Annotated in this window: 315 protein-coding genes, 6 pseudogenes and 3 riboswitches; of the genes and pseudogenes, 173 read left to right on the top strand and 148 right to left on the bottom strand. The window is 64.5% G+C overall.

Annotation, left to right across the window (positions count from 1 at the left end; all coding sequences use genetic code 11):
• Nucleotides 1-309 precede the first annotated feature (309 nt).
• Nucleotides 310-2,049 (bottom strand): HAMP domain-containing methyl-accepting chemotaxis protein, encoded by a 1,740-nt coding sequence (locus IVA87_RS09365; protein WP_247301335.1) that lies wholly within the window; start codon nt 2,047-2,049, stop codon nt 310-312.
• A 318-nt stretch (nt 2,050-2,367) separates the two neighbouring features.
• Between IVA87_RS09365 and IVA87_RS09370 the strand changes: the two genes are divergently transcribed.
• From IVA87_RS09370 to IVA87_RS09385, 4 genes are all read left to right on the top strand, one after another.
• Entirely contained in the window at nt 2,368-3,750 is a 1,383-nt protein-coding gene (locus IVA87_RS09370) for an ethanolamine ammonia-lyase subunit EutB (protein ID WP_247301334.1), read from the top strand.
• A gap of 155 nt (nt 3,751-3,905) precedes the next feature.
• On the top strand, nt 3,906-5,492 hold the full coding sequence (locus tag IVA87_RS09375; RefSeq protein ID WP_247301333.1) for a B12-binding domain-containing radical SAM protein: 1,587 nt from the start codon (nt 3,906-3,908) through the stop codon (nt 5,490-5,492).
• A 6-nt stretch (nt 5,493-5,498) separates the two neighbouring features.
• The gene (gene eutC, locus IVA87_RS09380) at nt 5,499-6,284 is read left to right on the top strand and encodes an ethanolamine ammonia-lyase subunit EutC (RefSeq protein WP_247301332.1); all 786 of its coding nucleotides are present in this window, start codon (nt 5,499-5,501) and stop codon (nt 6,282-6,284) included.
• Nucleotides 6,285-6,490: 206 nt separating this feature from the next.
• On the top strand, nt 6,491-8,854 hold the full coding sequence (locus IVA87_RS09385; RefSeq protein WP_247301331.1) for an MMPL family transporter: 2,364 nt from the start codon (nt 6,491-6,493) through the stop codon (nt 8,852-8,854).
• 119 nt (nt 8,855-8,973) lie between these two features.
• Here IVA87_RS09385 and IVA87_RS09390 read toward each other — a convergent pair whose 3' ends face one another.
• Nucleotides 8,974-9,471 carry a hypothetical protein gene (locus IVA87_RS09390; RefSeq protein ID WP_247333438.1) on the bottom strand — a complete coding sequence of 166 codons (498 nt, stop codon included), beginning with the start codon at nt 9,469-9,471 and terminating at the stop codon, nt 8,974-8,976.
• 448 nt (nt 9,472-9,919) lie between these two features.
• On the opposite strand from IVA87_RS09390, the gene IVA87_RS09395 reads away from it, so the two are divergent.
• The 6 genes from IVA87_RS09395 (at nt 9,920) to IVA87_RS09420 (ending at nt 16,067) form a co-directional block, all read left to right on the top strand.
• Nucleotides 9,920-10,153, top strand: a complete 234-nt coding sequence (locus IVA87_RS09395) for a hypothetical protein (RefSeq protein ID WP_166817451.1) — start codon at nt 9,920-9,922, stop codon at nt 10,151-10,153.
• Between the two features lie 179 nt (nt 10,154-10,332).
• Nucleotides 10,333-11,217 (top strand): squalene synthase HpnC, encoded by an 885-nt coding sequence (gene hpnC, locus IVA87_RS09400; RefSeq protein ID WP_247301329.1) that lies wholly within the window; start codon nt 10,333-10,335, stop codon nt 11,215-11,217.
• Entirely contained in the window at nt 11,207-12,046 is an 840-nt protein-coding gene (hpnD, locus tag IVA87_RS09405) for a presqualene diphosphate synthase HpnD (RefSeq protein ID WP_247301328.1), read from the top strand. The genes hpnC and hpnD overlap by 11 nt, the downstream gene beginning before the upstream one ends.
• The gene (hpnE, locus tag IVA87_RS09410) at nt 12,046-13,302 is read left to right on the top strand and encodes a hydroxysqualene dehydroxylase HpnE (protein WP_247301327.1); all 1,257 of its coding nucleotides are present in this window, start codon (nt 12,046-12,048) and stop codon (nt 13,300-13,302) included. Before hpnD ends, hpnE begins: the two co-directional genes overlap by 1 nt.
• Nucleotides 13,303-13,353: 51 nt before the next feature.
• The gene (gene shc / locus IVA87_RS09415; RefSeq protein WP_247301326.1) at nt 13,354-15,321 is read left to right on the top strand and encodes a squalene--hopene cyclase; all 1,968 of its coding nucleotides are present in this window, start codon (nt 13,354-13,356) and stop codon (nt 15,319-15,321) included.
• A complete protein-coding gene (locus IVA87_RS09420; protein ID WP_247301325.1) occupies nt 15,318-16,067 on the top strand; it encodes a phosphorylase in 750 nt (249 codons plus the stop codon). Before shc ends, IVA87_RS09420 begins: the two co-directional genes overlap by 4 nt.
• 84 nt (nt 16,068-16,151) lie before the next feature.
• Here IVA87_RS09420 and hpnH read toward each other — a convergent pair whose 3' ends face one another.
• Both hpnH and ispH read right to left on the bottom strand, forming a co-directional pair.
• Nucleotides 16,152-17,309: an adenosyl-hopene transferase HpnH gene (hpnH, locus tag IVA87_RS09425; RefSeq protein WP_247301324.1), complete on the bottom strand. Its 1,158-nt coding sequence runs from the start codon at nt 17,307-17,309 to the stop codon at nt 16,152-16,154.
• A gap of 35 nt (nt 17,310-17,344) precedes the next feature.
• Nucleotides 17,345-18,271, bottom strand: coding sequence for a 4-hydroxy-3-methylbut-2-enyl diphosphate reductase (gene ispH / locus IVA87_RS09430; protein WP_247301416.1), 927 nt, complete (start codon nt 18,269-18,271; stop codon nt 17,345-17,347).
• A gap of 465 nt (nt 18,272-18,736) precedes the next feature.
• Here ispH and IVA87_RS09435 point away from each other — a divergent pair, with 465 nt between their 5' ends.
• Nucleotides 18,737-21,325 carry an MMPL family transporter gene (locus tag IVA87_RS09435; protein WP_247301323.1) on the top strand — a complete coding sequence of 863 codons (2,589 nt, stop codon included), beginning with the start codon at nt 18,737-18,739 and terminating at the stop codon, nt 21,323-21,325.
• On the opposite strand, the gene IVA87_RS09440 is transcribed toward IVA87_RS09435, so the two are convergent.
• Nucleotides 21,293-21,919, bottom strand: coding sequence for a DUF2147 domain-containing protein (locus tag IVA87_RS09440; protein WP_247301322.1), 627 nt, complete (start codon nt 21,917-21,919; stop codon nt 21,293-21,295). The genes IVA87_RS09435 and IVA87_RS09440 overlap by 33 nt on opposite strands.
• A 141-nt stretch (nt 21,920-22,060) precedes the next feature.
• On the opposite strand from IVA87_RS09440, the gene hpnO reads away from it, so the two are divergent.
• Nucleotides 22,061-23,452 (top strand): aminobacteriohopanetriol synthase HpnO, encoded by a 1,392-nt coding sequence (hpnO, locus tag IVA87_RS09445; protein ID WP_247333440.1) that lies wholly within the window; start codon nt 22,061-22,063, stop codon nt 23,450-23,452.
• Between the two features lie 33 nt (nt 23,453-23,485).
• Here hpnO and IVA87_RS09450 read toward each other — a convergent pair whose 3' ends face one another.
• The 6 genes from IVA87_RS09450 to IVA87_RS09475 all read right to left on the bottom strand — a co-directional run bounded on the left by IVA87_RS09450 (nt 23,486) and on the right by IVA87_RS09475 (nt 28,951).
• Complete coding sequence (locus tag IVA87_RS09450) at nt 23,486-24,253, bottom strand: anti-sigma factor (protein ID WP_247301320.1); 768 nt, start codon at nt 24,251-24,253, stop codon at nt 23,486-23,488.
• A complete protein-coding gene (locus IVA87_RS09455) occupies nt 24,250-24,798 on the bottom strand; it encodes a sigma-70 family RNA polymerase sigma factor (RefSeq protein ID WP_247301319.1) in 549 nt (182 codons plus the stop codon). Before IVA87_RS09455 ends, IVA87_RS09450 begins: the two co-directional genes overlap by 4 nt.
• 115 nt (nt 24,799-24,913) lie before the next feature.
• Nucleotides 24,914-25,249, bottom strand: coding sequence for a cupredoxin family copper-binding protein (locus tag IVA87_RS09460; RefSeq protein ID WP_247333442.1), 336 nt, complete (start codon nt 25,247-25,249; stop codon nt 24,914-24,916).
• 14 nt (nt 25,250-25,263) lie between these two features.
• A complete protein-coding gene (locus tag IVA87_RS09465; protein WP_247301317.1) occupies nt 25,264-26,208 on the bottom strand; it encodes a metallophosphoesterase in 945 nt (314 codons plus the stop codon).
• A 229-nt stretch (nt 26,209-26,437) separates the two neighbouring features.
• Complete coding sequence (locus tag IVA87_RS09470; protein ID WP_247301316.1) at nt 26,438-27,319, bottom strand: alpha/beta hydrolase; 882 nt, start codon at nt 27,317-27,319, stop codon at nt 26,438-26,440.
• 12 nt (nt 27,320-27,331) lie between these two features.
• A complete protein-coding gene (locus IVA87_RS09475; protein WP_247301315.1) occupies nt 27,332-28,951 on the bottom strand; it encodes a GMC family oxidoreductase N-terminal domain-containing protein in 1,620 nt (539 codons plus the stop codon).
• Nucleotides 28,952-29,163: 212 nt separating this feature from the next.
• Between IVA87_RS09475 and IVA87_RS09480 the strand changes: the two genes are divergently transcribed.
• On the top strand, nt 29,164-30,336 hold the full coding sequence (locus IVA87_RS09480) for a M20 aminoacylase family protein (RefSeq protein ID WP_247301314.1): 1,173 nt from the start codon (nt 29,164-29,166) through the stop codon (nt 30,334-30,336).
• A 154-nt stretch (nt 30,337-30,490) separates the two neighbouring features.
• On the opposite strand, the gene IVA87_RS09485 is transcribed toward IVA87_RS09480, so the two are convergent.
• The 3 genes from IVA87_RS09485 to IVA87_RS09495 form a co-directional block, all read right to left on the bottom strand.
• The gene (locus IVA87_RS09485; RefSeq protein WP_247301313.1) at nt 30,491-32,119 is read right to left on the bottom strand and encodes an inorganic phosphate transporter; all 1,629 of its coding nucleotides are present in this window, start codon (nt 32,117-32,119) and stop codon (nt 30,491-30,493) included.
• Nucleotides 32,120-32,217: 98 nt separating this feature from the next.
• Nucleotides 32,218-33,660 carry a UdgX family uracil-DNA binding protein gene (locus IVA87_RS09490; protein ID WP_247301312.1) on the bottom strand — a complete coding sequence of 481 codons (1,443 nt, stop codon included), beginning with the start codon at nt 33,658-33,660 and terminating at the stop codon, nt 32,218-32,220.
• Nucleotides 33,660-34,895, bottom strand: coding sequence for a putative DNA modification/repair radical SAM protein (locus IVA87_RS09495; RefSeq protein ID WP_247301311.1), 1,236 nt, complete (start codon nt 34,893-34,895; stop codon nt 33,660-33,662). The genes IVA87_RS09490 and IVA87_RS09495 overlap by 1 nt, the downstream gene beginning before the upstream one ends.
• Before the next feature lie 163 nt (nt 34,896-35,058).
• Between IVA87_RS09495 and IVA87_RS09500 the strand changes: the two genes are divergently transcribed.
• Genes IVA87_RS09500 through IVA87_RS09510 form a run of 3 tightly spaced genes read left to right on the top strand, consistent with a single transcriptional unit; the run spans nt 35,059 to nt 40,815 of the window.
• Nucleotides 35,059-35,847 (top strand): DNA repair protein, encoded by a 789-nt coding sequence (locus tag IVA87_RS09500; protein WP_247333444.1) that lies wholly within the window; start codon nt 35,059-35,061, stop codon nt 35,845-35,847.
• The gene (locus tag IVA87_RS09505) at nt 35,744-37,336 is read left to right on the top strand and encodes a DNA polymerase Y family protein (protein WP_247301309.1); all 1,593 of its coding nucleotides are present in this window, start codon (nt 35,744-35,746) and stop codon (nt 37,334-37,336) included. The genes IVA87_RS09500 and IVA87_RS09505 overlap by 104 nt, the downstream gene beginning before the upstream one ends.
• Nucleotides 37,333-40,815, top strand: coding sequence for an error-prone DNA polymerase (locus tag IVA87_RS09510; protein ID WP_247333445.1), 3,483 nt, complete (start codon nt 37,333-37,335; stop codon nt 40,813-40,815). The genes IVA87_RS09505 and IVA87_RS09510 overlap by 4 nt, the downstream gene beginning before the upstream one ends.
• Nucleotides 40,816-40,895: 80 nt before the next feature.
• On the opposite strand, the gene IVA87_RS09515 is transcribed toward IVA87_RS09510, so the two are convergent.
• On the bottom strand, nt 40,896-41,666 hold the full coding sequence (locus IVA87_RS09515) for an SDR family oxidoreductase (RefSeq protein WP_247301307.1): 771 nt from the start codon (nt 41,664-41,666) through the stop codon (nt 40,896-40,898).
• Nucleotides 41,667-41,755: 89 nt separating this feature from the next.
• Nucleotides 41,756-42,043, bottom strand: coding sequence for a hypothetical protein (locus tag IVA87_RS09520; RefSeq protein ID WP_247301415.1), 288 nt, complete (start codon nt 42,041-42,043; stop codon nt 41,756-41,758).
• Between the two features lie 139 nt (nt 42,044-42,182).
• On the opposite strand from IVA87_RS09520, the gene IVA87_RS09525 reads away from it, so the two are divergent.
• The 3 genes from IVA87_RS09525 (at nt 42,183) to IVA87_RS09535 (ending at nt 48,130) form a co-directional block, all read left to right on the top strand.
• Nucleotides 42,183-43,595 carry a CoA transferase gene (locus IVA87_RS09525; protein ID WP_247301306.1) on the top strand — a complete coding sequence of 471 codons (1,413 nt, stop codon included), beginning with the start codon at nt 42,183-42,185 and terminating at the stop codon, nt 43,593-43,595.
• 145 nt (nt 43,596-43,740) lie between these two features.
• Entirely contained in the window at nt 43,741-44,985 is a 1,245-nt protein-coding gene (locus tag IVA87_RS09530) for an efflux RND transporter periplasmic adaptor subunit (RefSeq protein WP_247301305.1), read from the top strand.
• Between the two features lie 28 nt (nt 44,986-45,013).
• Nucleotides 45,014-48,130 carry a CusA/CzcA family heavy metal efflux RND transporter gene (locus tag IVA87_RS09535; protein WP_247333446.1) on the top strand — a complete coding sequence of 1,039 codons (3,117 nt, stop codon included), beginning with the start codon at nt 45,014-45,016 and terminating at the stop codon, nt 48,128-48,130.
• A 3-nt stretch (nt 48,131-48,133) separates the two neighbouring features.
• On the opposite strand, the gene IVA87_RS09540 is transcribed toward IVA87_RS09535, so the two are convergent.
• The 4 genes from IVA87_RS09540 to IVA87_RS09555 form a co-directional block, all read right to left on the bottom strand.
• Nucleotides 48,134-49,096, bottom strand: a complete 963-nt coding sequence (locus IVA87_RS09540; RefSeq protein WP_247301303.1) for an amidohydrolase family protein — start codon at nt 49,094-49,096, stop codon at nt 48,134-48,136.
• A 192-nt stretch (nt 49,097-49,288) separates the two neighbouring features.
• A complete protein-coding gene (locus tag IVA87_RS09545) occupies nt 49,289-50,719 on the bottom strand; it encodes a TolC family outer membrane protein (protein WP_247301302.1) in 1,431 nt (476 codons plus the stop codon).
• A 187-nt stretch (nt 50,720-50,906) separates the two neighbouring features.
• Nucleotides 50,907-51,686 carry an enoyl-CoA hydratase gene (locus tag IVA87_RS09550; protein WP_247301301.1) on the bottom strand — a complete coding sequence of 260 codons (780 nt, stop codon included), beginning with the start codon at nt 51,684-51,686 and terminating at the stop codon, nt 50,907-50,909.
• Between the two features lie 108 nt (nt 51,687-51,794).
• The gene (locus IVA87_RS09555; RefSeq protein ID WP_247301300.1) at nt 51,795-52,463 is read right to left on the bottom strand and encodes a hypothetical protein; all 669 of its coding nucleotides are present in this window, start codon (nt 52,461-52,463) and stop codon (nt 51,795-51,797) included.
• Between the two features lie 290 nt (nt 52,464-52,753).
• Between IVA87_RS09555 and IVA87_RS09560 the strand changes: the two genes are divergently transcribed.
• Nucleotides 52,754-53,299, top strand: coding sequence for a sigma-70 family RNA polymerase sigma factor (locus tag IVA87_RS09560; RefSeq protein ID WP_247301299.1), 546 nt, complete (start codon nt 52,754-52,756; stop codon nt 53,297-53,299).
• Between the two features lie 2 nt (nt 53,300-53,301).
• The gene (locus tag IVA87_RS09565) at nt 53,302-53,940 is read left to right on the top strand and encodes a DUF1109 domain-containing protein (protein WP_247301298.1); all 639 of its coding nucleotides are present in this window, start codon (nt 53,302-53,304) and stop codon (nt 53,938-53,940) included.
• Between the two features lie 11 nt (nt 53,941-53,951).
• Here IVA87_RS09565 and IVA87_RS09570 read toward each other — a convergent pair whose 3' ends face one another.
• Complete coding sequence (locus tag IVA87_RS09570) at nt 53,952-55,055, bottom strand: DUF2336 domain-containing protein (protein ID WP_247333447.1); 1,104 nt, start codon at nt 55,053-55,055, stop codon at nt 53,952-53,954.
• Between the two features lie 62 nt (nt 55,056-55,117).
• Nucleotides 55,118-56,275 carry a GGDEF domain-containing protein gene (locus IVA87_RS09575; RefSeq protein ID WP_247333448.1) on the bottom strand — a complete coding sequence of 386 codons (1,158 nt, stop codon included), beginning with the start codon at nt 56,273-56,275 and terminating at the stop codon, nt 55,118-55,120.
• A gap of 432 nt (nt 56,276-56,707) precedes the next feature.
• On the opposite strand from IVA87_RS09575, the gene IVA87_RS09580 reads away from it, so the two are divergent.
• The 4 genes from IVA87_RS09580 to IVA87_RS09595 all read left to right on the top strand — a co-directional run bounded on the left by IVA87_RS09580 (nt 56,708) and on the right by IVA87_RS09595 (nt 60,787).
• Nucleotides 56,708-57,277, top strand: a complete 570-nt coding sequence (locus IVA87_RS09580; RefSeq protein WP_247301295.1) for a sigma-70 family RNA polymerase sigma factor — start codon at nt 56,708-56,710, stop codon at nt 57,275-57,277.
• Nucleotides 57,274-57,969 carry a hypothetical protein gene (locus tag IVA87_RS09585; RefSeq protein ID WP_247333449.1) on the top strand — a complete coding sequence of 232 codons (696 nt, stop codon included), beginning with the start codon at nt 57,274-57,276 and terminating at the stop codon, nt 57,967-57,969. Before IVA87_RS09580 ends, IVA87_RS09585 begins: the two co-directional genes overlap by 4 nt.
• A gap of 16 nt (nt 57,970-57,985) precedes the next feature.
• Nucleotides 57,986-59,701, top strand: a complete 1,716-nt coding sequence (locus IVA87_RS09590) for a S8 family serine peptidase (protein ID WP_247301293.1) — start codon at nt 57,986-57,988, stop codon at nt 59,699-59,701.
• 510 nt (nt 59,702-60,211) lie between these two features.
• A complete protein-coding gene (locus IVA87_RS09595) occupies nt 60,212-60,787 on the top strand; it encodes a TIGR03809 family protein (protein ID WP_247333528.1) in 576 nt (191 codons plus the stop codon).
• Here IVA87_RS09595 and IVA87_RS09600 read toward each other — a convergent pair.
• The 6 genes from IVA87_RS09600 to IVA87_RS09625 all read right to left on the bottom strand — a co-directional run bounded on the left by IVA87_RS09600 (nt 60,784) and on the right by IVA87_RS09625 (nt 67,225).
• A complete protein-coding gene (locus IVA87_RS09600) occupies nt 60,784-62,154 on the bottom strand; it encodes a TIGR03808 family TAT-translocated repetitive protein (protein WP_247301292.1) in 1,371 nt (456 codons plus the stop codon). The genes IVA87_RS09595 and IVA87_RS09600 overlap by 4 nt on opposite strands.
• Before the next feature lie 121 nt (nt 62,155-62,275).
• Nucleotides 62,276-62,932 carry a pyroglutamyl-peptidase I gene (locus tag IVA87_RS09605; RefSeq protein ID WP_247333450.1) on the bottom strand — a complete coding sequence of 219 codons (657 nt, stop codon included), beginning with the start codon at nt 62,930-62,932 and terminating at the stop codon, nt 62,276-62,278.
• The gene (gene meaB / locus IVA87_RS09610; RefSeq protein ID WP_247301290.1) at nt 62,929-63,918 is read right to left on the bottom strand and encodes a methylmalonyl Co-A mutase-associated GTPase MeaB; all 990 of its coding nucleotides are present in this window, start codon (nt 63,916-63,918) and stop codon (nt 62,929-62,931) included. Before meaB ends, IVA87_RS09605 begins: the two co-directional genes overlap by 4 nt.
• A gap of 47 nt (nt 63,919-63,965) precedes the next feature.
• The gene (locus IVA87_RS09615) at nt 63,966-65,477 is read right to left on the bottom strand and encodes a tripartite tricarboxylate transporter permease (protein ID WP_247301289.1); all 1,512 of its coding nucleotides are present in this window, start codon (nt 65,475-65,477) and stop codon (nt 63,966-63,968) included.
• A gap of 4 nt (nt 65,478-65,481) precedes the next feature.
• The gene (locus IVA87_RS09620) at nt 65,482-65,973 is read right to left on the bottom strand and encodes a tripartite tricarboxylate transporter TctB family protein (protein WP_247301288.1); all 492 of its coding nucleotides are present in this window, start codon (nt 65,971-65,973) and stop codon (nt 65,482-65,484) included.
• A 259-nt stretch (nt 65,974-66,232) separates the two neighbouring features.
• On the bottom strand, nt 66,233-67,225 hold the full coding sequence (locus IVA87_RS09625; RefSeq protein ID WP_247301287.1) for a tripartite tricarboxylate transporter substrate binding protein: 993 nt from the start codon (nt 67,223-67,225) through the stop codon (nt 66,233-66,235).
• Here IVA87_RS09625 and IVA87_RS09630 point away from each other — a divergent pair.
• Complete coding sequence (locus IVA87_RS09630; RefSeq protein ID WP_247333451.1) at nt 67,218-67,583, top strand: hypothetical protein; 366 nt, start codon at nt 67,218-67,220, stop codon at nt 67,581-67,583. The genes IVA87_RS09625 and IVA87_RS09630 overlap by 8 nt on opposite strands.
• 83 nt (nt 67,584-67,666) lie before the next feature.
• Here IVA87_RS09630 and scpA read toward each other — a convergent pair whose 3' ends face one another.
• The 8 genes from scpA to IVA87_RS09670 form a co-directional block, all read right to left on the bottom strand.
• Nucleotides 67,667-69,823: a methylmalonyl-CoA mutase gene (scpA, locus tag IVA87_RS09635; protein WP_247333530.1), complete on the bottom strand. Its 2,157-nt coding sequence runs from the start codon at nt 69,821-69,823 to the stop codon at nt 67,667-67,669.
• 23 nt (nt 69,824-69,846) lie between these two features.
• Complete coding sequence (locus tag IVA87_RS09640) at nt 69,847-70,311, bottom strand: GFA family protein (RefSeq protein ID WP_247301285.1); 465 nt, start codon at nt 70,309-70,311, stop codon at nt 69,847-69,849.
• Entirely contained in the window at nt 70,308-72,179 is a 1,872-nt protein-coding gene (locus IVA87_RS09645; protein WP_247333453.1) for a methylmalonyl-CoA mutase family protein, read from the bottom strand. The genes IVA87_RS09640 and IVA87_RS09645 overlap by 4 nt, the downstream gene beginning before the upstream one ends.
• 80 nt (nt 72,180-72,259) lie before the next feature.
• Nucleotides 72,260-72,751, bottom strand: a complete 492-nt coding sequence (gene folK / locus IVA87_RS09650; protein ID WP_247301283.1) for a 2-amino-4-hydroxy-6-hydroxymethyldihydropteridine diphosphokinase — start codon at nt 72,749-72,751, stop codon at nt 72,260-72,262.
• 1 nt (nt 72,752) lies between these two features.
• Nucleotides 72,753-73,121: a dihydroneopterin aldolase gene (gene folB / locus IVA87_RS09655; protein WP_008553485.1), complete on the bottom strand. Its 369-nt coding sequence runs from the start codon at nt 73,119-73,121 to the stop codon at nt 72,753-72,755.
• Nucleotides 73,118-73,978, bottom strand: a complete 861-nt coding sequence (gene folP / locus IVA87_RS09660) for a dihydropteroate synthase (protein ID WP_247333533.1) — start codon at nt 73,976-73,978, stop codon at nt 73,118-73,120. The genes folB and folP overlap by 4 nt, the downstream gene beginning before the upstream one ends.
• Nucleotides 73,979-74,133: 155 nt before the next feature.
• Nucleotides 74,134-74,541 carry a DUF4332 domain-containing protein gene (locus IVA87_RS09665; RefSeq protein ID WP_247276652.1) on the bottom strand — a complete coding sequence of 136 codons (408 nt, stop codon included), beginning with the start codon at nt 74,539-74,541 and terminating at the stop codon, nt 74,134-74,136.
• A gap of 26 nt (nt 74,542-74,567) precedes the next feature.
• Nucleotides 74,568-74,933 carry a DUF2267 domain-containing protein gene (locus IVA87_RS09670; RefSeq protein WP_247301282.1) on the bottom strand — a complete coding sequence of 122 codons (366 nt, stop codon included), beginning with the start codon at nt 74,931-74,933 and terminating at the stop codon, nt 74,568-74,570.
• A 323-nt stretch (nt 74,934-75,256) separates the two neighbouring features.
• On the opposite strand from IVA87_RS09670, the gene IVA87_RS09675 reads away from it, so the two are divergent.
• The 3 genes and pseudogenes from IVA87_RS09675 (at nt 75,257) to IVA87_RS09685 (ending at nt 78,710) form a co-directional block, all read left to right on the top strand.
• Nucleotides 75,257-76,879 (top strand): helicase HerA-like domain-containing protein, encoded by a 1,623-nt coding sequence (locus tag IVA87_RS09675; RefSeq protein ID WP_247301281.1) that lies wholly within the window; start codon nt 75,257-75,259, stop codon nt 76,877-76,879.
• A gap of 212 nt (nt 76,880-77,091) precedes the next feature.
• Nucleotides 77,092-77,292, top strand: a pseudogene (locus IVA87_RS09680) (hypothetical protein); the annotation flags it as partial.
• A 23-nt stretch (nt 77,293-77,315) separates the two neighbouring features.
• Nucleotides 77,316-78,710, top strand: coding sequence for a M20/M25/M40 family metallo-hydrolase (locus IVA87_RS09685; protein ID WP_247301280.1), 1,395 nt, complete (start codon nt 77,316-77,318; stop codon nt 78,708-78,710).
• A gap of 234 nt (nt 78,711-78,944) precedes the next feature.
• Here IVA87_RS09685 and IVA87_RS09690 read toward each other — a convergent pair whose 3' ends face one another.
• Both IVA87_RS09690 and IVA87_RS09695 read right to left on the bottom strand, forming a co-directional pair.
• Nucleotides 78,945-79,724 (bottom strand): class II aldolase/adducin family protein, encoded by a 780-nt coding sequence (locus IVA87_RS09690; RefSeq protein ID WP_247333454.1) that lies wholly within the window; start codon nt 79,722-79,724, stop codon nt 78,945-78,947.
• 184 nt (nt 79,725-79,908) lie between these two features.
• A complete protein-coding gene (locus IVA87_RS09695) occupies nt 79,909-81,558 on the bottom strand; it encodes a glycosyltransferase family 39 protein (RefSeq protein WP_247301278.1) in 1,650 nt (549 codons plus the stop codon).
• A 312-nt stretch (nt 81,559-81,870) separates the two neighbouring features.
• Here IVA87_RS09695 and IVA87_RS09700 point away from each other — a divergent pair, with 312 nt between their 5' ends.
• Nucleotides 81,871-82,740 (top strand): DUF308 domain-containing protein, encoded by an 870-nt coding sequence (locus tag IVA87_RS09700; RefSeq protein WP_247333455.1) that lies wholly within the window; start codon nt 81,871-81,873, stop codon nt 82,738-82,740.
• A 147-nt stretch (nt 82,741-82,887) separates the two neighbouring features.
• Complete coding sequence (locus tag IVA87_RS09705; protein WP_247301276.1) at nt 82,888-83,304, top strand: MucR family transcriptional regulator; 417 nt, start codon at nt 82,888-82,890, stop codon at nt 83,302-83,304.
• Between the two features lie 5 nt (nt 83,305-83,309).
• Here IVA87_RS09705 and IVA87_RS09710 read toward each other — a convergent pair whose 3' ends face one another.
• Both IVA87_RS09710 and IVA87_RS09715 read right to left on the bottom strand, forming a co-directional pair.
• A complete protein-coding gene (locus IVA87_RS09710) occupies nt 83,310-83,738 on the bottom strand; it encodes a SufE family protein (RefSeq protein WP_247301275.1) in 429 nt (142 codons plus the stop codon).
• 86 nt (nt 83,739-83,824) lie between these two features.
• Entirely contained in the window at nt 83,825-84,259 is a 435-nt protein-coding gene (locus IVA87_RS09715) for a DUF5330 domain-containing protein (RefSeq protein ID WP_247301274.1), read from the bottom strand.
• Between the two features lie 409 nt (nt 84,260-84,668).
• Between IVA87_RS09715 and IVA87_RS09720 the strand changes: the two genes are divergently transcribed.
• The 3 genes from IVA87_RS09720 to IVA87_RS09730 are packed head-to-tail and all read left to right on the top strand — an operon-like array spanning nt 84,669 to nt 87,618.
• A complete protein-coding gene (locus IVA87_RS09720; protein WP_247301273.1) occupies nt 84,669-86,522 on the top strand; it encodes a PAS domain-containing sensor histidine kinase in 1,854 nt (617 codons plus the stop codon).
• Nucleotides 86,515-87,216, top strand: a complete 702-nt coding sequence (locus IVA87_RS09725; RefSeq protein ID WP_247301272.1) for a peptidoglycan-binding domain-containing protein — start codon at nt 86,515-86,517, stop codon at nt 87,214-87,216. Before IVA87_RS09720 ends, IVA87_RS09725 begins: the two co-directional genes overlap by 8 nt.
• Nucleotides 87,217-87,273: 57 nt before the next feature.
• Nucleotides 87,274-87,618: a DUF1491 family protein gene (locus IVA87_RS09730; RefSeq protein WP_247301408.1), complete on the top strand. Its 345-nt coding sequence runs from the start codon at nt 87,274-87,276 to the stop codon at nt 87,616-87,618.
• Here IVA87_RS09730 and IVA87_RS09735 read toward each other — a convergent pair whose 3' ends face one another.
• Nucleotides 87,619-88,596 carry a DUF2336 domain-containing protein gene (locus IVA87_RS09735; RefSeq protein WP_247301271.1) on the bottom strand — a complete coding sequence of 326 codons (978 nt, stop codon included), beginning with the start codon at nt 88,594-88,596 and terminating at the stop codon, nt 87,619-87,621.
• Nucleotides 88,597-88,845: 249 nt separating this feature from the next.
• Between IVA87_RS09735 and IVA87_RS09740 the strand changes: the two genes are divergently transcribed.
• The 6 genes from IVA87_RS09740 (at nt 88,846) to IVA87_RS09765 (ending at nt 94,891) form a co-directional block, all read left to right on the top strand.
• Entirely contained in the window at nt 88,846-89,034 is a 189-nt protein-coding gene (locus tag IVA87_RS09740; protein WP_247301270.1) for a hypothetical protein, read from the top strand.
• A gap of 14 nt (nt 89,035-89,048) precedes the next feature.
• On the top strand, nt 89,049-89,810 hold the full coding sequence (locus tag IVA87_RS09745) for a hypothetical protein (RefSeq protein WP_247301269.1): 762 nt from the start codon (nt 89,049-89,051) through the stop codon (nt 89,808-89,810).
• A 236-nt stretch (nt 89,811-90,046) separates the two neighbouring features.
• The gene (locus tag IVA87_RS09750) at nt 90,047-93,460 is read left to right on the top strand and encodes a CHAT domain-containing protein (RefSeq protein ID WP_247333456.1); all 3,414 of its coding nucleotides are present in this window, start codon (nt 90,047-90,049) and stop codon (nt 93,458-93,460) included.
• A 41-nt stretch (nt 93,461-93,501) separates the two neighbouring features.
• Complete coding sequence (locus tag IVA87_RS09755; protein ID WP_247301267.1) at nt 93,502-93,930, top strand: hypothetical protein; 429 nt, start codon at nt 93,502-93,504, stop codon at nt 93,928-93,930.
• The gene (locus IVA87_RS09760; RefSeq protein ID WP_247301266.1) at nt 93,927-94,124 is read left to right on the top strand and encodes a hypothetical protein; all 198 of its coding nucleotides are present in this window, start codon (nt 93,927-93,929) and stop codon (nt 94,122-94,124) included. The genes IVA87_RS09755 and IVA87_RS09760 overlap by 4 nt, the downstream gene beginning before the upstream one ends.
• Before the next feature lie 2 nt (nt 94,125-94,126).
• Nucleotides 94,127-94,891: a hypothetical protein gene (locus IVA87_RS09765; RefSeq protein WP_247301265.1), complete on the top strand. Its 765-nt coding sequence runs from the start codon at nt 94,127-94,129 to the stop codon at nt 94,889-94,891.
• A 36-nt stretch (nt 94,892-94,927) separates the two neighbouring features.
• Here IVA87_RS09765 and arsC read toward each other — a convergent pair whose 3' ends face one another.
• On the bottom strand, nt 94,928-95,329 hold the full coding sequence (gene arsC, locus IVA87_RS09770; RefSeq protein WP_247301264.1) for an arsenate reductase (glutaredoxin): 402 nt from the start codon (nt 95,327-95,329) through the stop codon (nt 94,928-94,930).
• Nucleotides 95,330-95,547: 218 nt separating this feature from the next.
• Nucleotides 95,548-96,624 carry a Cj0069 family protein gene (locus IVA87_RS09775; RefSeq protein ID WP_247301263.1) on the bottom strand — a complete coding sequence of 359 codons (1,077 nt, stop codon included), beginning with the start codon at nt 96,622-96,624 and terminating at the stop codon, nt 95,548-95,550.
• A 441-nt stretch (nt 96,625-97,065) separates the two neighbouring features.
• Between IVA87_RS09775 and IVA87_RS09780 the strand changes: the two genes are divergently transcribed.
• The 7 genes and pseudogenes from IVA87_RS09780 (at nt 97,066) to IVA87_RS09810 (ending at nt 101,511) form a co-directional block, all read left to right on the top strand.
• A complete protein-coding gene (locus tag IVA87_RS09780) occupies nt 97,066-97,296 on the top strand; it encodes a hypothetical protein (RefSeq protein ID WP_247275878.1) in 231 nt (76 codons plus the stop codon).
• Nucleotides 97,297-97,336: 40 nt separating this feature from the next.
• Complete coding sequence (locus tag IVA87_RS09785; protein WP_247301262.1) at nt 97,337-98,224, top strand: DUF1259 domain-containing protein; 888 nt, start codon at nt 97,337-97,339, stop codon at nt 98,222-98,224.
• Between the two features lie 208 nt (nt 98,225-98,432).
• Nucleotides 98,433-98,750: a hypothetical protein gene (locus IVA87_RS09790; RefSeq protein WP_247301261.1), complete on the top strand. Its 318-nt coding sequence runs from the start codon at nt 98,433-98,435 to the stop codon at nt 98,748-98,750.
• A gap of 555 nt (nt 98,751-99,305) precedes the next feature.
• Nucleotides 99,306-100,052, top strand: a complete 747-nt coding sequence (locus IVA87_RS09795) for a sulfite exporter TauE/SafE family protein (RefSeq protein WP_247301260.1) — start codon at nt 99,306-99,308, stop codon at nt 100,050-100,052.
• Between the two features lie 13 nt (nt 100,053-100,065).
• Nucleotides 100,066-100,236 carry a hypothetical protein gene (locus tag IVA87_RS09800; protein WP_247333457.1) on the top strand — a complete coding sequence of 57 codons (171 nt, stop codon included), beginning with the start codon at nt 100,066-100,068 and terminating at the stop codon, nt 100,234-100,236.
• Nucleotides 100,237-100,389: 153 nt separating this feature from the next.
• Nucleotides 100,390-100,983: a hypothetical protein gene (locus tag IVA87_RS09805; RefSeq protein WP_247275874.1), complete on the top strand. Its 594-nt coding sequence runs from the start codon at nt 100,390-100,392 to the stop codon at nt 100,981-100,983.
• A gap of 28 nt (nt 100,984-101,011) precedes the next feature.
• A pseudogene (locus IVA87_RS09810) lies at nt 101,012-101,511 on the top strand (heme-binding protein).
• A gap of 66 nt (nt 101,512-101,577) precedes the next feature.
• On the opposite strand, the gene IVA87_RS09815 reads toward IVA87_RS09810, so the two are convergent.
• From IVA87_RS09815 to IVA87_RS09830, 4 genes are all read right to left on the bottom strand, one after another.
• Nucleotides 101,578-101,982 carry a GFA family protein gene (locus IVA87_RS09815; RefSeq protein ID WP_247301258.1) on the bottom strand — a complete coding sequence of 135 codons (405 nt, stop codon included), beginning with the start codon at nt 101,980-101,982 and terminating at the stop codon, nt 101,578-101,580.
• Nucleotides 101,983-102,350: 368 nt separating this feature from the next.
• On the bottom strand, nt 102,351-102,935 hold the full coding sequence (locus IVA87_RS09820) for a DUF1254 domain-containing protein (RefSeq protein ID WP_247301257.1): 585 nt from the start codon (nt 102,933-102,935) through the stop codon (nt 102,351-102,353).
• A complete protein-coding gene (locus IVA87_RS09825) occupies nt 102,932-103,510 on the bottom strand; it encodes a DUF1214 domain-containing protein (RefSeq protein WP_247301256.1) in 579 nt (192 codons plus the stop codon). The genes IVA87_RS09820 and IVA87_RS09825 overlap by 4 nt, the downstream gene beginning before the upstream one ends.
• A gap of 9 nt (nt 103,511-103,519) precedes the next feature.
• A complete protein-coding gene (locus IVA87_RS09830; protein WP_247301255.1) occupies nt 103,520-105,796 on the bottom strand; it encodes a PBP1A family penicillin-binding protein in 2,277 nt (758 codons plus the stop codon).
• 294 nt (nt 105,797-106,090) lie between these two features.
• On the opposite strand from IVA87_RS09830, the gene IVA87_RS09835 reads away from it, so the two are divergent.
• A complete protein-coding gene (locus tag IVA87_RS09835) occupies nt 106,091-106,606 on the top strand; it encodes a YcgN family cysteine cluster protein (RefSeq protein WP_247301254.1) in 516 nt (171 codons plus the stop codon).
• 156 nt (nt 106,607-106,762) lie between these two features.
• Nucleotides 106,763-108,346, top strand: coding sequence for an MDR family MFS transporter (locus IVA87_RS09840; protein WP_247333458.1), 1,584 nt, complete (start codon nt 106,763-106,765; stop codon nt 108,344-108,346).
• Nucleotides 108,347-108,352: 6 nt separating this feature from the next.
• Here IVA87_RS09840 and IVA87_RS09845 read toward each other — a convergent pair whose 3' ends face one another.
• From IVA87_RS09845 to IVA87_RS09875, 6 genes and pseudogenes are all read right to left on the bottom strand, one after another.
• Nucleotides 108,353-110,056, bottom strand: a complete 1,704-nt coding sequence (locus IVA87_RS09845; protein WP_247301252.1) for an alpha/beta-hydrolase family protein — start codon at nt 110,054-110,056, stop codon at nt 108,353-108,355.
• A 19-nt stretch (nt 110,057-110,075) separates the two neighbouring features.
• Nucleotides 110,076-112,572: pseudogene (locus tag IVA87_RS09850) on the bottom strand (GAF domain-containing protein).
• Between the two features lie 104 nt (nt 112,573-112,676).
• Nucleotides 112,677-114,310, bottom strand: a pseudogene (locus IVA87_RS09855) (thiamine pyrophosphate-requiring protein).
• A gap of 634 nt (nt 114,311-114,944) precedes the next feature.
• Entirely contained in the window at nt 114,945-115,109 is a 165-nt protein-coding gene (locus IVA87_RS09865) for a Flp family type IVb pilin (RefSeq protein WP_247275863.1), read from the bottom strand.
• Nucleotides 115,110-115,567: 458 nt separating this feature from the next.
• A complete protein-coding gene (locus IVA87_RS09870) occupies nt 115,568-115,804 on the bottom strand; it encodes a hypothetical protein (RefSeq protein WP_247275862.1) in 237 nt (78 codons plus the stop codon).
• A gap of 57 nt (nt 115,805-115,861) precedes the next feature.
• On the bottom strand, nt 115,862-116,845 hold the full coding sequence (locus tag IVA87_RS09875; RefSeq protein WP_247301248.1) for a Ku protein: 984 nt from the start codon (nt 116,843-116,845) through the stop codon (nt 115,862-115,864).
• Nucleotides 116,846-117,076: 231 nt separating this feature from the next.
• Here IVA87_RS09875 and IVA87_RS09880 point away from each other — a divergent pair, with 231 nt between their 5' ends.
• The 13 genes from IVA87_RS09880 to IVA87_RS09940 all read left to right on the top strand — a co-directional run bounded on the left by IVA87_RS09880 (nt 117,077) and on the right by IVA87_RS09940 (nt 133,063).
• Complete coding sequence (locus tag IVA87_RS09880; RefSeq protein ID WP_247275860.1) at nt 117,077-117,232, top strand: hypothetical protein; 156 nt, start codon at nt 117,077-117,079, stop codon at nt 117,230-117,232.
• A gap of 243 nt (nt 117,233-117,475) precedes the next feature.
• Nucleotides 117,476-118,147, top strand: a complete 672-nt coding sequence (locus IVA87_RS09885; RefSeq protein ID WP_128934932.1) for a response regulator transcription factor — start codon at nt 117,476-117,478, stop codon at nt 118,145-118,147.
• Nucleotides 118,148-118,231: 84 nt separating this feature from the next.
• Complete coding sequence (locus tag IVA87_RS09890) at nt 118,232-119,608, top strand: sensor histidine kinase (RefSeq protein ID WP_247301247.1); 1,377 nt, start codon at nt 118,232-118,234, stop codon at nt 119,606-119,608.
• 159 nt (nt 119,609-119,767) lie between these two features.
• A complete protein-coding gene (locus IVA87_RS09895; RefSeq protein ID WP_247301246.1) occupies nt 119,768-121,168 on the top strand; it encodes a hypothetical protein in 1,401 nt (466 codons plus the stop codon).
• Nucleotides 121,169-121,267: 99 nt separating this feature from the next.
• The gene (locus IVA87_RS09900) at nt 121,268-121,537 is read left to right on the top strand and encodes a hypothetical protein (RefSeq protein ID WP_247275889.1); all 270 of its coding nucleotides are present in this window, start codon (nt 121,268-121,270) and stop codon (nt 121,535-121,537) included.
• Nucleotides 121,538-121,668: 131 nt separating this feature from the next.
• On the top strand, nt 121,669-122,775 hold the full coding sequence (gene ccmI, locus IVA87_RS09905) for a c-type cytochrome biogenesis protein CcmI (protein ID WP_247333459.1): 1,107 nt from the start codon (nt 121,669-121,671) through the stop codon (nt 122,773-122,775).
• A gap of 37 nt (nt 122,776-122,812) precedes the next feature.
• On the top strand, nt 122,813-123,352 hold the full coding sequence (gene ccmE, locus IVA87_RS09910; RefSeq protein ID WP_247301244.1) for a cytochrome c maturation protein CcmE: 540 nt from the start codon (nt 122,813-122,815) through the stop codon (nt 123,350-123,352).
• Complete coding sequence (locus IVA87_RS09915; protein ID WP_247333460.1) at nt 123,349-125,331, top strand: heme lyase CcmF/NrfE family subunit; 1,983 nt, start codon at nt 123,349-123,351, stop codon at nt 125,329-125,331. Before ccmE ends, IVA87_RS09915 begins: the two co-directional genes overlap by 4 nt.
• 4 nt (nt 125,332-125,335) lie before the next feature.
• Nucleotides 125,336-125,818 (top strand): cytochrome c-type biogenesis protein, encoded by a 483-nt coding sequence (locus tag IVA87_RS09920; protein ID WP_247301242.1) that lies wholly within the window; start codon nt 125,336-125,338, stop codon nt 125,816-125,818.
• A gap of 284 nt (nt 125,819-126,102) precedes the next feature.
• Nucleotides 126,103-127,680, top strand: a complete 1,578-nt coding sequence (locus IVA87_RS09925; protein WP_247301241.1) for a Do family serine endopeptidase — start codon at nt 126,103-126,105, stop codon at nt 127,678-127,680.
• Nucleotides 127,681-127,954: 274 nt separating this feature from the next.
• The gene (locus tag IVA87_RS09930) at nt 127,955-128,635 is read left to right on the top strand and encodes a response regulator transcription factor (RefSeq protein WP_247275851.1); all 681 of its coding nucleotides are present in this window, start codon (nt 127,955-127,957) and stop codon (nt 128,633-128,635) included.
• Nucleotides 128,619-130,079, top strand: a complete 1,461-nt coding sequence (locus IVA87_RS09935; protein ID WP_247333461.1) for an ATP-binding protein — start codon at nt 128,619-128,621, stop codon at nt 130,077-130,079. Before IVA87_RS09930 ends, IVA87_RS09935 begins: the two co-directional genes overlap by 17 nt.
• Complete coding sequence (locus IVA87_RS09940) at nt 130,076-133,063, top strand: bifunctional [glutamine synthetase] adenylyltransferase/[glutamine synthetase]-adenylyl-L-tyrosine phosphorylase (protein WP_247301239.1); 2,988 nt, start codon at nt 130,076-130,078, stop codon at nt 133,061-133,063. Before IVA87_RS09935 ends, IVA87_RS09940 begins: the two co-directional genes overlap by 4 nt.
• On the opposite strand, the gene IVA87_RS09945 is transcribed toward IVA87_RS09940, so the two are convergent.
• The 5 genes from IVA87_RS09945 to IVA87_RS09965 are packed head-to-tail and all read right to left on the bottom strand — an operon-like array spanning nt 133,020 to nt 139,012.
• Nucleotides 133,020-133,253, bottom strand: a complete 234-nt coding sequence (locus IVA87_RS09945) for a formate dehydrogenase subunit delta (protein WP_247301238.1) — start codon at nt 133,251-133,253, stop codon at nt 133,020-133,022. The two genes, IVA87_RS09940 and IVA87_RS09945, sit on opposite strands and share 44 nt — an antisense overlap.
• Complete coding sequence (gene fdhD / locus IVA87_RS09950; RefSeq protein WP_247301237.1) at nt 133,243-134,070, bottom strand: formate dehydrogenase accessory sulfurtransferase FdhD; 828 nt, start codon at nt 134,068-134,070, stop codon at nt 133,243-133,245. The genes IVA87_RS09945 and fdhD overlap by 11 nt, the downstream gene beginning before the upstream one ends.
• Nucleotides 134,071-134,074: 4 nt before the next feature.
• Nucleotides 134,075-136,948: a formate dehydrogenase subunit alpha gene (gene fdhF / locus IVA87_RS09955; RefSeq protein ID WP_247333462.1), complete on the bottom strand. Its 2,874-nt coding sequence runs from the start codon at nt 136,946-136,948 to the stop codon at nt 134,075-134,077.
• Between the two features lie 10 nt (nt 136,949-136,958).
• A complete protein-coding gene (locus tag IVA87_RS09960) occupies nt 136,959-138,515 on the bottom strand; it encodes an NADH-quinone oxidoreductase subunit NuoF (protein ID WP_247333463.1) in 1,557 nt (518 codons plus the stop codon).
• Complete coding sequence (locus IVA87_RS09965; protein ID WP_247301234.1) at nt 138,512-139,012, bottom strand: formate dehydrogenase subunit gamma; 501 nt, start codon at nt 139,010-139,012, stop codon at nt 138,512-138,514. Before IVA87_RS09965 ends, IVA87_RS09960 begins: the two co-directional genes overlap by 4 nt.
• A 223-nt stretch (nt 139,013-139,235) precedes the next feature.
• On the opposite strand from IVA87_RS09965, the gene IVA87_RS09970 reads away from it, so the two are divergent.
• Nucleotides 139,236-140,129, top strand: coding sequence for a LysR family transcriptional regulator (locus tag IVA87_RS09970; protein WP_247301233.1), 894 nt, complete (start codon nt 139,236-139,238; stop codon nt 140,127-140,129).
• A gap of 247 nt (nt 140,130-140,376) precedes the next feature.
• Here the strand turns inward: IVA87_RS09970 and IVA87_RS09975 are convergent, their stop codons facing one another.
• From IVA87_RS09975 to IVA87_RS10045, 15 genes are all read right to left on the bottom strand, one after another.
• On the bottom strand, nt 140,377-142,707 hold the full coding sequence (locus tag IVA87_RS09975) for a PAS domain-containing sensor histidine kinase (RefSeq protein ID WP_247301232.1): 2,331 nt from the start codon (nt 142,705-142,707) through the stop codon (nt 140,377-140,379).
• 221 nt (nt 142,708-142,928) lie between these two features.
• Nucleotides 142,929-144,302, bottom strand: coding sequence for a cation-efflux pump (locus IVA87_RS09980; RefSeq protein WP_247301231.1), 1,374 nt, complete (start codon nt 144,300-144,302; stop codon nt 142,929-142,931).
• A 159-nt stretch (nt 144,303-144,461) separates the two neighbouring features.
• On the bottom strand, nt 144,462-145,433 hold the full coding sequence (locus IVA87_RS09985; RefSeq protein WP_247301230.1) for a zinc-binding dehydrogenase: 972 nt from the start codon (nt 145,431-145,433) through the stop codon (nt 144,462-144,464).
• A 25-nt stretch (nt 145,434-145,458) separates the two neighbouring features.
• Entirely contained in the window at nt 145,459-146,454 is a 996-nt protein-coding gene (locus tag IVA87_RS09990) for a nitronate monooxygenase family protein (RefSeq protein WP_247301229.1), read from the bottom strand.
• 171 nt (nt 146,455-146,625) lie between these two features.
• On the bottom strand, nt 146,626-147,276 hold the full coding sequence (locus IVA87_RS09995; RefSeq protein WP_247301228.1) for a hypothetical protein: 651 nt from the start codon (nt 147,274-147,276) through the stop codon (nt 146,626-146,628).
• 47 nt (nt 147,277-147,323) lie between these two features.
• Nucleotides 147,324-147,527 carry a hypothetical protein gene (locus tag IVA87_RS10000; RefSeq protein WP_104463929.1) on the bottom strand — a complete coding sequence of 68 codons (204 nt, stop codon included), beginning with the start codon at nt 147,525-147,527 and terminating at the stop codon, nt 147,324-147,326.
• 217 nt (nt 147,528-147,744) lie between these two features.
• Nucleotides 147,745-148,518 carry a fumarylacetoacetate hydrolase family protein gene (locus IVA87_RS10005; RefSeq protein WP_247301227.1) on the bottom strand — a complete coding sequence of 258 codons (774 nt, stop codon included), beginning with the start codon at nt 148,516-148,518 and terminating at the stop codon, nt 147,745-147,747.
• Between the two features lie 11 nt (nt 148,519-148,529).
• Nucleotides 148,530-149,549 (bottom strand): 2-dehydropantoate 2-reductase, encoded by a 1,020-nt coding sequence (locus IVA87_RS10010; RefSeq protein WP_247301226.1) that lies wholly within the window; start codon nt 149,547-149,549, stop codon nt 148,530-148,532.
• A 107-nt stretch (nt 149,550-149,656) separates the two neighbouring features.
• Complete coding sequence (locus IVA87_RS10015; protein ID WP_247301225.1) at nt 149,657-150,082, bottom strand: CBS domain-containing protein; 426 nt, start codon at nt 150,080-150,082, stop codon at nt 149,657-149,659.
• A 176-nt stretch (nt 150,083-150,258) separates the two neighbouring features.
• On the bottom strand, nt 150,259-151,581 hold the full coding sequence (oxlT, locus tag IVA87_RS10020) for an oxalate/formate MFS antiporter (protein ID WP_247333464.1): 1,323 nt from the start codon (nt 151,579-151,581) through the stop codon (nt 150,259-150,261).
• Nucleotides 151,582-151,845: 264 nt separating this feature from the next.
• Nucleotides 151,846-153,135 (bottom strand): oxalate/formate MFS antiporter, encoded by a 1,290-nt coding sequence (gene oxlT, locus IVA87_RS10025; RefSeq protein ID WP_247301223.1) that lies wholly within the window; start codon nt 153,133-153,135, stop codon nt 151,846-151,848.
• 406 nt (nt 153,136-153,541) lie between these two features.
• The gene (locus IVA87_RS10030; protein WP_247301222.1) at nt 153,542-155,041 is read right to left on the bottom strand and encodes a tripartite tricarboxylate transporter permease; all 1,500 of its coding nucleotides are present in this window, start codon (nt 155,039-155,041) and stop codon (nt 153,542-153,544) included.
• A 42-nt stretch (nt 155,042-155,083) separates the two neighbouring features.
• Nucleotides 155,084-155,581, bottom strand: coding sequence for a tripartite tricarboxylate transporter TctB family protein (locus IVA87_RS10035; protein WP_247301221.1), 498 nt, complete (start codon nt 155,579-155,581; stop codon nt 155,084-155,086).
• An 82-nt stretch (nt 155,582-155,663) separates the two neighbouring features.
• The gene (locus IVA87_RS10040) at nt 155,664-156,629 is read right to left on the bottom strand and encodes a tripartite tricarboxylate transporter substrate-binding protein (protein ID WP_247301406.1); all 966 of its coding nucleotides are present in this window, start codon (nt 156,627-156,629) and stop codon (nt 155,664-155,666) included.
• A 498-nt stretch (nt 156,630-157,127) separates the two neighbouring features.
• Nucleotides 157,128-157,265, bottom strand: a complete 138-nt coding sequence (locus IVA87_RS10045) for a hypothetical protein (protein ID WP_247301220.1) — start codon at nt 157,263-157,265, stop codon at nt 157,128-157,130.
• A gap of 353 nt (nt 157,266-157,618) precedes the next feature.
• On the opposite strand from IVA87_RS10045, the gene IVA87_RS10050 reads away from it, so the two are divergent.
• Entirely contained in the window at nt 157,619-158,950 is a 1,332-nt protein-coding gene (locus IVA87_RS10050) for an Hsp70 family protein (protein ID WP_247301219.1), read from the top strand.
• A 172-nt stretch (nt 158,951-159,122) separates the two neighbouring features.
• On the opposite strand, the gene IVA87_RS10055 is transcribed toward IVA87_RS10050, so the two are convergent.
• Entirely contained in the window at nt 159,123-159,566 is a 444-nt protein-coding gene (locus IVA87_RS10055) for an SRPBCC family protein (protein ID WP_247301218.1), read from the bottom strand.
• A gap of 152 nt (nt 159,567-159,718) precedes the next feature.
• Entirely contained in the window at nt 159,719-160,132 is a 414-nt protein-coding gene (locus tag IVA87_RS10060; RefSeq protein WP_247301217.1) for a hypothetical protein, read from the bottom strand.
• A 257-nt stretch (nt 160,133-160,389) separates the two neighbouring features.
• On the opposite strand from IVA87_RS10060, the gene IVA87_RS10065 reads away from it, so the two are divergent.
• Complete coding sequence (locus IVA87_RS10065) at nt 160,390-160,632, top strand: hypothetical protein (RefSeq protein WP_247301216.1); 243 nt, start codon at nt 160,390-160,392, stop codon at nt 160,630-160,632.
• Between the two features lie 175 nt (nt 160,633-160,807).
• Here IVA87_RS10065 and IVA87_RS10070 read toward each other — a convergent pair whose 3' ends face one another.
• Nucleotides 160,808-161,092 (bottom strand): hypothetical protein, encoded by a 285-nt coding sequence (locus IVA87_RS10070; RefSeq protein ID WP_247301215.1) that lies wholly within the window; start codon nt 161,090-161,092, stop codon nt 160,808-160,810.
• Complete coding sequence (locus IVA87_RS10075) at nt 161,092-161,763, bottom strand: PspA/IM30 family protein (protein ID WP_256466465.1); 672 nt, start codon at nt 161,761-161,763, stop codon at nt 161,092-161,094. Before IVA87_RS10075 ends, IVA87_RS10070 begins: the two co-directional genes overlap by 1 nt.
• A 150-nt stretch (nt 161,764-161,913) precedes the next feature.
• On the opposite strand from IVA87_RS10075, the gene IVA87_RS10080 reads away from it, so the two are divergent.
• Nucleotides 161,914-162,492, top strand: coding sequence for a LemA family protein (locus tag IVA87_RS10080; protein ID WP_247301213.1), 579 nt, complete (start codon nt 161,914-161,916; stop codon nt 162,490-162,492).
• A 16-nt stretch (nt 162,493-162,508) separates the two neighbouring features.
• Entirely contained in the window at nt 162,509-164,419 is a 1,911-nt protein-coding gene (locus IVA87_RS10085) for a M48 family metalloprotease (protein WP_247301212.1), read from the top strand.
• Between the two features lie 177 nt (nt 164,420-164,596).
• Here IVA87_RS10085 and IVA87_RS10090 read toward each other — a convergent pair.
• From IVA87_RS10090 to IVA87_RS10100, 3 genes and pseudogenes are all read right to left on the bottom strand, one after another.
• A pseudogene (locus tag IVA87_RS10090) lies at nt 164,597-165,360 on the bottom strand (IS5 family transposase).
• Nucleotides 165,361-165,911: 551 nt separating this feature from the next.
• A complete protein-coding gene (locus IVA87_RS10095) occupies nt 165,912-166,229 on the bottom strand; it encodes a DUF1648 domain-containing protein (RefSeq protein ID WP_247333466.1) in 318 nt (105 codons plus the stop codon).
• 475 nt (nt 166,230-166,704) lie between these two features.
• Nucleotides 166,705-166,926, bottom strand: coding sequence for a hypothetical protein (locus IVA87_RS10100; protein ID WP_247306270.1), 222 nt, complete (start codon nt 166,924-166,926; stop codon nt 166,705-166,707).
• On the opposite strand from IVA87_RS10100, the gene IVA87_RS10105 reads away from it, so the two are divergent.
• The 3 genes from IVA87_RS10105 (at nt 166,925) to IVA87_RS10115 (ending at nt 167,748) form a co-directional block, all read left to right on the top strand.
• A complete protein-coding gene (locus IVA87_RS10105) occupies nt 166,925-167,134 on the top strand; it encodes a cold-shock protein (RefSeq protein WP_007593324.1) in 210 nt (69 codons plus the stop codon). The two genes, IVA87_RS10100 and IVA87_RS10105, sit on opposite strands and share 2 nt — an antisense overlap.
• Before the next feature lie 97 nt (nt 167,135-167,231).
• Nucleotides 167,232-167,474, top strand: a complete 243-nt coding sequence (locus tag IVA87_RS10110) for a transcriptional regulator (RefSeq protein ID WP_247278262.1) — start codon at nt 167,232-167,234, stop codon at nt 167,472-167,474.
• Between the two features lie 49 nt (nt 167,475-167,523).
• The gene (locus tag IVA87_RS10115; RefSeq protein ID WP_247278277.1) at nt 167,524-167,748 is read left to right on the top strand and encodes a hypothetical protein; all 225 of its coding nucleotides are present in this window, start codon (nt 167,524-167,526) and stop codon (nt 167,746-167,748) included.
• Nucleotides 167,749-167,934: 186 nt separating this feature from the next.
• On the opposite strand, the gene IVA87_RS10120 is transcribed toward IVA87_RS10115, so the two are convergent.
• The 4 genes from IVA87_RS10120 to IVA87_RS10135 form a co-directional block, all read right to left on the bottom strand.
• Nucleotides 167,935-168,117 carry a hypothetical protein gene (locus tag IVA87_RS10120; RefSeq protein ID WP_247306267.1) on the bottom strand — a complete coding sequence of 61 codons (183 nt, stop codon included), beginning with the start codon at nt 168,115-168,117 and terminating at the stop codon, nt 167,935-167,937.
• A gap of 602 nt (nt 168,118-168,719) precedes the next feature.
• A complete protein-coding gene (gene frc, locus IVA87_RS10125) occupies nt 168,720-169,997 on the bottom strand; it encodes a formyl-CoA transferase (RefSeq protein WP_247306264.1) in 1,278 nt (425 codons plus the stop codon).
• Nucleotides 169,998-170,146: 149 nt separating this feature from the next.
• Complete coding sequence (gene oxc / locus IVA87_RS10130) at nt 170,147-171,880, bottom strand: oxalyl-CoA decarboxylase (protein ID WP_247278260.1); 1,734 nt, start codon at nt 171,878-171,880, stop codon at nt 170,147-170,149.
• A 74-nt stretch (nt 171,881-171,954) separates the two neighbouring features.
• Nucleotides 171,955-172,650, bottom strand: a complete 696-nt coding sequence (locus IVA87_RS10135; RefSeq protein ID WP_247278275.1) for a GntR family transcriptional regulator — start codon at nt 172,648-172,650, stop codon at nt 171,955-171,957.
• Between the two features lie 348 nt (nt 172,651-172,998).
• Here IVA87_RS10135 and IVA87_RS10140 point away from each other — a divergent pair, with 348 nt between their 5' ends.
• The 10 genes from IVA87_RS10140 (at nt 172,999) to IVA87_RS10185 (ending at nt 185,469) form a co-directional block, all read left to right on the top strand.
• On the top strand, nt 172,999-175,128 hold the full coding sequence (locus IVA87_RS10140; protein ID WP_247306262.1) for an acetate--CoA ligase family protein: 2,130 nt from the start codon (nt 172,999-173,001) through the stop codon (nt 175,126-175,128).
• A 159-nt stretch (nt 175,129-175,287) separates the two neighbouring features.
• Nucleotides 175,288-176,130 carry an IclR family transcriptional regulator gene (locus IVA87_RS10145; RefSeq protein ID WP_247333467.1) on the top strand — a complete coding sequence of 281 codons (843 nt, stop codon included), beginning with the start codon at nt 175,288-175,290 and terminating at the stop codon, nt 176,128-176,130.
• Between the two features lie 106 nt (nt 176,131-176,236).
• Entirely contained in the window at nt 176,237-177,205 is a 969-nt protein-coding gene (locus IVA87_RS10150; protein WP_247333469.1) for a tripartite tricarboxylate transporter substrate binding protein, read from the top strand.
• Nucleotides 177,202-177,687: a tripartite tricarboxylate transporter TctB family protein gene (locus tag IVA87_RS10155; RefSeq protein ID WP_247306256.1), complete on the top strand. Its 486-nt coding sequence runs from the start codon at nt 177,202-177,204 to the stop codon at nt 177,685-177,687. Before IVA87_RS10150 ends, IVA87_RS10155 begins: the two co-directional genes overlap by 4 nt.
• Before the next feature lie 29 nt (nt 177,688-177,716).
• Nucleotides 177,717-179,186: a tripartite tricarboxylate transporter permease gene (locus tag IVA87_RS10160; RefSeq protein ID WP_247333534.1), complete on the top strand. Its 1,470-nt coding sequence runs from the start codon at nt 177,717-177,719 to the stop codon at nt 179,184-179,186.
• A 124-nt stretch (nt 179,187-179,310) separates the two neighbouring features.
• On the top strand, nt 179,311-181,113 hold the full coding sequence (locus IVA87_RS10165) for an adenine deaminase C-terminal domain-containing protein (protein WP_247306254.1): 1,803 nt from the start codon (nt 179,311-179,313) through the stop codon (nt 181,111-181,113).
• A 151-nt stretch (nt 181,114-181,264) separates the two neighbouring features.
• Entirely contained in the window at nt 181,265-183,055 is a 1,791-nt protein-coding gene (gene gcl, locus IVA87_RS10170; protein WP_247333470.1) for a glyoxylate carboligase, read from the top strand.
• 13 nt (nt 183,056-183,068) lie between these two features.
• Entirely contained in the window at nt 183,069-183,854 is a 786-nt protein-coding gene (gene hyi, locus IVA87_RS10175; protein WP_247306250.1) for a hydroxypyruvate isomerase, read from the top strand.
• Between the two features lie 230 nt (nt 183,855-184,084).
• A complete protein-coding gene (locus IVA87_RS10180) occupies nt 184,085-184,972 on the top strand; it encodes a 2-hydroxy-3-oxopropionate reductase (protein ID WP_247306248.1) in 888 nt (295 codons plus the stop codon).
• Nucleotides 184,973-185,085: 113 nt separating this feature from the next.
• A complete protein-coding gene (locus IVA87_RS10185) occupies nt 185,086-185,469 on the top strand; it encodes a DUF1236 domain-containing protein (RefSeq protein WP_247306245.1) in 384 nt (127 codons plus the stop codon).
• Nucleotides 185,470-185,511: 42 nt separating this feature from the next.
• Here the strand turns inward: IVA87_RS10185 and IVA87_RS10190 are convergent, their stop codons facing one another.
• The 3 genes from IVA87_RS10190 to IVA87_RS10200 all read right to left on the bottom strand — a co-directional run bounded on the left by IVA87_RS10190 (nt 185,512) and on the right by IVA87_RS10200 (nt 187,151).
• Nucleotides 185,512-185,889, bottom strand: a complete 378-nt coding sequence (locus tag IVA87_RS10190) for a VanZ family protein (protein ID WP_247306243.1) — start codon at nt 185,887-185,889, stop codon at nt 185,512-185,514.
• Between the two features lie 76 nt (nt 185,890-185,965).
• Nucleotides 185,966-186,574: a thiamine pyrophosphate-dependent enzyme gene (locus tag IVA87_RS10195; protein WP_247306240.1), complete on the bottom strand. Its 609-nt coding sequence runs from the start codon at nt 186,572-186,574 to the stop codon at nt 185,966-185,968.
• Nucleotides 186,575-186,584: 10 nt separating this feature from the next.
• Entirely contained in the window at nt 186,585-187,151 is a 567-nt protein-coding gene (locus IVA87_RS10200; protein ID WP_247306237.1) for a thiamine pyrophosphate-binding protein, read from the bottom strand.
• 240 nt (nt 187,152-187,391) lie between these two features.
• On the opposite strand from IVA87_RS10200, the gene IVA87_RS10205 reads away from it, so the two are divergent.
• Nucleotides 187,392-188,441: a hydroxyacid dehydrogenase gene (locus IVA87_RS10205; protein ID WP_247306236.1), complete on the top strand. Its 1,050-nt coding sequence runs from the start codon at nt 187,392-187,394 to the stop codon at nt 188,439-188,441.
• Nucleotides 188,442-188,604: 163 nt separating this feature from the next.
• The gene (locus IVA87_RS10210; RefSeq protein ID WP_247306233.1) at nt 188,605-188,817 is read left to right on the top strand and encodes a hypothetical protein; all 213 of its coding nucleotides are present in this window, start codon (nt 188,605-188,607) and stop codon (nt 188,815-188,817) included.
• 109 nt (nt 188,818-188,926) lie between these two features.
• On the opposite strand, the gene IVA87_RS10215 is transcribed toward IVA87_RS10210, so the two are convergent.
• From IVA87_RS10215 to IVA87_RS10230, 4 genes are all read right to left on the bottom strand, one after another.
• Complete coding sequence (locus tag IVA87_RS10215; RefSeq protein ID WP_247333471.1) at nt 188,927-191,131, bottom strand: xanthine dehydrogenase family protein molybdopterin-binding subunit; 2,205 nt, start codon at nt 191,129-191,131, stop codon at nt 188,927-188,929.
• A 7-nt stretch (nt 191,132-191,138) separates the two neighbouring features.
• Nucleotides 191,139-192,155, bottom strand: a complete 1,017-nt coding sequence (locus IVA87_RS10220; RefSeq protein ID WP_247306228.1) for a xanthine dehydrogenase family protein subunit M — start codon at nt 192,153-192,155, stop codon at nt 191,139-191,141.
• Nucleotides 192,152-192,643, bottom strand: a complete 492-nt coding sequence (locus tag IVA87_RS10225; RefSeq protein ID WP_247306226.1) for a (2Fe-2S)-binding protein — start codon at nt 192,641-192,643, stop codon at nt 192,152-192,154. The genes IVA87_RS10220 and IVA87_RS10225 overlap by 4 nt, the downstream gene beginning before the upstream one ends.
• Before the next feature lie 138 nt (nt 192,644-192,781).
• Nucleotides 192,782-193,261 carry an Lrp/AsnC family transcriptional regulator gene (locus IVA87_RS10230; protein ID WP_201759988.1) on the bottom strand — a complete coding sequence of 160 codons (480 nt, stop codon included), beginning with the start codon at nt 193,259-193,261 and terminating at the stop codon, nt 192,782-192,784.
• A 143-nt stretch (nt 193,262-193,404) separates the two neighbouring features.
• On the opposite strand from IVA87_RS10230, the gene ald reads away from it, so the two are divergent.
• On the top strand, nt 193,405-194,520 hold the full coding sequence (gene ald, locus IVA87_RS10235) for an alanine dehydrogenase (protein WP_247333473.1): 1,116 nt from the start codon (nt 193,405-193,407) through the stop codon (nt 194,518-194,520).
• Nucleotides 194,521-194,655: 135 nt separating this feature from the next.
• Here the strand turns inward: ald and IVA87_RS10240 are convergent, their stop codons facing one another.
• From IVA87_RS10240 to IVA87_RS10250, 3 genes are read right to left on the bottom strand one after another with little or no spacing between them, the layout of a single operon-like run.
• Complete coding sequence (locus IVA87_RS10240) at nt 194,656-196,566, bottom strand: NAD(P)/FAD-dependent oxidoreductase (protein WP_247306224.1); 1,911 nt, start codon at nt 196,564-196,566, stop codon at nt 194,656-194,658.
• The gene (locus IVA87_RS10245; protein ID WP_247306221.1) at nt 196,563-197,204 is read right to left on the bottom strand and encodes a TetR/AcrR family transcriptional regulator; all 642 of its coding nucleotides are present in this window, start codon (nt 197,202-197,204) and stop codon (nt 196,563-196,565) included. The genes IVA87_RS10240 and IVA87_RS10245 overlap by 4 nt, the downstream gene beginning before the upstream one ends.
• Nucleotides 197,201-198,694 (bottom strand): AMP-binding protein, encoded by a 1,494-nt coding sequence (locus tag IVA87_RS10250; protein ID WP_247333475.1) that lies wholly within the window; start codon nt 198,692-198,694, stop codon nt 197,201-197,203. Before IVA87_RS10250 ends, IVA87_RS10245 begins: the two co-directional genes overlap by 4 nt.
• 170 nt (nt 198,695-198,864) lie before the next feature.
• On the opposite strand from IVA87_RS10250, the gene IVA87_RS10255 reads away from it, so the two are divergent.
• From IVA87_RS10255 to mmsB, 19 genes are all read left to right on the top strand, one after another.
• Nucleotides 198,865-200,124 carry an ABC transporter substrate-binding protein gene (locus tag IVA87_RS10255; RefSeq protein WP_247306215.1) on the top strand — a complete coding sequence of 420 codons (1,260 nt, stop codon included), beginning with the start codon at nt 198,865-198,867 and terminating at the stop codon, nt 200,122-200,124.
• Between the two features lie 81 nt (nt 200,125-200,205).
• A complete protein-coding gene (locus tag IVA87_RS10260; protein WP_247306212.1) occupies nt 200,206-201,108 on the top strand; it encodes a branched-chain amino acid ABC transporter permease in 903 nt (300 codons plus the stop codon).
• Nucleotides 201,105-202,124, top strand: a complete 1,020-nt coding sequence (locus tag IVA87_RS10265) for a branched-chain amino acid ABC transporter permease (protein WP_247306209.1) — start codon at nt 201,105-201,107, stop codon at nt 202,122-202,124. The genes IVA87_RS10260 and IVA87_RS10265 overlap by 4 nt, the downstream gene beginning before the upstream one ends.
• A gap of 2 nt (nt 202,125-202,126) precedes the next feature.
• Nucleotides 202,127-202,882 carry an ABC transporter ATP-binding protein gene (locus IVA87_RS10270; protein ID WP_247306206.1) on the top strand — a complete coding sequence of 252 codons (756 nt, stop codon included), beginning with the start codon at nt 202,127-202,129 and terminating at the stop codon, nt 202,880-202,882.
• On the top strand, nt 202,879-203,592 hold the full coding sequence (locus tag IVA87_RS10275; protein ID WP_247306203.1) for an ABC transporter ATP-binding protein: 714 nt from the start codon (nt 202,879-202,881) through the stop codon (nt 203,590-203,592). Before IVA87_RS10270 ends, IVA87_RS10275 begins: the two co-directional genes overlap by 4 nt.
• 161 nt (nt 203,593-203,753) lie before the next feature.
• Nucleotides 203,754-203,972 (top strand): hypothetical protein, encoded by a 219-nt coding sequence (locus IVA87_RS10280; protein WP_247306200.1) that lies wholly within the window; start codon nt 203,754-203,756, stop codon nt 203,970-203,972.
• 110 nt (nt 203,973-204,082) lie between these two features.
• Nucleotides 204,083-205,141, top strand: coding sequence for a putative sulfate exporter family transporter (locus IVA87_RS10285; RefSeq protein ID WP_247306198.1), 1,059 nt, complete (start codon nt 204,083-204,085; stop codon nt 205,139-205,141).
• A 109-nt stretch (nt 205,142-205,250) separates the two neighbouring features.
• Entirely contained in the window at nt 205,251-206,423 is a 1,173-nt protein-coding gene (locus IVA87_RS10290; protein WP_247306196.1) for a fumarylacetoacetate hydrolase family protein, read from the top strand.
• A gap of 363 nt (nt 206,424-206,786) precedes the next feature.
• Nucleotides 206,787-207,752, top strand: a complete 966-nt coding sequence (gene ytfQ / locus IVA87_RS10295; protein WP_247278231.1) for a galactofuranose ABC transporter, galactofuranose-binding protein YtfQ — start codon at nt 206,787-206,789, stop codon at nt 207,750-207,752.
• Nucleotides 207,753-207,867: 115 nt separating this feature from the next.
• Nucleotides 207,868-209,412, top strand: coding sequence for a sugar ABC transporter ATP-binding protein (locus IVA87_RS10300; RefSeq protein ID WP_247306194.1), 1,545 nt, complete (start codon nt 207,868-207,870; stop codon nt 209,410-209,412).
• Nucleotides 209,409-210,401, top strand: coding sequence for an ABC transporter permease (locus IVA87_RS10305; protein WP_247333478.1), 993 nt, complete (start codon nt 209,409-209,411; stop codon nt 210,399-210,401). The genes IVA87_RS10300 and IVA87_RS10305 overlap by 4 nt, the downstream gene beginning before the upstream one ends.
• A complete protein-coding gene (yjfF, locus tag IVA87_RS10310) occupies nt 210,398-211,378 on the top strand; it encodes a galactofuranose ABC transporter, permease protein YjfF (protein ID WP_247306192.1) in 981 nt (326 codons plus the stop codon). The genes IVA87_RS10305 and yjfF overlap by 4 nt, the downstream gene beginning before the upstream one ends.
• Nucleotides 211,375-212,151, top strand: coding sequence for a FadR/GntR family transcriptional regulator (locus tag IVA87_RS10315; RefSeq protein ID WP_247306190.1), 777 nt, complete (start codon nt 211,375-211,377; stop codon nt 212,149-212,151). Before yjfF ends, IVA87_RS10315 begins: the two co-directional genes overlap by 4 nt.
• Nucleotides 212,148-213,074, top strand: coding sequence for a Gfo/Idh/MocA family oxidoreductase (locus IVA87_RS10320; protein WP_247306188.1), 927 nt, complete (start codon nt 212,148-212,150; stop codon nt 213,072-213,074). Before IVA87_RS10315 ends, IVA87_RS10320 begins: the two co-directional genes overlap by 4 nt.
• A 2-nt stretch (nt 213,075-213,076) precedes the next feature.
• Nucleotides 213,077-214,153: an aldose epimerase family protein gene (locus IVA87_RS10325; protein WP_247333481.1), complete on the top strand. Its 1,077-nt coding sequence runs from the start codon at nt 213,077-213,079 to the stop codon at nt 214,151-214,153.
• The gene (locus tag IVA87_RS10330; protein WP_247306283.1) at nt 214,153-215,031 is read left to right on the top strand and encodes an SMP-30/gluconolactonase/LRE family protein; all 879 of its coding nucleotides are present in this window, start codon (nt 214,153-214,155) and stop codon (nt 215,029-215,031) included. The genes IVA87_RS10325 and IVA87_RS10330 overlap by 1 nt, the downstream gene beginning before the upstream one ends.
• A 68-nt stretch (nt 215,032-215,099) precedes the next feature.
• On the top strand, nt 215,100-216,170 hold the full coding sequence (gene chvE / locus IVA87_RS10335; protein ID WP_247306183.1) for a multiple monosaccharide ABC transporter substrate-binding protein: 1,071 nt from the start codon (nt 215,100-215,102) through the stop codon (nt 216,168-216,170).
• Nucleotides 216,171-216,290: 120 nt separating this feature from the next.
• Nucleotides 216,291-217,868, top strand: a complete 1,578-nt coding sequence (mmsA, locus tag IVA87_RS10340; RefSeq protein ID WP_247306180.1) for a multiple monosaccharide ABC transporter ATP-binding protein — start codon at nt 216,291-216,293, stop codon at nt 217,866-217,868.
• Nucleotides 217,865-219,055 (top strand): multiple monosaccharide ABC transporter permease, encoded by a 1,191-nt coding sequence (gene mmsB, locus IVA87_RS10345; protein WP_247278222.1) that lies wholly within the window; start codon nt 217,865-217,867, stop codon nt 219,053-219,055. The genes mmsA and mmsB overlap by 4 nt, the downstream gene beginning before the upstream one ends.
• A 67-nt stretch (nt 219,056-219,122) precedes the next feature.
• Here mmsB and IVA87_RS10350 read toward each other — a convergent pair whose 3' ends face one another.
• Both IVA87_RS10350 and IVA87_RS10355 read right to left on the bottom strand, forming a co-directional pair.
• Complete coding sequence (locus tag IVA87_RS10350) at nt 219,123-219,398, bottom strand: cupin domain-containing protein (RefSeq protein ID WP_346657720.1); 276 nt, start codon at nt 219,396-219,398, stop codon at nt 219,123-219,125.
• A 3-nt stretch (nt 219,399-219,401) separates the two neighbouring features.
• Nucleotides 219,402-219,548: a hypothetical protein gene (locus tag IVA87_RS10355; protein ID WP_247306175.1), complete on the bottom strand. Its 147-nt coding sequence runs from the start codon at nt 219,546-219,548 to the stop codon at nt 219,402-219,404.
• Between the two features lie 280 nt (nt 219,549-219,828).
• On the opposite strand from IVA87_RS10355, the gene IVA87_RS10360 reads away from it, so the two are divergent.
• From IVA87_RS10360 to IVA87_RS10435, 16 genes are all read left to right on the top strand, one after another.
• Nucleotides 219,829-220,494 (top strand): HAD family hydrolase, encoded by a 666-nt coding sequence (locus tag IVA87_RS10360; RefSeq protein ID WP_247333484.1) that lies wholly within the window; start codon nt 219,829-219,831, stop codon nt 220,492-220,494.
• Nucleotides 220,495-220,502: 8 nt separating this feature from the next.
• On the top strand, nt 220,503-221,453 hold the full coding sequence (locus tag IVA87_RS10365) for a sugar-binding transcriptional regulator (protein ID WP_247306169.1): 951 nt from the start codon (nt 220,503-220,505) through the stop codon (nt 221,451-221,453).
• 295 nt (nt 221,454-221,748) lie between these two features.
• Complete coding sequence (locus IVA87_RS10370) at nt 221,749-223,062, top strand: sugar ABC transporter substrate-binding protein (protein WP_247333487.1); 1,314 nt, start codon at nt 221,749-221,751, stop codon at nt 223,060-223,062.
• 91 nt (nt 223,063-223,153) lie between these two features.
• Nucleotides 223,154-224,026 carry a sugar ABC transporter permease gene (locus tag IVA87_RS10375; RefSeq protein ID WP_247333489.1) on the top strand — a complete coding sequence of 291 codons (873 nt, stop codon included), beginning with the start codon at nt 223,154-223,156 and terminating at the stop codon, nt 224,024-224,026.
• A gap of 1 nt (nt 224,027) precedes the next feature.
• A complete protein-coding gene (locus IVA87_RS10380; RefSeq protein WP_247333490.1) occupies nt 224,028-224,858 on the top strand; it encodes a carbohydrate ABC transporter permease in 831 nt (276 codons plus the stop codon).
• Nucleotides 224,859-224,873: 15 nt separating this feature from the next.
• Nucleotides 224,874-225,881, top strand: a complete 1,008-nt coding sequence (locus IVA87_RS10385) for an ABC transporter ATP-binding protein (protein WP_247306162.1) — start codon at nt 224,874-224,876, stop codon at nt 225,879-225,881.
• Between the two features lie 31 nt (nt 225,882-225,912).
• Nucleotides 225,913-226,686, top strand: a complete 774-nt coding sequence (locus IVA87_RS10390) for an SDR family oxidoreductase (RefSeq protein WP_247278215.1) — start codon at nt 225,913-225,915, stop codon at nt 226,684-226,686.
• A gap of 36 nt (nt 226,687-226,722) precedes the next feature.
• Entirely contained in the window at nt 226,723-228,366 is a 1,644-nt protein-coding gene (locus IVA87_RS10395; RefSeq protein ID WP_247333491.1) for an FGGY-family carbohydrate kinase, read from the top strand.
• A gap of 5 nt (nt 228,367-228,371) precedes the next feature.
• Complete coding sequence (locus tag IVA87_RS10400) at nt 228,372-229,307, top strand: carbohydrate kinase (RefSeq protein WP_247306155.1); 936 nt, start codon at nt 228,372-228,374, stop codon at nt 229,305-229,307.
• 116 nt (nt 229,308-229,423) lie between these two features.
• Nucleotides 229,424-230,845: an amidase gene (locus tag IVA87_RS10405; RefSeq protein ID WP_247306279.1), complete on the top strand. Its 1,422-nt coding sequence runs from the start codon at nt 229,424-229,426 to the stop codon at nt 230,843-230,845.
• 81 nt (nt 230,846-230,926) lie between these two features.
• Nucleotides 230,927-231,877, top strand: a complete 951-nt coding sequence (locus IVA87_RS10410) for an ABC transporter permease (protein ID WP_247333492.1) — start codon at nt 230,927-230,929, stop codon at nt 231,875-231,877.
• Nucleotides 231,874-232,761 (top strand): ABC transporter permease, encoded by an 888-nt coding sequence (locus tag IVA87_RS10415; protein ID WP_247306151.1) that lies wholly within the window; start codon nt 231,874-231,876, stop codon nt 232,759-232,761. Before IVA87_RS10410 ends, IVA87_RS10415 begins: the two co-directional genes overlap by 4 nt.
• A gap of 2 nt (nt 232,762-232,763) precedes the next feature.
• A complete protein-coding gene (locus IVA87_RS10420) occupies nt 232,764-233,777 on the top strand; it encodes an ABC transporter ATP-binding protein (RefSeq protein ID WP_247306148.1) in 1,014 nt (337 codons plus the stop codon).
• Entirely contained in the window at nt 233,774-234,781 is a 1,008-nt protein-coding gene (locus tag IVA87_RS10425) for an oligopeptide/dipeptide ABC transporter ATP-binding protein (RefSeq protein WP_247306144.1), read from the top strand. The genes IVA87_RS10420 and IVA87_RS10425 overlap by 4 nt, the downstream gene beginning before the upstream one ends.
• A 56-nt stretch (nt 234,782-234,837) precedes the next feature.
• A complete protein-coding gene (locus tag IVA87_RS10430; RefSeq protein ID WP_247306141.1) occupies nt 234,838-236,334 on the top strand; it encodes an ABC transporter substrate-binding protein in 1,497 nt (498 codons plus the stop codon).
• 293 nt (nt 236,335-236,627) lie between these two features.
• A complete protein-coding gene (locus IVA87_RS10435) occupies nt 236,628-238,277 on the top strand; it encodes an amidase family protein (RefSeq protein WP_249817570.1) in 1,650 nt (549 codons plus the stop codon).
• Between the two features lie 268 nt (nt 238,278-238,545).
• On the opposite strand, the gene IVA87_RS10440 is transcribed toward IVA87_RS10435, so the two are convergent.
• On the bottom strand, nt 238,546-240,318 hold the full coding sequence (locus tag IVA87_RS10440) for an adenylate/guanylate cyclase domain-containing protein (protein WP_247333495.1): 1,773 nt from the start codon (nt 240,316-240,318) through the stop codon (nt 238,546-238,548).
• A 634-nt stretch (nt 240,319-240,952) separates the two neighbouring features.
• Between IVA87_RS10440 and IVA87_RS10445 the strand changes: the two genes are divergently transcribed.
• Entirely contained in the window at nt 240,953-241,927 is a 975-nt protein-coding gene (locus tag IVA87_RS10445; RefSeq protein WP_247306136.1) for a magnesium transporter CorA family protein, read from the top strand.
• Between the two features lie 42 nt (nt 241,928-241,969).
• Here the strand turns inward: IVA87_RS10445 and IVA87_RS10450 are convergent, their stop codons facing one another.
• Together IVA87_RS10450 and IVA87_RS10455 are read right to left on the bottom strand one after the other, a co-directional pair.
• Entirely contained in the window at nt 241,970-242,596 is a 627-nt protein-coding gene (locus IVA87_RS10450) for an alpha/beta hydrolase (RefSeq protein WP_247306134.1), read from the bottom strand.
• The gene (locus tag IVA87_RS10455) at nt 242,593-243,531 is read right to left on the bottom strand and encodes a ring-cleaving dioxygenase (protein WP_247333496.1); all 939 of its coding nucleotides are present in this window, start codon (nt 243,529-243,531) and stop codon (nt 242,593-242,595) included. Before IVA87_RS10455 ends, IVA87_RS10450 begins: the two co-directional genes overlap by 4 nt.
• A 124-nt stretch (nt 243,532-243,655) precedes the next feature.
• On the opposite strand from IVA87_RS10455, the gene IVA87_RS10460 reads away from it, so the two are divergent.
• Nucleotides 243,656-244,597, top strand: coding sequence for a LysR family transcriptional regulator (locus IVA87_RS10460; protein WP_247306130.1), 942 nt, complete (start codon nt 243,656-243,658; stop codon nt 244,595-244,597).
• A gap of 192 nt (nt 244,598-244,789) precedes the next feature.
• Nucleotides 244,790-245,266 (top strand): hypothetical protein, encoded by a 477-nt coding sequence (locus IVA87_RS10465; protein ID WP_247278202.1) that lies wholly within the window; start codon nt 244,790-244,792, stop codon nt 245,264-245,266.
• Nucleotides 245,267-245,277: 11 nt separating this feature from the next.
• Here the strand turns inward: IVA87_RS10465 and IVA87_RS10470 are convergent, their stop codons facing one another.
• The 4 genes from IVA87_RS10470 to cobU all read right to left on the bottom strand — a co-directional run bounded on the left by IVA87_RS10470 (nt 245,278) and on the right by cobU (nt 247,801).
• Entirely contained in the window at nt 245,278-245,535 is a 258-nt protein-coding gene (locus tag IVA87_RS10470) for a hypothetical protein (protein ID WP_247306127.1), read from the bottom strand.
• A gap of 347 nt (nt 245,536-245,882) precedes the next feature.
• Nucleotides 245,883-246,515, bottom strand: a complete 633-nt coding sequence (bluB, locus tag IVA87_RS10475; RefSeq protein ID WP_247306125.1) for a 5,6-dimethylbenzimidazole synthase — start codon at nt 246,513-246,515, stop codon at nt 245,883-245,885.
• A 3-nt stretch (nt 246,516-246,518) separates the two neighbouring features.
• Nucleotides 246,519-247,301 carry an adenosylcobinamide-GDP ribazoletransferase gene (cobS, locus tag IVA87_RS10480; protein WP_247306122.1) on the bottom strand — a complete coding sequence of 261 codons (783 nt, stop codon included), beginning with the start codon at nt 247,299-247,301 and terminating at the stop codon, nt 246,519-246,521.
• Nucleotides 247,298-247,801 carry a bifunctional adenosylcobinamide kinase/adenosylcobinamide-phosphate guanylyltransferase gene (cobU, locus tag IVA87_RS10485; RefSeq protein WP_247306119.1) on the bottom strand — a complete coding sequence of 168 codons (504 nt, stop codon included), beginning with the start codon at nt 247,799-247,801 and terminating at the stop codon, nt 247,298-247,300. The genes cobS and cobU overlap by 4 nt, the downstream gene beginning before the upstream one ends.
• Before the next feature lie 122 nt (nt 247,802-247,923).
• Here cobU and cbiB point away from each other — a divergent pair, with 122 nt between their 5' ends.
• Together cbiB and cobD are read left to right on the top strand one after the other, a co-directional pair.
• On the top strand, nt 247,924-248,865 hold the full coding sequence (gene cbiB / locus IVA87_RS10490) for an adenosylcobinamide-phosphate synthase CbiB (RefSeq protein ID WP_247306116.1): 942 nt from the start codon (nt 247,924-247,926) through the stop codon (nt 248,863-248,865).
• Between the two features lie 11 nt (nt 248,866-248,876).
• On the top strand, nt 248,877-249,842 hold the full coding sequence (cobD, locus tag IVA87_RS10495) for a threonine-phosphate decarboxylase CobD (protein WP_247306113.1): 966 nt from the start codon (nt 248,877-248,879) through the stop codon (nt 249,840-249,842).
• Here the strand turns inward: cobD and IVA87_RS10500 are convergent.
• Together IVA87_RS10500 and cobO are read right to left on the bottom strand one after the other, a co-directional pair.
• Nucleotides 249,831-251,279 carry a cobyric acid synthase gene (locus IVA87_RS10500; RefSeq protein ID WP_247333497.1) on the bottom strand — a complete coding sequence of 483 codons (1,449 nt, stop codon included), beginning with the start codon at nt 251,277-251,279 and terminating at the stop codon, nt 249,831-249,833. The genes cobD and IVA87_RS10500 overlap by 12 nt on opposite strands.
• Nucleotides 251,280-251,291: 12 nt before the next feature.
• Nucleotides 251,292-251,927: a cob(I)yrinic acid a,c-diamide adenosyltransferase gene (gene cobO, locus IVA87_RS10505; protein WP_247306109.1), complete on the bottom strand. Its 636-nt coding sequence runs from the start codon at nt 251,925-251,927 to the stop codon at nt 251,292-251,294.
• A gap of 40 nt (nt 251,928-251,967) precedes the next feature.
• A riboswitch (cobalamin riboswitch) is annotated at nt 251,968-252,189 on the top strand.
• Nucleotides 252,190-252,280: 91 nt separating this feature from the next.
• On the opposite strand from cobO, the gene IVA87_RS10510 reads away from it, so the two are divergent.
• The 7 genes from IVA87_RS10510 to cobJ are packed head-to-tail and all read left to right on the top strand — an operon-like array spanning nt 252,281 to nt 260,188.
• A complete protein-coding gene (locus tag IVA87_RS10510) occupies nt 252,281-252,655 on the top strand; it encodes a DUF1636 domain-containing protein (protein ID WP_247306107.1) in 375 nt (124 codons plus the stop codon).
• Nucleotides 252,652-253,686, top strand: coding sequence for a cobalamin biosynthesis protein CobW (cobW, locus tag IVA87_RS10515; protein WP_247306105.1), 1,035 nt, complete (start codon nt 252,652-252,654; stop codon nt 253,684-253,686). The genes IVA87_RS10510 and cobW overlap by 4 nt, the downstream gene beginning before the upstream one ends.
• Nucleotides 253,686-256,934, top strand: coding sequence for a cobaltochelatase subunit CobN (gene cobN / locus IVA87_RS10520; protein ID WP_247333499.1), 3,249 nt, complete (start codon nt 253,686-253,688; stop codon nt 256,932-256,934). The genes cobW and cobN overlap by 1 nt, the downstream gene beginning before the upstream one ends.
• A complete protein-coding gene (cobG, locus tag IVA87_RS10525) occupies nt 256,931-258,094 on the top strand; it encodes a precorrin-3B synthase (protein ID WP_247306099.1) in 1,164 nt (387 codons plus the stop codon). The genes cobN and cobG overlap by 4 nt, the downstream gene beginning before the upstream one ends.
• Entirely contained in the window at nt 258,094-258,723 is a 630-nt protein-coding gene (locus IVA87_RS10530; protein WP_247333500.1) for a precorrin-8X methylmutase, read from the top strand. The genes cobG and IVA87_RS10530 overlap by 1 nt, the downstream gene beginning before the upstream one ends.
• A 2-nt stretch (nt 258,724-258,725) precedes the next feature.
• Nucleotides 258,726-259,457: a precorrin-2 C(20)-methyltransferase gene (locus IVA87_RS10535; RefSeq protein ID WP_247306095.1), complete on the top strand. Its 732-nt coding sequence runs from the start codon at nt 258,726-258,728 to the stop codon at nt 259,455-259,457.
• A complete protein-coding gene (gene cobJ, locus IVA87_RS10540) occupies nt 259,454-260,188 on the top strand; it encodes a precorrin-3B C(17)-methyltransferase (protein ID WP_247306093.1) in 735 nt (244 codons plus the stop codon). Before IVA87_RS10535 ends, cobJ begins: the two co-directional genes overlap by 4 nt.
• On the opposite strand, the gene IVA87_RS10545 is transcribed toward cobJ, so the two are convergent.
• Nucleotides 260,164-260,910, bottom strand: a complete 747-nt coding sequence (locus IVA87_RS10545; protein WP_247306090.1) for a cobalt-precorrin-6A reductase — start codon at nt 260,908-260,910, stop codon at nt 260,164-260,166. The genes cobJ and IVA87_RS10545 overlap by 25 nt on opposite strands.
• Here IVA87_RS10545 and cbiT point away from each other — a divergent pair.
• The 8 genes from cbiT (at nt 260,909) to cobT (ending at nt 268,108) form a co-directional block, all read left to right on the top strand.
• Nucleotides 260,909-262,090: a precorrin-6Y C5,15-methyltransferase (decarboxylating) subunit CbiT gene (gene cbiT, locus IVA87_RS10550; RefSeq protein ID WP_247333501.1), complete on the top strand. Its 1,182-nt coding sequence runs from the start codon at nt 260,909-260,911 to the stop codon at nt 262,088-262,090. The two genes, IVA87_RS10545 and cbiT, sit on opposite strands and share 2 nt — an antisense overlap.
• Nucleotides 262,087-262,455, top strand: coding sequence for a cobalamin biosynthesis protein (locus IVA87_RS10555; RefSeq protein WP_247306085.1), 369 nt, complete (start codon nt 262,087-262,089; stop codon nt 262,453-262,455). Before cbiT ends, IVA87_RS10555 begins: the two co-directional genes overlap by 4 nt.
• A complete protein-coding gene (gene cobM / locus IVA87_RS10560; RefSeq protein ID WP_247333503.1) occupies nt 262,452-263,234 on the top strand; it encodes a precorrin-4 C(11)-methyltransferase in 783 nt (260 codons plus the stop codon). Before IVA87_RS10555 ends, cobM begins: the two co-directional genes overlap by 4 nt.
• Nucleotides 263,234-264,541: a cobyrinate a,c-diamide synthase gene (locus IVA87_RS10565; protein WP_247333504.1), complete on the top strand. Its 1,308-nt coding sequence runs from the start codon at nt 263,234-263,236 to the stop codon at nt 264,539-264,541. Before cobM ends, IVA87_RS10565 begins: the two co-directional genes overlap by 1 nt.
• Nucleotides 264,538-265,269: a uroporphyrinogen-III C-methyltransferase gene (gene cobA, locus IVA87_RS10570; RefSeq protein ID WP_247306079.1), complete on the top strand. Its 732-nt coding sequence runs from the start codon at nt 264,538-264,540 to the stop codon at nt 265,267-265,269. Before IVA87_RS10565 ends, cobA begins: the two co-directional genes overlap by 4 nt.
• Nucleotides 265,270-265,314: 45 nt before the next feature.
• A riboswitch (cobalamin riboswitch) is annotated at nt 265,315-265,536 on the top strand.
• A gap of 36 nt (nt 265,537-265,572) precedes the next feature.
• Nucleotides 265,573-266,250 (top strand): energy-coupling factor ABC transporter permease, encoded by a 678-nt coding sequence (locus IVA87_RS10575; RefSeq protein ID WP_247306076.1) that lies wholly within the window; start codon nt 265,573-265,575, stop codon nt 266,248-266,250.
• 45 nt (nt 266,251-266,295) lie between these two features.
• A complete protein-coding gene (gene cobF / locus IVA87_RS10580; RefSeq protein WP_247333505.1) occupies nt 266,296-267,045 on the top strand; it encodes a precorrin-6A synthase (deacetylating) in 750 nt (249 codons plus the stop codon).
• A gap of 10 nt (nt 267,046-267,055) precedes the next feature.
• Nucleotides 267,056-268,108, top strand: a complete 1,053-nt coding sequence (cobT, locus tag IVA87_RS10585; protein WP_247306072.1) for a nicotinate-nucleotide--dimethylbenzimidazole phosphoribosyltransferase — start codon at nt 267,056-267,058, stop codon at nt 268,106-268,108.
• A 6-nt stretch (nt 268,109-268,114) separates the two neighbouring features.
• Here the strand turns inward: cobT and IVA87_RS10590 are convergent, their stop codons facing one another.
• Entirely contained in the window at nt 268,115-268,687 is a 573-nt protein-coding gene (locus IVA87_RS10590; protein WP_247306069.1) for a histidine phosphatase family protein, read from the bottom strand.
• 72 nt (nt 268,688-268,759) lie between these two features.
• A riboswitch (cobalamin riboswitch) is annotated at nt 268,760-268,962 on the top strand.
• A gap of 115 nt (nt 268,963-269,077) precedes the next feature.
• Between IVA87_RS10590 and IVA87_RS10595 the strand changes: the two genes are divergently transcribed.
• The 7 genes from IVA87_RS10595 (at nt 269,078) to IVA87_RS10625 (ending at nt 278,574) form a co-directional block, all read left to right on the top strand.
• Nucleotides 269,078-271,435: a TonB-dependent receptor gene (locus IVA87_RS10595; RefSeq protein ID WP_247333506.1), complete on the top strand. Its 2,358-nt coding sequence runs from the start codon at nt 269,078-269,080 to the stop codon at nt 271,433-271,435.
• A 12-nt stretch (nt 271,436-271,447) separates the two neighbouring features.
• Nucleotides 271,448-272,881: a PepSY domain-containing protein gene (locus IVA87_RS10600; RefSeq protein ID WP_247333507.1), complete on the top strand. Its 1,434-nt coding sequence runs from the start codon at nt 271,448-271,450 to the stop codon at nt 272,879-272,881.
• A gap of 229 nt (nt 272,882-273,110) precedes the next feature.
• Nucleotides 273,111-274,715, top strand: a complete 1,605-nt coding sequence (locus tag IVA87_RS10605) for an ABC transporter substrate-binding protein (protein ID WP_247306061.1) — start codon at nt 273,111-273,113, stop codon at nt 274,713-274,715.
• Between the two features lie 17 nt (nt 274,716-274,732).
• Complete coding sequence (locus IVA87_RS10610) at nt 274,733-275,674, top strand: ABC transporter permease (RefSeq protein ID WP_247306058.1); 942 nt, start codon at nt 274,733-274,735, stop codon at nt 275,672-275,674.
• Nucleotides 275,671-276,594, top strand: a complete 924-nt coding sequence (locus tag IVA87_RS10615) for an ABC transporter permease (protein ID WP_247306056.1) — start codon at nt 275,671-275,673, stop codon at nt 276,592-276,594. Before IVA87_RS10610 ends, IVA87_RS10615 begins: the two co-directional genes overlap by 4 nt.
• Nucleotides 276,595-276,610: 16 nt before the next feature.
• Nucleotides 276,611-277,600: an ABC transporter ATP-binding protein gene (locus tag IVA87_RS10620; RefSeq protein WP_247306053.1), complete on the top strand. Its 990-nt coding sequence runs from the start codon at nt 276,611-276,613 to the stop codon at nt 277,598-277,600.
• Entirely contained in the window at nt 277,597-278,574 is a 978-nt protein-coding gene (locus IVA87_RS10625; protein ID WP_247306050.1) for an oligopeptide/dipeptide ABC transporter ATP-binding protein, read from the top strand. Before IVA87_RS10620 ends, IVA87_RS10625 begins: the two co-directional genes overlap by 4 nt.
• A 4-nt stretch (nt 278,575-278,578) precedes the next feature.
• On the opposite strand, the gene IVA87_RS10630 is transcribed toward IVA87_RS10625, so the two are convergent.
• The 11 genes from IVA87_RS10630 to IVA87_RS10680 all read right to left on the bottom strand — a co-directional run bounded on the left by IVA87_RS10630 (nt 278,579) and on the right by IVA87_RS10680 (nt 289,436).
• A complete protein-coding gene (locus tag IVA87_RS10630; protein ID WP_247306045.1) occupies nt 278,579-278,866 on the bottom strand; it encodes a YciI family protein in 288 nt (95 codons plus the stop codon).
• A gap of 66 nt (nt 278,867-278,932) precedes the next feature.
• Nucleotides 278,933-279,907 (bottom strand): sugar ABC transporter substrate-binding protein, encoded by a 975-nt coding sequence (locus IVA87_RS10635; protein ID WP_247306043.1) that lies wholly within the window; start codon nt 279,905-279,907, stop codon nt 278,933-278,935.
• A 42-nt stretch (nt 279,908-279,949) separates the two neighbouring features.
• Complete coding sequence (locus tag IVA87_RS10640; protein ID WP_247333509.1) at nt 279,950-280,927, bottom strand: ABC transporter permease; 978 nt, start codon at nt 280,925-280,927, stop codon at nt 279,950-279,952.
• Nucleotides 280,924-281,874: an ABC transporter permease gene (locus IVA87_RS10645; protein WP_247306039.1), complete on the bottom strand. Its 951-nt coding sequence runs from the start codon at nt 281,872-281,874 to the stop codon at nt 280,924-280,926. Before IVA87_RS10645 ends, IVA87_RS10640 begins: the two co-directional genes overlap by 4 nt.
• Nucleotides 281,867-283,390, bottom strand: coding sequence for a sugar ABC transporter ATP-binding protein (locus IVA87_RS10650; RefSeq protein WP_247306037.1), 1,524 nt, complete (start codon nt 283,388-283,390; stop codon nt 281,867-281,869). Before IVA87_RS10650 ends, IVA87_RS10645 begins: the two co-directional genes overlap by 8 nt.
• Nucleotides 283,387-284,781 (bottom strand): FAD-linked oxidase C-terminal domain-containing protein, encoded by a 1,395-nt coding sequence (locus tag IVA87_RS10655; RefSeq protein WP_247306035.1) that lies wholly within the window; start codon nt 284,779-284,781, stop codon nt 283,387-283,389. The genes IVA87_RS10650 and IVA87_RS10655 overlap by 4 nt, the downstream gene beginning before the upstream one ends.
• Nucleotides 284,782-284,840: 59 nt before the next feature.
• A complete protein-coding gene (locus IVA87_RS10660) occupies nt 284,841-285,725 on the bottom strand; it encodes an intradiol ring-cleavage dioxygenase (RefSeq protein WP_247333510.1) in 885 nt (294 codons plus the stop codon).
• 15 nt (nt 285,726-285,740) lie between these two features.
• Nucleotides 285,741-286,643, bottom strand: coding sequence for an NAD(P)-dependent oxidoreductase (locus IVA87_RS10665; protein WP_247306031.1), 903 nt, complete (start codon nt 286,641-286,643; stop codon nt 285,741-285,743).
• A gap of 21 nt (nt 286,644-286,664) precedes the next feature.
• On the bottom strand, nt 286,665-288,032 hold the full coding sequence (locus IVA87_RS10670; RefSeq protein WP_247333511.1) for an amidohydrolase family protein: 1,368 nt from the start codon (nt 288,030-288,032) through the stop codon (nt 286,665-286,667).
• 4 nt (nt 288,033-288,036) lie between these two features.
• Nucleotides 288,037-289,116 carry a maleylacetate reductase gene (locus IVA87_RS10675; protein ID WP_247306027.1) on the bottom strand — a complete coding sequence of 360 codons (1,080 nt, stop codon included), beginning with the start codon at nt 289,114-289,116 and terminating at the stop codon, nt 288,037-288,039.
• Nucleotides 289,113-289,436: a Dabb family protein gene (locus IVA87_RS10680; RefSeq protein ID WP_247278159.1), complete on the bottom strand. Its 324-nt coding sequence runs from the start codon at nt 289,434-289,436 to the stop codon at nt 289,113-289,115. Before IVA87_RS10680 ends, IVA87_RS10675 begins: the two co-directional genes overlap by 4 nt.
• Before the next feature lie 107 nt (nt 289,437-289,543).
• On the opposite strand from IVA87_RS10680, the gene IVA87_RS10685 reads away from it, so the two are divergent.
• The 5 genes from IVA87_RS10685 to IVA87_RS10705 all read left to right on the top strand — a co-directional run bounded on the left by IVA87_RS10685 (nt 289,544) and on the right by IVA87_RS10705 (nt 295,681).
• Nucleotides 289,544-290,467 (top strand): LysR family transcriptional regulator, encoded by a 924-nt coding sequence (locus IVA87_RS10685; RefSeq protein WP_247306024.1) that lies wholly within the window; start codon nt 289,544-289,546, stop codon nt 290,465-290,467.
• Nucleotides 290,468-290,480: 13 nt separating this feature from the next.
• Complete coding sequence (gene xylB / locus IVA87_RS10690; RefSeq protein ID WP_247306022.1) at nt 290,481-291,926, top strand: xylulokinase; 1,446 nt, start codon at nt 290,481-290,483, stop codon at nt 291,924-291,926.
• Nucleotides 291,927-292,057: 131 nt separating this feature from the next.
• Complete coding sequence (locus tag IVA87_RS10695) at nt 292,058-293,581, top strand: sugar ABC transporter ATP-binding protein (RefSeq protein ID WP_247333512.1); 1,524 nt, start codon at nt 292,058-292,060, stop codon at nt 293,579-293,581.
• A complete protein-coding gene (locus IVA87_RS10700; RefSeq protein WP_247333513.1) occupies nt 293,574-294,611 on the top strand; it encodes a ribose ABC transporter permease in 1,038 nt (345 codons plus the stop codon). The genes IVA87_RS10695 and IVA87_RS10700 overlap by 8 nt, the downstream gene beginning before the upstream one ends.
• A 122-nt stretch (nt 294,612-294,733) precedes the next feature.
• Nucleotides 294,734-295,681 (top strand): ABC transporter substrate-binding protein, encoded by a 948-nt coding sequence (locus IVA87_RS10705; protein ID WP_247306013.1) that lies wholly within the window; start codon nt 294,734-294,736, stop codon nt 295,679-295,681.
• Nucleotides 295,682-295,757: 76 nt separating this feature from the next.
• On the opposite strand, the gene IVA87_RS10710 is transcribed toward IVA87_RS10705, so the two are convergent.
• Both IVA87_RS10710 and IVA87_RS10715 read right to left on the bottom strand, forming a co-directional pair.
• On the bottom strand, nt 295,758-297,293 hold the full coding sequence (locus IVA87_RS10710) for a hypothetical protein (RefSeq protein WP_247333515.1): 1,536 nt from the start codon (nt 297,291-297,293) through the stop codon (nt 295,758-295,760).
• 30 nt (nt 297,294-297,323) lie between these two features.
• A complete protein-coding gene (locus IVA87_RS10715) occupies nt 297,324-298,499 on the bottom strand; it encodes a glycosyltransferase family 4 protein (protein ID WP_247306007.1) in 1,176 nt (391 codons plus the stop codon).
• A gap of 284 nt (nt 298,500-298,783) precedes the next feature.
• Between IVA87_RS10715 and IVA87_RS10720 the strand changes: the two genes are divergently transcribed.
• The gene (locus tag IVA87_RS10720; protein ID WP_247306003.1) at nt 298,784-300,880 is read left to right on the top strand and encodes a GumC family protein; all 2,097 of its coding nucleotides are present in this window, start codon (nt 298,784-298,786) and stop codon (nt 300,878-300,880) included.
• Between the two features lie 44 nt (nt 300,881-300,924).
• On the opposite strand, the gene IVA87_RS10725 is transcribed toward IVA87_RS10720, so the two are convergent.
• On the bottom strand, nt 300,925-302,271 hold the full coding sequence (locus IVA87_RS10725) for a polysaccharide biosynthesis C-terminal domain-containing protein (protein ID WP_247306000.1): 1,347 nt from the start codon (nt 302,269-302,271) through the stop codon (nt 300,925-300,927).
• A gap of 461 nt (nt 302,272-302,732) precedes the next feature.
• On the opposite strand from IVA87_RS10725, the gene IVA87_RS10730 reads away from it, so the two are divergent.
• A complete protein-coding gene (locus IVA87_RS10730) occupies nt 302,733-303,956 on the top strand; it encodes an NAD(P)/FAD-dependent oxidoreductase (RefSeq protein ID WP_247305998.1) in 1,224 nt (407 codons plus the stop codon).
• 29 nt (nt 303,957-303,985) lie between these two features.
• Here the strand turns inward: IVA87_RS10730 and IVA87_RS10735 are convergent, their stop codons facing one another.
• Nucleotides 303,986-305,122: a GNAT family N-acetyltransferase gene (locus tag IVA87_RS10735; RefSeq protein ID WP_247305995.1), complete on the bottom strand. Its 1,137-nt coding sequence runs from the start codon at nt 305,120-305,122 to the stop codon at nt 303,986-303,988.
• Nucleotides 305,123-305,350: 228 nt separating this feature from the next.
• Between IVA87_RS10735 and IVA87_RS10740 the strand changes: the two genes are divergently transcribed.
• Together IVA87_RS10740 and IVA87_RS10745 are read left to right on the top strand one after the other, a co-directional pair.
• Complete coding sequence (locus IVA87_RS10740; RefSeq protein WP_247306276.1) at nt 305,351-306,631, top strand: O-antigen ligase family protein; 1,281 nt, start codon at nt 305,351-305,353, stop codon at nt 306,629-306,631.
• Nucleotides 306,628-307,653: a cellulase family glycosylhydrolase gene (locus IVA87_RS10745; protein ID WP_247305992.1), complete on the top strand. Its 1,026-nt coding sequence runs from the start codon at nt 306,628-306,630 to the stop codon at nt 307,651-307,653. Before IVA87_RS10740 ends, IVA87_RS10745 begins: the two co-directional genes overlap by 4 nt.
• Before the next feature lie 24 nt (nt 307,654-307,677).
• Here IVA87_RS10745 and IVA87_RS10750 read toward each other — a convergent pair whose 3' ends face one another.
• The 20 genes from IVA87_RS10750 to IVA87_RS10845 form a co-directional block, all read right to left on the bottom strand.
• A complete protein-coding gene (locus tag IVA87_RS10750) occupies nt 307,678-308,304 on the bottom strand; it encodes an NAD(P)H-dependent oxidoreductase (protein ID WP_247305990.1) in 627 nt (208 codons plus the stop codon).
• Between the two features lie 6 nt (nt 308,305-308,310).
• Nucleotides 308,311-309,885, bottom strand: a complete 1,575-nt coding sequence (locus IVA87_RS10755; protein ID WP_247305987.1) for an isochorismatase family protein — start codon at nt 309,883-309,885, stop codon at nt 308,311-308,313.
• Nucleotides 309,886-309,956: 71 nt separating this feature from the next.
• Nucleotides 309,957-310,805: an MBL fold metallo-hydrolase gene (locus IVA87_RS10760; RefSeq protein WP_247278144.1), complete on the bottom strand. Its 849-nt coding sequence runs from the start codon at nt 310,803-310,805 to the stop codon at nt 309,957-309,959.
• Between the two features lie 31 nt (nt 310,806-310,836).
• On the bottom strand, nt 310,837-311,721 hold the full coding sequence (locus IVA87_RS10765) for an amidohydrolase family protein (protein ID WP_247333516.1): 885 nt from the start codon (nt 311,719-311,721) through the stop codon (nt 310,837-310,839).
• A complete protein-coding gene (locus tag IVA87_RS10770) occupies nt 311,718-312,839 on the bottom strand; it encodes a VWA domain-containing protein (RefSeq protein ID WP_247305981.1) in 1,122 nt (373 codons plus the stop codon). The genes IVA87_RS10765 and IVA87_RS10770 overlap by 4 nt, the downstream gene beginning before the upstream one ends.
• The gene (locus IVA87_RS10775; protein ID WP_247305978.1) at nt 312,836-313,717 is read right to left on the bottom strand and encodes a MoxR family ATPase; all 882 of its coding nucleotides are present in this window, start codon (nt 313,715-313,717) and stop codon (nt 312,836-312,838) included. Before IVA87_RS10775 ends, IVA87_RS10770 begins: the two co-directional genes overlap by 4 nt.
• A gap of 10 nt (nt 313,718-313,727) precedes the next feature.
• Nucleotides 313,728-314,750, bottom strand: coding sequence for a molybdopterin cofactor-binding domain-containing protein (locus tag IVA87_RS10780; RefSeq protein WP_247305975.1), 1,023 nt, complete (start codon nt 314,748-314,750; stop codon nt 313,728-313,730).
• A complete protein-coding gene (locus IVA87_RS10785) occupies nt 314,751-316,343 on the bottom strand; it encodes a molybdopterin cofactor-binding domain-containing protein (RefSeq protein ID WP_247333517.1) in 1,593 nt (530 codons plus the stop codon). It lies immediately after the preceding gene.
• Nucleotides 316,344-316,352: 9 nt separating this feature from the next.
• On the bottom strand, nt 316,353-316,829 hold the full coding sequence (locus IVA87_RS10790; protein WP_157331004.1) for a (2Fe-2S)-binding protein: 477 nt from the start codon (nt 316,827-316,829) through the stop codon (nt 316,353-316,355).
• 12 nt (nt 316,830-316,841) lie between these two features.
• Complete coding sequence (locus IVA87_RS10795; RefSeq protein ID WP_247305968.1) at nt 316,842-317,660, bottom strand: FAD binding domain-containing protein; 819 nt, start codon at nt 317,658-317,660, stop codon at nt 316,842-316,844.
• Nucleotides 317,661-317,662: 2 nt separating this feature from the next.
• Entirely contained in the window at nt 317,663-318,106 is a 444-nt protein-coding gene (locus tag IVA87_RS10800) for an SRPBCC family protein (RefSeq protein WP_247305965.1), read from the bottom strand.
• Between the two features lie 2 nt (nt 318,107-318,108).
• The gene (locus IVA87_RS10805; protein WP_247305963.1) at nt 318,109-318,546 is read right to left on the bottom strand and encodes an SRPBCC family protein; all 438 of its coding nucleotides are present in this window, start codon (nt 318,544-318,546) and stop codon (nt 318,109-318,111) included.
• A 10-nt stretch (nt 318,547-318,556) separates the two neighbouring features.
• Complete coding sequence (locus tag IVA87_RS10810; protein WP_247305961.1) at nt 318,557-321,460, bottom strand: flotillin family protein; 2,904 nt, start codon at nt 321,458-321,460, stop codon at nt 318,557-318,559.
• Between the two features lie 25 nt (nt 321,461-321,485).
• Nucleotides 321,486-322,319 (bottom strand): phosphoenolpyruvate hydrolase family protein, encoded by an 834-nt coding sequence (locus tag IVA87_RS10815; RefSeq protein WP_247333519.1) that lies wholly within the window; start codon nt 322,317-322,319, stop codon nt 321,486-321,488.
• Nucleotides 322,320-322,322: 3 nt separating this feature from the next.
• A complete protein-coding gene (locus tag IVA87_RS10820; RefSeq protein ID WP_247305959.1) occupies nt 322,323-324,533 on the bottom strand; it encodes an ABC transporter permease in 2,211 nt (736 codons plus the stop codon).
• Nucleotides 324,526-325,308, bottom strand: a complete 783-nt coding sequence (locus tag IVA87_RS10825) for an ABC transporter ATP-binding protein (RefSeq protein WP_247305957.1) — start codon at nt 325,306-325,308, stop codon at nt 324,526-324,528. The genes IVA87_RS10820 and IVA87_RS10825 overlap by 8 nt, the downstream gene beginning before the upstream one ends.
• Nucleotides 325,301-326,383 carry a branched-chain amino acid ABC transporter permease gene (locus IVA87_RS10830; protein WP_247305953.1) on the bottom strand — a complete coding sequence of 361 codons (1,083 nt, stop codon included), beginning with the start codon at nt 326,381-326,383 and terminating at the stop codon, nt 325,301-325,303. The genes IVA87_RS10825 and IVA87_RS10830 overlap by 8 nt, the downstream gene beginning before the upstream one ends.
• Before the next feature lies 1 nt (nt 326,384).
• Entirely contained in the window at nt 326,385-327,395 is a 1,011-nt protein-coding gene (locus IVA87_RS10835) for a branched-chain amino acid ABC transporter permease (protein ID WP_247305950.1), read from the bottom strand.
• Nucleotides 327,396-327,878: 483 nt separating this feature from the next.
• On the bottom strand, nt 327,879-328,706 hold the full coding sequence (locus IVA87_RS10840; RefSeq protein WP_247305948.1) for an AraC family transcriptional regulator: 828 nt from the start codon (nt 328,704-328,706) through the stop codon (nt 327,879-327,881).
• 123 nt (nt 328,707-328,829) lie between these two features.
• Entirely contained in the window at nt 328,830-330,080 is a 1,251-nt protein-coding gene (locus tag IVA87_RS10845; RefSeq protein WP_247278130.1) for an ABC transporter substrate-binding protein, read from the bottom strand.
• Between the two features lie 266 nt (nt 330,081-330,346).
• Between IVA87_RS10845 and IVA87_RS10850 the strand changes: the two genes are divergently transcribed.
• The 5 genes from IVA87_RS10850 (at nt 330,347) to IVA87_RS10870 (ending at nt 335,581) form a co-directional block, all read left to right on the top strand.
• Nucleotides 330,347-331,474: a mandelate racemase/muconate lactonizing enzyme family protein gene (locus IVA87_RS10850; protein ID WP_247305943.1), complete on the top strand. Its 1,128-nt coding sequence runs from the start codon at nt 330,347-330,349 to the stop codon at nt 331,472-331,474.
• A gap of 223 nt (nt 331,475-331,697) precedes the next feature.
• A complete protein-coding gene (locus tag IVA87_RS10855) occupies nt 331,698-331,904 on the top strand; it encodes a hypothetical protein (protein WP_247305941.1) in 207 nt (68 codons plus the stop codon).
• Between the two features lie 538 nt (nt 331,905-332,442).
• A complete protein-coding gene (locus IVA87_RS10860) occupies nt 332,443-332,661 on the top strand; it encodes a hypothetical protein (RefSeq protein WP_247305939.1) in 219 nt (72 codons plus the stop codon).
• 783 nt (nt 332,662-333,444) lie between these two features.
• The gene (locus IVA87_RS10865; RefSeq protein ID WP_247305936.1) at nt 333,445-333,837 is read left to right on the top strand and encodes a hypothetical protein; all 393 of its coding nucleotides are present in this window, start codon (nt 333,445-333,447) and stop codon (nt 333,835-333,837) included.
• Between the two features lie 448 nt (nt 333,838-334,285).
• Nucleotides 334,286-335,581 carry a c-type cytochrome gene (locus tag IVA87_RS10870; protein ID WP_247333520.1) on the top strand — a complete coding sequence of 432 codons (1,296 nt, stop codon included), beginning with the start codon at nt 334,286-334,288 and terminating at the stop codon, nt 335,579-335,581.
• Between the two features lie 36 nt (nt 335,582-335,617).
• On the opposite strand, the gene IVA87_RS10875 is transcribed toward IVA87_RS10870, so the two are convergent.
• Nucleotides 335,618-337,588: a 4Fe-4S binding protein gene (locus tag IVA87_RS10875; protein ID WP_247305931.1), complete on the bottom strand. Its 1,971-nt coding sequence runs from the start codon at nt 337,586-337,588 to the stop codon at nt 335,618-335,620.
• Nucleotides 337,589-337,806: 218 nt separating this feature from the next.
• Here IVA87_RS10875 and IVA87_RS10880 point away from each other — a divergent pair, with 218 nt between their 5' ends.
• The 10 genes from IVA87_RS10880 (at nt 337,807) to IVA87_RS10925 (ending at nt 346,910) form a co-directional block, all read left to right on the top strand.
• Nucleotides 337,807-338,493, top strand: a complete 687-nt coding sequence (locus IVA87_RS10880) for a biotin/lipoate--protein ligase family protein (protein WP_247306274.1) — start codon at nt 337,807-337,809, stop codon at nt 338,491-338,493.
• Nucleotides 338,490-339,029 (top strand): DUF6505 family protein, encoded by a 540-nt coding sequence (locus IVA87_RS10885; RefSeq protein ID WP_247305929.1) that lies wholly within the window; start codon nt 338,490-338,492, stop codon nt 339,027-339,029. Before IVA87_RS10880 ends, IVA87_RS10885 begins: the two co-directional genes overlap by 4 nt.
• The gene (locus IVA87_RS10890; RefSeq protein ID WP_247305926.1) at nt 339,026-340,033 is read left to right on the top strand and encodes a DUF6352 family protein; all 1,008 of its coding nucleotides are present in this window, start codon (nt 339,026-339,028) and stop codon (nt 340,031-340,033) included. Before IVA87_RS10885 ends, IVA87_RS10890 begins: the two co-directional genes overlap by 4 nt.
• On the top strand, nt 340,030-340,545 hold the full coding sequence (locus tag IVA87_RS10895; RefSeq protein WP_247305923.1) for a DUF3305 domain-containing protein: 516 nt from the start codon (nt 340,030-340,032) through the stop codon (nt 340,543-340,545). Before IVA87_RS10890 ends, IVA87_RS10895 begins: the two co-directional genes overlap by 4 nt.
• The gene (locus IVA87_RS10900; RefSeq protein WP_247333521.1) at nt 340,542-341,168 is read left to right on the top strand and encodes a DUF3306 domain-containing protein; all 627 of its coding nucleotides are present in this window, start codon (nt 340,542-340,544) and stop codon (nt 341,166-341,168) included. The genes IVA87_RS10895 and IVA87_RS10900 overlap by 4 nt, the downstream gene beginning before the upstream one ends.
• A 121-nt stretch (nt 341,169-341,289) precedes the next feature.
• Entirely contained in the window at nt 341,290-342,069 is a 780-nt protein-coding gene (locus IVA87_RS10905; protein ID WP_247305917.1) for a molecular chaperone TorD family protein, read from the top strand.
• Between the two features lie 29 nt (nt 342,070-342,098).
• A complete protein-coding gene (locus tag IVA87_RS10910; protein WP_247278119.1) occupies nt 342,099-342,317 on the top strand; it encodes a twin-arginine translocation signal domain-containing protein in 219 nt (72 codons plus the stop codon).
• Between the two features lie 2 nt (nt 342,318-342,319).
• Complete coding sequence (locus IVA87_RS10915) at nt 342,320-345,262, top strand: formate dehydrogenase subunit alpha (protein WP_247305914.1); 2,943 nt, start codon at nt 342,320-342,322, stop codon at nt 345,260-345,262.
• Between the two features lie 12 nt (nt 345,263-345,274).
• A complete protein-coding gene (fdh3B, locus tag IVA87_RS10920) occupies nt 345,275-345,871 on the top strand; it encodes a formate dehydrogenase FDH3 subunit beta (protein WP_027571966.1) in 597 nt (198 codons plus the stop codon).
• A 31-nt stretch (nt 345,872-345,902) separates the two neighbouring features.
• Complete coding sequence (locus IVA87_RS10925; RefSeq protein ID WP_247333523.1) at nt 345,903-346,910, top strand: formate dehydrogenase subunit gamma; 1,008 nt, start codon at nt 345,903-345,905, stop codon at nt 346,908-346,910.
• A gap of 29 nt (nt 346,911-346,939) precedes the next feature.
• Here the strand turns inward: IVA87_RS10925 and IVA87_RS10930 are convergent, their stop codons facing one another.
• From IVA87_RS10930 to IVA87_RS10950, 5 genes are all read right to left on the bottom strand, one after another.
• Entirely contained in the window at nt 346,940-347,143 is a 204-nt protein-coding gene (locus IVA87_RS10930; RefSeq protein WP_247305909.1) for a hypothetical protein, read from the bottom strand.
• A gap of 275 nt (nt 347,144-347,418) precedes the next feature.
• Complete coding sequence (locus IVA87_RS10935; protein WP_247305907.1) at nt 347,419-348,747, bottom strand: SCP2 sterol-binding domain-containing protein; 1,329 nt, start codon at nt 348,745-348,747, stop codon at nt 347,419-347,421.
• A 55-nt stretch (nt 348,748-348,802) separates the two neighbouring features.
• Nucleotides 348,803-349,963 (bottom strand): iron-containing alcohol dehydrogenase, encoded by a 1,161-nt coding sequence (locus IVA87_RS10940; protein WP_247305905.1) that lies wholly within the window; start codon nt 349,961-349,963, stop codon nt 348,803-348,805.
• 74 nt (nt 349,964-350,037) lie between these two features.
• Nucleotides 350,038-350,886 (bottom strand): alpha/beta hydrolase, encoded by an 849-nt coding sequence (locus IVA87_RS10945; protein WP_247305903.1) that lies wholly within the window; start codon nt 350,884-350,886, stop codon nt 350,038-350,040.
• Nucleotides 350,879-351,496: a TetR/AcrR family transcriptional regulator gene (locus IVA87_RS10950; RefSeq protein ID WP_247305901.1), complete on the bottom strand. Its 618-nt coding sequence runs from the start codon at nt 351,494-351,496 to the stop codon at nt 350,879-350,881. Before IVA87_RS10950 ends, IVA87_RS10945 begins: the two co-directional genes overlap by 8 nt.
• Nucleotides 351,497-351,713: 217 nt before the next feature.
• On the opposite strand from IVA87_RS10950, the gene IVA87_RS10955 reads away from it, so the two are divergent.
• The 4 genes and pseudogenes from IVA87_RS10955 to IVA87_RS10970 all read left to right on the top strand — a co-directional run.
• Nucleotides 351,714-352,823: an efflux RND transporter periplasmic adaptor subunit gene (locus IVA87_RS10955; RefSeq protein WP_247305899.1), complete on the top strand. Its 1,110-nt coding sequence runs from the start codon at nt 351,714-351,716 to the stop codon at nt 352,821-352,823.
• Entirely contained in the window at nt 352,823-355,933 is a 3,111-nt protein-coding gene (locus IVA87_RS10960; protein WP_247305897.1) for an efflux RND transporter permease subunit, read from the top strand. Before IVA87_RS10955 ends, IVA87_RS10960 begins: the two co-directional genes overlap by 1 nt.
• 15 nt (nt 355,934-355,948) lie before the next feature.
• A complete protein-coding gene (locus tag IVA87_RS10965; RefSeq protein ID WP_247333526.1) occupies nt 355,949-356,587 on the top strand; it encodes a TetR/AcrR family transcriptional regulator in 639 nt (212 codons plus the stop codon).
• A gap of 92 nt (nt 356,588-356,679) precedes the next feature.
• Nucleotides 356,680-356,913: pseudogene (locus tag IVA87_RS10970) on the top strand (hypothetical protein); the annotation flags it as partial.

A 356,913-nucleotide genomic window follows, 5' to 3' on the forward strand; every position in this document is an offset into this window, starting at 1 on the left:
TCGAGGACACGAACGAAGCTCTCGATCGCCCGGACTGCGTTATCCGGACCGACATAGTCCTCAATCCGAGCAGGAAGCAGGCTGGCCTGGTCGCGGCTCTCGCCGGTCTTGAATGTGCGATTCGTCATGAACAAAGCGTACACCGACCAACGAAAATGCCCGAGTTCTTGCCCAGCCTCGACGTGTCAAACGGCTTCGTGAAATCCGCAGTCGTTGGCGCCGACCGTCAAGTCATTGATATAGCTGCCCCCGCCTACTGTGCATGGGGTTGTTTTTCGACTTTTTTCGAGGATGGGCCTTGCCGTTCGCTCACCCCGCCCTGGCGGTGCGGCCGTCCGCCGCGCCCGAACGCAGGTTCTGGAAGAATTTCTCCACCTCGCGCGACAGCGTGTCCGCCGTCTCCGTCAGGCTGCTCGCCGCCGTCAGCACGGAGGCTGCCGCCGTGTCGGTCTCGCCGATCGCGTCGCGCAGCGAGGTGATGTTGGCGACCAGGGTCTCGTTGCCCTGCGCGGCCGATTGCGCGTTGGAGGAAATCTCGCGCGTGGCGGCGTCCTGCTGGCCGATGGCGCCGGCGATCGCCGAGGTGACCTCGTTGATCTCGCGCACCGCGCCGCCGATCTCGCGGACGGCCTCGACCGCATTGCGCGTGGAGGCCTGGATCATCGAGACGTTCTCGCCGATCTCGGCGGTGGCCTTGGCGGTCTGGCCCGCGAGCGCCTTCACCTCATGGGCGACGACGGCAAAGCCGCGGCCGGCATCGCCGGCGCGCGCCGCCTCGATGGTGGCGTTGAGCGCGAGCAGGTTGGTCTGCTCGGCGATCGCCTGGATCAGGTTGAGAACGCCGTCGATACGTTGGGTGGCCGCGGCAAGGCTCTCGATCTCGGAGATCGACTTCTCGGTGCGCTGGCCGGTCTGCTCGACCGCGCCGGCGGATTGCCGCACCTGGCGGCCGATCTCTTCCACCGAGGCCGACAGTTCCTCGGCGGCGCTCGCCACCGCCGTGACGTTCTGCGAGGCCTGCTCGGTGGCGTTCGCCGCCGTGCCGGCGCGACTATTCGCATCCGCAGTAACGCGCGTGATGGTCTGCGCCGTCTCGCGCATGGTGGAGGCGTTGTCGCTGAGGCCGCGCATGATGGCGCCAATCGCCTCGCGAAACGCCTCGGCGGATTTTTCGATATGGCGGGCGCGCTCCTCGCGCGCGGCGGAGTCGTGCGAGACCTGCGAGGCGAGATTGCGGTTGCGGTCCATTGCCTCCTGGAAGACCTCGATCGCGCGTGCCAGCGCGCCGATCTCGTCGGCTCGGTTGCTATAGGGCACCACGACGTTCTCGGTCCCGTCGGCGACCTGCTTGATGGTCGCCGTGATGGCCGAGAGAGGCCGTGCGATCGAGCGGGCGATGATGACGATGCCGATCACGACCAGGGCCAGCGCCACGCCGCCGAGGCAGGTCAGGACGAAAGACAGCGTGCGATTGGTCTCGGTCTGCTGGGCGATTTGCCTGCCGCGTTCGGCATACACCTTGGAGAGCGCTTCGAGGTCCTTGTTCAGCGCCGAGCGCACGCTGCGATTGGCGTCGTTGTCGCCCCATTCGCGGCCCGCGGCCGCATTGATCTCAATGCCGCGGCGCACCAGCTCCTTGCGGAACTCGACGAACTGTTCGATGCGCTTCTTGAAGGTGGAAAACTGCTCGGCATCGTCGGCCTTGACGATGGTCTCCCAGCGCTTCACGACATCGAGGATCTGCGCGTTGAACTTGAGCAGGCCCTCGCCGTATTTCCTCACCACGGCGGGCTCGGTCGACATGTAGACGCCGCGCGATTCCATCACGACCGCATAGACCAGCGAGTTGACCCGCTCGACGTTCAGCGCGGCCGCGTTCGCCGTCTCGATCGCGCTGGTCAGGTCGGCGCTGCGGCGGCTGTTGTAGTCGGACAGCAACGCGATCGCTGCCGTGAGCAGCGCAAACAGCGCGAAGATCGCGTAGAGCTTGGTGGCAAGCGTGAAACGGCCGGCGAGGCCAGCGGCATTCCCAGATCGGTCTGATGGCATGGTGTTCAAGAGGCCCGTGATGGCCTGGAGCGGCCGGTGGCGCGGTCGTTTGAATTTGATGCAAAACTATGCAGAACGAAGATGGATGCGGCGTTAACGCCGCAGGCCCGGAAGAGCGCGCCGCCCGGGCGGAAATACGAAATGTTTCAGCCGGTTGGGAAAACTCGATCGATCTCCGGCAGGTCGCCCCCGGGAATCCGGCCGGACGCTCCAAACATCGGCGTGCACGCCGGCCGTCAAAAGCGTATTCCTGCCGTCGGGATCGCCTTCGAGATTAATTTGCACTCGGCCACTGGCCGACGACCCCTGGAGAGGGCCTTGGTCTACCGCCACACCATCGACGCGACGACCTACACGTTCCCGGACTTGCGCGACCTTCTCGCCAAGGCGACGCCGCCGCGCTCCGGCGACCGGCTGGCCGGGATCGCCGCCGCCAGCGCCGAGCAGATGATCGCGGCACGGATGGCGCTCGCCGATGTCCCCCTCGGACAGTTCCTCCAGGAAGCGGTCATCCCCTATGAGGCTGACGAGGTCACCCGTCTCGTCGTCGACAGCCACGACGCAAAGGCCTTTGCGCCGGTGGCCTCGCTGACGGTCGGCGCTTTCCGCGACTGGCTGCTATCGGACGCCGCCACGCCCGAGGCATTGAAAATGCTCGCGCCCGGCCTCACGCCGGAAATGGCGGCCGCCGTCTCGAAACTGATGCGCAACCAGGATCTGATCCTGGCGGCGCGGAAGTGCGAGGTCACCACCGCCTTCCGCAACACCATCGGCCTGAAGGGGCGGATGAGCACGCGGCTGCAGCCCAACCATCCGTTCGACGATGCCAGGGGCATCACCGCCTCGATTCTCGACGGCATCCTGCTCGGGGCCGGCGATGCCTGCATCGGCATCAACCCGGCGAGCGACGATCCGGCCGTCGTCGCCCAATTGCTGCGGCTGCTGGACGAGATCATCGCGCGGCTCAAGATCCCAACCCAGGGCTGCGTGCTCACCCATGTCACGACGACGCTGTCGCTGATCGGGCAGGGCGTGCCGGTCGATCTCGTCTTCCAGTCGGTCGCCGGCACCGAAGCCGCCAACCGCAGCTTTGGCGTCGACCTCGCGCTTCTGAGGGAGGCCCAGGAGGCCGGGTTGTCGCAGCGGCGCGGCACCGTCGGGCAGAACGTGATGTATTTCGAGACCGGGCAGGGCTCGGCGTTGTCGGCGGGCGCCCATCACGGCGTCGACCAGCAGACCTGCGAGGCGCGCGCCTATGCGGTCGCCCGCGCCTTTGCGCCGCTTCTGGTCAACAGCGTGGTCGGCTTCATCGGACCGGAATATCTCTATGACGGCAAGGAAATCATCCGGGCCGGGCTAGAGGATCATTTCTGCGGCAAGCTGCTCGGCCTGCCGCTTGGGGTCGACATCTGCTACACCAACCACGCCGAGGCGGACCAGGACGACATGGACAATCTGCTGACGCTGCTCGCCGCCGCCGGCGTCACCTTCATCATGGGCGTGCCCGGTGCCGACGACGTCATGCTGAACTACCAGTCGACCTCTTTTCACGACGCGCTCTATGTCCGTGACGTCTTCTCCCTGCGCCGCGCGCCGGAATTCGACGACTGGCTGGTGTTATCAGGCATTGCCGGCGCCGACTTTCGCCTTGCCGGAGATGCAGGCCTGCTGCCCGATTTTGCCTCGCGGCTGATTGCGTAACGCCACGGAAAACGCCAGCTCCCCCCGGAAACTATTGGCGCCTCTCGCGAATTGAATGCCGGCCACAATATTGAGAAATTCCGGCGACAGCATTACGCTAGGTGACTGGCTGGCAATTTCCGCACCATTCGGTCGAGCGTGGCGGGGGAGCTTTGATGCGAGCTGAAAGTAACGGAACGTCCCGGCGGATTCTCTGTGTGTTTCCGCGCTACACCTCGTCGTTCGGCACGTTCGAGTATTCCTATCCCCTGACCGACGGCGTTCGCGCCTTCATGCCGCCGCAGGGCCTGCTGCTGATTTCCGCCTATCTTCCGAAAGAGTGGCAGGTCAAATTCGTCGACGAGAACCTTCGCCGCACGTCGAAGGAGGAGTTCGAATGGGCGGAGGCGGTCTTCGTCAGCGGCATGCACATCCAGCGCCAGCAGATGAACGACATCTGCCGCCGCGCCCATGAATTCGATCTGCCGGTCGCGCTCGGCGGTCCCTCGGTCAGCGCCTGCCCGGACTATTATCCGTCGTTCGACTATCTCCACGTCGGCGAGCTCGGCGATGCCACCAACCAATTGATCGAGATCCTGTCGCGTGACACCTCGCGTCCCGAGCAGCAGGTCGTGCTCACGACCAAGGACCGCGTGCCGATGACGGAGTTTCCGATCCCGGCCTACGAGCTGGCCGACGTCAAGAAATACTTCCTCGGCAGCATTCAGTATTCCAGCGGCTGCCCCTATCAGTGCGAGTTCTGCGACATCCCCGGCCTCTACGGGCGCAATCCCCGGATCAAGACGCCGGAGCAGATCATCGCCGAGCTCGACCGTCTTCGCGAATGCGGCATGACCGACACCGTCTATTTCGTCGACGACAATTTCATCGGCAACCGCAAGGCGGCGATGGACCTGCTGCCGCATCTGATCGAATGGCAGAAGCGGACCGGCTACGTGGTGCGGCTCGCCTGCGAGGCGACGCTCAACATCGCCAAGCGGCCCGAGATCCTCGAGAAGATGCGCGAGGCCTATTTCATCACCATCTTCTGCGGCATCGAGACGCCGGATCCGGATGCATTGCATGCGATGCACAAGGACCACAACATGATGGTCCCGATCCTGGAGGGCGTGCGCACCATCAACTCCTACGGCATGGAGGTCGTGTCCGGCATCATCATGGGGCTCGACACCGACAAGCCGAACACGTCTGAGGCGCTGCTCGCTTTCGTCGACGAGTCCCGGATTCCGCTGCTCACCATCAATTTGCTCCAGGCGCTGCCGAAGACGCCGCTGTGGGACCGGCTGGAGCGTGAGGGACGCCTGGTCCACGATGAGGGCCGCGATTCCAACGTCGACTTCCTGCTGCCCTACGACGAGGTTGTCGCGTCCTGGAAACATTGCATGGAGGTCGCTTACGCGCCCGAGAAGGTCTATGCGCGCTATCAGCATCAGTGCGATTACACCTATGCCAACCGCCTCAAAGTGCCGGTGGCACCGGAGATGAAGACCTGGCCCAACATCAAGCGCGGCCTGATCATGCTACGCAACATCTTCTGGCAGATCGGGGTGCTCGGCGACTACAGGCGCGTGTTCTGGAAGTTCGCCTTGGGGCGAATCCGGCGCGGCGATCTCGAAGGCCTGATCGGCTCCGCCACGATTGCGCATCATCTCATCACCTTCGCGCGCGCGGCCTCCAGCGGCAAGCAGAACGCCTCGAACTACTCGATCCGGCTGCGCGAGGCCGCCGTTCCCGCCGAATGATGCGACATGTCTGATCCGGCTCCGCCGCTCCGTCCGACGCTCGATCTGCGGACGTTCACGCCCGCACGCGTTGCGCTGGGCCGCAGCGGCGCAAGCCTGCCGACGCGCGCCCTGCTCGATTTCACGCTGGACCATGCCCGCGCCCGCGATGCCGTGCATGCCGTTTTCGAGGTGCCGCGTCTGGTCACCGATCTCCGCGCGCTAGGCCTGGTCGTGACCGAGGTGAGGAGCCGGGCGATCGACCGCAGGGACTATCTGCGGCGGCCGGACCTTGGACGGCAGCTTGATGCCGGCTCAGCCGAGCTTCTGGTGCCAAGGGCCTCGGCGCCGTACCAACTCGCGCTCGTGATCGGCGAGGGCCTGTCGGCGGCAGCGGTCCACGGCCATGCGGTGGCGCTGCTGCGGCGCCTGCTGCCGCTGCTCGCGGCCGACGATGGTGTCGCGATCGGCCATGTCGTTGTCGCCTCAGGCGCGCGCGTCGCGCTCGGCGACGAGATCGGCGCGATTCTCGGCGCGCACATGGTCGCAATGCTGATCGGCGAGCGGCCGGGCCTGTCGGCGCCCGACAGCCTCGGCGCCTATCTGACCTTCGCGCCCAAACCCGGCCGTACCGACGCTGAGCGCAATTGCGTGTCGAGCATCCACCGCGCTGGGTTGAGCTATGAAGACGCTGCTTTCAAGATCGCCTGGCTGGTCCGTGAGGGGCTCGCCCGGAAGACCACCGGCGTGGCGCTGAAGGACGAGAGCGCGGACCGCGGGCCGCGTCGAATTGGCACGGCTTTGCTGGAATGAGTAGCATTCCGGCAAAATCGCCGCATCTTGATCGATTCGGCCACATTTCGCCGGCTTGCGAGAAGGGTGATTGACCTGCTAAACCCCTCGCGGCGATTTTCCGCGCATTTTCAAAGGGCAAGCCTCCCATTGGTATGGCGTTTTCAAGCCGTTCGCGGGGCGTAATAAGCTCTCAAGACCGAACCGATTTAGGAACTGGATAAGGCATGCTCGAAAAGCACAGCGAGAATGAGGTTCATGTCGACAAGGTCGAGCAGGGACCTACGTCCTCGATCGCCTTCGGGCTGGAACGGCTCGGGCTGATCGCCGTCCGGACCCCGATCGTGTCGTGTATCGTCCTGCTCGCGCTGATCGTCGGCGCCGTGTTCGGCATTCACCGGATCAAGATCGACGATTCGCTGTCGCAGCTCTTCCGCTCCGACACCCGCGAATTCCACCAATACGAAGAGGTGACCAAGAAGTTCCCGGCTGAGGAGTTCGACGTTCTCGTCGTGGTTGAGGGCAAGAATCTGCTGGCGAGGAACAACCTGGAGAAGCTGCGGGACTTCATCACGGACCTGCAGTTGGTCGAAGGCACTCGCGGGCTGGTCTCGCTGTTCTCTGCGCGCCAGGCACCGGCGCCGGGCAAGCTGCCGGCGGCGCTGTTCCCGCCCGAGCTGCCCGAGGGCGCGGCCTATGACAAGTTCATCGAGACCGTCAAGAACAACGAGATCATCCGCGGCAAGCTGTTGTCGGAGGACGGCACGCTGGCCCTAATCGTGCTGTCGCTCGATCCGGAGGTGGTCGGCTCCAACAAGCTGACCAAGACCGTCGGCGACATCCGCACGCTGATGAAGGAGGACCTTAGCGACACCGGGCTCAACGTGCAGCTCTCCGGCGTGCCGGTGATGCAGCTCGAGATCCGTAACGCGGTCGAGCGCGACGGCCTCACCTACAACATCCTCGGCATCCTCGCCGGCTGTATCATCGCCATCATCTTCTTCCGCAAGATCTCGTTCATGGTCGCGGCGGCATTCCCGCCCATGATCGCGATCCTGCTGGCGCTCGGTGCGCTCGGCTGGGCCAATTTCAACCTCAACATGTTCCTGAACGTGATGACGCCGCTCATCATGGTCATCAGCTTCTCGGATTCGATGCAGCTCACCTTCGCCGCACGCGACCGGCTGATCGCGGGCCAGGACAAGTTCACGGCATTCAAGAACGCCGTGCTGGTGGTGGGGCCGGCATGCGTGCTGACGCACGGCACCGCCGGGATTTCCTTCATCGCGCTCCAATTCTCCGACTCCGACCTGATCCGCAAGTTTGGCGAAGCGGGCCTTGCTGCCACCATCATCGCGCTGGTGGCGGTGCTGTCGCTGGTGCCGGTGTTCGGCGTGCTGTTCGTGCGCAACGAGAAGGTTTTTGCGGTCAAGTTCCAGGGTGCCGATGCCGGCGTCCAGGCGCTGCGCAATTTCTGCTATTGGATCGCGGTGCGCATGGTCGGCCGTCCCGGCCTGTTCAGCCTGATCGCGGTGCTGTTCGTCGGCGGTCTCGGCGTCATCTACGCCAATCTGGAGCCGCGCTATCGGCTCGCCGATCAGGTGCCGGACAAGCGCCAGGCGGTCGCCGCCAGCGACCGGCTCGACGCCAAGCTGACCGGCGCCAATCCGGTCAACGTTCTGATCGCGTTTCCCAAGGGCGAATCGCTCTATTCGCCCGAGACGCTCCAGACCATCGGCGACGTGCATGCGATCGTGGAGAAGGCGGCCGGTGTCGGCAACGTCTGGTCGCTCGAGACCCTGCGCCGCTGGCTGGCGGAAAAGGCCGGCAGCGCCGACGTCGCGACGCTGCAGGAATATGTCAACGTCATCCCCGAGCACCTGGTGCGGCGCTTCATCGACGCCGAGCAGGACGCGGTCGTGGTCGCCGGCCGTGTGCCGGACAAGGATTCCAGCCAGCTGCTGCCGATCGTCGACAAGCTCGATTCCGAGCTCGACGCCGTCCGCAAGAAGCATCCCGGCTACGAGATTGCAGTGACGGGCCTCGCTGCGATTGCGGCGCGCAACTCAGCCAGCATGATCGAGAAGCTGAACCGCGGCCTCACCATCGAATTCGCGCTGGTCGCGATCTTCATCGGCCTCGCCTTCCGCTCCTGGGTCGTGATGTTGGCCTGCATCCTGCCGGGCATCTTCCCGGTGGTGATGTCGGGCACGGTGCTGTGGGCGATGGGCGAGGGCCTGCAATTCGCCAGCGTGGTCGCGCTCACCGTCTCGTTCGGCCTCGGCCTCAGCGCCACCATCCACTTCCTCAACCGCCTGAGGCTCGAGAGCAAGCCGGGCGTCGGCTCGGCGCTCGCGGTGGAGCGCGCCACCGTCTTGGTCGGACCGGCGCTGATCCTGACCACGGTGGTGCTGGCCTGCGGCCTCGTCGTCACCGTGTTCTCCGACCTGCCGTCGCTGCGGCTGTTCGGCTGGCTCAGCGCCTTCTCGATGGTGATGGCGCTCGTCGCCGACCTCTTCATCCTGCGGCCGACGGCGATGTGGCTGATCAACCTGCACGCGAAGCTGCAGGGCGATAAGCCGGCGATTTGAGCGGGACGGGCCGGGCCGTCTCGGATTCGATGTCACGCAGCCATATGCATGTCCATGTCAACAAAAAGCCCCCGGCTCGCGAGAGCCGGGGGCTTTGTTGCTCGTGAGCCGAAAGGACGTCAGCCCTTCGTCATCGTGATATTGACGCCGCGGATCTCGCCCTTGGAAGAGATCTGCACCGTCTGTTTGGTGCCGTTGGTGCGCAGCGACAGATTGGCGGCAAAACCGTTGGCCTCGACGAACACGTCGATCTGACCGCCGCCGGCGGTGCCCTGGAGGTTGCCGAAGATGTTGCGGCTGGCTTCGCTCCAATTGCCGGAGATGCGGTCGCCCTGGCTCGTCACGTCGCTCGTGAGGTCGAACTTGTAGCTGTCGGACGCGCAGTGCAGCGCCTGCTTGAGGTTGAGGCCGCTGCCGGCGACCTTGTAATCGGCCTTGCAGCGGATGCGTTCGGTGGAGCCGTCGGACAGCGACACCGTGCCGGTGCCGGTCCACGCGCCGTCGAAACCGGCAAATGGGCCGGACGATTGAGCATGGCTTGCCGACACCGAGAAGAGCAGCGCAGCCCCGACGCCGACCGCCTTGATTGCCTGTCCAGATCGCCCAAAGAATGTCATCTCAAATATCCCGTTTTGGAACGACGTCCATTCAAGACAAGGACGTCTCGCCACATCGAAAGTTTAGTGTTCCGAGCCTGTGCCAGGTTCAACGCGTGACCACCGAAGATGGTGCTTCGTGCCACGCGCAACAACGCGATTCCCCGTGTTTCGGTGTGTTTCCGACCGAAACAGCAAGGGAGAGAGATGCAGCTCTGCAACAGATCCCAGCCAAAACGCGATGTTCCAGAATTATCTCGTAGTATCAGCCTCTTACATCTGCCAATGAAGGCGCAGGGAAGACCTGATTTGGTGGGAGTGGCGCCAATTTGGCCGCATTTGCCAGTGCTTGTGCCTTCTCTGAGGCCGCTACTCCCGCGGCAACTTGCCATCAGAACAATCCGCTCCGGACATCCGCCCCGTGCAGCCCGTGATCGGTGCGATTCTGCCGTCAGAATGAAGGAATACAATGCGTAAGCTTCTCGTCGCTCTCACCCTGCTGTCGGCCTCTCTTTCGACGGCGGCGTTCGCCCAGCAAGGGCGTGGCACGGACGCTGAGCAGAAGGCCTGCACACGCGACGTGCAGAAGTTCTGCCGTCCGGTCATCGACCAGGGCGATTTCACCGTCCTGGCCTGCCTCAAGGAGAACCGGGCCAAGATCTCGCAGGCCTGCGACCAGGTCCTGAAGAACCACAACCAGTAAGTTCGGCCGCTGGCCGACAAGGGCGGCCCGGGCCGCCTTTTTCGGCGCGATCCGCACGGGGCAGCCATCGAGAGACAGGATTGGTTTTGCGGCCATATTCCCCTATATGGGGGCCGCCGGCATGAGCCCGCGCGAGCGAAAAAGCCCTTCCTGTCCAACCGATTGTAAACCAGCCCTCGATGACCTCTGCGAGCGAATTGCGATCCGGCAAGGGTGACCGCGACGAGAATTTTCCCGTCGCGTCCTGGATCATTCATCCGCGTCATCGCGCGCTGATTCTGGCGTATTACAATTTCGTCCGCACCGCCGACGACATCGCCGACCATTCGACGCTGCCGCCCGACGAAAAGCTCGCTTATCTCGACCTGCTCGAGGCGGAACTGCTCGGCGAGGGCGACACCCAGGCCGAAGCGGTCACCCTGCGCCGTGCACTGGCCGAGCGCGGCATGGCGCCGCGCCATGCGCTCGACGTGCTCATCGCCTTCCGCATGGACGTCACCAAGCTGCGCTACGAGAATTGGGACGAGGTCATCCAGTATTGCCGCTATTCGGCGATGCCGGTCGGCCGCTTCATGCTCGACGTTCATGGCGAGAGCACCTCGACCTGGGCTGCCTCGGATGCGCTCTGCGCGGCGCTCCAGATCAACAACCACCTCCAGGATTGCGGCAAGGATTTTCGCGAGCTCAACCGCGTCTATCTGCCGCGCGATGCGCTGGCTGCGAGCGGCGCCTCGGTCGAGCAGCTCGGGCTGACGCAGTCGCCGCCGGCGATGCTGGCCTGCCTTCAGGCGCTCGCCGTGCGAAACGAAGCGCTGCTGAACGAGAGCAAGTCGCTCAGCGCGCAGGTGAGGGACTTCCGCCTCGGCGTCGACATTGCGGTGATCCAGGCCTATGCCGACCGCATCGTGCGCCTGCTCAAGGTGCGCGATCCGCTGCGCCAGCGCGTGCATCTGAACAAGCTCGAGCTGCTCGCCTTCAGCCTCGCCGGGATGATCGGCGAAGTCGGCCGTCGCGCAATCGGACGCAGGGCCATTTCCAGACCGGGGACTGCACATGACGCTTGAGGCGACCTCGCCCGGCGCCAATTATGGCTCGACCGCATCCGGCAGCTCGTTCTACGCCGCGATGCGCATCCTGCCGCATGATCAGCGCGAAGCGATGTTCCAGATCTACAGCTTCTGCCGCCAGGTCGACGACATCGCCGATTCCGACGGCCCGCGCGCGGAGCGGCTTGCCGCGCTTCAGCAGTGGCGCAACGACATCGATGCGCTCTATCAGGGCAATCCGCCGCCGCGCCTGAAGGACTACGTCGCCTCGGTGAAGACCTTCGGGCTGAAACGCGAGGACTTCCTTGCCATTGTCGACGGCATGGAGATGGACGTGCCGCAGGACATCCGCGCGCCCGATATGGCGACCCTCGATCTCTACTGCGATCGTGTCGCCAGCGCCGTGGGGCGCCTGTCGGTGCGGGTGTTCGGCCTGCCGGAAGAAGACGGCATCCTGCTTGCCCATCATCTCGGCCGCGCGCTTCAGCTCACCAACATCCTGCGCGACATCGATGAGGACGCCGGCCTCGGCCGGCTCTATCTGCCGCGCGAGGCGCTTCTGCATGCCGGCATCACCTCCATCGATCCCAACCGCGTCATCGCCGAGCGCGCGCTGCCGAAAGTCTGTCTGCCGCTGGCGCAGCGCGCGAAATCGCATTTCGAGAAGTCGGACGAGATCATGAACCGCAACAAGCGCCGCGCGGTGCGCGCGCCGCGGATCATGTCGAAATACTATCATTCCATTCTGGACCTCCTGATGGCGCGCGGCTTCGACGCGCCGCGCGCGCCGGTGCGTGTGTCGAAGATCACACGCATCCTGATCCTGCTCCGTTACGCTTTCATCTGATGCAAAAGACAGCTCATATCATCGGCGCCGGGATTTCCGGCCTCTCCGCCGCCGTGCGGCTCGCCAATGCCGGCTTCAAGGTCGCCGTGCACGAGGCAACGCACCAGGCCGGCGGCCGCTGCCGATCCTATTTCGACGGCGCCACCAATCTCACCATCGATAATGGCAATCATCTGCTGCTGTCGGGCAACAGCCATGCGCGTGCCTATGCGCGCGCGATTGGCACCGAGGCCGGCCTTGTCGGCCCCGAGCGCGCGCAGTTTCCCTTTGTCGACATCAAGACCGGGCAACGCTGGCAGATCGATCTCGGCGATGGCCGGCTGCCGACCTGGGTTCTCGACGAGAGCCGCCGGGTGCCCGATACCGGGCTGAGCGATTATCTCAAGCTGGCGCCGCTGGTCTGGGCGTCGGAGGAGACACTGGTCGGCAAGTCCATTCCTTGCGAGGGCATCCTCTATCAGCGTCTGGTGCAGCCGTTGCTGCTGGCGGCGCTCAATGTCGATCCGCCCGAGGGCTCGGCCGGGCTCGCCGGCGCGATCGTGCGCGAGACGCTGCTCGCGGGTGGGCAGGCCTGCCGTCCCCTGATCGCGCGCGACGGCCTCAGCGCCGTCCTGATCGAGCCTGCTGTGAAATTCCTGGCTGAGCGCGGCCACACGGTTCAGCTCGGCCATGAGCTGCGTTCGTTTGACACCAATGACGGCAAGGTCGGCGCGCTGAATTTCGGCGGCGAGGACGTGATCGAGCTCAATGAGGGGGACGCCATCGTGATGGCGGTGCCGCCCCGCGCCGCCGCCAGCCTGCTGCCCGGCCTGAAGACGCCGACCGAATTCCGCGCCATCGTGAACGCGCATTTCCGCTTCGAGCCGCCGCCGGGCTCTGCACCGATCCTCGGCGTGATCGGCGGCGTTGTGGAGTGGCTGTTCGCGTTCCCGAACCGACTGTCCGTCACCATCAGCAATGGCGACCGCCTGGTCGACATGCCGCGCGAGGAACTCGCGCAGGCGATCTGGAACGACGTCCGCAAGGCCGGCGGCGTGTCCGGTGAGTTGCCTCCGTGGCAGATCGTGCGTGAGCGCCGCGCCACGTTTGCCGCGACGCCAGCGCAGAATGCCCTGCGTCCGGCGCCGATCACTGCGCTGAAAAACCTGTTCCTTGCCGGGGATTGGACTGCTACGGGATTGCCTGCAACCATCGAGGGATCGGTCCGGTCGGGCGATCGCGCCGCCGATCTGATTCTCGCCGCACAGCGGCCCTGACGGGCAAATGTCCCGGTCAATTTCAATCGACAATCGGAGCAATCGAGCGACATGGATTCCGTGAACGCGACCAGCCGCGAAGCCTTGGATCCAAGCATCTTGGAATCGAGCATTGCATCGGCGACGCAAGGCGTCCTCGGCTTCCAGCAATCGGACGGCCATTGGGTGTTCGAGCTCGAGGCCGACTGCACGATTCCGGCCGAGTATATCTTGCTGCGCCATTATCTCGCCGAGCCCGTTGACACGGTGCTCGAGGCCAAGATCGGCAACTATCTGCGTCGCGTCCAGGGTGCCCATGGCGGCTGGCCGCTGGTGCATGACGGTGAGTTCGACATGAGCGCCAGCGTGAAGGCGTATTTCGCACTGAAGATGATCGGCGATTCCATCGATGCCCCGCACATGGTGCGTGCGCGCGAGGCCATCCATGCGCGCGGCGGTGCGATTCACAGCAACGTCTTCACGCGCTTCCTGCTCGCGACATTCGGCGTCGTGACCTGGCGCGCGGTGCCGGTGCTGCCGATCGAGATCGTGCTGCTGCCGTTCTGGTCGCCGTTCCACCTCAACAAGATCTCCTATTGGGCGCGCACAACGATGGTGCCGCTGATGGTGATCGCCGCGCTGAAGCCGCGTGCGAAGAATCCGAAGGGCGTCGGCATCGACGAGCTGTTCCTGCAGGATCCGCGTTCGATCGGCATGACCGCGAAGGCGCCGCACCAGAGCATGGCCTGGTTCCTGCTCTTCCGCTCGCTCGACGCGATTCTGCGCCTGATCGAGCCGATGTTTCCCAAGAGCCTGCGCAAGCGCGCGATTGATGCGGCGCTCGCCTTCATCGAGGAGCGGCTCAACGGCGAGGATGGCATGGGCGCGATCTATCCGCCCATGGCTAATATCGTGATGATGTATGACGCGCTCGGCAAGGACGAGAATTATCCGCCACGCGCGACGACGCGGCGGGGCATCGACAAGCTGCTCGTTATCAAAGACGACGAAGCCTATTGCCAGCCCTGCGTCTCGCCGGTGTGGGACACGACGTTGACGGCCCATGCGCTGCTGGAAGCTGGCAACGCGCAAGCCGTGCCGGCCGCCAAGCGTGGCCTCGATTGGTTGATCCCGAAGCAGGAGCTCGAAGTGAAGGGCGATTGGGCGGTGAAGCGGCCCGACGTGCGTCCGGGCGGCTGGGCCTTCCAGTACAACAATGCCCATTATCCCGATCTCGACGACACCGCCGTCGTGGTGATGTCGATGGACCGGATGCGCCGGGAGCACGGCGCGACCGGCTATGACGCCGCGATCGCCCGCGGCCGGGAGTGGATCGAGGGCATGCAAAGCGACGACGGCGGCTGGGCTGCCTTCGACGTCAACAATCTCGAATATTACCTGAACAATATCCCGTTCTCCGACCACGGCGCGCTGCTCGACCCGCCAACCGAGGACGTCACCGCGCGCTGCATCTCGATGCTGGCCCAGCTCGGCGAGACCGCGAAGACCAGCAAGCAAGTGGCCGACGGGGTCGCGTACTTGCGGAAGACCCAGCATCCGGAAGGCTCCTGGTACGGCCGCTGGGGCATGAACTTCATCTACGGAACCTGGTCCGTGCTCTGTGCCCTCAATATGGCCGGCGTCGACCACAAGGACCCCATGATTCGCAAAGCCGTGGCCTGGCTGGCCTCGATCCAGAACGAGGACGGCGGCTGGGGCGAGGATGCCGTCAGCTATCGCCTGGACTACAAGGGCTGGGAGGCTGCGCCCTCGACCGCCTCGCAGACGGCATGGGCCTTGCTTGCCCTCATGGCGGCAGGCGAGGTTGATCACCCGGCCGTCGCCCGCGGGGTGGAGTACCTGATTGCAACACAAAACAAAAAAGGACTGTGGGACGAGCAGCGGTACACCGCCACAGGCTTCCCCCGCGTGTTCTATCTACGATATCATGGTTACCCAAAGTTCTTCCCGCTGTGGGCACTGGCGCGGTACCGGAACTTGCGGAACACCAACAGCAGGGTGGTAGGGGTCGGAATGTGACTTTGGGGACGGGGGACTATTTTACCGCGGGTAATACGATCGACCCGCGGCCGATACTGATCGTGACCGGTTTGGTTCAGGAGGCCCGCATTGCAGCCGGGCCCGGAATGGCGGTCATCTGTTCATCCAGCAGCCCGACCCAGTTGCGGGCCCTGCTGACGGTGGTGGATCCCGAAACGATTCGCGGTGTGATCTCGTTTGGTGTGGCTGGCGGGCTCGACCCGACACTGCGCTCCGGTGACGTCGTGCTGGCCACCGAAGTGCTGTCCGGCGACACCCGTTGGGCCGCCGGGCTGTCGCTCGGCGACGACCTCATCGATCGCCTGACCTCGGGACGCCGCCGTGTCGTGCGCGGTAGCCTCGCCGGTGCCGAGGAAGTGGTCACCGGGCGGTCCTGCAAGGCGGCGCTGCATTCGGAGACGGGAGCAGCGGCCGTCGACATGGAGAGCCACATCGCGGCCGCCTACGCCGCCGAGGCCGGGCTGCCCTTTGCCGCGGTCCGCGTCATCAGCGACCCCGCCCATCGCGCGCTGCCGGCGCTCGCCCGCGCCGCCATCAAGCCGAACGGCCAGATCGACCTTCCGGCCGTGCTGCGCGGCATCGTGCGCAATCCGGCGACGCTGCATGCGCTGGTCTCGACCGGCCTCGACTTCAACCGCGCGCTGCGATCTTTGCGCGGCTGCCGCGACTTTCTGATCGGCACCGAGGTTGCCGGCAGCGAGACCCTGGTCTCAGAGGCGGCCTGAGCGGCTTCTTCGAGCTGACGAAAGAAAGGCCCGGTCGCATCGGCGACCGGGCCTTTCTCTTAATCTTACCTGCTTGGGCCTGCCTCAAGCCGCCGTCGAAGCCTTCGTCGCCTTCTCCTGCGCTGCGAGAGCTTCGTCGCGGCGGATCTCCGAGAGCTTCTTCTGGACCTGCTCGGAGAAGATGTACTGAGCCGGGCGCTGCTTGGACATGTCGATCTCCGGCGCCATCGGGCCAGTGGTCTTGATGCCGCGCAGCGACACCCACATCGCCTTCAGCGGGTTGTTGAGGGCTGCGGTTGCGGCGGTCGGCTCGTAGCCGCAATGGGCCATACAGTCGGCGCACTTCTCGTATTTGCCGGTGCCGTAGCTATCCCAGTCGGTGGTCTCCATCAGCTCCTTGAAGGTCTTCGCATAGCCTTCGCCGAGCAGGTAGCAGGGCTTCTGCCAGCCGAAGATGTTGCGCGCGGGCATGCCCCACGGCGTGCACTCGTATTCCTGGTTGCCGGCGAGGAAGTCCAGGAACAGGCCGGAATGCATGAAATTCCACTTCTTGCCCTTGCCCATGGCGAAGACGTCGCGGAACAGCTTCTTGGTCTTGGTGCGGTTGAGGAAGTGCTCCTGGTCCGGCGCGCGCTCATAGGCGTAGCCCGGGGACATCGAGACGCCGACGCCGAGCTCGACGGTGAAGTCGAGGAATTTCGCGATCTCCTCGGCCGGGTGGCCGTCGAAGATGGTGGCGTTGACGTTGACGGTGAAGCCGCGCGCCTTGGCCGCCTTGATCGCGGAGACGGCGCGGTCGAACACGCCCTTCTGCGACACCGCCTTGTCGTGGTGATCGCGCAGGCCGTCGAGATGCACGGAGAAGAACAAATACGGAGAGGGCTCGAACAGATCGAGCTTCTTCTCAAGCAGCAGTGCGTTGGTGCAGAGCGAGACGAACTTCTTGCGCGCGACGAGGCCGCGCACGATCTCGCCGATCTCCTTGTGGATCAGCGGCTCGCCGCCGGGAATCGCGACCATTGGCGCGCCGCATTCGTCGGCGGCATCCCAGCACTCCTGGGCCGTCATGCGGCGATTGAGGATCGCATCGGGATAATCGATCTTGCCGCAGCCGACGCAGGCGAGGTTGCAGCGAAATAGCGGCTCCAGCATGAGCACGAGCGGATAGCGTTTGCGGCCAAGCAGTTTCTGCTTGAGCAAATAGCCGCCGATACGCATTTCCTTGAAGAACGGGATGGCCATTACAAGTTTCTTTCTGGGCTTTGAATTCGGGTGGGTCAGCTCGCAGCCAGTTGGGCCGGAAGCCTGAATTCGATGTTTTCCTCGCGGCCCGGCAACACCGACACCTTCACGGGTCCGATCCGCCGCATCGCTTCGATCACGTCATCCACGAGTACCTCGGGCGCCGATGCGCCGGCCGTGACGCCAACCGTCCTGGCATTCTTCAACCATTCCGGATTGAGCTCGCTGCCGTCGGCAATCAGATAACTCGCGACGCCGGCTTCGGTGCCGATTTCGCGGAGCCGGTTCGAGTTCGAGCTGTTGGCAGCGCCCACCACCAAGATCACGTCGACCAGCTTGCTCAAATCCCTTACCGCAGATTGGCGATTCTGTGTCGCATAGCAGATATCCCGGATATCCGGACCTTGAATATCTGTAAAGCGGGCCTGAAGGGCCGCGATGATGTCCTTGGTGTCGTCGACCGACAGGGTGGTCTGGGTGATGTAGGCCACTGGCGTATCCGCCGGCAGCGCCAGCGCCTTAACCTCTTCAACGCTTTGAACCAGCAGCACGGGAGCGGGAACCTGGCCCATCGTGCCCTCGACCTCGGGGTGGCCGGCATGGCCGATCAGGATCAGCGTGCGTCCTTTGCTGATGTAGCGCTTCCCCTGATTGTGAACTTTCGTGACCAGGGGGCAGGTGGCGTTCAGCACCGGAAGGTCGCGCGCCGCGGCCTCTTCCTCGACGCTGCGGGCGACGCCATGGGCGCTGAAAACGGTCACCGCTTTCGGCGGCACCTCGGACAATTCCTCGACGAAGATCGCGCCCTTGTTCTTCAGGCTCTCGACCACGTATTTGTTGTGCACGATCTCATGGCGCACGTAGACGGGCGGGCCGTACTTTTCCAGGGCCCGCTCCACGATCTCGATCGCACGCACCACGCCCGCGCAGAAGCCGCGCGGCTGCGCCAGATAAACTTCCATTGGACGTCCATCACGCAAGTTGCACCAATCCACTTCAAAGTTCCCGACAGCACCCGATACTGACCAACGAGCTGCAATATCCGCACCATCGGTCTTGCGCACGCGGTAGCCGCCCACTCCCCGTTTGGGGCTCCGGCGCATGGAGGCGCAATACTTTGTGTCAAAAAATCGGCAGCAAGGGAAGGCTGAATGAACGTTGGGTTCCCGACAAAATGCATTATGTGGTATTATGGTAGGGTAATCCATTGTGAGCGATATGGCGGCGTGGTGCTCACTCTTTCGTCACTTTCCCGCCTCAACTCCCCGGTTATACCGACCGCCCCACATGATTTTTGCCACGCTCCTCCGCCGTTTACCTCGAACCTTCGCGCGGCGAGAGCCACTCAAACAGCAATAGGTTTCGCCCGGGAACTCCGATAAACAGCGGGCGTTTCCGGCAAGCTGTTAACCGCAGAAAGAAAAGAAGTGCTGCAAAGCGTCGTCGTTGCCATTGTCAGGGCCTGCACCCGGTTTGCCTCCCTCGTCGTCGTTCTCGGGCTCCTGCTGTCGGTGGGAGCGGGCTATTACGCTGCGCGCCACTTCGCCATCAACACCGACATCAATTCGCTGATTGCCCAGAATCTCGACTGGCGCCAGCGCGACCAGCAGTTCGACCGCGCCTTCGACCGCGACGCGACTATCACGGCGGTCGTCGAGGCCAAGACGCCCGAAATGGCGAGCGCGGCGGCGGACGCGCTCTTTGCCAAGCTGAAAGACGACAAGACCAACTTCCAGTCGATGCAGCAGCTCGGCAGCGGCGAGTTCTTCGAGAAGAACGGCCTGTTGTTCCTGCCGACCGAGGAGGTCGGCAAGATTACCGGTCAGTTCGAATCCGCAGCGCCCCTGATCGAGATCATGGCGGGCGATCCCTCGATCCGCGGCCTGACCGGTGCGCTCGAGACCGGACTTGCCGGGGTCAAGCGCGGCCAGGTCAAGCTCGACAGCACGGAACGGCCCTTCAACCTGATCGCGCAGACGGTCGAGACGGTGCTCAACAAGGGCAATGCCAGCTTCTCCTGGCGCGAGCTCGTCAGCGACGAGCCACTGAAGGATTCGGACAAGCGCGCCTTCATCGAGTTCAAGCCGATCCTCGACTACAACGCGCTGGAGCCGGGCAAGGGCGCCACCGATGCAATCCGCAAGGCCGCAGCGGATCTGGATTTCCCCACCAAATACCAGGCGCGGGTGCGGCTGACCGGCCCGGTCCCGATCGCCAACGAGGAATACGCGACCGTCCAGGAAGGCGCCGTCGTCAACGGCATCGGCACCGTCCTCGTCGTGCTGCTCATTCTGTGGCTGGCGCTGCATTCGGCGAAGATCATCTTCGCGGTGTTCGTCAACCTCTTCGTGGGCCTCGCAATCACGACCGCGGCCGGCCTGATGATGGTCGGCTCCCTCAATCTGCTGTCGATCGCGTTTGCGGTGCTGTTCGTCGGTCTCGGCGTCGATTTCGGCATCCAGTACAGCGTCCGTTATCGATCCGAGCGCTACAAGCACGACAATCTCTCGGGCGCGCTGGTGCTGGCGGCCAAGCGCTCGGCGGTGCCGCTGTCGCTCGCGGCGATGGCAACGGCCGCGGGCTTCCTCTGCTTCATGCCGACCGATTACAAGGGCATCTCCGAGCTCGGCCAGATCGCCGGCGTCGGCATGCTGGTGGCGTTCATCTCTTCGATCACCGTGCTGCCGGCGCTGTTGAAGCTGTTGAACCCGCCTGGCGAGCCGGAGCCCGTCGGTTACGCCTTCCTGGCCCCGCTCGATCGCTTCCTCGAAAAGCACCGCGTCCTGATCGTCGGCGGCACGCTGCTGCTGGCGCTCGGCGGCCTGCCGCTGCTCTACTTCATGAAGTTCGACTTCAATCCGATGAATCTGCGCAACCCGCACGCCGAATCCATCGCGACCTTCCTCGACTTGCGCAAGGATCCCAACACCGGCGCCAATGCCATCAACGTGATGACGACGTCGGAGGAGCAGGCAAAGCAGGTCGAAGCCAAGCTGGAGAAGGTGCCCGAGGTGCTGCGGGTGATGTCACTCGACAGCTTCGTGCCGCAGGATCAGCCGCCGAAGCTGAAGCTGCTCGCGCAGGGCGCCAAAGTGCTGAATCCCGCGCTCAATCCCGACCAGATCGATGCGGCGCCCTCCGATCAGGAGAACGTCGAATCCCTGAAATCCTCGGTCGACAATCTGCGCCGGACCGCGGGGGATGCGAAGGGCCCGGGTGCGGTGGCCTCGCGCCGGCTGGCCGACGCGCTCGAGAAGCTCGCCAATTCCGATGAGGCCACGCGCAACAAGGCGCAGGACGTGTTCGTCACGCCGATGAAGATCGTGTTCGACCAGCTCAGGAACGCGATGCAGGCCGAGCCGGTCACCCTGAAATCCCTGCCGCCGGATCTCGTCAGCGCCTGGAAGAGCAAGGACGGCATCATCCGCGTCGAGGCATTGCCCAAGGGCGATCCCAATGACAACGACACCCTGCGCAGATTTGCCGCCGCAGTGCTCGCGGCCGAGCCGACCGCGATCGGCGGGCCGGTCTCGATCCTGAAATCCGGCGACACCGTGGTGAAGGCGTTCATCCATGCCGGCATCTATGCGCTGCTGGTGATCGGCTTGCTCTTGTGGGTCACGTTACGCCGGTTCGTCGACGTGCTGATGACGCTGGTGCCGCTCCTGGTTGCCGGGGCGGTGACGCTCGAGATCTGCGTGCTGATCGGCCTGCCACTCAACTTCGCCAACATCGTCGCATTCCCGCTGCTGCTCGGCGTCGGCGTCGCCTTCAAGATCTATTACGTCGTAGCGTGGCGCTCGGGCAGGACGAACCTTCTCCAGACCAGCCTGACACGCGCGATCTTCTTCAGCGCGCTGACGACGGCGACCGCGTTCGGCAGCCTGTGGCTGTCGAGCCATCCCGGCACATCCAGCATGGGCAAGCTGCTCGCACTCTCCCTGGTGACGACGCTTGCCGCCGTGCTGCTGTTCCAGCCGGCCCTAATGGGCAAACCCCGCAATCTCAGGGAGTAGGCAGATGTCGCCGATCGGGTCGGCGGCGCCCTTCTGACCGGCCTTGGCTGCGCCGGCGGCTTTCGGAGCAGCGGGGGCAGGTGCTGTGGCGCCCGTCGTTCCCTGGGCCTTCGGTGCCGCGCCACCGGACTTCGGCGCGCCCCTGGCCATGGCGTTGGCGGGGCTCAAGGGGATCGGCGGACCAACCCGGGTCCAGGTCTCGCCCCCGCAGAGGAAGCCCATCACGCAGCCCTTGATTTCGAGCTGGTCGGTACCGGCCGGCGTGATGGTTGCGCTGTAGAGCTGGCCGTCCTTCGCGTTGTAGACCTGTCCCTCCCACTGATCGACGCCGGGCTTCTTCTTCATGTCGATCAGGGTCGCCATGCCCAGCGTCGGCCTGTTCTTTTTTGATACATCCGGGTTGTTCTCGTCGCGGCCGCCAGGCTGCTTTTCCCAGGACACGGCACCCCACATGCTGCCGTTGCATTGGGCGACACGAATGTTGGCGACGCCGTCGGCGACCCGCCAGTCGCCGGTCGGGTCTGCGGCCAGCGCGGGGGTCGGACAGGTGTAACCGGCAGCCAGTATTATTCCGGTGTAAAGGGCTAAACGCATGATAGTTCCTTGGCAGTGCAACATCGCTTAAAGCTGTGCTTGCGAAGATGGTCCGAAAAAGGGCAAAAGGCCGCACAGAGCGTTTTCGATAGCGGTCCGTTTTCAGTTGACGAGACGGCCCTCAACCGAAGTATGTAGCGGATGCACAGTCCAAATCCAGACATGTCTGAGCTCTTCGCGGACCGTCAGGCCCAGCGCAGCGCCCTGCATAATCGGTATCTGAACGAGCAGTTCGTTCGGGTTCTGAAGACCATCGGATACGATGTCGGGTTCCAGAAAGGGCAGGGGCAGTACCTCTATGATCGCGACGGCGCGCGCTATCTCGACCTCTTGTCCGGGTTCGGCGTGTTTGCGATCGGGCGCAATCATCCCGTGATGCGTGAGGCGCTCAAGAGCGTGCTCGATGCGGACCTGCCCAATCTCGTCCAGTTCGATGTCTCGGTGCTCGCCGGCGTGCTTGCCGAGCGGCTTTTGAAGTACGTCCCTTATCTCGACAAGGCGTTCTTCGCCAATTCCGGCGCAGAATGCGTCGAAGCAGCGATCAAGTTCGCGCGCGGCGCGACCGGCCGCCCCGGCATCGTCTATTGCGCCCACGGCTATCACGGCCTGACCTATGGCGCGCTGTCGCTCACGGGCGATTCGAACTTCCGCACCGGATTCGAGCCGCTGCTGCCGGGCTGCACCCCGATCCCGTTCAACGATCTGGCCGCGCTCGAAAAGGCGCTGGCCTCGCGCGAGGTCGCAGCCTTCGTCGTCGAGCCGATCCAGGGCAAGGGCGTCAACATGCCCACCGATGAGTTCCTGCCCGGCGCGGCCGCGCTCTGCAAGAAATACGGCACGTTGTTCGTCGCCGACGAGATCCAGACCGGCATGGGCCGCACCGGCCGCTTCCTTGCGGTCGAGCACTGGAACGTCGAGCCCGACATGGTGCTACTGTCGAAATCGCTGTCGGGCGGCCACGTCCCAGTCGGCGCGGTGCTGACGCGCAAGAGCATCTTCGACAAGATCTTCAACCAGATGGATCGTGCGGTGGTGCACGGCTCCACCTTCTCCAAGAACGACCTCGCCATGGCTGCGGGCATCGCCACGCTTGACGTCATGGAGTCCGACAAGCTGATCGAGTCCGCCGCCAAGCGCGGCGCCGAGCTGCGCCTCGCGCTGACGCGCATGGTGCCCGGCTACGAGCTGATGAAGGAAGTCCGCGGCAAGGGGCTGATGATCGGCGTCGAGTTCGGCCCGCCGAAGTCGCTGCGCCTTCGCGCTTCCTGGAACGTACTGGAGACCGCCAACAAGGGCCTGTTCTGCCAGCTCATCACGGTGCCGCTGTTCAAGGATCACAAGATTCTGACCCAGGTCGCCGGCCACGGCAGCCACACCATCAAGCTGCTGCCGCCGCTCACCATCACCGAGGAAGACTGCACCTGGATCGAGCGCGCCTTCGACGACGTCATCGCCGGCAGCCACAAGGTCCCCGGCGCGATCTGGTCGCTCGGCAAGACCTTGGTCGACAATGCGGTGCGACGGTCGGCGTAGTTTCGCCGATCCGTCTCAACGTGGCGAGACCCTCTATCCCTCGACATTCGCCTTCATCGCCGCCTCGAACCTGTCGACGAACTCGGCGAGCTCGTCGGCGCCGAGATCGCTGACGGCCCAGAAGTTCAGGCCGCGATTGCCCCAACGGCGGCAGTTGAAGCCCTGCATGGTTTCGGTCTTTGGCGCGCGATATTCCGCGTTCGATGTCTGCGACACGAACAGGTTGATGACGTGCTGCCGGCGCCGGTAGACCACGGCACCGATGGCGCGCGCATCGATATAGTCGAGGCGGCCGCCGACGAGCGTGAAACCCTGCGCGGTGAGGTCGATCACGGGCGGGGCGACGTCGAGCTTGCCGTTGAACCATGGCTTGACGGTGTGCTGGTCGGTGGAAATCACGTCGGTAAGGTGACCGGCTTGGAGCGAGCGCAGATGCGCGGAGACGACCTCCGACAGGATGCGCTGCTGGTCGTCCTGGCGCAGCACCACCGCGACGACGCCCGAAGCAGCAAGCGCGGAGACGGCTGAGCCCATTGCAAAGCCGCGCAGCACGGAGCGGCGGCTTGGTTGTTGGCGCTGCGGCTCGGGCAACGAGGCCTCGATCCGGCTGCGCAGGCTTGCGGGCGCGGTGTAGCGCAAATTGGCGTCGGCGAGCGCGCGCTGCATGTCGCGCTGCGCGGCGAACTCCGCAGCGCAACCCGGGCAGCTTGCGATGTGGGCTTCGACCTCGCGCGCATGGCCCGCGTCGAGCTCATTGTCGAGCAGCGCGTGAAGCAGGTTCCTTGCTTCGTCGCAAGTCATCTTGAGTGCTCCTCTTCCACATTCCAGGCCGCGCGCAGCATGGCGCGGGCGCGGGCGAGGCGGGACATCACGGTACCGATGGGCGCGCCGACGACCTCGGCGATTTCACGGTAGGAAAGATTGTTGATCTCCCGCAGCACGAAGGTTTCCTTGAACGGTTCGGCGAGCGCGTCGATCAGCTTGCGGATCGCGCCGGCATCGCGGCTGCGCAGCACTTCGGTTTCCGGGCTTGCCTCGCTCTCCTGCCAGATCGGTGTCTGCTCGGCGGCGCCGGGCGTCTCCTCGATCGCGCTGTGCGAATGCGCGCGCCGCGTATATTCTGCGTTGCAGACGTTGCGCAGGATCGCGAACAGCCACGGCTTCATCGCCGGTCCATGATAGCTGTCAAAGTGCTTCAGCGCGCGCAGATAGCACTCCTGCACCGCGTCCTCGGCGTCGGCGACATCGCGCAAGAGATAGCGCGCGAGCGTGTAGACGTCGTCGAGATAGGGCAGCGCCGCTTCGCGGAAGCGCTGCGCCTTCTGCAAATCGTCGCTGCCGGGCATCGCGCCTCGCTTTGCCTTTTGCTTTGCTACTTCTTTTGCCGTGATCGAATAGGTCTGAGCCCGGCCGGCGTGGGACAACCGGCCGGGCAAGACGTGGGTGCCTCGGTTGGAGATGTTACTCAACCTTGATCATCCCCGTCATGTGCGGATGCAACGAGCAAAAATATTTGTAGTCGCCCGCATTGGTGAAGGTGAACGAGAACTTGTCCTCGGTGTCCAGGGTCTTGGATCTGAACTTGCCGGCCGACACCACGGTGTGCGGGATGTCGTCCCTGTTGGTCCAGGTCACGGTGGTGCCGACCTTGATCGTGAGCTCGGCCGGCTGGAAAACGAAATTGTCGATATGCACCTCCCTCTCGTCGGCGCGGGCAGCTGTTGTGGGCAACAGGATGGCCGCGGCCAAAGCGAGACCGAAGTCGACACCGAAGTCGCGCCGATTGAGTGTCTTCATGATCAGCTTTTCTCTCAGCCCTGGAGCGGCGTGTCGATGATGGCGAGGCGCTGCTCGTTCTGCTTGAAGTTGATGCTGGCAACGCCAAGCATGGAGCGGAGCCTGGCGTTATCGACCTTCATCGGTCCTGGTGAGGGAGCGGCCCCCGGCGCAGGCTGCGGGAAGGCGGTCGAGCGCGCAGTGTGGAAAGTGACGTTGCCCTCGACCTTCTGCATCACCTGATGGATGTGGCCGTTGAGCACCGTGACCGAGCCGAAGCCCTTGACGTATTCCAGCGCTCGGCCGCCGTCTTCGGTGCCCCAGCCCCATTCGGGATAGACGGTCCAGAGCGGGATGTGCGCGAACAGCACGACCGGAGTCGATTTTGACTTGCCGCGCAGATCGTCCTCGAGCCAGGCGAGCTGCTCGGCGCCGAGATTGCCGAGGCCGCCGGCCTTGAGGTCGACGACGTTGACGAGGCCGATGAAGTGCACGCCGCCGGCGTCGAACGAGTACCAGCCGTGCCCCTTGGTGCCATGGCCGTAGCGCTCGCGATAGAGTTTCACCTCCTCGTCGATGAAGTCGTGCTCGCCCGGCACGTAATGCACGTCGAGCTTGGTTTGCGAGATGATGCGCTCGGCATTGTCGAATTCGGCGGCCTTCGACAGATGCGTGATGTCGCCGGTGTGGATCATGAAGGACGGCTTGACCGGCATCGCGTTGATCTTGCTCACGGCTTCCTCCAGCGTGCCGAGCGCGTTGGGATTGGCCGGCTTGTCGAATCCGACATGGCTGTCGCTGATCTGGAGGAAGGTCATGCCGGGCGCGGCCGCGGTAGCAGCTTGCGCAGTATCGATGATGCCGAGCGAGCGCGGCACGCCGCCGGTGATGGTCCAGAGCACCCCGGTGCCGGCCCAGGTCATGCATTCCAGCACCCTGCGGCGGCTGACGCCGTCGTCCCCGTGATCGTGTCCGCTCATCGCGCATCTCCTCTCGCCCGGAATTGGGCTTCGGGAAGGTGATCGGGGGAGGCAGGGTCTTATTCCCGAATGCGATGACGATTTCGTGAGGGGGAGATTCTCGTGTCCCGGACGCAATGCAGCACCTTTTGGTGATGCGTTGCAGAGCCGGGACCCTGAAAGCCGCGCGGTACGCTGTGAGATGGGCCCCGGCTCGGCGGCGCATCTGCGCCGCGTCCGGGCACGAGACTTACTTTGAAAAATCTCTCACGGCTTGCACCACGGCCGCCGGCACTTCCTGCGCCACGCAATGCCCGGCATCATCGAAGACCAACGTGCTGACGCGCGGAAGCAGCGATACGGCGCGCGCCGCCATTTCCTTATAGATGAGCCCCGACTTCGCGGCCGTCGTGACGCGCACCGGGCAGTCGATCTCGGTGAGCGAGGTAAACGGATTGCCGCGGGCATCGCCAAGATAAACCTGCTCCATCGCTTCGTAGATCGGACGCAGGATTGCCGACTCGATCTCCGGCGTGCAGCAGAGCTTTACCCGGCCGTCGTCGAGCGGCACGAAGCCGTGGCGCACGTAAGCCCAAAGCGACGTCTCGGTCCAATCCGCAAATGCCGGCGCCGCGCGGTAGCGCGCGAAGACGGCCTCAGCGTTCTCGAATTCGGCCCGTCGCCGCAGCGTGCCGTGCACGCGGGAAAGGGATTCGTCGCTCAATGCGCCGGAGCGCGCCGCGCGCGGGTCCATCACGGTCGGCTCCATCACGAACAGGCGCGTGAAGCATCCGGGATGAAGTTTTGCCGCGAGCAGTAGGTCGGTCGCACCAGCACTGTGGCCGATGCCATAGACGTCGCGCAGCTCGAGTGTCTCGATCACCCGGCACACGTCATCGGCGTAATCCAGGAAGTGATAGGCGCCGGGCTTGTGGCTGGCGCCGTGGCCGCGCCGGTCGAGCGCATAGACGGTGTAGGTCGATGCAAGCTCGCGCGCGACCTCGTCCCAGACGTCAGCGACGAAGCCAGTGCCATGCAGGAGCAGGGCAGGTGGTTTCCCGCTCTCGCCCCATTGCAACATGGCGATCTGCGCGTCGGCTGGGCCGATTGAAAAGCGGTACGGATTGATCATGGTGGCCGGATGCTACTTCGCATCCTCCAAAATCATCGCCGCACCTTTCTCCGCGATCATCGCGGTCGGCGTGTTGGTGTTGCCCGAGGTGATGGTCGGCATGATCGAGGCATCGACGATGCGGAGACCGCCGAGGCCGTAGAAGCGCAGGCGTTCGTCGACCACCGCCATCGGATCGTTCGCCGCGCCCATCTTCGCGGTGCCGACGGGATGGAAGATGGTGGTGCCGATGTCGCCGGCAGCCTTCGCAAGCGAGGCATCGTCGTCGCCGACGGAGGGGCCGGGCAGATATTCGATCGGGCGGTATTTTGCCAGCGCCTTCTGCTGCATCAGGCGTCGCGTGGTGCGGATGGCGTCGGCGCCGACCTGGCGATCGTCGTCGGTCGACAGGTAGTTCGGCGCAATGATCGGCTTCTCGTCAGGCGTTGCCGAGCGCACCCGCACGGTGCCGCGAGAGGTCGGTTGGAGATTGCACGCGCTCACCGTGATCGCGGGGAAGCGGTGCAGGGGATCGCCGAACTTGTCGAGCGACAGCGGCTGCACGTGAAACTGGATGTTGGCGCGTGCGCGCGTCGCATCGGAGCGCGTGAAGATGCCGAGCTGCGATGGCGCCATGGTCAGCGGCCCGCGGCGGCGGAACGCGTAGTCGAGCCCCATCAGGCCGCGGCGAAACAGGTTGTAATAGGTCTCGTTCAGCGTGCGCACCCCTTCGACCTTGTAGATCGCGCGCTGCTGGAGGTGATCCTGCAAGTTGCGCCCGACGCCGGGCCGGTCCACGACGATGTCGATGCCGAGCGGCGAAAGCCAGTCGGCGGGGCCGATGCCGGAGCGATGCAGCACCTGCACCGAGCCGATCGAGCCGGCCGAGAGGATCACCTCGCGCTTGGCGCGCGCCTCGATGATCTCGCCGTTCTGGATGAAGCGCACGCCGACGGCGCGACCCTGCTCGATGATCAGGCGGTCGACCAGCACATGCTTTTCCAGCCGCAGATTGGGACGGTTCAGCGCGGGCTTGAGGAAGCCGCGCGCCGACGACCAGCGCCGGCCGCGCTTCTGGTTGACGTGGAAATAGCTGGTGCCTTCGTTGTCCCCGGTGTTGAAGTCCGGGATGCGCTTGATGCCCATCTCCTCGGCGGCGTCCCCAACGGCGTCGAGAATGTCCCACGACAGCCGCGGCGCCTCGATGCGCCAGCCGCCTCCTGTGCCATGATGCTCGCTCGGCCCAAGGAAATGATCCTCCAGCCGTTTGAACAGCGGCAGCACGTCGTCATAGCCCCAGCCGGTCAGCCCGAGCTGGCGCCAATGGTCGTAGTCGGCAGCCTGCCCGCGCATGGAGATCATGGCGTTTATCGCCGAGCAGCCGCCGATCACCTTGCCGCGGGGATAGGCGAGCGCGCGGCCGTTCAAGCCCGGCTCGGCTTCCGTCTTGAACATCCAGTCCGAGCGCGGATTGCCGATCGCGAAGAGATAGCCGACCGGGATGTGGAACCAGATCCAGTTGTCGTCGCCGCCGGCTTCGAGGATGAGGACGCGGTTGTTGCGATCGGCCGACAGCCGGTTCGCGACAATACATCCCGCCGTGCCGGCTCCGACGATAATGTAGTCAAACTCACCTTCGAGCCGTCTTGGCATTCTGCGTCCATCCCAACAGGCGTCATGCCAGGGCTTGTCCCGGCCATCCACGCGCTTTCTGTCGTAATAGTCGGACGTAGATGGCCAAGACAAGCTGGCTAAAAGCCCGGCCATGACGAAAGGACAGGTTACCTTCGATCCACGGGAGTTAGGTGGACCGGCGCTTGCATGGTAGGACAATCCTGTGTTCCCAAAAAAGCTTGAGATGCTCCATGCCTATCGTGAACCGCGTCGCCGACCTCCAACCCGATATTCAGGCCTGGCGCCGGGACATCCATCAGCATCCGGAGCTGCTGTACGAGGTTCACCGCACCGCAGCATTCATCGCTGACCGCCTGCGCGAGTTCGGCTGCGATGAGGTCGTGACTGGCCTCGGCCAGACCGGCGTGGTCGGCGTCATCAAAGGCAGCAAGCCGGCCGGCGACGGGCTCAAGGTGATCGGCCTGCGCGCCGACATGGATGCGCTCCCGGTCGAGGAGCAGACCAACCTGCCTTACGCCTCGAAGAACCCGGGCAAGATGCACGCCTGCGGCCATGACGGCCACACCGCGATGCTGCTGGGCGCGGCGCGCTACCTGGCCGAGACCCGCAACTTCGCCGGCGATGCCGTGGTGATCTTCCAGCCGGCCGAGGAGGGCGGCGCCGGCGGCGAGGCCATGGTCAAGGATGGCCTAATGGAGCGTTTCGGCATCGAGCAGGTCTATGGCATGCACAACGGCCCGGGCATCCCGATCGGCTCGTTTGCGATCCGGCCGGGACCGATCATGGCGGCGACCGACGAGGTCGACATCCTGATCGAGGGCGTCGGCGGCCATGCCGCGCGTCCGCACAAATGCGTGGACTCCGTGCTGGTCGGTGCACAGGTGATCACTGCCCTGCAATCGATCGTCGCGCGCAGCGTCGATCCCTTGGAATCGGCCGTGATCTCGATCTGCGAGTTCCACGCCGGCAATGCCCGCAACGTCATTCCGCAAACGGCGACGCTGAGGGGCACTATCCGCACGCTGTCGCCGGAGGTGCGCCAGCTGGTCGAGAAGCGCGTCCGCGAAGTTGTGGCCGGCGTGGCGCAGATCACCGGCGCCAAGATCGATCTGCGCTACAAACGCAATTATCCGGTGGTGAACAACCACGCCGCGGAGACCGAGGTGGCAACGCGCATCGCCAAGCAGGTCGCAGGCGATGCCAACGTGCACGAGATGCCGCCGCTGATGGGCGGCGAGGATTTTGCCTATATGCTGGAAGCGCGGCCTGGAGCGTTCATCTTCTGCGGCAACGGCGACAGCGCCGGCCTGCATCACCCCGCCTACAATTTCGACGACGAGGCGATCGTCTTCGGTACGTCCTACTGGGTGAAGCTGGTGGAGGAGCAGCTGGCGGCGTCTTAAGGCTTCTGAGTCGTCATTCCGGGATGGTCCGCAGGACCAGACCCGGAATCTCGAGATTCCGGGTTCGGCTCTTCGAGCCGTCCCGGAATGACAATCTTGAATGCAAATGGCCGGGCTAAGCCCGGCCATCCGCATTTATGGAGTGTCGTTCTTCTCAGAAGATCCGCGAGAAGATCACGTAGAGCGTGGCCGACAACATGATCGCGCAGGGCAGCGTCAGCACCCAGGCCATCAACAGGTTGCGGATGGTCGACCATTGCAGGCCCGAGCCGTTGGCCGCCATGGTGCCGGCGACGCCGGACGACAGCACGTGAGTGGTCGAGACGGGCAGGCCGAACACGTCGGCGGCGCCGATCGTGGCGGCGGCCACGAGCTCGGCCGAGGCTCCCTGCGCATAGGTGAGATGGCTTTTGCCGATCTTCTCGCCGACGGTGATGACGATGCGCTTCCAGCCGATCATGGTGCCGAGGCCGAGCGCGATGGCGACGGCGATCTTCACCCAGGTCGGGATGAACTTCGTCGCAGCGTCGAGCGAGCCCTTGTAGGTGTTGAGCACCGCGATCTCGTCCTTGTTGAGATCGTTCGCCTTGTCCTTCATCAGGAAGCGGATCGCTTCGGAGGTCAGGTACATGTCGTTGCGGGTGTTGCCGACGGCTTCGGCGGGTACCTTGCTCAGCGTGCCGTATCGAGCGACCTGATCGCCGACGTCCTTCACCAGCACGGCGAGCGAGGGATAGGTACCATCGTTGAGCTCGTGCAGGGCGATGTATTGCGTCACCGCCGGGCGGGGATCGCCGATGATGCTGTGGCCGGCGCCTTTCGCCGAGATCACCTTGGAGGCAGCTTCGGAGGCCTTCTGGAACTGGGCGACCTGAGATTCCGGCAGCGCCCGGTTGAGGGCGTAAGCCGTCGGCACGGTGCCGATCAGGATCAGCATGATCAGGCCCATGCCCTTCTGGCCGTCATTGGAGCCGTGGGCGAAGCTGACGCCGGTACAGGTCAGGATCAGTAGGCCCCGGATCCAGAGTGGCGGCGCCTTGTTGCCCTCAGGTGCCGCGTACAGAGACGGATTGCGCACGATGAACTTGAGCAGCAGCAGCAGCACGGCGGCGCAAATGAAGCCGAACAGCGGCGAGAGCAGCAGCGCGTAACCGATCTCGGTCGCCTTGCTCCAGTCCACGCCCGAGGTGCCGTCGCGGCCGCGCATGACGGCGTTGGCGACGCCGACGCCGATGATCGAGCCGATCAGCGTGTGCGAGGACGAGGCGGGCAGTCCGAAGAACCAGGTGCCGAGATTCCACAGGATCGCGGCGATCAGAAGCGCGAACACCATGGCGAAACCGGCGCTGGAGCCGACCTGGAGGATCAGCTCGACCGGCAGCAGCGAGACGATGCCGAATGCGACCGCGCCGGAGGACAAGAGCACGCCGAGGAAGTTGAAGAAGCCCGACCACATCACCGCGACTTCGGCCGGCAGCGAATGGGTGTAGATCACGGTGGCCACCGCATTGGCGGTGTCGTGGAAGCCGTTGACGAACTCGAAGCCGAGCGCGATGAGGAGCGCGACGAATAGGAGGATGTAGGGCAGGTAGGTCGTCACCCGCGTGCCAGTCGCGTTGATGTCGACATAGATGCTGTAGGCGACGAACAGCGCGCCCGCGGCGAGGATGCCGAAGAACAGGATCAGCGTCAGCGGATTGAAGCCCTTGTCGAGATTTGGCCGCGACGCCGGCTGGACGGGCGCGCGATCTGTTACCGCGCGGTCGAATGCTACATCGGTCATCTCTGGACGCCCCTTAACCTTCAGGTAAGGGTATTGTCCGCGATGGATTTGAAGGCTGAATGACAACCAAGGCGTGAAAGCCGCCTTCCTGCCAGTATTTAAGCAGCCCGTGCAGCCTTCTTCTGCAAGCCGGCCGCGATCTTCAAATCTTCGACAAAGCGCTGATATTCCAGCACCTTGGCCTCGGGATCGGGCAGCCGCAGCAGATAAGACGGGTGCACCGTCACCAAAGCCTTGCGCCCGTCGGGAAGGTCGATCAACCGGCCTCGGTTTTTGCCGATGGGCGTGATCTTGCCGAACACGCTTTGCGCGGCGGTGGCGCCCATCGCGACGACGAGATCGGGCTGAACGGCCGCCAGCTCCCGCTCATACCATTGCCGGCACGCCCGGATCTCCGGCGTATTCGGCTTCTGGTGCAGGCGGATCTTGCCGCGCGGCACGAATTTGAAGTGCTTGACGGCATTGGTGACATAGACCTTCTTGCGATCGACGCCGGCTTCCTCCAGCGCGCGATCGAGCATCTGGCCGGCCGGGCCGACAAAGGGATGGCCGGCGAGGTCTTCCTTGTCGCCGGGCTGCTCGCCGACCAGCATGATGTTGGCGGACTTCGGGCCTTCGCCGAACACGGTTTGGGTCGCGTCCTTGTAGAGATGGCAGGCGCGGCAATGCGCGGCCTCCTCGCGAAGCGCGTCGAGATCGTCGGTTGTGGTCTTGCGTTTCATCGGAGCCTCCGGCCGCTTCTGAGGCTTGTGCGGATCGGTTGCGGCATTGGCGATCATGGCGCCGGTCATGCGCTCGGCATCCTCGATCAAGGGCTTAATGATCGAAGCCTCGGGCAGGTTCCTCCAGTATTTCTTCGGCATCTCGGCCTGCATCGCCTTCACCTTGAGGCGGGCCGGATTGAAGATGCTGGCATAGTAGCGCCGCCAGGTTTCCTCCAGCCGGTCTTCGCCGGGCGCCTCGCTCTTGCTGACGCCCGGCGTGAACGAGAGTGCGTGGCCATCCCAATGCGCGCAGAGGTCGGGCGTCAGGATCGACCAGGGCATGTCGGCAAAGCGCTTGGCGAAAAATGGCGCGGCGAGCTCGACGATGTGATGTTCCGGCTCGAACCAGGCGACGTAATGAGCCTGGCGTTCCCTGCCGATTTCGCGGAAGCGCACGAAGGCATGCATCTTGTGCTCGTCGCGGTAGACTGCCTTCGCCATGGCCGTGACTTGCGCGACATCGGGATCGGTTGCGACCTCGATGAGATCGTGATTGTCCTTCAGCCGAAACAGCAGGCGATAGAGGATCGCAAAGCGTTCGCGGTCGCGGTGCAGGATTGCTGCTTTGGCCAGTTCGACGAATTTGCCTGATACGTTGAAGGTGCCGTCGTTCACTTCGAGGATCGGAGATGGCGAAGACGGGGCGAACAGCTCGGCTTCGCCGCCTTGCACAGTCCAGGTGACATCGCTGGGCGGCACGTGGTGAAGCACGAGACTCCGCGCGGCTTTGCGCCAGCCGTCGAAATCGGTTTCGTTGTCGAGGATGATGAACTGCATCAGAAGCCAAACCCCAGTTGCGTTGCCTTTGGTTTGAACCGTTCGATCAGCCGCGCCTCATCGAGGCGGTGTGGCGGCGGCCGGTGATCGCTGAGGACGATGAACGGCAGCGCCTTGTGCCGGGGCACATGCAGCCGCGCGAGATCGGCGAGGCGGATCGTTGTCGTGCGCCGTGTCGCGATGATGCGTTCGACTGCTTTGGTGCCGAAGCCCGGCACGCGCAGCAATTCCTCGCGGCTGGCGCGGTTGACGTCGAGCGGAAAGCGGTCGCGGTGGCGCAGCGCCCAGGCGAGCTTTGGATCGATCTCGAGCGGCAGCATCGCGCTGTCGTCGACGATCTCGCCGACGTCGAAGCCGTAGAACCGCATCAGCCAGTCGGCCTGGTAGAGCCGGTGCTCGCGCAGCAGCGGCGGCTGCACCAGCGGCAAAGCGCGGCTGGCGTCGGGGATCGGGCTGAACGCGGAATAATAGACGCGTCGCAGGCGGTAGGCGCCGTAGAGATTGGCGCTGCTGTGGAGAATGGTGTGATCGGAGGCCGTGTCGGCGCCGACGATCATCTGCGTGCTTTGCCCAGCCGGCGCAAAGCGCTGCGGCTTGGCCTTCGTTTTCGCGCTGCGGCCTTCCTCGGCTTCGTCGAGCTTGAGCCGCAGCCGGCCCATGGTGCGACGGATTGCGCGCACGTCCTTCTCCGGCGCGAATTGCTTAAGGCTCGTCTCTTGCGGCATCTCGATGTTGATGGAGAGACGGTCGGCATATTGGCCGGCTGCTGCGATCAGCGCATCGTCGGCTTCGGGAATGGTCTTGAGGTGGATGTAGCCGCGGAAGTGATGCTCCTCGCGCAGTTTTCGCGCGACGCTGACCACTTGCTCCATTGTGTAATCGGGGCTGCGGATGATGCCGGAGGAGAGAAACAGGCCCTCGATGTAATTGCGCCGGTAGAAGTCGAGCGTCAGCTTGACGACCTCGTCGATGGTGAAGCGGGCGCGTGCTACGTTCGAGGAGGCGCGGTTGACGCAATAGAGGCAATCGTAATTGCAGGCATTGGTCAGCAGCACCTTGAGCAGGGAGATGCAGCGTCCATCCGGCGCGTAAGAATGGCAGATGCCCATGCCCGGCGCGGTCGAGCCCATGCCCTTGCCGTCGCTGGAATCCCGCTTCTCGGTGCCGCTGGAGGCGCAGGATGCGTCGTACTTGGCAGCATCCGCCAGGATTTCCAGCTTGCGTTGTACGTCCATGTTTGAATCCCTTTGATTCCACTCATGAATCCCAAAGCGCGCCAATTCGATTGACTCCCAGGGCGGCGTTAGCTTTATATTAGAACATATCATGAACAAATGAGCCAGCCGCTGGTTCTCTTTTTGAGAGCCACCGGCAATCACCCCTGAAGGAGCGGCGAGCATGAGCGGCGCACGCAGAAGCGCGCTTGCGACCTTGCGCAGCCAGATCGAGCGCATCGAGACGGCGGAGGTCGTGCATCAGCGCGATCGCATCACGCTCGGCCACAGCGAGGCGGACAGCGCGCTGAAGGGCGGGCTCGCACGTGCGGCGATCCATGAGGTGTTTTGTGAGGGCCGGCAGGGGACGTCCGCAACGGGCTTTGTCATGGGGCTTGCGGGCCGCGTCTCGGCGCACCGGCCGTTGCTATGGGTGCGGCAGGATTTTTCGGAAATCGAAACCGGCGCGCTGTCGATGAGCGGGCTCGCCGAGTTCGGTCTCGATCCGCGCCGCGTGGTGATGGTGCGCGGCGCTGATGTCGAGAGCGCACTGCGCACCTCAGCCGACGCGCTCGCCTGCGATGCGCTGGGGGCTGTGGTGCTCGAGCTCTGGGGCGAGACCAGGCAGTTCGATCTCGTGGCGAGCCGCAAGCTGACGCTGGCCGCGCAAGCTTCCGGCGTCACCGGGCTCTTGCTGCGCATGGCGGCGCAGCCGCTGCCCTCGACCGCGGAAACACGATGGATGCTGCGCGCAGCGCATTCACCGCCGGGCCCGGTGTCGAGTGCCTGGGGCGCGCCGCGCTTCGATGCCGAGCTCTTGCGCAATCGTCATGGCCCATGTGGCCGGTGGATCATGGAATGGAAATGTGATGAGTGCCAGTTCAGTGAGCCGTCGACGTATTCTCAGCCTGTGGCTGCCGCGCCTGCCCATCGACCGGATTCAGCGGTTCTTTGGGAACGTCGGACTGCATAAGAGCAATGATCCAAGCATCGTCGTCATCAAGGACAACAATGCGCTGGTGATCCATGCGCTCGACGAGGCCGCCGAGCGCCTCGGCCTGTATATCGGCCAGCCCTTGGCCAATGCGCGGGCGATGTGTCCGGACCTGAAAGTGTTCGACGCCGATATCGTCGCCGATGCGAAGACGCTCAGCGATGTCGCGGACTGGTGCGACCGCTTCACACCGCTGGTGGCGCTCGATCCGCCGCACGGCCTGTTCCTGGACATCACCGGCTGCGCGCATCTGTTCGGTGGTGAGGCCGCGTTGTTGCGGACGTTGGTTCGCGCATTGGCCCGGCAGGGGTTTGCCATCAGCGCGGCGATCGCCGGCACCTCGATCTGCGCACGCACGCTGACGCGGCAGGCCACGGGCACCATCGTGGCCGATGGCGAGGAGGCGGCGGCGATCAGCCGATTTCCGATTTCCGCGCTCGGTGCAGGTGAAGTCATCACCACAGGCTTGCGTCGCGCCGGTTTGAAGACTATCGGCGACGTCGCCTCGCGCTCGCCGAGCGAGATCACGGCGCGGTTCGGCGCCCGGTTCTCCACGCTGCTGGCGCATGCGCTGGGGCAGGGCGATGCGCCGATCAACCCGCGAAAACCGCTGCCCGACTACATCGTGGAAAAACGTTTCGCCGAGCCGATCGCGACCGACACCATGATCGCGATGACGCTGTCGCGGCTTGCCGACACGTTGATCGCATCCATGGAGAAGCAGGGCAAGGGCGCGCGACGCCTGGAAGCCGCGTTCTTCCGCACCGATGGCGTGGTGCGCGCAATCACGGTCGAGACCGGGCGTCCGGTGACGCGCAGCGCGGTGATCGACCGGTTGTTTCGCGAGCGTCTCGATGCGCTCGCCGACCCGCTCGATCCCGGCTTCGGCTTTGACATGGTGCGGCTGTCGGCGAGCCGTACAGAAATCGTGGTGCAGGAGCAGCGCGATCTCGATGCCCATGTCCACGACAATGACGAGCTTGCTGCACTGATCGACCGCATTGCCGCGCGTATCGGCGGCAAGCGCGTCGTCGTGCACCTGCCGCAGGACACCCATATCCCTGAATGCGCGGTTGTCGCCGCGCCGGCGCAGCATCATCTCGCCGCCGCCATGCAGGCGGAATGGCCTGCGCGGGCCGAGAACGAGCCGCCGCTGCGTCCCTTGCGGCTGTTCGACAAGCCGGAGCCGATCAAGGTGCCGTTCGCGACCGTGCCGGACGGCCCGCCGCATCAATTCACCTGGCGCCGCGCGCTGCATGCGGTGGTGCGGGTGGAAGGGCCCGAGCGCATCGCGATGGAATGGTGGCGGCAGGACGGCAAGCAGCTCACGCGGGATTATTTCCGCATCGAGGATGCCGAAGGCCTGCGCTTCTGGATCTTTCGCGACGGTCTTTATGAGGGGGAGGTGTTCGACGACGACGGCAAACCCGCTTCTCCCGGCTGGTATGTGCACGGTCTCTTCGCATGAATACGCCTGCCTATGCCGAGATCGGCATCACCACCAATTTTTCCTTCCTGGGCGGCGGCTCGGATCCGCGCGCCTATGTGCATCAGGCCAGCATCCTCGGCATTCCCGCGATCGGCATTGCCGATCACAACACGCTGGCCGGCGTGGTGCGCGCCTACAAGGAGCTCGACAATGCCGAGGTGCTGCACAAGCCGAAACTCCTGATCGGCGCGCGCATCGTCTTCATCGACGGCACGCCGGACATTCTGGTCTATCCGCGTGACCGCGCGGCCTATGGTCGGCTGTGCCAGCTTCTCACAAAGGGCAAGCGCGGCGACGACATCACGCGGATCGAGAAGGGCGAGTGTCGTCTTACCTTCGCCGACCTCCTCGAGTTTTCGGAAGGCCAGCTCCTGGTCCTGACGCTGCCGCATCGTTTCGAACCCGCGCAGGCGCTGGATGTTCTTGCAAAACTCAAGGACAGCCGGGCCGAGGGCGTGTGGCTGGCGGCGAGCCTGATCTATCGCGGCGACGACCGGCGCCGGCTGACGCGGCTCGATGATCTCGCGGCAAAAGCAAGAGTGCCGTTGCTCGCGACCAACGAGGTGCTCTATCATCATCCCGCGCGCCGTCCTCTCCAGGACGTGCTGACCTGCATCCGGGAAAAGACCACGATCGAGGCGGTCGGACGGAAGCTGGAAGCCAACGCCGAGCGGTTCTTGAAGGCGCCGCAGGAGATGTCGCGGCTGTTCCGCGATTTCCCCGAGGCGATCGCGGAGACCATGCGCTTTGCCGACGCAATCGACTTCTCGCTCGATCAGCTCAAATACCAATATCCGGACGAGCCGGTGCCGCCGGGCAAGACCGCGCAAGGTCATCTTGAGGATCTGACCTGGGCCGGTGTCGACAAATATTTCGGCGGCGTCACCAAAATCGACGAGAAACTGTACGCTACGCTGAAGAAAGAGCTCGCGCTGATTGCCGAGCTGAAATACGCGCATTACTTCCTCACCGTGCACGACATCGTGCGCTACGCGCGCAGCCAGAATATCCTGTGCCAGGGGCGGGGATCGGCGGCGAACTCGGCCGTGTGCTACGTGCTCGGCATCACCTCGGTCGATCCAACCAAGGTCGATCTGTTGTTCGAGCGCTTCATCTCCAAGGAGCGGCTGGAGCCCCCCGATATCGATGTCGATTTCGAGCATTCGCGGCGCGAGGAGGTGATGCAATATGTCTATCGTCGCTACGGCCGCCACCGCGCCGCGATCATCGCCACCGTCATCCATTATCGCCCGCGCAGCGCCATCCGCGACGTCGGCAAGGCGCTGGGCCTGACCGAGGATGTCACGGCCGCGCTCGCCGACACCGTCTGGGGAAGCTGGGGCAAGGGCCTTAACGACATGCAGGTCAGGCAGGCCGGACTCGATCCCAACAATCCCATGATCAACCTCGCGGTCGAGCTCGCAACCGAACTGATCGAATTCCCGCGCCATCTCTCCCAGCATGTCGGCGGTTATGTGCTGACGCAGGACCGGCTCGACACCTATGTGCCGATCGGCAATGCCGCGATGGACGACCGCACGTTCATCGAATGGGATAAGGACGACGTCGACGCGCTCAGCATGATGAAGGTCGACGTGCTGGCGCTGGGCATGCTGACCTGCATCCGCAAGTGTTTTGATTTGATCGCGGAGCACAAGGGCGAGCGCTGGGTGCTGGCGAGCGTTCCGCAGGACGACCCCAAAGTCTATGACATGCTTTGCGACGGGGAATCGCTCGGCGTGTTCCAGGTCGAAAGCCGCGCACAGATGAACATGCTGCCGCGGTTGAAGCCGCGGACGTTCTATGATCTCGTCATCGAAGTCGCGATCGTACGTCCGGGGCCGATCCAGGGCGATATGGTGCATCCGTACTTACGGCGGCGGAACGGTCAGGAGAAAGTGAGCTATCCCTCGCCATCGCCCGAGCATGGTCCCGCGGACGAGCTCTACAAGGTTCTGCACAAGACCAAGGGCGTCCCGCTGTTCCAGGAACAGGCGATGCGCATCGCGATCGAGGCGGCAAAATTCACCTCCGAGGAGGCCAATGGCCTGCGCCGCTCGATGGCGACCTTCCGCAATGTCGGTACCATCGGCAAATACGAGGACAAGCTGATCGGCAATATGGTCGCGCGCGGCTACGATCCCGACTTTGCCCGAAGCTGCTTCGACCAGATCAAGGGTTTTGGCTCTTACGGCTTTCCGGAGAGCCATGCCGCGAGCTTCGCACAGCTCGTCTATATCTCTTCATGGCTGAAGCATTACCACCCCGACGCCTTCTGCTGCGGCCTCTTGAACTCGCAGCCGATGGGCTTTTATGCTCCGGCGCAGATCGTCGGGGATGCCCGCAAGAACGGCGTCGAGGTGCGCGACATCGACGTGTCCTACAGTTTTGCGCAGAACACGCTGGAGCAGGGGAGAGGCAAATACTGCGCCGTTCGCCTCGGCTTCCGCCAGATCGACGGCTTTCACTGGTTGGACGAAGATGAGGAGAGGCTAAAGCGCTCTCAGTCGTCATTCCCCATTGCGCAATTACGCAATGGGCGCGCGCCACTTGGCACGAGCCCGGAAGCCGTCGGGCCGCATACGCCTGACGGAATGGATACTGGGCTCGACGCTGCCGCATCGCGCCGGAATGACAGGAGAGAGGACTGGGCCGACCGCATCGTCGCCGCCCGCAACCGACGTCCCTTCACCTCGCTCGAGGATTTCGCGCGCGACACCGGCCTGCCCAAGCGCGCGCTGATCCTGCTGGCGGATGCCGATGCGTTCCGCTCGCTCGGGCTCGACCGCCGCGAGGCGCTATGGCAGGTGCGGCGGCTGCCGGACGACGTGCCGCTGCCGCTGTTCGAGGCGGCCACCGCGCGCGAGCAGCCGGACGAGCACGCAAGGCCGCTGCCAGTGATGCCGCGCGCCGAGCAAGTGGTCGCCGACTATCAGACCATTCGCCTGTCGCTGAAGGGCCACCCGATGGAATTCCTCCGCGAGATGTTCTCGCGCGAGCGCGTCATCGCCTGCAAGGATGTCAACCATGAGAACGAGCGGCGCCGCGTCCGCTGCGCCGGCGTGGTCTTGGTGCGGCAGCGGCCGGGCAGCGCCAGCGGCGTCGTGTTCATGACGCTGGAGGACGAAACCGGCATCGCCAATGTCGTGGTGTGGCCCAAGATCATGGAGCAATACCGCAAGGAGGTGATGTGCGCGCGCCTCATCCTGGTCGAAGGCTACATCCAGAGCAGCCCCGAAAAGGTGACGCATCTCATCGCTCAGCGCATGATCGATCGCTCGCACGACCTGATCGGCCTCGCCAACGACGCCTTAAGCCGCAAGCATCCGGTGCCGGCAGGCACCGCCCTGATCGAGCCGCTCAACGACGATCCCCGTGCTCACGCGGATAGCCCGGCGCAGAAAATCCGCCACCCCCGCAACGTCCGCATCCTGCCGCCATCGCGGGATTTTCATTGAGTATTTCGGCTCTCTCCCCGATGTCGTCCTGGCGAAGCCAGGACGACATCGAATGCGTGGTGAGCGCTCGTAACCAGCGTTCAAAAATTCACTCGGTTCGAGATTGCGCCGTCCACGACGAGATTGGACCCGGTCGTGAACGACGACACCGGGCTCGCCAAGAACACTGCCGCGCTCGCGATCTCCTGCGGCGTCGCCATGCGGCCGGTCGGATTGCGGCTCATCGCATCCTTGTAGCGCTCGGGCATGTTCTGCTCGATCATGCTCCAGACGCCGCCCTTGAAATAGACGGTGCCGGGCGACACCACGTTGACCCGGATCTTCTTCTTCGCATATTGCCGCGCCAGTCCCTTGGCCATGTGAATCAGCGCCGCCTTGATCGGGCCGTAAGAGCTGGCGAGGTCAGCCTGTGCGGCCGAGATCGAGGAGATGATGACGAAGACCGCATCGCCGCTTCTCTCGCCGCTGGCTTCGAGGAACGGCCGGGCGGCATCGAACGCATGCACGGCGCCGAGCACGTCGAGCCGAAAATTCTGTTCCCAGGACGCGGCATCCTGGCCCTGCGCCATTGCGCCGGCATTGGAGAACAGCATGTCGATGCCACCGAGCTCCTTTGCGGCATTCTCGATCCAGGCTTTCAGCGCCGCGCCGTCGGTGGCATCGACTGGACTGCCGGTCGCACGGATTCCGCTCGCCTTCAATTCAGTGACGGTGGCCGCAACCTGATCGGCGTTGCGCGCGCATACCGCGACATTGGCGCCTTCACCGGCGAGTGTCGCCGCGATCGCCCGTCCGATGCCGCGCGTGCCGCCGAGCACGATGGCGTTCTTTCCTTTGAGACCGAGATCCATTGTCTGGTTTTCCTTGTTGTCTTGCCGGGAGTGTAGCTCTTTTGGGAGATATGCTGAATTCTCCAACGATATGGAGAGAGGCGCCGCCCTCACTCCGGCGCCGCTCCCACCGGCGGGCCGCCGGGCGGGCGGTGCAGGAAGGTCAGCGAGACGTAGGCGCCGACCCAGGAACCTGTCGCGGCGAAGGCGACATAGAAGGCGTTTTCGGTGTAGCTGATCACCGCGTAGGAGGAGAGCATATACCAGATTGCGCTCCAAGTCGCGGCCGGCACGCGCTTTCGCGCAACCACGGCCGAGGTGAACATCACATAGACCGCGTCGGTGGCCGCCGTTGCGACGAACACGGCACCCGCGGTGAGGGGATCGATGGCGGCCATTGCAATCCTTTCTGCGATCATGAGATGGTCGTGAAAATTAGCGCATGATCCGGCAAAGCGTGTAACGGTTTTCCCTCGCGACAAACGACGAATGCGTTTGCGCGAAGACCATGCTCAAACAAACGGGAGAAAAGCGGCCATGCAAAGTGCCGCCGGCATTCTCAGGGATATCTGGACCTCCGTCGGCGGCGATCCGGCTGCGCTCGACCGCGTGCAGCTGACCGGTGAGGAGCCGCAGATCCCATCCTCGTTTCGCGTCGCTGTCGCCGGGCAGACGACGATCGCCGCCGCCGGCCTCGCCGCCGCGGAGATCTGGCGACTGCGCAGCGGCGAGGCGCAGGACGTCTCCGTCGACATGCGTCATGCGGTCGTCGAATGCCGATCCGAGCGCTATTTGCGCGTCGACGACAAGCCGCCGCCCCCGGCGTGGGACGCCATCGCCGGCGTCTACAGGACCGGCGATGGCCGCTTCGTCCGCTGCCACACCAATTTCCCGCATCACCGCGAGGCCGTCTGCAAGGTGCTCCGCTGCGTGCCCGAGCGCGAGAAGGTGCAGGCGGCGCTCATGCAATGGAACGGCGAGGATTTCGAGGCTGCGGCTTACGCCGCAGGCGGCGTCGTTGCCCTGATGCGCAGCTACGACGAATGGTCGGCGCTGCCGCAGGCGCGTGCGCTCGCCGAACTGCCGCTGGTCTCGATCGAGAAGATCGGCGAGGCCCCGGCGAAACCGTGGCCGCTGGGATTGTCGAACAGCGATCGTCCGCTCGCGGGCCTGCGCGTGCTCGATCTCTCCCGCGTCATCGCGGGCCCTGTCGCAGGCCGCACGCTCGCTGCGCACGGCGCGGACGTGCTGCTCGTCTCAGGGCCCGAACTACCCGCCATTCCCTGGCTCACCATCGACACCGGCCGCGGCAAGCTCACCACCTTCATCGACCTGAAGAGCGCGGCGGGCAGGGCGCAATTGCGCGCCCTGTTGAAAGACGCCGACGTCTTTTCGCAAGGCTACCGCCCGCGCGCGCTTGCCGCCCTCGGCTTCGCGCCGGAGGACGCAGCGCAAATCAATCCCGGCATCGTCTATGTCACGCTGTCGGCCTATGGTCATGCCGGCCCGTGGGCGGAGCGGCGCGGCTTCGATTCACTGGTGCAGACCGCGACCGGCTTTAACCAGGCGGAGGGACAGGCCGCCGGCATCGACGGTCCCAAGGAATTGCCGGCGCAGATGCTCGACCACGCCACCGGCTATCTGATGGCGTTCGGCGCCATGATGGCCAAAGTGCGCCAAGCCCGCGAAGGTGGCAGCTGGCACGTCCGCGTGTCGCTGGCGCAGACCGGACGCTGGCTTTGGAATCTCGGCCGGCTTGACGGCGGACTGGACACCCCGGATCTTACGGGGGAGGCCATACATGCTGCGTTCATCGAGAGCATGCCATCTGGCTTCGGCATGTTGAAGGCGGTGCGCCATTCGGCGGTGCTATCGACGACGCCGGCACAATGGAGACGTCCGGCGATGCCGCTCGGCACTCATCCGGCACAGTGGCCGGCGCGAAGCTGACATGAAGCTGACACATCGCGAAATTTTAACGTCGACCAAGAGGCGCCTAGCGTTTTTTAGGTTGTTTGAAATCGGAATTCGGCACTATTAGCGCGACCGATACGGCAGTCATTTGCCGAGATCGTCGCAAACACGACCGGGCTCAATGGTGGTTGAAAATACCAAGCGATTGCAGGTGCTTACAAAACAACGGGTGATCACCTCCGTAGTTTTACTAGCGCTCGCCGGTGCCGGGGCCTACGGCTTCCTGTATTCGGGATCTAAGGAAAAGAAACACTCCGAAATCTCGAGCCAATCGCGCAGGAATGCGCAGACCTTCACACCGACGGCGTCCGAATGGGCGACGCTGACGATCGAGCCGGTCAAGGCCAAGAGCTTCCGGGCCGAGTATGTCACCGAGGGCAAAGTCGCGGTCGACGAGGACCGTTCGACGCCGGTGTTCTCGCCCTATGCGGGCCGCGTCACCAAGCTGCTCGCCAAGCCGGGTGAGATGCTGAAGCAAGGCCAACCGCTGTTCACGATCGAGGCCGCCGACACGGTGCAGGCTCAGAACGATTTCGTCGCGGCCATGACGTCGCAGAACAAGGCGAGGTCGGCGCTTGAGCTCTCCGACATCCAGTTCAAGCGCGCTAAGGACCTCTATGAGGGCCATGCCATTCCGCTGAAGGACTATCAGCAGGCGGAGGCGACCCAGGTTCAGGCGCAGAACGACATGCGCTCCTCGGTGACGGCGCTGGAAGCGGCGCGCAACAAGCTGCGCATCCTCGGCTTCACGGACGAGACCATCAAGGCGTTCCAGGAAAAGGGTGTCATTAATCCGGAAATCACGATCTATTCGCCGATCGCGGGCACAGTCGTGCAGCGCAAGATCGGCCCTGGCCAGTACGTCAGTTCCGGTGCCAGCGATCCGGTCTTCGTGATCGGCGACCTCTCCACGGTGTGGCTCACCGCCTTCGTGCGCGAGAGTGATGCGGCCGCGGTGTGCATCGGTCAGGATATCAGCGTCAACGTGATGGCGCTGCCCGGCCGGCCGCTGACCGCCAGGATCAACTACGTCGCCGCCGCGATCGATCCCAACACCCGCCGTCTCCTGGTCCGAGCCACCATCGACAACAAGGACGGCCTGCTCAAGCCGGAGATGTTCGCCAACGTCACGATCTACTCGGCCGGCGACCGTGCCGCGCCGGCGGTGCCGAAACAGGCTTTGATCTATGAAGCCGACAAGGTCCGCATCTGGGTCGCGCGCGAGGACAAATCGGTCGAGCTGCGCCAGATCAAGATCGGCCTCATCAACGGCAACCTCGTCGAGGTCACCAGCAATCTGAAACCTGGCGAGCAGATCGTCACCAAGGGCAGCCTGTTCATCGACCGCGCGGCGTCCGGCAGCTGATCGACGACCCAAGAAAACTGAAGAGCTGATGGATCGTCTCGTTGCCCTTGCCGTAAACCGGCGCTTTCTGATGGTCGGCATGTTCGTCGCCGTCCTGATCGGCGGCCTGATCGCGTTCAACCAGCTCAACATCGAAGCCTATCCCGATCCGACCCCCCCGATGGTCGACATCGTGACGCAGAGTCCGGGCCTGTCGGCAGAGGAGATCGAGCGCTACATCACGATCCCGATCGAGACCCAGGTCGCTGGCCTGAAAAATCTGACGACCATTCGCACCATCTCGCTCTACGGTCTCTCCGACATCAAACTCCAATTCTCCTTCGCCTACACTTATGACGAGGCGTTGCAGCAGGTGTTGAACCGCCTGGCGCAGCTCGCTCCGCTACCGGGCAACGTGCAGCCGCAGATCTCGCCGCTCAGCCCGATCGGCGAGATCTTCCGCTACCGTCTCGTAGGTCCGCCGAACTACAGCGTGCTGGATCTCAAGACCATTCAGGACTGGATCCTGCAGCGGCGGTTTCGCGCCGTCCCCGGCGTCATCGACGTCACCGGCTGGGGCGGCAGGAGCAAGACCTACGAGCTCCAGGTCGACTTCAACAAGCTGGTCGCCAACGGTCTGACGCTGCCGCAATTGCTCCAGGCGGTCGGCAATTCCAACGTCAATGTTGGTGGCAACACCGTCAATATCGGCCAGCAATCGGCCGTCGTGCGCGGCGTCGGCCTGATCCGCTCGATCGACGACCTCGCCAACACGATGGTCTCGCAAACCAACGGCAATCCGGTGCTGGTCAAGGACGTCGCCACCGTTACCGTCGGCCAGAAGCCACGTCTGGGCATTGCCGGCATCGACGATTCCGACGACATCGTGCAGGGCATCGTCCTGATGCGCCGCGGCGAGCAGAGCTCGCCGACCATCAAGCGCGTCCACCAACTCGTTCAAACCATCAACAATTCCAGCATCCTGCCGCCCGGCGTGCGCATCGAGCGGATCTACGACCGCGGGGACCTGATTGAGCTCACCACCCACACCGTGCTGCACAACATGGTGGTCGGCATTCTCTTGATCGTGCTGCTGCAGTGGATCTTCCTCGGCGATCTGCGCAGCGCGCTGATCGTCGGCGCCACCATTCCGTTCGCGCTGTTCTTCGCCGTGATCATCCTGGTGCTCCGCGGAGAATCGGCGAACCTGCTGTCGGTCGGCGCCATCGATTTTGGCTTGATTGTCGATGCCACCGTCATCATGGTGGAGGCGATCTTTCGACGTCTGACCCAGACCACGCCGATGTCGGAAGCCGAGCAGATGTCGCATGAGACGCTGTTCGGCATGAAGAGCCATGCCATCCTCAGCGCCGCGGCCGACGTTTCGCGCTCGATCTTCTTTGCAGCGGCCATCATCATCGCGGCCTTCCTGCCGCTGTTCACGCTGTCAGGCGTCGAGGGCAATATCTTCGGACCGATGGCGCGCACCTATGCATATGCGCTTGCGGGAGGGCTGCTTGCGACGTTCACTGTCACCCCGGCGCTGTCGGCGATCATCCTGCCCGCCCATGTCGAGGAAACCGAGACCAGGATCATGCAGATCCTGCACAGGCTTTACTCGCCGCTGCTGCATTGGGCGGTCGTCAATCGAAACATCGTGCTCGGCGGCGCCGTCGGCCTCGTGCTGATGACGGTTGCGTTCGGCCGGCTGCTGGGTCTCGAATTTTTGCCCAAGCTGGAAGAGGGCAATCTCTGGATCCGCGCCACGCTGCCGCCGACCATCTCGCTCCAGGAAGGCAATTCTTACGTCAACGAGATGCGCAAGGTGATCCGCGCCCGGCCCGAGGTCGAGTCCGTCGTGTCGCAGCACGGCCGTCCCGACGACGGCACCGACGCGGCCGGCTTCTTCAACGCCGAGTTCTTCGCGCCGCTCAAGCCCGCGAGCCAGTGGCCCGGCACGCGCGACAAAGAAGAGCTGACCGCGCAACTGCTCAAGCAGCTCGACGACCGCTTCCCTGGCGTCGAGTTCAACTTCTCGCAATATCTCCAGGACAACGTCTCCGAAGCCGTTTCCGGCGTGAAGGGCGAGAACTCGATCAAGCTGTTCGGCAGCGATCTCCAGGCGCTGACCGACACCGCCAACAAGATCAAGTCGGTGCTGGCCACCGTGCAGGGGGTCACCGATCTTGCGGTGTTCACCTCGCTGGGGCAGCCGACTATCCAGATCGACATCGATCGCGCCAAGGCCGCGCGCTATGGTCTCGCCCCCGGCGACATCAACGCCACGATCAAGGTGGCGATCGGCGGCGACACTGCGGGCGATCTCTATGAGCCTGGCAGCGACCGCCACTTCCCGATCATCGTGCGCCTCGCGCCGGAATATCGCAGAAGCGCGGAGGCGATCCAGAATTTGCGGATCGGAGCGCCGGGGCCGAACGGCACCGTCACGCAGATCCCCCTGAGCGAGGTCGCCAACATCAGCCTCGTCTCCGGCGCCGCCTACATCTATCGCGAGCAGCAGGAGCGCTATCTGCCGATCAAGTTCTCGGTACGCGAACGCGACCTCGGCAGCGCGATCCGCGAGGCGCAGCAGAAGATCGCCGAGCAGGTGCAGCTACCCCCCGGCTCGCGCATGGAGTGGGTCGGCGAGTTCGGCAACCTCCAGGATGCGATCCGGCGGCTGTCGATCGTGGTGCCGATCTCGCTGGCGCTGATCGGCGTCCTGCTCTGGTTCAATTTCGGCTCGGTGACCGACACGCTGCTCGCGATGAGCGTGATCCCGATGGCGATCTTCGGCGGCGTGCTGGGCCTGTTGATATCAGGCACGGCATTCAGCGTCTCCGCGGCAATCGGCTTCATCGCGCTGTTCGGCATCGCCGTCATGGACGGCATCATCATCCTGTCGCAGTTCAACCAGCTCATCGAGGAAGGCATGGACCGCATGAGCGCGGTGGTGCGCACCGGCGAATTGCAGCTTCGGCCGGTGCTGATGACCTGCGTCGTCGCCGGCGTCGGCCTGTTGCCGGCGGCGCTGTCGGACGGCATCGGCTCGCAGGTGCAGAAGCCGCTCGCGGTCGTGGTCGTCACCGGCATGATGCTGGCGCCGGTCGTGATCCTCGTGACCTTGCCGGTTCTGATCTCCTTTTTCTCCCGCTCCGCGCGCTGATCGTCAGAACCCGTAGAGCCGCGCCGGATTGTCGACCAGGATCTTCTTGCGCACGTCCGCATCTGGCGCCCATACTGGCAACTGGTTGAGCAGACGTCCGTCGTCGATCTGATAGAGCGGCGCGATGTCGGTGGGCTTGCGTCCCTCGACGCGGCTGGAATCCGGATGCGGCCAGTCGGTGCCCCAGACGATGCGGTCCGCGTTCGCCGCGATCAGCGCCTTCGCGAAGGGCACCATATCCTGATAGTCGGGAGCGAGCTTTGATGAACGGTAGGCGGCCGAAATCTTGACATAGGCCTTGCCGGATTTCACCAGCGCCACGAGATCGGAAAAGCCCGGCTGCTCCAGGCCCCGCGAGGCTTCGAGGCCGCCAAAATGGTCGAACACGACGGGCACCGGCGCAGTCTCGACGAGGTCCTTGATCGCCGAGATCATGGCGAGCGTGGTGTAGAGTTGCACGTGCCAGCCGCGCGCCTTCATCCGTTCAACGGCGGCAGTGAAGCGCGGTCTGCCGACATTGGGGTCATTGACGCCGCCGGTCGCAAGATTGAGGCGGATGCCGCGGAATCCGTCCTGATGCATCGTGTCGAGTTGGGCCTCGGTGGTTTTGTCGTCGATCACGGCCACTCCGCGCGCGGTCGCGCCGCGTGCTTTCATGCCGAACAAGGTCGATGAATTATCGGTGCCGTAGACGCTTGGTGTCACGATCACCACCCGCTCGATATGCAGCGCCTTGTGCAGCGCGGCCATCTCTTCGGGGCTCGCCGGCTCCGGCGTGTAGACGCGCCCTGCGAAGAACGGAAACTTTTCGACATCGCCATGGATGTGGGTGTGGCAGTCGCAGGCATGCACCGGGACATCGAAATTGATCGGCGTCTCAGGCTGCGCCGCACGGGCGTTGGCTCTGTTGGTCATGGCTACTCCGGCGCCAAGGGAGGCGAAGAGGACGCCGCGTCGGCTGAGCATGGTTTCTCTCCCTGTAATACTATCTTTGGTAATAGGGCTGGGACAGTATCACATCGGCCCGGCAGCCGCTCCACTCCGCTGCATAGCTGCTCAACTAGGTCTGCAAGCGGGCGTGAGCCGTCAACACGCACGATCGGGTACGTCAAGACGGGCGAGCAGGGCGGAGCGCTGGAGATACTGCGCCGCCGGCTGCTACTGCCCCGACGGCGTGCGCAAGCCGTGCCAGGCGTCGCGGACCTGGTGGTAATGCACCTCGGGCAGGTAATCCGGCGTGTTCAGGTTCAACGTTTTGACATCGAGATGGCCGACCGCGCTGAGTAGCGTGTAGGAGGCGATGACGCGGTCGCGGTTGGCGCTGATGAGGCGCGCCTTGGCCTGGATCAAGTCGGCTTGCGAGTTCAGCACGTCGACCGTCGTACGTTGTCCGCCGGCGGCCTCGCGCTGCACGCCCTGGAGCGCGACGGTGGCCGCCTTCACTTCGGACTCCGAGGCTGAGACCGTGATCTTGGCGCCTTCATTGGCAACCCAGGCGCTGATTGCGGCCGTGCGCGCCTGATTGCGCACCTGGTCGAGCACGAGCCGGCTCTGCGCCGTGATCTCCTTGGCCTGCCGGGTCTGCGCCGCGGCCTGGCCGCCGTCGTAGATCGGGGCGGTGACGTTGGCGACAATCGAGGCCTGATCCTCGGCGAAGGTGCCGAGCGTCGGGTCGTTGTTGCGGCTCTTGCTGGCGCTGCCCTGGATGCTGGCGCTCGGCAGCAGCGTGCCTTCGGCGATGCGGATGTTGGTGGAGGCGACGTCGACGTCGAAGCTTGCGGCCATCACCGCCGGATGCTGGCGGATCGCCATCGTCATGGCGTCCTCGCGGCTCTTCGGCAGATAGCGGTCGACGGCTTCGGCCGGCCGAAGCTGCGACGGCGCGTTGCCGATGACCTGCGTATAGGTTGCCTGGCTGACGGCGAGCGCGACTTCCGCCGCGTTGAGATCGGCAAGGCCGCGGTTGAGGCGCGCCTCGGCCTGGGCGGTATCGGTCGGTGTGACATCACCGGCGTTGAGGCGGCGCTGGGTGACGGCGAGTGTTTCGCGCAGGAAGGCGACGTTCGAGCGCTGAGCTTCGACCAGCGACTGGTTGGCGAGCACGTTGGTGTAGGCGGTGACCGCGTCGAGCAGCACGCCCTGGCCGACATTGCGCAGCGCCTCGCGGCCCGACTGCACCTGGAGTTCGGCAGCGCGCACGCTGTTGGCGGTGCGGAAGCCGTTGAACAGGGTCTGCGTCACGGTGACGCCGATGATCCAGGGTTTCAGATTGGCGGTCTGGATGGTGTTGTCGGGCAGCAGATTGCGCACCGATTGCAGGCCCGCGCTGAGGCTCGCCACGATCTGCGGCCGGTAGCCGGCCAGCGCCTGCGGCACGTTCTCGTCGGTGGCGCGCTGGCGCGCACGCTCGGCATTGAGCTGCGGATTGGTCTGATAGGCTTTTGCCAATGCCTCCGGCAGGGCTTCGGCCCATGCCGCGGAGGGAAGGGCGCACGCGAGCGCCAGCGTGGTCCATGTCGCAAGCACATGACCCGCGCCCGATCGACGTCGCGTCAAACCGCGACTAGCTCTGGCGGTACGCCCAATCATGTAATCCCGCTTAACCCCGGCTGTCCGCCCCCGCCGACGATGGCCTCTTAGCTGTTTAGCCAGCCGAGGTCCCGCAGGCAAACTGCCGCGGGCAAAACCTCCATGTATTCCGTGCTTGTTGCAGGCACGTCACAGGATGTGCGCAGGAGAGCGCCAGAGCCTTACACCAGCCTGACCGGTATGTGCGCTACCGGTTCTTGTTCACCGGCTTGCGCTTCTCGATGAACGCCGCCATGCCCTCGGAGCGGTCTTCCAGCGCGAAAGTCGCGTGGAACAGGTTGCGTTCGACGCTCATACCCTCGGCGAGCGTGGTCTCGAAGGCGCGGTTCACCGCTTCCTTGGCCATCGCGGCGGCAGGGCGCGACATCGCCGCGATCTTCTCGGCTGCCGCCATCACCTCGTCCATCAGCTTGTCGGCCGGCACGATGCGGCTGACGAGGCCACTGCGCTCAGCCTCCGCCGCATCCATCATGCGGCCGGTGAGGCAGAGGTCCATCGCCTTCGATTTGCCGATTGCGCGCGTCAGGCGCTGGGTGCCGCCGATGCCTGGAATGGTGCCGAGCGTGATCTCGGGCTGGCCGAACTTGGCGGTATCGGCGGCGATGATGAAGTCGCACATCATGGCGAGCTCGCAGCCGCCGCCGAGCGCATAACCCGCGACTGCCGCAATGGTCGGCTTGCGGCAGCGCGCGACGCGGTCGCCGCCGATCGCGGCAAAATCCTCGGAGAACATGTCGATGAAGCCTTTCGGCTGCATCTCCTTGATGTCCGCGCCGGCGGCAAAGGCCTTCTCGCTGCCGGTCACGACAATGCAGCCGATGGCCTCATCGGCCTCGAGATCGTCGACGGCGGCCGCAATCTCGCGGAAGACGCCGAAAGAGAGCGCGTTGAGCATCTTCGGCCGATTCAGCTTGATGATGCCGACCGCGCCTTTGCTTTCGACGATGATGTGTTCGAACGTACTCATGTTCCACCCACGTTTCTGATTGGGTGGGCAATGTGCCCGCTGGCGCGGTGGGCTTCAAGGGGCAGGACGCAGGACGCGCGGGGCGGTGCGTCCTGGCGGAACTGACGGTCAGGCCATGAACATGCGCGCGGCCGAGGCCAGCGTCAGAAACGTGCCGACACCGATGAAGATCTTGCCGATCAGGGAGCTCTGGTCCCAGGCCGAGCTCTGCTGGCTGCTTGCGATCACCGGCGTGGGGCGCGGCTGCGCTTCGGTTGCAGCGACCACGGCCTTCTGCGCCGGCGGGTTGTCCTGTTGCACGGCGCGGTCGATGTCGTTGAGCTGATCGGGGGCCACCACCTGGGTCTCGGCCTTGGGTGCGGTGTTATTGGGGGTGTCATCGGCCGCCGCCTGGACGTTGTCGTTGGCACGGCCCGTCATCGCAGAGGCCGCGGCAGCGGTCGGCATATCGGTGGCGGTGAGCTGCGCATGGGCGTTGGCGACTTCCGGCGGCATCTGGGTTGAGGCGGTCCCGTCTGTGCCGGCCTTGGGCTCGGAGGTATTTGCCGCAGTGTCCTTCTTGTCGGCCTTGTCGTCGGACTTTTGCGCCGTCTTGCTGCTGGCGCGGCGCGACTCATGGTGCCGCTGCTTGCTCGGCTTGGCCGTGTCGGCCTGATTGCCTGCGCTGTCGGATTTGCTGCTTTCGGCTGAGTTCGGCGCCGCCTGTGCAACGCCGCCAAACAGCAAGAAAAGCCCGGCCACAAGGATCAGGGCCGCGCGCCCGCTGGCTTTGATCATGTTGACGATCTCCCCAATTCCGCCCGTCCCAAGAACGAACAGAGACCCTGGGGCGTGACGACAGCGGGGCAGAAAATGGGAATCTTCGGGCTCCACAGGGCGAAAACGGGGCAATCGCCCCTCGCGGCCGGCCGCCGGATGCGGGCCGGGTTGATAGGTGTTATGAGGCGTCGCGGGCTCTTACGGCCGCACCGGAGACGGAGGCTTGGCGTCGATCACGAATCCGTGATCGCGCGGGCGCTGGGGTAACAAATTGAAAGAGCGGCCGAATTGCATGGTGAGGGGCGCGCGTGCGCGGACGTGAGGATGAATGGACCGGCCTGATGCGGTCGGCCATGGCTGGCGATAATGCGGCGTATCATCGCCTGTTGAAGGCGGTTACGCCGGTGCTGCGCGCTGCTGCGAGACGTGGGCTGGCGCGGGCAGGCCAGTCTCCCGACCAGGCCGAGGATATCGTGCAGGAGATTTTGTTGGCGGTTCATCTGAAGCGGCACACCTGGGACAGCGAAGCCCCCTTCGCGCCTTGGCTGTTCGCGATCGCCCGCAACAAGCTGATCGATACGCTGCGGCGGCGCGGCAGGCGCGTCTTCGTCAACATCGACGATTTCGCCGAGACGCTGCCGGGCGAGGCGCCGCAGGAGACGGCTTCGGCGGGCGAGGTCGCCGCCCAGCTGAGCACCCTGCCGGAGCGCCAGCGCGAGGTTTTGCAGTCGATCGCGGTCGAGGCCGCCTCGATCAAGGATACGGCGGCAAAGTTTGCGATGAGCGAAGGTGCGGTGCGGGTCGCGCTGCATCGTGGACTTGCTGCACTGACTGCCAAACTGCGGGACCACTAGACATGGATACCGATCAACTCATTCGCTCGCTCGCGGCCGACAACGTCCATCGCGCGCCGCGCGTCGGCACCGTCCTGACCATGGCACTGCTGGTGGCCGCGCCGCTGTCGATCCTGATCTTCGCGACGTTCCTCGGTGTGCGTCCGGACATGATGAGTGCGATGCGCAACCCGTTCTTCGACATGAAGTTCGCGGTGACGCTGTCGCTCGCGATTCCCGCCATCATCGTCAGCCTGCATCTGTCGCGTCCCGAAGCCCTGCTGCGCGGCTGGGGCTGGCTCTTGCTGCTTCCCGTCGGACTGCTTGCTGTGGCGATCGGCAGTGAGGCGATGATGGCGCCAGCCATGCCGATGACGATGCGCTTGATGGGCAAGAACTCCAGGGTATGCCTGTTTGCGATCCCCGCGATGGCACTGCCGCTGCTTGCGGGAGCGCTGTTCGGCCTGCGCCACGGTGCGCCGTCGCGCCCGGCGCTCGCCGGCGCGCTCGCCGGGCTGTTGTCTGCCGGGCTGGCCGCGACGCTCTACGCTTCGCACTGCACCGACGATTCGCCGCTGTTCGTCGCGACCTGGTACACGATCGCGACCGCGGTGGTGACCGCGATCGGCGCGGCAGTGGGCTCGAAAGTCCTGCGGTACTAGCGCGCCGGGCTTCACGTCGCCGGCGTCGTGCTCTGCTGCATGCGGTAAAAGCGCAGTACCTGCTGCGCGGTCGATGAGCGCAGGGCCTCGTAGGTGTCGCGCAGCGTCAGCATGTCAGTCTGCGAGCCGCCGGAGAGCTTCTCGCGCATGGCGATGATGGCGCGCATGCTCGACCATGACATGCCGGCGACCTTGGCGAGGATCATCACGCCCTCGGTCCGGCTGTCGATCATTATGGTCTCGGCGGTCTCGATCGCGACGCCCGCGAGAGCTGCGAGTCCCGCATTGGTCTCGTCGAACTTGCCCTGCTCGGCGAAAGTGCTGACCTGAAATTCGTTGAGGCGACCGTCCTCGTGCAGCGACTTCACCAGCGCGCGCGCCATCTCGGTCTGCCTGGTCGTGGCGGCGGCGCGGACCCGCTGGGCGGCTTCCTGGACAACGCTCGACACCTCCTCCGCGAGCCCGGGGTGTGCGGCCTCTAACTTCTTGCGCACGCTCAAGGAAGCCTTTGCGATCAGCTTCAAATAGTGATGACGCGGCAGGTCGGGTCGCAGACCGATGCAGGTGGCGAGGTCATCGTCGCGTTCGGCGCGGTTAACGAGGTCGGTGAGACTTCCCTCCGACAGGCGCGCGCCCGGATTGCTGACGGTCGACTGCACCACGTCCTCGTTGCCGCGCGTCACCAACACGTCGGTCAACGCCTCCGATAGCACCCGCCGCAGCGAGATCGCCTTGAGATGCGCCTGGCCTCTGCTGCGCGCGATCTCGATCAGTGTCGCTTCGTCCAGCCGTTCCGATTTCGACAGCACGGGGCCGGAGACTTCGATGACCTCGTCGAGCGCGAGCGTACGGATGATCTTGGGCGGCGCGGACGCGATCGGTGCGAGGCGGTCGGCGAGCAGCGCTCTGGCCGAAACCTCGATCTGCTCGATCAGGCACTGGAACACGTCGTCGAACACGCGGACGTGGTCGTCGGAATAATCCACCGCGTTGCCCACGAAGAGATCGGTGACGCGGCGCAGCGTCTCGACCCGGCGCGCAACGGTGCCGTGGGAGAGCGCCGCCTGCAATTCCTCGAGCAGGTTCTCGGATGACGTTGCGGATTTCGATCTCATGGCCCTGTCCTGGAGCGTTCGGTCCGGCGCCGTCTTCTCACGCGTCGGAAAAAATGAATTGGTCAGTCCGTTATAACGCGGTTGCGCCCTTGCGCCTTGGCGGAATAGAGCGCGCGGTCGGCACGCACGAGAAACGTGTCGGCAGTATCGTTGTCGCGCAGCGTCACGACGCCAGCGGAAATGGTCACGCGCATGCCCGGGGAAAATGCATTCCAGTCGAGATCGGCGACGATTTGGCGCAAGCGGTCGAGCATGCGCGATGCCGCCGCGCCATCCGTTCCGGGCAGCAGCAGCAGAAATTCCTCGCCGCCGTAGCGGCCGAAGCAGTCGGCCGGGCGGATGTTGGCAAAAATGGTGATCGCGAAGGTGCGCAGCACCTCGTCGCCGATGGGATGGCCGTGGGCATCGTTGATGCGCTTGAACCAGTCGAGATCGATCAGCGCGATCGCGCAAGGCGTTGATGCCTGCCGTGACTCTTCGATCGCGGTGTCGAGAAGCCGCATGATGCAGCGGCGATTGTAGGAGCCGGTGAGTTCGTCGAGCTCGGCCAGCTCCTCGATGCGCTGATAGGCGGCCTTGAGCTCGATGCTGCGCCGGTACAGGATCTTGCGCAGCGTTGCGCCAAAGAGGCCGAGGGTGGCGCACTGGCCGATCACCAGCACGAAGCACAGCATCGAGGCGGTCCGCTGCAACCGAGTCGTAACGGGCAGGCCGATCGGCAGATCCGAGCCCAGAAAGACTACGACGAGCCCGCAGGTGGTAAGGCCCCAGGTGACCATCGCCTGGCTCGACGTCATCCGCAGCGTACCAAACGCGAAGATCAGAAACAGCACGGCGAGGAAGGCGACCCCGACCGTCGGTACCGCGAGCAGGAACACCAGTTGCAGCGTCGTATGCGCAGATATCTGGAAAACGGTGAGGTAATGATCTTCGAACCGATCACCGAAGCCGGCTTCCGACAGCACAGTGAACGTACCGATGATCAGGAGGCCGCCGAGCCAGAACAGCGACGGCACGCCCATGGAGATCGCGCCGTCATAGGCGTACAGCAGCAGGACCGAGGCCCCGAGCGAGTAGCTCGCGACCTGGCCGACATACATCTGGCGGCGCTGCCGGGCCCGCCGGGCCACGACTTCCGGAGCCGCCGCCTCGCGCGCGAGGACGAGATCCGCGACTTCAGCGGCATTCCTCTCCGGAAAGGACGTCGCGGCCGTGTTCATTATCCTGCCGATGGTGGATGTCAGCCCACAAATCTACGTGGCAAGCCTTTAGGTTTGGTATCCTTCGGAACCGAATCCGTACGGTGCGTTCCAGCCATGGAACATTTGCGGGTAAGGACATCTGCCGGCCATGAGGCATCGAGTACCGGTCGAGCTAAAACGGGGGTCGCGCGACACACGTCGTGCAGGGCTGCTATGGAGCGAGACTTGGCCACGCTGGCTGTGCCAGACCCGCTTTCTGCTAGGGAAAAATTTCAGTATTATGCTACCGATATGGACTGAGATGGCAGACCGCAACGGGCGGAATACGAACAATGCATGTATGTGGGGTAGATCACATCGGCTCGCGTATGACTGCGGTAAGTTGAAGAATTTCGCCCTTTCGGTCGAACCGTCCGCCGCATCGACCCGACCAATCTTGCGAGACGGCCTTTGAGCGTGACACAGGCGGCTTCGGACGAGGTCCTCATCGCCAGGATCGCTCAAGGCGACCGGCTCGCCATGCAGGTGCTGTACGGGCGGCACCATGTCAGGGTTTACAGGTTCGGGCTCAGGCTCGTGCGGAATGAGCAGGCGGCGGAAGACCTCATCAGCGAGGTATTTCTCGACGTCTGGCGTCAAGCCGGCAAGTTCGAGGGTCGATCCGCTGTTTCCACCTGGCTGCTGGCAATCACCCGATTCAAGGCCCTGTCTGCGCTTCGGCGCAGGAAGGATTTTGAGTTGGATGAAGAGGCCGCCAACGCGATCGAGGATACGTCCGACGATCCAGAAACGCTGGTGCAGAAGAAGGATACCAGTGAGGCGTTGCGGGAGTGTCTGACGGGTCTCTCGCCGGAACACCGGGAAATCGTCGATCTCGTCTACTACCACGAGAAGTCCGTGGAAGAAGTGGCCGAGATCGTCGGGATACCGGAGAACACTGTGAAGACGCGCTTGTTCTATGCGCGCAAGAAATTGGCCGAACTGCTGACGGCAGCCGGCGTTGAGCGAGGCTGGCCATGATGGCGTTGAGCAAGAAGATGCTGGAGCATGAGCCCAGTGAAATTGAACTGCTGCTGCCCTGGCACGCCGCCGGCACGCTGAACGCGCGCGATGCCCGCCGCGTCGAGGAAGCGCTGGCGCGCGATCCGGAGCTCGCGAAGCAATATGCCGCGATCCGCGGCGAGTACGAAGAGACCATTCATCTAAACGAGAGCCTGGGGGCTCCGTCCGCGCGCGCGCTGCAGAAGCTGTTCGCCGCGATCGATGCCGAGCCGGCGCGGGCGATCGGTTCGCTGCCGCTGTCCGCGCGCATTTCGACCTTCTTCGCGAGCCTGTCGCCGCGGACGCTGGCATGGTCGGCGAGCCTCGGCGCCGTCGCGCTCGTGCTGCAAGCCGGAATCATCGGCGCCGTGCTGATGAAGAACCAGCCGGCGACCTTCCAGACGGCTTCGCTCTCGACCAGCGCGCCGATCACACGCGAGCTTGGAAGCACGGCCGCGCCGGCGCGTGCGCTGGTGCGCTTCACTCCCGAGGCGCGCATCGCCGACATCACCGCGCTGCTCGACAGCTATCAGGCGTCGATCATCGACGGAGCCAAGGGCGGCATGTTCCGCCTCCAATTCAACAAGGCGATGAGCCAGGACGAGCTCGCCTCGCTGCTCGGCAAGATGCAGCGCGAGAAGTTCGTCAATCTGGCCGTCGCGACGCCCTGACCGCGCCGCTGAACCGATGACGCGCCAGTCGGAGAGCAGGGTACGCGCCGGGGCCTACGCGACTTCGATCGGAGCCGCGCTGCTGCTCACAGCCTGTCTCGGCGTCGAGCTTGCGCGGGCGCAGGCGACCATGCGTACGCCCACGATCAGCGTTCCCTCGCGCACGCCGACCATCTCTCCGAGCATTGCCCCGCGTGTGAGCCCCGGTGTCGCGGCGGCGCGCGCGGTCGGCGTCGGCCGCGGTCCGCGGACGATCCCGGCCATTCCCCACACCACGTCGTCGCGCATACGGCCGACGCCGGTAATGCCCTATGCGCGCTATTCGCCGAACCTCTATCCGGCCTGCACCGCACCCTACCGCGATGCCGGCGGCGAATGCCTGGCGCAGCCGAACGCGGGCGGCGAGGGCGGTGGAAAATCAGTCAAGAAGAGCGCCGGCAAGGGACGCGGCAACAGCACGCCGGCCGCGGTCACCTCGCGCAGCTTCGCCAAGGAGTTCGTCGCCGAGATCCACGGTGCGCTGTCGCCGGCCGAGGCCGACGAGCTCGCCCGTCGCCACGGCTTGACGCGCGTCGCCTCGGAGAATTTCCCGCTGATCGGCGCCACTTTGGGCCTGTTCCGCCTCACCGATGTCCGGCCATACGAGACGGTGCGGCGCGAATTCGCGGCCGACGGCAGTGTGCGCTCGCTTCAGCCCAACTTCCGTTATGTGCTCCAGGACCAGAAATCGTCGGGGCCGACCGAAGGCGATCCTGCGCAATATGCACTGACAAAGCTTCGCCTGCCGCAGGCGCATACGCTGGCGCACGGCGCCAACGTCACGGTTGCCGTGATCGATTCCGGGATCGACGCCAGCCATCCCGAACTCGCCAATTCCATCGCCGACAATTTCGATGCGCTCGGCACCACCGAGGGACCGCATGTTCACGGCACCGGCATCGCGGGTGCCATCGTCGCGCATGGCCGGCTGATGGGTAGCGCGCCCGAGGCGCGCATCATCGCGATCCGCGCCTTCGGCGGCCCTGCGGGCGGGGCCGAGAGCTCGTCCTACATCATCCTGCGCTCGCTGAACTATGCTGCCGAGCACGGCGCGCAGATCGTCAATATGAGCTTTGCGGGCCCCAAGGACGCCGTGATCGAGCGGGCCATCGCGGCGAGCGCCGCGCGCGGCCTCGTGCTGATCGCGGCCGCCGGCAATGCCGGGGCAAAATCGCCGCCGCTCTATCCCGCCGCCAATCCCAACGTGATCGCGGTGAGTGCGACCGACCAGCAGGACCGGCTGTTCACCGCCTCCAATCGCGGCAACTACATCGCGGTCGCAGCTCCCGGCGTCGACATCTTCCTGCCGGCGCCTGATGGCAAATACCAGATGACGTCCGGAACCTCGTTCTCCGCCGCCTGTGTCTCCGGCGTCGCGGCGCTGCTGCTCGAGCGCAACCATGCCTTGAAGCCGGAAGCGCTGCGCACGACGCTGGCGAAGACCGCGCGCGATCTCGGTCCACCCGGCCGTGATGATCTGTTCGGCCACGGCGAGGCCGATGCGTTTGCCGCGGTCATGGCCGTTCCGGCCGACAGTGCGGCGCCGGTTGCGGCGGCATCCGGTACAACAAAACGTGAAGATGCCGGGAAGCGTCCCGACGAGTCCGGCATCCGCGCCATCGAGCGACCCTCGTTGTCGAGCGCAGACGAAAAATCCGCGATTTCTCAGGCGGATAGGCCGGGGACGCGGTAGCGGCTGCGACAAGACGCGCGCGCCCGCCGAAGGTCAAAAAAGCGAACGCCGCGTTGAACGTTCAGCCAGCTGCCACGACCAAATTATGTGGGAGCGGTCATCCCTCCCCATCGGTCATATCAGGCGCGAGCGCCCATCCACCCCAAGCGCCCATATGGCTCGACCCGTCCGGTTGTCCCCCCGGACGGGTCTTTTCTTTGTGGGCATCCAATTTAAAGCGTCGCGATCGTTCAGCTTCCGGTTGAAGGATCGCATCCGCGTCCGTCGCGTCGCTCGCGCGGCATGCGGCAAGCCGGTCATGCTTGTGCGAAGCTTGACTCGAAAACACAGCAAATCTCCGCACGATTACGGTGCTCGACGGCGGACGCGGTGTCGTTGCTGGACAAGTCAAAACTTTTCCACAAAATAATCATGTCGCGTCTAAATTGATTCGTGTGCGTTGCGTCCCCGCGTCCGTGTTTTCTCCTGACGGGCTGGTTCATGACACATCGCCAAGAAGTCGTTCGCGACGTGGCCGTTAGCCGCGACATTGCGGCACGCTGGTGCGCTCTCGCGGAGCAGCGGCTGCAACATCTCTCCGAAATGTTCGAAACCGGACGCTGGCGCCGCTACCACTCCGAGATCGCATTTCTCGAAAATATCCAGGAGGCCAAGCGTGCGGTCCAGACCTGGCGCGCCCTTGCAACGGGTGCGGACGTCGCTGCGGCAGCCGCCAGCGTGACGCCCGCCTTCGGGTGGTCGCCGGCGACGATGCCGCGCGTGTTTCCGCGCGAACAACAGGCGCAGACCGTGCAGCCGAAGGCCGTCCACATCGCGCCCGAGACCGCGGTGCCGGTCAGGCTCGATCCCACGCCGGACGTTCTCGCCGACATTACCGAAACCCCGATCGCACCGCTGTCCGCGCCGCCCGCGATGGCACCGCGCGCGGCACCTGCCATTATGCCGCCGCCAACGGCGGCAACGCTACTGCCGCAGTTCTCCCCACCCGCCGCCGAAATCGTCGCCGGCCCCGAGCGCGTCGTCGAATTCACCTTCAGCCTCGATGGCCTGGAGGCCAAATACCCGCTGCTGCGCAACGCGTTCTAACGCCGCACCGCATTCCCGCCGACCACCACCTGCGCGAATCGCTGCGCGCCGTCGGCCGACAGGTCGGACGTGACCGCGCGCGCGTGGTCCAGCCCGACCACGGCGCCGCGCGGGGTCTCCGAGATCATGTTGTTGTTGACGAGCGCGGTGCCGGCGCCGGGCATCACGGAGACGCCGACGCCGGCCAGCGCCTTGCGGATCACGTTGCCGGTGATGGCGACGTCGCGCAGATACTTGCCCCAGCCGGCGACGATGCCGTAGGACGGCGCGTTCTCGATCACATTGCCGGTCACCGAGGAATCCGCCTCGATATAAATGCCGACGCCGGCATCGTCGTCCGGCGCGGTGCCGATCGGCCGTTTCGGTATCAGGTTGCGGATGATGTTGCCCTGGACCACGGCGATGCGGCCACCCTCGTTGAAATTGCAGACGGAGACGCCGACGGCGGCGCCGTCGACAATGTTGTTGGCAATCACCGCGGCCTCGAACGCGAACTCCGAATAGAGCGCGACTTCACGCACGTCGCTGACGCTGTTGCCGGTGATATGGATGTTCGAGGCGGAGTTGCCGCGCACGGCGGAGTAATCGCAGTTCCTGATGCGGTTGCCGCGCACGATCACGTTGCCGGCGCGAAAGGCATTGATGGCGTTGCCGTACTGGCCGGAGCCGCCGGGGCCGGCCTTGATGTCCTCGATGCGGTTGTCGGCGACCAGCGTGCCGTCGTCGCCGATCGCGGTGCGCAGAATCTCGATGCCGTTATCGTTGGTGCCGGTGATGGTGTTGCGGGAGACGCTGAGGCCATGGGCATCGAACGAGACGACCGCCGTCATTGCGATATTGGAGAAGATGTTGCCGGAGATGTCGCCCGAGACCTGCTCGAGCCAAATGCCGCTGCCGCCGGAGCCGATCATCACGCAATCGGTGATGCGGACGTCGCGGCCGCCGAGGACGTGGATCAGGCCGCGCCGCGTCGGCAGCGGAATGTTACCACCATCGAACGTGATGCCGGTGAGACCGATCGAGTCAGCGCCGTCGCTCTGGATCGCCGACGCGCCCCCAGTGAAGACGAATTTCGTCGCACCGCGCACGCCGATCAGCTGCCCGCCGCTCGGTACTCGTAATAGTCCAGTGCGGTAGATGCCGGGCGGCAAGGCGAGCGGCATCTGCGCCCGCGCGCTCTCATCGATCGCACGTTGGAGCGCGCGGGTCTGGTCCTCGCTGGCGCCGGGCCGCACACCGTATTGCGTGGCGTCGCGGCCGAGCAGGGAGGTCAGCGGCGCCGCGCGCGCAGCATCGGCCGGCACGGCGAGCGCGCCGGCGATGCCAGCGGTCGAGGCTCCGATGAGATGACGGCGATTGAGGTCCATGACGCGTCCTCCGGCGGACGCGGGAGGTGTCCGCGGGGGACTAGGTAGCTCAGGACCGCCGGTGGCGTGAGGATTGTTCGCGGTAGGGTTAAATGTTTACGCAAGCAGGGTGCGGTAGGGGTTACGGCCCCAACGTGTTCCGTTCCTTCCGCGCCAATCGCACCATCTCCATCAGCATCGCTTCGCCCGCATCCACCAGTTCCTCCAGCGTGATCCGGGCTGCGCTCTTGCGGCGCACTGCGCCGCTGCGCGCGAGCAGCGGGATGTGGATGAACGCCGCAAGCCTGGGCCCGCCTGCTCTCACGTTCTCGATCGCGCGCCAGCTCAGATAATTGCAGAGATAGGCGCCGGCATCGCGCGAGGCGCGCGCATCGATGCCGGTGAGGCGTGCGGCGCGCAGCAGCCTTGCGGTGTGCGGACCGAACGTCATCGCGTCCGCATCGCCGGCGATGCCGCGCTTGCTCGATCGGGTGTTGGCGGCATCCGGCCAGAGCATGGTGACCGCATTGCGGGCGCGGGTCTCGATGCGCAAGTAAGGCGTGCGCGCGGCGAGGCCGAACATCAGAAGCGCATCCGGCTTCACCTTCGCGAGCACGTCAGGCAATTGCCGGTCGACCGCAGCATAGGTGACCGGGAAGATGTGGCTTGCGATCGCGACATTATCGAGCGCCGGGCGGCGCAGCTGCGCCAGCCGCGCTACCAGCGGCTGGGTCGGGTTAAAGGGCGCGCCGGGAAACGGCCCGAAGCCGGTGAGGAGAATGCGGAGCTTTTCGCTCATTGCAGCAGCTCCAGAATCTGCTCCGCGGCGAGGGCCGGCGTGAGGTGGCCGTCGGCCACCTCGGCCTCGATCTTCCGGACCTTGGTGCGCACCGACACCTCGCTGCGCAGCCGCGCCAGCATGCGCTGCTCCAGCATCGACCACATCCATTTCACCTGCTGATCGCGCCGCCGCGCGGCAAACTCGCCGGATGCGCTCATCGCCTTGCGGTGATCAAGGATCCTCTGCCAAATTCTCGCGATTCCGTCGCCGGTCAGCGCCGAATAGGTCTCGACCGGTGGGTGCCAATGCTCGGACCGCGGCGCCAGAATGTGCAGCGCGCCGCGGTAGTCAGCGGCGGTGATCTTGGCGCGCTTGAGGTTGTCGCCGTCGGCCTTGTTGATGGCGATCATGTCGGCGAGCTCGACCAGGCCCTTCTTGATGCCTTGCAGCTCGTCGCCGCCGCCCGGCAGCATAAGTGCGAGGAAGAAATCGGTCATGTCGCAGACCGCCGTCTCGGATTGGCCGATGCCGACGGTCTCGACCAGCACGACGCCGAAGCCTGCGGCTTCGCAAATCAGCATTGCCTCGCGTGTCTTGGCCGTGACGCCCCCGAGCGTGCCCGAAGACGGCGAGGGGCGGATGAAAGCATCGGTGGAAACCGACAGCCGCGCCATCCGGGTCTTGTCGCCGAGGATCGAGCCGCCGCTGCGCGCCGAGGACGGATCGACCGCGAGCACTGCGACCTTGTGGCCCTGTTCGATCAGATACGTGCCGAGCGCGTCGATCGTGGTGGACTTGCCGACGCCCGGAGAGCCGGTGATGCCGACGCGCACCGCCTTGCCGGAGTCAGGCAGCAGCATCTGCACCAGTTCGCGCGCCAGCGCCTGATGGTCGGCGCGCCGGCTCTCCACCAGCGTGATGGCCCGCGCCAGCGCCGCGCGGCTGCCGGCGCGCACGTCACGGGCGAGGGACTTGGTGTCCGGCGAGGCCTTCTTCTCGGTCATGCCTTGCTTTACAACGGCCCGGCTGGGCAGGCGAGGGCGCTCGCAAATCACCGGGATGTTGCCGTCGCCGTCTGGGGCGGTTTCATCTTGCGCCACGCCCACACCATTACCGGCCACAGCAGCGCGCCGATCGCCATCGCGGCGAGGATCGCCGCGACCGGGCGCTCGAAGAACGGCAGGATGCTTCCGTCCGATTTGATCAACGACGTGACGAAAGCCTGCTCGACCATGGTGCCCATGACGATGCCGAGCACCATGGCTGCCACGGGATAGCCGTTCGCTTCCATGACATAGCCGATCACGCCGAAGGCGGCGACGGTGACGACGCCGAACATGTTGTTGCCGATCGCGAACGAGCCGACCGCGCAGCACAGCATGATGATCGGCATCACGGTGGAGCGTGGCGCCAGCAGGATGTAGGCCGCGACCCGGATCATGGCGATGCCGAGCGGGATCATCATGATGTTCGCGATGATGAACATCAGATAGATCGCGTACATGCTCGACGCCTTCTCGGTGAACAGCGTCGGGCCGGGATTGAGTCCCTTCATGTAGAGCACACCGATCGCGATCGCGGCGATGGTGTCGCCGGGGATGCCGAACAGCAGCGATGGCACCCAGCCGGAGGCGATGCTGGCGTTGTTGCTGGCTCCGGCCTCGACCAGGCCTTCGACGTGACCGGTGCCGAACTTTTCAGGCTCCTTCGAGAAGCGCTTCGACATCGCGTAGGAGACCCAGGCGGCCATGTCGGCGCCGGCGCCGGGCAGCACGCCGATGATGATGCCGACGATATTCCCGCGCGTCATCTGCCAATGATACTTCTTGGTCAGCTTCCACTGGCCGGCCATGATGCTTCCGAATTTTCGTCGCGGCAGCGGTGGCGGCTCGGGCGTTAGCATCGCGCGCATCACCTGCGCCACCGCGAACACGCCGACCAGCGCCGGGATCGGTTCGATGCCGCCGAACAGATCGGTGAGGCCGAAGGTGAAGCGCGGGACGCCGCCGGGATTCTCGATGCCAATGCAGGAGACCAGCAGGCCGATGAACATGCCGGCGATCGCTTTCACGGGCGAGGAGCGCGCGACCAAAGTGGCGCACATCAGGCCGAGCAGCGCCAGCCAGAAATATTCGAACGTCGAGAACGACAGCGCGATCTCGGCCAGCGGCGGCGCCAGGATCATCAGCGACAGCACGCCGGCGATGCCGCCGACCGCGGAGAACCAGACGCCGGCCCCAAGCGCGAGCTCGGCCTGGCCCTTGCGGGTCATGGCATAGGCTTCGTCGGCATAGGCGGCGGAGGCCGGCGTGCCGGGAATGCGCAGCAGCGCGCCGGGAATGTCGCCGGAGAAGATCGCCATCGAGGAGGCCGCGACGATGGTCGCAATCGCCGCGATCGGCGACAGGTAAAAGGTGACGGGGACGAGCAGGGCGGTCGCCATCGTCGCCGACAGGCCCGGCAGCGAGCCGATCACGAGCCCGTACACGGACGCCGCGAACATCGCGATGATGACCTCCCAGGTGGAGATCAGTGCGAACGCATCAATCAGGGTTTTCAGCATGGGATTACCAGGGCGTCGGCAGCAGGCCGGCCGGTAGCGGCACGCGCAACAGCTTGCCGAAGATGAGGTGGATGGCGAACGGCGAGAGCGCCGCGAGCGGCAGCGCCAGCTTCCACTTCGCCCCCAACGCGGTCGAGGTCACGTAGACCATGATCGCGGCAGTGAGGATGAAGCCGAGCCGGTCGGCGGCAAAGACGTAGAACAGCAGCAGCGCCGGCGGCAGCAAGGCGCGAAAGCCGTAGAGCTTGCCCTGCGGCGGCGGGCTGGCGGCCTGGCCGTTCTCGAGCGGGACCAGCTCTTCCTCCTCCTCGAAGGAATGGCCAATGCCGAACACGATGGCGAGCCCGCACAGGGCGAGCCCGGTGCCGATCACCAGCGGAAACACGTTGGGGCCGACCGGCTGCCCCGGCACCGGCGGCAAGATCCAACCGCCATAGGCGGCGGCCGCGCCGAGTGCGACGAGAAACGATCCCGTGACGGAGTCGGGAAGACGCATGGGAGAATCCTATGAGAAGTGCACTTCCTCTCCCCGCGTGGGTTGGGCTAGCGCATATGACGAAGCTGCTCGGCCTGCATGGTTCGAGACGCCCGCTTTCGCGGCCTCCTCACCATGAGGGTCTGATATCTCGCCGCAAAACGCGACCTCATCCTGAGGGCCCGCCGTAGACGGGCGTCTCGAAGGATGGGCTGCAAGCGAGCTACTCGCCACGCTCTTCATATGCGACAGCCCTGCCGCCCGCGCGGAGAGGTGAAAATCACGCCTTGCTCAGGCCCGCCGCCTTCATCGCCTCGCCCATCTGGGCGTCGCCCTTGTCCATGAAGGCGGCGAAATGGGCGGCATCGCCCCACACGGTGCCGAAGCCGCGATTGCTCATGAAGTCCTTGAACTCGGCGGAGTCGTAGACCTTCTTCAGCGCTGCGGTCAGCTTCGTTGCGATCTCCGGCGGCAGGTTCTTCGGGGCGCCGATGCCGCGCCAGGCACCAGTCGCGTAGTCGATGCCCATCGCCTCCTTCAGCGTCGGCACATCTTTGAAGATCGGGTTGCGCGCCGGCGCCATGATGGCAAGGCTCCTGGCCTTGCCGGCCTCGATGATGGCCCGCGCCTCCGGCACCGAGCAGGTGGTCAGGTCGAGGCCACCGGCGGCGAGATCCTGCATCGCGGGCGCTGCGCCATTCGACGGCACCCAGGCGACCTGGTTGGCAGGCAGGCCCATCGCCTGCATCCAGCCGACCAGCGCCAGATGCCAGATGCCGCCCTGGCCGGTGCCCGAAGCCTTGAACTTGCCCGGAGGCGCCGCCTTGATCGCGTCGGCGAGTTCCTTGACCGTCTTGTAGGGCGAGGAGGAGGAGACCTGGATGCCGGGCGGATCCTCGTTCATCAGCGCCAGCGGCGTGTAGCTCTTCGGCGTCAGGTCGGTGAGGCCTTGCCAGTGCATCATCGAGATTTCGACCGTGAGCATGCCGATGGTGTAGCCGTCGGGCTGCGCGCTCGCGATCGCGCTATGGCCGACGACGCCGGAGCCGCCGGTGCGGTTGACCACGTTGAAGGGCTGGCCGAGATCCTTCTCCAGCAGCGCCGCGACGATGCGCGCGGTGGCATCGGTGCCGCCGCCCGCGCCCCAAGGCACGATGACGGTGACCGGACGCGCCGGATAGGCTTGTGCGCGTGCCGGCTTGAACCCGAAAGCGGCGGATGCCGCGACCGCGGCAGACGAGGCCGCAAAGGCGCGGCGGGTGATCTTGGACATTGAATGCCTCCCAGCGGCGCCCGTGACGTCGAGCGCTCTTGTCAACGGCGGCATTCTAGTCGGCTTTGCGGCGGCGCCGCAAGGTAGCGCTACCAGCGAGATCGCCGTTTGTGTGAAACCCATCGGACGGCAGTCGGAGATCGGGTGGGTTTTGCCCGCGCAAGTCGCCAACCTCAGCGCGCAACAAGAGCCAAGGCAAGCCATGACCCAAGCCTATTACAGCACCGTGCTGGACCAGCCACTGGACGAAGTCTGGTCGCTAATTCGCGACTTCAACAACTATCCCGCTTATATCGACGATAATCGTCGCGGACGCGCGAGCCGAAGATGGCGAGCTTCGATACGCCCTTGCCTTTGATGGCATCCGCGTTCTTGTATTGCAGCAATGATTTCGTCAGGTGTCATGGACACAACCTGGCCGGGCGCACGACCAGTCCATCACTACTCCGCCGCCTCGCTATGCCCAAGCCGGACGTTCAGCTTGCGGATCAGTTCCTCCGCCGCATCGGCGATCACGGTGCCCGGCGGGAAGATGGCTTCGGCGCCGGCCGCGTACAGCGCGTCGTAATCCTGCGGCGGCACTACGCCGCCGACGATGATCATGATGTCGTCGCGGCCCTGCTTCTTCAGCGCGGTCTTCAGTTCCGGCACGGCGGTGAGGTGGGCGGCGGCGAGCGAGGAGACGCCGAGGATGTGCACGTCGTTCTCGACCGCCTGCCGCGCAGCTTCGTCGGCAGTCGCGAACAGCGGCCCAATGTCGACGTCGAAGCCGATGTCGGCGAAGGCTGACGCAATCACCTTCTGGCCGCGATCGTGGCCGTCCTGGCCGATCTTGGCCACCAGGATGCGCGGGCGGCGGCCTTCCGCCTCCTCGAAGGCGTCGATCAGCGCCTGAACCTTCTCGACCTGGTTACCCATGCTGGACGCCTCCCGCTTGTAGACGCCGGTAATGGACTTGATCTCGGCGCGATGCCGGCCGAACACCTTCTCCATCGCCTCCGAAATCTCGCCGACGGTCGCCTTGGCGCGCGCCGCGTCGATGGCGAGCGCGAGCAGATTGCCGTTGCCTTCTCTGGCCGAGCGCGTCAGTGCGGCGAGGGCGGCATCGACGTCCTTCTGGTTGCGCTCGGATTTCAGCCGCGTCAGCTTGTCGATCTGCAAGCGGCGGACATTGCTGTTGTCGACTTTGAGGATCTCGATCGGCGCCTCGTCGGTCGGCTTGTACTTGTTGACTCCGATCACGGCCTGCTTGCCGGCATCGATCCGCGCCTGCGTCTTGGCCGAGGCCTCCTCGATGCGCAGCTTCGGCACGCCCGCCTCGATCGCCTTGGCCATGCCGCCGAGCTCCTCGACCTCCTGGATGTGGCTCCAGGCCTTGGCCGCGAGGTCGCGCGTGAGCCGCTCGACATAATACGAGCCGCCCCAGGGATCGATGATGCGCGTGGTGCCGCTCTCCTGCTGGAGGAAGAGCTGGGTGTTGCGGGCGATGCGCGCCGAGAAATCGGTCGGCAGCGCCAGCGCTTCGTCGAGCGCGTTGGTGTGCAGCGACTGGGTATGGCCCTGGGTGGCCGCCATCGCCTCCACCGTGGTACGCATCACGTTGTTGAAGACGTCCTGAGCGGTCAGCGACCAGCCTGAGGTCTGGCTATGCGTGCGCAGCGACAGCGAGCGCGGGTCTTTCGGATTGAATGGCTTCAGCAGCTTCGCCCAGAGCAGGCGCGCGGCGCGCAGCTTGGCGACCTCCATGAAGAAGTTCATGCCGATCGCCCAGAAGAACGACAGGCGCGGCGCGAAGCGGTCGACGTCGAGGCCTGCAGCGAGGCCGGCACGCAGATATTCGACGCCATCGGCCAGCGTGTAGGCGAGCTCGAGGTCCTGCGTCGCACCGGCCTCCTGCATGTGATAGCCGGAGATCGAGATCGAGTTGTATTTCGGCATCTTCTGCGAGGTGTAGGCGAAGATGTCCGAAATGATCCGCATCGATGGCGCGGGCGGATAGATATAGGTGTTACGCACCATGAATTCTTTCAGGATGTCGTTCTGAATGGTGCCTGAGAGTTTTTCCGGCGGCACGCCCTGTTCCTCGGCGGCCGCGACATAGAGCGCGAGGATCGGCAGTACCGCGCCGTTCATGGTCATGGACACGCTCATCTGGTCGAGCGGAATCCCTGCGAACAGCGTACGCATGTCGTAGATGGAATCGATCGCCACGCCGGCCATGCCGACGTCGCCGCCGACGCGCGGATGATCGCTGTCATAGCCGCGATGCGTGGCGAGATCGAAGGCGACCGAGAGGCCCTTCTGTCCGGCCGCGAGATTACGGCGATAGAACGCGTTGGAATCCTCTGCCGTGGAGAAGCCGGCATATTGCCTGATGGTCCAGGGCTGGTTGACATACATGGTTGGGTAGGGGCCGCGCAGAAAGGGCGCGATGCCAGGATAGGTCTCGAGGAAATCGAGGCCGGCAAGATCGGCCTCGCCATAGGCCGGTTTCACGAGGATGCCCTCGGGCGTCAGCCACGGCTCGGCGCTGCCGGCCGGCGCGGCGGTGGCTGTCCGCGCGAAGGCGACGTCGGCGAAATTGGGAATGCGGCTCATGGTCTCAACCATATCATAGGCGCTCAATCATGATCCGGATGCTGATGGCTGACGATGGTCGCCATCTTCTCCGGTCCGTAATTCTGCTGCGTGGTCTGGCTTGGCAAATTGGAGATGCCGACTACCCAGCCGAGGCGAGATTCGGTGCCGAACTGCCGCGTTGGGACAACGTGGTCGGGGCGGTCGAACGTGCCTGTCATGATCTCGATCCGGTCGCCGTCGATGCGGCCAAAGCTCAGCGGCGTGCCGCAGGCGGCGCAAAAGCCGCGCTCGGCGATCGAGGAGGAGCGGAAGAACGACGGCCGTCCCTTGGTCCAGGCAAAGTCCGTCTTGTTGATGTCGGCGAAGGAGGCGAACGGGGCGCCAGCCGCCTTCTGGCACATCCGGCAGTGGCAGATCGAGACCTTGGTCGGTGCCGTCGTGACTCGAAAGCGCACGGCCCCGCATTGGCAGCCGCCGGTGAGAACGGTTTTGCCGGTTTCGATCATGATTGCTCCATCCGTCGATAGGCGTCTTGCAGCGTCGCAAGCGCATCGCCGCCGGCGAAGACGAAACCGGTGACGCCGGCCGCGCGCAGCGCAGCCTCGGCATCCGTCGGGCGGCCTGCCAGGTAGATATGGCGCGCGCCGGCCGTTTGCAGGGCTCTTGCCGCGGCTTCCGCTTGTTCCGCATAGACCTTGTCGCTGGAACAGAGACAGGCGAGGGCGGCGCCGGAGGCCTCGAAGGCGGTAACAAGCTTGGCCGGATCGGCAAAACCCTCGCTGTCGAGGGCCTGGATGCCGCCAGCCTCGAAGTAGCTCTTGGCAAACGTCGCCCGCGCGGTGAAATCGGCGGGCGTGCCGAGATTGGCCAAGAACACCTTTGGGCGGGCGCCACGTGCTTTCAGCGCTGCATCCGACTTGTCACGCAAGGCCTCGAACGGTTGCGCCAGCCGGATCGGCGGCAGTGCATCGAATTTGTATTTTTGCTCACCATAAGGCGGAAGCGCGATTGGCGTCACCTTCAGGACGGCCGTCTCGCTCTCGTGCAGGTTCGGAAACTCACTGGCGCCCGTCAGCACGTCCCGGCGTTTTGCGATGTTGGCCTCGCGCGCCTTTCGCGTAGCCGCTACTTTGCTCTGAAAAACACCCTGCTGAAGCGCGGCAAAGGCGCCGCCGGCTCTCTCGCTCTCCTGGAACAGCGCCCAGGCGGCCTCGCAGAGCTGCGCCGTCAGCGCCTCGATCCCGCCGGCGCCCGCTGCGGGATCGCTGACCTTGGCGAGGTTGCTTTCTTCCAGCAGCAGGGCTTGCGTGTTGCGCGCCACGCGCCGTGCGAACGGATCGGGCAGTCCGAGCGCCAGCGTATGCGGCAACACGGTGATCGCGTTGGCGCCGGCAAGCCCGGCCGCAAAGGTCGCGATGGTCGCGCGCAGCATGTTCACGTAAGGGTCGCGCTGCGTCAGCATGCGCCAGGCCGTGTCGGCAGCGATGAACAGCGGTTTCGGCGTCAGGCCACAGGCCTGCTCGATGCGCGCCCACAGCAGCCGCAGCGCGCGGAATTTGGCCATAGTCAGGAACTGGTCGGCATCGGCGGAAAGCCGCGCATAGACCATGCCCTGCGCCTGCTGCAGCGCAATGCCGGCATTTTCGATCGCGCGCAGATAGGCAACGCCGCAGGCGAGCACGAAGGCAAGCTCCTGCACTTCCGAACCGCCGGCATCGTGGATCACGCGTCCGTCGGCGGACGCGAACGGCCCCTTGAAGCCGAGCCCAGCGAGACCCTTGATGGCGCCGGTGATGGCTGGAACGATCTCCTCCCACGTATAGGGGCTGTGGCCCCACACCGCGCCGGCCGCGAGCGGATCAAGCCCGAAGCGGATGTCGCAGGCGGCGGGATCGAGGCCTGCGCGCTTCACATATTCCGCGACATGGATCGCGGCCATCCGTGATTGCGGACCGATCTGGAGTTCGAGGCCGATGCCGGCATCGAGATGGATGTCCTTCAGGACTCTTGCGACCGCATCGGCTGACGGTTCCAGGCCGAAGCCGTGGGCGCCGCTGCCGCCGGCGAACACCAGCGCGAGCCCCGTCGCGCCGTTCTCGAGATCGGTCAGCGCCTGCGCGTTCGCGGCAGCCGCATCGGGATGGTCGATCCGCTGCATGATCTGCCAGGGCGCAGCTGGCGGCCGGCCCACCACGGGCGCAAGGTCCTTGGCGCGTGGGTAGAGCGGTTCGATCTTCAGGCCATCATAGGTCTTGCCGACCAGCTTCTCGAACGGCGCGCCCTTCAGCACGTCGTCAACCAGCTTGCGCCAGTCTTCGATCGTCGCCTTGGGAAAATCCGCCGCCAGCGGCAGGTCGTCAGTCACGGAGGTCATGCGGCGAGGGGCTCCCGAAATCTTGTTATTCGCAGGCGAAATTGCCACGGCGGACCGCCCCTGCAAACGGTTGTTTTTGGTTAGCCGGTATCCGGAAGCCGCTCAATGCCTTGCGTCGAGACGCTGGCGAGCCCGTCACGCACACGAACGCCTGATATGAGGCGGTCGGGCGCGATCTCGGCCAGCGGCACCAGCACGAAGGCGCGCTCGAACAAGCGCGGATGCGGCAGGGTCAGATCGGGCTTCTGCAAGCTGACATTGTCATAGGCAATCATATCGAGATCGAGCGTGCGCGGGCCCCAGCGCCGCTCCTTGTCCCGCGTGCGGCCGAATTTCTGCTCGATCTTCTGGAGCACGAACAGCAGTGCATGCGGATCAAGGCTGGTCTCGATCTCGATGCACGCGTTGATGAAGGGCTCCTGGTCCTCATCGCCCCAGGGCGGCGTTGCATAGTCGGACGAGCGCGCGATCAGCGCGGCTTGCGCCATGCCGCAGATATGCGCGATCGCCTTGCGGAAGGTCGCGCGGACATCGCCGACATTGCCGCCGAGTGCGATCAAGACGCTCGCCATCTTATGGATGCCGCGAGCGCGTCAGCATGATGCCGACGTCGTCGAAGATCGCGGCGATCGGCGCATGCGGCTTGTGCACGGTGATCTTCACGGCGCGGATGCGTGGGAAATGCGACAGGATGGCATCGGCCACCGCGCCGGCCGCGCGCTCCAAAAGCTTGTAGTTGGTGTTCTTGAACGCCGCCGTGGTGGTCGCCACCACTTCGGCGTAGGACACGGTATCGGCGAGCCGGTCGCTGCGCGAAGGCTCCGACAGGTCGGTATAGAGTTCGAGATCGATGACGAAGCGCTGGCCGACTTCGGTTTCGTGATCCATGACGCCGTGGCGGGCGTGGATCGACAGGCCGGTGACGAAGATCGTATCGGTCATGGCTTGCTCTCGATTGCTGCTGCTACACGCAGGGCCTGCAAGGTTTCGGCGACGTCATGGGTCCGAATGATTTTTGCGCCGCGCTGCGCGGCGATGACGTGCGCGGCGATCGAGCCGGCGAGCCGCTCTTTCGGCTCCGACGGCGACACTGCGGCGATGAAGCGCTTGCGCGAGGCGCCGACCAGGATCGGCAGGCCGAACATGTCGAGTTCGCGCAGCCGCGCCAGCGCGATCATGCTCTGCTCGGCCGTCTTGCCGAAGCCGATGCCGGGATCGAGTACGATTTTGTCCCGCGCGATCCCAGCCTTGGCCGCGATATCCAGCGAGCGCAGGAAGAAGGTCTTCATGTCCGTGACGATGTCGATGGTGGGGTCGGCATTGTCGCGGTTGTGCATGATGATGACCGGAACGCCTTTAGCCGCGACCAGCGGTGCCATGGCGGCGTCGCGTTGCAGGCCCCAGACGTCGTTGACGATCGCCGCGCCCTGGTCGAGCGCGAATGCCACCACCTCCGCCTTCATGCTGTCGATCGAGACGGGCGCGCCAAGCGCCACGACGCCAGCCAGCACCGGCTTCAACCGGGCGAGCTCGCGTTCCGCTGTGACCGGCTGGGCCCCCTTGTAGGGCCGCGTGGACTCTGCGCCGATATCGATGATGTCGACGCCATCAGCGATCATCGCCCGGGCACGCACCAAAGCCTGCTCGGGCGCGATGAACGCACCTCCGTCGGAGAAGGAATCCGGGGTGACGTTGAGCACCCCCATCACCGCCGGAAGCGACCGTTCCAACAGCGTCCGCAGCACGTCGGCCCCGGCCGAGCCGGCCGGCGGGACGGATGGGGAGGGCGAGGCATTCATGCGGGTGGCTTTAGCGGTCGGGGAGGGGGAGTTCAAGACCAACCCCTCGTGTCATTGCCCGCGAAAGCGGGCAATCCGAGGCATTGCGACAATACGGAGGAGGCGCGGCGTACGGGATACACGCCTTCGCGGGGTATGACGGAGAGAGGGTGCGGCTAATACGTAATCTTCGGCGGCAGCTTCTTCGCCTTGGCGATGATCTCGCCGACCGACTTCTCGGAAGGCAGGATGCGGAGGAGCTTCTTCTTCTCGTTCGCGTCCCGCATGCTCTGCGCGAGCCTTGCCGGATTCCGATAAGCGAGCTCGCGCACCGTGGTGACGCCGGCAGCGCGGACCAGGCCGACCTTGGCCCGGCCCATGCCGGGGATGCGCATGTAGTCCGAGACGTTGGCCCATTCCAGCAGCAGCTGCTCGCTGATGCCGGTCTTGGCGGACAGCGCCTTGCGGCCTTTCACGGTGCCGGCAGCCTCGAGCAGCGCGTCGGTGGTGCGGATTCCCTGTGCCTTCAACTTGTTGGCGGCAAAGGCCGACAGGCCCTCAATCTCGGAGATGGGATATGTCATGATACTCGATGTGAAATGCGAAAGCTTCAGGCGAATTGGCTGAGGCCCGGCGTCCCCGCGATGATCTTGCCCATCTGATCGGCTCCGATTTTGTCTCGGCCGAAGCGAAAAAGTTCACGGGCGATGTTTTGAATCTCCGACATGCCGAGTCCGAGGCCCATCAGGCGTGAGCCGACGGCCATCAGGCCGCCGCCCATCAGCCGCGACAGTCCGCCGCCGCTCCTGGACGTCTCGATCGCGGCTTCCGCACCGGGAATCTGGTCGATCAGGGCCTGCACGCTGTCGGAAGGACCCTCGCTGCGGAGGAAACCCAGGATAATGCCGACAGTCTTTTCAGCGACAGCACTATCTATGCTGGCGTTTGTTGCCAGCCGCCCGATCAGCTCGTCCATATGGCCTGCCCCTCAGCCGGTTCACATGCCGGAGTATTGCTTTCGAAAATGATCTTGAGCCGGTGCGATGTGAAATACAAGCGATGAACGCGACCAACGTTTCGAACGCGCGAAAAGTGTTGCAGCGATGCAAGAGCGGAGATGGCATCAGCAAGAAAATACCGCGGTGCGAATGCACTTTTCCGACTTTCGGCTGATGTTTCCGACGATGTCGCGTGTCCGGACCACGTTGAATGGTTTCAATCGGCTTGCGACATGCGGTAAACTCCGGAACTGGTGTATTCGAGTTTCGATACGCGAAACTGCAGAGATCAGAGACCATAATGACCGCACAGGACAACAAGCTCGGCGACACCGGCGACAAGATCTTCGTCGGCAAGGGAAACGAGCAGGCATGGCTGACGCTGGCGCTCGCCAATCGCCACGGCCTCGTCACCGGTGCAACCGGAACCGGCAAGACGGTGTCGCTGCAAGTGATGGCGGAAGGATTTGCGCGCGCCGGCGTTCCGGTCTTCGCAGCCGACATCAAGGGCGACCTCTCCGGCATCTCCGAGGTCGGCGAACCAAAGGATTTCATCGTCAAGCGCGCCACCGAGATGGGGCTGACGTTCCAGCCCGACCAGTTCTCGACGGTGTTCTGGGACGTATTCGGTGAGCAGGGCCACCCCGTGCGGGCGACCGTCACCGAGATGGGACCGCTGCTGCTCGCGCGGATGCTCGACCTCAACGACGTGCAGGAAGGCGTGCTCAACGTCGCCTTCCGCGTCGCCGACGACAACGGTCTCGTCCTGATCGACATGAAGGACCTTCGCGCGCTGCTCGACGCCATCGTGCCGGATAGCGGGAAGAAGGGGGCGGACGCGGCGGCGGATCCGCTCGCCGCCATCCGCAAGGCCGCGCAGGGCTTCGGCAACGTCACCAAGGCGACCGTCGGCACCATCCAGCGCCAGCTCCTGGTGCTGGAGAACCAGGGCGGCTCCAAATTCTTCGGCGAACCGGCGCTGACGCTGAAGGACTTCATGAAGACCGACCGCGACGGGCGCGGCATGGTCAACATCCTCGTCGCCGACAAGCTGCTCCAGAGCCCGCGGCTTTATGCGACATTCCTGTTGTGGATGCTGTCGGAGCTGTTCGAGGAGCTGCCCGAGGTCGGCGACCTGCCCAAGCCGAAGCTCGTGTTCTTCTTCGACGAAGCGCATCTGTTGTTCAACGACGCGCCCAAAACGCTGATGGACAAGATCGAGCAGGTGGTGCGTCTGATCCGCTCCAAGGGCGTTGGCGTTTACTTCGTGACGCAGAACCCGGTCGACGTGCCCGATCGCGTGCTCGGGCAGTTGGGTAACCGGGTGCAGCACGCGCTGCGCGCTTTCACCCCGCGCGACCAGAAGGCGGTCGCCGCCGCAGCCCAGACCTTCCGGCCCAACCCGAAGCTCGACACCGCCAAGGTGATCATGGAGCTCGGCAAGGGCGAGGCGCTGGTGTCCTTCCTCGAGGGCAACGGCACGCCTTCGATGGTCGAGCGGGTGATGATCCGGCCGCCGTCGGCCCGGATCGGACCGATCACGTCGGAGGAGCGCAAGGCGATCATGGCTGTAAGCCCGGTCAAGGGCAAATACGACACCGCTGTCGATTCCGAGTCTGCCTACGAGATTCTTCAGAAGCGCATCGCCGGCACGGCGGCAACGGCAGATGGTTCGGCAGGTGGAAGCGGTGGCGGCATCCTCGGCCAGATCGGCTCGATCGTCGGCTCTATCTTCGGCACCAACGTCAAGCGCGGCCGTCTGTCGACCGGCCAGGTCATCGCGCGCGACGTGACGCGATCGGTGACCAACCAGGTGATCGGGGGGATGGCCGCCAATATCGGCAAGTCGGTCGGCGGCCAGCTCGGCGGCTCGATCGGCCGCACCCTGGTTCGCGGCGCGCTCGGCGGATTGTTGCGGCGCTAGAGCGTGATCCGGAAAAGTGTGAAGCGGTTTTCCGAAAAGATCATGCTCGAACAATAACCTGAAGCGCGATGACGATTCATCCCGATCTCGTCGCGCCTTAGGCAGCACGCCCGGCCATGACGCTGCAGGAGGTTTAGCGGCCATCGGGAGGCCATCACAGCGCACAAATTCCGGTGAGGGGCTCTCCAAGCATCCGCCCGTCTGCTACGTGGCTGGGAACCTCGCTCGCTTTGGGCGCGGCCGGCATCCTCATGCTGCTATCGCTGCCGTGGTTTCCCAATGTCATCCAGACCTGGGGCAATAATCTCGTTGCGACCGCCATCCTTGCCGGCAGCCTCGCATGGCACATCTGGCATCCGCCGGTTGCGGCTGGTCCCGAGGCCGCGCCAGCGCTAAAAGCGCAGACACCTTGAGACCAACAATCGGGAATACGACCATGGCCAATGCGCAGCTTCAATCCGTGCTCGACCACATCGACAAGGATTTCGATAACAGCCTGGAGCGTCTGTTCTCGTTGTTGCGGATCAAGTCGATCTCCGCGGATCCGGCCTTCGCCGCCGATTGCAAGGCCGCGGCCGAGCATCTCGCCAAGGACATCGCAAGCCTCGGTGTTGCCACTGAAGTGAGGCCGACCGCCGGACATCCCGCCATCGTCGGCAAGGCCAGGGCGGGCGGACGGCCGCACGTGCTGTTCTACGGCCATTACGATGTGCAGCCGGTCGACCCGCTCGATCTCTGGAACCGTCCGCCGTTCGAGCCCGTCGTCACCGACCATGCCGATGGTCGCAAGATCATCGTCGCGCGCGGCGCCGAGGACGACAAGGGCCAGGTCATGACCTTCGTCGAGGCCTGCCGCGCCTGGATGAAGGTGACGGGCTCGCTGCCGGTCGACATCACCTTCCTGATCGAAGGCGAGGAGGAGGTCGGCTCGAAGAATTTCGTGCCCTTCATCGAGGCCAACAAGGACGAGTTCAAAGCCGACTACGTGCTGGTCTGCGACACCGGCATGTGGGATCACAACACGCCGGCGATCACCACATCGCTGCGCGGCCTGCTCTATGAGGAGCTGAAGATCACTGCCGCCAATCGCGATCTGCATTCCGGCGTCTTCGGCGGCAGCGCGATGAACCCGATCCGGGTGCTGACGAAAATTCTGGGCAGTCTGTTCGACGACGACAACCGCATCACCATTCCCGGCTTCTATGACGGCATCAAGGACACGCCCCCTGACATCTTGGCGCAGTGGAAGAAGCTAGAATTCACACCGGACACGTTCCTCAAGCCGGTGGGCTTGTCGATCCCCGCCGGCGAGAAGGGGCGGCTGCTGATCGAGCAGGCCTCCTCGCGTCCGACCTGCGACGTCAATGGCATTTGGGGCGGCTATATCGGCGAGGGCTCCAAGACGGTGATCCCGTCGCACGCGTCGGCCAAGGTTTCGTTCCGTCTGGTCGAGGGGCAGGACCCCCAAAAGATCCGCAAGGCGTTCCGCGACTACGTGACCGCGCGCATTCCGGGCGACTGCAAGGTCGAGTTCGGCGACCATTCCGCCGCGCCCGCGGTCGCGCTCGATTGGAATATGAAACCGCTCGCCGCCGCCAAGAAAGCGCTGACCGAGGAATGGGGCAAGGAGACCGTGCTGATGGGATCGGGTGCCTCGATCCCGATCGTCGCCGATTTCAAGCGCACGCTCGGCCTCGATTCGCTGCTGGTCGGCTTCGGCCTCGACGACGACAACATCCATTCGCCGAACGAGAAGTACGATCTGCGCAGCTTCCAGAAGGGTATCCGTTCCTGGGCGAGGATCCTCGCCGCGCTGGCGGAGGTGAAGTGACCGCGTAGCGGTCATTCCGGGGCGCCTCGAAGAGGCGAACCCGGAATCTGGAGGTTGTTGCGCGAGATTCCCAGGTGCGCAATTGCGCACCTTAGTTCGCGCTTTTCGCGCGCCCCGGAATGACGGGCGTGACGAGTTACCCCAAATAAAAACGCCGCCCGGAATTGGGCGGCGTTTCATTCCAAAAGGCGTAGAGGTTCGTTGAACGCCACCCTACACCAAATCCCGAAAATCTCAAGTCCGATAGCCCGGATTGACGCGGTCGAGCTTGCGTAGCAGCGGCGGCCACACGAGGTTGGTGGCGCGCAGCTCGGCGCGGTCGCGGTTCGACAGCAGCTCGGTGTTCTTCTCGATCGCGACGTCGTCGACCGGATAGATCGGCGTACCCAGCGCGCGCGTGCGCACCTGCATCGAGCAGGCGCGCTCGAGGTGGTACATGCGCTCGAAGGCGGAAGCGACGGAGCGGCCGACCGTCAGCGTGCCGTGGTTGCGCAGGAGCATGTGGTTGTGGTCGCCGAGGTCCTTCTGCAGCCGCGGCCGCTCGTCATGGTCGAGCGCGATGCCTTCATAGTCGTGATAGGCGAGGTCGTGGGTAACGAGCTGGGCGGTCTGGTTCAGCGGCAACAGGCCTTCGGCGCTGCTCGACACCGCGGTGCCGTCGAGCGTGTGGAGATGCAGCACGCAGATCGCGTCCTCGCGCACCTCGTGGATCGCCGAATGGATGGTGAAGCCGGCGGGGTTGATGCTGTATTCGCTCTCGGAGAGCTGATTGCCATGCAGATCGACTTTGACGAGGCTCGACGCCGTGATCTCGTCGAACATCAGCCCGTAGGGATTGATGAGGAAGTGATGATCGGGGCCGGGCACGCGCGCGGAGATGTGCGTGTCGACCAGATCGTCCCAGCCGTACAACGCGACGAGGCGATAGCAGGCGGCGAGATTGACCCGTTGCTGCCACTCGGCCTCCGTCATGTTCGACGGCACTTCCTTCAGGCGCGCTTCCGCTGGCGACATGGCTGATCTCTCCGAACATCGTTGTTGCGGGGAAGGAGCCTAGTCTTGGGTGAGGCGGGCAGCAAGGCGCGGCCAGCGCGCGGCAGTTCAGCGTTGCCCGCATGAGCGAAGCGATATGCGGGCAGCTCCAAAGTGGCCCCGGATGTCGCTTCGCTCATCCAGGCTTCGCGTTGGGAGAAGATTATTATGGAGCCGGGATCGACAGCAGGCTGGAAATGCTGCGGCCGCGGATATCGTAGACGCGGGCGAACACCACGTCGTCGCGCTTGATCTCGACCATGACGGGTGCGGTGAGGCCCTTGCAGTAGAATTCGCCCAGCGTCATCGCGAAATCGGCCGCGTTGGAATCCCAGCCGATTGTGAAGTCGGGGCCGAGCGCGACCTGGGCCGGTCGCTGCGGCCCGCACACCGCGACCTTCCATTTGCGATTGCTGGGCGGCACTTCCTGGCGCTCGATCAGCTGCTCGCGCAGCTCGTCCGAGGCCTGCTTCAGCGCCAGGCCCCAATAATCGAGCATAAAGCGGTCGTCGGCGCCGCGCACGGTGCCGGCGATGTGGTTGAAGTGCGTGTATTGATAGGGATGCAGCCGGATCATCTCGGCCAGCGACAACGCAAGACCGAAGCAGAAGGTGGCGAGCACGACCGGCTGCCAGGTGCGGTGATTGGCGCGCAGGCGTTCCATAGTCCAGCCGAAGGCGACGCCGCCGAGCACCGCCATCGGCGGGATCACGAAGACGAAATGGCGGATGCCGTTGTACAGCGCGGGACGCTTCACCATCGCGATCGCGAGCGGCAGGGTCGCGGCCAGCGTCAGCATCAAGAGGATGGTCTTGCGGCGCGCGGGAACCTCGCGGCGCGGCAGCATGGCGAAGGTGCTGACGACGGCGCCGCCCATCAGCACCAGCATCACCTCGGGCAGCTGCAGCGCGAACAGCGTCGGCAGATAGGACCAGGGCATGTCGGGCACGGATACGATCGCGCCGTCGAACATCTCCTTCCACGGCTTCTCGAAGAAATGCGAGAAGTAGGTCAGCGCCTCGAAAGGATTGCCCGGCTCCATGATCGACCACGGCCAGATCAGGCCCATCACGAGATAGCCGAACGCAAGGCCAGGCAGCAGCACATAGACGACGTGGGCGAAGCGGCGGACCGCCTCGCGCAAGCCCTCGCTGCGCAATTCCTCCAGGAACAGCGGGACGAAGCCAAGCATGGCGTAGACCAGCGCGAGACCGCCGAGAACGCGGCAGCCCAACGAAAGGCCGGCACCTAGGCCGACGATCAAGACCGTGCGCGGCGAAGGCTGCGGATATTCCTCCGCGAGGCGGACGAGGCCCAGCATCAGGATGATCATGGCCACCGCGAAGGGCGCATCCTTCGGGTTCATGAACATGTGGCCGTAGAAGATCGGGCAGAGCGCGAGGAGCAAAAGTGAGGCAAGACCGGCGAGGGGCCCGCCGATGCGGCGCCCGAGCCGCCACGTCACCGCAAGCCCGATCACGCCGACGATGGCACCGACCAGACGTCGTGTCTCGAACAGTTCGAGCGGAATGATCTTGTGCAGGAGAGCGGCGATCATATCGAAGCCGCCGCCATACATGTATAGATTCGCGAACGACAGCGCTGCGGTATCCCTGAAACCGGAACCGAACATGCGCAGCAACAGATCGGCATATTCAGCGTGGGTGTAATCGTCCCAGCCGAGCCCGTAGTCGCGGAAGGTCAAGCCTGCAATGACGGCGACCGCAGCCAGCACCAGCATGGCGAGATCGTCGCAAGTCCGTTCGACCGAGCGCCGCAGAGGCGTGTCGATCGCCGAAGTCGTGATGGATGTCATGGCTATTGGTGACCCGGAATCCCCTCTGGACCCTGCTGGCGCGCGCGGGCCTGCTCCCCGGGATCCCTATAGCGCAGTTCCATTACCAAGTAATTGGGCATTATGGCTAAATTCCTGATGCGGCGCAGCAAATGCGGAAACTTGGAGTGCCGGTAGCAGTAGTGAGCCGCAGCTGAAGGGAATGTGAATAAGTCTCTGATTTCCTTCCCTTTGGGAACACCGCCCACAATTGGCCGTTGGCGTGGAACACCGGATGACGGTATCGTGGCGTGACGAGCGTCGCGCGTGGATGCGCGGTCGGGGGTGAGTTCGATGATCTTGGCATTGCTGATCGTGGGGATATTCGCCGTTCTGGCGGGCCTCCTTGCGATCCTGTTCGGCTACTCCGTCAGGGAATTCAGCGTCGGCAGCACTCTCATAATCTCCGGAACCATCGGCGTCTGCACCGGAATGTTACTGGTCGGCCTGCATCTTCTGCTCCTTGAGCTGAGGCGCATCGCCCGCCGGTTGGCCGCCGGATCAGCCGCATCGTCCGAGGTTCGGGTCAGGCCCGTGCTGCCGGGTCTCGCAATGCCGGGTGCGCCTGCGCCCGAGCCGGCGCTTGCCTCGCCTGCGAAGACCGAGCCGGAGCCACCACCAGCCGCAGGCCCTCCGCCGTGGCAGAGCGAAGCCGCCCTGCGCGAGCGTCCAGGCGCCGAGGCGCCCGAGCCACCAACGCCTCCTGCGGCTCCGGAAGCGCCGCGCCGCCGCAACCTGTTGTTCGCCTCGACCTCGCGCAAGGAGCGTGAGCGCGCGGAGGCAAAGCCCACGGAGGGCCGGCAACCGTCTCATGAAGAGCCCGCAGCCCCGGACGGTCCGCCTGCCAGTTTCGAGGATGCCTGGCCGAAGCCGGAACGCATGCGCCCGCCGGAGCCGCCGGTCACCGCGCGCCGCCCGCCGCCGCGCTCGCCCTCGATCTTTGCGGAAGCCGCTCCCCCGCCCCCTGCACCTGAGCCGGCGCCTTCACCTGAGCCGGCGGCTGCGGCCGAGCAGACGCCCGTGACCGTGCTCAAATCCGGCGTCGTCGATGGCATGTCCTATTCGCTCTATTCCGACGGTTCGATCGAAGCGCAGATGCCGGAGGGCATGATGCGCTTTGCCTCCATCGACGAGCTCCGCGCGCATCTCGACCAGCGGGGCTGAGGCCGCTGTTTGAAAGTAAAGCGCCGCCGTTCACCAGTAATCAGCCCGTCGTCGTCAGTCGTTGTGGTTCAGCCGAACGTATTGTTGACACGGAATACTCTGACGTCGTCAATCCCGTGAGACGCAAGGTGGAGAAGGGGTGGGCGTATGTCGGATGCTGGGAATAAGAATTTCATCGAGCTGACCGCGAGCATCGTGTCGGCCTATCTCAGCAACAATCCGACGGCGGCGGCCGAGATCCCGAACCTGATCAGCCAGGTGCATGGCGCCTTGGTGCGGGTCTCGTCAGGCCGCACCGAGACCGCGCCGCTCGAGCCGGCCAAGCCGGCGGTGTCGCTGAAGAAGTCGATCGCGCCGGATTATCTGGTGTGCCTGGAAGATGGCAAGCGCTTCAAGTCGCTGAAGCGCCATCTGCGAACCCAGTACAACATGACTCCGGAACAATATCGCGAGAAATGGGGCCTGCCGGCCGACTATCCCATGGTCGCGCCGAACTATGCGGTGGCCCGCTCGCAGCTGGCGAAACAGATGGGGCTGGGACAGCAGCAGCGGAAACGGAAGTAAAATTCTTACGAAGCTTCCGCGAGCGCCTCTTTGGCGTCGGTCTTGATGCGCTCGACCATCGAGCGCAGTCCGTTGGACCGCTGCGGCGTCAGATGATCGCGAAAGCCGAACTCGTTGAACACCGCAATCGCATCGGTATCCAGGATCTCCTGCGGTGTCCGGCCTGAATAGAGCGCGAGCACGATCGCGACCAGACCACGCACGATATGCGCGTCACTGTCGCCGCGATATTTCAGGACCGGCGCGCCATTGCTGCGCTCTACCAGCTTCTGGAGCCAGACCTGGCTGACGCAGCCTTGCACCTTGTTCTCGGCAGAGTGCTCCGCCTCCGGCATCGGTTCCAGGGTGCGGCCGAGCTCGATGACGTACCGGTAGCGGTCGTCCCACTCGTCGAGAAGCTCGAAATTGTCCCTGATTTCGTCGATCGTCGTCATGCTGGCCCATGGTTCCCGTTCAGGCCAATATAGGGACGCGAAGCCCTGAAATCGATAGGGTTTGGGCGCTAATTGACGGTGCAGGCCTAATTCGCCGTGGCAGGTCCGCGCCATTCCAGCGCGAGGTCGTCCTGGGTCAGGGTGTCGTGCGGCGCCTCGCTCGCAGCAATGTCGCCTTCGCCGGCCAGCGCGATCGAGCCGGTGTGGTCGGGCGTCTTCTTGTCGGTCTTGTCGTTCTTCTCGTTGGTGTTCTGCTCTTTCTTGTCGTTGATGATCTGGTAGATCTTGCGCGCGCCGTCCTGGGCGCGCTGGCCGATGATGGTTGCGGCCTGTCCGCCGACCTCGCAGGCCGCCGGCTGACGCTTGCAGAACTGGGTCACGTCGGAGACCGCCGCGGTCGCAGCCTGCACGGCGTCGGCGGCGCCGATCTGCGGCAGCTTCTCCGATTCGGGCGTCTTGTCCCGCGGCAGGAGCACCAGCACCAGCCCGAGCCAGAATGTGATGCGGAGCAGAAAGCGCATCTTGCGACCTGTACGTTCGATCCTGCCGCGGCGATTTCCGCGGATATCGGACCTAGCAACGCTCGATAAATCGCAAGTGATTGCCTTGAGCTTAATTCGCGAAAAAATTGCGCAAAAATCTTCGCGGGATCGACCATCTCGTAAATTTTCAATTGACGCCCGCGCCCATGGTTCTGCTGGCCCCCCGCATCCACCAATTCGAAACCATGCCGAGGGATGTGAAACCCCGTGTTCACCATCCGCAGCGAAGACGCCGCCAAATCATCTAAAAAGCCGCGCGATGACGCGGTGTCCGGCCGCATGCCACGCCGCCTTAGCACTCGTTTAAGGTCGCTCTGACACGGTGGCTCAACGACAAGGAGGCGTTCCGGCACGTCTTCTCAGACGATTGAGCCGAAGCGCGAGACCCGTGACAGTTTTGAGTACCATCCGCGATTGTCTCGATGCACTGCTGCATCCCTCCGCGCGTTACGATGCGCTGACGCGAGCGCGCCATCGTGCCTTCATGGCGCCGCGGCTGCTCGGCAGCCTGGCCGCCTTCGCCGCATTCCCGATCTATCTCTTTCTGCGCGGCGCGCCGAGCGCGATCGAGGTCACCGCCTTTGCCTGGCTGATCGCGCCGATCCTGTTGTCCTGGTTCCTGTCGCGCACCGGCCGCTATGAGGGCGCACACGTGCTCTCGTCGCTGGCGCTTGCCAGCCTGATCATGGCGGTGGCGGCCACCACCGGCGGCATCGAATCTTTCGCCGCGATCTGGCTGGTCGTGATTCCGCTCGAAGCCGCGCTGTCGGCCTCGCGCCGCGTTGTGGCCTTCGCATCGCTGCTCGCGCTGTCCTGTGCCGGGATCCTGATCCTCGTCAGCCAGTTCGGCTGGCTGCCGGTCGAGGAGCCGGGCGCTGCGGCGCGCGGCGTGCTAATGGCGCTCGGCGTCGCCTCGGCGACACTCTATGCCGCCGGCCTCGCCTTCGGCGCGGAATCGCTCGCGCGCACCAGCGTTGCGCTGCTATCGCGCGAGGAAGAGCGCTATCGTCTGCTCGCGCGCAACATGAGCGACGTCATCTCGCGGCACCAGCGCAACGGCGCGGTCGAGTTCATCTCGCCGGCGGTGGAGGCCATGCTCGGCATGCCCGTCACGCAACTGCTCGGCCACGGCCTGTTCGACCGCGTACACGTCGCCGACCGTCCGGCCTATCTCACTGCGTTATCGGATGCGGCGCGCGGTGACGTGTGCAGCGTCGAGTTCCGGTTGCGGCGGGAGCCTGCTGGCTCCGAGCGCGGCCAGACCGACTTCATTTGGGTCGAGATGCGCTGCCGCCCGCTCGAACAGGACAGGGCTCATGACGTCACGGGCAAGGCCGAAGTCGTTACCGTGATGCGCGACGTCACCGATCGCAAGCTTTCCCAGCAGGCGCTAGATCAGGCCCGCAGCGCCGCCGAGGCGGCCGATGCTGCCAAGACGCGCTTTCTCGCCACCATGAGCCACGAATTACGCACGCCGCTCAACGCCATCATCGGCTTCTCCGAGATGATCGCGCAGGAGCAGACCTTGATGCTGGGTGCGGCCCAGCGCAAGGAATACGCCCAGCTCATCAACGATTCCGGCCAGCATCTGCTGTCGCTCGTCAATGGCATCCTGGACATGTCCAAGATGGAATCGGGCAATTTCGAGATTGCGTCGGAGCCGTTCGCGCCGCGCGCAGCGCTGCTGCATTGCTGCAATTTGCTGGCGCTGAAGGCGCGGGAGAACGGCATCGACCTCATCACCGATGCGCCGCAGGATCTGCCCGTCATGACCGGTGATCCCAGGGCCTTCAAGCAGATCGTGCTCAACCTCGTCGCCAATGCCATCAAGTTCACCGAGCGCGGCGGTCAGGTCACCGTGACGGCGGAAGTGTCGGGCGCGCAGCTTGCGCTGCGCATCAGTGACACCGGCGTCGGCATTGCGCCCGACGATCTCAAGCGCATCGGCGCACCGTTCTTCCAGGCCGGCAAGACCTATCAGCGCCGCCACGAAGGCACTGGCCTCGGACTTTCGATCGTGAAGAGCCTCATAGCGTTGCATCTCGGTGAATTGACGGTACAAAGCAGGTTAGGCGAGGGCACCACCGTCACCGTCAAGCTGCCGCTCGTCTACACGCCGCCGCAGGTCAAGCCGGCGGAGAGCAAGATCGCGACGCTGACGCCGGTGTTGCGCCAGGAACCCCACGACCAACTTCACGAAGAATCTCACGACCAACCTGCGCTGGTGAAGAAAAGTGCCTAAGAAGTCTGCAAAGGACGAAGCTGCTCCGCGCCGTCGTGGTGCCAAGGCCGCGGTCATCGATGTCGAGACCGAGCGCAACCTCGTCATGCGCGTGCTGCTGCACAGCCCCAAGGATACGCTGGCCGGCCTCGTCGCCGCCGCCGCGATCGGTGCGATCGTCGCCAATGCGCTGTTCCTCCAGACCGGCCGGCACCCCGCGCCGATGTTCGGCACGGTGATCAATCTTCCCGCGCCGTCGTCCGTGTCACTGTCGAACCCCTTGCCGCGTCCGCGCCCCGTTGGCGCCGACACTTCGCCGCTCGAGCCGCGCGCGACGGAGTTTCGCACCGAGCCCAAACCTGTCGAGCGCGTCGCCGAGAAGGCTCCCGAAAAGCCCGTCGAGGCGACCGCCTCGACGCGCTCGAACGATCCGATGACCAATCTGGTCAAGGCCACGACTTCGACGTCGCCCTCGGTCGTGCGCCCGCCGGCGCCGATCCCGGTGCAGAGCCCGGCCGCGCGACGTATCGCCGGCGTGCAGCGCGCGCTGTCCGAATATGGCTACGGCAATCTGAAGATCACGGGCACGATGAGCGGCGAGACCCAGTCCGCGATCCAGAAATTCGAGCGCGAGCACAAGATGCAGGTCACCGGTCAGGTGTCGGACCGGCTGCTGCGTGAGCTCGCGGCCGCGATCGGCCATCCCGTCGAATAGTCTTGGCGCCTGCACGGAGGCTGGTGCTGCTTGCAGCGCTGGCTTATCGTTCGACTCATGCGTTTGAAATCCAACATATGGGTGGCCGCCTATTTGCGTCGCTGCCAAACCGAGGGCGTATTCGGCGCGGTGCGTCGCCGCGGCGCCGAGGAGGCGGGCGCGGTGTTCGTGAAAGTATCGCTGCTCGACGGCCATGCGATGCTGTACGCCCCGGCGCCGCAGACCGTCTATGACGACGGCCGCCCCGTCGACCGCTTCTTCGTGCCGGTCGCGCCGCAGCCTTTGCCGGAACACACCATCGAGGAACGGCTGACCAAGGAAATTCGCTTCGATCCGGACGCCTGGATCGTCGAGACCGAGGACCGCGCGGGCCGGCATTTTCTGGAGCTGGCGCGGACCTGATCAGCGATCGGACGATCCGCCGGTGCGGGTGCGCACCGTCGGGCTCGTGCCCGGCTGCACGCCGGGCCGCGTCTGGCTTGCGCCTGTACGTGCGCGCTGGCGCTCGCCGTCATGCAGCGAGGACTGGTACTTTGCGCGGGTGACGGCGAGCGTCGAGCCGCGCCAGGCCGCCAGCATCACCAGCGCCGAGCGTTCGCCGAGCCGGTCATAGAGCCGCGACAGCCGGTACACGTCGTTCACGGAGGTCCCGATCTCCGGCTTGAAGAACAAGAGGATGCGCTGGAAGACCGGGCTCGGCATGTCGAGTGCGCGCGCGGCGACCGCGAGCGCTTCGCCGCCGGCATCATCGACGATCTGGGCCGCGACGCGCGAGGGCAGGATCAGGCTGTCGCCGAGCTCGAGGGTGAAGTTCTCGATGTCACCCGCGATCGCCGCCATCTCCAGGATCTGGATCGCGCGCTTGGCGCGCACGGTCGGAATCCGCGGCGCCGCCTTGAGCGGGGTCTGCGCCAGATTGTGCAGGATCAGCGCGCGCTCGGAGGCGCCGGCGCCGAAGAACATGTCGTGGATCTCGGCGGCATCCTTCGGCTGCATCGCCATGTTCGAGGCCAAGCGCTGCTCGGCCTCGGTGGGCGTGCGGACCGGGGCGGGTGCCGGCGGCGGCGTCGCAATCTCTCGCGCCAGCGGAACCCTGCGGCCTTCCTGGGCGGCGACCAGTCCGAGCTTCTGGAGGATCGGGACCGGCGTCGATGGATAGACCGCGAGCCGCGCCTTGACGGCGGCGCGCGTCGCCTCGTCGACCTGGTCGATCAAACGTGTGGCGAGCTCGACGAATTGCCGCTGTTCGTCATCGCTGTGGACGCGTGTCTGGACATAGAGGTCGGTCAGCACGCGCAGCAGCGTCGGACGGATGTCGACGCCTTCGCGACGGGAGAGGGTCATCAGCCCGTCGAATCCGGGAAACAGCGACTTGGTCATTGAGGCGTACGCAACTCGGGAGAGACACTTGTCACGAGCCTATCGCAGGTCTTTTAAAACCTCGTTAAGGAAAATGAGGCGTGAAGCCGGCCCGGCAATTTAAGGCATTGTCGTGCCGCAACGGGACGCCAGGGCCCGTGCGGTTACGGTCCGGAAAGCGCGTTTACATCCCGTTAACCATGAACTGATCTTAATGAATGCATGTTGCATGAGCGGTTTGGTCGCACGGCAATTGATAGAGAGCTGGATATGGGGACGATCATCGAATTTCCGGCCGGTCGCCGGGCAGGCTCGTCGGGGGATGCCACACCGCACACGGAAACGGGAACGGTTCTGATTCTCCCGGTGGTCCGTATCGAGCGCGTTGCGGACGAAACCAGCGGCGATCGCGGGCCAGAGCAGGGCACAGCGCCGGGGCGCCGTCGTCGCCGCCGCTGACGTCCGGCTTTGCAATGCCGGACACCATCCGCCAGATCCGGCCTTTCGTATCGGCCCTCCTGCTCGCGCTGCTCGGCGCGACGCTCGGCGCCTGTAGCGGCGGCGATTTCGGCCGCACCCGCGCCGACATGCGCAGCGACGACATGCATCGCTGGTTAGGTGCGGAGGTCACCTCCAGCGTCGGCCTGAAGCCCTCGCAATTCCAGCTCACCGACGAAGAACGCCAGCTTCGCGACCTCGCCTATCCCATGATCGAGCCGCCGTTGTCGCGCCCCGCCTGGAAGAGCGTGTTCGGCGACTACAAGCCGCTGCCATCGCCCTGGCGGCAGAAGATCGTGTTCGACCGCACCATGTACGGGCGCACGCTGATCGACGAGCCGCACCGCTCGCATTCCTCGCGCTATGCGCAGCTGATCGAGGACGTGCGCAACGACATCACGCGCTTCGAGCCGTTCTTCGCCAGCGCGATCCGCGTCATCGATCTCGACAGGAAGCGCGATGCCAGCATGGCACGCGTCTCCGCGCTCTCGCCGAGGGAGAAGGACGACGCGGTCGCGCGCATGCAGGAGAACTCGCTGATCGTGCAGTGGGTGCAGCAATGTCTTGAGCAGCGGGTTTCATCCTACCGCTGGGCGCTGGAGCGACTGGTGATCCAGGCCCCCGACGGCATGGCCGCCGACGCCGACCGCCTGATCGGCGAACTCGCCGCCCAGACCGCCAACCCGCCGGTCGCAGCGCAGCCGCCCTACGGCCGCGCGCTCGTCTCGAAGGGCTGACGTACAAGCTCGCCGCGTAAGCTCGCTGCCTGTCGAGAGCGGCCATCTTACCTCGCGGCCAATCGGCGCGACGAGGTGGAGCCGCCTGTCGTGCGCGATCTTTGGGACCTCACGCCGGCGGTAGCCCGCTAACGCTCTTGGGCATCGGGAACCGCATTGATTGTGCTTGTCCTTCCGAGCCGTCTGGATAGGATTATCTCGTTTCTTCAAGTCATTTTACCCAAAGGTCCTTCAAGATGAGCTTAGACGCCACGCGTCCGTTTAAGAGCCGTCTGGACATTTCACCACACCACCTGCTGGCACTTGCCATTCTGCTTGGATCGACAGGCTCCGCAGCCGCGCTGACCAAGGAGGCGGCGATCGAGAATTGCCGGATGACCGTCGGCCGACCGATCGTACAGGGGTGCATGCGCGCAGGAGGAGGCCCCGCCGGGGGCGCCAATCTGGAAGCTTGCCGCGCCAAGGCCACGCCTCAGGTCCGGGCCTGTGTGCAAGCGGCGCTGAATGCCGCCAATGGCCGCGCCAATGTTGCAGTCGAGATTCCGAAGGAAGCGGCGCCCAAGCTCGAGCAAGGCGCCGCGCTTCCGAAGGACTTCGTTGCGCCGCCGCGCAGCATCGCCGACATCACGGCGATCCTCGACGGCGACAAGCCCGACGAGAAGATGATCGCCGAACTGAAGTCGGATGCCGATGCCGCACCGAGCGGGAAGGAATCCCGTCAGGATCTGGCGCAGTTCTATTTCGATCGCGCCAACGCGCGCGCGCAGCTCGGCCGCCTCGGCGAAGCCATCACCGACGCCGACAAGGCCGTGGAGGTTGAGCGCGGCGCCGTCAGTCCTCATTTGCTGGGGCGGATGATGCAGCTCCAGTCCCTGCAGCACGCTCTCGCAGGCGATCCGAAACGCTCGCTCGAGATCATGCAAAGGCTTCTGCGCGAATCGGCCAGCATGCCGGGCGCTAAGGGAATGCAGTTCAATACGAACCGCGCGATCGCATCCGTTCTCATTCAGATGGGAGACGTCGCGCAAGCGGAGGCCTATCTTCGCCGCACCCAGACCGCGATACAGGAGGCCCGCACCAGCGGTCATCCCAATTGGCGATCCGCCTATGCTCGATTTGGCCAGAGCTGGGAAGGCGAGCTGGAGCTCGCTCGCGCCTTGATCTTCGAGGCACGCGGACAGTTTGCCGAAGCCGAGGCTGCCTATCGCACGGCAGAGCTTCGCAAGCGCGCAAGCACGAAGGCCATCATGGAATCGGACAATCCACCGGCCGAGACCCTTCTGCTGCAGGCGATCGACGGCACCGTGTTGAACCAGGCGCGCATGAAGGCGAAGCAGGGCAGGCTCGCCGAGGCCGAGGTGGACGCGCGCCGCGCGCTGCTCTCGCGCCTGAAGGATACCGGCAAGTACAATCCCGTGACGCCGCGTTTCGTGATGGCGCTGGCGGGCATTCTGGTCGATCAGGGCCGTTACGAGGAGGCGGAGAAGCTCGGCCGTGTTGCCCTCGACATCAACAAGACCGTGGGTGTGCCGGAGGATTCGCACGCGACGGTGCAGCTGCTGTCACAGCTCGCCGGCATATTGACGCTTCGGCGCAACAACGCCGAAGCAAGCGCGATGTTTGCTCGGATCGACAAGGCTGTGGCCGGCTGGGAGCCGCAGCGCCGCCAGGTGTTCGAGCTCAATCCGGCCCGGATCCTGTCGCTCTATGGTTCCGGGCAGCTCGACGCAGGCATTGCCGCCGCCGAGCAGCTCGTGAAGAAGCAGATCGCCCGGGTCGGGGAAAATCATTTCGACGCGGCTTCGGCGCGTGGCACGCTGGCGGTCGGATTGATGCGCGCTCGGCGCGATGCCGATGCCATCAGGGAGTTCAAGGCTGCCATTCCGGTCATGATGGCAAGCGCCAACGAAAATGCCGATGACGAGAACACGACCGTGGTGGCTGCGCGGAGTCAGCGGCTGCAGACCATCGTCGAGAGCTATATGCTGCTGCTCGGCAGGGCGGAAGGAGCCGGCAAGGACGTCGGCGAAGAGACGTTCAGCCTCGCCGACGCCGTCCGTGGTCGCTCGGTGCAGCAGGCGCTGGCGGCATCGAGCGCGCGCGCGGCGGCAAAGGATCCCGCGCTCGCCGAGCTCGTGCGCAAGGAGCAGGACCTGACCAAGCAGGTCAATGCCCAGCTCGGCACGCTCAACAACGTGCTCGCGCTCCCCGCGGCGGAGCGCGACGAGAAGGGCGTTGCGCAAATCCAGGCCGCGATCGCCGCCTTGCGCGGCCAGCGCGACAAGGCGCGCCAGGAGATCAAGCAGAAGTTTCCGACTTACGCCGATCTCGTCTCGCCCAAGCCGCCGAGCGTTGCCGAAATCCGTGCGACGCTGGCCGACGACGAGGCCATGCTGTCGTTCTATTTCGGCCAGAACGGCAGCTTCGTCTGGGCCGTGCCGAAGTCGGGGCCGGTCGCGTTCGCGGCCGTCCAGGCCAGGATCGGCGACATCGAAACGAAGATCCGCAAGCTGCGCGAAGCGCTCGAGCCGCAGGCCGCGATGATCTCGGACATTCCGCCCTTCGATCTCAAGCTCGGCCATGAACTGTACGAGCTGCTGCTCAAGCCGGTCGAGAGCGGCTGGAAGCCGGCCAGGAACCTGATCGTCGTGACCAATGGCGCGCTGGGACTGTTGCCGCTGGCGTTGTTGCCGACGGCACCGGCAGAGGTGGCTGCGGATGAGGACCCGCTCTTCATCGGTTATCGCAACGTGCCTTGGCTGGCGCGAACCCATGCCGTGTCGACGGTGCCGTCGGCGGCGGCGTTGCGCACACTGCGGCAGCTGCCGCCGGGCAAGCCCGGCCGCGGCGACCTCGTGGCCTTCGGGGATCCCTATTTCAACAGCGATCAGCAGGCCGAAGCGGAAGGCGGGCATAAGATTCAGGTCGCCGACGCCAGCGGCAACATCACGCGCGGCGGGCCGCTGAAGCGACGCAACAGTCCCAAGCTCGAGGGCGTCGACAGCGCCGAGCTCGGTCTGTTGCCTCGTCTGCCCGATACCGCGGACGAGCTGAAATCGATCGCGCTGGCGCTGCAGGCGGACCCCTCGAAGGTGCTGTTCCTTGGCAAGAGCGCGACCGAGAGCGCCGTGAAGACGATGAATCTGTCCGGCTTCAGAATCCTGGCCTTTGCCACCCACGGTCTGGTCCCGGGCGAGCTGAACGGATTGACGCAACCGGCGCTCGCGTTGTCGTCACCGGCGGTGACGGGCGAGGGCGGCGACGGGCTCTTGACCATGGAGGAGATCCTCGGTCTCAAGCTGGACGCGGACTGGGTCGTCCTGTCAGCCTGTAACACCGGCGCCGGCGCTGGCGCAGGGGCCGAGGCGGCATCCGGGCTCGGGCGCGCGTTCTTCTACGCCGGAACGCGGGCGCTGCTGGTGACGAACTGGTCGGTGCATTCGCAGTCGGCACGGCAATTGGTGACAGACTTGTTCAAGCGGCAGGCCGATGATCCCAAGCTGTCGCGCAGCGAGGCGCTGCGCCAGGCGACGATGGCTCTCATCGATGGTCCCGGCTATCTCAACAACGAGGGCAAGACCGAGTTCACCTATGCGCATCCGCTGTTCTGGGCGCCGTACACCATCATCGGCGATGGCGGCTTGCGTTGACCAACCGGGGAAGGGGTGCACGGACAATGGAGCGGAATGTCTTGCTGGGCCTCATGGCCGCAGGTTTGCTGTTCTCCGGACCAACGCGCGCCACGCCATTGATCACGGAAGAGGAAGCGAAGCTGCCGCCGCCGAAGGGCGCGGTTGCCGTCGATCAGCGCGGCATCATGCGCGGCCCCAAAGTCGAGTTCGTCTCGCCGGGCGACTCGGCGAGTTCACCTCTGCGACTGGTATTGAAGTTTCAGTCCTATGGCGGGGCAAAGATTGATCCGGAATCGGTCAGGGTGATCTTCCTCCGGACGCCGAATGTCGACTTGACCCCGCGGGTCAAGCCCTTCGTCCAGCCCGACGGCATCAACATGCAGGATGCGGAACTGCCGCCGGGCGAATACACGGTGCGCGTCGATATCAAGGACAGTGATGGTCGGCCGGGCACGACCATCTTTACGCTGAAGGTCGCACCCAAATGATGTGCCCCTACTGCCGGTCCGGGACTGCAGAGGGTGCGCTGGTTTGTGCGTCCTGTGGGCGCGACATCGCCGTTCCCGCCACGCTGATCGCCGAGCGCGACGATCTCCTGCGCAAGCGCGAGGAGCTGCGCGATGAACTGCGGCAGGCCAGAGACGAGGTCGAGGCCATCATGAGGCGAAGGAAGTCGCGCTAGCGATGGAATGTCCGTTTTGCGCCGAGACGATCAAGGACGAAGCCATCGCGTGCAAGCATTGCTCGCGGGACTTGCGCGTCGTGCGGCCGACGCTTGTCGAGATTGACGAAATTGTTGCCGATCTGGACAAGATCAGGCGCGATCTCGATCGTGTCAATGTCCGCCTCGAGCGCTATAACAATCCGCTGCGCTATTACGGAACGCATGCGGTGCTCTATGTCGCCATTCCGTCCCTGCTGCTGGTGATCGCGCATGTGCTCGTGACCATCACCTTCAACGTGTCCCCGATCCCGCTTCGGATCGCATCGATCGCCATACCGCTGCTGTTCGGATTCGTGGCCTATCCACTGCATCGGGTTTTCGCCCTGACGGCGTTTGTGCTGGGGTTCCTGACGGCTTGCGTCAGCATCTTCGCGATGCTGACGGTGACCGGGATCCACGATCACGTCCCGATCCTGCCGACGATCTGGATCGAGTGGCGGGAAGTGTTCGAATATGGCGCGAGCATCCTGCTGGCCTTCGTCTCCGGCAATATCTTGAGCGTCGTGATCTTCCAGGTCTTGCCGCGTGTGCTGTCGCACGGGGGCAAACCGAACGCGTTCGCCTTCCGCGTGGCGCGCCTGCTGGGGCAACATGTCGGCGAGGAACAACTGCGCCGCCGCGCCCGCTTGATCCAGGACCTCATGCAGACCGCCGGACCGCTGGCCGGTGTCGCTGCAACCGCGGTCGGCTCGATCTACGCCGGCTTGAAGGGGCTGCTTGGATAGCCTTGCGGACGGGCGGCCGGCGAGAGCAGCACCTGCCTATCGCGATTCCACCACCTTGCCGTCCTCCTTCACGAACCGGCCGACGGGATTCTCCAGGAGATCGATCACGGCTTCCGAGGGACGGCACAGTCGTGTGCCCTTTGGCGTCACCACGATCGGACGGTTGATCAGGATGGGATGCGCGAGCATCTGGTCGATCAGCTCGTCATCGGACCATTTTGGGTCATCGAGGCCGAGGTCGTGAAAGGGCGTGCCTTTCTCCCGCAGCAGTGCGCGAGCGGAGATCCCCAAGCCTTTGATGAGCTCGACCAGCGTTTCGCGGGATGGCGGCGTCTTCAGATATTCGATGACGACAGGTTCGACGCCACTCTGCCGGATCATCGCAAGCGTATTGCGCGAGGTACCGCAAGCCGGGTTATGATAGATCGTGACGGTCATCGGGTTGCCTCCGCAACAGGGATTGGACTGGCCGAGCGAGTGTCCGAGCAGCTAAGTCATCAGCAGCATATCTGCAAACGCGCCACAAGGCTCCCCAAGGATGAAGCGGGGCGGGTCAGCGGGGCGGAGGCCCGAAAGGTGTTTTCCAGGGTCGCGCGACCGCCACGGCCGGATGGCGGACGAGGCCGGCGCACTCCTATTGGTCCCGAGAGTTTCTGTCAGCCGCAGCGCACCTCCTGAGTCCGCAGCAAGCGGTGCCTGACTGTTCGCGCGATCGCTGCCGGCGCCTCGTCGGGGATGGCAAAGCAGGAACTCGCGTTGATCTCGCACAGAACGTATGTGTCGGCCCCCGACGCATCGCGGGGCCCGTACAGGAAGTCCGCATCCCAGATCACCGGTAGCGAAGATTCATCGATGCCGAGCGTCTCCATCATCTGCGGGGTCCATTCGTGCTCCATCGATCTTCGCAACGACTGGAACGGCGGCGCATCAGGCCCGTGCATGATTCGCGGTCCCGGTTGCGCCTCAGCAGCATCCGGGCTTCGCTGCGGCGGCGGGATCAAGGCCTTGATCAATTGATGCCCAAAGCCTGCGACCCTGGCGCCGCTCATATAGCAGCGGATCATCCCCTCGGGCAGACGAGGTTGGAATGCCTGGTCAATGATGCAGCCACCCCAGCCGAAATATTGCTCGCAGCGCGCGATGAGGGCATCGAGCTGGGTGTCCTCGGGCAAGCTGCCACGTTGGGCATGGAGCACCCGGACCATGGCGTCCGTGTCCGGAAGTGCTTCGACCTTCCAAACGCCTTGGCCGCCATTGCCGCGATTTTGCTTCAGCACGCGCGGGCCGCTTGCCCGCAGGCGCGATGGAAATTCGGCGCGGAAGGCCGCGGCGGTATCATAGCGGTGCGTGTCGGTGCCCCAGCCCAGGTGACGCGTCCGGTAGAGCACCTCTTTGACGCCCATCTTCAGGATCACGTCGGGATGTGCGCTCACCCATGTACCTTGCGCTGCAACGTCGCGGAGCAGGTCGTCGAGCTCGGCGCGGGTTTTGCCTTGATGGATCGGATCGATCCAGACGAGCACGCCGTCGGCAGCGAGCAACTGGTCGCGCACCGCATCGGCGAAGCTTTCGTCGTAGATCACCGGTTGGGCTTCGATGCCGAGAGCGGCGAGTGCTTCGAAGACGCGGACGAAGCGGCTGTTTTGCGCCGTCGCCTCCCGGCGCGCGGCAGCATCGCCGCGCGAGAGGATGGCTACGGTGTTGCGGGAAGTGGGGTGTTCCTCGGTGTCCATGCGCAAGCTCCACGAATTGCGTGCTGCGCAGAGCTTGGACCGGAGTCTCACGGGGAGTCTGCTTCATCCCCACGCAGGTAATCTACGTGAGATGGTTCTCATGTTTCAAGACCCCGGTTCGCTCGGTTCCGTCGGAACGTTGAACATTTCTTGACCGGCCGCGGGCATGCGCGCGTTGACAGCTCGTCCGTCGAGGCTTTTACTCGCTGCAACGGGGACATGCGATCTCCCCGTGAGGCGACATGCCCAAGCATCGCGTCCTGATCACCAAGGGCGCCGCATGTCATGATTACCCGATCTCATCCGAACAATTCTTGGTTCATCGTGCGCACGCCGAAGCGCATCGATGGCCGCATCGTGTTGCGTCTCCCGGGATCATCCGGGCGCCACGTCGCAAGCCGATCTAACCTGGGGCAGGGAGTTCACCAGGAGAGAAAGACCATGTGTACACGCATCCTTCATGCCGCCCTGTTTCTCGCGTTCGCGTCAGGGCTGTCGAGCGCACACGCTCTAACACAGGAGGAATTCATCGCCAAAATCCAGGCTGCCGGCTATTCGCAGGTCAGCGACGTCAAGTCGACCGCCGAGGGCACGACCGCAAAGGCCGTCAAGAACGGCAAGCAAGTGCGGCTCGTGGTCGATAGTGGCGGCCAGATCAAGGAGCAGAAGTGAGGCACTGGCGGACGAAATCCAAGCTTGAGGGAGCAGTTCAATGAGAAAGACAATCCCGGTTCTGATGCTCATCGGCACCTGCTTCATGGTGGCGGCTCACGCCCAGAATGTCGACTGGCAGAAGGTTGATGAGACGCTGGGCCGCAAGCCCACTGTTACGGACGATGTCCATCGCTACGGCTTTCCTCGCACCGATCTCACGGTGACGCTCGACGGCGTAACCATCAAGCCGGCGCTGGCGCTTGGCGGCTGGGTCGCGTTCAAGCCGGCGCATGGCGGCGCCATGGTCATGGGCGACCTCGTGCTGCTCGAGACCGAGGTCAATCCCGTCATGGCGAAGATGATTGCGAGCGGTCTCGAGATCACCGCCGTACACAATCATCTGCTTCGCGCGAGCCCGGCCACATTCTACATGCACATCGCCGGACACGGAGATCCAGTCAAACTGGCCTCGGCCATCCATGATGGGCTTGCCGAAAGCAAGACGCCGCTGACGGTGGCGGCGCCGGGAAACGCGCCGCCTGCCATCGAGCTCGACACGGCGAAGCTCGACCAGATCATCGGCGTCAAGGGGCAGGGCAATGGCGGCGTCTACCAGTTCAACGTGAAGCGGCGCGACCCGATCACGGAGGACGGCATGCCGCTGACTCCGGTCGGCGCGATGGGCGTTGCGATAGCCATTAACTTTCAGCCGACCGGCGGCGGCAAGGCGGCCATCACAGGCGATTTCGTCCTGACCGGCGACGAGGTGAACCCGGTCCTCGCGGCGCTGCGGACGCATGGCATCGAGGTGACGGCGCTGCACAGCCACATGCTGGACGAGCAGCCGAGGCTCTTCTTCATGCATTTCTGGGCCAACGACGATGCCGTCAAACTTGCAGAGGGCTTGCGCGCGGCGCTCGACAAGACCGCCAGCACGAAGAGCTGACGCCAGGGAGGGGGCTGCGCACGGTGGTCTTCGTCGAGCCAGTCGCGTGCTGACCGAGTCCAAGTCATCCAAAGCGCTGGTCCAATGCATGGGCGTGGAGCAAGGCACTTGTCGTGCCTTGCCCCGCCGTGCAGCGCCAAGCGCTGCGATCCTTTCTGAACTCATGTGCGGACCGGTTGTTACCGTTCATCGAACAGAGGAGGAAACCATGCGTGTTCTTGCGATGATCACGGCAGTTCTGCTGTCCTGCGCTGTCGGCCCCTCACTTGCCGCCGAAGTGGAGAAGGCCCCGACGCAGTCGGGTCCGGCCGCCGTTCCAGTGCAACCGGATCAAACGCCCGGGCAGGCCGAGCAGGCCCGCGAGCAGGACAGAAAGGATGCTGAAGACGTTCAGATTGGCCGTGATTGGAAAGCGCAAGGCGGCAGCGAAGGCGAACGCGCGGGTCGAGCTGAGTCATCCGGGCAGGAGCATCAAACCGTGGGTCGAGATTGGCGAGCTCATCCTGACGATCCTGAACGGCGGTGAATCGACAGCCAACCTCCGGACGCTCGCAAGCGCTGGTTGTCTACGAGTCAGTTGAAATATCCATCCGCTGGTCAGAGCGGAGTGCGGAGGGCATTTGACAAATCCGCCCGCTGCGCAATAGTTGCGGGTACGGGGAAGCGATCTCCCCGTGAGGCGACATGCCCAAGAATCGCGTCCCTTTTTCGAAGGACGCTGCATGTCTGCCGTTTGCCTATCCATCTCCAAGCCCTTCTATTCCTCTCGCGCGTCAGGACCTCGCGGTCGGCCGGTCGCCGCGCGATCGCAGGCTCGTCAATCAGTGGGCGTCGGGTCCCTGACAGCCTCGCCGGCGGAACGCCGATTCTGGCGCTCAACATGTACGAGCACCTGTCACGTCGATTATGGCGCCAAGGCCAGCAGCTATGTGCTCGCCGGCATCTTGCAGCATATCGCGAGGACGGGAGGTAAGCGGGAGAAGCGTCTGACATAACACCTTATGATTTCGGGGGTACCGCGAGCTCCCCGTGAGATGGATTCCCATCCAAGCGCTCGCCACCTCGTTCCGGGGACGGTCATATGGATGTTCTTGTCTTCACTGTCTTTGCTCTTGCCGCCCTCGTCGGCGGTTTCGTCAGCGGCTTCTCGGGCTTTGCGATGGGTCTGGTGGTTTCCGGCGTCTGGCTGCACATCATCACGCCGATACAGACCGCCACTCTGATCGCTGGATACGGTCTGCTCACCCAGGGCTACGGCATGTACAAGCTGCGACATGTGCTGGATCTGCGCAAAGCATGGCCGCTCGCGCTAGGAACCGTCATCGGCATTCCGATGGGCGTTGGAATTCTCGCCTATCTCGATCCCGTCTATCTGAGGTTCGGCGTCGGATTATTGTTGCTGGTCTACTCGATATATGGCCTCACACGGCCGGTGTTCGCGCCGATGAAGATCGGGACCGGCGCCGATATCGCGATCGGCATCTCAAACGGGATGCTTGGCGGGCTGACAGGACTCGGCGGCGTCATCTCCACGATATCCTGCCAGTGGCGAGGTTGGCCGAAGGATGTGCAGCGGGCCGTCTTTCAGCCGGTGCTGTTCGTCGCCTTCGTGGTCATCTCTCTGTCCCAGGCGGCGGCCGGCACGATCACCAAGGAAACACTGATGATGTACGCACTCGGCGTTCCCTTCATGGTCGCCGGCCTTTGGTCCGGATTCAAGCTGTTCGGAACGATCGATGACGAGACCTTTCGCAAGGCTGTGCTGGCATTGCTGCTGATCGCCGGGCTCTCGCTGATCGCGTCGACACTGCCGTTTTCCTCCCGCTGACCATGAGGGCTTCATGCCACTGAAGAGCTTGGGCTTCATCCCGGTCCCGAATGGCCTGAACAGCGATTTCGATCACGCCGCCGTCGATCCGAAGACGCGCGGCGTCTTCATTGCGCACACGGCGCCCGACTGCCTGGAGGTGATCGCCTTCTGGTATTCTCCGGCGAACGATGACTGCAGATGAGCCGAGGCAAGCCGCACGCCGATCCCATGGCCCGAAAAGTTGATGATAGGACAATTGATGATAGGCACCGCCACAAACTTTCCGTCGCGACCTTCCGCATGGGCGTGGCTTGCTCTTGCATCCATGCTGATTTGGTTATTGGGAGGGAACGCCATGGCCGAGACCCTGAATTTTGACAACGTTCCGGCCGGAATGCCGCCGGAAGGATGGACTTTAACGAAGACCGGTCAGGGAGAATCGAAATGGACTGTCGAGGCCGAGCCCACGGCGCCAAGCAAGCCGAACGTCCTCAAGCAATCCGGACGGGCGACTTTTCCGGTGGCCATCAAGAGTGGTACCACCATCCGCGACGGTTTTGTTGAAGTGAAGTTCAAGGCGGTTACCGGGTCCGAGGATCGCGCCGCGGGAATCATCTGGCGCGCCAAGGATGCCGACAATTACTACGTCGTGCGGGCCAACGCACTGGAGGACAATGTCGTGCTTTACAAGACAATCAATGGCATTCGAACGTCGCTGGAGATTGTCGGTCGCAAGGGCGGATATGGCGTTCGCACGCCGGTGGCGTCCGGGCAATGGCACGCGTTGCGTTGCGACTTCGCGGGACATCGATTCAAGGTGACCTTTGATGGAAAGCCGTTATTCGAGGTGGAGGACGCCACGATTACGAACGCCGGCATGATCGGCCTGTGGACCAAGGCGGATAGCGTGACCCTGTTCGATGATCTGGCATATGGTGAGGTCAAATAGCATCTGCCCAACCTCGCCGGAGTTAGCCATGAACGCTCGATGTCTGTCGGTCGCGACCGCCCTGCTGATCGCGTGCATCAGTCCAATGCAGGCGCAAGAAGCCCTGGTTGCCTACAAATCGCTCAGTCCGGAGCTGGCGCTCGATCTCGCGCGTGCCGCGTTGGACAGCTGCCGCACCCGTGGCTACCAGGTTGCCGTCGCTGTCGTCGATCGCTCCGGTCTGACGCAAGTGATGCTGCGCGACCGCTTTGCAGGTCCCCACACGCCAATAACGGCATCGGCAAAGCGTGGACAGCTGCGTCGTTCAAGACCAGTACGACCGATCTGAATGCGATCAGCCAACCCGGCATGATGCAGGCGGGCATTCGAAATCTGCCCGGAACAGTCATCATCGGAGGCGGGCTGATCGTCGAAGCAGGCGGCTCTCTGGTCGGAGCGGTCGGCGTGTCCGGCGCTCCGGGCGGCGACGCGGACGAAGCGTGCGCGAAAGCCGGAATCGAAGCCATCCGTGACAAGCTGGAGTTTTGAGGCGCGGATTAAGCTCGCGGCTGGAATGCCCTTAAACGTTGGCGCGAAGCCGGACCGGGGTTGTCGCTACGGCTGCGGAGGAAACCGATCGAACGTCGGCAGCTCGTGTGCACGCTCCATCCAGCGCAGACGCTCGGCGACCTGGATGTGGATCGTGGCCGGCACGGCATCGGGATTATCGTAGGTCGCACTCTGGACGTCGATGATCCCAGGCATGTTGGCGTTGACGTAGAACAGGCCAGTTCCGCAGTCACCGCAGAAGCGCCGCCGAGCATGTTCCGAAGACCGGTACACCTTGGGCTCGCCCTTGGTCACCTTGACCGCATCCTCCGCATACATCGTCCAGCCGACGAGCGGAGCGCCGGCGTGAAGCCGGCAATCGCGGCAGTGGCACAGCGCGTGCACGATTGCTTCGCCCTCGATCTGATAACGGATTGCGCCGCAGTGACAGCCGCCGGTGATGGTGCTCATGCGTTCCTCCCGCTTGACGCAGTTTTGCAGATCGATAGCGCTGGAAACGTGCTGCTTCAACGGGCGCAATCGATTTTCGCTTGCGTCCTACTGTCGCCTGACATCTCCCGCCATCGCAGCTGCGGTCAGATGACTGGGGAGCAGGTGTCGGCCGCGCGGTTCCGCACGCGCAACGGCCGATCCCTCGATGATGGCATCGTGCCGGTGTTTTGCCCGACGTGTCAAAAGGACGTTTGGCCAGCCCGGTGCCCTCGCGGCCGCTGTGGAGGAAATGCCGACATGAAAGCGGTATGGACTTCAGTAACTTGGCTACTGTGCATGGGGTTGTTTTCGCAGTTTTTGTTGCTGCGCTGCCAAAGCAGCGCGGTTCAACGCCGGCTGCGCGGCGCTTCGGCCTTGGCCGGCGGCTCGGTCTGGGGGGCGCAGGTCGCGGCCGCGAGCGAGCCTTGCGCCTGCTGCATCAGGCCGGGCTCGGGGGCGAGCGCCTTCATCACGATCAGCCCGGTGGTAGCAGGGGAATCGATGATCAGGCGGTCGGCCGCGGTGACCTCCTCGTCCTCGGGCAGCTCGTTGTGCTGCGCCTCCGTCATCAGGTCGAGCTCGATCACCTTGCGGCCCGCGGAGCGGTCGTTGATGGCGTAATAGGCGATCTCGTTGCGGGTGTAGAACGACACCGAGGTGTAGGCCGGGCTCACCGGCACGGTCAGCTTGATCGGTCCGCCCGACAGATCGTAGCGGCAGATCGCGAGCGCAAAGGCCGGATCCATGAACGGCATCGGTGAGGTCTGCGGATCGGCGAGGGGAAGCTGGGTGACGGCGTTCACCTTGGTCATCGGCGTCAGCCGCGAATAGGCGTCCTGCGTCGCGATCCGCGGCAGCGCCAGCACGCTGACGAGATGGACGACGAGACCCAGAATGATGCCGGCAACGATGGTGAACAACAGGCGGATCATGAGCAGCCCACCGTCGTGATCTGCGGCATCGGCGCATCGCGCTGGGTGCGGGTGGCAACGCCGACCGGGGTATCGTAGAGGCGCAGCATCAAGGCGTAGCGCTCGATGCCGCCGGTCGGCAACCAGTTGCCGGCGCGCGAGCGCGAGGCGATGCGGATCTCGAACGAGCCGTCGGACTGGCGCACGATCTCCTGGCTGGTGAAGCCGTAGCGCTGCAGCGAATTGGCGACGAGGTGGCCCTTGCGGTCGTACAGCGTCAGGGTCCAGAACCGCGCCGGCGGCGTCACGCCGGAGACGATCACGTCGCAGCGGCCGTCGAGCGCCTTCTTCTTGTCGTCGGTGGTCGCGGTGAAGGCGACGCCGTCGCCGGTGCCGATCGGCAATTCGCCGTTGCGCACAATAGTGGCGCGTGAATAGGGATCGACGTCGGCGGTGCCGGTGCGCGGGCGCGCGGTCCAGGCGCCGATGGTCAGCGCGCCGATCTCGGTGCCGCGCGTCGTCGTCATCCAGGTCGCGCCGACGCCGACTACCGTCGCAAGCAGAAGGGCCGTCAATGTGATCAGGATCAGCCGCACGGGTTTCGATCAGTTCTTGCGCGGGGCGGAGGCGTTGGCGTTCTCTTCCGCATAATTCTGCGGGAAGGCGAGCGCATTCGTCGACGAGGCCGGCTTGGTGTCGGCGGCCGATTTGTTCGCCGTCTTGGCCGCATCATCCAGCAGCTTCTCGACGCGCACCAGAACGTCGGCGCCGCGCTTGGTCAGCACGGGCGGCGGACCGGGCTTGGTCTCCAGCACCTTCGGCGCCGCATTGGCCTGCGCATTGCTGACATGCTGCGGCGGCAGCTTCTGACCCATGCCGATGCCGGCGATCTCCCGCACCTCGACGCCCTGATGCGCCGCGACCATGATGTCGTGCCAGGTCTGCGCCGGCAGCGAGCCGCCGGTCATTCGGTTGGTCGGCGAATAGTCGTCGTTGCCGTACCACACCGCGCAGGTGAAATTGCCGGTGTAGCCGACAAACCAGGCGTCGCGATACGCGTTGGTGGTGCCGGTCTTGCCCGCGGTCGGAATGCCGTCCAGCGCAGCGCGGCGCGCGGTGCCTTCGCTGACGACGTGGCTCATCATGCCCGCCATGTCGGCGGCAACGGAGGCGGGGATCGCCTGGCGCGGCTTCGGACCGTCGCGGTCCCAGCGCCAGACGAGGTCGCCGGCGCCGGTGCGCACCTCCAGCACCGAATGCGGCGTCACCGCCTTGCCCCGGTTCGGGAACGTCGCATAGGCGACGGCATGCTCGAGCACGGTGACTTCGTCCGAGCCGATCGGCAGCGACGGCGTATCGGGCAGCGGGGCCTTGATGCCGAAACGGCGGGCGACCTCGACGATCTTGGCGCGGCCGACCTTGGCCGGGTTCGGCGCCTTCGGCTGATCCCGCCGGCCGATCTCGATCGACAGCTTCACCGGCACGACGTTGATCGAACGCGTGATCGCCTGGGTCAGCGTCACCGAGCCGGAATAGGAATGGCCATAATTCTGCGGGCACCAGTTGCCGATGCAGACGGGGCCGTCGACCACGACCGAGTTCGGCGTGTAGCCATTCAGCAGGGCGGTGGTGTAGACGTAGGGCTTGAACGAGGAGCCGGGCTGGCGATAGGCGTCGGTGGCGCGGTTGAACTGGCTGGCGCCGTAGTCGCGGCCGCCGACCATGGCGCGGATGCCGCCATCGAGATCGGCGACGACGGTTGCCGCTTGTGTCGCGTGATAATCGCGACCGAACTGGCGCAGCTGGTTCTCGATCGCGTCTTCGGCGGCCTTCTGCACATTGGTGTCGATCGCAAGCCGTACCACGAAGACGCGCTCGGTGTAGGACTTCGGGAAGGTGTCGACCAGCTTGCGCATCTCGTCGAAGGCGTAGTCGAGATAATAGTTCGGCGACGCCTCGTCGCGGCGGTCGACCGCGAAGGCCGGGTTGCGGCGGGCGCCGAACACCTGGCCCTCGGTCATGAAACCGGCATCGACGAGGTTGTCGAGCACGACGTTGGCGCGGGCGCGGGCGGCGGGCAGGTTGATGTGCGGGGCGTATTTGGTCGGCGCCTTGAACAGGCCGGCGAGCATCGCCGCTTCCGCCAGCGTCACGTCGCGCGCCGACTTGTTGAAGTAGAAATGCGCGGCGCCATCGACGCCGAAGGTGCCGCCGCCCATATAGGCGCGGTCGAGATAAAGCTTGAGGATCTCGTTCTTGGTCAGGCGCCATTCCAGCCAGATGGCGAGGAAAGCCTCGTTGACCTTGCGCTCGATGGTGCGCTCGTTGCTCAGGAACAGGTTCTTGGCGAGCTGCTGGGTGATCGAGGAACCGCCCTGGCGAACGCCGCCGGCCTGGGCGTTGGTGACGAGAGCGCGCGCGGTGCCGGCGACGTCGATGCCGAAATGGTCGTAGAAGCGGCGGTCCTCGGTCGCCAGCGTCGCCTTGATCAGCACGTCCGGAAAGTCTTCCAGCGGGATCGAGTCGTTGTGCTTGATGCCGCGGCTGCCGATCGGGTTGCCGTAGCGGTCGAGGAAGCTCACCGCGAGGTCGGACTTCTTCAGCCAGTCCTCGTCCGCGGTCTCGCGGAAGGCAGGGATGGCGAGCGTGAGCATCACGACCAGGCCGCCGAGGCCGAGGGTCGCGGCTTCCGACAGCGGCTCGATGAAGACCCAGCGCTTCCAGCGCCCGACATAGAACCGGTCCATGAAGGTCGAGTAGCGCTCGTAGAGTTCGCGGATGCCCTTGGCCGAGGAGAACAGCGAAGAGTCGATGCGCGCATCGAGATCCAGGAGGAAATTCCGGATCTTCTGCTTCCAATGCGGTGGTATGATCTGGCGCACCTAGAACCCTTGCGGCTTGCTTCGAAAGCGTTCAAGCACCCGGCCGGGGCGGCATCGAGACGTCCTGCGGGAATGTTGCGGCAAACCCAAGGCGCCCGGTTCGCGTCCTTTGGGGACTTGCTGTTCGTTCTAGCCGAGCAGGGCCCATAAACCAATGGCCACGCTCGCGATTTTGAACAACAGGCCTAATTGACCCCGGGTCATTACGGGCCTCAAAGGGCGTCTGCTTGCACCTGCACAGCCGCACGCCGTAGATGACATCGCCGTAGCTCTTTCGAACTCTTGTTGAGGCGCATGACCGCAGCTCCCAAACGACCTTCCGGCCAGGAAGGATTCTTCTGGAAAACCAAGACGTTGGAAGAGATGTCTGGGGACGAATGGGAAAGCCTGTGCGACGGCTGCGGGCGCTGCTGCCTGAACAAGCTCGAGGACGAGGACACCGGCGAGATCTATTTTACCCACATCGGCTGCAAGCTGCTCGATGGGGCGAGCTGCGCCTGCAAGGACTACCCGAATCGCTCCGACAAGGTTCCGGACTGCGTTCGCCTCACCCCGGCCAATGTCCGCACCCTGAACTGGCTGCCGCCGAGTTGCGGCTACAAGCTGGTTGCCGAGGGGCGCGACCTCTATTGGTGGCATCCGCTGGTGTCAGGCGATCCCAATACCGTGCATGAGGCCGGCGTCTCCGTGCGTGGGCGGGTCGAGGGCAGCGAGGAGGAGATCCCGGACGAGGATCTCGAGGACCACATCGTGCGATGGCCGGCCGTGCTGCCGAAACGAGCCCGCCTGAAGCGACGGCCGAAGAGCTGACCCGCCGCAGGCTCCGCATCACGTGTTCGGGATGACCCGGCGGCGGGATGCACCCATGCGCCGCGGTGCCTGCCCGGGAAGGATTTTGCTGTCTACATTGGGCTGCATAGAACGAATCCTTCGCGGCGTTGCGCCGCCACACGACGTCCGAGCGAGATGAACAAGTTCGACCGGCAGAGCAGTTCTGCCGACATCCAGGCGTTGCCTGACGACATTGCCGAAGAGCTGTCCCGCCTTCCGAGCGAAGTCATCAGCGTCGATGACGCGCCGTCCATCGCCCCGCCGGTGCCGCTGTCACAGGACGAGGTCCGCACCATCGTCATCAGCCTAATGGTGACGATGTTCCTGGCCGCGCTCGACCAGACCATCGTGGCGACCGCGCTGCCGACCATCGGACGCCAGTTCCAGGACGTCTCCAGCCTGTCCTGGGTGATCACGGCCTATCTGCTCGCCTCGACCGCGGTCGCGCCGGTGTTCGGCACGCTCAGCGACATCTACGGTCGCAAGGCCATGATCATCACTTCGCTCAGCCTGTTCGTCGCGGGCTCGGTGCTGTGCGCGATCGCGCCGAACATGCCGATGCTGATTCTGGCGCGCGGTCTTCAGGGCCTCGGCGGCGGCGGCATCATGCCGGTGGTGCAGACGGTGATCTCTGACGTCGTCTCACCGCGCGAGCGCGGGCAATATCAAGCCTATTTCTCCAGCGTCTGGATGGTCGGCGGCATCCTCGGCCCGGTCATCGGCGGCGTGTTCGCCGAGCATCTGCACTGGTCAATGATCTTCTGGATAAACCTGCCGCTGGCAGCCGCCGCGATCGCGCTGCTGCTGCCGAGGATGAAAAAGATCCCGGTGTTCCACCGCAAGCGCAAGGTCGACTGGCTCGGCGGCGTGTTGCTGATGGCGTCCGCCGTTGTGTTCATGCTGGTGCTGACCTGGGGCGGCACGCGCTATGCCTGGCTATCGCCGGCCGTGCTTGCGATGCTGGGTGGCGCCGTCGCGCTCGCCGTGACCTTTGTCTGGCACGCGCGGCGTGCGGACGAGCCGTTCCTGCCGCTGCCGCTGCTCGGTGGGACTGTTGCGCCGTTCGCCCTGACGGCTGGCGGTTGCGGTCTCGGCGCGATCACAGGCCTCACCGTGCAACTGCCGCTTTATTACGAGCAGGTCTATCATCTCACCGCCAGCGAGGCGGGGCTTGCTCTGATTCCGCTCGCGGCGGTTTCGACCTGCGGCGCGGCGATTGCCGGCCGCACCATGGCGCGCGCCAAGCACTACAAGCGCGTCGCCATCATCGGGACGTCCTGGGCTGCGCTGTGCGGCCTTGGCCTCACACTCACGACCTTGCCGCTATGGGGCCTCCTCACGCTGATGGCCGCGTTCGCGCTTGGGCTCGGCACGACCTTCCCGGTGTGCGTGGTTTCGCTGCAGAACTCGGTTGCGCGTCCGCAAGTCGGCACCATCACCGGCGCAATGAATTTCTTCCGCTCGCTGATGTCCTCGTTCACGGTCGCGGCGTTCGCGGCGATCCTGCTGATCGCCCTCGGCACCGACGTTCCGCTCGCGGGCGAGCATCACGCCGCAGGCAGCATCGCAATCCCCGCCGACGAGATGCGGCACGCCTTCCGTTACGTGTTCGGTGCCGCCACCGCGCTGATGACCACCGCCGCGCTCTGCCTGATTGCGATGGAGGAGCGGCCGCTCGCCGGGCCCGCCACCGCGCAGCCGGTCGAGATGGCGGAGTAGGGCGCTTCACCCGCCGCGATCGGCGTAGGGATCGTCCCCGGCGCTGCCTTGGCTCGCCTTCCGCGCCTTCGCTGCAAGCTGCTCTTTGAGCTGCGCCAGTGCTTCGGCGGACCAGTCATGGACATCGGTGACCGCGACCCAGGCATCGACGTAATGCTCGGGCGCGTAGACATGGCCAAAGCCCATCGGCGCCCCGTTCGCGGCCGCCATGTCGAGGGCGAGCTGCAGCATAGTCACGACGGGATACCATCGCAGCTCTGGTGACACGTCCGGCCCGCGCGGCGTCAACCAGGCGGGGGCCTGATAGGCGTCGCGGTACGCGAAGAAGGTGATCGCGTCGCTGGCATATTGCAGGTAGACGATGCGCATCGGCCCCCAGGGCGCATCCGGCGGCACCGTCGGTCCGTTCTGGTTCATGAAGCGCACGACGCGACTGTCACGGAATTCCGGCAGCCACGCCGGCGAGCCCGGATTGCGGTTCGCGGTGACCGCGCGCCAGATGCGGCTCTCGAAGGGCGCCCCGCTCCACAGCGCACCGGCAATCGGATCGCCGATTGTCTCGAACAGCTCCGCGGATTTTTCCGAGTTCATGGCGCCGAGGCTGAGCCCGTGCAGATACAGCTTCGGCCGGCGGTCCTTCGGCAGCGTCGTCCAATAGCCGTAGATCTCCGCGAACAGGATGCGCGCAGCTTCCGCGCCGTACTCGGGCTGAAACAGCAGCGACAGCGGGCTGTTAAGATAGGAATACTGCATCGCGACGCTCGCGACGTCGCCGTGATGGAGATATTCGACCGTATCCATGGCGGACGGATCGATCCAGCCGGTGCCCGTCGGCGTAATGATGATCAGGACGCTGCGCTCGAATCCGTGCTGCCGCTTGAGCTCCTCGAGCGCAAGCTGCGCGCGCGCCTTCACATCGCCGCTACCGAGGCCCACATAGACGCGCACCGGGTCCTGCGCGGACCTTGCGGTGATGGCGCTGATCTCGGTTGCTGTTGGACCCGAGGTGATGAACCGGCGCCCCGTACGCCCGAGGTCCTGCCATGTCACCAGGGACGCAGGACTTCCCGTTCGCCCGGGAGCGGTCGGCTGCGGCCGCTCGGGCTCATGCAAGGCGTCGAGTTCGCGGAAGGAGGAATCCAGTGCGCGAAACGCCGTGTCGATCAGGAGATTGCTGGCGATCGACCAGAACAACAGGCCTGCGAGGACAATGCCGACGACGTTCGCGATCTTCCGCGGAATGATGCGCCTGGTGCGCGCAGCAAGGAAGCGCGCGACAAGCGCGAACACCCGCCCCAGCACCAGCAGCACCACGAATGCAATCAGGGCGACGGCGCAGACCTTGAGCGGATGCGCGGTCTCGACGGGCGCCATCTTCATCACAGCGCGGATCGAATTCTGCCATTCGGCGCTGCGCCGCAGAAAGACGACGACGACAAGCAGGCAGCCGGCTGCGACAAGCGCATTCGCTATCGATCTCGCGTGCGCCGAAGGTTCGGGCAATTCGAGATGGCGCCAAAGCCAGCGCCACAGGACGCCGGCGCAATAACCGATCGCAAAGCAGCCGCCGGCGAGGGCGCCCTGGGTGAGGTAGCTCCGTGGGATCAGCGTCGGCGTCAGCGCGGCCGCAAAGAACAGCGCGCCCAGCGCCAGGCCGACACCGGACAGCGAGAGCAGGTGCCGTCGAATGAACCACGCGAGACTGTTCAAAACACCCCCCTGGTTGGCGCTATCCCTTGTCGTTCTCCGCGAAACTGCTCTTCCGCGGCAGCAGGATCGTGAACTCGGTGAACGCGCCGGGCTCCGTCGTGACGTCGATGGTGCCGCCGTGCTGCTTCACCACGATGTCGTGGCTCATCGACAGCCCGAGGCCGGTGCCTTCGCCGGCTGGCTTGGTGGTGAAGAACGGATTGAACATCTTCTCCCTGACCTCGTCCGCAATGCCGGTGCCATTGTCGCGGATGCGGATCTCGATGCTGTCGCCGCGGTCGCGCGTGGCAGCGATCACCACCGGCTCGTAATCGGCAGCGCCCTCGGCCTTGCGCTTGGTGACCGCATGGAAGCCGTTCGAGATCAGGTTCAGCAGCACCCGGGTGATCTCCTGCGGAAACACTTCGGCTTGCCCGGCCGCAGGATCCAGCTCGCGCTTCAGCGTCACGTCGAATCCCGGCTTCTCGGCGCGTGCGCCGTGATAGGCGAGGTTGAGGCTCTCCTCGACCAGCGCGTTGATGTCGCTCAGCCCATGGTCGCCGCCGCCTTCTCGCGAATGCAGCAGCATGTTCTTGACGATGGAATCGGCACGTCGTCCGTGCTGCACAACCTTTTGCAGATTGCCTTTCAGAAGCCCCGTCAGCTCGTCGACCTCCGCCCGAATGTCGTCTGCGAGCATGACAGGCGCAAGCACCTCGTTCAGCTCGTCCGTCAGCTCGGCGGAGATAGAAGCAAAATTGTTGACGAAGTTGAGCGGGTTCTTGATCTCATGGGCGATGCCGGCGGTGAGCTGGCCCAGCGATGCAAGCTTCTCGGTCTGAACCAGCCGGTCTTGCGCGGCGCGTAAGTCGTCGAGCGATTTGGCGAGCTCGCGGGTACGGTCCTGCACCTCGTTGAACAGGCGCGTGTTCTCGACCGCGATGACGGCTTGATCGGCAAAGGTCTTGAGCAGATTGATCGCCTTCTCCGGAAAATGACCGGGCTCCCGCCGCGTCACCGCGATGGTGCCGATCGCGATGCCGTCGCGCAGCATCGGCACCACGAGGATGCTGCGATAGCCCCGCGTCCGCGCCAACTCCTTCATGGCCTCGGTGAGATCGGGTTCGCTCTGCATGTCGCTGCGGAAGGCATATTGTCCGCTTCTTGCCACCCGGCTGTGAATGCCTGACGCCGACAGCGGCGTCGGGAAGGAGCTGAGCAGGTCTGCGTTGCCGGCCTCAACGTCGGTGGTGAAGGCTGCCAGATGCAGCATGCCGTCGACGACCCGTGTGACGGTGGAGGAGTGCCCGCCGATCAGCGCCTTGGCGCTGTCGGATATGGCCTGAAACACCGGGGTGACGTCGGCAGGCGAGGCCGCGATCACCTTGAGGATGTCGGCAGTCGCGGTCTGACGTTCCAGCGCTTCCCTGGTGGCGTTGAACAGGCTCACATTCTTGATCGCGATCACCGCCTGGTCGGCGAAGGTCTGTAGCAGCCGCACGTGATGCTCGGCGAAGCGGCCGGTCGCCCGGCGCGTGGCGATGATGATGCCGATGGCTTCGCCCTCGCTCATCAACGGCGTGAACAGCATGCTGCGATAGCCGCGGGCGCGCGCGATGTCGCGCGCGGCCGGCTCGAGGTCGGTGTCGGGCAATTGCGCCGCGGCGCCGTTGGCCACGAGCGAGTATGGCGGGAACTGCGCAAAGGGCACCGGAAAGGAATTCTGGAGCACGCGATCCCCGGCCGGATCGGTCGGGGTGAATGCCGCAAGGTGTGCGGCGCCGTCGATGTAGCGCAGCACCGCCGTGGAGAAGCCGCCGATCAGGCGATTGGCGTTGGCGGCGATGGCCTCGAACACCGGCTGCACGTCGGATGGCGAGGCGGCCATCACCTTGAGGATGTCGGCGGTTGCGGTCTGGCGCTCCAGCGCCTCGCGCGTCTCGTTGAACAGCCGTGCATTCTCGATCGCGATCACGGCCTGGTCGGCAAAGGTCTGGAGCAGCTGCACGAGATCGGGCGCGAACGCGCCAGGCTCGGCGCGCGTGACGCTGATCATGCCGACCGGGGCGCCCCGGTTCATCAGCGGCATGAACAGCACGCTGCGGAAGCCGCGCAGCCGCGCCAGCCTTCGGTTCAGCTCCGGGACGTCGGCGGCCTCGCTGTCAGGGAACTGGATCGTCTCGCCATCGCGCCAGGGCAAAGGTCGGGAAGTCCGCGATCTTGCGCGGGAACGATGCCTTGAGCCCTTCGTCAGCCTCCGGACTGGTCGGCGTGAACGCCACGAGGTGCAACTCGTCGCCGATGAACTGAAGTACGGTGGCGGAGAAGCCGTCGAGCAGGCGCTTCGAACTGGACGCGATCGCCGCGAAGACCGGCCGGGCGTCGGAGGGCGAGGCTGCGATGGTACGCAAGATCTCGGCGCTGGCGTTCTGGCGATCCCGCGCGACCGCAAGCTCGCCGCGCAGCCGTGCATTCTCGGTTGCGGCCGACTGCAATCGCTGTTCGAGTTCTTCGATTTCGTTGGAAGGGGCAGTCATTCCTAATCCGGCTTGATGCCGCGACAAGCGCGGCACCGGGCCGGATTATCACATCTTCTGCTGCCTGAGCCAACGCCCCGCCATGCCACTGAAGCCCGGCCGGCTCACGTGCCCGGCCGCGACACCTCGGTTTCCTTGCTGGTGATGAACTCCAGCAGCACCGGTACGCCTTCCCGCGTTTTCTGGATGCCGCGCTTGATCGCGGGCACGATGTCCTCCGGCCTCAACACACGCTCGCCATAGCCGCCGAAGGCGCGCGCCATCGCGGCGTAGTCCCCGGAAATGTCGGTCGAGCGATATTTCTCGGTCGAGACCGGCATCACCTTCAATTCGATCGCCATAGAGAAATTGTTGAGCAAGATCGACATGATCGGGATGCGCTCGCGCACCGCGGTCTCGAAATCCATGCCCGTAAAGCCAATGGCAGCATCGCCCCAGACATTGATACAGAGCTTGTTCGGCTTTGCCAGCTTGGCGCCCATCGCGAGCCCAAGCCCATAGCCGAGCTGCGTCGTCTTACCCCAGCCGAGATAGCTGAGAGGCTCGACCGATTTCCAGAATGGCGAGAGCTGGTCGCGCGGGCTGCCGGCATCATGCGTGATGATGGTGTTGTGGATGTCGACGGTGTGCTGCAGGTCCCAGAGTACCCGATACGGGCTGAGCGGCGCATCGTTGCTGGTGAGTTTCGGCATCCATTTCGCCAGCCACTGCTCGTGCGAGGCCGCAATCTCCGCCGCGACCACAGAGGCATCACGATCGGATGTAACCGACTTGCCGATCTCCTCCAGCAGTGCATCGAACACGAGGCCGGCGTCGCCGACGAGGCCGATCCTGGCTTCCACATCCTTGTTGAGATGGTTCGGGTCGAGTGTGGAGTGGATGATGGTCTTGCCCTTCGGCATCGCGATGCCGAAATTGGTCTCGGTGAAGGAGCAGCCGACGCCGAAGATGACGTCGGCTTCAGCCAGAAACTTCGGGACCGCGCGCGGCACCGCGAGCCCGCCCGAACCGAGCGAGAGCGGATGTGTTTCCGGAAAGGACGACTTGCCGCCAAGACTGGTGGTGACGGGGATAGCCAGCCGTTCGGCCAGCCGTTTCAGTTGCGGCCACGCCTGCGCGTAATGCACGCCCTGGCCGGCATAGATCACCGGCCGTTTTGCATTCACGAGCAGGCTGGCTGCTTCCTTCACGTGAACAGGATCGGCGCCGTAGCGCGTGCGCAGCACCGGCGTGTAGTCGAGCGGCTCCGGCACCTCCTCGTTCCACATGTCGGCCGGTATCTCGACGATCACAGGCCCGCCGCGGCCGTTCTTCAGCTTGGTGAAGGCGCGGCGGAAGATGTTGGCGACCTCGGCCGCGAGGTGATCGGCTCGGAGGATTTCGCAAATGGCTTCATCGCCTCGCTGGAATTGAAGTTCGGCTCGATATGCGCAAGCCTGCGCGGATAGCCCATCGGCAACACCAGCACGGGAACGGATTCGCCGAAACACTGCGCAACCCCGCCCATCGCGTTCTCCGCGCCCGGCCCATGCTGCATGCAGAACGCGCCGATGCTGCGCCCCGATGACACCCGCGAGATCGCATCCGCCATGTGGATGCCGACGCGCTCCTGCCTCACCATCACGGGCCGGATCTCGGCTTTCGCCGCATGCTCGATCAGATGGTTGACCGGGTAGCCGCAGAGGATCTCGATCCCCTCACGCCGCATGATTTCCGCGATTGCGGTGCCGAGTTTCATGGCGTCTCTCTCCTGAGGCTTGGCCGGTTGGCCCGGCTGATTGGAGGAGAGAGGATCAGGAAATTGGGTGAGGGTAAAGCGCGAGCAGACGGTAGTCGCGGTAGGTCAGCCATGCGGTGTGCTGCGGTAGCCCGGCTGGAGTGCAATCCGGAAAACTGCATCCGCGGAGCCACTCCCGGTGTTCGCTCCGTCTCCAAGCGGGCTACAATCTTGCCAGCCACTCAGCCGCTTTTGCCAACGGCCGAGAAACTTCCCTATTTGCAATTCTTGCAAATCGTCAGCTTTCGCTTCAACGCCTCATCGTCCTGATCAATCGATGATTGCCCCGCGAGGCCATTTGTCTCCAGATTGGAACTGGAGCCCTTTGCTGCGCGTGACCTCACGGGCGGCGTCACCTGACTTGGGGTGTCATGGTCGTCGGCGGTGCCTATGCTGAAGCCATCGTAGGCATGGCTCGTCGAGCCATGTCGTGCCGAAGGATATCAGGACTTACATGGCCGTCAAAGCGCGGCGCTGCGAAGCTTCGCTGCGCTCGGAATGACGAGATGGGGAAGGCGGCATGCTCCGGCAAGGCGCTGCGAGCCATGCTGAAGTCAGTGCGCGGGAAGTCCGCCGCCTCAGGCGAGGGCGGCCGTTACTTCATCGACGAACTGATCGAGTTGAACTTGTTGTTGAGGAGCTGGCTGCCCGTGTTGTTCACGACGGTGACGATGGCCAATGCAATGCCGGCGGCGATCAGGCCGTATTCGATGGCGGTGGCGCCAGTCTCATCGGCAAGGAAAGACCTAAGCAAACTCATTGCCAACTCCTCTTCATCCGATCCAATGTATGGCCGCGTTGTTTTCGAACTCGTCAATCGATCGAATAGATTTTCTTCGCGCCAAAACAATTAAACCCAGGCGAGCGCGCCACTGCTTCATACGTTGCCATTCATTAAGTTAAAGTTCCCTCATCCCATCCAAATGCGCGCAATTCGGTGCACTCTCTGTGGCAGCCGCAGCGTGCGCTAGGACGGCATCATTGTGCCAGCAGGCGGCGTTTCAGCACGGCGGCGAGGCGGCCGACGAAGGCCCATCTTGCCGGGCTGCGACTGCGCCGTGTGCGCGGCCCAGTGCTCAACTTCGTCTCGCGCAGGAATACCCTGGTTCACGCGCAGAGCGCCGCATATTGGAAAACGAGGGTCTCGCTTAACGGATTATTGAGCCTGTTCGTCAAGGGGTCGGCAAGCATGCCAACCGAAGGTCGCGGCCATCGCTCTCATGCGCGCCGGCCGTCCGCATTCAGCGCCCGCAACATGGCGATGCGGGCAAACATCACCCAGCCGCCGCCGGTCTCGGCCGCATTGATCAAGGTTTCGATGGCAGTCTGCCAGTGCGCCTCGTGCTGCGCATCGTCCGGGAGCTGCATGATGTAGTCCGCCGCTTCCTGAAGCGTGAGCAAGTTGCGCTTGTTGCTCACACGAACCGGATCGTCGAACGCCGTCGACCAGGGCATGTCAGTCCGGCCGACCGGCGAGGGGGGACATCACGCGAGATCGTAAGTGTGAGGTCGCTAACCGGCCTTCTTCGTTCGCGCTGGCGCACGTACTGGCTTGTCGGCCCTTTTCGAAGCCTCTTTGGGCGCGGTTTTCGCCGCGGCGTCCTTGCCGCTCTTGCCGGCGATTGGCAGCAGCATCTCGCGCTGGCCCTCGACGCGCTTCTTCGGCTTCTTGCCCTTGACGGTCTCCTTGGCGACCCCCGCCGCGGGAGCCGTCTCCCGCTCGCTCGCGAGACTCTTCTTCAGCGCGTCCATCAGATTGATGACGTTGCCGCCGGTCTTCGGTGCCGCCTTGGCGGTGATCGGCATGCCGCTGCGTTTCTTGTTGATGAGATCGATCAGCGCGGTCTCGTAGTGATCTTCGAACAGCTCGGGCTCGAAAGCGCCGGACTTCTTCTCGACGATGTGCTTGGCAAGGTCGAGCATGTCCTTGGTCAGCTTCACGTCCTGGATGTCGTCGAAATATTCCTTTTCACTACGCACTTCGTAGGGATAGCGCAGCAGCGTGCCCATCAGCCCGCTCTCGAGCGGCTCCAGCGCGATAATGTGCTCGCGGTTGGTCAGCACCACGCGGCCGATCGCGACCTTATCCATGCTGCGGATCGTTTCGCGGATCACCGCATAGGCGTCGTGGCCCACCTTGCCATCGGGCACGAGGTAATAGGGACGGATCAGGTAGCGGCTGTCGATGTCCGCCTTCGGCACGAACTCGTCGATCTCGATCGTGTGCGTGGAGTCCAGCGCGATCTCGTCGAGCTCGTCTTTGGTGACCTCGATATAAGTGTCGGTATCGACCTTGTAGCCCTTGACGATGTCCTCCGACGTCACCTCGTCACCGGTCTCGGCATCGACCTTGAGGTACTTGATCCGGTGGCCGGTCTTGCGGTTGATCTGGTTGAAGGAGACCTTCTCGGTATCCGAAGTGGCCGGATAGAGCGCGACCGGACAGGTCACGAGCGATAGACGCAGAAAACCCTTCCAATTGGCGCGGGGGGCCATGGGCTACTCCAAACGCAACGGGGACAGACGACTAGGATACCATCAGGGCACAACGAATCATAGCAAGGCGGGTTGCTGAATCTTGCAACTGCGTTAACCGGCCGCTGGGCCTGCTCTCCTGCGGATCGAAGCGTAAAGGCCGGAACATCATATTCAATCAGGCGTTGGCTCGGGACATCGGCTGCGAGGAGGTCGCGGCTATCGAAGCGACGTCCAGAGATTGAGGGCATTATGGCAACCACGCGAGAGCGGCATCAGATCGTGGAAACTCCGACCGAGGCGCGCCAGGGCGAGCCCGGGCCTTCGGTGGCGGCGCTGCTTGCCATCTCGACGGGCCTTGCCGTCCTGATCCTCGCCGTCGTCTGGTTCGTGTTCTTCCGGACCTGACCCGGCTGGATCCGAACGCCACGGATCTTCATATTCGCCGCGTGACGCAACACTTTGCGCCCGCCATGCTGCCGGCTCGCCCGGTTGCCTGGCGGGCGCAGTCGCGTCGGCGCGTCAGAGGTCGTATATGACCAAAAAGTAACCTGGCCGGTTCCCCGCGTTCATATTGGGTTCACGCCGGAATTGCTCATCTCTGGCCGTGGTCATGCAGCCTGTTCTTGCAGCTAATCTTTGGAGAGAAGCGTGCGCCTGCTCGTTGTTGAGGACGACCCCGATCTCAATCGCCAGCTTACCAAGGCGCTGACCGACGCCGGTTACGTCGTCGACCGCGCTTTCGACGGGGAGGAGGGGCATTATCTCGGCGACAACGAGCCTTATGACGCCGTGGTGCTCGACATCGGCCTGCCGAAGAAGGACGGCATCTCGGTGCTGGAGGCCTGGCGCCGCAACGGCCGCACCATGCCGGTCCTGATCCTCACTGCGCGCGACCGCTGGAGCGATAAGGTGCAGGGGTTCGACGCCGGCGCCGACGACTATGTCGCAAAGCCGTTCCATTTGGAGGAGGTGCTGGCACGCATCCGCGCGCTGCTGCGCCGCTCGACCGGCCACGCCCAGAGCGAGCTCAGCTGCGGTCCCGTTACGCTCGACACCAGGACAGGCCGGGTCAGCGTGTCAGGCAATCCCGTGAAGATGACCTCGCACGAATATCGGCTTCTGGCCTATCTGATGCACCATTCCGGGCGTGTCGTCTCCCGCACCGAGCTGGTCGAGCATCTCTACGACCAGGATTTTGACCGCGACTCCAACACAATCGAGGTCTTCGTCGGCCGCATCCGCAAGAAGCTCGACGTCGACATCATCCAGACCGTTCGCGGGCTCGGCTATCTCCTGACCCCGCCCAGTCCCGGCGCTTGAAGCGGCTTGACGGGCGGCCCGCCAGGGGCCTTGGTCCGGTCATGACCGACGCTTTGCCATCCTGCGCCTCCCGGGATCGTTCCGATGCCCGCTAGCTCACTTGCGAACCGCCTGTTCCTCTCGGCGACCGCGTGGCTCGTGGTGATCCTGGCCATTACCGGCGTCGTGCTGTCCTCGGTCTACAAGAACGCCACCGAGCGCTCCTTCGACCGCCGTCTCAATCTCTATCTCCGCACGCTGATCGCCGAGGTCGCCACCCCCGACGAGCCGCCCGACCGCCAGTTCCAGTCGCTGGGCGAGCCCTTGTTCGACCTGCCGCTGTCCGGCTGGTACTGGCAGATCACGCGGACCGACACCGAGAAGCCGGAAGTGCGCTCCTCGCGCTCGCTCTGGGACAAGAAACTGCCGAAATTGGAAGAGCAGGGGGCCGAGCTCACCGCCGCCGGCATCCGGCTCGCCTATGTCGACGGGCCGGAAGGGCAGAACCTGCGTATGGTGGAGCGGCCGGTCGATCTGGGCGCCGACGGCAAATTTCTCGTCAGCGTGGCCGGCGACGCCACCGAGATTTTCGACGAGACGCGGAGCTTCGACTATTACCTCGGCGGCACGTTTACGGCGCTCGGCATCGTGCTGCTGCTGACGACCGTGTTCCAGGTCCGCTTCGGTCTGGCGCCGCTCAAGCGCATCTCGGAATCCATCGCCGACATCCGCTCGGGTCGGGCGGAGCGACTCGAGGGTGAATTTCCCGTCGAGATCGCGCCTCTGGCGCGCGAGACCAATGGGCTAATCGATGCCAATCGCGAAATCGTCGAACGGGCGCGCACCCATGTCGGCAATCTCGCCCATGCGATCAAGACGCCGCTCTCCGTCATTCTCAACGAGGCCGGCGCCCACGCGGCCGATCCGTTCGCGGCCAAGGTGATGGAGCAGGCCGACGTGATGCGCGACCAGGTTGCCCATCATCTGGAGCGCGCGCGCATTGCGGCACGGGTCTCGGTGGTCGCGACGGTGACGGAGGTGGCGCCCGCGATCGAGGCGCTGCGGCGGACGATGGAGAAGATCCATCGCGACCGCGGCATCGTGGTCGAGGCCAAGGCCGATCCGTCTGCGAGGTTCCGGGGCGAGCGCCAGGATCTGGATGAGATGGTCGGCAATCTGGTCGACAATGCCTGCAAATGGGCAGCCTCACGCGTCTTCATCGAGGTTGCGGTCGAGACGCCGCAACTGGCCGGCTCCGGCCCACGTCTGCGGATCATCGTCGACGATGACGGCCGCGGCCTGTCGGAGGCCGAGCGCACCCAGGTCTCCCGGCGTGGCCAGCGGCTCGACGAGTCCAAGCCGGGCTCGGGGCTGGGACTGTCGATCGTGACCGACCTCGCCGCGCTCTATGGCGGCAGCCTCTCCCTCGGCGGCGCGCCGATCGGGGGGTTGCGAGCCGAGCTGGTCCTCCCGGGATTGTAATCTCTTGTTCTCACTTGATTTTTCGCCGTGGCCGATGCTTCTCGGCAAAAGCCGGTGGCATTCGAGGCGACTTCCTAAACGGCTTCTTAAGTGGGGAGCTCCTAAGATCGCGCCCGGACGCATCCCATGTCCGCCATTTACCGTGCATGACCCGGGCGCATGAGCCAGACATCGATCGAGCGGCTGAGGGAATATCTCGCGCAGCTCCCGCCGCAGTCGCAGGCACTGCTGATGCGAGAGTTCGAGCGCGCGCTGGAGCGCGGCCAGGACACGGCTGTCGCGACCCTCGTGCTCGAGCAGTTGCGCAAGATCGTCCGCAAGACCGAAGCCGACGAAGCCCCGCCGCCGCGCACGGACGATCTGTCGCGGCTTCTCTTCCAAGTGCTGGAACCGTTCCTGGTCGAGGCGGGCGCCCCGGTCCGGGTCGGACAAATCCGCCGCTCCTCGCTGCATCCAATCTGGCAATGGCTCGGCCGTGACGGCGCCCCGGACAAAGTCAAGGAATTCGAGGCGGCGCTGGCACGCATACCGCTAGACAGTGCAGGCCAGGTCGAGGCGCTGGCCTCGAGGCTCCAGGCGGTGGCGGCGAACGCCATCCTCGAGCTGACGGGGCCAGGCGGCGGCGACAAGTCGCGCGCGCTGGCCCGTGTCGGCCCGCCCAACGTGATCGAGGACCTCTATTCAATCGGTGCGGTGCTCCAGGTTCGCGAAGCCATCGCCGCCCTGAACGAGAAGTTGCCGCGCTTCTTGCGCGTCTTCGGTGATTCCCAGATCGCCTCGGTGACGTCGGCGCTCAACATTCCAGTCCTCCAGACCCCGCAGATGCTGCCCTTCGCGCTGTCCATGGTGGTGCAGCGGATGACCGCGCCGTGGCAGATCATCCGCCTCGCCATCAAGATTGCCGCCTCGGACGACGAGATCCGCGTCGCGGCAACGCCCTATGGTGTCGCCGTCACGATCGCCCTGCACGATCTGTCCTGTGTGGCCGCGGTCCTGCGCATGGACATCAAGCGCGGCCATTTCGACAATGTCGCCGACAATCTCAAGGCGCTGCATGACGGCGTGCGCGGCCTGCGCACCGAGCTCGATCTGCGGAACGATTCCGCCTGGGGCAAGCAGTTGGTCTCGATCCGGGCCGACATCTCCAATGCGCTGCAATCCGAGATCGACAGCGTTCCCGGCCGCGTTCGTCGCATCCTGCGCCAACGCGCCGAGAAGGACATTCCGCCAGGGGCGCGAATCGACAGCACCGAGGTCGAGGAAACCGTGGCGCTGATCGATTTCGTCGCGACCTGCCGCAACTATGCGAGTGAGCTTGCGATCAACGAGGTGACGCTGCGCACCTATTCCGACCTCCAGCAATATGTCGAACGCTCGACCGAGCAACTGGTGCAGTCGCTGCGCGCCGCCGATCACAAGGTCCGCACCTATCGGCAGCAGCAGGTGCAGGCCGCGATCCGCTTCTGTCAGGTGCTGTTCGGCGACGACTACGCCTCGCTGATGAGTCGCGCGGCCGAGAATGCGGCGACGGGCGAGCGCAAATCGTCGCGCGCAAGCTGATCCGAGCGCATATTTTCGTTGTCACAATTTCTGGTTGACGGTACCGATATCGCGCCCTACGGTCGCCAGCAAGTCTGGGGAATTTCTATTTGTGGGCGCATGAAACCGGTTATCAGCTCCATCGAAATCGAGAACCGCGTCGTTGTTGCCAAATATCAGAGACTGATGGTCGGCGCGAAGGTGGTGCTGGTCGAGAAGGCAAGCGGCCGGCAATTGTCTGAAACGCTCACCAGGGTCGCGTCTCCGGTTCCAGTCGGGGCGCTGCGCATCCGATTGCCGGATGCTGTCAGGCCGGGAACATATTTCCTGAAGGCCTTCAACGGGCACGGCGAGGATGCCGCGCAGAGTGCGGACTTCGACATCGGCTAAGCTGTTGGAGTTTCTCCGTTTCGGGACCAGGCGCGGTCGCGCCGAATTGACAATTGTCAATTGCCGCCTCCTCCGGCCGTGGTGTAAAGCCACCTATGGGCGCGGATCGCGCGCCGCCGGAAGCCTGCCAGATGACGCTATGGTTCGTGTTCGCGCTGATGACAGTCGCGGCGATTTTCGCCGTGCTTCTGCCGCTCGGCCGCAGCGGAGCCGCGCAAAATCAAGGCAGCGAGATTGCCGTCTACAAGGACCAACTGGCCGAAATCGAGCGTGATCTCGGCACCGGACTGATCGCCGCTCCTGAAGCCGAGGCGGCCCGCGTCGAGATCAGCCGCAGGCTGCTCGCCGCTGCCAGCGAACCTGCCATGGCGCCGAAATCGAGCCTCAAATGGCGCCGCGCGGCCGCGGTGCTGGCGTTGGCCGGCCTGCCGCTGGTTGCGGTCGGCGTCTATATGCCGCTGGGCTCGCCCAGGCTTCAGGACTTTCCCTTGGCGCAGCGCGAGCGTGGATCCGGATCCGGGATGGCGCAATCGGTCGAGAATCTCGTCGTGCAGGTCGAGCAACATCTGGAAAAAAATCCGACTGACGGTCGCGGCTGGAACGTGCTCGCGCCGGTGCTGGAGCGGCTCGGCCGCTTCGATGATGCCGTGCGCGCCTATCGCAACTCGCTCACCTACAATGGCGAGAGCGCCGAGCGCCGGTCCGATCTCGGCGAGGCGCTCTCGGCGGCCGCCGGCGGGGTCGTGACCGCCGAGGCCAAAGCGGAATTCGAGCGTGCGCACGCGCTCGATGCCGATGATGCCAAGGCGAACTACTTCCTGGGGCTCGCCGCCGAGCAGGACGGCCGCAAGGATGATGCGGCCAATATCTGGCGCGCGCTGCTGGCGAAGGCGCCGGCGGATGCGCCGTGGCGATCTCTGGTGCAGTCCTCGCTGGCGCGGGTCGGCGGCGGCACGATGCCAGCGCTGTCGGACGAGACGATCGCAGCCTCCAAGGATATGGCCGAGGACGATCGCAACGCGATGGTGCGCGGCATGGTCGAACGCCTCGCCACCCGCCTCAAGCAGAACGGCGGCGACGTCGAGGGGTGGCTGCGCCTGGTGCGCGCCTATCTCGTGATGGGCGACCGCGGCAAGGCGGTGGGGGCATCGGCCGATGCCCGCCAGGCGGTTGCCGGCGATGCCGAGCGGCTGCGCCAGCTCAACGAAGGGCTCAGGACTCTCGGGCTCGACGGATGACGATTTCGGGACCAGACGAGCGGAGAACGGATACGCCATGACGCGCAAGCAGCGACGTATGACCATCATCGGCGGCTCGCTCGCCGTGCTTGCGCTCGCCGCCGCGCTGGTGCTCAACGCATTGCGCGACTCCATCGTGTTCTTCTCGACTCCGACCATGGTGGCCGAGAAGCACGTCGAACCCGGCAAGCGGTTTCGTCTCGGCGGGCTGGTGCAGCCCGGCTCGCTCCAGCGCGGCGACAATCTCGCGGTGACCTTCGAGGTCGCCGACGGCAACGCCAAGCTGCCGGTCGCCTACAAGGGCATCCTGCCGGACCTGTTCCGTGAAGGGCAGGGCGTCGTTGCCGAAGGCGCACTCGACGGCAACGGCGTGTTCAAGGCCGACACCGTGCTCGCCAAGCACGACGAAACCTACATGCCCAAGGACGTTGCCGATGCCCTGAAGAAGCAGGGCCACTGGAAGGACGATTACGACGCAAAGGCTTCTGAAGCCAAGGCTTCTGATGGCAAGGCTTCGGGCGGCAGCAAGCCTGCGGCCACGACGGCGCAGGGTAACCCGCAGGGAGCCATGCGGTGATCGCAGAATCCGGACATTACGCGCTGGTGCTGGCGCTCGGGCTTGCACTGATCCAGTCCGTCGTGCCGTTGATCGGTGCACGCCTGCACGACACCGCGCTGATGAACGTGGCGCGGTCCACCGCGCTGGCGCAACTGCTGTTCGTCGGGGCATCGTTCATGGCGCTCGTGATGCTGCACGTGAACTCGGATTTCTCCGTCGCCAATGTCTACGAGAATTCCCACTCGATGAAGCCGCTGCTCTACAAGATCACCGGCGTGTGGGGAAATCATGAAGGCTCGATGCTGCTATGGGTGTCGATCCTCGCTTTGTTCGGCGGGCTGGTTGCGGCTTTCGGCAACAATCTGCCGCTGTCGCTGCGCGCGCACGTGCTGAGCGTCCAGGCCTGGATCGCCAGCGCCTTCTATCTCTTCATCCTGATGACATCGAACCCCTTCCTGCGCATCACGAGCCCGCCGCTCGAGGGACGCGATCTCAATCCGGTGCTCCAGGACATCGGTCTCGCCGTGCATCCGCCGATGCTCTATCTCGGCTATGTCGGCTTCTCGATCTCGTTCTCCTTCGCCATCGCGGCGCTGATGGAGGGGCGGATCGACGCGGCTTGGGCGCGCTGGGTGCGGCCGTGGACGCTGGTGGCCTGGATCTTCCTCACGCTCGGCATCGCCATGGGCTCGTACTGGGCCTATTACGAGCTCGGCTGGGGCGGCTGGTGGTTCTGGGATCCGGTCGAGAACGCCTCGCTGATGCCGTGGCTCGCCGGCACCGCGCTGCTGCATTCGGCGCTGGTCATGGAGAAGCGCAACGCGCTGAAGGTCTGGACCATCCTGTTGTCGATCCTGACCTTCTCGCTGTCGCTGCTCGGCACCTTCCTGGTCCGCTCCGGCGTCATCACCTCGGTGCATGCTTTCGCGACCGACCCGACCCGCGGCGTGTTCATCCTGCTGATCCTCTGCCTGTTCATCGGCGGCAGCCTGGCGCTGTTCGCGGGCCGTGCCACCTCGTTCAAGCAGGGCGGCCTGTTCGCGCCGATCTCGCGCGAGGGCGCGCTGGTGCTGAACAACCTGCTGCTTACCGTCGCCTGTGCGGTCGTGCTGTTCGGCACGCTCTATCCGTTGGCGATGGAGATGCTGGCCGACTTCAAGATGTCGGTCGGCGCGCCCTTCTACAACCTCACTTTCGCGCCGCTGTTTGCCCTGTTGCTGTTCGCCGTGCCGTTCGGGCCGATGCTTGCGTGGAAGCGCGGCGATCTGCTCGGCGTGACGCAGCGCCTGCTCGCGGCGGGCGTTGCCAGCCTTGTCGCCATCGCCGTCGCCTGGGCCTGGGCGCGCGGCGGCAGCGCGCTGGCGCCGCTGGCGATCGGGCTTGGTGTTTTCGTCATCGCCGGCGCTGTCACCGACATCGTCGAGCGGACGGGCCTGGTTCGCCTGCCGTTCGCCACAGTGCTGAACCGGGCGCGTGGCCTGCCGCGCTCGGCCTGGGGAACCACGCTGGCGCATGCCGGCCTCGGCGTCGCGCTGATCGGGATCGTCTGCGAGACCACCTGGAACAGCGAATATATCGCGACGATGAAGCAGAGCGACGTCGCCCATGTCGCCGGCTACGACGTGAAGCTCGAGGGGTTGTTTCAGCGTCAGGGCCCGAACTACCGGGAGATGATCGCCGAGTTCAATGTCAGCCGCGACGGCGAGACGCTGAGCATGATGACGCCGTCCAAGCGCAGCTTCACCACGCGCGGCTCGTCCACCACCGAAGCGGCCCTGCTGACGCGCGGCGCGAGCCAGCTCTACGTCTCGCTCGGCGATGCCACCGCCGAGGGTGCCATTGCCGTGCGCATCTATTACAAGCCGATGGTGCTGCTGATCTGGTGGGGACCGGTGCTGATGGCGTTTGGCGGCGTGCTGTCGCTGTCCGATCGCCGCTTGCGGGTCGGCGCGCCCAAGCCGGCGCGGGCCAAGCAGCGGCTCCAGCCCGCGGAGTAATCCGATGCGCCGGATAAGGTTCGTGATCGTCGCGCTGATGCTGCTGGCCTCGCCTGCGGCACACGCCGTGCAGCCCGACGAGATCATGTCGGATCCCGTCAAGGAGGCGCGTGCGCGCGAACTGTCGCGCGAGCTGCGCTGCATGGTCTGCCAGAACCAGTCGATCGACGATTCCGACGCGCCGCTGGCGCGCGATTTGCGGCTGCTGGTGCGCGAGCGGATTGCCGCCGGCGACAGCAATTCGCAGGTGCTCGACTTCTTGGTCGCGCGCTATGGCGAGTTCGTGCTGCTGAAGCCGCGCTTCGAACGCCAGACCCTGCTGCTATGGCTGCTCGCGCCGCTTCTGTTGGTTGGCGGCGGCCTGGCGCTATGGCTGCAAATCCGGCGCCGCGCGCGGAGCGGTGCAGATCTGCCAGCACCGCCGCTCACGCCCGAGGAAGAGGCGCGGCTCGCCGGCTTGATGTCGGACGATGCGAAGTCGCAGTAGCTGAAAACGGGGCGCGGCCCAGAAAGCCCAACGGCCTCGAGTGGTGCCGCTGCGGAGCAATCCAGGTCACCAAAAGCTGTTCCGATACGTTTCACCGGAACTCGACTAAGTTCCTGTAGGACCAGAACTTTTAGCCTGCGTTAAACTGCCGCATCGCCGCTGCCCTTCATTACGAAAGTTTAACCCCGCCGCCAGCGCGCGGTAAGGCGGGAGCCCCCATCTTCAGGTCCGCAAGGTGCTGGCATCCGGCACCTAAAAGAATTCAAGGCCCTGGAGATTTCTGCATGACCGACCGTTCCGACCTCTCCCACCTCCCGTCCTACCGGCAGCCGCGCCGGTCGGTATTCTCCGCGCGCAAGATCGCGCTGATGGCCTCGGTCGTCGCCGGCCTCGGCGCATCCGTCTATGGCTTCAGCCCGTCGACCTCGCCGGGCGACCTGTTCTCCAGCCCGGCGCATGCGCAGGTCAACCAAGAGGTTCGGAAGGTCGAGCGTCCGATCGGCTTTGCCGACATCGTCGAGCGCGTGAAGCCGTCGGTGATCTCGGTGAAAGTGAACATGAAGGAGAAGACCGCGAGCAACGATGACGGCGATGATTCCTCCTCGCCGTTCCAGCCGGGCTCGCCCATGGAGCGCTTCTTCCGCCGCTTCGGTGGTCCGGATGGTTTCCCGGGCCTGAAGGGCGGTCGTGGCCGCGTCGTTCAGGGCCAGGGCTCCGGCTTCTTCATCTCGCCCGATGGCTATGCCGTGACCAACAATCACGTGGTCGACGGCGCCGACAAGGTCGAGGTCACCACCGACGACGGCAAGACCTATACCGCCAAGGTCATCGGCACCGACCAGCGCACCGACCTCGCCTTGATCAAGGTCGAGGGCAGCTCGAATTTCCCGTTCGCCAAGCTCGCCGACGGCAAGCCGCGGATCGGCGACTGGGTGCTCGCGGTCGGCAATCCCTTCGGCCTCGGCGGCACCGTGACCGCCGGCATCGTCTCGGCCAGCGGCCGCGACATCGGCAACGGTCCCTATGATGATTTCATCCAGATCGACGCGCCCGTGAACAAGGGCAATTCCGGCGGTCCGGCCTTCAACACCGAGGGGGAGGTGATGGGCGTCAACACCGCGATCTACTCGCCCTCCGGCGGTAGCGTCGGCATCGCGTTCTCGATACCCGCCAACACCGTGAAGAGCGTGGTGGCCCAGCTCAAGGACAAGGGCTCGGTCAGCCGCGGCTGGATCGGCGTACAGATCCAGCCGGTGACGTCTGACATCGCCGACAGCCTCGGCATGAAGAAGGCCGAAGGCGCGCTGGTCGCGGAGCCGCAGGCGAACGGTCCGGCGGCGAAGGCCGGCATCGAGTCCGGCGACGTGATCACCGCGGTCAACGGCGAGCCCGTCAAGGACGCTCGTGAGCTTGCCCGCACCATCGGCGGTATGGCGCCCGGCGCCTCGGTGAAGCTCAACGTGCTGCACAAGGGCCAGGATAAGGTCGTCAACCTCACCCTCGGCCAGCTGCCGAACACGGTCGAGGCCAAGGCCGACACCGACAATGACAGTGGCAAGGGTGCGAGCCGCGGCACCGACGTGCCCAAGCTCGGCATGACCGTTGCGCCCGCCAATTCCGTGGCCGGCGCCGGCAAGGAAGGCGTCGTGGTCACCGAAGTCGATCCGAAGAGCGCCGCGGCCGAACGCGGCTTTAAGGAAGGCGACGTGATTCTCGAAGTCGGCGGCAAGAGCGTCAGCACCGCCGCCGAAGTCCGCGATGCCATCAACACGGCGCGGACCGACAACAAGAACAGCGTCCTGATGCGCGTGAAGAGCGGCGGCCAGTCGCGCTTCGTCGCCGTGCCCATCGCCAAGGGCTGAGGCCTCAGGAGGCTTACGAGATGAAGGGTGTCGCCGGCATCAGTCGCCCCCGCCGACGGCGCCCTTCGGGGGAGCAGCGCAACGTTTGCTTCCCCTGTCTACCTTCCGGTGGAATTACGCCCCCCTCCGTCGGAAGGCCTAGGGCGGTGAAGTCCCCCCAGCTTCACCGCCCGCCTTTTCCCCGATCCGAGATCGTTCCGCTCGGCTTGCATGCGATTGCCGCTCGCGCCATGTTTAGAGAAGGTTCACTCCCTTGACTGCCGCCGAACGCACGATGCGCCTCCTCATCATCGAAGACGACCGCGAATCCGCCGACTATCTCGTGAAGGCGTTTCGGGAAGTCGGACACATTGCCGATCATGCCGCCGACGGCGAGGAAGGCCTTGCCATGGCCGAGAACGGCGATTACGACGTGCTGGTGGTCGACCGCATGCTGCCCAAGCGCGACGGCCTGTCGCTGATCGGCGCGCTGCGCGACAAGGGCAACACCACGCCGGTGCTGATTCTCTCCGCGCTCGGACAGGTCGACGACCGCATCAAGGGGCTGCGCGCCGGCGGCGACGATTATCTGCCAAAGCCTTATTCGTTCGCCGAACTGCTCGCCCGCGTTGAGGTGCTTTCGCGCCGCCGCGGCGGGCCCGCCGAGGACACGCTCTACCGCGTCGGCGATCTCGAGCTCGACCGGCTGTCCCACCGCGTCGCCCGCGGCAAGGACGAGCTGACGCTCCAGCCGCGCGAATTCCGCCTGCTCGAATACCTCATGAAGCACGCCGGCCAGGTGGTGACGCGCACCATGCTGCTCGAGAACGTCTGGGATTATCATTTCGATCCGCAGACCAACGTGATCGACGTGCACATTTCGCGGCTGCGCTCCAAGATCGACAAGGGCTTCGAGCGCCCGCTACTGCATACGATCCGCGGCGCCGGATACATGATCCGTGACGGCATTCGGTAAACTCGTCCGCACCACGGCATTCCGGCTGACGCTGGTCTATCTGCTGCTGTTCGCGATGTTCGCGGCTTCGCTGCTCGCCTATTTCGCCTGGAATACGCGGCGGCTGATCACCGAGGAGATCACGCAGACGGTGAATTCCGAGACCTCGGAGATCAACGAGATCTACGGCCGCCGCGGCCTGCGGGGCCTCGTGCTCGCGATCGAGTACCGGGCGCTGCGGCCGGGCGCCAACCTCTATCTGGTGACTACGCCGACTGGGCAGGCGATCGCCGGCAACGTCGGCTCGCTCGCGCCCGGCGTGATGGCGACGCGCGGCTGGTCCGAGACAGCCTATCGGCGGATCGAGGATGCTGACGAACGCGATCATCGCGCGCTGGTGCGCGTCACCGAGCTGGAGAACGGCTTCCGGCTTCTGATCGGCCGCGATCTCGACGAGCGGCGGCGGCTGTTCGGCATCGTCGCGAAGGCGGCGCAATGGTCGATCCTGATCGTCGTGGTGCTCGGCCTCGGCGGCGGCGTCTTCGTCGCGCGCCGCGTGCTGAGGCGCATCGATGCCATGACCGGCACCGCGCAGCGGATCATGACCGGTGATCTCAGCGAGCGCCTGCCCGTGGGGCGCAGCGGCGACGAGCTCGACCGTCTCGCCGAAAACCTCAACGCCATGCTGGAGCGGATCGAGGCGCTGATGGCGGGGCTGAAGGAAGTCTCCGACAACATCGCCCACGATCTCAAGACGCCGCTGACGCGCTTGCGCAACCGCGCCGAAGAGGCGCTGGCGAAATCGGGCTGCGAGGCGGACTACCGTGCAGCGCTGGAGCGCACCATCGAGGAATCCGACGGGCTGATCCGCACCTTCAACGCGCTTCTGATGATCGCGCGTGCCGAATCCGGGCAGGCGCGCGGCAACATGGACGATTTCGACGCTGCCGAGGTCGCGAATGGCATGCACGAACTCTACGAGCCGCTGGCCGAGGATGACGGCATGACCCTGAAGGTCAAATGCGAGCCGGCGCCGGTTCACGCCAATCGCGAACTGATCAGCCAGGCGCTCGCCAATCTCGTCGAGAACGCAATCAAATACGGCAAGCCGGCGGCGCAGACCGCGGGAACCGTGGTCAGCATGGACGTGAGGCAAATCACGATCGAGGCGAGGCGCGATGGCGACCAGGTGCTGCTCAGCGTCACCGACCGTGGTCCGGGGATCCCCGAAGCGGATCGCAAGCACGTCGTCGAGCGATTTGTGCGGCTGGAGGCCAGCCGCACGCTGCCGGGCTCCGGCCTCGGCCTCAGCCTCGCCTCGGCCGTTGCGACATTGCATGGCGGTGAGTTGCGCCTAGGCGATGCCCATCCCGGTCTCGTCGCCACGCTGGTGCTGCCGGCGCGCGCGGGCGCCGGCGACAGGGTTGCTCCGCCAATGCCGGATGTGCCACAGAAGGTGGCATGAACCACTCCGCGCCGGGAAACGCGGACAAACATGGTGAGAGCCTCGCGGCACGCTTCGCGGAGGCTCCCTATGTTGCCGCTTCCACAACCGACCAAAGACGCTTCGAAAATTGGCTGGCCGAGCTCGAGCCGGTGCAATCGACTCGTCTCCAATCCCTGCTGGTTCGTCCCTTCGCGCGGGATATTCTGACCGGCATCGCGGAATTCTCGTCCTATCTGTTCGATCTGATGCGCGCCGATCCCTTGCGCCTGATGCGGTTGCTCGAATGCGATCCGGAGGTGCATCTGGGGGCGCTGATGGCGGAGGCGAGGGCCGCCGTACTCGCGGCGCCGGATGAAGCCGAGGTGATGCGCCTGCTTCGCCGGATGAAGGCGGAGGCGGCGCTGCTGATCGCGCTGTGCGATATCGGCGGCGTCTGGCCGGTGATGCGGGTGACGGCGGCGCTGACAGATATCGCGGTGTTCTCGGTGCAGGCGGCGCTGCAGTACTTGCTGCGGCAGGAAGCTGCACGCGGCAAGCTCTCACCGCCCGATCCCGAGGCGCCCGAAGAAGGCTGCGGGCTGATCGTGCTCGCGATGGGCAAGATGGGCGCGGGGGAGCTGAACTATTCCAGCGACATCGATCTCATCGTGTTCTTCGATCCCGATGCCACCACGCTCGCGCCCGATATCGAACCGCAGCCGTTCTTCGTGCGCGTGACGCAAGGCATGGCGCGCATCCTCCAGCAGCGCACCTATGACGGCTATGTCTTCCGCGTCGATCTGCGGCTGCGGCCCGATCCGTCCTCGACCCAGGTGGCGATCTCCCGCGATGCCGCGCTGAACTATTACGAGCGGGAAGGGCGCACCTGGGAGCGCGCCGCGATGATCAAGGCGCGCGCCTGCGCCGGCGATCCCCGCGCGGGTGAAGCGCTTTTGGCAGAGATCGCGCCCTTCGTCTGGCGCAAGCATCTCGACTTCGCCGCGCTTGCCGACGTGCACGATATGAAGCGACAGATGCAGACCTATCGCGGCCAGAGCGAGGTCGCGGTCGAGGGCCATAACGTCAAGGTCGGGCGCGGCGGCATCCGCGAGATCGAGTTCTTCGCGCAGACGCAGCAGTTGATTGCGGGTGGCCGCCATCCGGAATTGCGGGTCCGGCCGACGCTCAAAGCGCTCGACGTGCTCGCCTCCAGCAACTGGATCACGTTCACGGCGCGCGACGAACTGACCACGGCCTACGAATTCCTGCGCCGGGTCGAGCATCGCCTCCAGATGATCGCCGACGAGCAGACCCATACACTGCCCGAGGACAAGGAGGCGGTCGAGCGCTTCGCCTGGTTCTTCGGCTACCCGGACCGGGAGGCCTTTGCGCGCGACCTGTTGCACCAGCTCCAGATCGTCCAGGGGCACTACGAAAAACTGTTCGAGGGCGATGATCCGACCGGGACGGCCAAACTGCCGGCGCTCGACTACAGTGCCGGTCCCGACGATCCGCGCCTGCTCCAGCACATTGCGGCGCTCGGCTTCAAGAAGCCGGCCGCCGTCGCGCAGACCGTGCGCGACTGGATCACCGGCGACTATCGCGTGTTCCGCAATGAGGCGACGCGCAACGCGTTCGTCGAATTCGTGCCGGCCTTGATCGATGGTCTCGCCCATGCCGAGGAGCCGAACCGTGCGGTCGTGGCGTTCGATCATTTCCTCGGCGCGCTTCAGCGCGGCGGCCGGCTGATCACGCTGCTCGGTCAGAACCGCGATCTGGTCGCACTGGTGGCGCTGGTGCTAGGCGCGGCGCCCCGGCTCGGCGAGATGCTGGCGCGCCAGCCGCAGCTCATGGACGGCCTGATCGATCCGCGCTTCTTCGGCGCCATGCCGGACAGGCAGGAATTGTCGGGACGGTTAGCTGCGACCGTGCAGGACGCGGGCTCCTACGAAGAGTTCCTCGATCGCCTGCGCCTGTTCGGACAGGAGAGCCTGTTCCTGATCGGTACGCGTATCCTGTCCGGCACGGTGTCGGCGCAGCAGGCGAGTACCGCTTTTGCGGACGTCGCCGAGGGCATCGTCCACACCGTGCATGGCCTCGTTGCCGAGCGCTTTGCCGCCCAGCATGGCCGCATTAGGGATCAGCAGACCGCGATCATCGCGATGGGCCGGCTCGGCAGCCGCGAGATGACGGCGTCGTCCGATCTCGACCTGATCCTGCTCTACGATTTCGACAGCGACAATCCGGACTCCGATGGTGCGAAATCGCTGCAAGGTGCCCACTACTTCGCCCGCTTCACCCAGCGTCTGATCAGCGCCTTCACGACGCGCACCAATTACGGCGTGCTCTATGAGATCGACATGCGGCTGCGTCCGTCGGGACGCGCCGGTCCCGTGGCCTCGAGCCTGGTTTCGTTCGCGGACTACCAGGCGAACGAGGCCTGGACCTGGGAGCACATGGCGCTGACGCGCGCGCGCGTGGTGTCGGCCTCGCCCGAATTCCGGGAACGAATCGAGCGCGTCATCCGCGACGTCCTGACCCGCCGCCGCGATCCCGCCATCACCGCCAACGACGTTGCCGACATGCGGCGCGCCATCGCCCAGGAGAAGGGCGAGGCCGATTGCTGGGATCTCAAACATGCCGCCGGCGGCATGGTCGACATCGACTTCATCGCGCAATATCTTCAGCTCGTGCACGCCCACGACAAGCCGGAGATCCTCGACGTCAGCACCATGCAGGTGCTGGAGAACGCATGTAGGCTCGGCGTGCTCGCGCAATCTGAAACCGAGATATTGCGCGCCGCGGCCCGGCTCTATCACGACCTGACGCAGATCTTGCGGCTCTGCGTCAGCGACCGCTTCAAGCCGGAGACCGCCGGGACCGACCTCCTGCGTGTGATGGCGCGCGCCGGCGACGCGCCGGATTTCTCGTCGCTGCAGGCGCGTGTAAAGGAGACGCAGAGCGAGGTGCGGCGCGTGTTCAGGGTGCTGCTGGAAGGGTCGTCGTCTGCTTCAGCGAGGTGAGGGCCTCGCGGACATCAGGCGCAAGGCCCGCGCCCCCCGCATCGAGATGGGCGAAGATCGCGCGTTTCATCCGGGGATCCCAGAACTTCTTGATGTGCTCGGCGATGCCCGGCACGGCCCTGTCGTGGCCCTGACTCTGGAAGAATGTGCCGATCTGGTTGGCCATGTAGATCAGACGGTCAGGCGACATCAGCAACCTCCCTGGCATGGCGGGCGACGACCCGGTCACCATGCGAGAACACTTCGAAGCCGTCCTGGCGGGCAATGGCAATCAGCGTGATGCCGGCGGCTTCCGCCGTGCGCACCGCGAGCGCGGTCGGCGCCGACACGGCAACCATCACGGGGGCGCCGATCGCGGCTGTCTTCTGCACCATCTCCACCGAGACGCGGCTCGTGAGCAGCACCATGCCGCCGCGCGCATTGGTGCGGCTGCGTGCCAGGGCGCCGGCGAGCTTGTCGAGCGCATTGTGGCGGCCGACGTCCTCGCGCAGCGCGACGATGTTGCCGGCAGGGGACCAGAACGCGGCAGCGTGAACGGCGCGGGTTTGCAGGTTGATCGATTGCAGGGGCGCGATGGCCTGCATCGCCATCATGATTTCTTCCGGCGTGAAGCTCTGCCCCTGCGGCACCACGGCCGCCGGGCGCACCGCCTCGGCAATGGACTCGATGCCGCAGATGCCGCAGCCGGTCGGACCTGCGATGTGGCGACGACGCTCGTTGATGCGCGCGGCAAGCTTCGGCGCCAGCCACATGCGCAGCTCGATGCCGTCGTCGAGGCGGACGATTTCGAGCGATCGGATCTCGTCGGCCGATCCGACGATGCCTTCGCTCACGCTGAAGCCGACGGCGAAGTCCTCGAGGTTCTGCGGCGTCCCCATCATCACGGCGTAGGTGCCGCCATTATAGGTCAGCGCCAGCGCCGTCTCCTCCGGGATCAGCCGCGCGCCCTCAGAGGCCGTCCCGTTGCGCCAGATTTCACGATCGATAGCCTGGACCGCTACGTGCATGCCATTACTCCGCGGCTTCGGCGGGCACGATGCGGCGGGACTGCCGTGCCTGCGCGTCATAGGCCTTCTGCCAGTCGGATGGTCCGTTCGACGGCGAGACCTGCACCGCCGTGACCTTGTATTCGGGACAGTTGGTAGCCCAATCCGAATAGTCGGTCGTGATCACGTTGGCCTGCGTGTCCGGATGATGGAAGGTGGTGTAGACGACGCCGGGCGCGACGCGATCGGTGATCTCGGCGCGCAGAGTGGTCTCGCCGGCGCGGCTTTTCAGCCGCACCCAATCGCCGTCACGAACGCCGCGCTGCTCGGCATCGTGCGGATGAATCTCGAGCCGATCCTCGGCGTGCCAGATCACGTTGTCGGTGCGCCTGGTCTGAGCGCCGACATTATACTGGCTGAGGATGCGCCCTGTCGTGAGCAGCAGGGGATAGCGCGGGCCGGTGCGCTCGTCGGTCGCGACATACTCGGTGACGACGAATTTGCCCTTGCCGCGGACGAAGCCGTCGATATGCATCACCGGCGTGCCCTCCGGCGCCTTCTCGTTGCAGGGCCACTGCACCGAGCCGAGCTCATCTAACTTGGCGTAGGAGACGCCGGCAAAGGTCGGCGTCAACGCCGCGATCTCGTCCATGATCTCGGAGGGATGGCTGTAGTTCATCTCGAAGCCCATGGCCTTGGCGAGGCCGATAGTGACCTCCCAGTCGGCAAGACCGTTCTTCGGCGTCATCACCTTGCGCACGCGCTGGATGCGGCGCTCGGCATTGGTGAAGGTGCCGTCCTTCTCGAGGAAGCTCGATCCGGGCAGGAAGACGTGGGCGTAGTTTGCAGTCTCGTTGAGGAAGAGATCGTGGACGATGACGCATTCCATCGCCGACAGCGCCGCCACCACGTGCGAGGTATTGGGATCGGACTGGAGGATGTCCTCGCCCTGCACGTAAATGCCCATGAAGGTGCCTTCGACCGCGGCATCGAACATGTTGGGAATGCGCAGGCCTGGCTCCGGGTTGAGCTTGACATTCCACAGCGCCTCGAACTGGTCGCGCACGGCATCGCCCGAGATATGGCGGTAGCCGGGCAGCTCGTGCGGGAACGAGCCCATGTCGCAGGAGCCTTGTACGTTGTTCTGGCCGCGCAGCGGGTTCACGCCGACGCCGGGACGGCCGATATTGCCGGTCGCCATCGCGAGGTTGGCGATCGCGATCACGGTGGTCGAGCCCTGGCTGTGCTCGGTGACGCCGAGGCCGTAATAGATCGCGCCGTTGCCGCCGGTCGCGTAGATGCGGGCCGCTTCCCGCAGCGCCTTGGGGTCGACACCGGTGAGCATGGCGGTGGCTTCCGGGCTGTTCTTGGGCTGGGCGACGAAGGCGGCCCATTCCTCGAACTCGCTCCAGTCGCGGCGCTCGCGCACGAAAGCTTCGTTGACGAGCCCTTCGGTGACGATGACATGCGCCAGCGCCGTCATCACAGCGACGTTGGTGCCGGGCATCAGGGGCAGGTGGAGCGCCTTCACATGCGGCGATTCCACCATCTCGGTGCGGCGCGGATCGATCACGATCAGCTTTGCACCCTGGCGCAGCCGCCTTTTCAGTCGCGAGGCGAATACCGGGTGCGCCGAGGCAGGATTGGCGCCGATGATGAGCACGACATCGGTGTCCTCCACCGAGTCGAAATCCTGCGTGCCGGCGGAGGTGCCGAAGGTGGTGGCGAGGCCGTAGCCGGTCGGGGAGTGGCAGACGCGGGCGCAGGTGTCGACATTGTTGTTGCCGAAGCCGGCGCGGATCAGCTTCTGCACCAGATAGGTTTCTTCATTGGTGCAGCGGGACGAGGTGATGCCGCCGATGGCGTCGCGGCCATATTTCTTCTGAATGCCCCGCATCCTGGCGGCGGCAAACGAGAACGCCTCGTTCCACGACACCTCGCGCCAGGGATCCTCGATCCGTTCGCGGATCATCGGCTTGAGGATGCGCTCCTTGTGGTTGGTGTAGCCCCAGGCGAAGCGGCCTTTGACACAGGAATGGCCGCGATTGGCCTTGCCGTTCTTGTACGGCACCATGCGCACGACTTCCTCGCCGCGCATCTCGGCCTTGAAGGCGCAGCCGACGCCGCAATAGGCGCAGGTGGTGACGACGGAGTGCTCGGGCTGACCGATCTCGATCACGGATTTTTCCGTCAGCGTCGCGGTCGGGCAGGCCTGCACGCAGGCGCCGCAGGAGACGCATTCGGAGCCGAGGAAGCTCTCGTTCATCCCGGGGGAGACACGGCTGTCGAAGCCGCGGCCCGAGATGGTCAGCGCGAAGGTTCCTTGCACCTCCTCGCAGGCGCGGACGCAGCGCGAGCAGACGATGCACTTGGAAGGATCGTAGGTGAAGTACGGGTTGGACTCGTCCTTCGGCATCCATTTGTCGTTGCTGCAGCCATCCGTCTTCGCGAAGACATGGTTCTCGCCCTCATAGCCGTAGCGCACGTCGCGCAAGCCCACGGCGCCGGCCATGTCCTGCAATTCGCAATCGCCGTTGGCGCCGCAGGTGAGGCAATCGAGCGGATGGTCGGAGATGTAGAGCTCCATCACGCCCTTGCGAAGCTGCTTCAGCCGCTCGGTCTGGGTGCGCACGACGAGGCCGTTCGTCGCGGGCGTGGTGCAGGAGGCCGGCGTGCCGGCGCGGCCCTCGATCTCGACCAGGCAGAGCCGGCAGGAGCCGAACGCGTCGACCATGTCGGTGGCGCAGAGCTTTGGAATCTGATGGCCGGCCTCCATCGCCGCGCGCATGATCGAGGTGCCCTCGGGCACCGAAATCTGCTTGCCGTCGATGGTCAGCGTCACCACCGTTTCCGATTTCGAGGGCGGCGTGCCGAAGTCGATTTCTTCGATCAGAGACATGGTCGTTCTCCTATTCCGCGGCCTGAAGCGTGGTCGGCGCCGGAAGGAAATCCTCCCGGAAGTGCTTCAATGCGCTGAGCACGGGATAGGGCGTGAAGCCGCCGAGCGCGCAGAGCGAGCCGAATTTCATGGTGTTGCAGAGGTCTTCGACGAGCATGATGTTCTCGCTGACGCGCTCGCCCCGCATGATCTTCTCGATGGTCTCGACGCCCCGGGTCGAGCCGATCCGGCACGGCGTGCACTTGCCGCAGGATTCGACCGCGCAGAACTCCATGGCGAAGCGCGCCTGCCTGCGCATGTCGACGCTGTCATCGAACACGACGATGCCGCCATGGCCGATCAGGCCGTCGCGCGCGGCGAAGGCCTCATAGTCGAACGGCGTGTCGAACAGGGCGCGGGGGAAATAGGCGCCGAGTGGGCCGCCGACCTGGACCGCGCGAACGGGCCGGCCGGTGAACGTGCCGCCGCCGACGTCGTCGACGAGCTCGCCGAGCGTCACGCCGAACGCGGTCTCGAACAGCCCGCCATGGCGGATGTTGCCGGCGAGCTGGATCGGCATCGTGCCGCGCGAACGACCCATGCCGAAATCCGCATAGGCCTTGGCACCCTCAGCGAGGATGAAGGGGATCGCCGCGAACGACAGCACGTTGTTGATGACGGTCGGCTTGCCGAACAGGCCGTGATGCGCCGGCAGGGGCGGCTTGGCGCGCACGAGGCCGCGGCGGCCTTCGAGGCTCTCCAGCAGTGAGGTCTCCTCGCCGCAGACATAGGCGCCGGCGCCGACGCGCACCTCGAGATCGAAGGCTTGTTTCGAGCCGCCGATGTTGCTGCCGAGATAGCCGCTGCGCTTCGCCGCCGTAATGGCAGCGTTCATCGCCTCGACCGCGTGCGGATATTCGCTGCGGATGTAGATGTAACCTTTGGCCGCGCCGACGGTGAGGCCAGCAATCGTCATGCCTTCGATCACCAGGAAGGGATCACCTTCCATGATCATGCGGTCGGCGAAGGTGCCGCTGTCGCCCTCGTCGGCGTTGCAGACGATGAATTTGCGGTCGGCCTTGGCCTGCGCGACCGTCTTCCATTTGATGCCGGTCGGAAAGCCCGCGCCGCCACGGCCGCGCAGGCCGGACGCGGGGACCTCGCTCAGGATCGCATCCGTGCCGAGCGAGAGCGCGCGCTCCAGGCCCCTGTAGCCGCCATGGGCGCGGTAGTCGTCGAGCGAGCGCGGATCGATCACGCCGCAGCGGGCGAAGGTGAGGCGGGTCTGGCGCTTCAGCCAGGGGATCTCGTCGACCGCCCCCAGCCGCAGTAGATGCGGCGTGTTGCTGGCGAGCGCATCGAGCAGGGAGGGCACGTCGGTTTCGGCGACGGGGCCGAACGCGATGCGGCCCTGCGGTGTCGCCACCTCGACCAGCGGCTCCAGCCAGTATAGGCCGCGCGAGCCGGTCCTGACGATGTCGATTGCAACGCCCCGCCTGGCGGCGGCTTGCTCAAGCGCCAGCGCGACCTCGTCGGCGCCGACGGCCACCGCGCCGGCATCGCGCGAGACGTATAGACGCATGCTCATCGCTGCGCCTCCGCAACCAGCGCATCGAGGCGCTTCTGATCGAGCCGTCCGATCAGGCGGCCGTCGAGCATCGCGGACGGCGCAGTCGCGCACAGGCCGAGGCAGTAGATCGGCTCCAGCGTGACACGATTGTCGGCGGTGGTGCTGCCGAGCGGCACGCCGAGCTTCGCCTCGGCGCGTGCAGCGAGCGCATCGCCGCCCGCAGCCTGGCAGGCCTCGGCGCGGCAGAGCTTCAGCACATGGCGGCCGGCCGGCCTGTGCCGGAAATCATGATAGAACGTGAATACGCCGTGCACTTCGGCGCGCGACAGATCCAGCGCCTGAGCCACGATCGGAATGGCGGCCTCCGGCACGTAACCGAACGCCTCTTGAAGAGCATGCAGGATGACGAGCGTCGCGCCTTCCTGCCGAGCGTGTTCGGCGATGATCTCGGCGCCGCGCGTTTCGCCCCAAGGCTCATAGCAAGGCTCGTAGCAAGGCTCGTAAACCGCTGTCATTCTTCGTTCTCAACTTAAGCGTTTCTGATCGCAAACTATTTGGAGTCACTCGAAGATCAATAAAGCTGTCCCGTGCTGCGATTGCGAATTCGGATCGATTGGCATGGGCGATCGGTCGATCCGAAAATGCAATTATGGGCGTTCCGCTCGGCGGTTTTTGCGTGTTGCAAGGGGGCGAGCGTGCTAGCTTGCATGCCACGACAGAATTCGAGGGGACGACCGGTTGATCGACAAGCTTGAACTATTGCTGGCGCTGGCGAAGGAGCGGCATTTCGGACGCGCGGCGGAGGTCTGCGGCGTGACGCAGCCGACGATGTCGACCGGGCTCAAGCAGCTCGAGGAGATCCTCGGCGTGATGCTGGTCCAGCGCGGGTCGCGCTTCCAGGGCTTTACGCCGGAAGGCGAGCGGGCGCTGGATTGGGCGCGGCGGATCGTGGGCGATGCCCGCGCCATGCGCGACGAGATCAACGGACTGAAGCATCAGCTCTCCGGCGAGATCCGCATCGCGGCGATCCCGACCGTGCTCGGCATGGTCGCCGCGCTGACGACGCCGTTCCGCGCCAGGCATCCCGAGGTGCGCTTCCGCATCCAGTCCACCACCTCGTCCGAGGTGCTGGGGCTGCTGGAAAATCTCGAGGTGGATGCGGGGCTGACCTATATCGAGAACGAGCCGATCGGCAAGGTGCGAACCATTCCGCTCTACAACGAGAGCTACCGGCTCCTGACGGCCCCCGATGCGATGTTCGGTGACCGCGAGACGGTGACCTGGACCGAGGTCGGGCAGGTGCCGCTGTGCCTGCTCACGCCCGACATGCAGAACCGCCGCATCATCGATCGCGCGCTGCGCTCGGTCGGTGCCGAGGCAACACCGACGCTGACCTCGAACTCGCTGCTGGTGCTGTTCACGCACGTCAAGACTGGGCGCTGGGCGAGCGTGATGCCGGCCAAGCTCGCCGAGACGCTCGGCCTGTCCGACACGGTGCGTTCGATCCCGATCGCCGACCCCGAAGTCAATTACAGCATTGGCCTCGTGATCCCGCAGCGCGATCCGATGACGCCGCTGATCGCGGCGCTGGTCAATGTCGCGCGCGAGGTCGCGCCCTCGCTACAATCATAGCGCATTACGAGATCAGGTGTGCCGGCAGCCTAGGTGCCACCTCTCCCCAGCGGGGAGAGGTCGGATTGCGCTGGGCGATGCGTCGCATCGTCCAGCGCAATCCGGGTGAGGGGCCGCCGCGATTGGTGGGAGTGTAACCCCTCACCCGGATCGCATCTTTGCGATGCGATCCGACCTCTCCCTACGGGAGAGGTGAACAAGCTCTGGGGCCGACAGCGGTTCAATTCATTGTGGCCTGTTGATCGCCTCAAGCCGCTGCCGATATCGCCGCCGCCGCCTTGATCGCATCGCGCGGCAGCGTCACGCGCACCACCGTGCCGACATCGATTTTGGAACGCAGCCGCATCGAACCGCCGTGGAGCTGCGCCAGCGAGCGGGCGATCGCCAGGCCCAGTCCGGAGCCGTGATAGGTCTTGGTGAGCTGGCTCTCGACCTGCTCGAACGGGCGGCCGAGCCGCGCCAGCGAATGCGGCGCGATCCCGATGCCGGTGTCGGCGATCATCAGCACGATCCGGTCGTCGAGCTGCCGGCTGCGCACCACGACGCGTCCGCCGTCGGGCGTGAACTTCACCGCGTTGGACAGCAGGTTGACGATGATCTGCTTGGTGGCGCGGCGGTCGGCGACGACGGAGATGGATTTGGCGATGTCAGCATCGAGCGTCAGGTGCTTGTCCTGCGCCCGGCCGGTGACGACGCGCAGGGATTCCGCCAGCGTCCGCGACAGGTCCAGCTCTTGCATGTCGAGCTTCATGCGGCCGGCCTCGATCTTTGACATGTCGAGGATGTCGTTGATGACCTCGAGCAGATAGTGGCCGCTGGTCAGGATGTCCTGGCAGTATTCCTGGTACTTCTCCGAACCGAGCTCGCCGAACATGCCCGAGCCCATGATCTCGGAGAAGCCGATGATCGCATTGAGCGGCGTGCGCAGCTCGTGGCTCATATTGGCGAGGAATTTCGACTTGGTCTGGTTGGCTTCCTCGGCGCGAGTCTTCTCGCGCTGGTACTTTTCGGCCAGGTCGGCGAGCTCGACCGCCTGGCGTTCGAGCGCGGCCTGCGAGCGCTTGAGGTCGATGACGGTGGCGCGCAGGCGCAAATCGTTGTCGACCAGCTTCTGCTCGTGCTCCTTGATGCGGGTGATGTCGGTGCCGACCGAGACGTAGCCGCCGTCTTTGGTGCGCCGCTCGCTGATGTGCAGCCAGCTGCCGTCGTCGAGTTGTGCCTCGAAGGTGCGTGCGCCCGGGCCCTGGCTCGCGGTCTCGTTATGGCGGGTGCGCACCTCCGGCATGCGGCCGACTTCGAGCACGGTCTCGTAGGAGGTGCCGGGGATCACGGCGGTGTCGGGCAGCTTGTGCAGCCGCTGGAAGTGCGAGTTGCAGAGCACGAGGCGGTCGCTCGCGTCCCACAGCACGAAGGCTTCCGGAATGGTCTCGATCGCGTCGCGCAGGCGAAGGTCGGCTTCCACCGTTCTCTCGGCGAGGCTCTTCTGCTCGGTGATGTCGACCGCGATCCCGATCAAGTGCACGCTGGAATCGGTCGCCCCGCGCGTCTTCTCGCAGCGGACGCGGAGCCAGATCCAGTGGCCGTCGACATGCTGCATGCGGAAGGTCTGGTCGATGTGGTCGATCTTCTCGGAGATGAGCTGATCGGCGATCTCGAACAGATCGATATCGTCGGACTTCACCAGCGCGTTGACCTCGCCGAAGGTGAGGAGCTCGTTGCGGCCGTCGAGGCCGAGCATCGAGAACATTGACTGCGACCAGAAGATCCGGCCGCGCGACAGATCCCAGTCCCACAGTCCGCAGCGGCCGCGATTGAGCGCGGTGTCGATGCGGCCGCGCACGGCGTCGTTGATGAGGTCGCCTTCGCGGGCGCGGGTCGACTGCCAGTGGAAGGCAAAGCCCAGGATCAGGACGACGAAGCCGGTGGTCGCCGACAGCGTCACCGAGAGCGCGGCATCCGAGCCCCAGATCGGCTCGTTGCGCTCCTGGATCACCGTGACGAAGCCGGGCAGCGACTTGATCTGGCGCGAGGTCGCCATCGCGGCGTTGCCGTTCGGCAGCGTCATGTCGGCGACGTTGCCGTCGCGCGGGGGCGCCGCGAGCAGTTGCGCCGTCGTGATCGCGTCGAGCAGGCGGTCGTTGCCGGAAGGGTCGCTATCGACCGGGACGCGGGCGAGGATGCGGCGGTCGACGTCAGCCGAGGCGACAATGATGTGGCGGCCCAAGGCCGTGCCCCATGACGGAATGAGATCGGGCAGCAGCTTCGGCAGGCTCTCGATGTTCTTGAGCCGCTCCTGTCGCACGGAGGTGAGGCGGTCGATGCGTTCGGCGAGCAAATCGGCGAGCGCCGAGATGTCGTGCCGGATCACCAGCCGCTTCTGGCGCGTCTGGTCGACGACCTGCACGAACGCGCCGAGGCAGATCGTGATCAGGAAGGCGATGATGAGCGTTGGCACGGCGCGGCGCAGCGCCGGCTCCGCGATCAGCAGCCGGTGATAGGCAGGTTTCGCGATCGATTGCGCCAATCCCTTGATCGAATCGGATTGAACGCATGCGTTCGCGGCGTCTGCACGCGCCATGCCTTCGGCCCCCTGAAAACCTGCTTACGACGAGTGTCGAAAGCGGCCCCACGTCGCTTTCGAATCACACCGATTTGAATCCAGTTTTCGCGGGCTGTCGAGAGTCAACGAATCCTTAACGCGAAATTATTCTTATCCAACGCGCAGTTTGCGCATCGCTTGTCCGTAAAGTGACGTGCGCGACAGGTCCGAAACGAGAACGTGTGACTCTTCGCGCGCTGTCATGCACGCGGGGGCTCGGCGTGGCTGATCACGCGCTTCACGCTCGGGAACGCGCGCCGCAATGCACGCTCGATTGCATCGACATGCTCGTGCACCTTGATCACGCTCATCGATGGCGTGGCGCGGCAGTGAAAGTTGACGATCTCGCCGGCCTCGGTGTTGCGGACGCGCACATTATGGATGTCGTGGATCTCGCCCTCGCCGGCAAATTCGGTCAACGCGGCGGCAATGGCCTGCACGCGCTCCGCGGGGGCGTCGACACCGAACGGCAGTTCCGGTTCCAGCGGCTCGATATGGACGTCGACTTCGACGTCCTCGCCGAATTCCTCCTGGATGCTGCGCTCCAGCGTGTTGGCGACATCGTGGGCGGCCTCGAGCTGCATTTCGCCATCGACCTCGAGGTCGATGCCGACGATCAGCTTGGCGCCGAGGTCGTGCACCGTGACATGGTGGATGGCGAGGCCGGAATTGCGCGCGATCACCATGATGCGGTCGCGCACGGTCTCGTTGTTGCGCGCGACGGGGACGGCCGTGAAGGTGAGGTCGGCGTCGCCGAACGCTCTGCTGACGGCGGCTTGCGCATTGCGCTTGATGTCCTCGACGCGGTCGATCGGATAGGTCCGCGGCACTTTTGCGATGGTATCGATGAAATAGGTTGCACCGACCATGCGCACGCGCAGCCGCTCGACGTCGATCACCCCGGGCACGCTGCGGATCGCGGCCGTGGCCTGCTCATGGGCGCCCTCCGGCGCGCGGTCGACCAGCGTCTGCACGGTCGAGCCCGCCATGCGCAGGCCGAGAGCCGCGATCATCACGGCGACGGCGGCGGCCGCGGCGGCGTCACCCCACCAGAACCCGAGTCCGGCGAGGATCAGGCCCACGATCACCGCAGATGAGCCCATCACGTCGGAGGCGAAATGCAGTGCGTCCGCGGCGAGCGCCTGGCTCCTGGTCTCCCGCGCAGCGCGGTGCAGCGCGCGGGCGCGCCAAAGATTGACGGCGATGTCGATCACCAGCACGACAAAGGGCACGGCCGAAATGGTCGGCGGCGCGGTTCCCTCCCGCAGCCGGCTATAGGCCTCGACCAGGATGCCGCCGGCGAGCACGTAGAGCAGGGCGGTGACGCCCAGCGCCGAGACGCTCTCCAGCTTGCCATGGCCATAATGGTGCTCCTCGTCGGCCGGCTTGTCGGACACCCGCACCACCGCCCAGGTGATGATGGTCGCGACCAGGTCGATCGAGGAATGCAGGGCCTCGGAGATCAGCGCCAGCGAGCCGATCGCAATTCCGACCACGAATTTGGCCGCCGCCATGCCGCCGCTGGCGAAGATCGAGATCGCGGCGACCGAGGTCTTGTTGTGCTGGGAGATCATGGCGGGGATTTAGCAGGACGTAGGTGAACATCAAGCGACGATCCACAGCCGTAGTCGCAAGTGACTTGCAGGAGCGACGGCGATGTCATTCCTGGGATGGCGACCAGACCCGACTCTCGAGATTTCAGGTTCGGCTCTTCAAGCGCTCCGGAATGGCGCTTAAGGCACCGTCACGACAATCTTCCCGAGATGCTTGTTCGCCTCCATGTGCGCGAACGCCTGATCGATGTCATCGAATGTGAACACCTTGTCGATCGGCAGTTGCAGCTTTCGCGACTCGACGGCGCCCCAGATGTCCTTGCGCACCTGCTCGAAGATCTCGCGGACCTCCTCGATGGTGCGGGTGCGGAAGGTGACGCCGACATAGTCGATGCGGCGTGCGGCGTGCAGGTCGAAGTTGAAGTCGGCATGGGTGCCGCCGAGCCGGCCGACATTGACGATGCGGCCCTTCACCTTCGTCGCGGCAAGGTTATGGTTCGCGACCTTGCCCGAGACCTGGTCGACGATGAGATCGACGCCTTCGCCGCCGGTCGCTTTCAGGACCTCGTCGACCCATTTCGGATCGGAGCTATCGACGGCCAGATCGGCGCCGTATTCCTTCAGCCGGCCGCGGCGAGTGGCGTCGGTCGACGAGCCGATTACGAGCTTGGCGCCCTTGAGCCTGGCGATCTGCATCGCCATCAGCCCGACGCCGGAGCTCGCGCCCTGAATCAGCACGCTCTGGCCCGCTTGCACGCCGCCGACGGTGACGACGGCATTGTGCATGGTCGCGAGCGCCACGGGAAGGGTGGCCGCCTCCTCGAAATTCATGTTCGAGGGCGCGTGGAACAGCCGGCCGTGATCGGCCAGCGTATATTCGGCAAATGCGGCACTGCCCGACCCCATGATGCGGTCGCCGATCTTGACGCCCTTCGCGTCCGGCCCGAGCTCGGCGACTTCGCCAGCCCATTCCATGCCGAGCACGGTGCCGACGCCGCCGGCTGCGCCGTGGGCATGACCCTTGCGCATGCCGGTATCGGCGCGGTTCAGGGCACAGGCGCGGACGCGGACCAGCACCTGCGTGCCCTTAGGCTTCGGTTGAGCGACATCGGAAATCGTAGCGCCGTCAGGACCGTAGACATAAGCCTTCATGTCTTACACTCGCTTCTTACAGTGATTATTCCGCCGCTTCGTGTTGCGGCTGAACGATCATGCCCCCCAGCCGGCTGCGGATGATGGCTTCCGCCTCCCGCACGATGCGGGAGACCAGCTCGGCGCAGCTCGGGATGTCATGGATCAGGCCCTGCACCTGGCCGGCCGACCAGATGCCCTCGTCGGAGTTACCCGTCGCGTAGACCATCTTGCCGCGGGCACCGGCGACGAGTTCGCGGATGTCCTCAAACTTGGCACCTTCCTTTTCCATGGCGACGACCTTGGTCGAGATCGCGTTCTTGGCCACGCGCGAGGTGTTGCGCATGGTGCGGAAGATCAGCTCGGTCTCGCGCTCGTCATTGGCGACGATCTTCTCCTTGATGAGCTGGTGGATCGGGCTCTCCTTGGTGGCCATGAAGCGGGTGCCCATGTTGATGCCGTCGGCGCCTAGCGCCAGCGCGGCAACGAGGCCGCGCGCATCGGCAAAGCCGCCGGAGGCGATCATCGGAATCTTGATCTTGTTCGCGGCGGCCGGGATCAGGATCAGGCCGGGGGTGTCGTCCTCGCCCGGGTGGCCGGCGCATTCGAAGCCGTCGATCGAGAGGGCATCGACGCCCATGCGTTCGGCCGAGAGCGCGTGACGGACGCTGGTGCATTTGTGCACGACCTTGATGCCGTGCTTCTTGAATTCGTCGACATGCTCCTGCGGCTTGTTGCCGGCGGTCTCGACCACCTTGATGCCGCTGTCGATGATGGCGGCGCGGTATTCGGCATAAGGCGGCGGCTTGATCGCGGGCAGGATGGTGAGGTTGACGCCAAAGGGCTTGTCGGTGAGGTCGCGGCAGCGCGCGATCTCCTTGGTCAAGTCTTCCGGCGTTGGTTGGGTCAGCGCCGTGATGAAGCCGAGTGCGCCGGCGTTGGCGACCGCGGCAACGAGCTCGGCGCGCCCGACCCATTGCATGCCGCCCTGGACGATCGGGTGCTCGACGCCGACGAGCTTAGTGAACCGTGTCTGCAGCATAATGTTTCCCCCGCCGGTGTGGCGCTCTGGTCTCGGTTGATGCAGGGGAGGATGCCGCCCGGACCGGGAAATGTCTATTCGTCGCGCCGTGCGGTGCAGGCGGGGCCATCATGCGGGACGCGAAGGGATTCCGTGGGGCGGATAATTGCCGCTGCCGGACGGAGCGAAGAGCTACTCCGCCGACAGCCGCACCATCTGGCGGCCGCCGTTCATTTCTTTGAGGCGGTTGACGAAGTTCTCCGGGCGCTGCCAGCGGTTGGGGACTTGCAATCCCATGAACTCGGCGATGTCGCCGATGAAGCCGGTGCAGTTAGTGGTCTCCGCGTTCCACACCGGCGAGTTCGCCTGCAATTTCTTGATGTAGGCGAACACGCGCTTGGCGTCAGCCTCGTTCAGGTACACGCGATAGCTCGCGGTCAGATATTCCGGATCGAGATCGCCGTAGCTGGCGCCGGTCTCGGAGGGCACAAAGGTGATGTGGCCAAGCACGTAAGCAAGCGTGTCGCCGGCGGGTGTGAGGCCCGCGACCTCGACCGCGCGTTCGCTGGTCTTGCCGTACCAGACGAAGGCGTGGCCCCAGCTCGCGGCGGTTCTCGCCCGGAAGTCGACGTAGTACGGACCTTTCTCCGCACGCGCGACGGGACGCCGCGTCGCTTGCGGCGCCGGTCGCGATGTGGTGTCGGTCGTCGCAAGCGCGTTCGCATCGGCAACGCGCTTGTTCGCTTCATGGGCCGAGGCCGAGGGCATCGTGCATGCGATCATGGCCGCGAGCGCGAAGCCCGCGAGGATGCAGGATCCCGATCGACCAGATTTGTAGGTCACGCTGTGCCCCTCGACTCTCGCCCGCTTACGCAGATTCGTGTTGCGTGTCAGTACCGCGCTGCGACCGGGCCGGGCGCCTTGCCGATCGGGGCCTTTCCAACCGGGCTCTTGCCGATCGGCATCTTGCCGATCGGAGCCTGCTCAGCCGGATAGGCCGGCACGGGCTGGCGGCGCGGCAGATCCGCAGCGTTCGCAACCGTGACCAGAGCAAGCGTGGCACCGAGAGCAAATACAATCTTCTTCACAGTCATACCCCTAGAAGTTTGGTCCAAACACGGCGGCGCCGTGCCCCCAGACACGCATCACAGAAGGGCGGCCGAATGCGTCCAAGTTGCGGCACGCGCGGGACATGTTGACGGCATATGTCGGGCGTACGCAGATGTGATGTTTAGGGATACTTCGGAGTGTGTGACGGCCGGGGATTGGGCTGTCGCTGCGCGCATTCGGGCTGCGGCGGCGCGCTGGCGGCTACAGCCGAAACTCATTCGTTAGCTCGCCGATGCCGTCGATCGCGACGGTCACAGTGTTCAGCGGCTCCTTCATCACGCCGACACCGACCGAAGTGCCGACGGCAATGAGGTCGCCGGGGAGCAGGGTCATGTCGTGGGAGATCCTGCTCACCAGCTGCTGCGCGCTGAAGATCATGTCCGAGATCGGATAGTTCTGCCGCTCCGCGCCGTTGAGGATAGTGCGGACCGTGAGCTTGGCCGGATCGAGGCCGGTGGCGATGACGGGCCCGAACGGGCCGTAATCGTCGATGCCCTTGGCGCGAGCCCATTGCGGGAAAGTGGGGTCGCTGGTCAGGATGTCGTTGGCGGTGATGTCGTTGACGCAGGTGTAGCCGAAGATAAAGCTGTCCGCTTCGCCAGGGGAGACGCGTGCGCAGGTCCTGCCGATCACGATGCCGAGCTCGCCCTCATAGGTGGTCTTGCCGTCGTAGTAAGACGGGCGGCGGATCACGGCGCCAGGCGTCGTGATGCTGGTGGTGGCTTTCAGGAGATACAGCGGCTCCGGCGGCTCGGGCTGGTTAAGCTTGGCCGCGAGCGCATGGAAATTATTCCAGAGCGCGACGATCTTGCTGGGCGCGCAGGGCGCGAGCAGCTCCACATCCGACAGCGCCAGCATCTTGCCGCTGCTGGCATTGCGGCCGAACATGTCGCCCTCATGCACGCTGATGCCTGATGGCGTCAGCGTGCCGAAGCCGGTCGTGCCGCCATGGCGGAAGCGCAGCCAGCGTTTCATCTCGCCCGCCATCACGCCACCGCCAGTGCGCGCGGATCTGATGGTGCCGAAACGCCGTCATAGAGGCCGGCGATGCGTGCGCGCTGCGTCACCATCGCCAGCACCGAATCGAGCACGGGCGTGGCAATGCCGGTGAGGCGGCCCATCTCCTGCACCACGGTGACGAGCGGATCGATCTCCATCGGGCGGCCGCGCTCCAGATCCTGGAGCATCGAGGTCTTGTGCGCGCCGACCTTGCGGGCGCCCTCGATGCGGCGCTCGACGTCGACGCGGAACGTGACGCCGAACGTCTCGGCGATGGCTTGCGTCTCGACCATGATCGCGCGCGACAATGCACGCGTCGCCGGATCGGTGCAGATCACGTCGAGCGTTGCATGGGTCAGGGCGCTGATCGGATTGAAGCAGACATTGCCCCACAGTTTGAGCCAGATCTCGTCGCGGATGCGGTCGAGCACCGGCGCCTTCAGCCCGGCCGCGACAAAGAGATCGGAGAGGCGCTGCACGTCCGGCGTGATCTCGCCGGAGGGCTCGCCGAGCGGGAAATTGTTGCCGTAGATGTGGCGGATCACGCCGGGCGCCTCGATCTCGGTGGCGGGATAGACGATGCAGCCGATGGCGCGCTCGGCGCCGATCTCGCGCCACTGCCGGCCGCCGGGGTCGATGCTCTCCAGCGTCGAGTTCTCGTATGGGCCGCCGTGCTTGTAGAAATACCAGTAGGGAATGCCGTTGACGGCGGTGACGATGCGGGTGTGAGGCCCGAGCAGCGGCTGCATCTTCTCGATCACACCGGTGATCGAATGCGCCTTCAGCGTGATGATGATGTAGTCCTGCACGCCGAGCTCGGCGGGATCGTCGGTGCAGCGCGGATGCACGGTGTGCTGCTCCTCGCCCGCGAGCAGCGTCAGGCCGCGCTCGCGCATCGCGGCAAGGTGCGCGCCGCGTGCGACCAGGCTGACGTCGGCGCCCGCGCGCGCGAGCTGAACCCCGAGATAACCGCCGATCGCGCCGGCGCCGTAGATGCAGATTTTCATGAAGTCCTCGCGAAGGAGCTGAAAGCCGGAATTTGGCACGAAAGATCCGGTCCGGCTCGGAAGGGTCCGAGCCGGGGCCGGCAGTCGCAGGGGGAGTGTGGAGGGCTCTAGGCTGCTTGCGGCGTAGAGTTGGTGGCCTCGTCCACGGCAGCGGCGATGTCGCGCCTGCTGATGACCGAGACGAGGCTGTAGTCGTCGATGACGGGCAGATGGCGGATGTGATTCCGGTTCATCAAGTGGCGGACGTGCTCGATCGTGTCCGAGGAGGTGCAGGACACGAGCTGCTGCACCGAGACCAGCTGCGAGACCTTGACGTTGATGGCATTGGCGCCGTGATCGGCGACGGCGCGCACCACATCGCGCTCAGTGAACATGCCGACCGCAGTGTTGCCTTCGGAGCGGACCACGTCCTTCACAACCAGCGCGCTGATGTTGTTGGCGCGCATCAGCTTGGCGGCGATACCCACGGTTTCGTTCATTCGCACCGTGACAACGCGCGGCGTCTTCTTGCGCAGAATGTCTCCGACCAGCATTGCAACCTCCCTGGGTGAATGACAGGGAGAAGTGTGGTATACATAATGCCAATCGTCAAGCGCTGGATTTGGCTGATCCGAAAAATCTTGCGGCAGCATTGCTGACGTTTGTGGGCGCCAAAAAGAAAGAGGCGCATCGCTGCGCCCCTGTTCAATCCTCTAAGCCGTGTGGTGGCTTATGCCGTCTCGGTCTTGGCATTGCCGGTCGCGGCCTCAATGGTCTCGGCTTCCTTGCCGAGGATAAAGGAGCGGCGCAGCGGCTTGATCACGAACAGCGCCATCAGCGCTGCCGTCGCATTCAGCGCCACTGCCACCACGAACACGGCCTTCCAGCCATAAGCAGTCGAGATCACGCTCGCCAGCGGGACGAGCAGGGATGCCGTGCCCTTCGCGGTGTAGACCATGCCGTTGTTGGTGGTCGCGAATTTCGCGCCGAAGGTGTCGCCGCAGGTCGCGGGGAATAGCGAGTAGATCTCGCCGAACACGCCGAAATAGACCGCGGTGGCGAGCACGAAGACGACGGGCACATGGCCATAGGCCGACAGCGCCAGAAGCATCAAAGCAGCGGTGCCGAAGGCGATGAACATGGTGGGCTCGCGGCCAATCGTATCGGAGACCCAGCCGAAGAAGGGACGTCCGAAACCGTCGAAGATGCGGTCGAGCGAAATCGCGAAGGTCAAGGCCGCCATCTGGAAGCCGGCGAGCGTGACCGGCGTGTCGGCGATCTTGAAGTCGTGCGCGATCGGAGCGATCTGCGCCGCGGTCATCAGGCCGCCGGAGGCGACCATCACGAAGACGAGATACATCACCCAGAAAACAGGGGTCCGCAGCACCTGCGGCGGGGTGAAGTCGATCTTGGTCTGCGGCAAATTGAGCTGCTTCTTCTTCGGCGGGATCGAGATCCGCGGCGGCTGGATGAAGAAGGCGAGCACGAACACGATCAGGCCCTGGCCGATGCCGAAGGTGAGGAAGGCGTGCTGATAACCGCTGGAGACGATCATGCTCGCGATCGGCACGACGGTAAGCGCGGCGCCGGCGCCGAAGCCGGCGGCGGTCGCGCCCGCTGCGAGCCCGCGGCGGTCGGGAAACCATTTCAGTGCGTTGCCGACACAGGTGCCGTACACCGCGCCCGCGCCCATGCCGCCGATGATCGCGGCGGCATAGAGCAGGGTAAGGCTATCGGCGTAAGAGTTGAGGATCCACGAGAGCGCGATCATCGCGCCGCCGAACATGACGACGATCCGTGGACCGTATTTGTCGACGAACCAGGCTTCGACTGGCACCAGCCAGGTCTCGGTGACGACGAAGATGGTGAAAGCGAGCTGGATCGCGGCGCGCCCCCAATGGTGGGCCGCATCGATCGGATCGACGAACAACGTCCAGCCGTATTGCAGATTGGCGATCATCGCCATGCAGACGATGCCCATCACGAGCTGGAGCCAGCGGAAACCGGTGCGAAGTGGCGCGGCCGTGACGGCGCCATCCGGGCTGGAAATCATCAAGAACCTCCCAAGGCGCCTGATTAGCTGCGACGCAGGATCGCAAGATGACCTGATGTCGCAAATATTGTGGCTTATCGTCGCAGGCGCGGGCCGAACATTGGTATACGATATTCCAGATTGCAAGCCCTAACTTGGCGCCACATTGAAGAATGCGCGAAGTTCCATCGTGATTTCGGGGGGCATCGCGGGGGCCTTCGCACCAAACGAAAACGCCCGACCGTGAGGCCGGGCGTCCCGCTGAGTGAATTGTAGCGGAGCGGGTCAGACGGTCGATTTCGCGACCACGACCTTGCGCCAGGGTTTCAGCACCGCGATTGCGAGCAATGAAGCCAGAATGTTGGCGCCGGCCGCAATGATGAACACGCTGTCCCAGGTGCCCGACGATTGCTGCATGTAGTTGGCGATCGGCACCAGCAGCGCGGCGGTGCCCTTCGCGGTGTAGAGCAGGCCGGCATTGGTGGTCGCGAACTTGGCGCCGAACGTATCGGTGCAGGTCGAGGGGAATAGCGAGTAGATCTCACCCCAGGCGAAGAACACGAAGCCCGAGAGCAGCACGAACCAGATCGGATCATGGCCCCAGAGGTAGAGCATCCAGATGCCGAACCCTTCCATGCCGAAGGCGATGAACATCGTGTTCTCGCGGCCAATCATGTCGGAGATCCAGCCGAAGAACGGACGCGTCAGGCCGTTGAGCACGCGGTCGATCGTCGCCGCGAACGTCACCGCCGTCATCGTCACCGCCATCAGCGTGACCGGCACGTTGTCGACCTTCCAGTCGGCTGCGATCGGCTTCAGGTTCGCCGTCACCATCAACCCGCCAGCGCCGACGATCACGAACATGAAGTACATCAGCCAGAACAGCGGCTGACGCAGCACCTCGGTCGGTTGATAGTTGCGGCGGGTCTGGAGCAGATTGGCGTTCGCCACCACACTCGGCACCTGGCCCGCTTTCGGCGCCAGCAGGAAGAAGGCGAGGATGCAGATGATGATGCCTTGCCCGAGGCCGAAATAGAGGAAGGTGGTCTGAAATCCGCTGTCCTTGATCATGGCCTGGATCGGCGCGACGGTCAGCGCAGAGCCTGCACCGAAGCCTGCGGCCGTGATACCCGCAGCAAGACCACGCTTGTCCGGAAACCACTTCAGCGCGTTGCCGACGCAGGTGCCGTAAACGCCGCCGGCGCCGATGCCCGCGATGATCATGCCGAGATAGTAGCCGTTCAGCGTGGTGGCCTGCGCGTTGATCGCCCAGCCGATGGCACAGAGCACGCCGCCGACCAGCACGACGATGCGCGGGCCGTATTTGTCGACGAACCATCCCTCGACTGGCACGAGCCAGGTCTCGAACAAAACGAAGAGGGTGAACGCCCATTGAATCGAGGCGCGATCCCAGCCGAACGTCTTCTGGATGTCGGGGACGAAGAACGTCCAGCCGTATTGATAGTTGGCGATCATCACCATCGCGCCTACGCCGATGGCCAATTGCGCCCAGCGAAAAGCATCGCTTACACGTGTGACACTAGGGGCCGCTGCTGACTGCACCATGTCCGTCATTAAAACCCTCCCGAACGCGCCGATCATTTTTTATGCATGCGCTGGCTCGCATCCTGGTATTCATTATGCCAAGATTCAAGCGAGGGACTGAGGGTGCGGCGAAATATCGCGGGCTTGTTCACATGCGCCTTGGCTGCGGGATTGTAAAGCCTGAATTGCTGCCGGAGTGCCGGCGGCCATAGCGACTGTGCCACTTCAAGCGATTGATCCAACAAGAGATTTCTGTAACGCGGCGCAGCCGCAAGCACGCTGTGAAAAGCCCGTGCCCTCGGCACACGACCACTTGCGCGCTGTTCGCACACAGCGCCGTCCGGTGGGTCGGCGACTGCAAATCGTGGAATTCCTTATCCCAGAAGTCTTGGGGAGCTTCGCACGGCCGGCGCGCGGCGACGCCGGGTCGCGCGCGTCACACCATCGACGTCCGCAGCCGGCTGTAGCCTTCCTGGATCGCGGACCAGAACAGGGCGACCAGGCCGAGCGCCATGATGGTGCTGACGAGGCCATTGGAGAAGAACACGCCGAGCGATCCTTGCGATCCCAACAGCGATTGGCGGAAGGCTTCCTCCGCCTTGTCGCCGAGCACGATGGCGAGCACCAGCGGTGCCAGCGGGTAGTTGCACTTCTTCAGGAGGTAGCCCAGCACGCCGAACACAAGCATCAGCATCACGTCGAAGGTGCTGTTGTGCACCGAATAGGCGCCGATCGCGCAGAGCACCAGGATGAGCGGCGCGATGATGCCGAAGGGCACGCGGAGGATCGCGGCGAAGATCGGCACGCAGGTGAGCACGACGATGAGGCCGGCGAGATTGCCGAGATACATCGAGGCGATCAGGCCCCAGACGAATTCCTTCTGCTCGACGAACAGCATGGGGCCGGGCTGCAGGCCCCAGATCAACAATCCGCCGAGCAGGACGGCGGCGGTCGGGGAGCCCGGCACGCCGAGCGAGAGCATCGGCAGCAGCGCCGAGGTGCCCGCGGCATGGGCGGCCGTCTCGGGCGCGATCACGCCCTCGATCTCGCCCTTGCCGAAATTGTTGCCGCGTCGCGCCAGGCGCTTGGCGATGCCGTAGCTCATGAAGGAGGCCGGCGTTGCGCCGGCGGGCGTGACGCCCATCCAGCACCCGATCAGGCAGGAGCGCAGCGAGGTCAGCCAGTACGCGGGTAATTCCCGCCAGGTCTGAAGCACGACCCGAAGATTGATGGTGGCGTTGCCGCCTCGGAAAGCCAGTCCTTCCTCCATGGTCAGCAGGATCTCGCCGATACCGAACAGGCCGATCACGGCGATCAGGAAGTCGAATCCGTTGAGCAGTTCAGTGACGCCGAAGGTCAGCCGCAACTGGCCGGTGATCGAATCGAGGCCGACCGCCGCGAGCGCAAAGCCCATCATCATCGCCGCGATGGTCTTGAACGGCGGCTCCTTGCTGAGGCCAACGAAGCTGCAGAAGGCGAGGAAGTACACCGCGAACTTCTCCGCCGGACCGAATCGCAGCGCGAAACCCGCGACGAGGGGCGCGACCAGCGTGATCATGATGACGGCAAACAGCGCGCCCACGAAGGAGGAGGTGAAGGCGGCCGTGAGCGCCTCACCGGGTTTGCCCTGTTGCGCCATCGGATAACCGTCGAAGGTGGTCGCCACCGACCAGGGCTCGCCGGGTATGTTGAACAGGATCGAGGTGATGGCGCCGCCGAACAATGCGCCCCAATAGATACAGGACAGCATGATGATCGCCGACGTCGGCGGCATGCTGAAGGTCAGGGGAAGGAGGATCGCAACGCCATTGGCGCCGCCGAGCCCCGGCAGCACGCCGATGATGACTCCGAGCGTGATGCCGATGATCATCAGCATCATATTGTAGGGCTGCAGGGCGACCGCGAAGCCGTGAAACAGGTTGGCCAACTCTTCCATATCGATACGTCCTGCAGCAATAACGGGATGGCGGCGCAGCTCTTACAAACCAAGCCATTCCTCGAACGGGCCCTTGGGAAGCGGAACCAAGAACCAGCGCTCGAAAACGAGATAGGTCACGACCGGCATGCCGATCGCCACCGCGATGGTCGTCAGCCAGCGATAACCGCCGAGCCAGCGCATGAACCAGGCGATAAAGATCATCGAGGCGACGTAGAGGCCGATGAACGGCATCGAGCCGACATAGATCGCGGTGGGCACGACGACGCTCATGACCTGGCGAAGCTGTCCCCATTCTGCGAACAGCCGGCCGTCGTCGTGGCGCTGCGCGCTCCAGAGGTTGATGGCGCTTGCGCCGACGATGGCGGCGCCGACATAGAAGGGGAAGAAGCCGGCACGCGGGCCCTCCGCGCCCCAATTGATGCCGGCCTTCAGGCTGCCGAAGATCACGACCAGGCCGAAGACGCCGATCAACAGCGCCATGCCGATTTCCAGCGTCTTGTGTGCGGGGCCGGATTCGGATCCGGATCGTTCAGTCATGGGACCTCCACGCGGACGCAATCTTGCGCGGTCGCGGCAGATGGGAGGACGATCCAGCGTCCTCAGCCGTCGATGTCGCGGGTCAGTTCCCCGATGCGAGGAAGCCGGCTTCCTTCATCAAGCCTTCGTGGCGCTTCTCCTCGGCCTCGACCCACTTCGCGTATTCGGCTCCGGTCAGGAATGTCGTGTTGAAGGCGCCGCTCTTCATGAAATCCTGCCATTCCGGCGTGGCGCGGACCTTCTTGAACAGCTCGACGTAGTATTCGATCTGATCCTTCGTGGCCTTGGGCGACATGAAGATGCCGCGCAGCATGAGATATTCCATCGCCAGGCCCTGCGACTTGCAGGTCGGAATATCCTTCCAGGCCTTGCCGTCGGCGATCGGCTCGTCATAGGCCATCGGCTGAGCGTCGAAGACGCAGAGCGGACGGAGCTTGCCGCCGCGCCATTGCGCGACCGCCTCGATCGGATTGTTGACCGTCGAATCGACGTGATTGCCGACGAGCTGAACGGCGACTTCGCCGCCGCCCTTGTAGGGGATGTAGGTGAATTTTGCGTCGATTGCCTTCTCGATGCCGACGGTGATGATCTGGTCTTCCTGCTTGGAGCCGGTGCCGCCCATCTTGAATGAGCCGCTCGGGGCTTTCTTCACGGCGTCGAGGTAGTCCTTGACGGTGTTGTACGGTTTCTCGGCATTCACCCAGAGCACGAATTCGTCGAGCGCCAACATCGCCACCGGGGTCAAATCCTTCCAGTTGAACGGAATCCCCGTTGCCAGCGGCGTCGTGAACAGGTTCGACAGCGTGATGATGATCTTGTGCGGATTGCCCGACGACGTCTTCACATCGAGGAAGCCCTCGCCACCCGCGCCGCCGGCCTTGTTGATGACGACGAGCGGCTGCTTCATCAGATTGTGCTTGGTGACGATGCCCTGGATGGTGCGTGCCATCTGATCGGCGCCGCCGCCGGTGCCCGCCGGCACGATGAACTCGACCGGACGGACGGGCTCCCAGGCAGCACGGCTTGCGGTGCTGTTGGCGCACGACATCGCGATTGCCGCCAAAGCGACATTCAGAACGAATGGCCTCATCTTGTTTCTCTCCCTGTCGAATCCTCAACGCAGCCGATCTTTGTCGGCTTGCGTCAGCCCATCTCGATTCGGATGCCTGGGGTCACTCTTGCGGTCGATTTCCCATGGCAGTCCGGCAGAAACTCTATGAGTAGGGACAATGCGCGGCATCCGCTCCTTTCGGCTAAGGCTCCGCCAACGCTCGCGGCAGGTGTGCCCCTCGGCCGCCCCGCCCTGCGTTGCTGTTTCCCCTCTCAGGCCTTTGATCGCGCAATCGTTCGGGCGAATGGTATGCGAGATGCCAGCCGTCAAACAATCTGATCGGCGGGCCCCACCAGCGGACCAATCGTCGCAGTTGTGGTCGCGGGCCAGGGCAAGCCGCAAAACGAAAATGGCCCCGACATGCGAGGCCATTTGATCGAACGTAGGGTCTGCTAGGTCTGCCATCTCGCCGTTGGGCGGGCGGGCAAGGTCTTCTTACAGGCCGAAACGGGGCAGGTCGCCGTTGTGATTCGAGATCCTGGCGCTCGCCATCAGGAGGCTGTCGATCGCGGCCATCAGGCGGGCGAACAGCGAGGAGGAGGGGGCCAGGGCAACGGAAGCGGTCTTGGACATCGGAAATCCCTTTCTTGAGAACAGTCAGCCTTGCTGTCTCATTTCGAGGCAATCTATGTATACCAGATACCAGTGTCTATGCTCTTGTTTGCATAGCAGTACGCAAGCTTTCGCATTGCAGCATAATGCTGGATTAACGAAGCCGTTTCGGAAATAAAATTGCTTATGCCCGGGCGGGGATGTCGTTCCAGTGGGCGAAGGTGCGAAAAGCTGGCTAAATCATCCCGGATCGCGCGGGATCTTGCAGCGATGGGACGCCAAGTTCCGGCCGCACTGCAACGGTGGGTCTTGGCACGGTCGTGCAAAGCCGTTAGTGGTCCGCCCCCTTATCCAATCATCCGTCAGAGTGGTTCATGTCGAGCGCCTCGCCCGCCGTCTCGATCGGCATCGATTTTGGAACCAGCAATACGGTCGTCGCGCTCGCGGCGGACGACCGCCGGGTCGAGGCCATCCGCTTCGACCATGGCGGACAGCGCCACAGCGTCTACGTGTCGGCGCTGTGCTTCTGGGAGGAAAGGCCGGGAGCCGGCGCCCAGGCCGAGGGCGGTCCATGGGCGATCGAGCAGTTTCTCGAAGGGCGCCACGTCTACCGCTTCCTCCAGTCGTTCAAGACGTTTGCGGCGAGCTCCAGCTTCAACACCACCCAGGTGTTCCGCCAGCGTTACAAGTTCGAGGATATTTTGGCGGCGTTCCTGCGGACGCTGGCGCGCCACGGCGGCGACCGGTTCGGCTTCGAGGCCGCAAACATCACGGTCGGCCGCCCCGTCCGCTTTGCCGGCGGCAATCCCGACGAGGCGCTGGCGATGCAGCGCTATCGCGCCGCGTTCGAGCGCTTAGGTGCCGGCCACGCCCGCTACGTCTATGAGCCCGTGGGCGCGGCGTTTTCCTTCGCCCGCCGGCTGGAGCGGGATGCCACCGTGCTGGTTGCGGATTTTGGCGGCGGCACCAGCGACTTTTCCGTGATGCGTTTCTCGCGCAAAGGCGGCAGCCTTCGCGCCGAACCGCTGGGACACGCCGGCATCGGCATTGCCGGCGACACGCTCGACTATCGGATTGTCGACCACGTGGTCTCGCCGCGGCTCGGCAAAGGCTCCAGCTTCCGCTCGTTCGACAAGGTGCTGCCGGTCCCGAGCGGCCACTACACCAACCTCGCCCGCTGGCATCAGCTCGCGATGATGAAGAGCAACGGCGATTTGCGCGAGCTGCGCGAGCTTGCGCGCACCGCGCTGAAGCCGGCTCTGCTCGAGGATTTCATTACCATCGTCGATCTCGACCTCGGCTTTTCGCTGTACCGCGCGGTGTCCGACGCCAAGGTGGCGCTGTCGGCGCAGGACGAGGTGGACTTCCGCTTTGGAGGTGGCGGGGTCGACATCGGCGCGGCCATCACACGGAAAAATTTCGAATCTTGGATTGCCGACGATATCGCCCGGTTAGGGGCCACCGTCGACAAGGTGCTGGGCGAGGCGGGCATCACCGGGCGCGAGGTGGAGAAGGTGTTTTTGACCGGCGGCACGTCCTTCGTGCCGGCCGTCCGAAAGCTGTTCGCCGACCGTTTCGGTAACGAACGGCTGATGTCGGGCGACCAGTTCGAGTCGATCGCGTATGGTCTCGCGCTGATCGGACACAGCCCCGACCCGGACAGATGGACCGCCGGCGGCGGGCTTGAATCGAGGGCGGGCGCGTAACGATCGTTCGCAATGGATCGGATCTGCCTCGCACGCAGCCGCAGCTCAATTGGGCTCCGTAGATATCTGCAGACTCGATGTGAGTTGTTCTCTCGGAGAGTTCATTCGACGAGGCGGGGAAATCTGCGAATTTGGTCGAACAGATCACCCCGCTGCGTCAAACGCGGACCGGCTATTGGTTGATCTCCGGCTCGACGAGCCGTGCCAGGTTGCGCAGCGATTCCTGCCAGCCGAGATAACAGGCCTCCGGCGGGATGACGTCGGGGATGCCGGCCTGCGTGATGTCGACTTCGGTGCCGACCGAGACCTTCTTCAGGATCACGGTGACCTGGATCTCACCCGGCAGGTTAGGATCGTCGAACCTGTCGGTGTAGCGGAGGCGTTCGCCCGGGACGAGCTCGACATATTCGCCGCCAAACGAATGGCTGTTGCCCGTCGTGAAATTCCGGAACGACATCTTGAACGTGCCCCCGACCTTGGGCTCGAAATGATGCACGGTACAGGTGAAGCCGTTCGGTGGAAGCCATTTCGCCATCGCGTCGGCCTCCAGGAAGGCGCGATAGACTTTCTCCGGGCTGGTGGCCAAGACGCGGTGCAGACGGACAGTGCTGGGCATGATTGTTATCCTCAGTGAATTGATGGGCCGAGTTTGGCGTCTATGGCCCATTCATGTCACGAGGACGACGGGGAGGCTGCCGATCCGACACGGCTTTGCAGATTTTTGTTGGGCGTCGGTGCCTGCGATGGTTCGCGCGCCGGCCCGGCCAATCAGGCTTGGCGTGTCTTGTCCGCTTTGGTCTTCGATGCCAGAACCGGAAGGACGTCCCCCATGCGCAAAGGCTGACCGTTGGGGAAGCCGGACATCCTCAGGCTCGAAAAATGCGTGGTCCCGTCGACCGGAGACACATAGGCGAACTTGACCTCGATCTTGTGCTTGATTTCGTAGCCCTGCCATTTCGGGTGTTCGCGCGTCAGGATTTCGGCCTGGTCACAGCGAAGCAGATCAGAGGTCGACGTCGTCTTGGAGAAAATGCCGCGCTCGACCTTCTCCAGGTAGCACTGATCGGTCACAGCGCTGACGCGCGCATCGACGCGTTGAAAATTCGCCTTCTTGTCGTACTGGTCGTAGGCAGCAAAACCGGCGATGCCAACGGCGATCAAACCGAATACCAACAGACGCATGCTCGTGCTCCCGTTTGTGGCAGGTTGAAGCGCCAGACATTAAGGGCAGTTGAATCCGGTCAAGACGGTCTTCAGGAACAGAGAACGCTTCTTTGCGACCAACGCAGCCAGTTGAATCAAATTGATGCGATGCGAGTTAGATGAACTCTCAAATGGCCCCATCCGCGATGAGGTTCGGTTCGGGCCTAGAACCGCCGCGCCGGAGGAACGCGGAGCGCGCCGGCCTGTTGTTCGCGATCAGGACGGGAGATAGATCAATGATAACGAAGCTCTTAGTGAGTACGATGATCGCCTCGATGATGGGAACCGCGGCACTGGCGCAACCGAGTCAGAGCCAGCAGGGCGCGCAGGCCGGAGTGGCCGGAACAAGCGATACCACCAAGAGCACCGCTAAATCGAAGGGTGGGATGACGACGGGCACGTCTTCCAGCACGACCGACAGCTCAGGCACCAGCACTCCAGGTGGCCAGTCCACAAAGAAGAGCGGCGCACGGAAGTGATTGAGTTGAAAGCCCTCGAAACCAGCGAGGGCTTCTTGGTTTCAGCGGTCTTCCTATAGTCTACGAGGGAGCGCGAACCGCAATTCGAAGGACTCGTTGGGGGAGTCCGATGGGCTGCGTGCGGCGTCCACGAGGCCAACGGGCCGACCGCCACTCACTTCGCGTGGCGTAGAAATCAAGCTGCGCGTGCCGCTGCAAAGGACCGGCGGCCCGCCCAAAACATGAATGCAGCCATCGCGCCGATGCCGACTAGGCTTGGAAGGCTGCCGGCAAGGCCCGAAGCAAGCGCGGCAAAGCCCCAGATCGCCGCGAAGAAGTAGCAGATCAGTCCGACAACGGCCTTGCCGGCGCGTCGTGCCCCGCTGTAGCTGGTCTTCGCGAGCGCAGAGGCCGTGCGGATGGTTCGGACGGCTCCGTCTTCGTGCCGCTGAGTCCATGCCGCGGCGGGTTTTCGGATCATCAGGCGGCCTGTTCGGCTTTCAGTGCCGCCAGCCGTTCGGCGACGGTTGCGCTCTTCCGCATGCCGTCGATTTCGGCCACGCGATTTATCGTGCTCGCATCAGTGCGCGTGAATTCAACACCGCCCGCTCCGGCCATGGCGCGATCGAAGGCCTTTTCGGCCGCGTCGACTTTCTTCTCCGCAGCACGGTTCGGCCGAGCCGGGCCATCGCCGCCGAGCGCGGCCTCCTGCCGTGACATCAGGAAGGCCTGAAGCGTATCCTCCATCTGACGCTTGCGCGCCTGAAGCGCGGTGAGGCTGTCTTCAAGTCGCTGCTCCAGCTCGCGGGCCTGTTGCTGCACGGCATCGAGTTGCTTGGCTTGTGCTTCGAAGTCGATCTGGCGGGACAACGCAGCTTCGGCGAGATCATCCCGTTGCTGGTTCAAGGCGAACTTGGCCTTGGCGGTCAGCTCGTCGGCCCGCTCGGCGAGCATCTTCTGCTGACGTGCCGCTTGCAACCGACGCGCCATCGCAGCTTCAAGCTCTGCTTTCACCTGATCGATTGCGCGATCGGCCTCGCGGATGGCCTCGCGCATGACGGCATCGCTGCCGGCCTGCTCCATACGGTCAACGGTGTCCTCGACAGTTGCCGAGAGCAGACGGGACACGCGCGCGAAAATCGATTCAGCCATGACGAACCCCTTTTATGAAATTGGCGCCGAGTAGGCACAGGATTGTTTTAAGGCACTGTTACGCCATTCGACAACTTTAGCTATTGTTTGCAACGAATCCGCAACCGCATTGCGGTACCGTTCCGGAAGGTACCCAAGGGAGAGCGGGTCATGCTGTTGACATTGCTTGTTGTCTGTCTCGCGACGCTGCTTTTGTTGATTGCCTTACCTTCCTACATCGCATACGCGACGCATAACCGCCTGGTCGCGCTCGATCAGCGCTGTGACACGGCGTTCGGCGATATCGACGTTCACCTGAAGCACCGTCACAACCTGATTCCTCCCCTGGTGGAGACGGTGCGCGCATTCGTTAAGCACGAAAGTGACATTCTGCTGGGCGTCACGCAGGCGCGCGCCGACGCGCTGCAAGCCGCGACCCCGGAGCTGCGGCTCAGCGCCGAGCGGGATCTGACACAAAACATCAACGCCCTGATCGGCATGGCGGAGCGCTATCCCGAGCTCAAGGCATCCACGCACTTCGCCGAGTTGCGCAGCGAACTCGTCGATGCGGAAAATCGCATCACCGCCTCGCGTCGCTTCTACAATCTGGCGGTCGAGGAATACGCGACGACGCTGCGTCAGTTTCCCGGCAGCTACATCGGCCGCCTGTTCAGGATGGGCGCACGAAAGCCGTACGACCTCGGCATCGAACGCGTCCTGATCGACGAGCCCCTAGCGGTCAAATTCTGATTGAAGAGAGTTTGCCATGCGGGTGAACGGGCTCTACGGCCACGTCCGTCGCAATGACACGCGCTCGCTCGCATTGTTCGCGGGTTTCGTCGTCGCGTTCCATCTGCTCGCGATACTGGCGCTCGTGGTGCCGCTGGCCATGCTCGACCCCGAGCACGCGCCGCTCTACGGCTGGACGGGCTACCTCGTGCGCTGGGTGCCGATCGTCACCGTTGCCGGCGGCCTGCTGTTCGCAGTGCAGATGGCCTGGCACGTTCGCACCGTGCGCGGCAGGACCAACTTCCGCTTCGTCGACGACAATGATGAGCCGCGGCTCTGCCGCATTGTCGAGCCACTGGTGATCGCGGCCGGCCTGCCGACGGCCTATGTCGGCGTCATCGACAGCCCTGCGCTCAATGCATTTGCCTGCGGGATCAGGCGAAAGGACGCCGTGCTGGTCTTCACGCGCGGGCTGATCGACGTCCTGGACGACGACGAACTGGCCGCCGTCGCCGCCCATGAGATCGTTCACGTGGTCAACGAAGACATCCGGTTGATCGCGGCGACCAACATCTGCCTCGATACGCTGAGCTTTCTCCAGCCGCGGCGCAACAAGAGGCAGGTCAACCGGATCTGGGAAGCCTGCTCGCTGCCGATCCTGGCGATCGCGTTGCCGATTATGGTGGTGCTCATCCTCGTCGTCTCGCTGCTTCGCCGCCTTGCGCTCGACGGCAGCCACCTGACGCGTCTGCTGATCGCATCGGCACGCGAGTTCATCGCCGATGCGGAATCCGTCCGCTTGACGCAGAATCCGTCCGCGCTCGTCTCGGCGTTGCAGCGTATTGACGGGCGCAGCGCCATTCCCGGACTCGCGGCCGGGCAGGACGCCATGATGATCGATGGCGCGCACCAGGGGGCTTTCGCGACCCATCCCACGATCGCCGAGCGCGTGGCGGCGATCGTTTCGGTCACGGGATCGATGGCGCTGATCGCGCCTGCACGGCGGGACACGCGGCCGCCCGAGCTCCGGTCCGGAGCCGGGTTTGGTCGCCGTCCGTCGGCTACCCGCGCGGCGAGGTCTTGGCTTGCGCCAGCCTCTTTCGATTCCGACTTCAACAGGCTCGGCCTGACGTGGGAAATGACGGCGGGCGCAATCGCCGCGATCGCCGTGTTTCTGTGGATCCACCGCTCGGACCTCACCGGGCCTGCGGCGCTCGCCCGGGCTCTCGACCCTGCGCCGATGCGGACGTTCTTCGCGATGGGCGGCGAGGGAATGCGCTGCCAGATGCAGGGGATCGGCAAGCTCGTCGGACTGGCGAACGCGCCGGTCGGCTGCGACGAAGCGTCGATCGACAAGATGCTCGGGGCGCATCGCGGCGAGTCCAATCTCGTCGGGATCATGGCGGCGGGGCCGGCGATGACCCGCCAGGAGACGGCCGGGCCCGCCAGCCAGTGGAACGGAACGTTCGGCAATATCGCCACGGCGGAAGCTCAGCTGGCCGAAGTCCGGCGCGCTGGCTGTTTCCAGACCGAGCGCTATTCGGTCGGCGACCGCGGGCTTCACAAGGTCACCGAAGTGCCGCGGGACGCCAATTCGATCTCATTGCCCAGATATCTGGCCTTGAACGCCAGTGCTGCGCGGTACGTCGGCGAAGCGCCGCCCGCCGGCCGCGACGAGGCGATCCTCAAATATTTCAGATCCCGCAAGACGCTCAGCGGGGTCATTCATCGCTTCTTCGGCGATCCCGGTCTCGATGTTGCAACAAGGTCGTATGCGACCGCAGAGCATCAGGCCGCCATCGCTGCGTTACGCGAGCGCGTTGCGGCGGCCGATTTCGCGCCGGCGCTGACGCCGCTGGAGCGGGCCGAGATCGAGGCCCTTGCCAGGGCGCCGTTGGATTTTGTTTCGTGCACGGCGCGCCGAGGCCGCGTGGGCAAGGACGCTTAGGGCGAAAGTCCGATTGGTTAGCTTCGGATCATCACCGACGATTCATCGGTTCGCCCCGCGGCAGGGCCGTCGAGAACCAAAGGGACCGGCGCGCGGGCCCCGGCGCCGGAAGCGAGTCCGGCACTGACGAAGCGAAGCCACCATTCCGCTGTCGTTCTCCCGTCATCTCATGACGGACTAGGGCGCGGACTCATAACGCGCGGCCAGCCATAGGCGGATAGGTGCGAGTTGGACGAAGGCAAGGTAGTTTCCTGCAACCCTGTCGTAGCGCGTCGCCACCCGACGGCACTGCTTGATCCTGTTGAAGAACCGTTCGACGAGGTTGCGAGCGCGATAGAGGTACGGGCTAAAGCAGATCAGATCGCTGCGATTGCTTTTCGGCAGGATGTTGGCCCACGCGCCCTTCTTCACGGCAAGCTCCCTAATCCAGTCGGCGTCATAGCCACGGTCGGCAAGCAGCATTGATCCGGATTTGAGACGAGACAGCAGTTTTCCGGCAAGTCAACGTCGTGCGCCTAGCCGGGACTCAACGCAGGCCGTATCGGTAGACGATTGCTATCGACCACCGCGTGGATTTTGCTTGTAAGACCGCCGCGTGACCTTCCCATCGATTGGCGATGGTTCCTTGTCATACAGGCCCCATGTTGATGGACGCGAACAATGGATGTATCGATCATCTGCACGGCAGCATCATGGGCACCAGCCGGTACGCTCATGAGCTTGGCCCACACGCCCGCCCGTCGCCAGCCAACGAACCGATTGTAGCAGGTCGTGTACGGACCGAAGCTTTCCGGCAGGTCGCGCCACGGTGCCCCGGATCGCAAGATCCAGAAGATGCCATTGAGGACACGACGGTCATTCACTCGTGGCACGCCGCGCGACTTATTCGGCAGCATCGGCTTAATCGCAAACCACTCATAGTCCGTGAGTTCGTAGCGCATGATTCGACCCCTTCCGATGGATGGCTTGAATCATGGCTCGGCTGGCAGGCTCAACTGGTCGCTATGCACCCGAAAGCGGACCTATTATGCTCACCTTGAGTTTTGTCGTTCATGACCCAAAGCGGACTTCGCCTCCGACAATCGATACAATTTGAGCACCATCTCTTATCAGAGCGAAAGAATGCCTACCTACACCCGTGGGTAATCGCGGCAATGCGAGGGCACGATGCCAGACGATAACAAAAAGCCTCAACCATGCACTTGCGCCTTCGAAGAGCAACTGCACTGCCTCAGGTTTCAGTCTGGCGAGTGCAACCAGAAGGCTATCCCCGGAACCTTTAGCCATCCTAAGTCCAGATTTGGGCGTATCTCGCGACCAGCACCGATCCCAAAGAAGACCGACGCTCGCAGCGGGCGCGCTGAAGAGTAGGTAGTGTCATACACTTCGCTGGCGTCGGCACCCAGCCGGGTCTGATATTGGCCCGTTGCCGACCTGCTCCATTGCCTGCCAACGGTCAGCCTTTGACCCGAAGCAGACTTGCGCTAGCTTTTCAGAGGGGCCCTCTCACCTTCATCAAAACGAACATGTGAGAACCGGCGGCGATCAACGAGAAAATTACTATTCCCAATTCAGCACCGTGCACATGCTGCGGCGCATATGTTGAAGCCGCCCAAATGAAGAGACGGACGGCGGCCATGAAGGCAATCATCCCCCACATTGCGAGCCATTTTGCGGCGTACCAAGTCGGCTCGCCGTTGCGACCCCATTGCATGGCAACACGCTCGCTTGCGATGCGCGGGCCACGATACAGGTTCAACCCGACGACCAACGCGATAGCGAAGCCAAAGACGTAGTCTGCTGACATCATGCTTTCCGCCTTCTCAAAATTGGCCGAGACTACCCAGAGATGGAGAAGCAATCCATTCTTGTTTAGATGGAGCCGCTCGCGTCTGTTACCTATGGTTGCTGGTAGATTGATGGACGCTACGACCGCTTCTGGCCCTTCTCGGAAGTCCGACAACGTCCGCTTTCGCGCCGCTGTTGGAGGACAGCGGACATCACCCGCGCCTACTCTTAGCAGCAGATTTTATGAGTACGCACCCTAGGGCTTCCTTTGCGCACGCTTTGGGCTGTCACCGTCGTTCTCGTTTGTCTCGGTTCGCCAGCGCAGGCCGCGGGAGAGGCAGACGTGGTGAAGTTCTTCGGTGAACAGCTTGCCGGCCGCGCGGTGGGCGCTCGATAGCGGTCCATCCATTGACACTCTCGGCCAATAGAGCCTGCTAGCGTCAGATCGACGCTTGCGAATGGCGTAGCTCACTTCGCCGCGGACATTCGTGCGGGCGTCAATCTTCAAAGCCGGAAACGTCCGCCGATCTCATGGGCGCATTAAATTCCGCCAAGCCTTGCAATTGACGATGATGAGGTATATGTTGAGGCTGTTCGTTCAGCCGCTGTGCCTTGTTGAATGCGCCTGCGGGCTCCTTTTCCAGAGACATCGACGAAATGAATTTTTTCTGCGTGACGTTCACGCGGAATGTGCGCGTGTGCGCTTTGGAGAAGAACATGACGACAGGTACTGTGAAGTGGTTCAACGGCCAAAAGGGCTTTGGATTCATTCAGCCTAACGACGGCGGGAATGATGTGTTCGTTCACATCAGCGCGGTCGAGCGGGCTGGTCTTGCGGGTCTCGCTGAGGGCCAGAAGGTCAACTTCGAGCTCAAGACCGACAAGATGCGGGGCAAGGTCAGCGCAGAGAATCTCTCGCTGGCATAAAGGCCCTGGCGCCGTTTCACGGATGTACTGAAACGGCCACGCTACCCGCTCGATCCCCCGATTGAGCGGGTTTTGTCCGTTGTCGAGCAGGTGAACAATGAGCGCCAAGAGATCGGCTGAACCGTCGCCTGAAGCCGTCGCACGCTCCAATCGCCAGCGTTTGGCCGCTGAAGAAGGCGCGCGCGCCATGGCGGACGCCGAAAAGCAGGCCGTGGACGTTCGCAAGAACATGGCGCGGCTTCGAGAGCTGCGCGAAGCCAAGGAAGTCGCCGACGCAACCCTTCAAGCATCGTTGCCGGCGCCTGTAACGGCCAAGCGCAACAAGAAGCTGCGGCGATAGTCGTCTCCATACTGCCGACGACATCCGGAGGGCCGGTCACATGCAAAGGATGCGGGTCGTGCCTAGAATTAAATCGGACGGCGGTGGCACCATCACTTTCTTTCTCGCGCTCGGCGCGGGCCGGCAGATGTGCCGACTGGCCACCACGTTTCAGACGCAGAAGCAGGCCTTCAGCTATCTTCAGAAATACCGGACGGAATTCGAGCGCATCGCGCGAACGCGGCTCGCTTCGGGGGAGCTCGAGGACGGGGTCGTCGTGCTCTCGATGCTCTAAAGTGCGATGAGATCGGGATGAAACGCCATCGCGCCTAGGTCATTGTTTGACCGTGATCTTTTCGGAAAACCGGTTCACACTTGCGCTAACGCGGCGCTTCGGGTCCGGATCTTGCTCTAGGCCGGCGTCGGGCGCCCATTTCGATGCAGCTCGTCCAGTGCGATCCGGAACTGGTCCACAACGCTGCTATTCGGAGTGGCTCTTGGGCTTGGCCTCGCGGGCCAATCGCTCCGCTTTCAATCGCTCGCGATTCTCGTTGAAGGATTGCTGGTCCTTCGCATAGTCATTCATCGGCTTTTGGGTTTTGACAGGCTTGAACGCCTTGTTGGCTTCGCGCTTGGCGCGATCAGAGGATTGATCTTTCAACATTTCGACCTCGTTTTGATCAACGAGCGTGGTCCGGACGATAGCTGAATGCCACGCCTCCGGCGCCCACGCTGACAAGGATAGACACCCTCCGGACGAGAAAGGCGGCCAAGTCTTCAGCGTTGAACAGATCTCTTGCGAGGCGCTCAGTCACTCGCCGTGAAGGAGGTGCGCCCGCACTTCTGAGAGCGCACCGGTCAGGATCATAACCGTGGGTCACCGTATGGGTTCCTCGATGACCAATCTGAATTCAACGTTGGTTTGGCCGAACATTCCGCGGATTCAAAGCCAAGACGCTGCAACTGCTCGGCGAAGTCGTTCGGACACTCGCAGTGTCGTTCAGACGAGGGCGAAGGGCGGGTGAAGGGTGCAAGCCCCGAGCCTGATTCCGTAGCTTTGGACCATGGCATAATACTCCTGTTTTGCCCGACGGGTCAAAGAATGTTTCGAAAAATCAGCAATCCCTTTTCGACCAAGGAGTTAGCTACTGTGCATGGGGTTGTTTTTCGACTTTTTGCGTTGATGCCCCGTGATGGCAGGCATTCTCATGCAAAAAGGGCCGCCTCGACGGGCGGCCCTTTGTCTCGCGGCGAACTGCTTTCCGCTTACTCCGCGGCCTGCTTCTGCGGCGGATCGAGTGCGCCGGACTTGTGGATATCGGCGACCTGGTGGTCGCTGAAGCCGAGCACCGAGCGCAGGATCTCGTCGGTGTGCTCGCCGAGCAAGGGCGAGCGGGTCACGTCCGCCGGGCTATCCGACAGCTTGATCGGGTTGCCGACCGAGATGTATTTGCCGCGGGTGGGGTGATCGACCTCGACCACGGTGCCGGTCGCGCGCAGCGACTGGTCCTCGGCGATCTCCTTCATCGACAGGATCGGGCCGCAGGGGATGTCGTCCTTGTTGAGGATTTCCATCGCCTCGAACTTGGTCTTGGTCATCGTCCACTGCTCGATGCGGGCGAAGATCTCGTTGAGGCGCGGCAGGCGGGCCGCCGGCTTGGCGTAGTTCGGATCGGTCTTCCAGGTCGGCTCGCCGATCACGTCGCAGATCTTCTCCCAGACCGGGGCTTGCGTGATGAAGTAGATGTAGGCGTTGGGATCGGTCTCCCAGCCCTTGCACTTCAGGATGCGGCCGGGCTGGCCGCCGCCGGAATCGTTGCCGGCGCGCGGCACGGCATCGCCGAACGGAATGCCTTCGCCGAACTGGCTGTATTCCTTGAGCGGGCCGTGGGCGAGGCGCTGCTGATCGCGCAGCTTGACGCGGCAGAGGTTGAGCACGCCGTCCTGCATCGCTGCCGTGACGCGCTGGCCCTTGCCGGTGTGGGTGCGCTGATAGAGCGCGGTGACGATGCCGAGCGCCAGATGCAGGCCGGTGCCGGAATCGCCGATCTGTGCGCCGGTGACGAGCGGCAGGCCGTCGCGGAAGCCGGTGGTGGAGGCGGCGCCGCCGGTGCACTGCGCGACGTTCTCATAGACCTTGCAGTCTTCGTATGGGCCAGGGCCAAAGCCCTTGATCGAGGCGACGATCATCTTGGGATTGATCTGCTGGATCTTCTCCCAGGGGAAGCCCATGCGATCGAGCACGCCGGGGCCGAAGTTTTCCACCAGCACGTCGCACTTCTTGATCAGCTCGGTCAGGACCTCTTTGCCCTTGGGGTTCTTGGTGTCGAGCGTGATCGAGCGCTTGTTGTGGTTGAGCATGGTGAAATACAGGCTGTCCACGTTCGGGATGTCCTGCAGCTGGCCGCGGGTGATATCACCCACGCCCGGACGCTCCACCTTGATCACGTCGGCGCCGAACCAGGCGAGCAGCTGCGTGCAGGTCGGTCCGGACTGGACGTGGGTGAAGTCGAGAATGCGAACGCCCTCGAGCGCTTTGGTCATCGTGTTGCTCCTGTTACCACTCTGTTTCCGTCATGCCCGCGAAGGCGGGCATCCAGTATTCGCTATCGTTTCGGTTGGGCTCAGTGCTCGCCACAATGGATGGTCCGGCGAATACTGGATTCCCCGCCTGCGCGGGGAATGACCCGCAGTTACTTCTTCTTCTGCAGAACGCTCTGCGGATTGAGGTTGCCGATGCGGCCGCTCTCCGAGCCCGCGGCCGGATCGATCACCGCGTTGATGAGCGTCGGCTTGCCGGACTCCATCGCCTCATTGACCGCGCGCTTGAGCTCGTCGGGCGAGGTGGCATTCACGCCGACGCCGCCGAAAGCTTCCATCATCTTGTCGTAGCGCGCGCCCTTGACGAACACCGTCGTCGCGGGATCGGAGTTGGCGCCGTTGACGTCGGTGCCGCGATAGATGCCGTCATTGTTGAAGATGACGACGCAGATCGGAAGGTTGTAGCGGCAGATGGTCTCGACCTCCATGCCGGAGAAGCCGAACGCGCTGTCGCCTTCCACTGCGAGTACGGGATGACCGGTCTCGAGTGCGGCCGCGATCGCCTGGCCCATGCCGATGCCCATCACGCCCCAGGTGCCGACGTCGAGACGCTTGCGCGGGCGATACATGTCGATGACGCCGCGCGCGAGGTCGAGCGTGTTGGCGCCTTCGTTGACGAGGATCGCCTCGGGGTGCTCCTTGATCACGTTCTTCAACACGCCGAGTGCGCCGTGATAATCCATCGGCGACTTGTTGTTCATGAGCTTCGGCGCCATCTTGGCGACGTTCTCCTCGCGCTTGGACGTGATCGCCTTGGTCCATTCGGCGGGCGGAGCGGTCCAGCTTGAGCCCATCGCCTGGTTGAAGGCGGAGACGACCGAGCCGATGTCGCCGACCACGGGCGCGACGATCTCGACGTTGGAGTCCATCTCCTTCGGCTCGATGTCGACCTGGATGAACTTCTTCGGCGCTTCGCCCCAGCTCTTGCCCTTGCCGTGCGACAGCAGCCAGTTCAGCCGCGCGCCGATCAGCATGACGACGTCGGACTCTTTCAGCACCGTCGAACGGGCGGCGCCGGCGCATTGCGGATGCGTGTCGGGGAGGAGGCCCTTGGCCATGCTCATCGGCAGGAACGGCACGCCGCTCTTCTCGACGAAGCTCTTGATCTCCTCATCGGCCTGCGCGTAGGCCGCGCCCTTGCCGAGGATGATGAGCGGGCGCTTGGCGCTCTTGAGCACATCGAGCGCGCGCTTCACCGAAGCGGGCGAGGGGATCTGTGCGGGTGCAGCGTCAATCACCTTGACCAGCGACTTCTGGCCGGCATCGGCGTTCATCACCTGGCCGAACAGCTTTGCCGGCAGATCGAGATAGACACCGCCGGGACGGCCGGAGACTGCGGCGCGGATGGCGCGGGCAAAGCCGATGCCGATGTCCTGGGCGTGCAGCACGCGATAGGCTGCCTTGCACAGCGGCTTTGCGATCGCGAGCTGGTCCATTTCCTCGTAGTCGCCCTGCTGGAGGTCGACGATCTCGCGCTCGGAGGAGCCCGAGATCAGGATCATCGGATAGCAATTGGTGGTGGCATGCGCGAGCGCGGTGAGACCGTTGAGGAAGCCGGGCGCGGAGACCGTGAGGCACACGCCGGGCTTCTTGGTGAGGTAGCCGGCGATGCCTGCGGCGTAGCCGGCGTTCTGCTCGTGACGGAAGGAGATCACGCGAATACCGGCGGCCTGCGCCATGCGGCCCAAATCCGTGATCGGGATACCCGGCACATTATAGATGGTGTTGATGCCGTTCAGCTTGAGCGCGTCGATAACGAGATGGAAGCCATCCGTCAGTTCCTGCTCGGTGCCCGGTGCTTCGGACTTGGTCGCGGTATTCAGCATGGGCCTTGTCTCCCTGGTCTCTCGTAGTGGGGCGAGTGCTTCGCCCTTCTGGTGAACGTTTGCTAGGTAAAGAGCTACGTGAATAGTTCCTGGCCGTGCGCTTCGACGTACGCGGCAAGGCCAAGGGTGTGATCGCGGGCGCGCTTCTCGGCGAGCTCGGTGTCGCGCGCTTCCAGCGCTTCGATGATGCCGAGGTGCTCGGGCAGTGACGTCGCGGTGCGGTCCTTGCGTCCGATGGTCAGCTGGCGATAGCCGCGCACGTGCAGCAACAGGTCGTTGGTGAGATCGACCAGCACGGGGGATTCCGACAGCGAGATCAGCGCCTGGTGGAAGGCGATGTTGGCGCGCGAATATTCCTCGACATGATCCTCGGGCAGGCGGTCCTTGCCAAAGTCCTTGAAGAAGTCGCGCAGCGCGGTGATGTCCTTCTTGCGCGCGGTGGTGGTGATGAGGCGGGCGGCCATGCTTTCCAGCGCTGCCCAGGCGCGGATCATGTCGACGATCTCGGTCTTGGTCCTGCGCACCACCATGATGCCGCGGCGCGGCACCGTCTTCACGAATCCGTCCTGCTCGAGCATGGCGATGGCTTCGCGGATCGGCGTGCGGCTGACGCCCAGCCGTTCGGACAGCGCGCGCTCGTCGAGCATCACCGGCTCGGGCGTCGAGTAGATGTCCATCTTGAGGATGGCTTCCTTCAAGGCGTCATACGCCTTGTTCTTGAAGCTGCTCTCCGGGGCAATGCGAACGATTGCGATGTCTGCCTCGGCCATATTCGGCAACGCCTTGGTTGGTTTCCGTAGTGACACGACGAATCTCCTCCAGTGGGAGTCGTCTTTTACAGGAATATTAACGGGAAAGTTTTTGGCATACCACATGCCAGAATGTCAAGCTGGCGATTTTTTGCGGCGTTCTAAGGGGTGCACTGGCTTGACAAGTTGGCTTCTGGCATACCAAATGCCATCGCCAGCCATTTTTGATCCAAGCCGGCGGAGTAGTCTTGGGCTTATGCCACTCCGTTCCGCCCTGGAACAGAGCGCGGCGAATGGCACGCATCACCGGCAGCCGCTAACCACGCGCGCGCTTTGCAAAGAACGAACTAAGGTCAAGGGAGAAGCCACATGTCCAATTCCAAAGATGCCGTCCGCAAGGTGCTTGACCAGGTCAAGGCGGACAACCGCACCAGCCTGACGGCGCCGGAAGGCAAGCTGGTCTGTGACGCCTACGGCATTCCGGTGCCGAAGGAGGGCGTGGCCAAGTCGGCGGGCGAAGCCGGCAAGATGGCGTCCGCGATGGGCTTCCCCGTCGTGATGAAGATCGTCTCGCCGGACATTCTCCACAAGACCGAAGCCGGCGGCGTCATCGTTGGCCTCAAGACGGCCGAGGAGGCCGAAAAGGCCTACGAGACCATTCTTTCCAACGCCAAGAAATACAAGTCCGATGCCAAGATCGAGGGCATTCAGGTGCAGCAGATGCTGGCCGGCGGCACCGAAGTCATCGTCGGCTCGATCACCGACGGCTCGTTCGGCAAGCTGGTCGCCTTCGGCCTCGGTGGCGTGCTGGTCGAAGTCTTGAAGGACATCACCTTCCGCCTCGCACCTGCGACCAAGGAAGACGCGCTCTCGATGCTCGATGGCATCCAGGCGCATGAGATCCTAAAGGGCGTGCGCGGCGGCGAGGCGGTGAACCGCACGGCGCTCGCCGACGTCATCGTCAAGGTCTCGCAGCTCGTCACCGACTTCCCTGAGATCGTCGAACTCGACCTCAACCCGGTGTTCGCGACGGCGAAGGGCGCAACCGCCGCCGACGTTCGTATCGTCGTCGACTTCGCCTACGTTCCCAAGCCGAAGCCGCGCCCGACCGAAGAGATCGTCGCGGCGATGAACCGCATCATGCAGCCGAAAGCGGTCGCGGTGGTCGGCGCCTCCGCCGAAGACGGCAAGATCGGCAACTCCGTGATGAAGAATCTGATCAACGGCGGCTACAAGGGTGAGATCTATCCGATCCATCCCAAGGCCGCCGAGATCCTTGGCTACAAAGCCTATAAGAGCGTCAAGGACGTGCCCGGCGTGATCGACGTCGCGGTGTTCGCGATCCCCGCGAAGTTCGTGGCGGCGGCGCTGATCGAATGCGGAGAGAAGAAAATCCCGGGCGCGGTGCTGATTCCGTCGGGCTTTGCGGAGGCCGGCGCGCCCGAGCTCCAGGCCGAGATCGTCGAGGTCGGCAAGAAGTACGACATTCGCCTGATGGGGCCGAACATCTACGGCTTCTACTATACCCCGGCCAACCTCTGCGCGACCTTCTGCACGGCTTATGACGTCAAGGGTCACGCGGCGCTGTCGTCGCAGTCGGGCGGGATCGGCATGGCCATCATCGGCTTCTCTCGCTCGGCCAAGATGGGCGTGTCGGCGATCGTCGGCCTCGGCAACAAGTCGGACATCGACGAGGACGATCTGCTCGCCTTCTTCGAGCAGGATCCGAACACCAATTTGATCGCGCAGCACTGCGAAGACCTCAAGGACGGCCGCGCATTCGCGGAAGCCGCAAAACGCGTCTCCAAGAAGAAGCCGGTCGTCGTGCTCAAGGCCGGCCGTACCTCGGCAGGCGCGAAGGCGGCGTCCTCGCACACCGGCGCGCTCGCCGGTAACGACCGGATCTACGAAGACGTGTTCAAGCAGTCCGGCGTGATCCGCGCGCGGTCCCTGCGCCAGTTGCTCGAATTCGCCCGCGGCGTTCCGGTGCTGCCGACGCCCAAGGGTGAGAACGTACTGATCATCACCGGTGCCGGCGGCTCGGGCGTGCTGCTGTCGGACTCCTGCGTCGACAACGGCCTGTCGCTGATGTCGATGCCGCCGGACCTCGATGCGGCGTTCCGCAAGTTCATCCCGCCGTTCGGCGCGGCCGGAAACCCTGTGGATATCACCGGCGGCGAGCCGCCGATCACCTACGTCAACACCGTCAAGCTCGGCCTGTCGGATGAGCGCATCCATGCGCTGATCCTCGGCTACTGGCACACCATCGTCACCCCGCCGATGGTGTTCGCCCGCAACATGGTCGAGGTGAAGAAGGAGATGGAGGCCAAGGGTTTCGTGAAGCCGATGGTCGCCTCGCTCGCCGGCGACGTCGAGGTCGAGGAAGCCGCCGAATATCTCTACCAGAACGGCATCCCGGCCTATGCCTATTCGACCGAGCTGCCGGTCGAGGTGCTGGGCGCCAAGTACAAATGGGCGCGCGGGGCAGGGCTGCTCTGAGCGTTATCTGTCATCCCGGGGCGACGCGACGGGACCGCGCAAGCGCGGCCCGGAGGGTCCCCGGGATCTCGAGATTCCGGGTCTGGTACGCCAGGCTCGCGCTGCGCGCAGTCCCGGCGCACCATCCCGGAATGACGGACGCATAAGCGGCAGGTCGCGATGAGGAAGAACGTGATCCGGCGCAAATCGCTCGAGCCAAGGTCGACCGCAGAGGCCGACCACGAGGTGCGCGACGGCGGCGTGCAGTCCGTCGACCGCGCGCTATCGATCCTTGAAACGCTCGCCGAGGACGATGAAGGCTATCGCCTCAGCGATCTCGCCGTCCGCACCGGCCTGTCGGCCTCCACCGTGCACCGCCTGCTGGCGACGCTGGAAAGCCGACGCTTCGTGCAGTTCGACCGCGCCGAATCCAAATGGCATGTCGGCGTGCGCAGCTTCACAGTCGGCGCGAGCTTCGCGCGGCGGCGCAATTTCTCCACGCAGGCGATCCCTTACTTGCGCAAGCTGCGCGATCTTACCCGCGAGACCGCCAATCTCGCCGTCGTCGACGACGAGTTCATCATCGTCCTAACCCGCATGGAGAGCCGCGAGATCATGCGATCGCTGACCCAGGTCGGCGGCCGTGTCCCCATGGTGACTTCCGGTGTCGGCAAGGCGGTGCTCGCGACCTATTCCGACGAGGACGTCGGCGCCGTCATTCGCCACCACGGCATGCCCCGCCTGACCGAGAAGTCGATCGTGCGGCCGAGCGACCTGTTCAAAGAGCTCGAAAAGATCCGCAAGCAGGGCTACGCGCTCGACGATGAAGAGGCCTGCATGGGTCTGCGCTGTGTCGCCGCGGTCGTCTACAATGACTGCGCCGAGCCGCTCGCGGCGATTTCGGTCTCCGGCATGACGAGCCGGCTGACCGACCAGAGGTTGCCGGAAATCGGACAAATCGTGCGAGATGTCGCCGCCGAACTGACGGCAGCGCTCGGCGGGGTCATCCCGACGCCCCTCTAACCAGAACCACCGGGGTGATGTCACTGGACAGCATCGGCCGTTTTGGCTGATATGCGACCAAACGACACAATGCGGCAAACGTCCGCATGAGCCTGGAGATGCCCCCATGTTTCAATTTCCCGCGCGCGTTATCGGCGCAGCCGTCGCGTTGACCCTCGCGGCAGCCAATCCGGCTTTTGCCCAGCAGCTCGAGCTCAAGCTGATGGCGCCGGCGGCGCCGGGCGGCGGCTGGGACCAGACTGCGCGCTCGATGCAGCAGGCGCTGGTGGCCTCCGGCGTCGCGCGCAGCGTGCAGGTCAACAACGTTCCCGGCGCCGGCGGTAGCGTCGGCATCGCCCAGTTCGTCAACGGGGCCAAGGGCGACGGCAACCAGATGATGGTCAACGGCTTCGTCATGGTGGGCGCCCTCGCCATGAACAAGTCGCCCGTCACGCTCGAGCAGGTGACGCCGATCGCGCGCCTCACCGAGGAAATCCAGGTGATCGTGGTGCCCGCCAATTCGCCGATCAAGAATGCGCAGGATCTCGCCGCCGCGGTGAAGGCCGATATCGCCAAGGTGACCTTCGCCGGCGGCTCGGCCGGCGGCGTCGACCACGTGATGGCGGCGCTGTTCGCCGGCGCCGTCGGGGCCGACGCGAAGAAGATCAACTACATCCCGTTCTCCGGCGGCGGCGAGTCGCTGGCGGCGATTCTCGGCGGCAAGGTCACTGCGGGCATTTCGGGGCTGAGTGAATATGAAGGGCAGATCAAGTCCGGCAAGCTGCGTGCGATCGGCGTAACCTCGGAGAAGCGCATCGCCGGCAGCGACATCCCGACTTTCAAGGAGCAGGGCATCGATCTCGTGATCGCCAACTGGCGCTCGGTGGTCGCACCTCCCGGCATCACGCCGGAGCAGCGCAAGATTTTGAGCGATGCGGTCGAGAAGATGGTGAAATCGGACGCCTGGAAGGAGATCCTCAAGCAGAAGGGCTGGGAGGATGCCTATCTCGGTGGCGACGCATTCGCCGACTTCCTGAAAAAGGAGACGACACGCGTCACCGACGTGCTGAAATCGGTCGGCCTGGTCAAGTCATGACCTCAGTCGATCCGGCCCACTCGCGGCGGCACGTCGATCGTGCCGGTCTGGTCATCGCCGCACTGCTCGCAGCTCTCGCCGCGGTGCTGGTCTGGGACGCACGCGGCCTGCCGTCCACCGGGATGTACGGGATGGGGCCCGAAGCGATGCCCGTCGTGGTCGCCTCCGGGCTTACGCTGCTGGCGATCGGCAATTTCATCGACGCGCTACGTGGCAATCTGCCGGCGCGCGAGAGTGCCGATCCCGTCCCCGTGGTTCTGATCCTCGTCGGCCTTGCGCTGCTGATCGCCATCATCGGCTTCGGTGGCGGGTTCATCCTGTCGACCTCGGCACTGTTCGTCACGACCTCAGCCGCGTTCGGACGCCGTGCCATCCTTGCCGATTCCATCATCGCCCTCGTGATGTCGACGCTCATCTATCTCGCATTTGATCGGCTGCTGACGCTGAGCCTTCCGGCTGGCCCTCTGGAGCGACTGCTGTGATCGACACTTTTGCCGCGCTCGCTCATGGCATGGCAGTCGCCATCCAGCCGATGAATCTGCTCTATGCGCTGATTGGCGTGTTCCTCGGCACCGCCGTTGGCGTGCTGCCCGGCATCGGGCCGGCGCTCACGGTCGCACTGCTCTTGCCGGTCACCTACAAGCTCGATCCCGGCGGCTCGCTGATCATGTTCGCCGGCATTTATTACGGCGGCATGTATGGCGGCTCGACCACCGCGATCCTCATCAACACGCCCGGCGAGAGCGCCTCGATGGCGACCGCGCTCGAAGGCAACAAGATGGCCAAGGCCGGCCGCGGCGGGCCGGCGCTTGCGACCTCCGCAATCGGCTCCTTCGTCGCCGGCACCATCGCCACTATCGGTCTGGCGTTCCTCGCGCCGTGGCTGGTCGATTTCGCCGTGCGCTTTGGCCCGGAGGATTATTTCGCGCTGATGTGCGTCGCCTATGTCACGGTGTCGGCTACTTTCGGCGATTCCCCGATCCGCGGCCTGACCAGCCTGTTCATCGGCCTGACGCTCGGTCTTATCGGCATCGACAAGCTGACCGGCCAGGCGCGGCTTGCGTTCGGCATCCCCGAGCTGCTCGATGGCGTCGAGGTGACGACGCTTGCGGTTGGTCTGTTCGCGGTGGGCGAGGCGCTCTACGTCGCATCGCGCCGCCACCACACCGAGGAGAAGCTCGAGCCGGTGCGTGGCTCGCTGTGGATGACGAAGGAGGACTGGAAGCGCTCGTGGAAGCCGTGGCTCCGCGGCACCATGTTCGGCTTCCCGATCGGCGCGTTGCCTGCGGGCGGTGCGGAGATTCCGACCTTCCTGTCCTACTCGACCGAGAAGCGGCTGACAAAACATCCGGAAGAGTTCGGCAAGGGCGCGATCGAAGGCGTTGCGGGACCGGAGGCCGCCAACAATGCCTCCGCCGCGGGCACGCTGGTGCCGCTGCTCACGCTCGGGCTGCCGACCTCGGCGACGGCCGCGATGATGCTCGCAGGTTTCCAGCAATACGGTCTCAACCCGGGACCGTTGCTGTTCGCCGAACGGCCCGACCTGGTGTGGGGCCTCATCGCCAGCCTCTTCATCGCCAATGCGATGCTGCTGGTGCTCAATCTGCCGCTGGTCGGCCTGTGGGTGCGGCTGCTCGCGATCCCGCAGCCCTGGCTCTATGCCGGCATCCTCGTGTTCGCAACCATGGGCACCATCGCCGCAAAGCCGTCGGTGGTCGAGTTGTCGATGCTGGCCGGCTTTGGCGTGCTCGGTTTCCTGATGCGCCGCTTCGATTTTCCGATCGCGCCCGTGGTCGTCGGCCTGATCCTCGGTCCGATCGCCGAGAGCCAATTGCGCAGGGCACTCGCGATCAGCCTCGGCGATCCCATGACGCTGGTTCAGAGCCCGATCTCGGCGACCCTGCTCGGCGTCGCGCTGATCGCGCTGCTGGCACCCTTCGTCCTGAAGGGACTCGGGCGATTTAGGGCGAACGAGGATTAGCGGAGCCTAGAAGGTGGAGCGCGTCTGCCCGATGCGTAAGCACGGATGCCGCATTATTTGAGTTGCCCCTGCCGCCGTCGGGGGCAACCATCACTGGGCTGTCCATTCCCACGCGAGAGCCCCGATGACCAAACTCACTCGTTTTGCCGTCGCGCCGCTGCACAGCATGACGCGATGCCTCGCCGACGTCGCATCCGCACGCGCCACGCCGGATCTGGTCGTCACCGGCGCGCGGGTGCTCTCGACCTATTCGGAGCGCATCCAAGCGAGCCGCGAGGTCTGGATCACCGGCGGCCGCATCGCGGCGGTGAAGCCGGCCGGGGCGGCGAAAACTGTTTGGAGCGATGTTCCTCTTTACGATGCGGCCGGCGGCATCATCGCGCCGGGCCTGGTCGATCCGCACATCCATATCGAATCCTCGATGGTGACGGCCTGCGCCTACGCGGAAGCCGCGCTGCTCAACGGCACCACCACGATCTTCTGCGACAGCCATGAGATCGGCAACGTCATGGACGTGGCCGGCATCGAGGCGATGCTCGAGGATGCACGCGAGGCGCCGCTCTCGATCTTCCTGACGGTGCCGAGCACCGTGCCGGCAACGTCTGCGGAGTTGGAGACCGCCGGCGGCGATCTCACGCCGGAGAAGATCGCGGGCCTGTTCGACCGCTGGCCCGAAGCGGTGGCGCTCGGCGAGAAGATGGACTTTGTTCCGGTGACGATGGGCGACGAGCGCAGCCATGCCATTCTGGCGGCAGCGTTGAAGCGGGGACGGCCGGTGTCCGGTCACGTCTATGGTCGCGAATTCGTCGCCGCCTATGCGGCGAGTGGCGTCACCGACACGCACGAGGCGATCGACCGCGACATCGCCGACGACCTGCTCGACGCCGGCGTCTGGGTGTTCCTGCGCGGCGGTCCGCCAACGACGCCCTGGCACTCGCTGCCGCAGGCGATCCGCACCATCACCGAGCTCGGGGCCTCGCACAAGCGCACGGCCGTGTGCACCGACGACCGGGATGCTGACGATCTGCTGCTGTTCGGTCTCGACTGGGTGGTACGCGAAGCCGTGAAGGCGGGGATGTCGCCGGAGCAGGCCTGGTCGATGGGCTCGCTACATGGCGCGACGCGCTTCGGCATGGAGGGCGATATCGGCGGGCTCGGCGGCGGCCGCCGCGCCGATCTCGTGCTGATGGATGACAATCTCAAGCCGCAATGCACCTGGTATGGCGGCGAGCTCGTGGTCGAGCACCGCAAGATCACCTCACGGCTCGATCAGGCGCTGTCACAGCGCTACCAATATCCGAAAGCCGCTTACGCCACCGTGAACTTGCCCGAGAAGGTCAAGTTGACGCCGGAACTGCCGGCAAAGGCTTGCACCGTCAATGCGATCAAGACTGCGCTGCCGGGCATTACGCTGATCCACGAGAAGGTCAGGGTCGAGCCCGCCAATGACTGGCCGGAGCTGTTTGCGCGCTATGGCCTGTGCTTCGTCACGGTGGTCGAGCGCCACGGCAAGTCCGCCGGCAACGTCGCGTACGGCCTGTTGAAGGATTTTGGCCTGAAGCGCGGTGCGGTGGCCTCCAGCGTCGGCCACGATAGCCACAACATCATCGTCGCTGGGACCAACGAGGGCGACATGCAGGTGGCGGTATCGGCGATCAGGGAGCGCCAGGGCGGCGTCTGTGTGGTGGCCGACGGCGAGGTGAGGGCGTTGGTTCCGCTGCCGATCGCAGGCTTGCTCTCTGACAAGCGCGTCACCGAGGTGGCCGAAGAGGTCAAGGAGCTCAAGAAGGAATGGGCGGAGGCCGGCTGCACCATCCCCTACATGGGCTTCAATTTGATTCCGCTATCGGTCATTCCGGAAATTCGTATCACCGACAAGGGCATCGTTCTCGTGCCGCAGATGGAGCTGGCGCCGCTGTTCGAGTGATCTCCTTTCACTTGCATCTCGATCTAACCGATTGAGACCGCCGCTATTTTTCCGCGGCTGCCGCATCGTGGAAAATAAAATCGATCTCGTTGAGATCGCATCTTGCACGCTGGATGATCTCGCTCGCTGACGCAACCAAGCGAGGTCCGATATGGCGAAGATGCGAGCCGTCGATGCAGCCGTACGAATTCTGGAGAAGGAAGGCATCTCCACCGCCTTCGGGGTTCCCGGGGCAGCGATCAATCCGCTTTACTCGGCGCTGAAGAAGCGCGGCTCGATCCGCCATATCCTTGCGCGCCATGTCGAGGGCGCTTCGCACATGGCTGAAGGGTACACGCGGGCCAAGGCGGGCAATATCGGCGTCTGCATCGGCACTTCGGGACCGGCTGGCACCGACATGATCACCGGGCTGTATTCAGCCATTGCCGATTCCATTCCGATCCTCTGCATCACCGGACAGGCCCCCCGGGCGCGGCTCTACAAGGAGGACTTTCAGGCCGTCGATATCGAGTCGATCGCAAAGCCCGTGACCAAATGGGCGGTGACGGTGCGCGAGCCGGCGCTGGTGCCGCGCGTGTTCAGCCAGGCGTTTCACGTGATGCGCTCTGGAAGGCCGGGTCCGGTGCTGATCGACATGCCCCTCGACGTGCAGCTCGCCGAAATCGAGTTCGACGACGAGACCTACGAGCCGCTACCGGTCTACAAGCCGGCTGCTTCGCGCAAGCAGGTCGAGAAGGCGCTGGAGATGCTCAATGCCGCCGAGCGGCCGTTGATCGTCGCGGGCGGCGGCATCATCAACGCCGATGCCTCCGATCTGCTGGTCGAATTCGCCGAGATCGCGAACGTGCCTGTCGTGCCGACGCTCATGGGGTGGGGCGCGATCCCCGACGATCACGTGCTGATGGCCGGGATGGTCGGGCTTCAAACCAGCCACCGCTATGGCAACGCGACGCTGCTGGAGTCGGATTTCGTGCTCGGCATCGGCAACCGCTGGGCCAATCGTCACACCGGCTCGGTCGAGACCTACACCAAGGGCCGTAAATTCGTTCACGTGGACATCGAGCCGACGCAGATCGGGCGCGTGTTCAATCCCGATCTCGGCATCGTCTCGGACGCGAAGGCTGCGCTCGAATTGTTCGTCACTGTCGCGAGGGAGTGGCGCCGGTCAGGCAGGCTCCGCGAGCGCCAGGCGTGGCCAGCGTCATGCCGCGATCGCAAGGGGACGATGCTGCGCAAGAGCCATTTCGACAACGTGCCGATCAAGCCGCAGCGCGTCTATGAAGAGATGAATAAGGCGTTCGGCCGCGACACCATTTATGTCACCGTGATCGGCCTGTCGCAGATCGCCGGCGCGCAATTCCTCGGCGTCTACAAGCCGCGCAACTGGATCAATGCAGGCCAGGCCGGGCCGCTCGGGTGGACGCTGCCCGCCGCACTCGGCGTGCGCGCTGCGTGTCCCGAGCGAGAGATCGTCGCGCTGTCAGGCGACTACGACTTCCAGTTCTTGATCGAGGAGCTCGCGGTCGGCGCGCAGTTCAATCTGCCCTACATCCACGTCGTCGTGAACAATTCCTATCTCGGGCTGATCCGCCAGGCTCAGCGCGGCTTCGACATGGACTATCACGTTCAGCTCTCCTTCGAGAACATCAACGCGCCCGAGATCGGCGTCTACGGCGTCGATCATGTCGCCGTCGCCGAAGGTCTCGGCTGCAAGGCGATCCGCGTCACCGACCCGAAGGACACGCAAGCGGCGTTCGCGACGGCGCGTGAATTGATGGCCAAGCACCGCGTGCCCGTCGTGGTCGAGTTCATCCTCGAACGCGTCACCAACATCGCCATGGGCACGGAGATCGACAACATCGTCGAGTTCGAGGAGGTGCTGGACCTGCCACTTGACGAGGTCGAGGCGGCGCGACCCGGCGTGCTTCAGCCGGCCGAATAGGGAGGACAGCATCATGCCGAAATTCGCCGCCAACCTCACCATGCTCTTCAACGAGATGCCGTTCCTCGATCGCTTCGCCGCTGCGAAGGCGGCGGGATTTTCCGGGGTCGAATATCTCTTTCCCTACGATTTCGATAAGGCGCAGGTGCGCGAGCAGCTCGAGGCCCACGGCTTGACGCAGGTGCTGCACAACCTGCCGGCCGGCAATTGGGCAGCGGGTGAGCGCGGCATCGCGATCCTGCCCGATCGCACCGCCGAATTTCGCGACGGCGTATTCCGCGCCATCGACTACGCCAAGGCGCTCGATTGCGAGCAGCTCAACTGCCTCGTCGGCATCGCGCCTGCCGATGCCGACCGGCGCGAGCTCAACGAGACGCTGGTGGGCAATCTGCGCTTTGCCGCCTCGACGCTGGCGCGGGAGAACATCAAGCTGCTGATCGAGCCGATCAACACGCTCGACATTCCCGGCTTCCATCTCAACGGGACCGAGCAGGCGGTGCAGCTGATCTCAGAGGTGCGATCGAACAACCTGTTCATCCAGTACGACATCTATCACATGCAGATCATGGAGGGCGATCTCGCCCGCACCATGCAGGAATACCTTCCCCAGATCGCGCACATCCAGCTTGCCGACAATCCCGGGCGCCATGAGCCCGGCACCGGCGAGATCAACTATCCCTTCCTGTTCCGCCACCTCGACGCGATCGGCTATCGCGGCTGGATCGGCTGCGAATACAAGCCGCGCACCACGACGTTGGAAGGACTCTCATGGCACGCGGCGCAGACGTTTGAGACGTGAGCGTCGGGGACCAGATGCGGCAGCGATGACAGTGCCCTCCCTCTCCCGCTTGCGGGAGAGGGTTGGGGAGAGGGTGTTTCCGCGTTGGGACTGTTGAGGTGCACCGAGAATATCCCCAAGGGGATAAAGCCCTCACCCGGCGCTCCGCGCCGACCTCTCCCGCAAGCGGGAGAGGTTGCACCGAGCACACGGATGAATTCCGCTTATGCAACTGAGAGAAAGTTAGAGACATGACCAATATCGGCTTCATCGGACTTGGCACCATGGGACGGCCGATGGCCGGGCATCTCCTGGCGGCCGGCTATCGGGTTCTCCTGCATGACGTCGCACCGGTCGCGCCCGATCTGATCGCCGCCGGCGGCGTCGTCTGCAAGTCCAGCAAGCAGGTCGCGGAGGAGGCGGGCGCGGTGATCATCATGGTGCCGGATACGCCGCATGTGGAAGCCGTGTTGTTCAGCAAGGACGGTGTGGCGAGCGGCATCTCCAAGGGCAAGATCGTGGTCGACATGAGCTCGATCTCGCCGCTCGCGACGAAGGAGTTTGCCAAGAAGATCGAGGCACTCGGCGCCGATTATCTCGACGCGCCGGTGTCGGGAGGCGAGGTCGGCGCCAAGGCGGCGAGCCTCACCATCATGGTCGGCGGGCCCGAGCGCGCCTTCAACACCATGAAGCCGGTGTTCGACAAGATGGGCAAGAACGTCACCAGGGTCGGGGCCAATGGCGACGGGCAAACGACGAAAGTCGCCAACCAGATCATCGTGGCGCTGACGATCGAGGCAGTAAGCGAGGCGCTGTTGTTTGCGTCGAAGGCCGGCGCCGACCCGGCGCTGGTGCGGCAGGCGCTGATGGGTGGCTTTGCATCCTCGCGGATCCTCGAAGTCCATGGCGAGCGCATGGTGAAGCGCAATTTCGATCCGGGCTTCCGCATCGAGCTGCACCAGAAGGATCTCAACCTCGCGCTCGAAGGCGCGCGTACGCTCGGCCTCTCGCTGCCGAGCACGGCTGTGGCGCAGCAATTGTTCTCATCCTGCACCGCTCATGGCGGCAAGGGTTGGGATCATTCCGCGATGGTACGTGCACTGGAACTGATGGCAGGGCACGAAATCGCCGCAGCGTAAGTGTTACGAGGTAACAGTTTCCAGCCTTGAAGCGTCTTTCGCCGCCGCGGAACCGGAACAATGCTCCGGCCCCGCGGTTGAAGGCGCATGACAATCACTGGAGACATAAGGACATGAAAACCCGTCTTGCGATTTCGTTGGCTGCCGCCTCGCTGCTGGCGTCGAGTGCAGCCTTTGCTCAGTCGACGACCGCCCAGGGCGCTGCGGACGGCGCGCGCGCGGGCGGCGACATCGGCGGCCCGGTCGGCGCGATGGTCGGCGGCACTGTCGGTGCGGCCGTTGGCGCCGGTTTGGAGATTCCGAATGCGATTCTAGGCGGACTTCCGCGGGATGAGTCAGTGGTGGTCCGCGAGCGCGTCGTGGTTGGCGAGCCGTTGCCGCCGACCGTGGTGCTGCGTCCGGTGCCGAACTACACGGAGTATCGCTACGCGGTCGTGAACGACCGCCGCGTGATCGTCGAGCCGCGCACGCGCCGGGTCGTCAAGATCATCGACTGATCTGTGCAACCTAGCCGCTGACAAACCGGGCCCTGCGGAGCGTCACTCCGCGGGGCCTTCGCTCGTCAGGACCGAATTGGTGCGAAGCCGGGCCATGGCCCAATCGGCGGCGGCCGCGAGCGCAAAGCCGAGGCAGGCCGTGAGCGCGTCCACCAGAAAATCCTCCAGCCGCGCATGGCGGCCGGGTGCCCAAAATTGCATCAGTTCGAGCACGCCGATCAGCACGATCGCGGCCGTTGCGGTCAGCAGCCGCCGCTGCCGATAGGCGATGCCAAAGGCCAATCCCACCAAGACAAAGGCGAGCGCATGTTCGCCGTCCTGGCCGAAGTCGGAATGGGGCCGCAGGCCCGGTGGACCGAGAGTTGCGAATGTGACGGCGGCTGCCAGCAGCCAGGCAAAGGAACGAACCAAAATGGACATGCGCCTCGCTTAGCACAGATTTGCAACGGGCCGTATAGTCCCGCCATCAGATCGACGTGTAGTTAATGACGAAACCTTAAAGTGGTTCGCGCACGCCGAGGCCATGCATGAATCGTTCCCGGATCTGCACGGGGTCGCGGCGAGTGGTGCCGACGCCCGGCTTGTCGTCGATCCGGACGGCGATCAGGCTCGGCTCGGCAGCGGCCATCGCGCCCTCGACCAGCCGCTGGAAATCCTCCTCGTCCGCAGCCCAGGCGCTGTTGGCGAGGCCGGAGCCGATGGCGATGGCGACGATGTCGGCGACGTGCGCGGCCGGTGTCGGTTGCGCGCCGGTAATCTGGTAGATGCCATTGTCCATCACGATCATCGTAAGGTTCTTCGGCTTAAGGGCCGCAATCGTTGAGAGCGCGCCGAGTTGCATCAGCAGCGAGCCGTCGCCTTCAAGCGCGAAGACGCGGCGGTCGGGCTGCGCCAGCGCCACGCCGAGCGCGATGGGGAAGGCGAGGCCCATGCTGCCCAGCATGTAGAAGTTCTGCGGGCGGTGGCCGGCAGCCCAGAGATCGAAATTGGTGTTGCCGATGCCGGCGATCACGGCCTCTTCGTGCTTGAGCTTCGCGATCAGGCGCGAGGTCACGTCGAAACGGTTCATCACCTTGGTGTTGCGCGCATTCAGATTTGAGCTCATTTGGCCGGCCTCACTTGTCAAACACCTTGCCGCCGGTGAGCAGCGGGTTGAGGATTAGCGCCACCGGCGCCTGCGTGGTGACGGCCTGCTTGATCGAGCGGTCCGTGATGAATTCGAGCTCATCGAGCCGAGTGATGGTGTGATGCTCTAGCGCCAGCGAATCCAGCACGGGACGCATGGTGCGGCAGACCAGCGACTGGCCGTAATTGAACTCGCCGAGCGTGCCACGCTCGGACACGAACATGATCAGCGGGATTTGGTAAGGCACTGCGAGCGAGGCCAGCACGTTGGCGAGCGTCGCAAAACCCGAGGTCTGCATTAGCACCGCGCCGCGGCGGCCGGCCATCCAGGCGCCCGAGACAATGCCGACCGCTTCCTCCTCGCGGGCGGTGGCAAAGGTGGTGAAGAAAGGATCGGCGTGCAGGTTCCTGATCAGCGGCGTCAGCACGCGATCCGGCACGTAAGGGACGAGGCTGATCTCGTTCCGCTTCAGGGTTTGCAGGATGATGCCGTGCCAGCTCCTTTCACCGGCCGCCTGCGTCGCCTGCGGCGAGGTCTGCTGCTCCGCAATCGCCATTGCGTTCTCCCTTGAGCCGCGTCGCATGCTTATTGGTCTTCGGCCGTCGCGGCACCCTGCTGAACTTGACGCAGCGGGCCGGATTGTCAACATGTTCAGGCCGGCACCGTGATCTGCGCCAGACGGCCTGCCGTGGCTGGCACCGCCATGTCATATGTGGACAACGAAATATGGGAGGAAGCACGGAGAGGCGCGCGCTGCGCTGGCCTTGCTGATCCCTGGAGAGCCGGAAGGGTCCTGATGTCGGTCAACAGCAAGCGTGTCGTCTATTCCAATTACTTGGCCAATCCGATCTATATCGACATCCTCAAGGCGCGGCCTGACGTCCGGCTCGATCGCATCGAGAACGGGAGCCCCGAAGACGTCTATGCGCCGCTCCTCGGCGCTGCCCATGTCTACCAGGTCGGCGCTGCCCGCGACGAGCTCGCCCCGCATTTCCATGTCGATGCGGCTTTCCTGAAGCGCGCGCCGAATTTGCTGCTCGTCTCCAGCAACGGCGCCGGCTTCGATCCGGTCGACGTCGAGGCCTGTACGGCCGCCGGCGTCGTGGTCGTCAACCAGTCCGGCGGCAATGCCCATTCGGTCGCCGAGCATGCGCTGGCGATGATGTTGACGCTGTCCAAGCGCATCATCCAGTCGGACCGCCGGCTGCGCCGCGAGCGCGACGTCAACCGCAACGAGCTCGTCGGCAACGAGGTCGAGGGCAAGAGCGTCGGCATCATCGGGCTCGGCAATGTCGGCCGCCGCATCGCCGCGCTGTGCAAGGGCCTGCTTGGCATGAAGGTGCTGGCCTATGACCCGTATCTGTCGGCCGAGGTGATGGCTGAGCGGGGCGGGGAGAAGGTCGAGCTCGACGAGCTCCTGCGCCGCGCCGATTTCGTCTCGATCTCATGTCCGCTCAACAAGGGCAGCCGCAACATGATCAGCGTGCGCGAATTCGCCCTGATGCAGCCGCATGCCTATTTCATCACCACGGCGCGCGGCTTCATCCACGACGAGGACGCGCTGCTCCAGGCGTTGCGCGACAAGCGCATCGCCGGCGCGGGCCTCGATGTCTGGTCCAAGGAACCGCCGCCGCCGGAGCATCCGCTGCTCCAGCTCGACAACGTGCTGGCAAGCCCCCATACCGCGGGCGTTACGATCGAGGCGCGCCAGAACATGGGCCGCATCGCTGCCGAGCAGGTGCTGGAGACGCTCGACGGGAAACGTCCACCGCGCATCATCAATCCGGAGGTCTGGCCGCATTATGCCGAGCGCTTCAAGCAGGCGTTCGGCGTGACGCCGGGATAGGACAGCTGCCCTTTTTCTCGTCATTTCCGGGTTCGGCCTTTCGAGCCGCCCCGGAAATGACGGAGCGAAGAAACCGCGGCCCAACCTTCATCCGCGTCAAAATCTCTCTCCCGCATCCCGCCCAAATGGGATTAGAGTGCCGCCGGGGCAGGCAGGAGGTCCCATGTCAACTTATGTCGTCAGGTTCATGAAGGACGTGCTTGGCCAGTATGGCCGGCAGATCGAGGTGTGCCAGGGCACGCTCGAGATCGACGCCTCCGATGAGGACGAAGCCAGAGAGCGGGCCAAGGCGAAGTTTTGCAAGGATCAAGCCTTGCACCACTGGTCGCTGCACGCCGATCGCATCCAGATCCGACCGGCCGATCTTCCGTCGTGAAGCCCACCGGGAGGCAGCCGTGACGGGCGGCGGCGCCGTCGCTCGTGCGCCGAGCGACAACGTGTTGAAGCAGGTCTCGTTCGCCTCGAACACAGGTGCGGCGAGGCGCTCAGTCCAGTAGCTTGTCCAGCGTGATCGGGAAGCGCCGAATGCGCTTGCCGGTGGCATGATAGACGGCGTTCGCAATCGCCGCAGGCACGCCGACGATGCCGATTTCGCCGAGACCCTTGACACCAAGCTTGTTGATCCGGTCGTCGGGCTCGTCGACGAAAATGACGTCGATATCGTGAATGTCGGCATTCACGGGAATGTGGTACTCGGCGATGTTCGCGTTCATGATGCGACCGAAGCGGTGATCCATCACCGTCTCCTCATGCAGCGCCATCCCGATTCCCCAGACCACGCCGCCCATGATCTGGCTGCGGCCGGTCTTGGTGTTCAGGATGCGCCCGGCCGCGACCGCGCTCACGACCCGCGTGACGCGGATGACGCCGAGCTCCTCGTCGACCTTCACCTCGGCGAAGACGGCGGAATGCGTATTGGGGGCATGCGACTTGTCCTCCGCGAACTGGTTGAGCTTCTCCTTTTCGATCCGCTCGAGCTTGCTGTGGCGCATGACATCCGCAATCGAAAGGGCGGGGCCGTTCCTGCCGTTGCTGGCGATCATGCCGTCGACCAAGGTGACGGTGGCGGCATCGACGTCGGCGAGCGGCGAGCCGGGCATCGCCTTGGCGAGCCGGGCGAGCTCCTGGCGAATGTCTTCGGCCGCTCCCAACACGGCGTGCGCACTGGACGCCGCCATCCAGGAGCCGCCCTCGACGGGGGCTTGCGGCAAGGTCGAATCGGCGAGCCTGACGCTGATGTTCTCGATCGGCAGCCCGAGAGCATCGGCCGCCACCTGCGCCATAATGGTGTAGGTGCCGGTGCCGATGTCGGACGCGGCGCAGGAGACCTCCGCGTGGCCGTTCGATGTCAGGACGATGCGAACGGCGACCGGCATCTGCAGCGCCTCCCAGACGCCTGTCGCCATGCCCCAGCCGACCAGGTCTTTGCCGTCGCGCATGGAGCGCGGCGCGGGATTGCGCCGGGCCCAGCCGAAGGCTTCCGCGCCCCTGGCGTAGCATTCGCGCAGCTGCTTGCTGGTGTAGGGGAGGTCCCCGCTCTGGTCGCGATCCGAGTAGCACTTCAGCCGCAGCTCGATCGGGTCGAACTTGAGCGCGACGGCCAATTCGTCCATGGCGCATTCGAGCGCGCAGACGCCCGTTGCTGCGCCCGGCGCGCGCATGTCGCAGGGCGTGGCGAGGTCGAGGTGGACCAGCTTGTGGGAGAGGCGGCTGTTGGGACTCTTGTAGAGCTGCTCCCCCCAGCCGGTATCGTTGCGCGAGAAATCCTCAAACCGCGAGGTGACGGCGATGGCTTCGTGGGTAACGGCATCGAGTGTGCCGTCGGGCTTTGCGCCGAGCGCAACGTGCGCGATGGTCATGGGACGATAGCCCAGGCTGTACATCTGCTGTCGTGTCAGGACGACACGGACCGATCGTTTCAGCGCGAGCGCACCAAGTGTTGCCAGGACCACCTGGTGCTGCGGCCGCAGGCCCGAGCCGAACGCTCCGCCGACATAGGGCGAGATCACGCGGATGTCTTCCGGCTTCTTTCTGAAGACACCGCAGAGAAACTTCTGGACGTTCTGGACGCCTTGGGTCTTGTCATAGACTGTAAGCCCGCCGTTGCCCTCCCAGACGGCCGTTGTGGCGTAGAGCTCCATCGGGTTGTGATGCTCGCTCGGAATGACATAGTCCGCTTCGTGACGGACGGCCGCCCGCGTCAGCGCTGCTGCGGCGTCGCCGCGCGGCTTGTGTGGCTGATCCACTTTGGCAGCCGTGCCGCGTTCGGATTCGAGATCGGTCGCAAACGCCTCCTGCTCGTATTCAACGCGAATGCGAGTTGCGGCGAATTTGGCGGTTTCCCAGTCCTCCGCCACGACCAGCGCGATCGGCTGGCCGTTGAATCTGATCCTGTCGTCATAGAGTGGGCGGAACGGCGAGCCTTTCTCCGGCGCCACCTCGTCCTTCCAGGCCTCGTCCTTGTCGGCGAGTGGCGGGCGATGCGTGTGGGTGAGCACGTCGACCACGCCCTTCACCTTCAGTGCGTCGCTGCTGTCGAGGCGAACGATGCGTCCCCGCGGAATGGTGGCCTCGACGACGAAGCCATGGAGGAGACGGTCTGCTGCGAACTCGCCGGCATATTTGGCGGCGCCAGTGACCTTGGCCCGGCCGTCGACACGCGACGTTGGTGTTCCGACATAAGCGTTCATCGGGCCCTCATGCGATCTTCTTGTGAGCTTGTGATTGCGGCGTGGCGCTTGTCGCCTGCATAAGCGTGCGAACGACGGCTCGGCGGGCGAGCTCGATCTTGAATCCGTTATGCGAACGAGCGGTTGCTCCCTGCAGCAGCAGATCGGCGGCGCGTCCAAAATGATCCGGCGTTGCCGCCTGGCCGCGCAACGCCGCCTCGGCTTCGAGGCTTCGCCAGGGCTTGTGGGCTACGCCGCCGAGCGCCAGGCGCGATTCGATGATTGCGTTGCCCTCCAGTTCAAGCGCGGCCGCGACCGAGACCAGGGCAAAGGCGTAGGACAGCCGGTCGCGGATCTTCAGATAGCTGTAGTTCCTGGCAAAGCCGCGCGGCGGCAGCTCGATTGCGGTGATGATCTCGCCGCTGCCGAGATTTGTGTCGACGTGAGCCTTGTCGTTCGGAAGCCGATGGAAATCGGTCAGGGCGATTGTGCGCTCACCGGTCGAGCCTGCGATATGCACGAGCGCGCCGAGCGCGGCCAGCGCCACACTCATGTCGGATGGATTGGTCGCGATGCAGGACGGGCTGGTGCCGAGGATTGCGTGGTTGCGGTTGAGGCCATCGAGTGCCGAGCAGCCGGTGCCCGGGCTTCGCTTGTTGCAAGGCGTGGTCGTGTCATAGAAGTAGGCGCAGCGCGTTCGCTGCATCAGATTGCCGCCGACCGAGGCCATGTTGCGCAGTTGCGCGGAGGCACCGGCCAGGATGGCGCTGGCGAGCAGGGGATAGCGCTGCTCGATCAGCGGATGGTAGGCGAGATCCGAATTGGGCACCAAGGCGCCGATGCGCAGGCCGCCGTCGGCAGTCTCCTCGATGTCGCGGAGCGGCAGGCGGGAAATGTCGATCAACCGGGATGGCCGTTCGACATTCTCCTTCATCAGGTCGATAAGATTGGTGCCGCCGGCAATCACCTTCGCGTTCGGATCGGCGGCCAGCAGGCGAATGGCGTCGGCGACATCGCTTGCGCGGGAATACTGGAAGTTGTTCATGATCGGCTCATTGCCTGCTCGATCGCAGCCACGATGTTGGGGTAGGCGCCGCAGCGGCAGAGATTTCCGCTCATCAATTCCCGGATCTCGTCGGCGTCCCTGGCGTGGCCTTCGGCCAGGAGGCCGGCCGCCGAGCAAATCTGTCCCGGCGTGCAATAGCCACATTGGAATGCGTCGTGATCGATGAAGGCTTGTTGCAGAGGATGCAGGGCGCCGTCCTTGGCAAGGCCTTCGATCGTCGTGATTTCGGCGCCATCCTTCATGACGGCGAGCGTCAGGCACGAATTGACCCGTCTTCCCTCAATTAAGACGGTGCAGGCGCCGCATTGGCCGTGATCGCAGCCTTTTTTGGTGCCGGTCAATTCCAGACGGTCACGCAGGGCATCCAGAAGCGTGGTCCACGGCACGACCTCGAGTGTGCGCCTGACGCCATTGACGACAAGGCTGATCGGAATGCGTTCGGGGATCTGATCCGTGATATCGGCCATGTTCTGTTCCCTGCGGAGAGGCCGAGCTGAGCAAGTTTGGATGCCGAGTCGAGGATGCATTGCCGCCGCTGGCCAATAGCGCCCAACGGATGACGGGGTGCTTGGTTCCCGGCCGGCTACCCCGTCGCCCGGACGAGATCAGCGCTTCGCCTCGCCGAACACCACAGTCGGTACGGCGCGATTGACGATCTCGCGCAGCGCGAAGCTCGATTGCACCCGGGCGACGCGCGGCAGGCGCGACAGCTCGGTACGGTGGATGCGTTCGAAATCCTGGATGTCGCGGGCGAGAACGATCAGGATGTAGTCGTCGGTGCCCGACATCAGGAAGCAGCGCACGACGGACGGGCACTTCACCACCTCCGCCTCGAATGCCTTGAGCGCATCGTCGCTCTGGCTCTCCAGCGCGATCCGGACCAGCACCGTTGTCGTGAGGCCGAACTGCGCAAGATCGAGCGCGGCTTGGTAGGCCTGGATGTAGCCCTCGTCTTCCAGGGCCTTCTGCCGCCGTGCCAGCGCAGTGCTCGATAGTCCGACCTTGTTGGCAAGTTCGGTGTGGCTGGCCCGCGCATTGGTCGTGAGTTCGGCGAGGATGGCGAGGTCTTTCCGGTCGAGTGCCAAGGTTTCGTTTCCAGCGTGAAAGGGCATTTCCGCGCCGGAAACCGGCGCGCTAGGCGTGAACCTAGCGGATATTTGCACGAAACCAAACCGCCGCCATCGCTACGATGATGAGCAGAATCAAGGCGTTGGGGAAGGAGCTGAAGATGCGCGTCGGTGTGCCCAAGGAGATCAAGGTGCAGGAATATCGCGTCGGGCTCACTCCGGGCGCGGTTCGTGAATATGTCGCGGCCGGCCACCGGGTGACGGTGGAGACCGGCGCCGGCAGCGGCATCGGCGCCTCAGACGACGCGTATCGGCGGGCAGGCGCCACGATCGCCGAAAGCGCCCGTGACGTCTTCGCCAAGTCCGACATGATCGTGAAGGTGAAGGAGCCGCAGAAAAGCGAATGGGCCCAGCTCCGCGAAGGCCAGGTCCTGTTTACCTATCTCCATCTTGCACCCGACCCGGAGCAGGCCAAGGGCCTGCTTGCCTCGGGCTGCACCGCGATCGCCTATGAGACCGTCACGGACGCGAGCGGTCACCTCCCGCTGCTCGCGCCGATGAGCGAAGTCGCCGGCCGCCTCGCCATCGAGGCCGCCGGCGCCGCGCTCAGGCGGTCGGCCGGCGGCCGCGGGCTGCTGCTCGGCGGTGTTCCCGGCGTGCAGCCGGCGCGGGTGGTCGTGCTCGGCGGCGGCGTGGTGGGAACGCAGGCGGCACGGATGGCCGCAGGGCTCGGTGCGGAAGTCACGGTGATCGATCGCTCGATTCCTCGTCTGCGCCAACTGGACGATCTCTTTACCGGACGCGTGCGCACCCGCTTCTCGACGATCGAGTCGGTCGAGGAGGAGTTGTTCGCTGCCGACGTCGTGATCGGCGCGGTGCTCGTGCCGGGTGCCAGCGCGCCGAAGCTCGTCACGCGCGCGATGCTGACATCGATGCGGCCGGGCGCGGTGCTGGTCGACGTCGCGATCGACCAGGGCGGCTGTTTCGAGACCTCGCATCCGACCACCCACGCGGAGCCGACCTATGAGGTCGACGGCGTGGTGCATTATTGCGTCGCCAACATGCCGGGCGCAGTGCCGGTGACATCGAGCCAGGCGCTGAACAACGCGACGCTGCCGTTCGGCCTGATGCTCGCGAACAAGGGCTTTGCCGCGGTGTTGGAAAATCCGCACTTGCGCAACGGGCTCAACGTGCATCGCGGCCGGATTACGAACAAAGCGGTGGCGGAGAGTCTGGGGCTGGAATTCGCTCCGGTGGAGTCTGGGCTGGCGGCCTGAGTGGTTTTCTGATTGCGAGCGCAGCGAAGCAAGCCAGAGTGTCTCCGAGGAACGATTCTGGATTTGCTTCGCTACGCGCGCAATGACGACGTGGGAAGTGGTTGCGCTGACGCCTAATCTGCCTCCGCAGAAGAGTCACGCTTTCGTCAGCTTGTATTGCCTCAGATCCGGATCGTGGGTCATGCGCCAGTAGTCTACGAACCGCCACGGCATCGCGGAGAATACGCGGCCGCTTGCATTGCGGTAATAGGTGCTCATGCCGGGATGGGTCCAGATCATGGCCTCGTGCTCGGCATCGACCTTGCGGAGATAGTCATCGAGCACGTCCTGGCGAACCTCGATGGCCGCGATATCTCGCTCGATCATGTCGGCGAGGCAGGCGGAGATGTAGCGGCTCTGGCACTCCGACTGGAAGATGACGCTGCCGCCGTGGGCAGGACCGGAATTGGGACCGAGCATGCAGAAGAAATTCGGGAAGCCCGGCACGGTGAGGCCGAGAAATGCCGTCGGATTGTCGTTGGCCCAGGCGTCGCGCAAATCTTTGCCGTCGCGGCCGCTGATGTTGAGGCGCGCCGCCATCTCCGTGACCTTGAAGCCGGTCGCGACCACGATGATGTCGGCGTGGCGGTGTGTGCCGTCGGCGGTGACGATGCCGTCCCGGTCGAAATGGTCGATTGCGTCGGTGACGAGTTCGACATTGTCCCGCGTCAAAGTCTTGAACCAGTTGTTATCGAGCAGAATGCGCTTGCCGTAAGGCGGATAGGTCGGCACGCATTTTTCGATCAGGTCGGGTCGATCTTTCAGCTCGGACAGGATGAAGTCGGTCAGCTCCTGGCGGTGCCGGTCGTTGCCCTTGTTGACGGCGCGTTCGGGATGCGGCCAGGCCGGGTCCTTGCGCAGGAAGGGCAAGAGGCCATCGCCATAGCGCCAAAACATGTTGAAGCGATACCACTGCACATAGAACGGCAGGTGCGCCAGCAGCCAGCGCGCGCCGTCACTGATCGGATCGGCATAGCCCTTCACCGGCCGCGCCCATTGCGCGCTGCGCTGGTAGACGGTGACTGAGGCCACACGGCTGGCGATCGACGGAACCAGCTGCATCGAGGTCGCGCCGGTGCCGATCACGGCGACATGCTTGCCGTCGATGTTGATGTCGCCGGACCATAGTGCCGAGTGCAGGATCGTGCCCTTGAATTCTACTTCGCCTTTGAAGCGGGCGCGCGAGGGATCGTTGAGCTGGCCGATGGCCGAGACCAGCGCGGTGGATTCGAAAGTCTCCACTCCGTTCTCGGTCTTGAGCGTCGAAATCCAGCGTTGCCTTTCTTCATCCCAGCGTGATGATGTCAGCTCGGTGTTGACGCGCAAATGCTTGCGAATGCCGTATTCGTCCGCGACCTTCTGCAGATAGCCGAGTAGCTCCTCACGCTGGCAGAAATAGCGCGTCCATGCGTTGCGAGAGCCGAAAGAGTAGGAATAGGAGTGGTTCGGCGTGTCGACGCCGCAGCCGGGATAGCGGTTGATCCACCAGGTGCCGCCGAGCTCGGCATTCTTCTCGACGATGGTGTAGGGGATGCCGAGATGGCTGAGTGCCACGCCGAGCGCGATGGCGCAGACGCCGGCGCCGACGATCAGCACGTGCTGCTCGGCAAGCTTTTCGTCGGAGGGGCGCCTCGTCCAGCACGCCTCGCGCGGCACAAAACCCATCTCCTCGCGCATCAAAGGTGCATATTCCGGCGCGACATTCTCGCCGAGGCAAGCGCGCATCATCCTCAGCAGCAGCTCCTCGCCCGGATCGGTGATCACGGGTTTTGGCGTGCCATTGGCGAAGAGCCTGACCACGGCGGTGCGGATCTCGTCCTGGATCTCCCGGGGCACGCCGGCCTCGGGATCGGGAATGAGGCGGATGTCGCGTTTGGGCAGATAGGGCGGTTCGAGCCACTTCTCGTCGCCGGTCATGTGCACCAGCACCATCAGAAGGCAGCGGATATCGCCCTCGGCGATTGCGGAGGCGAGGTCGAGCGGCTTGTGCGGAGATTCGATGTTCATGGCGTGTCCTGATCTCCGCAGGCCCTGAAGAGGCCGCGGGTCATCAGCTTGCGATAGGCGGAGAAGACGTGATCGGGTACAGCGGTGACGCCGCCTCCCGAATAGGAGTAGCGGCGGCTGAGATAGCCGCGCGCGCCCATCAGCATGTGAACGATGGCCTCGAACTCCTCGTCGCTGTAATCTTCGATCGCGCCGGCAAGCCGTGCGCGGCGCAAAATGCGCACATAAGCGGTCGAGATGTTGTCGAGGTGCTTCTGGTAACCGATGGGCGCGAAGAACTCGGCCTCGTTGAGGATGCGCAAGAATTCAGGCACCTCGCGGATGAAGTCGAAGAAGGCGGCAAAGCGCTCGATCTCCTGCCGCGCCGCGTGCGCATTGCCGGTACGCACGCGGATGAACTCGACCATGTCGAGGCCGATTTTTGGTAGGAGCTGGTCGAGCAGTTCCTGGCGATTCTCGAAATGATTGTAGAAGGTACCCTGCGCGACACCGGCTTCTTCGGTGATGCGCGCGACCGAGGCCTCGGCATAGCCATGCTTGCCGACGACTTTCGTGGCAGCCTCAAAGATCTTCTGCTTGGTCCAGGCGTTGCGCTCGATGCGGTTCAGCTTGGTAACCTTTGCAGTCGCTTGCGTCATTCGGGGGTCTCCAGCTCGGCGCGCAGCACGCGCTTGAGGATCTTGCCTGACGGATTGCGCGGCAGGCTGCCGCGGATAACCAGCTGCTTCGGCACCTTGAAACTCGCCAGCCGCGCGCGGCAATGCTCGGTGAGGGCGGCGAGGTCGAGGCTCGCGCCCTCAGTCAGCACGACAACCGCGACCGGCCGCTCGCCCCAGCGCGCATCGCGTAGGCCGATCACGGCGACTTCGCGCACTTCGGGCAAATCGTAGATGATGCGCTCGACCTCGGAGGAGGCGATGTTCTCGCCACCGGAGATGATCATGTCCTTCTTGCGGTCGGTCAGGTAGAGGAAGCCTTCGTCGTCGAGATAGCCGACGTCGCCGCTGCGGAACCAGCCGCCGAAGAAGGCCGACGCCGTCTTCTCCGGATCCCTCCAATAGCCGCGCGTGATCTTCGGACCGCGCAGGCAGATCTCGCCATTGACGTTCGGCGGCAGCTTGTTGCCGTTCTCGTCGCAGATTTCGATCTCGACATGGGCAATGGCGCGACCGGTCGAACCGATCTTCTCGATCTCGCGACCTTTCTCCATAAAGGTGTCGCCGCCGACGGTCTCGGTGAGTCCATAGGCGTCGATGTAGCGCGCATTGCGGAAATATTCGGAGAAGGCGCGGATGCGTGCCTCCGGCGTCTTCTCGCCGCCGCCGATTGCCCATTGCAGGCTGGAGACGTCGTAGCGGTCGCGGGTGGGGCAGGTGAGCATCGCGGTGGTCATGACGGGCGCGAACCAGGCAGCGTTGAGCTTGTCTTCTGCGATAGAAGCAAGCGCCGCCTCCGGTTCGAAATTGCGCTCGATGCGAATGAAGCCGCCATGCCAGAGCACTGCGATGCCTGGCAGGTCGAGCGCGCCGACGTGATAGAGCGGACCGATGACGAGAAGACGCGTATCGGCGCTTAAGCCCAGCGCAATCGTCTGGTCGGCCGACTTCCAGTAGAAATTGTCGTAAGTGAGCATCACGCCCTTGGGGCGGTCTGTCGTGCCAGATGTGTACATCAGCCGCATCAGGTCGGAAGGCTGGCGCACATGCATCGGCGCAGCTGTAGCATTGCCTGTGAGATGGGTGACGCTCTGCTGCGCGGCCTCGTTCAGCACGACGATGTTCGCGCCCGCTGCATTCGCAGCCAATTCCTCATCGACGATCAGAAGGCGCGCGCCGGCATTGCTGGCGATGTAGTCGACCTCGTTGCGGGACAGGCGAAAATTGATCGGCAGGAACACCGCGCCGAGATGGCTGGTGGTGAAGACGAGCTCCAGGAATGCCGCGCTGTTCTTCATCAGCACGGCGACGACATCGCCGGCGCCGATGCCCTGCGCGGCGAGCCAGCCGGCGATCTGCCGGATGCGCACGTCGAACATCGCGTAAGCGATCTCCTCGCCGCGGTATTTCAGCGCGGGCCGGTCCGGCGTGCGCCGGGCATGGAAGGCGATGAAGCTCGAAAGGTTGATCATTTGCCGGGTTTGGGCCGGTTACCGACCTCACTTCCTCCCTTGATGAATTCTGACTCGTAATTCATCTTTGGCTTGACGTCACCCCCGCCCCTCTGAAATCCTTGGGATCACGGAGACGAGACGATCTCCGGCAGGGATCAGGACACGCCGACCCGAAAGAGGGAGGGAAAATGATGAGAACCCGCACGCCGGGCATCAGCCGCCGTTCCACGCTGGCGCTGATGGGCGCCGGCGCGATAACGTTTGCCGCGCCCTGGGTGGCGCGTGCGCAAGCCAAGACCATCAAGATCGGCATGCCGACGATCCTGTCGGGCCGTGTCGCGCAGCTCGGCACGTCCTCGCGCAATGCGGTGATGCTGGAGGTCGAGAAGGTCAACGCCGCCGGCGGCCTCGCCGGCCGGCAGATCGAGATGGTGATCCGCGACTCCAAGGGCCAGCCGCAGGAAGCCGCGCGCGTCGCGCGCGAACTCGTCAACACCGACGGCTGCGAGTTGCTGCTCGACGGCGAGGCGTCCTCCGGATCGTTCGCGGTGCATGAAGTCGCGCGCGATCTCGGCGTGCTCTGCGTCCACACCTGCTCGGAAGCATCTTCGCTGACGGCCGATCCCAAGCAGCACATCCCGAATGCGTTCCGCTGCGTGCGCCAGGGCATCCACGATTCCATCGTCGGCGGCAGCTATGCCGCCTCGATCGCGAAAGCCAAGGGCCTGAAGAAGTGGGCGACGTGTTCGCCCGACTACGCCTACGGCCGCGATACCACCGGAGAGTTCACACTGTATCTGAAGCGCTTTGCGCCCGAGGTCGAAATCGTCAGCGAGTCCTGGCCAAAGCTGTTCCAGCCCGACTACACCGAAGTGGTGACGAAGATCCTCCAGGCCAAGCCGCAGGCGCTGTATTCCTGCCTCTGGGGCGGCGATCTCACCTCCTACATCGACCAAGCCAACATCTACGCGATGTTCAGCCAGATGGAGGTGTTCGCAGTCAACATGGCCGACTACACAGCGCTCACGGTGGTGAAGAACCTGCCGAAGGGCATCCATTCCGGTAATCGCTACATCAAGACGTTCCCGGCCACGCCGGAGAACGCAGCCTGGGGGGATGCCTACAAGGCCAAGTACAACGAGTATCCGACCAACTGGTCGTGGCAGAACGCCACCGCGGTGATGTTCCTCAGTGAAGCCGCGAAAAAGGCGAACTCCGCCGACGGCAAGAAGATCGCGGAGGTGCTGAAGGGCCTCACCATCAAGTGTCCGTTCGGCGCCGACGGCACCGTGACGATGCGCGGCGACGACCACACCCTGGTCGGCTACGCCATCGGCTGGGGCACCACCATCCCGCAGGAGCCGTATGTACCGGAGGTCAAGGCCGGCGACTGGAAGACCATCTTCGAGTTAGAGGCCGAATGGAAGAAGAGCAAGGGCTACACCTAACGCCGCGGCGGAGAGGGGGGACCCTCTCCGCCGTTTTCGTTTTCCGCGCCGTATCAGGCGCGCCGCAATGAAAGTGCTCTCGTGGATCTCGACGCGCTCGCCGGCTGCCTCGCCAGCTCCGCCTGCTTGGTGACGCAAACCACCAGCGGCCTCATCATCGGCATGCTTCTGTTTCTCGTCGCGGTCGGGCTGACCCTGATCTTCGGTGTGCTCAAGGTCGTCAATTTCAGCCATGGCGCCTTCTACATGTTCGGCGCCTACTTCGCGATGACGGCCTACCAGCTCACCGGCAGTTTTGCGCTCGCCATGCTGGCGGGCGCGGCCGGCACCGCGATCCTCGGCCTGATCTTCGAGCGCGTCTTCATGAGCCGCGTCTATGGCGCCGACGTGCTGATGCAGCTGCTTGTCTGCTATGCCTTCGTGCTGATCTTCGACGATGTCGCGCGCATCATCTGGGGACCGGAGTTCAAGTCGATGGGCATGCCGTCCGCGTTCCAGGTGATGCCGCTATTCATCGCCGGTGGCGTGGTGCCGCCTTATTATCTATTGCTGATCGGTGTCGCGCTTCTTGCGGCCGTCGTGCTCGGTATAGGATTGTCGCGCAGCCGCATCGGCAAGGTGATCCGCGCGGCCGCGCACAATCCCGGCATGGTCTCGGCGCTCGGCATCAACACCGGCCTGATCTATGGCGGCGTGTTCGCGCTCGGCGGCATGCTGGCGGGTCTTGCCGGTGCGCTCGCGGCTCCTGTGCGGTCGCTGACGCCGGGCATGGGATTTTCCGTGCTGATCGAGTCCTTCATCGTCACCGTGATCGGCGGCATGGGCTCGATCCTGGGCGCGCTGATCGGCGCGCTGCTGCTCGGGCTGATCCGCTCGTTCGGCTCGCTCGGCTTTCCCCTGTTTACCGAAGGCCTGATGTATCTTTTCATGGTGATCGTGCTGGTCTCCAAACCTACCGGCCTGTTCGGCAGGGAGGCGGTATGACCGAGCTCGAGGCCGGTCGCGCCGAAACGCTGGCGCCGGTGCGCAGCGGTGCCGTACTGCGACGCTACCGTGACGTCCTGATCGCGCTGATCGCCTTTGCCGTGCTGGCGAGCCTGCCGCTCTTCACCGGCAGCAAGGCCCTGCTCGATTTCGTCATCCGCTGCTCGGCCTACGGCCTGTTTGCGACGTCGCTCAATCTGCTGGTCGGCTATACCGGCCTGACCTCGTTCGGCCACGGCATGTTCTTCGGGCTTGGCGCCTACAGTTTTGGCCTCATCATGCAGAAGCTCGGCGTGCCGATTCCCGTCGCCTTCGTCGCGACGCTGGCGATCACCGCAATGGTCTCCGCGATCATCGGCGCCATCTGCGTGCGGCTGAAGGAGATTTACTTCGCCTTCGTGACGCTCGCATTCCAGATGCTGATCCACTCGACCATTTTGTCCTGGGCCTCCTTCACCGGCGGCGACCAGGGTCTGCGCGGCGGCATTCCGCGACCGCCGTTCCTCGGAATTGACCTTGCCAATCACGTCCATCTCTATGTCGCGAGCTGCGCGCTGCTGATTCTCGGCCTGCTCGCGATGCGCCAGATCGCGCAATCACCGTTCGGCTACACGCTGCGCATGATCCGCGACAACGCCGCGCGCGCGAGCTTCGTCGGCATCGACGTCTGGCGCGCCAAGCTCACCGTGTTCGTGCTGGCGGCTTTGTTCGCGTCGATGGGCGGCATGGTGATGGCGCTGTTCGTGTCCGGCGCCTATCCGGAATTCGCCTATTGGACGATCTCGGGCGAGGGCATTTTCATCAACATGCTTGGCGGCGTCTCGACCTTCCTCGGGCCGATGGTCGGCACCGCGCTGCTGCTTCTGCTCAACGATACCGTCACACGTTTCACCGAGTATCACGGCATCGTGCTTGGCGTCGTCATCCTGTTCTTCGCGCTGGGCCTGCGCAAAGGTCTCCTGGATTTCGCCGCCGAATGGCTTGCGCAGCGGCGCGACGCTGGCGAGGGGCGCTAGCGATGCTCGAGATCCGCAACCTCGCAAAATCGTTCGGCGGCGTGAAGGCGACCAACGACGTCTCGCTCGACTTCCCCGACGGCTCGCTGACCGCGGTGATCGGCCCGAACGGCGCCGGCAAGAGCACCTTCTTCAACCTGATCACCGGCGCCTTGAGGCCGGATTCCGGCCAGGTGCTGCTCGACGGCGTCGATCTCGCCGGCCGCTCGCCACCGGAGATCGTGCGCCACGGTATCGGCCGCGCCTTCCAGGTTGCCAGCATCTTCAAATCGCTCACCGTGCAGGAGACCATGCTCGCCGCCGTCAGCGCCGACCAGCGCACCTCGGCGGTGCTGCACAAGCGCTTTCCGCTGCCGGAGACGCGCGACCGCGCTGAGCATGTGATGGAGCTGCTGGGCCTCGCCGGCAAACGCCATCGCACCGCCGCGACGCTGTCGCACGGCGATCAGAAGCTGCTCGACATCGCGCTCGCGCTGGTGCTCGATCCAAAGGTGCTGCTGCTGGACGAGCCAACCGCCGGGATGGGCCCGGAGGAGCGCTGGCGCATGATCGACAAGGTGCGTGAGCTCTGGGAGACGCAGAAGATCACCGTCGTCTTCATCGAGCACGACATGGACATCGTGTTCAAGATCGCGCCAAAAATCGTCGTGCTTTGCTACGGCCGCATCCTGGCCACCGGCACGCCCGACGAGATCCGCAACAACAGCGCGGTGATCGAGGCCTATCTGGGCACCGAGCATGCGGGAGCTGCGGCATGAACGCAGCCGTCATCGAAGTCGCCGATCTCGATGTCTATTACGGCACCAGCCAGATCCTGTTCGGCGTCAATCTGTCGGTGCGGCAAGGCGAGACCATGGCGCTGTTGGGCCGCAATGGCGCCGGCAAATCGACGACCATGAAGGCAATCATGGGGCTGGCGCCGCCGCGGAGGGGCAGGGTCAACCTGCGCGGCGCGGTGATCTCGGGCCTGAAGCCGCACACCATCGCGCGCGCCGGCCTCGGCTTCGTGCCGGAGGACCGCCAGATCTTTCCGGAGCACACGGTCGAGGACAATCTGGTCATCGGGAAGAAGAAGGGACCGGAGGGCCAGGACGAGTGGCCGATCAAACGCATCTACGAGGTCTTCCCGCTTCTGGAGCCGCTGCGCAATCGCATCGCCGGGCGTCTTTCGGGCGGTGAGCAGCAGATGCTCGCGATCGCGCGCACGCTGATGGGCAATCCCGCGCTCCTGCTGCTCGACGAGCCGAGCGAGGGCCTCGCGCCGATCATCGTGCAACGGATCGGCGAATTGTTGCGGCAGCTCCGTTCGCTCGGATCGACGGTGCTGATCGCCGAGCAGAACATGCATTTCTGCCTGGGGCTGGCGAGTCACGCCACGATCATCGACAAGGGCCAGATCGTCTATGCCGCCGGAATCGACGAGCTGAAGGCCAATGAGGCGATCCGGCGCAGGTATCTGGCCCTGTAGCCCGCCGGTGTCTCAATAGGCCGAAGAAGAAAACTATTGTGCCGGGGTTGTCGAACGGAAGGAGTTTTCCCTCCGGAGGGCAAAAACGCCAATCGCTTCCATTGCCGTTTGGGGCCGAAAAGACGACATTCCCATCAGAATTTGATGGGTTGGCCAGAGCCATGGAACGTACCGGATTTGAACCCTTCGGCGAGCAATTGGTGTCCGCGACGGACACCCAGCCGCGGTCGCGTACGTCAAAGCTTCTGCTGCGGGCCGGCACCGGCCTGTTCTGGTCGCTGATTGCGGGTATCGTGCTTGCCCGCGCTGCCTTCTTCGAGCCCGGCATCTATGACGGCTTCAGCCGCGTCGCTTCGCTGGCCAAGAGCCTGATTTTCTAGGGCCGATTATTCCGGGCTGAGGATAGAATCTCCCTCGGGCCTGATATGTCGAAAACTTATTTCCCAACGGAAGCGCGCTGCGTATAAATCTTCTCCTCTGGGAGAGATTTGTGTCGCAGAATCAAGCATCCAGCCCGGCCGATGCCAAACCGGCCACCGCCGCGAGCCGTATTGCGGCACTGATTCCCGGCATTCTCCTCTGCGTTTTGGTCGCCGGTATTTCGGCGCTGCTCGAGCGGGCGGAACTCGGCGTCTTCGAGCATCCTTATGTCGAGGCGCTGGTGATGGCGATCCTGCTCGGGATGGCCTTGCGCAGCTTCTGGAAGCCCGCGCCGCGTTGGCAGGCCGGCATCGCCTTTAGCGCCAAACAGCTCCTCGAAGTCGCGGTCATGCTGTTGGGGGCCTCCATCAGTTTTGCCGCCATTGCCGCCTCAGGCATCGCGCTGCTCGCGTCGATCGCGGCCGTCGTCGTGATCGCGCTCTGCGTCTCCTTCGGGCTCAGCCGCATGCTCGGACTGTCGACACGGCTGTCGATCCTGATCGCCTGCGGCAATTCGATCTGCGGCAATTCGGCGATTGCGGCTGTGGCGCCGATCATAGGTGCCAATAACGACGAGATCGCATCCTCCATCTCCTTCACTGCCATCCTGGGCGTGATGATGGTGCTGGGCCTGCCGCTGTTGATTCCGCTTCTGCAATTGTCCGCCACGCAATACGGCATTCTCGCTGGCCTGACCGTCTATGCGGTCCCGCAGGTGCTGGCGGCGACGGTGCCGGCCGGACTCGTCTCCACGCAAATCGGCACGCTCGTGAAATTGATGCGCGTATTGATGCTTGGGCCGGTCGTCGTCGGCCTCTCGTTGGTTGCCTCGCGCTGGCACAGCGATGCCAAGAAGACCAATGTCGGCTTCTTTCGGCTTGTGCCGTGGTTCATCCTCGGCTTCCTCGCGCTGGCGACCCTGCGCTCCCTGGAGATCGTGCCGGCCACGGTGGTCGGACCGGTGACGAAGATCACCGGCTTTCTCACCGTGGTCTCCATGGCCGCCCTCGGCCTCGGCGTCGACGTGCGCGTGTTGGCGAATGTCGGGGGCAGGGTGACAGCAGCCGTGACGCTGTCGCTGATGCTGTTGCTTGGCGTCAGCATTGCACTGGTGCATTGGTTCAAGTGACAGCGCGTGCCGCCTCTCTGGACATCCCGCGCCAGACGTTTATTGGTCTTCGCTAATGTGACCGGCCAGCGTTCAACGCGGCCGATCCGAAAACAGCGAGGACGCGGCCATGACGACATTAACGGTTAAAGACCTTCTCCCCGAGGACGGCACGCGGGGAACGCTGGCCGGCCGCGTCTGGCTGCCGCAGGTGAATGGCCCCGCCGTCGTCGCTGTACGTGGTGACGGCGTCTTCGATGTTACCGCAGAGTTTCCCACCATCAGTACGCTTTGCGAAGCGGACGATCCAGCCAACGCGCTTAGGGCGGCCAAGGGTGAGAGGATCGGCGATCTCGAGGCGATCGTCACCAATACGCCGCCGGACCAGCGCGATCCTCAAAAACCGTGGCTGCTTGCTCCCGTCGACCTCCAGACTCTGAAAGCCGCCGGCGTCACCTTTGCGATCTCGATGCTGGAGCGCGTGATCGAGGAGCGCGCCAAGGGCAATCCGGCTTCGGCCGAAGCAATCCGCAAAGAAGTGACGCGGCTGATCGGCGATGATCTTTCGAAGCTCAAGCCCGGCTCCGACCAGGCGATGCATCTGAAGCAGGTGCTGATCGACCAGAACGCCTGGAGCCAGTATCTCGAGGTCGGCATCGGTCCCGATGCCGAGGTCTTCACCAAGGCGCCGACATTGTCGTCGGTCGGCACGGGCATGGATGCGGGCCTGCATCCGAAATCGACCTGGAACAACCCCGAGCCGGAGCTCGTGCTGTTCGTCTCGAGCCGCGGCAAAATCGTCGGCGGCGCGCTCGGCAACGACGTGAACCTGCGCGACTTCGAGGGCCGCTCGGCGCTGCTGTTGTCGAAGGCCAAGGACAACAACGCCTCCTGCGCGATCGGCCCGCTGCTGCGCCTGTTCGACGATACGTTCTCGCTCGACGATGCGCGCAAGCTGGACATCAGTCTGAACGTCAAGGGACAGGACGGTTTCGTCCTCAACGGCCATTCCTCGATCAGCAAGATCAGCCGCGATCCGACAGATCTCGTCGAACAGACCATCGGCAAGGTGCATCAATATCCAGATGGTTTCGTGCTGTTCCTCGGCACGATGTTCGCTCCCGTCGAGGATCGCGATGCGCCGGGACAGGGCTTCACCCACAAGCGCGATGACATCGTCACGATCGCCGCGCCCCAGCTCGGCAAGCTCGTCAACCGCATGCGCACCAGCGACGAGTGCGAGCCGTGGACGTTTGGAATCGGTGCGCTGATGAAGAACCTGGCGCAGCGGAAGCTGATTTAGCGCCCCTGCGTTTCGATTTCGCATAAGCGAATTTGCAGAAGGTCGTCATGCCCGGGCTTATCCCGGGCATTCACGTCCTTTGTCCCGGTGGGTCAGGCGTGGATGGTCCGCACAGGCCCGGCGGCGGCAGCCGAGCCGTATAATTTCCTTCATCTACCCGTTGTATCGGCGGAACAAAATCCCGCTGAGCGTGTCGTCTGCGCAAAGCCCGCATCCCTCCTCCTTCATCCCAATAGTAAAATAATATGACTATACGGGGCTAGATTTCCGTGAAATAGTGCCTGTCGCTGGCTCGAAGGCTGGCCTGCGGGTGCCATGCTACCAACCTGCGCCCCCAGATAAACATCTTGGGAGACACGCCTGATGACCCTCAAAGCCCTCTTTGCGGCCAGCGCCACGACCGCGTTGCTGCTCGCCCTGCCGGCGAATGCCGCCGAGCTCACCATCGGCTTCTCGCAGATCGGATCGGAATCCGGCTGGCGCGCGGCCGAGACCTCGGTCTCCAAGCAGGAAGCCGCCAAGCGAAAGGTCAATCTCAAGATCGCCGACGCGCAGCAGAAGCAGGAGAACCAGATCAAGGCGATCCGCTCCTTCATCGCGCAGAATGTCGATGCGATCTTCCTTGCGCCTGTCGTCTCGACGGGCTGGGATTCGGTGTTGAAGGAAGCCAAGGAGGCCAAGATCCCGGTCGTGCTGCTCGACCGCGACATCGATCCCTCGGGCAAGGATCTTTATCTCACCGCTGTCACCTCCGACAGCGTGCACGAAGGCGAGGTGGCCGGCGACTGGCTGGCCAAGACTGTGGGGACGAAAGCCTGCAACATCGTCGAATTGCAGGGCACGGTCGGCGCGAGCGTCGCCGCCAACCGCAAGAAGGGTTTCGACACCGCCATCGCCAAGCACGCGAACCTGAAGGTGGTGCGCAGCCAGACCGGCGACTTCACCCGCGCCAAGGGCAAGGAGGTGATGGAGAGCTTCATCAAGGCCGAAGGCGGCGGCAAGTCGATCTGCGCGGTCTACGCGCATAATGATGACATGATGGTCGGCGCGATCCAGGCGATGAAGGAAGCCGGCCTCAAGCCCGGCAAGGAGATTCTCACGGTCTCCATCGATGCCGTCCCCGATATCTTCAAGGCGATGGCCGCGGGCGAGGCCAATGCGACTGTCGAGCTGACGCCGAACATGGCCGGCCCCGCGCTCGATGCGATTGCGGCTTTCAAGGACAAGGGCACGGTTCCGCCGAAGTGGATCCAGACCGAATCCAAGCTCTATACCGCCGCCGACGATCCGCAGAAGATCTATGACAGCAAGAAGGGCCTCGGTTACTGAGGCGGATGCCGGTCGGACCGCGTCTTGCGGTCCGACCGCGCGCTTCGAATCTGCTGCGCGAACGATAGGCTGGGTGACCGCATCGTTAGCGGGCATTGCCGGGAGTGACGTTGTCATGGAGAACAGCCCCGATCCTGCTCCGGCCCTTCTGGAGGTGCGCGGGATCAGCAAAAGCTTCGGTGCTGTGCGAGCGTTGCAAGAGGTCGACTTCACGCTTCGCGCCGGCGAGATCCATGCGCTGCTCGGCGAGAACGGCGCCGGCAAATCCACGCTGATCAAGGCGGTCACCGGCGTGTTCCCACGCGATACCGGCATCGTCAGGCTCGGCGGTGAAGAGGTCGCGCCGCGCTCGGCCAAGGCGGCGCTTCAGGCCGGCATCGCCACCGTCTACCAGGAAGTCAACCTGCTGCCGAACCTCTCGGTGGCACAAAATCTGTTTCTCGACCGCCAGCCGATGCGTTTCGGCATTGTCCGCGAGGGCGAGATGCGTCGCCGCGCCAACGCCTTGCTCGCGGACTTTGGCCTCGATATCGATGTCGCCGCGCCGCTCGGCAGCTATTCTGTCGCCGTGCAACACGTCACCGCGATCGCGCGGGCCGTCGATCTCTCCGCGCGCGTGCTGATCCTGGACGAGCCGACCGCGAGCCTCGACCGCCACGAGGTCGACATCCTTTTCGGCATCATGCGCCAGCTCGCCAAACGTGGCATCGGTATCGTCTTCGTCAGCCACTTCCTGGACCAGGTCTACGAGATCTCCGACCGCATCACCGTCCTGCGCAACGGCCGCCTGGTCGGCGAGCGCGAAACCGCTTCGCTGCCGCGGCTGGAATTGATCCGGATGATGCTCGGCCGCGAGCTGGCCGAGACCACCCGCGCACGGGCGTCTGCCACTGAGCACAAGGCGCGCGAGATCTGCGCGAGCTTCGAGAATTACGGCAAAGCCGGCTACGTCGCGCCGTTCAATCTCGAGCTGCGACATGGTGAGGTCGTTGGTCTCGCCGGCCTGCTCGGCTCGGGCCGGACCGAGACGGCGCGGCTGGTGTTCGGCGCCGAACGCGCCGATCGCGGCCAGGCGACGGTGGAGGGCGCACCGGTGCGGCTCCAGTCGCCGCGCGACGGTGTCCGCCACGGCTTTGGCTATTGCCCGGAGGAGCGCAAGACCGACGGTATCGTCGCCGAGCTCAGCGTGCGCGAGAACATCGTGCTCGCGCTCCAGGCCAAGCGCGGGCTGCATCGGCCGCTGTCGCGGCGCGAGCAGGACGAGATCGCGCGTCGTTACGTCAAGATGCTCGACATCCGCCCGGCAGATGCCGAACGCCCGGTCGGCCTGCTCTCCGGCGGCAATCAGCAGAAAGTGCTGCTGGCGCGCTGGCTTGCGACCTCGCCGCGGCTGCTCGTGTTGGACGAGCCGACCCGCGGCATCGATGTCGGCGCGCATGCCGAGATCATCCGCCTGATCCGCGAACTCTGCGACGATGGGCTGGCACTGCTCGTGATCTCCTCTGAACTCGATGAGATCGTGACCTATTCCGATCGCGTCGTGGTGCTGCGCGACCGCGCCCATGTCGAGGAGCTCGCGGGCGAGGCGATCGACGTCGGCAGCATTCTCGCGGCCATCGCCGCCGATGGCGCCGCGATCGCGCATGAGGGGCGGGCATGACAGCGCTGTTGCCGCGCCGCGGCCTTGCCCAGATCCTCGCGCTGATCGTCATCCTGGCGGTCGATCGCGTGGTGTCGCCGCAATTCTTCGACCTGCGTCTTCAGGACGGCCGGCTGTTCGGCAGCCTGATCGACGTGCTCAACCGCGGCACGCCGGTGGCGCTGCTCTCGCTCGGCATGGTGCTGGTGATCGCCACGCGCGGCATCGATTTGTCGGTGGGTGCGGTCATGGCGATCTCGGGCGCGATTGCGGCGAGCCTCGCCGACAGCCACGGTCTGCCGATCGTGCTGGGGGCTGCGCTTGGTGCCGGACTCGTCTGCGGCCTCTGGAACGGCTTCCTCGTCGCCGTGCTCGGCATGCAGCCGATCGTGGCGACGCTGATCCTGATGGTGGCGGGCCGCGGCATCGCCCAGCTGATTACCGAGGGGCGCATCGTAACTTTCTCCTCGCCCGATTTGGTGTGGCTCGGCAATGGCGCTGTGCTCGGCCTGCCGGTGCCGGTCGCGATTGCCCTTGGCATGCTGATCCTCACCGGCGCGGTGGTGCGCGGCTCGGCGCTGGGGCTGCTGATCGAGGCGACCGCTGGCAATGCGCGGGCGAGCGAGCTCGCCGGCGTCGGCACGCGCGCCATGATATTGTCGGTTTATGTCTGGTGCGGCGTCTGCGCCGCGCTCGCGGGCGTGATTGCAGCCGCTGATATTATGGGTGCGGATGCCAACAATGCCGGCCTCTGGCTCGAGCTCGACGCCATCCTCGCGGTCGTGATCGGCGGCACCTCGCTGTTCGGCGGCCGCTTCAGCCTGGTACTGGCCGTGTTGGGTGCGCTGATCATCCAAACCATGAACACCGGCATCTTATTGTCCGGCTATCCGCCGGAGTTCAATTTGCTGGTCAAGGCGGTGGTGGTGCTCGCGGTGCTCTTGCTGCAATCGCCGAAATTCGCCGGCATTGCCGGGACAGCCGCGCGACTGCGGAGGTCCAAAGCATGAAAGGCCTGCCGCCCGTCCTCATCACCGCCATCGTGCTGGTCGCCGGCTTTGCGCTCTGCGCGATGCAATTCCCCAACATTGCCTCGACCCGCGTGGTCGGCAATCTCCTCACCGACAACGCCTTTCTCGGCATCGTCGCGACCGGCATGACCTTCGTCATCATCTCCGGCGGCATCGATCTCTCGGTCGGCTCGGTGATCGGTTTCACGACCGTGTTCGTGGCGCTGGCCATCGAGCGCTGGGGCGTGCCGCCGCTGGTGGCCTTCGTCGCCATCCTCGTACTATCGGCAGGGTTCGGGGCTGCAATGGGCGCCGTGATCCACGTCTTCGACCTGCCGCCCTTCATCGTCACGCTCGCCGGCATGTTCCTCGCGCGCGGTGCGAGCTTCCTGCTCTCGACGGAATCGGTACCGATCACCGCGCCGGTCTACTCCACCATGTCGGACTTCGCGCTGCGGATGCCCGGCGGCGGACGGCTGACGGCCATCGCGATCATCATGCTGGTGATCGTGATCGGCGGCGCCCTGCTGCTGCATCTCACCCGCTTCGGCGCCAATGTCTATGCGCTCGGCGGCAGCCGGGCCACCGCGAGCCTGATGGGCGTTGCAGTCGGCAAGATGACGGTGAAGATCTACATGCTGTCGAGCCTGCTCGCTGGCATCGCCGGCATTGTCTTCTCCTTCTACACCAGCGCCGGCTATTCGCTCTCCGCGGTCGGCGTCGAGCTCGATACCATCGCGGCCGTCGTGATCGGCGGCACGCTGCTCACGGGCGGCCAGGGATCGGTGATCGGCACCTTCCTCGGCGTGCTGATCCAGGGCTTGATTCAGACCTACATCAATTTCGACGGCACGCTGTCGAGCTGGTGGACCAAGATCGCGACCGGCATTCTGCTGTTCGCCTTCATCGCCTTGCAGCAGGGACTGGTCGCGCTGGCACGACGGCCGGTGAGGAAGAGTGCAGGAGCAACCTCATGACCTCACGCATCGTCGTCATCCCGACGCGGCGGGCCCACTCCAACCATGCGGAGGTGGCCCGCTCGATCGGCGTCGATATCATCGCCGGCCGCTATGCGGAGGGAACGCGGCTGCCCGGCGATGCCGAGATGATCGCGATGTTCGGCGTGTCGCGGCCGGTGCTGCGCGAGAGCGTCAAGACGCTGGTGGCCAAGGGGCTGCTCACCACCAAGGCGCGCGTCGGCACCGTCGTGCGCGAGCGCGGCGCCTGGAACATGTTCGACGCCGACGTGCTGGCCTGGCATCTGGACGCCGGCATCGACAAGCGCTTCCTCAACGACCTCGCCGAGATCCGTCTCGCCGTCGAGCCGCGCGCCGCCGTTCTCGCAGCTATGCACCGGTCCGAAGACGACGTCGCTGAGCTCCGTCGCTGCATGGATCGCATGCGGCTTGAAGCGTCGGACTCCGTCGGCTTTGCCGATGCCGACCTCGCGCTCCATGTTGGGGTGGCGCGCGCCTCCGGCAATCTGTTCATGCGCTCGATCGGGCATGTCATCGAGGCAGCGCTGCGCGCCTCGTTCCTGCTGAGCGCCCCGGTCGCGCCGGAGGACCGCGACACCGTGCTGCTCTGGCATCAAAAGATCGTCGATGCCATTGCAGCGGGGGATGCTGACGGCGCCTCGGAGGCGATGGTCTACGTCATTCACAACGGCATGAGCCGGCACGAACACACTGTGATCGAGGCCGCGCCGGCGGATCCGCTGCCACCTGCGAATACTGGAGAGCAAGCGTGACCGAACTTCGCATCGCCATCGTCGGCTTCGGCAAGATCGCGCGCGACCAGCACCTCGATGCAATCGCCGCGACACCGGATGCGACGCTCGCGGCTGTCGCCAGCCGCAGCGCCTCGCTGCCGGGGCTGCCGCATTTCGCCACCATCGAGGAATTGCTGGAGAAGGGGCCGCCGATCGACGCAGTGTCGCTCTGCACGCCGCCGCAGGTGCGCCGCGCCCAGGCGGCCGCGGCGCTCGCCGCCGGCAAGCATGTCATGCTGGAGAAGCCGCCCGGCACCGGCGTCGCCGAGCTCGATCCGCTGATCGCGATGGCAGCGGCGGCGAAGCGGACGTTGTTTGCAACCTGGCATTCGCGCTACGCGCCGGCGGTCGAGCCGGCGCGGCAATGGCTCGCCGAGCGCCGCATCGCCACCGTGCACATCAGCTGGAAGGAAGACGTCCGCGTCTGGCATCCCGGGCAGGGCTGGATCTGGGAGCCGGGCGGCCTCGGCGTGTTCGATCCCGGCATCAATGCGCTGTCGATCCTGACCACAATCCTTCCGCAACCCGTGTTCGTCACCGCGGCCGAGCTGGCCTTTCCGGCCAACTGCCAGGCACCGATCGCGGCGAACCTGACGCTGACTGACATCGACGGCCTGCCTATCAGTGCCGAATTCGACTTCCGCCAGACCGGGCCGCAGAGCTGGGATATCCTCGTGGAAACCGATCAGGGCCAGTTGACGCTGTCCGGTGGTGGCAGGCGGATGGCGATCGACGGCAAGACCGTTGCCGAGGCGCCCGATGAGGAATATCGGGAGCTGTACCGGCGCTTCGTCGATCTCGCTGCGACCGGCGCGAGCGATGTTGACCTGGCGCCATTGCGTCTCGTCGCCGATGCCTTCCTGCTCGGCAAGCGGTCGATCGTCGAACCATTTGTGGACTGACAATGGCTGGCTCGAGAATCACAAGAGACGCTTTCGGAACACTGCCGGACGGTCGCGCGATCGAGCGCGTCGTGCTGCGCGGGGAGGGCGGCTTCGAAGCGCGCATCATCACTCATGGCGCGGTGATCCAGGCGTTGATCGCGCCGGACGCTAAGGGCGGCTATGACGATGTCGTGCTCGGCCACGATGCCTTCCCTGGCTATCTCGCCGAACGAAAGTTCCTCGGCGCCACGGTCGGCCGCTACGCCAACCGCATCGCCAACGGGCAGTTCTCGCTTGACGGCGAGACTGTGCAGCTCGCCGTCAACAACGGCCCTCATGCGCTGCACGGTGGCCTCGATGGCTTCGACCGCAAGCTCTGGGAGATTGCGGAGATCGACGAGAGCGCCGAGCCCGCGGTGACGCTCACCTATGTCAGCCCGCATGGCGAAGAAAATTATCCGGGCCGGCTCGATGTGCGCCTGACCTATCGCATCACCGGTCCGACCGAGCTGTCGCTGAGCATGGAGGCCTGCACGGACCGGCCGACGATCGTCAATCTCACCAACCATAGCTTCTTCAATCTGGAGGGTGCGACGTCGGGTACGCCCATCCTTGATCATGAGCTGACGGTCGCCGCCGAGCATTTTCTCGCGATCGATCCCACGGCCATTCCGCTGCCGGAGCCGCCGCGTCGCGTTGCCGGCACGCCGTTCGACTTCCGCGAAGCCCGACGCGTCGGCGAGCGCATCCGCGACAGCGATCAGCAATTGCGCAACGGCAGAGGCTACGATCACACGTACTGTCTCGCGCGTGACGGCAAGCTTGCTTTCGCGGCCCGGCTGGAGGCGCCGCGCTCGGGGCGCATCATGGAGTTGTTCACCGATCAGCCCGGCCTGCAGGTCTATTCCGGCAATTATCTCGATGGCACGATCTCCGGGAAGGGTGGCAAGCTCGTCCGGCAGTCGGACGCGATATGCCTGGAGCCGCACATCTGGCCTGACGCGCCGAACCGGCCGGATTTCCCGAACCCGCGGCTCTCACCCGGCGAGGTCTATCGCCATCACACGGTCTATCGCTTTTCGGTGAGGACGCCATGATGGAAGAGGTGCCGACGTCTGTGCTCTCGGATCATCCTTGCCATCTCGGCGAGGGGCCAACCTACGACGCGACCACCGACACGGCCTGGTGGTTCGACATCCGCGAAGGGCTGCTGTTCGAGGCGCAGCTCGGCGGAGGTGGCGTCCGCGTCCATGCGCTCGGCCGGATGGCGAGTGCGCTCGGCAGGATCGACGCCGAGCGTCAGCTGATCGTCGCGGAAGACGGCCTCTACGTCCGCGAGCTCGCTGACGGCATGATGACGCTGCTCTGCCCGCTCGAAGCCGACAATCCGGCGACGCGCTCCAATGACGCGCGGGTGCATCAGTCCGGCACGTTCTGGATCGGCACCATGGGCCGCAAGGCGGAGCCGGGGGCGGGCGCGATCTACGCGTTTCATCGCGGCAAGATCTCGCTGCTGTTCCCCCGCATCAGCATTCCCAACTCGATCTGCTTCTCGCCGGAGGGCACCATTGGCTATTTCGCCGACAGCGCGCGGGCTGTGCTCTACGCCGTGCCGCTCAATCCCGGGACCGGCCTGCCGCGCGGCGAGCCGGAGGTGCTGCTGCGCCACACCGGCATCGGCGGCCTCGACGGTTCGGTGTGCGACGCCGACGGGCAGATCTGGAACGCCTGCTGGGGCGCGGGCCGCATCGATATTTACTCTCCGCAGGGCGAGCGCCTGCGCTCCTTGAGCGTTCCAGCGAAACAGGCGAGTTGCCCGGCTTTCGTCGGCCCCGATCTGTCGCGTCTCCTCGTTACCTCCGCCTGGCAGGACATGGACACGGCGGCGCGTGCTGCCGATCCGCAAGCAGGCCACACCTTTCTGCTGGAGGCGTCCGCGCGTGGTCGCGCGGAGCCCGACGTCAAGCTCGCATAGGAGACCCGAAGCAACCGACCTCTGTCCTCGAAACGAAAGAACAGTCTGACACCCAAAGGGAGTGAAACATGCTGAAACTGAAGACGACATTCCTCGCGCTCGCGCTGGCCGGCGCTGCCACGATGGCCACAGGCGTCGCCGCCTTTGCTCAGAAGGCGACAGTCGGCATCGCCATGCCGACCAAATCCTCGGCGCGTTGGATCGACGACGGCAACAACATGGTCAAGGTGCTGAAGGAGCGCGGCTACAACACCGACCTGCAATATGCCGAGGACGACATTCCGAACCAGCTCTCGCAGGTCGAGAACATGGTGACCAAAGGCGCGAAGGCGCTGGTGATCGCCGCGATCGACGGTACCACGCTCTCCGACGTGCTCAAGCAGGCCAAAGCCAAGGGCATCACCGTGATCGCCTATGACCGCCTGATCCGCGGCACGCCGGATGTCGACTACTACGCGACTTTCGACAATTTCCAGGTTGGCGTGCTCCAGGCGCAGTCGATCGAGCAGGGGCTCGGCCTCAAGGAAGGCAAGGGACCCTTCAACATCGAGCTGTTCGGCGGCTCGCCCGACGATAACAACGCCTACTTCTTCTACAACGGCGCCATGAGCGTTCTGAAGCCCTACATCGATAGCGGCAAGCTCGTCGTCGTCTCCGGCCAGATGGGCATGGACAAGGTGGCGACGCTGCGCTGGGATGGCGCCACCGCGCAGGCCCGCATGGACAATCTGCTCAGCGCCTATTACGGCAACAAGAAGATCAATGCTGTGCTGTCGCCCTATGACGGCATCTCAATCGGCATCATCTCCTCGCTGAAGGGCGTCGGGTACGGCAGCGCGGACCAGCCGATGCCCATCATCTCCGGCCAGGACGCCGAGGTGCCCTCGATCAAGGCGATGCTGCGCGGCGACCAGTATTCGACCATCTTCAAGGACACCCGCGACCTCGCCAAGGTGACCGCCGATATGGTCGACGCGGCGCTCGCCGGCAAGCAGGTCACCGTCAACGACACCAAGACCTACGAGAACGGCGTCAAGACGGTGCCGTCCTATCTGCTTAAGCCGGTCGTGGTCTACAAGGACAATTGGGAGAAGGTGCTGGTCGACAGCGGCTACTACAAGAAGTCGCAGTTCCAGTAGGCTCTGGCTTGCTCAGTCATTCCGGGGCGATGCGAAGCATCGAACCCGGAATCTCGAGGTTCCGGGTTCGCCCTTTGGGCTGCCCCGGAACGACGGTGAACTTTCCAAGGACACTATCCGATGACCGCCATGCTGGAGATGCGCAACGTCAGCAAGAGCTTTGCCGGTGTTCAGGCGCTGCGCGACGTCAATTTCGCGGTTCACGCCGGGCAGATCCACGCGCTCGTGGGCGAGAACGGCGCCGGCAAGTCGACGCTGATGAAAGTGCTGAGCGGGGTCTATCCGCACGGCAGCTACGAGGGGACTATCGTCTTCGAGGGCGAGGAGCGGCGCTTCCGCGACATCAACGATTCCGAGGCGCTTGGCATCATCATCATCCATCAGGAGCTGGCGCTGATCCCGCTGATGTCGATCGCCGAGAACATCTTCCTGTCGCATCCGCCGTCGAAGCTGGGGGTGATCGATCGCGACGAGGTCTACCGGCGCACGCGGGAACTGCTTGCGCAGGTCGGCTTGAAGGAATCGCCGGATACGCTGATCACGGATCTCGGCGTTGGCAAGCAGCAGCTGGTCGAGATCGCGAAGGCGCTGTCCAAGCGGGTGCGGATGCTGATCCTGGACGAGCCGACCGCGAGCCTCAATGAGGCCGATAGCGCCGCGCTGCTCGAACGGCTGATGACATTTCGCGAGCAGGGTATCGGCTCGATCCTGATCTCGCACAAGCTGAACGAGGTCGCAAAGGTCGCCGACCACATCACTGTGCTGCGCGACGGCCGCACGGTCGACAGCATCGATTGCCATGCCGAGGCGATCCAGGAGGATCGCATCATCCGCAGCATGGTCAACCGCGATCTTGCCCATCGCTTTCCGGAGCGCAGCGCGAAAATCGGGGAACCCGTGCTCACCGTCGAGAACTGGTCGGTCTATCATCCCGTCCATCCCGAACGGCAGGTGATCAAGACCGTCAATTTCAGTGTCAAGCGAGGCGAGGTCGTAGGCATCGCCGGCCTGATGGGAGCCGGCCGCACTGAATTCGCCATGAGCCTGTTCGGCCGCTCCTGGGGCACCACCATCAGCGGCAGTCTCCGGCTCGAGGGCAGGGAGATGATGCTGCCAAACGTCGCGGCCGCGATCGATGCCGGCCTTGCCTATGTCACCGAGGATCGCAAGCAGCTCGGCCTCATCCTCGCCGACGACGTTCGCAAGAACATTACGCTGGCGAGCCTCGACCAGGTCGCGCCTGGCCGTGTGATCGACGACATCGCAGAGCTCAAGGTCGCCAGCGACTACCGCAACCGGATGCGGATTCGCTGCTCCGACGTCTACCAGGAGACAGGCCAGCTCTCCGGCGGCAATCAGCAGAAAGTGGTGCTGTCGAAATGGCTGATGACCGATCCGAAGGTGCTGATCCTGGACGAACCGACGCGGGGCATCGACGTCGGCGCCAAGTACGAGATTTACTGTATCATCAACGAACTGGCGGAAGCCGGTCGCGGCGTCGTCGTGATCTCCTCGGAAATGCCCGAGCTGCTCGGCATCTGCGACCGCATCTGCGTCATGAACGACGGCGCCTTTGTCGGGGAGTTTGGGGGATCCGAGGCGACGCAGGAAAAGATCATGCGCGCCATCATGCGCAACGAGAGAAGCAACGGGAGCGGCGCTCGTGCGGCCGCGGAGATGGGAGGATCGCAGCCATGACCGACAAGACGGTGTCGCTGCCCGAGGAGCGCCGGCACGGCAGCTTCATCAAGAACAACTTGCGCAGCTACGGCATGCTGATCTCGCTGGTGGCGATCATGCTGTTCTTCCAGGTCGTCACTGGCGGCACGCTGCTCCAGCCGCTCAACCTGACCAATCTGGTGCTCCAGAACAGCTACATCGTCATCATGGCGCTGGGCATGCTGCTGGTGATCGTCACCGGCCATATCGACCTTTCAGTCGGCTCGGTCGCGGGCTTCATCGGCGCGGTGGCCGCCGTGCTCATGGTGACCTACAAGATCGACTACACGCTCGCCTTCATTGCCTGCCTCCTGATTGGCGCCGCCATCGGCGCGGCGCAGGGCTATTGGGTGGCCTATTTCAAGATCCCGTCCTTCATCGTCACCTTGGCGGGCATGCTGGTGTTCAAGGGCCTCGCGCTCGCGGTCTTGCAGGGCCAGTCGCTTGGACCGTTCCCGGCGACCTTCCAGAAATTGTCGTCGGGGTTCATTCCTGAACTGCTTCCGGAGGCCGGCACGCTGCATCCGACCTCCATGCTGATCGGTGCGGTGCTCGCGCTCGGCCTGGTCTATGCCAGCGCCAAGGGACGGTCGCGCGAGCAATTGCATGGCATTGAGGTCGAACCTTATGCGTTCTTCCTGGGCAAGAGCGTTCTCTTGGCCTGCGCCGTGCTCTATTTCACCTATCTGATCGCCTCGCATCGCGGTCTGCCGAATGTGCTGGTCATTATGACGGCGTTGATCGCGCTCTACGGCTTCGTGACCCGGCGCACCGTGATCGGCCGGCAGATCTATGCCGTCGGCGGCAACGCCAAGGCGGCAAGCCTGTCGGGCATCAAGACCGAGCGGCTGACCTTCCTCACCTTCGTCAACATGGGCGTGCTCGCCGCGCTCGCCGGCCTCGTCTTCGCCGCGCGCCTCAACACCGCGACCCCGAAGGCCGGTCTCGGCTTCGAGCTCGACGTCATTGCCGCCTGCTTCATCGGCGGCGCCTCGGCCTATGGCGGGGTGGGCCGCGTCGGCGGTGCCGTGGTCGGCGCCATGATCATGGGTGTGATGAACAACGGCATGTCGATCCTCGGCATCGGTATCGACTACCAGCAGGTCATCAAGGGCCTAGTGCTGCTCGGGGCGGTGTGCATCGACGTGTATAATCAGCGGCGGTAAGCTCGCGGCGAAGAACGTTGGGTGGGCAAATGGCGCCAAAGCCAATGCCAACGATTCTCGCGATCGATCAGGACTGCAGCACCGGTACCAATCCGTAGCGCAGCATCGTCTCCTTCATCTTTGCCGGATCGGGTGTGCCGGCGGCGAGCAGGGCCGCCATTTCCTTGAAATATTGCGGGCCAAGCACGCCGGGGGTGAGTGTGCACAGGCAGGTCGCCGGCCGGGGTGAACGGTTGGTGAAGCTGTGCACCACTCCGCGCTTGATGAACGCGGTCTCGCCCGGCGCCACGTCGACCTCCGTTCCGTCGATCCGCCAGGTCGAGATGCCGCTGAGTCCATAGATCGTTTAGTCCCAGCGATCGTGATAGTGAGGGATCGGCATGCGCGCGTTCGGTTGGAGGGTCATTTCGAACAGATCGAGGCTGCCGGCGGTGTCGTCCTTGCTCCGCAGAAAGATTAGCTGCAGCGCACCAAGATTGATGATCTCAGGCATGGCAAACTCATTGGGTCGTGTGCGGTCGCGAACCTTACCGCGTTCCGGCAATGGGCCAAAGCGCTCTGGCGATCCCATGATCTGGGTGACGCAATTGCGCAATCCTACGTCCCGACCCTGTTCCGCCGCGGCGGCTGCGTATCCTCGGCAGCATCAAGCGTTTGCCGGCGGCGCGCTGCCGGCGATCGACCGGCAGGTGGCGCATTGAGGCGCCGACCGCGCCGGGAGGGTTTGCAGCTGAGCTATTGCTCATCCGGTGGGTATATGATCGAATGGCTGGATGCACCAGGGCCGGCCGAAACCCGATCTGATCATCTTCGACTGCGACGGCGTGCTCGTCGACAGCGAGCTGTTGAGCTGCCGCTGCCTGTCCGAAGTGCTGGCCGAATTCGGCTTCGCGCTCAGTGAGGCGCAGGCACTCGAACTCTTTCTCGGGCGGAGCACCAAGGCGATCGAGCAGCATTACCACGATCTCGGGCAAACCGTGCCGGACGGCTTCCTGCCGCGATTGAAGTCGCGCGTGCTCCAGACGTTTGCCGCCTCGCTCGAACCGATCCCCGGGGTTGGGGCGGTGGTGTCGGACCTGACGGTGCCGTTCTGCGTGGCTTCCTCGAGCGATATCGATCGCGTATCGCTCTCGCTCGACGTCACCGGCCTCAAGCCGCTGTTCGACGATCGCATCTACACGGCCCAGATGGTTAAGCGCGGCAAACCGGCGCCCGACCTTTTCCTCCACGCGGCCGAGAAGATGCGCATACCGCCCGCGCGCACATTGGTGATCGAGGACAGCGTCAGCGGCCTGCAGGCGGGCAAGGCGGCGGGCATGACCGTCTGGGGATTTGTTGGCGGAGGCCATTACAGCACCCGGGACGGGCAGGCTATATTGTCGGCCGCCGGGGCCGATCGGGTTTTCGAGCGCATGAGCGATTTCTGGAAGGACGTCTGACGCCTGCCATGGCCGCCGAGAATGAGAAATCGAGGCTCGACGACGCCGCGCGCGCCGGCTGGCTCTATTTCATTGCCGGTCATACCCAGGACGAGATCGCAAAGATGCTCCAGGTCTCGCGTGCCTCGGCGCAGCGGCTGGTCTCGCTCTGCCTCGCCGAGCGGCTGATCACGTTTCGGCTCGAGCATCCCATCGCCGCCTGCATGGAACTGGCGGCGCGCCTGAAGCAGCGCTTTGATCTGGTTCATTGCGAGGTGGTGCCGGCCGACCCTGCGGCGCCGCAGGCTACCGCAGGCATCGCCGAGCGTTGCGCCAACCTGCTCGATTCCACGCTGCGCTCGGAGACGCCGGTCATCGTCGCCCTCGGCACCGGACGGGCGGTGCGCGCCGCGGTGGAGCGCGTCACGCCGATCGACCGGCCCAATCATCAGATCGTCTCGCTGGTCGGCAACATCTCCGCCGACGGGTCGGCGAGCTTCTACGACACCGTCGGCCGGCTCGCCGACCGTACTGGCGCGCGGCATTATCCGATGCCGTTGCCGTTCCTGATGTCGTCGGAGGACGAGCGCAACAAGATGGTCCGCATCGAGCCGATCGCCAAGGTGAAGGCGGTCGCGGCCAAGGCGGACCTTCGCCTCGTCGGCATCGGCCAGATGGACCAGAAGGCGCAGGTCCATGTCGATGGCTTCGTCACCCGCGATGAATTGTTCGAGATGATGCGGTTAGGTGCCATCGGCGAGATCACCGGCTGGGCCTATGATTCCAACGGTCGCCTGCTCAAATCCGGCACCAACAAGCGCCTGACCAGCATCCCGCCGGAAGTCCCGGCCAAGACCACGACGATCGGCGCCGCGATCGGCGCCCCCAAGGTGCCGGCGATCGCGGCCGCGATGAACGGACGGCTGATCAACGGCCTGATCACGGACGAGGCGACGGCAAGGGCGATCTTGGAGCGGTAGGCGGCTCGGCCCTCTCGCGTCAGCGAAGCGGCCGCTCTCTCCGCCCACACCCCTGTCATCGTCCGCGCAGTGTTTAGACCGGACAGATCACTGACAGGTGTTCGGAGACATAGATGCCCCGCCTTCGCGGGGAATGACAGCTGAGAGTGAAGCGACACCTCGCACCCCTCCCGCACCGCAGCACTCATAAGTTGCCGAAACGCTCGTGCGCCTGCTTGACAAGCACCGCGCGTCCGTTGAACATACGCCCAACGCGTGGGCATATACTCAAAAGCGCGACTCTAGGGAGGTCTCCGTGAAACACGTCCTCGGCGCCGTCTGCGGCGCGTCTTGCCTGCTGCTGGCCATCCCCGCGATGGCCGAAACGACCCTGACCATCGCCACCGTCAACAATGGCGACATGATCCGCATGCAGGGGCTGACGGGTGAGTTCACCAAGAAGAACCCTGACATCACCGTGAAATGGGTGACGCTGGAGGAGAACGTGCTGCGCCAGCGCGTCACCACCGATATCGCCACCAAGGGCGGTCAGTTCGACGTGCTGACCATCGGCACCTACGAGGTGCCGATCTGGGCCAAGAAGGGCTGGCTGGTGCCGCTCGCCAATCTCGGCGCCGATTACGACATCGCCGACCTGCTGCCGAAGATCAAGGATGCGGTCTCCGCCGACGGCAAGCTCTACGCCGCGCCGTTCTACGGCGAGAGCTCGATGGTGATGTACCGCACCGATCTGTTCGAGAAGGCCGGCCTGAAGATGCCGGAAAAGCCGAGCTGGGATTTCGTCATTGATGCCGCCAAGAAGCTCACCGACAAGAGCGCCGGCGTCTACGGCATCTGCCTGCGCGGCAAGGCCGGCTGGGGCGAGAACATGGCGTTCCTGTCGGCCATGGCCAATTCCTACGGCGCGCGCTGGTTCGACGAGAAGTGGGAGCCGCAGTTCAATACGCCGGAATGGAAGGCGACGCTGACCACCTACGTCAATCTCATGAAGGAAGCCGGTCCTCCCGGCGCAAGCTCCAACGGCTTCAACGAGAACCTGGCGCTGTTCAACGCCGGCAAGTGCGCGATGTGGATCGACGCCACGGTCGCGGCATCTTTCGTCACCAATCCGAAGGAGTCCAAGGTCGCCGACAAGGTCGGCTTCGCGCTCGCGCCCAACACCGGGCTCGGCAAGAATGCCAACTGGCTGTGGGCCTGGAATCTCGCGATCCCCGCCGGCTCCAAGAAGACGGAAGCGGCCGAGAAGTTCATCGCCTGGGCCACGAGCAAGGACTACACCAAGCTCGTCGCGTCGAAGGAGGGCTGGGCCAACGTGCCGCCGGGCACGCGGACCTCGCTCTACCAGAACGAGGACTATCTGAAAGTCGCCCCCTTCGCCAAGCTGACGCTGGCCTCGATCGACGCGGCCGACCCGAACAAGCCGACGGTGAAGCCGGTGCCATACGTCGGCGTGCAATACGCCGCGATCCCCGAATTCCAAGGCATTGGCACCCAGGTGGGCCAGCAATTCTCGGCCGCGCTTGCGGGATCGATGACCGTCGATGCCGCGCTCACCGCCGCGCAATCCGCGACCGAGCGCGAGATGAAGCGCGCCGGCTACATCAAATGAACCCGAGCTCTCCCACCTGAGCTCAAACTGGCGGCCATCCGCCCATCCCCGGATGGATGGCCGCCTTACTTCCCGAAAGGAGAAGTCAGGGATGGCAACCCGGCAGACGCAATTTCTTGCGCGCTCGCTTCTGACGCCGGCGGTTGGGCTGCTATTCATCTGGATGATCGTCCCGCTGGCGCTGACGATCTACTTCTCGACCCTGCATTACAGCCTGCTCGATCCCGGCTCGGAATCGTTCGTCGGGCTGGAGAATTTCCGCTACTTCCTCACCGATCCCGCCTTCCTCGCCTCGCTCCAGAACACGCTGGTGCTGGTCGGCTCGGTGCTGGCGCTGACCATCCTGCTCGGTATCCCCCTTGCGCTGTTGATGGACCAGCCGGTGATCGGACGCAATTTCGTGCGGCTGATGGTGATCGCGCCGTTCTTTGTGATGCCGACGGTGAGCGCGCTGGTCTGGAAGAACCTGCTGATGCATCCGGTGTCGGGATTGTTCGCCTGGCTCGCTTCACTGTTCGGCCTGACGCCGATCGATTGGTTCAACGATGTGCCGCTGTTTGCGGTCATCCTGATCGTGACGTGGCAATGGCTGCCGTTCGCGACGCTGATCCTGCTCACCGCGCTGCAATCGCTCGACGAGGAGCAGAAGGAAGCCGCCGAGATGGATGGCGCGAGCGCCCTCTCGACGTTCATCTACATCACGCTGCCGCATCTGGCCCGTCCCATCACGGTGGTGATCCTGATCGAGACCATCTTCCTGCTGACGGTGTTTGCCGAGATCTTCGTCACCACCGGCGGCGGACCGGGCCTGCAAACCACCAACATCGCCTTCCTGATCTATTCGCAGGCGCTGATCCAGTTCGACGTCGGCAGCGCCTCGGCAGGCGGCCTCGTTGCCGTGGCGATCGCCAACGTCGTCGCTTTCTTCCTGGTCCGCATCGTCGGTCGCAATTTGGAGGCCTGACATGGCACGGATGGCGACGACGCGGCGAGTGGCGATATCGACGGCAGCGGCCTGGCTGTTCCGATTTCTGATCTTCTTCCCGATCCTGTGGATGGTGCTGGCGAGCTTCAAGACCGAGCTCGAGGCCTTCGCCATCCCGCCGTCCTTCCTGTTCTTCCACTGGACCACGGAAAACTATGCGACCGTGCAGGAGCGCAGCGACTATCTTCTCCACGCGCTGAACTCGATCATCATCGCTGGCGGCTCGACGTTGATTGCGCTTTTGATTGCCATCCCTGCGGCTTGGTCGATGGCGTTCTCGCCGACCAAGCGCACCAAGGACATCCTGCTCTGGATGCTCTCGACCAAGATGATGCCGCCGGTCGGCGTGCTGGTGCCGATCTACCTGATCTACAAGTCCTTCGGCCTGCTCGATTCCCGCATCGGCCTCGTCTTCATCCTCTGCCTCGGCAATCTGCCGATCGTCATCTGGATGCTGTTCACCTATTTCAAGGAGATCCCGCGCGATATCCTCGAGGCCGCGCGCATGGACGGCGCCACCATCGGCCGCGAACTCGTCTACGTGCTGACGCCGATGGCGATCCCGGGGCTCGCATCGACGCTGCTGCTCAACCTGATCCTCGCCTGGAACGAGGCGTTCTGGACGCTCAACCTGTCGACCTCGAACGCCGCGCCGCTCACCACGTTCATCGCGTCCTATTCGAGCCCGGAAGGGCTGTTCTGGGCAAAGCTGTCGGCGGCCTCCACGCTGGCGATCGCGCCCATTCTCGTCCTCGGTTGGTTCAGCCAGAAGCAGCTCGTGCGCGGGCTCACCTTCGGCGCGGTGAAGTAGAGGGACTGCCGGATCATGGGTCAGATCACACTTCAGGGCGTGCAAAAATCCTTCGGCCCCGTGCACATCATCAAGGGCGCCGATCTGGACATCGCCGACGGCTCCTTCGTGGTGTTCGTCGGTCCCTCCGGCTGCGGCAAGACCACGCTCTTGCGCCTGATTGCCGGGCTCGAGGACGTCTCCGGCGGCAAGATCCTGATCGACGGCAAGAACGTGGTCGACACGCCGCCTGCCAAGCGCGGTCTCTCGATGGTGTTCCAGTCCTACGCGCTCTATCCGCATATGAGCGTGCGCGGCAATATCGGCTTCGGCCTGAAGATGGCGGGCCTTGCCAAGGATGAGATCAACCGCAAGGTCGAGGCGGCGGCCGCGACGCTGAATCTCACGCCCTATCTCGACCGCAAGCCGCGCGAGCTCTCCGGCGGCCAACGCCAGCGCGTCGCGATCGGCCGCGCCATCGTCCGCGAGCCCAAGGCGTTCCTGTTCGACGAGCCGCTCTCGAACCTCGATGCAGCGCTGCGGGTGCAGATGCGCATCGAGGTGACACGGCTCCAGAAGCAGCTCGGCACCACCGCGATTTACGTCACCCACGATCAGGTCGAGGCCATGACCATGGCCGACAAGATTGTCGTGCTCAACGGCGGCAAGATCGAGCAATATGGCTCGCCGCTGGAGCTTTATGAGCGGCCGGCCAATCTCTTTGTCGCCGGCTTCATCGGCTCGCCCAAGATGAATTTCGTAACCGGCGAGCTCGCCAAGCAGCAAGGCGCGGCCACCATTGGCGTGCGTCCGGAGCACCTCAAGATCGAGCGCGACGGCGCCGGCGGCTGGCAAGGAACGATCTCGGTCGCCGAGCATCTCGGCAGCGATACCTTTCTCTACGTCGATGCCGGGTCGCTCGGCATGCTGACGGCGCGCTACATCGGCGAATTGAGCCTGCACGCCGGTGATCGCGTGTCGCTGGTGCCGGACCCCGCGCGCATCCACCGCTTCGACGATGGCGGCAACGCGCTTCGAAGCTAACAAGAAACGGCAAGAAAACGGGAAGACGATCATGTACCTGGACAAATTCAAGCTGAACGGCAAGAGCGCGTTCATCACCGGCGGCGGGCAGGGCATTGGCCTTGCTTGCGCCGAAGCGCTGGCTGAGGCCGGCGCCAGGGTCGTGATCGGTGATCGCGACAGCAAGGTCGCCGACAGCGCCAAAGCCACCCTGAAGGCCAAGGGCTACGACATCGAGACCGCGATCATGGACGTCACCGATACCAAGCGCGTCGCGGAGGTCGCAAACGACCTCGTCGCCCGCCACGGCAAAGTCGACATCCTCGTCAACAATGCCGGCATCGCGCGCAGCGAGACGCCGGCCGAGACCGTCACCGACGAGCACTGGCTCAACGTCATCGACGTCAACCTCAACGGCACCTTCTGGTGCTGCCGCGAGTTCGGCAAGCACATGTTGAAGGCCAGAAGCGGTGCCATCGTCAATGTCGGCTCGATGTCTGGCTTCATCGTCAACAAGCCGCAGGAGCAGTGCTTCTACAACGCCTCCAAGGCCGGTGTGCACCATCTCACCAAGTCGCTCGCCGCCGAATGGGGCGCCCGCGGCATCCGCGTCAACGCGGTGGCGCCGACCTATATTGAAACGCCGCTCAACGCCTTCGTGAAGAGCAACCCGAAAATGTACGACGCCTGGATCGGCGGAACCCCGATGGCGCGGATGGGGCAGGTCGAGGAAATCGCCTCCGTCGTGCTGTTCCTCTCGTCCGAGGCCGCAAGCCTGATGACCGGCAGCATCGTGCTGGTGGATGGCGGCTACACTTGCTGGTAGGCTTGCGTCAAGACTGACGAAGCGACCGGAGCGACAATGCCGCGAGCGTATATCGGCGTCGACGTGGGGACCACAAGCACGCGGGCAGGGGTGTTTGACGAAGCGGGCACGCTGCTCGCTATGGCGCGACATCCGATCCGGACCTGGCACGAGGCCGGCGATATCGTTGAGCAGTCGTCCCAGGACATCTGGGACGCCTGCGCGACATCGGTACGCGCGGCGATGACGGAAGTTGGCATCACGCCCGATAGCGTCCGTGGCATCGGTTTCGATGCCACCTGTTCCCTAGTGGTCCTCGATAGGCAAGGCGAGCCACTCACGGTCAGTGGCTCCGGGGATAAGCAGCGCAACGTCATCGTCTGGATGGACCACCGCGCCACCGCCGAGGCGAGGCTGATCAACGAGACCGAGGATGCCGTGCTGCGCTATGTCGGCGGCTCGATCTCGCCCGAGATGCAGATGCCGAAGCTGCTGTGGCTGAAGCGGCATCTTCGCGCGAGTTTCGACGCCGCGGGTCACTTCTTCGATCTGGCTGATTACCTGGCCTGGCGCGCGACCGGCTCGCTCCAGCGCTCGACTTGCACCGTCACCTGCAAGTGGAACTACCTCGCACATGATGGCGGCTGGAGCGCGCCATTCTTCAAGCGCATCGGCCTGTCGGACTTCGTCAGCGAGACCTACGCGCGCATTGGCACCGAGATGGTCGCCCCCGGCACGCGGCTCGGTGCCGGTCTCACCCCCGCCGCGGCGGCCGAACTGGGCCTGTCGCCGGGCACGCCGGTCGGGGCGTCGCTGATCGACGCGCATGCGGGCGGCATCGGTGCGATCGGCGGCCGCGACGGCTCGGGCGGAGCAGCAGACGCATGCGATCGCCTCGCCTACATCATGGGGACGTCGGCCTGCATCATGGCGACCACGAAGGAACCCTGTTTCGTGCCCGGCGTATGGGGACCTTACTACTCCGGCATGGTGCCGAACTTATGGCTCAACGAGGGCGGCCAGTCGGCCGCGAGCGCCGCAATCGATCACCTCCTCAGGTCGCATCCGGGTTTTGGCGAGGCGAGCGCGGCGGCGCGTAACGAGCGCCTCGACCTCATCGACTTCCTCGAGCGCCGCATCATCGCGCGCGCAGGCGATGCCAGCCGCGCCGCGCTGCTCGCGCGTGACGTGCATGTGCTTCCCGAATTCATCGGCAACCGTTCGCCCTACGCTGATCCTGACACGCGCGCGGTGATCGCCGGCCTCGATCTCGACACCGACATCGCTTCGATGGAGCGGCTATTCGTCGCCGGCCTGTGCGGGCTCGCCTATGGGCTTGCCGAGGTGATCGAGGCCTTTGCCGCGCATGGCGTTCGCTCCAGCATGATGATCATGGGCGGCGGGGCCAGCCGTAGCCCGCTGGTGCGCCAGATCATGGCCGATACGACCGGCCTCACGGTCGCGCTGCCACAGACCAAGGAGCCGGTGCTGCTGGGCGCCGCGATGCTCGGCGCAGTGGCCGGCGGCGCCTATGCCTCGATCGGCGAGACCATGGCAAAAATGTCGGCGTTGGGACGCAAGAGCGAGCCGACCGCTCCCGACATGGCGGCGTTTCACGCCCGCAAGCGCGAGATCTACAAGCTGCTGCGCGACGTCGATCGCGGCAGCCGCGCGGCGATGCGCGACATCGCGAGGGGTTGAAACGGATGCTGATTGCCTGTGGCGATGCGCTGATCGATTTCGTGCCGACGCGAAGCACTGAGGGACGTGAAGCGGTAATACCCGCGGTCGGCGGCGCCTGCCTCAACGTCGCCATCGGCATGGCGCGGCTGGGGGCGCCGACAAGTTTCGTCGGAGGCATCTCGACCGACTTGTTCGGCCGCATGATCGCAGACCATACCGCGGCCTCGCATGTGGATCTCAGCTTCGCCACCCGCAGCGATCACCAGACCACGCTTGCCTTCGTCCGCATCGTCGCGGGCGAGTCGCATTATGCGTTCTATGATGCCGAGACTGCGACGCGGAACTGGAGCTATCGGCGCGGATCGATTCCGTTCGGTAAGGTCGAAGCCCTTCATGTCGGTTCGACGACGCTGGTCAACGACCACGGCGCGGCGGAGACGACTGCATTGGTCGCGGACGCGCGGGCGTCATCAACCATCTCCTTCGATCCGAACTGCCGCCCTAATCTGGTTAAGGAGAAGCCGGCCTATCTCGCGCGCATGGCCGGCTTCGCTGCCAGCGCCGATCTCATCAAGATGTCCGACGTCGACTTCGCCTATCTCTTCGGAGACGAGCCATATCAACAACGCGCGAGCGCGCTGCTGGGGCAGGGTACGAGCCTCGTCGTCATCACCCGCGGCAACGACGGCGCGGTCGCCTGGCACGCGGGCGCAGGACAGATCGAGGTCGCCGCGCCCAAGGTCGAGGTGGCCGACACGATCGGGGCCGGCGACAGCTTTCAGGCGGCGCTGCTGTTCGCTCTGCACAAGCAGGGTCGCATTGCCCGGCAAACGTTGAAGGACATCCGTGCCGACGAGCTCCGCCGCGCGCTGTCCTTCGCCGCCAATTGCGCCGGCCTCACTTGCACCCGTCCGGGCGCCGATCCGCCCTGGAGCCACGAGGTGAGTTGGAGCTTGTAGCGAATGCCAGCCCTGCGGTTGCCGCGATTCGGTGGACAATGGTTATGCGCCCGCGGAAATGGACAGGATAGACCCGAGCTGGCAAGGTCCGAGCGTCCATGACGCGGGCCTTCGATATGAGCAATGATCCCTGTTTTTTGTCTGCCACTGAACTGCGCGGCCTCATTGCCGGGAAGCGGATCTCGCCGGTCGAGATCGTCCGCGCCGTGCTTGCGCGCGCCGAGGCGCTCCAGGGCGAATTGAACTGCTTCATCACCCTGTGCGGCGACCAGGCGATCGCAGAGGCGCGCGAAGCCGAGCGCAAGATGATGGCCGGCGAGCCCCTCGGCCTGCTGCACGGCATCCCCGTCACCGTCAAGGATATCGTCAACACCAAGGGTGTGAAGACCACCTTCGGCGCCGTTCCCTACAAGGACAATGTGCCGAACGAGGATGCCGTCGCGGTGGCGCGGCTGCGCAGTGGAGGCGCGATCCTGATCGGCAAGACCACGACGGCGGAATTCGGCAGCAAGTGCCTGACGGACTCGCCCTTGTTCGGCCGCACCCGCAACGCGTGGGATGCGCGCCGTTCCTCCGGCGGCTCCAGCGGCGGCGCGGCGGTTGCCGTTGCGAGCGGCATCGCGCCGCTTGCAATCGCGACGGACGGTGGCGGCTCGACGCGGATTCCGGCCGCCTGCAACGGCGTGGTCGGATTGAAGCAGAGCAACGGCGTGATCCCGCACAGCCAGGCGCTCGATGTGTTCGGTAACCAAACCTATGTCACGCCGACCACCCGCACGGTGGCCGACACAGCACTGATGATGCAGGCGATGGCCGGCGAGGATGCTTGCGATCCCTGGTCGATCGGCGTCCCCGTGCCTGATTTCATCGGCACCGCCGCCCCGCGCGGCGATCTACGCGGGCAGAAAATCCTATTCTGTGCTTCGCCGCCCGGACGTCCAGTGTCGTTAGACGTCGCGGCCAGCTTCAAGGCGAGCCTTGATCGGCTGGCGGAGCTCGGTGCCGAGCTTGAAGAGTTCTCCGGCGACGGCTTCGACATAGAGCCGATCTGGCGCGCCATCAACCACACGGTCTGGCGCACGCGCTTTGCAAAGCTCGCCGCCGAGCATGGGGACGAGCTGAGCGAGGCCTTTCTCAAGCAGCTTGCGCTCGCAAGCGAGGTCAGCGGCGTCGAATACCAGGAGGCGATGTTCGTGCGCACCGCGCTGTTCCGCCGGGTGCAATCGCTGCTTGCGCGCGGGCACCTGCTGGCAATGCCGACACTGACGCGCACGGCGCTGCCGATCGAGCAGGATTTGTTTGGCACCATCGAAATCGACGGGGCGCTTTTCGACAGCGTCCGGCCGCATTGGTTCCCCTGGACCATGCTATTCAACATGACCGGGCATCCCGCCGTCAGCCTACCCTGCGGCTTCGGCCGCGACGGCCTGCCGATCGGGCTGCAGCTCGTCGGCCGCTTCCGCGGCGATGCCGAATTGCTGCGCGTGAGCGCGCTGTTCGAGGCTTCAAGTGACCTTCTGTCCCGCTGGCCGGCCTGAGCCGACGGGCATGCAGCAAAGGGCTTGCCTCCGGCGCCCGGACATGTTGATCGTGCCTGGTAGCCCTGAAGCCGAGCGCGCATGAGCGTCTTTGTCCTCCGATGTCTGTTGACCTTGCTGGCGACGCTGGTCGGCGCATCGCTGATCATCTTCCTGGTGCTCGACGCGCTTCCCGGCAACGCCGCGCAGATGCTGATGGGCGCCGACGCCTCGCCGGACGCAGTCCGCGCGCTCACCGTCAAGCTCGGGCTCGACCAGCCGCTGGCGGTTCGCTACCTGCAATGGATCAAGGGCCTCCTCGTCGGAGATCTCGGCAACTCCTATGTCTACGGCACGCCGGTCGCGAGCCTCATCGCGGAGCGGCTGGTGCTGACCATTCCGCTCGCGATCATGGCCATGACGATCACGGTGACGCTGGCGCTCTCCGCCGGCATCTACACCGCCGCCAACCACAACAAGCTTGGCGACGTCGGCGTGATGTCACTGACGCAGGTGGGCATCGCGCTGCCGAATTTCTGGTTCGCGATCCTCTTGGTCCTGTTGTTCTCGGTGCGGCTGCAATGGCTCTCGGCGGGCGGCTTTGGCGGCTGGGACGATGGCCTCTGGTCGGGCATCAAGTCGCTGCTGCTGCCGGCGATCTCGCTCGCGGTGGTGCAGGCCGCGATTCTCGCGCGGGTCACCCGCTCGGCCGTGCTCGAGGTGCTGCGTGAGGACTTCGTCCGCACGGCCCGTGCGAAGGGCCTCGGCAAGCGCGAGGTGCTGTGGCGCCATGTGCTGCGTAACGCCATGATCCCTGTGATGACCGTGATGGGGCTGCAATTCGCCAATCTGCTCGCCGGCACCATCGTGATCGAGAACGTGTTCTACCTGCCGGGCCTCGGCCGCCTGATCTTCCAGTCGATCGCCAACCGCGACCTCATCGTCGTGCGCAACTGCGTGATGCTGCTCGCGGCCATGGTCGTCATCGTCAATTTCGTGGTCGACGTGCTCTATGCCTTCATCGATCCCCGCATCAAGGTCCACGACCTGTGAGCGACCCCCTGACCATCGACGCGCCGATTGCGACGCGGCCGCTGCCTGCTCGGACGTTCTGGCGCCGCGCGCTGCGGCATCGCAGCTTCGCGCTTGGCGGCGCGCTGAGCCTGCTGGTGCTCGCCTCAGCGCTGTTGTCGCTGGTGTGGACGCCGTGGTCGCCCTATGAGATCGACATCGCCTCGAAACTCCGGCCGCCGTCGGCATCGCACTGGCTCGGCACCGATTCCTTCGGCCGAGACATCGTCTCGCTGCTGCTCGCCGGCGCGCGTTCGACCATCATGGTCGGCATCATCGCGGTGAGCATCGGTCTCAGCTTCGGCGTCTGCCTCGGCTTGATCGCCTCGGCCAGGCGCGGCTGGACCGAAGAGATCATCATGCGCTTTGCGGATTTCAGCTTCGCCTTTCCGGCCGTGCTCTCGGCGATTATGCTCGCGGCCGTGGTGGGACCGGGCATGGTGACCTCGATCGTCGCGATCGGTATCTTCCAGATCCCGACGCTGACGCGGCTGACGCGCGGTTCGGCCAACGCGATCTGGGCGCGCGAATTCGTGCTGGCCGCGCGCGCGGCGGGCAAGGGGCGCTTCCGCATCACGATCGAGCACGTGCTGCCCAACATCCTGTCGATCCTGATCGTGCAGGTCACCATCCAGTTCGCGCTTGCCATTCTCGCCGAAGCCGCACTGTCCTATCTCGGCCTCGGCACTCAGCCGCCGCAGCCGTCATGGGGCCGCATGCTGAACGACGCGCAGACGCTGCTGTTCCAGTCGCCGATGCTCGCGGTCTATCCCGGCGCTGCGATCGCCGTCGCGGTGCTCGGTCTCAATCTGCTTGGTGACGGATTGCGCGACCTGCTCGATCCCAGACTGGCGCGGGAGCGGTAACGATGGCTGATTCCGCAACCATGCCACTGATCGAGGTCGCTGATCTCGGCGTGCGCCTCAACACCAGCCGCGGGCCGGCGCAGGCCGTGCGTGGCGTCAGCTTTGCCCTCAAGCGCGGCGAGACGCTCGGGCTCGTCGGCGAATCCGGCTGCGGCAAGTCGGTCACGGCGTTATCGCTGATGGGGCTGCTGCCGGACAGCGCAGTGGTCGGCGGCAGCATCAAGTTGGATGGCAACGAGCTCGTCGGGCTTTCGGATGCGGATTATTGCCGCCTGCGCGGCAACCGCATCAGCATGATCTTCCAGGAGCCGATGACCGCGCTCAATCCGATGCACACGATCGGCCATCAGGTCGCCGAGCCGCTGCGGCGTCACAAGAAATATTCGGCCTCACAGGCGCGGCGCGAGACCATCGCCTTGCTCGACCGGGTCGGCCTGCCCGATGCTATCAGGCGCGTCGACGCCTATCCGCACCAGTTTTCCGGCGGCCAGCGCCAGCGTGTCACCATTGCGATGGCGCTCGCCTGCGAGCCGGACCTCTTGATCGCGGACGAGCCGACCACCGCGCTCGACGTCACCATCCAAGGCCAGATCCTCGACCTCATCGCTGATCTCGTCGAGGAGCGCGGCATGTCGATGATCCTGATCTCGCACGATCTCGGTGTCATCGCCGAGAACGTGCAGCGCATGATGGTGATGTATGGCGGCACCGTCGTCGAGAGCGGGCCGACCGACGAGGTGTTCCGGCGCATGGGGCATCCCTATACGCAGGGCCTGTTCCGCGCCCGGCCGAAGCTCGGTGCGCGCAAGGGGACGCGGCTGAACACGATCTCGGGCACAGTGCCGGAGCTCGCCGATTTGCCGTCCGGCTGCACCTTCTCCGATCGCTGTCCCCTGGTGATCGATCAGTGTCGTGCCGCGTTGCCGCCGATGGTGGACGTCGGACCTGGCCATGGCGTGCGTTGCATCAGGACCGACGTATCGATGGGCGAACGTGTCGGAGCGCTGACCGCATGACCGCCGCCGGATTGCTTCTCGAGGTGAAGGATCTCGAGCAGCGCTATACGCTGCCGCGCGAAAGCCTGTTTCGCCCGCCGGGGCAGGTGCGCGCGCTGAACGGCGTCAGCGTGCAGGTCGCCGCGGGCAAGAGCCTCGGCGTCGTCGGCGAATCCGGTTCCGGCAAGTCGACCTTCGCGCGGCTGGTGATGGCGCTGGAGCGGCCGACGTCAGGGCAGGTCGCGCTGCTCGGCCGCGATCTCAACCGCATCTCTGCCGATGAACTGCGCCGTGCCAGGCGTGATTTCCAGATGGTGTTCCAGGACCCTTACGGCTCGCTGGATCCGCGCCAAACCATCGCCCGCATCGTCGCCGAGCCCCTCACCGTGCTGGAGGAGGCCGATCGCACCAAATTCCGCGAACGCGTCGCCGCAGTGCTGCGCCAGGTCGGCTTGCGCGACGCCGACATGGACAAATATCCGCACGAATTCTCCGGCGGCCAGCGCCAGCGCATCGCCATTGCGCGTGCGCTGATCACCCAGCCGAAGCTGATCGTCGCCGACGAGCCGGTCTCCGCGCTCGACGTCTCCGTGCAGGCGCAGGTGTTGAACCTGATGCAGGACCTCCAGGAGCAGTTCGGTCTCAGCTACATCCTGATCAGCCACGATCTCGCCGTCGTCGACTATCTCTGCGACGAGGTTGCGGTGATGTATCTCGGCCGGATCGTCGAACAGGGCCGGCCGCAGGACCTGTTCGAGCACTGCGCCCATCCCTATACGCGCGCGCTCTTGGATGCCGTGCCGCGGGCACGCGCCGGCGGCCGTCGGCGGCGGCGCGGGGCCCAGGCGATCGCCTCGCAATCGGCGGCGGCGACCGGATGCCCCTACGGCGCGCGCTGTGCCCTCGCTGACCAGCATTGCCGCGCGATCCTGCCTGAGTTACGCCAAGTAGGCGAGGGGCACCTTGCCGCCTGCCACAAGACGGAGGCGGTGATGGCGTTGCCCCGGCCGACCCTGGAAGGTTAGTCTCCAGGGCAGGATTGGCGTAGGCTTGAAGAACAGAGATGGCCGGGGAGTTACGCATGTTCAGGAAATTATCGATCGTTGCATTCGCCGCCGTGCTTGCCGCAGCGCCGTTGCCGGTGCTGGCGCAGAGCAAGAAGGACAGCGTCGTCATGGCGATGGCGCTGGAGCCGCCGGGCCTCGATCCCACCAACGCCGCCGCCGCCGCGATCGCCGAGGTCACGCTCTACAACATCTATGAGACGCTGACCAAGATCAACGAGGACGGCTCCGTCTCGCCGCTGCTGGCCGAAAACTGGAGCGCCTCGCCCGACCTGAAGACCTATACGTTCAAGCTGCGCAAGGGCGTCAAATTCCACAACGGCGAGCCGTTCGATTCCGCCGCGGTGAAGTTTTCGTTCGAGCGCAACGCCGTGCCGACCAGCACCAATAAAGACAAGAGCCTGTTCCAGAGCTTCGAGTCCGTTGCCGCGCCCGACGCCGACACGGTCGTGATCACGCTGAAGAATTCCGAGCCGAACCTGCCGTTCCTGCTCGGGCAGGCCAGCGGTTCGATCGTCGAGCCGAAGAGCGCTGCCACCAACATCACACAGCCGGTCGGCACCGGGCCTTACCAGTTAGCGGCCTGGGCCAAGGGCTCCTCGATCACCCTGAGCAAGTGGGCCGACTATCGCAACGCCGCCGCGATCAAGCTGTCCAAGGTGACGATCCGCTTCATCTCGGATCCGGCGGCGCAGATCGCCGCGCTGCTCTCGGGCGACGTCGATGCGTTCCCGCGCGTGTCGGCCCAGCGCAGCATCGCCCAGTTCAAGGCCGATCCACGGTTCACGGTGCTGGTCGGCGGCTCCAGGGCCAAGACCATCGTCGCGATCAACCACCGCAAGAAACCGCTGGACGACGTCCGCGTCCGCCGCGCCATCCTCGCCGCGATCGACCGCAAAGCGATGATCGACGGCGCCGTCGACGGTTTCGGCACGCCGATCGGCAGCTTCTACGTGCCGGGCGCGCTCGGCTATGTCGACACCACCGGCATCAATCCCTACGATCCCGACAAGGCCAAGAAGCTGCTCGCCGAGGCCGGCGTCGCCACGCCGCTGGAGCTTTCGCTGAAGCTGCCGCCGCCGTCCTATGCGCGGCAGGGCGGCGAGATCGTCGCGGCCCAGCTCGCCAAGGTCGGCATCGTCGCCAAAATCGAGAACGTCGAATGGGCGCAATGGCTGTCGCAGGTGTTCGCCGGCAATGGTCCGCACAATTTCGACCTCACCATCGTCAGCCATGTCGAGCCGTTCGACCTCGTCAAGATCACCGAGCCGGACTACTATCTCGGCTACAACAACGAAACCTTCAACGCGCTCTACAAGCAGATCGTGTCCACGCCGGATGAGGCGGCTCGTGCAAAACTTCTCGGCGACGCCCAGCGCATGCTGGCCACCGACGCCGTCTCCGCCTACCTGTACCAGCCGCAGCTGATCACCATCACCAACAAGAAACTGAAGGGCGTCTGGAAGGACGTCCCGCAATACGAGAATGATTTCTCGACCTGGTATTGGGAGTAGGGGCCGGCTGAAGTCGAGCCTATCCCTTCCATTTTGACCTCTCCCCATCGGGAAGAGGTCAATCGTTTGCCGTGTCCAAAATAAAAACCTGAAAAACAACCCCATGCACAGTAGGCGTGGATAGTCATTTCAATGGTTTACGCGTTGCGCGGTTCGGTGGTCGGCGCGATGCGCTCGGACGTTGACCCGGTCGGGCAAAACACTGGCAATATATCATCATCGCGGCCTCATGGTTCGGGACGCGCCGTCAGGCGAGGCACGCCGTGAAGAAGCCATCCTGCCGCGACGCTGGCATGGTCGCGGCTGCCCCTAGCGCCGAGGCAACGACCCCTCTGAAGCTCGATGATGCGCCACTGAGCAATATCGCTCAGGCGCTGGCCAGTGGGCAGATCACCGCGACGGCGCTGACCAAAGCCTATCTCGCGCGCATCGAGGCCTACGATCGCGGCGGGCCTGCGCTCAACGCCGTGCGCGCGCTCAATCCCGACGCGCTCGCGATCGCGGGCAAGCTGGACACCAGCAGACCGACGGCCAGGCGGCCGCTGGCGGGCGTCCCGATTCTGGTGAAGGACAACATCGCGACCGGAGACAAACAGCCGACGACGGCGGGCGCGCTGGCGCTGGAAGGCGCGCGCGCTCGGGACGATGCAACGATCGTCAAGCTGCTGCGGGACGCGGGCGCAGTGATCCTCGGCAAGGCGAACCTGACCGAGTTCTCCAACATGCTCGCGGTCGACATGCCCGGCGGCTACTCGTCGCTGGGTGGTCAAGTGAAGAATCCTTATGCGCCGGCGCTGATGGGCGAGCATGGCATCCCGATCCTCACTCCCGGAGGCTCGAGCGCGGGTTCGGCGGTGGCGGTGGCGGCAGGCCTGTGCGCAGCTTCTATTGGCACCGAGACCTCGGGCTCGCTGCTGTTCCCCGCCAGCCTGAACGGCCTCGTCACCGTCAAGCCGACCGTCGGGCTGCTCAGCCGTGCCGGCATCGTGCCGATCGCGCACAGCCAGGACACTGCAGGGCCGATGACGCGCACAGTACGCGACGCGGCGATGCTGCTGAACGTGCTGGCGGCCAAGGACCCGCTCGATCCGGCCACGCAAAAGCAGCGGCGGCCGGCCGATTACACTGCGGGGCTCGCGCGGGATGCGATGAACGGTGCGCGCATTGGCGTGCCGAGCGACCCGGCTGACCCGCTGAACGATTGCTTCTACGGCAAGCTGCTGCCCGACAGGGTCAAGGTCATGACCGAGACGATCAAGGTGCTGGAGGATCTTGGCGCCGTCATCGTGCGCGCCAATATGCCGACGCTCGGCTGGATCGGCGGACCGGGCACCACCATGGCCGTGCTCAACCGCAATCCGTTGAGCGAGCAAAAAGGCACTGTCGCAAGGCCGCCGGTCGTCTTCCTCTACGAGTTGAAGCACGACCTCAATCTCTATTTGAACACATGGGCCACAAACACGGACATCAAGAGCATCGCCGACATCGTGGCCTTCAACGAAGCGAACGCGGAGAGGGCGCTGCGTTTTGGCCAAGATCATTTCCTCGCCGCCGACATGACCAGGGGCGATCTCAGCGAGCGCGAGTACAAATCGGCGCGCGCCATGGATCTGCTCTCGGCCAAGACGCGCGGCATGGATGCCTACATGAACGAGCACAAGCTCGATGCGGTGCTGTTCCCAGGCGCCACCGGCGCCGCGATCGCCGCGAGGGCAGGCTATCCCAGCGTCATGGTGCCCGGAGGCTTCATCTCGGGAACGATCGACGGCAAGGACACGCCAGACTATCCGCTCGGCGTCACCTTCGCAGGCCGTTCCTGGAGCGAGCACAAGCTGCTGCGCCTGGCCTACGCCTATGAGCAGGCCTCCAACAAGCGCAAGCCGCCGCCCGGTTTGCTGGCGCCTTGGACCTCACCGGCAGGCAAGCGATCAGCCTTGCATTGATGACTTTGATCGCTGCTTTCGATGGTAACGCGGACACCGGGCCCGTCCGCGGGTGCCGCCTTTGTGACCCAACTGAGACATTGGCGCAGAGCTTCTGTCTCGCATCTTGCGTTCAGGAGCCCGGCGGCTCTTCGCTCGCCCCGGCTGCCTCACGTGGATGGTGACACCCTCCAAAATCGTCCGCCTATCGGTGCAGACCGGAAGTGACTAGCGGGCAGCCAGAACAACGCCTTTGACCCGATGCAGACAGGACCGTCTCGCTGCGAGCCTATCCTTCCGGCACACCTGCCAAGCTTAGGCCCTCGTAAATGCGCTCGCGCTGGGCCAGGAAGGTCGGGTTTTCACTGCGCCGCTCGTTGCGAAATCTAGCGACGGTAAAGTTCGGGTCCAGCCGAAGCCCGGCATTCCGGGCCTCCCGCGCCTCCGTAGCGCGACCGCTGAGCGCTGAGGCCGCGGCCAGGAAGAAATGCGGCATGGCGACATTAGGATTTATTTCAACTGATCTACGTAGCCGGTCGAGGGCTGAATCGAGCCGGCCGAGGAAGAGGTCGGCGATCCCAAGCAGGGCAAGCCAGCGATCCAGTCCGGGATCGCGGGGGCTCAGCCGGATTGCGTTCATGAGATCGGCTTCTGCCTCTTCCGCGCGTCCGAGTAGCACCTTCATGAAGCCTGCGTCGGCATGGGCCCAGGCCAGATTGCGATCCAGCGCGATTGCGAACTCAAGCTCGCGCAGCGACCGCTCCGTCGCGCCCGAGACATGCAGGACATTGGCGTGTACGAAATGGGCCAGCGCGTTGCCGGGAGCAAGCGTCAATGCCTGAGTGATCGCGGTATGGGCGATACGTAGCTGTTCCTCGCGATTGGTCGAGGCAAAGGTGCGAAGTTCGTTGCCATGATAGAAGGCGAGACCGACCAACGCCTCGACATTGCGAGGGTCCAACCTGAGCGCCGCGTCGAACAGGTCACACGCCGCGCGGTCGCGGCGCAGCGACAAGGGTTGGTTGAGGATTGCCCAGCCGCGCATCGCCAAGTCTACGGCATCCATGTTGTTCGGCCGTTCACGCTCGGCCCGGCGGCCCTCCGCGGCAACGAGCTGGATGCCCACGGTCCGGGCGAGGCGCGTGGTGATCTCATCTTGCATGTCGAAGATGTCGGCGCGCGGCTTGTCGAAACGTTCGGCCCAAAGGTGCGCGCCGGTTTCCGTGTCGATGAGCTGCGCGTTGACGCGTACGCGGTCGCCGCCGCCCTGCACGCTGCCTTCCATCACGTAGCGCACACCAAGCTCGCGGCCGATTACGCGGACGTCCACTGCCTTGCTTTTGAAGGTGAAGGCGGTGTTGCGAGCTATGACGAAGGCTCCAGGAATGCGCGACAGGTCGGTTGTGAGACTTTCAGTGATACCGTCGACGAAGTAGTCCTGCTCGCTGTTGCCATCGAGGTTGACGAAGGGCAGGACCACGATGGAGAGCCGCGGTGCGATGGCCGTGGGCGGCGCCGTTGCTGCGGCGCGCATGCGTGAAAGCGAGTAGACCTGCACCGGCTCGGCGATGTTCTTCAGTTGCTGCTGGCCGCGATCTTGCGCGGCGACGTCCATTTTGCCACGTACTTGGTGATAGGCCGCACTAGACAGGCAGATACCACCAGGCTCGGCAATCTGCTCCAATCGCGCCGCCACATTGACCCCATCGCCCATGAGGTCGCCATCGTCCTCCACGACCACGTCGCCAAGGTTGATGCCAATGCGGAACTCGATACGCCTATCCGGTGCCAGGCCGGCGTTGCTGTCGACCATAGCCCGTTGCACATCGACCGCCGAGCGAACTGCATCCACCACCGAGGCGAACTCGGCCAGGAAGCCATCTCCAGTGGTCTTGACGATGCGTCCGCGATGGGCCGCGATGACAGGATCGATCAAGTCCTTGCGGATGACTCGGAGGCGATCGAGCGTACCTTCCTCGTCAGTTCCCACCAGCCGACTATAGCCGACTACATCGGCCGCGAGGATCGTGGTCAACCGTCGGTTTGGCCGCTCGATCGCCAAGTTTCCCTCCTGGATCGATCGAGGCCAGTCTACGCATTTAGTTGCAGGTGCCAAGGGATTTGGCATGAGGGAGCGGTCGAGGTGTCTGATCCTGCTCCATAGCCTCGCCGGGCTGGTTCGCTAGCGTCGGCTCATGAAGACGGACCGGAAGCAGCCGGCCAAGCGGCTAAACGGCGCGGATGACCCGAAGCAGACAGGCGGGCCCTTCAGGTGAGTGATTGCCGCGGCCGACGCGATCCTTCCTCCGTCAGCCGTCGCAATTCCGATGATGTCGCCTACGCGCTCTGCAAGCGCTAAATAGAGGGGCCGCGCCGACGCCGACTCCGCTTTCGGGCAAACCCTTATGTCCGGTTGTGACCAGGAAGCGGACGTAAGGTCACCCATCGCTAGGCTGCTGTGGATAGTGGTTGGCGCGTGAGTCGATTCATTTGGAAGAATAACCTTTTTCGTAACTACCAAAGCGTGTGTGACAAAGTGAGGGAGCAACCGGGAAGCCGAACTGTCCAGAGTGGGGCCGGCGACGAAGGAGCTGCGCCGCAAGGGCATTGAACGTTTGGAACCCTCATGCGTTAGCCGCACGGATGAAGGCCGGATGGACCATCCGGCATGACGACGCGGCCACGGAGTTCGGTTCTTGCTTAAGCTTTACAGGTGGCCGTCTGACGACTGGCACGGCATCGGCGCGGAAATGCCCTCGGAGATTATCTGGGCCGATCTCTTGAACGCGAATGACGAGGAAAAGCAGTTCGTCGAACGACTGCTCGGGATCCGCATTCCCTCGGAAGAGTCCCTCAGCGAGATCGAGGCGTCGAGCCGCCTGATCCTCGACCACGGGACGCTCTATCTCAGCTCGCCGGCGCTCCGGCCCAGCGAGAACAACGAGGCCGAGATCACGCCGGTGGGGTTCGTCATTGGCCCGCATGTCTTGGTGACGGTGCGCTTTGCGGAGCTGCCGATCTTCGACGAGGTCGGCGAGCGCATCGGCTCCGACGACAGCCTGGAGAACGGCATGTGCGTGTTCACCAGCCTGCTCGAGGCCATGATCGACCGTGGCGCCGATGTCCTGGAGCATCTCGGCGCGAAGGTGGACCGGCTCTCGCGGGGCGTCTTTAGGGGCGGGCTGGTTCGCACCCAACGGCCGGTGCGCTCCAGCCGTAGGATGCGCGAGGCGCTGGAGAATATCGGCGAGTTGGCCGATCGGCTGGCCAAGGCGCGCGATGTCCTGCTCGGGGTCGGCCGCGTTGCCTCGTTTGCCGGCGATGTCGGCAGTGAATGGATCAAAGCGGCGTCGAAGAAACGTCTCGAGGCGGTCTCGAAGGACGTCGTTTCGCTCAGTGACTACGAGACGCGACTGTCCGACAAGATCCAGTTGCTGCTCGATGCGGTGCTCGGCTTCGTCAACATCCAGCAGAACGAGCTGTTCAAGATCCTGACGATCGTCTCCGTCGTCGGCGTGCCGCCGACCATCCTGGTCGGCATCTGGGGCATGAACTTCAAGCACATACCAGAGCTGGACTGGACCTTCGGCTATCCGTTGGCCTGGCTTGCGGTGATTGCCAGCGGCGTGCTGCCGCTGATCTGGTTCAAGCGGCGCGGCTGGTTCGATTGACGCGGCGGCGCACCGTTGGAAAGCGATGCGCCGCTGCTTTGATCATGCTGCCCTGGCGTCGACATTGCCGATCCAGTCGCGGGCCAGCGTGATGTCGGCTTGCGACAATGGGTGGCCTGCGGGCAGGACCCTGTGGGTGACGCTCGCGCCGGCTTGCGAGAGCAGAGCCGCGAGATGGGCCGAATTGCCAGCCGGCACGATCGGGTCGCCTTGCCCGGACAACAGCAGGATTGGCTTGCCTGCAAGATTGGCTTTTGGCGGATCCGACAACGGCACCATGGCGCGCAACAGGATCGCGCCTGCAAGCACGTCCGGCTCCAGCAGCAACAGCGCGGCAGCGATATTGGCGCCGTTGGAGAAGCCGACCGCGACGGGCGCTGCGAGGCCGTAACGTTGCCGCGCCTCCGTGACGAAGTCGGCGAGTTCGTGTGCGCGCCGGCGCAAATCGTCCTCGTCGAACACGCCCTCGGCAAGGCGGCGGAAGAAGCGCGGCATGCCGTGCTCGAGCACGCGGCCGCGCGGCGAGAGCAGTGCGGCGCCGGGCGATATCATGCGGCCGAGGCCGAGCAGGTCGTTCTCGTCGCCGCCGGTGCCGTGCAGCAGCAGGAGTGGGGCCGAGCCCGCGTTGGTCGCGGGCTCGAAACGATGGATGAATGAACGCTCGGTCATGACACACTCTCTTCAAGGTTGGGCAACACTTCCTCGATCTGCTTGCGGTGCGCTTCGAGGAAGCCAGGCAGCTTCAGGTCGCGGCCCAGGGTCGCGACGGGTTCGTCGACGGCGAAGCCAGGGATGACGGTCGCGATCTCAAACAGCACGCCGCCGGGTTCGCGGAAGTAGATCGAGCGGAAGTAGTTGCGGTCCCTCTGCTCGGTCGGGCGCAGGCCGTGATTGCTCACGAGCTTTTGCGCCATCTGGCCCTGCTCGGCGTCGTCGGCCGCGCGGAAGGCAATGTGATGCACCGAGCCGCCGCCCTGATGTCCCCGCAAGAAGCCCTTGGCTTCGTAGATATCGACGACGCTGCCTTCGGCATCGCCCGCTGCCTTGAAGCGGATCACCGAGCCTTCGCGCGCGGTCTCCTTGAAGCCGAACACGTCGGTGAGGACGGCCGCCGTCTTCACTGCGCTGTCGAGCAGCAGGGTCACGCCGTGGAAGCCGCGGATCGCATGCTCGGCCGGCACGTCGCCATTGCTCCAGCCTGGCTCGTTCTCGGCGCCGGGAATGCCGACTAGCGCGAGCGCCATCCCGTCGGGGTCGCTGAACGGCAGCACGGACTCACCGAAGCGCTTCTCCAAGGCCTCGTGAGCAATGCCCTTCTCGATGAAGCGCTGCGTCCAGTAGGCGAGCGAGCGCTGCGGCACGCGGAAGGCGGTCTGATGGGTTTCGCCGACACCGCGGCAGCCGGCCGAAACGCCGGCCCACGGGAAGAAGGTCAGGATGGTGCCGGGGCGGCCGGTCTCGTCGCCGTAATAAAAGTGATAGGTGGCAGGGTCGTCGAAATTGACCGTCTTCTTGACGAAGCGCAGGCCGAGGTCCCGGGTGTAAAAGCCGAAATTCCTCATGGGATCGCCGGCGATCGCGGTGACATGGTGCAGTCCAGACATTGTCGTCCTCCAAAATTCGGGGAGCGTCTTGCTCTGGTCGCAAATATCGTTCCGCTTTGGATCGGAGACAATCCATGCAAATATGACGGCTATGTCTATGAATTGGAAACAATAGGCCGAGCGATTGGACAAGGTGGCCAGCCTGCGGGCCTTCGTAAAAGTGGTCGAAAGCGGCAGCTTTGCGGAAGCCGGCCGCCAGTTGCGGCTGTCGCGCTCGGCGATCAGCAAATACATCGCCGACCTCGAGGAGAGCCTCGGCGTCCAGCTCCTGAACCGGACCACGCGGCACGCGAGCCCGACCGAGAACGGCCAGCGCTATTTCGAGCGTGCGGTGGTGATCCTCTCGGAGATCGAGGCTGCCGACCAGGCGGTGACGCAGGCCCAGTCGGCGCCGCGGGGCCTGTTGCGCGTCAACGCACCGATGTCGTTCGGCACGATGCGGCTGGGGCCGGTGCTCGCCGATTTCATGGCGCGCTATCCCGAGTTGCAGCTCCAGATCGTGCTCAGCGACGATTTGCTCGATCCGGTCCAGGACGGATTTGACGTGACGTTGCGGATCGCGGAGCTGGAATCCTCCAGCCTGATCGCGCGCAAGATCATGCCGGTGGCGCGCATGATCTGCGCTTCGCCGGATTATCTGGCGTGTCACGGCACGCCTATACATCCGCAGGATCTGCGCGAGCACGCCGCGCTAACCTACGGCTTCCTGCTCACCGGCAATCAGTGGAAGCTGACCGGCACTGATGGCGATCACTGGATCCAGCCGGCCTGGTCGCTCTGCGTCAACAACGCCGAGGTGCTGCGCGACGTCGCGATCAACGGCAGGGGGCTGGCGCTGCTGCCCGAGTTCATCGCCGCGGATGCGTTGAAGAAGGGCGAGCTGCGGACGGTGCTGGACAACTATTTCGCGCCGCCGCTCGCGCTCTACGCGGTCTATCCGCCGACGCGGCACTTGTCGGTCAAGGTGCGTCTGTTCATCGACTTCCTGGTCGAGCGTTTTGGCCGCGAGGAGGACGAAGCCGGCGGGCGCAGACGTGCGGAGGCTAGGGATACTATTATACCGTGACGAAAACTGAACTTTCTTCCGATCGCTCAGGACTCATACTTGCGTCCCGACTTCGCGCTTAGGACCAGAGAGCTTCAGCCGCTGCCGGGGCGTCGCCGAGGGCTCTCTTTCGTGCCGCTGCAAAAAGCGGCGGCGTGATGTGTAGCTCGCCGACACTTCTCGACTTGATTCCAACAAGCGCAGGAGGAGCCTATGCGGAAGTCTCTCAGCTTTTTCCTTTCTGGCGTAGCATTGATCGTCGCGGCGTCAACCGCTGTAGCGGGCGAGCGGGTGCTTGAGTTCAAGCTGGTCACGAAGCCCATTGATCTCAAGGTCATCGAGGCCGCAAACGTCGAAGGACAGACGGTTGTGTCAGGTAAATTCTTTGGGGTCGCCGTTTTCAACGACGGCCGTATCGGAGTGAAAGAGTTCGTCAATACTTCGGACTTGCTCAAAGGGTCGGGCCCCTTCTTCGGCTACAGCACTTACACGTTCGAGGAAGGCTCGATTACGGCGCGCTACACCGGTTCGGCCAAAGACGGCAAGTCAACGGGCGAATACACGATCCTATCGGGCACAGGTGCTTATGCGAACGCCACGGGTACGGGCACAATCGAAAGCGCGCCGAACCCATTCAAGGGCGTCAACCTGCTAAACATAAAGCTCGTCGTTAAAACGTCCGGCTCATGACAGCGCAATGATCACAGGTCCCACACCAAGGAAGTTGATCCCTTGTGTGGCGTGTTGGCCGGCCGGCGGCACATTGCCGGCCGGGCGACCTGCTGAAGAACCGGGCGGGCGCGGTCGCTCCACTGGTTTTGATCGTAGGCCTGCAGAATGCGGACAAAATCGGCCATGCTGGATTGATCTCGGTTTTCGGCCATAGCCTCAACCTGAGTATCGGATGCGGGCTGGCTCGCTTGCCAAAACCGCACGAGGACATCGGCGATGTTTCTCATGGCGTACTCTCTGCAGCCAACTGTGACAGTAGACACCAAGTACTGGAGCGGCATTGCGCCGTTCGCTAGGAGAAAAAGCCGGCGGACGCTACACCGCCGGACTTGTCCCGCAACTGCCGGCTCGCGGGGCCGGTTCCGTTGCTTTTCACTTCGCGTTCATAGCTAGCACTGAGCACTTGGTTGTCGCTATTGTGCGCGGGTATGGCGAGACCATACTGAGGTAGGGTCGGATTGATGAATCGGGATAAGTTCGATTCGCTCTGCCGCGAATTTGATACGCCGCGAAGAGTCGCGATTTCCGGCCTTCACCTTCAGGCATCGAGAGCGTTTCGATACGCTGGTCTCTACTAGCGCCTCAGCGTAAACTCGTCCGCACTGCGCCGGTGCTCCCATTTCGCCTGCTCCAGTTCGGGCTGGTCGCATTGGACTTCCGGATAGCCGATGCAGAGATAGGCGATGAACTTCCATGATTCCGGCACGTCAAGAATGGCGTGAACGCGCGCAGGATTCAGGATCGAGATCCAGCCGAGCCCGATGCCTTCGGCGCGCGCGGCGAGCCACATCGCGGTGATCGCCGCGACGACCGAATATTCCGTCGTCTCCGGCATGGTGGCACGGCCGAGGCCGTGACCGATGTCGCTGGCCTTGTCGGCAAACACGGCGAGGTGGCCAGGAGCCTGTTCGAGACCCGCCAGCTTCAGCGTGGCATAGCGGGTCGCGCGCTCGCCGGTATAGGCGTTCAACGCATCGGCATTGCACGATTGGAAGTCGTCGATCACGGCCTGGCGCCGTGCGGCGTCGTCGACCGTGACGAAGCGCCAGGGCTGGCTGAGACCGACCGATGGCGAGAGACAGGCGGTCTCGATCAGGCGCTCCACCGCGCCGCGTGGTAACGGATCGCTGCGAAAACGCCGGACGTCCCGGCGCCATACGAACAGCTCGCGTAATTGTCGGCGGAAGGCGTCGTCGAACTCGACCATGGGTCAGCGTCCGATCTGGAAGGCCGCGGCAACCAGCAGGATCATGATCTCGCCTGTCTGCTCGAACGCGCCGAGGATATCGCCGGTTTGCCCGCCGATTTGGCGGATGGCGAGCCGCGCCAGCATGAACCCGGCGAGCGACAGCAGGATCAGGGCGACCAGCGCCTTGCCCGGCCCGAGCGCGAGGGCGAGAGCGAGTGTCCCAAGTGCGAAGGCGATGGCGACACTGCGGCCCGGCGGCGGCCCCGCGCTCGCCGAAAGCCCATCCGGTCGCGCCAGCGGGACAAGCGACATGAAGGCCGGCACGCCTGCGCGGGCTGCGATGTGCGCCGCGCACAGCGCCAACGTGACCGTCCATGGATTGGCGATCGCCGCGAGCGCACTCCAGCGCAGGCCGAACGACAGGATCAGCGCGCAGACGCCATAGGTCCCAATCCGGCTGTCGCGCATGATCTCGAGCTTGCGCTCGCGCGTTCGGCCGCCGCCGAGGCCATCGGCGGTATCGGCAAGCCCATCCTCGTGTAGCGCGCCGGTGATGAGGGCGGTGGCGGCCAGCGCCAGCAGGGCGGCAAGGTTCGGCGTCAGTCCGAACCGGCTGCACATCTTATAGACCAGCGCGCCGGCAAGTCCGACCAGCAGTCCCGCGACGGGCAGCGCCCAGGTTGCACGCGCGATGGCGCCGTCGCCTGCAGGCTTCGACGATGCCGCCGGCAGGATCGTGACGAACGATGCCGCCATCCTGAGATCGGCGATGACGTCTCGCAGAAATTCGGCGCGCGGCATCATTTCAGTTTCATCGGCAGGCCGGCGACGACGAACTCGACCTCGTCGGCAGCCACCGCGATAGTCTGATTCATGAGGCCGGCGGCGTCGCGAAAGCTGCGTGCCAGGGCGTTGTCAGGAACGATGCCGAGACCGACCTCGTTGGTGACGAGAACAACCGGGCTTTTCAGCTTGGGCAGGGTGCCGGCAAGCTCTTTTACCTCGCTCTCCCAATCGCGCTCCGCATGCATCAGATTCGAGAGCCACAGCGTCAGGCAATCCACCAGCCTTGCGCCGCCGCCATCGCTTGCGACCAGCACCGGCACGAGATCAAGCGGCACCTCGCGCTCGATCCAGTCAGTTCCGCGCCGCGCACGATGCGTGGCGATGCGCGTCTCCATTTCGGCATCGAGCGCCTCGGCCGTCGCGACATAGACGGGCTGCCCGGGAAAGGCCCTCGCGCGCGCTTCCGCACGCGTGCTCTTGCCCGATCGCGCTCCGCCCGTGATCAAGATGACGGCCATGAAGGTCTCCTATCAGCCCTGACTAATCACCAAACACGGCCAAAGACAAAGCCGAAATCGGGCCTGTAGGGGCTTGCGCTCTGCCTTCGCTTTGCGCAACAGGGGCGGAACAGGAGGCGCGTGTGGGCTTTGCGGGGGCGATGGTGGTGGCGATGGCGGCGGATGCCCTGCTGGGCTGGCCGTCGTGGCTGTTCGCGCGGATCGGCCATCCCGTGACCTGGCTGGGCCGCCTGATTGCGACTGTCGACACCGCCTGGAATCGCGCGTCTGACCCGCCGGCGTTTCGCCGCGCCGCCGGCGTTGCCGGAGCGCTCGCGGTGATCGCGGTCTCAATCGCGCTCGGCTGGGTGCTTCAGTCCGTGCTTCCCTGGGGCTGGATTCAGATCGCGCTGGTCGGCGTCCTGGCCTGGCCCCTGGTCGCGCTGCGCTCGCTGCATGACCATGTCGCGGCTGTCGCGACGCCCTTGCAGGCTCGCGACATCGCCGGCGCGCGCGACGCGGTCTCGCGCATCGTCGGCCGCGATCCCGCGGCGCTCGATGAGCCCGGCATCGCACGCGCGGCAATCGAGAGCCTTGCCGAGAACGCCTCCGACGGCATCGTGGCGCCGGTGTTCTGGGGCGCGGTGTTCGGCCTCCCCGGCATTCTCGGCTACAAGGCGATCAACACACTCGACTCCATGATCGGCCATCGCAGCGAGCGGCACGAAGCGTTCGGCTGGGCCGCAGCGCGCATCGACGATGTCGCCAATTTCGTTCCGGCGCGCGTGACTGGCTTCCTCTTCGTGCTGCTGGCGCAGCGGCGATTAGAGGCGCTGTCGTGCATGAGGCGCGATGCGCGCCGCCACCGCTCGCCCAACGCCGGCTGGCCGGAAGCGGCCATGGCTGGCGCGCTCGGTGTGCGGCTGAGCGGCCCCCGCATCTATCACGGCAGCGTCACGAACGAGCCCTGGCTCAACGAGGGCGCGCGCGATCCGCTCGCTGCGGACATCAATCATGGATTGGCGGTCTATCGCAGGTCCATGCTGCTTCTCGCCGCGGTGCTTGCGATCCTGGCCTTCGCGTGAAAGAACGGGGGATGCGCGAGCACGGTGGAAATCTCGATTTGGCCCAGCAGCGTTTTGGCGGACGCGCAGAGGATTGGATCGACCTCTCGACAGGGATCAACCGGCTGCCTTATCCCGTAGGCGAGGTAAGCACGCGCGCCTGGGGCGCGTTGCCGTCGCGCGCCGAAATCGATGCCTTGCATCAGGCCGCGCAGTACGCCTACCGCACGAGCGCACCTGTTGTCGCGATGGGCGGTGCGCAGGCCGCCATTCAATTGTTGCCGCAGCTCGCGGCGCCTGGCCGCGCGCGCATTCTCGCGCCGACCTACAACGAATATGCCGGGGTCCTGTCGGCCGCGGGCTGGGATGTCCAGGAGGCCGGCGAATTTGACGCGATGGCCGGCGCAGACCTCGCGATCGTCGTCAATCCCAACAATCCCGATGGCCGGCGCCATATGCCGAAGGATCTGCTCGCATTGCTGCCGCGCGTCGGCCGTCTCGTGATCGACGAGAGCTTTGCCGACGCCGTTCCGCAGCTGTCGCTTGCTTCGGAAGCCGATCGGCCAGGGCTGTTGATCCTGCGCTCGTTCGGTAAGTTTTATGGCCTTGCCGGCCTTCGGCTTGGCTTTGCAATTGGCAATGCGGCGGACATCGGCAAGCTTGCGTCGATGTCGGGTCCATGGCCGGTCTCGGGAGCGGCGATCGCAATCGGCTGTCGCGCCTTGCGCGACGATCCCTGGGCTGAGGCTACCTCAGCGCGGCTCGCACGCGATTGTGTTCGGCTCGACGCCATGGCGCAGTCGCAAGGCTGGACGCTTATCGGGGGCACGCCGCTGTTTCGTCTTTACCAGACACCTAACGCGCTGGCCGCGCAGGAAAAGCTCGCGCGCGCCCAGATCTGGTCGCGCGTTTTCGCGCGAGAGCCGGCATGGCTGCGCCTCGGGCTTCCCGGCAGCGAATCCGAATGGACGCGCCTTGCCGAGGTGCTAGCGCGCTAACGCGAGCAGGCCTTCGAGGTCGAGGTGCCTTTCGATGTGATCGGCGAGGGCATCGAGCGCGCTCTCGATCCTGGCATGATAGGGCTCGTTACCCGCGGGAATATCGAGCTTTGCCAGATATGCCTTGCGGAAATCATCCGACGTGAACAGGCCGTGCAGATAGCTGCCCTGGACGCGGCCATCGCGCGAGATCGCGCCTTCCGGCTCGCCGTTCAGTTTCGCAAATGGCCGCGCGCGATCGGGCCCGTCGGTGTGGCCGATGTGGATCTCGTAGGCCTCGATCGGCCGATCTGTGGCGGCATGCACGGCCGCGACCCGCGTCAGCGTCTTCTCCGCGCTCATTTCCGTTGTCACGTCGAGCAGCCCGAGACCCGGCGTGTCGCCCGCAGGTCCCTCGATGCCATCAGGGTCGGCAACGCTGTGTCCGAGCATCTGATAGCCGCCGCAGAGCCCGAGCACATGGCCGCCCCGGCGGTGATGCGCCACGACATCAATGTCCCAGCCCTGTGCGCGCAGGAAGGCGAGATCGCCGCGGGTGGATTTGGAGCCGGGGATGATGACCAGCCTGACATCGCCGGGGATTGCTTCGCCCGGACGCACCATGACGAGATCGACGCCGGGTTCGAGCTTGAGCGGGTCGAGATCGTCGAAATTGGCGATCCGCGACAGGGCGAGGCAGGCGATCTTGCATTGGCCCGGCTTGCGCGCGTCACGCAGGCCCAGCGCGTCCTCGGCCGGCAGCTCGCTGGCGCGCGCGAACCAGGGCAGCACGCCAAAGCCGCGCCATGCGGTTTTCGCTTCGATCAGCCGGTAGCCGTCGTCGAACAGCGTGGGATCGCCGCGGAACTTGTTGATGACGAAGCCCCGGATCATCGCGGCATCGTCGGGGTCGATCACCGTCTTGATGCCGACGAGCTGGGCGATGACGCCGCCGCGGTCGATGTCGCCGACCAGCACGACCGGTACGTCGGCTTTGCGCGCAAAGCCCATGTTGGCAATGTCGGCTTTGCGCAGGTTGACCTCGGCCGGGCTGCCCGCGCCTTCGACCAGCACAAGATCGGCGCGCGTCTTCAAGCGCGCGAAACTCTCCAGCACGGCGCCCATCAGCGAGGGCTTCATCGCCGCATAATCACGCGCACGCGCGGTTGCGATGCGCTTGCCATGGACGATGACCTGCGCGCCGACATCGGTCTCCGGCTTGAGCAGCACCGGGTTCATGTCGGTGTGCGGTTCGACGCGAGCGGCGAGCGCCTGAAGCGCCTGGGCGCGGCCGATCTCGCCGCCGTCGATGGTGACGGCGGCATTGTTCGACATGTTCTGCGGCTTAAAAGGGAGCACGCGCAGGCCGCGCCGCGTGAAAGCGCGCGCAAGGCCGGCGACGATGAGCGACTTGCCCACGTCCGAGCCGGCTCCCTGGATCATCAGCGCGCGCGCCATGGCGAGATCGTATCAGAACTCGACGCCGGCTTGCGCCTTGATGCCGGACCGGAAGGGATGCTTGACCAGCGTCATCTCGGTAACGAGATCGGCGATCTCGATCAGTTCGTCCTTGGCGTTGCGCCCGGTGAGCACGACATGCGTCATCGGCGGCTTTTGCGTCGTCAGGAATTCGACCACCTCGGCGACGTCGAGATAATCATAGCGTAGCGCGATGTTGATCTCGTCAAGCACGACCATGCGCAACGCAGGGTCGCGAATCAGCTCCTTCGCCTTGTCCCAGCCGGCGCGCGCGGCGGCGATGTCGCGGGCGCGGTCCTGCGTCTCCCAGGTGAAACCTTCGCCCATGGCGTGGAATTGGCAGAGGTCGCCGAAATGGCCAGTGAGAAGGCGGCGCTCGCCGGTGTCCCAGGCGCCTTTGATGAACTGCACCACCGCGCAGGGCAAGCCATGGGCGACGCAGCGGACGATCATGCCGAAGGCCGAGGACGACTTGCCTTTGCCGGCGCCGGTGTGGACGATAACGAGGCCTTTTTCGCCGCTCTTGGTCGCCATGATCTTGTCGCGGGCGGCCTTCTTCTTCGCCATTTTGGCGGCGTGGCGGGCGTCGGTTTCCTCGCCCGTTTGGATATCCGGTTCAGGCGTCATCGTACCCGGTCCTTCGGCTTGACAAGTGGCGGCCACCGGCAAATGGTGGGCCTGCGCTGGTTCCTGTCCTATGACAGGCGAAGAGGGAATGCGATAGGGTCCGAATCGGCAAGATTTGGGTCCAAAATGCAGCCGCCCCCGCGACCGTGACCGGAGAGATGCCCGAAGCCACTGACCCCTAGCAGGATCGGGAAGGCGGGGATCGAAGGGCAAAAGCCCTGCTCCGCAAGCCGGGAGACCTGCCAGCGCGGACGATTTTGGACCGGCGGACGGGGTGTTCCGCGACGGGGAAACGGGCCTCTCACAATGGTTCGTGCGCCTCTTCGCCTCCCGCTGTTATTCTGGAAGAGGCGATGACGGTCACACTTCACGTCTGCATTACCTGCCGTGCCGGCGAGACGCTTGGCGAAGGCGACGTCACGCCGGGCAAGCGGTTGCATGGCGCGATCCTGGGCGCCGGCGTGCCCGATGGCGTCAATGTGGTTCCGGTCGAATGCCTCTCTGCCTGCAGCCAGGGCTGCTCGGTCGCGTTGAGTGCGCCCGGCCGCTGGTCCTATGTCTATGGCCGCCTGTCGGAGACGAATGCGCGCGACGTGGTCGCCGGCGCTGCGGCCTATGCGGCCGCGCCCGATGGCCTCGTGCCCTGGCGCAGCCGTCCCGAAATTTTCCGCAAGCAGTCGCTTGCCCGCATTCCCCCCATCGCCGTCGTGCCGGAGGCCGCCGAATGAATTCGCTCGCAAAAGTCCCGGTCACGGTGATCACCGGTTTTCTGGGCTCCGGCAAGACGACGCTGATCCAGCATCTGCTCGCCAATGCCGACGGCAAGAAGCTCGCCGTGCTCGTCAACGAGTTCGGCAGCGAGGGCGTCGACGGCGAGATTTTGAAGTCGTGCGCTGCCGCCAATTGCCCGGAGGAGAACATCATCGAGCTCGCCAATGGCTGCATCTGCTGCACCGTCGCCGACGATTTCATTCCAACCATGGAGCAATTGCTGGCGCGCCCCGTGAAGCCCGATCACATCCTGATCGAGACCTCGGGCCTGGCGTTGCCGAAACCGCTGCTGAAGGCGTTTGACTGGCCGGAGATCCGCTCGCGTATCACTGTCGATGGCGTGATTGCGCTGGCCGATGCTGAGGCCGTCGCTGCTGGCCGCTTCGCGCCGGACCCGATTGCAGTCGAGGCGCAGCGCGCGGCGGACGACAATCTCGACCACGAGACGCCGCTGTCGGAAGTGTTCGAGGACCAGATCGCCTGCGCCGACATCGTGCTGCTGACCAAGGCCGATCTTGCCGGCAGCGCTGGGATCGAAGCCGCCAAGGCGGCGATCACCGCCGAGATGCCGCGCCGCGTGCCGATGCTTCCCGTCACCGACGGCGCGATCGATGCGCGCGTCATCCTCGGTCTCGGCGCCGCCGCCGAGAACGATCTTGCCGCGCGTCCCTCGCATCACGACGGCGAAGAGGAGCATGAGCATGACGATTTTGCTTCCGTCGTGATCGACCTGCCGGAAGTTGCCGATATCGATGCGCTGGTCGCCTCCGTTCAGCGCCTGGCGCGCGAGCAGAACGTGCTGCGCGTCAAAGGCTATATCGCAATCGCGGGTAAGCCGATGCGCCTCTTGCTGCAGGCGGTCGGCGAGCGTGTGCGCCACCAGTTCGACAAGCCCTGGGGCGCAGGTGTCAGGCAATCAAAACTCGTCATGATTGGCGAGCACGGCGATATTGACGAGGCCGCGATCAGGTCAGGGCTAGCAACCTGATGCACGTCGTTTTCCGCGAGAGCCGCGGTCTTGAGGAGACCGCGACGCCAAGGGACATCGGCCAGGACCCGGCCGATCTCGTGGTGCTCTCATATTCGGATTCCGACCTTGCCGCCTTTGCGGCCGGCTGGCGGCGCGGCCGTACCAGCCTGCCGTCGCTGCGGCTCGCAAATCTTGCGGAACTGCGTCATCCGCTCTCGGTGGACACCTATATCGAGCGCACGCTCTCCCATGCGCGTGGCATTCTGGTACGTCTGATCGGCGGTGAATCCTATTGGCCGTATGGTCTCGCAACGCTCCAGCAACTTGCTAAGGACCGCAACATCGTGCTGGCCGTGCTGCCGGCCGACGGCCGTGACGATACGCGGCTCGACGCGTATTCGACCTTGCCGGTCTCGACCCTGCGCCGGCTCAAGGTGCTCTGTGACACCGGCGGCCCGGTCGCGGCCCAAGCCGCGATCGCGCAGCTCGCGCTGGCCTCGGGCCTCTATGCCGGGCCAGTCGTCGGCGAAATGGATGTGCCCGAGACGGGATTTTATGATCCCGCGCGCGGCGTCATTGCTGCGCCGGCGGGCGGCGAGGGGAAGCCGCTCGCGCTGGTGACGTTCTATCGCTCCTATCTCACCGCTGCGGACACCGGGCCGGTCGATGCCTTGATCGCCGCGCTGCGCGATAAGGGTTTTGGTGCCTATGGTGTCTTCGTCACCTCGCTGAAAGCCGCAGGCGTCGCGGATTGGCTGCGCGCGCATCTCGCGCGAAATCCTCCGGCGGCGATCGTCAATGCGACGGCGTTCTCGGCCGTAGGCGACGATGGCACGACGCCGTTCGACGTAGCCAAGTGTCCGGTGTTCCAGGTTGCGCTCTCGACGGCACGGCGCGAGGATTGGGCTACCTCGCTGCGCGGCCTCTCGCCGGGCGACCTCGCGATGCATGTGGTGCTGCCCGAGGTCGATGGCCGCTTGTTCGCGGGCGTGGTGAGCTTTAAAGCCGCTGCGGAGCGCGATCCCGATCTGCAGTTCTCCCATCTTGCGCATCGCGCTGACGAGGAGCGGGTGAAGGCCGTCGCCGCACGGGTTGCGGCCTGGCGGCGGCTCGCCGAGACGCCCGTCGCCAAGAAGCGTCTGGCGATCGTGCTTTCGAACTACCCGGGCCGTCCACACCAGATCGCGCATGCGGTTGGTCTCGATGCGCTGGCGTCCGTCGAGGTCTTGCTGTCCGACCTCGCGCAGACGGGCTTCGATGCCGCGCCAGTTCATGCGCTCGGCGAAACGCTGCTGAGGCAGCAGCTGACCTGGAGCGTCGCTGAGTACCGCACGGCGCTCTCGCGTCTGCCGCAAGCATTGCAGGATGATCTCGCACAAGCTTGGGGTGCGCCGGAGGATGATCCGAGCTGTCGCGACAGCGCGCTCCACTTCGCCGCGATTCGGTGCGGCCAGTCGATCATCGCGGTTCAGCCCGAGCGTGGCGATGCAACCACGCGCGATGTCGATTATCACGATCTCGCCCGCACGCCGCGCCATGCCTATGTTGCGTTCTATCTCTGGCTTCGAGAGCAGGGCTGTGACACCGTCGTGCATATGGGCGCGCACGGCACGCTGGAATGGCTGCCCGGCAAATCCGTGGCGCTGTCATCGAGCTGTTGGCCGGAAGCCCTGATCGGCGATCTGCCGGTCATCTATCCCTTCATCGTCAATGATCCCGGCGAGGCTGCGCAGGCCAAGCGGCGCGTCGGCGCCGTCACGATCGGCCATCTGCCGCCGCCTCTTGCCGCATCCGTCGTTCCGGAGGGCTTGCGCCGGCTCGAACGACTTCTGGACGAATATTCCACTGCCGATGGTCTTGACCCCGCCCGCCGCCAGCGGTTGATCGCGGCGATCCGCGACGAAGCCCGTGCCGCGGGCCTCGAAGACGATCTTGGCCTCGATGCATCGGCCACACCAGCCGAAGCGATTCCACGGATCGATCGTTTCGTCTGCGACCTCAAGGAAAGCCAGTTCGGTGACGGCTTGCACGTGTTCGGCCGCGGCGCCTGCGGCGACGTGGAGCGGGACGCCTTGCGCGCCGCGCTTTCGGGGCAGCGCATTGCGCCGGGGCCGTCGGGCTCGCCTTATCGCGGGCGCCAGGACGTGCTGCCGACCGGGCGCAATCTCTTCGCCGTCGATCCGCGCGCGGTGCCGACGCCGTCGGCGCATGCGCAAGGCATCAAGCTCGCGGAAGAGCTGCTGCGCCGTCACTTGCAGGATCATGGTGACTGGCCGAAGGGGCTCGTGGTCGATCTCTGGGGCTCGGCGACGATGCGCACCGCAGGCGAGGAGTTCGCGATGGCGCTGCATCTGGCCGGTCTTGCGCCGCACTGGGACCACGCCTCCGGCCGCGTCACCGGCTACGACATCATCGCGCCGGCCGAGCTCGGCCGCCCCCGTATCGACGTGACGCTGCGCGTATCCGGCCTGTTCCGCGACGTCTTTTCGGGTCTGGCGCAGTTGTTCGAGGCTGCGTCCGAGGCTCTCGCAAACCGCGACGAAGAGGGCGAGGAGAATCCCTATCGCCACCGTGCCTCACGTGTCTTTGCGCCGCGGCCCGGACAATACGGCGTCGGCTTGTCAGCGATCCCTGGTACCTTCACGCCCGAAACGCGTGATGCCGCCGGGGAAGCGTGGCTGTCGGCATCGTCCTTTGCGTTCTCGGCGGATGGCGCGATCAAGCCGGATCGCGCTGGCATCGAGGCGCGGCTTGCGTCCGCCGATGCCTTCGTCCATGTCCAGGATCTGCCAGAGACCGATCTTCTGCTCGCCGCGGACTATGCTGCGCATGAAGCGGGGGTCGCCGCAGCTGCGGCACATCTCGGCGCGGCAGGACCATCGCTCTATCACATCGACACGACGCGTCCCGAGCAACCGCACGCGCGCACGCTGACCGAGGAAATCTCGCGCGTCGTCCGTGCGCGCGCGGCCAATCCCGCCTGGATCGCCGGCATGATGCGCCACGGGTTTCGCGGCGCGGCCGAGATCGCCGCGACGCTCGAGCACATGGCCGCCTTCGCGCATCTCGCCGGCGCCGTGCCGCCGCATCTGTTCGATATCTATTATGACGCGACGCTTGGCAACGCCGACGTCCGCGCTTTCATGACGCGCGAAAATCCGGCGGCGCTCGCAGCAATGGAGACGTGCTTCATGCGGTTGCATGACGCCTCGCTCTGGCGGACGCGCCGCAATTCGATCGCCGCTGCGTTGAAGGAGGCCTCATGAGCGCTTCCGCGGTCAAGGGCTGGTGTCCCGGCGCGCTGCGGCCGATGCAATCGGGCGACGGGCTCGTGGTCCGCGTGCGCCCGTTCGGCGGTCGCCTTACAGCGGCACAGACTTCCGGCCTTGCTGACCTGGCCGAACGCTTCGGCAATGGTCTCCTCGACGTGACGAGCCGCGCCAACCTCCAGATCAGAGGTGTCAGGGACGAAAGCCACGGTCCGCTGCTCGATGGCCTTGCGCGACTGGCGCTGCTCGATCCCGATGCCGACATCGAATCCCGGCGCAACATCCTGGTAACGCCGTTCTGGAACGAGGGCGACGACACGCAGGCGCTCGCCGCCGAGCTCGAAGAGGCGCTTGCCGACAGCGCGCTCGAATTGCCCACAAAATTCGGCTTCGCCATCGATGACGGGACCTCGCGCGTGCTCGCCGGCGACTCCGCCGACGTGCGCATCGAGCGCGATCGTGCGGGCCGGCTTCTCGTGCGCGCCGATGGTGCGAGCTTCGGTCGTTGCGTCGGACGCGGAGGCGTCGTGAGCACGGCGCTCGCGCTCGCAGACTGGTTCATTACCTCCGGCGGGGTCCGCAGCGGGCGAGGGCGCATGGCGGCCCACATCGCTTCCGGTGCGGCATTGCCGGGGACCTTGCGCGGCGAGACCGAACCTGCCCCCGTGATGGCTGCGCTGCAGCCCGGACATTATCCGCAGGGCGCCATGGTCGGGGTCGCATTCGGGCAGATGCTGCATACGACGCTGCATCAATTCGCCGGTTGCGGAGATGCCCTGCGCATGACGCCATGGCGGATGGTCTTGAGCGAGGGCAAGCGTGCGATGCCGAACGGGGCCGGTCTCATCACCGAACCCTACGATCCCGCGCTGCGCGTCATCGCCTGCAGCGGCGCCCCGCGTTGCCGCGAGGCGCATGCCGACACCCGCGCGCTCGCCGCCGCGCTCGCGCCGCGCATTGCACCCGATACGCGGCTTCACGTCTCTGGCTGCGCCAAGGGCTGTGCGCATTCCGGCGCCACCGCCGTGACGCTGGTTGCGACCGGTGCCGGATTCGATCTCGTGCGCGGTGGATCGGCCCGCGATGAGCCCGCTCTGCGCGGCCTGAACCGCGATGACATCGTCAGCGATCCCTCCATTCTGGTGGGAGGGCACTGATGCCGCACAGTTACGAAACCGACGGCGCGGCGATCTACCGGCAGTCCTTTGCGACCATCCGCGCCGAGGCTGATCTTGCGCGCTTCTCGCCGGACGAGGAGCAGGTCGTGGTGCGGATGATCCACGCCGCCGGCATGGTCGGCCTTGAGGCGCATATCCGCTTCACGCCCGGCATGGTCGCCACTGCGCGCGCGGCCTTGCAGAATGGCGCGTCGATCCTGTGCGACGCGCGCATGGTCTCGGAAGGAATCACGCGCGCAAGACTTCCTGCGGCCAACCCGATCATCTGCACACTCGGTGATGCCACCGTGCCGGCGCTGGCGCAATCCATGCGCAACACGCGCTCGGCTGCGGCGCTGGAGCTGTGGAGGCCACATCTGGGCGGCGCGATCATCGCGATCGGCAATGCGCCGACTGCGCTGTTTCATCTCCTCAACATGCTCGAGGACCGCGATTGCCCGCGGCCCGCGGCGATCATCGGCTGTCCGGTCGGCTTCGTCGGTGCCGCCGAATCCAAGGCCGCGCTGATGGCCGATCCGCCGGCACCTGCGCTGACGGTCGAAGGCCGCCTCGGCGGTTCCGCGATCACGGTTGCCGCCGTGAACGCGCTGGCGAGCGGGAGCGAATAGTCATGGGACGCATCATCTGCTGCGGTCTCGGCCCCGGCGATCCGGATTTGATGAGCGTGCGCGCCGACCGCATGGTGCGCGGTGCCAGGCACGTCGCCTATTTCCGCAAGAAGGGAAGGCCGGGTCAGGCGCGCAGCATCGTCGAGGGCATGCTCGCCGCCGACGTCACCGAATACCCCATGGAATATCCCGTTACGACCGAGATCGCCTTCGACAGCCCCAACTATGTCCATCTGCTCGCCGGCTTCTATGACGAATGGGCCGAGCGCCTGGCGCGGCTTTCGCGCGCGGTCGACCTCGTCGTGCTCTGCGAGGGTGATCCCTACTTCTACGGCTCTTTCATGCATCTGCACACGCGCCTGCAGGGCCGCGTCGAGATCGAGGTGATCGCGGGCATTCCCGGCATGGTCGGCTGCTGGAACGGCGTGGGACAACCGATTGCGCTCGGCGACGATGTGACGACGGTGCTGATGGGGACGCTTGGCGAAGACGAACTCGAGCGGCGCATGCGCGATTCCGATGCACTCGTCATCATGAAGACCGGCCGCAATCTTGCAAAGGTGCGCCGCGCGCTTGCATCCGCCGGCCGGCTGGACGATGCCTGGCTGGTCGAGCGCGGCACCATGCCGGGCGAGCGCATCGCGCGGCTCGCCGAAGTCGATGCCGCCGATTGTCCCTATTTCGCGATCGTGCTGGTGCACGGCAAGGGCCGGCACCTGGACGCCGCCGAATGACGGGTACGCTGACCATCGCAGGGCTCGGCCCTGGCAGTGACGCGCTGGTGACGCCGGAAGTCTCCGCCGCGCTCGCGGCCGCGACCGATATTCTCGGCTACGCGCCTTATGTCGCCCGCGTCTCGCCGCGACCGGGGCTTACACTGCACCCGTCGGACAATCGCGAAGAGCTGCAGCGCGCAAGCGAAGCCTTGCGGCTTGCCTCCGAAGGCGGCCACGTGGTCGTCGTCTCCTCCGGTGATCCCGGCGTGTTCGCGATGGCCTCTGCCGTGTTCGAGGCGCTCGAGCAGGCTCCGCAATGGCGGGAGCTGCCGATTCGCGTGCTGCCCGGCATCACCGCGATGCTGGCGGCGGCCGCCCGCGCCGGCGCGCCGCTCGGCCATGATTTCTGTGCGATCAATCTTTCCGACAATCTGAAGCCCTGGGCGGTGATCGAGAAGCGCCTGCGGCTTGCGGCGGAGGCCGATTTTGCCATTGCGATGTACAATCCGCGTTCGGCGAGCCGAGCGGAGGGATTTGGCCGCGCGCTTGCGGTGCTGAAGGAGTCCGGTTGCGGCGAGCGCCTGATGATCTTTGCCCGCTCGATCAGCGCGCCCGATGAAGAGATCGAGACCGTCGCTCTGAACGAAGCGACACCCGAGATGGCCGACATGCGCACGCTGGTGATCGTCGGCAATTCGCAGACGCGCCGCGTCGGCCGCTGGGTCTATGCGCCGAGGCAGGTCCGATGACCGAGCCACTGCATAACCTCGGAAACGCTCTCCACCCGCAACCGCTCGGGCAGGTTTGGTCGCGAGATCAGGATCACGGGCAGGCCGAGCATGCGGGCCGCATCGATCTTGGCGCGCGCACCGTCTCCGCCGGAATTACGGGCAACGATCCAAGTGATCCCGCGCCCCCGCAGCAGCTCCAGCTCGCTATGAAGCGTGAACGGCCCGCGCGACACGATCACGTCGGCCGGAAAGGGCAGGGTTGTTTCGGGCGGATCCACGAAACGCAGCGTGTAGCGATGCTGCGGCGTCATCGCAAATGGCGCGATGTGTTGGCGGCCGATCGCGAGGAACACTTTGGCCGGCCTTTCGGGCAGCGTCGCGACGGCGGCGTTGACGTCGACGACCTCGATCCAGTTGTCGCCAGGCGCTTTGGTCCAGGGCGCGCGCTCCAGCGCAATCAATGGCGTGCCCGTCTCCGCGCAGGCTTCGACCGCATTGCGGCTCATCTCCGCCGCGAAGGGGTGGGTCGCGTCGACCACATGCGTGATGCCTTCACGACGAAGGTATTCGGCAAGCCTGCCCACGCCGCCGAAGCCGCCGATGCGGGTCGGCAGCGGCTGATCGGCGGGCGTGCGGGTGCGACCGCCATAGGAATAGACGGCCTTGATGCCCGCGCGCGCGATCGCCGCGGCGAGCAGGCTCGCATCGGCTGTTCCGCCCAGAACGAGGGCGCGCATCATGGCTGATCCCTGGCTGACCATCATCGGTATCGGCGAAGATGGCCTTGCCGGGCTGTCCGAAGCAAGCCGAAAGGCGCTTGCCAAGGCAGAAACCGTCTTCGGCGGCGAGCGTCATCTTGCGCTTGCGCAAGTTGGCAGCCGCGGCCGTCCGTGGCCGGTGCCGTTCGATGCAGATATGGTGCTGAGCTGTCGCGGCCGGCCGACGGTCGTGCTCGCCTCAGGCGATCCGTTCTGGCATGGCGCCGGTGCAAGTCTTGCCGACAAGCTGCAGGCTGGCGAGTGGATTGCGCACTCCGCGCCGTCGACGTTCTCGCTCGTCGCCGCGCGGCTTGGCTGGCGTCTGGAATCGGTGATCTGTCTTGGACTTCACGCTGCGCCATTCGAACGTCTCGTGCAGCATCTGGCGCACGGGGCGCGGATCATCTGTCTCGTCCGTAATGGCAAAGCGGCCGGCGATCTCGCGAACTGGCTAACCGAGCGCGGCTGGGGCCCTTCCGCATTCTGGACTCTCGCCGCGCTTGGCGGGCCGAATGAAAGCGTCAGAGAGTATCGCGCTGACAGCTTTACGCGCGCTTCGTCCGGAAACCTCGTTGCGGTTGCGCTGGAGGCGAAGGGCGGGCAGGGGCTGTCTCGCGGTTCGGGCCTGCCGGACGATCTCTTCGCTCACGACGGCCAGATCACCAAGCGGCCGATGCGCGCCTTGGCGCTCTCGGCGCTGGCGCCGTGTCCCGGCAGGACGCTGTGGGACATCGGCGCCGGTTCGGGCTCGATCTCGATCGAGTGGGCGCTGTGCGGCGGAACGGCGGTGGCCATTGAGGCGCGTGATGATCGAACTGCAAACATCCGCAGCAACGCGGCCGCGTTTGGACTGGAGCATCGGATCACGGTCATCGCGGGCGAAGCACCCGATGCTCTGACAGCGCTGGACGCGCCGGACGCTGTCTTCGTCGGCGGCGGCCTCGATGGCGCGATGTTTGACGCCATCTGGTCGCGGTTGGCGCCTGGGGCGCGGCTCGTCGCGCATGCGGTGACGCTGGAGACAGAGGCGCTGCTCGGCGAACTGCACCAGCGCCACGGCGGCGAGCTGATGCGGGTGGAGATCGCGCATGCAGCCCCACTCGGCCGCTACCGGTCATGGGAGGCGGCGCGGCCGGTGGTGCAATGGAGTGTGGTCCGATGAAAGTTGCCGGGCTCGGATTCAAGAAGGATGTGACGCTGGCTTCACTGCGCGAGGCGCTGCTGGCCACCGGCGGTTTCGAAGGCCTTGCTGCGGTGGCAACCGTCAGCGACAAGGCCGATGCCGAAGCGCTGAAGCAGCTCGCGCGCGAATGCGGTGTGCCGATCAAGGCTGTTCCTGCCGATGTGCTTGCGAGCGTCGACACGCCGACGCAGTCGAAGCTTATTGCGGAAAAGTTCGGCACGGGATCAGTCGCCGAAGCCGCGGCGCTTGCCGCGGCTGGCCCTCGCGCGCGGCTGATTGCGAGGCGGGTTGTCTCGCAGGATCGCACCGCGACCGCCGCGATTGCGGAAGGAGACGGCTTATGACCGTGCATTTCATCGGGGCCGGCCCGGGCGCGCCCGATTTGCTGACCTTGCGCGGCCGCGACCTGATCGCCGCCTCTCCACTGTGTCTCTATGCCGGCTCGCTTGTGCCGGCGGGTGTGCTGGCGCATTGCCCGCCGGGCGCGCGGATCGTCAACACCGCGCCGCTGTCGCTCGACGAGATCATCGCCGAGATCGTCGCCGCGCACGCGGACGGCAAAGACGTCGCCCGTCTGCATTCCGGCGATCTCTCGATCTGGTCGGCGATGGGCGAGCAGCTCCGCCGCCTGCGCGCGCTCGGCATTCCCTATTCGGTCACGCCGGGCGTGCCGTCCTTCTCGGCTGCTGCCGCTGCGCTGGAGACCGAACTGACGCTGCCTGGTCTCGCCCAGACGGTCGTGCTGACGCGCACGCCGGGCCGGGCCAGCGCCATGCTCGAGGGCGAGAAGCTTGCTGCGTTCGCCGCGACGGGCGCGGTGCTCGCGATCCATCTGTCGATCCATCTGCTCGACAAGCTCATCGCCGAGCTGACGCCGCATTACGGCGCAGACTGCCCGGTCGCGATCGTCTGGCGCGCGAGCTGGCCGGACCAGCGCATCGTCCGTGCCACACTGGCAACGCTCGATGCGGCTGTAGGCAGCGAGATGGAGCGCACCGCGCTGGTCCTGGTCGGCAGGACGCTGAACGCCACGGATTTTGACGAGAGCCGCCTCTATGCCGCCGACTATGATCGCCGCTATCGGCCGGTTGGCGCCGAGCCGCGCTTCCCGGAGGCGTCCTGATGGCGGCAGGTCTCGTCATCTCCGCACCGGCCTCGGGGGTCGGCAAAACCACGCTGACGCTGGCGCTCGCCCGCGCTTGGCGCAATCGCGGCTTGAACGTGCAGTGCTTCAAGAGCGGGCCCGACTATATCGATCCCGCCTTTCACGCTGCGGCGACGGGACGGGCCTCCGTCAATATCGATAGCTGGGCGATGGATCGCGGGGCGATCGCGCATCTCGTCAGCCGCGGCGCGGATGCCGACGTCGTGCTCGCGGAGGGCTCGATGGGCCTGTTCGACGGCGTCGCCGCGCGCGGCGTCTCCGGCACCGGCGCCACCGCAGACATCACCGAGATGCTGGGCTGGCCCGTGCTGCTGGTGATCGATCCCTCCGGCCAAGCGCAGACCGCGGCAGCAATTGCCGCGGGCCTTCGCGACTACCGCCCTGGCGTGCGCCTTGCCGGCGTGGTGCTCAATCGTGTCGCCAGCCCGCGCCACGAAGATCTCGTGCGTCGCGCGCTGAGAGACGCCGGCATCGCCGTGTTCGGCGCATTGCCGCGCCATGCCGAGATTGGTCTGCCGAAGCGCCATCTCGGCCTGGTGCAGGCCGAGGAGCAGGCCGGGATCGGCAAGCTGATCGACGAGGCCGCGCGCTTCGTTGCCGAGCATGTCGATCTCGATGCGGTGCTGCGGGCGGCCGCCAACTGGTCGCCGGCAGCGAGCAATGGTTTGAACGTGACGCCGCCCGGGCAGCGCATTGCGCTCGCCCGCGATGCGGCGTTCTCCTTCGTCTATCCGCACATGCTGGAGGCCTGGCGCGCGGCCGGCGCCGAGATCGTGCCGTTCTCGCCGCTGGCCGACGAACCGCCTGACGCGAGCGCCGATGTCTGCTGGCTGCCCGGCGGCTATCCCGAGCTTCATGCCGGCAAGATCGCGGCCAACGCACGCTTTCGCAGCGGCGTGCGGTCCTTCGCCGAGACACGGCCGGTCCACGGCGAATGCGGAGGCTATATGGTGCTGGGGACCGCTTTGACCGATGCCGATGGCGTGCGCCATGAGATGGCGGGGCTGCTCGGCCTGGAGACCAGCTTTGCCAAGCGCCGCATGCATCTGGGCTATCGTCTCGCCGAACTGGCCACGCCGATGCCGGGGCACCGGGCCGGCGCACGCCTGCGCGGCCACGAGTTCCATTATTCGACGATCATCGCCCAGCCCGACACGCCGCTGGCCGTGGTCCACGACGCAACCGGCGCGGTCATTGCCGAGACCGGCTCGCGGCGGGGCCAAGCCACCGGCACGTTCTTCCATCTGATTGCGGAGGACCGGTGAGCGGTTTTGTCAGTTTCGTCTCCGCCGGCCCCGGCGACCCCGAACTCCTCACGGTGAAGGGGACTGCACGGCTGCGCGAGGCCGACGTCGTGCTCTATGATGATCTTGCCTCCGGCGCGATCCTCGATCTCGCCCGTCCCGGCGCCAATCTCGTCGCGGTCGGCAAACGGGCAGGGCGGCCCTCGACCAAGCAGCACCACGTCAACCGCCTCTTGGTTGACTATGCCGCAACTGGCGCGCGCGTGGTGCGGCTGAAGTCTGGGGACGCCGGCATTTTTGGCCGGCTCGAGGAGGAGCTCGAGACGCTGCGCGAGGCCGGCATCGGCTACGAGATCATTCCCGGCGTCACATCCGCCTGCGTCGCCGCCGCGCAAGCCGGCATCCCCCTGACCCGGCGCCACACCTCGCGGCGGGTGCAGTTCGTGACCGGGGCCGACGTCACCGGCGAGCTGCCGCAAAACCTGAATTGGGTGGCGCTGGCAGATCCGGAGGCAACCACCGTGGTTTATATGGGTCGGCGCACCTTTCCGGCCCTTGCCGCAAAATTGATCGAGCATGGCCTCGCCGCAGATACGCCGGCGCTGTTTGCGGAATCTCTTGGCCGTTCCGACGAGCGGCTGGTGCGCACCACCATTGTCGAGCTTGCCGAGCAGCTTGCCCGCGGCGGCGCCGCTTCCACCGCCGCCGTCATCCTGTTCGGGGCGCTGGCAGGAGACGATCTGTCATGATGGCCGCGGCCGCCCTTGGCCCCTTGACGCCCGGCTCGCGAAAGGGGCACACAGGAGAGGCATGGTGCTCGACGCGGCGCAAAGCGCCGGAGCATAATCGGGAATGGGGGCGGGCGGACCCAGTTGCGGCGCCCAAATCCCCAGCCGCCCCCGCGACTGTAAGCGGTGAGGGGCTCCGATCAGCCACTGGGCCGCAAGGCTCGGGAAGGCCGGAGAACCGCAAGTGAACCGCGAGCCAGGAGACCGGCCCTGCACGTTTTGAGGCCAAGGCCGTCGGGTGTGACGGCAGGAAGGATCTGAGCCATGCATATCGAACCCGGAATCGTGACGGGCGCCAAGCTCGTGTTGAGTTACGCAACCGGCATCGCCGCAGGCGGCGTTGCCTTGAAGCTCGCCGTGGGGACCGTGCGCGAGCAGGGCATCGGCTCGTTCGCGACGCGCACGCTCGCCACCACCGGCCTCGTCTTCAGCTTCTTCCAGGTGCTGCCGCACTTCCCGGTTGGCGTCTCCGAGGTGCACTTCATCCTCGGCTCGACGCTGTTCCTGCTGTTCGGTGCTGCGCCCGCCGCCTTCGGCCTTGCGTTCGGGCTGCTGCTCCAGGGCGTCTTCTTCGTGCCGACCGACCTGCCGCAATACGGCATGAACATCACGACACTCCTGGTGCCGCTGTTCGCGATTCAGGCGCTGGCCACGCGGATCATTCCGCGCAACACCGCTTACGTCGATCTGCAATACCGCCAGGCGCTGGCGCTCTCGACCGCCTATCAGTCCGGCATCGTCGCCTGGGTGGCGTTCTGGGCCCTCTATGGCTCCGGCTTCGGCGCGACCAACCTCGCCAACATCGCGGCGTTTGCGGCATCCTATGCGCTGGTCATCGTGATCGAGCCGCTCGCCGATCTCGCGGTGCTGGCGCTGGCGAAGTCGCTGCGCGGTGTCACCGCGCCCGGCCTCGTCACGCCGCGCCTTCATAACGGCGCTTGAGAGACAAGCGAAGGGCGGCCGGTGCGGCCGCCCTTCGCGCTCGCGATGCTCACGCTTTCCTTAATAGGCATCGGTTGCGGCGATCCCGGGCAGCTCACGCGCGCCGCGGCCCGTGCCATCAACGCCGCCGATCTCGTCCTGATCCCGCGCAAGGGGACGGCGAAATCTGATCTCGCAGATCTCAGGCGGACGATCTGCGCGGATGTGCTCACCAGCGCGAGCACGCGCATCGCCGAGTTCGACTTGCCAGTGCGGGACACGACTGAGGCGGACTACCACAAGGGCGTGGACGATTGGCACGATGCCGTGGCGGCAACCTGGTCGCAAACCATCGCAAATCATCTCGGCGGCGAGGGCAAGGTCGCGCTGCTGATCTGGGGCGATCCTTCGCTGTACGATTCCTCGCTGCGCATTGCGCGGCGGCTCCATCCGTTGCCGACGATCGAGGTCGTGCCCGGCATCACCTCGATCCAGGCGCTGTGCGCCGCGCATGCGCTGCCGCTCAACGATATCGGCGAGCCATTCCTGGTCACGACGGGGCGGCGCTTGCGCGAAGGCGGCTGGCCACAAGGGGTCGATACCGTCGCTGTGATGCTCGACGGCGGCACGGCGTTCCAGTCGCTCGATCCGGCTGGTCTCCACATCTGGTGGGGCGCCTATCTTGGCATGCCCGATCAGATCGTCATGTCCGGTGCGCTGGCCGAAATCGGCCCGCGTATTGTCGCTGCGCGGCAGCAGGCGCGCCAGCGGCATGGCTGGATCATGGACAGCTACATTCTCAAGCGCACGCGTTAAGCGAGGCAGCATGCTCCCCGAATGGGTCTACCAAGAGTGTCCCGACATCTCCGCGATGCACCGCGAGGCAGCGATCGCGCGGCAGACGCAATTGACAAAGCCGACCGGCGCGCTCGGCCGGCTTGAGCAACTGGCGATCGAGCTTGCGGGCCTGCAAGCGACGGAATCTCCTCGCGCCGCGCGCGTGCCGATCATCGTCTTCGCCGGCGATCACGGCATCGTCGCGCAGGGCGTGTCTGCCTATCCGCAAGGAGTGACGATCGCGATGATGGCGAATTTTGCCTCCGGTGGCGCCGCGATCTCGGTGCTGGCGCGTGAGCTTGGTTCCAGCCTGGAGGTGGTCGACGCCGGAACGCTGGCGCAGGAACAGATGGCGGGCGTCGTCACCGACAAGCCGCGGAGCGGCACGCGCGATTTCAGCGTGGAAGCTGCACTCGAGCCTGCGGAACTGGCATTCGCCTTCGCAGCCGGGCAGCGCGCGGTTGCACGCGCGGAAGTCGGCCGGCCTGATCTGGTGATCTTCGGCGAGATGGGCATCGGCAACACCACGGTCTCGGCGGCCATTGCGGCGAGCCTGCTCGGCATCAGCGCCGAGGAGATCGCGGGCAGCGGCACCGGTATCGACGCGGCCGGCCGCGCGCACAAGGCGCGGGTGATCGATGCCGCGATTGCGCGCCATGGCATTGCGGGCGCTTCGTCCGAACACATCTTGTGTGCCGTCGGCGGTCTCGAGATCGCGGCGATCTGCGGCGCTATCATCGCGGCGGCGCAACGCCGCCTTCCCGTATTGATCGACGGCTTCATCGTGTCGGTCGCGGCGCTGGTGGCGGTGCAGATCAACCCCTCGTGCCGACCGTTCCTGCTGCCGTCGCATCAATCGGCGGAGCAGGGGCATCGGCTGGTGCTGCGTGCGCTGAACGTGCAGCCGCTGATCAGCCTCGATCTTCGGCTCGGTGAGGGCTCCGGCGCTGCGATCGCGTTGCCGCTGGTGCGGTCGGCTTGCGCGCTCCACAACGGCATGGCGACTTTTGCGCAAGCCAATGTGCCGGATCGCCCGGCCTGATCGGGCTCAGGCCATCCGCTGATTGACGGAGACGACGCGCCACCCAGTGGCGAGCCGGTCGATCCGGGTGAGCGACAGCGGATCGATCACGAAGCGCAAGGCGGCCTGCGGCGTCAGATCCAGCGCGATGCACAGCGCGGCGCGGATCGTGCCGGAATGCACGACGAGCGTTGCGGAGCCCGCGCTGATCCGCGAGAGCCCAAGCCGGACGCGCGCGACCTGATCCGCAAAGCTCTCGCCGCCCGGCGGACGTTCGCGCGCCGGATCGCTCCAGAATTGCGCATAGGCCTCGTCCCCGGCCGCGCCGATCTCGTCATGCCGACGCCCGGTCCATGCGCCGAAATCCTGTTCGCCGAATTCGGGGATCAGCTCGGGCGTGAGTCCCAGCGCATGCGCGGTCTCGATCGTGCGCCGCGCTGGGCTCGCATGGCTCGCCGCGCCTCTCGGCAGAGACTGCCGCAGCGCCTCTAGCTGCGCGCGATCGCGAAGATCGGCCGGCGCATCGGCGGCATGGATCGTCCCTGTGACGCCATCGACCGGCGCATGCCGTATCAGCCAAAGGAAGGTCTCGCCTTCCATGCTCGTCTCCAAGGAAGTTGGTTGCTGTGGCAATAACGCCGCAGCTTGCACATTGACTCTGTCTTGATCGTAATCCTAGATGCTGGCGACGGTTTCCCCGAGAGGGGATGAAAAGGGAATGCGGTGCGGGGAATTCGTCCCCAATGCCGCGGCTGCCCCCGCAACTGTAAGCGGTGAATCCTTCGTCAGAAGCCACTGGGTCCTCGGTCCCGGGAAGGCGACGAAGCGGTCACGACCCGCGAGCCAGGAGACCTGCCGTCAGCCGTGGTCACACGCGAAGATGTCGGTCGGGGAGTACAGACATTCGGCTTCATCGAAGGGCTGACAGGCCAAAGGTGAGACCTCGTTCGCTGTGACGTGCCACTGACGTCATACCGAGGTTTCGAAACCGTGTCTTCTCTCCGTTTTATACGACCGTACCGCTTCCTGCTTGCCTCCGCGGCGCTTACGTCACTGGCCGCCGTCGATGTATCTGCCGCCCTGGCGCAGCAGGTCCGCGAGTCGCTGCCGCCGGTCGAGGTGTCGCCCGCCCAATCCCGCAAGCAGGCCAAGCCGGCGGGCCGGGAGGCGCCAAGCGCCCGCCGTGCAACGGCGCGCAGGCCAGCGACTGCATCCACAGCGCCAAAGCCTGTCGTGCCGGCCGCCGCGGCACCAACGCCGCTCAACAGCAATGCCGTGGCTGAAAGCGCCTCGCGGCTCGGCCTCACCGTGCGTGAAACGCCGGCGACCGTCGAAGTCATCTCGGCCGAGACGATGCGCGAGCAGAGCTATCGCACTGTCTCCGAAGTGGCGCAGGGCGCGGTCGGCGTCACCTCCGGCGACAATCCGGCTGAACCTTCAGCCTTCTCCATGCGCGGCTTCACCAACAGCCAGATCAACACGCTCTACAACGGCATCAAGATCGGTCCGCAGAACATGACCTCGCGGATCGTAGACACCACCAATCTGGAGGCTGTTGAATTCCTGAAAGGTCCGGCCTCGCTGATATCAGGCGAGGGCGCTGCCGGCGGCGCCATCAACTTCGTCACCAAGCAGCCGCATACAGGACTGGTCCGGAACGAGGCTGATTTCTCTTGGGATTCCCTGAACTCGTTCCGCGTTCACTACGGCTCGGGCGGCAGCACCAACGTGCAGGGCCTGGACTATCGCGTCGACATCAGCCGTTCCACCCTCAACGGCTTTGCCGACGACACCAACGTCAAGACGTTCGGCACGTCCGGCCAGCTCAATTACCGCATCTCGGACAGACTCAAGATCTGGGGCGCAATCGAATACAGGGAGGATCGCTCCAAAGCCTACTGGGGCGCGCCGCTGGTGCCGATCGCCTTCAGCGGCTCGCACGCGACGACGGGGATCGTCTCCGGCAATTACGTCTCCAACTACAACGGAAGCAATCTCGGCGCCGTCACCATTGACGACCGCACCTTCAACACCAATTACAACGTCCTCGACAATCGCAACGCCGCGCAGGAGGTGTGGCTGCGCGGTGGCTTCGAGCTGAAGCTCGCGCCGGACCTGACGCTGAAGAGCCAGGCCTATGGCTACGGTGCAGAACGGACCTGGTTCAACAACGAGATCGAGGCGTTCAATTCCACGACGAACATGGTCGATCGTGAACGCTTCTATGTCGCGCACAGCCAGCGGCTGGTGGGCAACATCACCGACCTGATCTGGGACACGAACATTGCAGGCTTCGACAACCGGCTGGTCACGACGTTGTCGTCAAGCTATCTCGATTTCGTCAGGCCGGGTGCGGCAAACTTCCCAGGCGATTCCGTTTCGCTGGTCAATCCCGACCGCGGCTTTTACGGCCCGCTCACGATCCAGCAGCAAACCGCGCGCATCGACAACGAGGCGCTGTCGTTCGAGGACCGGCTGAAGCTGACACGTACCTTCGCACTGGTCGGCGGCCTGCGCGTCGAGCATATCGGGCTCGACCGCAACTCGACCGATAAGAACGGCCTGGAGAAGGCTGGCTTTCCGTTCACGAAAGACTGGGCGCCGGTCACCGGTCGCATCGGCTACACCTGGGAGGCCGTGCCCGGTCTGACCTTCTTCAGCCAGTACGCCACCGGCGCCGATGTCTCCGCCACCAACATCTTTCTGCTCGGGCCGACCCAGCCGCTCGAACTGACGACCGCGCGCACTTATGAGACCGGCGTCAAGCATCTGTTCTGGGACAACAGGGCGGAATGGTCGTTTTCCGCCTACGACATCGTGCGCAAGAACGTCTACGCCGCGGCCGGCGGCATGCAGTTGAATATCGCCGGACGACAGGAGTCGAAGGGCGTGGAGCTCGCGGCGTCCGTGCGCCCGATCGAGCCCCTGCGTCTCTGGGGAAACATCGCCTATGTCGATGCTCGCTACGCCGACTACAATTTCGTGGGCGGCTCGTTCACCGGCAATATGCCGCCGAACGTGCCGCGCATCGTGGCCAACGCCGGCGCGTCGTATCGGTTCTTCACGCCCTGGCAGGTGGAGCTCGGCATCACCGGCCGTCACGTTGGCGACCGCTACAACACCGATGCCAACGTGGTGACGATGAAGGCCTACACTGTGGCCGACGTCTATGCCTTCGTCGACATCCCCAAGACGGTGTTCAATGCGGTCGACCAGGCTCGCTTGATCTTCCGCGTCCGCAATATAACCGACAAGCGGTTTGCGATCTGGGGCGATCCGTTCTACCCCGACCAAATCCTGCTCGGCGCGCCGCGGACCTACGAAATCTCCGCGGCGTTCAAATGGTGAGGTGTTAGACGGATGATGAGTGCGATCGTCCTGCTGCACCGCTGGCTCGGGATCGCCTTCTGCCTGCTGTTCGCGATGTGGTTCGCGACCGGGATCGTGATGCACTTCGTTCCGTTCCCGTCATTGACGGAGGCGGAACGCTTTGCCGGACTCGTGCCGCTGGATCGCGAAGAGACGAGAATACCGGTTGCCGGCGCCGTTGCCGCGAGCGGAATCGCGGATGCCACGCGCGTTCGGCTGATCCAGCGAAGCGACGGCGCGGTTTACATCGTCTCGGGTCCATCGCGTCAGCGCGCAATCCGCGCGGCCGACGGGAACGACGCGTCGGTGAAATCCGCCGATGTCGCACTGGCTATTGCGCAGGCTCATGCGCGCCAGCGCGAGATCGATGCCTCGCATGCGAGGATTGTCGGCCGTGCGGATGTCGATCAGTGGAGCGTACCGAACGGATTTGATCGCCATCGACCCTTGTTTCGCGTGGCCCTCGGTGTCGCCGCCGGGACAGAAGTCTACGTCTCGTCGCTCACCGGTGAGATCGTCCTGGATACGACACGGCGCGAGCGCGGCTGGAATCTTGTCGGCAGTGTGCTGCACTGGATCTATCCGACCGTTCTGAGAAGCAACTGGGCGCTGTGGGATCGGCTGGTGTGGTCGCTATCGTTGCTGGCTCTGATCGCGGCTGTACTGGGCGCGGTGCTCGGGATTGTGCGGATCAGGATTGGCAAGAGGCAAATCTCGTCGCCTTACCGTGGCTGGCACGCCTTGCATCACTTGATCGGCTTGGCAGCGACGGTCTTCGTGCTGACCTGGATCTGCAGTGGCTGGCTCTCGATGGACCACGGCCGACTGTTCTCGCGCGGGCAGTTGACCCCGACAGAGGCCGGCCTAGTGAACGCAGCGCCGGATTGGCGGGACGCTTCATCGCTCGATGGCTGGCCGATATCTTCTTTGGCTCGCGAGGCCGAATGGTTCGCCTTCAACGGCAATGTCTATCGGCGCGATCGGGTGGCGCTCGGCCGTCAGACGTTGATCAGGAGAGGGGATGGGCCGCGCGATGGACCGGCGGGATTCCTTGACGTGCACGAGATTCAGGGGCTGACCGGGCGCTTTGCAGACGGCTGCGCTCCACCATCCGTCCTTCCTGACAACGACGACTATCCCGCCCGATCCATGATGCCGGGTGCACCGGTCTACCGCTCGTTCTGCGGCGAGGACTGGTTCGACGTCGATGGCGCCGACGGCGGCGTGCTGCAAAGATTGGATCCGTCGCGGCGCGCCTACCGCTGGCTTTACGGCGCACTGCACACGCTCGACTTCCCGGTCCTGCTCTCGCATCCGCGGTTGCGCGACGTCGTGACCGTCGGGCTCTGTGCCCTCGGGCTGGTGTTCTCCCTCACCGGCATCGTCATCGGCTGGCGGCGCTTGCGGTCCTCGCTGGCAGCCTGAACTAAGGCGCAAGGGCGCCTCGATACGGCAGGGATCTGCAGATCAGCGGTGCGTGGGCTGCGCACGATGCGCCGTGTCGCGGCGGCGCCTGCCAGGACGCGCGAAGTCCGATCCAGATCCCGCTGGCGAAGGCGCGGTTAGTGGCATACCATTTGCACGCCAATGGGCTCTGGTTTCACCTGCCCTTGGCCAATGACGGCCGGCATCACGGCAATACTGGGAGGACTTCATGGATCGCAGGACCGTATTGAAGGGACTGGCTGGTGCGGGCGGTCTGGCGTTGACGGGTGGCCTTTCGGCCCCCGCTCTGTCGCAAGGTTCGGCGGCGCGCACCCTGCGCTTCGTGCCGCAGGCAAACCTCGCCAATTTCGATCCGATCTGGGGCACTCAATATGTCGTGCGCAACGCTGGCGCGATGGTCTGGGACACGCTCTACGGCATCGATTCCTCGCTCCAGCCGCAGCGGCAAATGGTTGAGTCCGAGGAAGTGACGGACGACGGTACGACGTGGACGTTTCGCTTAAGGCCTGGCCTCAAGTTCCACGACGGCGAGCCGGTGCTGAGCAAGGACGTCGTCGCGAGCCTTTCCCGCTGGGCGGCCCGCGATCCCATGGGCCTCATGATCAAGGCGCTCCAGCAGGAACTCACCGCCGTTGACGACCGCACCTTCAAATGGGTGCTGAAGCAGCCCTATCCGAAGATGCTTTACGCGCTGGCGAAGAACAATTCGCCTTGCTCCTTCATCATGCCGGAGCGCATCGCGCAGACCGATCCGTTCAAGCAGATCACGGATTACGTCGGCTCCGGTCCGATGAAGTTCGTCAAGGGCGAATGGGTGCCCGGCGCGAAAGCGGTGTTCGATAAGTTCGCCGACTACGTGCCGCGGCAGGAGAAGGCATCCTGGCTTGCCGGCGGCAAGCAGATCCTGGTCGATCGCGTGGAGTGGGTGGTGATGCCGGATCCGGCCACCGCGGCCGCCGCGTTGCAGAACGGCGAGGTCGACTGGTGGGAGAGCCCGATCGCCGACCTCGTTCCGGTCCTGAAGAAAAACAAGAACATCAGCGTCGATATCGGCGATCCCCTTGGCAATATCGGGTCGTTCCGCATGAATCACCTCTTTGCGCCCTTCAACGATGTGCGGGCGCGCCGTGCCGTGCTGATGGCGCTGAGCCAGGAAGATTATATGCGCGCGATCGTCGGCGACGACACTGCGCTCTGGAAACCGCTGCCCGGCTTCTTCACGCCGGATACGCCGCTCTACAGCGAAACCGGCGGCGAGATCCTGAAAGGCAAGCGCGATTTCGATGCGGCCAAGAAGCTGCTCGCCGAGAGCGGCTATTCCGGCCAGCCGGTGACCTGCCTGGTCGCGCAGGATCAGCCGATCACGAAGGCGCAAGGAGACGTCACGGCGGACCTCCTGAAGAAACTTGGCATGAATGTCGACTTCGTTGCCACCGATTGGGGCACGGTCGGCTCGCGCCGTGCGCAGAAGACGCCGCCCGGCCAGGGCGGCTGGAACATGTTCCACACCTGGCATGCGGGTGCGGATTGCATCAATCCGGCCCCCTACACCGCCATTCGCGCCAATGGCGACAAGGCCTGGTTCGGCTGGCCGAGCAGCCCCGGCACCGAAAAAGAGGTCACGGCCTGGTTCGACGCCAAGAACATCGATGAGGAGAAGGCTGCGGTCGCCCGCCTCAACAAGGCGGCGCTCGAGGACGTCGTCTATGCGCCGACGGGATTCTTCCTGAGTTACACGGCGTGGCGCAAGAACGTCTCCGGCATCACCAAGGGGCCGCTGCCGTTCTTCTGGGGCGTGTCGAAGTCCGCATGATCCTGCGTTGAGGCCAGATGCTCTCGTACATCCTCCGTCGCATCGTCGCAACACTTCCGGTGATGGCGATCGTCGCGCTGTTCGTGTTCAGCCTGCTCTACATCGCGCCGGGTGATCCCGCCGTGGTGATCGCGGGCGACCAGGCGAGCCCGGAGGATGTCGAGCGCATCCGCCAGAGCCTCGGCCTCGATCGTCCCTTCCTGGTCCAGTTCGGAAGCTGGGTCTGGCGAATCCTGCACGGCGATCTCGGCACCTCGATCTTCACCAATCTGCCGGTGTCGGCGCTGATCGGCCAGCGCCTCGGACCGACGCTGTCACTGATGATGGTCACCCTGCTGCTCACGATCGTGGTCGCGGTGCCGCTCGGCGTGGTGGCGGCGTGGAAGGCTGGCAGCCTGATCGACCGCGTGATCATGGGCTTTGCCGTGTTCGGCTTCTCGCTGCCCGTCTTCGTGGTCGGCTACATGCTCGCCTACGTCTTCGCGCTCGAGTTGGAATGGCTGCCGGTGCAGGGGTATACGCCGCTCGCGCAAGGCTTCTGGCCGTGGCTCGAGAACCTGATCCTGCCGGCGATCGCGCTCGGCTGCGTCTACATTGCGCTGATCGCGCGCATCACCCGCGCCACCATGCTCGAAGTCTTGCAGCAGGATTATATCCGCACCGCCCGCGCCAAGGGCCTCGGGCAGGGCGGCATCCTGTTTATTCACGCGCTGAAGAACGCGGCGGTTCCGATCGTGACCGTGATCGGAATCGGCATCGCACTCCTGATCGGCGGCGCGGTGGTCACGGAGAGCGTGTTCGCGATCCCCGGTCTCGGCCGGCTCACGATCGACGCGATCTTGCGCCGCGACTATCCCGTCATCCAGGGCATCGTGCTGCTGTTCAGCTTCGTCTACGTCCTCGTCAATCTGATGATCGACGTCATCTACACGCTCGTTGACCCGAGGATACGCTATTGACCGATACCACCGTCGATCCGCAATCGCTTCCCGCTGGCTTCGTCGTCGCGCCACAACTACCCGAGATCCTGCGGCCGGTCAGGATCCGGCTCGGTTTCATCGGGTTCTTGCGCGGCCATCCGACAGTCGCGATCGGCGGCGCGCTGCTGCTGACGCTGGTCCTGATCGCGATCTTTGCGCCCTATCTCGGAACAGTCGACCCGACCGCGCTTGCGCCGGCCAAGCGCACGCGGGCGCCGTCGGCCGATTTCTGGTTCGGCACCGACGTGCTCGGCCGCGACATCTATTCGCGCGTGCTGTTTGGCGCGCGGGTCTCGCTCACGGTCGGGCTTTCAGTTGCGATCTTCGCATCCGCGGCCGGCCTTGCCATCGGCATGGTTTCCGGCTTTATCCGCTGGGCCGACGGCATCCTAATGCGCTTCATGGACGGTCTGATGTCGATCCCGCCGATCCTGCTTGCGATCGCGCTGATGGCGCTAACCCGCGGCAGCGTCGGCAACGTCATCCTGGCCATCACCATCGCCGAAATCCCGCGCGTTTCGCGCCTCGTGCGCAGCGTGGTGCTGTCGTTGCGCGAGCAGCCCTATGTGGACGCAGCCGTGGCCTGCGGCACGCGCACGCCGATGATCATCTTGCGCCACATCCTGCCCAACACGGTGGCCCCGATGCTGGTGCAGGCGACCTATATCTGCGCCAGCGCCATGATCACGGAGGCGATTCTGTCCTTCATCGGCGCAGGGACGCCGCCGACTATTCCGTCCTGGGGCAACATCATGGCCGAGGGCCGCGCGCTGTGGCAGGTCAAGCCCTATATCGTGTTCTTTCCGGCTGCATTCCTGTCGGTCACCGTGCTCGCCGTGAACCTGCTTGGCGACGGTCTTCGCGATGCGCTCGATCCGCGCATGGCCAAGAGCCTTTGAAGAGGGGCTGATCGCGATGCCACTGCTCGAAGTCGAGAACCTCCAGACCCATTTCCGCACCCCCGGCGGCATCAACCGCGCGGTGGACGGCGTGTCCTTCCATGTCAACGAGGGCGAGACGCTCGCGATCGTCGGCGAGTCTGGCTGCGGCAAGTCAGTGACGTCGATGTCGCTGATGCGGCTGATCCCGGAGCCGCCGGGCCGGATCGCAGGCGCCATCCGCTTTGCGGGCAGGGACCTGCTGCAACTGTCCGATCGCGAGATGCGCGCCATCCGCGGCAACGACATCTCGATGATCTTCCAGGAGCCGATGACGAGCCTGAACCCGGTCCTCACCGTCGGCCGCCAGATCCGCGAGACCTTGATGATTCATCAGGGCCTGGACAAGCAGGCCGCCGAGACGCACGCCATCGAGATGCTGACGCTGGTCGGCATTCCCGAGCCGAAGCGCCGCGTGCGCGAATATCCGCACCAGCTCTCCGGCGGCATGCGCCAGCGCGTCATGATCGCCATCGCGCTCGCCTGTAATCCGAAGCTTCTCATCGCGGATGAGCCGACTACCGCTCTCGACGTGACCATCCAGGCACAGATCCTGAAACTGATGTTGGATCTGAAGCGCAGGGTCGGCGCAGCCATCATCCTGATCACGCACGATCTCGGCGTCGTCGCCGAAATCGCCGAACGCGTCATGGTTATGTACGCCGGCTGCAAGGTCGAGGAGGCGCCTGTAGCCCAACTGTTCCGTTCGCCGCGCCATCCCTATACGCAAGGCCTGCTCGGCGCGGTGCCGCGGCTCGGCTCCTCGCTGACCGGCACTGCGAGACGACTGGCCGAGATTCCCGGGCAGGTGCCTGACCTGCGCAAGCGGATCACCGGCTGCGTCTTTGCCGGACGCTGTGCGCTTGCGACCGACCTCTGCCGGCAATATGCGCCGGGGCTCGAAGAGAAGGGGCCCCGTCATATCGCCGCCTGCCACTATGCGGCCAAGGGAGCCGTCGCGGCATGAGTGCTCCGCTGCTCCAGGTCAACGACCTCAAGAAGCATTTTCCGGTCAAGACCGGCTTGTTCGGCCGCAAGTCCGAACGGGTCTATGCGGTGGACGGCGTGTCGTTCGAGATCGCGCGCGGCGAGACGCTGTCGCTGGTCGGCGAATCCGGCTGCGGCAAGTCGACGGTCGGTCGCGCCATCCTGCGGCTGTTCGACATCACCGCGGGGCAGGTGATCCTCGACGGCCAGAGGATTGACGATGCCGCGTCGAGCACGATGCGTGAGATGCGCCGCCGCGTGCAGGTGGTGTTCCAGGATCCGTTCTCGAGTCTCAATCCGCGCATGCGCGTGCGCGACATCCTGGCCGAACCGATCCGCAATTTCGGCCTCGCCAAATCCGCGCAAGACCTCGAGCTGCGCGTCACCACGCTGATGGACACGGTCCGCCTGCCGCGCGAGGCGCTGAATCGCAGGCCTCACGAGTTCTCCGGCGGCCAGCGCCAGCGCATCGGTATCGCGCGGGCGCTCGCGGCCGAGCCCGAGTTGATCGTCTGCGACGAGGCGGTCTCGGCGCTCGACGTCTCGGTCAAGGCGCAGATCGTCAATCTGCTTCAGGATCTGCAGCACGAGTTCGGCCTTGCGCTCTTGTTCATCAGCCACGATCTCGCGATCGTCGAGCACATGACCCACCGCGTTGCAGTGATGTATCTCGGCAAGATCGTCGAGGTGGCGCCGCGCCGCGAGATATTTGCCGCGCCAAAGCACCCCTATACCAAGGCGCTGCTTTCGGCAGTGCCGCTGCCGGAGCCAGGCGCCCAGCGCAATCCGATCATCCTTACGGGCGACGTGCCGAGCCCGATCAATCCGCCGCGCGGATGCCGCTTCCACACCCGCTGTCCCTTCGTCTTCGACCGCTGCCGGACCGAGGAGCCGACGCTTCGCGCGACGGACGCCGAGCAGTGGGTGGCCTGTCACCTCGAAGACGCGCCGTAGCGCCTCAACCCTGGCGGCGCAGGAAGCCCGTAATCGTCACCTTCTCCCAGATGCCGGCGGCGGCAAAGGGATCGGCGCGGTTGAAGGCCTCGACGTCGGCGCGACCTGCCGCCTCGATCAGGAACAGGCTGCCGATCATGGTCGCGCCGTCGTCGGCGACGAGCGGTCCCGACATCACGATCTTGACGCCGAAGCGCGAGGTGTCGCTGAGGAAAGCCTTGTGGGCGTCGTAATTGGCGAGCCTGGTCGGCAGCGCGCCGGCGCGGTCGAGGGCGTGAATGGCGAACAGCATGGAGAGATCCGTTTCTTGGGACGGCCGCGAGGAGGCGGCCGTCCGGGCCTGTCGTGAGCGGTTGGTCTACTTCGCGCTGAGCTTGCCGGCCTCCTCGAAGGTCGGACATTTGCGCTGCTCAAGCGGCACGTCGAACGGCTGGTAATTGTCCTTGGTGATCACGGTCGGCTTCAGCACGATCTCGGCGATGACGGGCTCGTTGCGCAAGGCGCGGATGGCCATCATGGTGCCGAGGCAGCCTTGGGCAAATCCGTTGTAATCCCCACTTGCCAGCAGCTTGCCGGACTTGATCGCGTCGATCGCCTCCTTGGTGCCGTTGATGCCGATCACCTGCGCCTTGCGGTTGGCGCCGTCGAGCGCCTCGATCGCGCCGACCGCCATGGCATCGTTGGCGGCGAGCACGCCGTCGATCTGTGAATTCGACTGCATCAGATTCTCCATCACCTGGAGCGCCTGGAGCCGCTGGTAATTGCCCGGCTGCGAGGCGAGCAGCTTGGCCCCCGGGCTTTCCTTCAGCGCGTCGTTGAAGCCGCGGACCCGGTCGACATTGGTCAGCGAGCCCTTGACGCCTTCGATGATGACGATATTGCCCTTGCCGCCGAGCGTCTTGAGCAGGAAGCGCGCAGTCTCGAGCCCGAGGCTGTAATCGTCGGCGCCGACGAAGGAGAGGAACTTGCCGCCCGCGGAACGATCGGTGATGTTGACGACGGGGATCTTTGCCTCATTGATCTTCTCGACACCGGGCACCATCGCCTTGTAATCGACCGGCGTGAAGACGATCGCGCTCGGCTTCTTCACCACGACGTCCTCGATCTGGCTGAGCTGCTCGGGGATCGAGTCCGGCTTGGTCGGGATGTAGTGAAGCGTCTTCGCGTTCAGCGTCTTCGCCATATTGTCGGCGCCGACCCGAACCGTCTGGAAGAACGGGTTGGTCTGGTTCTTGGTGAAGACGGCGATGGTCTCGCCGTCGGCGCGTGCTTGCGTGGTGAACGCGGCCGCCATTAGCAGCGGTAGCGCCAGATAGCCCAGTTTCTGCTTCATGTTGCCTCCATCCCTCATTTTGCTTGTTGGAACCTCAAAAGCTCATTGCGTGCGGCGGCGGGTCTTCATGTCGAGCCAGACCGCGAGAATGACGATGATGCCGGTCACGAGCGGCTGCCAGTTGGCGCTGACCGAGAGCAGGTTCATGCCGTTCAGCACCAGCGTCAGGATCAGTGCGCCGATGAACGTGCCGAACACCGTGCCAACGCCGCCGAACAGCGAGGTGCCGCCGATCAGCACGGCCGCGATCGCGGGCAAGGTCAGGCTCTCGCCGATATCGGCCTCGGCCGAGTTCAGCCGCGACAGGAAGATGATCGAGGCAAGTCCCGCCATGGTGCCGGAGACGGTGTAGACCAGCAGTAGGCGGCGCGCGACCGGGATGCCGGAGAGGCGGGCGGCGACCGGATTGGCGCCGATCGCATAGATCTCCTGGCCCCAGATCGTGCGCTGCGCGAACAGCGTTCCGATCCCGAGGAACACCAGCAGCAGATAGACCGGGATCGGCAGGCCGAACAGGTAGCCGCTGCCGATCTGGCGGAAGCCTGCGGGGAAGCCGTGAAGGGTCTCGCCCGCCATGTACCAATAGGTGAGGCCGTTCAGCACCCAGAGCATGCCATAGGTGGCGATGAAGGAGGGGATGCGCAGCGCCGTGACCATGACGCCGTTGAGGAGGCCAACGATGCCGCCGCAGGCAAGCCCGGTGAGGATGCCAAGCGCCGGCGAGCCGGTCTTGTGGATCACGGTCCCGGCGATGCAGGCGGACAGCGCGACATTGGCGCCGACGGAGAGATCAAGGCCCGCGGTCAGCACCACCAGAGTCAGGCCGGAGGCGATGAAGAAGGTCAGGCTCGCCTGCCTCAGCACGTTGAGGATATTGCCGAGGCTCAGGAAGGAATCGCTCAGCACGGCGAGCACGGCGCAGATCAGCAGCGCCGCAAGCAGGCGATAGAACAGCTGGATCGCATCCTGCGACAGGAACGAGCGGGGCGGCGCGATGGCGTCCTTGGTGATGTCGGTCATGCGCGGCTCCTGAGGCCATCGAGGAACAGTGCGACGATGACGAGCACGCCGACGCTTGCCACCTGCACCGAGGACGGCAACGAGATCAGGTTCAGCCCGTTTCGCAACACGCCGACGGAAAGAACGCCGAGCAAGGTGCCGAGCAGCCAGCCATTGCCGCGCTCAAACGAGGTGCCCCCGACGGCAACGGCCGCGATGGCATCGAATTCAAGCCCGAGGCCGGCGGTGGGGTGGCCGGAATTCATCCGCGCGGTCATCAAGAGGCCGGCGATGCCAGCCATGGCGCCGCCGATCGCGTAGACCGCGATCAAGAGCCGGTTCGGCGACAGACCCGCATAGCGCAGCGCCTCGCGGTTGCCACCGAGGGCGAAGATGTAGGTGCCGAAGCGGGTATGATAGAGCAGGCCGTGAAACCCCGCGTAGGTCACGAGCGCCATCACGATCGGCACGGGGATGCCCAAAAGCGTCGCCGAGTAAATGTCGCGCACACTGTGGGGAATGCCGACCACGCTCTGGCCGTCACTGACGATCAGCGACAGGCCCTGCGCCATGCCGAGCGTGCCGAGCGTCGCGACGAAGGGCGGAATGCCGAGGATGGCGACCAGCCAGCCATTGGCGACACCGAAGGCGGTGCCGACCAGCAGGCCGGCACCTAAGCCCAGCAACATCGATTTCGTGGCGAGCGATACAATCGCGACGCAGAGCGAGGTCAGCGTCAGCACCGCGCCCATCGACAGGTCCAGCCCCTCGGTCATGATGATCAGCGTCATCGGCAGCGCGAGCATGGTGAGAATGGTCGATTGCACCAGCACGTTGGAGAGGTTGGCGACCGACAGGAAGCCGGGCGCGATCACGCTGAACAGCGCGATCAGCAGCACCAGCACCATGGCGACGCCGGGAATGCGTTGCAGCGGATTCGGCTCTGAGACGATCGCGGCTTCACGCATGATGCATCCCCAGTCGCACGATGTTCTCCTCGGTCAGTTCGTTGCGTGTCAGATGCCCGGCGATGCGCCCCTCGCGCATCACATAGGCGCGGTCGCAGACATGGCAGATCTCGACCTGTTCGGACGAGATCATCAGGGCGGCCGCGCCCTCCGCCACGAGGCGGTCGATCAGGGCAAAGATCTCCGACTTGGCGCCGATATCGATGCCGCGCGTCGGCTCGTCGAAGATGAATAGCTTCGAGCCGGCCGCTAGCCATTTGCCGATCACGACCTTCTGCTGGTTGCCGCCCGAGAGCAGGCCGACGGTCTGCCGCGCGCTCGGTGTCGCGATCCTCAATTGCCGGATCAGTCCGTCGGAGGTGCGCTGCGCACGCCGCTGGTCGAACAGGCCGCTCGGAAACAATTTTCGCAGCGCAGACACGACCAGATTATCGCTAACTGATCGCAGCAAGGCCAAGCCCTCGCTCTTGCGGCTCTCCGGGATCAGCGCGATGCCGCGACGGGTCGCGAGGTCGGGCTCGCCGGAAATGGTCTTGCCGTCGAAGACGATCTCGCCCGACGTTACGGGATCGGCGCCAAAGATGGCGCGCGCAACCTCGCTGCGGCCCGAGCCGACCAGGCCGCAAAGGCCGACGATCTCGCCCCGGCGCACCTTGATGTTGATATCGGAGATGCCGGTCGGCGCGGTCAGGCCCTTGACTTCCAGCAGCACCTCACCGGGCTTGTCAGCAAAATGGCGCGGATAGGTCACGTCGACATTGCGGCCGACCATCATGCGGACGAGTTGGTCCGGCGTGACGTCGGCGGGACGGACACCGTCGATGCGGCGGCCGTCGCGCAGCACGGTGATGCGATCGCCGAGCGCGAACACCTCGGCCATGCGGTGGGAGATGTAGACGATCGAGACCCCGTCGGCCTTCAGCCGCGCAATCAGCGCGAACAGCAGCTCGGTCTCGCGGTCCGACAGTGCCGCGGTCGGCTCGTCCATGACGAGGATGCGGGCGTTCTGGCTGATTGCTTTCGCGATCTCGACCATCTGCTGCTGCGCTACGCCGAGCTTGTCGACGGTGGTGGAGGGATCGATGTCGAAACCGATGGTGCCGAGCACGCGCCTGGCGTCGACCAGGATCTGGCGGCGGTCGATGGTACCGGGAATGCGGCCCTTCGGCTCGCGGCCGAGGAAGATGTTCTGGGCGATGTCGAGATAGGGGACCAGGGAGAATTCCTGGAAGATCACGGCAATGCCGAGCTTTTGCGCATCGGCAGTCGAGTTGACCGCAACCTTCTCGCCCTTGTGGTAAAACTCGCCGGCGTCTGCGCGGTAGGCGCCGCACAGCACCTTCATCAGGCTCGACTTGCCGGCGCCGTTCTCGCCCAGCAGCATATGGACTTCGCCGGGGTAGATGGCAAAGGAAACGTCGTCGAGCGCCTTGACGCCGGGAAATTCCTTGCTGATGCCGCGCAGCTCGAGCAGCGGCGTGGGTGAGGTGACCTCGATCGGAAGCGCGTCGCTCATACCATGGCTCCGCTCGCAAAGATCTTGCCGGGGTTCATCAGTCCATCAGGGTCCAGCGCCGTCTTGATCGACCGCATCACGTCGACGGCCTCGCCGAGCTCGTCGGTGAGATAGCCGATCTTGCCGAGCCCGATGCCGTGCTCGCCAGTGCAGGTGCCGTCCATGGCGATGGCGCGGGCGACCATGCGCGCCTGAAGCGCCCTGGCGCCTTCGGCTTCGTCGGGCTTTGCCGGGTCGATCAGGATCAGCATGTGGAAATTGCCGTCTCCGACATGGCCGACAATCGGTGCCGTGAATCCGTGCGCGTCCGCATCCCGCCGCGTCTCGGTCAAGCATTCCGCCAGCCGCGAGATCGGCACGCAGACGTCGGTGATCACCGCGCGCGCACCGGGCCGCAAGCCGAGGCCGGCATAGAGCGTGTTGTCGCGAGCATGCCAGAGCCGGCTGCGGTCTTCCGGCGCCTTGGCCCAGGCAAAGCCATGGCCGCCATGGTCGGCGGCGATCGCCTGCGCTGCCTCGGCCTGCTCGGCGACGGAAGCCGCGGAGCCATGGAATTCGAAGAACAAGGTCGGGGCCTCACGATAGCCGAGCTTTGCATAGGCATTGATGCCGTGCATCATGACGTCGTCGAGCAACTCGATGCGCGCAACGGGGATCGCCGACTGGATCACGGAGATCGCGGTATCGACGGCATTGTGCAGGCTATCGAAGCTGCACACTGCGGCCGAGATCGCCTGCGGCACGGGATGGACCTTGAGCGTGATCTCCGTGATGACACCAAGCGTGCCCTCTGCGCCGACGAACATGCGTGTCAAATCATAACCGGCCGCCGATTTGCGCGCGCGCCTGGCCGTCCGAATCACGCGCCCGTCCGCGAGCACCACCTCCAGCGCCATGACGTTGTCTTTCATGGTGCCGTAGCGCACCGCCATGGTGCCTGAGGCGCGCGTCGACGTCATGCCGCCGATCGAGGCGTCCGCGCCGGGGTCGATCGGGAAGAACAGGCCGGTCGTCCGTAGCTCCGCATTGAGCTGCTTTCGCGTGATGCCGGGCTGCACCACGACATCCATGTCGCTGTCGTGGACGGCAAGCACCCTGTTCATGCGCGCGAAGTCGAAGCAGACGCCGCCGGCGACCGCGGCCGCATTGCCTTCGAGCGAAGTGCCGGCGCCGAACGGGACGATCGGCATGCCCGCGCTCGCGCAGAGTTTCACGATCTCGGCGACCTCCTGCGTGGTTTCAGGGAAGACGACGATGTCGGGCGGCAAGTTGCGGTAATGCGACTCGCTCTGCCCGTGCTGGTCGAGCACGCCGCGCGCAACGCTCGCGCGCGGGCCGATCATGCCGGTAAGGCGATCGGCCAATATGCTCGTGCTGACCGGCGGTCCCATCCTCAGCTCTCCGTCTGCCCCCTGTTGCCGGACTCTTGTTGGTCCGCCGCCGCTTCAGCTTAAGCGGCCTTTGCGTTGCTCGCGACCTGCTTCAGGCCGAAATCGTAATTCAGGTGAAAATACTCGCGCTGCACCATGCGACCATCCGGCGCACGGCCGGCGGGATGCCGGACGAATTCGCGGATCAGGCTGTCCTTGACGCCGAACACCACATCGCTGTCGAGATACTGGTCGCCCGCGACGAACACGTGCGTCACCAGCTGCTCGAAACCCGGCGCTGAGATCATGAAATGCACATGGGCGGGGCGCCAGGGATGGCGGCCCTGGGCTTCCAGCATCTCGCCGACCGGGCCGTCATGCGGGATCGGATAGGCTGCCGGCTTGATCGACCAGAAATGGAAGCGGTCATTGGCATCGGTGTGAAAGCGCGCGCGCATCGCGAGATCGCCGATGGCGTCGAGCTGCTGCACGTCGTAATAGCCGTCGTCGTCGGAATGCCAGACGTCGACCACGGCGCCCGCAAGCGGCTTTCCGTCGACGCTCGAGACCGAGCCGGTGACCAGCATCGGATCGCCTTGCATCGGACCCGAGATATCGGCGCCACTATCCTTCTCCGGCGCAGCCTGGACGAAAAACGGGCCGAGCACCGTGGTCTCGGTCGCGCCTTCGGGCACCGGGTGATTGATGGCATCGACCAGCATGGAGACGCCGAGCGTGTCCGATAGCAGAATGAATTCCTGGCGCTTGTCGTCGCACATCTGCCCGGTGCGGGTCAGGAAGTCGATGCCGTATTCCCATTCCTTCTGGGTCGGCCGCACCTCGCGGACGAAGGCATGAAGGTGACGGACCAGCGCTTCGCTGATTTGCTTGATGCGCGGATCGGTCGCGGCCGCGATCCGCTCCAGCACCGCGTCTGTGATCGTGTTCTCATTGAAGTTACGCATGTGTGCCTCCATTGATCACAGCTTCGGCTCGCCGAGGCCGGCCAGCCGTTCGAGATGCTTGACGGTCGCAATGAAGTCGGTCTCGCCGTCGCCCTGCGCGACCAGCGAGCCATAGGTCTCGCGCACTTGCGCCGCGAGCTGTAGCGGCACGCCGACGGCGCGGCCGGCGCCGAGGATGAGGTCGAGGTCCTTGGCCATCTGCTTGCAGGAGAAAGTGGACTCGAAATCGCGGTTGCGCAGCGGCGCGGTCTTGTACTTCACCATCGGCGAAGCCACGGCACTGTCGTCGAGCACCTTCAAGATGTCCTGCCAGGCAATGCCGCCCTTGCGCGCCAGCGCCAGGCTTTCCGCCATCATCGCGGCCGAAACCGCGATCATCAGATTGACCGAGAGTTTTGCGTAGCGCGCTTCCTCGGCGGGTCCGAGATAGGTCTGGGCACGGGTGAAGGCGGCGAACAGCGGCTTTGCGCTTTCGAAGGCGTCCTTTGGACCCGAGACGAAGCAGGTCAGCGCGCCGGTGTGGACGATGCTGGCATTGCCGGAGACCGGCGAGCGAAGATAGGCAATGCCGTGCGCCTGCGCGGCGGCTGCAATCTCGGTAGAGGCCTCCACACTCACAGTGCTGGTCTCGATGAGAACAGCTCCGGGCGTCATCGCGGCGATGAGGCCGGCAGGACCGAGCAGCGCGCCGCGCAAGGCGGCGTCGTCGGGCAAGGACGTGACCACTGCCGTCTTGCCGCTCACGGCCTCGGCCGACGTAGCGGCAATTGCAATGCCTTGCGCGCGTGCCTCGGTGATCCGAGCCGCGTTCTGATCGAACGCGGTGACCGCGTAACCGGCCTTGGCGACGAGCACCGACATCGGCAGGCCCATCTTGCCGATCCCGATGAAAGCGACATTCCTTGACGTGTCAGTCATTGCTCTTGTCCATTGACGCCTTCAGGCGGCGCGTCCCTGTCGTTCGATGTCCTGCACCAGCCGCCGGCCCGATTGCGCCAGCAGTTCTTTTTTGCTCTCGAGCCCTTCGATCAGCAGCCGGCCATTTCGCTTCTTCCAGGCGCCGCCGATCATGACCGCCTCGATGTTGACGAGGCTCGTCTGCATCACGACGGTTGCGACGGCGTCGTGCACCGGGAAGAGGTTGAGATCGGAGGCGTTGATGATGACGAAGTCGGCGAGCTTTCCGGGCGTCAGCGAACCGATCTGGTTCTCGCGGCCGAGCATGCGGGCGCCCTCCGTGGTGATCCAGCGCAGCGCCTCGCGCACGGGGATCGTGGTCGTCGCCGGGATGGTGCCACTGGCCTTGCGCGTCTCCGCATTGTCGAGCGCGCGCTGCATTGAGAGCGCGACGCGGGCGGCGGAGAAGAGATCGCCGGCCAGCACGGATTCGAGATCAATGCCGATCGTCGGCCGCACGCCGCGCTTCAGCAACCGTCCGGTAACCGGAAAGCCGTGACCCTGGATCATCTCGTTCTCCGGCGTCACCGAGAACGAGACGCCAAGATCGACCATCCGGTCCAGGAGATCGTCGGGCAAATCGTTGCCATGGACGATGTTGATGCCGGCGCCGACGAGGCCGGCCTCGATCAGCTTCTCCCAGCCGCCGGGCGTTTTGGCGGGACCGCCGCCCTGATGCATGGAGGCGATCAGCTTGAACTCCCGCGCCAGGCGGAAATCGTGCATGGCAACGTCGAGCGTTGAGTAATGCGGGCCGAGAATGGCGAGCCCGAGCGTGACGAGCCCGTCGCGGTCGGCGAGGGGACCTGCCAGCAGCCGCTCGACTTCGCGGCGCGGATGCGGGATCTCAGAGAAATGCGGCTCGCCGGGCTTCGGCTCAGGTTTTGGCGAGCCATGGAAGAAGGCCGCGCGGATGCCACTCTCAATCAAGCCGCCGACCGCGGCGTCGGTATGGTCAGGGGTCGGATTGTTGTGGCACCAGTCGACGAGTGTCGTCGTGCCGCAATTGATCTGGTTCAGCGCGCCAACCAAGGTGGCGATGTAGATGTCGTCCGGCCGGAATACGGTCGCGAGCCCGGCATGCATGCGGCGGAAATATTCGAGCAGCGTCCAGTTCGCTGCATAACCGCGGAGCGCCGTCTGCCAAGTGTGCATATGCGCGTTGATCAGGCCCGGAATGACGATGCGCCCGGTGCCGTCAATGATCTCTGCCTCGCCGCTGCCGATATCGATCGACGGACGCACGCTGGCGATGCGGCTGCCCTCGACCAGCACGTCGCCGGTCTTGAGATCGCCGATCGCGTCATCCATGCTGATGACGGTGGCGGATTGGATCAGCGTGCGCCGCATCGCGTCACGTCACCGCTTTGTTGGCGGCCGGCCGGTCGCCGGCCCAGGCGCGCGCGATCAGGTCGCGGATGGCGGCCCTTTCGAGGGGCCGCGGATTCCAGTAGGGATTGGTGACAGCGAGATCGGCCGCCTTGCCGATGCCGCTCTCGGGCATGCCGACGTCGCGCAGCGCAAGCTTTGCACCTAGTCGCTGCGCAAGGTCGTACAACCCCTGCGACGCATCGGCTGCGCCGATCGCGCGCGAGATGCGCGCAATCGCATCCGGCACCGCCGGTGCGTTGTAGGCCAGCGCATGCGGCAGCACGATCGTGTGCGTTTCGGCATGCGGCAGATCGAAGGTGCCGCCGAGCGTGTGGCAAAGTTTGTGATGCAGCGCCATGCCGACGGTGCCGAGGCAGACGCCGCACAGCCAGGCGCCATAGAGCGCTTCGGTCCGGGCCTCGCGGTCGTCGCTCCTCGCGGCGATGGCGGGGAGGGCGCGGGCCAGCGCGCGGATGCCTTCCTCCGCCATCAGCGACGTGACGGGATTGGCGTCGCGCGCATAGAGCGCTTCCACCGCATGTGCGATCGCATTGATGCCTGAGGTCACAGCCAGGCTCGCTGGCAGCGTCAGGGTCAGCTCGACGTCGTAGATCACCGTCTCCGGCAGCACGGCGGCATCGCGCACCGTGGTCTTCAGGCCGTTCTCGGTCTGGCCGACGATCGGCGTCATCTCCGAGCCGGCATAGGTGGTGGGAATGCAGAGCTGGTTGACGCCGGTGCGCAAGGCCAGCGCCTTGCCAAGGCCGGTGGTTGATCCGCCGCCGAGCGAGACGACGCAGTCGGCCTCGCACGCCTTCATCGCCGCCAGCGCCCGCTCGGTGACCTCGACTGGCGTGTGCATAGTGGCGCCGGAAAACAGGCCGGCATAGACCGGTCCGAGCGCTGCACCGAGACTCTTGCCTTGCGCCTCCTGCTGCGGCGTCGTCAGCACCAGTGCGCGCTTGCCGCCGAGCCGTTCGACCTCGGCCTTGACTGAAGCAAGCGTTCCGCTGCCAAACACGACGCGGCAGGGCAGGCTTTCAAAGGTGAACGACCCGATCATGCGCCGGTCTCTTTGATGGGATAATCGACCTGGAAGCGCCCGATCCGCAAGTCGCCCAGCGCCTCGCGGACGCGCAAATGTTCGGGGTGGCTGGCATAGGCGGCAAGCGCAGCCTGGTCGGTGAATTCGGAGAACAGAACGACGTCACAGGCGTAGTCGACATCGCTGACGTCGAGGCCGACCTCGATATGAGTGAGGCCGTCGATCCGGCCACGCAGGCCCTCGAACAGGGACTTGACCTTGATCCGGGCGGCGGAGCGCTCCGCAGGCGTCTCCCCACGCAGCCGCCACATCACGATGTGCCTGATCGGCCCCGACATCTCCTGATTTCCTCGCCTGCGATTGTGCTTTGTTGGCGCCATTTTGCCTTGCAGAAATCGGAAATAAAGGTCAAAATTTGTAAGTCTCTTTTCCTCATTCTGCAAAAATGGACCGGCTGCTCCAACTCGAGGTCTTCTCCAAAACCGCTGACCTCGGCAGTCTTTCCAAAGCTGCCGAAAACCTGCGGATGTCGAACGCGGCCGCGAGCCGTCATCTCAGTGCGCTGGAGGAGCGGCTTGCGGTCCGGCTGATCGAGCGCAATACGCGCCGGCAATGGCTGACCGAAGCCGGGCAGGAACTCTTGCAGCGTTGCAGCACGCTGTTGAACGAGCTCGCCGAGGCCGAGGACGCGGTCTCGGACCGCGCGCTGTCGCCGAAGGGCATGCTGCGCGTGACGAGCTCGCTGTCCTTCGCGATGATCTATCTCGCGCCGATGCTGCCTGCCTTCCGCGCGCTCTATCCCAATCTCAGCGTGCAGATCATCAGCGCAAACCGCTACCCCGACTTCATCGAAGCCGGCATTGACGTTGCCATACGCACGCGGGAGCATGAGCCGGATTCCAACATCATCGTCCGCCGCATCGGCCAGATGCATCGTGTGCTCGCGGCCGCTCCGTCCTACCTGGAGAAGCAGGGCCGGCCCGAGCATCCAAGCGATCTCACCCGTCACAACATGCTGATCTACAATCTCGCCAATGATCCCTATTCGCTCCGGTTGAGCCAGGGCAGCACGACGCAGACGGTCCGGATCGCGCCGACGCTCGACAGCAATGACGGCCAGATCATCTGTGGCGCAGCGCGTGCAGGACTCGGAATCCTGATCCAGCCGCTTTACATCGTGCAGGGCGATATCGCGGCCGGCCGGCTGGTGCCCGTCTTGACGGGCTGGGAGCTGCCGCTGCTCACCATGAACATCGCCTATCAAAACCGCGTCAGGCTGCCGGCCAAGATCCGGGTGTTTTCCGACTTCCTCGTCAGCTACATCCGCGAGCATTCGCAGCCGGGAATCTGGATCGACGCGGCGAAGTGAGCGGGACGCATTCATGTATCTCGGCATCGATCTCGGCACCTCCGCGGTCAAGACGGTTCTCGTCGACGCTGCGCAGCACGTGATTGCAAGCGAGAGCCGGCCGCTCGCGACCGTCTCGCCGCAATCCGGCTATTACGAGCAAGATCCCGCGCAGTGGATCGATGCGACCTTTGCCACGCTGGATGCTCTGAAGGCATCGCATGCCGACGCGCTGGCGGCGGTCGAAGGCATTGGGCTGTCCGGCCAGATGCATGGTGCCACGCTGCTCGATGCGAGCTTGAGGCCCTTGCGGCCCTGCATCCTCTGGAACGACGGACGCTCGGGCCCTGAGTGCCGTATCCTGGAGCAGCGCTGGCCCGCATTGCGTGCGACGACGGGCAACAAGGCGATGCCGGGATTCACCGCGCCGAAGCTGCTTTGGGTCGCGGCGAACGAGCCTGACATCTTTGCAGCGACCAAGCTCGTTCTGCTTCCGAAGGCCTATTTGCGCCTGGTGCTGAGCGGCGAGGCCATCGAAGACGTTTCCGATGCATCGGGATCGCTGTGGCTCGACACCGCGCGCCGCGACTGGTCGGACGCAGCATTGGCAGCGACCGGCCTGACGCGCGATCACATGCCACGCCTGGTCGAGGGATGCGCGCCCGCAACGCGCCTGCGCGGCGAGCTCGCGCGGCGCTGGGGCATGACCCGGCAGCCGGTGATCGCGGGCGGAGCCGGCGACAATCCGGCCGGCGCCGTCGGCATCGGCGCGATCCGGCCGGGAAGCGCGTTCATATCGCTGGGAACCTCCGGTGCCCTCATGGCTCCGACCAGCAGCATCGCCGCCAATCCGGACCGCGCGGTGCATACATTCTGCCACGCCATTCCCGGCATGTGGATTCAGGCCGGCGCGATCCTCTCGGCCGCCTCTTGCCTCGCCTGGGCCGCGCGCCTGTTCGGCGTCAGCGAGGCAGAGTTGCTGGCGCCGCTTGGAGTGCGCCCCCAGGCGCCGTCGCCGGTGAGCTTCCTGCCTTATCTCGCAGGCGAGCGGACGCCGCACGACGATCCCGCCGTGCGCGGCATGCTGGATGGTCTGAGCCACGGCACCGAGCGCGTGACCATCGTGCAGGCGGTGCTCGAAGGCGTTGCCTTCGCGCTTGCCGATTGTCGCGACGCGCTCGCGGATGCCGGCATTGCGATTGTGGAAGCCGATGTCATTGGCGGTGGTTCGCGGTCCCGGTTCTGGCTCTCGGTGCTGGCAAACGTGCTGAATGTTCCGCTCCATCGCTTTGCCGGAGGTGAGACCGGCGCCGCGTTCGGTGCGGCGAGATTGGGGCGACTTGCTGTCACCGGTGAGGCAATCGCCGCCGTCTGCACGCGGCCAGAGCGCATCGAGACGTTCGAGCCCGACGCTGAACTGGTCGCTGCTTATGCACAGCGGCTTGCCGCATGGCGCGAACTGTATCGGCCGCGCCACTAGCATCGCTTCGATGTTGCATTCACGTCTGTTCGGTATTGCCCTGTGCTGCGACGTTTTGTTTAATGCGCGAACCGCGCTGACAAAACCGATAGAGACGCGGGTGGGAAACGCATTGTGCGCCGGGAGGCACGATGAACGATCCGATCCTCGAGATGCGCGGGGTCTCGAAATCCTTCTTTGGCATCAAGGCGCTGCGGGCTGTCGATCTCACCGTCTATGCCGGCGAAATTCATGCCCTGATGGGAGAGAACGGCGCCGGAAAGTCGACGCTGATGAAGATCCTGTCTGGCGCCTACAGGCCCGATCCCGGCGGCGAGATCCGAATCGAGGGCAGCCCGGTGCGGATCGAAGGCCCGCTCGGCGGCCGCGCGGCGGGCATCTCGATCATCTATCAGGAGCTGTCGCTCGCTCCCAATCTCAGTGTTGCCGAGAATATCTATTTGGGACGGGAGCTATCGCGATCAGGATTGCTGGCGCGCGGCGCCATGCGCGAGGGCGTCGGTCCGATCCTGAAACGATTGGGCGCGGACTTCCTGCCCTCGACGCTGGTGGCGCATCTCTCCATGGGCCAGCGGCAACTGGTCGAGATCGCGCGTGCGCTGCATGCCAGATCGAAGATCCTGATCATGGACGAGCCGACCACCGCGTTGTCAGCCGGCGAGAGCGCGCGGCTGTTCGCGCTGATCCGCCAGCTTCGCGCCGAGGGGCTTGCCATCATCTACATCTCGCATCGCATGGACGAGGTTTACGCACTCGGCGACCGCGTCACCGTGCTCCGCGACGGCCGGCTGGTCGGCTCGCTCGACAAACCTGAGATCCGCGCCGACACCATCGTCCGGTTGATGGTCGGGCGTGACGTCTCCTCATTCTACAAGAAGGATCACGATCCGGAGGCGGGTCGGGGACATCCGGTACTCCGAGCGATCGGCATGGCGGATGGCCAGCGCGTCAAGGGATGCTCGCTGACCGTGCACGCAGGTGAGGTCGTCGGGCTCGCGGGCCTGATCGGCGCCGGTCGCACCGAGCTCGCGCATCTCATCGTCGGCGCGGCGCAGAAGTCCTCCGGCCGTATCGAGCTGGAGGGACGTCCGATCGAGATCCGCACGCCGGGCGAGGCCCTTGAGGCTGGCATCGCCTATCTTACGGAAGACAGGAAGGCGCTCGGCCTGTTTCTCGACATGTCATGTCTGGACAACATCAATCTCGCTGTGCTCGCGCGCGATGCGAAGCTCGGCTGGTTTCTGGATCGCGACAAGGCGCGCGAGCGCGCCGAGCGGGCCTTCGCCGGGCTCAGCATCCGTGCCGCCAATGTCGCCGTCCCCGCTGGCGGCCTGTCCGGCGGTAACCAACAGAAGGTGCTGCTATCGCGGCTTCTCGCTATTGCGCCAAAAGTTCTGATCCTCGACGAGCTGACGCGTGGCGTCGACGTTGGCGCCAAGTCCGAGATCTATTCGATCGTTGACAATCTCGCCAAGGCCGGCACCGCGATCCTCGTCATCTCATCCGATTTGCCCGAGATCATCGGCATCTGCGACCGCGTCATCGTGATGCGCGCCGGACACATCGCCGGTGAGATCAGGCGCGAAGCTGCGGCTCCCCTCAATCAGGAAGACATCATGGCGCTCGCGACAGGGACGGAGCAACTCGATGCATGACAGCTCGCCGAAAGCGGAAGCGGCTGCCGCTGCCGGCCTTGCGGCTGCGCAGGAGACGAAGCGTCAGCGCATAAGGATGCTGATCAGCGCGCTCGGCATGCTGCCGGTACTGCTAATTCTCTGCATCGGCTTCCACCTGTTGTCCGAGGGCCGCTTCTTCACCGGACAGAATCTCGGCATCGTATTGCAGCAGGCCGCAGTGAATACCGTGCTCGCTGCGGGAATGACTTTCGTCATCCTCACGGGCGGCATCGACCTGTCGGTCGGCTCGATCCTGGCGGCCTCAGCGATGGCCGGATTGACGCTCTCCAAGCTACCGGAGCTTGGCATGCTGTGGCTGCCAGCCGCGCTGCTCACGGGCCTTGGTTTTGGCGTCGTCAATGGCGCGTTGATTGCGTTGCTTCGCCTGCCGCCTTTCATCGTCACGCTCGGCTCTCTCACCGCCGTACGCGGCCTGGCCCGATTGCTCGGGGCTGACACCACCGTCTTCAATCCGTCGATTCCTTATGCCTTCATCGGCAACGGCTCGCTGACGCTCGTCCCCGGCGTCGCCTCGATCCCGTGGCTTTCGGTGATCGCCTTGCTCGTTATCCTCGCCTCGTGGCTGGTGCTGCGCCGGACCGTACTCGGCGTGCACATCTATGCGGTAGGCGGCAATGAAAGCGCGGCGCGGCTTGCCGGCATCAAGGTCTGGGCCGTGCTGATCTTCGTCTACGGCGTCTCCGGCCTTTTCGCCGGCCTCGGCGGCGCCATGCAGGCGGCGCGGCTCTATGCGGCCAATGGCCTCCAGCTCGGCCAGTCTTACGAACTCGACGCAATTACCGCCGTGATCCTTGGCGGCACCTCATTCGTCGGCGGCATCGGCTCGATCTGGGGTACGTTGGTCGGCGCGCTGATCATCGCCGTGCTGTCGAACGGCCTCATCCTCATCGGTGTCTCCGACATCTGGCAATATGTGATCAAGGGCCTGGTGATTATCGGCGCCGTGGCGCTGGACCGCTACCGGCTGCAGGGCTCTGCCAGAACGTGAAGGCTCCGCGAGAACCTGAAGGGTTTGGCGCGCACCTGGACTGCGCATGGCTTGATGAGAGATTCCGTTGCGGCAACTGGTCTGCCGTGCCGGAGATGAAGACAGACCAGGGGAGGAAGCCAATGTTGAAGACGATCACGCTCGCCGGCGCCGTGGTGACGCTTGCCCTAAGCACCGCGCCATCCTTTGCCAAGGAGCTCAAGTCGATCGGCGTCTCGCTGGGATCGATGGGCAACCCGTTCTTCGTCGCGCTGTCGAAGGGCGCCGAGTTCGAGGCGAAGAAGACCAATCCCAACGTGAAGATCACGACCGTCGGTTTCGAATACGACCTCGGCAAGCAGGTCACTCAGATCGACAATTTCATCGCCGCTGGCGTCGACCTGATTCTGTTGAACCCCGGCGATCCCAAGGCGATCGGGCCGGCGATCAAGAAGGCGCAGGCCGCTGGCATCGTCGTCGTCGCGGTCGACACTGCGGCCGAAGGCGCCGACGCCACGGTGACCACGAACAACGTGCAGGCCGGCGAGATCTCCTGCCAGTACATCGTCGACAAACTGAGCGGCAAGGGCGACGTCATCATCGAGAACGGGCCGCAGGTCTCCGCGGTGATCGACCGTGTCGTCGGCTGCAAGAAGGTGTTCGCGAAGAACCCGGGTATCAAGGTGTTGTCCAGCGACCAGGACGGCAAAGGCTCGCGAGAGGGCGGGCTCACCGTCGCGCAGGGTTATCTGACCCGCTTCCCCAAGATCGACGCCATCTTCGCCATCAACGATCCGCAGGCGATCGGCACCGACCTTGCAGCGCGCCAGCAAAACCGCAGCGGGATTGTCATCACGGCGGTCGACGGCGCACCTGATATCGAGGCCGCGCTGAAAGATCCGCAGTCGCCGCAGATCCAGGCCTCGGCTTCGCAGGACCCGTTCTTCATGGCGCGGCGGGCCGTGCAGGTTGGTGTCGGCATTCTCAATGGCCAGAAGCCGGCCTCGACCGTCGAGCTGTTGCCTTCGAAGCTCGTGACCAGGGACAATGTTGCCGAGTACAAGGGCTGGACGTCGGATCGTTCGCAGTAGAACGCCGCACCTAGCCGGTGCGCTCGACACACGAGATGACGGGCGGCGTCTCGAGCGATGCCGTCCGCTAAGCGATTCAGGAAGCGGTGTGTGGATTGGCTCGCGGAGACAAGACGGCCGATGGAGATCCGCTCGTGAAGGCGCGGGCCTTCGGTTGAACGCGCGATCCGTCGATCACCTCGAGCTGGCCGCAGCGGTTCAGCGTGTGCAACTTCCGTCCGGGCCATGCCGGTCCGGGCTTGAGGGAATGGCGGACGATTTGCCCAAATGTCGTCGGTGACAGTTCGACGATTTCTGCTAGTGCGAGCGCTGCACCGTAACCGTTCGTACAATTCTGGACCGGCCGCCACAATTTTTCATCGATAGTGACGAAATTCCCCGCCGGTCGCGTGCTTGCACGATCGATCAGGACCGGATTGCTAGCATGGGGCAACCACGGACCCGAGAGGCGATCGGCGTAATAGATCGCCAGCGCATCCGAATAGCCGCCCGCGCCGTCGCGCCAGGCTCCAAACAGATAGTGCAGGCCCTTGTGCTGCGTGATCGTGACATCGGCGAGTTCGAGCCCGGAAAGCAGCGTCGCGTGACGCTCCCATTTGTCCGGAAAACGAACGCATTTGTACAGCGCGACGTCGCCGTGAACCGAGCTCTCCGGGATCATCCACAGCGCACCATCGTTCTCGATCAGGAACGGATAGGAGAGGTGCCAGGGCTCCTCCAGCACCGGCACGACTTCGCCGACCGGACCTGCGTCGTTGAACTCGATCGCGGAAATGATCCCCTTTCCAATCCGGTGATCGAGATCTTCGAAGAAGACGAATGTTCGTCCCTGCCATGTGATGGGAAACGGATCGGCGTAGAAGCGATGGCCGGGATCGCCGAGGACATTCCAGCCCGGTCCGGACAGATTTCCGGTCTGCCAGACGCCTGCACCGTCATTGAAGCGCCATCCGATTTGCCAATGCGGGGCATAGCAGCAGAGCCGATAGATCTCCTTGGCGATCGACACGGCGAGGCCGCGCGCAACGTATGCCGCCGGCTGCCGGCCGGTGCCGTCTCCGGCGGGACGCGCCAGCTGCGGCACGATGCGCGGCCGTCCCGACAGGATTGCCGCCACCATGGTCAGGGTTCGCGCCATGACGGTTTCGAGTGCGCCACTCAAGCCGGCCGCAATCTCTCCGGACGGGTGACCGCGATCGAGCACTGCACCGTCGAGCTCGTTGACGATCTCGATCACCGGCAGGTCGCCGGCGAGAATGGCGGCGAGAGCGGCGTTTTCGCCGGCGACCCCGTTGAAGAGAGGGCGCAGATACAGCCGGGCGGAACAATCGGGATCGCGCGCGGCGCCCGTAAAATCGACGATCACGTCGGCCGTCCCGGTGCGAGCCTGCATCCGTTCCGGGATGATCTTCAGCTTGCCGGCGCCGCTGTGCCGGCCTCTGTGCAACACCATGCGTTCGAGTTCGAACAGGGCGTCGAGGCATCGGGGCCGTGCCTCCGTGCTTGCTGTCCAGGCGATTTGAAGCGGGACATCTCGGCCGTCGATCGACAGCGCGTCGCGGTCCATCCACCGCCGCGCATGCTCTCGTTCACAGCGAAACTCGATGATCATGTCGAGCCAATCTGTTCCCACACATTCCGGTCAGATGACCTGGCCGAGAATCCGAACGTATTCCTCCACCATGGCATCTACCGAATAGCGCAGCCGCAGGCCTTTGGCGTTTTGTCGCAGTTTCTCGCTCAGTTGCTGGTCCGTCAGTAGCCTGGAGACGGCCGTCGACAGCTTCGCATGATCGGAGGCATCGACGAACAGCGCGGTAGGTTTTCCCTCGAAGGACAACACCTCCCGTAACACGGGTAGATCGGTGACGACGGAGGGGACACCGGCGTTTGCGGCTTCGACCGCAGCCAGGCCGAAGGTTTCGGCCTGTGTCGGGAACACGAACACGTCCAGACAGGCGAGAAAATCCGCCATCTGACGCGGGGCGATTTCGCCGAGCAGATGCAGCCGGTCCGATACGTTCAATTCATCCGCCAGCTGTCTCAGCCGGGCTTCGTCGGCTCCCTGTCCGGCCAGTGCAAGGTGCCAGGATGGTTGATCCGGCAACAGGCGTATCGCCGCGTCAAGCCGCTTGTGCGGGTGCAGCCTCGCTGCGCAGCCAAGCAGGACGCGAGCCGGCGGCAGATTGAATTTTTGTCGCGCAGCTTCCTTCGGCAATGTGAGGGCCTTGTCGTCGAAGCCGTGCGGGACATGCACCATGCGTGAGCGATAGGCCGCGGGGTAGCGCGAATACTCGCGCTGCATGTCCTTCGAGTTGAGCGTGATGCGGTCGAAGAAGCCGAGACTGCCCATCACGATGTCGGCAGCGCGGACGGGCCAGCTCATCGAGAGCGCGGACGAGACCTGATTGGCGATGACAGGCGCGCGGCAGACGAGGCGCGACACGCCGGCGCCGATCACGTTGCCAAAATGCTGAAAGGTCAGAACGGCGTCGGGTCTGCTGGTCCGGATATGGCGGCCGAGCGTCCACACCATCCGCAGCAGGGCCAAGGGATTGCCCGGCCGGCTCGAGGCGCAATAGAACGTATCGGGCGGCTCGTCGAACGAATCCGACTGGCGGAAGAAGAACAGATTGGTGACTCGGTAGCCACGGGCGGTGAGGCCGGCACCGAGCAGCCTGGAGATCTCCTGCGCGCCGGCGTTTTCGGCCTGGGTCTGTACGAGAAGGACATGAAGCTTCGGCCCGCTGCCGTCGGACGGCATGAGTGCTGTCGCAGTCGTCTCGGCCAACTCCTTGTTTGGCTGGTAATGGAGCACGGATCCCGACCCGCTGAAGAAACGAAATTTTCACCCTTCTTGATCCCGTACCTACCATGCGAGCATCGCGCGGACACCGGCTAGCAACAAACGGAGTTAATGCGCAGCCTGCCGGAACGGCATCGTTTGCCAGAGAATTCCGGTGGTTTGCAAATGAAGGGAGCGACCGCGTTAACCAATTGGTCATGGTCGCGCGAGGGGCGGGTAACGGCGGATTAACCATAGATATTTACGGTGGAGCAGGCCACTGAACAGTGTTCGCCAGTTGAATCCGAGTAGAGTCCATGACGTTCGGTCGCCGCGCAGACCCGACAAGTTCCGGATCGACCGGCGTTGCCGCGTCTTGGAGCCAAAATTCGTCGGGCGTCGAGGGGGCCGCCGGAGCCGCTGCACGCTTTGGCGGCATGTTCACTGCCGCCGGTGCGCTCGCCTTCCTCCGCGAAAACGCTCGGCGGATATTGGCGCTCGGTGTTGCGATCTTCGCGCTTGGCGCCGTCGTTCTCCTGATGATTCCGGTCCGGTTCGCAGCGACCGCACTGGTCGTCGTCGATCCCCGCGAGCAACGCGTGACCACGGAGCAGGACGTTCTGCCGGGCATAGGGCAGGATAGCGCCGCGCTGCAAAGCCTGGTCGAAGTGGCGAAATCCGACGGCTTTCTCGAGCCGCTGATCGAGCAGCTCAAGATCCGCGATGACGAAGACATTTCCGGCGGCTACACGGCCCCCGCGCGCCTGCTCGAGCGTTTCCGCAACCGTCTCGACATTTCCCGTCGCGGGCTGACCTATGTCATCGCCATCCGCTTCACCTCGAACCGGCCGGAGCGGGCTGCCTATTATGCCAACGCCATTGCCGAGGCGTTCGTCGCCAGACAGAGCCGCATCCGTACCGAGGCGACCGACGAGGCTGCCGACTGGCTCGGTGGCCGGCTCAAGACGTTGAGCGACCGGCTGAAGGCGTCGGAGGACGCCGTCGCCACATTCAAGCTCGAGCACAGGATCGTGAACGCCGGCAAGGACGCGACGACCCAGCAATTGCGGGTGACCGAGCTGTCGCAGCAGGTCGCCGCTGCGCGCGCGCGGACCGAGGAGGCCAAAGCCCGCTACGAGCAGGCGCAGCGTGACGTGAAGGCGAATGTCGAGGGCCCCGTCAAGCAGGACCTCCTGAGCGCGTTGCGCGCCCAGCGGTCGGCCCTCAATGATCAGATTGCGCAGAAGCGGGCGGTGCTCGGCGATCGCCATCCCGATCTCGTGATGTCGTACAGCCAGCTAAACGATTTGAACAGACAAATCGAGGTCGAGCGGACGAAAGGCATCGATACCGCGAAGTCGGAATATGAGGCTCAGCGCGATCAGCAAAAGGCTCTGGAAAGCCAGATGAAGGCGGCTGAATCGCAGCTCCTGGTCGACGGTCAGGCTCTGGTCCGGCTCCAGGAGCTACAGCGCGACGCCGAGGCCAACAGAAACATCTACGAGCAGTTCCTCTCGCGATCCAAGACGACGAATGAACAGCGCCTGTTGCAGAGTTCTCAGACCAAGGTCGCCTCGCCCGCCATTCCGCCGCTTCGCTCGACCCTTCCGCCGCTGTCTTTGCTGCTCGCCGCGCTGGCGATCGGATCGCTGCTGACATCGACGGCGGTCGTTGCCGCAACGGGACGCAGATCGAACAAGCCCGTTCCGGACGTTCGCGCGCCCGAACCGGCTCCGCGCCAGCCCGGCGCGTGGTCGCGTCCGCCGGTGTGGGCCCGCGTTCCCGAACTCTTGCCCAGCGATGTCCCGAGAAACATCTGGCAAGGTCCGGTGTCCGCGACGCGTGAGCTCGATCTCGGTCCTCATCTGCGTCCGCTCATTGACAGGCTGGAGCAATTGCCTGGAAGCCGGGGCAGGGTTGCGCTCGTGATGTCGGTGGGGAAGCGGGCCGGCGGCAACACCGTCGCGCGCTCGCTCAATCGGTGGGCGCTGAACAGGGGAAAGCTGAGCGTCCTGATCCGGGTCGAGCCGGATCTCGGTGGTGCCGGGGCCACCCTCGCCAAGGCGCCGGTGGATGGCGCAACCACGGCTGACTTTCGCAGCATCGAGGCGCTTCTGAACGTCGGCAACGGACCTGAATCGTCGCCCGCGGACGATATTCGTTCGGAGTTCGATCTGATCGTGATCCATGCCACCTCTCTGGCCTTGCAGCCGGAGGCGGCGGCGCTGGCCGCTCACGCTGATCTCGTCATTCTGGTCGTCCGCGAAGACGCAATCGATTCAGCCGCAATGCGCAGGGCGACGGCCGCGCTCTCACGCTTTGGCGGCGTGCCGACCGGGATCGTCGTCAATCGTGTGCCAGCAGACCCGTCGTCGGCTCAACGCCGGGGTGCAGCGCTCGGCCTGGCTGGTTGATCGTCGTCCGGCGTGTGCGCTGCCTGTCGCGATCGAACCGAAGCCTAATCGGCCGCGTCAGCGCTGCGGACTGCGTACGTGCCGCGCTTCGATGCGCCGAGGCGCAAGAGCACGAGAATTGAAGGGTCGACCCCCGTTCGCCGGCGACAGAGGACGTTGAGCGCGATGGTCGTTAGCGCCAACGACACCGTGGCCGAGATCGCCGCGCCAAGCACGCCAAGCCAGGGAATCAGCACGAGAAATCCGACCACCCGCAACGCCACGTTCGCCGCAACGACGGGGACATAGATGCGCTCATGGCCGGTGAGCTGCAAGATCGCCGCGGATGGACCGCCCGCTGCCTGAAACGCCGTTCCGATCGCGAGCACGATAAGGACCCAGTGCTGCGCGGCGAAGTGAGGCCCGAACAGGTTGAGAAGATGGGGGCCGCCGATCCAGATCAGGAAGAGCCCGCTGACCACACAAAGCGCGGTCACCTCCGCCATCAGCTGCAACGTCCGCTCGAATTCCTGATGGTTCTTGCTGAAGTACAGCGAGGGAAGCCGGCGCGCGCCGAAACTGTATAGCGCCGCCGACAGCATGGCGAAGATATTGGCAAGGCGCGAGGCGGCGAAATAGATGCCGGCTGTCGTCGGATCCAGCATCCAGTACACCAGAATGACGTCGAAATACTGATTGGCGGCTTCCAGGACGGATGCGATCCAGAAATGAAGCGCGCTCGATCTCCAGCGAGACGGCTCGGACCGTGCCGCCGTACCGCGAAGATCCGGCAGAGCTCGCGCAATCGAAACGATCTGCGCGACCAGGCCAACCGACATCGCGATCGTCATCACGGCGAACAATTCGGTGGGGTCGAGCCGCCGATGGTCGAACATGATTGCGAGCAGAAACAAGACGACACCGACCCGCCAGAAGAACTCTCTGTTTCCCTCGCCCATGAGGATGCTGACCAGCGAGCGCGCAACCTGGCTGCCGAGCATCACCCCCGCATTAACGGCGGTGTAGGCGGACACGGCGAGGATCAGCAGCCACCAGTCGCCCTTCAAGCTCGCCGCAATCGACATTGCGGCGATCACAACCAGCATTGCGACGGAGGAAATCTTCAGGCTCGACAGCAGCACTCCCTTGGTGAGATCGGGTCGATTTCCGACCTGATACTCGTTCAGAAAGCGCACCAGGAGCGATTCTTGGCCGACCAGGCCCACGACCGATGCGACCTGGGCAACCGAAAGCCAGGTTGCAAAGATACCGAAGCCGTCGGGCGACATCGTTCGTGCCGCGAGCGAGAACACCGCAAACGCAAGCGCGCCGCTTCCAACCTTGAGGAGGATGGTCCCGACGACACCGCGCGTCACGTCGCGCCGCATGAGTTGGATGATGGATTCGATCATGGACGTTAAGGGGCAACTCTCCCCTGAAGAGATACGTGCCGATACCGGCGCCAGCCTAGCATGCCGAAAAACCGCGAGTGTTAATGAGCGGCTTCCAGGAGCTCGCCATACACGACGTCGCGGCCAAGTCCGTTGCTTCACTGTGGTACATCGCCGTCTCCATTGTCTCCAGATCGTGCAAAGCCCGGCTCGACCGGGTGGCGGCAAAGGGCCAGATCGACCGCCCAAGACAGCACGATCAGCCGTTCGAATGCGGAATGGCTCGCCGGAATGGCCGCGGATCTATCAATGCGGGAACTCCGCAGAGCCTCCTGAGCAAGGTCCGTGCCGGGACATCGCAGGTCCAGATCTTCCTCCCGTCATTAACCTCGATCGCCGGAAATGATCGCGTTTGGCCCTGCGATGCGACATCAGGCGAGAAAGTTGCAGATGGAGCCATGTTAACCGTGAGAGCCCGGACCATGACGACCGATAGAACCGTGACTGAGCCGATCGCCGCTGCGGCAAGCGCGTCGATCGCGACGGACATCGCGATCGTCGGCGGCGGCCTTGCGGGGTCGCTGGCGGCAGCCGTTCTTGCGCGGGCAGGGCATCGCGTTGCCCTGGTCGACAAGCGTGCGGTCTATCCGAACGAATTCCGGGTCGAAAAGATCGGCGGGGGACAGCTGGAGGCGTTCCGCAGGCTGGGCTTCATCCGTGGTCTTGAAAGCGCCGCCTGTCCATACGACCGCGTGCTCAATATCCGGGAAGGTAAGGTGGTCGATGTCAGCGTCGGCCAGGCTTACGGGCTTGCCTATGCCGATCTCGTTGCGATGGCGCGCAGCCAGTTACCTGATCCATCCAGCCTGATCGTCGACGAGGTCATTGCGATCAGCTGTAGCGACGACCTCCAGCATCTCGAGCTCGCTTCGGGACAGCGCGTCACTGCGCGCCTCATCGTTCTGGCCACGGGCATGGCAGGAGTTCTCGGCCACAAGCTCGGCATCAGGCGGCGCGTGCTGGCTGCGGGCCACTCGGTCTCGTTCGGCTTCACGATCGCCCGACGCGATGGCGCGCCGTTCGATTTCAAGGCGCTGACCTGTTACGGCGAGCGCACAGGGGACGGCGTCGACTACCTCAGCCTGTTTCCCGTACGCGCAGGTATGAGGGCGAATCTTTTCATGTTCCGCGACCCGGCCGATCCGATCATGCGCGATCTACGTCGCGAAACGGAAGCGACCGTTCTGCGCCTGCTGCCGGGATTGCAGATCTATCTCGGCGACTTCCGCGTGATTGACCGGATACAGAACTGGGTGATGGACCTCTCGGTCGTCGAGGGCCACCTGCAGCCCGGTGTCGTGCTCATTGGTGATGCGTTCCAGACCAACTGTCCCGCCGCCGGAACTGGCGTCGCGCGCCTGCTGGTGGACGTCGAGCGTCTTTGTACCGAACATGCGCCGCGGTGGCTGATGACTCCCGGCATGAGCAGGGAGAAGGTCTCGGAATTCTACTCCGATCGCGACAAGGTCGCGGCAGACCAGCAGTCACTGAAGATGGCACGATTCCGCCAAGCCTTGACCTCGCGCGACGATATCGGCTGGGATGTGCGGCGGCGGCTGCACTTCCTGCGCCGCAGTATCACCCATCGGGTCGATCAAATGCGGCCAGGCTGGCTCGCGCATGTCCGCAGCGCGCTCCGCGCCTGAGCGCCCCGGCCGTTGGCGTCCCGCGCTCGTCAGCGTGTCGGGGTCGAGGTGCGGGTCGGCAGAAGCCTGAACTCCGAGATCCGCTTGGCGGCCAGTTTGAGCCAGGGAGCCTGCTTCAGCGCAAACAACGCGACCGCGCCTGCGGTGCTGCCGGCCTGTGTGACCGCCCACATTGGCGATGGCTGCCCGCCGAACAGTTTCTTGTACGGCTCGTCACCTATGGTGAAGTCGAGCATCTGGTCCCCGCGCTCGATGCAATCCCTGGCCACCTGCTCGAACATCAGCGCGCCCAGCGACTGGCTCTTGTAGCCCGCAATGTCGAAGGCGCTCATGATGACGTGGAAGGTGTCGCGGTGGCACAATCCGAGCACGGCGGCGATCACCTCGCCGTCCATCTTCATGGCATAGAGACGCACAAAGGAGCCGAGGCCGCGGAGGGCCACCTCGGAATAGAAGTCGAAATATTCGGGGCGCTGGAGCAGATCTCCGTCGCCTTGCGACTGGAACCGCGGTCCGCGAAATTTCTTCATGACCTCCAGCGCGTCGAGCGTGGAGGCGCTGTCGTTGCAGCACGAGAAGCTCAAGGCGCCCTTCTTCTGGAGCTGACGATATTTCTTCGCGAGCTCCTTCTGATAGGAGCGATCCATCGCGCTGGCCCGCCATTGCTCGAACGGCGCGATGAGAACGGTCGCGTAGGCATTGGTGTCCATCGAGACGCGGCGGGGTGCAGCCAGGAGGTTCTCGATCGGAAGCCGTCCGTCGGGAAGCTTGGTCATGCGGAGCAGGTCGAAAGGGCGGAGGAGGCTCCGAAGCTCCGCGCATGCGCTCTCGTCCGCGAGCAGTTGAGAAAATGCTCCCGGGCTGCAAACCGGCGCCAGATAGTCGGAGACGCGGAGGTCGGCGAATTCGACGGTCCGTATCGGACCACGCCGGATCCGCAGCAGAGGCAGCACCATCGCAAGGGCGCGCGTCGTGCGATGGCGGACCACGACGATGAAAGGGGTTGCCCCCGCATGAGACGCCAGCCTGGCATAGAGGCTGTGTAGCCACAGCGGATGCTGGAACGCGGTGGCGGCGGAGTTGTCAAACAGCTCTGCGTATTCCGGACACAGAAAGTCGAACGCCTGCTCGATGGCGATATCGAACGTGCTGCTGGATCTGTTCATGCGCAACCAAGAAAACCAGACAATTCGTGAAAATTCGATCGAGCTCGATCCGCGCTTTATAGCAGGGTCGTTACGGGCGAGACACCAGCGGGGTACGATTTGCATTAATGCGCCGCGCCGGGTCTCCTAGCGTTACCAAATCCCTAAATTTCGGCGTCCTGTGCGCTGGGAGTGGCGGAGCTCGACCGTGGTAGCAAATTATTAACCGTGCCTAGGGAAGGTCGGTTCATGGCCAGCCTGCAGACCGAGGTGGATTCCGGGACACTCGAGAGCGCGTTCTGGGAGACGCGCAGCGTTGGCGTTGAGAAGATTGCCCGAGCCGCAATCAGCTGTTCGATTACCATCAACGTGGTGGCATCGATGGGCATCTTCAACGCTGCGCTCCTGCCGCCGGAGCTGACCTTTGTGCAGCAGACCGTGGCGCTTCTGATGTGGGGCGTCCTCATCTACGCAAGTGCATTCGTGCGCCCGCGCCTGCGCCTGCAGCTCAATCCCGATCTGATCGCGCTGCTCGCGTTCTACACGTTCGCGGTCGTCTCAGTGTTCTGGTCGAGCCTGAGCGCGGCGGCGTTCATGAAAAGCGTGGCGCTTGCCATGACGACCTTCGGCGCGTTCTGTCTCGTCACACGCATCGAGATCGACGAGATTGTGAGGGCCACGGCGCTTGGGTTGTTCATATTGGTCGCCGCATCGGCTTTCTGTGCGCTTGCTGTCCCCGATATCGGGATAGACCAAACCTGGATGCATAGCGGTCAATGGCAGGGCGTCTATGAATCGAAGCAGACGCTCGGATTCGTCGGCGCGTATCTGATGTTTTTTGCCTGTTATCGTAAGATGAAGGGGCAGGGATGGCCGACGTTCCTCGTCGTGTTCCTGCTGGCCTCGACCTGCGTCGTCGCGTCGGAATCGCGTGGTGCCGGCGCGGTTGCCCTGGCGGCCTGTGCGTTGCTCGTGACCTCGATGTGGTCGGTCGGATGCATGAGGGTCTATGCGGTGCTGCCGTTCGTCATGTGTCTCCTGGCCGGAATTCTGTTTCTTTATTTTTACCTGACAGGCTATGACGCCATCCATCTCGGCGATGCCTCGATCGATTTCACTGAACGAACCTTCATCTGGCACTACGCCATCAGCCATTTCGACGATGCGCCGCTGCTCGGTTTCGGGATCAACGGTTTTTGGACGGTGCCGTCGATCTACGATTATTTCGAACAAAACCACGGCTGGGTACTCGACAATTATCACAGCGGCTACATCGCGATCCTGATGGAAACTGGATTTCTGGGATACGTGCTTTTCGCAGCGAGTGTCCTTCTGTTCTCGAGCAAGATTCTCCATCTGATCTCGACCAGATCGATCGATCGTTCGCACTGTGCTCTCATCATCGGATTTGTCGTCCTGAGCTTCCAGACAAATTTCACGGAGACGACATTCCTTCGTTCGACGATGTTCACGTCGGTGTTGCTGGTGGCGTTCTTGTTCGCGACCTGCAGGCCTGTGGACGCAAGATGACCGTCATGCGCGCGAGGTGGCCGGGGAGCGTCATGCTGGCAGCGACGGTGATATTCGTCGCATCGCTCTTCTCCGACGTTCGCGGAGCCGAGCGGGCCAATTCCCGCGACGTGCCGAAACTCGGCCGGGGCATCAATATTCTCGGCTACGATGGAATCTGGGAGGGCGGTCAGAACGCGCCCTTCCGTTTGGAGAATTTGACGGCAATCAAGAAGGCCGGATTTTCGCACGTCAGGATCAACTTCTTCGGCTTCAAGTTCATGGGTCCGGAGAATGTCCTGGATGAGATTGTTCTGAGACGGCTCGACACCGTCATCGAGGAAGTCCTTGCAAGGGGCCTCATTCCTGTCCTCGACGAACACGATACCCAGGTTTGTCAAAGCGACATTGCCGGATGCACTGAGAAGCTGAAGTCGTTCTGGAGGCAGATATCCGAGCGCTATGCGGGGCGGTATCCCTCGCTCGTGTTCGAGGTCCTGAATGAACCTGGCGGGCTCATGACGTCCGCCAGATGGAATTCACTGCTCAACGAGTGTCTCGCGATTATCCGCCGCACCAACCCTGAGCGGCCGGTCATTGCCGCCGTTCTCAACAGGGATGATATTCCTGTCGACGAGCTGGCTCTGCCGCCTGAGGACAGGAAGCTCATTGTCACGTTTCACTACTACGCGCCCATACGGTTCACGCACCAAGGTGCACCATGGTCTGAAACTTTCTCGAAGATTGGTCCCCTGGCTTGGGGTACTCGGGATGACGAAGCAAAAGCCGCAGCCGATTTCAGGAAAATGAGTCTGTGGGCGGAGCGTGAGAGGCGCCCCCTTTATCTCGGGGAGTTCGGGGTGTACGAGCGTGCGCCGTCCGGCAGTCGCTTGCGATACCTCTCCTTCGTGGCGAGAAGCGCCGACAGGCTTGGCTGGTCATGGGCCTATTGGCAGTTCGACCATGATTTCGCGGCCTTCGACAGCGCGCGTCAGGCCTGGAAGCCGGGCATCCTGCGCGCCTTGATCTCGCCGCCGCATTGAAGCGGCGACGTGTTCGCAAGGGCATCAGAAATTCGCAGCCAGGGCTCCGAGGCGCTTGAACGCCCGTTCACGGGCGGCCTCAATCGGTTGCGGTGGCCCCGTGGTCGGCCCGATCGGCACGAAACGGACATCGTTGATGCCAATGAAGCGCAGGATTTCCCGCACGTAGGGCGTCGCCATGTCGATGCGGCCGCGGTTCATGCCGGTGGAGAAATCGCTGCCGCTGGCGAGGATCACGAGCGTTGGCCGGTCCCTCAGCAGCGGAACGTATCCCTGGGACGGATCGAATCGAAAGGTAAGCCCGGGCTGGACGATGATGTCGATGAACTGCTTCAGCTTGTAGGGGATGCCGAAGTTCCACATCGGCGTCGAGATCAGCACGCGATCGGCGAGTGAAAAGCGCAGCGCGATGCGCTCGGCCTCGGTAAAGCTGTCGCGTTGAGGATCGCTGAAGCGCTGGCCGTTCATGCGGGCGTATTTGGCTTCGAGGATGGGACCAGCGAACTCAGGCATCCGCTCGCGCCAGAGATCCATGACGTCGATGTCCCAATCGGGATGGGCCTGACGAAAGCCGTCAATGAAGACCAGCGCGGCGGCACTCGATTCCGAGTCGGGGCGCGGCGAGCAGGACAGGTGCAGCAGCTTCGGCACTGCGCGTTACCCCAGCGCCCTGATGACCGCGTCCGCCTTAGTCACCACCGCGACGTTTTGCATAGCGAAGTTGATCGAGGCGTTGTGCCAATCGGCATTCATGGTCGAGCAGCAATCCTCGGGCACGATCATGAAATAGCCCTTGTCGGCACCGGTGCGCGCGGTGTGTTCGACCGACATGTTGGTCCAGGCGCCGGTGTTGATGATCATGTCGCGGCCGGTGGCTTTCAGGATCGTCTCCAGCCGCGTGCCTTCCCACGCGCTCATGCGCATTTTCTCGACGACGAAGTCGCCGGGTCGCGGCTCGAGGCCGGACACGGGCGCCGCACCCCAGCTTCCGCGCACCATCGCCTTGCTGTCGACGAGGCCTTCGAACAGCGGCGCATTGAGCGTGACGCCGGGCGCGCCGGGTTCGACGATGAACCAGACGTGGATGATGGCGACGCCGCGGGCGCGCGCGGTCTCGGCAAGGCGGCGGACGTTGTCCACCACGTGCTGCTGCCGCGCATGACCGGGGGCGCCCGACTCGGCGAAGGCGCCGCCGTCCATGATGACATCGTTCTGAAGGTCCTGGATGATCATCGCGCATCGCTGCGGATCGAGCCGCATCTCGCCCTCGGCGAGGACGGGCGAGGTTGGCGCGGAGCTTGGCGCTGTGCCGCCGCCGGCTCGCCGGCCGCTCATATAGGGTTCATGCCGCGGGCCGACCTTGGTCGGGATCGCGTACACCGAATGCGTCGCGGTCAGATACAGCATGCGGAAGTCCGGACCGCCCCAGGCGAGGTTGGCGACGAGCTCTGGCACCCGAACCTTGCCGAGCAGCTCACCGCGCGGCGAATAGACCCAGACGCCGCCGGGCGCGGTGACCCAGACATTGCCCTGCTGATCACACTTCATGCCGTCGGGCAGACCTGGCTCGAGTTCGGAGCGAATGCCGCTCGCGAACACGCGCGCGTTCGACAGTGAACCGTCAGTATCGACGTCAAAGACGCGGATCAGCGCCTGCACGGTGTCGTTGATATAGAGCAGCTTTTCGTCGGGCGAGAAGCAGAGCCCGTTCGGCTGGTCGAACAGGTTGCGGTCGACGACGAGCTTCGGTTCGCCGCCGGGTACGAGGCGATAGACGCCCTGAAAGCCGAGCTGGCGTGGCCGCTCGACGCCATAGACCGGCATCCGACCATACCAGGGATCAGAGAAATAAATCGCGCCGGAAGAGTGTACGCAGACATCGTTCGGGCTGTTGAGCTCCTGGCCCTGGAAGTGTGAAGCCAGCACCTCTCGCCGCCCGTCCGGGCGCTCGCGGACCAGCGATGACGTCGCGTGCTCGCAGACGATGAGGTTGAGCTCGGCATCATAGGTCATGCCGTTGCATTTGTTCGAGGGACGCTTGACCTCCACGACGCCGCGCCGCGCATCCCAGCGCCGCCGCACGTCGCCCGGCATATCCGAGAACAACAGGTAGTGATCGACCGGATGCCAGATCGGTCCTTCCGTGAACTCGAAGCCGGTGCCGACTTGCGCGATCGGCGCGTACGGGTCGATCAGGGTCTCGAATTCGGAACGCAAGGTAACGTGGGTCATCGGTCGATCCTCAGGACCATGGTCCGGAAAGTGCTGCGCGGACCCCGGCAAGATCATGCGCAGAAAGGGTCTCAGGCCGGGAACCAGTTGCGCTCGGGCAAGGACTGCACGATCGGGCCTGGGACCTGGTCGTGCAGCCGCCCGACGACATTGCCGCCTTCGATCTTGGCGGGGCGATCGTGCACGGGAAGGAGATAGCGCGAATTGCTGAGCAGCTTTTTGATCGCCGCCTTTTCCGCGCGCTTGCTGGTGCCGTGGTTGCCGGTGGTGCGCGGCTCCCAATCGTGGATCTCGTTGAAGGGCGTGACGATCTGGTCGTTGAAGTCGTAGATCACGTCGCCGCAGATGGTGGCAATGCCGTCGGCGGTGTGAACGATGATGTTCATCGATCCCTCGGTATGGGCGTTGGCGGCATCGCAATAGACGCCGGGCATCAACTCGATCGGGCCGGTGACCTCGAGATCCAGAAAGCGCAGCGCGCTCTTGGTGTGCAAGCGGTCGATCAGGTGCTTGATGTCGGGCGCTGGATATTGGGGATGCATCAGGCCGGAAACGGAATATTCGAGCTCCCTGCGGTTGAGGACGACTGTCGTGTTCATCGGAAACAGATCGTCCTTGCCGGCATGGTCGATGTGCAGATGGGTGTGGCAGACGAAGCGGACGTCGCCCATGCGCACACCATGGCGCGCAAGCTGGTTCTCGATCATGTTCTCGTGGTATTGCAGCCCGCGCATGCCCAGCGTCTCCATGATCTGGTTGGAGCGATAGCCGGTATCGACCACGACCGGATATTTGCCGCCGAGGATCAGGAAGCCCAGGGTGAGGACGCGGCGCGTGCGGCCGCAGTCGCGGCCGAGCACCAGGAAGCTCGATTCCAGCTCGATATCGCCGTAGTCCAGGATCTTGATCTCCAGCGCCATTCGCGTCCCTCCCTGTCCTGCTTCTTGTCTGTCAAAGCCGATAGACGCGCGTAGCGGTTGCCCGAAAGATCGCGTCCTGTTGTTCGGTGCTCAGCGGTGCGGCTGCCGCGCAAAACGCGTCGACGAGCTCGCGATAGCTGGTCCACAATTTCTCGATCGGGAAATTGGAGCCGAACAGGCAGCGCTCGGCACCGAAAATCGCAACGGTGTCGGCGAGAACGGCAGCGATGTGCGCGGGATCGTTGCGATGGATGAAGGTGCCGAGCCCGGAGAGCTTTGAGACTACGTTCGGGCAGGCCGCAAGCCGCGCCATGCCGGCGCGCCAGGCGGCGCGGCCTGCCGCCGAGAGGTCCTCCAGCATGCCGGCATGCTGGAGGACGAAAGTCACCTTTGGACAAGCGTCGGCCAGCTCCGCTGCCTCCGGCATCTGCGGCGTGAACACCTGCAGGTCGAAGCTCCAGCCATAGTCGGCGAGATGCGCGACGTTGCGGTGGATTATGGGATCGGCGCAGAGATCGGGGCGGGCTGCAAAGCGGTAGAGCGGGTTCTCGTGCCAATGCAGTTGCATGCGCACGCCGCGCACGAGCGGATAGCGCTTGAGACGGTCGAGCTGGGGACGAACATCCTCGACGGCGAAATTGGCGTAGGCGACGATCGCGTGCGGCCAGCCGTGTTCGTCGGCGGTCTGTTGCACCCAGGCGGCCTCGTCCTCGAAGCGGTCGTTGGCCCAGTTGGTCTGCACATAGACCGAGCGGGTGACGCCGGTGCCCTCGAGGTCGTCGAGATATTCCTGGATCGGATAATCGCGTCGTATCGGCTCGTAGGGGCCGAAGATGCGCGGCTGCATCGGACCGATCAGCCAGGGCAGGTCGGCTTGCCGCCAGATGTGATGATGGCCGTCGACAATATCGGTCACGCCGCTCTCCTTCGTCCCAACGCCAGAATGTGCGCGACGATCGACGCGCTCGATCCGCCGTCCACGAGATCGTCGACGAAGCGCTCGATGGCAATGAGCGCTTCGGTCTGCGGGCGGAAGGCCGGGCTTGTGGCGAGCGGCGTCAGCCAGCTCAAGCGCCAGGACCGCCGCGATAACTTGGCGACAGCGTCGCGAAGTGCGTCGCCTTCACCGCGCTCGAGTCCATCGGAGACGATCACAACAGCGGCCCCACGCGCGTAGCCGCCGAACCGTGGCACGGCGAGGAAGGCTTGCAGCGCATCGCCAATGCGGGTGCCACCATCCCAGTCGCTGACGAGATGAGCGGCTGCGTTCAATGCCTGCTCGCGACGCTTCAGTCGTAAGGGGCGGGTGACCCGCGTCAGCCGCGTACCGAAGGTGAAGACCTCGACATTGGGCGCCGCCTGAACCAGCGCATGGGCGAGCTTCATGTTCTCATCGGTGCGAGTCTTCATGGAGCCGGACACGTCGATCAGCAGCAATATCTTCCGTGGCCGCTGCCGCCGCTTGAGGTGACCGAGCCGCAAGATCTCGCCGTCGCTGCGGACCGTGTCGCGCAAGGTGCGGCGGAGGTCGGCAAACGGTCCGCGGCGGGCGCGCATGCGCCGGTGGCCACGCCGTCGCGGCAGACGTCGCGGCGCCTCGCGCGCCAGGCGGCGTAGCGCGTCCGCGGTCGAACTCACCCCAAAGCGGCGCTCCACCAGCGCCTCGCTTCGGGTCGCGGCGAGGCCGGACTCGCTCGCCTCGTCGGAGAGCAGGGGCTCCTCGTCGCCGCGGCCCTCTTCCTGGAGGCGGACCGTCTCGTCGTCCTTGCCCTCGTCATCGCGCGCAATCGTTTCGCTGCCGCGGAAGTGGAGATCGAACAGCCGGTCGAAGGTGGCCCGGCGATCGGGCGGCGGAGCTAGCGTCGCCAGTGCAGCTTGTCTGATATCCTCGACGCTATCAGGGCCGAGCAACTCGATGGCCGCCAGGAACGTCGTGGTCTGCTCCGGCGCCACGGCAAAGCCATTCGCGCGCAGCAGCGCGACGAAGGCGACCAACACGCGCGCGGCGCGCGGGAGCTGCGGCTCGGTGCTCATGCGGTCGCCTCCGCGAGCATGGCGTCGAGCCGCGGCGAAATGAAATGCAGGTCTTCTTCGTCCTTCAGCGCCACGCCGATCGAGCGCTTGAACGCATCGGGCCAGCGCGCGCCGCCCTTGTGAAGGAGCGTCGCGGCCTCGGCCCAGTCGACGGCCTCAGCAATGCCCGGCGCCTTGCTGAGCGGCTCGCGCCGCAGCCGTTCGACGGCTGCGACGACCGCGCGTGCCGTGGCCTCAGCGACGCTCGAGGCGCGCATCATGATGATGCGGGCTTCGCGCTCGGCGGTGGGATAGTCAATCCAGTGATAGACGCAGCGGCGGCGCAGCGCTTCGTGCAGGTCGCGTGTCCGGTTCGACGTCAGCACGACCACGGGTCGCTCCGCCGCGCGTACCGTGCCGCGCTCGGGGATCGAGATCTGGAAGTCGGAGAGGAATTCGAGCAGGAAGGCCTCGAACTCCTGATCGGCGCGATCGATTTCGTCAATCAGCAGAACGGTGGAATCGGGTGCGCGCAGCGCGGCCAGCATCGGCCGCTCGATCAGGAACGTCTCGCCATAGATGTCGATGCTCTCGTCGCCGGCCTGGCGGATCGCGAGCATCTGGCGCGGGTAGTTCCACTCATAGAGTGCGGCCGACGCGTCGATGCCCTCATAGCATTGCAGGCGGATGAGCCGGCGGCCGAGCACGGCAGCGATCGCCTTTGCAGCCTCCGTCTTGCCGACGCCGGGCGCTCCTTCCAGCAGCAGCGGCTTGCCGAGCGCGAGCCCGAGATAGGCGGCGGTGGCCAGTCCCTCGTCGGCGAGGTAATAGGCTGCGCGCAGCGCCTTCTCCAACGCCTGTGGGCTGTCGATTCCGACGATGTTGCTACGAACCGCCACCGCCAATCCTCTAGCGTCGCGCCTGCGGCCGTGCGCCGCCCTGGGCCTTGATCGCGCGCAGCACTTTCTCGGGCGTGATCGGGAGATCGTCGATGCGCACGCCGACCGCATTGAATATCGCATTCGCCACGGCGGGCAGCACCGGGTTGGCGCACATCTCGCCGGGACCCTTGGCGCCGAAGGGCCCATCGGGAGCAGGGCGTTCCAGCACCGCGATATCGTGCGGGCAGATATCGCCGGGGCCTGGCATCAGATATTCGACGAAGTCGCGCGGGCCGTGAGCGGGGTCGGGATAGTAAGGCTCAGGCGTCTCGTAGAGCGCGTGGCTGACGCCCATCCAGGCGCCGCCTACGAGCTGCTGCTCGACCAGCCGCGGGTTGAGCGCGCGGCCGAGCTCATAGGCGGAGTCCATCCGGACCATCGCGACCTCACCGGTCTCGTCGTCGACCTCGACCTCGGCGACGAGGCAGGCATGGGCATAGCAGGTTGCCGGCGACATCTCTCCGGTTTCGGGGTCGACATCGGACAGCGGTACCAGGAATATTCCCCGGCCGGAGATGGTCTTGCCCTGCTTGAATTGCGCGGCGACCGCGACATCCTTGGTCGAGATCGAGCGATGCGGCGCGCCTTTGACATGGATGTTGCCGCGCCCGTCCGTCTCGAGGTCGGCGGCGTTGACCTCCAGCTCCTCGGCCGCAGCCTCCATCATCACGCCGCGGGCTTCGCGGGCTGCGGCCATCACGGCGTTACCGACGCGGTGTGTGCCGCGCGAGGCGAACGAACCCATGCAATGCGGGCCGGTGTCGGAATCCGCGGTGTCGACGTAGACGTCCTCGACCGGCACGCCCAGCGTCTCAGCGCAGATCTGCCGCGTCACCGATTTCATCCCCTGGCCGAGATCGATCGACGACAGCGCCACTGTGAACTTGCCGCTGGGATTGGAGTGAACCAGCGCCTGGCTGGGATCGCCGCCGAGGTTCATGCCGATGGGATAGTTGATCGACGCCATGCCGCGTCCGCGATGCCTGGTCATCTAGCGCCTCCTGGTCCCGAACACGGAAGAGAAGCGGGTGGCGCCGTGCGATGGTGCCGCCGGGCGGGGCGGAGGAGGCGGCGGGGTCGGCGGTGGCGGTTCGCGCGGCGGCTCTCTTGTCGCGGTCCCGGGTGCGCGGTCATAGGTCGTGCGCTGCTGGGCGGGCGCGGCCGGCCGCGCGCGTACATCCGTCGGCGTCGGCGGAATCGCGGCGCGGCTGCCGCCACCATCCTTGCGTGAGGAGGCGCGCCTGAACTCGTCGCGGATCGGCCATTTGGCCTTTTCGGCGGCGACCTGAACGCATTCGATCAGCGCCGTGTTCTTGGCCTCGCGCCGATGCGCCTTCATGTCGCCGTCGCGATAGGCGTTCAGAATCCGGAACTCCATTGGGTCCATGCCGACGAGGTTTGCGAGCTTGTCCATCTGGCACTCGATGGCAAAGTCCATCGCGGTGACGCCGAAGCCGCGCATGGCAGTCGCCGGCGTGCGATTGGTGAAGACGCAGTAGACGTCGCCATAAACGTTAGGGATGGTATAGGGGCCCGGCAGATGCGCGGCGCATTTCACCGCGGCGTAGCTGGAGAGCCGCGTATAGGCGCCGCTGTCGAAATAGGCACGGATCTTTCGGGCGACGATGCGGCCGTCGCGCATCACGCCGTCCTTGATGTAGATGCGCTCGGCGCCGCGCGGCGGGCCGTACTGCATCTCCTCCTCGCGACCGAAGACGTAGCGCACGGGCCGCCCGGTCAGCATGGCGGCGAGGATCGCGAGCGGCTCGGTCAGGGTATCCACCTTGCCGCCAAAGCCGCCGCCGACCGTGCCACCGATGAAGTGGAAGGTGTTGGAAGGCACATCCAAAATCTTGGCGCAGGTATCGACCGAGAAGAACAGCGCCTGCGTCGAGGTGTAGACGACGTAGCGGCCGTTGGTGTCGGGCGCGGCAATCGCGCCATTGGTCTCGGTCGGCGCGTGCTCGATCGGCGACATCTGGTAGCGCTGTTCAAGCACATGGTCGGCGTTCGCGAGTGCCGCATCGGCATCGCCGAACCGTAGGCGCTGGTGATCGTAGACGTCGTGATAGATAAAGGCGTTCTTCGGATAGGTCTCGTTGACCACGGGCGCGCCCGGCTTGAGCGCATCCTCGACGTCGAACACGGTCGGCAGCGGCTCATAGTCGATCCGCACCTTTGCGATGGCCTCGAACGCCTCACGCTCGCTGTCGGCGACGATGGCGAGGATCGGCTCGCCCTTGTAGCGGACCTTGTCGACGGCCAGTGATGGCTCGTCGTCCTTGCCGAAATTGATCAGGCTCAGCAGCGTGTTGAGATTGACCGGCACGTCAGTGCCGCGAATGATCCGGCGCACGCCGGCTGAGCGTTCTGCGTCCGTGGTATCGATGCGGCGCAGCCTCGCATGGGCCTCAGTCGAGCGAACGACCTTGAGGTGCAGCATGCCCTGGAGCTTATGATCGTTGAAATAGCTCGACGTGCCCGTGATGTGGCCGAGCATGTCCTGGCGCTGCGTGCCCTTGCCGATCTCCTTGAGATTGTCGTTGCGCTCGTCGGCGAAGATGTCCTTGCGTAGTTCCAGCATGGTCTGACCTCAGGCGCTGGCCCGGCCACCGGCGGCGGCGAGGATGGCATTGATGATCGGCTCGTAGCCGGTGCAGCGGCAGATATTGCCGGAGATCGCCTCGATCACGTCGGCCCGGCTTGGGGACGGATTGCGATCGAGCAGCGCCTTCGCGGCCATCAGCATGCCCGGCGTGCAATAGCCGCATTGGGCGGCAAAATTGTCGGCAAAGGCGCGCTGGAGCGGGTGCAAGTTCGGACCCTGCTTGAGGCCGTCGAGCGTTTCGACGGAGCGGCCGGCGACGGTCTCGGCGAGCGTCAGACAGGAGAGGTGGAGTTCTCCGTCGATCAGCACGCTGCAGGTGCCGCAGCCGCCCTGGCCGCAGCCGAACTTAGGCGTCATGTCACCGATCAGCTCGCGCAAGGCGACCAGCAGGTTGGTGCCGCCATCGACGAAGATGGCGACGTCGCGGCCGTTGTGACGAAATTGCAGAGGCGTCTTGGACATGTTGGTCCTTGTCTATTCCTGACCGGACAGCAAACGGCGGAGATGGACGCCGACGATCTCGCGGCGATACCAGGCGCTGCCGAGCGCGTTGTCCGCGGGCGATGTGCCCTCGATTGCGGCAGAGGCGGCTGCATTGATGTTCGCGGTATCGAGCGTGCGTCCTTCGAGGGCACGTTCCGCGGCCTTGGCGCGGATCTGGGTCGGTGCCATCGAGCCGAGCGCAATGCGAGCACCGGCGATGCGCCCGCCGCTGACCGGCAGATGGGCGGCCAGCGTGATGACCGAGCCGCCCTTCGGCTTGATGCGGGCAATCTTGCGATAGCGAAAGGCCTCGGCGCTGGCCGGCCGCGTGCAGGAGACCGACAGGACTAACGCGCCGGATTGCCGCTCGCGCGATTGCAGGAATTCCTCGATCGCGATGTCGCGGGCGCCGAAGCTGCCTTGCAGCGCGACCGTGGCGTCGAGCGCCAGCAGCGCCACGGTGAAATCGCCGTAAGGATTGGGCGCGAACAGATTGCCGCCCACGGTGCCCATGTTGCGCACGGCAGGACCACCAATCGAACGGGCGGGCGCGTGCAGGAAAGCGAGGTCGCGCTCGCCGAGAATTCTCGCGAAAGTGACGCCGGCACCGAGCGTGATGCGTGGGCCGGACGCATCGATCCGGGTCAGCGCCTGGTCACTGGCGCGAACGATCGTCGATATCGAGACGTCGCCCTCGTTCAATGCCCGCATCACCAGCGTGCCGCCGCCGAGATAGCGCGCGCTGCGGTCCGAGGATATTGCCCCGGCCGCTTCGCTGGCGCTGGCAAAGGTCTTTACGGTCACAGCCATGGTTAGGCGGCCTCCTTCAGATGGCGGCGGATCGCCTCGAATCCCGCCTGGTAGATGTCTTCCGCGACCATGTGGGTGATGCGGTCCCTATCCTCGGGCTTGGTGGTGAAGCGCGATTCCCAATGCCAGAAGGTGCGGTCGCCATCGGTCACCGGCAGCAGGCGGACATGGGCGACGTAATTGAACATCGGGATCGGGGTATCGAGCAGGCAATAGCTGAAGGTCTGCTCGAGGTCGGACAGCGCCAGCAACTGCTCGCGCAGCTCGGAGCCATCCTTGAGCTTGAAGCGCCTGATACAGCCGATCTTGTCGGAGGCCTGAGCGCGTTCGATCGAGGAGGTCGCAACCGCCGGATGCCAGCGGTCGTGGCCGTTGAAATCCCGCAGCACGTCCCACACCGCATCCGTCGGTGCGCTCAGGATCGTGCTCTTGACGATATGCGGCACGGCTAACCTCCGAACACGCGCTTCAGGGCGTCGAAGCCGCCCTGGAACACGCCGCCGCCGATGGTGCTGACGAGCTCGGTCTCGCGCTCCGGCGCGCAGTCGAATTCGGCGGTCCATTCCACAAAGGTCTGGTCGCCGTCGGTGACGGGCGTCAGCCGCAAGGTCGCGACGTAGTTCTCGACGCCCATCGGAGATTCCAGGATCGAGTAGGTGCAGAACATGTCGTAGTCGGACAGGCCCAGGAGTTTCTCGCGGATGCGGTCGCCGTTGCGCAGGCGGAAATCCCTGACGCAGCCGATCTTGTCGGCGGGTTCGCCGCCCTCGATCCGGCTTTCGGCGATGGCCGGATGCCAGTTCGGCAGGCCGTTGAAATCGCGCACCCGCGCCCAGACGCGGTCGTTGCGGGCGTTGACGATGGTGGAGACATAGACGCGAGCCATGGATTAGACCTCAGCTCTTCTTTCTCGGCCCGCGCTCGGCCGGCGGCTCGCCGCCTTCGGCCGCAGGCGGGGAGGCCGCCGGCTTGTCGCCGCCACCACTCTTGCGCGCGGAATCCCTGATGCCCTGCATGTCGCGCGCCTCGCGGATCAGGCCCGGCATTTTTGCGAGACTGCCGCCCTCGACGCCGATGTCCGACAGGAGCGAGTCAATCAGCGGCGCCTGCACGCGGTAGCGCAAGGCAGAGTCGATCACCTCGTCGGTGGCGCTGCGGCCGCCATTGCCATTTCCGTGGCCATTGCCGTTGAGGCCATCGACCTGGAGGATGCGGATGCCCTCGATCTTCTCCATCGGCTTGACGCTCTCACGTACGATGCCCTCGATGCGGTCGAGCAGCTTTCTGCGGAAGAGGGAGTAGCGCGCCTGGTCGGTGAGAACGTTCTCGGCCTCGTTGAGCAATCGCTGCGCTTCTGCTTCCACGGCCGCGCGTACGCGCTCGGCCTCGGCGGCGATCCGTGTCTCCTCGGCCTGCTTCTCGGCGATGAGAATTTCTACGCCCTTGCGACGTTTGGCAATCTCGTTCTCGCGTGCGGTGATGACGCGCTCGGTGGCTTCCGTGGCGCGCATCCGCGCTTCCTCGGCTGATGCCTTGGCCGCGGATTCCTCCAGCGACTTCGTGTGAATTGCGATCGCCTTTTCCATCAGCACGGTCTCGACCTCCTTCTCGCGATTGATTTCGAGCTTGCGCAGCTCGCGTTCGCGGCCGATCCGGGCTTCATCGAGGCCGCGGTCGGAGGAGATGCGGGCGCGCTCGACTTCTTCGCGCGCGGCAATCTCGGCTTCCTGCAAGGATTGCACCCGAGCGACCTCGAGCTGCTCGATGGCGCGACGCCGCTCGATCCGGGCGGCTTCCAGCGCCTGCTCGCGCGAGACGTCGGTGGTCTCGACCTCCTTGCGTGCGGCGATCTCTGCCTGCCGGACCTGGCGATCGGCGTCGATCCGCTCGGACTTCTTTGTGGACAGCGCGATGACGCGGTCCTCGTCGGCGATCTCGATCGCCTTCTTCTGCTCGATGTTGAGCACCTCGCGCTTCTTGGAGGAATTGATCCGTTCGGCCTCGAGCGCCAGATCCACCGTGATACGCTGGCGCTCGATCGCGTCACGCCGCTTCAGCTCGGCCGCCTCCAAGACGCCGGTCCGTTCGATCTCCAGTGCGCGGGTTTCGCGCTCGGCCTGGATGCGCTCGGCCGCAACCGCCTTCTCCTGGGCGATGCGGGCCGCCTCGATCGCCTCGCGCGAGGCGATATCGGCTTCCTCGACGGCGCGGTTGCGGGCGATCTCAAGCGAGCGCACGCGCTCCTCCTGCGCGATGCGCGTGGCCTCCGTCGTTTCGCGCGCTGCAATGCCGGCGACGTCGAGCGCCTGGTTGCGCTCGATCTCGAGTTGCCGTGTGTTCTGTTCGGCGGCGATGCGCTCTGCCGCGAGCGTCCGCTCGCGGGCGATGCGGGCCGCCTCGACGGCGCGTTGAGCCTCGATCTCGGCCTCCTGGATGGTTCGCACCTGCTGGATCTCCAGCGCGCGGGTGCGCTCGTCCGAGGAGATGCGCTCGACATTGACCGTCATGGTCTGGGCGATGCGGGCCTTTTCGGTGGCTTGGCGCGCGGCAATCTCTGCCTCTTCCACGGCACGCGTGCGCTCGATCTCGCGGCGCCTCGTTTCCTCGTCGTTGGCGATGCGGGCGTCGGTCACGACGCGATCCTGCTGGATCCGCGCCTTCTCGACCGCCTCGCGCGCGGCGATTTCGGCTTCCTCGACCGTGCGCATCCGCTCGATCTCGCGCTGGCGCACCTCGCGCTCCGAGGCGATGCGGGTGGTGTCGATCGAGCGCTGGTTGGCGATCCGGGTCTTCTCGATCTCCTCGCGCGCCAGCAGTTCCTTCTCCTCGATGGTACGCGTCCGCTCGATCTCCTTCTGCCGGGTCTCGCGCTCGGAGGCGATGCGGGCCTCCGCGATCGCCTGATCATTGGCGATGCGCGCGCGCTCGATGGCCTCCCGCGCAGAAATCTGCGCCTGTTCGGCCTCGGTCTCGCGGAGCGCGCGTTCGCGGGCAACCTCAGTGCGCTGAAGGGCGCGGCGCATCTCGATGTCGCGCTCCTGCTCGAGGCGCGCGGTCTCGCTCTCGCGCTCGATCTCGAGCGCCTGCCGCTCGGCTTCCAGATTGCGCGAGCGGATCTTGATCATCGAGTCCTGCTCGATATCGTTGCGCAGCTTTCGCTTGGCCTCGATATCCTCCATCAGGCGGGTCAGGCCTTCGGCGTCGAACCGGTTCGACGGGTTGAAGAACTCCAGGTCGGTCTGATCGAGATCGGTGATCGCGACCGATTCCAGCTCGAGGCCATTCTGGGCGAGGGCTTCGGATGCATTGGTCTTGAGGCGTGCGACATAGTCGCCGCGCCGCTCGTGCATCTCCTCCATGGTCATTTCGGAGGCGACCGAGCGGATCGCGGATATGAATTTGCCGGCCAGCAGCGCATGCAGCTGCTCGGGCTCCATGGTGCGGCGGCCGAGCGTCGCGGCCGCGATCGAGACCGCTTCGCGGGTCGGCTGGACCCGGACATAGAAGTCGGCCTCGATGTCGACGCGCATGCGGTCGCGGGTGATCACGGCGTCCTGCTTGGAGCGGACGATGCCCATCGGCAGCACGTTCATGTTGACCGGCGTGTAGTCGTGGATGAACGGCAGCACGAAGGCGCCGCCGTCGATGACCACGCGTTCGCCGAGAAAGCCGGTCCGGACGAACGAGGTCTCCTTCGAGGAGCGGTGGTAGAGCCAGTTGACAATGTAGACGCCGACCACGATCACGACGATCGCGACGATCAGCCAGAGGATCAATTCACCGACGAGAATCCCCGACATCTTTCCCTCCCTCGTACCTTCGGCGTTACCGCGCGCCGATCGCCTTGAATTGACGCACCTGCTCCGTCAGCGCCCGCTCCACAGGCAGTCGCTCCATCGAGGACGCCCCGTAGAAGCCGTGGCAATGGCGGGTGTTCTTCATGATGAAATCGGCATCGGCGGGATCAGCGATCGGGCCGCCATGAGCCAGCACCAGAATGTCCGGATTGACGCTGAGCGCAGCGGACGCCCAGATGTCGATCTGCGCGGGACAATCCTCGAGCTTCAGTGCGGTCTGCGCGCCGATGGTGCCGCCGGTCGTCAGGCCCATGTGACAGACGATGATGTCGGCACCCGCGATCGCCATTGCGGCGGCCTCCTTCTCGCTGAACACGTAGGGCGTGGTCAGCATGTTCTTGTCGTGCGCCTTGGCGATCATGTCGATCTCCAGCGCATAGGACATGCCGGTCTCTTCGAGATTGGCGCGGAAGACGCCGTCGATCAGGCCGACGGTCGGAAAGTTCTGCACGCCGGCAAACCCGAGCGCCTTCAATTGGTCGAGAAACACGTCCATGTCGCGGAATGGATCGGTGCCGTTGACGCCCGCCAGCACCGGCGTCCTGGTGACGACGGGCAGCACTTCGTTCGCCATTTCGACGACGATGGCGTTGGCATCGCCGTAAGCCATCAGACCCGCGAGCGAGCCGCGGCCGGCCATCCGATAGCGGCCCGAATTGTAGATGACGATGAGATCAACGCCGCCGGCTTCCTCGCACTTGGCTGATAGACCGGTGCCGGCGCCGCCGCCGACGATCGGCTCACCGCGCCTTGCCATGTCGCGAAAGGTCTTCAGGAGCGCTGCGCGTTCAAACCTCGCCATCGGTCACCTCGCTACTCTTCGGCGCACCTTGGTGCGGCCGAACAGGGTTCGGAACGCACTGACAATGGCGGCGGCGAACTCGGGATCGTTGATGTTCTTGGGCACGCGAATGAGCTGGCGGTTGCCGGTCTGCCGCACCGTGCGCTCCAGCGTGCGAAACAGCGCGCTGTCGGTGTCCGGATCCCAGAACGGCTGGCCCCGCGCATCGAGGGCGGACACGCCGCCCTCGGGCAGGAAAAAGCGGACAGGGCCATCCATCTGATTGAGCCGCTCAGCGATCCAGCGGCCCATGCGCTCGTTCTCTTCGGCCGTTGTCCGCATCAGCGTCACTTGCGGATTGTGGACGTGAAACTTGCGGCCGCGGTAGCGTTCGGGAATGGTCCCGGGCGCGCCAAAATTGACCATGTCGAGCGCGCCGACCGAGCCGACATAGGGCACGCGGCTGCGGATGATTGCGCCGAAGCGATCTTCGGTCGCAGGAAACACGCCGCCCATGAGCAGATCGCAGATCTCGGTCGTGGTGAGGTCGATGACTCCGGCGAGTTGGCCGGACTCGACGAGCTTCTCCATCGAGCGTCCGCCGACGCCGGTGGCATGGAACACCAGGCATTCGACATCGTCACGCAACTCGGCCGCGATCTTCTGAACGGCCGGCGTGGTAACGCCGAACATGGTAATACCGACCGCTGGCAGGCCGCCGGCCTCGCGCGCCATTGCGGCGCGGGCATCGAGCCGCGCCTTGACCATGCCGGCGAGCGCATTGGCGCCATTGGCCAGCACCGCCCGCGAGATCGAGTTCAGCCCCTGCACGTCGGTGACCGAGTACATCATCGTGATGTCGGCGGGACCGACATAGGGCCCGACATCGCCCGAGGCGACGGAGGAGATGATCAGCTTGGGTACGCCGACGGGAAGCGCGCGCATGCCCGGGGCGACCAGCGACGCTGCGCCCGAACCGCCGGCCGAGATCACTCCGGCGACATTGCCCTGGCGCCGCAGCCAGTTGGCGAAAGCATCAGCCATCGCGGTCACGGCGGCGCCACGATCGGGACCGAACACCGCTGCGCCGCCACGGCTGTGGTTCAGGGCGATCTCCTGCGCGGAGACATCGCACGACGAATGCTTGCCACTCGTCGAAACATCGACCAGCCGTGTGCGCAGGCCGCTTTCCGCGATGATGTCGCGGATGAAGCGCAGCTCAAGGCCTTTGGTGTCGAGCGTGCCGACGACCAACGTCACAGGCGGGCCGGCGGCCTGCGTCGTCACCGGCTCGCGCTTGCGCCGCGCCGTCTCATCGAGCCGGGTGACTTGCGTCGAGACCGTGCGCGCAGCAGCTTCGATGCGGGCGATCGGTACCGGTTGCGACCATCGGGTCGGGAGCGTCGGGTTCGAGATGTAGATGCGGATCGGTCCGTCGCGGCGCGGCGCCGGCGCCGGCCTGGCTTCGACGCCGGATGCGGCGACATCGATATCCGGCTCGAGCTCGGCGTGAAGTCCGACGCCGAGCAGGCGCTGCTGGAGCTCGCGGTCGGCGGCGAGGCGGGCGGAGTCGATGATGCGGTTGATGCGGCCGTTGACCATGATCGCGACGTTGCGCGAGATCGCGGTGGCGACGCCGATATTCTGCTCGATCACGAGCACGGACATGTCGCCGTCCTCACCGAGCCGCAGCAGCATCTCCTCGACCTGCGCCACGATGACGGGCGCGAGGCCTTCAGTCGGCTCGTCCATGATCAGGAGATGCGGATTGGTGAGTAGCGCGCGAGAGATGGCCAGCATCTGCTGCTCGCCGCCGGAGAGCTGGCCGCCGCCGTGATCCTTGCGTTCGGCGAGCCGCGGGAAGGTCTCGTAGATGCGATCGACAGTCCAGGCGCCGGGCCGGAGGCCGCCGGCCAGCCGCAAATGCTCGTCGACGCTGAGCGAGCGCCAGAGCCGGCGTCCTTGCGGCACATAGCCGACGCCAAGCCTGGCGATCTGGGCCGGAGGCCGCCGCGTGATGTCTTCGCCACGAACGCGGATCGAGCCGCCGCTCACGCCCACTAGACCCATGATCGCCTTGCACAGCGTGGTCTTGCCCATGCCGTTGCGGCCGACGACGGAGAACACGCCGCTCTCCAGTGTGAGATCGACGCCTTGCAGGGCGTGCGAGTGGCCATAGTAGACATCGAGGCCGCGGACCTCGAGCGCGGCCTTGCTGCGGCGGACCTCATTCATGACCGCCTCCGAGGTAAAGCTCCTGCACCTCGGGATCGGACTGGATCTCCTGCGGCAGGCCTTCCTTGAAGATGCGGCCGTTGTGCATCATCGTGACGCTCTCGACGACGCGTAAAGCGACGTCCATGTCGTGCTCGATGATGATGTAGCCGATATGCGCCGGCAGCGAGGTCAGGATCTCGATCAGCTCGGCCCGTTCGGTTGGCGACAGGCCGGCGGCCGGTTCGTCGAACAGGACAAAGCGCGGGGCGCCCGCGAGCGCGAGCGCGATCTCGAGCTGGCGCTGCTGGCCATGCGCGAGCTCGGCCACGCGCTGGTCCTTCACGGCGGAAAGATGCACGGCCTGGACGAGATTGTCCGCCACATGCATCAGAGCATCGGTCTGTCCCGGACGCAGGAACGAGAAGCGTCCGCGCGAGACGCCGCGGCAGGCGAGATAGACGTTATCCTGCACGGTGAGGCCGGGGAACAGCGCCGAGATCTGATAGGTCCGCCGCAATCCGCGCCGGATGCGTTCATAAGGCGGGAAGTGCGTGACGTCCTCGCCGAAGAAGCGGATGGTGCCGGAGGAGGGCGGGAAGTCGCCGGTGATGCAATTGAACAGCGTGGTCTTGCCGGCGCCGTTCGAACCGAGCACTGCGCGCCGCTCACCTGGACGCACCGTGATGGTGACGTCGGTCAGCGCCGCCAGCGCGCCGAACAGGCGCGTCACGCCTCGGAGCTCCAGCGCAGCGCCGGCGCCCACGGCGGAGAGGCGTTGAGCGACGCTATCCATGGCGGCGCCCTCCGCCGGAACGGTCCGGCCTGCGGCGCTGACGTTGGCGCCATCGCTGCCATAGGCCGATGACGCCGTCCGAGGACCAGAACACGATGGCGAGGAAGCCGAGCCCGATCAGCAGGCGGAAGCGGTTGCCATCCAGGCCAAGCCTGACCAGGAAGTCGAGCGCGAATGTGCGCAGCAGCACGAAGATCAGCGCACCGATGAAGGGACCGATCGGGCGCGTGATGCCGCCGACAACGGCGATGATCAGCACGTCGATGCAGGCGCCGACGCTGACCGATCCCGGCGAGATCTGACGGTAGTTCCAGACCTGGAGCACCCCGGCCAGCGCGGCCACGAACGAGGCGAACGCATAGGCCGCGACGCGGTGCGCATTGACGTTGAAGCCGAGCGCAGCCATGCGCCTGGGATTGTCGCGCACGCCCTGGAGGGCAAGACCGAAGGGCGCGCGTGAGAGATATTCGACTGCGAAATAGCAGAGCGCGGCGACCGCGAGCACGACGTAGTAGAAGGGAATGTCGGCGCGCCAGTTCACGCCCCAGAAGTGCGGCGTGGCGACGGTGTTGATACCGGTATGGCCGTTGAAGATCGCCCAGTTCTGGTTGGTGAAATAGTAGAAGGCCGCGCCGATCGCCAGCGTGATCATGATGGTGTAGATGCCTTCGGTGCGGACCGCGAGCGCGCCGCCGAGCGTGCCGAAAGCGGTCGCCAGCGTCAGCGCCATCGGCACCGCGAGCCACCACGGCCAGCCCAGGCTGATATTGGCATTGCCGCTGACGCCGAACACGGCGACCATGTACGCCGCGAACCCCGCGATGGTAAGCTGCATCAGGCTGACCATGCCGCCATAGCCGGCGAGGAACATCAGGCTCAGCGCCATGGTGCCGAGGATCAAGGTGGAGGCGAAGATCTCGATCAGGAAGAAGCCGTTGGCGATAAGCGGCATGATCAGGAGAATAACCGCGACGATCCAGGCGGCGGGATTGTTGACCTCCGGCCACGTCCGTGCCGGGCGCTGCGCCATTGTGGCGGGGCGTACGGCAAGCCGTGCATCGTGGGCGAGCGACATCTCAGCGCCTCGCCAATAGGCCTTGCGGCCGGATGGCCAGCACCAGCACCATGATCAGGAAGGTCACGACGATGGCATAGGTCGGGATGTAGACCGAGCCGAGCTGTTCGGCGAGGCCGATGATCAGTGCGCCGAGTGCGGCGCCGGGGATCGAACCCATGCCGCCGACGATCACGACGACGAGGGACGCCAGCAGGAAGCGGATGTCCTCGCCGGGCGACAATGACTGGAACGTGCCGCCGACCACGCCGGCGATGCCGGCAAGTCCTGCGCCAAAGGCGAACACCAGCACGAACACGAGCTGGATGCGCACGCCGGTCGCAGCAAGGATATCGCGATCATCGACGCCGGCACGGATGATCATGCCGATCCGGGTGCGGTTGAGGGCGAGCCACATCGCCACGCCGATGATCACGGAAGCGGCGAAGATCACGAGCCGCACCAGCGGATATCTGAGATAGACCGGCTCGCCCGAGGATTTGATCGCCGTGATTAGCGGCAGCTCCACCGGGCCGATCAGCCAATTCGGCGTCTGGATCTGGTAGAAGTCGCCGCCGCAGGCCCACAGCATGAGGTCGGCGAATACGATCGAAAGCCCGATCGTCACCATGGTCTGCCTGAGATCCTGTCCCTCCATCCGGCGGAACACGATCACCTGGAGCAGGACGCCGACCAGGGCGGTCAGGATGAAAGCGACGATGAAGCTGAGGATCCAGGAGCCGGTCGAGGCGCTGATGGCGTAGCCGACATAACCGCCGAACAGATAGAGCGAGCCATGCGCGAGGTTGACGTTGCGCATCAGGCCGAAGATCAGCGTGAAGCCGCTGGCGACGAGGAAGTAGAGCCCTCCGAGCGTGATGCCGTTGAAGACGGCATTGAGGAAGACGCGCTTGCGGCCGATCGCCTCTTCGAGGCCCGGCGGCCAGACCGCGAAGACCAGCCAAAGCACGACGGCAATGGCAATGATCAGGATCAGCGCCCAGACGGGATGGCGTTCGACAAAGCGGCTCATGGTCTCGCCCCGCTTGCGGCAGGGCAATCGCATGTGGGAAGCGATTCCCTGCGGCGCATCCTTCCAGACGCCCGCTTTGGCGGGCCCCTCAGGATGAGGGCGGAGTGTACGGCAGCAGGTTCAACGGGCCGGATGCCAATTAGCCTCATCCTGAGGAGACCGCGGCGCGGGCGTCTCGAAGGATGCGGCGCTTGCTCAGGCCACTCCAAGAGATCATATCCGATAACCCTGCCGCTTCCGGGGAGAGGTCGCGTCCAACGGGTCGCGCCAAAGGCGCGCTCGATGACGGGCTTCGGCGCGGGTGCAGCCCAACCCTCTCCCCGCAAGTGGGACGAGGCGGCGTGCAAGCCGTGATCGGCTGCGAGCCCTGCCATGGGCGAACGTCCTCCCTGGACTCGCAATTCTCTAGCGAGATCGCGTTGCCCACATTCTAGCCGGGCTGCGAGCAGCACGTTTGATCGTGAGTATCTTTTCGCGCAATGGCTAGGTGCGCAAAACTTTGGCCGCGCGACGATAATCGGTCGGGGCCATCCCGACATTGGCGGCGAAGAAGCGGGTGAAGCCGCTTTGCGAGGAGAAGCCGAGATCGAAGCCGATATCGGCGATCGGCGCCTCGCTCGCCACCAGCGCTTCGAGCGCCTGTTCCATGATCAGCGTGTTGAGATAGAGATTCGGCGTGACGCCGGTCTGGACGCGGAACAGCCGGTAGAAATGCGGTCGAGACAAACCGGATTCCCGCGCGATCGTATCGAGCTCCATCTCGGCCCCGGGGCTCTCCGACATCAGCCTGATGCATTTGCGCACACGGAAGTCGGTCACGGCACCATTGGCGCGCGGATCGCGCGCGATCTCGGCCTGTTGCCAGCTTTCATCGTAGCAGATGTCGATCAGCCGCCGCAGCTCGGAATCCAGGCTGGAAAGCGATGGTGCGCCGCACACGAGCGCGGCGGTTCGCCTGATGTGCTTGTCAAGCGCAGGCGTGCGCTTGAATTGGGTGCGGCCGAAGCGCAACCGGTCGGAGCCGGAGGCATCAGGCGCAAACCATTCGGCATTGACGTAAAGCACGAAGAAGATCGCGCCGCCGTCGACATCGGCCGGCAGGAAGTTGTGCGGCTCCCACGGATTGACGGCAACGACAGAGGATTCGGTGAGATCATAATGCCCGTTGCAGACATCGATGCATGCCGGCATGCCGCCGACATGGAAGATCAGATGACCTTCACGATGGGCGTGGATATTGAAAGGGCGGTTCAACTGATAAACCGTCGCCCGGCCGAACCGGCCGTGGAAGACGGCGAGCGCACGGCTCATGCCTTCCCCTCCGAATGTTCTTGTCTTTTCGGCCAGCGTTCAACAACCCCGGCGAGATTGCAAGAGCGGAGAGCGACCGCGTCAGCAAGTCGCTCTCCGCCGGTGCGGTGCAGGCGTGATGCGTCAGTACTTCTTACATTCCGGTACTGTGCGGCTCGGCAGCCCGATCTTCGAGAACACGGCCGGATCATAGCCGAGCGTCTGGTTCACGTTCGGGATCACCTTCACGACCTTGCTGAACAGCGCGCCCTTGCCGTCGTCGACGACCTCAGTGACGAAGTTGGTGCCGATCGCCTGGCGATTGGAGTCGAGCTTGATCTTGCCGTTCGGCGCGTCGAGCTCGATCTTCGCCAGGGCTTCCTTGAACTTCGCCTGGTTATTGGAGAGGTCGCCATTGACCTGGCGCAGCGCGAGGATCAGCGCCATGGTTGAATCATAGTAGTTGGTCGCGAGCAGCGAGGGGCTCGGGAAGCGCTTGTTGGGCGGAAAGGCGTCCTGATAGGCCTTCACGAACTTCTGCCAGCCCGGATCTTCCCAGGTATCGGCCTGGCCGCTCGCCGCAATGGTGCCGATCAGCGCGTTCTTGGCGTTGCCCTTCGACGACAGGATGGTCTGGTCGATCATGATGGAACCGCCCATCAGGTGCGCCTTGCCGCCGGCCTGCTGATACTGGTTGAGGAAGTTGACGGCATCCGCGCCGCCGAGCCCGAGATAGATGGCATCGACATCGTCGGGCAGGGCGGCGATGACGGAGGCGAAATCTTTCGTTCCGAGCGGGACCCATTGCCGATTGGTGACCTGTCCGCCGGCACCGCAAAACTCGAGCACGAGGCCGAACACCTGGGTGTAAATGAAGGAGTAATCCTCGCCGACGGTGGCGATCTTGCGATACTTCTTTTCGTCATAGGCGTATTTGCCGAGGCCGACCTGCCACTGTGCGCCGTCCATGTTGTACCGGAAGAAATTCGGGGCCGGATCGACATAAGTCGTCTCCTGGGCGCCGGAAGCCGCATTGATGAAGGTCAGCTCGGGATGCGTTTTTGCAAAATTCTTTACCGCGATGCCCTCGTCGCCAGAGAGCGGTGAGAGCAGGATCTGCACCTTGTCCTGTTCGATCAGCTTGCGCACCGCGCGCACGGCGGAGTCGGGCGTTGCGTCGGTCGAGGCGACGATGAATTCGAGTTCCTTGTCGCCGACCTTCTTGCCAAGCACGTTGAGGGCCGTCTGGTGGCCGCGCATGCCGTCCTCGCCGAGCACCGTGTAGGTGCCTTCGAGCGTCGCAGTCACGCCCACCTTGATCTTCTCCTGAGCGATCGCGGCGCCCGAAAGAAACAGGCTGCTCAGCGCCAGCAGTCCCACACTGCATTTCGACATGGTGCTCCTCCCTGTGTCGTCGATTTGTCGCCGTGCCAATCGGCGCGGCGCCCGCAGCTCGAAAGGCTGGCGGATTTGACGGGAAGGCTAGCCGAAGTCGCATGCGGTGCATGCGCGGGCGCCTCGTTCGGCTTGACGGGCAGTCTCATTTTGGATGTTGCGGCGCAAATGGTTTCGCGGTGCAGCACGTGACCGGTGACTTCGCGCGCGCCTGTTGAGATAGTGGCGGCCGCCACTCGTCGATCTCGACCCGCAGGATCTGCAACATGACGACTGACAGCTTCACCATCCGCGCGATCGAGGCGTTCTGCTATCGCTATCCGCTGGCAACGCCGGTGGTGACGTCGTTCGGCAAGATGCTCAACCGGCCCGCCGTCTTCGTTCGCGCTGTCGACGAGGACGGCGTCGAAGGATGGGGCGAAGCCTGGTCCAACTTTCCGGCTCCAGGCGCGGAGCATCGCGCCCGGCTCGTCAACGAGGTGCTCGCCCCCGGCCTCGTCGGACGCAAATTCGATAGTCCTGCCCAGGCCTTCGAGGCGCTGACCAAAAGCACCGAAGTTCTGGCGCTTCAATGCGGTGAACCTGGTCCGTTCGCGCAGGCGATTTCGGGCATCGATCTCGCCCTGTGGGATCTCTCCGCGCGCCGCCAGCGCCTGCCGCTGTGGCGGCTTCTCGGCGGTCAGTCGCGCAAGATCAAGGTCTATGCCAGCGGCATCAATCCCGGCGGTGCGGCGCAGACGGCGGAGGCCGCGCTCGAGCGCGGCCATCGCGCGCTGAAGCTGAAGGTCGGGTTCGGCGCCGAGACCGACCTCGCCAATTTGGCGGCGCTGCGCCGGATCGTCGGCCCCGGCATGCTTGCTACCGATGCCAATCAGGGCTGGTCAGTCGCGCAGGCGATGGAGATGCTGCCGCGGCTTGCCGAGTTCGATCTGCGCTGGCTGGAAGAGCCGATCCGTGCTGACCGGCCGCGCGAGGAATGGCGCAGGCTGCACGCCGCAGCGAAGATGCCGATTGCCGCCGGCGAAAACATTTCGAGCGCCGAGGGTTTCAGGGAAGTGCTGGCCGAAGAGGTGCTCGGCGTGGTTCAGCCCGATATTGCGAAATGGGGCGGGCTGAGTGTCTGCGCTCCACTGGCTCGCGACATTCTGAAGGCGGGCAAGACGTTTTGCCCGCACTATCTCGGTGGAGGTCTTGGCTTGCTTGCATCCGCGCACCTGCTCGCCGGTATCGGAGGTAATGGCTGGCTGGAAGTCGATGCGAACGACAATCCCTTGCGCGATCTGTTTTGCGGTCCGCTCCTCAACGTGAGGGAAGGCACGGTTGAATTGGAGGAAGAGCCGGGCCTCGGAGTAGCGCCTGATCTGTCATCTATCGAGCGTCATCGCACCATTTAGATTAGAGATTCGTCGGCTTCCGACCAACCCGCCCGCCGGGTGGCGATGTCATCGCGAGCCGGCGGCCGCGGAAATGGCGCGCGCCATCAGCGCTGTCGCCGTCGGACCTTTCAGGTGATCATCGAGAATGCCGAGGGGTGCACCCGCGACCGAGGACGCCTGCCTGTTCTGCTTCAAAGACCTGGCTGTGACCGAAGGCCTCGGGCTCTATCGGGAGAGGCCTATGGCGACAATGCCGGTCATCGGCCGGCGGCCTGACATCACGTTGCTCGTTTCGGATGTCGCGGACTCCGCCAAGAACCTGGACAACCACAAGGATCCCTCGAAACAGCCGGTCGTCTTCTCAAAAGGCGCCGCCTCGGTAATCGGCCCGGGCGCGGCGGTGGAATACATTCCTGCATGTGTGTGCCGCTTCACATTTTGTACGTGAAACGATGCTACCATTGATTTGAAAGTCCCTTTTATTTTTTGGCCGACGTCTGCGTTTTTTTTAAGCAGCCTTCCAGGGGCGCGTAATGAGTAGTCGTGATCGGGTCTGCGACCGTATGGTCATTCTGCACCACCGTGTCTGTTCGCTCAATTCTCAACTTGCAGAGCTTCGAAACCTTAGCACTCGGGTGCAAAAGGCGATGGAAAGAAGCAACGGCAAACGCTCAAGAGTCCCATGTGTTGGGGCCGTGCGGCGTCGAACTCGGAGATAAATGCGCGTTGAGAACCATGAGCCATAGCTCGGCCATGTGACCGCAACCCGCCGAAGGGAGGCTCTCTGCCAGAGGTCTGCTCTGGGGCCAAAAGCGCCATTCTAGTTGCCTGCTGGTCAGTTCAGGTCTGCGCCGATAGGCGCAGATTTGGAAGCCGGCCATGGGCATTCGCGTGGGGTTGATCCTTGGGGTGGTCCAATCGCGTACCGCTCTATTTCCATGTGTGCTATCTGTTGGGTAGCAAAACGGTAGCAGGAAGAGCGGATCATGACTGACGATCAGGTCAATCTTGTCGTTCAGCACCTTTGCGAGCATTTGCACTTGGCACTCCGATTGAAGGGCAGCGAGGCGCATCCACCAAACGCCAAGGATATTGGATTCGATCCTGCCTCCGTAAGAACTGTGTTCCTGACCGGGTTGCGTTCGGCGGGGGTCACGATCCATGCCGAGGCGGCCGGGCCGAGCGAAGAACCGCCGTGGTCCTAAAGGCAAAACGGGGGACACCCTAGACAGCCGACGCTTGGACGAGCATCGAGTTGGGCAGCGTCGGGCCAGACGCTGCCGTCGTGAACTTACGAAACACTCTTCGGCAGCTCCCGTTGCGCCTGGCCGATAATTGGCCGACTACGGGCCGGGTCGATGGCGGCGCTGATTGAAGCGTGCCGCTTTTCATCCGCTTGCAATGCTGCGTCTGGACGATTGCCGCATTCCCATCAACCGTCGCCTGGGAGCGCGGAGCGTAGAGGGCGGCATACCCAACCTTCTCCGCGATGTCGTCGAGGCTGAGCCGAGTTGCGGCAGCATTCGATTTGAGTGATGGGGCGATCACCTCGGACTGGCCGAGCCCACCGTTGCGGCTCTATCCGGTGCAGGTCAGGGCCGCGGAAATTTGGATCGAGGCGCAGAGGCGACATCCGCGTCGATGATGACATCATGCCCCTGTTTTGCCCGACGTGTCAAAAGCATCTGTGACATGGACTTGTTTTCTCAGGAAATTGTCCTTTGGAAACAAGGGCCTTCTACTGTGCATGGGGTTGTTTTCGCATTTATTGGTTCAGTGCTCGGCGGCAGCGTCGACCAGCAACGCCTTGAGAATAGTGGCTGCTTGGCCACATGCCATAATTGCCGATCTCGGGGATCATGCCGCCAAGAATGTTGAACATGGTCCTGAGACGGTGTCTCAGAGACGTACCCCGGTTGTGGCAAACGCTTGCGCGACTGGCTCCTGGACTCGATCCAAGATCACCATCCCTGCAATCGCGATCACCGTTGCCGCGACGCAGCCAAGAAGAAAAGCCCTCATCCGCAGCCTCCCTCGATCGAAACGTCAAGCTGTTATACGATACCGCTTGGCGCGAGCAAACTCGTCGATCGTATCAAGCCAGAAGCCGCCTACGGGCTCTTGAACATCGCATCGACGGAAAGTGCATCACCCATCAAGCCGAGGGACTGAAGTGCGGCGCGATTCCTGTCGATTTCCACTATCGCAAGAAGAAGCGCAAGCACGGCGGCAACGAGGATCAGGAAGGGCGAGGCGTCTCGGGAATCGGGATCTTGCGATCCATCAAGCGCGCGCAAAGCGCGCAGTCGCGCCAGCATCTGCAGAAATGGCCGGGTTCGCCTCTGCATGCCGTCATCCTTGACGTGGCCGCCAGAGATTAGTCTTGGGATCACCGGCATTCAAGCAGGAGGCGCATCGCCAGCCCGCTGCGACGCACACGGTCGGAACGGAATGCAGTGTCAGCCCGTTTAGTACGCACATTCGGAGGATCCAACGTGAAATTGCTGACAACGATTTTGTGCTTTGCAGCACTCTGCCTCTTCGAGCGCGCCTCCGCTGAACCTCCACAAACCAATTCATCTGCGGCGCCAACCCGGCCCGAGGAGAAGGGCCAACCACAACCGCAAGGCTGGACGGGTCCAATCAATACGGGTTCGGGTGGTGCGCCCGCCGAAAGTCCCCAAGGTCAGAGTCCGCCTGGAATGCAGCCCGCGCCTGAAGGGTCGTCCAAGAGCACGACGGCACCAGCCAAGTAAATGGGTTCGGATTTTCATCTCCGTGGGCTTCTGGCAATCTTCAGGCCGTGAACGTGACCAGAGCCGGTGACGGATGATGAGGTTACCTTTCTGCACGGGCGGCGCCGCAGCCCTGTGGGCCATCTTCGCCCTATCATTCGCGCACGCCGACATGGTGGGACATGGCGGCCCCGTACGGGCGCTCGCCATTTCCCCCGATGGCGAGGGCCTCCTGTCCGGCAGCTTCGACACAGCGGCCATCCGCTGGTCCCTGAAGACCGATACGGCAGAGCAAGTGCTGCGGTATCACGCTGACGCCGTCAATGCGGTCGCCTTTCTGAAGGACGGCCGCATGGTCACAGCGGGCGCCGATGCACGAATTGCAGTGTGGATGCCGGGCCGGCAGCAGCCGGACCGGGTGTTTGAAGGACACCGAGGTCCAATCGTGGCGCTTGCGGTTTCTCCTGATGGAGCGCTTCTCGCATCGGCTTCATGGGATCGGACCGTGCGGCTCTGGTCCCTATCGGACGGCGCGTCGCGCGTGCTCGAAGGTCATTCGCAGAACGTCAACGGTGTCGCTTTCACGCCGGACGGCAAGTCGCTTCTCAGCGTCGGCTATGATCTCACCTTGCGCATCTGGCATTTGCCGGACGGCCAACCTGAAGTCGTGACGTTGCCGGCGCCGCTCAACGTCGTTGCTGCGGCGCCGGACGGTGAAATCGTCACGGGCGCGGTCGACGGCACGCTGCGGATACTGACCACAGACGGCAAGCCGAGCGGCGAGGTCGCGGCCGGTCCCACGCCGGTGGTGGCCTTGACGATATCGGGAGACGGGATGTTGATCGCCGCGGCCGGCATCGGCGGCACGGTTGCGATCATCGACCGCAAGTCGCGCAGTCTGCTGCGAACGCTGGTCGTGTCCGGCTTGCCGGTATGGTCGGTCGCCTTCCTTCCGGATCGAGAAAAAACACTCATGACGGGTGGCGCGGACGGCAGGATCAGGCGCTGGAATGCGCGCACCGGCGATCCCATTGGTTCGAACCTCTCGGGAACGCCGGCGGATCCGCTCGCCGCCTATGCCGGCGATCGTGGCGCCGATGTATTTCGGGCCTGTGTGGCCTGTCACACCCTGTCGGACAAGGATGTTCAGCGTGCGGGGCCGACGCTTGCCGGACTATACGGTCGCAAGATCGCTTCGCTGCCGGGCTATCGCTTCTCCGACGCGCTGAAGAGTATGGACATCGTCTGGACGCCGGAGACGGTCGCACGATTGTTCGAGGTTGGACCGAATGCCTATACCCCCGGCACCAAAATGCCGGAGCAGCGCATCGGCTCGGCCGAGGACCGCCGTGCGTTGACGGACTTCTTGGGCCGCGCAACGTCGCAATAATTGCCCCTTCCGACCCTGCGAAGTTGGCCGCTTCGCCTAATCCTTGCCATCGCGTTGGCGTAGATAGTCATCCGTCGTTCGCGGCGGCGTTCGTTCCGGAACGCCCTTGAACGGGTCGAATTGCTGTTCGCTCATGACGATGACGCGGCAGTCTGCGCACATCCTAAGTGCTGCGACCCGCTTGTCGCCGGCCGGATACATCCAGTGCCTGCCCTCGAGCTTGGCTGCGATGCGGTCGATCGTGCTCTTGACGCCGAAGGCCGTGCCGCAGCGGACGCAGAGTGCGGGCTCCTCTTCCTTGATAGTCACGGCGGAGGCGCGTGCCGCGCGGAAATCGATCTGCGGCTTGAGGCTGATGACTTTCTCCGGACAGGTGCTCTGGCACAGGCCGCATTGCACGCAGGCGTCCTCGACGAACTTGAGCACTGGCCGCTCGGGATCGTCGCGAAGCGCGCCGGTCGGGCAGGCCGAGACGCAAGACAGGCATAGGGTACAGCCGCTGGTATCGACGCTGATTGCGCCGATCGGCGCACCCTTGGGCAGGGCGATCACGTCGACCGGCGTCGGCGCCAGCCGATGCAACTCGCTCAGGGCGAACCGCAAAAGGTCGCGCCGCTTGCCGACGGTCTTGAAGGTCGCGGGCGTCGCGACGGCCGCGAGTGTGCCGATAGCAGCCAAATGCTCGCCGAGCGCGTCGGGATCATCCGTTTGGATGGTCGCGAGGCGGCGGCCCTCAAAGCCGAGGCCGCCAAGGATCGCTTCAGCCATGCCGATCGTCTGTGACAGTCCGGTGACATCGTGGCGTGGTCTTGCGCGGAGCAGGAATCGTATGGCCGATACGCCATAGGCAAAGGCCCCGACGATCGCCTCCAGCCCGACTTGCGTGAGTTCGTTGACGGCAAAGGGGAGCACGTTTGCCGGCAGGCCATCGCCATGCCGCGCCAAGGCATCGATCAATGGCGTGCCGTGCGGGCTATCATGAAAGAGCAGCACCGCATTCGTGCCACCGGCCTTGTGGTAAGCCAGCAGCATGGCACGAATTCTCTGAAGCTGCGTATCGGCGGGCGGGAGCGTATAAGATGCCGCGCCGGTCGGGCAGGCGGCGGCGCATTGGCCGCAGCCCGCGCAGATGTTCGGATCAATTGCGACATGATCGCCGACAGGCGTGATCGCTCCAGTCGGGCAGAGATCGAGGCAGCGCCGGCACCCCGTGCGCTTCGAACGCGAATGGGCGCAAAGAGCGGGCGTGACGTCGACATATTTCGGCTTGTCGAAGCTGCCGACGAGGTCTCGCGCGGTCAGCACGGCGCGAAGCACGGCGGTGGGATCGCTCGGATCGGCGCGCAGATAGCCGTCGCGTAACGCGTGGGCAGGAAACAATGGCATCCCACCGGAAATGTCGAGCACGATATCGCAGCGCGAGGTGACCCCGCTTCGCGGTGCGTCCAGTACGAAGCGATCGCGCGAAGACGGGCGGGGGCGCGCGTAATCGTCGATCGCAAGCTCGAAGGCGCCGAAATGTCCCTTTGCTGAGCGGATCGTGCCCTTCACGATCGGGAAGACCGTTGCAGCGGGCGGCACGATCTCGTCGAGCTGCTTCAGCATCACCGTCACGTCGAGGTGATCGGCAAGCAGGCGGCCGGCCTCGATCGCGGCCTCATCGCGTCCGTAGATCAGAACCACGCCCTCGCTCGACAAAGTGACGAGCGGATAGTCCGGCGCTGGGATGGAGGCGGAAGCGAGCAGGGCAGCCATTTTCGCGCCGGCGCGCGCGCCATCTCGCGACCAGCCGGCCGTTTCGCGGATGTTGACGAAGCTGATCGCATCAGGCCGCTCGCCGGCCTCATCAGTGAACTGCGCGGCCTGCTGCGTGCAGGCGACCGTCAGTGCGCCGCCAGCGGCCGCTGCGCTGCGGAAGTGATCGAGCTCGGCGCCGCAGAGATGATGAAAGCTTTTGATTTCGCAGTTGGGACATCCGCGCTGAATCGTGGCCGCGTCGAGACGCATCGTGTCTTCGCACGAGCAGATCAGGACCGTCTTGGATGGCTGCTCCAGGTTAACCCCTCCGCCAATCCGGCACCGACGACGGACTCGCGCCGGCCCTTCGCCTCGTATAGAACTTATCCATCGGGAAGAAAAGGAAAGCGGAGGACGGCCTGCCGTCGATCCCAGTCAGCCATGTTTCCCTGGCGGAACCGATTCATCTGCCGCCGCCGTTCACATTGGTGCGGCTGCGCGAGAGTGGCGACGCTTTTGCCCACGCATGCCGCATTGCACCGGAGAGCGGCGCCGGAACACTCGTCTATGTCGGCCGCTTTGATCTGGCGGAGTTCGCCGTGGTGCTGGAGCCAGCCGAGCCCTTACGTACGGCGCGGCGCGCGTTCTACGCCGGCATGATCGCGCTCACCGATGCCTTGCGTGCCTACGCACCGCCGAGCAAGCCGATCACGATCGGCTGGCCCGACGCCGTCAGGATCGATGGGGGGCTGGTCGGCGGTGGGCGGATGGGATGGCCTCCTGAGGCTGACGAGGACGCGTCGCCACCATGGATGGTTTTCGGCGCGATGATCCGGACGGTTGCCATGAACGAGGACGAGCGGGGTGTTCACCCGCTCGCTTCGGCGCTCGACCAGGAAGGCTTTGGCGAGGCTGGTGCGGTGCAGATCACGGAGAGCTTTGCCCGGCACCTGATGCTCGCATTCGATGACTGGCAGGCGAGCGGTTTTGAAGGCGTGGCGCGAGAATATCTTTCCCGCATGCCCCGCGAACGGCAGACCGTTCTGCGCATCGACGATCGCGGCGATCTCCTCACGCGCCGGATTGGGGCGGGCGAGATCGAGCGTGGCGATCTCGTGCAGGCGCTCGCGGCTCCATCCTGGCTCGACCCGGCACTCGGAGGGCCGCGGCTGTGAAGCTTCTGCGTACCATCGCGCTCGATCCCTCCGATACCTTCGTGTTCGACGTGGCGGCGGAGCCGGGGGAATGGGCCGTCTCCGGTGCTTTCCGCTTCTGGGATTGCGATGCTGCGAAGCTCGAGGGCAAGGCGCGCGCGGCGTTTCGCGGCGGGTTCCTCGGGGTGCAATCCTGGGGCTGGTCGACGCTGGCGCAGATCGTTCCGGCGACCGAGGACGATCACCGCAGCCTGATCGATCTCCTTGCCAGGCAACTTATCGATCGTCTCGGTGCGCCGGACATGGCCACAGCGATGACGGCCGCGGAAGAAGAGGTGGCGTTCTCGCAGTCGCTGTGCAGTCATCCGATCAGCTCCCTTATTGCAGTGCACCGGGCTTCAAGCGACGGCGAAGTCCGCGAGTCCTTTCGCCGACTAAAGCTCCGCGAAGGGCAGGGGCACAGCAAGGCGTTCTCGTTCATGGAAGTGGAGGACGACGTCCAGCCTGACGGCGATGTCAGGCTTGCGGATCTGGGCCGGGAGCCGACCGTCAGATGAATGATTTCTGGATCGCCTGCGGCCATCATCTGCTCGATCGCGACGAGGGCGGTGGGCTGTGCGTCACCGACGAATTCCTCAAGGCCTATTTTGCCCGTCCCGAGCTGATGCCGCCCGACGATGCGTGTCCGGTCGAACGCCGGTTGCATCGCGAGCTGCTCGCCGATCCGCGTCAGGGGGTGGGCGGCGACGAAATTGCCGGAATTTCCGATACCGACGCCCGGGAGAACTGGCGGTTCGTGCTGGCCTTTCGCGATCTCCTGTTGCGGCATCCGACGCTCGAAGCGGCCTATCTTGCATCGCTGCGATCAGGCGCGAACGACCTGCCGCCGCTGTTCGTCAACCAGCTGGTACATGTCATCCTGCGCAACGCGCTCGATGGCTGCGACGACCCGTTTGTGCTCCGCGCCGCCGAGCTATTCTTCCGGGTTCAGCGGATCCTGCCGCATGAGCACGCCCTGCTGCTCGGCGACGAGGAGATCGTCGGCGGCCGGAGCCCGACCCCGGTGCTCTCCCTGATGTCGATGCTGGGCGCCACCAACGAGGCGATGTGCGATGTATTGAGCGAAGAGAATGTCGAGACCTATTGGCAGCGCAGCGACCAGTTCGACATGGCCCTCGACCTCACGGCCGGTGGGCGCGGACCAACTGCGCTGGCACAAGCGATGACGCGCTGGGTGTCTCATCTGCTCGGCATCGAGGTCACGATCGAGCCGCTGCGCACGTTGCAGGACGCAAAGCTCACCTGGTATGTCGGGCTCGATGCCGAGGCCACCAGGCTTGGCGACCGTCTGTGGCACGGCGAAGAAGTCGACGAGCGCGACGCCGACCGGGTGCTTGCACTGTTCCGGCTGATTTTTGCGGATTCGAGCCGCGCGCACGACGACCTCCGGGACGAGCCCGTCTACCTGATCCTGTCGATGACGGCGGATCAGAAGCTCCGGATGAAGCCACAAAATCTGCTGACCGGCCTGCCGGTGAAGCGCCTGGAGATGTTCACATGAGCCCCGCGGCATCGCCACTCGCATCCATCTCTGTCGGCGTCGTCGTCGAGCGGCGCAAGGCTGCCTCGCCTTGGGTTGACTTCGTCTGGCGCGGAATTGCTGTCCTGCCGGATGAGCCGGCGACACAACCCTGGACCGTGCTTCGCGAGCAGGATGGCACGACCCTGTTCTATGCCGGAAGCGCGACCGTGGATCTCTATCCGTCCGAGACGGCGCGCTATCGCGATAATCTCGCCTCCGGCAATCCGAGCATCTGGACTGTGCTGTCGCCCTCGGAAGGCGCCTGGCCCTATGCCGTCACTGCGGTTACCGCAGACCCCGCGGAGGGCGAGGGCTTTACCGAAGCCGCCGATAATCTGGTCGAGGCCGTGCCGATGCCGGAGATGCTGCGGGAAGTAATTGAAAGGTTCGTGGTCGAGCACCATGTCGAGCGGGAGTTCGTCAAGCGCAAGCGGCGCCGCGCTGATCCGGAGGCGCTGGCGCGGCGCGAACATGAAGGCGGACAGGAATGACTGAGGAGGAATTCCTTGCACGTTGGTCCCGCCGCAAGCGCGAGGCGCAAGCGGAGCCGGCGGAGCCTGCCCGGGCGCAGCCCACGCCGCAGTCTGCGGCCAAGCACGATGAGAGCGAGTTCGATCTCTCGAGCCTGCCGTCGATCGACGAGATCAACGCTGCGACCGACATCACCGCCTTTCTGCGCAAGGGTATTCCCCAGGAGTTGAGCCGTGCGGCTCTTCGCCGCGCGTGGACGACCGACCCCGCCATTCGCGACTTCGTCGGGCTTGCGGAGAACGCATGGGACTTCAACGACCCGACCGCGATGCCGGGTTTTGGCCCGCTGGATTGCTCGTCGGAACAACTGGCGGCGCTCGTCGATCGCATCATCGGCGGCGTGCGTGAGGCGGTGCAGTCTCTCCCCGAGCCGTCGATTGAAGCAGCGGATTTCTCGGCGGCGGAATTGGATCAAGCCGATGCGGCGGGCGCGTCGGATATTGTCGGGACAGCAGGCGCCACGGAACGTCCGGCAACCTCTGTTGCGGTGCAACCATCAGTGGCGGAGAGATCTGCGGATTTCGCTGAGCCCATCAGGCACCGTATTCACGGTGGTGCACTGCCGCGCGAGCAGCACGACTAAAGGCTATAGGTTCGGGCTATGGACGGATGATTGACCATCCGTGGAACCGGGACTACGATTTCGTTAGAACACTGTTACAAAAGCAGTAATCAAGCAGACGGGACTCGGATGGGAGGTCCACGTGCGGGATGACGGGCTTGATCGCGCAATCGATGCCGCAGGCGGCATTGCTCAGCTTGCGCGCAAAATCGGCATCAGCCAGCCTTCGGTCTCAAACTGGACCCGGGTACCCGCACAACGGGTGGTTGCAGTCGAAACGGCCACCGGTATTCCACGCAACGATTTGCGGCCCGATCTCTACAGCGAAGAAGCCGTCCCAGCGGGGCTCATCGACCCCGTCGATGCTGCGCGCGCGCAGGAATACGCGTTGCTAGCAACCTTGCTGTCCGCGCCGCCGTCGAAACGACTGCTCGAGCAGCTCTCGGCATTGAGTGGTGACGCGACGCCGCTCGGCCGCGCGCATGCGGCGCTCGCCGACGTCGCCTCAAGCGCAGTCGCAGCTAAGGTCGAGCGCGAATATTTCGATTTGTTCGTGGGGCTCGGTCGCGGCGAATTGCTGCCTTACGCCTCGTACTATCTCACCGGCTTCCTCAACGAACGGCCGCTGTCGCGCCTGCGCGGCGACCTGACGATGCTCGGCGTCGAGCGCGTTGCCAACAATTCCGAACCTGAGGACCACGCCGCTATCATTTGCGAGATCATGTCGGGCCTTGCCGGCGGGCACTTCGGTGCCTCGCCAGAGGCACAGCGCGCCTTCTTCGAGAAACATGTGTCGCCGTGGATGAGGCGACTATTCGCAGACATCGAGAGCGCCGGGAACGCCGATTTCTACCGGGCGGTCGGCGCGCTCGGTCGCACCTTTATCGAGATCGAGACGGAAGCATTCACATTCGCCAACTGACCGGCGTGCGCAGGTCCAGGAGAGATGCGATGAGTGAAGACAAGAAGACCACAGTGGGACGCCGCGACTTCCTGCGCAAGGTCAGCATCGGCACGGTCGGTGTCGGTGCGACACTCGCGACACCGTTGGTCGGGTCGGCGCAGGCCGACGGTGAGACCAACGATGAGAAGCGCAAGGCGCGCTACCAGGAGTCCGACCACGTCAAGGCGTTTTACCGCGTCAATCGTTATCCGGCCAAGGGAGGCTGACCGTGCTGATCAAGCGAACACACCAGCATTCCCCTGGCCACGGCTCCGTTGTCGCGTCCCTTGCGGGCCAGGCCGGCGGTCTCGACCGCCGCAGCTTCTTGCGCAAATCCGGTCTGGCCGGCGGTGCGCTTGCCGCGCTCGGCGCCCTGCCGGTCGGCAGCGTGCGCAAAACAGAGGCAGCAATGGCTGGTCCGCTCACCGCAGGCGCAACCATCCGCAAGAACATCTGCACACATTGCTCCGTTGGATGCACGGTGACGGCCGAGGTCTTGAACGGCGTATGGATCGGCCAGGAGCCGAGCTGGGATTCGCCGATCAATCGCGGCTCGCATTGTGCCAAGGGCGCCTCGGTGCGCGAACTCGTACACAGCGAGCGGCGGCTGCGCTATCCGATGAAGCTGGTAAATGGGCAGTGGACCCGAGTCTCCTGGGATACCGCGATCAATGAGATCGGAGACAAGCTTCAAGCTGTACGCGAGAAGTCGGGCCCCGATTCCGTCTATTGGCTCGGCTCGGCCAAGATGACCAACGAAGGCGCCTATCTGTTCCGCAAGCTCGGTGCGTTCTGGGGGACCAACAATACCGATCATCAGGCTCGCATCTGCCATTCGACTACCGTGACCGGCGTCGCCAATACCTGGGGCTACGGCGCGATGACCAACAGCTACAATGATATTCGCAACGCAAAGACACAGGTCATCTTGGGCGGCAATCCAGCCGAAGCGCATCCCGTGTCGCTGCAACATCTGCTCGAGGGCAAGGAGCTGCAAAAGGCCAACTTTATCGTCATCGATCCGCGCCTGACGCGTACGGCGGCCCACGCGACGGAATATGTGCGGATGCGCCCGGGCACCGACATTCCGGTGCTCTACGGCATGATGTGGCACATTCTCCAGAATGGCTGGGAGGACAAGGAATTCATCCAGCAGCGCGTTTACGGTTTCGACGACATCAAGAAAGAAGTTGAGAAGTGGCCTCCGGAAGAAGTCGAGCGCGTCACCGGCATTCCCGGCGAGCAGCTCAAGCGCGTCGCCAAGATGTTCGCCACGGAGAAGCCGGCAACCCTCATCTGGGCCATGGGCCAGACCCAGAAGACCGTCGGCACCGCCAACGTCCGCGCGAGTTGCATTGCCCTCCTGATGACCGGCAATGTCGGGAAAGCCGGCGCGGGCGCCAACATCTTCCGTGGCCATGACAACGTGCAGGGCGCGACCGATGTCGGGCTCGATATCGTCACGCTGCCGTTCTATTACGGCCTCGCCGAAGGCGCCTGGAAGCATTGGTCGCGGGTTTGGGAGGTCGACTATGATTTCCTGAAGTCCCGCTTCGACTCCAAGCAGATCATGGAAACCCCCGGCATTCCGCTGACCCGCTGGTTCGAGGCAGTGACATTGCCCAAGGATCAGGTCGCTCAGAAAGACAATGTGAAGGCGGTGTTCGTACAGGGACACGCCTCCAACAGCATCACCCGCATTCCTGAGTCCCTGAATGGTCTGAAGGCTCTCGAGCTGCTCGTCATTGGCGACCCGCATCCGACGACCTGGGCCTCGCTCTCCGTCGAGGCGGGCCGCAAGGATGGCGTCTACATTCTGCCGGTCGCTACGCAATTCGAATGCAAGGGATCGCGCGTCGCCTCCAACCGCTCGCTGCAATGGGGCGAGCAGATCGTGAAGCCGATCTTTGAATCGAAGGATGATCTCGAGGTCATCTATCTGATGGCGAAGAAGCTTGGCTTCGCTGACCAGATGTTCAAGAAGATCAAGGTCGAAAACAATCTTCCTGAAGCCGAGGATGTGCTGCGCGAGATGAACCGCGGCAGCTGGTCGACTGGCTATTGCGGGCAATCGCCCGAGCGCCTCAAGGCGCACATGAAGAACCAGGCCAAGTTCGACATGCTGAGCATGCGGGCACCGAAGGACGATCCCGAGGTCGGCGGCGACTATTATGGTCTGCCCTGGCCGTGCTGGGGATCGCCTGAGGTCAAGCATCCCGGCACGCCACTGCTCTACAACACCAATTTGAATGTGATGGACGGCGGTGGCACGTTCCGGCCGCGGTTCGGCGTCGAGCGCGAGGAGAAGCTGCCGGACGGCACGACGCGGAAGGTGAGCTTGCTCGCGGACGGCTCGTACTCGTTGGGGTCGGGAATTCAGGACGGCTATCCGGAGTTCACGCTGGCGAGCTTGAAGAAGCTCGGTTGGGACACCGAGCTCACCGAAGCGGAAATGGCCGTGATCAACAAGATCAATCCGGCCAATCCGGACACGGTGTCGTGGGCGCTCGACCTGTCGGGAGGCATCCAGCGCGTGGCGCTGGCGCATGGCTGCGTTCCCTACGGCAACGGCAAGGCGCGCATGAATGCCTTCGGCTTGCCCGATCCTATCCCTGTTCACCGCGAGCCGATCTACACGCCGCGCGTCGACCTCGTCGCTAAATATCCGACGCTGCCCGACGCCAAGCAGTTCCGGATGCCGAATATCGGTTTTTCCGTGCAGAAGGCAGCGGTGGAGAAGGGAATTGCAAAGCAGTTCCCACTCATCCTGTCGTCCGGTCGTCTGGTCGAATATGAGGGCGGCGGCGAGGAGACGCGCACCAACCCGTGGCTTGCCGAATTGCAGCAAGACATGTTCATTGAGATCAACCCTGCCGATGCCGCCGAGCGCGGCGTCAAGGACGGTGGCTGGGTGTGGGTCACGGGTGCAGAGAACAATTCCAGGGCGAAGATGAAAGCGCTCGTTACCGAGCGCGTCGGCAAGGGCGTCGCCTGGATGCCATTCCACTTCGGCGGTTGGTTCGCGGGCAAGGATCTTCGCGGCAATTACCCGAAGGGCACCGACCCGATCGTGCTCGGCGAAAGCGCCAACACGATCACTACGTACGGATACGACCCCGCCACGGGCATGCAGGAGCCCAAGGTCACTCTCTGCCAGATCGCGGCGGTTTAGGGAGTAACGACGATGGCACGTATGAAATTTCTCTGCGACGCTGATCGCTGCATCGAGTGTAACGCCTGCGTCACCGCCTGCAAGAACGAGCACGAGGTGCCCTGGGGCATCAACCGGCGCCGCGTCGTCACTATCAACGACGGCAAGCCGGGCGAGCGGTCGATCTCGATGGCCTGCATGCACTGCACGGATGCCCCCTGTGCGGCCGTGTGCCCGGTGAACTGCTTTTACACCACGGCCGATGCTGTGGTGCTGCATTCCAAGGACCTCTGCATCGGTTGCGGCTATTGCTTCTACGCCTGCCCGTTCGGTGCTCCGCAATATCCGAAGGTCGGGAATTTTGGCTCTCGCGGCAAGATGGACAAGTGCACCTATTGCGCGGGCGGCCCGGAGGCCGACGGCAGCAAAGAGGAATACGAGAAATACGGCGCGAACCGGTTGGCCGAGGGCAAGCTGCCGCTGTGTGCCGAAATGTGTTCGACCAAGTCGTTGCTTGCGGGTGACGGCGAGATCATTGCCCAGATTTACAAGGAGCGCGTGATGAAGCGCGGTTACGGCTCGGGTGCCTGGGGGTGGAAGACGGCCTATCGCGAGACGATCGAATCCTGACGAAGGTCGCGCGAGCATTGAGGAGGAGCTCATGGTGTCGTTTGCAAAATTCGTTCGGGCGGCTGTTTGGGCTTGTGCTTTACTCCTCCTCATCGTGGCAGCTCCGGCACCGGTAGGCGCTCAGCAGGTCAATCCGACCGCCAGCGCCGTCAAGGAGCAACAGCTCTTGCAGGAGCTGAACCGGATCCAGGGTCGCGTCAGCATTCCTGATCAAAGGTCCGGCGTTCTCGAGCAGCCACAGGGGCGGGAATGGCGCGAGTTCCACAATGTCACGCTGCGCTGGATCGGCGGAGTCGCGATCATCGGCATGCTGGCGGTGCTCGTAATCTTTTATCTCACGCGCGGCATGGTGCGCCTCGAAAGCGGACGATCCGGCCGCACCATCGTGCGCTTCAACACGTATGAGCGTTTCGCGCATTGGATGACCGCCACCTGCTTCATCATTTTGGCGATCTCCGGACTGAACATCACCTTTGGGCGACCGCTGCTGTTGCCGCTGATCGGCTTCGAGGCCTTCTCCGAATGGTCGCTTTGGGCAAAGTACGCCCACAACTATCTGAGCTTCCCGTTCACCATTGGGGTCGTTCTGATCCTTCTGATGTGGATCGGCGGCAATATTCCGAGCAAGGTGGACGTCGAGTGGATGAAGCGAGGCGGCGGCATCGTCGGGCATGATCATCCTCCGGCCTACCGCTTCAACGCCGGCCAGAAGGCGATCTACTGGATCGTCGTGATCGGCGGCGGTCTTGTCGCCGCGAGCGGCTATGTCCTCATGTTCCCGTTCTACACGACGGGGATTGAGGGCATGCAGCTGGCCCAGATCGTCCACTCCATCGTTGCGGTCCTGTTTGTCGCCGCGATGATCGCGCACATCTATATCGGCACCATTGGCATGGAAGGTGCGTTCGAGGCCATGGGCTCGGGTGAAGTCGACGTCAATTGGGCCCGCGAGCACCATAGCCTCTGGCTCGACGAGCAGATGGCGCGAACGGGTCCGAACGACGGACAGCCTCAACCTGCGACCGCGGCGGCCGAGTGAGACGAACAGCCTGAAAGTGGCCGGGCGTTTTACTGAACCGGCTCTCTCGCAAACAGGACAGAGCGGTCCTGCATCTGCAGCTCCGGCAGCTTGCTCGCCTGACCGGTCTGCAGTTCCTTGATGGATGGCATGCTGCTCTGGCCTGCATGGAACAGCACGTGCGATTTGAGCACGCTGCTGGCGGCTCCGGCGAGAAGCAAGGCTGCGATGAGCGAGGGCATGAGGCGTTTCATGCGCATCTCCGTCTGCCATTCCACCCGGCACGACTGATAGACGTAAATTGCCTGGCGCGATGTGAGCCACTTCACAGCCGGCATTCAAATTACATCGGCCCCAGCGAGGCGGGAGTATGAAGAGAGGCAACTAAGCCGTTTCGCGCGAGCACACCCTGTAAGCTCCACGGAATCCCTGGTGTGCGCTATCGAGGGGCGCGACCTTGCGGCTATCGAAATGATTTGGGCGCCACTTGCAAGGTTCGGTTGCTCTCGAGGGACCGGCAGCCCGGGAGCTATTTCGGAAAGCAAGCCGCGAATGCTTTCATCAGCCGAGGCGATCCCTTGATTCGGATCGAGCGTGTCGCAAGGGCGCGTAGGATCGAGAGACGGCCGTCAAGAAATCTCAACCATGCGTTCGAATCGGCTTGCACCCGGAGATCGGCTCGCCCTTGCAGCCCCTTGACCATCGAGAGCGTCTGATTCCGGATCAGAACGGTCGCCTCGGCTGGTTCGGTGCCTGTGAAAACGAAGTGGTAAGTTGCGTTCAGTCCTTTCGCCTTGCCCCGTTGGAAGCCTAGTCTCATGCCGAAGAGGAACTGCGAAATGCTGCCCGCACGTGCCGCGTTGCGCACGTGACGAAGGGTCTTGTGCGGAAAGCGCTTTGCCGCATGCTCCGCCGCGTCCGAATTGGAGACGACGTAGAGCGTCTCTTTTTTGTCCTGCAGCGGTTTGACGATCGCGTCGACGTGCGCCTTCCGATCGGCGAGAAACCCGCCAAGGACATCCTCGCCGGCGGGGCAGACCGCCAGGCAGTAGGCAGCGTTGTAGTTCGGCCCGTAAGATAGACTTTGCCAACGCTGGAGCGTTTCACTTGGGGGATGGCGGTCGCTGTATTCCTTTGCCGATTTGGAATCTGCGATGTCTTCGATCCAGTGCGTAAAACCGCCCATGAACTGCTGGTAGTTGTGATTTAGGCACGAGGAGAAGTCGAAATAGCCGTCGGGCTTGATCGCGCCGACGGGGCAAGCGACGACACAAAGCTTGCACTCGAAACACGGATTGTAGTCGAGCGGTGTTCCGGGAGCTTCCATGTGGACGTCCACCAGCACGGTGCCAAGCAAGATGAAGCTTCCGAACTTCGGATGGATGATGCTCCGATGAATGCCGCGCTTGCCTACGCCGGACGCTTCAGCGACGAGCTTATGGGAAACGATCCACCCGCGCTGCGAGAATCCGTCCATCTCCATGGGGAAGGCCATGGGCGGATTAAGAGCTGGAATGCCCAAATCTTCGAGACGGCGCACCAGCGCCCGGCAAACGTCTTCGACGTCGTGGCTGACGTTGTGAAATTCGTTGTTGGCGGCGGATCGTAGCGGAGAGCGGATCGGCGCCCTGTGCATTCTACGGACAATCGAAATGGCGATGCGTGCCGACGGAAAGGCCCGGTGGATATGCGGCCGCTCTTCTGCAAGGGAGGGATCATCGAGGCTCACTATGCCGCAGTCATCCGCACCGCATTCCAGGGCCAGCGCCTTGAGCTCGTCCTGCGTTAGCTTTGGCGGCATGGTCGGCGTCCTGGCCCGCACACGCTTGGCAATCGGATGATCATCAAGTCCCGCCATGTCCGCACCTCGTTTCGTTATCCCTGCGCCGCCGGATTTCGCGGGGCTGTTTTGCCTAGGCAGCCATTCGCAGCAGACCGACGATGTCAGCTTCGCTTTTGAAGGGTCGCGGATTGGCCTGGACGAAGCGATGGTTGATCGCGATTTTGCTGATCCGCTCGAATTTGTCTTCGCCAACGCCGACGTCGGCAAGGCGGCCAGGTAATCCGAGACTTTTGGTGAATTCCGAGAAAGCGTCTGCGGCTTCGATATCCGGCGCACCAAGAGCCGTCGCCAAACGCTTCTGCGCGCCCTCGGTGAATGGCTTGTTATAGCGAAGCAGGCTCGGCATGATAACAGGTGTGCAATAGTAGTGCGGAACGTCGAAAGTCCCTCCCAGCACGTGGCCAATGCCGTGACTTGCTCCCATCGGGACGCGTGCCTGTAGCCCAAAAGAGGCGAGCCAAGAGCCATATTGAGATAGCCGGCGCGCCTCGATATCATCAGCTTGCTGCAAGGTCTGGAGCATTCCTTCACGCAGACTACGGATTCCCGCCAGGACGACTTCATCAGCCAAGGGTGTACCGGCTGGCGAGCACAATGCTTCGATGCCGTGATCCATCGCGCGGGTGCCCGATCCCATCCAGAGCTTTGAAGGCGTGTGAAGCGTCATAGCAGGGTCCAGAATGATCGCCACTGGCATCATTTTGGGGTGAAAGAAAATCTGCTTCAGCTTGTGGCGCTCATCCGTGACGAGCGCTGCGGCATTGTATTCGCCGCCGTTCAGTGTGGATGGCACGGCAATCTGCCGGACGGTCGGCGAGCGGAAGGGAGAATGGCTCAGCCCTGGACCCATGGGAAACGGATCGAAGCCCGCTTCATCGCGGATGTCGTGTTCCATCGCCATGATGACGATCTTGGCGAGATCGACGGCAGAGCCTCCGCCGACAGCCACGACCAGATCAGCGCGGGCGTCTTTTGCGTGGCAGGCAACCTCGGCCGCCTGCTTGCGCGTCGTATGCTCTGCAATTCCATCGAAGGTTGCTGCGTGCTTGTTGCCGAGCGCTCGGCGAATCTTCTCGATCTCGTCGGTCTTGGTGTTCAAGGTTCGGCTGACGATAAGGAAGACGCGTTTCGCGCTCAGTCGTTCGGCCTCTTCGCTGACGGCTTCAGACGCCGCTTTGCCGTAGATGACACGATCAATTGCTGGAAAATTATGTACACCAGTCCTGCGCATTTTTGTCCTCCCATTGATGTGGTCAAAAGCGCTTGAACATCGTTGCGCGCTCCTGCGTTTGGTCGTTGCCGCAATTATGTTCCCATTATCGTGCGAGCCAGCTCCGACGGGTTCTCAATAGCTGAGAAGTGGCCGGTGTTTTTGAGCGTTACCATCTGCGAAGCAGGAATCAGCGACCGTGTGCGTTCACGCTCGTTTGGCCGAGACCAATCGCTATCGCCATAAATGAGCGTCACGGGCGTCGTGATCTGGCGATAATAATCGCGTGCCCTGCTCCAGGATCGCCAGCCTGCCAACACCTTGCGTGCGATGCGCTTGTATCCGGGGCGCTGGGCGACTTCATTGAACTCGGCAAGCAGATCGGCCGGCAGTCTGCGGGGATCGTGAAATCCGCCGCCCATGATCTTGCCGAGGATCAGCTTGTTTTCGACCGATGCATTCACCGCGCCGAGCACCGGAATCTGCAAGCTGCCGATGATGAAATTCGCGAGCCAGTTGCCGCGTCGAATGCCGTCCCCGTAGCGGGTCTCGTAGTCGTAGGGATTGATCGCATAGACCCGTTTCACGCGCTGGGGAAGCGACGCCGCCACCGTGAGGGCCAATGCCCCGCCGATCGACTCGCCGACAATCGTCACGTCCGAGAGGTCTAGCTCATCGATGAAGCGAATGACGGCCTGCCTGAAGTACGGTTCGTCGAAGTTTGCGTTTGGATCTATTGGTGAGTGTCCGTGGCCCGGGAGGTCAATGGCGTACACGGTGTGCGATGTCGCGAGGAGGGGCGCAAGACTGCGGAAATATTCGAGCTGCGTCCGGATCGTATGGATGAGGAGCAGCGGAGGCCCGTTACCGGTCTTTTGAAAACGCACACTTAGCGTGTCCGATAGCTTCAGCAAACGTGGTTTGAGTTCACTCGTGCTAAGCATTCGGTCTCTCTGTGGTTCGAGGGGCAATCCTTCGGGCGCCTGCGGCGTCGCGAACCTGTTCGCCCGCCGCATCGAGAAGGGCCTGCGCCAGATCAGGGTCGTTGACGACCCGCGAGAGCGTCACCGCGCCGATCATCGTCGCGAGAATGGCCATGGCCTTGCTACGGGACTCCTCGCCGCCGGTCTCGGCGAGGAAGCGGCCGAGGACTTCGAGATGGGCCTTGATCCCCGCTTCGAATGCCGCTTTCACGCCGGGCCCCTGTCTGGCGGCATCTGAGCCGAGCGCCACGATCGGGCAGCCGTCCATCCTTTCTCCGCGATGGTCGGCACTGAGGTAGAACCCGATCACCGCGCCGAGCGGATCACCGGGGTTCTGCGCGGCCGCGTCCGACCATCGGAGGGAGGCGCTTTCCAATGCCCGGTTGGACGCCTCTACCGCCAAATCCTCTTTTGACGCGAACTGCTTGTAGAAGGCGCCTTGGGTTAGGCCGGCGGCCTCCATCAGATCCTTCAGGCCGATGCCGTCAAAGCCTCGCTCCCGGAAAAGGCGACTTGCCACATTGATCACGTTTTGGCGGTTTTCCGCGGCCTGAACGCGACTCACGCGCATCGGGGATCTCCTATTTAGATTTCGTTTGACCTCTATATGCGAGATAGAGGCTGAACGCAATCTATCAAGAGGTAGGCCCTGTGGCGAAAGCTCCTTACGCCGAGCTGGCGAACCCCCACCATGATCACGGTTCCGTGACTTCATGCTTTTAGATTGCGATCGAAATCTATTTGGATTATAGAGTTTGAAGGCAATCTAAATGAAGGCGGGAGTGGACATGAGAAAGAAGAGAATTGCGGTCTTGGCCGGTGTCGTGCTCGCGGCGTCCGGGGCGGCTGCCTTCGTGACTTTTGTCATTCCCACCCAAAGGGCCTCTGCCCTGAGCGATCCGAGACAAGAACGACCGGTCGTCAACCTGGTGACGGCAGCGCGAGTGGCCGGATCCGAACGCGGCTTCACCGGCGTTGTAGGGGCGAGGGTGGAAAGCAATCTCGGTTTTCGCGTCGCCGGCAAGATCGTGGAACGGCTGGTGAATGTCGGTCAGCAGGTCAAAGCCGGCGAGCCGCTGATGCGGATCGACGAAACCGATCTCCGCCTTGCGCTTGCGGCGAAGCGCAACGCCGTTGTCGCAGCGCGCGCTACCGTCGTTCAGACCGACGCGGATGAGAAGCGATACGCCAACCTCGTCAACGACGGATGGACGTCCCGACAGCGCTACGAGCAGGCGAAAGCCGCGTCCGACACCGCCAACGCGCAACTCGCCGCGGCCGAAGCCGATGCGCGCGTCGCCGAGAACCAAGCGACCTATTCCGTACTGGTGGCCGACGCGGACGGAACGGTCATGCAAACGCTTGGTGAGCCCGGCCAGGTGGTTTCCGCCGGACAGACAGTCGTTCGGCTCGCACAGTCCGGTCCGCGCGAAGCTGTGGTGGCGCTTCCCGAAACGATGCGGCCGGCGATCGGCTCGCTCGCCGAGGCGAGCCTGTATGGGAGCGATGGGCGCCGCTTTACTGCGCGTCTCCGGCAGTTGTCGGATTCCGCCGATGTCCAGACCCGTACCTACGAGGCCCGCTATGTGCTCGATGGCGAAGCCGCGGCGGCGCCACTTGGCGCGACGGTCACCATTCGGCTTGCAAGCCAGGAGAGCCAACCGGAAGTCCAGGTGCCGCTGGGAGCGGTGCTCGATGACGGCAGAAAGACCGGCGTTTGGGTCTTCGAGAGCGGCACCTCGGCCGTACACTTTCAGCCCATCAAGCTTGTGCGTGTGACCAGCGAAACCGCGGTGATCTCCGGGCTGAGCTCAGGTGATCGGGTCGTTTCGCTGGGCGCTCATCTCTTGCAGGAGGGCGCTCACGTCAGGACCGCCTCTCAAGACAGGAGCAACTGATGAGCTTCAATCTGTCCGCGATCGCCGTCCGCGAACGAGCCGTGACCCTGTTCTTCATCCTCCTGCTGGCGGCCGCAGGCGCGTACGCCTTCTTCATGCTCGGGCGGGCGGAAGACCCTTCCTTCACCATCAAGACCCTCACTGTCACGACGGTATGGCCGGGCGCGACGGCACGTGAGATGCAAGACCAGGTCGCCGAACCCCTGGAGAAACGGATTCAGGAGCTGACCTGGTACGACCGGGTGGAGACGACCACGCGGCCAGGTTATGCCTACATGACCGTTACGCTGAAGGACAGCACGCCGCCATCCGTCGTGCAGGAGGAGTTCTACCAAGCCCGCAAGAAGCTCGGGGATGAAGCGCGCAAGCTGCCGTCCGGTGTGCTCGGCCCCTTCGTCAACGACGAATATTCGGACGTGAGCTTCGCCCTTTATGCTCTTAAAGCGAAGGGCATGCCGATGCGGGAGCTCGCCAGGCAAGCCGAGACCATTCGCCAGGACCTCCTGCACGTGCCCGGCGTCAAGAAGATCAACATCCTCGGGGAACGTCCCGAGCAGATATTCGTCGAGTTTTCCTATCCCAAGCTGGCGACGCTCGGCGTGTCGGCACAGGACATTGTTGCCGCCTTGCAGCGGCAGAACACCTTAACTCCGGCTGGTTCGATCGACACCAAGGGGCCGCAGGTCTTCATCCGGGTCGACGGCGCTTATGCCAGTGTTGAGGCGATCGCCGACACGCCGATCGTCGCGGCTGGGCGGACGCTGAAACTCTCCGACATCGCCGTAGTCCGTCGCGGCTACGAGGATCCTCCCACCTACCTCATCCGGCACCAGGGCGAGCCCGCCGTCATGCTCGCGGCAGTCATGCAAGAGGGCTGGGATGGCCTCGCGCTCGGCAGGGCGTTGGAGGAGAAGTCCGCAGCGATCGCTCGGACGCTGCCGCTCGGGATGTCTCTGGCCAAGGTCAGTGACCAGGCCGTCAACATCACCTCGGCCGTTGACGAATTCATGATGAAGTTCGCGATGGCGCTCGGCGTGGTGCTGCTGGTGAGCCTGCTCAGCCTCGGCTGGCGCGTCGGCATCGTGGTCGCTGCCGCCGTTCCTTTGACGCTTGCCGTCGTGTTTCTCATCATGCTGGAGACCGGCCGGTTCTTCGACCGCATCACGCTCGGCGCGCTCATTCTGGCGCTCGGCCTTCTCGTGGACGACGCCATCATCGCCATCGAGGTGATGGTGGTGAAAATGGAAGAGGGCATGGACCGTATGTTGGCGGCGGCCTATGCCTGGAGCCACACGGCGGCGCCGATGCTGTCGGGAACACTCGTGACGATCGCCGGCTTCCTGCCGGTGGGCTTCGCGCGCTCGACGGCCGGCGAATACGCCGGCAACATCTTCTGGGTCGTGGGCTTTGCCCTCATCGTCTCGTGGATCGTCGCGGTGGTCTTCACGCCCTATCTGGGCGTCAAGATGCTGCCCGCGATCAAGCCGATCGAAGGTGGCCATCACGCGATCTACGGCACGCCCAACTATCGGCGCCTGCGCGCGCTCATTACCTTCGCCGTGCGCCACAAGTTCGCAACCAGTGGCATCGTCGCCGTCGCTTTCGCCCTTTCGGTCGTCGGCATGGGCGGCGTCAAGCAGCAGTTCTTCCCGACCTCCGACCGCCCCGAAGTGCTGGTGGAGGTTCGGCTGCCGGAAGGCACCAGCATCGAGACGACGACCGCCGCAGCCGAGAAGCTCGAGCGGTGGCTGCATGATCAGCCCGAGGCCAAGATCGTCACGAGCTATGTCGGTCAGGGCGCGCCGCGCTTCTTCTTCGCGATGGCGCCGGAGCTGCCCGATCCGGCCTTCGCCAAGATCGTCGTGCTGACACCGGATGCGGAGGCGCGTGAGGCTTTGAAGCACCGGCTCCGGCAGGCGGTGTCGGGCGGTCTTGCAGCCGAGGCCAATGTGCGCGTCACCCAGCTCGTGTTCGGACCCTATACCCCGTTCCCGGTCGAGTTTCGGGTCATGGGGCCGGATCCGGCGCAATTGTACGCGATCTCCGAAAAAGCGCTCGGTATCATACGTGGCGTTCCCGATGTGCGCCAGGCGAACCGCGACTGGGGTGATCGCACGCCCGTGCTCCGCTTCATCCCGAATCAGGATCGACTGAACCTCATCGGCCTTTCGCCAGCGGAGGTCGGCCGGCAACTGCAGTTCCTCCTCACCGGCATCACCGTGACGCAGGTCCGCGAGGACATTCGCAATGTCCCGATCGTGGCACGCAGCGCTGGCGGAGAGCGGCTGGATCCGACGCGTCTGGCGGATTTCTCCCTGATGAGCAGGGACGGCCGCGCGGTTCCCCTCGACCAGGTCGGCCATTCGGAAATCCAACTTGAAGAACCGATCATGAAGCGCCGCGATCGCACCCCCGTCGTCACCATCCGCTCGGACATCAACGAGGCGACCCAGCCGCCGGAGGTCTCCAAGGAGATCAAGACAGCACTTCAACCGCTGATCGCGTCTCTGCCCGCCGGCTATCGTATCGAATTGGGCGGATCGATCGAGGAGGCAACCAAGGCCAATGACGCTTTGGCGACGATCTTTCCCGCCATGATCGCCGCCATGCTGATCGTCATCATGTTGCAGGTGCGATCGTTCTCGACGATGGCCATGGTGGTGCTGACGGGACCGCTTGGCCTCGCCGGCGTCGTGCCGATGTTGCTGATCTTTCACCAGCCCTTCGGGTTCAACGCCATTCTGGGCCTGATAGGGCTGGCGGGCATCCTGATGCGCAACACGCTGATCCTGACCGAACAGATCAAGGAGAACCTTGCCGCCGGCCTTGATGACTATCACGCCGTCATCGAAGCCACGGTGCAGCGTACTAGGCCCGTGATTCTGACCGCACTTGCTGCGGTGCTGGCCTTCATCCCCCTCACGCATTCCGTTTTCTGGGGATCGATGGCCTACACGCTGATCGGCGGCACGGCCGTCGGCACGGTGCTGATTCTGCTGTTCCTGCCTGCGCTTTATGCCGTGTGGTTCCGGATCAAACCGACTGCCGATACGATTCATGAGCATTCGACGCAGGAACCGGAATTGCAAACATCGATGGCTGCCGAGTAGGGCTCGGTCGCATCCATGAATCGTCCGGTCCGAACGGTCACCGGCTCTGACGAGGTGCGCGCGCTTATCCTGGAGGTGGCGGAGGAGCACTTTCGCCGCGTCGGTTACCACAGGACGTCGGTGGCTGATATCGCCTCGGAGCTCCGCATGAGCCCGGCAAATGTCTATCGCTTCTTTCGCTCGAGGGATGCGATCAACGAGTCCATTTGCGGGCGGGTTTTGGAGGAGGTTACTGAGATCGCCTTTGCGATCGCAAGTTCGAACGCACCGGCCACAGAGAAACTCGACAAGCTCCTGACCGCCGTTCACCAGCACAACAAGATGACGCTGGTCAAGGAAAGGCGCATGCACGAGCTGATTGTCGCCGCCATGCACGAGAACTGGGCGGTCATCAAGGCGCACATGGAGCAATTGCTGACAATCTTCGAGGCGATCATACGCGAGGGCGCTCAAACGGGCGAATTCGAGGTCGAAGATGCCGCGGAAGCCGCGCGAGCGGTCAACGCCGCCTTCATGCCGTTCTTCCATCCGACGCTGATCGAGCATTGCCTGCAATGCGGCGAAGATCCGGAAGCAGGGTTGCGCGTCCAGATTCGCTTCATCCTGAAAGCTCTCGGCAGGTCCGACCAAGCAGTCTGCCTTAGCCGGACCTGATGCACTCGGTCGCCGCACACCGCCGTTTAGCGTTTGTGACTTCATCACGCGGCACGCCGATGCGTATACGGCGGCGAACTAGGAATACCTGAATGAAGTTTTCTGTGTGGTCGCTGGGGCTGATGCTGCTTACGACGTCTGCGACGGCGCGTGATGACGGGCGCTACGCCAATTCGCCCCTGAAAGGATGGTTCGAGAGCCTACAAAGCGAATTCGGGCAATGTTGCTGTCGGGCGACGTGGAAAATTGACCCCCTGACGACACGAGGAATTGACCCCCTCGCGACACGGTCAGAACGGGGGTTTTATGCAGCGACTCAGTTCAGG

It is taken from the genome of Bradyrhizobium sp. 147 (assembly GCF_023073935.1).
In the GTDB taxonomy this organism is placed as follows: domain Bacteria; phylum Pseudomonadota; class Alphaproteobacteria; order Rhizobiales; family Xanthobacteraceae; genus Bradyrhizobium.

Coding starts and splice junctions, on each gene's coding strand:
- IVA87_RS09365 (WP_247301335.1), bottom strand. CDS start 2,049: ATGCCATCAGACCGATCTGGGAATGCCGCTGGCCTCGCCGGCCGTTTC.
- IVA87_RS09375 (WP_247301333.1), top strand. CDS start 3,906: ATGCGAGCTGAAAGTAACGGAACGTCCCGGCGGATTCTCTGTGTGTTT.
- eutC (WP_247301332.1), top strand. CDS start 5,499: ATGTCTGATCCGGCTCCGCCGCTCCGTCCGACGCTCGATCTGCGGACG.
- IVA87_RS09385 (WP_247301331.1), top strand. CDS start 6,491: ATGCTCGAAAAGCACAGCGAGAATGAGGTTCATGTCGACAAGGTCGAG.
- IVA87_RS09390 (WP_247333438.1), bottom strand. CDS start 9,471: ATGACATTCTTTGGGCGATCTGGACAGGCAATCAAGGCGGTCGGCGTC.
- IVA87_RS09395 (WP_166817451.1), top strand. CDS start 9,920: ATGCGTAAGCTTCTCGTCGCTCTCACCCTGCTGTCGGCCTCTCTTTCG.
- hpnC (WP_247301329.1), top strand. CDS start 10,333: ATGACCTCTGCGAGCGAATTGCGATCCGGCAAGGGTGACCGCGACGAG.
- hpnD (WP_247301328.1), top strand. CDS start 11,207: ATGACGCTTGAGGCGACCTCGCCCGGCGCCAATTATGGCTCGACCGCA.
- hpnE (WP_247301327.1), top strand. CDS start 12,046: ATGCAAAAGACAGCTCATATCATCGGCGCCGGGATTTCCGGCCTCTCC.
- shc (WP_247301326.1), top strand. CDS start 13,354: ATGGATTCCGTGAACGCGACCAGCCGCGAAGCCTTGGATCCAAGCATC.
- hpnH (WP_247301324.1), bottom strand. CDS start 17,309: ATGGCCATCCCGTTCTTCAAGGAAATGCGTATCGGCGGCTATTTGCTC.
- ispH (WP_247301416.1), bottom strand. CDS start 18,271: ATGGAAGTTTATCTGGCGCAGCCGCGCGGCTTCTGCGCGGGCGTGGTG.
- IVA87_RS09440 (WP_247301322.1), bottom strand. CDS start 21,919: ATGCGTTTAGCCCTTTACACCGGAATAATACTGGCTGCCGGTTACACC.
- hpnO (WP_247333440.1), top strand. CDS start 22,061: ATGCACAGTCCAAATCCAGACATGTCTGAGCTCTTCGCGGACCGTCAG.
- IVA87_RS09450 (WP_247301320.1), bottom strand. CDS start 24,253: ATGACTTGCGACGAAGCAAGGAACCTGCTTCACGCGCTGCTCGACAAT.
- IVA87_RS09455 (WP_247301319.1), bottom strand. CDS start 24,798: ATGCCCGGCAGCGACGATTTGCAGAAGGCGCAGCGCTTCCGCGAAGCG.
- IVA87_RS09460 (WP_247333442.1), bottom strand. CDS start 25,249: ATGAAGACACTCAATCGGCGCGACTTCGGTGTCGACTTCGGTCTCGCT.
- IVA87_RS09465 (WP_247301317.1), bottom strand. CDS start 26,208: ATGAGCGGACACGATCACGGGGACGACGGCGTCAGCCGCCGCAGGGTG.
- IVA87_RS09470 (WP_247301316.1), bottom strand. CDS start 27,319: ATGATCAATCCGTACCGCTTTTCAATCGGCCCAGCCGACGCGCAGATC.
- IVA87_RS09475 (WP_247301315.1), bottom strand. CDS start 28,951: ATGCCAAGACGGCTCGAAGGTGAGTTTGACTACATTATCGTCGGAGCC.
- IVA87_RS09480 (WP_247301314.1), top strand. CDS start 29,164: ATGCCTATCGTGAACCGCGTCGCCGACCTCCAACCCGATATTCAGGCC.
- IVA87_RS09485 (WP_247301313.1), bottom strand. CDS start 32,119: ATGACCGATGTAGCATTCGACCGCGCGGTAACAGATCGCGCGCCCGTC.
- IVA87_RS09490 (WP_247301312.1), bottom strand. CDS start 33,660: ATGCAGTTCATCATCCTCGACAACGAAACCGATTTCGACGGCTGGCGC.
- IVA87_RS09495 (WP_247301311.1), bottom strand. CDS start 34,895: ATGGACGTACAACGCAAGCTGGAAATCCTGGCGGATGCTGCCAAGTAC.
- IVA87_RS09500 (WP_247333444.1), top strand. CDS start 35,059: ATGAGCGGCGCACGCAGAAGCGCGCTTGCGACCTTGCGCAGCCAGATC.
- IVA87_RS09505 (WP_247301309.1), top strand. CDS start 35,744: ATGAGTGCCAGTTCAGTGAGCCGTCGACGTATTCTCAGCCTGTGGCTG.
- IVA87_RS09510 (WP_247333445.1), top strand. CDS start 37,333: ATGAATACGCCTGCCTATGCCGAGATCGGCATCACCACCAATTTTTCC.
- IVA87_RS09515 (WP_247301307.1), bottom strand. CDS start 41,666: ATGGATCTCGGTCTCAAAGGAAAGAACGCCATCGTGCTCGGCGGCACG.
- IVA87_RS09520 (WP_247301415.1), bottom strand. CDS start 42,043: ATGGCCGCCATCGATCCCCTCACCGCGGGTGCCGTGTTCGTCGCAACG.
- IVA87_RS09525 (WP_247301306.1), top strand. CDS start 42,183: ATGCAAAGTGCCGCCGGCATTCTCAGGGATATCTGGACCTCCGTCGGC.
- IVA87_RS09530 (WP_247301305.1), top strand. CDS start 43,741: ATGGTGGTTGAAAATACCAAGCGATTGCAGGTGCTTACAAAACAACGG.
- IVA87_RS09535 (WP_247333446.1), top strand. CDS start 45,014: ATGGATCGTCTCGTTGCCCTTGCCGTAAACCGGCGCTTTCTGATGGTC.
- IVA87_RS09540 (WP_247301303.1), bottom strand. CDS start 49,096: ATGCTCAGCCGACGCGGCGTCCTCTTCGCCTCCCTTGGCGCCGGAGTA.
- IVA87_RS09545 (WP_247301302.1), bottom strand. CDS start 50,719: ATGATTGGGCGTACCGCCAGAGCTAGTCGCGGTTTGACGCGACGTCGA.
- IVA87_RS09550 (WP_247301301.1), bottom strand. CDS start 51,686: ATGAGTACGTTCGAACACATCATCGTCGAAAGCAAAGGCGCGGTCGGC.
- IVA87_RS09555 (WP_247301300.1), bottom strand. CDS start 52,463: ATGATCAAAGCCAGCGGGCGCGCGGCCCTGATCCTTGTGGCCGGGCTT.
- IVA87_RS09565 (WP_247301298.1), top strand. CDS start 53,302: ATGGATACCGATCAACTCATTCGCTCGCTCGCGGCCGACAACGTCCAT.
- IVA87_RS09570 (WP_247333447.1), bottom strand. CDS start 55,055: ATGAGATCGAAATCCGCAACGTCATCCGAGAACCTGCTCGAGGAATTG.
- IVA87_RS09575 (WP_247333448.1), bottom strand. CDS start 56,275: ATGAACACGGCCGCGACGTCCTTTCCGGAGAGGAATGCCGCTGAAGTC.
- IVA87_RS09585 (WP_247333449.1), top strand. CDS start 57,274: ATGATGGCGTTGAGCAAGAAGATGCTGGAGCATGAGCCCAGTGAAATT.
- IVA87_RS09590 (WP_247301293.1), top strand. CDS start 57,986: ATGACGCGCCAGTCGGAGAGCAGGGTACGCGCCGGGGCCTACGCGACT.
- IVA87_RS09600 (WP_247301292.1), bottom strand. CDS start 62,154: ATGGACCTCAATCGCCGTCATCTCATCGGAGCCTCGACCGCTGGCATC.
- IVA87_RS09605 (WP_247333450.1), bottom strand. CDS start 62,932: ATGAGCGAAAAGCTCCGCATTCTCCTCACCGGCTTCGGGCCGTTTCCC.
- meaB (WP_247301290.1), bottom strand. CDS start 63,918: ATGACCGAGAAGAAGGCCTCGCCGGACACCAAGTCCCTCGCCCGTGAC.
- IVA87_RS09615 (WP_247301289.1), bottom strand. CDS start 65,477: ATGCTGAAAACCCTGATTGATGCGTTCGCACTGATCTCCACCTGGGAG.
- IVA87_RS09620 (WP_247301288.1), bottom strand. CDS start 65,973: ATGCGTCTTCCCGACTCCGTCACGGGATCGTTTCTCGTCGCACTCGGC.
- IVA87_RS09625 (WP_247301287.1), bottom strand. CDS start 67,225: ATGTCCAAGATCACCCGCCGCGCCTTTGCGGCCTCGTCTGCCGCGGTC.
- scpA (WP_247333530.1), bottom strand. CDS start 69,823: ATGAGCCGCATTCCCAATTTCGCCGACGTCGCCTTCGCGCGGACAGCC.
- IVA87_RS09640 (WP_247301285.1), bottom strand. CDS start 70,311: ATGATCGAAACCGGCAAAACCGTTCTCACCGGCGGCTGCCAATGCGGG.
- IVA87_RS09645 (WP_247333453.1), bottom strand. CDS start 72,179: ATGACCTCCGTGACTGACGACCTGCCGCTGGCGGCGGATTTTCCCAAG.
- folK (WP_247301283.1), bottom strand. CDS start 72,751: ATGGCGAGCGTCTTGATCGCACTCGGCGGCAATGTCGGCGATGTCCGC.
- folB (WP_008553485.1), bottom strand. CDS start 73,121: ATGACCGATACGATCTTCGTCACCGGCCTGTCGATCCACGCCCGCCAC.
- folP (WP_247333533.1), bottom strand. CDS start 73,978: ATGAATGCCTCGCCCTCCCCATCCGTCCCGCCGGCCGGCTCGGCCGGG.
- IVA87_RS09665 (WP_247276652.1), bottom strand. CDS start 74,541: ATGACATATCCCATCTCCGAGATTGAGGGCCTGTCGGCCTTTGCCGCC.
- IVA87_RS09670 (WP_247301282.1), bottom strand. CDS start 74,933: ATGGACGAGCTGATCGGGCGGCTGGCAACAAACGCCAGCATAGATAGT.
- IVA87_RS09675 (WP_247301281.1), top strand. CDS start 75,257: ATGACCGCACAGGACAACAAGCTCGGCGACACCGGCGACAAGATCTTC.
- IVA87_RS09685 (WP_247301280.1), top strand. CDS start 77,316: ATGGCCAATGCGCAGCTTCAATCCGTGCTCGACCACATCGACAAGGAT.
- IVA87_RS09690 (WP_247333454.1), bottom strand. CDS start 79,724: ATGTCGCCAGCGGAAGCGCGCCTGAAGGAAGTGCCGTCGAACATGACG.
- IVA87_RS09695 (WP_247301278.1), bottom strand. CDS start 81,558: ATGACATCCATCACGACTTCGGCGATCGACACGCCTCTGCGGCGCTCG.
- IVA87_RS09700 (WP_247333455.1), top strand. CDS start 81,871: ATGATCTTGGCATTGCTGATCGTGGGGATATTCGCCGTTCTGGCGGGC.
- IVA87_RS09705 (WP_247301276.1), top strand. CDS start 82,888: ATGTCGGATGCTGGGAATAAGAATTTCATCGAGCTGACCGCGAGCATC.
- IVA87_RS09710 (WP_247301275.1), bottom strand. CDS start 83,738: ATGACGACGATCGACGAAATCAGGGACAATTTCGAGCTTCTCGACGAG.
- IVA87_RS09715 (WP_247301274.1), bottom strand. CDS start 84,259: ATGCGCTTTCTGCTCCGCATCACATTCTGGCTCGGGCTGGTGCTGGTG.
- IVA87_RS09730 (WP_247301408.1), top strand. CDS start 87,274: ATGCGTTTGAAATCCAACATATGGGTGGCCGCCTATTTGCGTCGCTGC.
- IVA87_RS09735 (WP_247301271.1), bottom strand. CDS start 88,596: ATGACCAAGTCGCTGTTTCCCGGATTCGACGGGCTGATGACCCTCTCC.
- IVA87_RS09740 (WP_247301270.1), top strand. CDS start 88,846: ATGGGGACGATCATCGAATTTCCGGCCGGTCGCCGGGCAGGCTCGTCG.
- IVA87_RS09745 (WP_247301269.1), top strand. CDS start 89,049: ATGCCGGACACCATCCGCCAGATCCGGCCTTTCGTATCGGCCCTCCTG.
- IVA87_RS09750 (WP_247333456.1), top strand. CDS start 90,047: ATGAGCTTAGACGCCACGCGTCCGTTTAAGAGCCGTCTGGACATTTCA.
- IVA87_RS09760 (WP_247301266.1), top strand. CDS start 93,927: ATGATGTGCCCCTACTGCCGGTCCGGGACTGCAGAGGGTGCGCTGGTT.
- IVA87_RS09765 (WP_247301265.1), top strand. CDS start 94,127: ATGGAATGTCCGTTTTGCGCCGAGACGATCAAGGACGAAGCCATCGCG.
- arsC (WP_247301264.1), bottom strand. CDS start 95,329: ATGACCGTCACGATCTATCATAACCCGGCTTGCGGTACCTCGCGCAAT.
- IVA87_RS09775 (WP_247301263.1), bottom strand. CDS start 96,624: ATGGACACCGAGGAACACCCCACTTCCCGCAACACCGTAGCCATCCTC.
- IVA87_RS09780 (WP_247275878.1), top strand. CDS start 97,066: ATGTGTACACGCATCCTTCATGCCGCCCTGTTTCTCGCGTTCGCGTCA.
- IVA87_RS09785 (WP_247301262.1), top strand. CDS start 97,337: ATGAGAAAGACAATCCCGGTTCTGATGCTCATCGGCACCTGCTTCATG.
- IVA87_RS09790 (WP_247301261.1), top strand. CDS start 98,433: ATGCGTGTTCTTGCGATGATCACGGCAGTTCTGCTGTCCTGCGCTGTC.
- IVA87_RS09795 (WP_247301260.1), top strand. CDS start 99,306: ATGGATGTTCTTGTCTTCACTGTCTTTGCTCTTGCCGCCCTCGTCGGC.
- IVA87_RS09800 (WP_247333457.1), top strand. CDS start 100,066: ATGCCACTGAAGAGCTTGGGCTTCATCCCGGTCCCGAATGGCCTGAAC.
- IVA87_RS09805 (WP_247275874.1), top strand. CDS start 100,390: ATGGCCGAGACCCTGAATTTTGACAACGTTCCGGCCGGAATGCCGCCG.
- IVA87_RS09815 (WP_247301258.1), bottom strand. CDS start 101,982: ATGAGCACCATCACCGGCGGCTGTCACTGCGGCGCAATCCGTTATCAG.
- IVA87_RS09820 (WP_247301257.1), bottom strand. CDS start 102,935: ATGATCCGCCTGTTGTTCACCATCGTTGCCGGCATCATTCTGGGTCTC.
- IVA87_RS09835 (WP_247301254.1), top strand. CDS start 106,091: ATGACCGCAGCTCCCAAACGACCTTCCGGCCAGGAAGGATTCTTCTGG.
- IVA87_RS09840 (WP_247333458.1), top strand. CDS start 106,763: ATGAACAAGTTCGACCGGCAGAGCAGTTCTGCCGACATCCAGGCGTTG.
- IVA87_RS09865 (WP_247275863.1), bottom strand. CDS start 115,109: ATGAGTTTGCTTAGGTCTTTCCTTGCCGATGAGACTGGCGCCACCGCC.
- IVA87_RS09870 (WP_247275862.1), bottom strand. CDS start 115,804: ATGCCCTGGTCGACGGCGTTCGACGATCCGGTTCGTGTGAGCAACAAG.
- IVA87_RS09875 (WP_247301248.1), bottom strand. CDS start 116,845: ATGGCCCCCCGCGCCAATTGGAAGGGTTTTCTGCGTCTATCGCTCGTG.
- IVA87_RS09880 (WP_247275860.1), top strand. CDS start 117,077: ATGGCAACCACGCGAGAGCGGCATCAGATCGTGGAAACTCCGACCGAG.
- IVA87_RS09890 (WP_247301247.1), top strand. CDS start 118,232: ATGCCCGCTAGCTCACTTGCGAACCGCCTGTTCCTCTCGGCGACCGCG.
- IVA87_RS09895 (WP_247301246.1), top strand. CDS start 119,768: ATGAGCCAGACATCGATCGAGCGGCTGAGGGAATATCTCGCGCAGCTC.
- IVA87_RS09900 (WP_247275889.1), top strand. CDS start 121,268: ATGAAACCGGTTATCAGCTCCATCGAAATCGAGAACCGCGTCGTTGTT.
- ccmI (WP_247333459.1), top strand. CDS start 121,669: ATGACGCTATGGTTCGTGTTCGCGCTGATGACAGTCGCGGCGATTTTC.
- ccmE (WP_247301244.1), top strand. CDS start 122,813: ATGACGCGCAAGCAGCGACGTATGACCATCATCGGCGGCTCGCTCGCC.
- IVA87_RS09920 (WP_247301242.1), top strand. CDS start 125,336: ATGCGCCGGATAAGGTTCGTGATCGTCGCGCTGATGCTGCTGGCCTCG.
- IVA87_RS09925 (WP_247301241.1), top strand. CDS start 126,103: ATGACCGACCGTTCCGACCTCTCCCACCTCCCGTCCTACCGGCAGCCG.
- IVA87_RS09930 (WP_247275851.1), top strand. CDS start 127,955: ATGCGCCTCCTCATCATCGAAGACGACCGCGAATCCGCCGACTATCTC.
- IVA87_RS09940 (WP_247301239.1), top strand. CDS start 130,076: ATGAACCACTCCGCGCCGGGAAACGCGGACAAACATGGTGAGAGCCTC.
- IVA87_RS09945 (WP_247301238.1), bottom strand. CDS start 133,253: ATGTCGCCTGACCGTCTGATCTACATGGCCAACCAGATCGGCACATTC.
- fdhD (WP_247301237.1), bottom strand. CDS start 134,070: ATGCACGTAGCGGTCCAGGCTATCGATCGTGAAATCTGGCGCAACGGG.
- fdhF (WP_247333462.1), bottom strand. CDS start 136,948: ATGTCTCTGATCGAAGAAATCGACTTCGGCACGCCGCCCTCGAAATCG.
- IVA87_RS09960 (WP_247333463.1), bottom strand. CDS start 138,515: ATGAGCATGCGTCTATACGTCTCGCGCGATGCCGGCGCGGTGGCCGTC.
- IVA87_RS09965 (WP_247301234.1), bottom strand. CDS start 139,012: ATGACAGCGGTTTACGAGCCTTGCTACGAGCCTTGCTATGAGCCTTGG.
- IVA87_RS09975 (WP_247301232.1), bottom strand. CDS start 142,707: ATGGCGCGTGCAGACGCCGCGAACGCATGCGTTCAATCCGATTCGATC.
- IVA87_RS09980 (WP_247301231.1), bottom strand. CDS start 144,302: ATGATCTCCCAGCACAACAAGACCTCGGTCGCCGCGATCTCGATCTTC.
- IVA87_RS09985 (WP_247301230.1), bottom strand. CDS start 145,433: ATGAAGGCTTATGTCTACGGTCCTGACGGCGCTACGATTTCCGATGTC.
- IVA87_RS09990 (WP_247301229.1), bottom strand. CDS start 146,454: ATGCTGCAGACACGGTTCACTAAGCTCGTCGGCGTCGAGCACCCGATC.
- IVA87_RS10000 (WP_104463929.1), bottom strand. CDS start 147,527: ATGACTGTGAAGAAGATTGTATTTGCTCTCGGTGCCACGCTTGCTCTG.
- IVA87_RS10005 (WP_247301227.1), bottom strand. CDS start 148,518: ATGAAACGCTGGCTGCGCTTCCGCCATGGCGGCACGACCGGCTTCGGC.
- IVA87_RS10010 (WP_247301226.1), bottom strand. CDS start 149,549: ATGAAAATCTGCATCTACGGCGCCGGCGCGATCGGCGGTTATCTCGGG.
- IVA87_RS10015 (WP_247301225.1), bottom strand. CDS start 150,082: ATGCTGGTCGGAGACATTCTGCGCAAGAAGACGCCGCGCGTTGTCACG.
- oxlT (WP_247333464.1), bottom strand. CDS start 151,581: ATGATTTCCAGCCCGGATGGCGCCGTCACGGCCGCGCCACTTCGCACC.
- oxlT (WP_247301223.1), bottom strand. CDS start 153,135: ATGACGGACATGGTGCAGTCAGCAGCGGCCCCTAGTGTCACACGTGTA.
- IVA87_RS10030 (WP_247301222.1), bottom strand. CDS start 155,041: ATGGAAGAGTTGGCCAACCTGTTTCACGGCTTCGCGGTCGCCCTGCAG.
- IVA87_RS10035 (WP_247301221.1), bottom strand. CDS start 155,581: ATGACTGAACGATCCGGATCCGAATCCGGCCCCGCACACAAGACGCTG.
- IVA87_RS10040 (WP_247301406.1), bottom strand. CDS start 156,629: ATGTCGTGCGCCAACAGCACCGCAAGCCGTGCTGCCTGGGAGCCCGTC.
- IVA87_RS10045 (WP_247301220.1), bottom strand. CDS start 157,265: ATGTCCAAGACCGCTTCCGTTGCCCTGGCCCCCTCCTCCTCGCTGTTC.
- IVA87_RS10050 (WP_247301219.1), top strand. CDS start 157,619: ATGTCGAGCGCCTCGCCCGCCGTCTCGATCGGCATCGATTTTGGAACC.
- IVA87_RS10055 (WP_247301218.1), bottom strand. CDS start 159,566: ATGCCCAGCACTGTCCGTCTGCACCGCGTCTTGGCCACCAGCCCGGAG.
- IVA87_RS10060 (WP_247301217.1), bottom strand. CDS start 160,132: ATGCGTCTGTTGGTATTCGGTTTGATCGCCGTTGGCATCGCCGGTTTT.
- IVA87_RS10065 (WP_247301216.1), top strand. CDS start 160,390: ATGATAACGAAGCTCTTAGTGAGTACGATGATCGCCTCGATGATGGGA.
- IVA87_RS10070 (WP_247301215.1), bottom strand. CDS start 161,092: ATGATCCGAAAACCCGCCGCGGCATGGACTCAGCGGCACGAAGACGGA.
- IVA87_RS10075 (WP_256466465.1), bottom strand. CDS start 161,763: ATGGCTGAATCGATTTTCGCGCGCGTGTCCCGTCTGCTCTCGGCAACT.
- IVA87_RS10080 (WP_247301213.1), top strand. CDS start 161,914: ATGCTGTTGACATTGCTTGTTGTCTGTCTCGCGACGCTGCTTTTGTTG.
- IVA87_RS10085 (WP_247301212.1), top strand. CDS start 162,509: ATGCGGGTGAACGGGCTCTACGGCCACGTCCGTCGCAATGACACGCGC.
- IVA87_RS10095 (WP_247333466.1), bottom strand. CDS start 166,229: ATGATGTCAGCAGACTACGTCTTTGGCTTCGCTATCGCGTTGGTCGTC.
- IVA87_RS10105 (WP_007593324.1), top strand. CDS start 166,925: ATGACGACAGGTACTGTGAAGTGGTTCAACGGCCAAAAGGGCTTTGGA.
- IVA87_RS10100 (WP_247306270.1), bottom strand. CDS start 166,926: ATGTTCTTCTCCAAAGCGCACACGCGCACATTCCGCGTGAACGTCACG.
- IVA87_RS10110 (WP_247278262.1), top strand. CDS start 167,232: ATGAGCGCCAAGAGATCGGCTGAACCGTCGCCTGAAGCCGTCGCACGC.
- IVA87_RS10115 (WP_247278277.1), top strand. CDS start 167,524: ATGCGGGTCGTGCCTAGAATTAAATCGGACGGCGGTGGCACCATCACT.
- IVA87_RS10120 (WP_247306267.1), bottom strand. CDS start 168,117: ATGTTGAAAGATCAATCCTCTGATCGCGCCAAGCGCGAAGCCAACAAG.
- frc (WP_247306264.1), bottom strand. CDS start 169,997: ATGACCAAAGCGCTCGAGGGCGTTCGCATTCTCGACTTCACCCACGTC.
- oxc (WP_247278260.1), bottom strand. CDS start 171,880: ATGCTGAATACCGCGACCAAGTCCGAAGCACCGGGCACCGAGCAGGAA.
- IVA87_RS10135 (WP_247278275.1), bottom strand. CDS start 172,650: ATGGCCGAGGCAGACATCGCAATCGTTCGCATTGCCCCGGAGAGCAGC.
- IVA87_RS10140 (WP_247306262.1), top strand. CDS start 172,999: ATGTCCAATTCCAAAGATGCCGTCCGCAAGGTGCTTGACCAGGTCAAG.
- IVA87_RS10145 (WP_247333467.1), top strand. CDS start 175,288: ATGAGGAAGAACGTGATCCGGCGCAAATCGCTCGAGCCAAGGTCGACC.
- IVA87_RS10150 (WP_247333469.1), top strand. CDS start 176,237: ATGTTTCAATTTCCCGCGCGCGTTATCGGCGCAGCCGTCGCGTTGACC.
- IVA87_RS10155 (WP_247306256.1), top strand. CDS start 177,202: ATGACCTCAGTCGATCCGGCCCACTCGCGGCGGCACGTCGATCGTGCC.
- IVA87_RS10160 (WP_247333534.1), top strand. CDS start 177,717: ATGGCAGTCGCCATCCAGCCGATGAATCTGCTCTATGCGCTGATTGGC.
- IVA87_RS10165 (WP_247306254.1), top strand. CDS start 179,311: ATGACCAAACTCACTCGTTTTGCCGTCGCGCCGCTGCACAGCATGACG.
- gcl (WP_247333470.1), top strand. CDS start 181,265: ATGGCGAAGATGCGAGCCGTCGATGCAGCCGTACGAATTCTGGAGAAG.
- hyi (WP_247306250.1), top strand. CDS start 183,069: ATGCCGAAATTCGCCGCCAACCTCACCATGCTCTTCAACGAGATGCCG.
- IVA87_RS10180 (WP_247306248.1), top strand. CDS start 184,085: ATGACCAATATCGGCTTCATCGGACTTGGCACCATGGGACGGCCGATG.
- IVA87_RS10185 (WP_247306245.1), top strand. CDS start 185,086: ATGAAAACCCGTCTTGCGATTTCGTTGGCTGCCGCCTCGCTGCTGGCG.
- IVA87_RS10190 (WP_247306243.1), bottom strand. CDS start 185,889: ATGTCCATTTTGGTTCGTTCCTTTGCCTGGCTGCTGGCAGCCGCCGTC.
- IVA87_RS10195 (WP_247306240.1), bottom strand. CDS start 186,574: ATGAGCTCAAATCTGAATGCGCGCAACACCAAGGTGATGAACCGTTTC.
- IVA87_RS10200 (WP_247306237.1), bottom strand. CDS start 187,151: ATGGCGATTGCGGAGCAGCAGACCTCGCCGCAGGCGACGCAGGCGGCC.
- IVA87_RS10205 (WP_247306236.1), top strand. CDS start 187,392: ATGTCGGTCAACAGCAAGCGTGTCGTCTATTCCAATTACTTGGCCAAT.
- IVA87_RS10210 (WP_247306233.1), top strand. CDS start 188,605: ATGTCAACTTATGTCGTCAGGTTCATGAAGGACGTGCTTGGCCAGTAT.
- IVA87_RS10215 (WP_247333471.1), bottom strand. CDS start 191,131: ATGAACGCTTATGTCGGAACACCAACGTCGCGTGTCGACGGCCGGGCC.
- IVA87_RS10220 (WP_247306228.1), bottom strand. CDS start 192,155: ATGAACAACTTCCAGTATTCCCGCGCAAGCGATGTCGCCGACGCCATT.
- IVA87_RS10225 (WP_247306226.1), bottom strand. CDS start 192,643: ATGGCCGATATCACGGATCAGATCCCCGAACGCATTCCGATCAGCCTT.
- ald (WP_247333473.1), top strand. CDS start 193,405: ATGCGCGTCGGTGTGCCCAAGGAGATCAAGGTGCAGGAATATCGCGTC.
- IVA87_RS10240 (WP_247306224.1), bottom strand. CDS start 196,566: ATGAACATCGAATCTCCGCACAAGCCGCTCGACCTCGCCTCCGCAATC.
- IVA87_RS10245 (WP_247306221.1), bottom strand. CDS start 197,204: ATGACGCAAGCGACTGCAAAGGTTACCAAGCTGAACCGCATCGAGCGC.
- IVA87_RS10250 (WP_247333475.1), bottom strand. CDS start 198,694: ATGATCAACCTTTCGAGCTTCATCGCCTTCCATGCCCGGCGCACGCCG.
- IVA87_RS10255 (WP_247306215.1), top strand. CDS start 198,865: ATGATGAGAACCCGCACGCCGGGCATCAGCCGCCGTTCCACGCTGGCG.
- IVA87_RS10265 (WP_247306209.1), top strand. CDS start 201,105: ATGACCGAGCTCGAGGCCGGTCGCGCCGAAACGCTGGCGCCGGTGCGC.
- IVA87_RS10270 (WP_247306206.1), top strand. CDS start 202,127: ATGCTCGAGATCCGCAACCTCGCAAAATCGTTCGGCGGCGTGAAGGCG.
- IVA87_RS10275 (WP_247306203.1), top strand. CDS start 202,879: ATGAACGCAGCCGTCATCGAAGTCGCCGATCTCGATGTCTATTACGGC.
- IVA87_RS10280 (WP_247306200.1), top strand. CDS start 203,754: ATGGAACGTACCGGATTTGAACCCTTCGGCGAGCAATTGGTGTCCGCG.
- IVA87_RS10290 (WP_247306196.1), top strand. CDS start 205,251: ATGACGACATTAACGGTTAAAGACCTTCTCCCCGAGGACGGCACGCGG.
- ytfQ (WP_247278231.1), top strand. CDS start 206,787: ATGACCCTCAAAGCCCTCTTTGCGGCCAGCGCCACGACCGCGTTGCTG.
- IVA87_RS10300 (WP_247306194.1), top strand. CDS start 207,868: ATGGAGAACAGCCCCGATCCTGCTCCGGCCCTTCTGGAGGTGCGCGGG.
- IVA87_RS10305 (WP_247333478.1), top strand. CDS start 209,409: ATGACAGCGCTGTTGCCGCGCCGCGGCCTTGCCCAGATCCTCGCGCTG.
- yjfF (WP_247306192.1), top strand. CDS start 210,398: ATGAAAGGCCTGCCGCCCGTCCTCATCACCGCCATCGTGCTGGTCGCC.
- IVA87_RS10315 (WP_247306190.1), top strand. CDS start 211,375: ATGACCTCACGCATCGTCGTCATCCCGACGCGGCGGGCCCACTCCAAC.
- IVA87_RS10325 (WP_247333481.1), top strand. CDS start 213,077: ATGGCTGGCTCGAGAATCACAAGAGACGCTTTCGGAACACTGCCGGAC.
- IVA87_RS10330 (WP_247306283.1), top strand. CDS start 214,153: ATGGAAGAGGTGCCGACGTCTGTGCTCTCGGATCATCCTTGCCATCTC.
- chvE (WP_247306183.1), top strand. CDS start 215,100: ATGCTGAAACTGAAGACGACATTCCTCGCGCTCGCGCTGGCCGGCGCT.
- mmsA (WP_247306180.1), top strand. CDS start 216,291: ATGACCGCCATGCTGGAGATGCGCAACGTCAGCAAGAGCTTTGCCGGT.
- mmsB (WP_247278222.1), top strand. CDS start 217,865: ATGACCGACAAGACGGTGTCGCTGCCCGAGGAGCGCCGGCACGGCAGC.
- IVA87_RS10355 (WP_247306175.1), bottom strand. CDS start 219,548: ATGCCTGAGATCATCAATCTTGGTGCGCTGCAGCTAATCTTTCTGCGG.
- IVA87_RS10360 (WP_247333484.1), top strand. CDS start 219,829: ATGCACCAGGGCCGGCCGAAACCCGATCTGATCATCTTCGACTGCGAC.
- IVA87_RS10365 (WP_247306169.1), top strand. CDS start 220,503: ATGGCCGCCGAGAATGAGAAATCGAGGCTCGACGACGCCGCGCGCGCC.
- IVA87_RS10375 (WP_247333489.1), top strand. CDS start 223,154: ATGGCAACCCGGCAGACGCAATTTCTTGCGCGCTCGCTTCTGACGCCG.
- IVA87_RS10380 (WP_247333490.1), top strand. CDS start 224,028: ATGGCACGGATGGCGACGACGCGGCGAGTGGCGATATCGACGGCAGCG.
- IVA87_RS10385 (WP_247306162.1), top strand. CDS start 224,874: ATGGGTCAGATCACACTTCAGGGCGTGCAAAAATCCTTCGGCCCCGTG.
- IVA87_RS10390 (WP_247278215.1), top strand. CDS start 225,913: ATGTACCTGGACAAATTCAAGCTGAACGGCAAGAGCGCGTTCATCACC.
- IVA87_RS10395 (WP_247333491.1), top strand. CDS start 226,723: ATGCCGCGAGCGTATATCGGCGTCGACGTGGGGACCACAAGCACGCGG.
- IVA87_RS10400 (WP_247306155.1), top strand. CDS start 228,372: ATGCTGATTGCCTGTGGCGATGCGCTGATCGATTTCGTGCCGACGCGA.
- IVA87_RS10405 (WP_247306279.1), top strand. CDS start 229,424: ATGAGCAATGATCCCTGTTTTTTGTCTGCCACTGAACTGCGCGGCCTC.
- IVA87_RS10410 (WP_247333492.1), top strand. CDS start 230,927: ATGAGCGTCTTTGTCCTCCGATGTCTGTTGACCTTGCTGGCGACGCTG.
- IVA87_RS10420 (WP_247306148.1), top strand. CDS start 232,764: ATGGCTGATTCCGCAACCATGCCACTGATCGAGGTCGCTGATCTCGGC.
- IVA87_RS10425 (WP_247306144.1), top strand. CDS start 233,774: ATGACCGCCGCCGGATTGCTTCTCGAGGTGAAGGATCTCGAGCAGCGC.
- IVA87_RS10430 (WP_247306141.1), top strand. CDS start 234,838: ATGTTCAGGAAATTATCGATCGTTGCATTCGCCGCCGTGCTTGCCGCA.
- IVA87_RS10435 (WP_249817570.1), top strand. CDS start 236,628: ATGGTCGCGGCTGCCCCTAGCGCCGAGGCAACGACCCCTCTGAAGCTC.
- IVA87_RS10450 (WP_247306134.1), bottom strand. CDS start 242,596: ATGACCGAGCGTTCATTCATCCATCGTTTCGAGCCCGCGACCAACGCG.
- IVA87_RS10455 (WP_247333496.1), bottom strand. CDS start 243,531: ATGTCTGGACTGCACCATGTCACCGCGATCGCCGGCGATCCCATGAGG.
- IVA87_RS10465 (WP_247278202.1), top strand. CDS start 244,790: ATGCGGAAGTCTCTCAGCTTTTTCCTTTCTGGCGTAGCATTGATCGTC.
- IVA87_RS10470 (WP_247306127.1), bottom strand. CDS start 245,535: ATGAGAAACATCGCCGATGTCCTCGTGCGGTTTTGGCAAGCGAGCCAG.
- bluB (WP_247306125.1), bottom strand. CDS start 246,515: ATGGTCGAGTTCGACGACGCCTTCCGCCGACAATTACGCGAGCTGTTC.
- cobS (WP_247306122.1), bottom strand. CDS start 247,301: ATGATGCCGCGCGCCGAATTTCTGCGAGACGTCATCGCCGATCTCAGG.
- cobU (WP_247306119.1), bottom strand. CDS start 247,801: ATGGCCGTCATCTTGATCACGGGCGGAGCGCGATCGGGCAAGAGCACG.
- cobD (WP_247306113.1), top strand. CDS start 248,877: ATGCGCGAGCACGGTGGAAATCTCGATTTGGCCCAGCAGCGTTTTGGC.
- IVA87_RS10500 (WP_247333497.1), bottom strand. CDS start 251,279: ATGGCGCGCGCGCTGATGATCCAGGGAGCCGGCTCGGACGTGGGCAAG.
- cobO (WP_247306109.1), bottom strand. CDS start 251,927: ATGACGCCTGAACCGGATATCCAAACGGGCGAGGAAACCGACGCCCGC.
- IVA87_RS10510 (WP_247306107.1), top strand. CDS start 252,281: ATGACGGTCACACTTCACGTCTGCATTACCTGCCGTGCCGGCGAGACG.
- cobW (WP_247306105.1), top strand. CDS start 252,652: ATGAATTCGCTCGCAAAAGTCCCGGTCACGGTGATCACCGGTTTTCTG.
- cobN (WP_247333499.1), top strand. CDS start 253,686: ATGCACGTCGTTTTCCGCGAGAGCCGCGGTCTTGAGGAGACCGCGACG.
- cobG (WP_247306099.1), top strand. CDS start 256,931: ATGAGCGCTTCCGCGGTCAAGGGCTGGTGTCCCGGCGCGCTGCGGCCG.
- IVA87_RS10530 (WP_247333500.1), top strand. CDS start 258,094: ATGCCGCACAGTTACGAAACCGACGGCGCGGCGATCTACCGGCAGTCC.
- IVA87_RS10535 (WP_247306095.1), top strand. CDS start 258,726: ATGGGACGCATCATCTGCTGCGGTCTCGGCCCCGGCGATCCGGATTTG.
- cobJ (WP_247306093.1), top strand. CDS start 259,454: ATGACGGGTACGCTGACCATCGCAGGGCTCGGCCCTGGCAGTGACGCG.
- cbiT (WP_247333501.1), top strand. CDS start 260,909: ATGGCTGATCCCTGGCTGACCATCATCGGTATCGGCGAAGATGGCCTT.
- IVA87_RS10545 (WP_247306090.1), bottom strand. CDS start 260,910: ATGATGCGCGCCCTCGTTCTGGGCGGAACAGCCGATGCGAGCCTGCTC.
- IVA87_RS10555 (WP_247306085.1), top strand. CDS start 262,087: ATGAAAGTTGCCGGGCTCGGATTCAAGAAGGATGTGACGCTGGCTTCA.
- cobM (WP_247333503.1), top strand. CDS start 262,452: ATGACCGTGCATTTCATCGGGGCCGGCCCGGGCGCGCCCGATTTGCTG.
- IVA87_RS10565 (WP_247333504.1), top strand. CDS start 263,234: ATGGCGGCAGGTCTCGTCATCTCCGCACCGGCCTCGGGGGTCGGCAAA.
- IVA87_RS10575 (WP_247306076.1), top strand. CDS start 265,573: ATGCATATCGAACCCGGAATCGTGACGGGCGCCAAGCTCGTGTTGAGT.
- cobF (WP_247333505.1), top strand. CDS start 266,296: ATGCTCACGCTTTCCTTAATAGGCATCGGTTGCGGCGATCCCGGGCAG.
- cobT (WP_247306072.1), top strand. CDS start 267,056: ATGCTCCCCGAATGGGTCTACCAAGAGTGTCCCGACATCTCCGCGATG.
- IVA87_RS10590 (WP_247306069.1), bottom strand. CDS start 268,687: ATGGAAGGCGAGACCTTCCTTTGGCTGATACGGCATGCGCCGGTCGAT.
- IVA87_RS10600 (WP_247333507.1), top strand. CDS start 271,448: ATGATGAGTGCGATCGTCCTGCTGCACCGCTGGCTCGGGATCGCCTTC.
- IVA87_RS10605 (WP_247306061.1), top strand. CDS start 273,111: ATGGATCGCAGGACCGTATTGAAGGGACTGGCTGGTGCGGGCGGTCTG.
- IVA87_RS10610 (WP_247306058.1), top strand. CDS start 274,733: ATGCTCTCGTACATCCTCCGTCGCATCGTCGCAACACTTCCGGTGATG.
- IVA87_RS10620 (WP_247306053.1), top strand. CDS start 276,611: ATGCCACTGCTCGAAGTCGAGAACCTCCAGACCCATTTCCGCACCCCC.
- IVA87_RS10625 (WP_247306050.1), top strand. CDS start 277,597: ATGAGTGCTCCGCTGCTCCAGGTCAACGACCTCAAGAAGCATTTTCCG.
- IVA87_RS10630 (WP_247306045.1), bottom strand. CDS start 278,866: ATGCTGTTCGCCATTCACGCCCTCGACCGCGCCGGCGCGCTGCCGACC.
- IVA87_RS10635 (WP_247306043.1), bottom strand. CDS start 279,907: ATGAAGCAGAAACTGGGCTATCTGGCGCTACCGCTGCTAATGGCGGCC.
- IVA87_RS10640 (WP_247333509.1), bottom strand. CDS start 280,927: ATGACCGACATCACCAAGGACGCCATCGCGCCGCCCCGCTCGTTCCTG.
- IVA87_RS10645 (WP_247306039.1), bottom strand. CDS start 281,874: ATGCGTGAAGCCGCGATCGTCTCAGAGCCGAATCCGCTGCAACGCATT.
- IVA87_RS10650 (WP_247306037.1), bottom strand. CDS start 283,390: ATGAGCGACGCGCTTCCGATCGAGGTCACCTCACCCACGCCGCTGCTC.
- IVA87_RS10655 (WP_247306035.1), bottom strand. CDS start 284,781: ATGGGACCGCCGGTCAGCACGAGCATATTGGCCGATCGCCTTACCGGC.
- IVA87_RS10660 (WP_247333510.1), bottom strand. CDS start 285,725: ATGCGTAACTTCAATGAGAACACGATCACAGACGCGGTGCTGGAGCGG.
- IVA87_RS10665 (WP_247306031.1), bottom strand. CDS start 286,643: ATGACTGACACGTCAAGGAATGTCGCTTTCATCGGGATCGGCAAGATG.
- IVA87_RS10670 (WP_247333511.1), bottom strand. CDS start 288,032: ATGCGGCGCACGCTGATCCAATCCGCCACCGTCATCAGCATGGATGAC.
- IVA87_RS10675 (WP_247306027.1), bottom strand. CDS start 289,116: ATGATCGGGTCGTTCACCTTTGAAAGCCTGCCCTGCCGCGTCGTGTTT.
- IVA87_RS10680 (WP_247278159.1), bottom strand. CDS start 289,436: ATGTCGGGGCCGATCAGGCACATCGTGATGTGGCGGCTGCGTGGGGAG.
- IVA87_RS10685 (WP_247306024.1), top strand. CDS start 289,544: ATGGACCGGCTGCTCCAACTCGAGGTCTTCTCCAAAACCGCTGACCTC.
- xylB (WP_247306022.1), top strand. CDS start 290,481: ATGTATCTCGGCATCGATCTCGGCACCTCCGCGGTCAAGACGGTTCTC.
- IVA87_RS10695 (WP_247333512.1), top strand. CDS start 292,058: ATGAACGATCCGATCCTCGAGATGCGCGGGGTCTCGAAATCCTTCTTT.
- IVA87_RS10700 (WP_247333513.1), top strand. CDS start 293,574: ATGCATGACAGCTCGCCGAAAGCGGAAGCGGCTGCCGCTGCCGGCCTT.
- IVA87_RS10705 (WP_247306013.1), top strand. CDS start 294,734: ATGTTGAAGACGATCACGCTCGCCGGCGCCGTGGTGACGCTTGCCCTA.
- IVA87_RS10710 (WP_247333515.1), bottom strand. CDS start 297,293: ATGATCATCGAGTTTCGCTGTGAACGAGAGCATGCGCGGCGGTGGATG.
- IVA87_RS10720 (WP_247306003.1), top strand. CDS start 298,784: ATGACGTTCGGTCGCCGCGCAGACCCGACAAGTTCCGGATCGACCGGC.
- IVA87_RS10725 (WP_247306000.1), bottom strand. CDS start 302,271: ATGATCGAATCCATCATCCAACTCATGCGGCGCGACGTGACGCGCGGT.
- IVA87_RS10730 (WP_247305998.1), top strand. CDS start 302,733: ATGACGACCGATAGAACCGTGACTGAGCCGATCGCCGCTGCGGCAAGC.
- IVA87_RS10735 (WP_247305995.1), bottom strand. CDS start 305,122: ATGAACAGATCCAGCAGCACGTTCGATATCGCCATCGAGCAGGCGTTC.
- IVA87_RS10740 (WP_247306276.1), top strand. CDS start 305,351: ATGGCCAGCCTGCAGACCGAGGTGGATTCCGGGACACTCGAGAGCGCG.
- IVA87_RS10745 (WP_247305992.1), top strand. CDS start 306,628: ATGACCGTCATGCGCGCGAGGTGGCCGGGGAGCGTCATGCTGGCAGCG.
- IVA87_RS10755 (WP_247305987.1), bottom strand. CDS start 309,885: ATGACCCACGTTACCTTGCGTTCCGAATTCGAGACCCTGATCGACCCG.
- IVA87_RS10760 (WP_247278144.1), bottom strand. CDS start 310,805: ATGGCGCTGGAGATCAAGATCCTGGACTACGGCGATATCGAGCTGGAA.
- IVA87_RS10770 (WP_247305981.1), bottom strand. CDS start 312,839: ATGAGCACCGAGCCGCAGCTCCCGCGCGCCGCGCGCGTGTTGGTCGCC.
- IVA87_RS10780 (WP_247305975.1), bottom strand. CDS start 314,750: ATGACCAGGCATCGCGGACGCGGCATGGCGTCGATCAACTATCCCATC.
- IVA87_RS10785 (WP_247333517.1), bottom strand. CDS start 316,343: ATGCTGGAACTACGCAAGGACATCTTCGCCGACGAGCGCAACGACAAT.
- IVA87_RS10790 (WP_157331004.1), bottom strand. CDS start 316,829: ATGTCCAAGACGCCTCTGCAATTTCGTCACAACGGCCGCGACGTCGCC.
- IVA87_RS10795 (WP_247305968.1), bottom strand. CDS start 317,660: ATGGCTGTGACCGTAAAGACCTTTGCCAGCGCCAGCGAAGCGGCCGGG.
- IVA87_RS10805 (WP_247305963.1), bottom strand. CDS start 318,546: ATGGCTCGCGTCTATGTCTCCACCATCGTCAACGCCCGCAACGACCGC.
- IVA87_RS10810 (WP_247305961.1), bottom strand. CDS start 321,460: ATGTCGGGGATTCTCGTCGGTGAATTGATCCTCTGGCTGATCGTCGCG.
- IVA87_RS10815 (WP_247333519.1), bottom strand. CDS start 322,319: ATGGCGAGGTTTGAACGCGCAGCGCTCCTGAAGACCTTTCGCGACATG.
- IVA87_RS10820 (WP_247305959.1), bottom strand. CDS start 324,533: ATGAATGAGGTCCGCCGCAGCAAGGCCGCGCTCGAGGTCCGCGGCCTC.
- IVA87_RS10825 (WP_247305957.1), bottom strand. CDS start 325,308: ATGGATAGCGTCGCTCAACGCCTCTCCGCCGTGGGCGCCGGCGCTGCG.
- IVA87_RS10830 (WP_247305953.1), bottom strand. CDS start 326,383: ATGTCGCTCGCCCACGATGCACGGCTTGCCGTACGCCCCGCCACAATG.
- IVA87_RS10835 (WP_247305950.1), bottom strand. CDS start 327,395: ATGAGCCGCTTTGTCGAACGCCATCCCGTCTGGGCGCTGATCCTGATC.
- IVA87_RS10840 (WP_247305948.1), bottom strand. CDS start 328,706: ATGAGCCGTGCGCTCGCCGTCTTCCACGGCCGGTTCGGCCGGGCGACG.
- IVA87_RS10845 (WP_247278130.1), bottom strand. CDS start 330,080: ATGTCGAAATGCAGTGTGGGACTGCTGGCGCTGAGCAGCCTGTTTCTT.
- IVA87_RS10850 (WP_247305943.1), top strand. CDS start 330,347: ATGACGACTGACAGCTTCACCATCCGCGCGATCGAGGCGTTCTGCTAT.
- IVA87_RS10855 (WP_247305941.1), top strand. CDS start 331,698: ATGGCGACAATGCCGGTCATCGGCCGGCGGCCTGACATCACGTTGCTC.
- IVA87_RS10860 (WP_247305939.1), top strand. CDS start 332,443: ATGACTGACGATCAGGTCAATCTTGTCGTTCAGCACCTTTGCGAGCAT.
- IVA87_RS10870 (WP_247333520.1), top strand. CDS start 334,286: ATGATGAGGTTACCTTTCTGCACGGGCGGCGCCGCAGCCCTGTGGGCC.
- IVA87_RS10875 (WP_247305931.1), bottom strand. CDS start 337,588: ATGCGTCTCGACGCGGCCACGATTCAGCGCGGATGTCCCAACTGCGAA.
- IVA87_RS10890 (WP_247305926.1), top strand. CDS start 339,026: ATGAATGATTTCTGGATCGCCTGCGGCCATCATCTGCTCGATCGCGAC.
- IVA87_RS10895 (WP_247305923.1), top strand. CDS start 340,030: ATGAGCCCCGCGGCATCGCCACTCGCATCCATCTCTGTCGGCGTCGTC.
- IVA87_RS10900 (WP_247333521.1), top strand. CDS start 340,542: ATGACTGAGGAGGAATTCCTTGCACGTTGGTCCCGCCGCAAGCGCGAG.
- IVA87_RS10910 (WP_247278119.1), top strand. CDS start 342,099: ATGAGTGAAGACAAGAAGACCACAGTGGGACGCCGCGACTTCCTGCGC.
- fdh3B (WP_027571966.1), top strand. CDS start 345,275: ATGGCACGTATGAAATTTCTCTGCGACGCTGATCGCTGCATCGAGTGT.
- IVA87_RS10925 (WP_247333523.1), top strand. CDS start 345,903: ATGGTGTCGTTTGCAAAATTCGTTCGGGCGGCTGTTTGGGCTTGTGCT.
- IVA87_RS10930 (WP_247305909.1), bottom strand. CDS start 347,143: ATGAAACGCCTCATGCCCTCGCTCATCGCAGCCTTGCTTCTCGCCGGA.
- IVA87_RS10935 (WP_247305907.1), bottom strand. CDS start 348,747: ATGGCGGGACTTGATGATCATCCGATTGCCAAGCGTGTGCGGGCCAGG.
- IVA87_RS10940 (WP_247305905.1), bottom strand. CDS start 349,963: ATGCGCAGGACTGGTGTACATAATTTTCCAGCAATTGATCGTGTCATC.
- IVA87_RS10945 (WP_247305903.1), bottom strand. CDS start 350,886: ATGCTTAGCACGAGTGAACTCAAACCACGTTTGCTGAAGCTATCGGAC.
- IVA87_RS10950 (WP_247305901.1), bottom strand. CDS start 351,496: ATGCGCGTGAGTCGCGTTCAGGCCGCGGAAAACCGCCAAAACGTGATC.
- IVA87_RS10955 (WP_247305899.1), top strand. CDS start 351,714: ATGAGAAAGAAGAGAATTGCGGTCTTGGCCGGTGTCGTGCTCGCGGCG.
- IVA87_RS10960 (WP_247305897.1), top strand. CDS start 352,823: ATGAGCTTCAATCTGTCCGCGATCGCCGTCCGCGAACGAGCCGTGACC.
- IVA87_RS10965 (WP_247333526.1), top strand. CDS start 355,949: ATGAATCGTCCGGTCCGAACGGTCACCGGCTCTGACGAGGTGCGCGCG.